Origin of the sequence: Amycolatopsis sp. WAC 04197, from assembly GCF_003947475.1 — a bacterium.
Taxonomy (GTDB): Bacteria; Actinomycetota; Actinomycetes; order Mycobacteriales; family Pseudonocardiaceae; genus Amycolatopsis; species Amycolatopsis japonica.
Genome location: NZ_QHJK01000003.1, coordinates 57,005 through 518,377 on the forward strand (window position 1 = coordinate 57,005; position 461,373 = coordinate 518,377).

Sequence of the window (461,373 nt, forward strand, 5' to 3'; positions counted from 1 at the left end):
AGGAAGACGAAGCCGAACAGCGGGACGACGGGGTCCGCTCCTGGGAAGTCGAAGACGTGGTTGAACACCAGCGCCGAGACTCCCATCGTCGCGGCGAACGACAGCACTACCGTGCCGATCAGCAGCAGCGGTGCCAGCAGTGACCGCAGCAGCAGCGCGAGCACGAGGAAGATCACGGCCAGGACGATCGGGATGATCACCGTCCGGTCGTGCTCGGAGGTCTCCCGCGTGTCGAGCAGGGTGGCCGTGGGGCCGCCGACCTTGGTGCCGTCGACGGTGTGCACGGCGTCGCGGATCCGTTGCACCGTCGCGACGGCCGCGTCGGAGTCCGGGGGATCGGCGAGAACGGCGTCGATCTTCGCGAGGCCGCCCGCTTCGGTGCTTTGGCGGACGTCCGAGACGCCGGGTACACGCGCCAGCGCGGTGACGGCCTGAGCCTGGCCGGCGGGAGTGATGATCACCGTCGGCGAGCCGGAGCCGCCGGGGAAGTAGCGCGAGAGGACTTCCTGTCCCGCGACGGAATCGACCGGCGTGAGGAAGACGTCGGACTGCGCGGTGCCGGAAGCCTTGAGCTGGGGGAGGAACGCGCCGCCCGCGAGCAGGACGACGGTCGTGACGATCCAGATCGTCCGCGGTGCGCGGGAGACCAGGCCGGAGACGCGTGCCCAAAGCCCGCCGGTCTCGTCGCGCGGCGGGACCACCGCCGGGCGGAAGGGCCAGAAGGCGTTGCGCCCGCACAAGGCCAGGACGGCGGGCAGGAACGTGATGGTCGTGAGGAAGGCGGCGCCGATGCCGATGGCGGCGACCGGGCCGAGTCCCTTGTTGGAGTTCAGATCGCTGAACAGCAGGCACAGCACGCCGAGGATCACGGTCCCGGCGGAGGCCGCGATCGGCTCGATGGTCGAGCGCCAGGCCGTGCGGAGCGCGGTGCGGGCGTCGTCGGTCGTCCGGAGTTCTTCGCGGTAGCGCGAGATCATCAGGAGCGCGTAGTCGGTGGCGGCGCCGAAGACGAGGATGAAGAGGATCCCCTGGCTCTGCCCGTTCAGCGCCAGCACGTCGTGCTCCGCGAGCAGGTACACCGCGAGACTCGCCGTGCCCAGCGCGAACACCGCCGACAGCAGTACGAGCAGGGGGAGGAGCGGGCTCCGGTAGACGATGATCAGGATGAGCGCGACCACCGCGCCCGCGACCAGGAGCAGCAGCCCGTCGATCCCGCCGAACGCCTCTTTGAGGTCGGCGACCTGTGCGGCGGGGCCGGTCACGAGCACTTTCAACCCGTCCGGGGTGTCACGGGCGAGAGACTCCCGCAATGCCTCGACGCCGTCACCGGGGTCGGTCGTGGCGTCCAGGAGCACGACCACCTGCGCGCCCGCGTTGCTCTGCGGAGCCGGGACGAGCCGTCCGTTCGACGTCCGGTCGGCGAGGAACCGCGCGTCGTCCTCGGTCAGGCCCGACGGCCGCTCGGCGACGACGATCGCCGGGATGACGGCGGCGCTGGAGAACTGCTTCTGGAGCTCGCCCACTTCGGTCGCTTCGGCCGACGCCGGCAGGAAACTGCTGCTGTCGTTCTCCGTGACCTGGCTGAGCTTGCCCGCGTACGGGCCGCTGAAGCCGCCGAAGATCAGCCAGGCGACCGCCACCAGGGCCGGCAGCAGCCACCGCAGACGTGACCGGGTGCGGGCGGGACGTTCGACTTCCGAGATCATGAGCGGATGGCTCCAGTGCTACTTCGACGAGTGAATAGTTCGACCATCGAAATAGTAGAGTGGTCATCCGGACGGGGCAACGTGAGGGGAGCTACCCGACATGGCTGAGGACGCCGAACAGGTCACGGACGACCTGCTCGTACTCCTGCTGCGGCAGCTGACCGTCGAATCGGACCGGTTCGCGGAACTGTTCGGAGAGAAGCACGGCCTGCACCGGACCGACCTCAACGCGCTCGCGGTGATCATGGACGCCGCCAGGATGGGGGCGCCGATGAGTCCGAGCACGCTCGCGAGCGCGTTGCACCTGAGCGCGTCGGCGACCACGGCGGTGCTGGACCGGCTGGAGCGGGCCGGGCACCTGCATCGCGACCGGAGCGCGACCGACCGGCGCAAGGTCGAGTTGCGGATGCACGAGAAGGCGCGCGAGATCGGCGCCGAGTTCTTCCTGCCCCTCGGACGGCGCTACGCCGAAGCCTGGCGGGAGATGGGGGAGGACGAGCGGCGGACGGTCGCCAGGTTCCTCCGGAGCAGTATCGCCGCGACCGTCGAAGTGCGGGGCCGGCTCGCACCGTGAACACTCGGGAGCATGCGATGTGTGGTGCTCGGGGCGACGGGATATGTCGGTGGACGGCTGGTGCCGCAACTGCTCGAAGCGGGTCACGAGGTCCGCGTGGTGGCCCGGTCGCCGGAGAAGGTCACCGAGGAGCCGTGGCGTGACCGGGTCGAAGTCGAACGCGGCGACGTCACGGATCCGTCCTCGATCGAGACGGCGCTGACCGGCTGCGAGGTCGTCTACTACCTCGTGCATTCGTTGGCGCGCAAGGACTTCGTCGACATCGACCGCGAGGGGGCCAAGACGGTCGCCGAGGCCGCGAAGACGGCGGGCGCGCGGCGGCTGGTGTACCTGGGCGGCATCGTGCCGGACGACGAGGAGTTGTCACCGCATCTCGCGTCGCGCGCCGAAGTGGGCCGGGTCCTGCTGGACTCCGGGGTGCCCGCGATCGTCCTGCAGGCCGCGGTGATCATCGGCTCCGGCTCGGCGAGTTTCGAAATGCTGCGTTACCTGACGGAGCGGCTCCCGGCGATGGTCACGCCGCGCTGGGTGCGCAACCGCATCCAGCCGATCGCGATCAGGGACGTGCTGCACTACCTCGTGCACGCGGCCGAACTGCCGTCCGAAGTGAACGGTGCCTTCGACATCGGCGGGCCCGACGTGCTGACCTATTTGGACATGATGCGCCGCTACGCCGTCGTGGCGGGCTTGCCGCGACGTGCCGTCGTCCCCGTGCCGGTGCTGACCCCGTGGCTGTCCGCGCAATGGGTCAACCTGGTCACGCCCGTGCCGAAGGCGATCGCGGTGCCGTTGATCGAGTCGCTGGTGCACGAGGTCGTCTGTCACGACCACGCGATCGCCGAGCACATCCCCGATCCGGAGGCGGGGCTGACCCACTACGAGCGCGCCGTCGAACTGGCGCTGTCCCGGATCCGCAACGCCGACGTGCCGACCCGCTGGTCGGACGCATCAGGCGAGGCGGCGCCCTCGGATCCGCTGCCGAGTGATCCGGACTGGGCGGGCGGGACCGTGTACGAGGACAAGCGTGAGCAGCGGACGGACGCCTCGCCGGAGGCGCTGTGGGACGTCATCGAGTCCATCGGCGGGGAACACGGGTGGTACTCGTTCCCGCTGGCCTGGTCGGTGCGCGGCTGGGCGGACCGGCTCGTCGGCGGTGTCGGGTTGCGGCGCGGCAGGCGGGATCCGCGACGGCTGCATCTCGGTGAGGCGCTGGATTGGTGGCGCGTCGAGTACCTCGACCGGCCGCGGCTGCTGCGGTTGCGGGCGGAGATGAAGCTACCGGGCCGCGCCTGGCTCGAACTCGGCGTCGAGTCCGATGAGGACGGTCGGACGATCTACCGGCAACGCGCGGTGTTCGAGCCGCACGGGCTGGCCGGGCACGCGTACTGGAAGGGGATCGCGCCGTTCCACGGCGTCGTCTTCGGTGGCATGGTCCGCAACATCACCGGTGCGGCGCAGAAAGCGAGACATACGGGCTGAAGGGAGCCTTCACCCCGATAGCGGGCCGTATGGGATCGTGAGCGGATGAGGATCTTGCTCGTGGAGGACGAGCGACGCCTGGCCGAGTCGCTCCGGGCGGGATTGAGCGCCGAGGGTTACGCCGTGGACGTCGCGCACAACGGCCGCGACGCGCTCTGGTACGCCGCCGAACATCCGTACGCCGCGATGATCCTCGACATCATGCTGCCGGGGCTGAACGGGTACCGCGTGTGCCGGCGGTTGCGCGAACGGGGCGACACCACCCCGATCCTCATGCTGACCGCGAAGGACGGCGAGGACGACGAGATCGAGGCGCTCGACACCGGCGCCGACGACTTCCTCCCGAAGCCGTTCTCCTACGGCGTCCTGCTCTCCCGGCTGCGTGCGCTGATCCGGCGCGGGGGAGCGATCCGGCCGGGCACGCTGCGGCTCGGCGACCTCGAACTGGACCAGGCGAGCCACACCTGCCGTCGCGGCGGCGCCGAGATCCCGTTGACCACCAAGGAATTCGCCCTGCTGGCGTATCTGATGAAACGGCAGGGCGAGGTGGTCACCAAGGCGGAACTGCTGGAGAACCTCTGGGATTTCGCGGCGTCGGCGACCGCGAACCTGGTGGAGGTCCACGTGAGCGCGTTGCGGCGGAAGATCGACGTGCCGTTCGGTGCGGAGACCATCCGGACGGTACGCGGCGCCGGCTACCACGTGGTGGGCTCCGGTGCCTAAGGCGTGGCGGTCGACCCGCTTCCGGGTCGCGCTGACCGCTTTCCTGGCGTCGATCATCGCTCTGTCGGTCGTTTCGGCGTGGCTGGTGCTCGATGCCCAGAACCGGCTGGGCAGCGGCGCCGCGCAGGTGGCGAGGGAGCGCGCGGCCGCGGTCGTCCAGGTACTCAACACCGGCGCTGCCCCGGCCGACCTGCGGCTCCTCGTGCGGGCTTCGATCTACGAGGTGACCACCCAGACCGGTGAGCGGGTCGCGACCTGCCCCGGCCTGCGGTTCGGGACGATCGTCCCGGACGGCGGCTTCGAGTACGGCGACAGTGTCCAGAACCTCAAGCCCGGCGCCGTCGACCTCGCCAGCCGGGAATCAATCGGCTGCGCGCGTGAGCTCGGGGAAGATCCGGAGAGGAACGGGATCCGGCTGCACGTGGCGGCCACCGTGAGTGGCGACAGCAAGTACCGGATCTACGGCGCCGCCATCGTCGACGAGTCCGGACAGGCGGCGCTCGATTCGGTGCGGGTGACGCTGCTGGTGGGTGTCCCGGTGATCGCCCTGCTGATCGGGGCGATCGCGTGGTTCGCGGTCCGCCGGTCACTGCGCCCGGTCGAGGCGATCCGTTCCGAGGTGGCGGAGATCGGCGCGCACGACCTCTCCCGCCGGGTCCCGGCGCCGGACAGCGCCGACGAGATCGCGAAGCTCGCCGAAACGATGAACACGATGCTCGCGCGCCTGGACACCGCGGTCACCCGGCAGAGCCGGTTCACCTCGGACGCGTCGCACGAACTGCGTACTCCGCTGGCGTCCCTGCGGACTCAGCTGGAGGTGTTGCTCGCGCATCCGGACCGGCTGGACTGGCGCGACGCCTGCCGCAACGCGCTCCTCGACATCACGCGGCTGCAGGATCTCGTCGGAGACCTCGTCCTGCTCGGCAAGCTGGACAACGCCGAGCCGGACCGGACCGCCCCGGTGCGACTGTCCGAAGTGGTCGAATCCTGTCTGTCCGGGCGGCAGGGTGTCCGCGCCGAGATCAGGGACGATCCGATGGTCTTCGGCGACCGCGGCAGGCTGGAGCGGCTACTGCGGAATCTGGTGGACAACGCGCAACGCCATGCCAGGACCGGGGTCGAGGTACGAACGTCCATTGTGGACGAATTCGCCGTGGTGACGGTGACCGACGACGGACCCGGCATTCCCGCAGCGGACCGCGAGCGGGTGTTCGACCGCTTCGTGCGACTGGACGACGGACGTGCGCGTGACGAAGGCGGCGCGGGCCTCGGGCTGGCGATCGTGGCCGAGATCGCCCACGCGCACGGCGGCACCGTCGAGGTCGCCGACTACGGCGGCGGCGCCCGTCTCGTCGTCCGCCTGCCGTTGGCGGAAGTGCGAAGCTGAAGACGTCTTCAGCTTCCTTAAGCTTCGGTTCAGCGTCCGGGCCCGAATCTTCGGGCCATGTTCGCTCCTTCGCTCCGTTCGTGGTGGCGGCCCCTCGGCCACGCCGACTACCTGGCCTCGTCGTGGTTCCCCGGCCTCACCGGTGTGCGCGCGCTCGCCGCCGTGGCCGTCGTGTTCTTCCACTACGGAGGTCCCGTCGTGGACCGCCTCCAAGGCTGGATCGCCGTGCAGCTGTTCTTCGTCCTGTCCGGTTTCCTCATCACGACACTGGCCCTGCGCGAGGAAGACCGTGAGGGCCGGATCTCGCTGCGCGGGTTCTACCTGCGCCGGATCTTCCGGATCATGCCGGTGTACTTCCTGCTCCTGGCGCTGACCACGGTCGCGGTGACGATCGACGGGACGTATCAGAGCAGCAGGCTCGCCGACGCCATGCCGTACTACCTCGTCTTCGGCAACGAACTCGTCGACTTCAACACGCCGTATCCGACCTCGTGGTCACTGGGGGTGGAGGAGAAGTTCTACCTGGTGTGGCCGGCGCTGCTGGTGCTGACGTCGTTCGCGAGAAGCGGGAGGACCGCGTTGCGCGTGCTGCTGGGCGCATCGGCCGTTCTCGGGGTGGTGCTGTTCGCGGTGCCGCTGGCACCGTCACACACCTGGGCGAGCCTTTCGGTGCACTACTGCTCGCTGGTCGTCGGCTGTCTCTTGGCGATGACGCTCCACCATCCGCGCGGGTTCGCCCTGGTCCGGCCCTTGACCAGCCCGGCCGTCGCCACGGTGATCGGCTGCGGGTTCGTCGTGCTCCAGTTCTCCGTCGGTCCGCTGGCGAAGGCGCTCGGCGGGCATTGGCAGTTCGTCGTCCCGGTCTACGCGGCGGGCTCGGCGCTGTTGCTCGTCGCCGTCGTCTCGCCGGGGCCGGTGCGGGCCCTGCTCGCAAGCAGGCCGCTGACGTTCGTCGGAGATCGTTCGTACGCGCTCTATCTCGCCCAGACCGGCGCCGCCGGGGTCACCGGCTGGTTGCTGCCCAGCGGACTCGCCAAGGCCGCCGCGACCACCGGTGTCGCGTTGGTGTTCGCCTGCGCGCTGCGCCGCTGGGTCGAACAGCCCGCCATCGCGTACGGCCGGAAGGTGCTCGAACGACGCGCGCCCGCCGAGCCTCCGGTGGAGGCCACGGCGGGCGCGCGGTGAAGCGGTGGATCAGTGGTGAGCGGCGGCCGGGTTGCCGCCGGCGCTCTTCTTGACGAACAGCGAACCGACGAACGCGGCCAGCCCGACGCAACCGGCGACCATGAACGTGGTGCGGATACCCGCCGAGTCGGGGCTGGCCGCCCCGGCCGTGGTCGTGCTCGCCGTGGCCACCGCGATGAACACGGCGGTGCCGAGCGCGCCGGCGAGCTGCTGCAGGGTCGCGAGGATCGCGCTGCCGTGTGAATAGAGGTGCTCGGGCAGCGACCCGAGCGACTCGGTCATCAGCGGGGTCATCATCAGGCCGAGCCCGCCCATGAGGAGGACGTGGATGGCGATGGCCGCGATGAGCGGTGATTCCGGGCCGAGCAGCGCGAACAGCCACAGCGAGACCGCCATCGCGGCCGCGCCGGGGATGACCAGGGGCCGGGGGCCGAAGCGGTCGTACAACGCGCCGACCGGGCGGCCGAGCAACCCGAGGACCAGACCGCCGGGGAGTACCGCGAGCCCGCTGACGAACGTGCTGGTGCGCAGGACGGTCTGCAGGTACAGCGGAAGCAGGATCGCCGCGGCGCCGAGCAGGCACATGAACAGCAGCGCCGTCAGCACCAGCGAGACGACGAAACTGCGGTGGGTGAACGGGCGCAGGTCCAGCAGCGCGCGATCTTCCTTCTGCAGGCGCAACTGGCGCCAGGTGAACACCGCGAGCGCCGCGGCCCCGACGACGATCGGCACCCACGGCGGCACCGGCTGGTGTCCACCCGCGGACTCGCCGGACACGGACAGGCCGTACAGCACGCCACCGAAACCGACGGCGGACAGGATCACCGACAGCACGTCCAGCGGAACCTTGCGGGTATCGCTCTCCAGTCGCAGCTGAAGCAGGCCGACCACCAGGGCGGCGAGCGCGAGCGGCAGCACGATCCAGAACATCCAGCGCCAGCCGAGCGAGGAGAGCACGGCCCCGCCGATGGTCGGGCCGATCGCCGGGGCGACCGCGATGACGATGGTGATCGTGCCCATCGTGGCGCCGCGTTTCTCGACCGGGACCAGGCGCATCACCGTGGTCATCAGCAGCGGCAGCATCACCGCGGTACCGCAGGCCTGGATGACCCGGCCGGTCAGCAGGAGCGCGAAGCCCGGGGCCAGCGCGCTGACCAGGGTGCCAGTGCTGAACAGGGTCAGCGAGGCGAGGAAGACCTGGCGCGGGGTGAACCGTTCGAGCAGGAACCCGGTGGTCGGGATGACGACCGCCATGGTCAGCAGGAAGCCGCTGGTCAGCCACTGGACGGTGGTGGTCGGGACCTTCAGGTCGACGGTCAGGTCACGCAGCGCGACGCTCAGGATGGTCTCGTTGAGGATCATCACGAACGCGGACAGGACCAGGACCCCGATCAGGAGCCCGGCTTTCGCCGGTGCCCGTTCCTGGTCTTGGGTGGTTTCGGGCAGGGTCTCGGTCATCAGTGAAGGGCTCCTGGAAGGGCGCGGGTCCGCGTGGGCCGCCTTCGACGACGGCAACGGTGACAGCGAAGGCGAGGGTGAATTCGTCCTTCAGTCTGCCTGTGCCGGTCCTTGCCTGTCACGTGAATTTCCGTAGTGAGTACGGTCACTGCCCTTTCGGGCGGCCTCGGACAGCACGTCGGCGGAACGGATTTTCGGTGGTGGCACGATAAAATCGGCCCGTGACCAGAGCGATCACGGCGGAACGATGGCATTCGGTGCGGCGAGCCTATCGGGTGACGGGCGCGCGATTCGCGGAAATGGTGGGCCGCGTCCGGGATCCGGCGGCGATGGTCACCGCGGAGTGGACGGTGGCCGAAACGGTCGCCCACGTCGCGATGATCGCGAAGATGTACACGGCGCTGGTCCGCCCGGACAGCGCCCCGGTACTGGACGCGCGCGGCCGGAGCCAGGTCGAAAAGACCACTGTGGACACGGTTTCCGTATTGAACGGCTTGGTGCTTCGGGACTTTCCCGAACGCGACCTCGGTGTGCTGGTGACCGGATTGCTGGCGGACATCGAAGAAGTACTGCGCGTGACCGAGGACGCCGACCCGGCGACGTTGCTGGACTGGCTCGGGGATTCGAAGGTGCCGCTGGCCGGTGTGCTCGCCCACCTGGTCAACGAACTGCAGATCCACGGCTGGGACATCGCCAGGGCGCTGAGGCTGCCGTGGACGATTTCGCCTGCCGACGCGGCTTTGTTCTTCGATCTCTTCCTGGTCGGTGTGCTGAGTCACGACATCGGGCATCTCCTCGACACCGACGAGCCGCCGCGAGAACGACGGATCGCCGTGGCGTTCCGGTCGGCCTACACGTCGCCGGTCGTGCTGGTGCTGCATCGGGGACGGGTGACGGTCGAGGAGCCCGGAGGCCCGGTCGACGCGCGGATCTCGTTCGATCCGCCGTCGCTGAACCTGATGCTGTTCCACCGGGTCGGCAAGGTGCGTTCCGCGCTGACGGGCAAGATCGTCATCGGCGGTCCGCGACCGTGGCTGCTCCCCGCTTTCCTGCGTGTCGTGCGTCTGCCCTGAGCGCACGGCTAGGCTTTCGCGGTGCCGAAGGATTCCATCGACCGCATGGTCGACGAGTGGGCCGCCAGCGACGGTGCGCTCGACGTCAGCGCCCTGCAGGTGGTCGGCCGGTTGTTCCGCACCGCCGGGCACGGCCAGGCTGCCGTCGTCGAGGCACTTCGGCCGTTCGGCCTGAGCTATGCCGACTTCGACGTCCTGAACACGCTCCGGCGGCGCGACGATCCCGGCGGGACGCATCCGCGGGATCTGGCGGAGACCGCGCTGATCACCTCCGGCGCGATGACCGCGCGGCTCGACCGGCTGGAGCGGAGTGGCCTGGTGAAACGCCACTCCGATCCCGAGGATCGCCGCGCGGTCCGGATCCGGCTCACCAAGGCCGGGACCGACCTCGCGGCGAAGGCACTGGACGCCGTCCTCGTCGCCGACGAAGACATCCTCTCGCCGCTCAGTCCCGCGCAACGGCGGACGCTGGCCGCGCTGCTGAAGAAGCTCCTCCTGCACGCCGAAACGGGCTAAGCGTTCTCCGTCTCGAACTCCGCCTTGTACGCGGCCGCGCGCTCGATCGAGTCGACCGGCCAGGCGACGAGGCTCACCGGCACCCGGTCGCCGACGGCCGCCGCGACGTCACGGGCGATGGTCAGTGAGGTGCCGCCGCAGATCTCGATCGCCTCGGTCCCGGCGTCGGCCAGTTCGCGGGCGATCCGGACCGCGGTGGGGGAGTCCGGCACTGAGACCACCGTCGTCCTGCCGCCGTTCGCGTGCTCGCGGACCAGGCGGTGCTTCGCCGGATCGGCGCTCGGATGCCCGACGAAGACGGTGGCGGAATCGCGGATCGGCCGCGGCGCCGGTGCCCCGTACCCCGCGACACCGACCGCGGCCCGGCCGTCGACGGCCTCGATGACCTGAGCGGCCGAGGCGAGGTCGAAACCGCGGTACAGCTCCATGAGCCGGGCGCCGTCGGCCACCGCCTCGGCCGCGACCTTCGCGGCGGCGGCGCCGTCCGGAACCCAGACGAGCAGGGCCTCCGCGTCGCCGAGGTCCTGCACCACCCGGTTGGTCCCGGGGTCGGAACCCGGTTCGAGAAAGAGGAACAGATCGATGTTCTCGCTCATCGTACCCATCCAGTTAGCTTGGCATTGAACTACTTGATACCAAGGTTAACCGGCCGGGCTCGCCACGTATTCCGGAAAGCTCAGGCGGGAGCGTCGAACCGGCGCCGCGAGTCCTCGATGTGGCCGAGGAACCGGTGGGTCCAGTCGCACATCCCGTCGACCGTCGCGCGCAGGCCGTGGCCCGCCTCGGTGAGGGTGTAGTCGACGCGCGGCGGCACCGTCGGATGCACGGTTCGCTCGAGCAGGCCGTTGCGCTCCAGCATGCGGAGGTTCTGGGTGAGCATCTTGTGGCTGATGCCCTCGATGTCGTCGCGCAACTCGGTGAACCGCCGCGTGCGGTCGCCGATCGTTTCGATGATCAGGAGCGCCCACTTGTTGGCGACGTCGGAGAAGATCTCGCGCGCCAATGAGTCCGCCCGCAGGAGATCGGCGTCGTCCGAACCGTCGAGCTGCTTGGTCACCATCAGGTTCCCCAGTCACGAAAAAGTGCGTTCTTCCAGGTCGTCGCACACTCTCCTACAGTTCCTGGGTAACCACAAGTGACCAATGAGGAGTACGGATGAGCATCACCCTGGTGAATCCCGCGGGGCTGCCGGAGATCCCCGCCTACCGGCAGGTGTCGATCGCGACCGGGTCGAAGCTGGTCTTCATCGCGGGGCAGGTCTCCTGGGACGCGGACGGGGCCCTTGTCGGCGAAGGCGACCTCGCCGCCCAGGTCGAGCAGTGCTACCTGAACATCGGTACCGCGCTCGCCGGGGCCGGCGCCACCTTCGACGACGTCGCGAAGGTGACCGTCTACGTCGTCGACTGGACGCCGGACAAACTCACACTGTTCCTCGAAGGCGTGGACCGGGCCTCCGCGAAACTGGGCGGTACCCCGGTCCCGCCGGGAACGCTGATCGGTGTCGCGGCACTCGACGTGCCCGAGCACCTCGTCGAGGTCGAGGCGACCGCGGTCATCGACTGACGCTCACTGACCGCGTGCGGCACGCCAGATGGGGCTGTCGACGTAATGGTTGTCGTACTGCTTCGAAGACGCGGCGATCTCCGAGGGGTCCGCTTCGCCGCGCGCGACCCGGTCGAGGAGGCGGTAGTAGTCGAAGCGGGCCATGCCCGGTGTGAAGGTGACCAGGACGTCCGCGTCCGATCCGGCGGCGGGCCCGAACGCGTGCGGCACCTGGGGCGGCACGGCCAGGAAGTCGCCCTTTTCAAGGGTGTGCAGGGTTTCCTCGACGAGGACCTGGAGTTTCCCTTCGAGCACGAAGAAGAACTCGGTCGCGCGGGTGTGGAAGTGGGCCGGAGTGCCGAAGACGCCGTCCTTCAGGGTCGCGCGGTTCGCGGTGAAGCCCCCGTCGGTGGTGTCCGAGTCGGCCAGCAGCGTGATCTCGCTGCCCGGCGCGTCGCTGACGATCTCGGCGTCGGTGGCCCGGAGGAGAATGGGGTCGAACATGGTGGCGGCTCCTTGGTTCTGCGTGTTCAGCAGGCTCGCTGACAGGACCAAGCCTCCCCCGGGGGCGGAAGGTGATCAACGCGGAAAGCCGCACTGATCGATAATGCGGAGGTTATCGGTGTGGTTGGCTGTCCGTGAAGGCCTCCTTGAGGGACTCTGGGTCCCTCAAGGAGGCCTTCACGGACTTGCGCCCCCTCGATCAGGCGGCGAAGACCTGCGAGTCGTCGGCGAAAGCCTTGAACTCCAGCGCGTTGCCCGCCGGGTCCAGCAGGAACATCGTCCACTGCTCACCGGTCTGGCCCTCGAAGCGGACGTAGGGCTCGATGACGAACGAAGTGTTAGCGGCGCGCAGCCGGTCCGCGAGCTTCTGGAACTCCGGAACCGTCAAGATCAGCCCGAAGTGGGGGACGGGCACGTCGTGGCCGTCGACCGGGTTGTGGATCCGCTGCGGCCGTTCCGGGGCGAGGTGCGTGACGAACTGGTGGCCGTGGAGGTTCCAGTCGATCCAGGTGTCGGAGCTGCGGCCCTGTTCGAGGCCGAGGACTTCGCCGTAGAAGGTGCGCGCGGCGGCCAGATCGTCGACGGGCATGGCGAGGTGGAAGCGCGGGATGGGGGAGTCGAGGACGGTCATTCCGGGGGATCCTTTCCGGCGGGGCGAGCACTTGTCGCAATGTTAACATTAGGACAAAGTGCGGGGTCGCTACGATCGGGCGGTTCCGGCGGAAGGATGAGGATGAGCGAACCCGGCAGGGTGGTGCCGGCGCGTCGTCGCGGGCTGGCGGACGAGGTGGCCGACAGGGTCAGGGACGCCATCTTCGGCGGCGCCTATCCGCCCGGCGCGCAGCTGCGCGAGGTCGAGCTTTCGGAAGCGCTGGGTGTCAGCCGTGGTCCCGTGCGGGAGGCGCTGCTGAAACTGGAGCGCGAGGGCTTGGTCCGCAGTGAATGGCATCGCGGCGCGATCGTCACGACGCTGTCCGATGTGGACGTCGCGGAGCTCGACAGCCTGCGCTCGGCCCTGGAACAGCTCGCCGTCCGGCTGGTGGTCGCGAACGCGCCCGAGGCGGACCTGGCCGCGATCGACGAGGTCGTCGACCGGATGGACCGGGCGCGCGACGAGCACGAGATGGTCCGCTGCGACATCGACTTCCACGACGCGGTCTACGCCGCGTCCGGCCATCGGCGGCTCGTCGAGGCGTGGCAGGCGATCCGCTCCCAGGTGTACCTGTTCCTGCTGACGCGGATCGGAGTGAGCTCCGACGGCTACCTCGCGAGCATCCCGGCCGAGCATCGACGGCTGGCGTCCGCGCTTCGTGCCCGCGATGGCGAGAAGGCGCTCGAACTCTTCGCTGTCCACCGCGGCGAGGCCTTTGCTGTGTTGACCGGTAAGTGACCGTGCTCAATATCCGGTTCAACGACTTGGCCGCCGCCGCACTCGACCAGACGGATGCGATACCGCCTGACCGGCTGGCGCCGGGGCTGCGGGAGATGATCGCCGACGGGGTCGTTCTGACCGGCGAAGTGCTCACTCTCGGCGGGATTCCCGGCTGGGCCGGACGGCCGCCGGGAAGGCAGGCCGATCTGACCGGCTGGGAGTGCTTCGTCAGCAGCTTCCATCTCGAAGACCATCTGCCGATCGACGTGGGAAGCCTGCCCGAAGGCGAACCGGTGATCTCCGAAGCGGATCAGGCCCTGATGCTGCGTCACGGCCTCGGGTTCGCGCTCGAGATCGCCAAGGCGGCGCCGGTCGGGGGAGTCCTGGCTTGACAGCGACCTGGACGCCTATCGTGCGGAGAAGGTGATCACCGTCGATCGCGGTCCCGCGACCCTGGGCGGAACCCCCTGGTGACCGATACGGTGCCGAGGCGGACGAAAAGGCACCTTGGGTCTTGACGGCAAGGTGGGCCACGGCTTAACTCAAGCCCTGAAATAAGGCGTGTCCCGGGTCACAGGCCCGGACGCGGCTTGGCCACTCACCCCGAGGACCATCGATGCGAATCGGAAAGATCGCTCCCGCGCTCGTCCTGGCGCTGGCGGCCGCCGCCACGACGGCGTGCGGCGGCGGCGACACGTCGTCCAGTGCTCCCAAGGAGCTCGTGTACTGGGCGTCCAACCAGGGCACCAGTCTCGACAACGACAAGGCCGTCCTGCAGCCCGAACTCGACAAGTTCGAGAAGGCCTCCGGGATCAAGGTCAAGCTCGAGGTCGTCCCGTGGACGGATCTGCTCAACCGGATCCTCGCGGCCACCACGTCCGGCAAGGGGCCGGACGTGCTCAACATCGGCAACACCTGGTCGGCCTCGTTGCAGGCGACCGGGGCGTTCCTGCCGTTCGACGACGCCGCGCTGGAGAAGGTCGGCGGGAAGTCGCGGTTCCTCGGCCCCTCGCTGGCGGCCACCGGGGCGAGCGGACAGCCGCCGGTCGGCGTACCGCTCTACGGCCAGGCATACGGCCTGTACTACAACAAGAAACTCTTCGCCGAGGCCGGCATCACCAAGCCGCCGGCCACCTGGGAAGAGCTCGTCGAGGACGGCAAGAAGCTCACCAAACCCGACAAGGGTCAGTGGGGGCTGTCGCTGCAAGCCGGTCAGGTCACGGAGAACAGCCACCACGCCGCCATCCTCGGCGCTCAGCAGGGCGCACAGTTCTTCACCGCCGAGGGCAAACCGCAGCTCGCGTCGGATCCCTCTGTCGCGGCCGTGCGGCAGTTCGTCGACCTGATGCAGAAGGACAAGATCGTCAACCCGGCCAACGCCGAGTACGCCGACACCGCCAAATCCCTCAAGGACCTGTCCGACGGCAAGGCCGCGATGTTCATGAACCAGGCTTCCGCGGGGTCGTTCAAGAACATCGGGATGGACATGGCGAACCTCGGTGTCGCACCGATCCCGTTGCCCGCCACCGCGCCGCCGAACGGGCGGAAGGTGACCAGTTTCGTCGCGGGCATCAACATGTCGGTCTTCAAGAACACCAAGAACCCCGACGCCGCCCTGGATTTCGTCAAGTTCATGGTTTCCGCGCCGGAGCAGGCGCTGCTCAACAAGACCTACGGTTCGCTGCCGACCGTCCAGGACGCGTACAGCGACGCGGCGTTCCAGACCGAAGACGTCAAGGTGTTCCAGAACGTGCTCGCGAATTCGGCCGAGCCGATGCCGCAGGTTCCGCAGGAATCGCAGTTCGAGACCCTGATCGGCACCGCGATGAAGGGGATGTTCGCCGACGTCGCGGCGGGCAAGCCGGTCGACGAGGCCAAGATCCGCGACCAGCTGAACCAGGCGGACCAGCAGATCGCGGCCGGTGGTTGATGCCGACCGCGCTCGACGACGCCCCGGCCGTGAAGGCGGCCGGGGCGCCCGGACCCCAGGGTGTCCGGCGTAAGCGGCGCCGGGTCGCGCTGCCGTATCTGCTCCTGCTTCCGGCGATCCTGCTCGAACTGCTCGTCCACCTGATCCCCATGGTCGCCGGGCTCGTGATGAGCTTCTTCAAGCTCACGCAGTTCTCCATCCGGGACTTCTCGTCGGCCCCGGCGGCGGGGCTGGACAACTACAAGTTCGTCCTGGACTTCAACGCGGCGGCGGGGAAGTCGCTGCTCGGCTCGTTCTGGATCAGCATCCTCTACACCGTCCTTTCGGTCGGGTTCTGCTGGCTCTTCGGGACGTCGGCGGCCGTGCTGATGCAGAAGAACTTCCGCGGGCGCGGCCTGCTGCGGACGCTGTTCCTGGTGCCGTACGCGCTGCCGATGTACGCCGCGGTGATCACCTGGTCGTTCATGTTCCAGAAGGACACCGGCCTGGTGAACGACCTGCTGGGCACCGATTCCTTCTGGCTCATCGGGGACAACAGCTTCTGGTCGCTGGTGGTCGTCTCGGTGTGGCGCAACTGGCCGTTCGCGTTCCTGATCGTGATGGCCGGGCTCCAGAACATCCCCGGAGAACTGTACGAGGCGGCCGCCATCGACGGCGCGAGCTGGTGGCGCCAATTCCGGTCGATCACCCAGCCGATGCTGCGCCCGGTCAACCAGGTCCTGCTGCTGGTGCTGTTCCTGTGGACGTTCAACGATTTCAACACGCCGTATGTCCTTTTCGGAGCTTCCGCGCCGAAGGAGGCGTCGCTGATCTCGATCCACATCTACCAGAGCTCGTTCGTGACCTGGAACTTCGGCCTCGGCTCGGCGATGTCGGTGCTTCTGCTGCTGTTCCTGCTGATCGTCAGCACCGTCTACTTGGGACTGACCGCGCGCAGGAGGAACGCCGTTGTCTGAGCCTCGCTGGGTCTCGTGGGCCCGCCGATTCGTCCTTGGTTTCCTCGCCCTGTTCACCCTGATTCCGCTGTACGCGATGGTCTCGTCGTCACTGAAGCCGCTCGGGGACGTGCAGGGCACCTGGGAATGGATCCCGACGACGCTGACCATCCAGCCGTTCATTGACATCTGGGAGACCATCCCACTCGCCGACTACTTCGTGAACAGCCTGGTGATCTCCGGTTCGGCGGCGATCCTCTCGGTGGTGATCGCGATCTTCGCGGCGTACGCGCTGAGCAGGTTCCGCTTCCGTGGCAAGAACTTCTTCAAGATGACCGTGCTGTCCACGCAGATGTTCCCCGGGATCCTGTTCCTGCTGCCGCTGTTCCTGATCTTCGTCAACATCGGCAACACCACCGGTATCGTCCTGTACGGCTCCCGGCTCGGGCTGATCATCACGTATCTGACCTTCTCGCTGCCGTTCGCCATCTGGATGCTCGCCGGCTACATCGACTCGATCCCCAAGGAACTCGACGAGGCCGCGATGGTCGACGGCACCGGGCCGTTCGGCGCGCTGATCCGCGTGGTGGTCCCGGCGGCCATGCCGGGCATCGTCGCGGTGGGGATCTACTCGTTCATGACGGCCTGGGGCGAGGTCCTGTTCGCGTCGGTGATGACCGACTCGGGCACGCGGACCCTCGCCGTCGGTCTCCAGGAGTACTCCACCCAGGTCCAGGTGTACTGGAACCAGGTCATGGCCGCGTCTCTGATCGTCTCCGTCCCGGTCGTCGCCGGATTCCTTCTGCTCCAGCGTTATCTCGTCGCCGGGCTCACCGCCGGTGCCGTGAAATGACCCGCCCGTCGTTCCGTACAGAGAGGTCCGCCTTGAATCTGCACCTGCCCGCCGATTTCCTGTGGGGTGCGGCCACCGCCGCGTACCAGGTGGAAGGCGCCGTCGACGCCGACGGCCGCCTCCCGTCCATCTGGGACGACTTCGTCCGGGTCCCCGGTGCCGTCCTGAACGGCGACACCGCCGAGGTCGCGTGCGACCACTACCGGCGCTGGCCGGAGGATCTCGCCATCATGAAGCAGTTGGGCCTTGACGCCTACCGCTTCTCCGTCGCTTGGCCGCGGGTGATCCCGACCGGTCGCGGCACGGTCAACGCTGCGGGCCTCGACTTCTACGACCGGCTGGTCGACGCGTTGCTCGAAGCCGGGATCCGGCCGTTCGCCACGTTGTTCCACTGGGACCTGCCCTCGGCGCTGAAGGGCGGCTGGCCGGAGCGCGACACGGCCTACGCGTACGCCGATTACGCCGCCGTCGTCGCGGCTCGGCTGGGAGACCGGGTCGCGGACTGGAACACCGTGAACGAGCCGCTGTGCTCAGCCTGGCTCGGCTACCTCGAAGGCCGATTCGCCCCTGGCGTCAAAGATCTCAAGCAGGCCATCGACGCGTCGCATCATCTCCTGCTCGCGCACGGCCTCGGCGTACAGGCGATCACCGCCAATGCCGCGAAGCCCGCCAACATCGGCCTGGTGGTCAACCTCAGCGGGATCGAACCCGCGTCGGACTCCACCGCGGACGTCGAGGCGGCGAAGCGGATGGACGGGCACGTCAACCGCTGGTGGCTCGACCCGTCGAACGGCCGCGGCTACCCGGCGGACATGATCGAGGTCTACGGCGTCGAACCGCCCGTGGTCGGCAATGACCTCGAAGTGATCTCGACGCCGGTCGGCTTCCACGGGCTGAACTACTACTTCCGGCAGATCGTCGAGGACGACCCGGACGGTCCCGCACCTCGTGCCCGGCAGGTGCCGGTCGAGGGCGCGGCGACCACGGCGATGGGCTGGGAGATCCACGGACAGGGGCTCGCGGACCTGATCCACCGGCTCGCCAACGAGTACGGCGCCCGCGCCATCTACGTCACCGAGAGCGGAGCGGCCTTCGACGACAAGGTCGCCGAGGACGGTTCGATCCACGACGCCGACCGCATCGCCTACCTGGAAGAACATCTGGGCGCGGTGGCCGGGGCCGCCGAAGCGGGGGCGCCGGTGAAGGGTTACTTCGCCTGGTCGCTGCTCGACAACTTCGAATGGGACAGCGGGCTGAGCAAACGGTTCGGGCTCGTGCGGGTCGATTACGACACGCAGGTCCGCACGGTCAAGGCGAGCGGGCACCGGTACGCGGAGATCATCGCGGAACACCGTCGCCGCTGAGGGGTCCCGGTATGTCATGAAAGGGCCGTTCAGGACATGTTTCGTCCTGAACGGCCCTTTCATGACACCCGACCCGGCCGGGTTCGCGGCATGGCCACCGTCGGGACTGAGCCGGCAAGCGGTTCGTGCGGGCGGATGGACCGAGGGGGCCGGATTCGTCGCGCGGTACGAACGGACGTCCGCCGAAACCTCCTAGGGTCGCCATGAACGAGGCGATCCTAGGAGGCGAAGTATGCGGACACTCTTGCGTGGCGGTCGTGTCGTCGATCCCGCGACGGGCTTCGACGGTACGGCCGACGTGCTGGTATCCGACGGGGTGGTCACCGCCGTCGGGGAGGGTTTGACCGCGGAGCAGGGCGACGTGGAGATCGACGTCCGCGGGCTCGTCGTCGGACCGGGTTTCATCGACCTGCACAGCCACGTGCACACCATCGCGGGCCAGCGGCTGCAGGCGATGGACGGGGTGACGACCGCACTCGACCTCGAAGCCGGGCTGATGCCGATCGAGCGAGCGTATGCCGAGGCGGCCGCGGCGGGACGGCCACTGCACTACGGGTTCTCCGCCTCCTGGGGAGCCGCGCGAGCGCAGGTGCTCGCCGGGATCGAGCCGGACGCGAATATCGACAGCGGTTTGGCGGTCCTCGGAAACCCTGTCTGGCAAAGGACGTCGTCGCCCAAGGAACTCGCCGCGTGGCTGTCCCTTGTGGACGGTGAGCTGGCCGCGGGCGCGCTCGGCGTCGGCGTGCTCCTCGGCTACGCTCCCGACACCGACCCCGGCGAGTTCCTCGCGTTGGCCCGGCTGGCCAAGGAGGCCGGGGCGCCGACCTACACCCACGTCCGTGAACTGGTCGAGGTGAATCCGGAGACGCCCATCGACGGCTCGGCGGAGATCGCGATCGTCGCGGCCGAGACCGGCGCGGCGATGCACCACTGCCACGTGAACAGCACCTCCGGTCACCAGATCGAGCGAGTGCTCGCGGCGCTCGAAGCCGGGCGCGCGGCCGGGTCGCGGGTGACCGTCGAGGCTTATCCGTACGGGGCGGGCAGCACGGGGATCGGCGCGGCGTTCCTCTCACCCGAACGCCTGAAGATGAAGGGCCTGTCCCCGTCCAGTGTGATCATGCTGGAGTCGGGGGAGCGGATCGCCGACGAAGGCCGCCTGCTCCAGGTGCGTGCCGAGGATCCCGGCGCGCCGTGCATCCTGGAATTCCTCGACGAGAGCAGCCCGCACGATCTCGGGCTGCTGCACCAGGCGCTCGCGTTCCCGGACGCCATCGTCGCCAGTGACGCGCTGCCCGTGTACTGGAAGAACGGCACGAGCGAGAGCACCGAATGGCCGCTGCCGCCCGGCGGTGCGACGCATCCGCGCACGGCGGGGACCTACGCCAAGACGTTGCGGCTCATGGTGCGGGAGAGCAAGGCCTGGACGTGGCTGGAGGCGTTCCGGCGCTGCTCCTACCTGCCGGCGCGCGTACTCGACGAGGTCGCTCCCGGCGCGCTGGCGAAGGGACGGCTGAACGTCGGGGCCGACGCCGACATCGTCGTCCTCGACCCGGAAACCATCACCGACGCGGCGACCTACTTCGACTCGACCAGGCCGTCGGTCGGCGTCCGGCACCTGTTCGTCTCGGGGGTCCCGGTCGTCACCGACGGGAATCTGCGCACGGACGCGTTCCCCGGGAAGCCGTTGCGGGGTGAGCCTCGATGAGCGACCTGCTGGCCGACATCGAGACGCTCGTGCGCTGCGAGTCGCCGTCGTCGGATCACGAGGCGGTGGCCCGCAGCGCCGAGGTGGTGGCCGAGGTCGGACTGAGGCTGCTCGGCGCCGAACCCGAGCGGATCGTCGTGGACGGGGTCACCCATCTCCGCTGGCGATTCGGCGACGGCCCGCCCCGGGTGCTGCTGCTCGGTCACCACGACACGGTGTGGCCCCACGGTTCGCTGGAGACGCATCCGTTCTCGGTGCGGGACGGGGTGTTACGCGGCCCCGGTTGCTTCGACATGAAGGCGGGCGTCGTGATGGCGCTGCACGCCGCGGCGACCGTCCCCGACCGCGACGGATTGTCCATTTTGGTCACCGGTGACGAGGAGATCGGTTCGCCATCATCCCGTGCGCTGATCGAGGAGACCGCGGCGGGCTGTGACGCGGCGTTCGTGCTGGAGGCTTCGGCCGACGGCGGTGCGCTGAAATGCCGCCGCAAAGGCGTTTCCCACTACCGGGTCGAGGTCGTCGGCCGTGCCGCGCACGCCGGGCTCGAACCGGAGAAGGGCGTCAACGCGGGAATCGAGATCTCCCACCAGATCCTCGCGGTGGCCGCGCTCGCCGATCCCGTGGCCGGGACGAGCGTGACACCCACCGTCGTCTCGGCGGGAACGACCGTCAACACCGTGCCCGCCGCCGCGAGTGTGGCCGTCGACGTCCGCGTATGGGACGAGGCCGAGCAACTCCGCGTCGACCGGGCCATGCGGGCACTCCCTCCGGTGCTGGAAGGAGCCGAGGTCCGGGTGACCGGCGGGATCAACCGGCCGCCGCTCGAAGCGGGCTCGTCGGCCGGATTGTTCGCGCTGGCCCAGGACCTGGCGGGCGAACTCGGCCTCGGAGAACTGACCTCGGCGTCGGTCGGTGGCGCCTCGGACGGCAATTACACCGCGGGTATCGGGATTCCCACGCTGGACGGTCTGGGTGCCGTCGGGGGCGGCGCGCACGCGGATCACGAACACGTCGTCGTCGCGGAACTGCCGCGCCGCACCGCTTTGCTGGCCGCGCTCGTGGAGAACGTGCTCGCGAAACGGGATCCGTCCGGTGCGACGAATCGCGCGGGCGAATCTGGTACGGCACGACGGTGACTCGGCCGTCGTGCGGGGAAAGGATTGTCCCGTGACGAATCTTGCGACGAACGCGGAAAGCCTCGCGTCGGCGGAGGTGCGCGACGAAGCCGTCGCCGCCGCGCGGGCCGCGGCCGCGGCTTCGGGCGTCGAAATCCGCGAACTCACCGAAATCACCGAGCTTGCCGCGGTGGTCGGCCTGTTCGAGTCCATCTGGCGATCGGCACCCGGCGCGCGGCCGGTGAGCACGGAACTGCTCCGCGCGATGTCCAGCGCGGGGAACTACGTCGCGGGCGCCTTCGAGAACGGTGAACTGCTGGGGGCCTGTTTCGGATTCTTCGGGAGTCCCGGAAAGGCGAGCCTGCACAGCCACATCGCCGGTGTCGCCAAGGCGGGGGCAGGCCGTGGGATCGGGCACGCGCTCAAACTGCACCAGCGCGGGTGGGCGCTGCTCCAGGACGTCTCGGTGATCACCTGGACCTTCGACCCGCTGGTGCGCCGCAACGCCTATTTCAACCTGGGGAAACTCGGCGCGCGTCCGATCGGCTACCTGCCCGATTTCTACGGTCCGATGGAGGACAGCATCAACGGCTCGGGCGACACCGACCGGCTGATGGTCGGGTGGGATCTCAAAAGCCCGGAGGTCCGTGCCGCCGCCTTCGGAGAACCCGTCCTCATCGACGCGGAGGCGCTGGGTGCGGTGAAGGCACTCACGGTCGATTCCGACAGCGGTCCGAGCATCGGCTCGGCCGACGCGCCGACCGTGCTGGTCGCCGTCCCGCCCGACATCGAGCGGTTGCGCCGCACCGACCCCGGTCGCGGCACCGCGTGGCGCGCCGCCCTGCGTGAAGTCCTCGGTGGACTGATGGCGGACAACGCCCAGGTCACCGGTTTCGATCGTGCCGGCTGGTACGTGATCTCGAAGGAGCAGTCGTGAAACTCAGCGGTGTGGAACTGCGCCGGATCCGGATGCCGCTCGTGGCCCCGTTCCGGACGTCGTTCGGAACGCAGTCCGAACGGGAACTGCTGCTCGTCCGCGCGGTGACCCCGGCGGGTGAGGGCTGGGGTGAATGCGTCGCGATGGATGCGCCGCTCTACTCGTCGGAGTACAACGACGCCGCCGAGCATGTGCTGCGCACCCATCTGATCCCCGCCCTGCTGGCCGCGGAGGACGTGACCGCGTACAAGGTGACGCCGTTGCTGGCGAAGTTCAAAGGGCACCGGATGGCGAAGGGGGCGCTGGAGATGGCGGTCCTCGACGCCGAACTCCGCGCTCACGAACGGTCCTTCGCGGCCGAGCTCGGGTCCACACGCGACTCCGTGGCCTGCGGGGTCTCGGTCGGGATCATGGACTCGATCCCGCAGTTGCTGGACGTCGTCGGCGGTTACCTCGACGAGGGCTATGTCCGGATCAAACTGAAGATCGAGCCGGGCTGGGACATCGAGCCGGTCCGTCAGGTACGTGAGCGCTTCGGTGACGACGTGCTGCTCCAGGTCGACGCGAACACCGCGTACACCCTGGGCGACGCGCCCCTGCTGTCGCGGCTCGACCCGTTCGGGCTGCTGCTGATCGAGCAGCCGCTCGAAGAGGAGGACGTGCTCGGCCACGCCGAACTGGCCAAGCGGATCCGGACGCCGATCTGCCTCGACGAGTCGATCGTCTCGGCCAAGGCCGCCGCGGACGCGATCAAGCTGGGCGCGTGCCAGATCGTCAACATCAAACCGGGCCGCGTCGGCGGCTACCTCGAAGCACGTCGGGTGCACGACGTCTGCGCGGCGCACGGCGTGGCGGTGTGGTGCGGCGGGATGATCGAGACCGGACTCGGCCGCGCGGCCAACGTCGCGCTGGCCTCGCTGCCAGGTTTCACGCTGCCGGGTGACACCTCGGCCTCTGGCCGGTTCTACCGCACCGACATCACCGAGCCGTTCGTGCTGGACGCCGGGCAGTTGCCGGTGCCGACGGGGCCGGGGCTCGGCGTGACTCCGATTCCCGCCATCCTGGACGAGGTCACCACGGAGAAAACGTGGATCGGTTCGTAGCGCGCCACGAAATCCGGGGTTAGATTTGGTCGGATCGGACCAGTCGGTTCGGTGAGACCGGGTTTAACTTCGGGGGGTGCTGACACCGGTGCCCAGCAAGCCGCATACGAGCTTGGGACGCGTCCTCGAAGACCTCGGGGACGTGCTCCTGGAGCCGGTCGCGGTCGGCCGGACCACCCGCAAACAGCTCGGCGGGGTGGTCATCCACGATCCGCACGACGAATCCGAAATCCCTGGCGGGGCCGTCGTGCTCGGCGTCGGGGTGCGGGATCAGGACGAGGTCGTCCGCCTCTTGCACGACGTGGGTGCGCGAGGCGCGGCGGCGCTCGTCGTCCGGTCTCCCGTCACCCCGGCGCCGGAACTCCGCCGTGCCGCGGACTCGTCCGGGGTCGCTCTGCTCGGCCTCGCGCGCGGCGCGTCCTGGACGCAGCTCGCCGCCATGCTCCGGACCTTGCTGGCCGAAGAGGACGTCGGCGAGGTCTCGCCCCAGACGCTCGGCGGAATGCCGTCGGGTGATCTCTTCGCGCTGGCCAACGCGATCGCCGCGCTCATCGACGCGCCGGTGACCATCGAGGACCGCAGCAACCGGATCCTCGCGTTCTCCGGGCGCCAGGACGAAGCGGACCCATCCCGGGTCGAGACCATCCTCGGCCGTCAGGTGCCGGAGCGGTTCGCCCGCGGCCTGGAACGGGACGGCGTCTTCGAGCGGCTGTACCGCGACCACGCGCCCGTGTATGTCGATCCGCAGCGGTACGACGACAACGAGATCGCGATCCCGCGCGTGGCGTTCGCCGTCCGCGCCGGCGACGAGGTGCTCGGGTCGATCTGGGCCGCGGTGCGGGAACCGCTCAGCGAAGAGCGGACGCAGGCGCTGATCGACGCCGCCAAACTCGTCGCGCTGCACCTGCTCCGGCTGCGCGCGGGCGCCGACGTCGAACGACGGCTGCGCGCGGATCTGGTGAGCACGGCGCTCGAAGGCGGGGCCGGCGCCCCGGAGGCGATCGCCCGGCTCGGGCTGCTCGGCCAGCCGTCGATCGTGCTCGCCATGGGCCTGCTCGGCGCGCCCGATCCCGAGGACGATCTGAGGCTGGTCGCGGACCGTCAGCGGGTCGCCGACGCGCTGGCCATGCACCTGAGCGCCGTCCAGCCCCGGTCGGCCGTCGCGCTGGTCGGCGACGTCGCCTACGGCATCCTCCCGATGCCCGGCGGGCACGCCGACTGCCAGGAGCGTTCGGTGCGGGTCGCGTCGACCTTCCTGGAGCGCACGGGACGCCGGGCGGCGGCCGCGATCGGCATCGGACCGCTCGCGCTCGACGCCTCCGGCCTGCACGCCTCCCGCGACGGCGCGGACCGGGCGTTGCGCGTGCTGCTCACCAACGGCGGCGCCAAACGCGTCGCGACCGCGGACGACGTCCACGTCGACGCGCTCATGCTCGATCTGGCCGACCTCGCCGCGGCCAGGGGAGACGTCGCGACAGGACCTGTCGCGCGGTTGCTCGCCTACGACGCGCAGCACCAGTCACAACTGGTGCACACCCTTCGATGCTGGCTCGACGCCTTCGGTGACATCGGAGCCGCGTCCGCGTCGGCCTACGTCCATCCGAACACCTTCCGCTACCGGCTGCGGCGTCTCGCCGAGGTCGGCGAGATCGACCTCGACGACGCGGGGGAGCGGTTCGCGGCGATGCTGCAGTTGCGGCTGCTGCCCCGTGACGCGCGGACCGGACCGCCGGGCGCCGAAGACTGACGTTGGTCTTCCGGACCGAAACGACGGCCGATGTTCGTGTGATCGCACGAACTCCGCTCGACGGCCGCGTTTCAGAATGAGTGATCGGCGCCACGCTCGCGTCGTTCTCCTTCTCTCCCCAAGTTTCCGCGGAGGCGCCATGACGGCAGTGGTCAACGAGGACACCTGGACAGCACGGCGGATCAACCGGACGGCGCTCATCACGATGGTGGTGATGGTGTTCGCCTGGGCGGTGGACTACATCGACCGGTTCTCGATCGGGATGGCGCTGCCGATGATCGGCGCCGAGTTCGAGCTCAGCAAGACCCAGCAGGGCTGGCTCGTCACCGTGTTCGCGCTGGTGTACATGGTCTGCCAGATCCCGGCGGGTTTCCTCGCCGACCGGTACGGCTCGCGGGGGCCGATGCTGGCCACGCTGCTGCTCTGGTCGGCGTTCACCGCGATGACCGGGATGGCGGGCACGTTCGGCATGCTGCTCGTCGTCCGCGGCCTTTTCGGTGTGTGCCAAGGACTTTTCCCGGCCGCGTCGTTCAAGGCGATCGCCGAACGGACCACCCCCGGGAATCGCGCGACAGTGACCGGCGTGATGCTGTCCGCCGGTGGCATCGGTGCCGGCCTGGCGCCGTTGATCGTCGGGCCACTGCTGATGGCGGTCGGCTGGCGGCACACGTTCTTCTGGATGGCTGGTGTCGGCGCGATCATCGGCGTGGTCGTCTGGACGCTGCTGCCCAAGGCGCTGCCCGAAAGGCTGAGCAGCCTCCCGCGCGACGAGGCGAAGACCCCGGAGGTCTCCCGCAAACAGGTGTTGAAGTCCTTTGTGGTCTGGAAGTTCACGCTGTTGTTCTGTGCCACCAACATGCTGAACTACGGCCTGATCACCTGGGTGCCCAGCTACCTGCTCGAGGCGCGGGGCCTGACGCTGAACCAGACCGGTGTGCTCGCGGCGATCCCGATGCTGGTCAGCATCGGCACCACCATCCTCGGTGGCTGGCTGTTCGACCGCTACTTCCACGACCACGGCCGGTGGTACCTCAGCTCCATCGCGCTGGTGACCGTAGTGCTGCTGATCCTGATGGTGTCCGCGGAGACCACGGCGGAGTTCACCCTCTACGAGACACTCGCGCTCGCGGTGTTCGGCATGGCGACGATGGCCGTCTTCGGTCTGCCGCTGCGCGTGCTGCCCACTGCGGTCACCGGGATCGGTATGGGAGTGATGAACTTCGGTGGCCAGGTGGCGGGCGCGGTCGCGCCGGTGGCCATGGGCTGGCTCGCCGACGCCTTCTCCTACACCGCGGCGTTCGGTTTCCTCATCGGCACGACGTTCCTCACCGCCGTGATGGCGTTCTGGGTACCGCAGAACCCGGCGCAGTTCACGTTCTCCCCGGCCGGTCCCAGCTCGGCGTCGTGAGTGCGCCGGATCGCTGATCGCAGCATGTCGCGAAAGCCACTTTCGGGACATCGGATTCGATAGGGGTCGTGAGTGGTAAGTAGCGTTCTAACGCTACTTACCACTCACGACCCCAGCGTGAAACACCCGAATCGGGCGCGATCGCTCTGGATGCGTCCTTTGTGGACAGTTTCGCAACACCCTCCCGGCCCCCAGCGCCACTCACGACCCCAACGCAGACAAGGAGTTCCATGCCCACCGCGGCCGAAGTCACCGAAAAGATCACCGAGCGCGCGAAGGAGGTCGGAGTCCGGGTCCGGCTGCACGCGGCCGAAATCGACGGCACGCGGCAAATCGGCGTCGACGAACACGCCCCGGTCGTCACGGCCTCGGTCTTCAAGGTCCCGATCGCGCTGGAACTGGCGAAGCAGGGAGCCGAGGGCGCGCTCGACCTCGGCGAGCGGATCACCGTCCCGCCGGGGCATCCCACGCCCAGCCCGGACGGTCTGGCCACCTTCCGGCACGAGATCACGATGTCCTGGTACGACCTCGCGATCCTGATGATCGGGATCAGCGACAACGTCGCCACCGACCTGATCCTCGAGCGCGTCGGCAAGGAAGCGACGGAGAAGACGTTGCGCGACCTCGGTTTCGAGCACACCACCGTTTCGCAGGACTGCGGTGAGGTGCTCGGCGGTATCGGCGAAGACCTCGGGATCTCCTACGAGGACGACGAAAGACTGCTGACCGAGCTCCCGATCGAGCGGATCAAGGCGTTGCGCGCTCTGCAACCGGAGCACAGTTGCGCCACGACCGCGGAGGAGATCACCCGGCTGCTCGGGCTCATCTGGCGCGACGAAGCGGCGGCTCCGGCGGCGTGCGCGGACGTCCGGCGCTGGATGGACCTTCAGGTGTGGCCGCACCGGCTGCGGTCCGGGTTCCCGGACGACGGGATCCGCGTCAGCGGCAAGACCGGGACCCTGCCGTCGGTGCGCAACGAGGTCGGCGTGGTCGAGTACCCGGATGGCGGCCGTTACGCGGTAGGGATTTTCACCGACGCGGTCGACGGGCGGTCGCGGGTGCCGGAGCGGGACGCGTTCATCGGTTTCGCCGCGGCACAGGCCGTCGAATGGCTCAGGCTTCCCGAGGCGGACCGCGAATGATTCGTCCGCCCGGATGAATTTTCCCGCCGCTCTCGTCGTTCCGCACGAACCGGTGACGCCCGTCACCGGCCTAGCATTCCGGGAACCGCCGGACCACCCTTTCCACGGACAAGAGGTGCGCATGTCGAAACTTTCCGAGATCGATACCTGGCTCGCGGAGAACTTTTCCGCCCTTCTGGAGAAGCATCAGGTGCCCGGCGCCGCCATCGCGGTCTTCGCGAACGGCGAGGTGATCGACCACGCGGCCGGAATCCTGAACAAGAACACCGGTGTCGAGTCCACAGTGGACTCCGTATTCCAGATCGGGTCGATCACCAAGGTGTGGACCACCACCCTGGCGATGCAGCTCGTCGACGAAGGCAGGCTCGACCTCGACAAGCCGGTCCGCGACTACCTTCCCGAGTTCACCCTCGCGGACGACGACGCGGCGTCGCGGATCACGGTGCGGCAGCTGACCTGTCACACCTCCGGATTCGAGGGCGACATCTTCACCGACACCGGGCAGGGCGACGACTGCGTCGCGAAGCTCGTGGCGACGCTTTCCGACGTGCCGCAGCTCTTCCAGCCGGGGGAGATGTTCTCCTACAACAACGCCGGGTACTGCGTGCTCGGCAGGATCGTCGAAGTCCTGCGTGGCAAGTCCTACGACGACTGCCTGCGCGACCATCTCTTCACGCCGCTCGGTCTGACCCACGCCGCGGCCGGGCCCTACGACGCGATCCGGTATCGCGCGGCGATCGGGCACCTCCAGCCGAAGCCGGACGACGAGCCGGTGGCCGCGCCCGCCTGGGCGTTGACGCGGTCCAACGTGCCGGCGGGTTCGCATCTGGCGATGCGCCCGCGTGACCTGCTGACCTTCGTGCGCATGCACCTCAACGAAGGCCGCGCGGACGACGGCACCCAGGTCCTGAAGCCCGAAACCGCCCGCGCCATGTGGGAACGCCAGGTCGAACTGCCCTACCTCGGCTTGATGGGCGGGGCGTGGGGCCTCGGCTGGATGATCTTCGACTGGGACGGCGGCCCGGTGATCGGCCACGACGGCGGCACCATCGGCCAGTCCGCGTTCCTGCGCGTGGTGCCGGGCAGCAACGTCGCGGTGGCCCTGCTGACCAATGGCGGCAAACCGTTGCACCTGTACCTGGACGTCTTCCGGAAGGTGCTGGGCGACCTCGCCGGTGTCGAGGTCCCGCCGCTGCCGGAGCCGAACGCCGCGGAAGCGCCGGCGGACCCGTCGCGCTATGTGGGCGAGTACTCGTCGCAGGTGGCGGACATCGTCGTCACGCAGGACGAAGAGGGCGGCCTGTGGCTGGAACGCACGATGAAGGGCATGTTCGCCGACCTCGGTTCGGCGCCGGAGAAGACCAGGCTGCTGGGCTACAAGGGCGACACCCTGGTCGCCGAGCACGACGGCCTCGGCTTGCACATGCCGCACGCTTTCGTCGGTGACGACGGCACCGGCCGCGCGCTGTTCGTCCACACGGGACGGGCTGACCGCCGGGTGGCCCGGTGACGGCGATCGCCGACGAGATCGAGGCCGTCTTCGCCGAGGCGGGGACGCGCGGCTTCGTGCACGCGCGCGAGATCGGCGTCCCCGACGGCCCCGAAGTCGGTGTCGGCGCGGACGATCCGGTCGTGCTGGCGTCCGTGTTCAAGATCCCGGTGGCGGTCGCCTTCGCCCGTGAGGTGGCCGCCGGGCGGATCGACGAGACCGAGCGGACCCGCGTCACCGCGCGGTACCGGATCGGCGGGATCGGGACCGCCGGCTGCGCGGACGACGTCGAGATGAGCTGGCGCGACCTGGCGCATTTCATGCTGACGATGAGCGACAACGCCGCGACCGACGTCGTCTACCACCGGGTCGGGCAGGAGGCCGTCGACCGGGTGCTCACGGACCTCGGCCTCGCCCGGACGCGGCTGGTCGGCTGCTGCGAAGACCTGTTCGCCTCGGTGATCGCCGATCTCGGCGCGAAACCGGACGACGACCTGGAAGCCGTCTTCGCCGCGGCGACCGAAGAACAGATGTGGAAGCTCTCGGTGCTCGACCCGGAACGCACGACGTCGTCGACGCCGAGGGAGATCACCGCGTTGCTCGACGCGATCTGGACCGACCGCGCGGGCGACCCGGCCGCCTGCGAACGCGTGCGGACGATCATGGCGCAGCAGATCTGGCCGCACCGGATCTCGTCCGGTTTCCCCTCGGGGGTCGCGATCGCGGCCAAGACCGGGACGCTTCCCGCCGTCCGCAACGAAGCGGGGGTGGTGACCCATGTGGACGGTCGCCGCTACGCCGTCGCGGTGTTCACCCGCGCCGAATCCCTCGCCGACCGCCAGCCCGCGGTCGACTCCGCCCTCGGTGAGGCCGCCCGCCTCGCCGTCGATCACCTCCGTGCGCAGACCGTGACCCAGTAGGAGAAACCGCATGAAGAAAGCCCGGCTCACCGCCGCGATCACGAGCGTGGTGGCCTTGACCGTGAGCGCGTGCGGGGGGACGTCGCAATCCGGGCAGGACCGGACCGCGAACCAGAAATTGACCGAGGGCAAGACCTTCACGATGGCGATCGGCACCGATCCGGGAGCACTGGACCCGGCGATGACCGTGCTCTCGGTCGCGCTCGACATCGGGCGCTACCTCTACGACAGCCTGATCAACCTCGACGAGGCGGGCAAGCCGATCGCCGGCCTCGCCGAGAAGTGGGAGGCCACCACGACCACGGCCTCCTTCACCCTGCGGAACGGGATCACCTGCGACGACGGCACGCCGCTGACCGCGAGCGACGTCGCCGCGAACGTCAACTTCGTCGGCGATCCCGCCAACAAGTCGCCGATGTCCGGGCTCACCGTCGCGCCGGGGACCAAGGCGACCGCCGACGACGCGGCACGGAAGATCACGCTCACCAGCGGTGCGCCGGACGCGTTCCTGCTGCGCAACGTCGGCGGCCTGCCGATCGTGTGCGGCAAGGGCGTGACCGACCGGCAGGCGCTCGCCAAGGGCAAGTACGGCACCGGCATGTTCACCATGACCGAGATCGTGCCGAACGATCATTACACCCTCACCCGGCGCAAGGATTACGCGTGGGGGCCGGGGGATTGGCAGCGCGAGCAGCCCGGACTGCCGGAGAAGGTGACCTTCCGGGTCATCCAGAACATGACGACCGCCGCGAACCTGCTGCTGTCCGGTGAGCTCAACGGCGCCCGGATCACCGGCCAGGACCAGCAGCGGCTGCGTGCCCAGAAGCTGTTCAACGGCGAGCAGGTCGTGCCGATGGGTGAGATGTTCTTCAACCAGGCGCCCGGCCGGGCGGGCGGCGACCTGGCCGTGCGTCGCGGACTGGTGCAGGCACTCGACCTCGCCCAGATCGGCAAGGTGCTCACCAGCGGCTCCGGGGCGCCGAGCCAGGGAATGGTCACCACCGAACCCAAGGCGTGCGCCGGGGACGCGGTGGCGGGCAAGCTCCCCGCGTTCGACGTCGCCGCCGCGAAGTCGGCACTCGACGCGGCCGGCTGGAAGCCGGGAGCGGACGGGGTGCGGGTCAAGGACGGCAAACGGCTCGCGCTGACCGCCATCTACGGCACACAACTCGGGCCGACGATGGCGCCCGCCGCGGAACTGATGCAGCAGTCGTGGAAGGCCGTCGGCGCCGATGTGGCGCTCAAGGGCCTCGACAGCCCGGGGACCAGCCAGGTGCTCTTCAACACCGGCGAGTGGGACATCTCGCTGGCACCGGTGACCTTGCTGCTGCCGAGCCAGGTCGGCCCGTTCGTCTCGGGACCGAAACCGCCGGCGGGCACGAACTTCGCCCATATTGAGAACGAGAAGTACACGTCGCAGGCCGCGCAGGCGGCGCAGTTGTCCGGTGAGTCGGGCTGCGCGACCTGGCTCGCGGCGGAACAGGCGCTCATCGAGCGGCTGGACGTCGTGCCCTACGTCAACTCGGTCATCCCGACCTTCGGCAGCAACGCGCGGTTCAAGGTCATCTTCGGTTCGGTGGAGCCCTCGTCGATCCGGATGTACAGCTGATGGCCGTCTCGGTCGCCCCGGCCGGATTGCGCGGCAGCCCGTGGCTGTCGTTCGCCGTGCGCCGCCTCGGCCGGTTCGCGATCTCGTTGTGGGTCCTGATCACCACGGCGTTCCTGATGATCCAGCTGATCCCCGGCGATCCGGTCCGCGCCGCGCTCGGGCTGACCGCGCCGGTCGAGCTGGTGAACGCTCGGCGGGCGGCGCTCGGCCTCGACGATCCGCTGTGGCTGCAGTACGTCCACTACCTCGGCGGGCTGGTCACCGGTGACTTCGGGACGTCGATGACGAGCGGGCAGCCGGTCTCCGAGGTGATCGGCGACCGGCTGCCCGCCACCCTCGAACTGGCGTTGCCCGCCTTCGCGGTGGTCATCGCGGTCGCGATCCCGCTGGGCCTGCTGTTCGCCGTGCTGACCCGCGGCGGACGACGGCGGGGCGGCGAGCTGGCGTTCACCTCGACGACCGTGCTGCTCGCGGCCATCCCGGAGTTCCTGCTCGCGGTGGCGCTGGTCGCGTTCTTCTCCGTCCAGCTGGGCTGGTTCCCGGTCGCTGGGAACGCGGACGCGAGCTCGTTCGTGCTCCCGGTGATCGCGCTGGCGCTCGGTCCGGCGTCGGTACTCGCGCGTATCGTCCGAGTGGAGACGCTTTCCGTGCTGGGCAACGACTTCATCCGCACAGCGCGGGCGAAGCGGCTGCCCGCGAGGCTGGTCTACCTGCGGCACGCCCTGCCGAACGCGTTGACCGCGACGCTCACCATGGGCGGGCTGATGCTGACCGGCATGGTCGCCGGGACGGTGCTGGTGGAGAACGTCTTCGCCTGGCCGGGCCTCGGTTCGACCATCGCCCAGTCGATCCTGCAGAAGGACTATCCGCTGGTGCAGGGGATCGTGCTCGTCTACGGCATCGGGGTCCTGCTGGTGAATCTGACGGTGGACGTGCTGCTGGCCGTCCTCGATCCGCGTTCGACGATCCGGGAGAACTGAGATGGCGAAATGGTTCGCGGCCCTGCGCACCCCGGTCGGCGCGTTCGCGGCGGCCCTGCTGACGCTGGTGCTCGCGCTCGCGGTGTTCGCGCCGATCCTGTGGCACGACAACGCTTTCGCGATCGACACGAACGCCATCGGGCAGGGACCGTCGGCGGCGCATTGGCTGGGCACCGACGACCTCGGCCGCGACATCCTCTTCCGCGTCCTGGTCGCGACCCGGCTTTCGGTTCTGCTCGCGGTGCTCGCGACGGTGATCGGAGTGGTCAGCGGGCTTGTGCTCGGCACGTTGCCCTCATTGCTGCCACGCCCTGCCGCACGGCTGGTGACGTCCGCGGTGAACATCGCGGTCGCGTTTCCGGGGCTGTTGCTGGTGTTGTTCTTCTCGGTCATCTTCGGGGTCGGGACGCACGGTGCGGTGTTCGCGGTCGGTTTCGCGCTGGCACCGGCGTTCGCACGGCTCGCGCAGACACTGTCCGCCTCCGTCGCGGGGCAGGACTTCGTGTCCGCCGCGCGGATCTCCGGGGTCGGCCGGATACGGTTGCTGCTCCGGCACATCCTCCCCAACATCGGCGAACCGCTGGTGGTGAACGCGACCATCGGCGCGGGTGCCTCCCTGCTGGCCTTCTCCGGACTGTCGTTCCTCGGCATCGGTGTGCAGGCGCCGGATTACGACTGGGGGCGGCTGCTCGGCGAAGGGCTCAACGGGATCTACGTCAACCCGGCGGCCGCGCTCGCGCCGGGCGTGGCCGTGGTGCTGGCGGGGCTCGCGTTCAACCTGGTCGGTGAGACCGTCGCCGGGGTGATCGGCGTCCGCACCGGGCTGCGCAAGCTCGCGCCGCGGCCGGTCACGCCCGCCAGGGAGGCCGCCGCCGACGACCGCGACGACGCGGTGCTGGTGGTGGAGAACCTCCAGGTGGCGTTCCCGCGTCCGGCGGGCTGGACCGTTCCGGTACGCGGGGTGAGCTTCACCGTCCGCGCGGGCGAGGCGATCGGGGTCGTCGGCGAGTCGGGCTCGGGGAAGAGCCTGACCGGATTGGCGGTGTCACGGCTGGTGGAAGCGCCGGCCGTGGTCACCGCGGACAAGCTCGAATTCGCCGGGAAAGCGGTGCTGACGACGCCGGAACGGGAGCTACGCGGGTTGCTCGGCACGTCGCTGGCGATGGTGTTCCAGGATCCGATGACGTCGTTCAACCCGACCAGGCGGATCGGCCGTCAACTGGCCGAAGTCGCCGAGCAGCACCAGGGACTTCCGCGTGCCAAGGCCTTCGAACGGGCCGTGGACCGGTTGCGCGCGGTGCGGATCCCCGCCGCCGAACGTCGCGCGCGGCAGTATCCGCACGAGTTCTCCGGCGGGATGCGGCAGCGCGCGATGATCGGCATGGGCCTGATGGGCGACCCGAAGCTCATCATCGCCGACGAGCCGACCACCGCGCTGGACGTCACCGTGCAGCGGCAGTTGCTGCGCCTGCTGGCGCGGACCAGGGCCGAGCGGGATACGGCGATCATCCTGATCAGCCACGACATCGCGGTCGTTTCGCAGACGTGCGAACGGATGCTGGTCATGTACGCGGGCCGGGTGGTGGAAGATCTGCCGTCCGCCGCGACGCCCCGGCACCCCTACACGCGGGCCTTGATGGCCGCGACGCTCGACCTCGAGACCGATCGTGAGGCTTCGCTGGCGGTGATCCCGGGCCGTCCGCCGGAGCCGGATCGCGTGCCCAACGGCTGCGCTTTCGCCGACCGATGCCCGTCGGCGACCGACCGGTGCCGTCTCGAAGACCCGGCGTTGGAGCGCGTCGGCGCCGAGCATCGCGTCGCGTGCTGGTATCCCGCGCCGCTTTCCCAACCCGCCAAGGAAACCGTGACCGCCGGAGGTGCGGAGTGAGCGATCTCGTGTTCGACGCGGTGAGCGTGCGGTACGGCGGCAGGCGCGGGCTCACCGCCGTCGACCGGGTCGGCCTGACCGTCCCTTCCGGACAGGTCGTCGGGCTCGTCGGCGAATCGGGCTCCGGGAAATCGACGCTGGCCCGTGCCGCAGTCGGGCTCTCGCCGATCAGTGCCGGACGGGTCCTACTCGGTGGCGTGGACGTGCGGAAACTGCCCCGCCGTCCGCCTTTGCAGATGGTGTTCCAGGATCCGTATTCCTCTTTGGACCCCCGGATGAGCATCGGGGAGTCGATCACCGAGGCGATCCCGCGCGGGGTCCTTCCCGGCCGCGCCGCGCGCCGGGACGAGGTCGCCCGGCTGCTGGAACTGGTCAATCTCGATCCCGAGCGGGCGGCCCACCTGCCGGGGCAGCTTTCCGGCGGCCAGCGGCAACGGGTGGCGCTCGCCCGCGCGCTGGCCGGACGGCCGGAGGTGCTGATCGCGGACGAGATCACCTCCGCGCTCGACGTTTCGGTGCAGGGAGCGGTGCTGAACCTCGTCCGGTCGGTGCAACGGCGGCTGGACCTGTCGATGCTGTTCATCTCGCACAACCTCGCGGTGATCCGCTATCTCAGCGACATCGTCGCCGTGATGTACCTCGGCCGGATCGTGGAGGTCGGCCCAGCCGAACAGGTGCTCACCGATCCGCAGCACCCGTACACCCGGGATCTGCTCGCCGCGGCGCCGTCGGCGACCGGTTCGCTGCTCGACGTCGGTGACGCGAGCGAGACCGCCGACGCCGAACCCGCCGACCCGCACCATCCGCCGTCCGGATGCCGCTACCACACCCGCTGTCCCGTCGGCCCGCTCGTGCGGACCGGCCGCGAACTCTGCCTCGAGGCGGACCCCTCGAAAGACTCGGCACACCGACGTCATTCGGCGGCCTGCCACTTCAGCGAAAACGAGAGCCACCAGCTCACGATCTCCAGAGGAGCAAGCGCATCATGACCCGACGTCTCGGTCTCGACGACCTGTACGACATCGCCGTCCCCAGCCAGCCTTCGCTTTCCCCGGACGGCGACCGGATCGTCTACGTCCTGCGCACGGCCGACCGCGACGAGGATCGGAACGTCCACACGCTCTGGGAGGTCGGCGCGACCGGCGGCGAAGCGCGACAGCTCACGCGCGGAACCGCCGACATGGCACCGAAATGGGCGCCGGACGGCACGCGGATCGCGTTCCTCCGTGCCCAGGACGGACCGCCGCAGGTGTGGTTCCTGCCGTCGTCGGGCGGGGAGGCCGAACAGATCACCGAACTCCCGCTGGGGGCGGGTGCCCCGGTCTGGAGCCCGGACGGCGGCAAGATCGCGTTCTCGGCCGCGGTCGACCTGGCGGGCGGGGAACTCGCCCCGAACGCCCCCGTGGTGGCCGACCGGCTCGACTTCAAGGCCGACGGCGCGGGGCTGATCAAGACCATCCGCAAACATCTGCACGTCCTCGACGTCGCCACCCGGGAAGTCCGGCAGGTGACCTTCGGCGATTGGCACGCCGGCGAACCGGCCTGGTCGCCCGACGGAACACGGCTGGCCTTCTCCGCCGGGCGGGACGGTGACGCGGATCTGACCTTCCGCTCCGGTGCCTACGTGCTCGACGTGACCACGAAGACCTCCGAGCCACGGCTGATCGGCTCCGGCGAAGGGATGGCGGGCACGGTCGGCTGGACCGCCGACGGCGCCGCGCTGCTGGTGGTCGGCAGGCCCGACACCGAGGTCGGGCACCTGGGGTTGTGGCGGGTGCCGCTGAACGGCGGCGATCCGGTCGACCTGGCCGCCGCGCTGGACCGGAACGTGATGTCCGGCGGCCCCGGCTATCCGGGAGCCCTGCCGCAGGTGACCGAGGACGGAGCCGTGCTGTTCGGCGTCCGCGACCGTGGCTGCACCCATCTGTACGAAGTGGACACCGAAGGCGGGACGCCGCGCGCGGTGCTGGCGGGCGCGGACCGCGTCGTGTCCGGAATGGACATCGCGGGCGGGCGGGTCGTGGTCGTCCTGGCCACGGGCACGTCGTTCGGTGAGGTCACCCTCGTCGACCCGGCCACCGGCGCGGTCGACGTGCGGACGAAGCACGGCGAGTCCGACATCGAGCTTTTCCGCCACGAGGAACGGGAATTCACCATCGGCGACGGCACCGTCGTCCACGGCTGGCTCCTGCGGGATCCGTCACGAACCGGTGCGGCGCCACTGCTGCTCGACATCCACGGCGGACCGCACAACGCCTGGAACGGCGCGGCCGACGCGATCCACCTCTATCACCAGGAACTCGTGGCACGAGGCTGGGCGGTGCTGCTGCTCAACCCGCGCGGCAGCGACGGCTACGGCGAGGCCTTCTACACCGGCGCCGTGGGCGCGTGGGGGGCCGCCGACGCGGCCGACTTCCTCGAACCCCTCGACCACCTGGTCGCGGAAGGGATCGCCGACGCGGACCGGCTCGCCGTGGCGGGCTACAGCTACGGCGGGTTCATGACCTGCTACCTGACCAGCCGCGACGACCGCTTCGCCGCCGCTGTCGCCGGCGGTGTGGTCAGCGACCTCACCAGCATGGAAGGCACGTCCGACGCCGGGCACTACCTGGCCGTCGGCGAGCTCGGCGGTTCGGCTTGGGACAAGGAGAACGAGCGGTTCTCGCCGTTCGCCCGCGTCGCCGACGTGCGGACGCCGACGCTCGTCGTCCAAGGCGCGAACGACGACCGGTGCCCGGTCGGCCAGGCCGAGCAGTGGTTCGGCGCCCTGCGTGCGCGCGGTGTCCCGTCGCGGCTGGTGCTGTACCCGGACGCCTCGCACCTGTTCATCCTCGACGGGCCGCCCTCGCAGCGTGTCGACTTCAACCGGCGCGTTCTCGAGTGGGTCGAGCAGTACGCCGCGCCCGCGGACGGGGTGTCGCGAGTGCCGATCGAAGCGGCGCACTGGCGTCGCCGCCTGGCGGAACTCGCGCGCAAGCACCGCGTCCCCGGAGCCGCGCTGGGCATCACGCGCGTCGGCGATGACGCGGAGGTCTTGGCCTCCTACGGCGTGCTGAACACGAAGACCGGCGTCGAGGTCACCGAGGATTCGGTGTTCCAGATCGGTTCGATCTCCAAGGTGTGGACCGCGACCGTGGTCATGCAGCTGGTCGACGAAGGTCTTCTCGACCTCGACGCCCCGATCGCCGACGTCGTCCCCGAGCTGCGGCTCGCCGATCCGGACGTCGCCAAGCAGGTGACCATGCGGCATCTGCTGACGCACACCAGCGGGATCGACGGGGACGTCTTCACCGACACCGGCCGAGGCGACGACTGTCTCGAACGCTATGTCGAAATCCTCGATCAGGCCGCGCAGAACCACCCGCTCGGCGAGACGTTCTCCTACTGCAACTCGGGTTTCGTGCTCATGGGACGGGTGATCGAGAAGCTCACCGGGCAGACCTGGGACGCCGCGATGCGGGAGAAGCTGTTCGCGCCGCTCGGTCTCACCCACACCGTGACGCTGCCCGAGGAAGCGCTGCTGCTCCGTGCCGCCGTCGGGCACGTCGGTGGCGCGGACGAAGACCCGAAACCCGCGCCGGTCTGGGGATTGCCGCGGAACATGGGCCCGGCGGGCCTGATCACCGCCACCGCCAAGGACGTGCTCGGCTTCGCGCGGCTCCACCTGGCCGGCGGTCTCACCCCGTCCGGTGAACGGATCCTGACCACGGCGTCCGCCACCGCGATGGCCGAGAAGCACGCCGACCTCCCCGACAAGCACTCGCTCGGTGACTCCTGGGGCCTCGGCTGGATCCGCGACGACTGGAGCGGACGGCGGGTCATCGGCCACGACGGCAACACGATCGGGCAGTCGGCGTTCCTGCGGCTGCTGCCCGATCAGGGGCTCGCCGTCACGTTGCTCACCAATGGTGGCAACACCCGTGACCTGTTCGAGGAGCTGTACCGGGAGATCTTCGCGGAACTGGCGGATGTGGCGATGCCGCGGCCGTTGACGCCGCCCTCGTCTCCGGTCACCGTCGACGGTTCGAGGCACGTCGGCGTCTACGAGCGGGCCGGGGTGCTGATGGAGGTACTGTCCGAAAAGGACGGACTGCGGCTGCGGCAGACCGCAACGGGCCCGCTGGCCGAGCTGATGCCGGAGAAGACGATGGAATTCGACCTGGTCGCGGTGACCGATTCGCTCTACGTCTGCCGGGAGCCGGGCGCGCAGACTTGGATGCCGGTCACGTTCTACACGTTGCCGACAGGGGAGCCGTACATGCACCACGGTGTACGCGCGACGCCGAAGGTGTCCTAAAAGCACTCGGCCCGCCCGGACTTCCGGGCGGGCCGAGGCGTTCAGGCCCTGCGCCGGGCGATGTAACGGACGATCAGCAGCACGATGCACACGACCGAGACGGCGCCCGCGATCATGCGGAACGTCCAGTCCAGCCCCGCGAACTGACCGATCGAGTTGGTGGCCGCGCTGACGAGGAGGACCAGCCAGAGGGAGGCGGTGACAAGCGCGCCGCCGGCGTTTTTGGTGTCGTTCATGGGAAAGACGCTATGGTCCGGCGGATCGGGGAACCAGGGGAGTGACCCCCGTCGTGGGGTGGTGCCAGCGCTACCGCGCCTGCCGGGTCGAGGCGCTGACGTTGCGAAAGCCACTTTCGCAACCTTCAACGTTGCGAAAGTGGCTTTCGCAACCCTCCGTTTAGGACCTCACGATGGTGTCAACCACGACGTCGCCATGCTGCGGATCCGGGCGGATCGAGCTGGCGAAATTCCATCGGCCGAAGGCCATAGTGCCTGAGCCTGCCCGCCCTCCGGCGAACACGCTGGGCATCCGGCGCGTCATGTTCGCGGTCGACGACACCGACGTTGTCGCCCGCCTGCGCTCGCATGGCGCCGAACGTCCGCGGTCCTGAGGGATCGCCGTGGGGCTCGCGGAAGAAACTCGGGTCCTTCATGTACTTGCCGCCAGGACCGCGGGTGTCAGCCTTTACCGCCCAAGTAGGCCAGCACCGCCAAGACCCGCCGATGCCCGCTGTCCTCCGGCAACCCGAGCTTCGCGAAGATGTTCCGGATGTGCTTGTGCACCGCGCCGTCGCTCACCACCAGCAGTTCGGCGATGGTGGTGTTGTTGTAGCCCTCCGCCATCAGCCCGAGCACCTCGCGTTCGCGCGCGGTCAGCCCTTCGAGCGGATCGGTCGCCCGGCGGTGCGCCATCAGCTGGGTGATCACCTCGGGGTCCATCGCCGTCCCGCCCTTGACGACCCGGTCCAGCGCGTCGAGGAACTTCTCGACCTTCCCCACCCGCTCCTTGAGCAGATACCCGACGGCACCCTTGCCGTCGGCCAGGAGTTCCGCCGCGTAGCCGGTTTCGACATGCGCGGACAGCACGAGCACGGGCAGCCCGGGGTGCATCTTCCGCGCCTTGACGGCCGCGCGGAGGCCCTCGTCGGTGTGGGTCGGCGGCAGCCGGACGTCGGTGATCACCGCGTCGGGCCGGTCCTTGGCGACGAGTTCGAGGAACTCCTCCACGTCGTCCACCGCGGCGACGACATCGATGCCCGAGGTGTTCAGCAGCATCACCAGGCCTTCGCGCAGCAGCGCGTCGTCCTCGACGATCACGACCCGCATGGCAACTCCACTTTCAGTACGGTCGGCCCACCGGCGGGGCTCGACAGTTTCAAGGTCCCGTCGAAGGCTTCGGCCCGTTTGCGGATCCCGGACAGACCGCTGCCCGCGGCTTCGTCGGCGCCGCCGTGGCCGTCGTCGCGGATTTCGATGAGCAGGGTGTCGGCGGTGCCGTCGAGGGTGATCCAAGCGTGTTCGGCGCCGGAATGCTTGGTGATGTTGGCCAGCATCTCGGCGACGACGAAGTAGGCGGCCGCTTCGACGGCGGCGGGACGGCGGCTGCGGCTGCGGACGTCCACAGTGCACGGAACCGGGCAGCGGTCGGCCAGCGCGGTGACGGCGCCGTCGAGGCCGCGGTCGGTCAGCAATGGCGGATGGATGCTGCGCACGACGGTCCGGAGTTCGGCGAGCGCGCCGGTCGCGGTGTCCTGCGCCTTGCCGAGCAGCTCCCGCGCCCGTTGCGGATCTTTGTCGAAGAGCGAATCGGCGATCCCCAGCTGCAGGACCACCGCGGCGATCCTCGCCTGGGTCCCGTCGTGCAGGTCGCGTTCGAGGCGACGGAGTTCGGCGCCGTGGGCCTCCAGCGCGGCGGCGCGCGACGCGGCCAGTTCGACGACGCGGTCGGTCAGCACCACCCTGGGCGCCGGCCCGAGCAGCCTGCGCGCGATGGAAGCCTGCCAGCGGGCCAGACGGGGATACAGGAACAGGAGCGCGATCATGCCGGCGCCGGTGACCGCGCTGAGCGCCGCGAGCGGCCACGACGTGACCATGAACCCGAGCGAGCTTTCCACTCCGCCGGGCACCATGGGCCAGATGAACGCCGTGAGGATCTGGCGGACCCCGCCGAGCGGAAAGGCGATGGCGAAGATGCCGATGAGGAAACCGGTGGCGGCGTGGAAGGCGAGCCAGGCCAGATCCCGTCGCGAGGCAGGATCGGTCACCGGGTTCCCGGATCGGTACGGCTCGGGGATGGGCTCGTCCAGCAGGCGGGCCGATCGCCGTCGTTCGAAGTTGACCGGATACCTGATCAGCCTGAGCGCGTGCGGCACCGCCGGGATCCCGACACCGAACGGGCACATCATCAGCACGAACAGCATGCCGACGAGGACGAACCAGGAGACGATGGACGAGGCCGCGCCGACCGCCAGGTACCGGATCGCGGACCAACAGGACCGGAGCCGGGTGATCACCCCGTCAGTCTTTCATCCGGCCGCCGGCGGCCTCGGAGCGGAGCGCGTGAAGGCCCGCTTTGCGATACTCGGACCATGATCCTGATCGTTCTCAAAGCACAGATCCGCCCCGAGAAGCGCACCGAATGGCTCGCGGGTATCGAGCGCTACACGCAGCAGGTGCGTAGCGAACCGGGCAACATTTCGTTCGACTACTACCAGAACGCCGGCGACGAGAACGAATTCGTCCTCGTCGAGGTCTTCGCCGACAGCGCCGCCGGTGACGCGCACGTCGCCACGCAGCACGCGCAGGAGTTCTTCCCGTTCATGGCGACCGTCGTCGCCGAGAAGCCCCGGATCAACTACCAGAACCTCGACGGCGACGCGTGGTCGGAGATGGCCGAGGTCACACCGGTCGACTAGCGGCCTCCGTGGCGGTGCGGTCAATGATGGCGGCGAGCGTCGTGGCCGCTTCTTCGGGCACCCAGTGGCTGACGCCGGTCAGGATTTCGAGCCGGTAGGCGGCGTCGACGTACTGGCCGGCGAGTTCGGCGCTGCGCCGGGACAGGGCGGTGTCGCCGTCGCTCCAGACGTGGGTGGTCGGCACGGTGACCCGGGCGCGGAGGGCGGCCGGGTGGTTGAAGACCATCGCGCGGTACCAGTTCAGTCCGCCGGTGAGGGCTCCGCCGCGGACGATGTCCTGGCGGACCTGGTCGATCTGGGCGGGTGTCATCCCGGTGCCGGCCAGCGTGCGTTCCAGTACGCGTGGCCGGCTCCGGATGGCGAGTTCGGGCAGCCAGGGGAGCTGGAAGAGGAACATGTAGTACGACCGGATCAGCTGGTCGCTGCCGAGCATCGCGCGGAGGAACGCCCCGGGATGGGGGACCGACACGGTGGTCAGGGAGGTGACCAGGTCGGGTCGGCGGGCCGCGGTCGACCAGGCGGCGACGGCACCCCAGTCGTGTCCGACGAGGTGGACCGGCCCGGTGCCGAGGGTGTCGATGAGGGCGACGGTGTCAGCCACCAGACGGCTGGATCGGTAGGCGAAGCGGCCCCGCGGGCGTGCGCGGGGTGAGTAGCCGCGCTGGTCGGGCACGATCGTGCGGTATCCGCGCTGGTGGAGCAGGGCGGCGGTGTCGGCCCAGGAGGCGCCGGTCTGCGGGAAGCCGTGCAGCAGGACGACGATGTCGCCGTCGAGCGGGCCGGTGTCCCGGACGTCGAAGACGAGTCCGTCGTGGTCGAAGGTGGCGATGCGGCGGGGCGCGGTCATGGGCGGATTTCCCCTTCTTTCGTGGACTGCTCGTATATGTTACCTTGAGTAACAGTGAATCGCGGTAACAGGTAGCCGCGCACTCTGTCGACGTCGTCAGGGAGGTCCGTATGACCAGCACCGATGTGCCACGAACGGCCGGGGCAGGCCGCCACGAGACCGCGCAGCGGCTCCTCGATTCGTCCGCGATGCTGTCCTACGACCCGGCCACCGAGGTGGACTGGGAGACGCCGCTGGACAAGGACTTCCACGGTGCCAGCCCGGAGTGGAGCACGCTCTACGGCACGAGCTACTGGGCCGAGATGAGCCCGGAGCAGCAGAAAGAGCTCACGCGCCAGGAAGCCGCTTCCGTGGCGAGCACCGGGATCTGGTTCGAGATGATCCTGCAGCAGATGGTCCTGCGCGACTTCTACGCCAAGGACCCGACCGATCCGGCGTTCCAGTGGGCGCTGACCGAGATCGCGGACGAATGCCGTCACTCGATCATGTTCGCCCGCGGCGCGGCGAAGCTCGGCGCGCCGCCGTACCGCCCGCGCAAACTCGCCGTCGAACTCGGCCGGATCTTCAAGGCGACGGCCAGCGGCGAAGCGGCGTATGCGGCGATCCTCGTCGCCGAGGAAGTCCTCGACGTCATGCAGCGCGACTGGATGCGGGACGAGCGCGTGGTCCCGTTCGTGCGCACCATCAACAACATCCACGTGGTCGAAGAGTCCCGGCACATGAAGTTCGCCAGGGAAGAGACGCGTGAGCAGCTGGAGGGCGCGGGTTTCCTGCGCCGCCGGATCAACGCGCTGGTCATCGCGATCGCTTCGTACTTCATCGTCAGCAGCATGATCAACCGCGACGTGTACAAGCACGCGGGACTCGACACCAAGCGCGCGTTGCGCGAGGCGAAGGCCAACGAGCACCACAAGTCGATGATGCGGTCGAGCTGTGCCGGGCTGATGGAGTTCCTCGGCTCGTGCGGCCTGCTCACCCGCCCCGCGCTGGTGTTCTACAAGCGGGCGAACCTGATCTGACATGGCCTTCGCGATCACCCAGACCTGCTGCAACGACGCCACCTGCGTGTCGGTCTGCCCGGTCAACTGCATCCACCCGACGCCGGACGAGCCCGATTTCGGCACCACCGAGATGCTCTACGTCGATCCGGACACGTGCATCGACTGCGGGGCCTGCGCGGACGCCTGTCCGGTGGACGCCATCTTCCCGGCGGACCTGCTGACCGGACCGCTCCAGGTCTACGCGGGAATCAACGCGGCCTTCTACGCCGACCGCGAGCCCGTCGCCTCGGTGGATCCGGCGCCGAACTTCCACCGGTGGAGTCCGCCGACGTTCGACCGAGCCATCCCGAGCGACTTCGCGCCGCCGGACATCGCCGTCGTCGGCACCGGCCCCGCCGGTATGTACGCGGTGGAGGACCTGCTTCTCCACACGAACGCGCGGGTCACGCTGATCGACCGGCTGCCGGTCGCCGGCGGGCTCGTCCGCTATGGCGTCGCCCCTGACCACCCCGCCACGAAGCGGATCGGCGAGACCTTCTCGCGTCTTCACGAGCATCCGCGGCTGAAGATGCGCCTGGGCACCGAGATCGGGCGCGACGTGTCGGTGGACGAGCTGGCCGAGCGGCACGACGCCGTCGTCTACGCGGTCGGTGCCTCGTCCGCGCGCCGGCTCGGCCTGGACGGCGAGGATCTGCCCGGCAGTATCGCCGCGACCACCGTCGTCGCCTGGTACAACGGCCATCCGGACGTGCCCGCGAACGCGGTCGACCTGTCCGCGGAACGTGTCGTCCTGGTCGGCACCGGGAACGTCGCGCTGGACGTGGCCCGGATCCTCACCGCCGACCCCGACGACCTCGCCGGGACGACGATCGCCACGCACGCCCTGGAACGCCTGCGCACCAGCAAGATCCGGGAGGTCGTACTGCTCGCCCGGCGCGGACCGGAGGACGCGGCCTACACGTCGCCGGAGCTGCTCGCGCTCGCGGGACGCGCCGGTGTGCCGCTCGTCGTCGACGACGCCGACCCGCGCACCACGGCAGCGATCGAGGCGGGCACCGGCAAGGCGGCGCTGCTGCGCGACCTCGGCCGGGAGACCGTCGACTGGACCGTTCCGCCGGGTTCGGACGCTCGCCGGATCGTCCTGCGGTTCCACTCCGCGCCCACCGAGATCGTGGGCGACACCCAGGTGCGCGGCGTGCGCGTCACGGGGCAGGAGGGGCCGGTGGAGATCGCCGCCGGTCAGGTCGTCCGCGCTGTCGGCTATCGCGGAGTCCCGGTGCCGGGGCTTCCGTTCGACGACGACCGCGGCACGATCCCGAACACGGCCGGTCGCGTCGACGGGCGCAGCGGCGCCTACGTGGTCGGCTGGATCAAACGCGGTCCCTCGGGCGGGATCGGCGCGAACCGAACTTGTGCGCGGGAGACCGTGGCGACCTTGCTGGAGGACATCACTTCCGGCGCGCTTCCGGTGCGGGCGCGGCGATCGCCGGTGGCCGCGCTGGCCGCACGGTTCCGCGGTCGGTGACGCGACGGTTGCCCGGACTCGCGTGATCAGACGCGTGACTCGCGTGATCAGAGACGTAACTCGTGTGATTGGACGCCGCACTCGGTGTTCCGCCTCTGATCACGCGAGTTCCGGCTTCGATCACGCGTGTGCGGCTTTCGCGACGCCGACCTGACCGGGTCCGACAAGACTCGCTCGACATCTGGCGGAATCGGCCACATCATGGGCGGATGGATCCACTCGATCTCCGCATCATCGGGGCCCTGCAGGTGGACGGCCGGGCGTCGTGGCGGCGTATCGCCGAAGCGCTCGGCGCCCCCGAGCGCACCGTGGCCCGGCGCGGGGTTCGGCTGCTGGAAACCGGGATCGTCACGGTGACGGCGGTGACGCCCTACGGCGTGCCGATGCTGGTGCGCGCCAAATGCACCGCCGGGCTCGCCAGGACGGCCGCGACCGCGCTGGCCCGCCGCGCCGAGGCGAGCTTCTGCTACCTGCTCACCGGGCAGGCCGAGGTCGCCGCCGAGGTGTGCTGCTCGCGCGAGCGGCTCTCGGCCTACCTGTCGGAGGACATCGCCACGACCCCCGGACTGCACGAGATCACCGCGGATCCCATCACGAAGTACTACCGGACCGTGCACGAATGGCAGCCGGGGATCCTGACCGCGGCGGAAGTGGCCGAACTCAGCGAACTTCCCCAGCTGACGCCGCAACCCCGGCATCCGGACGGTGACGTCTTCACCCCGGACAAGCGCGCGCTCGTCCGGGCGTTGCGCGAGGACGGCAGGCGGACGCACGAGGAACTCGCCCGGCTGGTCGGGGTGTCGGAGTCGACGGTGCGCCGCCGGGTGGAGTCGCTGCGCCGGAGCGGGGAGATGTTCATCCGCGCCGTCGTCGAACCGGCGGTGCTCGGCCTGCCGATCGAAGCCTTGCTGTGGATCCGCAGCCGTCCGTCCGATGTGGACGGACTCGGCCGGGAGCTGCTCGCCTCGCCGTACGTCCGGTACGCCGCGGCGACCATGGGGGAGCACCAGCTGATGGCCGACGTGACACTGCCCGATTTCGAGACCCTGCACCGGTTCGTCGCCGAATCGGACTGGGCGCGGCTCGCGGTTTCCGTGCACACCGGGCTGGTGACGAAGGGACTGAAGCGGAGCAGCGTGCTGACACCCGAGCTACGAGGCTGAAGCCGGGTTCTTGAGCCGGACCGGTAGCGATCGATGGCCGTTGGAGATGAACGAGTCGAGATGCCGTAGGGCGTCCGGCGGCGTCGCGAGAGTCATGTCCGGGAAACGCTCGAACAGGGCCGGAAGGGCGATCGCCGCCTCCAGCCGGGCCAGCGGCGCGCCGATGCAGAAATGCGCGCCGTACCCGAACGCGATATGCGCTTTGTCCTTCCGCGTCACGTCGAACGCGTCGGCGTCGTGCCCGTGCAGCGCCGGGTCACGGCCGGCGGCGGCGTAGCCCGCCAGAATCGCGTCGCCCTGCCGGATCACCACACCGGCGACGGCGATGTCCTCGACGGCGTAGCGCAACGGCAGGTTCGCCACGGGAGCCTGCCACCGCAAGGTTTCCTCGATCGCGTCGGTCCAGGGGACCTGCCCCGCGCGCAGCAGTGCGAGCTGATCGGGATGGGTCAACAGCGCGGTGATGGCCTGGTCGAGAAGATTCACGGTGGTTTCGTGACCGGCCGAGATGAACAGGATCAGGGTGTCGATCAGTTCGGTTTCGTCCAGCCGGGCGCCGTCGTCCTGCGCGGCGATGAGCGCGGTGGTGAGATCCTCGCCGGGGTTCTCCCGCTTGGCGGCGACGAGCTCGGTGAAGATCGAATGGATGTCCTGGTACGCGGCCAGCATCGCCTCCTGGCTCGCCGAAGTCCGGAAGAAGACGTCAACCGAGTGCCGCAGTCTGCCGCGGGCCGAGTCCGGTACGCCGAACAGGTGGCAGATCACTTCGATGGGCACCGGATAGGCGAAGTTCTCCCGCAGGTCCACGGGTTCGTCGGTGGGCAGGGCCGCGAGCCCGTCCAGCAGATCGGTGACGATCCGGGTGATCCAGGGCTCCAGCGTGGCGATCCTGCGCGCTGTGAAGGCCTGCGTCACGAGCGAGCGGAGCCGCCTGTGGTCGGCGCCGTAAGCGGTGAACATGTTCCGCACGTTGACCCACACCAGCAACGGCCAGTCCGCGCTGACCTCGGCCAGCGCCGGCCAGTGCTGCCGGGCGTCCTTGGACACCCGCGGGTCGCTGAGCAGGTCACGCAGGAGTTCGTAGCCGGTCACCGACCAGGCCACGACACCGCCAGGCAACTCGACCCGGGTGATCGGACCTTGCTCGCGAAGTCGTTCGTTCTCGGCGTGGATGTCTTGGCCGTTCGGGTCCAGAACCAGGGGACGCGTCACCGGGGATCACCCTTTCTCGGCGGAGCGGACCGGGTCCAGCGTGCCAGCGGCGGCCGTCGCCCGGCTATTCGCCAAACGGTGGTCGCCCAAACGGTGGTCGCTCAGTACAACTCGATGACGAGCCGGTCGGTGAGCGCGCGCGAAACGCAGAGTGCCATTTGACCCTCGCGGTCGGCGGCGGTCAGGCAGTTGTCCCGATGATCCGGGGTGCCTTCGAGCACCCCGGACACGCACGAGCCGCAAATCCCTTCCTCGCAGGACTTGAAGACCTCGATGCCGTTGTCCTCGAGCACCGCCAGGATCGATTTCCCGGCCGGTACCTCGAATTCCTCGCCGGTGTCGAGTTCGACGGTGAGGGGACGGTCGCCGGAGGTGTCCACCTCGGCGGCTTCGAAATGTTCGACGTGCACGTGGTCCGCGCCGACGACCGGGCCGAGCACGTCGCCGACCTGTCGCATGAAACCGTCGGGTCCACAGGTGTAGACGTGGGCCGACGGGGTGAGGCCTTCGGCGATCGTCCGGAGTACGGCGGGATGTCCGGCGCGGGGGACGCCGAAATGAAGCCGGACGCGGTCGGCGAACTCGACCCGTTCTTCGAGCAGTTCCACGAACGCCGCGGTTTCCCGCGAGCGCGCGAAGTAGTGCAGCTCGAATTCGCTGCCCCAGGTGTAGAGCTCGTAGGCCATCGAAAGCAGCGGCGTGATGCCGATACCGCCGGCGACGAGGACGTGCCGGTCCGCGTCTTCGGCGACGGTCAGCAGATTGCGCGGCTCGCTGATCTTGAGGTGGTCGCCGACCGAGACCTGGTGCATCGCCACGGATCCACCGCGCGAGGCCGGTTCCCGTTTGACCGCGATCAGGATCGAACGCGGGTCGTCGGGGGCGCCGCACAGCGAATACTGCCGCAGCACCCCCGTCGGGCCGACCACGTCGACGTGCGCCCCGGCCCGGTAACGGACGCGCAGCGGCTCGTCGTCCTGCCGGACCAGCCGCAGGGTACGGATTTCCGGTGTCTCCTCGGTGATTTCGACGACGCGGAAGAGGACGTTCGTCATCTGGATGCCTCCTGGTCAGCGCATGAACAGGCCGCCGTTCGCGTCCCAGCAGGCGCCGGTGACGGAGGCGGCTTCGGGGGAGGCGAGCAGCGCCACCATCTCGGCGATGAACGTCATGCTGCCCAGCCGTCCGACCGGGATGCCCGCCGTCAGCTTCGCGAGGTTCTTCTCACCGACGATCCGGTGGACCATGGGGCTGTCCTGCGGTCCGGGGGAGACCGCGTTCACGGTGACTCCCCGTGCGGCGAGCTCGCGGGCGAACACCTTGGTCGCGGTCAGGATCGCGCCCTTGGAGGACGCGTAGTGCCCGCCGGTCGACGTGCCGCCGTTCTGCCCGGCCAGCGAGGCCAGGTTGACGATCCGGCCGTATCCGGCTTCGGCCATGTGCGCGCCGAACAGCTGACAGGCGTGGAAGGTGCCGTTGAAGTTCACCGCCATCACCTCGTCGAGCTCCTGCGGCGTGATCTCCAGCAACGGTCGTGCCTGGGTGCGGGCGGCGTTGTTGACCAGCACCTGCACCCCGCCGAAATCGCCGAGCACCGACGCGAGCAACTGGTCGATGTCCTGGCGGCTGGCGACGTCGACGCGGTAGCTCTGAGCGTGGGCCCCGGTCCGGTCCAATTCGGTCGCGAGCCGTTTCGCGGCCGCCTCGTCGAGGTCGGCGATCGCCACCCGGTGACCACCGCTGTGCAAACGCCGCGCGATCTGCTCGCCGAGCCCGGTCGCCCCGCCGGTGACCACGGCGACCGGCGCGTTGCCGCTCACAGCAGGAATCCCGCGGCGGGAACGGCTTCGTCGGCGTTGACCAGCCGGACGACTTTGCGGGCGAAGCGGTCTTCGTCGGCACTGGCGCCGAGGCGGACGACGTAGTCGACGTCCGCGGCCCAGAGGTCGTGACGGCCGCGTTTGTACGCCACGATGATCTGGGCGGCCTTGAGCGTGACCGACCGGTCGTCGACGTCCGTGGGGATGAAGCGCGAGACGGTCCGCACGGTGATCGCCGAGTCCACCGCGGCGATCGCGTAGCCCTCGGTCATCCGCCGTACGCGCAACCCGCGCATCCGGGCGTCGTCGTTGACCATGTTGAGGACGTCGTCGAAATCCTCGGCGTCGCGTTCGATCGGGATGACGTACATCGCGTCTTCGGCGTAAAGCCCTTGCCAGGTCTCGTAGTCCTTGCCGTCCAACAGCGCGGCTTCGCGCCAGGCCAGCTCGATCGCACGGACCACCCGCGGATCGGTGAGGGTCTCAGTCATCGCTCATCATCCGCTTCCATTGGGCGTACGCCGCCCGCATCCCGGTCTCGTCGGTGACATGGCTGGTCGGCCAGCCTTCGGCGGAGGGCTTCTCGCGCCCCAGACCGCGGTTGACCATGATCGGCAGCTCGGGCGCGCCCTGGGCGCCGCGCTGCACCCGGTCCCAGCCCTCGGAGTCGTCCGGGGTGCCGAATCCGAAGGGACCCTGGAAGTGTTCGTGGGCGCGCAGCCGTTCGCGGTTGACCGGCCCGACGATCTCGGCCGGTCCGTCACTACCGAGGGCGACGTGCTCGATGACGGTCTCGTCGACGCTGATCGGGCGCAGCACCCGGAAGAACGAGATCGACATCGACACGTTCGGGAACAGGTTGAGGTTGAACCCCGTGCCGTGCACGGCACGGACGAGCCTGCGGATCTCGGCTTCGTCCGCCCCGGCCTCTTCGAGACGGGCGACCAGCCCGTCGAACCGCGGCTGGAGCGGTTCGCTGCCGTCGTCCGCGTCCAGGTCGGAGTGTTCGGGGACCATCTGCATCACCGAGTGGCCGTTCCCCAGATCGTGGGTGACCGCCGTCGGATCGGTCATGAACGACATCATCTCGGCGGTTTCGGCGTCGACCGAGGCCATCCAGGAGCGGTGCACGATGGGGAAGTGGTACCCATCAGTGGTGTTCTCCAGCTGGATCTTCCAGTTGCCCCGATAGGTGAACCGGTGGGTGCCGAGCACCTTCACCGGATAACCGCCGCCCTGCGCCATGAAGCGATCGATCCACAGCTTGACGTCGCCGAGGAAGTCGGCCAGCGGCTCGGCGTCGGCGTTCAGGGTCGCGAAGATCATCCCGCCGTAGGACTCGGTGCACAGGGTCTTCAGCCCGAGATCCGCCTTGTCCATCACGCCCTCGTACCCGTCGGGGTACGGGATGCCGCGCAGTTTGCCGTCCAGCCCGTAGGACCAGGCGTGATAGGGACAGGTGAATCCGTTGGCGTGGCCGGTCTTCTTCTCGCAGAGCGACGCGCCCCGGTGGCGGCAGCGGTTCACCAGCGTGCGGATCTCGCCCTTGCGGTCCTTGGTGACGATGACCGGATGCCGTCCGACATGGGTCGACTTGAAGCTGCCCGCCTTGGGCAGTTCCGATTCGTGGGCGACCCAGATCCAGGATCGCTCGAAGATCTTCGTCATCTCCTGGTCGAAGATCGCGGGGTCGGTGTACATCCGGCCGGCGACCCGGTCGCCGAGGACGAGGTCCGCGGGCGGCAGGTCGTACACGGTGGCGGCGGTGAAGTCGGTCATCGCGATCAGCCCCGATATTCGCGCGGTGTGAGGGCGCGGCCGATGCGCGCTTCGATCTTGGCGTACTTCCACAGCTTCCACGGGCTGTCGCCGACGGGTGTGGTGCGCAGGAAGTCGCACGCTTTCTTGACGGTCTCCTGCGTGTCGACGTCGCAGAGCAGGTAACAGGTCCACGGCCAGCCGTCGGACGGGCCGACCATATGCGAGTCGTCGTCGATGTCGCCGATGAAGTCCACACCGGGCAGGCCCTTGATGCCGTCCATCAGCGCGACGAAGGCGGTCCAGACGTCGCCGGCGGCGACGCCGCCTTCGGGCAGGTCGAAGAAGTTCTGGTTGATACCGATGCAGAACAGCACGCGCAACGGGGTATCGCTCATGGTGGTGGTCCAACTCCTCGTCAGCGGTCGGTGGTGGGTCACTGGAAGCCGGGAACGGTGGGCGGATGGCCCATCAGCACGGCACCCGCGGCGTCGTACATGGCCGGACCCAGGAAGGCGTGCTGCTGCGGGACGAGGGCGTCGCCGAGCAGCCATTGCAGCGGGTGGTCGTTGGCGATGGCCCCCGTCCCGGACAGGCCGATGACCCGGTTGACGGTGTCGGCGGCCGTCTTCGCGAGATGGGTCGAGGCCAGCCGGAGATGGGCGTTCTGATGCGGCACCACGGGATCGCCGCTCAGCACGGTCTGCCACGCCTCGTCGGTGACCTCGTAGAAGTACGCCCGTGCCGAACGCATCGTCGCCTCGGCTTCGGCCAGTCCCGTCCGGTAGTAGGCGCGGTCGGCGAGTTTCGGCGCACCCGTGACGCCCGAACGGCCACTGCCGACTTCGGTCGCGAAGTCGAGCGCCGCGCGGGCGACACCAGCACCGACGACCGCCAGCACCTGTGAGGCGTACGCGAGCGTGGGATAGCGGTACAACGGCTCGTCGATGGTGGGTTCACCGCCGCGGATGAACGTCCATTCGCGTGGCACCTCGACCTTGTCGACGACCAGGTCGAAGGAACCGGTGCCCTTCATCCCGACGACGTCCCACTCCTGGACGATCTCGACCTGCTCGGGCCGTAGCAGGGCGGTGCGCGGCTTTCCGGCCGTCGTGTCGTCGCCGGGGATCCCGACGCCGAGGACGTCCGCACCCATGCAGCCGCTCGCGAACTTCCAGCGCCCGTCGACCAGGAAGCCGGAGGCGGTCGGCTCGGCTCGTTGCACGGGGAAGAGGCCACCGGCGAAACACACGTCCGGACCGTGGGCGTACAGCTCGGCCTGCGTCTCGACTGGCAGCGCCGCGAGGTACACCAGCGCGGAGCCGAAGCTGGCCACCCATCCGGTGGATCCGTCGACGACGGAGATCCGCTCCACCATCCGCAGGAATTCCGCCGGGGGCAGGGGCCTGCCGCCGAACCGTCCGGGCGTCGCGGAACGGTAAACGCCTATCGCCTTGAGCCGATCGACGAAGTCGCGGGAGACGTACCTCTGGTCCCGGAACTCCTGACGGCGCTCGAGGAGTTCGGCCAGGACATCGTCGAGTGTCACGGCCGGGCTCTCCTGGATCTGGGCCATCGAGCGCTCCTCGCGTCGTAGGGAAGATGTCTCCGACGCTAGGGATCATCGCCGCGTGTGGCCATTGGTCATTGCCTGCCGGTGGCCGGGGATTCCCACGCAGAGGGGTAGGGGAAATCCTTACCGGAGGGCCCGGCGGCGAACTCCTATGCTGAGGCCGTGGAGGTCGACCCGATCGCGCCCGAGCTGGCCACCGGCGACTTCGTGGCGATGATGAACGCCTCGAAGGTGTGCGTGCTGGTCCACGACGCGGCGACCAAGAACATCCTGTGGGCCAATCCCGCCGCGTGCGAGATGCTCGAATTCAGTCTTTCCGAGCTGCGCCCGCTCAAGGCCAACCACATGAGCAGCTCCGCCCAGCAGTACGACCGGGTGATCGGGCGGGCGTGGCTCCAGGCGGCGGTGGAACACGGTTCGAGCCGGATCGTGTGGCACTACCGGAGCAAATCCGGCCGGGTCATCCCCACCGACGCGGTCGCCATCCGGGTCGAACTGGAGCGCGGGCCCGCGGTGATGGTCCAGTTCCGCGACATCCAGCGCGCGGAGGAGATCGAACGAGAGCTGAAGCTGACGACGTCGTACGTCGACGCGCTGGCACGGCACACCTCGACCGTGGCGTTCATGCTCGACGCCGCCGGCGCGGTGCGGTTCGCGACGGACAGCGCGCTGACGTTCCTCGGCCTGACCGGCGACGACGATCGGCTCGCGGGGGAGCCGCTGACCGCGTACGCACGGCTGTACCTGGGCGGCAGGCCGGTGCGCTGGGCCGAGGTGGTCGCCGGCGCCGATCCGGTCGGGCCGGTGCAGCTGGAGCTGCCGGGGGAGAGCTCGACCTGGCTGGAAGGGAGCCTGGAGCGGCTTTCCGAGTCCGAGGTCGACGCGTATCTGATGATCCTGCACGACGTGTCCGAGCGTGTCCGCGGCGAAGCACGGCGAGAGCTGGAACTGCGGCACGAGAACTACTTGGCGCGCTACAACGCCATGGGAGACATGGCGATGGCGATCGCCCACGAGCTCGGGCAGCCGCTGGCCGCCGCCGCGAACTTCATCGCGGGGATCCGCGCGCGGGCCGCCACGATGGCGGACGGCGGTGACGTCCGCGAGCAGATGGGCTACGGCCTGGACAGCGTCGCCCGCCAGATCGACCGGGCCAAGGACATCGTCGGTTCGCTGCGGTCCTTCGTCGGACATCTGGAACAGGTCGAGCAGGTGGTCGACCTGAACGAGATCGTCCGGGAGTGCCTGTACTTCATCGAGCTGAGCGCCGCGCCGAACTCCGTCGCCGTCGAGGTCCGGCTCGACCCGGCGCCGGTGCTGGTGCGGTGTGAACGCGTCCTCACCGGGCAGGTGGTGATGAACCTCTGCCTCAACGCGATCGACGAGACCACCGAATGCGAACCCGTGCAGCGGCGGATCACAGTGGGCACCGAGGCCAAGGAAGGGGTCGGCGTCCTCACCGTCGACGATCACGGCCGTGGTGTCGCCAGGGATCCGTTCGCCGAGTCCTTCACCAGCAAACCCGGTGGCAGCGGGATCGGGCTGGCGCTGAGCCACCGCATCATCACCCGGCAGCACGGGAGCATCTGGGCCGAGCGGCGGGACGGCGGGGGCTCGCGGTTCGGATTCGCGCTGCCGCTGGACACGTAAGGGAAATCCTCAGGCGGCGCGGTGGAAGTCGGGATATCGCCGGTTTCGGCCCCGGCTCTAGCGTCGAGGTATGCCCGATGAGCTGACCACCACCCAGCGACGGTTTCGCGCGGCGATGGCGAACCTTTCGACGGCTGTCAACATCGTCACCACCGACGGCGTCAGCGGCCGCGCCGGCATCACGGTGAGCGCGGTCTGCTCGGTCACCGACTCGCCGCCGACGCTGCTGGTCTGCGTCAACCAGTCGAGCTACACGCACGACATCTTCCGGACCAACGGCAGGATGGCCATCAACGTCCTGGCCCCCCAGCACGAGGATCTCGCCCTGCAGTTCGCCGGGGCGACGGACGTGCCGATGCTCGACCGGTTCCGGTTCGAGGTCTGGGATCACGACAGGTTCCGCATCCCCGTCGTCCGCGACGCGGCCGCCGTCCTCATCGGAGGAGTCGGTGCCGAGTTCACGCAGGGCACGCACACGGTGCTTTTCGTCGAGGTCGAGGACGTCTTCGTCGACGAGGACGCCGGGGGCCTCGCCTACTTCCGCCGCGAGTTCCACCGGATCGCGCCATGAGCGAGCGCACGACGTTGATGTGTTACAACGACAACCACGGCTACGGCTGGCGCCATGTGGATCTGTTCGTGCACGACGCCGAGGGCCGTGAGCTGAACTGGGTCCACTGGCAGGCCCCGGCCGACGGTCCCGACGCCGCCGACGAGGTGACGGCGCGGGTCGAACCGAGGCTGAAGCGGACGTCCGAGTGGCGGCACGCGGTCAGCGCCGGCGGCGTCGACTACTGGGAAGCGGACGCCGCTTGGGAGGACGAGTGAACCTCAGGCGCCCGTGGTCGCTGCGGGAACTCGTCCAGGACCTGCGGCAGGGGCGCACCACTCCGGAAGCGGCCGCGAAACGCGCGCTCGCCCGGATCGCCGAAACGGACGCGGAGCTGCGCGCCTGGGTCGACCGGACGGACTTCCTGCCGGGCGCGGGTGTGCCACTCGGGGTCAAGGACATCATCGATCTGGCGGGTGTGCCCACCCGTTGCGGTTCGACACTGCGCGCGGAAGCCGTTCCGGCGACGGCGGACGCGGCGATCGTGACCGCGTGGCGCGCGGCCGGGATGGCTCCGCTCGGAAAGACGGTCACCACCGAGTTCGCGTTCTTCGCGCCCGGTCCGACCCGGAATCCAGCGGCTCTCGGCCATACCCCGGGCGGCTCGTCGAGCGGGTCGGCGGCCGCGGTCGCGTCCGGGCAGGTGCCGTTGGCGCTCGGTTCGCAGACCGCCGGGTCGGTCACCAGGCCGGCGTCGTACTGCGGGGTCGCGTCGCTGGTGATGAGCCACGGCCGGTACCCGGTCACCGGGGTGACGGGATTGAGCCCCAGCCTGGACAGCCACGGCGTCTTCGCGGCCACGGCCGCCGACCTCGCGCTCGCGTGGTCCGCGCTGACCGGCGATCCCGCACGGGAATCGCGTCCGCCGCGGATCCTGGTGTGGTCCGCCGACGCGCTCGACGTCGTCGAAGCACCGATGCGGCATGCGCTGACCCAAGCGGCGAAGCGTCTGCAGGACGCCGGGGCGACCGTCGAGCCGTTCCGCGACGAACAGCTGATGGTCGAGCTGACGGCCGCGCATCCCGTCGTGATGGCGTACGAAGCCGCGCGGGAAAGGGCCACGGAACTCGCGGTGGCCGAGCGCTTGAGCGCTCCCTTGGCGCAGTTGCTCCAGACCGGTGCCGCGACCTCGGCCGACGAGTACGAAACCGCCCGCGCCACCATCGCCGACGGCGCCGTCCGTCTGGCCGACGCTTTCGACGTCGTACTCGGCCCGGCTGCACCCGGCGCGGCGCCACACGGACTGGACGCGACCGGGAACCCGGTGCTGAGCCGAGGCTGGCAGGCGCTCGGCCTGCCCGTGGTCACCATTCCCGGATTCACCGACCCGGCGGGTCTGCCGCTCGGTCTGCAACTCGTCGGCCGTCACGGCGGGGACGACGAACTGCTCGGGCACGCGTGCTGGGCGGAGCGGGTGCTCGCCGGGGATTCATGGTAAGGAGCTCTCCATGGTCACCACCGATTCCGCGTCCGGCGGCGAGACGTCGCCGGTGGTCTACATCGTCGACGACGACGAGGCCATCCGCCAATCCCTGGTGTTCCTGCTGGAGAGCGTCGGGATCCAGGCGCTCGTCTACCCGGACGGGCCGACCTTCCTGGAGGAGTTCGACCCCGACGAACCGAGCGTGCTGATCATCGACGTCCGGATGCCGGGGCTCAGCGGCCTGCAACTGCAGGAGAAGCTGGTCGCCCGTGATTTCCCGGCCCCGGTGATCTTCTGTTCCGCGCATGGCGACATCCCGATGTCGGTGCGGGCGCTGCGCCTTGGTGCCGTCGACTTCCTCGAGAAACCGTACGAGCCGCAGCGGATGCTGGAGGTCGTCCAGGCGCAGCTGGTGGTCGCGGCGGAACGGTTCGCGGAGGCCGCTTGCCGCAAAGCCGTCGCCGAGCGGATCGCGACGCTGACCCCGCGCGAACGGGAGGTGCTCCGGCTGGTGATCGACGGTCTGCCCAGCCAGCTGATCGCGCGGCGGCTGGGCACGAGCGTGAAGACCGTCGACGTGCACCGGGCCCGGATCAAGGCCAAGACCGAGTCGGACAGCCTCGGCACTCTGGTGCGTGATGTCCTTCAGCACCAGGTCACCGTGTAGGTGCGGTGGGAACTCCGGCGCAAGTCCGTGAAGGCCTCCTTGAGGGACTCTGGGTCCCTCAAGGAGGCCTTCACGGACTGGGCACCCAGGGCGGGCGTGAGCGGAGGCGTGACTCGCGTGATCAGGGACGTGACTCGCGTGATTGGAGGCCGCACTCGGGGTGTTTCGCCTCTGATCACGCGAGTTCCGGCTTCGATCACGTGAGTGCGGCCGATCGGTCCAGCGGTTGCGGCTGATCCAACCTGCACGGGTAGGCACTAGCGGAGTGGTGTGGGCTGAAGGCTCCCTTCACCGAGTCTGATGCGGCGAAAGGAGCCTTCGCCCCCCCGGTCGGCTACAGAAGCCGATCGGTCCAGGTGGTCGTGAGTGGTGATTCGGGGTTAGAACACGAATCGCCACTCACGACACGTGGTCAAGCCATCAGCACCGAAGTCGCCGGGAAGTCCGAAGCGAACCCCGCGGGCAGCGGCGCGATGAAGACGTTCTCGGTGCGCGTGCGGGTGATCAGCCAACGTCCGCCCTCACGCCGGAACGCGTTGTTGAGCCTGCTCGACCGCAGCAACCCGGTCCCGTCGGCGTACAGCCACGGCTGGACGTGGATCCATTGCCCGTCGGCCCGGTCGCCGTCGACGTGGATCTGTTCCGAGGTCAGGTAATGAGCGTTGAGGACCAGCGCCGGGTCCCGCTTCTCGCCCCAGAATCGCCGGAAATGCGCCCGGATCGCGTCCTTGCCCACCGCGCGGCCGAACTGCCCGTCGTAGTGCTCGCCGACGCCTTCCCAGACGGCGTCTTCGGCGTAGAGCTCGAGGATCAGGTCGATGCGCCGGTCGTCGTCGGTGACGCCGTATTCCGGGCAGGGCGTGTCGCAGAGGAACATGTAGCGGGCCTGGACGCGGCGGATCTCGGCCTCGGCCTCCAGCACCTCGACGCGGCGCCGGAGTCCGGTGAGTTCGTCGTTCATCGGTGGGTCCTCACGGGTGCGGTTTCGGGAAGGGCCAGCAGGCAGACGACGGTCAACGCCATCCCGCCCGCCAGGTAGTAGCCGACCGACGTCGACGTGCCCGTCCATTCGATGAGCCGGTTCGCCATCGACGGCGCGAGACCGCCGCCGAGTACCGCACCGATCTGGTACGCCAGCCCGGCACCGGACTGCCGTTGTTCGGGCGTGAACAGTTCCGTCAGGTAGGTGATCAGCGGGCCGAACAGGAACCCGGTGAGCGCGAAACCGCCGGCGATGGCGAGCGCCCAGGCGGTCAGCGTGCCGACCCGCGCGATCGGGAAGAGCGCGAACATGTACGCCAGCACCGCGACGGACGCCGCGAGCATCACGGGTTTGCGGCCCAGCCGGTCGGAGAGCCGGGCACCGAGCACGACCGTCACCGCGTGGATCGCGAGGCCGGGCAACGTGCACCACAGCACGTCCTGGATGTCCAGGCCGAGGCCCTTCGGCGCGGGCCCGGCGGCGTAGGAGAGCATGAATCCGGCCAGGACGAACATGACGCCGTTGAGCCCGGTGTTCGCGCCGGCGGCGAGCAGCAGCCTGCCCCAGTTGTCCCGGATGACGTTCCAGATCGGGATCTTGACGATCTTCTCGTCCAGTTTGCTGGCCGCGAGCTCGTGGAACACGGGCGATTCCTCGAGCGCGCGCCGCGCCCAGACACCGATGGCGAGGACGACCGCGCCCGCGATGAACGGGATCCGCCAGCCCCAGCTGGTGATGACCCCTTGCGGCAAGTAGAAGATCAGCACGAAGGCGAGGTTCGCCAGCAGCGCGCCGAGCGGCGAGCCCAAGGCGACGAAGGCGCCGAACGCCGCTCGTCGTGACGGCGGCGCGTGCTCGACGGCGAGCACCGACGCCCCGCCCAGCTCACCACCCCGGGAGAAACCGTGCACCAGGCGCAACAGGACGAGCAGGAACGGCGCCGCGACCCCGATGGTGGCGTAGCCGGGCAACAGTCCCATCAGGACGGTGGCCGCGCCCATGAGGTAGAAGGTGATGAGCATGGCGCGACGGCGGCCGTAGCGGTCGCCCACCCAGCCCATCACGATCGCGCCGAGCGGCGCGACGACGTAGCCGATCGTGTAGGTCGCCAGACTCATGAACGAGGCGAACCAGGGATCGGTGTCGCCGGAGAAGAACACCTTCGGGAAGACCAGCGCGGAGGCGACCGTGTAGATGGAGAAGTCGAAGAACTCCAGCGAGGTCCCGGCACCCGCGCCGATCGCGAGCCGGCGGGTCTGGGTCGAAGTGGTCCTGGATGGAGCGGTGGATGCTGTCATGCGCGCTCTTCCTTGAACGGTGACGGGCGGTCGACGTTGCGCCCCTCCCCGGCAACGTTCGTCCCAAGGTAGGAAGGCCGGGGTGCCGCGCCTATTGGAGGAAACTGTTGGCGGGCTGAAGGATTTCCCTACCGTGGCCCATCTGGAGCCAGAATCGGCCACGGATGTGGCGATAACGAGCAGTTCGCCACCGTTTCTTGTCCGAAAGGGCCATCGGGTGCGATGGTGTGCGTCGTGAGCGCGATCAACGATCTGCCCGCCACCGTTCAGGCCGGACTGCTGGCCTCCGGAGAGTTGTCGGCGAGGGAACTGCTCGCCGCCACCCTCGATCGCGTGGCGGCGGTGAACCCGGTGCTGAACGCCGTCGTCAGTATCGACGAGGAGCGGGCGTGGGCCGCCGCGGTGGCGGCGGACGAGGCACGGGCCGCCGGTCGGTCGCACGGGCCGCTGCACGGGCTTCCGCTCGCGGTCAAGGACCTCCACGCGACGGCGGGGATGCGCACCACCCTCGGCTCGCCCGCGTTCGCGGACAACGTTCCCGACGCCGACGAACTCGTCGTCGCCCGGATGCGCGCGGCGGGGGCGATCGTCTTCGGCAAGACGAACGTTCCCGAGTTCGGCGCTGGTTCGCACACCTTCAACCCGGTGTTCGGCCTGACCCGCAACCCCTACGCGCCGGACCGTTCGGCGGGCGGTTCGAGCGGAGGCGCAGCCACGGCGCTCGCGGCCGGGATGACGTCGCTGGCCGACGGCAGCGACATGGGCGGCTCGCTGCGGAATCCCGCCTCCTTCTGCAATGTGGTCGGCCACCGGCCGAGTCCGGGGCGAGTTCCGACCTGGCCCGCCAGGGACGCCTGGTTCACCCTCGGCGTGCAAGGCCCGATGGGACGCACGGTCGCCGACACGGCGCTGCTGCTGTCCGTCCAGGCGGGCCCCGACGATCGCGCCCCGCTGTCGCTGGCCGAACCCGGCAGCGTGTTCACCGCCGGATTGCCGACCCGGTTGGACGGCTTGCGGATCGCGGTTTCGCCCGACCTGGGCGGCCTTGTGCCCGTGGACGCCGACATCGCGACGGTCGTGGAAGGGCAGGTGGACGTGCTGCGCCGGCTCGGCGCCGAGGTCGTCTCCGGCTGCCCGGATCTGACCGGGGCGGAGGAGGTGTTCCAGACCTTCCGCGCGCTGAACTACGCGCAGTCCGTCGGCGACCTCGTCGACAGCGAGCCGGACAAGGTCAAGGAGACCGTCCGCTGGAACGTCGCGAAAGGACGCGCGCTCACCGGAGCGGACGTCGCGACCGCCAACCGGCTGCGCACCGAACTGTTCCACCGCGTACGCGCCTACTTCGCCGATGTGGACGCCGTCGTTCTTCCCGCCAGCCAGGCACTTCCGTTCGACGCGGAGCTGGAGTACCCGAAGACCGTCGGCGGGACCGAGGTCGAGAACTATCTGCACTGGATGCGCGCGGCCTACCTGATCACGGCCACGGAATGCCCGGCCACGGCCCTCCCGGCGGGGTTCACCGCCGACGGGCTGCCGATCGGGGTCCAGGTGGTCACCCCGCATCATGCGGATTTGCGCGCGCTGGGGATCGCGCACGCGCTGGAGCAGGCGACCGGTCACACCGCTCGCAGGCCCGCCTGACCGCCTCGGGGTAGTGCCAGCGCTACCACGAATCCTCCCTCACGCGGGATCGATCACCGCCCTCGTCGCCCGTAGGTTTTGGCGAGAGAGATCACCACCGCTAAGGGGAGACGATGAATTCAGGGGGCGCGTGCGCCTTGACGCTGGAATCCGTGAGCAAGGTCTACGGATCCGGTGATGGCGCGGTCACGGCTTTGAACGGGGTGACCGTCGATGTGCGCCGGGGCACGTTCACCGCGGTGATGGGACCGTCGGGCTCGGGCAAGAGCACCTTCCTGCACTGCGCGGCCGGGCTGGACAAGCCCAGCTCGGGCCGGGTGCTGCTGGGGGACACGGAATTGAGCAGGATGCGGGAGAAGGCGCTCACCGAGCTGCGGAGGACCCGCATCGGGTTCATCTTCCAGGCCTACAACCTGCTGCCGTCGCTGAACGTGCTGCAGAACATCACGCTGCCGCTGCGGCTGGCCGGGAAGAAGCCGGACCCGCAGTGGCTGCGCGAGATCGTCGAAGGCGTGGGGATCGCGAAGCGGCTCGAACACCGTCCGTCCGAACTGTCCGGTGGCCAGCAGCAGCGGGTCGCGATCGCCCGCGCGCTGGTCACCCGGCCGGAGGTCGTCCTCGCCGACGAGCCGACCGGGGCGCTGGACACCCGCACCGCGAAACAGGTCCTCGACCTTCTTCGCTCCATTGTGGACGGCATGGGGCAGACCGTGCTGATGGTCACCCACGACCCGGTCGCGGCGTCGGCCGCGCACAGTGTGCTGTTCCTCGCCGACGGCAGGCTGGCGGGTCACCTCCCGGCGCCGACGCCGGAGCGGGTCGCCGAGCGTATGACCCACCTCGGGGAGTGGTGACGTCATGTGGGATTTGGCCTGGCAGACGACGAAGACCCGCTTGAGCGGTTTCGTCGGCGCGTTCGTCGCGATCCTGTGCGGGACGGCGCTGGTCGCCGGCTGCGGCGTCCTGATGGAATCCGGACTGCGCGCCGGTGTCCCCACCCAGCGGTACGCCGACGCGGCGGTCGTCGTGGGTGGCGGGCAGACGGTCGCACCGCCCGGTACCGGCGCGCTCGACGGCCAGCAGGTCGCCGAGCAGGCGACGGTGCCGGTGACGCTCACCGGGGCGATCACCGCGGTGCCCGGCGTGCGTGGTGTGGTGGCGGAGCAGAGCTTCCCGGCCACCGTGGTGACCGCCGACGGCCGGCCGGTGAACGGGCCGGAAGGCGGCCAGTCGCTCGGTCACAACTGGGACGCCGCCGTGCTGGCGCCGTTCTCCTTGCGCGACGGCCGGGCGCCCGCCGGTGCCGATGAGGTGGTCCTGGACGCGGACCTCGCGTCACGGAGCGGCGTGACCGTGGGGCAGCGGGTGAAGATCGCCGTCCGTTCGGCGCCGGTCGAGTTCCGGGTCTCCGGGATCGCCGCCCCGAAGACGGGTGACGGTCTCACCCGGCAGTCCGCGCTGTTCTTCTCACCGGAGAAGGCCACCGAACTCGCCGGGATCCCCGGACAGGCGCACGCGATCGGCGTACTGGCGGAGCCGGGTGTCACGCCGGGCGACCTCGCCGAAAAGATCAGCGCCGCGGTCGGCGACAAGGTGACGGTGACGACCGGGGTCGAGCGCAGCACGGTCGAGTTCCTCGACGTCAGCCAGACCCGGATGCTGCTGATGGCGCTCGCGGGCTCGTTCGGCGGATTCGCGCTCCTCATCGCGGTGTTCGTCGTGGCCAGCACCCTGGCGCTCGTCATCAACCAGCGCCGCCGGGAGTTCGCCCTGCTGCGGGCGATCGCGGCGACACCGCAGCAGATCCGCAAGCTCATCGGCGCCGAGACGATGATCGTCGCCTCGGTCGCGGGGGTCCTGGGCAGTGGTCTCGGGGTCGCGGTGGGCTTCGGCCTGCGGAACGCCTTCGGCGCCATCGGGGTGATCCCGTCCGACTTCGAACTGGCGATCAGCCCGATCCCGCTCGTCGCCGCACTGGTGCTGGGCCTGGGCACGGCGCGGCTGGCCGCCTGGTCGGCTTCGCGGCGTCCGTCGTCGATCCGGCCGGTGGAGGCACTCGGCGAGGCCGCGGTGGAGCGGCGCGAACTCGGCCGGGTACGCCTGATCGTCGGCTGCGCGCTGATGGCGATCGGTCTCGCCGGGGCGATGGTCCCCATCTTCGTGCGTGGTGAGGCGGGATTGGCGGCGTCGGGCAGTTCGGCGCTGGTGATCGTGATCGGGCTGGGCGTGCTCGGCCCGAAGGTGGTCGCCCTCATGACGCGGCTGATCGCCCCGGTGCTGAACCGGACTTCGCGGATCAGCGGCTACCTGGCCGCCGCGAACAGCCAGGCCAACGCGCGGCGGCTGGCGGCCGCGGTGACACCGGTGATGCTGGCGGTCTCGTTCGCGCTGACGATGTTCTACAGCCAGACCTCGGCGGCCGCGGCACGCCAGGAGGAGACCGTCGAGGCGACGACGGCGGACTACGTGCTCGCCAGTGGCACCGGCGGGTTGTCCCCGGAGGTCGCCGAGGCGGCACGGCGTGTCCCCGGTGTCTCCGCCGCGACGCCGGTCGTGCGCACCGAGGTGCTGAACACGGTGCAGGAGCAGGACAGGCTGCGCGTCGAGCGGTACTCGGCGCAGGGACTGGACGGCGCGCAGGTCCGCGGGAACGTCGATCCGGGTGTCGTGTCGGGCAAGATCACCGACCTGACCGGGAACACCGTGGCGATGAGCGAATCGGAAGCCGACTGGTACGAGAAGAAGATCGGCGACGAGGTCGAGTTCTTCTTCGGTGACGGCGCTCCGGCGAAGCTGCGGCTGGTCGCCACGTACACCCGTGAGCAGGCTTTCGGCCGGTACGTGCTGCCCGCCGAGCTCGCGAGGGCGCACACCGGCGACCGGATGGACGACTCGGTGCTGGTGCGGCAGCAACCCGACGCGGATTCCGCCGCCGTGACCGCCGCGCTGAACGAGCTCGCGGTCCGCTATCCGGGGCTGGCCGTGACACCGGCATCGGCGGTGGCCGCACCCGCGAACGGGCAGCAGGACGCCCAGTTCTACGTGAACCTGGTCGCCGTCGGGGTCATCCTCGGCTACGTCGTGATCTCGGTGGCGAACACGCTGGTGATGAGCACGGCGCAGCGCTCGCGGGAGTTCGCACTGCTGCGCCTGATCGGCACGACGAAACGCCAGGTGGTGCGGATGATGCGCTTCGAAGCACTGGCGACGGTCGGGGTCGCGGCCCTGCTGGGCACCGTGGTGGCGGGGATCCCCCTGATGCTGCTGAACCTCGGCCTGCGCGGGACACCGCTGCCGTCGGGCACGGTCACCGTCTTCGGCGGGGTCATCGCCGGGGCGATCCTGCTCGGGCTGGTCTCGCTCGGCCTCGCCACCCGCGTGGCGCTGCGGTCGAAGCCGATCGAGGCGATCGGTCTCCGCGAATAACGCGTTCCCGTCGTCCGGTCAGCCCTCTGCGGCGGGCCGGACGGCGGGGATCTTCCCGCCGCGGAAGGCGTCCACGAACAACCGGTGGTCGTCCCGCGACTGCTCGGCGTAGGCCATCCCGAACTCGGTCAGCGTGCGGACGAACTCGTCCTCGCGATCGCCGATGACCGCGGCGATGGCCTCTTCGCTCTGGAAATCGACGAGCGTCTGCTCGGAGTCCGAATCGGACACACAGTGCATCTTCGCGGTGGCGCGGCCGAGATAGTCGAGGACCGGCCCCATCTCCGACGGCTCGGTCAGCTCGGACCAGTCCAAGTCGTCGACGTAGGGCGACAGCTCCGAGACGACGAACCCGGTCCCGTCGATCTCCGTGTACCCGAGCCACGGGTCCGCGTGCGCCTGCAACGCGCGCTGGGAGACGGCGGTGCGATGCCCCTCGTTGATGAAGTAGCCGCGGATGCGCTCCTCGGCGACGATGCGGCTCGGCGCCGCGACGTTCCCCTGTTTCATCGACAGGACGACGTCGTTCTCGAGCGCCTGGGTCCGTCCTTCGACGAGGATGTTGTACGCGGGCAGCCCGGCGGAGCCGATCCCGAATCCGGTCCGGCCGACGATGTCCTTGACCCGGTAGGTGATGCTGCCGAACCGCTTGTTCTCCGGGATGGTGTCCAAATAGGACTCGAAGGCCTGGATCGCGATTTCGCGTTCGGCCTCGTCGAGGACGCGGACGCCCGGACCGTGCCGGAACCTGCGGTCGTAGTCCTCCACGGTGGTCAGCTCGTCGAGCAGGTCGATCCGGGTTTTGAGCCGGGCCCTGAGCAGGACGTTGTGCAGGACACCCTCGGTGCTGTCCAGCTGGAGCCGGACGAGTTCGTCGCCGGGCCGCTCGGCGTACTCGCGCACCTGTTTGACGTAGGCGCGCAGATAGGTGCCGATCAGCGCTTCGATGTCGTCGTCGGAGATCGCCTTGCTCCACGCCAGCAGCGCGACACTGGCGGCCAGCCGTTTGAGGTCCCAGGTGAAGCAGCCGAGGTAGGCCTCGTCGAAGTCGTTGACGTCGAACACCAGCGTCCCGGACGAATCCATGTAGCTGCCGAAGTTCTCGGCGTGCAGATCGCCCTGGATCCACACGCGGCCGGTCTCGGCGTTCGACCACGGATCGTCCTCGTCCGCCATGTCCGCGTAGAACAGGCACGCCGAGCCACGGTAGAAGGCGAACGGCGCGGCGGCCATCTTGCGGAACTTGCGGCGGAACGCGTCGGCGTCCGCGCGCATGAGGTCCTCGAAGGCCTCCACCAGCACCTCGACGATCCGCGCCTGACGAGCGTCCTCGCCCTGCTCGCGGATCGACTCGACCACACCTGCCATCACGACCTCCCGACGTCGTTCACCGTGCCACAGGTCGCTTCGCCGGGCAGATCAGATCTTGCGGAAACGCGCGTCCAGGAGCGCGAAGGCGCCGAACGCGGCGATGCCGGCCGCGAGTGCGAGGAGCATCGGGCCGCCGTACGGCTGAGCGGAGAGTGTCTTCAACGCGGCGTCGAGGCCGCTCGCCTTGGCCGGGTCGAAGGTGACCGCGGCGACGACCGTCAGCACGCCGATGGTGCCGTACGCGGCGGAGAGCGCGATCCAGCCGATCTGCCCGAGCCGGATCGTCACGGTCCTGGCCGTCCCGGTGGCACCGCCGAAGTCGAGTTCCCGCACGAAGGTCTTCCGGAAGCCGCGCTGGGCGAGGAACACCGCCACCGCCACGACGGCGACTCCGGCGAGGGTGACCAGGACAGGCCCGTAGGACTCCGCGAGGATCCCGGCCACGAGGGAACCTTGGCCGTCGTCGGCGCCCGCGAGGGCGATCTTCACCGCGCTGTAGGAGACGAGGCCGTACAGCACGACCTCGATCCCGCTGACGATCCTGCGTACGGTCCGCCGCCGCGTCTTCACGTGCCGGTGCCCGGTGATCGCCTCGCCGAGCTGCCACATCGCCAGCACGGCGAGACCGGCCGCGATCAGCCACAGCAGCCACGCGCCCCCTTCGGCGACGACCATCTGCAGGGCGCCCGCCTTGTCCGCCTTCGCGTGGTCACCGAGCGCGACTTGCGCCGCGAGCCAGGCCACGAGCAGGTGCACGACCGCGTAGCAGACCAGCCCGCCCCGGGCGATGAGGCCGAACGTCTTGCTGTCGCGCATCGGGCGATCCTCGCCGAGCCGACGTCCGCCCGCCAGGCCCGGCCGGAGCAATGTGCCCGAAATGTCGGGCAGGTCACTCTTGATCTCCACCGAGGTCGAGGGTGAAGGCTGGGTTCATCACCGGCTTTCGAGGAGTGAACATGAGTGAGGACAAGGGTTTCTACTCGATCATCGAGTACGCGGTCGACGGACCGGAGACCCAGGCGGCGTTGGTGGAGGCCTTCGCCGAGATCCAGGACCGCTGGGTGCGGTTCTACCCGGGCTACGTGTCGGCCCGGTTCCACGCGAGTGTGGACGGGACGCGGGTCGTCAACCTGGTCAGCTGGGCGAGTGAGGCGGACTACCGGCATTTCGAGGAGACCTCCGACACCGCGGGCCGGCTCGCGGCCATCCACGCGGCGCTCGACGGGCTGCCCGGCGAGGTCGAGTCGCGGGTGAGCGCGAACCCCCGTTACCGCGTCGTCCGGGAGACCGGCCCCGGCCCGCGGGTGGGTGACTGAGGGCCGAAGGTCCCGATCCGGAAAGGACCACGGCCACTTACGGTCCCGGCGCCCGCGCGAAAGGCTGAGGTGACCTCCACGGGCTAGGGAGCCGCGATGATCCTCACCGAAGCACCGGTCGTCACCGCCGCGCTGGAGGCCGCCGTCCGGGCACCGTCACCGCACAACACCCAGCCGTGGCTCTTCGAGGTCGGACCGGACGTCATCGGCGTCGTCCTCGACGAGGATCGCGTGCTCGAGGTCTGCGACCCGGATCGCCGTGAGGCGCGGTTGTCCTGCGGCGCGGCGTTGCTGAACCTCGAACTCGCGATCGCCGTCGCGGGACGGTCCTGCGAGGTGGAGCTCCTGCCGGAGAGGGACCGGCCGGAACTGCTGGCCAGGGTGGGGATCGGGCCCCGGCACCGGGCGAGCGCGGCGGAGCAGCGGCTGGCGGCGTCGATCCGCGTGCGGTACAGCAACCGTCGGCCGTTCGCCTCGACCCCGGTGCCCGCCGGAGCCCGGCACGCGGTGCGGCGGGCCGCCGGGGAAGAGGGCGCGAAACTGGTCCTGCTCGACGAAGTGGGTCTGCTGGAGGCCGTCGCGGGACTCATCCGGCGGGCGGATCACCTGCAGACCCTCGACGACCGCTTCCAGGCGGAACTCCGGGCGTGGACCAGGGAAAGCGGGGGCAACGACGGCGTCCCGGCCTATGCGGGCGGACCGCGTCCCTCGGGCGGCTTGCTGCCCGTCCGGCATCACGGGGAGAGCGAGCAGTCCCGGGAGTTCGAACGCGATCCGGTCGTCGCGGTGCTGACGACACCGACCGACGGGCCGCTCGCCCAGATCCGGGCCGGGCGGGCGATGCAGCGGGCGTTGCTGACGGCGACTTCGCTCGGCCTCAGCGCGTCGTTCTACTCGCAGCCGATGGAGATCCCGTCCGCACGCGCCGTCCTCCGGTCGCTGCTGGGCGAAAACGCGCATCCGCAGGCCGTTTTCCGTCTGGGCTACGGCTTCCCGGGGTCCACCACACCTCGCCGCCCGGTCGGCGACGTCCTCCGGATCATGCGGTAGAGCGCTCGGATCCCGAGGGCCGCGAGCAGCCCGAGGACGGCCAGCCCGAACGGGCGCAGCGTGATCGTCCAAGGCCACGCTTCGCCGTCCAGCGCGAGATGATCCGTCTCGTACTCCAAGGTCCTGGCCGTCCACCGCGTGGTCGCGGTGTCGGTGGTACGCACCAGGTCTTCGAGTACGGCGTCGAACGGGAACCCGGGCCCGGCGTGCAGGTACACCGGTGAGAGCGCGGAGTACAGATCGGCGGCGTGACTCGCGGCGGCTTCCGCGCCGGGCACGACGAGCCGGTCTTCAGCCGTCGGCGTGCCGCGTGGGACGAAGGTCAGTCCGTGCCGGGACCGGATCGGCGTGCCGTCGAGACCGACGGCCGTGGTCTCGACCGCCAGCGACTGGCCGTAGGTGTCGAACGCCGCGGCGAGTTCGAGTTCCCGGACCCCGGGAGTCAGCAGGACCCCCAGCATCGGCTTGTCCCAGCGGAACGCGGTGTTGAACCCGACGACGGTGTCCGCCGCTTCGAAGCTGTTCTGCGTCATCGGCGCGCTCGAACCGGGGGAGTAGTGGGTCCAGCCGACGGCTTCGGCCGCCTTCCGCGCGACTTCGGTGCCGGCGAACCGCTCGGTGACGTGGAGCGCCCCATCGATCCCGGAAAGGATGCCGGCCGTGGTCACGATGTTCCCGTCGTCGACGTAGCGCGTGCCGCGGATCCAGTCCACGGCGGGGAATTCGTCGTCGAACCCGCCGATGCGGATCCAGTGCGCGGTGGCCTTCCGCCCGTCGAGGAGCCCGGCCGAGGCGAGGACGCCCGAACCGTTGCAGACGCTCATGAGCAGCGAGCCCCGCGACGACTGCCGCTTCAGCCACTCGGTCACCGGCCGCGTGGTCGGCTCGCCGAGATCCGGCAACGCGGGGATCACCACGACGTCCGGGGCTTTCGACGAAAGCAACCGATCGAGATCGGCGAAACCCAGGTCCGGGCTCAGATCGAGACCGCCGGTCAAGGTGACCGGCCGGGCCTGCGGCGCGACGGTGTAGACGTTGAACGCGCCGGACGCCGCCAGGACTTCGTACGGTGCGAGCGCGTCGGAGACGACGGCGCCTTCGTTCCCGACGACGACCACCGCGGTCGGCTTGGCGGGATCGTGCGCCTTGGGTGTCGGTGGCGGCGCGACCCCGTCGGTTCTCTGTGTGTAGCGGTTCTCGAAGCTGGCGTTGAGCGTGACGGCGCCGAGTGTGACCGGGAGGGCCAGCGCGGCGGCGGTGAACGCCAGCACGGTCAGCGTGACACGGACGAAGGAGCGCATGGTCAGGCTCCGTACTCGGCGCGGCGGCGGAACATGGCGGCGAGCATCGCGGGCACCATCACCACGTGCCCGGCCGTCATCAGGGTCGATCCCGAGATCAGGCCGGTCCAGAAGAACGGCAGGAACAGCAGGTAGGGGACGTACATCGCGGCCGACATCTCCGCGATGGACGCCCAGCCGTGGCGCCGGATCCGCATCCACAGCGCCATCCCGAGCGACATGTTCGTCGCCATCACCAGCGCGTTCGCGGTCACGTTCCCGGCGAGGCCCGGCCACAGGAACGACCAGACCGGTTCGAGGACGATCATCCCGGCCACCATCGAGATCAGCATCTCCACGGCGTGGCGGGTGAAGTGCAGGACGGCCTGCTTGCGGGTCTTCTGTTCGGTCGTGTGGTTCATTTCCGGCTCCCTCGGTCGTTGCGACGGGAGCAATGTTCGGCCGCGGCGGGGCACGAGGGCAGGTGCCGGAAGTCATGCGCTCGGTCATGTGACCGGTGTTCAGACACCCGAGTCACGCCTTTACTCACGTTGGGCCCAGTGTGCCCAGTCCGTGAAGGCCTCCTTGAGGGACCCAGGGTCCCTCAAGGAGGCCTTCACGGACTTCCGACCACAGTAGGTACCCAACGCTCAGAACAGGCCGAGCTCCTTCGCGCGCAGGGCGGCCTGGGTGCGATCCCGCACTTGGAGTTTGGACAGGACACTCGTCACCAGGTTCTTCACCGTGCCCTCGGCGAGGAACAGCGACTTGGCGATCTCGCGGTTGCTCCGGCCGTCCGCGAGGAGCCGGACGACCTCCAGTTCCCGTTCCGAAAGGGGCGTCGCCGACGGTCGGGGTGTTTCGGCGGGGAGCCGGGCCACCCGCGCGACGAGTTTCGCCGCGACGGAAGGCTGCAGCACCGATTCGCCCCGTTCGGCCGCCACCAGCGCCTCGACCAGCCGCGTCGACGAGACGTCCTTCAACAGATAGCCGACGGCGCCCGCGCGCAACGCGGCGAACACGTCTTCGTCGTCGTCGAACGTCGTCAGCGCCAGGACGCGCACGCCGGGCTGCTCGGCGCGAAGCCGCGCGGTGGCCGCGATTCCGTCCAGCACGGGCATCCGCAGATCCATCAGCGCGACATCGGGGCGGAGTTCGGCGCAGAGCCGCACGGCCTCCTCGCCGTTCGCCGCCTCACCGACGACGTCGATCTCGGGCTGGACTTCCAGCAGGGTCGCCAAGGCCTCGCGGAACAACGCCTGATCGTCGACGATCAGCACGCGGACGGTCATCCCGGCACCTCCACGGTGAGTGTCAGGCCCTGGCCTTCGGTGGAGTCGACCGAGACCCGGCCGCCCAGGCCGGCGACCCGCTCGCGGAGCCCGACGAGGCCGAAACCGTTGTCCGATGGGGAAGCCGCGGCGATCCCGACACCGTCGTCGCGGACTTCGAGGCGAACGAGATCGGCGACGGCGTAGTCGAGCACCACGGTCGCGGCCTTGGCCCGCGCGTGCTTGCGCACGTTGGTCAGTCCCTCCTGTGCCGCCCGGAACAGCGACTCCTCGACGTCGGGGCGGGTGTCCCGTGCGGTGCCTTTGACCTCGAACCCGGTCGGCACGCCCGCCTCGGAAGCCTCGTCGGCCAGCGTCCGCAACGCGTCCGTGAGCGGCTCGGAGCGCGGCTCACGCAACGCCGACACCGAGCGCCGGACCTCCGCCAGCGCCTCGCGCGATTGATCCTGTGCCTTGGCGAGCATCCCGTCGGCCCGTTCCGTGTCGCCGGTGCCGATCACCGCACGGGCGGCCTGCAACATCATCTGGACGACCGTGAGGTGGTGTCCGAGCCCGTCGTGGATGTCGCGCGCGAGCCGGTTGCGTTCCTGGATCGTCGCGAGCTGCTCGGCCTGGGCGGCGTGATCGCGAAGACGTTCGTGTGCCTCGGCGAGCTCCTCCCGCGCCCGCTTCTCGCGGACGACCAGTTCGGTCACCACGGCGGCGAAAACCATGACCGCCAGCGTCCCGAGCCCCTCGCGGAGTCCGTCCATCGGCGCCATCGGCAGGTGGATGAGCGGGATCACGACCGCGACCCCGAACGCCACCGGCAAGGGCAGCAGCAACACGGTGTGGCAGACGAGGACCACGAGAAGCAGGACCGCCCCGACGGCGGCGCCCGAAAGCGAGAACAGGGTGAAACCGAGCGGTAACTGAACGCAGACGTACGCGATCGCCCACGCGCGTCCGTGTTTCTGCACCCAGGGGAAGCCCACGATCGCGATCGCCGCGTAGACGAGCCCGGCGAGGAGCGTCGGCAGCACGAGCGTCTCGTACTTGGCCGAGCCGAGCGGCAACGTCACGTATGCGACGAGGGTCAGCACCGCCAGGGCCCGGTTCACGGACACACCATGCCACGCCTCCCGCGTTTCGTCCTCTGAATGCGGTCCTTGCACACGCAACTACCGCATTCAGAGGACGAAACGCGGGGGTCAGGCGATGGTGCTGTTCCGGATTTCGAGCGAGAAGGGGGTCTGGACGTCTTCCGGTTCGAGGTCGCTCCCGCCCGCGATACGACGGCGCAGGAGGTCGACGGCGGCCCGCGCGATCGCCGCCTTGTCCGGCGCGATCGTCGTCAGCGAAGGCAGGCTGTACGCGCTCTCCTCGTTGTTGTCGAAACCGACGATCGCCATGTCCGACGGCACCTGGACGCCGCGTTCGGCCGCGGCGCGAAGGGCGCCGATGGCAAGGAGGTCGTTGAAGCAGAAGACCGCGTCGGGCGGTTCCGGCAGCGCGAGGAGATGTGCCATCGCTTCGGCGCCGTTGGCGCGGTGATACCGCAGCGCGGGCAGGACCAGTTCCGGGATGGGCGCGAGCCCCGCCTCGGCGAGCGCGGAGTGGTAACCCTCCAAACGCTGAGCGGCGGTATGGCGCTGCGGATGCGCCCCGATCGCGGCGATCCGGCGGCGGCCGAGCGAGATCAGATGCCGCACCGCGATCCGGGCGGCCTGGACGTTGTCGATGCCGACGTGGTCGATCGGGACGTCGACGACGTGCTCGCCGAGCATCACCAGCGGGACACCGGGTGCGAGATCCTCGAAGTCGTTGGTGTGCAACGCCTCCGGGCTGATGATCGCGCCGTCGATCAGATGCGGGCCCAGCGCGGACAGCGCGTTGCGCTCACGTTCCCTGGTGCCGAGGGTCTGCTCGATGAGGACGTTCCACTCGTGCTCCTGCGCCGCCTGCAGCACCAGGCCGGCCAGCTCGCCGAAGTACGGGATGCTCAACTCGGGCAGCATCAGCCCGAGGAACCCGGTACGCCCGCGACGGAGGTTGCGGGCACCGAGATTGGGCCGGTACCCGGTCGACGCCAGTGCCTCCTCGACGCGTTTGCGGTTCTCCGGCTTGACGAAGTCGTAGCCGTTGACCACGTTCGACACGGTCTTGACCGAGACGCCCGCAAGCTTGGCGACGTCCTTGAGCGTGGCCACCCTCGCTCCCCTCCGCAGTGCTCCGGTACAGATCCGGCACAGCCTAGCCGCGCGAACGGCGGATTTACAACGTTGTACCAACGATGTAAATCTGGCATCGTCCCTATGAGTGACATGGGTCACCGCAGATCCGTGTGCTCGACTTCCCCGAGGAGCGATCGATGTCCCTGCCCATCCGCCGCACCCTGCTCCTGGCGACCGGCCTCGCGCTCGCGCTGACGGCCTGCACCAGCCGTGAGACCCAGCAGTCCGCCCCGTCGGGGGCGGGGCCCGCCGCTTCGGCGGCGCCGAACCAGGCCGCGGGGCCGGGCTGCGCCCGCGAGAAGACCGGCTACCCGCAGGTGGACGTGAAGAACGCGGTCATCGGCTTCTCCCAGTCGGAGAAGGAGGCGAACCCGTTCCGGATCGCCGAGACACAGTCCATCAAGGACGAAGCGAAGAAACTCGGTGTCCCAGACGACAAACTCCTGGTCACCAACGCGCAGAGCGATCTCAACAAACAGGTCAGCGACATCAAGTCGTTGCTGGACAGGGGTGCGCAGCTGCTCATCGTGGCCCCGCTGAACTCGGACGGCCTCCAGCCCGCCCTCGACGCGGCGAAGGCCAAGAAGGTCCCGGTCATCACGATCGACCGCAAGGTGACCTCGCAGCCGTGCACCGACTACCTGACCTTCATCGGCTCGAACTTCGTCGAGCAGGGCAAACGCGCGGCGCAGGAGATGGTGAAGGCGACCGGCGGCACCGGCAAGGTCGCGATCCTGCTCGGCGCGTCCGGCAACAACGTGACCACCGACCGCACCAAGGGTTTCAAGGACGAGATCGCCGCGACCACGGGCATCCAGGTCGTCGCCGAGCAGACCGGCGAGTTCGACCGCTCCAAGGGACAGGCGGTCATGGAGCAGCTCATCCAGAGCAACCCCGAGATCACCGCGGTCTACGCCGAGAACGACGAGATGGGCATCGGCGCGGTCACCGCGCTCAAGGCCGCGGGCAAGACGCCGGGCAAGGACGTCAAGATCGTCTCGATCGACGGCACCCGCAACGCCGTCCAGCTCATCGCCGACGGCAGCTACAACGCGGTGATCGAGTCCAACCCGCGTTTCGGTCCGCTCGCCTTCTCGACGCTGCAGGACTTCGCCGCGGGCAAGGAGATCCCGCCGACCGTCGTGATCTCCGACGACCAGTACGACTCGGCGAACGCCGCGCAGAAGCTCGGAAACGCGTACTGACGATGGAACCGGTTCTCGAGGTCGAAGGCGTGACGAAGACGTTCGCCGGGGTGCGCGCGCTCGACGACGTGTCGTTCGCGCTGCGGCCGGGCGAGGTGCACGCGCTGGTGGGCGAGAACGGCGCCGGCAAGTCGACGCTGATCAAGGTGCTCACCGGCGTGCACAAACCGGACTCGGGCACGATTCATGCGCGGGGTGCGATCTCCACGATCTACCAGGAGGTCAACCTCATCCCGCTGATGAGCGTGGCGAGCAACGTGTACCTCGGCCGGGAGCCGAGGAAGCGGTTCGGGCTGGTCGACTGGGCGCGGATGAACTCCGACGCGGCGGCGCTGCTGGCGGATTACGGCATCGACGCCGACGTCCGCCGTCCACTCGGGACACTCGGCGTCGGCGCGCAGCAGATGGTGGCGCTGGCCCGGGCGGTGTCGGTCGACGCCGACGTCGTGATCATGGACGAGCCGACGTCCTCGTTGGAACCGCGCGAGGTCGAGACGCTGTTCGAGGTCATCGGCAGGCTGCGCGAACGCGGGATCGCGATCGTGTACGTCAGCCACCGCATGGACGAGCTGTACCGGATCTGCGAACGCGTCACGGTGCTGCGGGACGGCAGGCGGGTCCACACCGGACCGCTCGCCGACCTGCCGCGGCTGGAACTGGTGTCGATGATGCTCGGCCGCAGCGTCGGCGACATCCGCTCGCACGGCGCGACGGCCTTCGAGGGCGACCATGAGGCGGGCCGGGAACCGGTGCTGCGCGCGGAGAACCTCACCAGCGGCAACCGGCTGGGCGGTGTCTCGGTGGAGATCAAACCCGGCGAGATCGTCGGCCTCGCGGGGCTGCTCGGCTCCGGCCGCACGGAGACCGCGCGGGCGATCGTCGGCGACCTGCCGCTGTCGGGTGGCACGGTGCTCGTCGGCGGAAAGCGAGTCCCGCAAGGGAATGTGGCGGCCGCGATGCGCGCGGGCGTGAGCATGCTCGCCGAGGACCGCAAGATCGAAGGGATCATTCCCCATCTTTCGGTGCGGGAGAACATCGTGCTCGCCGCGTTGCCGAAGCTGTCCCGCTTCGGCCTCGTCAGCCGGGCCCGGCAGGACAGGATCGTCGACACGTTCGTGAAACGCCTGCGGATCAAGGTGTCGAGCCCGGACCAGAAGGTCGCCGAGCTTTCCGGCGGCAACCAGCAGAAGGTGCTGCTGGCCCGCTGGCTCTGCACCGAGCCGAAGGTGCTGCTGCTCGACGAGCCGACCCGGGGTATCGACGTCGGCGCGAAGGCAGAGGTGCAGGCGCTCATCGACGAGCTCGCCAAAGAAGGGCTCGCCGTCCTGCTGATCTCGTCGGAGATGGAAGAGCTTCTCGACGGAGCGGACCGGCTGGTCGTGCTCAAGGACGGCGCGGTGGTCGGGGAACTCGCCGGGGAGCAGCTGACGCAGGACCACGTGCTGGCCGCGATCGCTTCGGGTGGCGCGGATGACTAGCACTCAGCGGAGAACGGAGGAACCGGTACCCACCATGACGGACACGGCGAAAACGGTGGACCGGACCCGGGTGGCGCGGTGGCTGCAGGAGTACGGCGTGTACGTCGCCGTCGTCGCGCTCGTGCTGTTCAACATCGCGTTCACGGCGAACTTCCTGACCATCGGCAACTTCCGCACCCAGCTCATCCAGGCCGCGCCGGTACTGGTGGTCGCGCTCGGGATGGCGCTGGTGATCGGAACCGAAGGCGTCGACCTGTCGGTGGGCGCGGTGATGGCGCTCTCGGCCGCGCTCGTCCCGCTGTACCTGGGCGCGGGGACCCTGCCGGCGGTGGCGGTCGCGCTCGCGGCGGGCCTGGCCGCGGGGACGCTGAACGGGGTCCTCGTCGCCAAAGTCGGGATCCAGCCGATCGTGGCGACACTCGCCCTGCTCGTCGGCGGTCGCGGGCTCGCGCTCGTCCTCGCCGACGGCCAGCTGATCCAGTTGCACGATCCGGATTTCCTCGCGCTCGGCAACGGCGAGGCGCTCGGGATCCCGGTGAGCGTGCTCATCGCGGCCGTACTGGCCGTGCTGGTGGCGGCGCTGGTCGGGAAGACCGCGTTCGGCAGGCGGCTGGTCGCGATCGGCGGCAACCGGCGGGCCAGCGTGCTCGCCGGGCTGCCGGTCAACCGCGTCCTCATCGGCGTCTACGCCATCTGCGGTCTGCTCGCGGCGCTCGCCGGGGTGCTGTCCACCGCCAGGCTCGGCGCCGGTGACCCCGCGGACGCCGGATTGCTGATGGAACTGTCCGCGATCACCGCGGTCGTGGTCGGCGGCACCCCGCTGACCGGCGGCCGTGTCCGCATCCTCGGCACGGTGATGGGTGTCCTGCTCATGCAGCTCGTCCGCGCCACGCTCATCAAGCACAACCTGCCGGATTCGACCGCGCAGATGATCCAGGCCGCGATCATCGTCGGCGCGGTGTACGTCGCACGGGAACGGAGCAGCCGATGACCGCGGCGCCCACGATGGCCGCCCAGGACTCCACCCGGCGCGAGCTCATGACCGGGGTCCTGCAGAAACAGGGCGCGGCGATCGCGCTGGTGCTCATGGTCGCCGTCGCGTGGCTGCTGTTCCCGCGGTTCGGCAGCCTGGACAACCTGCGCGACATCGCGTTGCAGAGCTCGTTCCTCGCGATCATCGCGCTCGGGATGACGTTCGTGATCATCACCGGCGGGATCGACCTCTCCGTGGGTTCGGTCTACGCGCTCGGCGGGGTCCTCGCGGCTTACGGGTCGCAGTGGGGTTTCCTTGTCGCGCTCCTGCTGCCGTTGGCCGTATGCGGGCTGATCGGCCTGATCAACGGGTTGCTCGTTGCCAAGACCGGGATGGCACCGTTCATCGTCACGCTGGCGTCGCTGCTGTTCGCCCGCGGGTTGCTGCTCGCGATCACCACCGAGGGCGCGACGACGTACAAGATCCCCGAGGGCGAGGCGTTCGTCGAACTCGGGCGCGGCACGCTGTTCGGGTTCGGCTATCCGGTGTTCATCGCGGCGGCGCTGTGCCTGATCGGCGGGCTCCTGCTGCGGCGGACCCGGTTCGGGCAAGCGGTGTTCGCGACCGGCGGCTCGGAGCAGTCCGCGAAGCTGATGGGCCTCCCTGTGGCACGCACGAAGGTCACCGTCTACGTGATGAGCGGGGTGCTTTCCGGGCTCGCGGGCGCGCTGACCGCGGCCTACCTGCAGTCCGGTGTCACGGTGATCGGGGTCGGCCTCGAACTGGACGCCATCTCCGTCGTCGTCATCGGCGGCACCCTGCTGACCGGCGGGATGGGCACGATTCTCGGAACGGTCATCGGCGTGGGCATCCGAACGGTCATCCAGAACGTCATCAACCAGATAGGAACTCTCGACAGCAACTACCAGTCGGTGGTCAGCGGTGCGTTCCTGCTGGTGGTCGTTGTGCTGCAGCGGTCGCTGGCGCGCACGACCGCCAGGAGATAGGGGAGATCGCATGCTCCGAAGAACCGCGCGCGCCCTGAGCGTCGTGGCCGGTCTGCTGGCCGCCGCGACGACACTCGTTCCCGTCGCCCAAGCCGCTCCCGTACCGCTACCGACCCCGTGGACGGACCAGGTCTCGCCGTCGAACGCGCTGCCCGAGTATCCACGCCCGCAGCTGGTGCGCTCGGAATGGCTCAACCTCAACGGAACCTGGGGTTTCACCGGGGCGCCGAACCTGAATTCGCCGCCGATCGGCAGGCCGTTGAGCGAAAACGTACTCGTGCCTTACCCGATCGAATCGATGCTTTCGGGGATCAAACGGCATGAGGACAACATGTTCTACCGGCGGACGTTCACCGTTCCGTCCACTTGGGACGGCCGCCGGGTGAAGCTCAACTTCGGTGCCGTCACCTGGGAGACCAAGGTCTGGGTCAACGGCACGTCGATCGGGAGCCACACCGGTGGTTTCGACGCCTTCTCCTTCGACATCACCCCGGCACTGAAGGCGGGGGAGAACGAGATCGTCGTCGGCGTCGCGTCGCCGGTCGACGGCAGCCGGTACCCGGTGGGGAAGCAGCGCAAGAGCCCAGACGGCATCTTCTACACGGCGGCGTCGGGGATCTGGCAGACCGTCTGGCTGGAACCGGTTCGGGCGGAGCACATCACGCGGCTCGACACCACCCCCGACGTCCCCGGCGGCGCGCTCGACCTCGTCGTCCAGGGCACTCCCGGGCAGCAAGCGACCGCCGAAGTGCTTTCCGGCGGCCAAGTGGTCGGCACCGCCACCGGTGCCGTCGGGTCCCATCTGCGGGTCCCAGTGCCGAACGCGCGGCTGTGGTCGCCCGACGACCCGTTCCTCTACGACCTGCGCGTGCGGCTGCCGGGCGGCGACGTCGTCACCGGGTACTTCGGTATGCGTTCGCTGGGCAAGGCAATGGTCGGCGGTGTGATGCGGCCGCTGCTCAACGGTAAGTTCGTCTTCCAGCTGGGCACGCTCGACCAGGGCTACTGGCCCGACGGCATCTACACCGCGCCGACCGACGAGGCACTGCGATTCGACCTCGAACGCCAGAAGGCCCTGGGCTTCAACATGGTCCGCAAGCACATCAAGGTCGAGCCGGCGCGGTGGTTCTACCACGCCGACAAACTGGGGCTGATGGTCTGGCAGGACATGCCGTCGCTCGACTCGATCGACGAAGTCCCGAACGGGCACGCGAACTACGAATCCGAACTGCGGCGGATGATCGAGCAGCACAAGGGCATCACCTCGATCGTGCAGTGGGTGCCGTTCAACGAAGGCTGGGGCGAGTACGAAGCCGGCCGCATCGTGGATCTGGTCCGCTCGATCGACGACACCCGGCTGATCAACCACAACTCCGGGTCGAACTGCTGCGTGTCCGATCCGGATCCGGGCAACGGCGACGTGATCGACGACCACGCGTACCAGGTCTCCACCGGCACGAGGCAACCCGACGCGCGAAGGATCGCGGTGCTGGGGGAGTACGGCGGCCTCGGGCGGCGCGTCACCGGGCACGAATGGGAGCCGGGCAAGGGTTTCGCGTACGGCGCGCTGTATCCGGACGAGACGTCGCTGACGAACCGGTACGTCGAGATCACCAAACAGGTCGGGCGGTTCGTGCACAGCCGGGGGCTTTCCGCGTCGGTCTACACCGAGCCGTACGACGTCGAGAACGAGGTCAACGGCTTCTACACCTACGACCGCCGCGTGCTGAAGATGACCGAAGCGCGGGTTCGCGAGATCAACCAGAAGGTGCTAGCCATCGCCAAGGGCACCGAGGTCGGCCGAGGCGAGCTCGTGTCGCTTCGGGTCACGACGGCCGGGTACACGGATCGCTATTTGCGGCATCAGGACGATTTCGTCCGCACGGACGTCCTCGGTGAAGGCAGCGCGGACCTCGGGAAGAAGGACGCGACGTTCTGGGCCCGGCAGGGACTGGCCGACGCGTCGTGCCTGTCGTTCGAGTCGCGGAACTACCCCGGGCACTTCCTGCGCCACGCGTCGTCGCGGATCCGGAAGGACCCGAACGACGGTTCGGCGTCCTTCGCGGGCGATGCGACGTTCTGCGCGCGGGAAGGCGCAGGGGGAACGGCACTGGAGTCGTTCAATCAGCCCGGTGCCTTCATCCGCCACTACGCCGCGACCGTCTATCTCGCGCGCAGCGGCGGGCCGAACCCGTGGGACACGCCGTCGAGCTTCGCGGCGGACACGACGTGGGCGGCGTCGGTGCCGCTCTGGCGCAGCGGCGCGGATCTGCCGCTGGACCAGGCGCGGTCGTTCAAGGTGACCACGCCCGGTTTCACGGATCGCTTCCTGCGGCATCGTGACGGCCTCGCGCGGACGGACGTGGTGAACGCGGGGAGCGCGGCGTTGCTGAAGGCGGACGCGACGTTCGTCGTGCGGCGCGGTCTCGCGGATCCGTCGTGCTACTCGCTGGAGGCGCGGAACTATCCGGGCAATTTCCTGCGGCACGCGGACTTCCGGGTGCGGCTGAGCGGGAACGACAACACCGACCTGTTCCGGAAGGACGCGACGTTCTGCGCCCAGCCCGGGGCCGGGGGCGTGCGGCTGGCGTCGGTGAACGAACTGGGGACGAACATGCGGCACTACGCCGAAGAGGTCTACGTCGCCACCAGCGGCGGCGGCCACCCGTTCGACAACCCGGTCTCGTACGACCAGGACGTCACGTGGGCGGTCTCCGCGCCCTGGGCTCCGTAGTGGGTCTCGTGAGTGGCACGGACGGTTAGAACCATCCGCGTCCTCTGTAGCTACTGGGACCACAGGGCGCGGCGTGAGCGGAGGCGTGACTCGCGTGATCAGGGACGTGACTCGCGTGATTGGAGGCCGCACTCGGGTGTTCCGCCTTTGATCACGGGAGTTTCGGCTTCGATCACGTGAGTGCGGTGCCGCGTCTCTGTTCCTGCTGGTCGGAAGTCCGTGAAGGCCTCCTTGCCTACCCTGAAGGTAGTGAAGGAGGCCTTCACTACCTTCCCAAGTACATGAAGGCCCCCTTCCTTGCGTCTAGCGCAAGGAAGGGGGCCTTCATGTACTTCAGGTGCCCAACCCGGTGGTCACGAGGGCGGTGACCACTCCCGGTAACCTTGCCCCATGACCGGCCCGGACACCCCCGCCTCCTTCAAGCTCGCGTACGTCCCCGGCGTCACGCCCTCGAAGTGGGTCCGGATCTGGGACGAGCGGTCGCCCGACGTCCCGCTCGAGCTCGTCCAGACGACGGCCGCCGATGCGGTCGGGCTGGTCCGGGAGCGTGAGGTGGACGCCGTCCTGCTGCGGCTCCCGATCGACCGCGAGGGCCTGCACGCGATCCCGCTCTACACCGAGACGACGGTCGTGGTGGTCCCGAAAGACCACCTGGTCGCCGCCGCGGACGAGGTCTCCGTCGACGACATCGCCGACGAGATCGTGCTGCACCCGCTCGACGACACGCTGGACTGGGACACGCCACCGGGGAAGCCCGCGCTGGAGCGGCCCGCCACCACCGCGGACGCCATCGAGCTGGTCGCCGCCGGGGTCGGGCTCTTGATCGTCCCGCAGTCGCTCGCGCGGCTGCACCATCGGCGTGACCTGACCTATCGCCCGATCTCCGGCACTCCGGAGTCCGGGGTCGCGCTGTCCTGGCCGGACGACGAGACCACCGACCTGATGGAGCAGTTCATCGGGATCGTCCGCGGCCGGACGGTCAACAGCACGCGCGGTCGGCAGCAGGCCCAGGAAAAGCAGGCCAAGGAGAAGCAAGCGCCGGCGAAGAAGGCGCCGGTCAAGGGCAACCGTCCCCAGGCCGGCGGCCGGAAGCCGCAGTCGGGGAATCGCCGCGCTCCCCAGGGCGGGAAACGCGGCAAGCCCCGTCGTCGTGGCTAGCTTTCGCTGCGGGCGGCCTTGAGCCGCGCCTCCTCCTTGCGGACCTCGGCCTGGGTCTCGCGCTCCCGCTGCAGCCAGTCGGGGTTCTCGGACTTGATCGCGTCGATCTCTTCGGTGGTGAGGGCGCCGGTGATCCCGCCGCGCGCCAGACCGCTGATCGACACGCCCAGCTTCGACGCGATGACCGGACGCGGATGCGGCCCGTTGCGGCGCAGGTCCCGCAGCCACTCGGGCGGCTCGGTCTGCAGCGCGTTCAGCTCGTCGCGGGAGACGACACCCTCCTGGAACTCCGCCGGGGTCGCCTCCAGGTACACGCCCAGCTTCTTCGCCGCTGTCGCGGGCTTCATCGTTTGAGGGGTTTTCTGCGACGTCATTGCCTCAGGGTAACGCCCTGTGATCAGGTGCCTTTCTCGGGCAATGTCACGACGCCGAATCCGGTGAGCACCGCGGCCACGGCGACCGCGCCGAGGACGACCCAGGCGATCGGATGCCCGAGGTTGAGCGTCCAGTAGGTCCCGACCCGCCGGTGCACCAGCAGCGCCGGATCGTTCCGGTTCAGGTAGACCATCCCGGCCGCGTACCAGTGGCGGTCGTCGTCGCGCTGTTCGTAGCGGGTCTCCGGCTCGTCGCCGGCGCGCGGCAACCGGTGCCCGGCGTCGCCCGCCCGGACGGTGAAACCGATCCACGCGATGAACGCGGCGGCGAGCGGAAGGTACGCCACGATCGTCACCGGCACCGTCGTGTCGACGACAGCCCACAGCTGGAGCGAGACGACGAGCAGGGTCGCGTTGACGCAGCCCGCCGAGATCAGCAGCAGTGCGAGCACGCCGTGCAGATACTCCCGGTACCGCGAGGCCGACGCCGACGGCTGCGCGGCGTCGATCTCCGGCCTGGCCCGTGAGATCGCGACGGCCATGAGCGAGGTCAGCACGATGACCAGGATCTGCGCGAAGACCGTCGAGAAGCCCGTCGCGCCGGTGAACCATCCGCCGGCCGCCGTGGCGAACGCGAGCACGACGGCAGGCGCCAGAAGAATCCACTGTGGACGGACTGGATCCGAGCGCAGCGACGTGTCGGTGCTGACTGCCTGCCGCGTGCCGGAGTACCAGCCTTCCTCGCGTTTGGCGGCGGCGATCGAGCGGTGAGCCAGGCAGCCGAGCAGGGAATACGCGGTGGCGAGAACGAGCAGGACGACCTCGGGCGCGAGCCAATCGAAGAGAAGCGCGATGCAGGCCGCGATCGCCCCCGCGCCGATGCCCCGGTTGTAGCGCCGCCGGGCCAGCAGGACGACGGCCTCGCCGGAACGCCGGGCCGGGATCCGGACGCCGAAGGGGAGTGTCGGCCGGGCGAGCGCGGGTGCGGAGCCGAAGGCCGCCGCGGTGAACGCGATCAAGGCCAGGTGCAGCCCGATCATCGCCGCGCGCTCACCGCGAAGGAATCCAGCACCGTTTCGCAGCGGCTCGTCACTTCGCGCGGGCCCACGCCGAGAGCGACGGCCTCGGCGAGCAGGGTGCGCAGGCGCTCCTGCCACTCGTCCGCGTAACCGTCCTCCGCCGGACCGGAGGTCGCGTCCCGCCGGACGACCGCGCCGGTCTTGCGGTTGATCCGGATGAATCCCTGCGTCCGCAGCAGGTCGTAGGCCTTGTTGACGGTGTGGAAGTTGATCGCCAGGTCGGCGCCGAGCTGGCGGGTGGAGGGCAGGGCGCTGCCCTCGGCGAGCGTGCCGTCGGCGACGGCTTCGACGATCCGATCGCGGATCTGCTGGTAGATCGGAACCTCGCTGTCGAGGTCGAGAGTCAGCAACACCCGGTCAGGATATCTGCTATACAGTTGCTATAACAACTACATCAGCTGGCTATGCAGGGGAAGGTGGTCATGATGGCGACGATCGACATCGCCGATGGCGGAGTGCGCGTGAGGTTCTCGTCCTGGGAGCGGCTGGCCGTATGGCGTGACGAAGTGATCGTGCCGTCATCGGCGATCAAGGCAGTCGAGTTCGTCGAAGAGCCCGTGCGACGGACACGCGGGGGACGGGCCGGGGTGCTGATCAGCGGAGTGCTGAAGGTGGGTTACTGGGGGCTGGGGACGAGGACGCGTCAGCTGGTGTCGGCTCGCCGGGGTGTGCCAGGGCTGCGGGTCGAGATCGATCGCGCGGTCGCCGGGCTCCCCTTCGACGAGGTGCTCGTCAGCGCGCCGAACGCGGCGGATCTCGTCGGCGTGCTCGTCTAGAGGTAGTCGAAGAACCGGTCCCACCAGGAAGGTGGCCGATCCGGCGGATACAGCGCGTCGAATCCGCTGATCCCGGTGTACTTGGTCCACAGCGGGTGCTCGGAGACGGGCAGGTAGCCGAGCGCCTCCAGCTCGTCTTCGACCTGTCTTCGCACCTGCGCCGGGAAGAACTCGCGTTCCTCGTCTTCGTCGTAGCTGCCCGGATTTCCCAGTGTCACCGCGACGAGACCGCCGAAGTTGCTGACCGTCACGGTGACCTGGTCCAGTGCGGCGGTCGCGTCCGCCGGGATCACGATCCGGCCGAGGTGGCTGGCGTCCTGGACATGGCGGTCGACTTCGCAGGAACAGTCGAACAGTCGCTCCAACCGTTCGGCCAGTCGCTCGAATCGAGCTCGTGCGGCCGGTCCGTCGAAGTCGTGCGGCACCTCCCAGTGGCCGGGTTCGTCCAGCTCTCGCAGCAGTGCCCAGGTCTGCTGTTCGTCGAGGGGCATCGTCGCCTCCCGGCCTCGGGTGGTCTAGTCCACTTACCGGAATGACCTTAGCCAGCCACGTCCCGCGCGGACAATGGTGGGACGAATTCTGGTCGAAAATTTTCGTGGGGTAGCGCCAGCACCACCCCGGATCCGGGAGCCTGCACTGCTGATCTTCGCGCCGGCCTCGGCCAAGGTTGTCACTGTCGATCTCGTCGGAGAAGGAGTGCGAATGACGGTACGCAAAGGTGTGGTTGTCCTGACGGTGGCGGGGCTGATGGGCGCGGCGTGGACGACGGCGGCGGACGCGGCGCCTGCCAACGGGGCGGAGCTGCGGAAAAGCCTCGACTCGTTGGTGCGTCAGGAGAAATTCCCCGCCGCGCTGGTCGCCGTGTCCGACGGCAGGCGGACGACGTCGCTGGTCGCGGGCTCGTCGCGGATCGACCGCCAGGTCCCGGTCCCGCGTGACGGCAGGGTGCGCGCGGGCAGCAACACCAAGACGTTCACGGCGGTCGCGGTCCTGCAACTGGTGGCCGAGGGCAAGGTCGAACTGGACGCGCCGATCGAGAAGTACCTGCCCGGGATCGTGCGCGGAGAGGGCATCGACGCCACCAAGATCACCATCCGGCACCTCCTGCAGCACACCAGCGGGCTGCCGAACTACACCGAGTACCTGGGGCTTCAGGATTTCGAACAGGTGCAGCATCGGTATTTCCCCACGCACGAGCTGCTCGCCGCCGCGCTGAGTCACCCGGCGAAGTTCGCGCCCGGCACCAAGTGGGAGTACAGCAACACCGGGTACCTGCTGGCGGGCATGGTGATCGAGAAGGTCACCGGACGCCCGCTCCAGGAGCAGATCACCGAACGTGTGATCAAGAAGGCGGGTTTGAAGAACACCTACTGGCCCCAGGTCGGTGACCAGACCATCCAGGGACGGCACCCGCAGGGCTACGCCATCGGCAACTCCGCCACCGGCACGGTGATCGACGCGACCGAACTGGATCCGTCCTGGGGCGGTGCCGCCGGTCAGCTGATCTCGACGCCCAGTGACCTCGGCGAATTCTTCCGCGTGCTGCTCGAAGGCAGGCTGCTGCCCGCCGCGCAGCTGGCCGAAATGCGGAAGACGGTCGACGCGCCCCTGTTCCCTGGGACGAAGTACGGGCTCGGCCTGATGAGCAACCCGCTCAGCTGCGGCGGCGTGTACTGGGGCCACGGCGGCGACATCCACGGGTTCGAAACCCGCGGTGGCGCCACGGAAGACGGCCGCACCGTCGGGCTCGCGGTGACCGCGATGCCGGGGACCTTCGGCGACGGTGAGAAGGGCTCGAACGCCGTCATGGCCACTGTGGACACCGCGTTCTGCAAATGACGACGCGAAGGCCACTTTCGCAACGCTGTGAAAGTGGCCTCCGCAATGCCTCACCCCTCTAGATTCCCGATCGCGGCGCGGAATCCCTCCAGTGCCGCGCGATAGAAGCGCGGGCCGTACGACACCCGCGCCACACCGAGTTCGCGGAGCGCGGCGAGGTCCAGTTCCTCGCCGACGTTCCCGTTCACCGGGCACGCGAGTTCGGTGACCAGCGCGGCGAGATCGTCCCGGCGCCGGACCCCGATCGGATACACGCAGTCGGCACCGGCATCGCGGTAGAGCCTGCCGCGCCGGACGGCCTCGGCGAGTCTGTCGGGCTCCTGGATCCCGCGGTCGCCCAGGAACGTGTCGACCCGCGCGTTGACGACGATCGGTACCCCGGCGCCGGTCGCGGCCGAACGGATCTCCGCGATCCGCTCGGCGTGCTCGTCCGCGTCGGCCAGTCCGCCCGACCGGTGATCGGTGTCCTCCAGATTGCAGCCGACGGCTCCCGTTTCCAGCAGCCGCTCCACGAACTCCCGCGGCGCCAGGCCGTAGCCTGCCTCCGCGTCCACGGTGACCGGTACGGAGACCACGCGGGCGATCCGCGCCGCCGCGGCGAACATCTCCTGCCACGGCGCGCCTTCGCCGTCGGGGTACCCGAGCATCGCCGAGACGGCGGCGCTCGCCGTGGCGACCGCGGGGAAACCCGCCTCCACCACGACTTCGGCGCTCGCCGCGTCCCAGACGTTCGGCAGCACGAGCATTTCCCCGCTGTGCAGGCCGCGAAGTGTTTCGGCCAGCGTCTTCGGATCGGTCATCGGTCTCCTCCTCGATCGGCAGTGGACAGGGCGGCCGGCATGCGTAGCGCGACGAGCATGCCGACGAAGGCGAACGCGACGACAGCGGCCATCGCCGCCGTGAAGCCGCTGCCGAACTCCTCGGGGGACAGATGGCTTCCGGCACCGGCGAAGACGGCGACCACCACCGCCACCCCGAAGACCCCGCCGAAGATCCGCAGCGTCATGAACGCGCCGGACGCTTGGCCGATCTCGGCGGGCCGCACCGCTCCGACGGCCGAGCGCTGTGCGGCGGGCATGGCCGACGTGATCCCGGCGCCGCTGACGATCAGCCCCGGCAGCAGGACGGCGTAGCCCGCGCCGGGTTCGGCGACCAGCACGATCCAGCTCATGCCGATCGTCTGGAGCAGCAATCCGACGGCGACGAACATCCGCGCGCTGTACCTGTCCGCCAGCTTTCCGGCGAGCGGCGCGCAGATCATCAGGGTCGCGGTCCACGGCATCATCCGCAGTCCCGCCTCGAACGGACCGAGACCTTGCGCGGTCTGGAAATACTGGGGCAGGAAGAACAACGTGCCGTACAGCGAGGCGAAGACGCAGAAGTTCGCCGCGTTGGCCGTGGAAAAGGCTCGCAGCCTGAAGAACCGCATCGGCAGCATCGGCGCCTCGCTGCGTCGCTCCCACCACACGAAGGCGATCACCAGCGCGACGCCGAGGGCCAGCGAGCCCAGGACCTCGGCGCTGTCCCAGCCCGCGAGGTTTCCGCGGACGAGGCCCCACACGATGCCCAGCGATCCCAGTGACACCAGGACGACGCCGCCGTGGTCGAGCCGGTGGCCAGGGCCGGTGCTCTCGTCGACACGCCGGAGCGTCAGCAGGACCGCCACCACGCCGACCGGCAGATTGAGCCAGAAGATCCACTGCCAAGCCAGCCCTTCGGCGATGACGCCGCCGACGAACGGGCCGCTGAACGTCGCCAGCCCGGTGAGCCCCAGGTAGAGCCCCATCGCCTTGCCCCGCCGCTCGGGCGGGAAGATCGCGCTGATCAGGGTGAGCGACAGCGGCAGCACCATCGCGGCACCGGCGCCCTGCACCGCCCGCGCGACGATCAGCGTGCCGATGTCCCCGGCCACCGCGCAGCCCACCGAAGCGAGGGTGAAGACCGTGAGACCGGTGACGAACATCCGGCGGCGGCCGAACCGGTCACCGAGCGCCGCTCCGGTGAGCAGCAGGACGGCGAAGCTGAGGTTGTAGGCGTTGACGATCCATTCGAGTTGCTCGATCGACGCGGACATGTCCTCGCGGACCGTGCTCAGCGCCGTCGTCACGACCTGGCTGTCCAGCGCCATCATGAAGGACGCCACTGAGGCGAGCGCCAGGACCCACGCCTGTTTCGGGGTCAAGATTTCTCCTTGGTGGAAGGGTTTCCGGGCATGACGAGGCACACGCCCGACGGGGCGTGGCCAGGAAAATGCGGGCGTCAGCCGCGCAGGGAGCGGGGCAGCCCGAAGGCCGCCAGTAGTGAGTTGTCGAGGAACCGGGTCACCGCGGTGACCCGATCGCCCGCGAGTTCCAGCACGAGCACGCCGTGCGCGTGGCCGATGGGCGTCCTCGGGTCGCGGAGGTAGCAGCCGAAGGCGGGCTGGCCGTTGGCGCGGGTCGGGATCAGCGAGTACCGGCGGCCATCGCAGAGCGCCACGGTCGCCAGGAAGTGCCCGACGGCCTCCGGGCCTTGGTATTCCAGAGGAAGCGGAGGCATGGTCAGCCAGGCGTCGTCGGTCAGAAGCGCCACGATGGCCTCGACGTCGCCGTTCTCGAAGGCACGGGTGAACTCGTCGACGATCCGGCGTTCCCGCGGCGAATCGGGCAGGGGAGCGGACTCCCGTTCACCCGGCGGCATCTCCCCGGCCAGCGCCGAACGTGCCCGGTTGAGCGCGCTGGTCACGGCGTTCTCGGTGGTGTCGAGGATCCCGGCCACTTCGGCCGCGCGGAACCCGAGGACGTCGCGCAGGACCAGCACGGCCCGCTGCCGGGGAGGAAGCCGCTGGAGCGCCGCCAGAAACGCGAGCGAGATCGACTCCCTGGCCTCGTAGCGCGCCTCCGGGCCGGGCACCCGGTCGGCGATCTCGGCGAGCAGCAGATCCGGGTACGGCTCCAGCCAGCTGGGTTCGGCGCGGCGGCGGGTCGGCTCGGGCAAGGGGACCTCCGGTCGGTAGGCCGCGTGGTCGTGCGGGCGGCGGGCGCCCGCCCGCATCGCGTTGAGACAGCGGTTGGTCGCGATCCGGTACAGCCAGGTCCGGATGGACGCGCGTTCCTCGTACGCGTCGATCCCGCGCCACGCGGCCAGCAGCGTCTCCTGCAGCAGATCCTCGGCGTCCTGCACCGAGCCCAGGATGCGGTAGCAGTGCACCTGCAGTTCACGGCGGTACGGCGCCACGAGATCACGGAACGCCTCGCCGTCACCGGTTTTCGCCAGGGCCAGCAGCTCGTCCACCCGCATACCGGGTTCCCTCCTCTTGTGGTGTCTCTCGAAGGGATGGACACCGCCGTCGCCGGAAACTTGTCGGTCGCCGACCAGTTTCCCCCGAATTCGCGGAAAACCGGTTCGCGGTCCACAGCGGAGTGGCTACACTCGCCACGAAATCACCCCGGCGAGGAAGGACAGGACCGTGCGTCATCACCACGCCGTCGTCGTCCCCTCGGCTCGCTACGAGGTGATCCTGGTGTCTCCGCGCACCCGGTGCCTGCCGCGCGGCTAGCACCGGCCCGTCTCACGAACGCCTGACCTCTTCCCGTTGCCGCGCAACGGTGGTTGATGCCTGTCCGCGTTCGCCGAATCGCGCCGTCGGAGTTCCGCCAGTTCAGCCCGAAAGGCCCGCGCCATGCGCACCGTCCCGCTGTCCGCCGTCCGCAACCTGGGCATCCTCGCCCATGTCGACGCCGGCAAGACCACCCTCACCGAACGGATCCTGTACGTCACCGGCACCACCTACAAACGAGGTGAGGTCCACGACGGCACGACCGTCACCGACTTCGATTCCCAGGAGCGAGACCGTGGCATCACCATCTTCGCCGCCGCCGTCAGCTGTTCGTGGGACGGCCATCGCGTCAACCTGATCGACACCCCCGGCCACGTCGATTTCTCCGACGAGGTCGAGCGGTCGCTGCGGGTCCTCGACGGCGCGATCGCCGTGTTCGACGGCGTCGCCGGGGTCGAGCCGCAGAGTGAATCGGTGTGGCGACAGGCCGATCGGCACGGCGTGCCGCGGATCGCGTTCGTCAACAAACTCGACCGCGCGGGTGCCGACCTCGACGCGGCCGTGGCGTCCATCCGGGAGCGGCTGCATCCTCGTCCGCTGGTGGTCCAGCTGCCGATCGGGGCGGAAGACGGGTTCGTGGGCGTCGTCGACCTGCTGCGGATGCGGGCACTCGTCTGGGCCGATGGCGCCGAGACGGCCGAGGAAGGACCGATTCCGGAGTCCCTTGTGGACGAAGCGAACCGGCGACGACGCCTGCTCGATGAGGCCGTCGCGGAAGCCCATCCTGGGGCGCTGGAGGAGTTCTGCGCGTCGTCGGCGGTGTCGACGGACACGCTGGTCTCGGCGCTGCGTGAGCTCACCCGGACCGGTGACGGCGTCGTGGTCCTCTGCGGCTCGGCCTACCGCAACCGCGGAGTGGAGCCGTTGCTGGAAGCCGTGGTGGCGTACTTGCCCGCGCCGTCGGATGTTCAGCCGGTCCGAGGTGAGTACGAAGGCGCGGCCCGGGAACGTCCCGCCGATCCGTCGGCGCCGTTCGCGGCACTGGCGTTCAAGGTGACCTCGACCGCCACCGGGCGGTTGACGTTCCTGCGGGTGTATTCGGGCACGATCCGGACTTCGGAGGCGGTGATGGACGTGGGCAGCGGCCGTATCGAGCGCGTGGGCCGCATCCTGCGGGTCCAGGCGGACCGGCACACCAGGGTGGACAGCGCCGTCGCGGGCGACATCGTCGCGGTGGTCGGGCTCAAGACGGTCCGTCCCGGCGCGACGCTGTGCACGCCGTCGGAGCCGATCCTGCTCGAGCCGCCCGTCGCGGCCGACCCGGTCGTCTCGGTCGCTGTCGAACCGCGGAAGGGCACCGACACGGAGCGCTTGATGTCGGCGCTGGCACGGCTGGTCGAGGAGGATCCGTCGCTGGTCGTCCGGACCGATCGTGAGACCGGTCAGACCCTGCTGTCGGGGATGGGCGAACTGCATCTGGAGGTGGCGGTGGAGAAGATCCGGCGCGACCACGGGCTGGACGCCGGCGTCGGACGGCCTCGGGTCGCCTACCGCGAGACGGTCGCCCGCGGCGTGTCCGGTTTCGTCCACCGGCATGTCAAACAGGACGGCGGCGCCGGGCAGTTCGCCCACGTCGTCATCGACACGGAACCATTGGAGGAAGGGGAGTTCGCGTTCGAGTCCACTGTGGTCGGTGGCCGGGTGCCGCGGGAATACGTCCGTGCCGTCGAAGCGGGTTGCCGTGACGCGCTGGCGGAAGGCCCGCTCGGTGGGCATCCGGTGACCGGTGTCCGGGTCACGCTGACGGATGGGGCGACCCACCCGAAGGACTCTTCGGAGCTGGCGTTCCGGGCTGCCGGACGGTTCGCGCTCCGGGGCGCGTTGGCCGCCGGTGCGATGACGCTGCTGGAGCCGATCGCCGAAGTGACCGTCACGGTGCCCGAAAACGCCGTCGGCGTGGTGCTCGGCGACCTCGCCGCCCGGCGCGGCCGGGTGCTGGGGTCGGTGGTGCGCGCCGGAACGACCGTGGTCACCGCGACCGTGCCGCTGGCCGAACTGTTCGGCTACGCGACGCGGCTGCGGAGCCGGACCCAGGGCCGGGGCACGTTCACCGCCCGGCCGGTCGGCCACGCTCCGGCACCGGAGGGCCTGTCGGTCCGGTAGTTCGCGCCGGTCCGAAGTCCGACGTTGGCCCGCCCACGACACTGTGGGCGGGCCATCGCCCGAATCGCTGTCACCCGGCTATCGGGCGCCGGGCGGCAGCCGTCTTCAGCCGGTCACACCGAAGGCCACGGAGGACGGCAGTTCTGCCGCGGCAGCGCGTGCGATCCGTTGGTGAACACGCCGTCCGCGATCGTGTCCTCCATGATCGAACGGTGATCGGTGGGACGGGCCCACTGGTAGCAGAGGTGCTGGGCGAAATAGCCGCCAGGCGCCTCGATGGTGTCGAAGTGGCAGACACCGTCGGTTTCGATGCAGTAGCGGATGAACGGGATGCCGCCGAAATCGGTGCGGCCGGGCCCGAACGACACGTAGCCGCCGAACGGCGACGGTGCCCCGGTCCCCGCCGGGAGCACCGCGCTGATCCCGCGTCCCGGAGGACCGACGGGCTGCATCGGGTCGGCGAAGATCTTCGCCCGGAACCGCGACTTGTCCACGGCCAGTTTCCCGTCGGCGATGTCGTTCAGCACCAGGTTCGCGACCAGGGCGCCCTGCGAGTAGCCGACGACGGTGAATTCCGCACCGGGGTTCTCGTCGAAGGAGCTCTGGACGACACGGCGGGCCTCTTCGTGTCCGCGGGCGACGCTCTGGTCCATGGGCGTCTGGTCGCAGTTGGGTGCACCGGCGGCCCCTGCCGGGTAGTGGACCACCTTCTTGATCCCGCCCCGCAACCAGGCGTCGTTGTACACGGTCGCGGCCCCGTCACAAGTGCCGCCGACGAGGATGTAGTAGCGCGCCTGGTCGGCCTGGGCCGTCGGCGCCATGACACTGATCAAGCCGGTGGCCAGTGCGGCCGCCGCCAGGACCCCCCTGAGTTTCTTCACATTCATCGTCCTTTCGTTCGACTACGGTGCGTGGTCGAACGCTAGGGACGAGTCATGAAATTTCGATGAAACCCCCTTCGGACGTCAGCGGTGGGACAGGACGTTGACCACGTGCCCGCTCGGATCCCGGACGAAGAACCGCCGGACACCCCACGGCTCGTCGGTCAGTTCGTGCACGATCTCGGCACCGGATGCCTTGGCGGCCGCGTACCTCGCGTCGACGTCGTCGACCTCGATCGAAGCGATCGGCACGACGGGCGCCGTCTCGTCATGGGTCATGAGGCTCAGCTGGACCTCCGGCCGCTCCGGATCGGCCAGGGTCACGATCCAGCCGTGATCCATCACCACCTCGAAGCCGAGAACCTGTACGTAGAAGGCCTTCGCTTCCGGCAGCGTCTTGGTCTCGAGGTCGGTGACCACTCTCTTGATCGACATGCCTGGATACTGGCACAGGGGTCCGACGGTTTCGGGGGAGCAGGAGCGGTGTCGCCAGCATGAGCGCCCCGGCGATGCCGACCGCGGCGCGCGGGCCGGTGAACACGGCGAGCAGGCCCCACAGCGCGGTCAGGCCGGCGGTGGTGAGCTTCCCGGCGATCGACCAGGCCGACAGCGTGCGGGCCGCGCGGTCGAGGGGCACCTGTTCGAGCCTGCTGGTGGCGAGCACCGGGTTGAACACACCGATACAGGTGATCAGGCAGAGTTCGACGACGATGACCAGGATCAGGCCGGGAACACCGGGCTGGACGAAGACCAGCCAAACAGGCCAGCAGACCCGCAGCCACCCGAAGACGAAGAGGACCTTGTCCCGGCCGTACCGGGCGACCAACGGCCGGGAGAGCCACGCCCCGATCAACCCGCCGAGACAGGGCACCGCGAAGGCGACCGCGTACTCCCAAGGCGCGAAGCCGAGTTGCCCGAGCATCAGCACGGCGAACAGCGGCGCGGTCGCCATGATCAGTCCGTTGACCACGATCGTGTTGACGAACAGGGGCCGCAACAACGGATGGGCGAGGATGAATCGCCAGCCTTCCCGCAGGTCGCGGCCGGTCAACCGGGCGCCGTCCGGCTTCGCGGGCGGCGGCTCCGAACCACCGGCGGCACGGATCCCGAGCGCCGAAAGCAGATAGCTGACCGCGTCGGCGGCGATCGTGACCACCGGCCCGAACAGACCGACGGCGAAACCGCCGAGCGGCGGCCCGAGCACGGTGGCCGTCCAGGTGGTCGACTCGAACCGGGCGTTCGCGACCAGCAGGTCTTCGCGGGGCAGCAGGGTTTTGAGGAAAGCCCCACTGGCGGCCAGGAACGTGATGTCGGCCGCCGCGACGACGACGGACACCGCGAGAAGCTGGCCGAAGCCGAGCAGTCCGAACGAGTACGCCACCGGGACGGTCAGCAGCGCCCCGCACCGGACGAGGTCCATCGCGATCATCACCGGCCGTTTGCGGCGGAACTCGACCCAAGGGCCGAGCGGCAGCGCGACCACCGCGCCCACGACGAGACCGGCGGCCGCGAGCAACGAGACCTCGGCGGTGCCCGCGCCGAGTACGACGATGGCGATCAGGCTGAACGCGTCGAACGCGAACCTCGTCCCGAACGCGCTCGCCGCGTATGCCGCCCACAGCCAGCCGAACCGTCGCCCCAGCGATCTCCCACCCACGCGCGAGATCAAAGCAAGCCGGAACCCCGAAGTCGAACAACGGGTCGTTGGCGGATCACAACCGTCGGTTGTGCGACCCGCTCAGAGGTCCCCGAGCGCGGTGATCGGCGACTCGACACAGTCCGCGACGAACCGAAGGAACCCGCCCGCGGTCCCGCCGTCGCACACCCGATGGTCGAACGCCAGTGTCAGCTCGCAGATCTTCCTCGCGACCAGCTCGCCGTCGACCACCCAAGCTCGGTCGATGATCCGGCCGATGCCGAGGATCGCCGCCTCCGGGTGATTGATGATCGCGGCGGAGCCGTCCACCCCGAACACCCCGTAGTTGTTGACCGTGAAGGTTCCGCCGGTGAGGCCTGCCGGGCCGAGCTTCCCTTCCCTGGCTTGCGTCGTCCGGTCGCCGATCGCCGCCGAAAGCTCCCTTGTGGACAGTGAGCCCGCGTCGCGGACCACCGGCACGACGAGACCTCGGTCGGTCTGCGCGGCGAAACCGAGGTTGATGTCGCGAAGCTGGACGATCTCGTCGCCTTCCACCCGAGAGTTCAGCTCGGGGAACTTCCGCAGCCCCGCGACGGCGAACCGCGCGACGAGGCCGAGGAGACTGACCGGGCGATCCGGCGCCGAGGCGTTGAGCGACTTCCGCGCGGCGACGAGTCCGGTCGCGTCGACGTCGACCCAGACCGTCGCCTCGGGGATCTGACGCCGCGAGGTCGTCAGCTTGTCCGCGACCGCCTTGCGGACGCCGGTCAGCGGGATGCGTGTCTCGCCGTCTCGCTGCTCCGGGACGGCGAGGGCCGCTTCGACGTCGGCGCGCCGGATGATGCCGCCCGGACCGCTGCCGGTCAGCTTCGTCAGGTCGATCTTGTTGTCCACGGCCATTTTGCGGACGAACGGCGAGATCACGCCCGGCGCTTTCGACGGTTTCTCCGGGGTCGCGACGACGGTGCGCGTCCGGCGGCGCCTGGTCGTGGTGGTCGTGCCGTAGCCGATGAGGACGTTGCCGCTGCCCTCACTCGCGGTCGTCACGCCGGGTTCGGTGAACCCGGGTCCGATGGTGAGCAGGGGAGCGCCGACGGGCAGCGACTGGCCGGGTTCACCGTGGAGGCGGGTGACGACGCCGGCGAACGGCACCGGCACCTCGACGGCGGCCTTCGCGGTCTCGACCTCGACGACGGGCTGGTCGACGCCGACGGTGTCGCCCTCCGCGACGAGCCAGGTGACGATGGTGCCCTCGGTCAGTCCCTCACCGAGGTCGGGGAGCAGGAAATCAGGCACCGGCCACCACCGGTTCGTCGTTCCACTGCAGCCGGGCGACGGTGTCCAGGATCCGGTCGACGTCCGGAAGCTGATGGCGCTCCAGTTTCGGCGGCGGGTAAGGGATGTCGAGCCCGGTCACGCGCAGGACGGGCGCGTGCAGCTGATGGAAGCACTGCTCGGTGATCCGGGCGACCACCTCGGCGCCGTAGCCGCCGAACCCGGCCGCTTCGTGGACGACGACCGCGCGGCCGGTGCGGCGCACCGAGGCGGCGACGGTCTCGTCGTCGAACGGGCTCAGCGACCGGAGATCGACCACCTCGACGTCCCAGCCTTCGGCGGTCGCGGCCTCTGCGGTCTCCAACGCGGTGGCGACCATCGGGCCGTACGCGATGAGCGTGACGTCCTTGCCCTCGCGGCGCACGACCGCGCGGTCCATGGCCGCGCCTTCCCGGGTGAAGGACACGGGTTCCTTCGACCAGTAGCGGCATTTCGGCTCGAGGAAGATCACCGGATCCGGCGAGTCGATCGCGTCGCGCAGGAGGTCGTAGGCGTCCTGGGGAGTGCCGGGTGTGACGACGCGCAGGCCGGGCGTGTGGGTGTAGTAGGCCTCGCTCGAATCGCAGTGGTGCTCGACGCCGCCGATGCCGCCCGCGTAGGGGATCCGGATGACCATCGGCAGCGACAAGGCGCCGCGGGTGCGGTTCCGCAGCTTCGCGACGTGCGAGGTGATCTGCTCGAACGCGGGGTAGGCGAAAGCGTCGAACTGCATTTCGACCACCGGACGGAACCCTCCCATCGCCATCCCGACCGCGAAACCGACGATGCCGGACTCCGCCAAGGGCGTGTCGAAACAGCGTTCCTCGCCGAAATCGGCGGTGATGCCGTCGGTCACCCGGAACACGCCGCCGAGCGGGCCGACGTCCTCGCCGAAGATCAGCACACGGTCGTCGTCCTTGACCGCGTCACGCAGGGCGGCGTTGAGCGCTTGTGCCATCGAGAGCTCGGACATCAGGCCTCCAGTTCGGCCGCGACCAGCGCCCGCTGGGCGGCCAGCTGACGGGTCGGGACGGCGTACACGTGCTCGAACAGCGACATCGGATCCGGCTCCACGTCGGCGTTGAGGGTGTCGCGCACTCCGGCGGCGAACGTCTCGGCCTCGGCTTGGAATCGCTCGATGTCGTTCTCGGACAACAGGTTCTCGGTGGTCAGATAGGTCTGAAGACGGCGAACCGGGTCGGCAGCGCGCCACTTCTCGACCTCGGCCTGATCGCGGTAACGGGTGGCGTCGTCGGCGTTGGTGTGCGCGTCGATCCGGTAGGTGTGCGCCTCCACCAGTACCGGCCCGCGACCGGAACGCGCGTGCGCGACGGCGTCGTCCAGCACGGAAAGGACGGCGAGGGCGTCGTTGCCGTCGACCTGCTCGGAGCGGACGCCGTAGCCGACACCCTTGTACGCCAGCGCGGGTGCGGCGCTCTGCTTCTCGAACGGTACGGAGATCGCGAACCCGTTGTTCTGCACGAAGAACACCACCGGCGCCTTGAACACGGCGGCGAAGTTGAGCGCCTCGTGGAAGTCGCCCTCACTGGTGGCGCCGTCGCCGATGAGCGCGAACGCGACGGCGTCCTCGCCGCGGCGTTGCATCGCGTGGGCGAGCCCGGCGGCGTGGAGGGTCTGCGTCGCCAGCGGCGTGCACTGGGGAGCGACCCGGGTCTTGGCGGGGTCGTAACCGCAGTGCGCGTCGCCGCGGAGCAGTGTCAGGATCTCGCCCGGTTCGAGGCCGCGAGCGACCAGCGCGACCGAATCGCGATAGGTGGGGAAGAGCCAGTCGGCGTCGGTGAGGGCGAGCGCGCTCGCGACCTGGCAGGCCTCCTGACCGGCGCTGGACGGGTACACGGCGAGGCGGCCCTGCTTGGTGAGCGCGGTCGCCTGCGCGTCGAACCGGCGGCCGAGCACCATCAGCCGGTAGGCCTCGACGAGCCGTTCGGCCGGCGGCACGGTGTAGTCACCGTGCTTGTCGACGCGCGTGCCGTCCTCGGCGAGGAACCGCACCGGGATCCCGGACGGCAGCAACGCGGCGGCAGGGGTCTCCCGCGACATGGCGCAGCACCACCTTTCACAGACATATGATGCTGAGATCGTGGTTTCCGGAGTCCCAGTGTTCAAGAGGTGCGCGAAATGAGCGACAAACTGTCGGCAGAATCGGTTCAGCCGGGCCGACCGTCCGGTAGTGGCGTGGCTCACGGGCCGGATCCGGGACGAACGGTCCTTGCCCTCGACGACATCGATCGCGCCATCCTCGCCGAGCTGACCGCGGACGGCAGGCTCGCCGTCCGGGCACTCGCGGAGCGGCTGCACATCTCGCGCACCAACGCCTACGCGAGGCTGGACAGGCTGATGTCCGAAGGCGTCATCACCGGCTTCGGCGCCCGGATCGACCCTCGGCGGGCCGGGCTCGGAACGAGCGCGTACATCCTGATCACCGTCGAGCAGACGTCGTGGCGCACGATGTCCGCCGAGCTGCGGCAAATCCCGTTCGTCGAGCATGTGTCGCTCGTCGGTGGCGACTTCGACATCCTGCTGCTGGTGCGGACACCGGACAACGCTTCGCTGCGGGACGTCGTGCTGGAACGCCTGCAGGCGCTGGACGGCGTGCGCTCGACGCGGACCTGGCTGATCTTCGAGGAGCAGCCGGGCGTCGCCCCTCGTGAGTGGTGAGGACGTGGCACCGCACTCACGTGATCGAAGGCGTAACTCGCGTGATCAGGGGCGGAACACCCGAGTGCGGCCTCCAGTCACGCGAGTCACGTCTCTGATCACGCGAGTCACGCCTCCGCTCACTTCGCGTCTGGGTGCCCAAGTCCGTGAAGGCCTCCTTGAGGGACTTGTCTTGCTTACCCAGTGGTGTGGGTCGAGCCTGAGGGGTTCGGGGCGTGGAACGTCCTGGCTCCTCTACATGGATTCGTTGATGAAGGATTTGGGACGGTGAACGTCCCAAATCCTTCATGGACAACGCTCGACCCTGTCTGGAACGGAGCGAATCCCGCCTACGCACAGGTCAGACGTAGATCAACGAATACCGGTCCGTGAAGGCCTCCTTGAGGGACCCAGAGTCCCTCAAGGAGGCCTTCACGGACTTCGGACTGGTTGGTCACAGGGGACGGTTCGCCCCGCCACTCACGAGGCGGTGGTGGGCAGTGGCCGGTCGTTGACCACCTGCTTCATCACGAGCGTCGAGTTCAGCCGCTGCACCCCGGGCAACGCGGACAGCACGTCGTCCTCTAGCCGCTGATACGCGGCGAGGTCGGCGGTGACGATGCGCAGCAGGTAGTCGGGGTCGCCGAAAAGCCGCTGCGCGAGCAGGACGTTCGGGATCCGCGTGACGGCGTCTTCGAAGCTCAGCAACGTCTCGCGGTCCTCTTGCCGCATGGTGACGAACACGAGCGCCTCGAAGTTCAGCCCCAGCGCGGCGGGATCGACCACCGCCCGGTACGCGCTGATCGTGCCGTCCCGTTCGAGCGCGCGCAGCCGGCGGTGGCACGGCGACGCGCTCAACTGGACCCGCTCGGCCAGTTCGGTGAGCGTCAGACGCCCCTCCTCCTGGAGGATGGCAAGAATCTTCCGGTCGACAGCGTCCATGGGGAAGATTCTTCCACGCGTGTCGCCCGATAGGGTAAAAGTTGGAAGCACCTTCGGCCGGATCGCGAATAGCTTTTCGAACATGCCTCTCGGATCCGTTCTCGCCTTCTGGGGCGTCGCGGCATTGCTCATCGCGGTGCCCGGCGCCGACTGGGCCTTCGCGATCAGTGCCGGACTTCGTCGCCAGGTCCTGCCGGCCGCCGGCGGCATCGTTCTCGGCTACTTGGCCATGACGCTGGTGGTCGCCGCGGGCCTGGGTGTCCTCGTCGCGTCGACGCCGATCGCCTTGCTCGCGCTCACCGTCGCCGGTGGGCTCTACCTGATCTGGCTCGGCTTCAAGACCGTGCGCCATCCGTCGACGCCGGGTAGCGCTCCAGGGGAAGTCGGGAGCCGGGGTGGCACGCTGCTGGAAGGGATGGCGGTCAGCGGACTGAACCCCAAGGGACTGCTGGTCTTCGTCGCGATGCTGCCGCAGTTCACCGACCCGGCCGCGCGCTGGCCGATCCCGGTCCAGCTGGCCGTGCTCGGGCTGACCTTCGTCGGTACTTGTGCGATGGTCTACCCCTGCGTCGGCGTGGGAGCACAAGCCCTGCTGCGCGCCCGCCCCGCCGTTTCCCGTGTCGTTTCCCGGATTTCCGGTGCCTCGATGATGCTGGTGGGAGCACTCCTGGTCGTCGAACGACTGGTGGCGTGAGCCGAATGGTCCATTCCACCGGACAGGTCGCCGAACAAACCTGGCCGCACCGTTGGAAAATCTCATACCCTCCGAAGCAGGCCGAAGGGAGCTGACCTGATGCGGTGGACCTGGGTGCGTACCGCGGTGGCCTTGGTGGTCGCCGCGTCGATCGTCCAAACGAGTCAACCGGATACGGCCGAGGCGCAGGAGAGCCCCGCCGCGGCCGGCCGGTCCGCGATCTACGGCGGGGGACCGTTCTATCAGGACGGTCAGGGTGTCATGGACGTCCTGCGGTCGTCGGGTTTCACCACGGTCATCCTGTGGAGCATCCATGTCCATGACAACGGCGATCTGTACTACAACGACCACCTCGTGGTGAAAGACGGCCAGTACGTCGGCGACGCGGGATGGCCGGCCCGGCTGCGGACCCTGAAGCAGGCGCCGACCTCGGTCGATCGCATCGAGATCTCCGTCGGTGCTTGGGGCACACCGGACTGGGAAGCCATCGACAATCTGATCACGCGCGACGGCACCGGCAGCGGCACCGTGCTGTACCGCAACTTCCTGGCGCTGAAGAACGCCACCGGCGCGGACGCGATCAACAACGACGACGAAGCGCATTACGACGTCGACTCCACCGTCACCTTCGCGCGAATGGCGAACGCGATGGGCTACCGGAACTTCACGCTCGCGCCGTACACCGCGGTGTCGTACTGGCAAGGCGTGAAGAACGGGCTCGGTGGTCTGGTCGATCGCGTGTACCTGCAGGCATACGCGGGCGGCAGCGGCAACGACCCGGCGACCTGGACGCGGTCACTCGGCATGCCGGTGGATCCGGGACTCTGGAGCAAGAACGGCTCCGGCTGCACTGCGGGGGATTCGCCCGCTCAGGTGGAGAGCAAGATGCGGGCCTGGAAGTCGTCCGCGGGGATTCCGGGTGGGTTCATGTGGCTGTACGACGACATCAAGAAGTGTTCGGCGCAGGGCACGGCCGCCGACTACGCGCGGGCGATCAACACCGCCACCACGAGCTGACGCTGTAACGCTCTCCGCGCTTACGCCGAATACAGGCGGGTTCGATGGCGGAGGCGGAGGAATCGTGGCGCGTGTGCTGATCCTGTTCGCGGTCGCCGTGACTGCGATCGGGACGGCCGTGGGGGATGAGGATCGGCTGCAGGACAGGCGGCCCCGGTGACCGGCATGCCCCGCCGACCGCGCCATTCGGGTGATAACGGTTCGGCATTCGATGTATCTGCCGTGCACCCCATTGACACCTTCCTGCGATCACGGCGACTGGGTGGAGGAATGCGGTGACGGTGGAGGACGCGGGTCAGGACTACCTGACGCGGCAGATCGGGGCGCTGCTCGAAGCGATTCGCGAGGAGGGGCCGGTCGGCGAGGGCAGACGCAGTTTCCGGATCGCCGGGCATCTCGCCGCGGAGGGCGGGTTCCACCTCGGCGACATCCTCGCCGCGACCGCGCAACTGCTGGCGGTCCACGCTTGGAACAACGGCTACCTCGCCGCGGCGGAACTGCTGACCCGCCGCATGCGGGAGTTCGGCGCCGAGTCGGCGGAGCTGGTGCGCTACCTCGTGCGGCTTGAGACCGGCTGCGAGCAGGGCTGGCTCCCGCACGCGGATCGCGACGAACTCATCGCCTACGCGCGGCGTGTCCAGCGCGCGGACATCGAGGAGCGCGCGCAGGCCATCGAAGCGTCGTTGCCGGGGGTCACCGATCCCGAGCGTCCTGATCGGATGGCGAGTGAGTCGTGAGATGGTGCTCGGGGTCCGCGAGGATGCCGCGGATCACCGAGCCGGCGGCGCCGCGGACGGCGGCGCCCGTGCCCAGCGCCGAGCGGACGACGCGCACCGGCGACCACGCCGTGCTGGGCACGCGGCGGTCCAGTTCGGCGAGGAGTGGCTCACGCAGCCACGGCTCCAGCCGCGCGTAGGTTCCGCCTAGCACCACCGCCGGAACGTCCATCAGGTTGACCACAGTGGACAGTCCGACGCCGAGATGTCCTGCGGCGGTGGTCACCGCGGAGAGCGCGGCGGCGTCGCCGGATTCCAGCGAGGTAACCAGCTCGTCCACCGTTTCCGCGTCCGCGAGCCGCAGGATCTCTTCCTGACCGGCCATCCGTTCCAGACAGCCGTTCGCGCCGCAGGAACACGGCGGGCCGTCGGGCGCCACGGGCAGGTGGCCGATCTCGCCGCCCGCGCCGCGGACGCCTTCGAACAGGGCGCGATCCAGCACGATGCCCGCACCGATCCCGATCTCGCCCGACACGTGGACGAAATCCGGCAACGCCGAGCCGTGCCAGAGTTCGGCGAGCGCCGCGAAGTTCGCTTCGTTGGCGACGGTGAACCTCCCGCCGAGCCGGTCGGCGAGGTCGACGTCGCGCCAGCCCAGGTTGGGGGCGAGCCGCACGAGGCCGGATTCGACCAGGCCCGGCACCGCGATCCCGACGCCGCCGACCGGGACGCCCAGTGCGTCCGCCTGCTTCCGGGCTTTACGCAGGAACGCCGACACGCGCTGGAAAACCCGCGGGGTCCGGTTGTCCGCGTATCGGACCTCCTGCGCCCGGACGGCGCCGGTCAGATCGACGAGACAGGACGCCAGGTAGTCGACGCCGATTTCGATGCCGAGTCCGTGCGGGCCGGTGGGGGAGAGCGAAACGACGGTGCCGCGCCGCCCGGGGCCGACGCGTTGCTCCGGTTCGCCTTCGGCCACGAGATCCGCCGCGATCAACCGGTCGACCACGCTCGACACGGTCGCCTTCGTGAGTCCGGTGGTGGCGGCCAGACCCGCCCGGGACGTGCCGGGACCGTCCGCGATCGCCCCGAGGACGAGCGCGGCGTTGTGCTGCCGCACGGTGTGCTGTCCCGCCGGGCGCGTGCCGATCATCGCGCGATTGTATTCGTTCGATGCCTGAACGAAAGCCTTGACCCGCCGGGTCGCGCGTCGATAAGTTCAGGCATCAAACTAATGGGAGGCGAGATGGCTCAGGCACCGACGCGTGAGGACAAGTTCAGCTTCGGGCTGTGGACCGTGGGCTGGCAGGCGAACGACATGTTCGGCCCGGCGAGCCGTCCGCCGCTCGACCCGGTAGAAGCCGTGCACCGCCTCTCGGACCTCGGTGCCTGGGGGATCACCTTCCACGACGACGACCTCGTTCCGTTCGGTTCGGCCGACGACGACCGCGCGCGGCAGCTGAAACGCTTCCAGGGCGCGCTCGCCGAGACCGGTCTCGTGGTCCCGATGGTGACCACGAACCTGTTCAGCCACCCCGTCTTCAAGGACGGCGGCCTGACCAGCAACGATCGTGACGTCCGCCGCTACGCGCTGCGGAAGGTGCTGCGGAACCTCGACCTCGCCGCCGAACTCGGCGCGTCGACGTTCGTGCTGTGGGGCGGCCGCGAAGGCAGCGAGACGGACGCCGCGAAGGACGTCCGCGCGGCGATGGACCGCTACCGCGAAGGCATCGACTTCCTCGCCCAGTACGTCCTCGACCAGGGTTACGGCCTCCGGCTCGCGCTCGAACCGAAGCCGAACGAACCTCGCGGCGACATCCTCTTGCCGACCATCGGCCACGCGCTCGCGTTCATCTCCACCCTCGACAACCACGAGATCGTCGGCGTGAACCCCGAGGTCGGGCACGAGCAGATGGCGGGGCTCAACATCGTCCACGGCATCGGGCAGGCGCTGTGGCAGGGCAAGCTGTTCCACATCGACCTCAACGGCCAGCGCGGCCCGCGGTTCGACCAGGACCTCGTGTTCGGCCACGGCGATGTGCTGTCGTCGTTCTTCCTGGTCGACCTGCTGGAGCACGGCGGCTACGACGGGCCGCGTCACTTCGACTACAAGCCGCTGCGCACGGAGAACATGGACGGCGTGTGGGCCAGTGCCGAGGCCAACATGGCCAGCTATCTGCTGTTCGCCGAGCGTTCCCGCGCGTTCCGGGCCGATCCCGAGGTGCGGGCCGCGCTGGAAGCCGCCCTCGTTCCCGAGCTGGCGACGCCGACGCTGAACGAGGGTGAGACGGCGGCGGATCTGCTGGCGGACCGGTCGGCGTTCGAGGACTTCGACCCGGACAAGGCTGCGGAACGCGGTTACGGTTTCATCCGCCTGTCCCAGCTGGCCCTCGAACATCTCACCGGGGCCCGCTAGAACCGGTCGACGTCGATGACGGCCTTGGCGAACTCCTCCGGTGCCTCCTGCGGCACGTTGTGGCCGATGCCGTTGAGGACGCGGTGCTCGTACTTGCCGGAGAACTTCGACCGGTACGCCTTGCCGTCGGTGTTCGGGCCGTCGAAGTCGCTGCCGATCGTGATGGTGGGCACCGAAACCGCCGGTCCCTGCGCGAGCTTCTGTTCGAGGGCGTCGAGTTTCGGGTCGCCCTCGGCGAGGCTCAGCCGCCACCGGTAGTTGTGGATCACGATGGCCACGTGGTCCGGGTTGTCGAAGCAGGCGGCCGAACGGTCGTAGGTCGCGTCGTCGAAGGTCCACTTCGGCGACGCGATCTTCCAGATCAGCTTGTTGAAGTCGTGCCGGTTCTTCGTGTAGCCGAGGATCCCGCGCTCGGTGGCGAAGTAGTACTGATACCACCAGCCGAGCTCGGCGGTGGGTGAGAGCGGCTGCTTGTTCGTCTCCCGGTTGGTCACCAGGTAGCCGCTCACCGACACGAGCGCCTTGCATCGCTCCGGCCACAGCGCGGCGATGATCACGGCCGTGCGGGCGCCCCAGTCGAAGCCGCCGAAGACGGCCTTCTCGATCTTGAGCGCGTCCAGCAGCGCGACGATGTCGGCGGCGATCGCGGACTGCTGGCCGTTGCGGAACGTGTCCTTCGACAGGAACCGCGTCGGCCCGTAGCCGCGCAGGAACGGCACGATCACCCGGTACCCGGCCGCGACCAGGCGCGGAGTGACGTCGACGTAGCTGTGGATGTCGTAGGGCCAGCCGTGCAGGAGGACCACCACCGGGCCGTCGGCGGGGCCGGCTTCGGCATAACCGATGCTCAGCTCCCCGGCGTCGATCTGCTTGAGCGGGCCGAACGAGGTGTTCCCGCCGGTCGTGGCGGGCGCCGCCACCGGTGCCGCCGCGGGCTGGGCCGAGCAGCCCGCCACGGTGGCACCCGCTGTCGCGGCGATGACGGCCTGCGCGAACCTTCTCCTGCTGAGCATCCTGATTCCTCCCGCGAAACGCCTGGTACGGGACGAAATTAAGGGGACGGCTCCGGCCGCGGCGACCGTCGGACGACGTCACCGGTGTAAGTCGCCCTAGGCCACCTCGGGGTGGGCGGCCACGAAGGCCTCTTCCAGCCGGTGGATCCGCGACCAGAACTCTGCTTCCCGGCCGGATTCGAGAACGCCCAGGTAGCCGCCGGGGACGACGCGGCCCACGAACGGGCCGGACGTCCACACCCGCCAGCCGCCCGTGGCGTCGTCGCCCGAAGCGGACGCGGGATCGTCGGTGCCGCGGATCGCCGCGATCGGGCACGAGAGCTGGGTCCTGGCGGGCCCGCGGTAGGCGTTCAGCAGCTGGAGATCGCCGAGCAGCAGGTCCAGGGCGTACTCCCAGCTTTCGGGCGAATCGCGGTAGCCCGCGACGGGGGTGAGCCCGGTGCGGCCGAACACCCGTCCCATCGCCGAGGCGCCTGCCTTGGCGTTCTTGTCCGGTGAACGCCGTTGCGGGGCGCACGCGTCCACGACGATCAGCGCGCGAGGCGACACACTCAGCCGTTGAGCCGTTTCGAACGCGACGAAGGCGCCCATGCCGAATCCGATCGTCACGGAACGGCTGAACCAGGCCGCCGAGATCGCGGCGGCCGACTGCGCGGCGAGTTCTTCGACAGTGGAAGCCGGTGGATCCGCGAGCCTTTCCCCGTGTCCGGGGTATTCGACGCCTCGAACGTCCGCATCGGCCGCGCCGGCGAGCGGGCCGAACGCGCGCAGCGTGCCACCGGCGGGCGGAAACACCAGGTAGCCGCGGCCACGACTGTCTGATGTGGACAGTGAAACGAGTGCGGCCGTCATGATCCGAAAGATACGCGCCATTAACCCGAATGGGGTAACGGTTCGGATTCGACCAAGATCAATTCACCCACGAGGGGGAGCTCTTTGGGAAAAGATGCCCGGCCGTGTCGTATCTGGCACTCCCTGTTCGACGTCTTGATAAGAGCCGGAAGGAGAAAGCGATGAACACCACGACACTGGCCTCGACCACGCGGCTGAACCCGGTGAGCCGCACCCTGCCGGTTCTGCTGGCGATGGAGGACGACGCGGAAGACGTCGGCCGCCTGTCCCCGGACGACCGGCTGACCTGCCACGTGCACGGCCGCTGGATCCACCAATGCGTGGCTTCGCCGCTGCACGTCAACCCGATCACACGGCACCGCTGGTGTCGTTCGTGCGCGACCGCGCTCACCGTTTCCATCGACGAACTGTCCGGTGACGTCACGATGTTCTGCCCGCGGTGTGGCCACGGCGAAAGCGCCGCCTCCGCCCGGCTGATCGCCGCGTGCCGGGCCAGCCTGGCCGCCGCGCGCCGCCGTTTCGGTGCGCGTGCCGCTTAACCGGCCCGGCCGAGGACGCGCTCGATGATCCGGTCGCGATCCGGCGGACGGAGATAGAGATAGTGACCGGCGTCCGGCAGGATCTCGACGTCGGCATGGGGGATGAGGCTTTCGAGTCGTGTGGCGGCGATGACCGGATCGTGCACGACGCTGCGTCCGCCGAACAGGGCGAACGTGGGCACTTCGATGGACCGCAGCGCGGCTTCGCTGGGGCGAACCTGAAACGGCACCCGGGCGCGATAGCACCGGATCCCGGCGAGGATCAGCCGGGCGGCGGGCTGGTCGAGGACGTCCTCCCCGGCGGTCCACGCCACGAACCGCCGCCACAGGCGATCGTTGTCGAGGACGGCCACGGGCAAGCCGTACCAGGACACGCGCCGGGAGAACGGCGCCGAAACGGTGGTGGCGTCCAGCAATCCGATGGACGCGAGTCTTCCTGGCGCGTGGATCGCCTGGTTGACCGCGTGCCAGCCGCCGGTCGAACCGCCCACGAGATGCACGTCGGTCAGTCCCAGGTTCTCGAAGACGTGGTCGAGAGCGCTCGCCCGGTCACGGATGTCTTCGAACGGGACCTTGTGCACGCTTCGGCCCGCTTCGCCGAGGGTGTCGATCGCATAGACCGGGTGCCGCTCAGCCAAAGCGGGGATCAGGGTCGCGAAACACGCGGAAGTGGCCATGAGTCCCGGCAGGAGGGCGATCGGGCTGCCGCCGTCGCCGTAGCGGTAGACCCGCGTGGTGCCATGGTGCGTTCCGACGTCGAAGACCGCGTCCGGGTCCGGACACTCGGCGATGGCGCGGTCATAGGCGGCGAAGTAGTGCTTCTCGGCCGCCGGACTTTTGAAACTCCCGATTCTCCGCATGAGCGGAACGCTAGGCAAAGCCACGTTTCCGGTCTTGAACGAAAGTAAGGTGCAGGCATGGGCGGGTGGGGTCTCGTGGTGCCGCGGCGGGATATCGCCCGCGCACCCGGCGAGCGGATTCTCCGGTGGCCCCATCCCGCGCTGGCCGCCCACGTGGCGAGCTACGTCGCGCACGATCTTCCCGACGCGGGCGCGAACTCCTGGCAGATCACCCCGTTGTCCGTGCTCACCTGGGTGATCGACCTCGACGCCCCGGCCCGCGATGCCGGGGTCCCCTCTTCGCCGGTGCTGGGGCTGCGGGACCGGCCGTTGCGTGTCGAACAGAGCGGGGCTTCGCGCGGGATCGTGGTCACCCTGACCCCGCTTGGCGCGTACGCGTTGTTCGGGATTCCGTTGCGGGAACTGACGAATTCAGTGGTCGCGGCGTCCGAGACGCTGCCGGCCGGGTCGTTGACCGAACGGCTGGCCGAGGCGACGGACTGGGCGGAGAGGTTCCGGCTGCTCGACGAATATCTCGCGGCGAAGGTGACTCGCGGCCCCGCGCTGGCCGCCCCGGTCCGGTACGCGTGGGACCGGCTTTCCGCGGGCCCGGTCCGCGTCGACGCTCTCGCGGACGAGATCGGCTGGAGCAGGCAGCATCTCAACGCCCGGTTTCGCGAACAGATCGGGCTGAACCCCCGCACGGCCGGGCGGATCGCCCGGCTCAATCGGGTGCTGGCGTTGATGAGCCGGGTGTCGTCACTTCCGTGGGCCGAGGTCGCGCACCTGGGCGGCTACAGCGATCAGGCGCATCTCGTCCGGGAGTTCCGGGCGTTGACCGGATGCAGCCCGACCGAGGCAGGGAAACCGGCCGGGCTATTTGTTCCGCCACGTGACGGCGCGTGAATCGGCGCTTTCGTAAGGCTGCGAGGTGTACGACAGCGAGGTGATCGGATCGGACGCGACCCCGAAGTGCAGACGGCAGGACTCGAACACCGCGCCCTTGGTCGAGAAGTCCTTCGGTGCGAAATTCTGGTCCTCGCACCCGGTGACGTCGGCATCGCCCATGCCCAGAAGCGAACCCGGCCAGCCGCCGCTCTTGGTCTTCGCGCTGAGGATCGGGGTGTACACCTCGGCCATGTTGGAGCCGTCGACGTTGGTGAGCTTTTCGCGGACGAAGAAGAAGTTCTTGCCCCGCAGCTTCGCCTTGTCCTCGTCCTTGAGCGGCAGGCCGTCGATGTCGGCGTCGGGCGCTTTGACCGATTCCACGGTGACCGTCAGCCCGATGACGCCCTTCGCGTAGTGGCTGTAGAACGGGATGATCGCCTGCTCGCCGAATTTGAGCTTCGTACCCGGTTTGACCGCCTCGCCGGTGACCTCCAGGGTCGGCGTGGTGGTGAGATACGGCTTCGGCGTCGTCGTCGGTTCACTGGCCGACGTCTGTCCGGAAGTGGTGGTGGCACCGGCGCTCCGGGCCTGACCGACGTTCTGCGGTGCTGTGCAGCCGACCAGCGCGGCGCCGAGCATCGCGGTGACGACGGCATGACGAACTCTCGGACGTGTGGGCACGACCGATCTCCCCTCGGAAAAGTGAAAACACTTGGATTTCCCCCGAAGTGCACTTTAGCCAACGAGCGTTCACCCGATCGGTGGAGGTAGGTTGCGGACATGACCCAGGTTTCGCCGCCTGCCGAGGCCGCCACGAGGATCACCGGACGCGCTGTCTCCGAGCAGAGAAGCCTCTCGGGCGGGGTGACCGAAGTGGTGCTGGACAGCGGCGACACCGTGGTCGTCAAACGGGGCCATGCCCGGAACGCGATACCCGCGGAGGCAGCGGGCCTGCGATGGCTGGGGGAGCCCGGTGCCGTGCGGGTACCCGAGGTGCGCGGCTACGACGACGAGTGGCTGGTTACGGATCTGGTCGGCGGAGGGAGGCCGACGCATCACGCCGCGGAGCGGCTGGGACGGGGGCTCGCGGCACTGCACGCGGCGGGCGCGCCCGCGTTCGGCGCGGCGCCGCCGGACGGCCCCGCCGACGCGTGGATCGGCCTGGCTCCGATGAAGAACACCCCAGGGGAGGACTGGTCGCGGTGGTACGCCGAGTATCGAGTCCTGCCCTATGTCCGTCGTGCGGTGGACGAGGGCACTCTGAACGCTGACGAGGCCGCAGTCATCGAGCGAGCCTGCGCGCGGCTCCCGGAAGTGTCCGAACCTCCGGCGCGTCTGCACGGTGACCTATGGAACGGCAATGTGCTGTGGGGGCCTGTCGAAGCCTCGCTCATCGATCCGGCGGCGCACGGCGGCCACCGCGAAACCGATCTCGCCATGCTGCAGTTGTTCGGCTGCCCGTTGCTCGACCGGGTGCTCGCCGCCTATCAGGAGGTCGCCCCGCTCGCCGACGGCTGGACCGACCGGATCGGTGCGCACCAGCTGTTCCCGCTCCTGGTGCACACCGTCCTTTTCGGACGGTCGTACGCCGGTCAGGCGGTCGCGGCGGCGAAGGCCGTCGGCCGGTAGATCACCGGGCGAGGCGGTCGAGCCATTCAGCGAGCATCGCGTGCTCGGCCGGGGTCAGCGCGTCCCCGGGTTCCTTCTCCAGCGCGGCTTTGAGTGCGATCGCACGGCTCGGGATGTCCGACACCTCCTCCGCGCTGTCGGTGGTGATGGCCGCGATGACATGTTCGCGCGCGGCGACGATCAGGTCCGGGTCGCGTTGTTCGGGAGGGCTGGCGAGGAACGAGAGGATCACGCCCATCCCGGTCGCGTGCACCAGCTGCGCGGCCTGTTCGACCGGGACGCGCAGCCTGCCGGCCTCGGCGATGCGGCCGACGATCCGGCGGAGGATCGCGTCCGCCTCGCGGCGGGCTTCGCGGACGCGCGGCTCGCCGTACATGAGCATGTAGAAGGCGGGCTGCTGCAGGCCGAACTCGACGTGCAGGTCCCAGCCCCGCCGCAGATCGCCCACCGGGTCGTCGGTCTCGCCGAGGGCGTGCTTCCCCTCCAGGTAGCTCTTGAAGCCATACGTGGCGACTGCGTCGAGGAGCCCGTCCTTGTCGCCGAAGGTCCGGTAGAGCGTGGGCGCCTGCACTCCGGCGGCGGCGCTGACCGCACGCGTCGACAACGCCTCGCGCCCGCCCTCCCGCAGAAGCTCCGCGGCCGCGCGGACCAACCGGTCTTTCGTCGTCAACGTCATGTATCGACGATAACACTCGGCCGGTAGCAGTGGTTCGATATCAGTGATACCGTGAGGCCGTTACCAATGGAAACGCCTGATGGGAGCAAGTCATGGCACGCGTAGCGATCGTCACCGGCGGGTCGCGGGGCATCGGCAGGGAATCCGCGGAGCGGCTCGCGTCGGACGGGTTCGCGGTCGTCGTCGTGTACGGCGGCAACAAGGACGAGGCGCAGGCCGCGGTCGACGCGATCACCGGCAGGGGAGGCCAGGCGATCGCGGCCCAGGCCGACGTCGCCGACGAGCAAGCCGTCGCGGCCGTGTTCGACACCGCGGAAAAGACCTTCGGCGGTGTCGACGTCGTGGTCCACGCGGCGGGCATCATGTACCTCGCGCCGGTGGCCGAACTGGATCTCGACCGGCTGGACCGATTGCACCGCACCAACATCCGCGGCACCTTCGTGGTCGACCAGCAGGCCGCCCGCCGGGTGCGCGACGGCGGCGCGATCATCAACTTCTCCACGTCGGTGCTCGGCCTCGCCCTGCCGGGATACGCCGCCTATGCCGCTACGAAGGGCGCCGTCGAAGCCGTCACCCTGGTCCTCGCCCGTGAACTGCGCGGCCGCGACATCACCGTGAACGCGGTCGCCCCAGGCCCGACCGCCACGGCGCTGTTCCTCGACGGCAAGGACGAGGCGACGATCGCGAGCATGGCGGCGCAGCCCCCGCTCGAACGCCTCGGCACCCCGTCCGACATCGCCGAGGTCGTCTCGTTCCTCGCCGGTCCGGCGCGGTGGGTCAACGGGCAGGTCCTTCGCGCCAACGGCGGCATCGTCTGACGCCCTCGTGAGTGGTGAAGACGGTTCTAACCGTCCTTACCACTCACGAGGTTCGGTGTCGTCCACGCCGATCCCGCGAAGGTCGGCCGAGGTGAACACAGCGTCCGCCCGCTCGCCGAGCAGGATGCCGAGCACCAGTTCCATGGTGTCGACGTAGGACTCCCACAGCCTGTCTCGCAGTTCGTTGCTCCGGCTCATCGACGCGAGCACGGGCCCGTCCTGCCCGGTCCGTTCCAGCACCTTGACGAGCAGTCCGCCTTCGAGGAAGCCCGATGCCTTGACCCCCAGATGGTTTCGGGCGGCGCTGCTGAACAGCATGAACAGGACCGAGCCGTCGGCCCGGTCGGAGACGCCGTCCCAGGTCAGTTCGAGACCGAAGAGTGATTCCAGTCCTTTGAGCAGCCGTTCCCGATAAGCCTTGAGGGCGTCGTTGAACTCGCCCACGTCGTCGCTGAACCCGTGCGAGTACTCGGGCTGGGCCGCGAGATACGCGAGGACGAACGCCCGACGGTCATAACGCTTGATCACAGGCGAACGGTAGCGAAGACAAGGGCGGGCCCGCCAACGAATACGGACCCGCCCTGTCCTTTGTGGACAGAAAGATCAGACGACGGTGCCCTCGGCGTCGTCGTCCGAGTCGGTCTCCTCGATCTTCCACTTCAGCTGGAACTCGACCTCTTCCTCGCCGTCACCGCGCTCGTGCTCGATCGAGAACTGCGCACGCGCGGGGACGCGGAACCGTTCCCCGGCGATCTGGATGCGGAACGAGGTCTCGGACTCGAGCGCGTCGGCGAGCCTGCGCAGTTTCGCGACGACGTCGGCGGTGGAGTAGACGCGTTCGACGTCTCGGGGAGCGGTTCCGGTCACGGTTTCCTCCAGAGGTCCGACACCCTGGCCGGGTGTCCTGGCGCCATTCAATCGGGTGATCGACACCTGCGAGAGGCCGGGGTCACAGTGACCGGGCGAGGCGGAAGCCCACGTCGTCGACGCGGAACGTGGGATGGCTGCGACGTCGCACCGAGGCCCGGCAGCTCCACTGCTCGTCGAACCAGCCACCGCCCTTCAGCACCCGGTACTCGCCGTACACCTCGGCGTCGTAGACGTCCCAGCACCACTCCCAGACATTGCCGAGCATGTCGTGCAGGCCCCACGCGTTGGGCGCCTTCCCGCCGACCTCGTGCACGGATTCCGCCGAGTTCTCCCGGTACCAGGCGATCTCGTCGAGCGGTCCGTAACGGGGGCCGGTCGTGCCGGCGCGGCAGGCGTGTTCCCATTCCGCTTCGGTGGGCAGGCGGTAGCCGTTCGCGGACCGGTCCCAGGTCGGCGAATCCAGCTCATAGACGGGAGTCAGCCCCTCGCGTTCGGACAGGGTGTTACAGAACAGGAGTGCGTCCTGCCAGGAGACGTCGACGAGGGGCAGCCGTCCGGTCTCCTGGGTGACCGGAACGGGGGCGAGCAGGAACGACGCGACATCGACGGTCCAGCTCCGCTGCGTCCGCCGGTCCGCCAGCGTCGCCCGGCCTGCCGGGACGGTGATCATTTCCATGGTCGGGCCGATGTTACCCAGCCCGCCTTCCGCAGAACGAACGGAAGCGGGACAAGCGCGATCGCCGCACTGATCCAGATGGCGTAGCGGTAGTCGGCCGTCGACTCCGTGACGAAACCGGCGAGCACCGGCCCGAGGAACGCGCCGACGTTGAGCGCGACCGTCGCGAACGAACCCCCGAGCGTCGGAGCTCCGGGGGTCACGTGCATGACCCGGGCCACCAGCGCGGAACCGCAGCCGAACGACAGTCCACCTTGGACGGTCGCCAGGACGAACAACGCGATCGGTTGCGCGCCGGTGGTCGCGAGTGCGGCCCAGCCCACCGGCAAGGCGCACAACGCGAGCACCAGACCGCGCCGGAGTTCGCCGTCTCCCGTCCGGCCCGCCACCGTGACACCGAGGAAAGCACCGACGCCGAACGCCGCCAGGAGGCCGGAAACCGCTCCGCCGGGAAGGCGAGCGACGTCCGTCGCGATGACCGCGAGGAAGGCGAACGTCGCGAAGGTCGCACCGTTGACCAACGCGGCCAAGAGCATCGCCTGACGGACGGGACGCGCTTTCAGTTCGCTTGCTTCACGCCTGATCGAGACTTCGGGCGGGTTCGCCGCGCCGGTGGGTGCCGAACGGAACACCAGCACCAGTGCGGGAAGGCACAACGCGGCCACCGCCCAGAACGCGGAGCGCCAGCCGGCGAGATCGCCGAGCACGGCGCCCGCGGGTACTCCGGCCACGCACGACAACGTGATGCCCGCCAACAGGATCGCGGTCGCCCGCGCCTGTTTCCCTTGCGGCGCCAGAGCGACCGCGACCGGCATCGCCACGGCGAGGAATCCGGCGTTGACCACTGCCGCGACCACCCGGGTGCCGAACAGCAGCGGGAAGCTCGTCGTGACGGCGCCGATGACGTGCACGACGACGAAAGCGGCCAGGAACCCGGCCAACGCCCGGCGCCGAGGCCAGCGTGCGCTGAGCACGGCCATCGCGGGAGCGCCGACGATCATTCCGACGGCGTACGCCGAGGTCAGCGCGGCGGCCGCGCTCACTGGCACGGACAGCTCACCGGCGATCCCCGGCACGAGACCGGAGGCCATGAATTCTGAGGTGCCTTGCGCGAAAACGGCAAGGCCGAGGACATAGACGAACAGGGGCAACGGACGACTCCCATGGGAAAAGTGAGCAGGAGGAGCCGTGCGCTGGACAGGGTGGAACCCGGCCGGACGCACGGAACAGCGCTCCGGTCACCGGGAGGCGAGAGGACCTAACGGCAGGACACGACGACTCGCCGCCGGATGACCGGCGGCGGGGTTCTGTCCGACTCGGGGCTCGTCACGAGAGCGCACATTACACAGACGTCGCGCGACCGGTCCAACGGGTATTGCCGGACGCGGGGAAAACGACGCTCGTTCCGCGTACCGGAACGGTTTCGTTGCCCGCTCGAATGAACCCGAGTAATGCGCTTTGACCTGCGGTTTTCGTGATTGTTTCGGTACTGGGAACCGCACTTGGATTCGGTTAACCTCGACTTCATGATTCCCACGGTTGTCTGGGGTACGGGCAACATCGGCCGTGCCTCCATCCGGGCCGTCGACGCGCATCCGGCGCTGGAACTCACCGGAGTGCTCGTGCACGATCCCGCGAAGGTCGGCCGTGACGCGGCCGCGCTCGCGGGGATCGACGGCGAACTGGGTGTGGCGGCGACCGATGACGTCGAAGCCGTCATGGCGGCGGGTCCACGGGCGGTGGTGTACGCGGCGTCCGGTGACATCCGGCCGGCCGAAGCGCTGGCCGACATCGTCCGCGCGGTCCGGGCCGGTGCGGTGGTGGTGACGCCCGCGCTCTACGCGCTGTACGACCAGCGCAACGCGCCGGACGAGCTGCGTGAGCCGGTGCTCGCGGCGATCGCCGAGGGCGGCGGTTCGCTGTTCGTCTCCGGGGTGGATCCCGGCTGGGGCAACGACATCCTGCCGTTGCTGATCAGCGGGCTCGGCACCACCGTGGACGCGGTCCGCTGCCAGGAGATCTTCGACTACTCCACCTACGACCAGCCGGATTCGGTCCGCTATCTGGTCGGGATGGGGCAGCCGATGGACTATCAGCCGCCGATGCTGGCCCCGTCGGTGCCCACGATGGTGTGGGGCGGGCAGGTGCGGCTCATCGCCCGCGGTCTGGGGGTCGAACTGGACGAGATCCGCGAGACGCTCGAGCGCCGCCCGCTCGAGGAAACCGTGACCACGCGGGCGATGGGCGAGTTCGAGGCGGGTACGCAGGGCGCAGTCCGGTTCGAAGTGCAGGGGATCGTGGACGGCGAACCCCGCATCGTCGTCGAGCACGTCACCCGGATCCACGCCTCGTGCGCGCCGGACTGGCCGATGCCGCCCAGCGGCGACGGCGCGCACAAGGTGATCATCGAAGGCCGTCCCAGGATCGAGGTCTCGGTCGAGGCCACCGACGAGGGCGAGAACCGGTCCGCCGGCGGCAACGCGACCGCGGTCGGCAGGCTGGTCGGCGCCATCGACTGGCTAGTGGACGCGAAACCGGGCCTTTACGACGCACTCGACGTCCCCTTGCGTCCGGCCACCGGCAAGCTCGGAAGGAGCGCGCGATGAACATCGACATTCCCGAGGGCAAGGACCCGATCGGTTACGTGTGGGGCGAAATGGTGCCCGGGATCGGCGTCGCGGCGTCGAATCTCTCGCTCGCGGTGTACTCGCACACCACACTGGGGTTGCGCGAGTTCGAGGCGGCCCGGCTACGGATCGCGCAGATCAACGGCTGCGTGTTCTGCCTGGACTGGCGGACCGAACGCGACGGGGTGAAGGTCGAGGAGGAGTTCGCCGACGCGGTCACCGAGTGGCGCACCACCGACGCGTTCGACGAGCGGACCCGGCTGGCCGCCGAGTACGCCGAACGCTACGCGCTCGACCACCACGGCATCGACGACGAATTCTGGAAGCGGATGGCCGAGCATTACAGCCAGAAGGAGATCGTCGAACTGAGCATGAGCATCGGTTCTTGGCTCGCCTTCGGACGGCTGAACCACGTTCTGGGCATCGACACCGTCTGCGTTCTTCCGAAGATATGAGAATAGGCCGGGGTGGCGGCCCCGGCCTATTGTGGATCGTCGTCACAGATCGGTGGCGACGATCTTTTCGATGTTCCTTTCCGCCAATGCGGTAATGGTGACGAACGGGTTCACCGACGTATTGCCCGGAATCAACGCGCCGTCGATCACGTAAAGGCCCGGATAGCCGTGGAGCCTGCCGTAATTGTCGGTCGCCTTGCCGAGCACCGCGCCGCCGAGCGGGTGGTAGGTGAGGTGGTCGCCCCAGATCTTGTACGTGCCGAAGAGGTCGGTCCGGTAGATCGTGCCTTCCTTCGCGTTGATCTTGTCGAAGATCGTCTTCGCCATCTCGATCGAGGGCTGTTTCCAGGCGGTCTGCCAGTTCAGGTCGACCTTGTTCGCGCTCGGGTTCCAGGAGAAAGTCGCGCGGTTGAGGTTCTTGGTGATCGAGAGGTAGAACGAGGCGTAGGTCTCGATACCGGTCGGCAGCGGCGCGACCTCGGCGAACGCCCCGCCCGCCGCCCAGTTGTCGATCCCCGCGGTGGGGATGGACGACTGCAGGGCCCCGGTGGCGTCCCACATGTGGTTCGCCCGGCCGCACATGACGTTTCCGTTGTCGCCCCAGCCTTTTCCGACCTCGTTGTTGAGGTTGGGCAGGGCGCCGGTCGCCTTCAGCTTGACCAGGAGCTTGCTCGTGCCGACGCTGCCTGCCGCGAAGAAGACCTTGTCCGCGGTGACCGACTTCGTCGCCGTCACCGTGCCTCCGGTGTCGAGTTGTTCCATCGCCACGGTGTATCCGCCGCCGGACGCGGGCGTGACCGACGTGACGCGGTGCAGCGCCGAGATCGTCACCCGCCCGGTCGCCTTGATCCGCGGGAGATAGGTCTGCTGCAACGACTTCTTGCCCGCGTTGTTGCCGTAGAGGATCTCCCCGGCCAGCGCGGACCTCGGGACCGTGCCCGCCTGTTCCTTCTTCATGTAGTCCCAGTCGTACACGTCCGGGACGAACAGGAACGGGAAACCCGACCGCTGCGCGTGTTTCCGGCCGACTCGCGCGTACTGGTAGCACTCGGCGGTTTCGAACCAGTCCGGGTCGATGGTGGCCACGCCGAGACCCGCGTTGGCGCGCGGGTAGTAGACGCCGTACATCTCGTCCGCATTGACCGTCGGCAGAACCGACCCGAAGTTCTCGCGCTTCGGCGTGACGGCCATCCCGCCGTTGACCAGTGAGCCGCCGCCGACGCCGCGGCCCTGGTACACGGTGATGCCACTGAACTCTTCGGCGTCGAGGATCCCGGTGTGGCGCGGGACGTCCTTGTCGAGCGGGAAGCCGAGGAAGTTGCTCAACGGCTGCTTGGTCCTCGTCCGCAGCCAGAAGGAGCGATAGTCGGGCTTGGTGGTGTTGGCGAAGATCTTGCCGTCCGTGCCCGGGGTGTCCCAGGCCATGCCGAGTTCGACGAGGTGGACGTCGACGCCGGCTTCGGCGAGCCGGAGCGCGGCGACACAGCCGCCGTATCCGGAGCCGATGACGAGCGCCGGGATTCGGGCGGCGTCGGCGATCGAACTTTTCGCGGAAGCCGTCCCACCGAGGGCGGCGGCCCCCAAGATAGAACCAGTTCCAGCAATAAAGAGGCGACGCGATAACTGTCCGGAAGCGCTTCTCCACATGGTTTCGTCGCTCACGTGATCTTCCTCACCGTTGAGGGATTTAGAACAAGTTATACCTGCGTCTATACCGAGTGGCAATAAAGTCGGCCGATAGGCCACTATGTACTGCTGTGGAGTCCACTCGAGTTGATCGTTGGCTGTGGGCCGTCCGGCTGACCAAGACGCGTCCGGACGCCGCAGCGGCCTGCCGTGGCGGCCATGTCCGCGTGAACGGCAAACCGGCCAAACCCGCGACCACCGTCGTGGCGGGCGACGAGGTCCGTGCGCGGGTTCACGACACGACGCGGATCTTGGAAGTCACGCGGGTGATCCAGAAGCGGGTGGGTGCCGCCGACGCGGCGACCTGTTTCATCGACCGGACGCCGGCGCCGCCGCCCGAGGCCGCCGTGCCGGTCGCGCGGCGGGAGCGTGGCGCGGGGCGTCCGACCAAACGGGAACGTCGCGTGCTCGATCGCTTCCGCTCGGGAGAGCGCTGACCGTTCACATACGTGGACGTTATTCACATCCGTTGACGGACGCCAGGGACGTGAACTATAAAGACGGGGTCCGGGTGTACACGCCGCAACACCTTCCGTCAGTCCGTCACGGAGGTTTCGGGTGTCCCGAAAAAGTCCTCTTCGTCGTGCCGTCCTACCGGCGGTCGCCGCCGTGGTCGCCACCGTCGCGCTCCTGCAGGTACCGCCCCCGGCGGCGGACGCGGCGCCGGGACCAGGTGCGCTGACCGGCCTCGACCTCGGTGCGGCCAATCGCCGCGCGCCGGTCGCCGGCCTCTACGACTGGTCCAAAGCCGGATATCGCGGTGGCGCCGCGCTCCCCGGCGCCGGTGAAGTGAATCCGAACGCCGCCTGCCAGGTCACCGCGGCCGAACTGGCGAGCCAATACAACGTCAAACCGGACGACGGCGCCGACGACACGAACGGGATCCAGGCGGCGATCGACGGGATCAAGAGCGCGTGCTCGCCGTCCGGGAGCTACACGAAGCTGAGCACGATCACCTTCCCGGCAGGCCGGTTCGACGTCACGCACGAGATCCACGTCGACGCCGACTACCTGATCCTGCGCGGCGCGGGCAAGGACGCCACGAAGTTCGTCTACAAGCCGGACGCGAACACCCTGTACGACGCCCTCACCCCGGACGGTTCCGACTGGGACGAGGACGGGATGACCTCGGGCGCGGGCAAGGGTGGCTGGCTGTGGCCCGGCCGCGGGCTGTTCCGCGTCCAGTCCAGGGGAGTGCACACGTCCTACGCGAGCGATTACGCCGCCGCGCCCGCGAACCGCAAGGACATCTTCGAGGGCACGATCAACGTCCACTGGAAGGCCGGGGTGAAGCTGCGGGGCAAGCCGGGTGACACCGCGTTCGCCGCGCGGACGGGAGACAAGGTCGTCCACCTGGCGAGCAGCGGCGCCCTGACCTCGCTCGCCGCCGGCAACCTGGTCAACATCCGGGCGGCCAACTCGCAGAAGTTCTACGAGCAACAACAGGCGACGCCGACCACGTTCCCCTTGCTGAACATGCACATGCGCCAGCAGATCTTCACGATCGCCGCGCTCGACACCACGGCACGCACCATCACCCTCGACAAACCGCTCGAGTACGACGTCCCGGTGAACTCCACTTCGGACGGTTCGGCCCCGATCGACGGCGCCACCTACGACTCGAAGGCGGCACCGCTGGTCGACCCGGTGCTCGGCGTGGGGTTCGAGGACCTCGGGTTCACCCAGGACATGCCGGGCCTGAACCCCGCGGACGCGAACAACAACTACGGCAACATGGCGCCCGCCGCGGAGATGCACGGGATCGTGTTCAAGTGGGCGGCGAACTCCTGGGTCCGCGGTATCCGCGCGGACATGACCGGTTCGCACCCGATCGTCACCGAGGAGGCGAAAAACCTCCAGATCGTCGACAACGAGCTCAACGGATCGTGGAACAAGGGCAAGGGCGGCAACGGCTACTTCCGCGGCTCCCGCGTCTGGGATTCGCTCTACGCGGGCAACACCTCGACCCTGCTGCGGCATTTCACCTTCCAGTGGTCCGCGGCGGGCAACGTGGTGATCGGCAACTCGTTCGACTCCGACCTGAACCTCCACGGCGGCTGGGAACGCAACAACCTCTTCGAGCTCAACACGGTCAAGGTCCCGTACGCGCACCGGTCCGGGAACTGCCGTGCCAACTGCGGAGAGGAGGGCGGTGGCGGTCCCGACGACTCGAACTGGTTCCCGATCTGGTGGGGCGCGGGCAAGAAGGCCGTCAAGTGGTCGGGCGGCTCCGGCTACCGCAACGTGTTCTTCAACAACGCCATGACCAAACAGCTCGCGGACAACGGCCCGTATAACGACTTCTACGCCGACCGCCACCGCGTCTACTCCTTCGGGTGGGACGGCACGGCCTACAAGCACCTCGATGTCGGCGGGACCCCGATCGCCGACTGGGCGAAGAACGAGCAGCGGGACTACACCGGCGGACACGGGGTGGACGCGTCCAAGACCGATGCCGCGTCGTCGCTGTTCCTGAAGTCCGTCGACGGGACGCCGCCGTCTTCCCCGACCAGCCAGAGCCCGACCACGACGACCACGTCCGCCACGACGACGACACAGAATCCCACTGCCTGCCTGAACGCGACCTTCACCCGTAAATCGGTGTGGGACAGCGGCTACGGCGCCGGCTTCACGATCAGCAACACGTGCTCGGCCTCCGTGGGTTCGTGGACGGTCGAGTTCGACCTGCCCGCCGGGACGACGATCACGAGTTCCTGGAGTTCGGTGCTGACCAAGAGCGGGCAGCACTACCGATTCGGGAACGCCACGTACAACGGGAGCGTCCAACCCGGCGGCACGGCGACATTCGGCTTCAACACCGCCGGTCAGGGGCTGCCACTCGCCTGCTCGATCGCCGGAACCAAATGCGGAGGCACGGAATGACGAGGAAACGACTGCTCGCCGCGATCGCGGCCACGGCGTCGGCGGCGGGACTGTTCGGCGCCGTCGTCACGGCCGAAGCCGCCGCCCCGAGCCTGACCGCGACTTTCGCCCAAAGCTCGGCCTGGGACAGCGGATACGGCGGAAAGTACACACTGACCAACGCCGGGGACGCGAACAGTACACAGTGGACGATCGAGTTCGATCTGCCGGAAGGTACCGCGATCACCACGTCGTGGAGTTCGGTGCTCACCAGGAACGGGCAGCACTACAAGGTCACCAACGCCGCCTTCAACGGCACGATCAAACCTGGCGCCACGGCGTCCTTCGGGTTCAACGCCACGGGCCTGGGCCTGCCGACCGGATGCACGGTCAACGGCAGCCCGTGCGGGGGAGGAGTTCCGACCACGACCACCGCTCCGCCGTCGCCGACCAGCACAAGCACTTCGCCGACGACCACCACGACCAGCGTGCCGTCCGGGGACGTCGTCGACGTCGGCACCGCCGCGGAACTGCAAGCCGCGCTGGCCGCGGCGATCCCGGGCCGGACCATCCGGCTGGCCCCGGGAACGTATCGGGGTTCGTTCGTCGCGACGAAACCCGGCACGGCGGACGCGCAGATCACGGTGACCGGACCGTCGACGGCGGTCCTGATCAACGACGGCCCGTCCGGTGAGGCACCGTCCTGCCCGGCCCCGACGGCGGGCTGGGATTCCGGGTACGGGTTCTGGCTGTACGGCGCGCCGTATTGGCATCTCCAGGGCTTCACCGTGCAGGAGGCCAAGAAGGGGATCGTCGCCGACAACTCGCACCACACGGTGATCGAAGGGGTGCGGGTGCACCGGATCGACGAGGAGGCCGTGCACTTCCGCCGTTCCTCGGCCGACAGCGTCATCCGTGACTCGACGATCAGCCACACCGGACTCGTGCAGGCCGGGTACGGCGAGGGCGTCTACCTCGGCTCGGCGAACTCGAACTGGGCCTGCCACGGGAACTCCGGCGGGGTCGACCGGAGCGACCGGATCCAGGTGCTCAACAACCACATCGGACCGTACGTGGCCGCGGAGGGCATCGACGTCAAGGAGGGCACCGAAGGCGGCGTGATCCGCGGCAACACCTTCGACGGTCAAGGGATTTCCGGGCAGAACTCGGCCGATTCCTGGATCGACGTCAAGGGATTCGGATACGTCATCGAGGGCAACACCGGCACCTTCGCCTCGCCGGGAACCTTCGCGAACGGCTACGAGACGCACAATCCCGCCACCACCCCGTCGTTCCCGAACGGCTGCGGGAACGTCTGGCGGGACAACAAGTCCGATCTCGGCGGTGTCGGCCAGTACGCCATCAAGATCACGTCGACGTCGAAGTGCTCGGAACGGCCGAACGTCGTCTACGCGTCCAACACCGTGTCCAGGGCGGTGAACGGGCTGACCAACGTCCCCGTCACGCCTTGACGGACGCCGGTGACGGGAGCGGCGCGGCTCCCGTCACCGGCGGGTCAGTCCCGGACCGCGGTGATCGCGACGGTGGCGTAGCGCACGGTGAACCGGCCGCCCATCCTGTCGACCGCCGCCCCGACTTCAGCGAGGATCTCTTGTCGCACTGTGGATTCGACCCAGGTCAGCGAGCCGAACGTCGGCAGCTGGTCCAGCCATTCGTCACGGGTGTAGACCCGGTCCCAGTCGTAGCGGCTTCGTTCCGGCTCGCCGAACCCGCCCGCTTCGCGCAGACCGTCGGCGACCTTCACGATGAGTGGCCCGTACGGGTCAGAGGGCTGTTTCGGCACGCTCTTGAGATCGATCGGGGCGTCCGGCACGAGCCGCCGGTAAGCGTCCGCCAAGGCGTCCGCGACCTCTTCCGGCGGTTCGGGTACGTGCCAGAACGCGGCGAAGAGTCCGCCGGGCCGTAGGACTTCGGCGGCCTTGGCGGCGCCTGCCACGGGGTCGACCCAATGCCAGGCATGTCCGGAGACGAGCAGATCGAACCGGCGTCCGGCGGGCTCCCAATCCTCGAACTTCGCGACTTCGACGTCGATTCCGCTCTGCCGGGCGAACTCGGCCATTCGCGCGTCCGGCTCGACGCCCAGCACGTGACAGCCCGCCGCGTGGAACTGGCGCGCTTCGATGCCGGTGCCGACACCGACATCGAGGGTCTCGCGGCCAGGCGCGGCGGCGATGAGGTGTTCGACGAGTTCCGGGGGATAGGCGGGGCGGGTCCGGTCGTAGCGTTCGACGTCCACGCCGAAGGATTCCGCGGCCTGTCGATGACGATGAGGCTCTTGCCCCGAAGGTAGAGTGGGCATGCGCCCACCTTAAGTGGGCACTTGCCCACTCGTCAACGCAAGGGAGCCGAATGCCGACAGGAGTGGCTTTGCGCGCCGTCCGCGCGCAGTTGTTCGACGCCGCCGAACGTGTCCTGCTGCGGGACGGGCCGAGCGGGCTCACCAGCCGTGCGGTGACCACGGAGGCGGACTGCGCGAAAGGCGTGCTGCACCGGCATTTCGACGATTTCGACGGTTTTCTCGCCGAGTTCGTGCTGGACCGGATCGAGAAGCTCGACGAGAAGGGCCTGCGGGAGGCAGTCGGCACCGGGACGGTCGTGGACAACCTCACCGCGGCGCTCACGGCGGTGTTCGAGTCGGTCGCGGTCGCGATCGTCCCGCTCGTGATCTTCCGTGACGAGCTTCGTGCCCGGTTACGCCGAGAATGGCCCGCCGGGGTTCCGGTGCTGACCCAGGCCGCCGTCATGATCGGCGGCTACCTCAAGGCGGAGCGGGATTTGGGCCGGGTCGCCGAGGACGCCGACGTCGAGACTTTGGCCGCCACGCTCATCGGTGCCACGCATCTGCTGTACGCGGACCGCACCGCGCCCGCGCCGGAGATCGCGCAGGTGCGGAAGGTGGTGGAGACGGTGATCGGGACGTGAAAAAGGCGGCGAGTCCTCAGTGGACTCGCCGCCTCCCTCGGTGGATCAGGACTGCGCGGCGGTGACGGTGTGCCGCAGCAGCAGCGACGTCGTGACGGGGCCGACGCCACCGGGGACCGGCGTGATCGAACCCGCGATCTCCTCGACCGCGGCCTGGTCGACGTCGCCGACGAGCCCGCCTTCGGGAGTCGGGTTCGTGCCGACGTCGATCACCACGGCACCGGGTTTGACGTGGTCCGCGCCGATGAAATGCGCGCGTCCGACGGCCACGACCAGGACGTCCGCGGCCTTGGTGACCGCCGCGAGGTCCTTGGTGCGCGAGTGGCAGACGGTCACCGTCGCGTGCTCGCCGAGCAGCAGCAGCGCGGCGGGCTTGCCGACGATGGTCGAACGGCCCACGACGGCGACCTGGGCGCCGGACAGGGCGACCTGTTCGCGCTTCAGGATCTCCAGCACCGCGGCGGCGGTGGCGGGAGCGTAGGTCGGGAGGCCGGCGGTGAGGCGGCCGAGGCTGACCGGGTTGGCGCCGTCGACGTCCTTGCGCGGGTCGATGTGCGCGCCGACGTCGTCGAGCGTCACGCCTTCGGGCAGCGGGGTCTGGCAGATGATGCCGTGGACCGACGGGTCCGCGGACAGTTCGTCGAGCTCGCGGGTGACGTCCGCGCCGGTCGGCTTCTCGAGCTGGACCACGCGGCAGTCGACGCCGACCTTCTTCGCGGCACGCTCGATCGAGCGCACGTACCAGGCGGTCGCGTCGTCGTCGGTCGGCACGAGCACGGCCAGCGTCGGGGCGGTGCCCGATTCCCGGAGCTTGGCGGCGGTCTCGGTGACCTCGGCGGTGATGGCGGCGGCGATCGCGCGCCCGTCGATCAGGGTCATCGGGCGAGCCTTTCGCGAACCTGGGCGATCAGGGCGTCGGCGCGCCCGGCCGCGGGGATGTACTCGGTGAGGCGGGCCTCGGTCTCCTTGCGGAGCTGCTCGTCCGCCATGGACGCGAGGTTGACCTCGACGTTGACCACGCCCGACTCGAGCGCGGACTTCGCGGACGAGGCCGCGACCGCGATGTCGGAGATGACGTTGGTGTTGGCGCCTTCGAGGATCGAGGCGGCGACGTCGATGACCTCGGCGGCGAGGGCGGCCGTGCGCAGCGGCACCTCGGCGGCGCCGACCAGCGCGGCCTGGATCGCGGCCGTGCGGGCCTGCTTCTCCTCGTCGGTGGCCTTGGGGAGCTTGTACGCGGCGACCACGGCGTCGAACGCGGCGGCATCGTCGGCGGCGAGGCCGAGAGCGCGCGCACGGAGGTCTTCGGCTTTGGCGAGCGCCTCGGTCATGGTGGCCTCGTGCTCGGCGTACTTCGGCTTGCCGATGGTCAGGTTGCACACCATGGAGACCAGGGCGGCACCGACCGCGGCGTTCATCGCGGCACCCGCGCCACCACCGGGCGTCGAGGCCTTCGATGCCAGCTCGTCGAGCCACTGACCGACCGGTTGAGCCTCCACGCGATGTTCCCTTCCCACTGGTTTTGCCGTCGCGCCGAAGCCTACCCGTGCGTTCCCGGACAGCCCGAAGGCCACCTTCGCGACGATCAATGTCGGCGAAGGTGGCCTTCGGTGAAGGTGTTCAGGAACGCAGGTACTCCTCCCACGTGAGCTTCGGCGACACGGCGGGGCCGTCGTCGGCACCGCGACCGGCGAGGCCGTTGTAGCCGAGGTAGTAGTCGCCCGCCTGGTGCTGCGCGCCGGACGACAGGTCCGGATCGGACAGCGCGATGGCGTGGATGTGGTAGGCGAAGCCCTGGTCCGGGGTCCGGACCCAAGCCGCGAAGCCGACCTGGCGCAGCTTCCGCGCGACGTCGGTCCGGGTGGTCGAGGACATGCCCTCGACACCGATGTCGAGCGCGCCGCCACCGTCGTGCGTCCCGGCCGAAGCGCCGACGCCGCCGGGGTTGTACGAGCCCTGCGTGATGGTGAGCTGCCTGCCGAGAAGACCCTCGGCCTTCACCAGCATCGCCTTGGTCCGGGTGTTCATCGTCTTGCCGTGGTAGGTCAGGCGGCTACCCGCCGAGACCACCGCGGTGACGGTGTAACGGTTCTCGCCCAGCCTCTCGAGCGACGTCTTTCCCGGCAGGCCGGAGGCGTCGATCCCGGTGTAGCCCAGCGACTTCTGGTAGCTGGAGTACGCCGTGATCGTCGACGTGCCGAAATGGCCGTCGACGTATTGCTGGTCGAGCAGCCCCTTGGCGGCCAGTGCCTGCTCCACCAGCAGCACACTGTCCTTGGCGCCGGGGGTCAGCGCGCTGTCCGCCCGGCGCGGGTCGATCTGCGCGGCCTTGAGCACCGCTTCCATGCTGGCCGTCGGCAACGCGGTCACTTCGGCGCCGGCCGGTGCGGCCACGCCGAAGGAGAGCGCGGTCGCTGTCGCGAGCACGGCTACCTTGGTCAACAATTCCTGCCTCCTGAACGGATCCGGTTGGTCCGGGCAGCATGGGCAGCGGGAATACAAGGGCCGTACAAACGAACCTTTCTCAGGTCTTTGTCGCCCGGTCGGGTGTCACTCCGGCGAAATCGGGAGTGAGCTGATAAGACTTCCGGTGGACGCCGAAAGGTCGAGACCCACATGGTGCTACGTACTCCGCCACCCTCAAGGGCTCATCTCAGACTGCTCGCGGCGGTGGACAAGGCCCCGCCTGCCCGGCGCCGGGACCGGTACGGCGAGATCGCCGACCGGCGGCTGGCCGCGATCCTCGCCGCGGAGGACGTGGCGGAGGAACACGGGCTGAGCGCACACGTCCGGACGACCTGTTACGTCCACCGCCGCTGGGTGCATCAATGCATCTCGGATCCGATGCATGTCCTGATCGTCACCGGGCATCGGTGGTGCCGCCGCTGCGATCGCACGGTAGAAGTCCGGGTCGACGAGACCTTCCCGGGTTCGATCGAGCTCTTCTGTGACGGCTGTGGGGTACCGCCGGACACGGTCGCGAACCGCGAGGTCCTCCGCGCCTGCCGGACCAGCCTGAGCGCGATGCACGGTGGGGGAGTGTCGACTCTCTACGTCGTCCCAGACCGCTGACCGGCACCCGAACGGACCGCTTGGCGACGCCGAACGCCCCCGTCGGCATGGGCCGTCCGGGGTAGTTGGTGGTTTGGACCACCAGTGTTACCGAAGCGTGATCTGGACATATCGCACGGACGGCTACTTTGTTGTGGCGCGCAACGAATTGCTTCGCCCGTGGATTTCCAACGCCGGAGGTGTCACGACGTGAACCGGATCTTTGTGCAGCCCGAACGGCGGAAAGGGGTCCGGGGCGCGCTCGCCCTCGGCCTTTCCGCACTCCTCATCGCGGCGGGAATCGGTGGTGCCACCGCCGCGGCCGCCGACTACAGCCAGAGCGCCGCGTCGTTGAACGCGACCCAGGCGCAGTTCTCCTTCACGCCGGCGAGCCCCGCGCGCTACGTCGACATTCACTACACCGGCGTTCCGGGAGTGGGGCAGCAGAACGTCCGCATGACCGACAACGGGGGCACGTGGCGGCACACCGTCGGCTCGCTGTCGGCCGGCACGGTGCTCGACTACTGGTTCACCTACGAGAAGAACGGGCCGCAGTACGACACCCCGCACTTCACCTACACCCACGGCGGCAGCGGCACGACGGTCGCGTCACCGACCTTCGATCCGCCGGGTGGCAGTTACCCGAGCGCCCGTTCGGTGACGCTGTCGAGCGCGACCTCCGGCGCGACGATCAGGTACACAGTGGACGGTTCCACGCCGACGGCGTCGTCCACTGTGTACACCGGGCCTATCACGGTCTCCGCGTCCTCGACGATCTCCGCGATCGCGCTCAAATCCGGTTCGGCGAACTCCCCGGTGGCGTCGGCGAGCTACACGATCGGATCGACACAGGCGACCTGCCCGGCTCAGGCCGAGGTGCCGGACTTCGGCCCGAACGTGCGGATCTTCGACCCGGGGATGTCCGCGGCGTCGATCCAATCCCGGCTCGACGCGGACTTCAACGCGCAGAAGGACACCCTGACCGCGCAGTTCACCGAGCGCCGGTACGCGCACCTGTTCAAGCCCGGTGTGTACAACGGCATCCACGACAACGTCGGCTACTACACCTCGGTCGCGGGCCTCGGGCAGAACCCGGGCGACGTGGTGATCAACGGCGACGTGACGGTCGACGCGTTCAACGAGTCGGACAAGGGCGTGGCGCTGCAGAACTTCTGGCGCTCGGCGGAGAACCTCGCCGTCGTCCCGAGCAGCGGCTCGACCCGCTGGGCCGTCGCGCAGGCCGCGCCGTTCCGCCGGATGGACATCCGAGGCGGACTCCAGCTCTACCCGGCCAGCTACGGGTTCGCGAGCGGCGGCTACACCGCCGACACCAAGGTCTCGGGACAGGCCGCTTCGATCTCCCAGCAGCAGTGGTACACCCGGGACAGCAGCTACGGCAGCTGGGACGGCGGCGTCTGGAACATGGTCTTCTCCGGGACGAGCGGCGCTCCCGCGAACACCTTCCCGAACCCGCCGGAGACGACGCTCGGCACCACGCCGGTGTCCCGCGACGTCCCGTACCTCTACCTCGACGGCTCCGGCAAGTACCGCGTGTTCCTGCCCTCCTTGCGCACCAACGCTTCTGGGCCCAGCTGGGCCAACGGCAGCACCCAGGGCTCTTCGCTGCCGATGAGCCAGTTCTACGTCGTGAAGGCGGGGGACACGGCGTCGTCGATCAACACCGCGCTTTCCCAGGGCTGCAACCTGTTCTTCACGCCGGGCGTCTATCACCTGAACCAGACGCTGAACGTGACCAAGGCGAACACCGTCGTCCTCGGTGTCGGCTACCCGACGCTGGTGCCGGACAACGGCGTCGACGCCATGAAGGTCGCCGACGTGGACGGCGTCCGGCTCAAGGGGCTGCTGTTCGACGCCGGAACGACCAACTCGCAGTCGCTGCTCACGGTCGGACAGGCGGGCTCGACCGCGAACCACGCGGCGAACCCGACGACCTTGCAGGACGTGTTCTTCCGGATCGGCGGTCAGATCGCGGGGAAAGCGACGAACAGCCTGATCGTCAACAGCCGTGACACGATCATCGACCACATCTGGGCCTGGCGGGCCGACCACGGCAACGCGGGCACCTACGGCTGGACGATCAACACCGGCGACACCGGCGTTGTCGTCAACGGCGACAACGTGCTGGCGACCGGCCTGTTCGTCGAGCATTACCAGAAGTACCAGGTGATCTGGAACGGGCAGAACGGCAGGACGATCTTCTTCCAGAACGAGATCCCCTACGACGTCCCGGACCAGGCGGGCTGGAAGAGTCCCAACGGGCTCAACGGGTACGCCGCCTACAAGGTGGGGGACAACGTGACCACGCACGAGGCGTGGGGGCTGGGCAGCTACTGCTTCTTCAACGACAACCCTTCGGTGAATCTGTATCACGCGTTCGAGGTGCCGAACCGCTCCGGCGTCCGGTTCCACAATCTGGTGACGGTCTCGTTGAACTACAAGGGGACCATCACCCACGTGATCAACGACGCCGGGGCGGTGACGCCGCCGGACACGCGGCCGAGCAACCTGGTGAGCTATCCGTAACTGCCGGGCGCGGCACCGCACTCACGTGATCAGCGGCGGTACACCCCGAGTGCGGCCTCCAATCACGCGAGTTACGTCCCTGATCACGTGAGTCACGCCTTCGCGCACGCCGCGCCTGTGTCCAGTCCGTGAAGGCCTCCTTCACTACCTTCAGGGTAGGCAAGGAGGCCTTCACGGACTTTCGGCCAGCAGGAACAGAGACGCGGCACCGCACTCACGTGATCGAAGACGGAACTCGCGTGATCAAAGGCGGAACACCCCGAGTGCGGCCTCCAATCACGCGAGTCACGTCCCTGATCACGCGAGTCACGCCTGCAGCTTCTTGTATAACGCCCTATACCGCCCAGCGCTGGGCATCCGTCAGCATCCATGGTTAGGCTCAAAGCCATGACCAGCAGCGATGCCTCCGCCGTCGTCGAAGAACTGCGCACCCTCTTCCGTTCCGGTGTCACGAAACCGGTGGAGTGGCGGCGAACGCAGCTCACGGGCTTGCGGAAGCTCCTGTCCGAGCAGGCCGACGTCTTCCTCAAGGCGCTCTACGCCGACCTGCGCAAGAACGCCGCCGAGGCGAAGCGCGCGGAGATCGCGCTCGTGCGGAACGAAATCGATCACACGCTGGAGAATCTCGACTCCTGGCTGAGCCCGGAGCCCGCCGGCCTGCCGTATCCGTTGCGACCGGCCGACGGCCGCGTCGTTCGCGAGCCGCTCGGGGTGGCGCTGATCATCGGGCCGTGGAACTACCCGCTGCAACTGGTGCTCGCGCCGCTGGTCGGCGCGCTGGCGGCGGGCAACTGCGCGGTCGTCAAGCCGAGTGAGCTGTCGCCGAACACCTCGGCCGCGATCGCGGAGCATCTGCCGAACTACGTCGAGGGCGTCCGTGTCGTCGAAGGCGCGATCCCCGAGACGACGGCGTTGCTGGAGCAGAAGTTCGACACCATCTTCTACACCGGCAACGGAACGGTCGGGCGGATCGTGATGGCCGCGGCGGCGAAGCATCTCACGCCGGTCACGCTGGAGCTGGGCGGGAAGAGCCCGGCGATCGTCGAGCCGGGGGCGGACCTCGCGGTGACCGCCCAGCGGCTGGCCTACGGCAAGTTCGCCAACGCGGGCCAGACCTGCGTCGCGCCCGACTACGTCCTCGCGATCGGCGACACCGGCCCGAAGCTGGCGGAACACCTGGCCGAGACCGTCCGAGCGATGTTCGGCGACGACCCGGCCACCAGCGAAGCCTACGGCCGGATCATCTCGACCCGGCACCACGACCGGCTCGCCGCCCTGCTGGAAAACGGAACCGTGGTCGTCGGCGGTCAGGCCGACCGCGACGAGAAGTACATCGCGCCGACCGTGCTCACCGATGTCCCACCGGACGCCCCGGTGATGCGGGACGAGATCTTCGGTCCGATCCTGCCGATCATCGATGTACCCGACGTCGACGCCGCGCTGGCGTTCGTCAACGAACGCGACAAGCCGCTGGCGCTGTACGCCTTCACCGAATCGGAGGAAACCAAGCGCAGGATCGAGACGGAGACCTCGTCGGGCGGACTGGTGTTCGGCGCGGCGATCATCCATCTCGCGGCGCCGGAACTGCCGTTCGGCGGGGTGGGGGAGAGCGGGATGGGTCGCTATCACGGCCGCTATTCGATCGAGAACTTCAGCCACGTGAAGGCGGTGCTGGACAAGCCGCTCGCGGGATGATCAGCGTCCTTCGCGGCTGCCCTCGTAGGCGCGCTCGCGCAACCCGGTGAGCCAGCGGGGCCGCAGCTCCCAGCCGGGGGGAGCGTTCAGCATCGGATCGAAGGCGGGGCGCGAAGCGTCTTCGTCCACTTCATGGAGGGTGAGCGTCGCGCAGGGCTTCCGATGCCCGTTCGCGCGGACGGTCTCGACGAGGTAGGTCACCGGTCCTTCCTTCACCAGTCGGCTCAAGGCGTCGAGTGATGCCTCGGCACGCCGCGGCGTTTCCGCGCGGGCCGATAGCCAGACCAGTTCGCGGTTCACTCGATAGGGCAGCAACGAACTGAAGCGGCCGGTGGTCCAGGATCGCGCCGGCCTCGGCACCACCCGGACAGCGGAAGTGGTCAAAGTGAGGTCCCACGGATCGCCGTCGGCGGCGGGAACGCGGACCGCAAGCCCCAGCGCGTCGGGTACACGACCCGGGAGACCGGCCCCTTTGGACATCCGCACGGTGACGGTCACCGGTTCCGGCGGCAGCGGGATGTCGTCGCGGCTCAAAGCGTGAAGCTCGCCTTTGAGCAGTAGGCCGTTCGGGTGGAACGCTCGCGCTCCGCGCAGTGCGGAGAGGGCGTGGAAGCCGGCCCGGAAAAGCCTGCCGACCGGCCCTGCCTGCGGTGCGTCGTGCTCGGCCACGATTTTCGTCCTCCTTGCCGGATGAGTACCTGGCGGTGGCTACCCCGGCGGCCTCGGATTACACGGTAATTCCCACGAATTCGAAAACACAGATTCCCCGGTGTGACCGGCTCCGCCACGGGTACTCGACGTTCCAGAAGCTCATTCCACCTGGATCGGAGGAAAGCATGACTGCATCGCCGGCCACCGTTCGGCGGGCTCCGCGCCAGCTCATCGCCCTCGGCGTGGGCGCGGTCTTCCTGCTCGTCGGCATTCTCGGCTTCATTCCCGGCATCACGACGAACTACGAGCAGCTGAGCGGGGCCGGACACGAGTCCGGCGCCTTGCTGCTGGGCGTGTTCCAGGTTTCGATCCTGCACAACATCGTCCATCTGGCGTTCGGCGTCGCGGGCATTCTGCTGGCCCGGACGGCGAGCGGCGCGAAGGCGTTCCTCGTCGGCGGCGGGGTGATCTACCTCGTGCTGTGGCTGTACGGCCTGTTGATCGACCACGGGTCGGCGGCGAATTTCGTGCCGGTCAACAGCGCCGACAACTGGCTGCACCTCGGGCTGGCCGTCGGGATGATCGCGCTCGGGCTCATTCCGCTTTCCGGTTCGAAGGCGCCGATCGCCGACTCCCGCTGACCCGTTCTTCTCAAATATTCGGAGGTAATCAGTGTTCCGTCACACCAAATCGCTCCAGTTCGAGGCCAAGCCGGAAAAGCCGGACGCCTTGTACGCCCGAAAGCTGCAGGAACTCATCGGCGGCGCCTACGGCGAAATGACCGTGACCATGCAGTACCTCTTCCAAGGCTGGAATTGCCGGATCGAGGGCAAGTACAAGGATTTGATCATGGATACGGCGACCGAGGAGATCGGGCACGTCGAGATGCTCGCGACGATGGTCGCCCGGCTGCTGGAAGGGGCACCCGCCACCACGGTGGCCGAGGCGGCGAAGGATCCGGCCACCGCGGCGATCCTGGGCGGGATGGATCCCCAGCAGGCGATCATCTCCGGTGGCGGGGCCACCCCGAGCGACAGCCAGGGCTACCCCTGGAACGGCCGCTACGTCGTCGCGTCGGGCAACCTGCTCGCCGACTTCCGGGCGAACGTCGCGGCCGAGGCGCAGGGCCGGTTGCAGACGGCCCGGCTGTACAACATGACCGACGACCCGGGCGTGAAGGCCATGCTGCAGTTCAACCTCGCCCGCGACACGGTGCACCAGAAGCAGTGGCTCGCCGCGATCGAGGAGCTCAAGGCCGACGGCCTGGAAAGCGACATCGCGCCGACGGCGTTGTTCGACGAAGAGAACCAGGACCACAACAACACCGTGTGGCATCTGTCCGACGGGCCGGACGGCGCGAAGGGCGGCTGGAGCTTCGGCGAGGACGGGATCGAGTACCTGATGGATCCGGAGCCGCTCGGCGGTCCGGGCACCGCTCCGAAGCCCGATCCCGCGCTGTTCGGCACCTATGCGCCGCTGCAGGACGCCGTCGGGACGGTCAAGGGCAAGGCCAAGGACGCGAAGAAGAAGGCCACGAAGTCACGGAAGAGCTAATCCCGTTCGCGATGGGGCTCACGGTCCGTGGAGTGCTGGAGATGTCGCGAAAGCCACTTTCGCAACCCCCGCGGCGACGGCCGAGGCCGAGTCCTATTGAGTGTCGTCCGTCCAGACACGAATGGCGTCCCACCGGTCACGCGAAACCGCTCGACCGTAGGCACCTAAGACCCCCACTCACGAGGCGTGCCCCCTGCAGTACGTGAAGGCCTCCTTGCCTACCTTCAGGGTAGGGAAGGAGGCCTTCACGGACCTGCGGCCAACGGCCACCCGATTCAGTAGGTACCTAAGGCAGCCTTGGGTTCCAACCGTCCTTACCCCTCACGAGGCATGCGTGGAACCGGAGGCGGCGGCACCGTCTTCGCCAGGACGATGTCCGCCAGCCGGATCGTCGCGAGTCCGCGTTTGGTCTCCACCGTGCATTCCGTGTCGTCACGGGAGCGCAGGTAGCCGAGGGCGTCGGTGAATCCGCCTTCGATCCGGTACCGCACGACGACCCTCGTGCCGACCGGGACGTCCGGGAGGGTCACCGGTTCAGGTGCGCGGTGAGCTCGTCGTCGCTCGGCTCGACCAGGTGGGTGCCGTCCGGCCAGACGATGGTCGGGATCCGCCGCTCACCGTTCTGCAGCGCGCGCACCGTCTCCTCCGCGCCGGAGTCCGCTTCGACGTCGATGTAGTCGTACTCGACGCCCTTCGAGTCCAGCAGGGCCCGGCTGCGTTTGACGTCGGGGCACCAGCCGGCGCCGTACACGATGAGGTCGCTCATGGCTCACAGCATGCCAGGTCGCGGTCCGGCGGCGTGTTCGGCGAGGGCCGCACGGTCGGCGAGCCCGGTCTTGGCCAGCAGGCTCGCGACATGCTTCTCGACCGTCCGGGGCGAGATGTGCAGGCGGGCGCCGATGTCCTTGTTCCCCATCCGCTCGGCGAGCAGCACGAGCACCTCGTATTCACGCACGGTGACTCCGGCCGCGCGCAGGTCGCCGGGTACGCGGTCGACCCCGGAGCGCCGCTGCCGGACGGGCGCGCCGAGCTTGCGGAGCAGGGTCCGGCAGGCGGCCGCCACCGCTTGGATGTCCCTGCCGTGGAAATACTCTTCGGCCTCCTTGAGCCACCCTGCCGGATCGCCCCAGCCGTCGGCGGCGGCCGGCTCGGCGATGAGCCGGAGCCCGAGATGGCGGGCCAGGGGATAGGGCGCCGACGTCTCCAGCGCGGAGGCCACCGCTCGTTCGGCTTCGGCCGCGTCACCGCGCCTGCCGTGCTCGACGGCGCGCGCGAATTCGACGAACTGCCGGTTCCATCGCATCCCGCTCACCGCGGAGCCGTCCTCCGGGCAGGGCGCGCCGCCGAGGGTGTCGACGAGCGTCCTGAGCCCGTGCTGGCCGGCGAGGTGGAACCGGCTCGGCCGCCGGTCCTCCAGCTCGACGACCTGGCCGAGTTCGCGGCGGGCCCGGTCGAAGTCCTCTTCGAGCAGCGAACAGAAGACCCGCGCCAGCCCGATGCTGAGCACCATCTCCTGCGCGTTCTCGCCGCCGCTCTCGCGGAAGTCGTCGAGTGCCTGCTCCATCGCGGGACGGTCCGCCCGGTGCCCGGCCGACATCGCCCTGGTCATATGCGCGTACTGCAGTAACGCGGTCAGCCGGAGCCTGCCCAGCACGGCGAGGTTCTCCGCGAGCAGCGAGTGCGCGGTGCCGAAATCGCAGCGCAGGATCGCGTGCATGGTGCGCACGGAATCGACCGCGCAGTGCAGCGTGATCGACCCGGTCCGCTGGGCGTCGGCGCGGGCGAGCAGCAGGGTCTGCTCGTCGCCGTTCATCAGTACGCGATGTCCGCCGAGCCGGACCAGCGCCTGGGTCCGCAGATGGTGCAGATGGTTGTCCTCGGCGGTCCGCCGCGCGAGTTGCATGTAGTGCTCGGATTCGCTGAGGTCCCGTGACAGCGCGAGCATGCCGAGCACCTGCAACGCCTGGCAGACGACGAACGGCTGGTCAGTCGCCTCGGCGACCTTCCACGCCTGACGCGCGAGCCGCTCGGCCGTGCCGGTCTTGCCGGGGACGTCGAGCCAGAGGTTCGCTTCGACGGCGTCGAGTGCCGCCTGCTGAGCGGGGGTGATCGCCGAGCCGAGCGGAGCGCGGGCGCGTTCGATCTGGCCGAGGCATTCGTCGTGCCGTCCCGCGATGTAGGCGGCCCAGGCCAGCTGGGTGCGCAGTTTCGCGGCCCGTTCGAGCGTGCCGATCTCGCCGAACGCCGCGGAAAGCTCGACGGCCCGGTCGAACTGACCGGTCTGCCCGAGCGCGTGCACCAGCGTCTCCAACACCTCGGCCCGATCACCCGCGTCGGCCCCGGCGAGCAGATCGAGGGCCTTGGTGAGCATCGTGACCGCGGAGTCCGCGGCACCCGCGTCGAGAGCGCGACGGCCGGTCTCCGCGAACAGCCGGCCCGCGGCCCGCTCGTCCAGGGCGGTCAGCCGGAGCGACGCGACGAGCGCGCACAGGTCGCCCGGCAGTCCCGGGTACAGCTCCTCGACGGCGTCGGCGGTCTGCCGCGCGAGTTCCGCCTTCCGCGCCGGTGACTGGCGCGCCAGCAACGCTTCCGCGGTCAGCGGATGACGGAAGGCGTACCAGCCGGGCGTCATCTCGTCGGTGGTCACCAGGTTCGCGGAGACCGCGGCGCCCAGGTGGTTGTGCAGTGTCCGGTCGTTGGTCCCGGTGACCTTCTGCACCACCGTCAGCGGGAAGCGGCGGCCGATGATCGCCGCGACCGAAAGCAGTTCGCCCGCCTGCTCGCCGAGTTGCTCCATCCGGGCGCCGATACTGGTGACCAGCGCGGCGGGAACGCGGGCGCGGAGCTCGCCGATGACGCGCCAGCCGTCACGGCCTTCGACCAGCAGACCGTCGTTCACCATGCCGTGGAGCAGTTCCTCGACGATGAACGGAAGGCCTGCGCTGTTGCGCCACAACAGTTCCGTTGCGGTCGGTGGCAGCAGCCCAGGATCGGTCTCGAGACAGGCGGCGGCGAGCGCGTGCGTGTCGGCGAGGCCGAGCCTGCCGAGTTCGACGACGGCGCAGCTCATCCGCTGCGCTCCGGAAATCGCCAGGCGCAGCGCGTCGGAGGGCTCGTTGCGGAGCGTGCCGACGAACAGGGTCTGCGCCGCGGGCAGGTTGTCGACGAGGTATTCGAGGATGAACAGCGTCTCGGCGTCGGCGTCCTGGAGATCGTCGAGGACCAGGAGCGCACCGCGGTCGCGGCTGGTGACGGCCAGCAGCCGGAACACCGCTTCGGCGAGCACCATCAGGGAGCCCGACTCCCGGGGCCGGTCTCCTCGGCTCCAATCCGGGATGAGCTGGGCGAGCACGGGGATGAACGGGTCGAGTTCAGTCACCTCCGGCGGGCCCCCGCCGCGGAAATGCGAAAGCAATGCCTGGGTGAGCGGACGGAACGGGACGAGCGGGCCGATCGAACTGGCCCTGCCCTGCAGCACCGGGATGTCGGCGGCGACCGCCCGCGAGGCGGCTTCGACGGCGAGCCGGGATTTGCCGATGCCGCCTTCGCCCACGAGGAAGATCGCGCCGCCGCGACCCGCGATGGCGCGATCGAGAGCCCCGGAGAGCTCGGCCAGTTCGGCGTCGCGGCCGATCACCCGCGACGAACGGATACCCACCGCCGTGACTATAGCGAGCGGATTCCGCTGTCACGGCCAAAAGTTGATCACGAAGGCGGGCGGCGCGAGCCCGCCTCCGTGAGCCTGTCTTAAATCCAGCCGCCGGTGAAGACGCTGACGACGGACGGCGAACCGGTGTCCGTGGACAGGGTGGCGAGCGGGTTGGCGCTCAGCCGCGGCTTGCTGCCCGCCAGCGCGTGGTTGCGCGAGCCGACCTCGAGGGCGCGCGGCAGGTTCACGGCGCCGAGGACGTCTTCGGTGGCGGGCAGATCTCTTTCGTACATGTGGTTCTTCTCCTCATACTCGGTTTACCGGCGGAAAAACGGTGGCCGCGGGATGCGGCCGGTCGGGGCGGAGCAGGAGCGCGGAAGGGACCCGGTCGCCGAATCCCAGCCGCAGCAGGCCGTAGCCGATCCCCGCCAGGCCACTCAGCAGCCCTGGCGAGGGGACCGCGCCGGGTGTCCCGCAGCGGGCACCGCGCTGGTCGATGGCGGCGAGCAGATGACCGGTCCGGCGGCGTACCGCGGCCGCGGCGCCAGTGTGCCCGTTCTCCGCCAGCACGCACAACACGTCCAGCACTCCGGACTCGCCGTGGCACAGGCTGAGATCCTTGAGCGGTGCCCCGTCGGTCAGCCGTCTGATCGTCCGGTCCAGGTCCCTGGCGTGGTCGGGATCGGGCAGGTGCGCGGCGATTCCGAGGGCGTCGCCCGCGAGTCCGTCGCACCAGCCGCCGGTGCTTTCCGCCCGATCGTCCGCCTTTCGGGGTGGTTCTTCGCCGGGACGGTCGTGTGCCCGCAGGACCCAGTCGATCCCGGCCGAACCGCGGGCGAAAGCCCTCTCCGATGGACGTTCGCGTTCGAGCAGTTGTGCGGCATAGCGGTCGGCTCGCGCCAGCGCCGTCTCCAGTCCTGTTTGGACATACACCGAACGCATCGAGGCGACACCGCCGGCGAGTCCGGTCGTGAACCCGGAGGGCGTTTCGGAGGTGGCCTCGGGCATCAGCTCGACGGCCTGCTCGATGAGGTCACTCGCGGGAAGCCCGACCAAAGTGCTGAGCCGGGCGATCGTGTACGCGACACCGCCGAGCCCGAGAAGCCCACCGCAGCCGGCGGTGGCGGCAAGCTCGCGATCGGCGCGGAGCGTGGCGAAGAGGCCGGGAAGCGGGCTGATCGCGTACGCGGCCAGATCGCGGTACCGCGCGATCCCGGTCAGCTCGGCGAGCTGGGCGAGGAACAACGCCACACCGCAGTAGCCCTCGCCGAGGCCCGCGCCCATCGGGAGAACGGTCCAGTAACGGTCGTCGACGAGCTCGATGCCGAGCCAGTTGGAGCGATGCTCGTCGGAGAAGGCGTTGGCGACGATCTGGTCGGCGATCCCGCACGCGGTGACCAGCAGCCGTTCCGCGTCCGGCGCCTGATTCGGCACCGCCGTTTCCGCGGTCTCGCCGCCACCGTGGTGGCCGTCGGCCGCCGTGCTGATGGCGAGGGTGGCCGAGATCAGCCATTCCTGGTCCCGCTGGTCGAGCGGATCCATGTCGGCGACCTTCGCCAGCACGGTGTCGAGCGACGGCTGTTCGACGACCCCTTCGACGCTTTCGCCACGTGAATCCAGCAGCGACGTCGAACCGGGGTTCGAGGTGAACATCGGCACGTCGCCCGCCCACAGATCGTCCCGCTCGTGCGGCACCAGCCGGAGCAGCTTCTCCTCCCGCACCGAGTCCTCTTCGAGCAGGTCGAACGCGTGGTCGCGGTCGGCGGCGTCGCGCAGCAGGTCGGGATGGGTGGTCTCGTCCAGCAGGCGGGAGTAGAAGTTCGTCGGCCGGATGAGCACCCGGATGGGGTCCTCGGCGCAGCGCCGGAGAAGCTCGGCGAGTTCGTCCCGTCCGGTGGAGATCGCGTCGTAGCCGAGCCGGAATCCTGCCAGCAACGCCGCGCTGTGTTCGGCGGGGGCGACGTCGCGACCGTCGAGGCGGGGCAGGTTGTTGCTTCCGGCGAGTTCGCCGGGCACCCGGACCAGCCGCATCCGGTCGGTCCCCGCGTCGGCCCAATCGACCCGGTCGGTGGGCAGTTTTCCACCGCGGCCGGCGAGTCCGGAGATGTCGACGGCACCGTGCTCGCCGGCGAAGAGCTGCGGGAGCAGCAACGTGCGCTGCACCGACCGCGCCAGCATCGCCGCCGCGGGATCGCCCTCCGGCGGGACGGGCGGGGACGGCTGGAACAGGGTCTCGATGTCGATCAGCACCGGCTGGTCGCCGCAGGCGATGATGTTCTCGTAGTGGACGTCGGTGGCGTCCAGCGCGTGCAGGAGCGCCAGCAGGATGCCCTGCCTGCGGTAGAAGCGGTCGACGTCGCCGAGATCGGCGCACGGCCGATGTTCGACGAACCGGAGCCAGCCGTATCCGTCACGCGTCAGTGCGTCGGCGGTGCGCAGTTCGAGCCCGGGCAGTCGTTTGTTGAGCTGTTCGACGACGTCGGTGAAGCGCTCGTGCAGGATCAGCGAGCGCGGTTTGTAGATCACCTTGGCGCCGCTGGAGAAGCGGAGCAGCTTGACCGAACGTCCGCGGGCGTGCGAGTCACCGAACCCGCCCGCGACCTCGACGAGCGTGCCGAGTTCGCCGTCGATGACCGAGCAGGGCAGCAAAGCCGCGTCGGCCGAGAACCGGGCGAGCGTTTCGGCGTGGGCCTCGGCGGCGTACAGGCAGGCCTGGGCCAGGAGCCGGGCCAGCACCGGGTACTCGCCGAACAGCTGGACCAGCCCGGCCGGAGTGGATTGCCGGCGCACGAAATCCGAGAAGCGCTCTTCGGGCGTCTCGCCCTGGAGGGCACCGGCCTTGCGGGCGCGATGGAGTTCGAGGACCAGTGTGCGGACCGAGAGGTTGAGCAGGTGCTGGTCGAGTTGCGTGGCGAAACCCTGGCGAAGCGCATCGACGTCGGCGCCGGGGAGATCGTCCGGGACCGCGTCACGCGAGGCGGCGTCGACGAGAGACCTGAAGACCCCGGCGAACTGCACACGCCAGTCACCGACTGGGGGGCGCTCCGGCAGAAGCGTGGTGACAGCGTGTTCGGCGAAGTCGGCCCAGAGGGGCTTGTCCGCTGTCCGTTCGCGCGGGGTCCGGCCGTGGTCCCACCACCTCGGCGGCAGGGACGTCGCCGATGGTGGGGGCGTCACGGCGGTAATGCTTTCAGCCCGGCGCGGTACGCACATGGGGGCGGCACCCCCACATTCAGCGCACACACGAAGATGTCCGGAGAGTGACCGCCGGGCACGGACGGTGGCCGTTCGACGCCGCACCGGAATATGGGGTCCCGGCACCCATGCGCGGGCACCGGTCCCGGTCGCACCATGGTCGGGCGGGGCCGGACGCGGGCCGGTTTCTGGGGGTCCGGCCCGCGCCGGCGAGGGGCTTCTCGGGCATGATCGGCTCATGCGCGTCTTGTCGGAGAGCCAGCTCGGTTCCGTTCTCGCGGGCGTGCCCGCTTCGCGGCCGCGAGTGGTGGTGAGCGGGAACTTCGCCACGCCGATGCGGGCGCTGAAGGTGCTCGACGCGGCACTGGCGGAGTACCGCTTGTTCGCGTTGAACGCGCAGGCCGGCATGCCGGACCGTGAGGGTGTCCTGCTGGAGACGCCGTTCGTGGGCGCGGGTATGCGCGGCCGTCCCGGGCTGCGGTACTTCCCGTCGCGGCTGTCGCTGGTGCCGCAGCTGCTCAAGCACTCGCTGCCGCCGGACGTCGTCCTGCTGCACACCTCGGCCCCGCTGGACGGCGTGGTGTCGCTGGGAACGGAGGTGAACATCCTTCCGGCCGCCATCGAGGCGGTGCGGGCCCGTGGCGGCCTGGTCGTCGCGCAGCTCAACCCCGAGATGCCGTTCACCTACGGCGACGGTGTCGTGCCGGTCGACGAGATCGACTACGGCATCGAGGTGGTGGAGCCGCTGCTCTCGCCGGTCCCGCGGCCGGTGGGGGACACGGCGCGGACCATCGGTGAGCGGGTGGCCGGGCTGGTCGAGGACGGCGCGACCCTGCAACTGGGCATCGGCGGGATCCCCGACGCGACCCTGGCGGCGGTGACCGGACGGCGCGGGCTCGCGATCTGGTCGGAGATGTTCAGCGACGGCGTCCTCGCGCTCGACCGAGCGGGGGCTCTCGATCCGGCGGAACCGGTGACGGCGTCGTTCGTGTTCGGCAGTGCGGACCTGTACCGCTGGCTCGACCGCAATCCGCGGATCCGCCTGCTGCGTACGGAAAAGACGAACGATCCCGCCGTGATCGCCCGCCAGCGCGGTCTGGTCTCGGTGAACAGCGCCCTCGAAGTCGACCTGTACGCCCAGGCCAACGCGAGCCGGGTGCGAGGGGCGATCTACTCGGGGTTCGGCGGGCAGACCGACTTCGTGGTCGGAGCGCTGCATTCGCCCGGTGGCCGGGCGATCATCGCGCTGCCGTCGTGGCATCCGAAGGCCGACGTCTCGACGGTCGTGCCCCGGCTGACCGGTCCGGTGACGTCGTTCCAGCACAGTTTCGTGGTCAGTGAGAACGGTGTCGCGACCATCTGGGGCAACGACGCGAGCGAGCAGGCGCGGCAGATCGTCGACCAGGTCGCGCATCCTTCGGCGCGGGAAGAACTCGTGGCGCGGGGCAGGGAACTGGGCTTCGCGCTTTAGCCGTATTTCTTTCCGGCCGGAAAACCGGAACCCGGTAAAGGGACACGAACGTGCCCCTTTACCGGGTCGCAAACACGAGGGGCCGACCCGCGCCAACAGATTGGCCCCCGTCAATCCCTGTGCTTAGAGCGTCAGACCAGCCATCCGAGCACGTGGGCCAGGTGCGCGAGCAGACCCGAAATGAGGTCGTGACCGTGGTGCACGTGCTGGGTGAACATCTGCATTGAGGGGCTCCTTGTTCGGATTTCGTGTTCGGTTGTGCTCTCGCGAGGAGCGATCGAAGATTTTCACCACGTTGGCGACCTGTCAAAAAACGATTTCCCGGGCGTTCGGCGGGTCGTGAATCTTCCTACGATAAACACGTAAGTCTTTCGTGTTTTGCGCCAGGGGTGGGTTGCGGGAGCGGTGACACCGTGCGTAGCGGGGCTGCGGTGAGCTGATGTGGACGGTGAGCCTCCGCTACGGCAAGTGGGCGGCGGCGTGACACGAACCGGTGATCCACATGCCACGAATGGTGAGTCGGCGAGAATCACCGATACGGGTGACGGCCCCAGGGGGAATCTGGGCGGGCTGGCCGATCTCGCGTGATTGAAGGCGTAACTCGCGTGATTTGAGGCGTAGCTCGTCACGGATGGATGGGCGCGCCCCAGTCGTAGAGCTCCAAGGGAATGGCTTTGACCGCTCGGGCCTTGGAATCGAGGTAGCGGCACGAGATGCCGGGCACGTAGATCCACTCGCCGACGACTGACGACCCGGACGGCCGTCGCCGGGTGGAGTCGAATCCGAAGCGCACGTGCTCGGGCATGTCACAGGCCGTGTACTCGGTGCTGTTCTGGTAGCGCAGCACCGCCTCGACCTGGTCGCGGATGATCGGCCCGGCGGTGATGTCCGCCTTGTAGGAGACGGTCCCTTGTTCGGTGCGGCCGTTGGTCAGTCCGGTGCCCTGGAACTTGATGTCGCGCAGGACGTAGTCGTAACCCTCGCCGAGATAGGTGACCGTGCAGGTCACCGTGGTGGTGCGGCCCGGGTCGAACGCGGGACACGACGAGCGCGCCGCGGGGTCGAGGCGATGCGCGAATCTGGTCACTTTTTGCAGTGCTTCCCAGGCGATCCGTTCCCGCAGCGGCGCGGAATCCGCGGGCTTGGGCGGCAACTTGCTCATATCCGGCTCGGGGTACTTCGCCGGGACCGCGCCTTGACGCAGCGACGAAAGATCGACCGACGGCGTCGTGCTCGTGGGTGCGGTGGTCGCCGGAGACGAAGGTTGCGTGCTGGGCGGGGGAGCCGTCGGAGAACTGCATGCTGCCGCGAACAGGAGCAGTGCCGCCCCCGTCGAGCGTCCGAGGACGGTGCCTTTCACGCCGGTCATCTCCGATCTCGCTGATTCGATGACCAGTTCCCCCGGTCCCTCCGGGAAGAAAACTAGCGGGAAAGCAGCTGCGGAATGAGCGTAAAAATGCCGTTCCCGGTGAATTCGTTCAGCGTCGTCGGTGATCGCGCCAGAGTGCCCCGATTCTGCTGGGTCGTTCGGCCCACGGCCTTCACCGGCGTCGCGGTGACGTACTGAGTCCGTACTCGAAAGCCGCCGTCCGGAGCCGGCGGCAGGGTGATGGGGATGTCGGCATCGGATCCGCAGTCCCGTGGTGCCGGGGATGGGGAAGGCTCCGGCAATGTGCAGGGGACTTCGCGGTCCCCGGGGGAGAAAATGTTGTCCTCGAAGAAAATCGTGCTCGTGGACCGGCGGAGCATCAGCAGAAGACCTCGGTGAGCAACTTGACGAACGCCGGGTTCGGATCACCTCCGGCCGGCGCGCTCGTGGCCGAAAGCTCCAGCCGCTTATGGGTGTCCGGCGTGGTCAGCAGCTGCGAGGAATAGCCGGGGATACCGCCGCCGTGGCCCCACACCCGGGTGCCGCACGTCAGGGTCCGCACCTGCAGGCCGAGGCCGTACTCGGGGCTGACCGCGGTGGTCTTCGAGATCTCCTTCTGCTGCGCGGGTTTGAGCAGCCTGCCGTCGGCCAGCGCCACGCCGAACGTGTCCAGGTCGCGGGTCGTCGAGATGATCTCGCCCGCAGCCCACGCGACCGACGGGTTGAGACGGGTGATGTCGTTCGGCTTGCCCGCCACGGACACGTAGCCGTGGGCGTGCGGGCCGCTGATGTCGACGTCGTCGCCGGGAACCTCGGTGTCGTGCAGGCGCAACGGCTTCAGGATTCGCTGCTCGACCGCCTTTTCGTACGGCCTGCCGGTCAATCGTTCCACCAGCAGACCCGCGATCACGTAGTTGGTGTTGGAGTAACTCCACCGGGTTCCGGGCTCGAAGTCGAGCGGCTTGCCGGTCGAGATCTTGAGCAGTTCCTGCGGTGTCCAGTGCTTGTAGCGGATCTTCTCGAACTCGGCCGGGTCGAGCGGCAACGCGTCGGTGTAGTTGTAGAGGCCGCTGGTGTGCTGCAGAACCTGGCGCACGGTGATGCGGCCGTCGATCGAGCCGGGCAGGTAGCGGACGACCGGCGCGTCCAGGTCGAGCTTTCCCTCGCCGGAGAGTTGCAGCAGCACAGTCGATACGAACGTCTTGGTGATGCTGCCGACGCGGAACCGGCCGTTCTCCGGGACCGGGCGGTTCAAATCCAGCTCCGCCTTGCCGGAGCGTGCGGTGAAACGCTGGTGGCCATCGGTCACCCTGGCTTGCGCGCCGAGCGCTCCTCCGGTCGTGGTGAGCTGGTCCAGTGCCTCCTGCACGACCTTGCGGTCGGCGCCGGCATCGGCCAGCGCGGTGCCCGTGGTGGCGATCAGGCCGGCTGTGGTGAGCGCGGCGACAAGCCGGATCCTCAGCGAAGGACGCGAGAGTTTTCCGTGCATGATGCGAAAATCCCCCTTAGAAGCCCGAAGGCCTTTCCCCGGACGACGGTGAGCCGACGCTAGCGCCCGACGTTCACCACCCGCAGTACCCGAAAATCACAACCACCCGAACAGAGCAGATCACGCGGGAGCGGCTGATCCGTTCGCCCCACGTTTCCCCACATCGAAAACCGTGGAACACCCCTTGTCGCTGCTGGTTTGCTCGACGCGACCCGCGAACCAGGGGAGGTTTCATGAAGCGATCATTGGCCACGTCACTGGCGGTCACGGGGGTCTTGGTGACATCACTGATCCCGGTGACCGCGTCCGATGCCGCGCTGCTGGCGAGACCGGACTATCCCGCCGCACGGTGGGTAGCCGCCGATCCAAGCAACTGGGGTAGCCGAGACGGCGAGACCATCACCGATATCGCCTTGCACACCTTCGATCCCGTACCACCCGCGGTACCGGACTACGACGGCACGATCCGGTTCTTCGCCAATCCGAACGACGCTCAGACGAGCGCGCACTACGTGATCCGCTCCAGAGACGGGGAAATCACGCAGATGGTGCAGAATCAGGATCGGGCCAATCATGTGCGCGGTCACAACGGCAACACGATCGGCATCGAGCACGAGGCGACCAGCCGCGAAGAGAAGTGGTACACCGACATCATGATGCGTTCGTCGGCCGCTTTGGTCCGCGATCTTTGTGAACGTTATCTGATTCCGCGGACGGGCAGTTCCGACCCGGACGAGCAGAGCGGTGGCATCAGAGGGCACAACCAGTTCTCCGGTCACGAGGGCAACTCCGATCCCGGCAGGTACTGGTACGAACGGCACGATGCCTATCTGCAGAAGGTCCGTGGTGGCAAGCGCGACGCGGCCGTGCCGTTCGGCGGGCAGTACCAGATCTTCCAGCGTCAGCGGGACCACAGCGTCCACCAACGGGTATGGGACGGTTCGGCGTGGCGTGGCTGGGCCGACCTCGGTGGATCGTTCTCGGGCGAGCCGGCCGCCGTCGCGTTCGGGCGGCAGATGCACCTGTTCGGGATCGACAGGGCGACCCGTCAGCTGCGCACCCGATACTGGGATCCGTCCGGCGGTTGGTCGAACTGGGCGGAACCCGGCGGGACACCGGTCCGGCTGCGGGGCAATCCGTCCGCGGTCGTGATCGGCCAGAGCCTCCACGTCTTCGCCCGCGGCGAGAACAACCATGTCTACGAGGCACGCTGGTCCGATGGCGCGTGGCGGTGGACGAACCTCGGCGGCACGGTCGTCGGCGATCCGGCCGCACTCGATTTCGGCGGGCAGGCCCAGGTGTACGCGCTCGGCTCCGACCAGCGGCTGTACAGCAACGTACTCGGTGGCTCGGGATGGGGCGGTTGGGCGAAGAGCGGCGAGCCCGGCGCGAGGTTGACCGGCACGCCTTCGGTGATCCGTTTCGGCGGTCAGGCACAGGCGTTCGTGCAAGGGCTCAACGGCAACGTGTATCACGCCGTTTGGAACCGGGAAGGTGGATGGATGTGGCACAACCTGGGCGGTGCGATCTTCGGTGACCCGTCCGCCACGGTCGTCGGATCCACGGTCCGGGTGGCGGCCCTGGGCACCGACAGTCAGCTCTGGACCGACTCCTGGTCGGCGAACGGCTGGACCGGCTGGCAAAAGGCGGCGGGCGGGCTGGCCGGCGGCCTCACCGGGACGCCGACGGCGATGGCCTTCGGGAACCAGCTCCAGGTCACCGTGCAGGGGTTGAACGGGCGTGCCCGCCAAGCCGCCTGGCAGCCCGGCAGCAACTGGTGGTGGGCCGACCTGGGCGGCACGGCGGCGAACTAGCGGCGACGGCGCGTACGCCGTGGCCGGCGACCCGACCGCGTCCGCCGGCCACGGCGTCCCTGTGCCCACGAGACGGTTTCGGCCAAGCGGGCGAAGCACACCGGCCCGCTTGATCCGATCGGCGGGTGTTCCGTCCCGCATATCGGCAACATCATGGAAATAGTGCGACAGAGCGCTGCGGGCAAGCAACCTCGGGGGGAGCCAGGGTGCTGCGAATTCACTTCACCGACGCGGATGTTTCGCGGGTCACTATCGCGGAGGACGTCGATGCCTCTTGGGAGACGCTGTTCAGTCTCCACCTTCTACAAGAACCCGACGAAATCCTTTCTTTCGATCATTGGCGGCGTCGGATAAGAGCGGAAATTCCCGCTTGGATTCCGCTTCTTCTGGAGTTGGCGCCGCCTCGCGGCTATTCCGCGGACTTTCTCACTCCGGGACGTGGAGACGCCGACTCGGATACTGTGATCGATCGGATCATGTCCACTCCACGCCGTCGGTTGCGGGACGACGTGGCCTGTCTCGCGGATCGGCGGCCACCGACGCCGTGGACGCGCAAGCTGGCGGACGGCGATGTCACCGCCCTGCGGCAACTCGGTACCGCTCTGGACCGGTATTACCGGCGGGCGGTCGCCCCGTATCGGGGGCGGCTGCGCGCGCACGTCGAGGCGGACCGATCGCGGCGCGGCAAGGCCCTGCTGACCGGTGGGGTCGACCGGCTGCTCGCCACCCTTCATCCGCGGGTCGAGTGGCGTCCACCGGTGCTGCGGGTGCTCGACTACGTCGACCAGGACCTCCATCTGGACGGGAGAGGTCTGGTGCTGCTTCCGTCGCACTTCTGCCGCCACCATCCGGTCACCCTGAAAGACGCCGACCTGCCCCCGGTGCTCGCCTATCCGGTGAACTCCGGTTTCGCCTGGCTCACGCCGGACAGGCCGGCCATGCAGGATCCGGTCACCAGCCTGCTGGGTCGCACCCGGGCCGCCACCCTCCGCGCCAGCACCACCGCGGTCACCACGACGGATCTGGCGCGCCGGATCGGGCTGTCCCCGCCCAGCGCGAGCAAGCACGCCAGGGTGCTCCGGGAGGCCGGTCTGATCACCACCCGGCGCGATGGCGGCGCCGTCGTCCATCAAGTGTCCGGCCTTGGCGTGGCGGTTCTCAACGGTGAGTTGCCCGCCTGAATCCTCACCCACCGTCCACGACATGGTGGCAACGGGTCGGCGGGCTCCGCCAATGGTAGGAATGCCTGGTGACCGAACCGAATTTGATCGAAGCAGCAGCCGAAGAGGCAGTCACCCTCACCAGTGAACTGATCCGCATCGACACCACCAACACCGGTGACCCCGACACGCTGGTCGGTGAACGCGCCGCGGCCGAGTACGTCGCCGAGAAGCTCACCGACGCGGGCTACGAGATCACCTACGTCGAGTCCGGCGGCAAGGACCGCCACAACGTGATCGTCCGGCTGCCGGGCGCCGACCCCTCGCGCGGCGCGCTCCTGATCCACGGTCACCTCGACGCCGTCCCCGCCGACGCCTCGGAGTGGTCGGTGCACCCGTTCTCCGGCGCGATCCAGGACGACTACGTCTGGGGCCGCGGCGCGGTCGACATGAAGGACATGTGCGGGATGGCGCTCGCGCTGGCCCGTCACTACAAGATCAACGGCATCGTCCCGCCGCGTGACCTCGTCTTCGCGTTCCTGGCCGACGAAGAGGCGGGCGGCAAGTACGGCGCCCAGTGGCTGGTCGAGAACCGGCCGGAGCTGTTCGAGGGCGTCACCGAGGCGATCAGCGAGGTCGGCGGCTTCTCGATCACGCTGAAGGACAACGTCCGCGCGTACCTCATCGAGACGGCCGAGAAGGGCATCCGCTGGATGAAGCTGCGCGTGCGCGGCACCGCCGGCCACGGCTCGATGATCCACCGCGACAACGCCGTCACCAAGCTGTCCGAAGCCGTCGCCAGGCTCGGCAACCACCGTTTCCCCCTGGTCATGACCGACTCCGTCCGCGAGTTCCTGGACGGCGTCACCGAGATCACCGGCTGGGACTTCCCCGAGGACGACATCGAGGGTTCCGTCGCCAAACTCGGCAACATCTCCCGGATGATCGGCGCGACCCTGCGCGACACGGCGAACCCGACGATGCTCACCGCGGGCTACAAGTCGAACGTCATCCCCTCGGTCGCGGAGGCTTCGGTCGACTGCCGGATCCTTCCCGGGCGTCTCGAGGCGTTCAACGCCGAGCTCGAGGAGATCCTCGGCCCGGACATCGAGAAGGAGTGGATGGAGCTGCCGCCGGTCGAGACGACCTTCGACGGTGCCCTGGTCGACGCCATGACCAACGCGGTCCTCGCCGAGGACCCTGGCGCCCGCACGCTCCCGTACATGCTCTCCGGCGGCACCGACGCGAAGTCCTTCCAATCGCTCGGGATCCGCAACTTCGGGTTCGCCCCGCTGCAGCTGCCCGCGGACCTCGATTTCTCGGCGCTGTTCCACGGAGTCGACGAGCGCGTCCCGGTCGACGCGCTGAAGTTCGGCGTGCGCGTGCTCGACCGCTTCCTCCGTTCGGCCTGATGCCCGGTCTGCTGGCCGCCGACGGGACACCCCTGCATTTCGAACGCTGGGGTGATCCGTCGGCGCCGGTGACCGTCGTCCTCCTCCACGGGTACGCCCTCGACAGGCGAAGCTGGCGCGCCATCGCGCCGGTGCTGGCGGAAGCCGGGGAGAAGCCGGTCGCGGTGCTCGCCTACGACCAGCGCGGGCACGGCGAATCGGGCGAGGTCCGGGCCGCGTCGGCGACCATGGGGCACCTCGCCGACGATCTGGCCGAGGTGCTGGAGAAGGTGATCCCCGACGGCAAGGTCGTCCTGGTCGGCCACGACATGGGCGGCCTCGCGATCCTGTCGCTCGCCCAGCGCCACCCGGACGTCTTCGCGGCGAGGGTGGCGGGAATCGGATTGCTCGCGATGTCGGCGGGCGGTGTCACCCCGGACGCGATCTGGCCGAACGCGCTCGGCAAACTCGGCCGCGACCTGGAGATGGTCTTCGGGACCAAACTCATCGGCCTGGTGCGTGAGCACACGAGCAAGGCGGTGACCGCCGGGCTGCGGTGGTGGCTTTTCGGGGACGACCCGGTACCCGCCGACGTCGAACTGACGGTGCGGATGATCCGCGGCAACTGGCCGCAGACGGTGTCCGCGTTCCGACCGGCGCTGGACGCCTACACGCGGGAATCCGCGTTGTCGCAGGTCGGCGCGGTACCGGTGATCGCGATCGTGGGGGAGCGCGACAAGCTCGTGCCCACGGCGGACGTCGAGGAGCTGGCCGGCGCGGTGCAGAACGGGACGGCCGTGGTGCTGCCCGGGGTCGGGCACGTCGTCCCGCTGGAGGCGGCCCCGCAGGTGGTGCCTCGCTTGCTGGCCTTGGCGAACCGGGCGCACCGACAAGACCGACTTCCTTGACAAAAACTCTTTTCGGTGACACCTTCTTGGCATGTTCTCCGTTGCGGTGATCGAGGACGCGGAAGCGGCCGAAGTGTCGCTGGATCCGGTCCGGGCCAGGCTGCTCGCCGAACTCGCCGAGCCGGCGTCGGCCACGATGCTGGCCGCGCGGGTGGACCTGCCGAGACAGAAGGTGAACTACCACCTTCGCGCGCTGGAGAAGCACGGGCTGGTCGAGCTCGTCGAGGAGCGGCGGAAGGGCAACGTCACCGAGCGCATGATGCGCGCGACGGCGTCCTCGTACGTCATCTCGCCGACGGCGCTCTCGGCCGTGCAGCCCGATCCGGCGCAGTCACCGGACCGGCTGTCCGCACGCTGGCTGCTCGCGGTGGCAGGCAGGCTGGTCCGCGACGTCGGCCTGCTGATCACGGGTGCGACCAAGGCGCGCAAGCGGGTCGCGACCTTCGCGATCGACGGCGAGGTGCGGTTCTCCTCCGCCGCGGACCGGGCCGCGTTCGCCGAAGAGCTCACCGTCGCGATCACGAATCTGGTGAGCAAATACCACGACGAGGGCGCCGAACAGGGCCGCGACCACCGGATCGTCGTCGCCGTCCACCCGAGCGTCAAAACCGAGGAGCGCTGAGTGGGTCACGAATTCGAGATCACCGACCGCCTCGAGGTCGACGCGACGCCCGAACAGGTCCGGGACGCCATCGCGACCGGACCGGGGATCACGTCGTGGTTCATGGGCCGCAACGAGGTCGACGGCGGCGTCGGCGGAACCGTGAAGACCGCGTTCGGCGGCTACGAACCCACGTCGGCGATCACGTCCTGGGACCCGCTGGAGCGGCTCGTCTACGGCACGGAACCCGCGCCGGACGGACGGTTCGTCGCGTACGAGTTCCTCATCGAAGGCCGCTCCGGCGGCAGCACCGTACTGCGGACCGTGACGAGCGGCTTCCTGCCCGGCGACGACTGGGAAGACGAGTTCGAGGCGATGACCGCGGGTGGTGAGCTGTTCCTCCGCACCCTCGTCGAGTACCTCAACCGGTTCGCCGGCCGGAAGGGCGTGCCGGTGACGGTGTTCGGGCCGATGATCGGGGACTGGGACAGCGCGTGGCTGAAGCTGGGCCGGGAGCTCGGCCTCGCGGGGCGGCCGGGAACGGGGGACCGGGTCCGGCTTTCGACCGACTCGGTGTCCACTGTGGAGGGCGAGGTCTATCTCGCGAACTCGCAGACGGTCGGCATCCGGACCGCGGACGCTTTCCTGCGCTTCGTGCGCGGGTTCGCCGGGCCGATGGTCGCGATGCATCACCTGTTCGGCGATGTCGACGCCGCGGAACAGGACGGGATCTGGGGCGACTGGCTGGGCCGGGTCTTCAAGAGCTGAAGGGGCCTTTCGCCGCATCTCATGCGGTGAAGGACGCTTTCCTCGCGCGTGCCAAGTACGTGAAGGCCCCCTTCACTGCGCTAGACGCAATGAAGGGGGCCTTCACGTACTACAGGCGACCACCCGACGGCACGGAGCCGTTCGGGAGGGCCCACAGCATCCGCCGGCTCTCAGGTGATGAGGCCGGGCAGCGGCGTAGCGGTGCGCTTCCGGCGCAACCACACCCTCCGGGTCCCGTCCGAGTAGAGCCGGACGGTCGAAAGCTCCCAGCCGGCGAACTCGGCGTGGATCGACAGCTGCGTCGCCGCCGCCCGCCGCGAAACACCAGGAGGCAGCTGCAGCCGCCGGTACTCCCAATCCCCTTCGACCACCGCCTCGTCCACCACTGTCATGGCGTGATCACCTGGATCCCTTCTCCGATGGCCGAGCCGACGACCACGCGGCCGCCCTGCTCGTCGACGGTGACCGAATCTGGCTGCCGCACGGTGGGGAACCGGTGCTTCTCGATCGGCTCTCCACCGCGGACGTCGAAACCGACGACCTCGTTGCGTTCGGTGAGCGTGACCCAGGCGAGGCCGCGCGTGCGGTCGTAGGCGATGCCGTACGCCCCGCCGGGAACGGGATAGCGCTGGCGCAACAGCAGCGGCGTCGTGGAGAACGCCAGCAGGGCGCCCGCCCGCGCGTCGGTGACGAAGACGCGGCCGAGATCGTCGGTGACGGCATTGGCCGCGCCGTCACCGGCTCGCAGGCCTTCGCCGATCTTGCCCTCGGCGAGGTCGACAGCGAAGAGGGCAGTGCGGAGCTTGTCGAGCACGACCACACCGTCACCGGTGTTCAGCACGTCGTCGGCGCTGTAGATCTGCCCGGTGATGGTCCTCGGTCCCGCGTTCTTGGACAGCACCTCGACGGCCTTGCGGTCCCGGACTGACACCAGCGTCGCGTCGCCGTCGGCGAGGCCGGCCGACGGCTGCCCCGCGACCGGGACCGTCTCCAGCGCGCCACCGGGCAGGGAGACCTTCGCCAGGAGACTCTTGTCCGGGACGCTGGCGAGTACCTGGGAGCCCGAGACCGTCAGGCGCTCGGCAGGAGCGGGCAAAGCCACCGTCGTCTTCGGGGCGTCCAAGGCGGCGAGATCGTAGATACGCAGCGACGGCGGCTCCGAGACGGCGACGACCAGCGACTTGCTCGCCTCGTCGGTCGCCAGGGCCCGCACCCCCGGCGCCGCGAACACCGAACCGGCGGGTTTGACGGTCACGGCGGGGGAGACCGCCGCGGTCGCCGCGACGGGGTTCTGCACGATCTGCAAGGAGTCGTTCGGCGTGTCGTCCGTACCGCAGGACGAAAGCACCAGGACACCGGCGAGCGGGATCGCGATCCGGGAAACGGCGGACAGCCGACCCACCTTGGTGCCTCCACCTGCTATTCGTCGAACGGACCTGTCCAGCATCCTCCTGGAACTCCACCACGTCACGTCAGCGTCACCCAACAGTCACCTAATCCAGTATTCGAGACGGCTCAGAGGCCGCGTTCCGGGTACCCGACCTCGATCGCGCTGACGTCGTCGAGCGCCGAGCGGATGGCGGGCGGGAGCGTGATGTCCTCGGCGGTGAGCGAACCGGTCAGCTGGCCGGTGTCACGGGCTCCGACCACGGGTGCGACCACTCCGGGCCGGTCGCGGACCCAGGCCAGCGCGACCGCCAGCGGCGAGGTGCCGAGGCCGTCCGCGGCGGTCGCGACCGCCTGCACGATCCGGGCCGCGCGATCGGTCCGGTGATGTTCGACATAGCCCGCGAAAACGCTCGAAGCGCCGCGCGAATCGGCGGGCGTCCCGCTGCGGTACTTGCCGGTGAGCACGCCCCGGCCGAGCGGCGCCCACGGCAGGAGCCCGATGCCGTGGTGTTCAGCCGCAGGAACGACCTCACGATCGACGCCGCGCTCCAGCAGCGAGTACTCGACCTGCGTCGAGACCAGCGGGGCGACGGCGGCACTGCGGGCCGCGGCGGTCGCCAGCTGCCAGCCCGAATAGTTGGAGACGCCGACGTAGCGGACCTTTCCGCTGGTCACGGCGTATTCGAGGGCGGCGAGCGTCTCGTCGACCGGCACGGTGGTGTCCCAGGCGTGCAGCTGCCAGAGATCGATGTGGTCGGTGCCGAGCCGTCGCAGCGAGCCTTCGAGCGCGCTCAGCAGGGCACCGCGCGAGGCTCCGCCGCCGAACGGGCCGTCGGTCCGGCGGGCGACGGCCTTGGTGGCGAGCACGATGTCGTCGCGGGGGACCAGGTCGCCGAGCAGCGCGCCCAGGACGCGTTCGCTCTCGCCCTCGCCGTAGATGTCGGCGGTGTCGACCAGGGTGCCCCCGGCGTCGACGAACGCGACCAGCTGGCTGGCCGCCTCCTCCGAGTCGGTGTCGCCACCCCACGTCATGGTCCCGAGGGCCATCCGCGAGACCCGAAGTCCCGACCGGCCGAGCTGTCGCTTTTCCACGACGGGCGAGCCTAGCCGGAAGGCAAGTGCGGGTCGCGGAGCAGGTGAGCGTGTCGTGATCGAGTACCACCGTGCGGGTCATCGGCTGTCAACACCCTGAACGGAGGAGTGACACTCCGATGGATACATTCACGCCGTGCGACTCGGACTGAACTTGGGCTATTGGGGCGCGGGGAACGACGCGGCCAACCTGGCATTGGCGAAGAAGGCGGACGAACTGGACTACGCGGTCGTCTGGGCCGCGGAGGCCTACGGTTCGGACGCGCCGACGGTGCTCTCATGGGTGGCGGCGCAGACCTCACGGATCGACGTGGGCAGCGCGGTGTTGCAGATCCCCGCGCGGACACCGGCGATGACCGCGATGACCGCCGCGACCCTGGACACGCTTTCCGGCGGCCGGTTCCGCCTCGGCCTCGGTGTTTCCGGCCCGCAGGTCTCCGAGGGCTGGCACGGCGTGAAGTTCGCGTCGCCGCTCGGCCGCACGCGCGAATACGTCGAGATCGTCCGCAAGGCGCTGAGCCGCGACCGCGTCCGATACGACGGCGACCACTTCCAGCTGCCGCTGCCCGGCGGGCCCGGCAAGGCGCTGACCCTGACCGTGCACCCCGTGCGCGAAGAGATCCCCGTGTACCTGGCCGCCATCGGCCCGAAGAACCTCGAACTGACCGGCGAGATCGCGAACGGCTGGCTGCCGGTCTTCTATTCGCCCGAGCACGCCGGTGAGCAGCTGAAGCTGATCCAGTCCGGGGCGGACAAGGCCGGGCGCTCCCTCGACGGCTTCGACGTCGTCCCCACCGTCCCGCTCGTGGTCGGTGACGACTGGAAGGTCTGCGCCGACGCGGTCCGCGGGTACGCGGCGCTGTACATCGGCGGGATGGGCAGCCGCGAGAAGAACTTCTACAACCAGCTCGCCTGCCGGATGGGTTTCGAGCGCGAAGCGGCCGATGTGCAGCAGAAGTACCTGGGCAAGGACTACGAAGGCGCCATGGCGGCCGTTCCGCTGGAGTTCATCGACGCGACGTCGCTGCTGGGGCCCAAGGAGCGCATCGCCGAGCGGATGCAGGCCTTCGCGGAGTCCGGCGTCACGACGCTGACCGTCGCGCCCGCCATGCCGGATCCCGAGGGCTCCGCACACGCCCTCGAGGTCGCAGCCGAAGCCGTCGAATCGGCCGGTGTCGCCTGATGGGATGGTTCGAAGCACTGGTCCTCGGGCTCGTCCAGGGCCTCACGGAGTTCCTGCCGATCTCGTCCAGCGCGCATCTGCGGATCACCGCGGCGCTCGCCGGCTGGGACGACCCGGGCGCCGCGTTCACCGCGGTGACCCAGATCGGCACCGAACTCGCGGTCATCCTGTACTTCTCGTCGAAGATCGGGAAGATCCTCCGCGCCTGGTTCTTCTCGATCTACAAGAAGGACTGGCGGCAAGACCCCGACGCCCGGCTGGGCTGGCTGATCATCGTCGGCTCGCTGCCGATCGTGGTGCTGGGCCTGCTGCTGCAGGACGCCATCGACGAAACCTTCCGTGACCTGCGGATCACCGCGACCACGCTGATCGTGTTCGGCCTGATCCTCCTGGTGGCCGACCGCATCGGGAAGCAGGAGCGCACCCTCGACCACCTGACCGTGCCGCACGGTCTCGGCTTCGGGTTCGCGCAGGCGCTGGCGCTGATCCCGGGTGTCTCGCGTTCCGGTGGCACCACCAGCGCCGGGCTGCTGCTCGGCTACACCCGCGCGGAAGCGGCGGAATACTCCTTCCTGCTGGCGCTGCCGGCGGTGTTCGGCTCGGGCCTGTACAAGCTGACCGACATCGGCAAGGACGGCGCCCCGGCGCAGTGGGGGCCGACGATCCTGGCGACGTTGGTCGCGTTCGGCGTCGGGTACGCGGTCATCGCGTGGCTGATGTCGTACATCAAGACCAAGAGCTTCGTGCCGTTCGTGATCTACCGGCTCGTGCTCGGCGCGCTGCTGTTCGTTCTGATCTTCACCGGTGTCCTGGACCCCCAGGAGGGCCCGCACCTGTAACCCTCCCGCATTTAGTCCTCTGGATGCGGTCCTTGCACGCGCAAGTACCGCATCCAGAGGACGAAACGCGGGGAGGGGGCAAAGCACGACACGTAGGGTGGGCCACGTGAGTACTGTGATCCTTCTGCGCCACGGCAAGTCCACGGCGAACGGTTCGGGTGTCCTGGCCGGGCGCACGCCCAAGGTCGGACTGGACGACACCGGCCGGGCGCAGGCGGCCGCGCTCGTCGAGCGTCTGGCGCCGGTCCCGCTCGCCGAGCTGGTGGTCTCGCCGATGCTCCGCTGCCGCCAGACGGTCGCGAAGCTGGCCGAGGCACGCGGTCTGGACAAGGTCAAAGAGCCCGGTTTGTCCGAAGTGGACTACGGCGAATGGACCGGGCGCGCACTCAAGGATCTGGTCAAGGAACCACTCTGGCGGGTCGTGCAGGCGCATCCGTCGGCCGCGGTCTTCCCCGGCGGCGAAGGGCTCGCCGAGATGCAGGCGCGGTCGGTCGCGGCCGTTCGCGCGCATGACGCCCGGATCACCGAAAAGTACGGCGAGAACGCGGTGTGGCTCTTATGCAGCCATGGCGATGTGATCAAGGCGATCCTCGCCGACGCGCTCGGCCAGCATCTCGATTCCTTCCAGCGGATCGTGGTCGACCCGGCGTCGGTTTCGGTCGTCCGGTACACCGAGACTCGTCCGTTCGTGTTGCGCGTCAACGACAACGGCGGCGACCTCGCCGGTATCGCCCCACCGCCGCCCAAGGCGAAAACCAAGCGTGGCAAGGGAAAACAGAGCTCCGACGCGGTGGTGGGCGGTACCACCGGAGCGTGACCACTCCCGTCCGCGGTGTCACGCCACGGACGGCATCCACCGGCCCCTCACTGCCCGTAAGGTGGCCAGAACAGCAGATTCGACGACCCGGGAGCAACACCGATGATTTCGCAGGACAACCCGTTCGCCGCGCCGAGTGAGCTGCCCTACGCCCTTCCGCCGTTCGACCGGATCGCCGACGAGCACTTCCTTCCCGCCTTCGAAGCGGGCCTTGCCGAGCACGCCGCGGAAATCGAAGAGATCGCCAACTCCGCGGAGCCGCCGACCTTCGAGAACACGATCGTCGCGCTCGAGAAGTCCGGCAGGCTGCTGTCCCGCGTGTCCAGCGTGTTCTTCAACCTCGCCGGATCGAACGCGAACGACGAGATCCAGCGCGTGCAGGCCGAAATGGCGCCGCGACTGGCCGCGCACGCCGACGCCATCAACCTGAACCCGGCGTTGTTCGCCAGGATCAACTCCTTGTTCGAGCGCAAGGACGAACTCGGCCTCGACACCGAGTCGCTCCGCCTCCTGGAGCGGCACCACACCGACGTGCGCCGTGCCGGCGCCGGGCTGCCCGAGGCCGACCAGAAGCGGCTGCGCGAGCTGAACGAGCAGCTTTCGACGCTGTCGACCCGCTTCCAGCAGAATCTGCTCAAGGACACCAACGAACTCGCCGTGGTCGTCGACGACGTCGCGGAGCTCGCGGGACTGGGCGAGGACGAGATCGCCACCGCCGCCGAAACCGCCGGTGAGGAAGGCAAGTACGTCCTCAAGCTGACCTTGCCGACGGCGCAGGCCGCGTTGGCCTCGCTGGAGGATCGCGCGCTGCGCGAGCGGATCTTCACCGCGTCGGTCTCGCGCGGCAACCGGGGCAACGAGTCCGACAACAACGAGGTCGTGGCCGAACTGGTCCGCCTGCGCGCCGAGCGGGCCGCCGTACTCGGCTTCCCCGACCACGCGTCGTACGTCATCGAGGACGAGACCGCGAAGACCGCTCAGGCCGCTGTCGGGCTCCTGGAACGTCTCGCGCCGGTCGCGGTCGCCAACGCCAAGGCGGAGGCCGAAGAACTGCAGCGCTACCTCGAAGCCGACATCCCCGGTGCGATCCTGCGCCCGTGGGACTGGGCGTTCTACGCCGAACGCGTGCGCAAGGACCGCTTCGAGGTCGACACCGCGGCGCTGCGCCCGTACTTCGAGCTGAACCGCGTGCTGACCGACGGCGTGTTCTTCGCCGCGTCGAAGCTGTACGGCCTGAGCTTCACCGAGCGGGAGGACCTGCCGAAGTATCACCCCGAGGTCCGCATCTTCGAGGTCTTCGACGCCGACGGCTCGGAACTCGGCCTGTTCCTGCTCGACTACTACGCCCGCGACTCCAAACGCGGCGGCGCCTGGATGAACAACTTCGTCGACCAGACGAAGCTCCTGGGCACGAAGACGGTCGTGGTGAACGTGCTCAACGTCGCCAAGCCGCCGGCGGGCGAGCCGACCCTGCTGACCTTCGACGAGGTCGTCACCGCGTTCCACGAGTTCGGGCACGCGCTGCACTCGCTGCTTTCCGACGTCGTGTACCCGATGTTCTCCGGTACCAACGTCCCGCGTGACTTCGTCGAGTACCCCTCGCAGGTCAACGAGATGTGGATGCTGTGGCCGGAGGTGCTGGCCAACTACGCCAAGCACCACGTGACCGGCGAGCCGCTGCCGCAGGAGCAGATCGACAAGCTCCTGGCCTCCCAGCAGTACGGCGAGGGCTTTTCGACCACCGAGTACCTCGCGGCGTCGCTCCTCGACCAGGCGTGGCACGCCCTGGGCACCGAGGACAACGTCGACGACGTCCAGCGGTTCGAGGCCGAGGCGCTGACCAAGGCCGGGGTCGCGCTGGAAGCGGTGCCGCCGCGCTACCGCACCACCTACTTCGCGCATATCTTCAGCGGCGGCTACAGCGCCGGGTACTACTCCTACATCTGGAGCGAGGTCCTCGACGCCGATACCGTCCAGTGGTTCCGCGAAAACGGCGGGCTCTCCAGGGAGAACGGCGACCACTTCCGCCGCGAACTGCTCGGGCGGGGCGGCAGCGTCGACCCGATGGCCGCCTTCCGCGCGTTCCGCGGCCGTGACCCGGAGATTGAGCCGCTGCTGAAGCGCCGCGGCCTCGCCGGGGCCTGACCCTCCTGACGGTCTCCCCGCCCGGACACCCCCAGTGCCCAGGCGGGGAGACCGCGTTCAGGCGGCGAGTTCGGTGACGGCCGCGACGACGTCGTCCACTTCCCGCTCGGTGTTGTAGTAGTGCGGGCTCAGCCGCAGGCACCAGTCGACGTCCTTGTCCCCGAAGTCGAACTGCGCGAACTCCCGGTAGCTGAGCGCCGAGTTGATCCGCCTGCCGTCCATCGCCGCCTTGAAGGGCACGGCTTCCCAGCCCTTGATGGAGAACGTCACCAAGGCACCCAGTTCCGGCCCCCGGTCGAGCACTTCGACGCCCGCGATCGCGCGGAGACCGTCCCGCAGCCTGGCCGCGAGCGCGGGGGTGCGTCGTGAGATCGCCTCCAGGCCGACCTCACGGGCATACCGCGCCGCCGTCGCGCAGCCGAGCACGGTGGCGTAAGGGAACTCCCATTCTTCGAACCGGGAAGCCGACTTCGCGGGTTCGTACACGCCGGGCGCGGTCCATCGGGCGCCGTGCATGTCGATGAACAGCGGCTCGTGCCCGGCTTCGAGGAACCGGTCGGAGACGAATAGGAACCCAGAACCGCGCGGACCACGCAGGAATTTGCGGCACGTCGAGGTGAGCAGGTCGGCGCCGATCTCTTCGACGTCGATGGGGTACTGGCCGATCGACTGGCAGGCGTCGACCAGGTACAGCAGGCCGAGCTCCCGGCAGTGCCGCCCGATCTCGGCGACCGGCTGGACGAGCCCCGAGTTGGTCGGGATGTGCGTGGCGGCGACCAGTTTCGGTTTCCTCGTGCGCATCAGGGCCGCCATGGCCTCGACGTCGACCCCGCCTTCCCGCGTGTCCGGCGCGTGCACGATCTCGACGCCGAACCGCTTCCGCAGCGACAGGAAGGCGATCTGGTTGGAGATGAAGTCGTTGCGGGTGGTGAGCACGACGTCGCCGGGTTCGAACCGGATCGACGAAAGCGCGGTGGAGTAGGCGTGGGTGGCGCTCGCCGCGAAGGCGATGTTGCGCGGCCGCGCGTTGATCAACGCGGCGATCTCGCGGTAGAAGCCCGCGACCTGATCCGACCGTGCCGCTGCGGCCTCGTAGCCGCCGAACTCGGCTTCGAGATTCAGATGATCGAGCATGGCGGCCAGTACCGGCTTCGCCAGGAGTCCGCAGCCCGCGTTGTTGAAGTGGACGACCTTCTCGCTACCCGGGGTATCGGCCCGCAGCGCTGGAACGTCCAGTAGTGATTCCGTGCGATTTTCAGTAGCACTATCATGGTCTTTCATGTCGGATAGTAGCACTTCCGCCCTCGTTCTCCAGCTGCGTTCCCTGATCCGCACGGCGGCCGCGGGGGACCGGTTGCCCAGCAGCCGGGAGCTGATCGAGCGTTACCGAGTCGGCCCGGTGACCGTCTCGCGCGCGATCGCTCTGCTGGCGGCCGAGGGCGCTGTCGTGACCCGACCCGGAAGCGGGACGTATGTGGCTGCCAGGCCGTCGACGGCGGACGGGCCACTCGACACGGCATGGCAGACCGTCGCGCTGACCGATCGCAGCGTCGACACCACCTCGCTCACCGGCGTCCTCGGCCCGCCGCCGGAGGGCGCGATCCTCCTCGACGGCGGATATCCACACCGATCACTGCAGGCGACCCGTTTCCTGAGCGCTGCGCTCGCACGGGCGGGGCGCCGTCCGGATTCCTGGGATCGGGCCCCCGCTTCCGGGCTGGCCGCGTTGAGGTCGGTGTTCGCGGGGCCCGCCGGTGCGTCACCGGACGACGTCCTGATCACCGCCGGCGGTCAGAGCGGGCTCTCCATGGCGTTCCGGGCGATCGCGGCGCCCGGCAGCCCGGTCCTCGTCGAATCGCCGACCTATCCGGGAGCGCTCGCCGCCGCGCGGGCGGCGGGGCTCCGCCCGGTGCCGGTTCCCCTCGACGACGACGGGGTCCGGCCGGATCTGCTGGCGGAGGCGTTCGCGATGACCGGCGCCCGGCTCTTCTACTGCCAGCCCACGTTCCACAACCCGACCGGGACCGTGCTCACGGCGGAACGCCGCACTCAGGTGCTCGAGGTGGCGCGGGCGGCGGGCGCTTTCGTGCTGGAGGACGACTTCGCGCGGCACCTCGCCTACGGAGTCACGGCACCGCGTCCGCTGATTACCGACGATCGCGACGGTACGGTCGTCCACCTGACGTCGGTGACCAAAGCCGCCGCACCGAGCCTCCGGATCGGAGCGCTGATCGCGCGTGGACCCGTTCTCGACCGGATGAAGGCGATCCGGCGGGTCGACGACTTCTTCGTCTCCCGTCCGCTGCAGGAAGCGGCTCTCGAACTGCTCAGCGCGCCGTCCTGGGAACGTCACCTGCGGAAGCTGGGCTCGGAACTGCGGCAGCGATGCGGAAAGGCGGTCGCGGCGCTGGCGGGGGAGTGTCCTGAGTGGACTGTGGCGCGGTTGCCCGAGGGTGGGTTGCATCTGTGGGTGCGGCTGCCGGCGGGGAGTGACGCGAACGCGGTCGCCCGCGCGGCGAGGGAGCGGGGAGTCGTGGTGGGGGCGGGGGACCGGTTCTTCGCCGCCGAACCGGCCGGACCGTTCCTCCGGCTCGGCTTCGCCGCCGCGGCCGACGGCGCCGAGCTCGTCGAAGGCGTCAAGCGGCTCCGTTAAGTGTATAACGACCTATACGGTGGGGCTCAGGCCAAAATTGCGTCAAGCAACAGATAAACACCACCGCCGAGGACGACACCGGCGGCCATCCCGGCTGTGACCTCGGCTTTGGTGTGGTCCCCGAGTTCGACGCGGGACCAGCAGACCCAGCCGACGCCGAGGAAGACCAACGCGAGCCAGGGGCCGTAGACACGGATCAGCATCACGGCCGCGCCCGCCGCCACCATCGCGTGCATCGAGATCTTGAACTCGAGCCCGAAGGTGATCGCGAGCGCGGCCACCAGGCAGACGAGTTCGGCGGCCGCGAGCGCGATCATCTCGTGCGGGGCGCCGCCGGCGATCAGGACGACGAAGCCTGCGGTCAGCGAGCCGATGCAGACCGCGAACGGGATGAGCCGCCCGGCGCGATCGGTGACGTGGTGGCTGTCCCACTTGCCCTTCCTGGCGCCGCGCACGATCACGGCCATCGGGATCAGCGAGCCGGTGACGCCGACGACGAGACCCCAGAGCACCGTCTCGCCGACGTGGTATCCGGTGACCTTCCAGGCGACGATCAGCGGGAGACCGAGCACCCAGACCCAGGGAGCGAGCACCTCGGTCGCGATCCGCGCGAGCCGTCGGCGGGTCCCGGGGGCTTCCGTGGTCTGGGTCGGCATCGCGTGTGGTCTCCTCGGGAATCGTGGCCGGAGCGGCTCCTGCCGGACTCGCGCCCGGCAGGAGCGGTGATCATCGTTCCAGACCCCGGCGGCCCGCCCGCGCGAGGATGTCCGCGCCCGCCGGGTCCGCCCGGACAGCCTCGTCGAAATTCTCCTTGGGCAGCACAGTGTTCCTCGCCACGGTCACCGTCTCGGGTGGGGTGTCGTAGCCGTCGGGCAGGACGTCCCAGAAGTTGCCGATGAAGGCGACGTTCTCCATCGGCGGGCCCACCTGGAGCACGATCGGGGTGTCGGCCCGGTGGACGATGTTGCCGAGGACGGTGACCCATGCCGCGCCGTAGTCGGTGTAGAGGCCGAAGTTGTACGAGGTGAGGACGTCGCGGACGACGTTGCCGCGGACCAGCGCCCCGCCGGCGAACGACGAGCCCTGCGGGGCCGACAGGTAGATCCCGCCGCCGTCCATGAGCTTGCCCATGCTGCGCTCGACGAGATTCGAGATCACCTGCGTGCCCTTGGCGCGCTCGCCGCCGGTGATCACGATGCCGTTGTGCGGGACGTCGTGGATCTCGTTGTGTGCCAAGGACGTCTCCGCGGACTCGACGACGAGGACGGCGGGCGAACCGCGGTACTCGGTGCCGATGTGATGGACGAGGTTGTCTTCGACCGCGATCCGGGTGCTCGTGTGGACGGCGATCCCGCTGCCCGAGATCTCGTCGAAGACGTTCGCCAGGATCCCCACGTCGGTGGCGTCCTCGATCAGCAGGCCTCCCGCGCCGAGCCGGGTGAAGTGGTTGCCTTCCAAGGAGACCCGGCTGACCGACGTGAGGCTGACGTTGGCGGGCAACTGGACCGGCTCGGCGGGCACGTGGACGTAGCCCACGTCCGCACCGAGGTCGATTTTCTGGAAGTCGCCCCGTTCGTAGCGTGCGTTGCCGTGGTAGTGCAGGTAGCCGCCGGTGCGAGTGGGGCCGGACCAGGTCGCGTCGGCGAAGGTGAAGCCGCGCAGCACGAGGTCGTGGACGCCTTGTCCGCTGATGAGCGTTTCGAGCACCGGAGCGACGACGTTGGTCGCGTTGAGCTTCTCGCCTGGGCGCGGGCGGTAGTGCAGGACGTGATCGCCTGTGTCGGTGCGGCGGACGGCGAAGGTTCCCGGTTCGGTCAGGAAGGCCACGTTGTTCTCGAGCGTGGACGGTGCGGCCAGGCCGTCCCAAGCGCCGTCGCCACCGGCGCCGTACCACTTGGCGTCGTAGAGGGATTTGGCGTTGTCGAAGGCGGGCTGAGCCATCGTGATCGTGGTCGAGGAGGCGTCACCGGAGATCGACGCGACCGCGATCCGGGCTTCGGACCACGGGTAGACGCCCGGGTACACGAACTCCAGCCCGGAGGGGGCCGGCCACGACTGAGGAACCACGCTGTCCGTGACGTAACCGGCGTGTGTTTTCGTCACGTTTCCCGGGAGTCCGTCCGTGCGGGCTGCTCGGGTCGCGGGCTTGCCGTCGACGGTGAGCCGCCGCGGTGCCAGGTCGCCGATCGGTGCGGTCCAGACGCCGTCGTCGCCTGTCGACCAGCCGGTGATCTCGCGGCCGCCGGTCAGTTCCACCTTTGCCTGGTCGGCTGTTCCGTAGCCGTGGGCCTGGTAGATCACGCGGAAGCCGTTCGAGCCGGAATCGCCCTGTGTGTCAGTGAAAGAAAGGGGCTCGTCCAGTCGGTAAACGCCCGTCGCGAAGGAAACGACGACGTCGCCGGTCATGGTGGCCGTCGCGGCGCGGACCGCCTTCTGAGCGGCTTTCGGTGTGGCGAACGGCTGGTCGGCGGTCCCGGGCCAGTCGTCGCTGCCGTCCGGGGATACGAAGAACCTGATTTCGGGCATGCTGAAGCGCTCCTGCGAGAGGTATATGGGATATACTGAGGTTTATCAGCTAAACACGAACGAGCGAAGAGCGTCAAGGAGCAGCGGGTGGCGGAAGACGACGCGCAGCCGGATCCGGAGCGTGCGATCGAACTGCTGTGGGGGACGTCCGAGCCGGAGCGGCCCGGATTGAGTCTCGGCCGGATCGTCGCGGCGGCTGTCGAGGTCGCGGACGCCGAAGGGCTCGCCTCACTGTCGATGCGCAAGGTCGCGGAACGGTTCGGCACCACCACCATGTCGCTCTACCGGTACGTCCCCGGCAAGGCGGAACTGGTGGAACTCATGCGTGACGCGGTGTACGGCGAGTTCCCGATGGAGTCTTCGGACGGGCTCGGCTGGCGGGCAGGCCTCGAACGGTGGGCGCGGCGGGCCCGGGAGATGTACGACCGGCATCCGTGGCTGGTCCACAGCGCCGGGTCCCGCCGCCTGCCGGGGCCGAACATCATGGCCGGCTACGACCACGCGCTGGACGTGGCCTCGCGTAGCGGTCTGGCGCCGGCGCAGGTGATCGCGGTGGTGAACCTGGTGGGCGGATTCGTCGAGTCGGCCGCGCGTCAGGCGGGGGAGGCCGCGGAACTCCAGCGGCGCACGGGGGTGACCCATGAGCGTTGGTGGAGCGAGCGCGAGTCGCTCTTCGAGCGTCTGGACCGCTATCCGGCGCTGGAGCGGCTGTGGAAGGCCGGGGGAATGGATGCTCCGCTGGACGCCTTCGAGTTCGGGCTGCGCCGGACCCTCGACGGTATCGAGGCGCTCATCCAAAGCCAGGGGAGTGAGGTAATCAGTGACGAAAACGGGGGAGGGGAGTGCGTCGTCTGCGGTAAGCCTTTGGACGGGGGAGGGCGAGGCCGACCTCGGGACTACTGCTCGCGGGCGTGCCAGCAACGCGCCTACCGGCGTCGTCAGTCTCAAAGTGTATAACGACCTATTCAGCCGAGCTTGGAACAAGATCAACTTCAGGCTCGGGGTAAAACCCGCAAAGACTGTCGGGGGCTCTGGCTAGGGTTGTCCGGTGATCACCGAAGTCTTGCTGGAGCAGCTGGAAGAGGACGCCTCGTCGTCTGTGCTCTTCCAGGGTTTTCTGGAGCCCGGAGCACAGGCGGCCCAGGCGCTGCTCGTGCTGGGGAAGGTCGCCCGCACCCGGTTCTGGATGCCTCCGTCCATGGTGAACCGGCTGATCGCCGAGTCCGATCCGGTGTTCACCGCGGATCGGACGACGCTGCGCGCGGAGGCCTTTTCGCCGTGCTGTGGCTTGTACGCCAGGCTGGATCTTCTGGAAGCGGGTGACCTCGGCGAGGGGTGCACCAATGTGGACCTGTCCGAGGCGACGCGAACCGTTCTGGCCGGGGTCGTCGCCCAGGATCCATTGCATCTGACCGTTCGTGGCGAGGGAATCCGGCTCCGCACGCTCGACGGGCAGAACGACGAGTCCGTGGTGCCGTTGCCGGATCGCTGGGTGTCCGGTTTCGCCGAGGTCGCCGCCGTCACGGCGGGAGCGGTCGAGAAGGCGGAGCTGGACAAGGCGGAGGCGCGGAACTTCTTGCGGAGGCTGCCCACCTCGGTCGGCAAGTCTTGGGCGGTGGCGTCGGGTCGTGGGCTGCGGCTGACGTCACGGCCGGGACGCGATTCGATCCCGGCGACCGGGCTCCATCGGTTGCGGGTCGTCGAGCCGCTCGTCCGGTTCGCTCAGGGGCTGACCGTCTACACGCGACCGGACAGCGAGGTCGCGACCTGGGTGCTCCGGTTGGAGCGAGCGCGGCTCGTCGTCACGTTGTCCCCGGAGCCGTCCCGGGGTTTCTCGGGTGAAGGCGGTTGGCTGAACGCGCTGGCGGCGGGTCTCGATGCGCCGGAACTCGTCGCGGGCCGCGCCGGGCACGACGTCGTCGACGGCACGTGGTTCCCGCGCGAGCTGCCGAGCGGGGCGGCTCCGGCGAACGGCCGGCTGGCGAAAGCCCGTGAGCTGCTCGCCGCCGGAGCCGTCCAGAGGTTGCCGGACGGTGGCTACGAGATCACCCGTGCCGGCTCGGTGCAGCGCGTCCGGCTTTCGCCCGCCGGCTGCACGTGTGCGTGGTGGGCCAAGCATCAGGAGAACCGGGGGCCTTGTTCGCATGTGCTGGCGGCCCGGATGTCAGCCGCTGAGTCGTGATGCCGCCTTCGCCGCTTTCGAACTGCCCTTGAAACCGGTGAGCCACTCCTTCGTTTCGGCGCTGATCGTGCCCGCGCCGCGGTCCACGAGGTCCGCGGCGAGTTCCAGCAACGCGAAGATGCCGCGGTGTGAGGGCGCCAGCTTCGGCAGCAATGTGTCCAGTGTGGACAGTACGGCGATCGGATGTTCGTTCGCGATGACCGAGAGCCGGGGTGCCAGTCGCGTGATGATGAGCTGCGGCCCGAGTACGCCCAACGCCTCGCCGAGTGCGCGAGGGCCGAGCATCCGACGGTCCAGCAGGGTCAGCACGGCGTCCGTGCCGAGTTGGACGGCGGCGGGGCGTTTCAGCGCGAGGGTGGTGGCGAGGAGCATCGTGCCGGGGATGCCCGGGACCGAGGGGCTGTCGAGGAACGGAGGCAGCGCGGCCTTCTCCACGGGATAGCCGACTTCGATGTCGTTGAAGTACAGGTTTCCGGCGACGGTGGCTTCGAGGTGGTCGCGGTCGTAGGGCGAGGAGACCGCTTCGTGGCATTCGGTGAAGCCGAGCCACTCGGGGGCCCGGTTCTCGAAGAGCACGCCCAGCCAGGGAACTTCCGGCACGGCGGGTTCCGGGGTTCGTTCGATGTCCAGTGTGTTCGAGCCGTAGTCGGTAAGGCCGGCTTTCAGTGTCCAGGTGATCGGCGGTCCGGGTTCGCCGCGGAGTGCGGCGGCGGGGTCGGCGGATTCGGGGTGCCGGGCGCGGGCTGCGGCGAGGGCGGTCCAGCCGGTGTCGTCGATGGCCGGTCCGCCGAGGGCGTAGCGGATGGTGTCGGCGTGCGGTCCGGTGAGTTCCGCGGCGAGCGCGAGGGCCGCGGGTCGCGTGTCGGGGGCGAGGCGGAGCAGTGCGTCGGCCACGTCGTCTTCGGTCGCGTCGGGATGTTCGAGCATGCGGGCGACGAAGACGACGGGGTCGAGCCAGCCGCCTTGATGAGTGGCGGCGGAGACGGGGACGGCGGTGCCTTCGAGCAGGGCGGTGATCCGGTGGTGGAGGGGGCGGCGCCAGCCGTCGACCTGAGGTAGAGGGGCGACGTCACGGCCGGCGAGGCCGAGGACGAGCGTGGCGATCATCTTCGGTACCGCCGCGCTGTACTGCTGGGCGGCGATTCGCGCGGCGCGTTTCACCAGCGGTTTGAGGGCGTCCTGGAGTTCGGCGGCGACACGGTGGGCCCCGTCGAGGGCGGCCAGGAGGAGGTCGGCCTGGTCGGGGTCGGCGAGCAGGGAGGAGAGGGCTTCGGCGACCGCGGCCGGGGTGTCGGGGACTTCGAGCGGGATGGTGAGTGTTGTGCGCTCGTCCCACGGTGTCCGGGTGGGTTCCGGGTACTCGGTGGTCTCGATGACGGGCGGCGCCTCAGGGGTGACACCGAGCCGGGCGGTGGCGATGGCGCGGACGTCGGAGGCGTCGTGGGTGATCGCCGCTTCGAAGACTACGTTGGCGAGGTCGGTGAGCTCGGGTCGCCGGTCGGCGATACGGCCTGCGAGTTTGAGTGCGAGTTTGGCGGTGGCGGCGCCGCGTCCGGCCGCTGCGGCGGGAAGATGCTGGAGCGCGACTTCGTCGTCGAGCGTGCCCTGTTTGTCCACAAGGGACAGTGCTTTGACGGCGAAGGAGACGGTGCGGGGGAGGCTGCTTCCGCACAGGCGGGCGTAGCGGTGCTGCGCCGCGGTGCGTTCGTCCGGGGTGGGGGCGAGCGCTTCGTGGAGTGCGGCGTACCACTGGGCGCGGAAGGCGGCGAAGTCGCGGGCGAGGACGTCGAGGGTGAGGTCGAGGAGCCGGGTGCGGTCGAGTTCGCCGGTTCCGGTGAGTTCGATCAGTGCGGTGGACCATTTGTCCTCGTCGCGGACGTACTTGTCGAAGGCGGCGAAGCTCCCGTCGCCGTTGCCTTCGATCGTGAGCAGTTCCCAGATCTCGGTGAGGGCGTCGCGTTCGGTCCGGAGCCGTTCGGCGAGTGGTTTCCCGCCGAAGCGTCCGGCCCAGCGGAACCAGCCGGCGTGGTATTCCGGTGTCCGGATGGGTTCGAGGTCGCCGTCGAGGACCATGCGGCGGATGGCTTCCCAGGCGGTGTGGTGGCCGATCATGCGTAACGCGATCGTCTTGCGTTCGGTGAGCGAGCGGTCCTGCAGGACGCGTTCGAGGATCGTGGGCGAGGCGATCCAGAGTTTGCGCAGCAGGGGGTCGCTCGCGGGGAGTGCGGTCCAGAGGGCGGTCGCGGCTTGCTGGGCCCTGAGCGGGTTGCGGGCGCCGTAGGTGTCGGGCTTGATCTCGACGAACTCGCGGCTGTCCTTGAAGGCGACCAGAAGCTCGGGGACGAGGGCTTTCCGCTCGGCTTGGGAAAGCTCAAGGGCCCTGGTGAGGACTTCCGAGGGCTGGCCGGTGAGGAGCTCGTCGAGGTGCACGGGTCCATTGTGTCGTGTGTGGTGAGGCCGGTTCGCCCTGGCTCTCACTGAAGTGCGGCGAGCCTGCCGAATCCGTCTTCCCCGTGTCCGGCGTCGATGGCTCGCCGGACTTCGGCGCGGGCGGCGGACAGGACGCCGTTGTCGAGGTCTTGCGCGCGGATCGCGTCGAGGATGTGGTCCATCGTCGCGGCTGTGGAGTGGAGGGTGCCCGCGTCGCCGGAGTAGTTTCCGGTGGCGACCTGTTCGGCGAGCAGGTCGATCATGGCGGGGAAGAAGCCGAGGAGTGCCTTGGCGTGTTCGGCGATGTCGGCGGCCGCGATGCCTTCCGCCTTGGCGAGCGCGAACATGTGGATCACGCCGCTCATCGACGTCCAGAGCATGTCCTGCAACGACGCGTCGAACGCGGCGGCCCGGCCGGGGGAGTCGCCGACGTACAGCGCGTTCTCGCCGAGCGCGGCCAGTGTGGGCCGGTGTGTTTCGTAGACGTCGGCGGGGCCGCTGAAGAACAGGGCGGCGTCCGGGCCGCCGATGGCGTCGGTGGTCGCCATGATGACGCCGTCGAGGTAGTCGATGCCGTGTCCGGCGGCCCATTCCGCCATCGCGCGGGCCTGTTCCGGTGAGCCGCCGCTGAGGTTCACCAGGGTGCGGCCTTTGAGTGCGTCGGTGTCGAGGATCGATCGTGCGACGGCGTAGTCGCGCACGCAGACGATCACGAGCGGTCCGGCCGTGATCGCTTCGGCGGCGGTCGCGGCGACGGCGGCGTCGAGGCCTTTTTCCTTGCCAGGACTGCGATTCCAGACGGTGGTGGGGTGGTCGGCGGCGATGAACGCGGCGGCGAGGGCGTACCCCATGGGGCCGAGTCCGAGGACGGTCACGGTGGTCATGGCGGCTAAGCTAAACCTTGACATTGACGTAAGAGTCAAGTCCGGGGAGTGCGGATGCGGATCGGGGAACTCGCGCGGCGGACCGGCGTCAGCGAGCGCGCGTTGCGGTACTACGAGGAGCAGGGTCTGCTCACCCCGGAGCGGCGTCCGAGTGGTTATCGCGTCTACGGGGACGCCGACGTGGCGGCGGTGCGGCGGATCAGGATCCTGCTCGGGGCCGGGCTGAACACGGCGCAGATCCTGGAGATCCTGCCCTGCATCGTCGATGAAGACGGCTGGTTGACCCCCGATTGCCCGGAGCTGGTCGAAGCCCTGCGGGAGCAGCGTGCCCGGATCGACAGCGCGATCGACGAGCTGGAGAGCACCCGAGCGAACCTCGACACGATCATCGGCCGCGAAAAGGCGGCCGTGTCCCGGGGGACACGGCCGCCTTCGTGAGGTGGTTCAGGCTCAGATGAGGCCGAGCTTCTTCACCGCGTCGCGCTCTTCGGCCAGCTCGTTGACCGAAGCGTCGATGCGGGCACGGGAGAAGTCGTCGATCTCCAGGCCCTGGACGATCTTGTACTCGCCGTTCGCGGCGGTGACCGGGAACGAGGAGATCAGGCCCTCCGGGACACCGTAGGAGCCGTCGGACACGACCGCCGCCGAGGTCCAGTCACCCTCGGGGGTGCCGTTGACCCAGGTGTACACGTGGTCGATCGCCGCGGAGGCGGCCGACGCCGCGGAGGACAGGCCGCGAGCCTCGATGATCGCCGCGCCGCGCTTGGCGACGGTCGGGATGAAGTCGTCGGTGAGCCAGGCCTGGTCGGTGATGACCTCGGTCGCGGCCTTGCCGGACACCTCGGCGTGCGCGATCGACGGGTACTGGGTCGCGGAGTGGTTGCCCCAGATCGCGACCTTCTTCAGCTCGGTCACCGGTACGCCCAGCTTCTTGGACAGCTGCGCGAGGGCGCGGTTGTGGTCGAGGCGGGTCATCGCGGTGAAGCGGTCGGCCGGGACGTCGGGCGCGTGCGCCTGGGCGATGAGGGCGTTGGTGTTGGCCGGGTTGCCGACGACGAGGACCTTGATGTCGCTCGCCGCGCCGGCGTTGATGGCCTCACCCTGCGGCTTGAAGATGCCACCGTTGGCCTCGAGCAGGTCGCCGCGCTCCATGCCCTTCGCGCGGGGACGGGCGCCGACGAGCAGGGCGACGTTCGCGCCCTCGAAGGCCTGCTTCGGGTCGTCGAAGATGTCGATGCCCGACAGCAGCGGGAACGCGCCGTCTTCGAGTTCCATCGCGGTGCCCTCAGCCGCCTTGACCGCCTGCGGGATCTCCAGGAGCCGCAGCTTCACCGGGGTGTCCGGGCCGAGCAGCTGACCGGACGCGATGCGGAAGAGCAGCGCGTAGCCGATCTGGCCGGCCGCACCGGTGACGGTGACGTTGACAGGGGCTTGGGTCATTGCGGTTCTCCAGCTTGAGGCGACATCGACTTGTACCGCGATGCTAGTCCTGTCCCGAGTCGCCGTTCGGGTGCGTCCAGTCACTGTTTTCTTGATCGATGCCGTCGGCGGCCACGTTCGCGGCGAGTCGCGAGAGCAGCCCGGCCAGCGTGGTGATCTCTTCGTCGCTGAACCCGGCCCGGATCCGTTTGTCGTGCGCGATCGCCGCCTTCGCCAGCCGGTGGAAGACCGTTTCACCCTCGTCGGTGAGTTCGACGACATGCACCCGCCGGTTGTCGGGGTCGCGCCGCCGGGTGATCAAGCCCGCACTCTCCATGGCGTTCAGGTGATGGGTGAGCGTGGCGCCCTGGATGCCGACCGCGGCCGCGAGCTCTCGCTGGTTGGCCACGCGCCGGGTCTTGAGCGTGATCAGGATCTGCCAGACGGGCTGTGAGCCGCCGTCGGCGGCCAGTGCCTGGTCGAAGGCGCGCCCGACGGTCTTGGCGGTTTTGGCGAGGACGACGCCGATGGGTGCCGCGGTGGGTTTCTGCACGTCGCAAAGCATAGCGCATCAGTCTAAGGGTTTGACATCGAATCATTAGATATCTAACGTTGACGAGGTCGAACGAAACGGAGGAAACGCCATGCGCAGTACGGAGAGCGAGATCCGCGACCTCGGGGCCCGCTGGGCCGACGCCGAGGTCCGCGGCGACACGGAAGCACTCGACGCGATGACCACCGCCGACTTCACCCTGGTCGGGCCACTGGGGTTCGTGCTCGGGAAACCGCAATGGCTGCAGCGCTACCGCGGCGGCGACCTGGTCACCGAGAAACTCGACTGGACCGAGGTCGACGTCCGCGAGCACGGCACGGCCGCCGTGTCCGTCGGCGTGCACGCCCAGGAGGGCACGCATCAGGGGAACCGCGTCGACGGCCGGTTCCGCGTCACCCACGTGTTCGTCCGCGACGACGACCGCTGGCTCATCGCCGGCATCCACCTGAGCCCGATCGGCGGGCCGCCGCCCTTCGCACGTCCCGAAGCGCCCGGAAGATGAGGAAGATCATGCGAATCAGCGTCAGCGTCACCGATTTCTCCTGGCCCGGCGGTCTGGTCGACAACCTTCTCGAAGTCGCCCGGACGGCCGACGCGACCGGCCTCGACACCCTGTGGGTCGCGGACCACCTCCTGCAGACCGCGCCGGGCAGCACGCCGGACTCGGAGATGCTGGACGCGTACACGACTCTGGGCTTCCTCGCCTCGGCGACGTCCCGGATCCGGCTCGGCACCATGGTCAGCGCCGCCACCTTCCGGGCTCCCGCCCTGCTGGTGAAGGCGGTCACGACCCTCGACGTCCTTTCGCGGGGCCGCGCCTGGCTCGGGATCGGCGCCGGTTACCAGGAGGACGAGGCCCGCGCGATGGGACTGTCGCTCCCGCCGGTCCCCGAACGGTTCGAACGGCTGGAGGAGACCCTCCGCATCGCCGGCCGGATGTGGGACGGCGACACCTCGGAGTTCGCCGGCAGGCACTACCGGCTGGAGCGGCCGGTGAACAACCCCTTGCCGGTGCGGCGGCCGAAGGTGCTCATCGGCGGCACCGGGCCGAAACGGACCCTGCGGCTGGTCGCCGAGTATGCCGACGCCTGCAACCTCTTCGACATCCCCGACGGAGGCAAGACCGTCCGCGCGCAGCTGGACGTCCTCGCCCGGCACTGCGCAGACGTCGGACGGCCCGTCGAAGAGATCGAGAAGACCATCGCGACCCGGCTCGCGCCGGGAGAGTCCTCAAAGGACTTCGCCCGCCGGTGCGGCGAGTTCGCGTCCTGGGGGCTCGACCACGTCGTGGTGATCACCGCCGGCGCGTGGGATCCCAGCGCGGTGGCCGTGCTCGGCGAAGCCGCTGGCCTGGTCGCCGCCTGAACCGGCCTGTCTCCGCGAAATCGTCAACGGCGAAGCCGCGAAAGCTTTTTCCATATCGTGCGAATCGAATGGTGTTTTCCGGGGCCGACGGTGTTCCCATTGGCCCCGGAAAACGGTTACAGTCCATAATATCTTTTCATGAACCGATCGCCGAGACGGTTTCGTCCGATCGGCGGGCGGCATCGTGATGATCGACTCGCTAGCATGAGTCCGCCCAGTTCCCCGCCCCCCGTGTGGAAGTTTTGGGAAGGACCCCATGCTCAATGCAGTGGTTGCCGCCGTATCTCTTTTCTCGTCGATAATAACGCCGAACAGCATGTCCCCGCCGCCCGGACCGCCGCCCGACCGGGTCGTCATCGACGTCGTCACCGTCAACGGTTCCGGTTGCCCGCCGGGTTCGTCCGCCGTCGCCGTGGCCAGGGACAACAGTTCTTTCACGGTCACCTACAGCGAATACACCGCGCAGGTCGGCGTCGGCTCGAAGCCCACCGATTTCCGGAAGAACTGCCAGCTGAACCTCAACATCCACGTGCCGCAGGGATTCACCTACGGTATCGCCAGCGCCGATTACCGCGGTTTCGCATCGCTCGAATCCGGTGCCAAGGCATTGCAGCGGGCGAATTACTACTTCCAAGGGAATTCGCCGACCGCGCAGGTGAGCCATCCCGTCAACGGGCCGCTGTCGGACAACTGGCAATTCCGTGACGAAGCCGAAGGTGGCGTCATCATCTACAAGCCGTGCGGCGAGGACCGGAATCTCAACGTGAACACGGAACTGAGGGTCGGCGCGGGTTCGTCGGATCCGAAGAAGACCACCAGTTTCATCACGATGGATTCCACCGACGGCGCGTTCAAGACCACCTACCACTTCTCGTGGAAGACCTGCCCGGCCTCCTGACCTTTCCTCCAGGGTGACGGCCTGCTTCCCGGTCCGGAAGAAGGCCGTCCCACCCATGCCCGGTCAGGGCCTTGGCCGCTCTGAACGAGGACTTCACCGCTCGTCGCCGCCCTGTCCGGCGGCGACGAGTCTTCTCGACGACCCCATTTCCGGCGGGCGGCAGGGAGAAATCGTCTCGCTGAATCCGCCGCTCCCGCCGTGTCGAAGCTTTGGGAAGGATCCCATGCTCAACGTGCTGGTCGCTGCCGTGACGCTGTTCTCCTCGGTCGTCACCCCGAACGCGTGGGTGCCACCCCCGTTGCCGTCCGACAAGATAGTCATCGACGTCGTGACGGTCAACGGAACCGGATGCAAACCCGGTACGGCGGCCGTTTCCGTCTCACCGGACAACACCGCGTTCACCGTCACCTACAGCGAATACACCGCCCAGGTCGGCGTCGGCGCGAAACCGACCGATCTGCGCAAGAACTGCCAGCTCAACCTCTACGTCCACGTGCCGCAGGGATTCACCTACGGCATCGCGGGCACCGACTACCGCGGCTTCGCCTCCTTGGCCGCGGGAGCCACCGGACTGGAACGCGCCAACTACTACTTCCAGGGCAATTCGCCGACGTCGTACGTGAACCACAACCTCAAAGGCCCGTTCGAGGACAACTGGCAGTTCACCGACGACATCGAGGTCGGTGCCATCGTCTACAAACCCTGTGGTGAGGACCGGAACTTCAACATCAACACGGAACTGCGGGCCGCGGTCGGCACTTCCGATCCGAAGAAGACCACCAGCTTCGTCACCATGGACTCGACCGACGGTTCCATCAAGACCACGTACCACTTCTCGTGGAAGAACTGCCCCAAACCGAAGAACTGACCCACGAGACGCGCCTCACCACACGAACCGCCGTTGAAGTACGTGAAGGCCCCCTTCACTGCGCTAGACGCAGTGAAGGGGGCCTTCACGGACCGAGCCGGGGACGTCACGGCTTCCCGGACGGCTCCGGATCGGTGGCCTCCACCCCGAACACCCGCCCCAGCGCGATCACCGTCTCGTCCAAGTGCCCGAGGCTCGTCAGCACCGAACGCGCCCGCGGATCGTCGATCCGGTCCGCCACCGGCGTCCCGTCGTCCCGGACCAGCGTCCCGTGTCCCGAACCGCCGGGATCACCGATCGCCTCCCGCAGTACGGCGGTGTTCGCCCGGATCCGCCCGGTGTACAGCAGCAGCCGGTCCGCCTCGTTGAGCAGCAGCCCCGCCTGCGCCCGCGCCGCGACGTGCCGGGCGCGGAAGGCGATCGTCTCCACCGTCGTGAGCACGTGCCAGCCGTAGTCCCGGCGGCTGCTGAGGTTCACCGGATGCGTCAGCGGCTCGATCGTCGTGCGGACCTTGTCCACCGCCCGGTCCAGGTCACGCGACTTCTCGATGACGCTCACGTTCTCCGCACCGGACAACAGGCCCGCGGTCTTCTCGACGAACTCGTCCAGTTCCTCCAGCAACGCCGAGACGTCGTCGAGCATCACCGCGCGCGTGCGCACCGGCACGATCACCACCGCCGCCAGCACCCCGGCCGCCGCGCCGACCGCGGTCTCCGCGACCCGGATCCACAGCACCTCGAGGCTGAACGTCCCCAGCAGGCTGTACAGCAGCCCGAGCATGCTGGTGATGAAGAACGCCATGATCACCTGCGACACCCGCGCCATGTAGACCATGCCGAACACGCACACCAGGATCAGCGCCAGCGTCGCCGGCACACTGCCCGACACGAGCAGCGTCAGCACCAGCCCGCCCACGATCCCGATCAGCGTGCCGCCGATCCGCCGGACCCCCTTGACGAACGTCGCCCCCGCGGTCGACGAGCCGATGAACACCACGAACACCGTCAGCACCGCCCAGTACCACCGCTGGCTCGACACCAGCTCCCCGCCGAGCACGGCGAGCCCGCCGCCCACGACGGCCTGGATGGCACTGCGCGTCTGGTTGTCGTAGGCGAACGCCGACGACTTCTCCTCGTCGGGATCCTCGGGGTCGTCGACGGCATCGGAGACGTCGTGTTCGGCGACCCGCTGCGCGCGGACGTCGGCCAGCGCGAGTTCGGCGAGCGCGCGCCGGACGCCGTCACCGGGCGCGGCGTGCTCGTCGATCCGGCTGCCTTCCACCAGCATCTTGCTGAACTCTTCGGTCTCGCTGATCAGCGGCAGCTCCCGCGGGTCGCGCTCGATCAGCGACCGGAACCGCCGCATCCGCGCGATCAGATCGTCGCGGACGTCGTCGTCGAGATCCTCGGCGCAGGTGCGCTGCACCGTGATCGTCAGCCACTGCACCGCCAGCTCGACCTCGATCGCCCGGCGGCGCAGCCGGTTCACCGAATCCGCGCCGGTCACCTCCGGGGCCGTGTCCTCGATGAGCAGCACGGACTCGTGCATCCGGGCGTTCGTCGTGCGGAGCCGCTTGCGGGTGCGCTCGCTACCGCCGACCGCGAGGTGGTCCTCCGCCGCGCGCACCACCGCGGCGAGCCGGGCCCGGAACGCCCGCCGGATCCGCAGGAACTCCGCGTCGGTATGCCGGCGCAACAGGACGAACCGGACCACCGCGTTGGCCGCGATCCCGATCGTCAGCGCCAGCAGCAGTACCGGGACCTGCTTCAAATGGGTCTGCAGGAACATCGCGAAGAAGAACAGGAAGAACGACAGCGAACCCAGCGCGATCCCGCGCGCACCGAATCGCTGCGCGTAGACCGCGACGAAGATCAGCAACACGAACACGATGCTGTCCAGCGGCGGCACCGCCGAGCCCACACTCGCCGCGGTGAGCGACGCCGCACCGAGCACCAGCCCGAGTATCAGCGTCACCGCCTGCTGCCCAGGGGTCTCGTCGTTGACGGTGAAGGCGGACGTCATCGCGGCGATCGCGGCGACGAGGATGACCGTGAGCGGCTGGTGGAACGGCAGGATGGCCAGCACCGCGACCACGATGCTGAGCACGGCCGAGAAACCGAGCCGGAGCCGGACCAGGCCGGGATCGGAGGCGACCAGACGGTCGGTCGTGGCCTGGGTGATGCGGGAGATCATCGGGCGAGCAGCTCTCCTTGGGCGAGGGTGACCCGCCGGGCGGTGGACGAGGTGACGCGAAGACGGTATCGGGCGTGCCTCACCGGCCCGGCGAGGGCGAACGGCCGCGTCTGACGCCGCCAGCGGAACCGCTCACCTTCCCGCTGGTCCAGCAACGTCCAGTGCTCGCCGTCGTCGGAGCCCTCCAGCACCCACGAACGCGGATCACCCCGCCGGCTCCCCGAGGTCAGCGTGTACATCACGACCTCACGCGAGGCGTCCTCGACCGGGAACTCGATGACGGGTTCGCGTCCGGGGAAGGTGACCTCGGTCTTGGTGGTGTCGTCGAACAGGGGGCCGTCGGCCACCGTGATGTCCGTGAGCGGGCCCGGGGCGGCGGGCTCGGCGGGGGAGCGGCCCCATTCCGACGGCTGCCCGCCCATCGCGAACTTCAGCACCGCGCCCTCGGCCAGCACGGAATGCGACAGCGCGCTGCTGTCGTGCGGTCGCCCGTCGATCGTCAGCCCCTGGACGTACACGGTGTCCTCCGTGTTGCCGGGCGCCTCGATGACCAGGTCCTTCCCGTTCTCCAGATGGACGGTCGCCTTCGTGAACAGCGGCGAGCCGATCACGTACTCGGGACTGCCCATCGCCAGCGGGTAGAACCCGAGCGCGGCGAAGACGTACCAGGCGGACATCTCGCCGTTGTCCTCGTCGCCCGGATAACCCTGGCCGAGGTCGCTCCCGACGTAGAGCCGCCGCAGGACCTCCCGCACGATCCGCTGCGTCTTCGACGGCGCACCCGCGTGGTGATAGATCCAGGGAATGTGGTGCGACGGCTGGTTGGAATGCCCGTACTGTCCCATCCGGACGTCGCGAGCCTCCGTCATCTCGTGGATCAGCCCACCGTAGGAACCCGGTTTGCGGCCGGTCTCCGGGGTCGCGAAGAAGGTGTCCAGTTTGGACTCCAGCGCTTCGGTGCCGCCGTGCAGCGCGGCGAGCCCGGCGCCGTCGTGGGGGACGGAGAACGCGGTGTTCCAGGAATTCGTCTCGGTGAAGTCGCCGCCCCACGCCTCGGGGTCGTAACCCGCGGCGCCGAAATGTCGGCTCCCGTCACGGTTGCGGCCCTGGAAGAACCCGATCAGGTGGTCGAAGTGGTTCGCGTACTGCTGCGAGCGCTGCCGGAAGTACGCGGCGTCGTCGCTCCGCCCGAGCGCCTCGGCGAAATTGGCGAGGCCGAAGTCGTTGACGCAGCCCTCCAGCGCCCACGACAGGCCTTCGTGGACCGACGTCGGCGTGAACCCGAGGAAGATCGACTCGTGCAGCCCCTTCCGGCCGACGCTCTGGCCGCTCGGTGTCACGGTCGCGTTCTTCAGCGCCGCTTCGTAGGCGGCCTCGACGTCGAAGCCGCGCACGCCCTTGAGATACGCGTCGGCGAACGCCACGTCGGAACTGGTGCCGGTCATGAGGTTGGCGTAGCCGGGGGAGGACCAGCGCGAGATCCAGCCGCCCTCGCGGTACTGCTGGACGAACCCGTCGATCATCCGTCCGCACCGGCCCGGGGTGAGCAGGGCGTACGCGGGCCAGGTGGTGCGGTAGGTGTCCCAGAAGCCGTTGTTGACGTACATCTCGCCGTCCACGACCTTCGCGCCGGTCCTGGTGCGTGTGCTCGGCCACCACCGCCGGATCACCGGACTCGCGTGACGGACGCCCTTCGGCGTGTCCTCGTGCGCGGAGTTCGGATACAGGAAGAGCCGGTAGAGGTTGGAGTAGAAAGTGGTGCGCTGATCCTCAGTGGCGCCTTCGATCTCGATCCGGTCCAGCACCTCGGACCACCGGGCGCGGGCCTGGTCACGGACCTGCTCGAAGCTCGTGCCAGCGGGGATCTCCTGGTCGAGGTTCCGCTTCGCCTGCGCGAGGCTGATCAGCGACGTCGCGATCCGCATCGTCACCTCACCCGCGGCGAACTCCAGGAACCCGGTCACCGTGCGCCACACCGGACGCCGGATCCTCCCGCCGCGTTCGGCCGGGACGTCGAACTCGGCGTACACGAACATCCGCCGCGCCCCGGCCGACAACCGGCTGCGGACCCAGGTGTGCCCGGTGACCACGCCGTTCGCCGCGTCGAGGCGTACACCGCCCCGGTTGCGGGCGTTGTCGAACAGCAGCCAGCCGCGATCACCCGGGAAGGTGAAGCGGAACAGTGCCGCGTGATCGGCCGGGGCGATGTCGGTGGTGACGCCGTTGGCGAACCGGACACCGTAGTGATGCGGCCGGTCGATCTCGTCGTCGTGGGAGAACGCGAGCGCGCGGCGGGACCGGTCGGCCTCCACCTCTCCGATGCCCGGCATCACCTGGAAGGTGTGCCGGTCGCCCATCCACGGGCTCGGCTGATGCGACAGTGCGAACGCCTGCAGCGCCGGACGGTTCTCGGCGTCGTTGTGCCGGTGGTAGCCGTAGATCCAGTTGGTGGCGCTCGCGTCGGTGACCGGGGTCCAGAAGTTGAAGCCGTGCGGGATCGCCGTCGCGGGGAAGTTGTTGCCCCGCGAGAACTTGTCGCTGGAATGCGTGCCGCGGGTCGTGCGGACGTGATCGACCGGCTCACGGATCTCGATCACGCGCTCGGCGAGCCGGACGTCGTCCACCCAGCCCGCGCTCCCGCCGTCCGGAGGTTCGCTGACCAGGACGATCCTGGTGATCCGCCGTCCGGCGAACGTACCCAGCCGTCGGCGCACGAGATTCCACTGGTCCACGTACAGCGTCTTGCCCAGGCCCTGCTCCGTGGCGCTGAACCCCGCCGACGTCCCGTCGTCGAACTCGACGTCCAGCGCCACGAAGGTGCCGCGATAGCCGGGCACGTCGGATTCGGCCTCGGGGAAGACCACATAGGACAGTTCGGTGTGGCCGGTGACCTCGACGTCCACTTCGAACAGCGTCGCGCGCAGCGTGTTCTCGTAGCGGAGCGCGTGCGCGCCGGTGAACCCGACGCCGGGCTTCGCCGTCGGCGACGAACGCGGTCCGGTGCCGACACGCAAGGCCGGATCCACCGGCTGCGGATCACCCGTTTCGAAGGAGGAGAAGAACCCGGTGATCGTCACCAGGCCACCGTAACTCCCGCGCGTGAGCCCGGCTCGGTGTGCCGCATCGAGAGGACTAAACGCGGGAGGAGAGGAACTCCTCGAAGGTGCCCACACCGGTCGCGTTCTCCGGGGTCAGGTTGCCGCCCGCCCGGAACGCCTTGGCCGCCTTGCCCGGCAGCCACAGCGACACGATCGGCTTCCGGCGCCCGACCGAGCGCTGATACGCCTCCGCGAGGTCACGCGCGCTCCGCACCTCCGGGCCGCCCATGTCCGCCACCCGCCCCGACGGCTCACCGGATGCCAGCGCGACCAGCCGGTCCGCGACATCGCCGGTGCTGACCGGCTGGAACCGGAACCCCGACGGCATGATCGTCACCGGCAGCCGCCGCTGCGCCGACGACGCGCGCGCGACGAGCTCGTGGAACTGCGTCGCGCGCAGCACCGTCCACGGCAGACCGGACTCCTCGATCACCTTCTCCGAGGCCAGCTTCTCGTTGTAGTAGAAGAACCGGATCACGTCGATGCCGACGATCGAGATGTACACCACGTGCGGATCGCCCGCCCGCTTCGCCGCCTCGACCAGGTTCCGCGTCACCTGCTCGTCGCCGCGGCCCAGCGTCGACGCGCAATGGATGATCGCCGACACACCGTCGACCGCCTCGGCGAGACCGTCACCGGTCTTCAGATCGCACCGCGCCCACTCGTGCCGCACGTCCGCGGGCCGCGGCCGCCTGCTCATGATGCGGACCCGCCGATCTTCGGCGGCCAGCCGCCGCACCACCTCACGGCCGAGGTCGCCGGTACCGCCGGTCACCAGAATCGGGTTCGCCACCTTGGTCCTCCTTCTCGAAAGCTTTCACCCTCAAGAACCAGCGGGCCACCCGGAACGTGACAGCTGCCCCGACAGGAAGGCGAGCTTGTCCGGATTGCCGACCGCGCGCAGCCCGCGGATCCGGCCGTCCACCACCTCGAACCCGAGGACGCCGAACAGGGCGCCACCGGCCGTCGCGACCACCGCCGGGCCGCCGTTGACCTCCAGGATCTCGATCGACACCTGGCCGGCACCGGCGAACATCCCGGCGTACAGCCGCGCGACCTTGGCCGCGCCGTGCACCGGACGCCGCGCCGCGGTGACCTTGCCGCCACCGTCCGACCACGCCGTCACGTCGGCGGCGAGCAGACTCTCCAAAGCGGGCAAGTCGCCCTCCCGCGCCGCGGACAGGAAGCTCTCGACCAGTTTCTCGTGATGCCGCGGGTTCGAAACCCGTCGCTCATCCGAGCGGTCCAACGCCTTTCGCGCACGGCTGTGCAACTGACGCGAATTGACCTCGGAGATGTCGAGGATCCCGGCGATCTCCCGATGGCTGTAGGCGAAGGCCTCCTTCAGCACGAAAACCGCGCGCTCCACCGGGCTGAGCTGCTCCAGCAGCACCAGCATCGCCAGCGACACCGAATCCCGCTGCTCCGCCGTCTCCAGCGGACCGAGCACGTCGGTCGAGGTCAGAACCGGCTCGGGCAACCACGGCCCGACGTACCGCTCGCGCTGCACCCTGGCGGAGGTCAGCCGGTTCAGGCACAGATTGGTGACCACCTTCGCCAGCCACGCCCGCGGCGAGCCGATCGACTCGCGCTCGGCGCCCGCCCATTTCGGATACGCGTCCTGAACGGCGTCCTCCGCCTCGGCGGCCGAACCGAGCAGGCGATACGCGAGCCCGAACATGGCGGGCCTCAGCCGCTCGAATTCCGTCGCGCTGTCCATCGTCCCCTACGAATCCCTCTTGAATCCACTGTGGACACCATCCTGCCAGGGGTACCGCTCACCGGGATTGCCGTACCTGATCGGCGCTGACGTCCACTGTGACTGTATCGGTACGAATGGAACGTCTGCGTCACCACCGAGAGAGGGGTCTGGAGTGACGTCACGTTCGTCGCGTTCGCGTGCCTCGCTGTGCGCCGCGACCGCCATCACCGTATTAGCGCTGGTCACGGCGCCCCAAGCCGGTGCGGCACCGGCACCTGGCGCCGTGCACACCACACCGGACAGATCCGGGAAGGACGTCGATGTCCGTGACACGGCGAGAACCAGTCCGCGCGTCCTGGCCGCGCGGGACCGGCTCGCGGCGTCGCGGGCGAACTCCGTCGCGGCCGCGCGGGCGGAACTGGGCAACCAGGCCCTGCTCGACTTCGACGAGCTGACCGGCACGCCCCGAGTCCTGGCCCGCACCGACGGTTTCCTCACCGGACCGAGCGGCCGGTCACCCCGCGACATCGTGCTGAACTATCTGCGGGACAAAGAAGGCCTCGTCGGCCTCAGCGCCGCCGACACCGCGAAACTGAACCTGCGCAAGGACTACGTCGACGTCGAAGGCACGCACCACCTGTCCTTCACCCAGTCCGTCGGCGCGGTTCCGGTGTTCGGCAACGGGCTGAAGGCACACGTCGCCAAAGACGGCAGGCTGATCCAGCTGGACGGCGCGCCCGTGCGCGACCTTCCCGCGTCGCTCGGCGCGGCGACGCTGGCCGCGCCCGGCCCCGACTCGAAACAGGTCGCGTTCCTGACCGGCGACGGCATCCGTCCCGCCTGGTACACGCTGACAAAACCGGCTGTGGACCAGATGTTCCAGGAAGTGACCGACGCCGGCACCGGGAAACTGCTCTACCGCAAGAACCTGGTCAACCACGCCAACGACGCCGACGGAGCCAAGGGCCTCGCTTGGGAGGCTCAGCCCGGCCCGCAGAAGCAGGTCGACCTGAGCCAGAAGGGCTGGCTGCCCGCCGACGCCAAGACACTGGACGGCAACGTCGCGCACGTCGCCGCCGACGTCAACGGCGACCTGAAGTTCCAGCCGCAGGAAGAAGTCGGCCGGAACACCGACGGCACCTTCCGCTACAAGTTCAGCGACTTCAACGCCGCCGTCGGCCCGCCGTGCTCGGCGGCGAGACCCTGCTCCTGGGACCCGAAGACGCCCGGCTCATGGGCGAAGAACCGCGAGCAGAACGCTGTGCAGGCGCTGGCCTACGTCGGGAGCTTCCACGACCACCTGGCCTCGTTCCCGATCGGCTTCACCCGCGAGGCGGGCAACTTCGAGAAGGTCGACGGTGACGCCGTCCAGGTCCACACGCTGCTCGGCGCGCAGACTCCGGGCTACTACGACAACGCGTTCATGGGCACCCCGCCGGACGGCCAGCCGCCGACGATGGGGATGTTCCTGTTCCACGACCCCCGGGATCCGAGCGACCCGTTCCTCGCGGCGAACTCGGCGGACGACGCCACGATCATCCATCACGAGTACACGCACGGCCTGTCCAACCGGCTCGTCGTCGACGCGCAGGGCAACTCCACCTTGAGCTCGCTGCAGTCCGGTTCCATGGGCGAGGCGTGGAGCGACTGGTACGCCTTCGACTACCTCGTCGGGCGCAACGCGATCAAGGACACTTCGGCACCCGGTGAACTCCTCGGCGGCGACTACGTCAGCAACGGCGTCCCGCTCGCCCGCACCCAGCCGCTGGACTGCCCGGTCGGCGCCGGCGCGCCGCAGTGCCCCGGCACGCCCGGAGCCGGTCCCGGCGGTTACACCTACGGCGACCTCGGCCGGATCATCGGTTTCCCGGAGGTCCACGCCGATGGTGAGATCTGGGCGAGCACGCTGTGGGACGTCCGCTCGGCACTCGGGGTACAGCTGACGCGGGCGCTGGTCACCCGCGCGATGGAGCTTTCGCCCGCGGCGCCGTCGTTCCTGGACATGCGGAACGCGATCCTGCAGGCCGACACGGTGATCAACGGCGGCCGCGCGCACGCCAAACTGTGGAAGACGTTCGCCGCCCGCGGCATGGGCTACTTCGCCGCGTCGATCACCGGCGCCGACACCGCGCCCGCCGAGGACTTCTCCACCCCGCCGCCGGCAGGCACCCCGACCGGGACCGTGACCGGCAGGGTCACCAACCGCGACAGCGGCACCCCGATCGCGGGCGTCGCGATCCGGTTCAGCGGGCACGACTCCGGTTTCGCCGGTTCGCTGGCCGCCGTCACCGACGCGGCGGGCGGCTACACCATCCCCGGCGTGCTCCCCGGCACCTATCCGAAGGTCTACGCCTCCGGAGGCGGCGCGGACAGCGAGACCCGCGCGGTCTCGGTGCGGTCGGGAACCACGAAGGTCGACTGGGCGCTGCGGTTCAACTGGGCGTCCGGCGACGCGGGCGCCGGTGTCACCGCCTTCAACGGTGAGGACTTCACCCCGTACGGCTGCGGTCCCGGCGATCTCGTGACCTCGTCGGCGCTCGGCGGTGGCGGCTGGTCGACCGACAAGGTCGTCGGTCCCGACGGCAAGATCGAGACGCGGTTCGTCACGATCAAGCTGGGCAAACCCGTCAACGTGAGCGCCATCGAGATCGATCCGACCAATGTCTGCGGCGACGACCCGCCCGCCGCGGCCAAGGACGTCACGGTCGAGACCTCGGTGGACGGCACGACGTGGGTGAAGGCGGGCACCGGCGACTTCAAACCCGCCGACCTGAACAAGCTCACCGCGCTCCAGCTCGCTCCGGGCAGCGCGACCGGGGTGCGGTTCGTGCGGCTGACCGTCTCGTCCAACCAGCTGTCGTTCTATCCGGACAGGCCCTGCTCGCCGCAGCCGACGACGGCCGGGTGCCTGTACATGGACGTGCAGAAACTGGCGGTGCGGGGCGCCGCCGCCTGACCCGTCCACCGCACTCGCGTGATCGAAGGCGGAACTCGCGTGATCAGCGGCGGAACACCGAGTTCGGCCTCCGATCACGCGAGTCACGTCCCTGATCACGTGAGTCACGCCTTTGTTCACGCCGCGCCTGTCCGTGAAGGCCTCCTTGCCTACCCTGAAGGTAGGGAAGGAGGCCTTCACGGAATTTTGACCAGACGTGCGTTGGCCGTAACCGTCTGTACCACTCACGAGTGCAGTAGGCTGGAGGCATCGGGGTAGAAACGTGCTCACCTCGCCGAGCACGCGCATACGCGGTATCGAACGAACCGTCACTCCTTCTTTCCGAAGGAGTAGACCCTTTGCGTACCCCCGCTCTCGCCGAGAAATGGCCCGCGCTGGCCGGGCTCTCGGCCGTGTTCCTGTTCGAGATGCTCGACAACTCGATCCTCAACGTCGCGCTGCCGACCATCGGCCGCGAACTCGCCGCCTCGACGACGACACTGCAATGGATCACCGGCGCGTATTCCGTCGTGTTCGGTGGCCTCATGCTCGCGTTCGGCGCGCTGGCCGACCGCGTCGGCAGGCGCAAGATCATGCTCACCGGTCTCGTCCTGCTCGGCGTGGCGAGCCTGGCCACGATGGTCGTCACCGCCGCGTGGCAACTGATCGCCGTCCGCGCGCTCATGGGTGTCGCGGCCGCGATGACGACGCCGGGTTCGCTCGCCCTCGCGTTCCGGCTGTTCGACGAAGACGTCCTGCGCGTCCGCGCGACCACGCTGATCTCGACGGTGGGCCTGATCGGTCTCGCCGTCGGCCCCACCGCCGGCGGGCTGGCGCTCACCGTCGCGCCATGGCAGGCGCTGCTGCTGGTGAACGTGCCCGTCGCCGCGCTCGCGTTCCTCGGCATCCGCACCGGTATCCCCGCCGACGATCCCGCCGACCTGCACCACGAACCGATCGACGTCCCGGGCGCCGTCCTGGGAACCGCGACGATCGTCCTCGCTCTGCTCGCTCCCACGTTCTTCGTCGAAGCCGGAACCTCCTCGGCTCTGCCGTGGGGCGCGGCCGCCCTCGTCGCCGGAGCCTGCTTCGTCGTCCGTGAGAAGACCGCCCGGCATCCACTGCTCGACCTGGCACTCGTCGCCAGGCCACTCGTATCCAGCGGCCTGGCGCTGAAGGCCGCAGCAGGGTTGGCGACCGCCGGACTGAGCTACCTCGTGACGCTGCATCTCCAGTTCGGTCTCGGCTGGGCGCCGGCCGAAGCGGCGCTGGGGATGCTGCCCCAGGTCGTCGTCCTCATCGCCGGTGGCGCCGTCATCACCCCGCTGATCACCCGCGTCGGGCTCACCAAAGCCGCCTGGCTCAGTGCCGCCGCCGTCGTGTGCGGACTCGCGGTCTATACCGTGTTCGGCGGGCTCGGCTACACCTGGATCGCCGTCGCGCTCGCCCTGGTCGCGGTCGGGATGCGAGTGGTCGGTGTCGTCGCGGGCACGAACGTCATGCGGGGCCTGCCCTCGAACCGGACCACCATTGGAGCCGCGCTCGTCGACACCGCCAGCGAGGTCACGACCGGGATCGGCATCGCGTCGAGCGGCACCATCCTGGCGCTGGCCTTCCCCGGTGCGCTGACCGCGGCCCTGCACTCGGCCGACTTCCTGACGGCGACCACCTACGCGGGTCTCGCGCTCACAGTGCTGTCCGCGACCCTGGTCGGTTTCGGCATCCTGCGCTCCTGAAACGCGTGAAGGCCTCCTTCCCTCGGCTCAGCCGAGGGAAGGAGGCCTTCACGCGCATACCGGAGGACTACAGCTTCGCGCACTGCCCGGCGGCCGGGCCGCGGACGGTGTTCTGCAGGTCGTAGTCCATCGGAGCGGGGGAGTTGGCCGCGCACGCCAGGGGGCCGCCGATCGTGCTGGAAGTCAGCACCGGCCCTTTGTTGCCCGTCAACGCCACCGGCCCGCCGATCTCGGTCAGCTCGATCGAGACCGTCCCGGTCGTCCCGGTGATCGCCACCGGGCCGCCCACCTTCGTCCGGTCCAGCACGACCTGCGCCGCGCCGTTCGCGGTCACCGGACCGGAGATCGAGCCGCCGCGGACGATCAGGCTCGCACCCGCCGCGACCGACACCGGACCGGACACCGTCGCACCGTCCACACAGGTCACCCCGCTCCGCACGGTCAACGGACCCTTGCGCTCACCCGTGATCGTCTGGGTGCACGCCGCGTCGGGCTTGCCCAGCACCTCGAACTCCGACAGCGACGCCTCGCCGCCCGTGGTCGCGGTGACCTCGAGCCGGTAGTAGGCGTAATGCGCCGGATTCGCGATCTTGAACGCCCTGGTCTGCTGACGCCACTGGAACGTCTGGTCGGTCCGCTGATCCGCGACCGCCCAGGTCTTCCCGTCGTAGGAACCCTTCAGCACCCAGCTCTTCGCGTCGCCCGCGCCCTTGCCCGAAGTCAGCGTGTAGAACGAACCCGCCTCGTTCGTCGAGGGCACCTGGTACTGGATCGGCGCCTTGACCTTCGCCTCGGTCCGCGAGGTGTTGTCGAAGAACGCCGCGTCCCCGCCGGAGACCGGCTTGGTCAGGTCGTGCACCGGCGTCGGCACCGCGTCGCCCTTGGTGATCGACTTCGGCGCGTCGTCCGGGCCGGTACCCCAGGACGACGGGTTCGGACCCATGTCGAAGTCGAGCGTCCCGCCGTTCGCGATCGCCGAATGTGCCAGCGACGTCGACGTCTGCGCCTTGCCGTTCACCTTCAGGCCCTGCACGTAGACGTTCTTCGCGCTGTTCTTCGGCGCGTTGACCACGATCTTCTTGCCGCCGGGCAGGTTCACGGTCGCCTTGGTGAACAACGGCGAGCCGATCGCGTAGTCGGAGCTGCCGACCTGAAGCGGGTAGAAGCCCAGCATGCCGAACAGCCACCAGGCCGACTGCTCGCCGTTGTCCTCGTCACCGCCGTAGCCCTGGCCGAGTTCGCTGCCGACGTACAACCTGGCCAGCGCCTCGCGGACCTTCGCCTGCGTCTTCGACGGCTGGCCCGCGTAGTCGTACATGTAGAGCGTGTGGTGCGCGGCCTGGTTCGAATGCGCGTACATGCCCATCCGCACGTCCCGGGCCTCGGTCATCTCGTGGATGACCCCGGGGTAGGTGCCGAATTTGAGCCCCTGCTCGGGTTTGGCGAAGAATTCGTCCAATTTGGACGCCAGCCCCGCCTTGCCGCCGAAGAGGTTCGCCAGACCCTGTCCGTCCTGGGGGACCGAGAACCGCATGCCGTACGCGTTGGTCTCGGTGTAGTCGATACCCCAGACCTCCGGGTCGAACTGCTCCTTGCTTCGGGTGAACTTGCCCGCCGCGTCACGGCCCTGGAAGAAGCCGACACTCGGGTCGAACACGTTCACGTACTGCGTGGCCCGCTCGGTGAAGTACCCGTAGTTGTCCAGGTACTCCTGCTTGCGCGGGTCGTTCGCCGGGGCCTCGTCGTAGAGCTTCTTCGACATGTTCGCGATGGCGTTGTCGTTGACGTAGCCCTCGATCGCCCAGGAGAACCCGTGGTCCGCGGTGTTCGGCGCGTATCCGAGGAAGGTGCCCTCGTCGATGCCCTTGCGCCCGACCGCGCCGTTCGGCGGGGTCACGGTGGCGTTCTTGATCGCCGAGTCGTAGGCCGACTGGACGTCGAATCCCTTGACTCCCTTGAGATAGGCGTCCGCGAACGCGGCGTCCGAACTGGTCCCGGTCATCAGATCCGCGTAGCCGGGGGAGGACCAGCGCGAGATCCAGCCGCCATCGCGGTACTGCTGCACGAAACCGTCGACGAGCTTGCCGGTGGTTTCCGGGCTGAGCAGCGAATACGCCGACCACACCGTGCGGTAGGTGTCCCAGAACCCGTTGTTGACGTAGAACTCGCCGTCGACCAGTTTCGCCCCGGTCTGGGTCGGGGTGTCCTGACCGGCCTTGGGCGACACCGGGCTCGCGTACTTCTTCACCGGCTTCTCGACCGTGCCGACGTTCTCGAAGCCCGAGTTCGGGTACAGGAACAGGCGGTAGAGGTTGGAGTACAGCGTGATCAGCTGGTCCTTCGAGGCCCCTTCGACCTCGACGACCTTGAGCTTCTGATCCCACGCGTTCTGCGCGGCGTCGGCGACGGATTCGAGAGTCGCGTTCGGCGCGAGCTCCTGCTCCATGTTCTTCTTCGCCTGGTCCACACTGATCAGCGAGGTCGCGATCCGCATGTTCACCGTTTTGTCGGCGCCCGCGTCGAACTTGAGGTAGCCGAGGACGTTGTCCCGCTTCTGGTCACCCGAACCGGTGGACAGCTTCGAACCGGCGGTCACCGGCTTGTCGAACGTGGCGTAGACGAACATCCGGGTCGCACCGGCCGACAGCCCGCTCTTCACGTCGCTGTACCCGGTGATGGACCGGCCTGCCGGGTCGAGGGTGAGCCCGCCGTTGTTGTTGACGTTGTCGAAGATCAGGTTCGAGTCCGCGCCGGGGAACTTGAACCGGTACAGCGCGGCGTGATCGGTCGGCGCGACCTCGGTCTTGATCCCGTTCTCGAAGTCGACGCCGTAGTAGTGCGCCCGCGCCGTCTCGTTGGAGTGCTTGAACGGCAGCTTCCGCGCCTCACGATCGGGATTCGGCACACCGCTCGCGGTCGAGGGCAGGAACTGGAACGTCTGCCGGTCGGCCATCCACGGGCTCGGCGCGTGGCTCGCGGAGAACGCCTGCAGCGCCGGGAGGTTCTGCTCGTTGTTGCGCGAGTGGTAGGAGTACATCCAGCTCAACGTGCCCGCGTCGGTCGTCGGGATCCAGAAGTTGAACCCGTGCGGGACCGCGGTCGCGGGCATGTTGTTGCCGCGGGAGAACGACCCGTTGGACAGCGAACCGCGCGTGGTCAGCACGTTGTCGGACGGGCGCAGGCTCGCCGGCGGTGTCGGCGTCGCCGAGACCTTGATGTCGTCCAGCCAGCCCTGCAGCGAACCCGGTCCGTCGGCGTTGTCGTAGCCGACCAGGATCCGGTCGATCGTCTTGCCCTTCGCGACCACGCCGATCTGCGAGCGCACCAGGTTCCACTGGTTGGTGTAGAGCACCTTGCTCGCGCCCTGGCCCTGCGGGGAAAGGCCGAAACCGTACTGGTCGACCGCGCCGAGCTGGCTCAGGTAGGTGCCGTCGGTGAACGCCAGGTCCACGGCGACGTTCGTGCTCAGGTACTTCAGGTCGCCGCGGATGAACTCGGGCTGCACCTTGTACGACAACTCCGAGGTCGCCGCCACCGGGATGTCGACGTCGAAGATCTTGTTGTACGACCAGCCGTGCCCCTGCGCCTTGTGGCTGCCGGAGTAGCGGAACGCGCGCAGGCCGGTGAAGCCGACCCGGTTCTTGCTGGTGTAGCCGCTGCCCGGACCGCTGTCGGTGAAGCTGCGCATGTTCGGCAGCGCCGGCGGGGCCGGGTCCTCGTTCGCCAGCAGCAGCTCCGAGAGCTGCATGATCGGGCCGCCGTTGTTCTTGGTCACGTCGAGCCGGAAGAACTTGTACGCGGCACTCGCGGCGGCGAGGCGGTACTCCTTCGTCTGGAACGGCTCGCTGAACTTCTGCCCGGTCTGCTTGTCCAGATCGGTCCAGGACTTGCCGTCGGCGGAGCCCTGAAGCGTCCAGTCCTGCGGATTGCGGTTGTCGAAGTCGTTCGCCGAGGACAGCGCGTACCGGGTGATCGACGTCGGCTCGGACAGCGTGACCTGCGCCCAGCCGGTCGGGGTCCAGGCCAGCCATTTGGTATCGGTCGAACCGTCGACCAGGTTCGCCACACCCTCGTTCGGGGTGTTCTCGCTGTTGGCGGTGACCTCGGTGACCTTGCCGCGGATGTCACCGGGGATGGTGGTGGCGTTCGCGCCGTCGACACCGAACGCCTTGGGCTTGCCGGACGGGTCGACGTCGACGGTGTCGCTCCACGTCGGCTCCGGTTCGCCTTGTTCGAACGACGAGTAGAAATCCGGTGGGAGCTCTTCGGCCGAGGCGGTGGCGGGGAGGGCCACCAGCCCGGACGCCACCACCGTGGCACTCAGGAGGCCGCAGACCCAAGGTCTGACGCTTCGGGGCATCGTTGCACCAATGCTTTCTCGCGGGGGCATGCTGGGCGCCGACCAGGCAGGGGGACCGGTGGCGCCCAGAGAGAAAAGCCCGGCTGTGACATCGATGTCAAGACACTCGGACAAACCTGGCCCGAACTGGACAACCCGGCTGTCCCGAAACCCGGTGGACAACGGACAGAGCCGGGGCCAGGGTGAAGTGACGGCTGAAGTCGATCCGGGAAACTGGGGTGGGGACATGCGGCGGTTGTCCATGCTCGGCGTGGCGGCGCTCATCACGGCAGGCTCGATACTCACGGCTCCGGCGGCCACCGCCGGCGGAACGACGGTCCGCCCCGTGCGCACCTGCGCCGATTTGGTGCGGACCTACGACGTTCCCGGCGCGACCACACACGTCGAGAGCGCGACCGTCGTACCGGCGACGGCGACCGAACCGGAGAACTGCGACGTCCGCGGCTACGTGGAGCCGGCGGTGCGGTTCCAGCTGCGGCTGCCGACCAAGACCTACGCCGGCCGGTACCTGCAGTTCGGCTGCGGCGGCTTCTGCGGCGTGGTCACCACGCCGCCGTTCGCCGATTGCGGTCTCCCGCACGGCGGCGACGTCGCCGTGGCGGCCACCGACGACGGGCACGTCGGCAAGACCCCCTCCGTCGTCGATGACGGCAAGTGGGCCGAAAACGACCAGGCCGCCCGTGACGACTTCGCGTTCCGTGCCCCGCACGTGGTCTCGAAGGCGTCCAAACGGCTGATCACGGCGTTCTACGGCGCTCCGCCGAGGAAGTCGTATTTCAGCGGCTGCTCCGACGGCGGCCGCGAGGCGCTCCTGCTCGCACAGCGCTATCCGCACGACTTCGACGGCATCGTCGCGGGCGCACCGGCCGGATACTGGGGCCCGCTGCTCGGCGTGTATCAGACCTGGCTCGCGAAGGCGAACACCGGCGCCGACGGCAAACCGATCCTGACCGCCGAGAAACTCCCGGCATTGCACGCCGCCGCACTGTCCTCTTGCGACAAGTCCGACGGACTCGGCGACGGCGCCATCGACGACCCGCGCACCTGCCACTTCGACCCGGCCACGATCGCCTGCCCGCCGGGCATCGACAACGCGGGCTGCCTCACGCCGGCGCAGGTGGCCGCCACGAAGAAGATCTACGCGCCGCCGACCGACGAACGCGGCCGCAAGCTGTACCCGGGCGGGCAGACCGTCGGTTCCGAACTCTCGTGGTACGGCTGGATCATCCCGTCGCCGGAAACCGGCGGCATCGCCTTCGCGGAGGCACTCGCCGACAACTACCTGAAGTACATGGCCTACCCGATCGGCACACCGCATTCGTCGGTCGAGAAATTCGCCTTCACCTCCCGTGAATTCGACCGGCTGACCCCGGAAGGCATCCGCTCCAACGCGATGTCGACGGATCTGCGCGAATTCCGTCGTGCGGGTGGGAAACTCGTGATCTGGCACGGCTGGGCGGACCAGGCGATCCCCGCCGCGGGCAGTATCGACTACTACGAGCGGCTCACCCGCGCCAACGGCGGCCCCGCCGCGACGCGGGACTGGGCCCGGCTGTTCATGGTTCCCGCGCTGTACCACTGCGCGACCGGCGACAAGCTGACCGAGTACGACCCGCTGAAGGAATTGGTCTCCTGGGTCGAGCGCGGCACCGCACCGGACCGGACGATCGCCACCGGCCGCGACGCCGACGGCAAGGTCTTCCGCACGCGACCGGTGTTCCCGTATCCGCTGCAGGCCAAGTACGACGGCACGGGAAGCGTCGACGACGCCGCGAACTTCGTGCCCGCTCCGCCTTCGCGGCCTTCGCACGATCTCGTGAACTGGGCGGGGAACGGGCTGTACAACAAGCCGGGGCCGGTCGCTCCGTAGCCGCGCCAAATGTCATGAAAGGGTCGTTCAGGACGAAAAACGTCCTGAACGACCCTTTCATGACATCCGGAAGCTAGGAAAGGACGCCGTCCAGAAGCCGGACCCTCCGGTCCGCGATCCGGTGCACCTCGTCGTCGTGCGTCGCCACGATGACCGCGGCACCCTCTTCGGCGCAGCGCCGCAACAGCCGCAGCACCCGCGGCGTGCTCCCCGCGTCCAGATGCGCCGTCGGCTCGTCGGTGAGCAGGACCCGGGGCCGCCCGCTGACCGCCCTGGCGAGCGCGACGCGCTGCTGCTGCCCGAAGGAGACTTCCAGCGGGTAGCGGTCGCCGAGGTCGCCGATCCCGAGTTCCTCCAGCAGTTCCGAAACCCGCGTGTGGATGTCCTTCGCGCTGGGCTTGGGGATGTCGGACCGGAGCCGCAGCGGCAACGCCACGTTCTCCGCGATCGTCAGCTCGTTCGCCAGGCCGAGCGCCTGCGGCAGGACGGCGCAGGTGTGCCATGGCGGCGCGCCCGCTATCGGGACGCCGTCCAGCAGGACACTGCCGGAATCGGGCGAGTCGAAGCCGCACAGCAGGGCCAGCAACGCGCTCTTGCCGGAGCCGGAACGGCCGGACACGGTGACCAGCTCACCCGCGGCCACCCGCAGTTCGAGCCCGCGCAGGACTTCGACGTCCCCGCTGGGATGGGGGAACCGGCGGCGCAACCCGACGGCCTCGAGGGCGGGTTCCGCCATCACGGCACGACCTCCCGTTCTTCGACCTTTTCCAGTCTGCCCTTGTGCATCCGCGCCACCCGGCTGCCGAGTTCGATGAGCCGGTCGTCGTGCGAGGCGACGATGACGGCGAAATCCTGACCCGCCAGGTACTTCAGGGTGTCGAGCACGCGGTCGGCCGAGGCTTCGTCCAATTGGGACGTCGGCTCGTCGGCGAGTACGACGGTCGAGCGGCGAGCGAGCGTGCAGCCGAAGGCGAGACGCTGCTGCTGCCCGCCCGACAGCGCGGAGATCCGCCAGCTGCCGGTCCCGCCGAGCCCCAGCTGATCGAGGATGTCGTCGGGCAGGCATTCGGTTCCGGCCGATTCCGCCGCCGCGCGGAGATTGTCGGCGACGCTCAGATATCCGAGCAGGTTGTCGGTCGGGTTCTGGAACACCAGGCCGAGGTGGTGCCGCCGCAGCGCCCTCCGGTCGCGATGCCGGAGCTTTCCGGTTTCGGTGCCCTGGAAAGAGATCGTGCCCCGCACGGGCTGCTCGAACAGGCCGAGCGTCCGCAGCAGGGTCGACTTCCCGGAGCCGGACGGCCCCGCCAGCACGGTGATGCCGCGCGCCGGGATGTCGATGGTGACGTCGTCGACGCCGGTCACGGTGCCCGCCGGCGTCTGGTAGTCGACGCCGATGCCGCGGAGCCGGAAGATCGGTTTCTCAGGCACGGATCAACTCCGCGGTCCGGGCGGTGCGCACCGAGCGCATCGCGATCCAGCCCGCCAGCGCCACGACGAGCACACCGACGGCGAGCACTGTCAGGGCGAGCGGGGTCGGGTCGGGCAGCGCCGATTGCGGCGGCAGGAACGTCGCCGGGTCGAAGCGCGGCACCGAAAGTCCCGCGACCGACACACCGCAGACGACGCCGATCACCACGGCGAGCCCGCTGAGCGCGCCCAGCTCCATCAGATGACTCGCCAGCAGTGCGCGAGGCCGCATCCCCATCCGCAGCACCAAGGCCCCGGCCAGCGCGTTCTGGCGACGGCGGACTTCGACCGCCACCAGGAGCGACAGCACCGCCACCACACCGAGCACGGCACCCAGCAGGGCCATGAACGAGAACGTCCACGACACCACGTAGAACGGGAGCGCGTCGAGCGCGGACTCGCGGGTGACCCGGTTGACCGCGGTCATCACCCCCACGGAGGCCAGCGCCTCGGTCACCTGCGTCATCGACGAGCTGGACAGCAGGCTCCACTTGGGCACGGAGCGCAGCTGCGCCTCGCTGAGCGAATCCCGGGAGACCACGTACCCGGCCTTGGTGCCGATGATCGGGAACATCGGCAGTTCGCCGACCGCTCTGGCTTCTCCGAGACCGGCAGGCAGTGTGGCCTTCTGGGCGGGGTCGTTCCCGATCCGGATCGCGGGGACACCGGCGCCCGGGCTCGACAGGCCGCCCAGCAGCCGGTCGACCTCCGCTCCGTCGAGCGGGCCGAACGTGGCTGCCTGCCGGAACGTCCGCGGATCCACGACCAGCACGACGTTGCCCGCACCGGTCAGTTCGCCGACGATCGCGGTGCTGCCGGTGATCGAGCCGGGCAGCGCGACCTTGCCGGTGCCGACGACGCTTTCGGTGTCGACCCTGGTCTCGGCCCCGACGAAGATGGCGGACTTCGTCTGCAGCGCCTCCTCCTGGCCTCGGGCGATGCCGATCCCCGTGGCCAGCGTCCCGATGGCCAGCGTGCCGATCACGAGCACGCCGGTGACCGGGGCACGGGCGCTGGCGAGCCGCCGGATGGCCAGTTGCAGCGCGGGCCGGGACCACAGATGCGCGCGATGCGACGCGTGCAGGGCGAGCCAGGCCAGCCGCGCGGCGACGATCCCGACGGTGAGCACGACGAACACCGGATAGGTGAGCGCGAGCGGGTCGACCTGGGGGAGCGGGTTGCCGATCCGCGATCCCTTGCTGTAGTCGACGAGCCGGTTCCAGCCGAGCAGGGCGATAGCGGCGGTGAGCAGCTCCCACGGGAAGAAGGCCAGGAGCTTCACCTTCTTGCGCCGCCCGGAGCGGACCCGGCCGAGTTCGAATTCCCGATGGGTGCGGACGGAGATCACGCCGGCGAGCAGCGTGAGCGAAACGAGCAGGATCGCGGCCGCGACGAGCGACCCCCACAGTGTCGCCCCGTCGTTCAGCTCACCCGGTGGTCCGTACACGCCGAGCAACAGCCGGGCCAGGACCGCGCCCGCCGCGCCGCCCGCCACGATCGGGAGCCCGAGCTCGGCCACCGCGAGCAGTCCGAGCGCTCCCGGGCCGCTGCCGCGGGCCGACAGCAACCTCAGCTGCGGATGCCGCCGCTGGTACCACTGCAGGGCGACCGTGCCGATCCCGGCGCAGCCGACCAGGATGCTGATGGCCGCGAGCGGCAGGATCGAGATCAGGACGTTCGATTCCGCCTGGTTGCTGATCTCCACGGAGCGCTCGAACGGCAGCGACCCGGTGATCGCGTCACCGAGGCCGCGCGAACCCAGATCCGCCTTGACCGCGGCGATGAGCGCTTTCCCACGTTCCTGGAGATCCTCGGCCTCACCCACGGTCTTGGGCGGGGCGTCGTAGAACGACATGTGGAGCGTCTTGATCGTCGGGATGCCCAGCGCGCGGACCGTGTCGTCGAAGGTCTTGCCGTCGTTGGCGAACATGACCGAGTCGAGCGGGTCGTTGGCGAGCCTGCTGACGACGGCGTTCCGCTGTTGCGAGCACCACCAGCGCGGCGCGGGATCGGGAAGGTCGCGGTACAGCCCCGTCACCGGCGGTATCGGGGTGCCCTTGATGCTCGGGGTGGCGCCGGGCTTGATGTTCTCCGCCCCGGCCACGACGGTGCCGAGCAGGAATCCAGCGCCCGTCGATCGGCCCGCCACATCGAGATGGCCTTGAAGCGCCTGATCCCGATGAGCGAGGACGACCTTGTAGTTGGGGTCGCCGTTGAATTCGGTGCCGAAGAGGTACGGCGTGTAGCGGGAGGTGACCGGCGCGGGGAAACCGTGCGCCGGCGCGTTCCGGCGGACCGAATCGATCACCTGCGGAGCGACCGCGGCGGGGACGTTGTCCTTGCTGAACACGGGCCCGTAGTAGTCCGGGCACACGATGTCGGACTGATACGTGACCGCCGCGCCGCCCGCGGCCGAGGCCTGCAGGACCGCTGCCGTGCCGAGGAAACAGGCCAGCAACGCGGTCACCGCGGCGATGATCAAAGTCAGGGGACTGGTCAGTGCCGCCCTCGGAGCCGCTCGCCACGGCATTGTCACCCTGGGCCCGCCGGGAGCCCCCCACCTCACCCGCATGGATACGCACGCTACCGGTCGAGGCGCCCGGGCGACAGAAAGAAATCACCGTTTGTTGCTGACGTGAAGTAAGGGATGGTCCATTGTGGTGATACGGGTGCATGCCTACTGACTGTCCGTCACCAGCTGATCGATCGGTGTGGCCTCACCCGCCTCGCACTCCGCCGAGAATGCGGTTTCTCCGAGCGCCGCGACGACGACGCCGGTGATCCGGTCGACGTCACCGCGTTCGGCCTTCGGCAGGGGAGCGCCCACCGAACGCCGGGAAGCCGCCGCCGCACCCAACAGCCGCGCGGCCAGGCGATACGCGCCGGCCGCCGCTTCCGCGCCGGCGAGACCTTCGAGGCCGAGCGCGATCGCACGGGGATCTTCACTGTGGCGCGCGATCGCGAGGCCATCGAGCTGGAGCCGTTTCGCCGTCACCGCGTCTCCGCGCTGTTCGGCGATGAACCCGAGCTCGGCGAGGACGAGGGTGCTGCCCGCTTCCGACTCCACGCGGCGATGCCAGTCCAGTATGGACAGCAGACGCTGCTCGGCCTCGTCGAACAGTCCCTGGCGTCGCGCGCCGAGCGCGAGCCCGGTTTCGGCGTAGACCTCAGCGGGTTTGAAGCCGTGTTCGACGGCCAGCGTCCTTGCCCGCTCATGGAACTCCCTCCCCTCGTCGAAGTCGCCCATGAGCAGCGCCGTCCGGCCCAGCCACGACAGTTTGTAGGCGACTTCCGGCCACAGCTCGAGTTCCTCCGCGCGGCGGAGGCTTTCCTGGTGGACGCGAAGGGCGTGCTCGTAATCCCCGGCGATCGAGGCCAGCATGCCGAGGACGAACGACGCCTGCAGCCAACCCCAGCGTTCGCCGAGTCCGTCGAAGATCGCGGCGCTCTGCGCGGCGACCCGGCCTCCTCCGGTGAGGTCGCCGCCGGAGATCAGATGGGACGCCCGGTCGCTCAGCGCCGCCGCGGCACTCCAGTCGTCGCCGATGTCGCGGGCGGTTTCCAACGCGTCGAGAGTGAGCTTCTCCGCCCGGCACAGGTCGCCGACCGTCGACCACGCGTAGCCGAGGAACCACGACATCCGCGCCCGGACACCGGGATCGGCGATGCCCCGCACGGTCTCGTCCACGGCGGCGTCCGTGCCGGTGCCGTCGAGCACGGCGATCCCGGTGCGCCAGCCGAGAGCCTGGGCGTACTCGTCCCCGGCGTCGATCTCCATACCGAGCACGAGGTCCAGCGATCGCCGGGCCTCGGTGAGCCGGCCGCGCAGGAACCAGAACCAGGTCGTCGCGTTGACCAGCCGCGCCGCCAGCCGTTGTTCTCCTTGCCTCGACAACGTTTCCAGTGCTCGCCGGGTGTTGGCACCCTCGGCGTCCAGCCTGTCGAGCCACCGGCGCTGCTCCCGGCCGCGCAACCCGACGTCACCACGTTCGGCCAGCTCGATGTGGAAACGGGCGTGCCGCAAGTACAGATCGTCGAGTTCGCCCGCTCGCTCGGCATGCTCCAGGGCGTACGCCGAAACGGACTCCAAGAGCCGGAACCGCGGCTCCCCGGACCTGCCCGGCCTGCTGACCACCAACGACCTGTCGACGAGACGGGACAGCAGATCCAGGACGTCCCCGGCGGCGATCTCACCGCCCGCACAGACCGACTCGGCCGCGTCGAGCCCGCACCCCTCGGCGTGGACGGCGAGCCTGCGCAGCACGATCTGCTCGGGCTCGCTCAGGAGGCTCCAGCTCCAGTCGATCATCGCGCGAAGGGTCTGCTGACGGCGCGGCCCGCCTCGTCTGCCCGAGGACAGCAGGCCGAACCGGTCGTCCAGGCGGGCGAGGAGCTCGTGCACGCCGAGCGTCCGGACGCGGGTGGCGGCGAGTTCGAGGGCCAGCGGGATTCCGTCGAGGGTGCGGCAGATCCGGGCGACCACCGCCGCGTTCTCCGCGTCCAGCGCGAATCCCGGCGCCGCCGCCTCGGCGCGGGCCGCGAACAGCCGGACCGCGCTCGATTCCCGCACGGCGGCGAAATCCGGGTGCTCGGGCAGTTCGAGTGGCGGCACCGCCCAGACGTTCTCCCCGGGCAGCCCGAGCGGTTCCTGGCTGGTGGCGAGCACCCGCAGCCGAGGCACCGCCGCGAGCAACCGCTCCACCATTGCCGCGACCGGCTCGACGACCTGCTCGCAGTTGTCCAGGACGAGCAGGATCTCCTTGTCCCGTAAGGCGGCGGCCATCGACTGGGTCAGCGTTCCGGTGGACGTCGCCTCCTCACGAAGGTCCAGCACTGCCGCGACGACCACGGCGACGAGATCCTCCGGCGGGCACGTCGGGCACTCGACGACGTCCAAGCCCGCCAGCTCGACGAGCCAGGTGCCGTCGGCCATCGTGAGCCGCGACGCGGCCTCGATGGCGAGCCTGGTCTTGCCCACACCGCCAGGGCCGGTGAGGGTGACCAGCCGCGCGTCGGTGACGAGCGCCCCGACCTCCTTGACCGCGGTCGTGCGGCCGATCAGCTCGGTCAGCGCCTCCGGGAGGTTTCCGCGCACCGGCTCGGCGGCGCGAGCGGTCTCGAGCTCCGGGCTGCGGGTGAGGATCGCCTGGTGCAGCGCCGCGAGGTCCGGGCCCGGTTCGAGGCCGGACTCGTCACGCAGGCGGGCCCGCAGCTCGGCATACGTTTCGAGCGCCTCGCTGTGCCGCCCGGCCGCGTACAACGCGCGCATCAGCAGACCGCGCATCCGCTCTCGCAGCGGATTCCGCGAGACCAGACCGGCCAGTTCCCCGGTGAGGACGCCGTGTTCGCCGAGCGCCAGCCGGGCTTCGGCACGGTCTTCCTCGGCGAGCAGCCTTTCCTCTTCCAACCGCTGAGCGGCGGCGACGGCGAAGGGCTCGTCCTCGAAGCCTGCATAGGCGGGCCCTCGCCACAGCGCGAGCGCGTCGGCCAGCAGGGCCGCACGAGCGCGCGGGTCGACCGCCTCGCGGGCGCGGGCGGTGAGCGCGCGGAACCGATGGACGTCCAGCTCGCCGGACTCGACGGCGAGAACGTAGCCGGCCGGTTGGTGCGTCACGAGCTTCCTGGCGCCCGGCTCGGCCCGGTCCAAGGCGCGACGCAACTGGGAGACCTTGGTCTGCAGGGTGTTGCCAGGATTGCCCGGCGGGTGCTCGCCCCAGAGATCGTCGGTCAACGACGACACCGACGCCGCCCTGCCCTCGCGCGACAGCAGCGCGGCGAGCAGGAGGCGGACCTTCGCCTCGGGCACGACGACGGGCTCGCCCGCGGTCGTCCACGCGGCGAGCGGCCCCAGCACTCCGAATCGCACGAAACCGACGTTAGCGCGGACCACCGACAAGACCGTGCGTGAACCCGCAGCGATCCGTGCGCGGGCCGCGTCACGGTGGTCCCATGAGCGAACACGGAAAGACCCCGGTGACCGTGCTGGGGCTGGGCGCGATGGGAACCGCGCTCGTAGAAGCACTACTGGCGGCAGGCCATCCGGTCACCGCCTGGAACCGGACCGCGAGCCGGGCCGAGGCGGTGGCGGCGAAGGGAGCTTCGGTCGCTTCGACCATCTCGGAGGCTCTCGCGGCGAACACGATCGTGATCGCCTGCCTGCTCGACTACGACTCGGTGCACGAGGTCCTGGACCCGGTGGCGGCGGAGCTCGAGGGACGGCAGCTGATCAACCTGACCAACGGCACCCCCGGCCAGGCCCGCGAAATGAGCGCTTGGGCGGAGGGACTGGGCGCGGCCTACCTGGACGGCGGGATCATGGCCGTCCCGCCGATGATCGGCACGCCGGCGGCGTTCGTCTTCTACAGCGGATCGGGCACCGTCTTCGGCCACGCCCGCACCGCGCTCGACACCTTCGGCGGCGTCAACTACCTCGGCGCCGATCCCGGACTGGCGCCGCTGCACGACATCGCGCTGCTCAGCGGGATGTACGGGTACTTCATCGGCGTCATCCAGGCGTACGCGCTGGTCGGCTCGGCCGGAGTCAAGGCGCGGGAATTCGCGCCGCTGCTGCGCGGCTGGCTGGACGCGATGGGCGGCTTCCTGGAGCGCTCGGCCGAACAGATCGACGACGGCGACTACGTGACCGACGTCGTGTCGAACATCGGGATGCAGGCAGCCGCCTACCCGAACCTCGCGCAGGCGGCGAAAGACCAGGGCATCAGCGCCGAGTTGCTCACGCCGCTCCAGTCGCTGATGGACGAGCGGGTCGCCGGCGGACACGGCGCCGAAGACCTGATCGGCGTCATCGAACTCCTCAAGAAGTAAGGGAAGAACAATGATCACACTGATCGGGCTCGGCCCGATGGGACAGGCCATGGTCCGGGTGCTCCTGGAGAACGGCCACGGAGTGACCGTCTGGAACCGCACCGCCGCCCGCGCGGACGGCGTCGTCGCCGCCGGTGCCGTGCGTGCCGAGACTCCGGCGGACGCGGTGTCGGCGTCGGAGCTGGTGCTGTTGAGCCTCACCGACTACGCCGCGATGTACGACATCCTCGGGAAGGCCGAGGAGGCGTTGGCGGGCAAGGTGATCGTCAACCTCAGCTCGGACACCCCGGAGAAGACCCGCCAAGCCGCCGAATGGGTCGAGGCCCGCGGGGCACGGTTCGTCGCAGGCGGAGTGATGGTGCCCGCCGAACTGGTGGGCAAGGACGAGGCGTATGTCTTCTACAGCGGCCCCACCGACGCGTTCGAGAAGCACCGCGACACCCTGGCGCTGATCGGGCGGCCGGATTACCTCGGCGAGGACGTGCGGCTGGCACAGCTGTTCTACCAGGCGCAGCTGGACGTCTTCCTGACCTCGCTTTCGGTGTTCATGCACGCGAGCGCGCTGGTGCGCTCGGCCGGGGTGCCGGTGGAGAAGTTCGTCCCGTACGCCAAGGACAACTTCAGGACGATGGATTTCTACCTGGACGCCGCGGCCGAGCAGATCGAGAAGGGCGAGCACCCCGGCGACGAAGCCAACGTCACGATGATGGGCGCGACGGCCGACCACATCGTCGAGGCGAGCCGGGACGCGGGGATCGACCTGGTCCTGCCGGAGGCGATCAAGTCGCACTACGACCGGGCGATCGCCGCGGGTCACGGACGTAGCTCGTGGACCAGCCTGTTCGAGATCATCAAGGCGGACGTCAAGTAGGCGCTGTCTTGGGTACCTGCTGCTTGTGGGCCGTTGGCCGCAGGTCCGTGAAGGCCTCCTTCCCTACCTTCAGGGTAGGCAAGGAGGCCTTCACGAACTTCAAGCGAGCAAGGGCGGCGGTGACGTGGTGGGGCGCGTCTCGTGACGATTCTATTGAGGAGTAAGCGGGTGGCACACGCCTGGGTTGTGCCTTTAAGTCCGATTTCATGGCGAGTCGTGAGTGGTAAAGAGGGTTAGAACGACAATTGCCACTCACGACCCCTGGGCAGCACTGTGCGAAGTGTGTCCTTTTCGGACAGTCCCCTCAAGAATCGTCCTTACCACTCACCACGCCCAGCACCTCCAGAAAGGCCTTCGCCGCCGGAGTGACGGTGAAGCGGTTCCAGACCAGGTGCTCGATCCGCGCGGGCGCGTCCCGCACCGGCACGGTGACGACGTCGGTCAGGTTCGGCACGTACTTCGACGGCAGCAGCGCCACCCCCAGTCCTTGATGGATGAGCCGCGCCATGAAGTCGGCTGCGGTCACCTCGAACGCCACCTCCCGCGTCACCCCGGCCGCGGCGAACGCCTGATCCGTCTGTGCCCGCCCCGCCGATCCCGACGGGAAGTCCACGAACACTTCGGACGAAAGCCGCTTCAAGTCCACTTCGGACTCCGCGGCGAGCGGATGTCCTGGAGCCACCACGGCGATCAGGTCGTCGCGCCCCAGTTCGCAGGTGGCCACGCCGTCCGGCCGATCGGTCACCGGGAGGCCGAGGAACGCCACTTCGATCGCGCCGTCCTTGATCTGCTCGACCAGTTGCCCGCTCGCCCCGACCCGCAGCCCGATCCGGACATGCGGGTACCGGCTGCGGAAGGTCTGCAGGGCGGCCGGGACGTCGACCGCCGCGACGGTCGGGATCACCCCGACGGTGAGCCGTCCGCGGATCTCGCCGACGGCCGCCGCGACCTCCGAACCGGCCCGTTCGGCGGCTTCGAGGCATTGCCGGGCGGCGGGCAGGAACGCCTCGCCCGCGGCGGTGAGTCGCACTCGGCGGCTCGTGCGTTCGAACAGCTTCGCGCCGAGTTCGCGTTCCAGCCGGGCGATCTGGTGACTCAGCGCCGACTGCACGACGAGACACCGTTGCGCGGCCCGAGTGAAGCTGTTCGTCTCCGCCACGGCCACGACGTACCGCATCTGCTGAAGCTCCATGGACCCATCTTGAATCACGATGGATCAAGTGACAAACATGTGTTGGACTCATTGATCCGCAAGGCCGAAGCTGAGAAGCGTGAAAACGCTGACGACCACACCGCTCGCCGCCGGTCTCGCCGGTACCGCGCTGACCGCCTTCGCCCCCATGGTCTGGGGGACGACCTATGTGGTCACCACCGAACTCCTCCCGCCGGGGCACCCGCTGTTCGCCGGGCTCATGCGCGCCCTGCCCGCCGGACTCATCGCACTCGCCATCACCCGCACCCTCCCGCGCGGCACCTGGTGGTTGAAGGCCGCCGCGCTCGGTGTCCTCAACATCGGGATGTTCTTCCCCCTGCTGTTCGTCGCCGCCGAGCGGCTGCCCGGCGGAGTCGCCGCCACACTCGGCGCCGCCCAGCCGCTGCTCGTCGCGATCCTCGCCGTGGCCGTACTTCAGCAGAGCCCGTCCGCGTGGCGGTTCGCCTGGGGGATCGTCGGGATCGTGGGTGTCGGGCTGGTGGTTCTCGTGCCGGCCGCGGGCTTCGACGTCCTCGGCGTGATCGCCGGCCTCGGCGGCGCCGCGACGATGGCACTCGGCGTCACGCTCACCAAACGCTGGGGACGCCCCGCGGACGTCGGGCCGACCGCCTTCGCCTCGTGGCAGCTCACCGCGGGCGGATTGTTCCTGGTGCCGGTGACCTTCCTGTTCGAAGGAGCCCCGCCCGCCATCGACCTGAACGCGGCTCTCGGCTACCTCTGGCTCGGCCTGATCGGCGGCTTGCTCGCCTACGTCCTGTGGTTCCGCGGTATCACGTCGCTGCCGGTCACCTCGGTCGCCGTTCTCGGCCTGCTCTCGCCGATGGTCGCCGCGCTGCTCGGCGCCGCGCTCCTCGGTCAGTCGCTCGGCCCGGTCCAGCTCGCCGGGTTCGCGCTCGCCCTGGCCTCGATCGTCGCGGGCCAGATCACTCCGAAGGGTGCCGTCCGATGAAGATCGCCGTCGTCGGAGCCTCGGGGATGGCGGGTTCCCGCGTCGTCGCCGAAGCCGCTTCCCGTGGACACCACGTCACCGCCGTTTTCCGCAGTACCCCGCCGAAATCACCGCATCCGGGCGTCGAGGTCGTGCGCGGTGACGCCACCGACGTCGATCGGATGAGCGCCGTCTTCGCGGGAGTCGACGCCGTCGTGGGCGCGACGAGACCTCAGCCTGGCGCGGAAGACACCGTCGCCGCCACGGTCACGGCCCTGCTCGACGCGGCGGCCGGCACCCGTGTCCTGGTCGTCGGCGGCGCGGGGCCGCTGCGTTCGCCTTCGGGCGGGTTGGTGATCGACGATCCGGCGTTCGTCCCTGCGGCGTGGCGGACCATCGCCTCGGCCAGCACGACGCAGCTCCAAGCCTGCGAAGCGCACACAGGCGACTGGGTCTATCTCAGTCCGCCCGCGCTCCTTGAGCCCGGCGTCCGGACCGGGACCTACCGCCGAGGGACGACGACCATCCTCGCCGCGCCGGACGGATCGTCCCGGATCTCGGCGGAGGATCTCGCCGTCGCCATCGTCGACGAACTCGAGAATCCGGCGCGGGACCGGCATTTCACCGTCGGCTACTGAAGTCGGGCGGATCGCCGGGGGAGGGCGTTTCCGGACTCCGCTCGGCCTCGATCTGGATCTCGATGTTCGTCTTGTGCGCGATCGGATCCCAGATCTCCTCGATCGGCGCGAGCAAGGACTGGCTGACACCGCAACGCCGGGCACGCACGGCGTACCACGCGAATCCGGCCAGGAAGAGGGGAAGGCTCAGAAACGCCGCCACCGGTGCCAGGAAGTCCATGCGGACGACGGTACAGTAACGTCGCGTTTCCAGAAACACTCCGTTACTGAATGCGAGACGATGACCAGGCTGACGCGAGCCGAGCAGCAGCGCCGCACCCACGAACACCTGCTGGCAGCCGGACGCCAGGTCTTCCTGCGGCGCGGCTTCCTCGCGGCCACGGTCGAGGAGATCGCGGCCGACGCCGGGTACACGCGCGGCGCCGTCTACAAGCACTTCGGCGGCAAGGAAGGGCTGTGGCTGGCGATCATCGAAGCCGACGCGGACGGCCATCTGCGGGGACTGCGCGAAGCGCTGGCTCAGGCCACTTCGCGCGACGAGGTGATCGCGGCGCTGAACCCCGTCGACGTCGCGGACAAGGACGCGGCGAAGTGGAGCGCGGCGGCCGCGGAGGTGCTCGCGGCGACGGCGCAGCAACCGGAAACCGCCGCACTGGTCGCGGCGATCCAGCGACGGCACGACGACGAAGTGGTCGCCCTGCTCGCCGAGCACACCCGTCGCCTGCGTCTCGAACCTGCCCTGCCGCTGGATCAGGCCGTCGTCATGCTCGGTGCCCTGGGCATCGGCCTCGCGCTGCGTCAGACGGTCGCGCCCGCCGCGGATCCCGCCGCCATCCTCACCCACGCGCTGGACACGCTTTTCCCGCCCTACACTCGGGAACCGTGATCGATTCCTTCACCACCGCCGACCTCGTCGACGAACACGGCGACCGGCTGCGCGTCTGCGACACCCAGTTCCGGCAGTTCGGCGGGCACCGGGCCTTCTCCGGCCCGATCCGCACCGTCTCCTGCCACGAGGACAACGGCCTGGTCAAGAAACTCCTGGCCACCCCGGGTGACGGCGCCGTCCTGGTGGTCGACGGCGGCGGTTCCCTGCACAGCGCGCTCACCGGCGACATGATCGCGAAGTCCGCCGTCGACAACGGCTGGGCCGGCATCGTCGTCAACGGCGCGGTACGCGACAGCGCCGAGCTCGCCGGGCTCCCGCTCGGGGTGAAGGCGCTCGGCACCAACCCGCGCAAGAGCTCCAAGGCGGGCGTCGGCGCTGTCGACGTCCCGGTCGGCTTCGGGGGAGTGACCTTCACTCCCGGCGACACGCTCTACTCCGACGACGACGGCGTCGTGATCCTTCCCGCCGCCTGACCCCGCTCAGACGACGATGACCCGGCGGCCGCGGGTGTGCCCGGCGTGGCTGTCGGCATGTGCCGCCGCGGCATCGGCGAGCGAATAGGACTTCTCGACCGGGATGTGCAGCTTCCCCCGCGAGATGAGGTCGACGGCCTCGGCCAGCGCGTCCGGCACGCTCCCGGCCACACCGGAGAAGCGGACGCCGAATTCGGGCGCGCCGAGATCGGCGATCGAGAGGACCCTGCCCGGATCCCCGGCCAGCTCGACCAGCTCCGCGAGCACGCCTGACCCGGCCAGATCGAGGGCGGCGTCGACCCGGCCCAGCCGCCGCACCCGGTCCACCCAACCTTCGCCATAGGTCGTGGCGAGCGCGCCCAGATCCCGTAGATAGTCCTGGTTCCCGGCGCCCGCCGTGCCGATCACGGTGATGCCGCGTTCACGCGCGATCTGCAGTACCGCCGAGCCGACTCCGCCGGACGCGCCGCTGACCAGCAGTGTCTCGCCGGCTCGCACATCGGCTTCGCGGATGAGCCGTAGCGCGGTCTCGACGACGGACGGATATCCGGCCGCCTCCTCGAAGGTGAGCCCGTCGGGCATTACCGCCCAGGCCGACAGGACGGCGAACTCGGCATAGGTGCTCGAACCCTCGCCGAACACGGAGTCGCCGACCGCGACCCCGTCGACGCCTTCGCCCACCTCGTCCACCACGCCGGCGGCGTCGAGGCCCACGCCGGACGGCAGCACGGTCGGGTGTGCGCCGAGGACCTGCCCTTCGCGGATTCTCCAGTCGACGGGGTTCACTCCGGCCGCTCGTACGGCGATGCGCACCTGGCCGGGGCCTGCGTGCGGTTCTTCGGCGTCGACGAGCTGCAGGACTTCAGGTCCACCGAACTCGGTGAAGATCACTTGCTTCATGCGACCGACCGTAGCACTAACGGTTAGTGTTTTGGAACGGTTGTTGTTTTGTATCTGGTAGCTTCACCGCATGACAGCGCCGACCGGACGTCGCGAGCGGAAGAAGGCCGCGACCCGTCAGAAGATCGCCGAGACCGCCTTGCGGCTTTTCCTGGAGCGCGGATACGACGCGGTCGGCATCCGCGAGGTGGCCGCGGAGGCCGACGTCGCCGTCACGACCCTCTTCTCCCATTTCGCCTCGAAAGAGGCTTTGGTGTTCGAGCAGGACGCGAACTTCGAGCAAGGCCTCACGCGGGCGGTCACCGAACGGCAGGCTGGAGAGCCGCTCATCCCCGCACTGTGCCGTGAGGTTCACGCGATGGTGCGGCATTGCACCGCGGAGGGCGCCGCCCCGATCTGGCGGATGATCGACGGATCGCCCGCGCTGCGGGAGTACGAGGACGCGATGAGGCTGCGCCACGCGGAGTCGCTGGCGGCGGCCATCGCGGCCGATTCGGAGTCGGCGCGGTCCGCGACCGCCTGCCGGACCATCGCGAGGTTCGTGCTCGACGCCTACTCGATCGGCAGGGAAGCGGCCGATCCGGAGGCCGCGGTGGACGAGATCTTCCGGATGATCGAAGCGGCCTGGGAGGTCACCGGAGCATGCTGACCCAGGTCGCGAACGGTGTGCTGGTCCACCAGAGTGCGCTGCTCCGCAACAACACGATCGTCGTCGACGGCGAGGAAGGCGTGCTGCTCGTCGATCCCGGGATCACCGAAGACGAGATGGCCTGCCTCGCGAACGACCTGGCCCGGTCCGGACGGAGCGTGGTGGCGGGTTTCGCGACCCACCCCGATTGGGATCACGCGCTCTGGCACGCCGCGTTCGGCGACGCGCCCCGCTACGGAACGGACCGCTGCGCCGCCTATCTGCGCGATCTTCGGTCGAAAGAGGATTGGAAGGCCGACTTCGCCGAAGGGCTGCCACCGGAGATCGCCGGTGAGGTGCCGTTCGAGCTGTTCGGCCTCGTCATCGCTCTGCCCGTCGGAAGCACGCGGATTCCCTGGAACGGCCCGGAACTGCGGATCGTCGAGCATCCGGCCCACGCTCCCGGCCATGCCGCGCTGGTGGTCGAGGAGCACGGGGTTCTCGTCGCCGGCGACATGCTCTCCGACGTCCTGGTGCCGATGTTCGACGACACCGCCGATCCGCTCGGGGACTACCTGGCCGGGCTCCGGCTGCTCGAAGAGGTGGCCGACGACGTCGAGGCCGTCGTGCCCGGCCACGGGGCCGTCGGCGGTCCCGGCCAGACGCGCGCACGGATCGACCTGGACCGGGCGTATGTCCACGCCGTGCGCGACGGCCGTACTCCCGACGACCCGCGGATCGGCTCGTCGGCCGAACCGGGATGGGAGTGGGTGAGCGATCTGCACGCCGGGCAGGTACAGCGTCTCACTCAGTCTTTCGGCATGAGACAGAGTTCGCGTGACTGCCCCGAAGTGAAGTCGTAGACGACGGGGTTGCCGTACTCGTAGCCGGGCACGGCGTTGCAATCCGAGCCGGACCCGCTCGAAAGCTGTGCGATCACCGTGTAGTTGGCCGAATCGTCCGAACAGTGCACCCGCACGGCGCTGGAGCTGAACGCGCCGTTGGAGCCGGCGTCTTCGTCGGCCGACAGGCAGTCCCCGGCCTGTGCGGAAAACGGGTCGGGGTCGACCTCGGGGGCGCTGCCGCCGGTGACGAGCGCGACGGTCACGGCGATCGCTCCGCCGGTGACGACGAGCGCCGCGGCGGCGATCCCGGCGATCAGCCCGGTGTTCGGCGTCTTCTTCGGCGGTGCGACGGGGTACTGCTGCCAGATTGGCGACTGCTGCTGAGGGTAGGTCACGTCCTCAGGATCGTCCGCGTCGATGAAATTCCGATGACACGGCTCATTTGCGGGCGACGAGCCGTTCCACCAGGCCGAGTTTGAACCGCTCCCGCTGTTCGACGGCCAGGCCGAGATCGCCGATCTTGTCGAACGGCCGCCGGAGGAAGTGCTCGCCGGCCATCGGCACGGTGATCTTCTCGGCGATCCATCGCAGACCGCGGACCGCGCGGGACGAACTCACGATGTGGTCGAGCAGGATGAGCCTGCCACCGGGCCGGAGCACCCGGGCCATCTCCCGCAACGCCCTGCCGTCGTCGGGGATGGCGCAGAGCCCGAGCGTGCAGACCACGGTGTCGAACGAATCGGCTTCGAAAGGCAGGTCGTGCGCGTCGGCGCGCCGTAGCGTCACCGGATGGCCGAGGCGTTCGGCGCGGCCGCGGGCGATGGCGAGCATCCCGTCGCTGAGATCGATGCCGGTGAGCGTGACCCCGTCGGGATAGAGCGGCAGGTTCAGGCCGGTCCCGACGGCGACCTCGAGGACGTCGCCGGTGGCCTGTCCGCAGGCCCACGCCCGCGAATCACCGAAGAGCTTCCGGTCCATGAACTGCATTTCCCGGTCGTAGTTGCGGGATTTGCCGTCCCAGTACCGGTTCCACCGTGCGGGCGGGGTCATGGCGCTCCTTTCACTCCATCGAGGAGGGAGACCAGGGTTCGGCGCCGATTCGGGTCGGCACGCGCGGGACAGTACAGCCATCGCTGATACGTCAGCAACGGCTGAACCATGACCCGACGGAGTGTCCGGACGCCACCCTCTGTTTCGTCGCTGTCTGTCAAGCCAGTGGCGAACGAGGACGCGGAGGCGACCCGAAAGAGTCCGGTGTGGCCACTCCAACGGCCGTGTCGCGGGCACGGCGGGGAGTTTCGGCGCGGCCCCGCGTGACACCTCAGCACAATTACTGGCCCGATTGCGTGGCGGACATAAAGCGCCGAGTGACGTGAAAAAAAGATTTCCTGCGCAATGGGAAAATCGGCATTCGGGTGGCCTTGTCGTATTACCTGAAAGTGCGCTTGTGTGGGAAAAACCCCTTGCTATGTTGATCCTGCGGCTCCGCACTTCGGGGCATGACCGGCACGCCGCGATTTGTGGATCTTGTTTGTTCACACGACTATCGAAGGGTGGACCTTGCTGTGACCGTGACCGAATCGGGCACTTCCGCCGAAGGTGTCCAGGGGTCGGAAAACCCGCAGCTGAGTTTGGGTCGCGCCGCCGCGCGCAACCTGGCGACGACGACCAAATCCGTTCCGCAGATGCAGGGAATTTCGTCCCGGTGGCTGCTGAAGTCCCTCGAATGGGTTCAGGTGAACGGCGGTGCCTACCGGGTCAACCGGCGGCTGAATTACGCGGTCGGCGACGGGCGGGTGACCTTCTCGAAGGCGGGCACCGAGGTCAGCGTGATCCCGGCGGAACTCGGTGAACTGAAACCGCTCAAGGGATATGACGACGAAGAGGTCCTCGCCGAACTCGCACGCCGCTTCGAACAGCAGGAAGTGGCGGCCGGCGACGTACTCGTCGAATTCGGGCACCGCGCCGATCGGGTCTTCCTCATCGCGCACGGCAAGATCAGCAAAACCGGTCCCGGTCACTACGGTGACGAGACCGCGCTCGGCGTCGTCAAGGACGGCGACTACTTCGGCGCGCAGGCCCTCGTGGACGACGACGGCATCTGGGAGTTCACCGCGAAGGCGTCCACCGCCTGCACCGTGCTCACCCTGACCCGTCAGGACTTCGAGCGCGTCCTCGAACAGTCCGAATCGCTGCAGGCGCAGATCGAGCAGGCCTCGCAGGACTCCGGACGCTCCAACGACTTCGGCGAGGCCGAGATCGACATCTCGTCCGGACACGACGGTGAGCCGCTGCTGCCGGGCACGTTCGTCGACTACGAGACCTCACCGCGCGAATACGAACTGAGCGTCGCCCAGACCGTGCTCCGGGTCCACAGCCGGGTGTCCGATCTCTACAACCAGCCGATGGACCAGACCGAACAGCAGTTGCGCCTGACCATCGAAGCGCTGCGTGAGCGGCAAGAGCACGAAATGATCAACAACACCGACTTCGGCCTGCTCCACAACGCCGACTTCACCCAGCGGATCGCGACGCGCACCGGACCGCCGACGCCGGACGACTTCGACGACCTGCTCGCCCTGGTGTGGAAGGACCCCGGCTTCTTCCTCGCGCATCCGCGCACGATCGCCGCGTTCAGCCGTGAGTGCAGCAAACGCGGCATCTACCCGACCGGCACCGACCTCGGCGGGCACAAGGTGCCGTCGTGGCGCGGCGTCCCGCTCCTGCCGTGCAACAAGATCCCGGTGAGCCAGACCAGCACCAGTTCCGTGCTGCTGATCCGCACCGGGGAGAAGAACCAGGGCGTCGTCGGCCTGCGTCAGATCGGCCTGCCGGACGAATACGAGCCCGGACTGAACGTCCGGTTCATGGGCATCTCGGAGCAGGCGATCATCTCCTACCTGGTCAGCACCTACTACTCCGCCGCCGTGCTCGTACCGGACGCGCTGGCCGTCCTCGAAGCCGCCGAACTCGGCCGCGAAGGATGACCGCCGCGACGCCGGAGGCCGACCGGCGGCTCAGTCTCGGCCCAGCCGCCGCGCGGAACCTGGCGACGACCACCAAGACGCGGCCGCAGATGCAGAGCATCACGCCGCGCTGGCTGCTGAAGATGCTGCCCTGGGTCGAGGCGACCGGTGGCACCTTCCGGGTCAACCGGCGGCTGACCTACGCGATCGGCGACGGACGGGTGAGCTTCACCAACGTCGGCACGGAGGTCCGGGTCGTCCCGCAGGAACTCGCGGAATTGGCCCTGCTGAGGGGTTTCGACGACGAGGACACGCTCACCGCGCTCGCCGACCGGTTCGTGCAGCACGAGTACCAACCCGGCGAGACGATCGTCAGCCACGGCGCTCCGCTCGACGAGGTCGTGCTGGTCGCGCACGGCAAGATCGCCAAGGTGGTGCCGGGTGAGTACGGTGCCGATGCCTCCGTCGGCAGCATGGCCGACGGCGACCATTTCGGCGACGAGATGCTCGCCGGTATCGACCGGAACTGGCCCTTCACCGCCAAGGCCGTCACCCCGGTGATCGTGCTGACCCTGCGTGCCGAAGACTTCGCCGACCTCAACGGCCGGTCGGAGGCGATGCGCCGTCATGTGCAGGACATGCTGTCGCACAAGGGAAAACCGCAGAACGCCAAGGGCGAGGCCGAGATCGGGATGTCGTCCGGACACGACGGTGAACCGCTGCTGCCGGGTACGTTCGTCGACTACGAGATCTCGCCACGCGAGTACGACCTGGCCGTCGCGCAGACGGCGCTCCGGGTGCACACACGGGTGACCGATCTCTACAACGGGCCGATGGACCAGTTCGAAGAGCAGCTCCGGCTGACCATCTCGGCGCTGCGTGAGCGGCAGGAGCACGACCTGATCAACAACCGCGAGTTCGGGTTGCTGCACAACGCCGATCTCAAGTCGCGTTTCCAGACCCGGTCCGGCCCGCCGACACCCGACGACATGGACGAACTCGTCAGCCGCCGCCGCAAGACGAAGTTCTTCCTCGCCCATCCCCGCGCGATCGCCGCGTTCGGCAGGGAATGCACGCGTCGCAGCCTGTATCCGGAGGGCACCACCGTCGACGGCAAGGTGGTCGCCGCGTGGCGCGGGGTGCCGCTCCTGCCCTGCGACAAGATCCCGATCACCGAGAACGGCACGTCCTCGATCCTCGCCATGCGGACCGGCGTGGAGGACAACGGCGTGATCGGGCTGCACCAGACCGGCCTGCCCGACGAGTACGAGCCCGGACTGAACGTGCGCTTCGACGGCATCTCCGATCAGGCGGTCGCCAGCTACCTGGTCAGCACCTACTACTCCGCCGCCGTGCTCGTGCCCGACGCGCTCGGTGTGCTGGAGAACGTCGAGGTCGCGCGGTGACCCCTCGCCCCGCGACGACAACGAACAACAACGCTCCAGAAAGGACCACGCACGTGACCATCGCCCGTACTCCCGCTCCCGCCAAGGTTCTGCGCACCGAGTATCAGAAGTCGGTGGCGTCGTACTGGAACAAGGAGAAGGACCCGGTCAACCTGCGTCTGGGCGATGTGGACGGGCTCTATCACCACCACTACGGCGTCGGCGAGGTCGACTGGTCGGTGCTGGAAGGCCCCGAAGAGACCCGCGACGAGCGGATCATCGCCGAAATGCACCGCCTGGAGACGGCGCAGGCCGACGTCCTGCTCGATCACCTCGGCGACGTCAAACCGGACGACCACCTCCTCGACGCCGGCTGCGGGCGCGGCGGGACCAGCATCATGGCCAACGCGAGGTTCGGCTGCCACGTCGACGGGATCTCGATCTCGGAGAAGCAGGTCGAGTTCGCCAATCACCAGGCGGATATCCGCGGCGTCGCCGACCGGGTGCGCTACCACTTCCGCAACATGCTCGACACCGGCTTCGAAAGCGGCTCGCGCAAGGCCATCTGGAACAACGAAAGCACGATGTACGTGGACCTCCACGAGCTGTTCGCCGAGCACGCGCGACAGCTGGAGTTCGGCGGCCGCTACGTCACCATCACCGGGTGCTACAACGACGTGACGGGCGGCCGGTCGAAGGCCGTCGCGCAGATCGACCAGCACTACACGTGCAACATCCATCCGCGCAGCGAGTACTTCAAGGCCATGACGGCCAACGACCTGGTGCCGATCTCGGTGGTGGATCTGACGCCGGACACGATCCCGTACTGGGAGCTGCGCGCGAAGTCTTCGGTGGCGACAGGGATCGAAGGACCGTTCCTGGACGCCTACCGCGAGGGCAGCTTCCACTATCTGCTCATCGCCGCGGACCGCGTCTGAACCTGGAGAGCGAAGCGATGACCGAACAGGGTGCGCTCGCCACACTGCTGGCCGGTCCGAGCGGGCTGGGTACGTCCGCCGCCCGGCTGGCGGCCCGGCTGACCGCGGTTCCTCAGGAGGCTCCGGTACCTGAGGAACCCGGTCTCGACCCGGCTTACGCGTACCGGCCGTGGGGTGACGGGTCGGCGCCGCCGCTGTACTGCCCCGTCACCGAACGGATCAACGACCCGCTCGCCGTGGAGGTCGACCGGCGGCTGGTGCTGTGGGCGGGGGAGTGCGGATTCTCCGATGAGGAGTGCGAGCAGATCGGGAAGGCGGGCTTCGGCAGGCTCGTCATGCTCGCCCATCCGGACTGCGAGGATCCCGAGCGGCTGTTGATCTCGGCGAAGCTCAACGCCGCCTGGTGGGCGGCCGACGACCTCTACGCCGACGACACGTCGCTCGGCGCGGTGCCGGCCGAGCTGCCGCCGAAGCTCGCGCTGGCGATGGCCGCGATGGATCCGGTGCCGTCGCTGGGCGAATTCAGCCGAGACCTCGACGAAACGCTGCGAAACGACCGGGTCCTGGTGGCGCTGGGCTCGGCGACGGATTTCCTGCGGCGATCCGGGACGGCCGCGCAGGTCCAGCGTGTCTGCTATTCGACCTTCGCGATGTTCGTGAGCTGGACGGCCTACGCGGCGTGGCGTCACAGCGGGAAATACCCGCCCGCGTGGGAGTATCTCGCCGCTCGGCAGCACGACAGCTTCTACACCTCGATGACGTTGATCGACGTTCTCGGCGGATACGAACTGACGTCGAACCTCTACTACGACCCTCGGGTCCGCGAGGCGGCGATCCAAGCGGGCACGGCGGCGGTGCTCGTCAACGACGTCCACTCCGTCACCAAGGATCTGGAGGACGAATCGCCGCCCTGCAACGCGGTCCTGCTGATCGCCGACGACCGGAAATGCACGATCGAAGAGGCCACGGCGATCACCGTCGAGCTGCACAACGACGTCGTGCGTGACTTTCAGGCCGCCCACGAGCAGCTGAGCGCGGTTCCTTCCGTTGAGCTGCAACGGTTCCTGCGCGGGTTGCGGGGCTGGATGGGCGGCGGTTTCGAATGGCACTCGACGAGCCCGCGCTACCGGACGAAGCCCAGCGTTTAGTCCTCTGGATGCGGTAGTTCGCGGTACGAACTTCCGCATTCAGAGGACTAAACGCGGATTGACCGCTCACGGCTGGGCCGGGATCGCGAACGCGTCTTTGGGCTGGAGATCAGGATGGAGGTCGCTTCCGTAGGCCAGCTTCCTGCCGACGCGCATCGCGAGAAACGACGGCGGATCCGCCGAACGATTGACCTCCTCCTGTCGCCGGGTCAGTTCTTCGAGGGTGCGCCGTGCGTCGGAATAGTCCATCGTCTCCAGATCGATCCGGGCGAGCCGTCTCGCCGCGTTGCGGACTTCCAGATAGGAATTCCCGCAGCGCTCGGCGTTCGACTGGCGCCGTTGCGCGCCGAGCACGGTTTGGAACGATCCCAGTGTCGCGGAGACCAGGGCGAGCACACCGACCAGACCGGCGCGGCTCGCGCCCGACAGCGCGAGCCCGCCGGCCGCGGCGGCCACGCCGGCGGCGGGCAGGCCGACGAGCAGATTGATGGTCCACCAGATCCGCGACTGCACGAACTGGGTCCTGGCTATCTGGTGGGTCTGCTGTTGGATCAAGACGAGCTCGCGAACAAGCGGTTCGTAGCGCTCGTCTGTGATCCCGGTGCCTTGTCCCTGATCGCCCAATGTCCGTCTCCTCTCCCGTGCGGCCGATGCTCCCAGTGATATCGCGGACGGAACAGTGGGTCTTACAACCGAAACCGCGTTAACGGGCATGGACGTGCCCACGACTAGCAGTCATGAACTGGCTTCTGGTGGTGGGGACCTTGCTGGGAACAGCGATCGGCGCCGCGGGCACGATCGTGAGCCAGCACGTGGCGGGGCGGTCCGCCGAACGCAGGGAACGCCTGGTGCGCGCGGCGGACCGCCGAACGGAATTGCGTCTCGCAGTGGAGGGATACCTCGAGGTCTACCAGGAGATGGAGCGCGCGACCGCGGACGGGGCCGAGCGGTCGACAGAGCTTTCGCATCGCATGTGGTTCCTGCACAACCGGCTGGCGTTGATCGCGCCGACCGGTCTCGCCGGTCCGCTCGGTGAACTGGCCGACCAGCTCAACCGAGCCTATTGGGACGGGACACCCGATGGTCAGCTCGTCTGGGACTACCTGCACGAGCACTGGGCTCGGTTTCGTGAAGCCGCGCACTCCGAGCTTCAGGCATTGGACCCGCCCGTCGGCTAGACGACGCCGGCCTCGATCAGCTGGCCCCAGATCACGCCCTGGTCCACGACCTCGACTTCGAGCTTTTCGGCCTTGGTGAGCTTGCTCGCGCCGACATCGGCTCCGGTGATGAGCAGGTCCGTGTTCGCCGACACCGACGACGCGATGGTCGCGCCCGCCTTTTCGCACAGCCGCTGGAAGGTCGGGCGCGGCACCTTCTCACCGGAGCGCGGGTCGCTGATCGATCCGGTGACCACGACCGTCTTGCCTTCCAGCGGAGCGCCGGCCGCGACGACCGGCGGGAGGTCTTCTTCCCGTACGTCCAGCGAGACACCGGCCTCGCGCAGCCGCTCGAGCTCGGGACGGAGGCGGGTGAGGTGCTCGATGAGGGACGCCGCAACCTTCGGACCGATGTCCTCGACAGCGACCAGACCTTCTTCGCCCGCGTCCACGACGGCTTCCAGCGAACCGAACCCGGCCCGGCACAGCCGCGCGGCGGTGCCTTCGGAAGCCATCGGGATCGCGAGACCGATCAGCGCGCGGCGCAGGCCGACGGCCCGGCTCGCGTCGATCGACTCGATCATGCGGGTGGCGGAGATGTCGCCGATGCGGTCGAACTCCAGCAGCTTTTCCTTGGTGAGCCGGTAGAAGTCCGACGGGTGTTCGAGAATCCCGGCTTCGGCGAGCCGCTCGATCCAGACGCCGCCGATCGCGTCGATGTCCGCGGCCGCGCGCGACGCCCAGTGGATCAGCCGCCGGACGGTCTGGGCGGGGCAGGCGACGTTGGTGCAGAACAGTTCCCGGCTGTTGCCCTGTTCGGTCAGCGGCTCTTCGCACGACGGGCACACCGACGGCGGCACGATCTCCCGCTCCTCGCCGGTGCGCTTGGCGGCGTCGAGGACACCGGCCACGAACGGGATCACGTCGCCGGCGCGCCGCACGAGCACGGTGTCGCCGATCTTGATCCCGCGGGCCTTGATGACCTCCTGGTTGGCCAACGTCGCCCGCGTGACGGTGGTCCCGCCGACGAACACCGGCTCCAGCCACGCGACGGGCGCGATCTTGCCGGTCTTGCCGACGTCCCAGACGACGTCGGCGAGCACGGTGGTCTTCTCCTCGGCGGCGAACTTGAAGGCCAGCGCCCCGCGCGGTGAGCTGGACCGCGTTCCGGCGGCGGCGTACGCGTCGCGATCCGCCAGGCGCAGCACCGCGCCGTCGAGGTCGTAGTCGAGATCGTTGCGCTGCTGCTCGATGGTCGTGATGACGGCCTGCGCCGACTCGGCGTCTTCGCAGTGCCGCATGTCGGCGGCGGCGAATCCGAGTGTCCGCAGCGCACCGTCGAGATCGGTTTCCGCGCTGTCGGGTTCCGTGGAGAGGTCGAACGCGAAGAACTGCAGACGCCGCTCGGCGACCGTGGCCGGATCCTTCGCGCGCAGGGTGCCGGCGGCGGCGTTGCGCGGATTGATCAGCGGCTTGTCCGGGTGGACCTTGTTGTAGGCGGCGAAAGTGGAACGCAACATGACGGCCTCGCCACGGACCTCGACCCGGCCGGGCGCGTCGACCTTGTCCGGGACGCCGTCGGTCAGCGCCCGGACCAGCATCGTCACGTCGTCGCCTGTGGTCCCGTCGCCGCGGGTGACCGCCCTGGCGAGCCGGCCGTTCTCGTAGACGAGGGCGAGCGACAGGCCGTCGAGCTTCGGCATGACGACCACCGGCTGCCCGGGGAACCGGGCGAAGAACGCCTCGACCTGCTCGGGTTTGGTCGCCTTCTCCAGCGACAACATCGGCCGCGAGTGCCGGATGGGCGCGTGCAGGACCGCGGGCGCGCCGACCTGGTCGAGCGGGTTCGGCTCCGGGGCGAGCTCGGGATTCGCCTCGATGAGCCCGCGCAATTCGTCTTCGATCGCGTCGTAGTCGGCGTCGGCCACCTTCGGCGAGCCTCGGTAGTAGGCGTCGCGAAGGACGACGATCTGATCGGCGAGTTCTTGGATGCGGTCCCGAGCGTTCACGGGGCTGAGATTACCCGGGACCTCCGACAGAACCCGGTCCGAAGAGGACTCGTGTCACGGGTTGATGGCGAGCACCAGGAACGAGGCCAGCAGGACCAGGTGCACCCCGCCCTGCAGCCGGGTCGCGCGGCCGGGGACGACGGTGAGCACGCTGACCGCGATCGTCAGCGCCAGCAGCACGATATGGGTCGCGCCGAGGCCCAGCAGCAGGGGCCCGTCCAGCCAGATCGACGCCAGCGCGATGGTCGGGATGGTGAGCCCGATGCTCGCGATCGCCGAACCGTAGGCGAGGTTGATGCTGGTCTGCATCCGGTCGCGCCGCGCGGCCCTGGTCGCGGCCAGCGTTTCCGGCAGCAGCACCAGCATGGCGATCACGACGCCGACGAACGACTGCGGGAAGCCCGCCGCGCTGACCCCCGCTTCGATGGCGGGGGATTCGACCTTCGCCAGGCCGACCACGGCGACCAGCGCCACGAGCAGCAACCCGAGGCTGGTGAGCGCGGCCTTGTTTGTCGGCGGCTCGGCGTGTTCCTCTTCCTTGACCGAGCCCTCGCTGTCGACGGGCAGGAAGAAGTCGCGGTGACGCACGGTCTGAGTGAGCACGAAGAGGCCGTAGAGCAGCAGAGAGGCGACGGCGGCGAAGGTGAGCTGCGTGCCGTTGAAGGCCGGCCCCGGGGTGCTGGTGGTGAAAGTCGGCAGCACGAGACTGACGGTCGCCAGCGTCGCCACCGTGGCGAGCGCGCCGCCGCTGCCTTCGGGGTTGAAGTGCGTCTCGCCGTACCGACGGGCGCCGACCATGAGCGAAATACCGGCGATGCCGTTCATGGTGATCATCACCGCGGCGAACACCGTGTCGCGGGCCAGCGTCCCGGCCTCAGGGCCGCCGGAGGACATCATCGTCACGATCAACGCGACCTCGATGACCGTGACCGCGATCGCCAGCACCAGCGAGCCGAAAGGCTCCCCGACGCGATGCGCCACCACTTCGGCGTGGTGCACCGCGGCCAGCACCGTCCCGCCGAGCGCGAGCGCGACGATGATCACCGGCACCGCGCCCAGGTCGCGGCCCCAGCTCAGCGCCAGCACGACGATGGCGACGACCGGCATGACGGTGGTCCAGGACAGGGGGAATCGCCTGTGGGAAGCGGCCATGCCGCCACCTTCGCACACTCTGCGTGACGTCGCCGCTCCATGGGGGTCGCGGGGTGACGAAGTTCTTAGCGAGCGCCGACCCCGTTCAGGAAGGTCTCGACGAGCAGATCGGCGGCGCGCGGGGCGTCCATGTCCTCCCGCGAAGCGAGATGGAGGAGCTGGATCAGCAGCCTGCCCGCCCAGCCGTCCGGGACGTCCGCGCGGAGAAATCCCTCGTCGGTGGCCCGCTGCAGGAACGTCTCCACCTCGGCGGAGAGCCGGTTCCGGCGGTCCTGGATGGCGGGTTCGGCGCGCATTCGGGTCAGTTCGACCGGCCAGGCGCGGTTGACCTCGATGATGCCCTCGATGTAGCGGTGCAAGGCCACAGGAACAGCCGTCTCGGTGAGCCGGGCGGCTTGAACGACCTGCTCGACCGCGGTCAGCCGTGAGTCGTAGATGGCGGCCAGGAGCTCCTCGCGGGAGGCGAAGCGCCGATAGACGGTGCGCCTGTCGACACCGGCTTCGGCGGCGATCGCGTTGATGCTGGCCGAGGGGTCGTGAGCGAGCATGCGCGCGCCGGTGGTCAGGACGGCTTCGAGATTGCGCGTCGCGTCGGCTCTCATGTCGGGAATGTATCACGCAGCTGTGTCGTTAACTGTCATAAGTGCTACTCAGTTGTGACAGTTAGCGAGGTAGAACGATGATCACGAACCACAGGCTCTTCATCGGAGGCGAGTGGGCGGCACCGAGCGATCCCGCGCGGCTGGACATCGTGTCCCCGCATGACCAGTCGGTTCTCGGACGCGTCGTCCAAGCTCTTCCGGCCGACGTCGACCGTGCCGTCGCCGCGGCCCGGCTCGCCTTCGACGAAGGCCCGTGGCCACGGACTCCGCCGGAGGAGCGGATCGCGGTGCTCCGACGGCTGAACGCGCTGAGAGAGGCCCGCGCGGACGAGATCGCCGAACTCATCTCGGCCGAGAACGGCTCCGCGCTCTGGTTCACCAAGGCCGGACAGCCCGGAGTGGGACGGCTCGCCGTCTCGTATCTGAAGGCGGCGGAGGAATTCGGGTGGGAGGAGACGCTCACGCCCTCGGACCCGTCCGCGCCGTTCCGTTCGATCGTGCGGCGGGAGCCGATCGGAGTGGTCGCCGCGATCATCCCGTGGAACTCGCCGTTTTCGGCGTCGATGGCCAAGATCGTCCCGGCGCTGCTCGCGGGGAACACCGTCGTCCTCAAGGTCTCGCCGGAGAATTCGCTCAGCATGAGCCTGCTCGCGGACCTGCTCGAGGAGGCCGGGCTGCCGTCCGGAGTGATCAGCGTGCTGCCCGCGGACCGCGAGACCAGCGAATACCTGGTGAAGCACCCTGGTGTCGACAAGATCGCGTTCACCGGTTCGACCGCCGCCGGCCGCCGGATCGCGTCACTGGCGGGGGAGCGGCTGAAACGGGTCAGCCTGGAGCTGGGCGGGAAGTCCGCGGCGGTGATCCTGCCCGACGCCGTCCTCGAGGACGTGATCGCCGGGCTGAAGTTCGGATCGCTGCTCAACAACGGCGAAGCCTGCATCGCACAGACACGGATCCTCGCGCCGCGCGACCGGTACGACGAGGTCGTCGCCGGGCTCAAGGAGATGATGGAATCGCTCGTGGTCGGCGACCCGGCCGACGAGAAGACCTTCATCGGCCCGATGGTGCGGCCGGACCAGCAACAGCGGGTGCGCGACTACATCGAGATCGGAATCGCCGAGGGCGCGCGCCTGGTCACCGGAGGCTCGGGAATCCCGGCAGGCCTGGACAAGGGCAACTACGTCACGCCGACGTTGTTCGCCGACGTCGACAGCACGATGCGCATCGCCCAGGAGGAGATCTTCGGGCCCGTGCTCGTCGTCATCCCCTATACGGACGAGGACGACGCGGTCCGCATCGCCAACGACTCCGAGTACGGGCTCTCCGGCGGCGTCTGGTCGGCCGACGAGGACCGCGCGCTCGCCGTCGCACGGCGGATGCGCACCGGAACGGTCACCGTCAACGGGGCGCCAATCGGCTTCGACGGTCCCTTCGGCGGCTACAAGGCCAGTGGCATCGGCCGTGAATACGGCGCGGCCGGCCTCGCGCAGTACGTCGAGCTCAAGACCGTCACGAAAGGCGAGCGTCCGGGATCTTGACCGTGATCCGCTCGTCCGCGGCCAGGATCCGCTGCAGGCGGAACCGGCAGAGCGTATGGAACATTTCGCCCAGCTCTTCGGGGTCGATGCGGCCTTCGAGGTCGCGCTTGCTCGCGTTGAGCACCCGGCTGATCACGTTCGCGGGCAACCGGCCGCCGAACTCGCCCATCAGCCAGACACCGATTTCGCCGATCTCGTCCGTGATCGTGCGCTGCGCGGTCATCAGCCGTACCCCTCTGCTTCGGAGTGTCGCCGGTTTGCCCCGGCGACACTCCGACGGGCGACCGGATCACCCATGACGGGGATACCGCGAGATTGCTCTGCTCGGCCTAATCACCGACGCCGGTTGCACCGAACCGTGCAGTGGGCGGGGCGATCTCCGGGGAAACCCCGATGTGATCGACATCCGGGTGTGCCAGCCTCGATGGTGACCATTGTGGACAGTCGGAGAGGAGGGCACACACGTAGTGGCCCCGGCAAGTGATGAACAAACCACGCGGTGGATCGCGGAACTGACGGCCCTGACGGAGCTTTACCGGTCCTCGGGATCGGCGGGCCAGGTGTCATACGAGGGGTGGCACACCGGAGCCCGGATCGGGACCAGCACCGGGGACGGGCGGATGCTGGCCTACCAGGATTCGGGGGTCGAGGCGGAATGCGTCTTCCGGGCGGGAGAAAGCACGCTGTTCAACATCATGAGCACCGGATACGGGAGTGACACCACGGAGCGCGGGTTCGCGGTGTGGAGCGCGCGGCCGGGCGCGCTGGGAGCGATCGATCCCGGGGTGACCCGGCTGGACGTAACCGACGCGGACGGCGTCGTCGTCCAGGCCGAGATCGTGGCCCACACTTTCGCCGTGGACGTGGACCTGGGGCCGGCGCCCCGGACGATCGAAGAGGTGTTCGCGCCCTGGGAGCCGCCGGAGCTGACGGTCCGGGTGTACGGCGAGGATGACGCGTTGCGCTACGAAGGTCCCTTGCTGACCAGGTGACGCGAAGGCCCCCTTCACCGCGTCCGCGACGAAGGGGGCCTCCAGTTACTGGCGAGATCAGCCGTTCGGAGTCGTGATCACCGCGAAGGTGGATCCCTGACTGGCGATCCGCTCGCTGAGATCGGTCGTGATCGTCTCGATCGGCGCGTAGTTGTTCAGCTCACCGGCCTGGCAGGGGCCCGAGCGGGACTGCTGGTTGCCGACCAGGATGCCCAACGCCGCGTGGTCGGCCTGGCTGAACAGCGGTCCGCCGCTGTCGCCCGGACGAGCACACAGGTCGGTGTTGATGCCGACATCGGTGGACAGGACCCGGCCGCAGCGGGTCCCGACGAGGTAGCCGGCGCCCGCTCCGCTGTCGACGGAATCGGGGTAGTTCACCTTGCTCGACGCCGTGCCGGAAGCACAGACGACATATCCGGCCTTGATCTCGGCGAGCTTGCGCGCGCCGGTGATGTACTCGTCCACCGAGGTGGCCTGCGCACCGCACGGGGTGTCGCCGTTGCTGTCCATGCCTCCGTTGCGGCAGTACTTCAGCACCCGGTTGCGGCCGGTCTGGCCTTCGAGCCACTTCGTCGATGCCGCGTCGTTGACGTAAGGGAGGGCCGCGTAGTCGTACGGATACGAGCTCTTCTCGATGCCGTGCTGCTGCAGGACGTCATTGCCGTTGTGCTGGGTCGGCGTGTTGTTGGTCTTCGTCCGCATGCAGTGCCCGGCGGTGAGCACCCAGCCCTTGCCGGGGAAACCGCCACCGGTGGAGCGCAGGTTGAACCCGCTGGTGCAGCCGCCCCAGGTGCCGTCGTCCCGCTTCATGTCCAGCCGGAGGCCGCCCCGCATCGGACCGTAGTTCGTGCAGTAGAGCGGATGACAGAAACCGAGATCCACGTTCGGCGTGGCCAGCGCGTTCGGATTCTTCAGCACCCGGGAGACGACCATGCCGGATTCCTCCGCCGTGGCCCGTTGCGCGGTGCTCGTCTCGGTGGCCACGGCCGCCTTCGCCCGCGCTACCCAGTCGCGTTCCCAAAGCACGACACGGTTTTCCGACTCGCTCACCGACGGGAGGTAGACCGCGTCCGGTCCCGCGCCGACCTTGGCCGCGACGCGTTCCTTCGCCGCTGTGAGCTGCTGCAACGAGTGCTGGACCTGTTGCGTGCGAACTGCGGAACGCCTTGGCATCGCCCTCAGATACGGCTCGGCCGCCGCAGGCTTGGTCATCGCGACGACCAGCTGCCCCCGGTCCTGGTCGAGCCACATGCCGCCGTACTCGGCGCCGCGGTCGCGTCGCAGCAGTTCGTCCAGCTTGCCGCCGTCGGTCTGCAATTCCAGGCGGCGCAACGCCTCCTGTTCGCTCACTCGGTAGTTCTCGACGAGATAGCGCACCGACTCCCGCACCGAAGCGGGGTCGAGCGAGGTGTGGAACGACTGCACGGTTTCGGCCGACGCCGAGCCGCCCAGTGCCGTGGCCGCCGCCAGCACCGAAACGACCAGGGCCCCCAGTCTTCTAGCTCTCCGCACGAGATCTCCTCACATGTCGGGACTTCGCGATCATTTAACCGGAGGGCACCGAACGGGCGTGGAGATTTTCCGACATTGCCGCGCCCCGTGCCCGCGACGAGGCGGGCACGGGGCGGAACTCGTTTACAGACTCGGCTCTCGCCGCGGTTTACCTTGTCGGGACTTGACAATCCAGGCGCCGAAAAGAGTCAGGAGACCGATGCTGGTCCCCGCCGACACCCCGACTTTCGGAGTGCTGATCTCGACGACGCCGACGACGATGGCGCCGCCGACCGTCAGCAGCAGGCACATCCGCAACGTCGGAGCCCAGCCGGCGAGGACCGCCATCGCCAGGCAGAGCCAGCTGTCGCGGCTCTGCACTTTGCGATGGCGTCCCGGCGTCCTCAGCAGCGGCCGCGCCGCGCGGATCATCTCCGCGGACGTCGCGACTCGCCGAGCCGGCTTTTCGACGTGTTCGATGACGACCTTGACCCGTTGGGGCGGTCCGTTGTCTGGTGTCTTCGCGTTATCAGGCTGTATGGTCACGACCGTCCTGTCCTTGTTCTAGCGAGCTTGCGAATGGACATCCGCGTGGCCTCCTGTGACAGCAGGGGGCCACGCGTGCGTTACCGGTTCTTGACCGGTGCGGCTGAGGACATCTTGGCGAAAGCGGACTGTGACCGTTCAGTAGTACAGCGTGTGTCGCGCTGAACGGTATGCACGCGTCGCTCAACGGTCTGGGTGACCCGGAAAACTACTAAAAGTAGCGGGTGGGGCCGAATGGACCAGCGCCGCCGACAGCTCGGCAACTTGCCTTCCCCGGCGCCGACGTGAAAGTGCAGCTGCGGTTCTCTTCGCAGGTGGCGACCAAGATCTTCCCCTGTGCACTTGCCACTTTCGCACGATGCGAAATGCTGATCGCAACTGCCGAGTACGGTCGAACTTCGGTCAAGCTCACCGAGATTCGAGCAGTCGTGCTCACGTTGGGTTCACTCGTTCAGGCGCTTGGTCGCCCGTAGCCGACCCGCTCGGCTTACCAACAGCGAGTGACTGGTCTGAACGGGTGGACACTCAGCCGAGCAGTAGGAGTGCGTAGTAGGCGAGGAAGTGTTCGACCATGTAGGCGCCGCCGGTCGCCTGTGCGAATGAGGCTTGGGTGTGAGCGCGCGTGGTTTCGAGTAAGGCGGGGATTCGCTCGTCGTCGCCGGGAAGGGTGCGCGCGAGCCGGTGCCAGCACCAGGCTCGGTGCAGGTTGAGGCCGTGCAGGTGGGCGAGCAGCCCGTCGGAGGTGTCGGTCGCGGTCACCGGCGTGAAGAGCGTCGCGGGTTTCCGTTCCGCGACGCCGGGCAGGAAGCCGTCCAGCCAGCCTGCGAACTCGGCTGTGGGGAGCAGGCGGGACATGAGTTCGGCTTCGGCGAGAGCGGGGGACGGGAAGTCGGCCCCGGAAGGTTCCCAGGAGCCGGGGTAGTCACGGTCGGAACCGAACCAGCGCCAGGCGGTCTCGGTGAGGACCTGGAGCAGCCGCGGGTCGCCGTGGTCGGCGAGATGGCGTGCGTACGGCAGGGCGCGGGACAATCCGAACGCGCCGTTGTCATGCACCCCGTATCGGATCGGGTAAGTGGCCTTGGGCAGCCAGCCGAGGTAGCGGGTCACGAAGATCGCACTCAACTCTCGCAGCCCCGTCGACCAACGCGCGGCGTCCGGGTCGTCCCAGGTAGCGGTTTCGAAGGTGAGCTCCAGCAACGCCGACCAGCCGTAGGGGCGCTGAGTGGTGCGGTGTTCCTCTGGGGTGAAGAAAGCGACCTCGCCCGCGAGCGCGTCTGCGGTCAGGTGTTCGTCGAGGGTGTCGCGGATCTCGTCGGCGGGCACGAGTTCCCCGTGATGGCGAAGCAGGCGTACGAGCACCCAGAACATCTCGACGCACGAATGCCAATCGAAACTGCCGTAGAAGCACGGGTGCGCCAGCCGCGGGGAGAGGATGGGTACGCCTTCGAGGTGCCAGTGACTTTCGTGGTGCGGATACTCGCGCGCGACGTTCGTCAACGCCGTCCTGGCCAAGGACTCCGCATTCGCCTCAAGCAGCTCGTTTCGTTCGGAATCCCAATCGGTCATGACGGTGCCCCCAGAACCTCGTGAGTGGTAAGGACGGTTCTAACCGTCCTTACCACTCACGAGGTCATCTACGATGCGGAAGTGGACGAACGACCGATCACCACGGCGCAGCGCAACTTCCGTCGGGTCGCCGGCGAGCTGGAAAGCATGGGGACCCAGGATCGTTTCACCTACATCTTCCGCTCCCGGTTGTGGAGTTCCTCGTCGGCCTCCGGGCCCGGCTCCGAGGCCGTCCAGACGCGGGAGCTGAGCGATCAGTTGCCGCTGCTCCTCGATCGCTTCGGGGTTCGGACGCTGCTCGATCTCCCCTGTGGCGACTACGGCTGGCTCAGCGAGGTGGATCTCGATCTCGACCGTTACATCGGTGCGGACATCGTTCCCGATCTCATCGAGCTGAACACGGAGCGGTTCCGGGACGATCCGGTCCACGAGTTCCAGGTGCTCGATCTGACCGCCGACCCGCTGCCGACGGCCGATCTTGTGCTCTGTCGGGATTGCTTGGTGCATCTCAGTTTCGCCGACATCGAGCGGGCGTTGCGCAATCTTCGGCGGAGCGGTTCCCGGTACCTGCTGACGACGACCTTCACTGAACTCGGCACCAACAACGACATCGTGACCGGCGACTGGCGGCCGCTGAACCTGTGCCGCGAACCGTTCGAGTTTCCCGAACCGCTGGCCGTACTGGTCGAAGGGTGCACCGAGGAGGGCGGCGCCTACGCCGACAAATCCTTGGGGCTGTGGGAGATCTCGGCGATCGTGGACTAGCGGAGCGGGAACTCGTCGCCGTGTTCCTCCTGGGGACGCGGGCCGAAGATGCGTCGCTCGGCCTCGGGGATGGCGACGTCGTTGATGCTCGCCTCGCGACGGCTCATGAGGCCGTGCTCGTCGAACTCCCAGAGCTCGTTGCCGTAGCTGCGCCACCACTGTCCGGCCCGGTCGTGCCATTCGTACTGGAACCGGACGGCGATCCGGTTCTCGGTGAACGTCCAGAGATTCTTGCGCAGCGCGTAGTCCAGCTCTCGCTCCCACTTCGCCGTCAGGAACGCGGCGATCTCCTCCCGGCCCTGGACGAAGATGTCGCGGTTCCGCCAAACGGAGTCCGGCGTGTACGCCGACGCCACCTTCCGGGGATCGCGCGTGTTCCACGCGTCCTCCGCCGCCTGGACTTTCCGCAGCGCCGTCTCCCGGGTGAACGGCGGGTAGGGCGGGCGATCTTCCGTCATGGTCGAACCTCCTCATGTGGAGAACGTGCGTTCTCTACGCTTGGCGCCTACGATAGGGAACGACCGTTCTCGACGTCAAGGGAGTACCGATGCCTGCCGCCGTCACCGACGAGCAGAACCGCGTGGACCGCGAAGCCCTGCTCGATGCCGCCGAGAAACTCTTCTACGAGAACGGCATCCAGGCGGTCGGCATGGATCAGGTCCGCGCGGCGTCCGGCCTCTCGCTCAAGCGGATCTACCGCTTCTTCGAAGCCAAGGAAGACCTCGTGGTGGCGATGCTCAAACGCCGTGATCAGCGCTGGCGGGGCAGCCTGGCCGCTCGAGTGGAGCAGGTCCACGATCCCCGGGCGCGCGTGCTCGCGGTCTTCGACTGGCTTGCCGACTGGTTCGCCGAACCCGGCTTCCGCGGCTGCGCCTGGATCAACGCCCACGGCGAGTTCGGTCCGTCGTCCGCGGCCGTACTGGCCGAGGTGCGGGCCCACAAACAGGCGTTCCACGAGCAGATCGAGACCTGGGTGCGGGCCACCGGACGGCCGGTCACGGAACCGGTGTACCTGCTCGCCGAAGGAGCGATCGTGACGGCGGGGATCAGCGGCGACCCGGCGCCGGCCCGTCAGGCGCGCGAGGCCGTCAAGGCGCTGCTCGGGCTGTGATCACCAGCTGAGCGCGCTGATCATTCCTCGTTCCAGCACGGGGGACAGGGTGGTCATGAAGCTGGCGGTGACGTGGTTGTCGTCCATGTACACCAGCACGTTCCCCACGACCGGGCGGCAGAGTCCCCGTCCGCAGAAGTAGTCGCTGAAGTCGAGGAAGGAGACGTTCTCGGGGACGTCCTTCAGTTTCGCGTACGGCGGCTCGGCGAGCAGCTTGTTCCGTGGCACGGTGCATTCGGGTGCTTTGATTCCGTGAGCGTCGATGCAGGCGGGCGGGGAGAAACCGGGGCGGGGACTGTCCCGGATCGCCACCACCGGGATTCCCGCGCGGTCGAGGACCTTCCACTGGTCGACGAACCCCTGCGGCGTCTTCTCCGTGGGGCCGACCCGGACGTCCCGCGTGGACAGTGCCACGACGGCGTCCGGCCGCATCGCCAGGATTTCCTTCTGTGCCGCCGAATTCCATGCGAGACAGCCCGGGTCGCCCGGCATCACGTCCGACGTCGTGGAGAACGGGCACGCTCCCTTGAGCATGAACGTGACCTGGTAGCCGTTCTTCTCCGCCATCGGTTTGATCGCCGCCAGGTATTGCTGCATATGCGAGTCACCGACGGCGACGATCGTCTTCGTCGGGGGACCTTCCGGCCGGGACGTGCAGACTTCGAGGATCTGATCGAACCGGGACGGTGTGCACTGCGCGTCGGGGATACCGCCCCAGTCGTTCGGGACGGCGATCAGCGGCGGTAGCGCTTCCTTGCCGGGGACGGTCTTCTTCGGCGCCTCCGGGTCGCGCGCCATCGCGCCGGGATGGTTTTCGTCGTCGAGCGCGATCGTGAAGTCGGCCTTCTTGGTACTCACCACCTGCCAGGTTCCGGCGACCAGGAGCACCGGGAGCAGCGCGAGCACGGCGAATCGGTACGCGCCCCAGGGCGTCCGCTCGCCGATCGAGGACTTCCGCACCGGTTCTTCGACGAACCGGTAGGTGACGGCCGCCAAGACCAGGGACACGCCGATCACCACCGCCCCGCCGAGTGGTCCGACGGCTTCGCGATGCCGCGCGACCAGGTAGAACAGCAACACCGGCCAGTGCCACAGGTACAGCGCGTAGCTGAGGTTGCCCAGGTAAACCAGCGGCCGGGACGACAGGAACCGATCCGCGCCCGCGCGGCTGCCGGTCGCACCGGCGACGATCACGAGCGCGGCGGACACGGTCGGCCACAAGGCCGCCCAGCCGGGGAAGACCTCGCCGACGTCCAGGACCATCCCGCAGGTCACCAGCGCGGCCACGCCGATCCAGCCCAGCATGATCCGGGCGAGCCGTGGCAGGACGAAGCGGTCGATGGCCAGTGCGAGCAGCCCCCCGAGGGCGAACTCCCAGACCCGGGTGAGGGAGTGGAAGTAGGCCAGCGGCTGGTTCGTCGCGGTGAGCCGGATGGAGAACGCCAGTGACACGGCGAACAGCACACCGAGGGTGATCGCGACCGAGCCGGTCAGGGAACGGCGCAACCGGGTGGCGGCGAAGGCCACGAGCCCGATCAGCAGGGGCCACACGAGATAGAACTGCCCCTGAATGGACAGTGACCAGTAGTGCTGGACGACACTCGCCGTGTTGTGCTGGGCGAAGTAATCGACCGAGTCCGCCGCCAGCCGCCAGTTTTCGACGTAGAGCGCGGCGGCGAAGACCTCCTTGATGGTCTGGAACCAGCGATCCTGCGGCAGCAGCCACATCCCCAGGAAGAGCACCGCGAGCAGAACGGTCAGCGCGGCGGGGAACAACCGCTTGATCATCCGGCCCCACAGCGGCCGGAACGCGATCCGTCCACGGCCGGCGGCCCGCACCAGCTGGCCGGTGATCAGGAACCCGGAGATCAGGAAGAAGACGTCGACGCCGCCGGAGATCCGGCCCAGCCACACGTGGTAGACCACGACCAGTAACGCCGCGAGGGCACGCAGTCCCTGCAACTCTGGCCGATAGCGGCGGCGCGTTTCCGCTGCTTCGGCGGCTGGCATACGCGATTCCTCACTGACGGTCGGACGTCCTGGCAGCCTAGGTGGTGACCCAGGGTGATTTCGTTCCCGCCCTGCCGGACGGAAGACCCCAGGCTTCCGCCACCCGCTCCGGGGTCAGCACCGAAGCGGGCGCGCCTTCGCCGACGAGGCGGCCGTCCTGCAACAGCAGGCAGTGATCGGCCCGGCCCGCCACTTCGAGATCGTGCGTGACCCGTACGACCGTCGTGCCCTCGGCGAGTGCGGCGTGCAAGGCTTCGTCGATCAAACCGCGGGCGTGCAGGTCGAGACCGGCCGAGGGCTCGTCGAGCAGCAGCAACCCGGATCGCTGGGCGAGTCCCTGCGCCACCAGCGCGCGCTGCCGCTGCCCGCCGGACAGCATGCCGATCGGCCGGTCCGCGATCGACGTGATCTCCAGTAGTTCCAGGCAGTCCCCGACGATCTTCCGGTCCACCTTGGACAGTCGTCGCCAATGGCCCCGGTGCGCCCAGCGGCCCATCGTGACGGTCGCGCGCACGGTGATCGGCAGCGATCGCGACACCTCGCTCTGCTGGGTCACGTAGGCGACTCGGCTCGGATCCCGGCGGGTCACCGAACCGGTGGTCGGCGGGAGTACGCCCGCGACGAGGTTGAGCAGCGACGACTTGCCCGCGCCGTTCGCGCCGGCGACCGCGGTGAGCCGCGCCGACGGGATCTGGGCGGTGATCCCGCGCAGCACCTCGCGGGAGCCGTAATGGGCGTGCGCACGGTCGATCGTGAGCGCCGTTGTGTCCTGGGTCATCCCACCTCTTTCAGATAATGACAATCATTACCACTATAGTGTGACGCGTGGAATGGTTGCTGATCCCCTTCGAGGTGTCGTTCGTGCAGCGTGCGCTGGTGGCCGGAGTGCTGGTTTCGGCGGTGTGCGCGGTCGTGGGCACCTGGGTGGTGTTGCGCGGTATGGCGTTCATCGGCGACGCGATGTCGCACGGCATGTTGCCCGGCGTGGCGATCGCCTCGCTGACCGGCGTGAACCTGCTGATCGGTGCGGCGATCAGCGCCGGCGTGATGGCACTCGGGGTGACGGCGCTCGGGCGTTCGCGGCGGCTTTCCGAGGACACCACGATCGGGCTGTTGTTCGTCGGCATGCTCGCGAGCGGCGTGATCATCGTGTCGCATTCGCGGTCGTTCGCCGTCGATCTCACCGGATTCCTGTTCGGTGACGTGCTCGCCGTCGGATCGGGCGACCTGGTGGGCCTCGCGATCACCCTGCTCGTCGTGGGGGTGGTGGCACTGGCGGGACACCGCTCGTTCACCGCACTCACCTTCGACGTCCGCAAAGCACACACCCTGGGGCTGCGGCCACGGCTCGCGAACGCGGTGCTGCTCGGGCTGGTCACGCTCACGATCGTCGCGTCGTTCCGTGTCGTGGGGACACTGCTGGTGTTCGGCCTGCTCATCGCCCCCGCCGCGGCGGCGCTCTTCTGGTCGCGGCGGATCACCACGATCATGCTCGTCGCGGCGCTGCTCGGCATCGCCGCCACGGTCGGCGGTCTGCTCGTGTCCTGGCATTGGGGCACCGCGGCCGGCGCGACCATCGCCGCCGCAGCGGTCCTCCTGTTCTTCCTTTCCGCGTTCCTTTCCTTCGTACGACAGCGATTCCGTTCCCTGACACCGGAGATCGAGTGCTCACGATGAAACTGAAAGCAGTGGCGGCGGTCGTCACGGCGCTGACCCTGGCGGCGTGCGGCGGCGAGCAGCCGAAGGAGGTGACCGCGGAAGTCCCGCACGGCTATGTCGAAGGCGCCGAGGAAGCGGCCGAGGCGCAGTCACGGCTGATCGTCGCCGATTCGGACACGGGCGCGGTGCGGGTCGTGGACCTCATCACCGAGGAGGTGCACGAAGTCGGGCGCGTCGACGGCGTGCAAGCCGTGACCGGCGACGGCCGCTTCGGCTACCTGACCGCCGGTGACGGCACGATCCGGGTGATCGACAGCGGATCCTGGATGGTCGACCACGGTGACCATGTCCACTACTACCGGGCGAAGGTCCGTGATGTCGGGCTGGCGCCGGGAAAGCAGCTCTTGGCGGCCTACAGCGATCCCGCCGTCTCCGCACTGTCCTATTCGGACGGAACGGCGATCCTGCTCGACCGTGCCGCGCTGGACAAGGGGACGGTCACCGAACTGGGGAAGATCCCGCGCGAGCCGCATGCCGGCGTCGCGATCCCGTACGGCGAGCACATCATCGCCACGGTGGCGGACACCGGTAAGCCGTTCGCCCGCGGAGTGCGTGTTCACGACCGCCAGGGCAAGGCCGTGGCCGAGATCGACCAGCCGTGTCCGGAACTGCGGGGCCAAGCGGTGACCCGGCGTGGTGTCGTCTTCGGATGCGCGGACGGCGCTCTGCTGGTGACCGAAAAGGACGGTGCGTTCGCCGGGTCGAAGATCCCGTATCCGCGCAGCGTCACCGCTCAGGAACGCGCCACCGCCTTCTTCCATCGGCCGGGTGGTGCCACGCTGGCCGCCCGGGCGGGCGAGTCGGCCGTGTGGTCGCTGGACGTCGGACGCCGCAGCTGGCAGTACGTCGAGACCGGACCGGTCGCCGCGGTGAACGCCGTCGCTGAGGGCGGCCCGCTGCTGGTCCTCAGCCGAGACGGGAAGTTGCGCTCCTTCGACGGCACCGGCAAGGAACAGACGGCGATCCCGCTCCTGGCTCCGGAAGCGACAGCCGCCGCCTCGATCCAGGTCGATCTGACGCGCGCCTACGTCAACAACCCGCTGTCCGCTGAGGTGTACGAGATCGACTACAACGACAACCTCCGGCGTGCCAGGACCCTGAAGGTCGGCGGCAAGGCGGGTCACATCGTGGAGACCGGCCGATGAGGCGCCGGGCGCTCGCCCTGGTCGCGGTGGTGCTGCTGGCGGCGGCGGGGTGCTCCGGAAGTGGCGGGGGCGGCAAGTCGGTCGTCGTCACGACGAACATCCTCGGCGACATCACCCGCGCCGTCGTCGGCGATCAGGCCGACGTGACCGTGTTGATGAAGCCGAATGCCGATCCGCACTCGTTCGGCATCTCCGCACAGCAGGCCGCCCAGGTCGAGCGGGCGGGCCTGATCGTCTACAACGGACTCGGGCTCGAAGAGGGCATGCTGCGCACCGTCCGCACCGCCGAGGAAAACGGCGTACCGGCGCTGCCCGCCGGGGAACGGGTGAATCCAATCAGTTACGCCGACAACAAGCCGGACCCGCATTTCTGGACCGATCCGGCACGGGTGCGCGACGCGGTGAAGACGATCGCGGACGAGGTCGTCGCCCATGTCGGCGGCGTCGACGAAGCGGTCATCCGCGCGAACGCCGACCGCTATCGCGGGGAGATCGAAGCGCTCGACCGCATGATGACCGAGAAGTTCGGCGGGATTCCCCGTGAACGCCGGAAGCTGGTGACGAACCATCACGTGTTCGGCTACCTGGCCCAGCGGTTCGGATTCGAGGTCGTCGGCGCGGTGATCCCCGGCGGGACGACGCTCGCATCACCCAGTTCGTCGGATCTGAAATCTCTCGCCGACACCGTTCGCGCGGCGGGCGTGCCGGTGATCTTCGCGGATTCCTCCCAACCGGACCGGCTCGCGCGGGTACTGGCGGAGCAGGCCGGACTGCACGTCCAGGTGGCCCCGCTGTTCTCCGAGTCGCTCAGCGAACCAGGCCAGGGCGCGGCCACCTATCTGGAAATGATGCGCGCCAACACCGAATCGATCACCACCGGTTTGACCCGTTCCTGATCGGAACAGACGAAAGGCACAGTGAAATGGCACGGAAGACCCGATATCTCGCGCTGATGGCGACGACGGCGAGCACCCTCGCACTCGCCGCCTGCGCGACCGAACAGCCGGCGGCGGAACCCGGAAAGGACGCGGCTCCGGCTCCTGTCGTCGCGAATCCGGTGGCCGTCACCTACGACGGCGGAATCGTCCTGCTCGACGGGAAGTCCTTGCAGGTCGCGAAGAACCTTCCGCTGGAAGGCTTCAACCGGCTCAACCCGGCCGGAAACGACCGGCACCTCATGGTCTCGACCTCCACCGGGTTCCGGGTCCTCGACGCCGTCGGCGCCGTGCTGACGGACAACGAGGTGAAGGCGGCCAAGCCGGGCCACGTCGTCCGTCACGCCGGCAAGACGGTGCTGTTCGCCGACGGGACCGGTGAAGTGACCGTCTTCGACCCGAAGACGATCGGTACCGCTGCCTTCCCCGCGCCGAAGCACAAGACGCCGGAAGCGCATCACGGCGTGGCCGTCGAACTCGAGAACGGCGAACTGGTGACCACGGTCGGGAACAAGGACAAGCGCTCCGGGATCGTGGTGCTGGACAAGGACAAGAAGGAGATCGCGCGCAACGAGCAGTGCCCCGGTGTGCACGGTGAAGCCGCCGCGCGCGGGGAAGCGATCGTGGTCGGCTGCCAGACCGGGGCGCTGATCTACCGGAACGGGGTGATCACCAAGGTGACCAGCCCGGATGCCTACGGGCGCATCGGCAACCAGGCGGGTTCGGACGTCTCGCCGATCACCTTGGGCGACTACAAGGTCGACGAAGCGGCCGAACTCGAGCGCCCGACCCGGATTTCCCTGATCGACACCGAGAAGGCCACGCTCAAGCACGTCGACATCGGCACCAGCTACACCTTCCGCTCGCTGGCCCGCGGTCCTCAGGGCGAGGCGCTGGTGCTGGGCACCGACGGTCAGATCCACGTGATCGACCCGGTGAGCGGTGCGGTGACGAAGAAGATCGCCGTCATCGGCACTTGGCAGGAGCCGATCGAGTGGCAGCAGCCGCGCCCCGCGATCTTCGTCCGCGGCGGGACCGCGTACGTGACCGATCCCGGGAAGAAGGAGATCCACTCGGTCGACCTCGCGTCCGGCGCGAAGACCGCGACCGGCACGATCCCGGGAACGCCGAACGAGGTCAGCGGCGTGCTCGGAGGCTGATCAACGCGTCCGTGAAGGCCTCCTTGAGGGACCCAGAGTCCCTCAAGGAGGCCTTCACGGACGGAGCCGGAACCTGCGGCGGCAGGCGGTCAGCGGCGGATGAGGCCCAGGTCGGTCGCGGTGGCGACGGCGGCCGTGCGCGAGTCGACGCCGAGTTTGGTGTAGCTGCGGGCGAGGTGGGATTTCACGGTGCCTTCGGTCAGGTGGAGCCGTTCCGCGATGGCCCGGTTGGACAGACCGTCGGCGACCAGGACCAGGACTTCGATCTCGCGCAATGTCAGCGCGGCGGTGGGCATCCGCATGCGGTTCATCAACCGGTCGGCGACGGTCGGAGCGAGGGTGGTGCGTCCGGCGGCGGCAGTACGCACGGCGGCCACCAGATCCTCGGGTGGGGCGTCCTTGAGGAGATAGCCGGTGGCGCCCGCTTCGATGGCGGGCAGCGTGTCGGCGTCGGTGTCGTAGGTGGTGACGATCAGCACGCGCGGAGCGCCCGGCCGCGCCGTGATCACCGCGGTGGCTTCGGCGCCGGTCATGCCGGGGCCGAAGCGCAGATCCATCAGCACGACGTCGATGTCGCCTTCCGCGGCGCGGGCCACGGCTTCCTCCGCGGTCGCGGCTTCGGCGGAGACGACGAGGCCGGGTTCGGTTTCCAGCAAGGCGCGGAGACCCGCCCGGACGATCGGATGATCGTCGGCCAGCAGGAGCCGGATCGGGGGTTCGGTCACGGACGTTCCTTGGTTTCGACGGGCAGCCGCACGGACAACTCGGTGCCGTGACCGGGGGAGGACTCGACGGTGAAGGTTCCGTCCAACGCCTCGGCTCGGGTCCGCATCGCGGTCAGACCGAAGCCGCTGTGTTCCGGATGGAAGCCCACACCGTTGTCGACGATGTCGAGGGTGACGTGCTCGTCGAGGTAGCACAGGGTGACTTCGGCGGTTGACGCGTCGGCGTGACGGACGGTGTTCGCGAGGGCAGCCTGGCCGATGCGCAGCAGGGCGACCTCGTATGCGGTCGGCAGGGGCGTGGGTGTACCGGTGAACCGGAACCGCGCGGCGATCCGGTGCCGGGCGCTGGTGGTGGCACACAACCGTTCCAACGCGTCGGCGAGCGTGGTGTCGTCGAGCGCCGGCGGGGACAGCGCGTCGACGAAGCGGCGGGCTTCGGCCAGGTTGTCGGCGGCCGCCTGCCGGGCCTGCTCGACGTAGCGGGCGGCGTTGCCGGCGGTGTCGGGAAGGGTTCGTTCCGCGGCACGCAACAGGAGTTGAATGCTCGACAGTCCTTGGGCGAGGGTGTCGTGGATCTCGTGGGCCAGCCGTTCCCGCTCGGCGAGCACTCCCGCCGCGTGCTGGGCTTCGGCGAGATCGGCGCGGGTGGCGGTCAGTTCCTCGATCAGGTTCCGGCGTCGTTCGCTTTCGCGGTACAGCGCCTGGTATCCCCAGACGACCGCGACCGCCACGGCGGCTCCCAGCGCCGGGCCGATCGCCGCCGCCGGGACGAAGGAACCTTGGTGGGCGGCGAACGCGGTGATCGCCGCCAGCGCGGTCGCGATCACCGCGACCAGGCCCTGGCGGCGCGGCAGCAGATGCAACTGCAGGAAGTAGAGCGGGAAGGCGACCCAGACGCCGTCGGCGGTCAGCACCAGCAGGACCAGCCACACGACGCCCACCGCGATCAGCCACCACTGGGCGGCCTGCCGGGACGTCCTGACACGCGGCAGGAGCGGCCCTGCCGCGTACACGACAGCGCACGCCAACGCCGTCGCGACGACCGCTCCCGCGTCGGACGAACCGTCCGCCACCGCACGGACGGCCGCGAGTGCGAGCAGGGCGATGAGCAGCAGGTGCAGACACCAGGTCAGCAGCCGGCTGGTCGGGGTCAACGGGAATGTGGTGGTCACAGTGCTTTCAGATTACGGAGCGCGACCGGCGGCCGCCTCTATCCAAAGGTAGAACCGGCGTGCCGTCTTCTGGCCGGCGAAGTGCCATCTCCGGCCAGATGTCGTCGCGGTCCTCGGCGGCGATCGTGGAGAGGTAACCAGCCCACCCCGCCGGAGAGGACAGACCGGAACCGTGTTCGTCGCCTGGAGAGATCTGAGATTCGCCAAAGGGCGGTTCGCCCTGATGGGAGCCGTGGTCGTGCTGATCACCCTGTTGGTCGGCCTGTTGTCCGGGCTCACCGCCGGGCTGGGTGAGCAGAACATTTCCGCGATCACCGGCCTGCCCGCCGACAAGATCGTCTTCGCCGCTCCTGGTGACGGGCAGAGCCTGTCCTACGCCAACTCCGTGATCACCGAGACACAGCGGCGGCAGTGGGCCGAAACCCCGGGTGTCACCGGTGCCGAGCCGTTGGGCATCTCCACCACCAAGGCCACCGCGGGAAACCGCAGTGCCGGGATCTCCGTCTTCGGAGTCCGGCCCGGTTCGGCGCTCGCCCCGGAGACCGGGAACATCACCAGTGGCTCGGTGGTGCTGTCGACGTCCGCCGCCGACGACTTGGGCGTCCGGAACGGGGACACCATCGCCGTGGCCGGACGCCGGCTGACGGTCTCCGCCGTGGCGGGGGACGCCTGGTTCAGCCACACCCCGGTGGTGTGGGCCGGGCTCGACGTCTGGGCGAAGACGGTGCCGCCCACCGGCGGTGAGCCGAGCGCGACGGTGCTCGCGCTGACCACCACTGCCGGCGCCGATCTCGCGGCCACCGATCTCGCCGCCGGCACGAAGACGGTCTCGAAGAGCGACTCGTTGTCCGCGATCGGCTCCTACACCTCGGAAAACGGCTCGCTGCAACTGATGCGAGGCTTCCTCTTCGCCATCTCCGCGCTCGTGATCGGCGCCTTCTTCACCGTCTGGACGATCCAGCGCAGCGGGGACATCGCCGTCCTCAAGGCGCTGGGGGCGAGTACGGCCTTCCTGCTGAAGGACGCGCTCGGCCAGGCTGTCGTCCTTCTCGTCGGTGGTACCGCCGTCGGCACCGCACTGGCCGTCGGCCTCGGCGCGGTCGTCGCCGGATCCGCCGTGCCGTTCCTCCTGACGCCGGCCACCCTACTGGTCCCGGCCGCCGTGATGATCCTGCTCGGCGCTCTCGGGGCCGCGCTTTCCGTCCGCCGCATCACCTCCGTCGACCCGCTGACCGCATTGGGGAGTGCCCGATGAGCCTGAACCTGACCGATGTCACCCTCACCTATCCCGACGGCGATTCCCGCCTCACCGCCCTCGACGGCGTCACCCTGGACGTCCCGCCGGGCACGATCACCGCCGTCGCCGGGCCTTCCGGCTCGGGCAAGTCCAGCCTGCTCGCCGTCGCCGCCACCCTCATCACCCCGGACCACGGGACCGTCACCATCGACGGCACCGAGACCACCGGGCTGAGCCGTGGTGAACTCACCGAGCTACGCCGCCGCAAGATCGGGATCGTCTTCCAGCAACCGAATCTGCTGCCCGCCCTCACCGCCGCCGAACAACTCCAGGTCATGGCCCGGATCGACGGCCGCTCCCCGTCCGCGGCACGCGGCGTGGCCCTGGATCTGCTCGACGCCGTCGGCCTCGGGTCGCAGGCCGGACGTCGCCCGCACCAGCTCTCCGGCGGCCAACGGCAGCGGGTGAACATCGCCCGTGCGCTGATGAACGAGCCCACCGTGCTGCTGATCGACGAACCGACGAGCGCCCTCGACCACGACCGCGGTGCCGCGGTCATCGACCTGATCACGCGCCTGACCCATCAGCGGGCCACCGCCACCGTCCTGGTCACGCACGACCGGGCCCATCTCGCCGCGGTCGATCGGATCGTCGAAGTCCATGATGGACGGTTGGGCAGCCCCACGCCGGTCGGCTGATCCGCCTAACGGTCATAGGGACTTTCGCCCCTTCCTCGTGGGCCGGTCGGCGACGCGACCGGGACCCGGGAGCAGGTGCCGGGGGACTTCGTCCTCTGCGATCGGGAGGCGCCGCCATTCGAGACTGGGACCGGCCCACGACAGCGGGTCCGACCTCGAAAGGAGCCGGGGATGCCGATCGCCATGGAAGGTTCGATCGTCGCCGGGATCGACGGATCGCGCTCGGCGAGGACGGCGGCCCTTTGGGCGGCGGCCGCCGCTTCGCGAAGGGGTGTGCCGCTCCGGCTCGTCCATGTCTACGCCGTGCCGCTCGCGAAGGTACCGAGTGTCCTTCCGCCGGCGGAGACGATCCGAGCGGGGTTCGCCGGTCTGGGGGAAGAGTGGGTGTCCCAGGTGCGGGAGGCGGTGCTGGCCCGCTTTCCGGGCGTGGTCGTCGAGACCGCGGTCCGGGAGTGGAGCGCGGTGCCCGCGCTGGTCCAGGAGTCCACCAGGGCGACGATGCTGGTGCTGGGATCACGGGGGCTGGGCGGGTTCACCGGACCGTTGATCGGTTCCACCGCGGTCGCGCTCGCCAAATACGGTCACTGCCCGATCGTGGTGGTCCGCGGCGCGTGGCGCGACGAGGACCGGATCGTGGTCGGCACGGATGGTTCTCCGGCGAGCGAGGGCGCCCTCGGGTTCGGCTTCGACGAAGCGAGTTCGCGGAACACCGGGCTGACCGTCGTCCGGACCTGGTCCGACCTGTCGGATCGGGTCGAGGACGACGAGCGGAAGTCGATCGAAGAGCAAGTGGCTCCGTGGCGGGACAAGTACCCGGAGGTGCCGGTCGAGTTCGTCCTGCGGCAGGGGCGTCCCGTCCGTGCCCTGCTCGAACTCGGCAAGCGGGCGGGCCTGCTCGTCGTCGGCTGCCGTGGCCGCGGCGGATTCGAAGGGATGCTTCTGGGCTCGACGAGCCAAGCGCTGATCGCCCATGCGGAGTGCCCTGTCGCCGTCATCCGGCCCGCTGTACCGAGCGACGACGCCGACCTGTGAGACGGGGAACGACATGCGGGCAAGGGATCTGATGACGAGGCCGGTCGTGACCGTCACCGCGGGGACGACCGCCAAACACGCCGCCGAACTGCTGACCGAGCACGGCTTCACCGCTCTGCCGGTGGTGGACGAAGACGACCGCTTGATCGGCATGGTGACCGAGGCGGACCTGATCCGGGATCGATTCCCCGAAGACGTCCGGTTCGTCCGGCGTCCCGCCGGGCATGGGACACCGGGTGCCACCGTGGCGGAGGTGATGACGACACCCGCCACCGCGATGAGCGCCGGGGCGGACCTCGCGGAGGTCGGCAAGGCGTTGCTCGACGGGAAGATCCGCGCGATGCCCATTGTGGACGGTGCGGCGGTGGTGGGCATCGTCACCAGGGCCGATTTCGTCCGCGCCTTCGCCAGGTCCGACGGCGCGATCGCCGCCGACGTCCGGCACCACCTCGCGATCTACGGCGGTCCCGGCCGCTGGACGGTCGACGTCGAAGACGGCCTTGTCCGGATCGGGGACCGATACGGGAACGACACCGACCACCACGTCGCGAAGGTCATCGCGGAGGGGATCCCCGGTGTCGTCCAAGCGAAAGTGACCTACCAGGAAGGTGAGAGATGAACCGGATCGTCGTCGGGGTGGACGGAGCGGAACCGGGCCGGGCGGCCGTGCGATGGGCGGCCGCCGTCGCGGCCGAACGAAAGTTGGGGCTGCTGATCGTGCATGCCCTGCACGTGGAGCAGTGGGCCTACGGTGGCGGGCTGGCCGGTCCGGTGCCGTGGTTCGACGTGCTCGCGGGCGAGGGGCGGCGCGTCCTCGAGGAGGCCGTGGCGGATGCCGGATCGACCGCGCCCGGTGTCCCGGTCGACACCCTCATGCCCGCGGATTCGCCGGTCCCGACGCTGGTCGACGCGTCGAAGTCGGCCACGATGGTCGTGGTCGGCGGGACGGGCAAAGGTTTCTTCGGGCAGATGACCTTGGGATCGACGGCGTCCGCGCTGATCGCGCACGCGCACTGTCCCGTGGTCGTGCTCCGTGGCAGGAAGGGCACGGCGAACCAACCCGACACGGGGCCGGTGGTGGTCGGGATCGACGGGAGCCCGACGAGCGAGCGGGCCTTGGAGGCCGCTTTCGACGAAGCCTCGCGCCGGTCCGCGACGCTGGTCGCCGTGCACGCGTGGTCGGACGTCACCTATGACGACGTCTACGGGATGGCGCGGCTGATGAGCCAGTGGGAGTCCATTGAGGACGATGAGCGCAGGCTGCTCGCGCAACGTCTCGCGGGCTGGCAGGAGAAGTATCCCGACGTCACGGTGGAACGCTCGCTCGTTCGTGACCGGCCGCGGCAGGCTCTGCTGGAGTGGAGCGCCAAGGCGAGGCTCGTGGTCGTGGGCAGCCGCGGTCGCGGCGGGTTCACGGGACTTCTGCTCGGCTCGACCAGCCAGGCGTTGGCCCAGCACGCCGAATGCCCTGTGATGGTGGTCCGCCGAGTGGAACGCTGAAGCCGGTACGGACGATGAACGAGTCGTCACCCGATCCGGAAGGAGGTGGCGATGGCGTCCGAGCCATCACCGGCGGGCGGGCATCCGCCGCCCAGCGCGGCGGTGCTGACCGGGCTCCGGCTGGACGAGTTGCTGCACGAGGTCCAGGAGCGGCTTTCGGAGATCGTGAAGACCCGTGACCGGCTGCAAGGGTTGCTCGACGCGGTTCTCGCGGTAGGGACCGGTCTCGAACTCGATTCGACCCTGCAGCGCATCGTCCAGGCCGCGGTCGAGCTGGTCGACGCCCAATACGGGGCGTTGGGCGTCCTCGGCGACGAGGACGGCCTCTCCCAGTTCGTGTACGTCGGCATCGACCAGGACGTACGCGAGACGATGGGCCACCTGCCCGAGGGCAGGGGCCTGCTCGGCCTGCTCATCGAGGATCCGCAGCCGGTGCGGGTCCCGGACCTTTCGGCGCATCCCGCCTCGGTCGGCTTCCCGGCCAACCATCCGCCCATGCACAGCTTCGTCGGTGTGCCGGTCCGGGTACGGGACGAGGTGTTCGGGAATCTGTACCTGACCGAGAAACGCGGAGCCGCCGAGTTCACCGCGGACGACGAGGTCGTCCTGCAGGCACTCGCGGCGGCCGCGGGCGTGGCCATCGACAACGCCCGTCTGTTCGAGCGCTCCCGGACCCGGGAGCGATGGCTCGAGGCGGTGGCGAAGGTCAACGGCGAGCTGCTCGGTGGCGCGTCGGTCGTGGACACGCTGGCGCTGATCGTCGGAAGCGTCCGCGAGCTGGCCGGGGCCGACGAGGTGATGATCCTTCTCGCCGAAGACGGCGAGAAGGGGACGCGGTCGTTGACGGTCACCGCGGTGAGCAGCGGACGGCACGGTCCGCTGCGAGGGAAGCAGGTCTCCGGTGAGCATCCCCTGCTCGACGAGATCTTCGCCGGCGGGCAGACCTGTCTCGTCGCCGACCTCGGCACCGTGTTCGGTTCGGCGGACACGGCACTTTCCGGTCCCGGGGCGCTGGCGCCGTTGACCAGCGCGACGGGTGTCGGCGGCGTGCTGGTCGCCAGCCGGGAAAAGGGCACGCAGCAGTTCAAGGCCGACCAGATCCCGATGTTGTCGTCGTTCGGCGACCAGGCCGCCGTGGCGCTCGAGTTCGCCGAAAAGCAGCGCAACCAGCGCCTGCTGGACGTGCTCGCCGACCGGGACCGGATCGCGCAGGATCTCCACGATCACGTCATCCAGCGACTTTTCGCCACCGGCATGAGCCTCCAGAGCATCCTGCCGAGAGTGCCGGACGACTTCGCCCGCAACCGGGTCACGCAGGCCGTCGAGCAACTCGACCGGACCGTTCGCGAGATCAGGACCTCGATCTTCGACCTGCACACCGCGGGAGCGGGGGAGTCGGCCGGTCTTCGCCGGCGGCTGCTCGACATCGTCACGGAACTGACCCCGGCTTCGGCCGTGACACCGTCGGTCCGGATCGCGGGCGCGGTGGACACCCTCGTGCCGGTCGAGGTGTACGAGCACGCCGAGGCCGTCGTCCGTGAGGCGCTGAGCAACGCCATCCGGCACTCGGGCGCGAAAGAGATCTCCGTGACCGTCGAGGCCGGCACCGAACTCGCCATCGAGGTGAGCGACGACGGTGTGGGACTGCCGTCGTCCGGCCGGCGCAGCGGGCTCGACAACCTTTCGCAACGCGCCGACCGGTGCGGCGGATACGCCGAGTTCACCGGCAGGGAGGGCGGCGGGACCCGGATCTCGTGGCGTGTCCCGCTGTCGCACGAAGGCGCCTAGCGGTCGCCGAACAGGCGGATCCGGTCTTCCTTCTTGAGCTCGTTCGCGAGCACGGCGGCCTGGGTCCGGCGCTGGATACCGAGTTTGCCGAGGATGCGGGAAACGTAGTTCTTGATCGTCTTCTCCGCCAGGAAGAGCCGTTCGCCGATCTCCCGGTTGGTGAGCCCTTCCCCGATGAGCTCGAAGACGGCACGCTCCTGCTCGGACAACCCGGCGATCGGATCGTCACGGTCGTGCTCCCGGCGGATGCGGTTCATCAGGGCGGCGGTGGTGCGGCTGTCGAGCAGTGAGCCGCCTTCGGCGATGGTCCTGATCGCCGAGACGAGGTCGTTGCCGAGCACCTGTTTCAGGACGAAGCCGGAGGCACCCGCCATGATCGCGGTGAGCAGGGCCTCGTCGTCGGCGTAGGACGTGAGCATCAGGCAACGCAGGTCGGGCCGGGTCGAGAGCAACTCGCGGCACAGCTCGATACCGGTGCCGTCCGGGAGGCGGACGTCCAGCACCGCGATATCGGTTTCGGTCGCGGGAATCCGGGTGAGCGCTTCGGAGACCGACGCGGCCTCGCCGGAGATCTCGATGTCCGGCTCGCTGCCGAGCAGATCGGACAGCCCCCGCCGGACGATCTCGTGATCGTCGACCAGGAACACCTTGGTCGCCATGGCTCGTCCTCCCGCCGCAGGGTCCTGGCCGTGCTGCCGAACCTACTCCGGCACGCGGGACGGCACAGCGGTCTGGACGTCCCGGCGTCGTAGGGCTTTGGTCCCGGAGATCGGAGCCGTCCGCACCTGCGCACCTCTCCCGTAGTGGCGCACGGTGGATTCGAGCACGGCGCCACCGCGGAGGGCAGGGAGCATGGAGCGACGAGAGAACTGGTCGGCGGGGGAGACGGAGGTCCTCGCCCGGACCTTGCTGCGGGCGCCCTCGGTGCACAACACCCAGCCGTGGATCCTGGAGTTCGACGGCGGAAGGCTGCTGCTGATCGAGCGCCGTGACCTGAACCTCCCGGAACACGATCCGCTGGGCCGCGACCGGGTGATCTCCTGCGGCGCCGCCCTCACGAACCTGGAGCTCGCCGTCCGCGTGCTCGGCTACGCACCGCGCACGGAGACGTTCCCCGAACCGGGCCGCCCGGAAGTGGTCGCGTCGGTCACGCCAGGCGAGCGTGCGCTGCCGTCCGCGGACGACCTGCACCGCTACTCGGCCATCGAACGACGGCGCAGCCACCGGCGGCGGTTCGCCGGACGGCCCGTCTCGCGTCAGCGGATCGGCGAGCTGGTGGACACCGCCGCCTCGGCCGGCGTCGAAGCCAGGCCGATCCGTGACGAGCTGGAACTCGGTCGCGTCGCCGAACTGCTCGAATTCGCGGCGGAGGCCCACCAGCACGATCACGGATACCAGCGCGAGCTCGCCCTGTGGACGATCCGGGACGAGGTGTCGCATCGCCACGGTGTGGGGCTCGCCGCGACGGCGCTTCCCCCGGGCTCGCTGCCCTGGGCGGGCTTGGTCCGGCCGTCGACGGCATTGCCGGACAGCGTGGTCCTGACCCATCGGCTGACGGAAGAGACGTTGCTCGCCTTCTTGACCCTCGACGACACCCGGCACGACCACTTGGCCGTGGGGCAAGCGGTGCAGCGCACCTGGCTCGACGCGGTCGACGGAGGTCTCGTCGGCTCGGTGCTGACCCAGCCGCTGCACCTGCCCGAAGTGCGTTCCGCGCTGTGCGACGATCTCGAACTCGCCGGTTTCCCGCAGCTGCTCATGCGGCTCGGCTATCCCGCCGGCGCGGTGCCGTCCAGCCCGCGTCGCGCGATCGACGAAATACTCGGCCGCGGTTTCTGAAGCCGGGACTCCACAAAGGACATACGACAGCTCGGTCCACGATATGGGACCGCGCGTCGTCATGTCCTCTTTCCGAACAGTGGGAAAAATGCTGGGTTTCGGCCGCTGCGCGCGCCATGGTCATTTTGACGGGTTCCCACTCGGCTTCGGGCACGTAAAAGGATCTCGTAACTTCCGGCGAACGGGGAAATTCGTTCCGTTTTGTCACGCGGTCGTTCTCCCGAATTTCGAAGTGACTGCGAATACGTCATTCTTCTGCCCTAATTCCATCGAACTCGGCTGTTTGCCGTCATAACCTCGCGCGCTGTCGTCGGGTTATGGCCTGGGAGAAACGGACGACCGATCTTTCGTACTTACGGAGGTACCCGTGGAAAGTGTCGCGCACTACTTTCCAACCCTGTCACCTCCGCCAGGACATCTTGTCCGGCAGGTACTCCCGAACTCCGCCTTATACCCCACCGCGAATGCGGCCACTGTGGCTACCTATTAAGGAAAATGGTGAATTCTTCCCCGAAACTCGATGTCAGCCCGAACCCGCCCCTGCCGAAGACGCGAAACGAAGGACTGGTCATACGAAAATACGGTGGCTCGTCGCTGGCCACACCTGAAATGGTGCACAACGTCGCCGCCGAGGTGGCTGCGATCGCCGAGGCGGGACATCGGGTGGTCCTGGTCGTGTCGGCGATGGGGGACAGCACCGACCGGTTGATCGCGCTGGCGGGCGAGTTCGCCGAACCGCCCGTTCCCCGGGAGCTCGACCAGTTGATGGCGACCGGTGAACAGGTCTCCGCGTCGGTGCTCGCGATGGCGTTGGCCGAGCGCGGGATCGAGGCCGTCTCGTTGTCCGGTGACCAGGCCGGGATCGAGGTCGCGGGTGAACCCGGCGCGGGGACCATCGTGCGGGTCGATCCCGGCAAGATCGTCGAACGGCTGCGTGACGCGCGGGTCGTGGTCGTCGCCGGATTTCAGGGCCGGAACGCCGACGGCGAACTGCTGACCTTGGGCCGAGGTGGTTCCGACACCACCGCCGTGGCGCTCGCGGCCGCGCTCGGCGGTTCCGAATGCGAGATCCGGACCGACGTGCACGGCGTTCGCACGGCCGATCCCCGGATCGTGCGGGACACCCGGGCGGTCCGGACGATCTCGTACGACGCCATGGTGGAGCTCGCCGGACTCGGCGCCCGCGTGCTGCATCCCAGATCCGTCGAACTCGCGCGCCGTCACGGAGTGGCGGTGCGGGTGACGCACGCGTCGGATCCCGGCCCGTCGACCGTCGTGACGGCGGAAGAACCGTCGCTGGAAGGCACTCCTCGCGTCATCGGCATCGCCCACGAGCGCGACGTGCGGCTCGTCCGTGTCGAGGTTTCGGCTTCCGGCCCGGACCACTACGCGCGCGTTCTCACGACGCTGGCGAACTGCGGAGTGCGACCGGACAACCTGAGCTGGCCCGATCCCGGCGAACTGCGGTTCACCGTCCGGGGGACCGAGCCGCTCGGACTGCCGATCACCCGGCTCGCGATGGACCTGGACGCCCGCTCCACGGTCTTCGAGGAACTCGGCTCGGTTTCCGTGGTCGGCACCGCGCTGCTCGATCCGCCCGGTTTCCTGCCCGAGTTGCTGCGGGTCCTCGCCGACCACCGGGTCACGGTGCCCGCGATGACGACCTCGCAGTCGCGCCTCACCGCCGTGATCCCCGCCGACGCCGTCGACACGACCGTCCGCGCCCTGCACGACTCCTTCGGCTTGTCGGCGGACAGGACATGAGCCCCTACGGACTGCCGTCGGGCCAGTTCACCACCGATGGCCTGGTCCTGACCTGCGACGGCCACGACCAGCGGATTCGATGGCGGGTCGGCGATCGGCTGGAAGAGTTGTACGAGCGGCTCTGCGACCGGCTGCGAGCCGACGGCCTCGGCGACCGTCTCGCGGTCGACGCCGAGGGCGAGAAGCTCACGTTCGACGGTTTGGACGAGCGGGCGAACCGGCTCGCCCGCCATCTGCGAGCCCACGGGGTGCGGCCCGGCGACCGGATCGGGTTGTTGTTCGGCGAACCGGTTCACCCCTACGTCGCGATGCTCGCCGTGCTCAAGGTGAACGCGGCGTATGTGCCGCTGGACGCGGGGTTTCCGGACGACCGCTTGGCCTACATCGTCCAGGACGCCGGCGTCCGGCTCGTGGTGTCGACCACCGCCCTGCGGGATCGGTTCGAACCGGGCAGCGTCGAGGTGGTCTGTGTCGACGAGGACTCGGATCGCATCGCCGGGTTGTCGGGCGAGCGGCTCACCGCGGTCGAGAGGGGCACTCCGGCCGGCGAACTCTGCTACGTCGTCTACACGTCCGGCTCGACCGGGCGGCCGAAGGGCGTGACGATCGATCACGCGTCGATCTGCAATTTCGTCCAGGTCGCCGCCGAGGTCTACGGCATCCAGGGCACCGACCGGGTCTACCAGGGCATGACGATCGCGTTCGACTTCTCGGTCGAGGAGATCTGGGTGCCGTTGCTGAGCGGCGCGACACTCGTGCCGAAACCCGGCGGCGCCGCGCTCGTCGGTCACGACCTCCTCGAATTCCTGCGGGAGAACGAGGTCACCGCGCTGTGCTGCGTCCCGACCCTGCTGGCCAGCCTCGACGAGGACCTGCCGCTGCTGAGATTCCTCCTGGTGTCCGGTGAAGCGTGCCCCGAAGACCTCGTACGCCGCTGGTATCGCCCGGACAGACGGTTCCTCAACGTCTACGGCCCGACGGAGGCCACTGTCACCGCGACGTGGTCGGTGCTGCGGCCGGATCGGCCGGTGACCATCGGCGTGCCCTTGCCGACCTATTCCGTCGTCATCCTCGACCCGGACGAGCCGAGGGCGCTGGCCGCGGGCGAACTCGGCGAGATCGGCATCGCGGGGATCGGGCTCGCCGGCGGCTACCTCAACCGGGCCGATCTGACCGAGCGCGCGTTCATCCCGGATTTCCTCGGCATCGGGCACAATCCGTCCCAGCGCATCTACCGCACCGGTGATCTGGGCCGGATCACCCCGGACGGCGAGATCGAGTACCACGGCCGCGCCGACACCCAGGTGAAGATCCGTGGCTACCGGGTCGAGCTCACCGAGATCGAGTCGGTCCTCCTGCAGATTCCCGGAATCGCCCAGGCGGTGGTCGAAACCCACCATCCGGAACCCGGCACCGTCGAACTGGTCGCCTACTACAGCCTGCGCCGCGACCAGGCGGACGTCGATCCCGGTGAACTCCGCGGGCGCCTGGCGGAACTGCTGCCGGGCTACATGGTGCCCGCGTATCTCGAAAAGCTCGACCACATCCCGCTGACTCCGGCGGGCAAGGCCGACCGCAAGCATCTCCCGGCGCCCAGCGGTCCGCGAAGAGCGGGAAACGACATCGGTTACGTGGCCCCGGCCACCGAGACCGAACTCCGCTTGGCGGAGGCGTTGGGCGGTGTCCTCGGGATCGAGCGGATCTCGGCGACGGGGCACTTCTTCGACGACTACGGGGCCGACTCCCTGCTGCTGGCCAAGTTCTGCGCGGTGATCCGGGAACGCGGCGACCTCGCGCCGTTGTCGGCCAGGGACGTGTACCTGAACCCCACTGTTCGTGGTCTCGCCGAGTCGACCGCCGCCGCGTCGCAGGTGACGGTCGCTCGCGCCGAGGAGCCGCGCGGCGCGTCGACCGTGGCGTATGTCCTTTGTGGAGTGTTCCAGCTCTTGGCGTTTCTGGCCTACGCCGCCGGTTCGGGCTGGATCCTGGACACGGGATTCGCCTGGATCTCCGCCGCGACGGGGTTCGTCGAGAGCTACGCGCGCGCCGTCGGACTCGGGCTCGTCGTCTTCGTCATCATGTCCGTGGTGCCGATCGCGGCGAAATGGACGATCGTCGGCCGGTGGAAACCGGGGGAGATCCCATTGTGGAGCGTGGGCTATCTGCGCTTCTGGACGGTCAAGACCTTGGTCAGGTTCAGCCCGCTGATGCTGTTCATCGGCACGCCCCTGTACTCGTGGTACCTGCAGGCGCTCGGTGCGGACATCGGCAGAGGCGCCGTGATCCTGTCTCGGAACCCGCCGGTGTGCACCGATCTGTTCAGCATCGGTGCTGGGGCGGTCATCCGGAAGGACGCGTACTTCTCCTGCTACCGCGCCAGGGCGGGGTGGATCCAGACCGGGCGGGTCACGCTCGGCGAGAACGCCTTCGTCGGTGAGATGACCGTGCTCGACATCGGCACGGCACTCGGCCACGACTCGCAGCTCGGCCACTCGTCGTCGCTGAACTCCGGGCAATCGGTCCCCGATGGCGAAAGCTGGCACGGGTCGCCCGCCCGCCTCTCCACAGTGGACTACCGGGCGCTGGGAACGGTCCCGCGCGGCAGGCTCAGGCCGACCGTCTTCTGCGCCTCCAGCCTGCTGCTCCTGCTCTCGGTGACACTTCCCGTGACGCTGGGCGGGGCGGACGTGTTCGCCGACCGCTGGCTCACCACGACGGCGGACTTCACGAGCTGGGCCTTCTACCGCGGCCGGATCCTCGACTCCGCGCTGCTGTACTTCGGGGCGTTGCTCGCCGGACTCGCGGTCGTCCTCGTGATCCCGCGCCTGCTCGGCCTCTTCCTCCGGCCGGACCGCGTCTATCCGCTCTACGGCAGGCATTTCGCCATCCAGCGGTTGATCGCGCGGCTGACCAACATGCGCGCGTACACGTATCTGTTCGGCGACAGCAGCTACATCGTGTACTACTTGCGCGCACTGGGATACGACCTGTCGAAGATCCAGCAGACCGGCTCCAACTTCGGGGTCGAGGTCAAGCACGAGACGCCGTTCCTCAGCACGGTCGGCACCGGCACGATGGTCTCGGACGGTCTTTCTCTGCTCAACGCCGACTTTTCGTCCTCGTCGTTCCGTCTGCGCAGGACGTCCGTCGCGCCGGAGGCGTTCCTGGGCAACGAGATCGCCTTCCCACCCGGTGCGCGGATCGGCCGGAACTGCCTGCTGGCCACCAAGGTCCTGGTTCCGCTGGACGGGCCGGTCCGGGAGAACGTCGGCTTGCTGGGGTCGCCCGCGTTCGAAATCCCCAGGACCGTCCGCCGCGACACCGGATTCGAGCATCTCGGCAGCGGGGACGCGCTGCACCGGGGCCTGCGGGCGAAGAACCGCCACAACACCGTCACCATCGCCATCTACCTGCTCGTGCATTGGCTGCACCTGCTCGGAATCCTGTTGATCGGTACGGCGGCCGGCGCCCTGCACGAGCGGATCGGCTCGCTCGCGGTCGGTGTCGGCATCGTGGCGACCCTGGTGTTCTCGGTCGCGTTCCTCATGGTGGCGGAACTCGCCGTGCAGGGCTTCCAGGCGCTGCGGCCGAGGTTCTGCTCGATCTACGATCCGGTGTTCTGGCGGCACGAGCGGTTCTGGAAGCTCAGCCCGGCCCGCTATCTCGCGCTGTTCAACGGGACGGCGTTCAAACCGTTCCTGCTGCGTCGCCTCGGTGTCCGGATCGGCCGTCGGGTCTTCGACGACGGGTGCGGGATCCCGGAGCGGTCGCTGGTGAGCATCGGCGACGACTGCGTGCTCAACCTGCACACCGTCGTGCAAGGACATTCGCTCGAGGACGGCACGTTCAAATCCGACTACATCGACATCGGTGCGGGGTGCACCCTCGGCACCGGCGCCTTCGTCCACTATGGAGTGACGATGGCGGACGGGGCGATCGCCGAAGCGGACGCGTTCCTGATGAAGGGCACCACGGCCCCGGCACGGACCCGCTGGTACGCCAATCCGGCGGTCGAACTCGACACGGCGGAAGAGATCACCGCGGCAAGGAGGCTGCCATGACCCGCACTCCCACGGCGAGACCGGCTCTCGCCCCCCGTGTCGAGGGCGCCCTGCCCGGTCCTCGTTCGGCCGAGTTCCTCGAACACCAGCGACAATGGGAATCCAGCGCGCGGGCGTATCCACGCCATCTGCCGATCGCCATCGCGGGCGCGGAGGGCAGCTACCTGTGGGACATGGACGGGAACGTCTTCCTCGACTTCCTGGCGGGTGCGGGCGTGCTCTCCCTCGGCCACAACCATCCCGAACTGGTGCACGCGGCCACTGAGCAGATGCACGTACTCACCCACGGCCTGGATTTCCCGACGGCGGCGAAGCGCGAGTTCGTCGACGCCCAGCTGTCCATGCTGCCGCCGAGCCTGAGCTCGCGGATGCGGATGCACTTCTGCGGCCCCGGCGGCGCCAACGCCGTGGACGCCGCGATCAAACTGTGCAAGACCGCGACCGGACGCGGTGACCTGGTGTCCTTCCAGGGCGGGTTCCACGGCTCGAGCCACGCCGCGATGGCGTTGACCGGCCTCGTCGCCCAGAAACGGCCGATCGCCAACGGGGTACCCGGCGTGCACTTCTTCCCGTACTCCTACTGCGCCCGGTGCCCGGTGGGGCTTTCGCCGGACACCTGCGCGACCAACTGCGTCGGCCTGCTGGAACGGTCGCTGCGGGATCCCAACGGCGGCATCCCCCTTCCCGCCGCGGTGATCCTGGAAATGGTGCAGGGCGAAGGCGGAATCATCCCGGCGGACCGCGACTTCGTGCGCCGGGTCCGCGCGCTGACCACGGAACTGGACATCCCGCTCGTCGTCGACGAGGTGCAGACCGGTTGCGGTCGCACCGGGACCTGGTTCGCGTTCGAGCACTACGACATCGAGCCCGACGTGATCATCGCCTCGAAGGCGTTGAGCGGGATGGGACTCCCGGTGGCGGTGATCTTCTACGACCGGCGACTGGACGGCTGGGCACCCGGTGCGCACACCGGGACGTTCCGCGGCAACCAGGCCGCGTTCGCCGCCGGCGCGGCGGCGGTCCGCATCGTCCGGCGTGACGACGTGCTCGGCAATGTCCGGCAGCGCGGACGAGAACTCGCGCAACGGCTCGGCGTCCTGCACGGCGACGTCTGGGTCCGTGAGGTGCGCGGTCTTGGCCTGATGTGGGGGATCGAGCTGGCCGATCCGCGCGACGGCCGTCCGGCCGGCGCATACGCCCGGGCCGTGCAGGCGTATGCGTTGCAGCACGGGCTGATCGTCGAACTCGGCGGCCGCGACGACAGCGTGATCCGCCTGATGCCGCCGCTCACCGTGACCGCCGAGGAGATCGACCTCGCCTGCGCGATCCTGCTGGACGCGATCGAGCGCTGCGGTCCGCCGCAGTAGGGAAGCCGCAGGTCCCGCCTCGTGAGTGGTGCGGACGGTTCTAACCGTCCGCATCACTCACGAGGCCGTTGCCTCTTCGGACAGCGTCGGTGTGCGCAACAGGCAGCATCGCAGGCTTTTCGTTCTTCGCCGCTCTTGCGTGGATAGGCTCGCTCACGCCCGGTCGGGCAGCTATCCGTTGCGAGGAAAGGAATCCAGCCCCATGCGGAAGAGTGCCAAGAGGCTTTCGGTAGTCGGTGCGGCCGCGCTCGGCCTGCTCGTCGCGGTTCCGGCGAGCCCAGCCTTCGCCATCGACCAGGTCGCCTGCGGCAACAGGGACGACTTCGTGAAGCTGGACATCTCGTTCGGCAACGGGATGGGCACCAACCGATGCTTCGCGAACGGCGGCGTCACCGGCACGGACATCGGCGGGGTCTACAACATCACCTCGGGCAACAACAAGGTGACGGTCAACTACGAGCGCAACGGCCGGTACGAATCGTCGACCCTCGGGTACTGGCAGGGGGTCGGTTTCGCCGGGACCGTCCGGGTGTACGAGGTGCGCATCTGGTGATGATCGCCTCAGGGGGAGCGACCAAAACTCCGGATACGGCCCGTGATCGATACCCGGCCGTTAGAGTGAACAGTCGCTGTAGCCGTCACCCTTGAGGAGTAGCAGTTCATGATCGCCGAGAGCGCGAACCAGCAGAGCGTGACCTTCCCGCAGGAAGCTACGCCGATCTTCGATCTGGTCGCGAAGATGGTGTCGCGGACGCAGACCGAGGACGAGCACGACTTCGAGCGCGAAGCCGGTCTCGCGACGTCGGTGTAGCTTCCTGCCGCGGCAGGTCAGTCAGACGATGTGCCGGCGTGGCCGCGGAGTTCCGCGGCCGTGCGGCGGGCGTGGGCCAGGCCGTCGAGTATCCATTGCGGGGGCTGCCGGTCGTTGGTCGCGATCCGCTCGTAGGCGGCGACGAGCCGTTCCGCGATCTTCAGCCGGGCTTCCACGGCAGGCGGCTCGGGGTCGCTCTGCTCGGACGGGATCGTGACCAGGGCCAAGTGTCCGGCTGGCGCACGAGTCGCGGGTTCGGCGGGTGTGTCGGCTCGCTGTTCCGTGGTGGACAGGCGTCGAAGACGGAGGGTCGTCTGCTCGGTGTTTCCCGGCACACCCTCGCGACGGGAGCCCTGCGAGGGGAAGGGATCCGCCCGGAACCGCGCGACCGAGGGCCAGTACCGGCTTCGTGCCGACTTCGGTGTCTCCCCGTCGAGACCGCCCGCGATCTCCTGCCAGGTCTTTCCGTCGAGTCGCGCCGCGACCACCGCCGCTTCGACGATCTGCTGCGCCATCCCGATCATGCCGGAGTGGTCGGGCGGGGAGGACGCGTCCACCCTGGCGGCGTTCGCCGCGAGATCGGCCAGTTCCGCCGCGTGCGCGGCGAGGACCAGATGGGCCCGGGTGGCCGCGGCGGGGATGGTGTGGCGTGTGGTCACCGTCCGCTCCTCGTGGCAGGCCGGAGGCTCGACAAGAGGCTCGCGGAATCCCGCATGCCGTGACTCACAGGTGTTCTCACCTTCTCTGATATGCAAACTTGCATAAATATGCAATTAACGGATGTGCGGCGCTGCGCAAGAACCGCGAGATTGTGCCCTGATCGGGTGTGGTCGCGCCCGTTCCGTGTGAGGTGACGTTCGGCCGCCCTCGATGTCGGGCACGATCAGGGAGGTGCGGACGGCTCTGCGGGGAAGGGATGCCGATGAACAGCCCCCTGTATCAGGCGACGGCGGAGTTCTTCAAAACGCTGGGGCATCCCGTCCGGATCCGCGTGCTCGAACTGCTCAGCGAGCGGGACCACCACGTCTCGGAGCTGTTGGCCGACCTCGGTATCGAGCCCGCCAACCTGTCGCAGCAGCTCGCCGTCCTGCGCCGGGCCAACCTGGTGGTGCCGCACAAGGACGGCACGACCGTCTCCTACTCCCTGACCAGTCCGTCGGTCGCCGAACTGCTCGTCGTCGCGCGCGGGATTCTGACCGGGGTGATAACCGGTCAGCTGGGACTGCTCGACGATCTGCAGAGTTCCACCGGTTCGGTTTCGCCTGAATCAGGATGAAAAGCAATTTCGATCATTCACGGCCACGCTGCGACCGTCATTTGTTTTCGTTGTCGGAATCGGCGTGCTGTCCATTCGATTCGGAATGGTCCTCGCCGTCCCGGGTCCGCCGTGTCTCCTCGACCAAAGAGTCGAAGATGGGGGTTCCGCACAGCTCCACATGGTCCTCCGTCGCGCCGGTCCTGGTGCCCGATCATCTTGCCCCGGAACGGCTTCTTCGATCCAGTTCCGCCGGGCAATGCACTCGATTGAGCTCACCCTCGGGGGTGAGCTATTCATCGATGTGAAAAGCGAAGTGTAGGACATGACCCTTTCGTCGGTGTCGCCGGGTTTTGCGGAAATAATGATTCCGCTTTCCCGGCGTGCGTGAGAAAAGGATTGCTCACTCGTCTCGTGGCTGGTCAGCGAGGGGCGGAGAACTCGACCCGGTAGCGGGTCGGTGTCGTGCCCAGCGCGGTGGCGAAGTGCTCGCGAAGCCGGGCGGACGTGCCGAAGCCGGACTGTGCGGCCACGGCGTCGACGCCGAGCGAGGTCGTCTCGAGCAGGTGCCGCGCCCGCGCGAGACGTTGCGCGACAAGCCAGTTGTGGACGGTGGTCCCGGTGCGGGCGCGAAACGAGCGGGTGAACGTACTGCGGCTCATATGCGCCCGGGCGGCGAGGCCGTCGATGCTGTGCTGCGTGCCCAGATGGGCTCGCGCCCAACTCATCACCTCGGCGAGCGGATCCTCGTCCGCGGCGGGTACGGGAAGCTCGATGAACTGGGCCTGGCCGCCGGGACGGTGCGGCGCCGCGACGATCCGCCGGGCGACGCGGTTGGCGACGACCTGTCCCGCCGTGCGGGCGAGCAGGTGAAGGCAGGTGTCGATCCCGGCGGTCGCACCGGCGCCGGTCACGACGTCGCCCTCGTCGACATACAACTCCTCGGGGCGCAGCTCGACCGATGGGAAACGACGGCGGAACGTCTCGATCCATTTCCAGTGGGTCGTCGCGGCGCGACCGTCGAGGATGCCGGCGTCCGCGAGAGCGAAGACCCCGAGGCAGAGTCCGACGACGAGGGCTCCGCGTTCGTGCGCGGCCCGCAGCGCGACGGACACGGGCGCGGGCGTCGCGGTTTCCGGGGCGGACCACCACGGCACGACGACGATGTCGGCGTCCGCGAGGGCATCGAGCCCAGCGGAGACGTCGATCGTGTATCCGGCGCTCGTGGTGAGTCTGCCCGGTTCGGCGGCGACGACCGTGAGCGGCCACGGTTCCATGTCGCCCGCCGGGGATTCCGGGCCCCACACCAGCGACGGGACGGCGAGGTGGAACGGGCTGATCCCCTCGAACGCCAGGACGGCCACCCTCGGAGCACTCATCGATCCCTCTTCCCGCGGATGTCGGCCGATCTCGACCATGGCTGACCCGATTCCGTATCTCGATGTCGAATCGGGTCAGCCAAGATGGTAGCCGTACCGACGGAAAGCAAAGGAAACACGATGACCAGCACCACGCTCCGCGAAATCAGCACCCTGCCGACGACCCCCGCCGCACTCTCCGACGCGACGGTGATTCTCGTCGACTACCAGAACACCTACACGCGCGGCGTGATGGAGCTCGACGGCTGGGAAGCGGCGCTCGACGAGGCGGCCACGTTGCTGGCGCGCGCCCGATCCGCGGGCGCGACGGTCATTCACGTCATGCACGACGGTGGCGAGGGCAGCCCGTACGACCTCCAGCAGGACATCGGCCGGATCCACGAGCGGGTCGCCCCCGCCCCGGGCGAGGAGGTCGTGGTGAAGACCGCGCCGAACTCGTTCGTCGGAACCCGGCTGGGGGAACTGGTCGACGCCGCCGGACACCAGGACGTCGTCGTGGCCGGGTTCATGACGCATATGTGCGTCACGTTCACCGCGGAAGGCGCGTTCCTGCGCGGGAACAGCCCGACCGTGGTGGCCGCCGCCTGTGCCACGCGCCCGCTCCCGTCCGTCGCCGGTCCGGTGACCGCCGCCGAACAGCACCGCGCGGCACTCGCCACGATCGGTGATCTCTACGCGGTCGTGGTCGGCACGACGGCTGAGCTCGGCTAGGCCGTGTCCTGTGAGTCTGTTCGATGGTCTTCGTGATCCAGGTGGCGCCTGGCGGTGCGGGCGGATCGGCCTCGTACCGGGTTGTACTCGGCCGCATCCGCCCGTGCCGTCAGGGGTCGCCTGGGCGCGGAGACCGCGAACAAGACTTGCAGGACACGGCCTAGACCTGCGAGTACGCGCTCGCGCGTGGATCATGAAGGTGTTCCCGCCGCCGAAGTATCGAAGGGGTCCTGATGGCCAAGCCCAACGTCGCCGAGCAGTTCGTCCAAGTCCTGGTCCAGGCCGGGGTGGAGCGGATCTACGGCGTGGTCGGAGACAGCCTCAACCCCATCGTCGACGCCATCCGCCGGACACCGGGTATCGAATGGGTGCACGTGCGCAACGAGGAGGCGGGCGCGTTCGCGGCGGCGGCCGAGGCCCAGCTGACCGGACGGCTCGCGGTGTGCGCCGGCAGCTGCGGTCCCGGCAACACCCATCTGGTGCAAGGACTTTACGACGCGCACCGCACGGGAGCCCCGGTTCTCGCGCTGGCCTCGCATATCCCGTCCGGTCAGATCGGGACCGGGTTCTTCCAGGAGACCCATCCCGAACGGCTGTTCGTGGACTGCAGTGGCTATTGCGAGCAGATCAGCAGGCCCGCCCAGATGCCGAGGGTGCTGCGGATCGCCATGCAGCACGCGTTGTCCCGCGGCGAGGTGTCGGTGCTGGTATTGCCTGGGGACGTCGCGCATCTCGACGCCGTCGCGCCCACCGGGAACGGGGTGCCGGTCACCGAGCACGGGACGGTCGTGCCGCCCGAGTCGCAGGTGGCCCGGCTCGCCGAGTTGATCAACGACGCCGAGACCGTCACCTTGTTCGCCGGTGCCGGGGTGCGTGGCGCGCACGCGGAGGTGATGGAACTGGCCGAGACCGTGCAGGCGCCGGTCGGCCACAGCCTGCGCGGCAAGGAGTGGATCCAGTACGACAATCCGTTCGACGTCGGGATGAGCGGTCTGCTCGGCTACGGCGCCTGCTACCGGGCCATGAACGACGCGGATCTACTCGTGCTGCTCGGCACCGATTTCCCTTACGACTCCTTCCTTCCCCAGGCACGGACCGTGCAGGTCGACCACGACGCGACCCGCCTCGGCCGTCGCACTCCGCTCGAGCTGGCGGTGCACGGCGACGTGCGGGAGACCCTGCGGGCCGTGCTGCCGCTCCTGCGGCGCAAGTCCGACCGCACGTTCCTGGACCGGATGCTGCGTGACCACTGCAAAACGCTGGAACAGGTCGTCGACGCCTACACCCGCAACGTCGAACGGCACGTGCCCATCCATCCGGAGTTCGCCGCGGACCTCCTCGACGAACTCGCCGCGGACGACGCGATCTTCACCGTCGACACCGGTATGTGCAACGTGTGGGCGGCCCGGTATCTCACGCCCAACGGGCGCCGCCGGGTCATCGGGTCGTTCCTGCACGGCACCATGGCCAACGCCCTGCCGCACGCCATCGGCGCGCAGTTCGCCTACCCGGGGCGCCAGGTCGTGTCGATGTCCGGCGACGGGGGACTGGGCATGCTGCTCGGCGAACTGCTCACCGTGGCCCTGCACGACCTGCCGATCAAGATCGTGACGTTCAACAACTCCTCGCTCGGCATGGTGAAGCTGGAGATGCTGGTGGACGGCCTTCCCGACTACCAGACCGATCACCGCCCGGTGGACTTCGCCGCGATCGCCAGTGGCGCCGGACTGCGGGCCGAGCGGGTGACCGACCCGACCCGGCTGCGCGCGGCGCTCAAGGAAGCCTTGAGCCACGACGGCCCCGCGCTGGTGGATGTGGTGACGGACGCGAACGCGCTGTCCGTCCCGCCGCACATCACCGCCGGTCAGCTCGGCGGATTCGCCTTGGCCGCGAGCAAGGTCGTGCTCGAAGGCGGGGTCGGCCGGATGATCGATCTCGCCCGGGCCAACCTCCGCAACATCCCGCGGCCGTAGACCGCTGCGCCGACTTTGCGCGTGAAGGCCTCCTTCCCTCGGCTCAGCCGAGGGAAGGAGGCCTTCACGGACAGGGTCGGTCGGTTCCCATTCCGCGCCAGAGCAGGTCGAGCAGGCTCGCGACGTCGCTCCGCCATTCGCCCTTCGGGTCGAGGTAGAGCAGGCCGCCAAGGCCGCGCAGGATGGTCTCGGGCTTCAGATCCGCGCGGACGGTGCCCGCCTCGACATTGGCCTGCAGCAAGGTGGAGACCGCCCGGACCATGTCCTGATAGGCGCCCGCCGGCAGCTCTCCGCGTGAGGCTCCCGCAGCGCGCAAGGCGTCGGCCAGGCCGCGTTTGGTCATCATGTAGTGCGCCAGGTGATCGGTCGTCCAGACTCGGAAAGCCTGTTCCGGCGAGTACTTCTCGAGCAGGCTGGGCACGATCTCGACCAGCTGACGTACCTCGCGCCGGTACACCGCGAGGATGAGGGCTTCCGGAGTGGGGAAGTGCCGGTACACCGTGCCGACGCCGACCTCGGCCTGCTTCGCGATGGCATTGAACGAGACCTCGCCGGAGCAGGCGAGCGACTTCGCGGCGGTGGCGAGGATGCGCTCGTGGTTGCGCCGGGTGTCCGCACGCCGGGGATTGACCGCGCCCGTCGTCATCTGCCCTCCTGTCCACCGATCCCGTTCTCCGTGAATGTAGCCGAGAGAACCGGGAAACCTGGAGCGACTCCAGGAGTGGACATCGACCTTGCCGGGTGGATCGCGATCCGCTAACTTGAAATCGAAGCGGATGAATATCCGTTTCGATTCACGAACGGACTCCCACCACCTCAACCTACGCCGTCCTGGCCGCGGCCAGGACGATCTGCGGAAAGAGTTTCAGTGGACATCTCACTCGAAGTCAATGGCAGGACGGAACACCTGAGTGTCGATCCCGGGGTGACCCTGCTGGACACGCTGCGAGAGCGGCTCGCCGTCACCGGGCCGAAGAAGGGTTGCGACCGGGGGCAGTGCGGCGCCTGCACGGTGCATGTCGGCGGGCGGCCGGTGCTGTCCTGTCTCACCTTGGCCGCCACCGTGAAACAGCCGGTGACCACGGTCGAAGCATTGTCCACTGAGGACGGTCTGCATCCGGTCCAGCAGGCGTTCGTCGACCAGGACGCCCTGCAGTGCGGCTTCTGCACGTCCGGGCAGATCATGTCGGCGGTCGCCGCCGTCGAACAGGACGTCCAGGACGTCCGCGAGTTCATGTCCGGCAACCTCTGCCGGTGCGCGGCGTACCCGAACATCATCGCGGCGGTCGAGCAGGCGAGGAGGGCCGATGCGTCCCTTTGAGCTGCTCGCACCCGAGACCGTCGAAGACGCGGTCGCTTCGCCCGGCACCTTCCTCGCGGGCGGCACCACCCTCGTCGACCTGATGAAGCTGAACGTCCTGACACCGCGACAGGTCCTGGACATCAACGCGGTACCGCTGCGTGGCATCGACACCACCGACGGGCTGCGCTTCGGCGCGCTGGAGCGGATGAGCGACATCGCCGGCCACGCCGGGGTGTACCCGGTGATCTCCCGGGCGCTGCTGCTCAGCGCGTCCCAGCAGATCCGGAACATGGCCAGCATCGGCGGAAACCTCATGCAGCGCACCCGCTGCTCGTACTTCCGTGACGTCGCCATGCCGTGCAACCGGCGGGTGCCGGGCAGCGGTTGCCCGGCCATCTCGGGCGCCAACCGGATGCACGCCGTGCTGGGCACGAGTGATGCGTGCGTGGCGACCCATGCCAGCGACGTCGCCGTCGCCCTGGTCGCGCTCGACGCGCGGCTACGACTGGTCAGCGAGACCGGCACCCGCACCGTCGACCTGGCCTCGTTCTATCGGCAGCCCGGTGAGACCCCCGAGGTCGAGACCGATCTGCGTCCCGGCGAGCTGATCGCCGAGGTGGTGGTCCCTCGGCTGGACTGGGCGTCGAACTCCACCTACGTCAAGGTGCGTGACAGGCAGTCCTACGAGTTCGCGCTGTGTTCCGCGGCGGTCGCGCTGCGGGTCGAGGACTCGCGCATCGTCGACGCCCGGGTCGCGGCGGGCGGTGTGGCGACCGTGCCGTGGCGGCTTCCCGCCGTCGAGGAGGCCCTGCGGGGTGCGCCCGCGACCGTCGCCGCCTTCGAAGAGGCCGCATCGGTGGCCGCCGACGGCGCCCGCCCGTTGGCCGCGAACGCGTTCAAGCCGTCGTTGCTGCGGCGGACCATCGTCCGCGCGCTGCTCGAACTGACCGAAGGGAACCGCTCATGACCAGCAGGGTGGACGGGCCGCTCAAGGTCACCGGCCGGGCCGAATACGGGGCGGACCACACCTTTCCCGGGCTGGTCCACGGCTACGTCGTACTGAGCACGATCGCCCACGGCGAGATCGACACGATGGACGTCACGGCGGCGAAGGGCGCTCCGGGGGTGGTCGGTGTGTACACGCCGTTCGATCCGCTGCAGTTGCAGACGCCCGCGACGCCGGTCATGGGTGAGACGTGGGTTCCCTTGCAGGACAAGGAAGTCACCTACTACGGCCAGCCGATCGGCTTCGTGGTCGCCGAGACGTACGAGCAGGCACGCGACGCGGCGATGCTGGTTGAGGTCACTTATCAGACCCGGCCCGCCCTGACTTCGTTGCAGGACGGCCTCGCCTCGGCCGAAGACGCGCCGGACGGGAGGGGCGGCCCCTCGTCGCTCGCGATCCTGGCCGAGGGAGTCGAGTCGATCGAGGACGCGCTCGCGGAGAGCCCGGTGGTCGTCGAGGCCACGTACACCACCGCGACGCAGAACCATGCCGCGATGGAACCGCATTCCGCGGTCGCGGTCTGGGGTGCCGACGGACTCACGATCCACAGCGGCAACCAGGCCTCCGATCTGCAGGCGGCGGAGCTGGCGATGGCGCTCGGCGTGGAACCGTCCGAGGTGCACGCGGTGAACCCGTTCGTGGGCGGTGCGTTCGGCGGCAAGGGGCACACTTCGACCCCGGCGTTCCTGGCCGCGGCCGCGGCGAGGGCGTTGGGCAAGCCGGTGAAGGCCGTTCTCAGCCGGGAACAGGTCTTCACCGCGACCGCGGGCCGTGCCGCGACGGTGCAGAAGATCTCCCTCGGCGCGGAACACGACGGCACGCTCAACGCGCTCCGGCACGACTCGTGGTGCACCACGCCCATGGACCGGTCGTTCGTCGAGCCGACTTCGCACGGCACTTCGCGCGAGTGGTACGCCACCCGCAACCTGGCCATCAGCCAGAAGATGGTGCCGCTCAACATCCCGCCGACCACCTTCATGCGGGCGCCGGGGGAAGCACCCGGTTCTTTCGCGCTGGAAAGCGCGATCGACGAACTCGCGGTCGCGCTGCGCATGGACCCGATCGAACTGCGGCAGCGGAACAACTCGACCGCTCCGCCCGGCAAGGACCTGCAGTGGTCGAGCAAGCATCTCGACGAGTGCTTCCGGGTCGGCGCGGAGCGGTTCGGCTGGGCCGACCGCGCACCCGGAGGGCGGACCGACGGCGACTGGCTCGTGGGCATGGGCACGGCCACCGCCATGTTCCCCGCGCTGCGGTTCCCCGCCACGGTCGAGCTCACTCTCCTGCCCGACGACACGGCCGCCGTGGCGACCAGCGGGGCCGATCCGGGCACGGGCCTGCTGACCGTGCTCTCCCTGGTCGGCGGGGAGTCGCTCGATATCTCGCCGGATCGGGTCAAGGCGCGGCTCGGTGACTCGCGCCTGCCGTCCGGGGGTATGTCCGGCGGTTCGACGGCGACCGCGAGTGCCGGGACGGCCATCATGGTCGCCGCCGCCCAGGCGATCGACGAACTGCTGGCTCTGGCGTCGGCCCCGGGTGCGCCGTTCGAAGGCATGGAGGTCGCCTACGCGGACGGTCGCGTGCAGGCCGGGGAGCGGATGATGACCTTCGGCGAGCTGTTGCGGGCTCTGGACCGGCCGGCGCTGTCCGTGACCGGTTCCTCGGCGCCCGGAGAGGAACTGACGAAGCATTCGTTCAGCTCGTTCGGCGCGCAGTTCTGCGAAGTCCGCGTGCACAAGTGGACGCGCGAGATCAGGGTGTCGCGCATGCTCGGGGTGTTCGACGCCGGCCGGATCATCAACCCGAAGGCGGCGCGGAGCCAGATCATGGGCGGCATGATCTGGGGCGTCTCGGCCGCTCTGCACGAGGGGCTGGAGATCGAGGAGAACGGGCGCTTCGCCAACGGGGATTTCGCGAGCTACCTGATCCCGGTGAACGCGGACATCCCCGAGGTCGACGTCCACTTCGTCGAGTACCCGGACACGTTGCACAACTCGGTCGGCGCGAAGGGGCTCGGCGAGATCGGCACCGTCGGGATGGCGGCGGCGGTCGCGAACGCCGTCCACAACGCCACCGGCATCCGGGTGCGGCACATCCCCATCCTGATCGAGGATCTCCTCGACGAGTCGTAGAAGGGTGGGGAGGATTTGGGACGTTGAACGTCCGAAGTCCTCCCCACCATCTCTCGGCGAAAGACCATTTCCTCCCTCGATTTGACAATTCCGGCGCGACCGAACGGTGGTTGCGCCGGTCTTGGGCATGGCCAGACTGGAAAGATCGGGACACGGGCATTGTCGCCGTCGTGCCCGCGCCGGTAGGCCGTTTCGTTCGGTCTGTGGATGTCCACTCGTTGAATCGCGAATCTCTCGTTCGTCCCCTCGTGCCGGGCGGGAGTGAAGGAGGACGGATGAGACTCGACAGAAAGGTGGCCGCCGTCGTGGCGGCCGTCGTGCTGATGACGCCGTTGGCAGGCTCGGCGTCCATGGCCGGTGATCTGCGCGAAGCGGAGCAACCCGCCCCGGCCTGTTCGCCGGGTACCACGGTGACGACCGATGACGGCCCGGTGTGCGGTGTCGCCGGCACCGCGGTCACGTCGTGGCAGGGGATCCGTTACGCCGCACCGCCGACCGGCGAACTGCGGTGGAAGCCACCACGACGGCCCACCCCGTGGACCGAGCCGTTCGTCGCGACCACCGAGGGAAACCAGTGCGCACAACCGGCAGGCGCGGGGCCGGGCTCGGACGACGAGGACTGCCTCAACCTGACGGTCCGGGTGCCCGCCAAACGTGGCCCCGGTCCGCTCGCGGTGATGGTGCAACTCCATGGAGGCGGGTTCCTGCTGTGGAAACCGCAGGACGCGAGCCGCCTGGTGACCGCGGGCAACGTCATCAGCGTGGAGGTCAACTATCGGCTGGGGATCTTCGGATTCCTCGCCCATGAGGCGTTCGGCGCGCAGGCCGGGAACTGCGGACTGCAGGATCAGCAGGCCGCGTTGCGCTGGGTGCAGCGCAACATCTCACGGTTCGGCGGAGACCCGCGCAACGTGACGATCTACGGTGCTTCCGCCGGCGGATCGAGTGTCTGCGCCCACACGATCTCGCCCGCCTCGGCGGGGTTGTTCCAGCGCGGTATCAGCGAAAGCGGCGAGTACAACTCGCTGCTCGGCGTCGACACCATATGGCAGGCGCAGGACTGCAAAGCGAAGCTGCCCACCGAAGCACAGGCTCAGCGCACCGGGGCACGATTCGCCGCCGCCGTCGGTTGCGGCGACGTCGCCGAAGCGGCCGCGTGCCTGCGTAAGACGCCTGCCGCGGTGTTGCTCAAGCAGGCGGATCACGGGAGGAACCCCGACAACGGGACGGTCGCGCCGATCGTCGACGGGAAGACCTTGCCGATGTCACCGGGGGAGGCCTTCGCCACCGGCCGCGTCAACGACGTCGCCCTGATGCACGGCGTCGCCCGAGACGAGACCCAGTTGCCGTCCGCCTCGACTCCGGCCGACTACGAGAACCTGGTGCGCCAGCAGTACGGCGAGCACGCTGCCGCGGTCCAGCGCATTTATCCGCTGACCCGGTTCCCCACGCCCGCGCCGTTCCTCGCCTTCCGGACGATCGTCGCCGACTCCAACTCGGTCTGCCCTTCGATCCTCAACAACGAACGGCTGGCCCGGCACCTCCCGGTCTTCGCCTACCAGATGGACGATACGGACGTCCCGCCCCAGTTCTTCCTCGATCCCACCAAACCGAACGGCGCCTACCACATCGCCGAATGGCTCCTGCTGTTCCCGGACGGTGTCGAACTCGCGCCGAATCAGCGGGTCCTGTCCGACCAGCTCGTCGCGCAATGGACCGGGTTCGCCCGCACCGGTGATCCGACCGTGGACGGCACACCGCGCTGGGATCGCTACACCGCCGGGAATCCCGTCGTCATGTCGCTCAACGCCGCGGGGGACAGCAGGCTCACGACCGACATCCCGCGTCAGCATCATTGCGGATTCTGGAAGAAGCTGACCCCGTTCGCCGAAGGACGCTGACCGGAAACGATAATCCGGGGAAGTCCACGGGGAGGATCATGTCCACCAGGCACGACGGAGACAGCTGGGATCTGGCTTCCAGCGTCGGCACGACCGCGACCTTGGCCGCGACGGCGCGGGCGATGGCCACGCGCGCGGATCGGTCGCTCATCGACGATCCGTTCGCCGAACCCCTCGTCCGGGCGGTGGGCGTCGACTCCCTCACCCGGCTCGTGTCGGGTGAAACCGCCCCCGGCGAACTCGTCGAGCAGGTGTGGATCGACGTCGCCAAGGTCCGCACCAAGTTCTACGACGAGTTTTTCCTCGACGCCACCGAAGCAGGGATCGCGCAGGTCGTGATCCTGGCTTCGGGGCTGGATTCGCGGGCGTACCGGTTGCCCTGGCCTGCCGGGACCGTGGTGTACGAACTCGACCAGCCACAGGTCATCGAGTTCAAGACACGCACGCTGGCCGAACTGGGTGCGGAGCCCACCGCCGACCGGAGGGCGGTCGCGGCCGACCTCCGCGCCGACTGGCCCGCTGCCTTGAGCGCCGTCGGTTTCGATCCTGCTCTGCCAACGGCGTGGAGTGCCGAGGGCCTGCTGGGTTACCTGCCGCCCGAGGCGCAGGACGACCTGCTGGACCGCATCACCGAGCTCAGCGCACCGGGAAGCCGCGTGGCCACCGAAAGCAGGCCCAACCCCCGGCCGGGCGAGGAAGAGGAGACGAAGGAACGCCTGAACCGCATGTCCGAACGCTGGCGTGAGCAGAGCGTCGACACCGACATGGCGAGGCTGCGTTATTTCGGCGAGCGCAACGAGGCCGGTCCGTACCTGGCCGATCGCGGCTGGACGCTGACCGGCATCAGTATCCGTGAGCTGTTCGCCGTCAACGGCCTGCCCGCGTTGACCGACGACGGCATGCGGATGGGGGACATGCTCTACGTCAGCGGGATCCGCTGACTTGCCCGCCTGTCAGCGAGAAGACGCGCGATCGCCCAGTCCTGCATGGCCACGCCGACGGACTTGAAGACCGTGCGGCCTCCGGATTTCACGACTCCGTCGGTCAGCGCGGTACCCAGTTCGATGAGGTCGTCCTCGGTGATGGCCCCCGCCGCGAGAGCGTGGATGATCTCGCCGGACTCCTCGAGAGTCGCGTCTCGTTCGTCGATGACGACGGTCGCGTCGGCGAGCAGTTCGTCGGGCAGTTCTCGCATGGTGGGGCGGTACGCGCCGATGGCGTTGACGTGGGCGTGTTCGGCCAGTGATTCGAGGGAGAACAGGGGTGTGGTGGACGTCGTCGCGCAGCAGACGATGTCCACGTCCCGAACGGCCTCGTCGGCGTCGGTGAGGGCGACGGCGTTGATGTCCAGCTCCGCACCGAGTGCCTTGCCGAGCGCTTCGGCGCGTTCGAGTCCGCGGCTGACGATCCTGAGCTCGGTCAGCGGCCGGACGGCGTGCACGGCGCGGACCTGGTCGGCCGCCTGCCCGCCCGCGCCGATGAGGGTGCACGTCCTCGCTTCCGGCGGGGCCAGCAGATCGGTCGCGACGCCGGTGATGGCGCCGGTGCGGATGCGGGTCACCTCGATGGCGTCGGCGACGAGCTGACCGCTGTGGCCGAATTCGCTCCAGACGACGGTGCCGGCGATGGCCGGGTCGCGGTCGAAGTCGAGACTCAAGGTTTTGATCATCGCCGACGCGGTCGGGCGGTGGTGCGCCGACATCACGAGGAATCCGCCGTCGCGCAACACGGTTCGCGTCGGCATTTCGAATTCGCCGCGGCGCAGGGCGAGAAACCCGTTCCGGACCGCGTCGATCGCGGCGGGCATGGACACGGCGGACCGGATCTCGTCCGGGCCGAAGGTCACGACGTCCACGAATCCTCCTTGTCAGCGCAGTACGAAGCCCGGGACCAGGTCGTCGTCGGGGTCCACGACGAACCGGTGATGACCGGTGCGGAACGCGCGGCCGGTCACCACGGGCAGCACCGCGTTCCGGCCGGCGACCACGGTCGTGTCCGCGATCCGGGCGGACCACGTCGAACCGACGATCGACGAGTGGACGAGGGTGCCGTCCGTCGCCAGCCGTCCGGACGAGTGCAGTGCCGCGACGCGGGAGGCGGTCCCCGAACCGCAGGGCGACCTGTCCACCTGCCCGTCGGCGAACACGGTCACATTGCGCTGGCGGACGTCTCCGTCCTCGCCGCCGAGTTCGTCGAAGAAGATCACGCCGTAGACGCCGCTGAGACGCGGATCGAGCGGGTGCTCGGCGTACGCGGTCGCGTTGATCTCGTTCTTGATCTCCCGCCCCAGCGCGATCAATTCGGGTAGCGACGCCTTGTCGACGGAGAGGCCGAAGGTCGCCGCCGGCACGTGGGCGTAGATCGCGCCGCCGAACGCGATCGTGCAAGTGGCGGCGCCGCGTGAGGTTTCCACGACGACCTCGTCATGGAGCAGGTAGCCGGCGACGCTGACGAAGTCGACCGCGGTGACCTTCGTTCCGGCCGTCGAGACCCGTGCGGTCACCCGTCCGGACGGAACGTCGATCACGACGTCGGTGACACCGCTGGGATCGACGGGCACCAGCCCGGTCTGGACCGCCCAGGTGCCAAGGCACATCGTGCCGTGGCCGCAGGCGGTGGAGAAGCCGTCCTTGTGCCAGAAGAGAACGCCGAAATGGGCGCCCGGATCGTCCGGCGCGACGATGAAACCGCCGTACATGTCGGCGTGCCCGCGAGGCTCGGAGCAGAGCAGCTGCCGCAATCCGTCGACCTCGGGATCGACGGCGGCCGCGACCCGCTTTTCCGCGACCGTCGCTCCGGCCGGTCCCGCCGTCGTGGTGACGATCCTGAACGGTTCGCCACCGCAGTGGTAATCGACCGCCTCGATCCCGTCGTCCGTCATGGTGAACGAACGTAACATGTGACATTGTACTGAGCCAACGCCTGGTGGAGGGATCGATGATGGGTGCGGTCGAAGGACTGTCGTCGATCGGTGGTCGTCGCAACCTGCGCGACGAGGTCATCGAGAACCTTCGCGGTGCGGTGATCTCCGGCGAGATGCGCCCCGGTGTCGTCTACTCCGCGCCCACGCTGGCCGCACAATTCGGTGTGTCCGCGACCCCGGTGCGGGAGGCGATGCTCGACCTCGTCAAGGAAGGGCTCATGGAAACCGTGCGCAACAAGGGTTTCCGGGTCACCGAGCCATCCGAACGCGAACTCGACGACTTCACCGAGCTGCGTGCCCTGATCGAGGTGCCCACCGTACGCCGCATCGCCGAGACGGGCGCCGACGCCGGTGCGCTGAAGCGGCTCCGCGAGCTCGCGGCCGGGATCGAGCGCGCTTCCGTCGACCAGGACCTGATCGGGCACGTCAGATTCGACATGGAGTTCCATCTCGCGCTGCTGGGACTGGCCGGCAACGAACACCTCGTCGAAATCGTCCGGTCGTTACGAGCACGATCGCGGATCTACGGCCTCAAGGTCCTGGCCGAACGTGGACAGCTCGTCGCTTCAGCGCGCGAGCATTCCGAACTCGTCGACCTCGTCGAGGCTCGCGACGCCGACGGTGCGGAGGCGCTGATGCGTCGTCACATCGGGCATGTCCGCGGTATCTGGGCGGCCGAGCCGTAGCCGTCCGGACAGGACACCTCCACCGGAATCGGCGGCCGCGGGTCGAACGTCCGGATCCAGACCGAGTCGAGCCACTCGACGACCGTGTCCACGATGAGGTCCGCCGAAAGACCTCGTGGGAGCGGCGGTACGTCGGGTTCCCAGCCCGTCTCGTGGTGGACGACGCCGAACAGGTGGCGGTGCTCGTCGATCGGTTTGTTGAGGACGTAGGAGTCCGGGCCCTCGAACCGGGCCCATACATCGAAGGTGCCCTCGCCGTCCTGGTCGGGGAACACCTCGATCCGCACGCTCTCGACGCTGTCGCCGATCGCTCCGACGATCATCCTCAGCCGCGCGGCGACGTCGTCGGAACGCGCGTCGAGGACGCGGCGAAGTCGGCGGCGGTACTCGTCTTTGTCCACACAGGACAATTTAGCGTGGGCTCGGTGTCGTGACGCGGGCGTCGTCGAGGATGAGCGGTCGCCACTCGTCGGCACCAGTGCGGCCGTGCCCCGGATCGATACCGGTGAACACCCGCCCTCCGACCCGTACGCGAACGTGGCGGGCCCGCCAGTCGACCGTCGTACGGTGCCGGATCCGGCCCGCGCATCGCCAGGTCCGCTCGGCGAACCGCACGACCGTGGAGTGCCCGTGGACCTGGCCGAACGGTACGACTCCGAAGTAGCCCATCCACGGTTCGTGCAATGCCGCTCCCGATTCGGCCCACAAGGGCCCTGCGTCCTCGTCGCGGCCGTGTTCACCTCTTTCCCAGATCAAGTCCGGGCGCTCGTTGAGGATCGCCGCGGCTTCCGTCGCCGACGTCGGTCCTCCCAGACGCTGCCAGCAGGCGAGCGTCAGACCCGCGTGCGTGACCAGAAGTTCTTCGCCGTCGGCGGTCCGTACCGCCTCGGCCACCCGCAACCGGCCGTCGGCCCACCACTCCCGCAATCTGGTGACGTCGTCTTCCGGTAGGGGCTCGCGCCAGAAGATGTCCCCACCGGGCAGGTATTGCGTCTCGTGGTTCCCGGCGAGCTGGATCCATTGCCGGTCTTCCAGCAGCTTTCCCGCGATGTCGAGCACCCCCGCGCTGTCGGGGCCGCGATCGACGAGATCGCCGACCTGGATCACGGTGAGCTCGGGTGGGAGTCGTTCCGAGGTCACGCCGAGCCAGGCCAGGGCCTGGCGCAGCTGATCCGGATGCCCGCCGACATCGCTGATGAGGGCGACTCTCCCCATACGCACCCCCCAGACCGGTCGTCAGGCCCAGGTTACGGAATCTCGCGCCGGCGCGCTCCGGGCTCAGTGAGCGGCCTCCCGATGCCGCCCGTAAGGCTTGGCGTCCAGCAACGTGACATGGACGGCCCCGCCGCTCGGCACGAGATATTCCCGCCGGTCACCCGGTTTCGCGCCGTGCAGCGCGCGCCCGAGCGGCGAATCGGGGGAGTAGACCTCCAGATCGCCGTGTCCCGCCTCGTCGCGCGTGCCGAGCAGGAAGGTCTCGGTGTCACCGTCGTCGTACCGGACGGTGAGCACCATGCCGGGCTCGGCGATCCCGTCGTCGGGCGGATCCTGCCCGACGACGGCGCCGCGCAGCATGTCCTCGATCTGCCGGATCCGTGCCTGCCGGTGGGCGTTGTGCGTGATTTCGTCGTCGCCGTACCGGTCGTCGGTGCCGGGGCGCCGCAACGTCGCGAGCTCCCGCACCAGCCGAGCGTGCGCTTCCTTGGTCAGCCAAGGGCCTGACGAGACGGTGGACATGGTGGTGATCGCCTTTCGGTGGATACGTCTGTGAGGGCCGGGCGCGGAAAGGACCCGGCCCCCACAGACCTTCGGTGAGTCCCGCTTCGGTCAGCGGGTCTCTGGTTCACGGGACCGCCGCTGGAAGGCGCCCGCGTCGGTGGCGAACCCGATCGCGGCCTTCAGCAGAAGGTCCTTCTCGGTGCGCAGCAGGGCGTTCTCGGCGCGGAGCCGGTCCACTTCGGACTGTTCGCCTGGTGGGGTTTCGTTCTCTGGGAGCATTTCCGTCCGAATCAGCGAAGGGGGTCGAAGGGCCGCAGCGCCTCCGGTTGTTTGCCGGTGGTGATGTGCTCGGCCAGGAGGCGTCCGGTGATCGGGCCGTGGGTCAGTCCCCACATCCCGTGCCCGCCCGCGACGTAGAGCCCGGGTGTGCTCGTCGCGCCGATCACGTGCCGCCCGTCGGTGGTGACGGGGCGGGAGCCGACCCATTCGTCGGTGCGCCGCTCCCAGTCCAGGCCGGTGAGGTACGGCCGCGCCGAGGCGATGATCGCGGCGATCCTCGCCGGATCCAGCCGAGCGTCCGGTTTCCGGAACTCCATCGTCCCGGCCACGCGCAGCCCTTCGCGGTACGGCGTGCACGCCACGCGGATGTCGGGCAGGTAGAGCGGGCCGGGCACCGGTTCGTCGGTCGGCACGGTGAAGGAGTAGCCGCGTCCGGCCCGCACGGGGACCTTGACTCCCCACTTGCGGCCCAGGTCTCCGAGCCAGGCCCCCGTCGCCAGCACGACCGCGTTGGCGTTCACCGTCTGGCCCGTCTTCGAGCGCACGCTCAACGCGTGACGGTACGCGCGCAGGGAAGCGACCTCGAACTTGTGGCGGATCGTGCCGCCGCGGCTCACCACCGACCGTGCCAGCGACTCGACGAACCGGCCAGGGTCCACGTAGCGCTGCCCGTCGATCCGGACACCGGCGCCGAGCCTGGCCGTGGCCTGCGGGAACCGCTCGGCGAGGTCGGCCGCGGTGAGGCGGGTGTAGGAGATGCCCTGTCCCACTTCCTCGATCCGCCGCAGTTCGCCGATCAGCCCGGCGGCGTGGTCGGCGGTCTCGAACGCCGCCGTGATCGGCGCTTCGATGGTCGGCGCGTCCACGCCGTTCGTGGTGAGGACGTCGAAGGCTTCCAGGCATTCGTCGTTCAGCGGTGCGTTCGCCTCGACCGCGCGGGTCCACGACCGGCCGGTGCAGTTCGCGGCGAACCGCGCGAGGAACGACCACAGGCGTGGGTCGGGCGACGGCGGAACGTGCAGCGGGGCTTGCCGGTCCAGCAGCGTCCGCAGCCCGTAGCGCAGTACGCCGGGTTCGTTGAGCGGGATCGAGAGGCCGGGGGAGAGCCAGCCGGCGTTGCCCCACGACGCGCCCGCCGCGATACCCGCGCGGTCGACCACCGTGACACTGACGCCGCGTTCCTGCAGGAACCACGCGGTCGACAGGCCGACCACGCCGGCTCCGATCACGATCGCCGAACGCGGGCCGCCGTCGATCCGGTCGAGATCGCCCATGAGTTCCTCCGCAACGAGTGGTGCTGTCGCGGTCAGGATGGCTCGGATTCAGGCGGTGCCGATTGTCCGGAATCGACAACCTGGTCGGATCGTTTTGGCCGGAACGGTCAAGGTGCCGGGTCGGACACGGCCAGTTCGATGATCATCGCCAGTCGTTTTGCGGGCTGGTCGAGGCGTAGTTCGGTCACTTCGGCCATCTTCCGGAGCCGGTAGCGGATCGTGTTGGGATGCACCTCCAGCCGCTCGGCGGCCTCCGCGAGATCCCCTTGCGCCTCGAGCCAGGCGCGCAGCGTCGCGACGTAGCTGGTGGCGTTCGCGCTGTCGTGCCGCCGGAGTTCGGTGATCGGGCCGCGGGCGGGTGCCCGGCCGGACGCGGCGGCGGCCCGCAGCCGTTGCACCAGGATGTCGTCCCAGGCTTCGTCGTAGGCGATCGCGGATTTCGTGCCCGGACGCACGCCGTGCAGCGCGAGACATTCGTCGGCCTCGAGCCTGCTGGCGGGCAACTCCGCCGACGTCGCACCCGCCCCGATGCCGGCCAGCATCGTCACCTGCCGGGGCAGCGCCTCGCGGATCGAACCGACCCACGCCCTGGCGGCCTCGACGTCGTCCCCAGGCAGGACGGTGTAGACGGTGTTGCTGAACAGCGTGCTGCGACCAGCGCGTGACCAGCCGAAACCGGTGGTCGCCCGCTCGAACGCGAGCAGCAGCGCGGCATGGCGCTCGTCGCCGATATGGGCCTGCAGCGCGATCACCCGGAACCGACCGGGCGGGAGGCCCAGCCTGCTGAGCACGGCCGCCGCGTCCGGTGTGCCCTCCACCAGCCGGATCACCAGATCGGATTCGACCTGCCGCTCCAAGTCCGCGCTCGCACGTGAGCGCAGCAGATGGAGGCCGACCGTGCGCGAGCTGTCCCGCAGGACCGCGCGCCGGGCGTCGGAGAGCGGGCGGTCGCATTCCACCCAGATCGAACCCAGCAGCTCCCGGCCCGCGCGGACCGCGACGACCATGCGTCCGGTCAGCCCGTGTTCCGGATCGGCCTCGACGAACAGCGGCTCGTCGGATTCGGCGAGGTGCCTGAACACACCCCGCCGTTCGAACAGCTCGCGGACCGGCTCCGGGACGAGCCTGCCCAGGATCGTCTCCAGCCGCGCCCGGTCGGCCAGGTGCTGGCGGCTGGAGTAGGCGAGGACGCGGGACAGCCGGTCTTCGATGGTCACCGCGCTGCCGAGCGCGTCCGCCAGGCTGTCGGCGAGCGCGAACAGGTCGGTCGGCCCGCGGCCCGACTCGGTCTCGCGGCCCTCCAGCACGAGGCCGTAGACCACGCCGGCGAGCTGTCCCCAGGACACGTCCGGGTCCACCAGCAGCACCGCGACGCCGCCGCGCTCCGCCCGTTCGGCCGCCTCCGGATCCGGCGACGAGCCGCGGACCAGGACGACCGAGGCCTGCGCCGCCGCGGCCAGCTCGACGGCGGCCGCGACCGACTCCGCGCCGACGGCGAGGTACACGTCCCCGCGCAGGTCGCGGGGGTCGGCGGGGTCGTGCATGACCACGTCGCGCAAGGCCGCCTCGCGCGACACCGGGCAGCACCACAACCGCGCCCCGTATCCACCGAGGACGTTCACGAGCCGATCCAGCGTCACCATGGCCGCGACCCTGCCATCAAATGGTGCCGGGCACCGCGCGATCACCCGTTGACTGTGAGTTTAAGAACCTTTTACACTGCGATCGTTAGGAAACTTACTTAACTAAGCGACTCCGGCTGACAAGTCGCCGCCCACCGCCGGTACTCGCCGACTCCGCAACGTCGAGGAGTTCGCATGAAACGGAGAACACCCCTGGCCGGTGTCGCGGTGGCGACCCTGGCCTTGCTGGGGCAGACCTTGATCTCGTCGGGTACCACCGCGCAAGCGGAATCCCTGCTGTCGGCGGGCAAGCCGACCACCACGTCGTCGGTCGAGGCCGCCGAATTCGGCGGTGGCAACGCGGTCGACGGCAGCACCACGACCAGATGGGCCAGCGAGGAAGGCGTCGATCCGCAATGGATCGCCGTCGACCTCGGCGGCACCTCGACCGTCACCAAGGTCAAACTGAACTGGGAAGCCGCCTACGCCAAGACCTACAAGATCCAGGGCTCGGCCGACGGCCGGACGTGGACCGACATCAAGTCGATCGTCGGCGGAGACGGCGGCATCGACGAGCACCTCGGACTGAACGCCTCCGCCCGGCACATCCGTATCCACGGCACGGCCCGCGGCACGACCTACGGCTATTCGCTGTGGGAACTGGAGGTCTACGGCGACCGCGTCGGCGGCGGCGACACCCAGGCGCCGACGGTGCCCACCGGTCTCACCGCGACGGCCACCACCGTGGACAGCGTGACCCTCGGTTGGACGGCCTCCACCGACAATGTCGGGGTCACCGAGTACGAGGTGCTCCGTGACGGGAACGTCGTCGGCACCACCGCGACGACCACCTACACCGACAGCGGGCTGGCGTCCGGAGCGGAGTTCGGCTACTCCGTGCGGGCAAGGGACGCGGCGGGCAACGTCTCTGCGGCGAGTCCGGTCGTCAAGGCCGCGACCAAGCCCGGCGGCAGCGGCCCGGTCACCCTCGCGCTCGCGGGCGACATCGCCAACCCGGAGCTCTTCTCCACGCACCAGGGGACGGCGAACCAGGTCGCCAAGATCAACCCGCAGTACGTGCTGACCGTGGGCGACAACCAGTACCACAAGGGCACGATCTCCGAGTACCGCGCGCACTACGACAAGACGTGGGGCAAGTTCAAGAGCATCACCAAACCCACGACGGGCAACCACGAATGGGACGACCAGCTCCGGGGGTACAAGGAGTACTTCGGTGCGATCGCGTACCCGCAGGGCCTGCCGTACTACAGCTACGACATCGGCGACTTCCATTTCGTCGCCATGGACTCGAACCCGATCTACACCGGTGGCGGTTCCGAGCAGGTGACCTGGCTGCGCAACGACCTCGCGAAGAACACGAAGTCCTGTGTCATCGGGTACTGGCACCACCCCCGGTTCAACTCGGGGAACTCCGGTGACAAGAAGCAGATCGCCCCGCTGTGGAACGAGCTGGCCAAGGTGAAGGCCGACATGGTGATCGCCGGGCACGATCACCATTACGAGCGGACGAAGCCGCTGGACGTCAACGGGCACGTCGACGAGGCCAACGGCGTGCGTTCGGTCATCGCCGGCATCGGTGGCGACTACCTCTACACGGACTACAAGGCCCGCGAAGGGGTGGAGAAGATCCTTGCCAAGCACGGCGTCATGAAGCTGATGCTGAACGGGAAGTCCTACTCCTGGGAGATCCACGACACCAACGGGAACGTGCTCGACAAGGCGGGCCCGTACACCTGCCGCTGACGGACGGGGTCCGGTGCCGTACTCGGCACCGGACCCGATCCGTGTTCCATGACGACGTAGGCCCAACCAGGAGTACAGGTGAATCGAATGGTGAAGCCGGGCACCGCCGCGATCGCGGCGATCGTCCTGCTCGCTCAGCCCGTGATCGCTTCCAGCGCCGCGGCCGGACCGGTGGAATCCCTGCTGTCGGTCAACAAACGGACCACGACGTCCACCGTCGAGAACGAGAGCTTCAGCGGTGCTCTCGCCGTCGACGGCGATTCGACGACCCGCTGGGCGAGCCTGGAGGGCGATCCACAGTGGATCGCGGTCGACCTCGGCGGCCCGGCGGACATCAGCCGGATCAAGGTCTTCTGGGAATCGGCCCACGCGAAGGACTACCAGCTCCAGGCGTCCGACGACGGCCAGAACTGGCGCGACGTGAAGACCGTGGTGGGGAGCGACGGCGGACTCGACGAGTTCACCGGCCTCAACACCTCCGCACGGCACGTCCGGATCTTCGGCACGGCACGGGCGACCGTTTACGGGTACTCGCTGTGGGAACTGGAGGTCTACGGCGTCCGGACCGGCGACGGCGACATCCAGCCGCCGTCGGTGCCGTCGGGGCTCCGGCAGGCGTCGTCCACCACCGAGAGCATCACGCTCGGCTGGAACCCGGCGAGTGACAACGTCGGGGTCGTCGAGTACGAGATCCTGCGCAACGGCAACGTGATCGGCAGGTCCGCGACGACGTCCTACACCGACACGTCGCTGGCTTCGGGCTTCGACTTCCAGTACGCGGTGCGGGCGCGGGACGCGGCCGGAAACCTGTCCGGGTCGACCGCGCCGGTGAAGGCGTCCACCCGGCCGACCCCGTCCGACGGCATCGTCATCGCGCTCGCCGGCGACATCGCCAAACCGGAGCTGCCTTCCGAACACCAGCAGACCGCGGAGCTCGTCGCCAAGATCAAGCCACGCTACGTGCTGACGGTCGGAGACAACCAATACGTCGACGGCACCATCGAAGAATTCCGGTCCTACTACGACAAGACGTGGGGCAGGTTCAAGAAGATCACCAAACCCACGCCGGGCAACCACGAGTGGAACAACGAGCTGGCGGGGTACAAACAGTACTTCGGCAAGATCGCGACGCCGAAGGGCAAGCCGTACTACAGCTTCGACGTCGGAGCCTTCCATTTCGTCGCGCTCGATTCGGACCCGGTGTACAACGGCGGCGGCGCCGAACAGGTCGCCTGGCTGCGCAAGGACCTCGCGAAGACGAAGAAATCCTGTATCGCCGGCTACTGGCACCACCCGCGCTTCAACTCCGGGAATTCCGGTGACGCGAAGAGCGTGGCGCCGTTGTGGAACGAGCTGGCCAGGGCGAAGGCGGACGTCGTGTTCGCCGGACACGATCACCATTACGAGCGGACGAAGCCGCTGGACGTCAACGGGCACGTCGACGAGGCCAACGGCGTGCGTTCGGTCATCGCCGGTATCGGCGGCGACAGCCTGTACCTCGATTACAAGGCCCGCGAAGGCGTCGAGAAGATCCTGGGCAAGCACGGGGTGATGAAGCTGGTCCTCAAGGGAAAGACCTACTCCTGGGAAATCATCGGCACCAACGGCGAACTGCTCGACAAAGCAGGCCCGTACCGCTGCCGGTGACGGGGAAGGAGACGGGATGAAGCTTCCGATGAAGTTCGTCGTGGCGCTGGCGGGTGTCGCCGCCCTCGCCGCCGCCTCGGTGGTGTACGTGGTGCAGGCCAAGGCGAAAAGCCCCGAGCGACAGGCGGCGGACGCGACGGTCGCGGTGGATTCCTCGGGGCAGGTCGGGCTGGGGGAGCAGGGCAGACTGCTGTTCCGCAACGGCGCTTCGGGGCCGGGGTACGGCAACGTCGCCTCGGTCTCCGTCTCCGATCCCGGAGGGCCGCGACGCATCAGCTCGCTCACGTGTGAACGGTTCTACACCGTGGCGAACGGCGGCCTGTGCCTGGCGAAGGACTCCACGCCGATGGCGGGTGCGGTCGCCCGGTTCGTCGATGCCGCGCTCGGCGAGGTGAAACGAGTCGACGTCCCCGGAATCCCCAACCGCGCGAAGCTCTCACCCGGTGGCCGGATGGGCAGCTGGACCACCTTCGTCACCGGTGACTCCTACTCGACACCCGGCACCTTCTCGACGCGCACGGCCATCATGGATCGCGAGCTGAACGAGCTGTCGAGCAATATCGAGGGCATCCCGCTGCGGATCGGGGACGTGCCCCATCGTGGCGAGGACGTCAACTACTGGGGCGTCACGTTCGCCGCGGACGAGCGCACTTTCTACGCCACGGTCGCCACCGGCGGGCGGACTTATCTGGTGCAGGGCGACAACACGGCGTGGAACGCCCGCACCCTGCGCGAGAACGCGGAATGCCCTTCGCTGTCGCCGGATGGGAAGAAACTCGCGTTCAAGAAGCGGGTGGCGGAGGGCGACGTCAACCCGTGGCGGGAACACGTGCTGGATCTCGCCACGATGCGTGAGACCCCGCTGGCGGAGACACGCAGTGTGGACGACCAGGTGGTGTGGCTCGACAACGACACGATCGGGTACAGCCTGCCGCGCGGGAACGGGAAGGAAAGCGACATCTGGGCCGTGCCCGCGGACGGCAGTGGCGCGGCGCGGCTGCTGGTTCCGCTCGCGTCGTCGCCGTCGGTCACGGGTGGTCTCGGCAAGCCCTCGGCGTGACTTAGGTTGGGTTGGTGGAAAACGACTACGACACCTTCGCCGAGGCGTACGCGGCCGAGAACGAAACCAGCCTGATCAACGCGTACTACACGCGGCCAGCCATCCTCGATCTGGCCGGCGACGTGACCGGCAGGCGGATCCTCGACGCGGGGTGCGGGGCGGGTCCCCTTTTCGAGGCACTGCGTGATCGGGGTGCCAACGTGGCCGGGTTCGACTCCAGCGCCAAAATGCTGGAGCTGGCCCGGAAACGCCTCGGCGACGACGCGGCATTGCGGGTCGCCGACATCGGTGAGCAGCTGCCCTATCCCGACGGTGCCTTCGACGACGTCATCGCCGCCCTCGTTTTGCACTACCTCGAAGACTGGACGGCGCCGCTGGCCGAGATCCGGCGTGTGCTGAAACCCGGCGGCAGGCTGATCATGGCCGTCAACCACCCGATCATCTTCAAGCTGGTCCATCCCGAAGGCGACTACTTCAAGACCGTCAAGTGGTCGGACGAGTACACCTTCAGTGGCCAGAAAGCCGTTCTGACGTACTGGCATCGGCCCCTGCACGCGATGACCGACGCCTTCACCGCGGCGGGTTTCCGGACGTCCGTCGTCAGCGAGCCCCACCCGGCGCCGGGCGCGCGAGAGCGTTTCCCGGAGGAGCTCGCGGGCAAGACCGCCTTCTTGAGTTTCCTGTTCTTCGTGCTCGAGGCGGATCAGGAGGTGGGGTGCCAGGCGTCGGCGACCAGGTCGACCGCACTGCGGGCCGGGTCGCGGGCCGCGTGGTCGTAGACCGCGCTGGTGGTGTCGATGCTGGCGTGCCCGACGTCGGCCTGGACATGTTCCAGGGACGCACCCGCCTCCACCGCCGCGGTCACGTAGAAATGCCGCAGTGCGTGGGGGTGCATCACTTCGGCGACACCGGCCAGCTCCGGGCCCGCGGCTGCGGCGACCCGGCGCAGCAGCTGCCAGATCGCCTGCCGGGCGAAACGACGTCCGCCGCGGGTCACCAGCAGCGGCCGGTCGCCACCACGACCGGCCCGGCCGACCCCCGCCACGATCGCGGTTCCCGCGCCGTCGCCACGCAGATTCGCGTACTCCAGCACCGCGTTCTCGGCGGGGACGCTCAGATAGACGACTCGGACCTTGCCGCCCTTGCCTCGCACCCGTAGCGCCCGCCGCCCTCGCGTGACATGCAGATCCGCCTCGTCGAGCCCGCACAGCTCGCTCACCCGCAACCCCAAGGTGAAGAGGGAGACGATCGCGACCGCGCGGGCGACATCGCACGGGCCGGCACCACGCCGTGGCGTACCCGCCGCCCGGTGCAGCGCCGCGACCTGCCGGGAGGTCAACGTGATCGTCGCCGATGTGCTCGCGGCGGCCGCTGTCAGCCCGAGCCGACGGCGGTCCAGCGCCGCGGGGTTCGCCGCCACGAGTCCGGCGTCGGCCAGGAACGCGTACAGCGTCTTCACCGTGGCGAGCATCCGGTCCCGCGTCGACGGCGCGGCGCCCGCCTCGTCCAGTTCTGCCAGCCAGGCCTTCACGTGCGCCGACGTCGCCGCCGTCGGGTCGACACCGCGCGCGGCGCACCATCGCAGCCAATGCCAGGACCGCAATCTGCCGCGACCCGCCGGCGGAGGCCCCGCCCGCCTGGACGCCGGCGCGGTGACCACGGCGTCGGCGTAGGCCGCCACCGCGGCGCTCCAACGAGCGTCGCTCGGAGTGCCGGTCGGCGTCCAAGCCGCGGCGATATCGGCCGCGCTGACCGGCAGCCCGAGCCCTTCGGCGTAGGTGCGGCGAGTCTGACGGTTGCCGTATCCGGTGAGCCAGTCGGTGATCCCCGACAGCAGACCCGCCGGATCCGCCAGTCCCGGCCAAACCTCGTCGGTGAGTACGCCCGCGGGGGATAGCCCGGTCCTGGCGACGCTGTCGTCCTGCGCCACACCAGTCACGATCATCCGCACACCGTATCGGCGTTGATCGCCTGCCCAGTTTTCGGCAGCCCCTCAGACGCCCCTATTCGTCGCCTTCGGACCGCTTACGTCTCCAGATCGACCTCCGCGAACCACTTAGCTACAAAATGTATCTTCTGTAGCTAAGTTAGGTTTGGGATAATGTTACTGATACCTCTGTTAGAGGTTATGTAACTCTCAAGGTAGGCTCTGGATATGGTCGAGAAAGCGAGCGCGGTAGCCGAGGAAAGTGCGCCGGAGCAGGCACGATGCGGGTTTCGCAAGTGCCGGGAGCCGCTGCCGCCGCCCGGACCGCGGGGAGGCAGGCCCTACGAGTTCTGCCCTGACCGGACATGGCCCGGGGGAAAGAGCTGCAAGCAACTGGCCGCGGCCGAACAGGCGCTACGGGAGGCTCTGGGCGACGAGGGCGTGCCGTCGGCGGCGCTGGCGGACGCCGGGCAGGCCTTCGACCAGGCCGCCGCCGCGCTGACCGACCCTCTCCGTACGTTGAGCAACGCGCTCGACGCGGTCACCGCCCATCTGCGCGACGAGATCGCGGCCGCCGTCGGTCAAGCCGACGCCGCCCAGGAAGCCGCCGCGGAAGCCGACCGGCAACGGGACGCCGCACTGGCACGAGCAGCCGAGGCCGAAGCCGCCGCCGAGGAAGCGAAGGAAGCCGCCCGGACCGCTCAGCAGGCCGAGCTTCTGGCCAAGGCGACCACGGACGAGGCGATCGAGGCCCGGGCGGCGGCCCAGCTGGCTCAGGCGAAAGCGGAGACGGCCACCGCGGTGATCACCGAGCACGCACAGGAAGCAGCCGAGGAAGCGGCGACGCAGCGAAACCGCGCCGATCAGCTGGCAGCCACGCTTTCAAACCTCAACGAGCAACTGGCCACACGGACCGCGGAGCGGGACGCCGCACGTGACGCCCTCAGCGCATCCGATGAGCAACGCAAGACCTGGGAACGGCTCGTGGACACGCAGAAGGCCGAACTCACCGCGGAGCTGGACGCCGCGAGGGTGCAGCTGCGAGCTCTCGATGCCCGCCATCAGGAAGCCATCGCCGAGCGGACCGCCCTCGAAACCGCATCTCGAGCACGAGTCGCTGACGTTCAGGCAGAACTGACCGCCGTGCGGGGGCAACTCACCGCGGCCCAGGAACAGGTCGCCCGAACCCAGGAATCGAGCGAACAGGCCGCGGGGACACTGGCCCTCATCCGTCAGCGTGCTCTCGCCGCGACAGAGGAACCTTCGACGCCGCTCCGACACGATCTGCTGGAGATTCTGCTCGGCGACGGCGTCGCGGCACCGAAGAAACCCGAGTGATCGCGAGCTACCTGAACAACCCGCCGAGCTTGTCCAGTCCTTCCTTGACCCCGTCCTCGACGCGCCGGTACGTGTCCGCCCCGGTGACCAGGCTGTCCGCGATGCCGCCGACCGTTTCCACTCCCGCCGTCAGCCGGTCGCCGGCCGCCGTGACGTGCTTGGTCAGCGCGTCGCTGAAGGTGGTCGCCGCGGGCACGTCGCCGAGCAGATGCGGTACGAGCTGCAGCCGTGACATCGCGCCGGCCGCGGTGCTCAACGTCGACGTCGCCCCGTCCAGGACGCCCGCGGCACCGACCAGCGAGTCCGGATCGGTCTCGTATCCGGCGTCGCCGGGGGAGAGCGCGCCGTCGGGGTCGAGGCCGAGTTCGTCCAGGGAGATCCTGGTCAGCTCCGGTTCGTCCCACTTCGAGCCTGGGTTCTTCTGGTAGCCGTAGGCGCCGGATTCGTGCGCCAGCACGATTTCCCCGTCGATCTCGACGGCCTCCTCGACGCCGTGGGAGTCGTAGCCGTCTTCGTTGCCCGGCTCGCCGCCCTTCAGTTCGATCTCTTCGCGATCGTTGAAGTCGTACCACTCCGGCGTCCGGTCCTGCCGGTAGAACTTGCCGCTGTGCCCGTCGGAGGACGAGAAGATGAACTCGTCGTCGCGCACCACGACACCCTGGACGTTGTTCGGCGTCTCGATCGGATCCCCGGCTTCGTCCGGCCGGGGTGAGCCGTCCGGACCGACCGGGACTTCGTAGAGCCGGTTGTTGGTGTAGTCGCCCACGAAGAGTTTGCCTTGCGCGTAGGTGACGTAGCTGTGGGCGGGTGTGTCGACCACGTCCACGGCGTTGACCGGTTTGCCGCTGTCCTGCGCGGCGTCGAGTTCGGCCTTGTCGTAGACGTACACGTATCCGTTGGACGACACCCAGACGTGCTCGCCATCCGTCGCGACACCGCCGGTGTGCGTGGGCGCGCCGACCTCGCCGTTGCCGTTGAGGTAGACGTTCCCCGTTTCCACGCCGGTCTCGTAGTCGACGTAGGTCAGCCTGCTCGGGGTCAGTCCGGGTCCGACGGGGCTGTCGCCGGAGCCGTCCCCATCACCGTCGTGGTACGAGCCCACCAGCAGGTTCTTGCCGTCGTAGGCCAAGCCCTGGGAGGTCCACGGCTCGCCTGGGTTGACGCCGCTGATGTCGGCGTTGCCGTCGCTGTCCCAGCCTTCGCTTCCGCCTCCGTCGGTCGTTGCCGCCAGCGCGGTGAGCCGGCTTTCGTAGGTCTGCTGCGCGACGGTCAGGGCCCGGATGGTCTTCATCGCGATCTCCGGCGCTTCGAGGAGGTCGGTCAGGCCGAGCTTGCGCCAGGGGCCGATGGCGGTGTCGGCCGAGGTCCGCAGCGCGGAGTACGCCTTCGCGGCGCCCTTGACCGCGGCCTCGGCGGTGTTGAGCTGGGCATACACCTCGGCGACGGTGCGCGAGGACTGTTTCGCCTTGCCGACGAACTCCGCCGCCGCTTTCCCGTGCCAGGACCGGGCCGCTCGCAGGGCGCCGTCGGAGATCCCGTCCGCCACGGTCTGCAACGACGTCTTGGCGTCCGCGATGGTGGCGCCGACCTCGGCGATACCCGCCGCGTCCCCCGACGTGAGCTTGGCGTAGAGCGGTTCGGGATCCAGGAACGGCATCGGCTTCTCCTCGGGCAAACCCCTGGTCAGGGTGGGTCGTGCGCGTTCAGACGCCGGAGGGCCGACGCCGGTTCCCCCGCATCACCCACCCCTTCCCCGAGGTCAGGCCAGCATGCCGCCGTCCACCCGCAGGACCGTCCCGGTCACGTAGGAGGCGCGATCGCTCAGCAGCCACGCCGCGGCCTGCGCGATCTCCTCGGGCTCGGCCACGCGCCCCAGCGGGGTCTGGGCGTTGAGCCGCTGCAGGATGTCCGGCGAGCTCTCGACCCACTCGGAGAACATCTCGGTCAGGGTCGTGCCGGGTGCGACGGCGTTGATCCGGATCCCTTCCGGGCCGTAGGTGGTGGCGGCCGACGCGGTGAGGCTGTTGACACCGCGTTTCATGGCGCCGTACGCGGGGAGTTCCGGGTTGGCCATCAGACTGCCGACGCTGGTGTTGTTGACGATGGCCCCGGTCTTCGCGGTGGCCCGGATGGCCTCGATCTCGGCGATCATCGCCAGCCACGGACCCTTCAGGTTCACCGCGTAGATACGGTCGAAATCGGCCTCGGTCACCTGGTCCATCGGGCCGGGCGGCACGTTGGTCGCGCCGTTGTTGAACGCGACGTCGAGCCTGCCGTGCAGGTCCACGGCGCGGTCGACGGCCGCGCGGATGCTCGACGCGTCGCCGAGGTCGCAGACGACGTGGTCCGCGATGCCGCCCTCCGCGCGGATCTCCTCGGCCACGGTCTTCAGCTGGGACTCGGTGCGGGCGGCGAGCACGACGCGGGCGCCTTCCCTGGCGAACAGCCGCGCCGCGGCGGCGCCGATACCTCGGCCGGCGCCGGTGACGAAGGCGACCTTGCCGTCGAGCAGGCCGGAAACAGTCGTTGTGGTGGTCATGGCACCGAGGGTTCTCCCGCCTTCGGCGCCTATCCAGGTATCGGCGGTACCTGGCTGGCGGGCCGCCATCGTCCACACTGGAGTGGTGGACAGACGACAACTGGCGGACTTCCTGCGCAGCAGGCGCGAGCGGATCACCCCCGCCGACGTCGGCCTTCCCGCCGGGCCCCGCCGCCGCACTCCCGGCCTGCGTCGCGAGGAGGTGGCACAGCTGGCGTACATCTCGACCGAGTACTACACGAGGCTGGAGCAGGCTCGCGGGCCGCGGCCTTCGCGTGAGGTACTGGGCGGGCTGACCAGGGCACTCCGGCTGTCGGATGTGGAACGGGACCACCTGCACCATCTCGCCGGCGCGCCGCCGGGACCACCGCCCGGACCGTCGCGTGAGGTGCGGCCGAGCATTCTCGCGCTGCTGCACCGTCTTCCGCAGGCGGCGGCGATCGTGCTCTCGGCGACTTACGAGGTGCTCGCCTGGAACGACCTCGCCGCGGCGTTGATGGAGGACTTCTCCGCGCTGCCCCGGCGGGACCGCAATCTCGTGCGCCGCGCCTTCCTCGGGCCGCGGCCGGAGGGGAGACGGCTGTACGGGGTGTCCGATGTGGACGAGTTCGCGGCGAGCGCGGTCCGGAATCTGCGGGTCACCGCCGGTCGCTATCCCGACGACCCCGAAGTCTCCGGGCTGATCCGCGAACTCCTCGACGGCAGTGAGGAATTCGCCCGGCTGTGGGCCGCGCACGACGTCTGCGCCGCGCCCACGCTGTGCAAGACGTTCCAGCACCCGGTGGTCGGCCCGGTCAGCGTGAACTGCGACGTCCTCGACATCAGCGACCGGGACCAGCAGGTCGTGATCTACACCGCCGATCCCGGTACTCCGTCGGAGAACGCGTTGCGGCTGCTATCCGTCGTCGGGACGCAGCGGATGGACGCTCCGCTCTGATGGTTTTGTAGGTTCCCTCGATACCAGCGGGTCGATCCTGAGCGCGATCGCGAGTGCGAAGCGGCCTGCCGGGTCGTCGATCGTGCCGCCGAACAGCGTCCGCAGCTGCCGGATCCGGTACCGGACGGTCTGGACGTGGACATGCAGTTCGACGCCGATCGCCTGCGGCTGGTCAGGCCGGGCGAGCCAGGCGGCGAGGGTCGTGGTGAGCCGTTGCCTCGCCGGTTCCGGGAGACCGGCCAACGGCGCGAGGACGTCTTCGGAGAACTCGGCGGCGAGTTCGGGATCGGCGGTCAGCAGCAGATCGATGCGGTGATCGGTGGTGTGGACGAGCGGGCTGTCGCCGAGCGCGCCGGTGCGGGTCAGCCGCCAGAGCGCGCTCGCCCGGCGGGCACCGAGCGCGGCCGAGCGGAGCGGCACGACCGGGCCCACACCTGCCTGGTCGTCGCCGAGCAGGTCCCGCAACCGGCCGAGGTACCACTCCAGGCGGTCGGCGGGCATGACCACCGCGGTCAGGTCGTGGTGACGGCCGACCAGCACCCGCCCCGGCATCCGGTCCAGCAGTTGTGGTGCGACATCGGCGCTGGTGACCGCGACGACGAGCCTGCCGGGCAGGACCCACATGGCTTGGCTCGCGGCGTCTTCGAGCAGGTCTCGGGTGACGGCTGGTTCGGCGAGCAGGAGACCCAGGAGCCGGTCCCTTCGCGCTTGCCCGGCCCGCGCGGCCTGTGAGCGCGCTTCGGCGTATCCGTCGGCGGCCGCGGCCGAGAGTTCCGCGATGAAGGCGAAAAGCGCCTCACCGAGTTCGACGATCGCCTGGGTCGGCAGATCCACCGCCGGTGCCGCCGAGGTCAGCTGCCGCCACACGCCGAGCGCCGCGGATTGGTAGAAGCCGAGCATCTCCTCGAGGCTGCGGCCGGCGGTGTGCTGGGCCCGGCCCTGCGCGCGGTAGACCTCGCGGTCGGTGGTGATGTCGGGATGGCCGATCTCGCTGAAGAAGGCGTGCAACGCGACGTCGAGGGTCACTTGGAGGTTCGCCGCCGTCCGGTCGTCCAGCGGGGACCGCAGCCCGGCACGGACCTGGTCCATCGCGGCGGACGCGATCGCGGCGGTGTCGGGTTCCAGGCGGGTCAGCACCGAGGCGTCGAGCCTGCGCCATGGCTGTGCCGACGCCTTCGTCATAGAGGGAACCTACAAAACTCCGATCAAGAACGCGCGCCTCCGTTCTAGTGGTTCTCCCCGCTCCGGCGGACGCTGACCGCAGCATTCGACGACGCATGCAGGAGGCGGCAGTGACACGCTGGGGAAGAATCGCCCGGATCGCCGCGGTGGCGGGCACCGCACTGACCCTCGTCGGAATCGGGACACCGGCCCTCGCCTCGGCGGAGCGGCAGGTGTACGTCGCGATGGGTGACTCGTTCTCGGCGGGCTCGGTGGTGCTGCCGCAGTCCGATCTGTTCACCTGCGCCCGGTCGGCGATCAACTACGCCGGGCTGCTGGCGAAGCAGATCGAGGTCGACGAACTGCGCGACGTCACCTGTGGCGGCGCGACCACGTCCCACTTCACCAATCCGCAGAAGGGCATCGTCTCCGGCACGAACCCGCCGCAGTACGACGCGCTCTCGGCCGACACGACACTGGTGACCGTCGGCATCGGCGGCAACGACATCGGTTTGGTCGGGCTCGCGACGTCGTGCGTGAACCTGCTGCCGGTGGGTGCTTCGTGCAAGGCGGCCAACACCACGGGCGGGGTGGACAAGTACGCCACCAAGATCGACGCCTTCGCCGCGACCTACGGCACGGTGATCGAGACGATCCGCCAGCGCGCGCCGAAGGCCGAGATCGTCATGGTGGGCTATCCGACCGGGATCAAATCCGGCGGCTGCTGGCCGCTCGTCCCGGTCCTGCCGCAGGACGCCGACTACATCCAGGCCAACATCGACCGGCTCAACGCGCGGATGGCCGAACAGTCCGCCGCGCACGGCGCGAAGTACGTCGACATCCGGACGCCGAGCATCGGGCACGACGCCTGCCAGCCGATCGGCGTCAAATGGATCGAAGGGCTGATCCCTTCGGTGGTGAACAACAGCTTCGCCCCACTGCACCCGAACGCCGCGGGGCTCGCGGCCGTGGTGCCGAGTATCCGGAAGGTGCTGTAGCGCCGTCGCTGGGGCACGTCTCGTGAGTGGTGGCTCGACACCGAGGCCTTAACGCCCCTCGGACTGTCCAAAAAGGTCACTTTCGAGATCCAAGCGCCCCAGTTGGGCACTTTGTGCAGTTATTGCCCGGGGGTCGTGAGTGGCAATGGTCGTTCTAACCCTCTTTGCCACTCACGACCCCACGCGAAACTGGATATATAGGCCCCTCGTGAGTGGTAAGGACGGTTAGAACCGTCCTTACCACTCACGAGACGTCAGGTCACGCGGTCGGCGACCAGTACAGGAGCCGGTTCGGGGAACCGGAGCCCGGGTTGGTCACCTTGCCCGTGGTGGCCGCGTTGATCAGCGCGGTGGCCACCTGCGCGGGCGTGGCGCTCTTGTTGTTCTGCAGGTAGCGGGCCGCGACGCCGACCACGTGCGGGGTCGCCATCGAGGTGCCGCTGATGGTGTTCGTCGCGGTGTCGCTGGTGTTCCACGACGAGGTGATGTTCGTGCCCGGCGCGAAGATGTCCACGACGCTGCCGTAGTTGGAGAAGCTGGAGCGCGCGTCGGTGTTGGTGGACGAGCCGACGGTGATCGCCTGGGTCACGCGGGCGGGGGAGAAGCCCGACGCGTTCGAGTTGGAATTCCCGGCGGCCACGCCGTAGGTGACGCCCGCGGCGATGGACCGGCGGACGGCGTCGTCGAGCGTGCTGGAGGCACCGCCGCCGAGGCTCATGTTGGCCGCGGCCGGTTTGACGTGGTTCTTGGTGACCCAGTCGATACCCGCGATGACCCCGGCGGTGGTGCCGCTGCCGGAGTTGTTGAGCACGCGGACGCCGTAGACGGTGGCGCCCTTGGCGATGCCGTACTGCGAACCGGCGATGGTGCCGGCGACGTGGGTGCCGTGGCCGTTGCCGTCCTGCGCGACGGCGTCGTTGTCGACGAAGTCGTAGCCGTTGCGGGCGCGGCCGCCGAAGGTCTGGTGGCTGATCCGCACACCGGTGTCGATGACGTAGACGTTCACGCCCGCGCCGGTGCTGGTGTAGCTGTACTTGTTGTCGAGCGGCAGGTTGCGCTGGTCGACGCGGTCAAGGCCCCAGGACGGCGGGTTGGTCTGGGTCGCGTCCGCGTGGACGACCTGGTTCTGCTCGACCGAGGCCACCGACGGGTCGGCGGCGAGCCGCTTGGCCTGCCGTTCCGACAGTGTCGCGGAGAAACCCTTGAGCGAGCTGCTGTAGACCTGCTCCACCTTCGCGCCGAAGCGGTTCGCCAGCGCGCCCACGACGCCGGTGTCCTTCAGCGTGACGATGTAGCTGTTCGGGATCGCTTCGGCGGATCCCGCGGCGAGGATCTGTCCTTCGGCGGCTTGGGCCGGAGCGGCGGTCACGCTGATCGCCACCGCGACCGCGCTCGCCATTCCGGCACGTGACAGCCAACGCGCTTGTCTCGTCTCTCGCATGTGTTCGTCCTGTCGTTCGCAGGGGGACCGGCCGGTCAAGACCACAGCGGCAGAAAGGCGGTCCAGCTCGACCGCATGGGACGGCACCTGCCGATTCCCACGGGGATCGAGGTTATTGAGCGCATGACATGTCCGAATCGACTGAATGGGGCAGGACCCGACCTTCGTCTGGCGGCCATTGGCGGCGGGTGCCCTGCACGGAAAGTGTGCTCCGTACCCTGTGGCTGGAACATCTCGCCGAGCTTCTGGAGTCCGAACCACCGTGCCAGCCCTTTCCGGCCTGCGAGCCGACTGCGAGAACTGCTTCGGCCTGTGCTGTGTCGTCCCGGCCTTCGCGGCGTCGGCCGATTTCGCGATCACCAAACCGGCGGGCCAGGCGTGCCCGAACCTGCGCGAGGACTCCCGGTGCGGCATCCACGACAAGCTCCGCAAGAAGGGCTTCACCGGCTGCACGGTCTACGACTGCTTCGGCGCGGGCCAGAAGGTCTCCCAGGTCACCTTCGACGGCGAGGACTGGCGCAAGTCGCCGAAGACGGCCAGGACGATGTTCGCGGTCTTCCCGGTCATGCGGGATCTGCAGGAACTGCTCTACTACCTCACCGAGGCGGCCTCGCTGCCGACGTCCGCGCCCATCCGTGACGACCTGGCCGAGATGATCGACCGGACCGAGCGGATGACCCTGGACACGCCCGGCGTGCTGCGGAAACTGGACGTCCACTCGCATCGGGGCGCGGTGAACGGGCTGCTGCTGCGCGCGAGCGAGCTCGCCCGTGCCACCGCGCCGGGCAAGAAGAAGGACCGGCGCGGCGCCGACCTCATCGGCGCGAAGCTCAAGGGATCGAACCTGCGCGGAGCGCTGCTGCGAGGGGCGTACCTGATCGGCGCGGATCTGCGGGGAGCCGATCTCCGGCAGGCCGACGTCACCGGGGCGGACCTGCGTGACGCCGACATCCGCGGCGCGGACTTCCGTGACACGCTCTTCCTCCTCCAGTCGCAACTGGACGCGGCGAAGGGCGACGCGACGACGAAACTGCCGGACTCGCTTTCCCATCCGGCGCACTGGTAGGTCTGCTACGCCGTATGGACGATCTCCTGCTCCCAGTCTTCTCGCGGCTGGGTGTGCAGCCGCCAGTAGTGCTCGGCGATGTCGTCGGGGTCGAACGGAGTTCCTTTCGCGACGGGTCCGGCGACGGTCACCGTGGCGACGTGCACTCCTGAGGGGCCGAACTCCTTGTCCAGCAGGGAAACCAGCGCCCGCACACCGGCTTTCCCGAGCGAGAGGCTCGTGTAGGCGGGTACGGCTTCGGGCATTCCGCCGGTCACAATGATCGTGCCCGATCCGCGTTTCGCCATCCCGGGCGCGACGTGCGCCGCGGTGGTGATCGCGCCGACGACGTTGACCGACCACGCCGCGAGATGCCGTTCGACGGACAGCTCGCCGGGGGTGTCGGCCTGGATGATCGCCGCGTTGTAGACCACGACGTCGGGCTCGCCGTGTTCCCGCACGGCGGTGTCGAGAGCGGCTTTGAGGGAAGCCTCGTCGGTGACGTCGGCGGTGAGCGCCAGCGCGGTCCCGAGTTCGGCGGCCAGCGGCTCCAGGGTCGCCGAACGGCGGGCCAGCAAGGTGATCGGCAGCCCTTCCTTGGCGAAGCGGTGCGCGACCGAGCGGCCGATACCCGGTCCCGCGCCGATGATCACTGCGCCTGCCATGTGCTTCTCCTTCTGAGTGGGGTGCGCCGACCGTAGGGCCTGACATCGATGTGAAGGTCAAGTCCGCGCCGCAAAGTGTTCACCGGATGAGCGGTTTGCCTGCGAGACTGGGCGCCATGCGTGCCGATCGCCTGGTGGCCACCCTCCTGCTGATGCAGGCGCGTGGCCGTGTCACGGCTTCCGAACTGGCGGACGAACTGGAGATCTCGGTCGCCACCGCGCGGCGTGACCTCGAGGCGTTGTCGTCGGCGGGTGTCCCGGTGTACCCGCAGCCCGGCCGAGGTGGTGGCTGGTCGCTCGTCGGCGGCGCGCGGACCGACCTCAGTGGACTGTCCGCGTCGGAGGCCCAGGCGCTGTTCCTGCTCGCCGGTCCGGCCGCATCGCTCTCGCCCGAGGTGAAATCCGCGCTGCGGAAGCTGGTCCGGGCCCTGCCGGACACGTTCCGCGCCGACGCGCAGGCCGCCGCGGACGCGGTCGTCATCGATCCGTCGCGGTGGGGCGAGCGGGAAAAGGAACGGCCCGAGTTGCTCACCGTGCTGCAGGCCGGGATCGTGCGCCGCCGCAAGGTCCGGTTCGGCTACGCGAAGAAAGGCGCGGAGCCGGTCGAGCGGGTCGTGGATCCGTGGGGGCTCGTGGACAAGGACGACATCTGGTACCTCATCGCGGGTACTGAGAACGGCCAGCGCACTTTCCGCGTCGATCGCATGTCCGACGCCGAGGTCAGCGACCTGCCCGCGGCGCGGCCGGACGACTTCGAACTGTCGCGGGCGTGGGAGCAGGTGGTCGACCGGGTCGAGCAACGGCGTTCGGGGCTGGACGCGACCGTGCTCATCGCGGAGCGGCATCTGCCGATCCTCCAGGACCACTTCGGGCGGCAGGCACGTGTCGAGGAGACGCTCGAAGACGGGCGTGTGCGGGTGACGGTGTCGGCGCCGGTGGCGTGGATGATCGCGCAGCAGCTCGCGGGCTGGGGTTCGATGATCGAGGTGCTGGGCCCGGAGTCGGTCCAGGAGGAACTCGCGCGGATCGGCGCGGAACTGGTCGAGCGTTACGCGACGCCGGCGCGGTAGCCCTGCGGGCTGACACCGTGTTCGCGTTTGAACGCGGTGCTGAGCGCGAACGAACTGCCGTAGCCGACCTGCCGGGCGACCGCGCCGATGGTGACGTCGGGGTGCTGGCGCAGGAGATCGGCGGCGAGCGCGATCCGCCAGCTCGCGAGGTAGGCCATCGGCGGTTCGCCGACGGCGGCGGTGAACCGGCGGGCGAACGCGGCCCGGGACACGCCGGTGGCGGCCGCGAGGCTGGCCACGGTCCACGGTTCGGAAGGCTTGTGCTGCAACAGTTTCAGTGCGCGTCCGACGACCGGATCGCTGTGCGCGCGATACCAGGCGGGTGCCGCGGCGTCCGGTCGGTCGAACCAGGTCCGCAGCGCGGCGACCAGAAGCAGGTCGAGCACGCGGTCCAGGACGGCTTCCTGGCCGGGCGTGTCCTTGACGATCTCGCCGGCGAGCAGTGTCACCAGCGGGTTGTCCCATTCGTCGTCCCGGACGACCAGCAGCGACGGCAGCGCGTTGAGGAGCCGTTTGCTGATCTCACCTTCGAGTGGATAGGTGCCGGTGAGCAGGACTACTGGGCCGTCCGGATCGTCACCCCAGGTCCGGACGCCGAGATCCGACAGCTCGGTGAGGTGTTTCCCGTCCGGCGTCAGGCATTCCTGTCCCGGCAGGATCATCGCCTGCGGTGGGGTGGCCGGGTCGTCCGCGACGAGATACGGGTCCGGACCGCGGGCGATGGCGATGTCGCCGGTGCCGAGGCGGACCGCGTCCCCGCGGTCGGGCACCACCCACGACTCGCCCCGGACCTGTGCCATCACCGTCAGCGGAGCCTCGTCCTCGATCCGTAGCGACCACGGCGGGGTCATAACCGACTTCAGCAGGAACGCGCCGCGGGCGCGGGGTCCGTCGAGCAGACCGGCGAGGGGATCCATAGCGCAAGCGTAGACGATGAAACATGGAACAGAGCCTTTGAACTATGTTCCGTCTCATTCGCAGGCGCTTGACTGGTGCCATGACAAACGCGAAGAACAACGAGACGGTCCTGGTCCTCGGCGCGACGGGCAAGACCGGGAGCCGGGTCGCGCAGCGGCTGACCGCCCTCGGGATCGACGTCCGGAAGGCCTCGCGGCCGGTGTTCGACTGGAACGACCGTTCGACCTGGACGGCCGCGGTCACCGGGATCGGCGCCGCCTACCTGACCTACTACCCCGACCTCGCCTTCCCCGGCGCCGCCGAAGCGATCCGCGACTTCTCCAAGCTGGCCGTGGAACACGGGGTGCGGCGGCTGGTCCTGCTGTCCGGCCGCGGTGAAGAGGAAGCCGTGGTCAGCGAACAGGGTGTCCGGGACTCCGGTGCCGAGTGGACGGTCGTGCGGGCCAGCTGGTTCGCGCAGAACTTCAGCGAGCACTTCCTGCTGGAACCGGTGCTCGCCGGGGAGATCGTGCTGCCCGCCGGGTCGGTGACCGAGCCGTTCATCGACGTCGAAGACATCGTCGACGTGGCCGTGACGGCGCTGACCACCGACGGGCACGACGGCGAGGTCTACGAGCTGACCGGCCCCCGGTTGCTGGATTTCGCGGACGCGGCGGCGGAAATCGGCAAAGCTTCCGGGCGGGATGTCCGGTACGTTCCGGTCTCCGCCGCGGAATTCGCCGCGGGAGCGGCCGAACAGGGCGTGCCGGAGGAGGAGATCGAGGGCCTGACCGACCTGTTCACGCGCATCCTCGACGGCCGGAACTCCTCGCTCACCGGTGACGTCGAGCGGGTGCTGGGCAGGCCCGCGAGGGACTTCTCCGAATACGCCGCGAAAGCGGCGGCCACTGGGGTCTGGAATCGATGAAACGAGCTGGAATCGGAAGGGAGGCGACAGGAATGGCCACGTTGAGCCAGATCGTCCTGATCGCGGCCGTCATCACGGCGGGGTTGATCGCCGGCTTGTTCTACGCCTACACGTGCTCGGTGATGCCAGGGCTGGGGCGCGCGGACGCCCGGACCTACGTGACGGGGATGCGGGAGATCAACATCGCGATCCTCAACGGCTGGTTCGCGCTGAGCTTCGGCGGCGCGCCGTTGCTCGCGGCGGCCGCGGCGGCACTGCATTTCCGGGCGGAACTGCGGCCCGCGCTGCCGTGGCTCATCGCGGGGTTCGCCCTGCTGCTGGTGATGCTGATCGTGACGATGGCGATCAACGTCCCGCTGAACAACGCGCTCGAAGCGGGCTTCGACGGCGACGGCACCGACTTCGAGGCGCTGCGGGCGAAGTTCGAGGGCGTCTGGGAACGGTGGAACCTGGTCCGGACCTTGGCCGCGATCGGCGGTTTCGGGGCTCTGGTGGGCGGGCTGATCGCGCACGTCCGCGCCTGACGTGTGTCAGGAAAGGGTCGTTCAGGACGAAAAACGTCTTGAACGACCCTTTCCTGACATCAGGCGTCGAGAAGCGCCAGGAGCTGCGGCGCGAACGTGACGGCCTCGGCCGCGAAACCACCGTGGTCACCGGGGAAGTAGACCGGCTCCACACCGAGCCGGGCGGCCGCGAGCACCGCCGCCTCGTGCGCGGGCTGCCCGGCCGAGTCCTTCCCGACGCCGACGACGATCCGGGTCTCCGACGCCTTCAGCGCTTCGTAGTCCGGAGTGAAGTCCCCGATCATCTTCATCAGGTGCACGACGAAGAACTCCATGTTCGTCCGTATCTCCGGTGGGAGCGCGCTCCAGTCCATCTCGAAACCGGCGTCGGCCATGAACTTGGCCATCGCCGCCTCGATGCCCTGTTCGCGGTGGAGGCGCTGCAGTTCGTCCGGGTCACCGTCGGGTTGGCCGGGCAGCAGGCTCGTCAGCGGGGGTTCGTGCGCCAGGAGCGTCTTGACCCGCCCGGGATGACGGGTGACGAGGTCGAAGGCCTGCATGCAGCCGCCGCTGGACGCGAAGATCATCGCGGGTTCCGTGCTCGCGCTGTCGAGCAGGCGTAGCGCGTCGTCGGTGTGGGCCTCGATCCGTTGCTTCCCGTCCGGATCGTCGAGCGGGCTGCGGGAGATCCCGCGCGGGTCGTAGGTGATCACCGTGTAGTGCTCCGCGAGCAGGGCCGCGATCGGCGTGAACATCGCGGAATCGGCCGCGCCACCGGGAACGCACAGCAGAACCGGGCCGCTGCCGGTGACGGTGTGGTGCAGCCGGGCGCCGGGGACGTCGAGAACGGCCATCGGATGACCCCTTCCTCTTTTCGGACTTGTCGCCCACCGACGAACGGTGACGCCGTGGACAGACAGCCGGGAGTCAGGAGATTTCGGCGATTTTTTCCGACAGGTAGGCGCGCTCGGCGTCGGTGCCGGCGAGCGCGAGTGCCTCGCGGTACGCGTCGGCGGCCTCGTCGAGCCGGTCGAGCCGCCGGAGCAGGTCCGCGCGGGTCGCGGGAAGCAGGTGGTAGCCGGGGAGACCGCCGTCCGCGGTGAGCTTGTCGACCAGTTCGAGCCCGGCCTCGGGACCTTCGGCCATGGCGACGGCGACCGCGCGGTTCAGTTCGACGACGGGCGACGGCACGAATCGCAGCAGTTCCCCGTAGAGCGCGGCGATCTGCGCCCAGTCGGTGTCGGAGGCGTGGGCGGCCGTCGCGTGACAGGCGGCGATGGCGGCCTGGATCTGGTACTGCCCGGCGACACCGAGCCGGAGCGCGGTCTCCAGCAACTCCGTGCCCTCGGCGATCTCGGCGGTGTTCCAGCCGCCGCGGTCCTGGTCTTCGAGCGAGACGAGGGTGCCCTGAGCATCGACGCGGGTGGCCCGGCGGGCGTCGTGCAGGAGCAGCAGGGCCAGCAGCCCGAGGACCTCCGGCTCGTCCGGCATCAGGCTGGCGAGGATCCGCGCGAGCCTGATGGCCTCCGCGGACAAGTCGGGCCGGAGCAGATCCGTACCGGCACTGGCCGAGTAGCCCTCGTTGAACAGCAGGTACAGCATTCCCAGTACCGCGGCCGTGCGTTCGGGCAGCAGATCCGCGGGCGGGACCCGGTACGGGATGCCCGCCGTGCGGATCTTCCGTTTCACCCGGACCAGGCGCTGCGACATCGTCGCCTCGGAGACGAGGAAGGCGCGGGCGATCTCGGCGGTGGTGAGCCCGGCCAGAGTCCGCAACGCGAGCGCGACCTGCCCTTCGAGCGGCAGCGCGGGGTGGCAGCAGGTGAAGATCAGCCGGAGCCGGTCGTCGTGGACGCCGCTCTCGTCCCGGTCCGGCTCGGCGGGGACGTTCAGTTCGGCGGCTTCGCGCAGTTTCGCCGCGCCGACGGCCTCGCGTCGGATCCGGTCGGTGGCGCGGTTGCGTGCCGCCGTCGTCAGCCAGGCGCCGGGTTTCGCCGGGACGCCGTCGCGGGGCCAGGTGCGCAACGCGAGCGCGAACGCCTCTTGGAGACATTCCTCGGCGAGGTCCCAGTCGCCGGTGACACGGATCAGGGTGGCGATCACCTGCCCCGACTCCTCGCGGAACGCCTGTGTGATCGCGGTGTCGAGTTCGGTGGTCACCTGAGCAGTCCTTCCAGCAGCGGCACGATCTCCTCCGGCGCCGGGTACGCGGTGATCTCGTCCCGCAGCCGCCCGGCCGCCTCCCGGTAGGACGGTTCCCTCAGCACCGTGGACACGGCGTCGCGGATGTCCCGCGGTGTCGCGTCGATGACGTCGAGGACGGTGCCGAGCCCGAGTTCGGTGACCCGATCGCCGTTGTGGGGCTGGTCGGCGCCCATCGGGAGCAGCACCATCGGCAGCCCGTGGGCGAGCGCGCCGAGCAGGCTGCCCGAACCGCCGTGGCTGAGCACCAAGTCGCAGTACGGGAGGACGTCGTCCTGCGGCAGGTACCGCGTGAGGTGGATGTGCTCGGGCTGCGGGCCGAACTCGGCGGGATCGACGAGGTTCCCGACGGTCACCACGCAGGTCGCGTCGATCTCCCGCAGGCCGGTCAGTGCCCGGGCGAACAGGTCGCCGGATTCGGTGTTGAAGATCGTGCCGAGGGTGAAGTAGACGGTGGGACGGCCTTCGACGTGCCACTCCGGCACCGGTCCGCGACCGGGAAGGGGGCTGCGGAACGGCCGCGCGGTCGGTGGCAGCGGGAACCGGGGGTCGCGGAAGCTCGCGGGGAACGGGGAAAGCACGAGGTGCCGGTACGCCATCTCCAGGTTTCGTTGCGGCGGGAGACCGTGGACGGCGCGGACCTCGTTGAGCGCGTCGTCGATCAGTTCGGCGCGGATGAGCACGCCCGCCGCGATCACCAGGACGGTGGCGTGCGGGAGGCCGAGGCGTTCGGCGGCGATCATCGCGCCGTGATCGGCTTCGTCGCACACGAGCAGATCCGGTTCCCAGTCCTCGCAGAGTGCCATGACGTCCTTGGCCCGCTGGGGCGCGGTGCGACGAACGAAACCGTCACGGAGATCGCTGTCCTCGCGGTCCCTGTCGACGGGAAGCAACGGGCGAAGTCCGCCGCCGTCGCTGCCGAGGTTCGGGCCCGACGGGAACGCGGTGAACCCCGTCGCCTCGACGACCGGGACCATCAACGGCTCACCGGTGAACGCGATCGCGTGCCCCGCCTCGGCGACCGCGTGGGCGAGGGGGAGCAGCGGCCGGAAGTGGCCGTTGCCACCGGCGAAGGTGAACAGGACACGCATGTCAGCGACCCTATCGGCGGCACGACGGCGCTACCCTGCTGCGGTGATCGATACGGACGCCGACGAGGTCCGCCTGTGCGCGCTGGAAGGCTGCGAGAATCCTTTGCCCCCGCCCGCGGTGGACGCCGACGGCAAACGTAAGGGTGGCCGTCCCTCGGCCTATTGCGGCAAGGCCCACGCCGACGCCGCCTCGCGTGCCCGGCGGGCGGCCGCGGTGGCGAGCGTGGCCGATCCGCTGCTGGAGGTCCGCCGGATCGCCGACGAGTTCACGCCGGCGGCGGCGTCGCTCGTGGAACTGCTGGACGCGATGCGTGCGCGGTTCGACGACGCCGGAAAGGCGGCCCTGGGCCGGGTGACCGAAGCGGAGACCGACGCGGCGACGGCCCGGCGCGAGGCCGAGGACGCACAGCAGGCGGCGGCGAAGGCCGACACGGCGCGCGCGACCGCGGTGGCCGCGTCCCGCGACGACAAGGCGGCGAAGGTCAAGGCGGAACGTGCCGCCGAACAGGCCTTGAAGGACGCGGAGGAGACCCGGCAGCGTTCGTGGGCCGAGGTCGCCGCCCACGAACGAGCCCGCGGTGCCGCGGAGGCCGCGACCGTCGCGGCGGAACGTGCCCGTGACGAGCTGGTCGCGGAGCTCCGGACGCTGCGTGAGGAGAAGACCCGGCTGACCACGGAGCTGGCCGAGCGCGACACGGCATTGGCCAGGGCGGCCGCGGAACGCGTGGCGCTGCAGGAGCGGCTCGACGAGGCCAAGACGCGCGCGGCGGTGTCCGAAAAGGACTCGGCAGGGCTTCGGGCGTCGCTCGCGGAAGAACACACGGCCAGGAGCCTCGCCGAAGCCCGGGCGACGGCTCTCGCCGAGGAGCTGGAGCGGGCACACGCCCGCGCGGCCGCCGATCAGGCGCGGTACGACGACGTCGTCCGGCGGCTTGCCACCCCTTCGCGCGAATCGGCTGTGGAGCGTTCCGAGCTGACGTAAGGTCCCGCTGTGAGCGGATACGAGGTCGAGATCGGTCAGCTGCGGGCCGCGGCCAAGGCGGCGGGTTCCGCGGCTGACCAGGCCAGAGCCGTGGAACCGGGCACCGGCTTGGGTGCGATCGCGACGGCGTTGCCGGGCGGGGAGGCCGCGAAGAGCGCGCCCACGCTGGCGTCGACGTGCACCGAGCGCGCGAAAGGGTGGGCCGGCGAGATCGACCGCTGGAGCGAGTCGATCACCAAGGCCGCCAAGGCGTACTCCGAAAACGAGAACTCCGCGGAGGAGGCGTTCGGACGATGACGGTCGGCTACGGCGACGTCCGCGAATGGGACGCCGAGGCACTCCACACGGCGGCCACCAACCTGGGTGGCCGCCGGGACAAACTCATCGGGCTGCAGGACGAACTCGACGACGCCAGGAAACTGCCCGACTGGCGTGGCCCGGCGGGCGAGCGCGCCCGCGATTCGCTGGGCGACACCCGGAACAAGGCCGAGATCCTGATCGCGGAACTGTCCGCCGTCGAACGTGCCCTGCAGAACGCGTCGGACGACGTGTCCGCGCTGAAGACCAGGGTCGCCAACAACGATTCCCTCGCCGGCACCTACCAGTTCAGCGTCACCGCCGACGGCACGATCGTGGACGGCAAACCCGCCGACCCGCCGCCGAAGTCACGCTTCGAAGCCGAGGAGCGCGCCGAGTCCCAGCGGCACCGCGAGACCATCCGGAAGCAGCTGGAGCAGGAATCCAAGGCGATCCTCACGACGGCGAACAGCATCGACGCCGCCCTCGCCCGGGTGATGCGGCTCGTGCAGGACGGCCAGATCAGCGACCACGAGGCGACCGACCTGGCGGGCGCCAAGAAAGCCGGGCAGATCGACGCCGGTGTGGTCGAGATGGAGCAGGCGCTGCGCGACGCCGGGCTGCTGAGCGGGCCACCCGCGTCCGGCCATTACCGGCAGTGGCTCGAGAACGCCGTCCGACGGGGCGTATCGATCGACACCATCATGAAGATCGCCGACGACCACGACATCACGCCGGAGGACTTCAAGGTCCTCGACGGGATGGAGGAGATCCGCGAGGACGAGGACGGCGACGGGACCTACAAGTCGTACTTCCTGATGCCGACCGACGTCAGCGGGGACGACGCCGCCAAGGCGGTGCGGATGACCTACATTCTCAACGCGGGTACCGACTACGGCGCCGGAGGCGAGAAGACCGACTTCGCGCCGACGCCGTACGGATCCGAGGAGCTGCGGCGGATCACCGACCGGCAGCGGGAGAACTCCTGGAGCTACGACGACGACGTGGGTTTCGTGCACGGCAACGGCGGTCGGCTGGTGACCACCCCGAACGGCATGATGATGGGTCTGGGCGGGAACTTCATCCAGGACCAGTTCAGCCAGCAGGGCGGGACCGCCTGGGGCGACACGTTCATGCTGAACATCGACGACGCGAAGGATCCGGCGCAGCAGCTGCGGGAGGTGGTGAAGTCGGGGCACGCCTGGTACGAGGACGACAACGGCGCGTCCCAGGGCTCGCTCGACCTGGATCGGTTGCTGCACCACGAGGAGCGCCATTCCCAGCAATGGGCTCGCGAAGGCTATGCCGGCTTCCTCGCCTCCTACGCGTGGGAGAAGGTCACCGGAGGCAACGAAACCGAGGAAGACGCGGGACTCACCGATGGCGGATATCACTAGACGGGTCTGCGCCGCCTTGCTCGTGGTGGCGGTGACCGCGGCGTGCGACACCAAGGCGCAGTTCGCGCCGTCGCTGCCGCCGGAGGCCGGGTTCCGCGTCGACGGCGGCGTCTTGAAACTGTGGACGGGTACCCCGTGCGAGGGCGTCACCGGTCTGCGGCTGACGTTCGACTCCGGTACGCGGAACAGCACGGAGCAGCTGTGGGCCGCGCCGCGGCCGGGTGTGCGGGTCGAGCGGCTGGACCTGCTGGGTGGTTCCTCTTCGGACGCCGGTGGTCTCCAGGTCAGGACACCGTTGCCGTCGGCGTACGACTGGACGAAGGCGGGCTCGGTCAACATCGCCGTCGACGGCCCGAAAGCGTTCGGCGCCAAGGCCGACCTCGCCCAGGTGCTGCGCGAGTCGGCCGGGCACCCGGCCGGGAGCTACCTGTTCGGCCGGAGCGGCTGGATGGACGCGGCGGCGGTGCAGCGCGAGAACCGGAAGTCGTTCCTGACCCTCTGCACTCCCGATCCGGCATGACGGGCTCGCGGACGGTGGTGCGGCGCGTCGTGCTCGGCGCGTTCGTCGTTGTCGTGGCGGTGATCGTGCTGCTCGTCGGCAGCGCGGTGCTCAGCGCGACCGGACTGTCGTCGGATCCGCATGGGTACGGGATGTTCGCGGGAATCCTGTTCGGCGCGGTCCTGACGCCGGTCGCGCTGGCGCTGTGGCTGCTCTACCGCTGGATGCTCAGGAGGGAAGTTCGGTCCCCGACGTACCGGAACCACCGGTGACCAGCTGCTCGACCCCGTCCAGGATCCGCGCCAGCCCGAACCGGAAGGTGTGCAGCGGCGCGCTCGCCGCACCGTGAGTTTCCCCGGCGGCCTGCCCGATGCGCGCCGCCAGCGGGAAGAGGCCGGCATCGGCTTCGGGGATCTCCGCGAGGACGGGCGCGCTGGCCGTCCACCACTCCATGTCCGTCAGGCCGGAGCGCCGCACGAGACTCGCCGATTCCACCGAACCGCGTGCGATGCCCTGGACGAAGCCGTTGACCATCGCCACGACGGCGTCCATCTCCAGGTCGGTGAGCCCGATCGCGTCGACGGCCTTCAGTTCGCGTTCGTGCTTCGCGAAGGTGTGCGGGCCGAGCGGGAGACGGCCGGTGGTGAGCTGGAGCATCCAGGGATGCCGGTGGTACATCTCCCAGGCGTCCTCGGCGAGGATCGTCATCGTGACCCGCCAGTCGTGACTGGCCGGGGGATCGGTCAGTTCACCGTGGACCCGGTCCATCATCAGGTCGAGCAGCTCGGCGCGGCTGTGGATGTAGGTGTAGATCGTCATAGGGGAGACACCAAGCTTTTCCGCGCCCCGGCGCACCGACAGCGAGGTGATGCCCTCGGTGTCGGCGATCTCGATCGCGGCGGTGACGATCTCGTCGACGGTGAGCTTCGGTTTGGGGCCGCGGCGGGGTTTCTCGCGCACGCCCCAGAGCAGTTCGATGGTCCGCCGTGGGTCGCCCGCCCCGGTGTGGTCCGCGTCCGTCATCACGTTCTCTCTACGGTGTACAGAGTTGTGTTATCCTGAACTGTACACCGTACAGAGATTGGGGTTGAGTGGCGTCTCACGACGGCTTCGGCAGTGTCGCTTTCGAACCGAAAAATCCCCCTCGGACCAGCGGATTCGTCTTCTGGAACGCCGAGGGGAACACGCCGGGGACCGGGGAGGTGACGGTCGCTCTCCCCGAGATCACCACGGTGCCGTGCGTCCGGCTGCCGATGGCCGAGGCGCTTCCGGTGCTGCTGCGTCTGAATGAGAGCGACGACGACTCCGCGCGTTTCTGGAGCACGGCCGCCACGGCGGCGTTGAAACTCGCCGAGGCGGGCAGGCTGCTTCCCGGGCTCACGGAGTCCGATGTGGACGCCTGGCGCGCTGGCCCGCTGGAACCGGCCGACGCCGCTTGGCTGCGCGAGCTGTCTGAAGCGATGCCTGCGCGAGCGCGGGCGATCCCGGGCGAGGGAAACCTTCTGCCGGCGCGGTATCCGTTGCTGCGCGCGTTCCTCGACGCCGTTGCCGACACCCTTCCGCGCACGCCCGCCGCCGCGCAGGCTGCAGGGGTGAAGGCGTTCGCCGCCGCGCCCTCGCATCGTGTTCCGCAGTTGCGGGACTGGGCGGCCGAGGTCGCGGCCGGGCTGGATTCCGGCGTCCGGGTCTCGATACGGATCGAAGCGCCGGGAGACGACTTCACGATCGGCCGGTTCAGCGGGGTCGTCCAGGTGCACAGCCTGGCCGACCCCGGTGTCCTGGCCGACGCCGCCGCGCTCTGGGCGGGTGACGACCGGTTCGGTCCGAGGGCGCGGATCGACGTGATGCTGGCGCTGCGCCGGGCCGCGCAGGTGTGGCCGCCGCTGGAACCCCTGCTCGGCGCGGCGGTCCCCGACGAGGTCGGGCTCGGCGACTCCGACATCACCGAACTGCTCACCACCGCGGCGCCGCTGCTGGCCACGGCGGGTATCGACGTGCACTGGCCCGCCGATCTCGCCCGCGACCTGAGCGCGAAGGCCGTCGTCGGCGGCGGTGACGCGCCGCCCGCCGATCTTCCGTCGTTCTTCGCCGGCGGCACGCTGCTGCAGTTCGACTGGCAGCTGGCCCTCGGCGGTGCACCGCTGACCGCGGCCGAGATGGACGCGCTGGCCGAGGCACACCGTCCGGTCGTGCGCCTGCGCGATCAGTGGGTGCTCGTCGACCCGGCTCTCGCGGCGAAGGCGCGGGATCGCGCGCTGAAGCCGCTCACGCCGATCGACGCGCTCGGTGCCGCCTTGAGCGGGACCACCGAGATCGACGGTGAACGCGTCGACGTCCTCACCGACGGCTGGCTCGCCGCGTTACGGGAGCGGCTGCTCGCTCCGCCGGAACCGCAGGCGCCGCCGCGAGGCCTGGCCGCGACCTTGCGCGACTACCAGATGCGCGGCCTGCAGTGGCTGACCGCCATGACCTCGATCGGGCTCGGCGGCTGTCTCGCCGACGACATGGGTCTCGGCAAGACGATCACGCTGATCTCGCTGCATCTGCATCGCGCGGACGGTCCGACGCTGGTCGTCTGCCCGGCCTCGCTGCTGGGGAACTGGGAACGCGAGATCACCAAGTTCGCTCCCGGCGTCCCGGTGCGACGGTTCCACGGCACCGAACGCTCACTCGACGACCTCGGCGACGGCTTCGTGCTCACGACGTACGGCACGTTGCGGGTGGATCCGGAGCCGCTGGGGTCCGTCCACTGGGGACTGCTGGTCGCCGACGAGGCCCAGCACGTCAAGAACCACCGCTCCGGCACGGCGAAGGCGTTGCGGACGCTGACGTCGTCGGCGCGGGTGGCGCTCACGGGCACCCCGGTGGAGAACAACCTCGCCGAGCTGTGGGCGATCCTCGACTGGACGACACCGGGCCTACTCGGCTCCATGGCCGATTTCCGGCGGGTATGGGCGAAACCGGTCGAGTCCGGCAAGGACCCGGAAGCGGCGGAGCGCCTGTCGCGGCTCGTCCGCCCCTTCCTGCTGCGCCGACGCAAATCCGATCCGGGGATCGCGCCGGAGCTGCCCGCGAAGACCGAGACCGACCGGCCGGTGACGCTCACGGCCGAGCAGGCGGCGTTGTACGAGGCGACGGTGCGCGAGCTGATGGCCGAGATCGCCGGGAGCGAGGGCATCGCGCGCCGCGGCCGGATCGTCAAGCTCCTCACCGGGCTCAAGCAGATCTGCAACCATCCCGCGCAGTACCTCAAGGAGCCGTCGGACGCGGTGCTGGACGGCCGGTCGGGCAAGCTCGAGCTGCTCGACGAACTGCTGGGCACGATCCTCGCCGAGGACGGCGCGGTGCTGGTGTTCACGCAGTACGTCGCCATGGCACGGCTGCTGGAACGTCATCTCGCGCAGCGCGGGATCGGCACGCAACTGCTGCACGGTGGCACCCCGGTGCCCAAACGCGAGGATCTCGTGCGCCGGTTCCAGGCCGGTGAGGTGCCGGTGTTCCTGTTGTCGCTCAAGGCGGCGGGGACCGGGCTCAACCTGACGCGCGCCGATCACGTCGTGCATTACGACCGCTGGTGGAACCCCGCGGTGGAGGACCAGGCGACCGACCGCGCGTACCGGATCGGGCAGACCAGGCCGGTGCAGGTGCACCGGCTCATCGCCGAGGGCACCGTCGAGGACCGGATCGCGGCGATGCTGCGGGAGAAGCGCGCGCTCGCCGACGCCGTGCTCGCCGGCGGCGAGGCCGCCCTGACCGAACTGACCGACGAGGAGCTGGCCGATCTGGTCGAGTTGAGGAGCCGCCGATGAGCACGCCTGAAGATCGCGTCCGCGGTTTCCCCGCTTTCGGCGCCCAGGGTGGACGCGGCCAGTTCGCCCGCTCGTGGTGGGGTCGTGCGTGGATCAGCGCGATGGAGGACACCGCGCTGGATCTGCGGCAGCTCAAACAGGGCCGCAAGTACGCCGCGGCGGGCCGGGTCGGTCCGATCACGGTCAGCCCGGGGCGGATCGCCGCGGTGGTCGACGATCAGGAGGGTCAGCACCGCACCGAGGTCCGGCTCGCGGAGCTGACCGGCGACGAGTGGGACCGCTTCCTCGACCGGGTCGCCTCGCGTGCCGGGCATCTCGCCGCGTTGCTGGACCGGGACATGCCGCACGACCTCGTCGAGGCCGCCGACGACGCCGGGGTGCATCTGCTGCCCGGGATCGGTGACCTCGATCCGGATTGCGACTGCCCCGGCTGGGAGCTGCCGTGCCGCCATGCCGCGGCCTTGTCGTTCCAGGCGTCGTGGCTGCTCGACGCCGACCCGTTCGTGTTGTTGCTGATGCGTGGCAAGGGGGAGCGGGAGCTGCTCGACGAGCTGCAGCGGCGCAACGCGCCCCGGTTCGTGCGCACCGGTGACGACGGCATCGACGCCGAGCGGGCGTATGCCGACGAGCCCGGCCCGTTGCCGGATCTCGCCGCGTTCGCGCCCACCGGAGGCCCGACCGTGCCCGGGGCGCCCGAGATCCCGGCCGAGGCCTTCGCCCTGCTGGTCGACAACGCGGGACAGATGGCCGGTGCGCTGCTGGCGTCTCAGCCGAAGCTCACTCGCAAGCAGGACGCCGTCCGCCTCGCCGCCACTCACCCGGAGACCGTGGACAGGCTGCGCCCGGCCGAGCACGGTGAGGACTTCGACCGCGCGGTGCTCGCGTGGCGGCACGGCGGCCGCGCCGGTCTCGACGTCCTGGAGACCGTGTGGACGCCGCCGTCGCAGGCGATGGGCCGGGCGCGGGCCGCCTTCGCCGAGGTCGTGGACGATCCCGGCGAAGGCCTGGATGTCGAACGCAACCACTGCACCGTTCACGGGACAGGGGTGCAGGTGCGGCTGGGCAAGGACGGGCTCTGGTACCCGTACCGGGATCAGTGGCCCGCCGGTCCGCCCGAAGCCGATCCCGGCGCGTTGTTCGCCGCGTTGCTCGGCTGATCCCACTGCCGTCCTCGCCGCAGCTCATCCAGGTGCGGCGAGGACAGGTGGAGGATCTGGTACCGGACCTCGTCCGATTCCGGTGCCTCGTCCGCCCACAGGCTGTAGCGGACGACCTGCCAGGTTCGCGGGTCGACGGCCAGCGCGCCCGAATGCGCGCCGTCCTGGCGCAGGTGCTCGCGGAGCCCGTCGAGTGCTTCGCCGAGGAAGGCCACCGGGTCGGTCTCGTCGGGGATCCGCACGACGTGCTTTCCCGCCGCGACCGGGGATGAGCCGAACGCGGGCCCTTCTTCGAAGCCGAGCACGGTCCAGTGCTGCACGGCGGGACGTCCGAAGGATTCGACGATGCCGCTGAACGGTCCGCCGAACAGGAAGGCGTTCATCCCGGCTTCGTCGTGCCACAGGTAGAACGGCGAGTACTGGTTCAGCGTCGAGCCGTCGACGCCGCGCTCACGGATTCCGTAGACCTTCAGCCCCAGGCCGCCGAAGTCGTCGAGCAGATGCCCGCGGGTGGCGACGCGGTCGCGGATGATGCCCATGTCGTAGTCGGCGGGGAGGGTGATCTCGTACTGCATCGCATGCATGCCGTACATACTAGTAGGTACAGAGATCGTCTTCGCCTCAAACCGTGGTGCTGCCGAAACTTGAAGCATGACAACAGGAAACGAGCACAGACCCGTCCTGATCGTCGGAGCGGGCGCGGCCGGACTCGCGCTCGGCAACTTCCTCCTGCGCGAGAGGATCCCTTGTGTCGTCTTCGAACGGCGCGGCCGCGAGTACGTCGAGCGACGGCAGCGCGCCGGGGTCATCGACACCCGTGCCACGCGCGTATTCCGAAAACGAGGCATCGAAGACCGCGTGGTCGGCGGGATTCCCATCAAGCCGACCCTCGGCTTCCGCGTCGACGGACAGCCGAGGCCTTTGACGCTGTCCGTCGAAGAACACGGGGAAGGCCGGCTCTGCCCTCAACAGGTCCTCGTCCGGAACCTCATCACCGCATTCGAGGAAGACGGTGGCGACCTGCGGTTCGACACCGAGGTTTCCGTGGAGGACATCGGCGAATGTCCACGCGTCCGGCTCGGCGACGGGTCGATCGTCGAGGGGGACTTCATCGCCGGATGCGACGGCAACCACGGCGCGTCGCGGGCCGCCATCCCCGAAGACAGGATCACCCGCCACACCCACGAATACGGCTACGCGTGGCTGGTTGTCCTCGCCGACGTACCCGCCACCCACCAGACCGTGATGGCGATCCACCGGCGCGGATTCGCGGCCCAGTTCGCCCGGGGACCGCGGGCGAGCCGGTTCTACCTCCAATGCCCGCTCGAGGACACCACCGAAGACTGGCCGGACGAACGGATCTGGAGCGAACTCGAAACGCGCTTCGGTGAACCGCTCGCCACTAGGGGCCCGATCGTGGAGAAACAATTACTGCCGTTGCGTGGCGAAGTGCTCAGCCCGATGAGCCACGGCAGGCTCCACCTGCTCGGCGACGCCGCGCACATCGTCCCGCCGATGAGCGCCAAGGGAATGAACCTCGCGCTGTACGACGCCGACGCCTTCGCCGACGCGCTGATCCGCTACTACAAAGAGGGCGACACAGGTCCGCTCGATGCGTACTCCGACGACCGTCTGCGTGAAGTGTGGAACTACCAGGCCTTCGCGACCTGGTTCACCGACACCGTCCACGACGCCGGCGATCCGTCCCACCGAGGGGAGTTCCGGCATCGGGTGGCGCGCGCCGACTTCGACCGCCTGTACCACTCCGCCACGGCGAACCGGCTGCTGAGCGAATTCGTCGCCGGCTTGACCTGAGCGGCTATTTCCGGCTGAGCCGGACGATCCCTTCGTCGCCTTGAACCGCGACGACGACGATCACCTGCCGGTTGATCTGATGGGCCATCCCCGGCGGACCGGACACCGCGGCGCCCATCCCGCCCGAGGCCGGGGCGAGCCCCACCTTCCCGGCCTGGACCGCGACCGAGAGCGGTCCGGCGCCGCCGTCGTTGGGGATCTGGTCCCCGGTCCGGACGAGCACCTCGCACTCACCGTCGGCGCAGGACCTCAGGTCCCGTCCGTCCGCCGCCACGAACGGCGCACCGGACGGGGCCGCGGCCCCCAGCATCGGCGCGCTCTCCGCGGAAGGCGTCGAACTCGCCGCCGCGAAGATCGGCGTCGGCGCGGCCGTCGCACAACCGGCGGCGAACAGCGCCACGGGAACCAGGACCAGGCATCTTCGGCGATCGACCATGACCGAGGAACGTAGCCGACCCGAGAGCCCTTGCATGCACCCGAATTCCGCAATCCTGCGGCTGTTCGCAGTGCTCGGCGGCGGTCCGGCCGGGTGAATCGACCGGACCGCCGCAGCACGTGGTCATACGGGCACCGAGAGTCCCGACCGTGTTCGCCGCCTGATCACGCGAGATCCGTCTCCAATCACGCGAGTGCGCCGTTCAATCACGCGTGATCGCCGATCGCGCACGACGCCTCCGCTCAGACCTCCGCGCGGGAGACGATCGCCCGCGTGTCCACTCCGGACGGAAGCGTCCCGAACGCGACACCCCAGTCGCCGCCCAGCCGCGACGCGCAGAACGCGTCGGCCACCGCCGGCGTCCCGTGCCGCACCAGCAGCGAACCCTGCAGCACCAGCGCCATCGACTCGACCAGCCGCCGCGCCCGGTACTCGATGTCCGACAGATCGGACAGTTCCTTGCGCAGCCTGCCCACCGCGTCGTCCAGCCGGGCGTCGGCACCGGACGCCTGCTCGACCTCGGTGAAATACGCCGCCACCGACTCGGGTTGCTTCGCCATCGCCCGCAGCGCGTCCAGCGCCGCGACGTTGCCCGAACCCTCCCAGATCGACATCAGCGGAGCCTCGCGGTAGAGCCGCGGCATCCCCGATTCCTCGACGTACCCGTTCCCGCCCAGGCATTCCAGCGCCTCGACCGCGTGCGACGGACCACGCTTGCACACCCAGTACTTCGTCACCGCCAGCCCCAGCCGCCGGAACGCCTGCTCCTGCTCGTCCTCCGGCCGGTCGGTGGCCGACGCCAGCCGCATCCCGACCGTCGTCGCCGCCTCGGACTCCACGACGAGATCCGCCAGCACGTTGCCCATCAGCGGCTGATCCACCAGGTTCGCCCCGAACGCGCGACGATGCCGCGCGTGGTGGATCGCTCGCACCGCGCCGTACCGCATCCCCGCGGCACTCCCGACCGCGCAGTCCAGCCGGGTGTTGTTCACCATCTCGATGATGGTGCGCACCCCGCGGCCCTCCTCGCCGATCAGCCAGCCGATCGCGTCGTCGTACTCGATCTCCGACGACGCGTTGGACCGGTTGCCCAGCTTGTCCTTCAGTCGCTGCAACCGGATCCCGTTGCGCGAGCCGTCCGGCAGGACACGGGGGAGCAGGAAACACGACAGCCCGCCCGGCGCCTGGGCCAGCGTCAGGAACATGTCCGACATCGGCGCCGAGGTGAACCACTTGTGCCCGACGATCACATAGCTGCCGTCACCCAGCGGACGCGCCGTGGTCGTGTTCGCCCGGACGTCGGAACCGCCCTGCTTCTCCGTCATCGACATCCCGGCGATGAGGCCGCGCTTCGAACTCGGCTCACGCAACCCGAAGTCGTACTCCGTCGCCGCCAGCAACGGCTCGTACCGCGCGGACAGCTCGGGATTGAACCGCAGCGCCGGCACCGCCGCGTACGTCATCGAAATCGGGCACGTGTGCCCCGCGTCGACCTGCCCCCACACGTACATCTTCGCCGCCCGCGCCGCGTGCGCGCCCGGACGGGGATCCCGCCACGGTGCCGCGTGCAGCCCGTAGGACACCGCGACGTCCATCAGCTCGTGCCAGTACGGGTGGAACTCGACCTCGTCGATCCGGTTCCCGACCCGGTCGTGCGTCCGCAGCACCGGCTCGTTCTCGTTGACCAGCCTGCCCCACTCCTGCGCCTGCTCACTCCCGGCGAGCCTGCCGAGAGCGTGCACCTCGGCCACCGCCCAGCCCGCGCCCGCCCGCTCCAGCCCTTCCAGCAGGGCCGGATCGGCGGCGACGTCGTACTCCGCCAGCGGCGGGACCTGATTGGTGACCTCATGAGTGACCGGCATCGGAACCTCCCAAGGAACGCAGGACGAAAGTGCGCAGCCCGGACACCTCGTCCGCACTGCCGGTGGTCAACGGGCCGATCAGCACCTCGGCGGCCGCGCCGACGAGCGCCGCCGCGGTGACGTCCGCGTCCTGGGCGGGCAGGGCCCCGGACCGGACACCGTCGGCCACGTGCTGGGCCACGACGTCACGGAACGCGCGCCGGAACACCAGCCGCTCGGCCTCGATCGGCGCGTCGACAGGCTCGGCCAGCAGCGCGTACGCCATCCGCGGCGTCTTCAACGCCCGGCTCGCGAAGGTGTCGAAGACCGCCACGACCCGCTCCGCGGGCGTACCGGGCCGCTCCGACACCTCGCGCACGGCCTCGACCTCACGCGTGACGACCTTGCGGAACAGCTCCACGACCAGTGCGGCTTTGGTGGGGTAGTGGCGGTACACGCTGCCGACCGCCACTCCCGCCCGTTCCGCGACCGCCGACACCGAGCACCCCGCATACCCGCGCTCGGCCAACTGCTCCATGGCGGCGGCGAGGACGGCGTCGCGCTGAGCGTCCAGACGCTCCTGGACCTTCGGTGTACGTCGATACGGCACCCAAGAAGTGAAGCACCGATTCACACCTTCAGTCAACGCACCTTGGCGAGCCCTTCAACGGCCTTGGCGATGCCCTTCTTGTCATAAGCACTGGTCGGCATGGTCGCCGCATGCGCGTGACGGACCACCCCGTCCCGGTCGAACAGCACACTGCCCGACTGCTGCAGCAGCTTCTTCCCCAGCCCGAAGGCCTCGTGCGGCGTCCCGCCCCGACCGGTCACCACCCGGAACGGCACCCCGCGCTTCGCCCGCCACGCCTTGGCCTCCGCCCGCTCCTCGGGGACGGCGACCAGCACCCGCACATCGGCGGCGGCCAGCTCCTCCGCGCGCCCCACGAGATCCTTCACATGGCCGTTGCACACCGGGCACGAGGTCGACCGCATGAAATAGATCAGCACGTTCCCCGTGCCACGGAACTCCGAAAGCCGCACGACCTGCCCGGACGTGTCCTCCAGAACGACCTCAGGGACCGTGGAACCGATTTCCAGCATTGAAGAACTCCTCAACAGAAGATCAGGAAGCAGGGTTGTCGAGAGAGGCACGGACCGCCGCCCGCGCGCGATGCAGCCGGGACTTCATCGCCGCCGGGCTCAGCCCGAGCGCGTCGGCCACCACGCGGCCCGGATGACCCTGGATGTCACGCATGATCAAGACGCGACGCTGATCGGACGGCAACCCGGCGACCGCCTCGGCCACCCGCTGCGCCTCCAGCCGATCCAAGGCGTCCTCTTCGGCCGACACCATCACCACGGAATCCGCCAGATCGTCACCACGCCACGCCCGGCGCGCCCGCCGGAGACATTCGTTGCGCACGATCCGGAACATCCACGACGCCAGCGCACCGGTGGCCCGCAGCGAGCCGATCTTCCGGTACAGGATGATCAGCGCCTCCTGCGCCGAATCCTCCGCGTCCTCCGGCGAAGCGCACAGCGACCGCGCGAACCGCTGCACATGCGGATGAGAACCCGAGACCAGGGCGGCGATGGCGGACGCGTCCCCGCCCTGCGCCGCCACGATCAGCGAATCCCGCGGCCAATCGGCCTCCACGACGAACCTCCTCCCGCGCCGGGCTTGTCCCGGCCCTTACAAGAGCCGCGAACCCCACGAAAGGATTCAGCCCCGCTCACGTGACCCCGCTCACCCCAGCCGGTGCACCACGAATCCCACGTCACCCGATGGCATGATCGCCGCTATGACATGGACCGCCCCCGAGGTCACCCGCCCGTCCGGCGACACCGCCGCCGACGAGCGGATCCTCCTGCCCTCCCTGCTGACCTGGCACCGCAGCACCTTCCTCCACAAACTCGCCGGCCTCACCGGGGAACAGCTCGCCACGGCATCGGTCCCGCCCTCCAACCTCACCCTCCTCGGCCTCGTCCGGCACCTCGCCAAGGTCGAACGCTTCTGGTTCCGCCTGCGCTACGCCGCACAGGACATCGAACCCCTCTACGACCCCGCCCTCGGCAAGGACCACGACTTCGAAGTCCTCGACGCGACCAAAGCCGAAGAGGCCTACGACATCCTCCTCGAAGAGATCCGGCTCGCCGACGAGGCGGCCGCCGGAGGATCGCTCGACGACACCTTCGACCTCGGCGGGAACCCGTTCTCACTCCGCATGCTCTACGTCCACATGATCGGCGAATACGCCCGCCACAACGGCCACGCCGACCTCATCCGCGAACGCGTCGACGGCCACACGGGAGCCTGACCATGGACTACGGATTCATCGGCGCGGGGGAGATCACCGCCGCCATTGTCGAAGGCCTCAGCAAGGACGTCACCGACCCGCCCCGAGTCTTCCTCTCACCTCGCAGCCGCAGCGTCGGGCAAGAACTCTCCGCCCGCTTCGCCAACGTCGAAGTCCGCGACAGCAACCAAGCCGTCGTCGACAGCGCCACAACGATCATCCTCGCCGTCCGCCCGCCCATCGCCGAAGAGGTCCTCCGCGACCTCACCTTCCGCCCCGAGCACGTCCTCATCAGCGCCCTCGCCGGCGTCCCCCTCGACCGGCTGCGCGACTGGGCCGCCCCCGCCCGCGAAGTCGTCCGGAGCATCCCGCTGCCACCCGCCGCACGCCGCCAGAGCCTCACCGCGATGTACCCCGACAACCCCGAAGCCCGAGCCCTCTTCGACAGCATCGGCGGCAGCGTCGTCCCCGCCGCCGAGAAGGACCTCGACATCTTCAGCGGCGCCACCGCCACCTTCGCCGCCCACCTCGACTACCTCGGCACCATCGCCGCCTGGATGACCGACCAGGGCATCGACGACACCACGGCGACCGCCTTCACCAGCCACATCTTCGGCCAGCTCGGCCAGTCCCTCGCCGAACAGAACGGCTCCCTCGAGACCCTCACCGGCAAACACATGACCCCCGGCGGGCTCAACGAACAGTTCCTCACCGACCTGCGCACCAATGGCGTCCCCGACACCGTCCGCGAGGCCCTCGACGCAATCCTCACCAGACTGCGGGACAAGTGACCATCATCGACAGGCTGCGGGCGGCCGGGTGCGTCTTCGCCGAAGACGAAGCCCGGCTCCTCACCGCCGAAGCCCGCACCCCGGCCGAACTCGACACCATGGTCCAACGCCGCGTCGACGGCGAACCACTCGAAGTCATCCTCGGCTGGGCCGAATTCCACGGACTCCGCATCGCCGTCGAACCCGGCGTCTTCGTGCCGCGGCAACGCTCCGAACTCCTCGTCCGCCACGCCGTCACCCTCGCCAGACCAGGAGCGGTGGTACTCGACCTCTGCTGCGGAACCGGCGCGCTCGGTGCCGCCATCGCCGCCGAACTCGGCGACGTCCGGCTCTACGCGGCGGACATCGAACCCGCCGCCGTCCGCTGCGCCCGCGAGAACGTCGCCCAAGCCGGGGGAGAGGTCTTCGAAGGCGACCTGTACGCGCCACTTCCCACGTCGCTACGAGGCCGCGTCGACATCCTGGTCGTCAACGCCCCGTACGTCCCCACCGACGCCATCGCGATGATGCCGCCTGAGGCACGAGACCACGAACCCCGCGTCGCGCTCGACGGCGGGCACGACGGCGTCGACGTCCACCGCCGCGTCGCCGCCGAAGCCCTCCACTGGCTCGCACCAAGCGGGCACCTGCTCATCGAAACCGGCGAAAGCCAAGCCGCGAGCACCGCGGAAGCCATGGCGCACAACGGTTTGACCCCCGAAGTGATCACCGACGAAGACCTGTACGCGACGATTGTTGTCGGTGCCCGGGGCTAGGGTCGCCGCCGTGACCGACTACCTCCAAACCACCCGCACCGCCTACGACACGGTCGCGGCCGACTACGCCGAACTCCTCCGCGACCACCTCGCCGGATCCACCTGGGACCGCGCCGTCCTCGGCGCGTACACCGAGCTCGTCCAGGCCGCCGGCGGCGGCCGCGTCGCCGAAATCGGCTGCGGAACCGGCCGCATCACCGAGTACCTCCACCAACTCGGACTCGACATCCACGGCATCGACCTCTCGCCGGGAATGCTCGCCGTCGCCCGGAAGTGGTACCCACATCTGGACTTCCAGCTCGGCGAGATGCCCGGACTGTCCCTTGAGGACGGTTCACTCGCCGGCGCCGTCGCCTGGTACTCCATCATCCACACACCGCGGGAGCGGCTGCCGGAGATCTTCGCCGACTTCCACCGGATCCTCGCCCCAGGCGGCCACCTGCTGCTCGCCTTCCAGGTCGGCGACGAAGTACGCCACATCGAGCACGCGTACGGCCACGACATCTCCTGCGACGCGTACCGGCTGGTGCCCGAGAAGATCGCCGCACAGCTGGGGGAGGCCGGTTTCAGCCTGCTCTCCACCCTCGTGCGTGAGCCGTCCGAGGAATTCGAGAGCACCCCACAGGCCTACCTGATCGCCCGCAAGCAGTAGCTCAAGGACGCCGCGCCTCGACGAGCCAGGCCGCCGAACCGTAGAAAACGCCCCGGTCGGCCTGGTGCTCGGCGAGATCCGCACGCAAGGCCTGGATGGCACCCTCCCGCGCGGTGTCATCCAGGTCGCTCAACCGCCCACCATGCTGCTCGACGATGAACTCCGCCGCGTCGTCGACGTCCTCACCGAAGTACATCGGCTTGTTCACCGCGGTGCACTCGACGTCGACGTACCCGGCGGAGGTCAGCAAGTCCTCGATCTCTCCCGGATCGCTGAGCGCCAGATCCCCGGACGGCACCTCACGCCCTGCCGCGAAGATCGTCCGGAAAGTGGTGATCCATTCGTTGAGCCGCAACGGCTGCCACGTCAGCAGGACCAGACGACCACCCGGCCGGGTCGCCCTGGCCAGATTGGCGAACGCGGCCAGGGGAGTACCGAAGAACATCGAGCCGTGCCTGCTGATCACCACGTCGAACCGCGCCTCGGCGAACGGATGGACCTGCGCGTCCGCCTGCTCGAACGAGACGTTGAGGACACGCTCCTCCTCGGCCAGCCGACGAGCGACGCCGAGCATCTCACTCGAGAGATCGACACCCAGCGCCGAACCCTCGGCAGCCAGCCGGGCCGCGTCCCGCGTCGTCTGCCCGGCACCACAGCCGACATCGAGGACCCGGTCCGTCACCTGGACATCAGCCGCGGCGAAGAAGAGATCCCGGTACGCGGCGACACCGTCGTTGAACCGCTGCGCACGCTTCGCCCAGAACGACCCGTCGTCACCATCCCACGCCTTCAGCATCCGTTCGTTGGACGGATCGACACGCACAGCGGTGCTCTCGGACATTTCGGCAACCCCCAGATTCGGTATCCGGAGACGACCCTAGCGCGACCCGTCAGCGGAACGCCGCCACATTCCTGGCAGCCCACTCGGCGCCCGACCGAGTGATGTTGAACATCCAGGAAATCCCGAACTGGTCCACCAGCGCGCCGGCTTCGTCGCCCCACAACTGTTTCTCCAGGGGCATCGTCACGGTGCCGCCGACGGACAGCTTCTCGAAGTATTCGCGAAGTTCGCCGTCGCCGCCGAGGTAGACCGCGACGTTGTTGCCAGGGGAGTGGGGCACGTCCTTCGCGGTGTCGAACTGAGCGTGCATGACCTTGTCAGCGGTGGGAGAGTCGGGCGCACCGAAATCCGCGAGTCGAGATTCCATGCCAGGACCATTCCACCCAATACGCGACACCTTGTGTCGTATATCAGCCGACGCCCCAGTAGGCCAGCCAGGCATCCAGCGCCGGCCCAGGCGGGTTGAGCCGACGAGCCCGGGCGACGTTGTCCTCGTCTTCAGGGACGACCTCGGCCAGAATAAGGACTTCCGTGCGAGCTTCGCCGGCACCGAAGAGTCCTTCATCGGACAGCCTCCGCAGTGCCGTCTCCATCGCACGCAGCCGAAGGTCGAACTCGGCGTCGGACGCTTCGTCGTCGAGGTCGAAGACCGCCGGCCGGGCAGCGAACAGATCGCGGACCGGCTTCAGGTGTTCCTCACCCAAGATCGAAAACGGCGAATCGGCATAGGAGTAGCGGACAACGTCGGCGTCGGACCGCTGAGCCAGCGCCTCGTGCGACCACGCGGACAGCGCCGGACTGAACGCTTCGCCAGGCGTCGTCAGCGTGACGTAGTAGAAGGTGTGGCCGGGGTTGTCGCGGAACAGGTCAGTGACGGCCGCACGGGTGGCCGCGGTCAAGGCGTCAGCGAGGTCGGCTTCGGTCGGAGTCATCGGGGCATCGAACCACATGCCACTTACTTGACATAATGTACATTATCGGCACTTTGGCCGACCTGGATAACGGCGGTCGAGAGGAGCCCTGACGTGGGCTGGAAGCGTCCTTCACCGCATGTCACGCAGCGAAAGCGCCCTTCGCTGCACTCGGCGCCGACGTCCCTCCCTGCACCTCTCCGTGCGGTGCCGGTGTCCCGAGACCCCGGGACGCCTCAGGACACCCCCAGAGGACGAGGAACCGATGTCCAATCACCCGGCCTCAATACGTCACTGTGACGAATTGATCCGGACGTCTCGGCCGATGATGATCAATGGAGGCGCTCAGTAGCAGGCAGACCTCACCGAGCCGATCTAGCCAGCGACACCTGCAAGCCCCAGAGCGCCCCGGTGGCCCGATGTGTCATGAAAGGGTCGTTCAGGACGAAAAACGTCAGGAACGACCCTTTCATGACACATCGGAGAGCGACAGAAGGGCCGAGATCCCCCGCGAGGGATTTCCGGACCCATCACTCCGTTTCATGCATAATCACTATTATGCATGAAACGGAATATAACCCAGTGTAAGACTGTCGGTGCCATGCGGTACAAGATGTTCATGAGGGTTTCCGAGGCACAGCAAGCCTTTTTCGCCGCACGTCGTCCCCGTAAGGATTCTCCTCACACCACCGACGCCTACCGCCGCGACCTCGCCGGTATCACCGCTCTTCTGCTCCGCGAGCTGGACCGCTCCCCTGACGACCTCATGGTCGAGATGCTCACCGCCCAGGCGCTCCGCAACGCCTTCGGTGCCTTCGCGGACACGCACGCGAAGAGCTCGGTGCTGCGTGCGTGGTCGACCTGGAACCAGTTCCTCACCTTCTGTGTGTCCGACGGCCTGCTCGCGGGCAATCCGATGGGCGCCGTCGCCCGGCCGAAAGCGCCTCCGTTGACGCCGAAACCCTTGCGGGGTGAGGAAACCCCGGAGCAGTTGCTCGCGGCCGCCGTCGACGGCGCGCGCCGGGCCCGGGATCCGTGGCCGGAGCGGGACGTCCTGGTGATCGCGCTCGGGCTGGTCGCCGGGCTGCGTGCCGCGGAGATGCGGGCGCTGACGGCGCGGTCGCTGGTCGGCCGTCAGGGCGAGACGCGGTTGCACGTCCATGGCAAGGGAAGCCGGGACCGGTCGATCCCGGTGCAGCCGATCATGGAGAAGATCATCGAGGAGTACCTCGCCTCCTGCCGCCGACGGTTCCCGCAGCAGCGGTTCGGGCCCTCCACTCCCCTCCTCCGGGATCGGGCCGGTGAGCCGATCGGCCGCGGGGCGCTGGAGTACCTGGTCAAATCCTGCTACCGGTGGGCGGGCCTGCACGACCGGGTGCCGGTCGGGGCGAATCTCCACGCGTTGCGGCACACCTTCGCGACCCGGCTGGCGGAAGACGGCGCGACGGCGTCGGAGATCATGGCGCTGCTGGGGCACGCGAGCCTGGCGACCAGCCAGAACTACATCGAGGCGACCGGTCGTGAGCAGCGGGCTGCGGCGGCGAGCAACCGGACGTACCGGGCTCTGGACGGGATCGTGTAGGTCAGCGGAGTTGTTCGAGGTCCTTGGCTGCCTGGGCGATTTCGCCCGCCAGGTTCCGGAGTTCGGTGACGGAGGCGCCGTCGTCGGCCGCGGTGACGACGTCTTCCGCGGCGCATCGGAGCTGGAAGAGCCGGTCTTGGAGGGTGGCGATCTCGGTGTCGGAGAGGACGACGGCGTCTTCGGGGAGGCCGCTGCGCTGGAGGGCGGTCCGGCGTTCGTAAGCCCGCTGGCGGCACGATTGCCCGCAGTAACGGCGGCGCCTGCCGACGTTGCCGCCCTGTTCGAGGCGCCGTCCGCACCATCCGCAGTGCTTGGGTGCCCCTGCGCGGCGTAGCTCGGACACCTCTTCGGCGGACGTCTTCGGGTGTTCGGCCACTTCCCTCACGGTTCAGACCCTAGCTGGCCACCCGACGATCATGCCGGGGCCACGACCGAAGTGCACACTAGTGGGGTGCCGACACTGTTTCCGTACCTCGCAGATCCGCTTCCGCGTGCCTTCGCCCATCGGGGCTGGCACCTCGGTGACCTGGAAGGACTGGAGAACTCGTTGCCGGCCTTCCAGCAGGCGGTGACGGAGGGTTATCGCTATCTCGAGACGGATGTGCACGCGACGTCGGATGGCGTGGTGGTCGTGCATCACGACGCGTCGTTGGATCGGACGACCGATGGCGCGGGGTTGATCTCGCGGCAGACCTGGGCGCAGCTGCGGACGGTCAAGATCGGGGGCCGTGTGCCCCTTTCGCGGCTGGAGGACGTGCTCGAGGAGTTGCCGGAGGCGCGGTTCAACATCGACGTGAAGTCGAACGAGGCGGTGGAGCCGTTCGTCCGGGCGATAGAGCGGACCGGTGCGCATGACCGGGTCGCGGCGGCGTCGTTCTCCGACGCGCGGCTGGCCCGGATCCGGAAGTTGGCGGGGCCGAAGCTGGTGACGGCGATGGGTCCGCGTTCGGTGGCGGTGATGTGGGCGAACGGGTTCTTGCCGCTGTTTTCGTTGCGGGCGTTGTCGCGGGGTGCGATGGCGCAGGTGCCGGTGCGGCAGGGGCGGTTGAAGGTGGTGGACCGGGCGTTCCTGCGGCAGGCGACGCGTGGGGGTTTCGAGGTGCACACGTGGACGGTGGACGATCCGGCGGAGATGCGGTTGCTGCTGGATCTGGGGGTGCACGGGATCGTGACGGATCGGCCGGATCTGCTGCGTGAGGTGCTTCGGGAGCGGGGTTCCTGGCCTTCCTGATCCCGCGTTTAGTCCTCTGAATGCGCTCACACGCATTTAGAGGACTAAACGCGAGGGGGTCAGCGGGGTGGTTTGCCGTTCCAGGCGGCGTCCCAGGTCTTGGGGCCGAGCCGTCCTGAGTCGTTGATGCCGTTGGCGCGCTGGAGGGCGAGGACGGCTTCGCGGGTTTTGTCGTAGTAGCAGCCGGTTCCGGTGAAGCCGTAGCCGAAGGCGTTCATCCGCAGCTGGAACTGCTTGAGTGCGACGGCGCAGTCGCCGTAGGCGTAGACGACGCCGGGCCAGGCGGGTTTGGGGCCGCCGGGCGGTGCGGGCGGGGTGGGCTTCGGTTTGGGTGCGGGCGGCGGGGCGGGCTGTCCTCCCCCGCCGATGTAGGCCGATTCGGCGTAGGACGGGACGCGTTTGCTGCGGCCGTCGCTGTCGTTGCGGAAGCCGAGTTTGCCGGCGCATTCCCACGGTTGCCAGCCGCGCATGCGGTACAGGTAGAGGGCCCGGTAGTCCTGTTCGCGAGGGGTGGCCTGGTCGGGTCGTCCTTGGCCGCCGACGCTGCGCCAGGTGGGCAGGTCGAACTGGTAGGCGCCGTAGTAGCCGTTGCCGGTGTTGATGTTGTAGCGCCCGCTCGATTCACACATGCGGAGCTTGGACCAGTAGGTGCCGTGGGGATCCGCGGCGGCGGATCCGGTGGTGGCGATCTGCAGGCCCGTGACGGCGAGGGCGAGCAGGAGCGTTCTCGCCACTACGCGGTGTGCTGTGCGAAGGCGATGGGTCCTCATGAGCGGAACAGTAAATACCGGACACTTGCTTCACAAGAGTCACAGCTCGCTCACCAGCCTCACACGAAACACACGGGGATCGTGGCAGCGACACGCCGACGATGGCCGGGAAGGTGTCCGGCGAGGGTTCGTCTCGCGTCGAAACGAACACGGTCCGGACTCGTGCCGGACAGGTGGGTGTGATCACCAGTAGTCTCCCGCTGACCTCGACGTTCTCGACTTCAGGAGCTGTGCATGACGGTGGCCGTGACCCGTGAACGCAAGCGGGTGTGGCGGGCTTGGTACCTCTACGACTGGGCCAATTCGCCGTTCTATTCGTCGGTGATCACCGTCTTCGGAGCGCTCTATTTGAGCGAGATCGCGTCCGCGGACGCGAAGGCGAATTTCACCCTTAACGGGGACAGGGCGTGCACCGATTCGAGTGGAGCTTCGAGCACCCTGCAGAACTGCGACGTCTCGTTGTTCGGACTGGAGTTCCCGGCGGGTTCGCTGTGGGGATATCTGCTGTCGATCGCGACGGTGACCCAGGTGCTGGTGCTGCCGATCGCCGGGGCGATCGCGGACCGCAGCAGGCACAAGCGGCGGATCCTCGGCGGGTTCGCGTTCCTGGGCGCGGCGGCCTCGGCGCTGATGTTCTTCATCGCGGGGACGAACTGGGAGGTCGGGGTCTGGACGTTCATCCTGGCGAACATCGGTTACGGCGGTGCGCTGGTCGTCTACTACTCGTTCCTGGTGGACATCGCGGAGCCGGACGAGCGGGACGCGGTGTCGTCGAAGGGTTGGGCGTTCGGCTATCTCGGCGGTGGCCTGGCGCTGGCGTTGCAGCTCGGGTTCTTCATGGGGCACGAGTTCTTCGGGGTGAGTGAAGGGCTGGCGATCCAGATCTGCTTCCTGACGTCGGGGATCTGGTGGGCGGTGTTCACGATCCCGGCGGTGCGGGCGCTCCCCCAGACTCATGTGCCGAAGTCGGGCGACCGGGGTCTGTCGGTGCTGACGGCCGGGTTCAAGGAGCTGGGGCGGACGATCAAGGACGCGAAGGCGTATCCCCTGACGCTGGCGTTCCTCGGCAGCTACCTGGTCTTCACCGACGGGATCACGACGGTGGTGGCGGTGTCGGCGCAGTACGGGAAGGACGAGCTGAAGTACAGCACCCAGGTGCTGATCGTCACGATCCTGGTGATCCAGTTCCTGGCCTACGCCGGCGCGATGATCCATGGCGCGATCGCGGCCCGGATCGGGGCGAAGAAGACGATCTTGGGCAGTCTGGTGGCCTGGGTGGTCGTGCTGTGCTTCGCGTTCTTCATCGAGGCCGGTCAGCCGTTGCAGTTCTACGCGGTGGCGGTCGGGATCGGGTTGGTGCTGGGTGGGACGAACGCGTTGTCGCGGTCGTTGTTCGGGCAGATGATCCCGGAGGGCAAGGACGCGCAGTACTTCTCGCTGTACGTGGTCGGTGAGCGGGGGACGTCGTGGCTCGGTCCCCTGTTGTTCGCCGCGGTCGGGCAGATCACCGGTTCGTTCCGGTACGCGATCATCGCGCTGGTGATCTTCTTCGTGCTCGGTTTCGTGTTCGTGTGGCTGGTCCCGGTGCGCCGGGCGATCGAGGCGGCGGGTAACCGACCACCGGCGGTGCTGTGACGGCGGAGCGTGCCGATAGGGTCGAGCGTCGTGACCGTACTGAAGGAGAGTGGCCCGGATCCCACGGACGCGTTGTCGTCGGTGCCGGTGGCGGGTTCACGGCGGGGTGTGCCGGTCGTCGGGAAGTTGAAGTTCTGCTACGGGCCGATGGACTGCGGGAAGTCGACGCTGGCGTTGCAGATCGACCACAACCATGCGCGGCAGGGTCGTCGCGGGATGGTGCTGGTGCGGCATGACCGGTCCGGGGAGCCGCAGATCACCAGCCGGATCGGGTTGACGCGCAAGGCGATCGAGGTGGGGAACGAGACCGACCTGCGGTTGCTGGTGCGTGAGCAGTGGGCGGCCGGGCGGCATGTGGACTACCTGATCGTCGACGAGGCGCAGTTCTTGTCGCCTGATCAGGTGGATCAGCTGGCTGAACTGGCCGATGACGTCCAGATCGACGTGTACTGCTTCGGGATCGCGACGGATTTCCGGAGCATGTTGTTCCCGGGTGCCGCGCGGTTGTTCGAGCTGGCGGACGAGTTGCAGCCGGTCCAGGTCGAGGTGTTGTGCTGGTGCGGGCAGACGGGGCGGTTCAACGCGCGGGTTTCCGATGGTGAGGTGCTGCGGGCCGGGGACACCGTGGTGGTCGCGGATACCGAGCAGGCGCTAGTTGAAAGTTCATCGGCATCACGTTCCGAGGGCGAACCGAACACGGTCCGTTATCAGGTATTGTGCCGTCGGCACTTTCGACTGGGCGACCTGGGGCCGACCTCGGCCCAACACGGTCAGTTACGGTTGACGTGACAGGCGTACTACTAGCCCATCTGGGGGATATCCGCACCAAGATGGCCGTATTGACGTCACGCCAGAGCGCGAAACCACTCCTACTAGGAGAAGCTGTTGCCACCGGGTGACACAGCTCATCGTGAGCAAGGACATGCTGCTCAGGGAATCTCCTGGGCCTCATCGTCGTTGCATAGGGTGAGCATCACCCTGGCTCCACCCGGAGCTGACTGAAAGGACCCCCATCATGGCCGACCGTGTTCTCCGTGGAAGCCGGCTGGGAGCGGTCAGCTACGAGACCGACCGCAACCACGACCTCGCGCCTCGGCGCACCGTGCGCTACGCCTGCCCCAAGAACCACGAGTTCGAGGTGCCCTTCTCCGACGACGCCGAGATCCCCTCGGTGTGGGAGTGCAGGCTGCACGGCAGCGAGTCCGAGATCGTGGACGGCGGGCAGCCGGAGCAGAAGAAGGTCAAGCCCCCGAGGACGCACTGGGACATGCTCCTGGAGCGCCGTTCGATCCCGGAGCTCGAAGATCTGCTCAACGAACGTCTCGCCGAGCTGAAGGGACGCAGGACCACCCGGTCCGCCTGACGCACGGCACAAGTAGCTAGCCCCACCACGAACCGGCGAAGCCCCCGCGACCTCCCTCCGCGGGGGCTTCGCCGTGTCTCGGGGATGTCAGGAAAGGGCCGTTCAGGACAAGAAACGTCAGGAACGACCCTTTCCTGACATCCTGCGACCGATCAGGCGGGGAGCAACCCGGCGCCGAGTGACGTCAACGCGTCGCGAAGGCGCCGTAGGTGCTCCGGCGGCGATTCCAGCAGCGGGAGCCGGACCGTCGCGTGCGGGATGACGCCGAGTTCGGCCAGCGCCGCCTTCGCCATGATCGCTCCCTGAGAGGTGCGCATGACGGCCTCCGCCAGGGGAAGCAACCCGGCGTTGAGCGAGCGCGCGGTGTCGAGGTCTCCCCCGCGTACGGCTCGGATGAGCTCGGCGTTGCGGTCGGCGAAGGCGTTGCCCACGACGCTGACCAGGCCGGTGGCGCCGGCGGCGAGGTAGGGCAGGTTGAGCTCGTCGATGCCGCAGTAATAGGCCAGCGACGTGTGCGCCATGACGGTCATCGCTTCGAACAGGTCGCCCTTGGCGTCCTTCACGGCCCGGATCCTGGGGTGGTGCGCGAGTTCGATCAGAGTGGCCACTTCGAGGGCCGTGCCGGTGCGGGCCGGGACGTCGTAGAGCATGACGGGCAGGTCGGTGGCGTCGGCGACCGCTTGGCAGTGGACGACGATCCCGGCCTGGGTCGGCTTGGAGTAGTAGGGGCAGACGAGCAGGAGCGCGTCGGCGCCGGCCGCCTCGGCTTCCTTCGCGCGCCGGATGCAGGCGGTGGTGTCGTAGGTGCCGACTCCGGCGATCACGCGGGCCCGGTTCCCGGCGCGGCTCGCCACGGTGTGGACGAGCCGCGCTGCTTCGGCGTCGGTCAGGGTGGGTGACTCCCCGGTGGTTCCGCCGACGACGATGCCGTCGCAGTCGGTGGCGAGCAGATGGTCCACCAGGCCGGTGAGGCCGGGTTCGCTGAGCGCACCGCCGGGTTCCATCGGGGTGACCATGGCGACGAGGTTGGTGCCGAAGACTGTTCCGGTCATGCGGTCGATCCTGTCGGCGTCGATACCTGCGGTCCAGCGATGGTTTTTGGACGGTATTGCGTAGCCTGGCTTCATGATCGAGGTCGGGGCTCTGCGAGCGTTGCGGTCGGTGGCCGCGTTGGGGACGTTGGCGCGGGCGGCGGACGAGCTGGGCTTCACGGCGTCCGCGGTGTCGCAGCAGATCAAGCGGCTGGAGCGCCAGATCGGGATGCCGGTGCTCGCCCCGGCCGGCCGCGGTGTCGTGCTGACTCCGGCAGGTCAGGCCGTCGTCGACTCCTCGCTGGAGGTGTTCCAGGCACTCGAACGGTGCGCCGAGGCCGCTCAGTCGGTCGCGGAGGGCGCGCCGCGCGGGGTCCTGCGGGTGGCCGCGTTCTCGACCGGTATCCGCGGCCTGCTCGCCCCCGTCCATCCGCGGCTCCTGACGCGCTATCCCGACCTGCGCTTGCACATCACCGAGCAGGACCCCGACCAGGCGCTGCATTCGGTCGAGGCCGGGACGGCCGACCTCGCGCTCCTGCATGACGCCGACGGTCTACCGGTCCCACTCTCCCCCGCGTTGTCGCGGCGTCTGGTGCACACCGACCTCGGTGATGTCGTCATGGCCGAGACCCATTCCCTGGCGCGGTCCGAGCCGCCGTTGGACGGCGCGGATCTGGCCGGGCACGCGTGGGTGACCAGTCCGCCCGGCACGGTCTGCCACGAGTGGTTCCGGCGCGTGTTCGCCGGCCTTCCGGAGGAACCCGATGTGCGGCATCTGGTGGACGATTTCTCCACGCAGCTGTCGCTGGTCGCCTCGGGCGAGGTCGTCGCGTTGATCCCGCGGCTGGCGCGCCCGCCCTTGGCCGAAGGGCTCGTCGCCCGGCCGTTGCGGCGCCCGCCGACGCGCGAGGTGCACGCCGCGTGGCGCCGCAGTGCCGAGTCGAGTCCCGCGATCCGGGCGGTGCTGACGGAGCTCGGGGCGGCTCGGTCAGCTGGGGTACATGCTGGTCACGTTGACGAACGTGCCGGTGATCCCCATGGCGTCGTCGGAGGCGAGGAACGCCAGGGTGGAGGCGATTTCGGCGAGGCGCGGTGAGCGTTTGGTCAGCCGGGCCTCGGCGAGGCCGCCGAGGACGTTCCGCACCATTTCGGGGGTCGCCGGCAGCTGGTTGTTCACCGCGGCGAGCTTCTCGGGCGTGAGGGTCTCCGGGATGCCCGCGACCCAGATGCCGAGCGCGCGGACGCCGTGCGGTCCGATCTCGACGGCGAGATTGCGGATGAAGGTGTCCAGCGCGGCGTCGATCGAACCGGTGGCGCCCATCATCGGGCTGCCGTGGGCGGATCCACTGTCGAGGGCGAGGATGACGCCGGAGCCCTGGGCGACCATGTGCCGGGCGGCGGCCCGCGCGGTGATGAAGTTCGTCGTGATGCCGTCGGTGATCGGACGGACGTAGTCCTCGACCGACATCTCCACGAGCGGGATGCCTTGGATGTCGCCACGCGGGACGAGGTTGAGCGAGACGTCGAGGCTGCCGGCCTCGGCCACGACGGAAGCCGCGTGCGCGTCGACCGCGGTTTCGTCGAGGCCGTCGACGACGGCGACTTCGGCCCGTCCCCCGGTCTCCTTGATCTCGTCGGCGAGCTTCGTCAGTGCCGGTTCGTGGCGGCCGGTGAGGAAGACGCGGGCCCCGCGCGCGGCGAACTCCTTGGCGACGCCGTTGCCGATCGCCCCGCCGGCGCCGTAGATGATCGCGTTCTTGTTCTGCAGGCTCATGGGTCTTCCTTCCACGTTTGTCGGGTACGACGGTTGAGACGTGGAAGGCGCGGAGATCTCATCGGTGCTCAGGTCAGCGTCAACGGCAGCCCGAACGCGGGGAACAGGTGCGGCTCGAAGGCGGTGATCTCGGCGACCTTCCCGTCTTCGATACGCAGCACGTCGAGCACCTGTGCCCGGTAGATCCGGGTGCCGGGCCGCCGGACGTAGCCCGCTGCGGCGGGAAGCCCGTTGGCGACGGTCGGAAGGTGTTTCCACTCCCCGAAGTACGTTGGCGAAGCCGGATCGAGGGACTTGGCGACGAACCCGAGGAAGACGTCGCGGCCGGAGAACCACAGCGGGTTCGGCGGCATCGTGACCAGCACGTCCTCCCTGAGCAGCTCGGCCATGACCCGGCTGTCGCCGTCGGCGGTGGCGGCGGCCATGTAGCGCCGCAGGATCGCCTGCTCCTCTTCGGTCGGCCGCACGGTCCGGGCCCAGTCGGTGCGACGTTCCGGCAGGCGTTCGCGCAGCGTGGGGCGTGCGCGCTGAAGGGCGCTGGTGACCGAAGCGACGCTGGTTTCCAGCAGGTCCGCGGTTTCGGCGGCCTTCCAGCCGAGGACGTCGTTGAGGATCACCACGGCCCGCTGTTTCGGCGGGAGGTGCTGGATCGCGGCCAGGAAGACGAGCTCCATCGTTTCCCTGGTCTCGGCGAACTCCGCGGAGTCGTCCGGGAACGGCTGCAACCAGGGCAGGAACTGCGGAGGTTCGCCCTGTTCGACGTCGGGCAACGGGTCGTAGGGACGAGGGACCCGTTTGTTGCGCCGCAGGAAGTCGAGGCAGGTGTTGGTGGCGATGCGGTAGAGCCAGGCGCGGAAGCTCGACCGGCCTTCGAACCCTTCACGGCCGCGCCACGCTCGCAGGAATGTCTCCTGGACCAGGTCTTCCGCGTCGTCGTAGGACCCGACCATGCGGTAGCAGTGCACGCGCAACTCTCGCTGGTGCTCCTCGATCCTCGCGGCGAAGGCGACTTCGTCGACGGTTTCCGTCACGGGCGCCGCTGTGACGTTTTCGTCCTTGGTCCGCAGCGCCAGCTGGGCGATGCGCCGCAGCCTGCCGACATCGGAGGTGAGGGAGGTGAGATCGGTGAGGAACTCCTCCGGCGGCTGAGGCGCGAGCCGGTTCGCGACCCGGCCGACCTCGGCGATCAGGGCCTGCACGTCGGGGGCGGGGTCGCGCCGTGACCGGTAGGCCCGCTGGCGGCACGCGGCCGAACAGTAGACGGCCGCACGCCCGCGCGAATCCGCCTTCGACGGCAGCGGACCTCCGCACATCCCGCAGACCTTCCCGGTCACGGCTCACCTTCCCCCGAAAACGTCACCTTCGATCGAGTGACGCATTATGCGGCTTGATACCCCGGGATGTCCTCGACTCGGTGGTAGACGTCGAGCCCGCGGGACAGGGCGATGGCGACGTCCTGGTCCGCGCCGGTGGATTCGCCCGGCAGCCGCAGGACGGCGTCACAGTGGTGCAGCAGCCGGTCGGCCGTCGGGTACATGACCTCCTTGGCGACCGGATCGGCGACGGTCTTCCCGCCCGCTCCGCGCAGCACCGGCAGCGCGACCCATTCGCCGATCATTGGCACGTGCCCGCTGCGGAAGATCGGCCAGGCGGCCTCTTCGAGCCGGGCGAGGTTGCGGGCGAGCAGTTCGGGGTCGTCGCCGGTGCCGGAACGGAACGGTCCGGCGATGAGGATCATCAAAGGTTTGCTCATGCGACGGAGCATAATGTGCAACAATCGGCAGGAACAAGGAGGAACGTGCACATGTTGGCTGCGCAGCGCCGAGACCTGCTGATGGAACGACTCAAAACCGAAGGCCGGATCGTGGCCAAGGACCTCGCCGCCGAACTCGGCGTGTCGGAGGACAGTATTCGCCGTGACCTGCGAGAACTCGCCGACGCCGGGCTCTGTCAACGCGTCTACGGCGGAGCCTTACCGGTTTCCCCCGCCACCGCGGACTACGCGACGCGTATGGCGGTCAGCGTCGCGGGCAAGGAACGGATCGCGAAACGTGCAGCAGCGTTGATCCGGCTCGGCTCGACGGTCATCCTCGACGGCGGGACGACCGCGCTCGCGCTGGCGAAGGCGCTCCCGGTCGATCTCGAAGCGAAGATCGTCACGCACAGTCCCACGGTCGCGGCCGCGCTCGTCACGCATCCGAAGGTCGAGGTGTTCCTCATCGGCGGCCGGCTCTTCAAACACTCCGCCGTCACCTGCGGGGCGGCCGCGGCCGAGGCCGCGATGGGGATCAACGCCGATCTGTTCTTCCTCGGCGTCACCGGTGTGCACCCCGAAACCGGGCTCACCACCGGCGACTCCGACGAGGCCGCGATGAAACGCACGCTCGCCAAACGGGCGGCCGACACCTACGTGCTGGCCAGCTCCGAGAAGATCGGCGCGGCCTCGCCGTTCACCGTGCTCCCCCTGTCCGACGTCGCGGGCGTGATCACCGACGCGGCGCCGGACGAGCCGACCGTGAAGGAACTGGGGAAACTCGGAGTGAGCGTGCTGGGCGTCAGCCCTTCTTGGCCAGCCCGCGAAGCTGCTGCCAGCGACGCTTGAGCCCCCACAGCCCGACGAGGACGATCGCCTCGCGCACGACCGAGCCGCTCATCTTCGACTGACCGACCTCGCGTTCGGTGAAGGTGATCGGCACCTCGACGACCTCGAACCCGGCGAGCGCCGTGCGGAACGCCAGATCGATCTGGAAGCAGTAACCGCGCGAGGCGATCTCGTCGAGCGGAAGCTTCTCCAGCACCGTGCGGCGATACGCGCGGAAACCGGCGGTGATGTCCTTGATCTTCGTACCGAGCGCGACCCGCGCGTAGAAGTTCGCCATCCACGACAGCGCCTTGCGCTGGAACGGCCAGTTCACCGTGCTGCCGCCGGGCACGTAGCGGGAACCGATGGACAGATCCGCGTCCTCCAGGGCGGCCAGCACCCGGGGCAGATCCTCCGGCGCGTGCGAGCCGTCGGCGTCCATCTCGACGATGGTGGCGTAGTCGCGGGAGAGCCCCCAGCGGAATCCCGCGACGTACGCGGCACCGAGGCCGGCCTTCTCGGTCCGGTGCATGACGTGGATCCGCTCGTCGGCCTTCGCGAGTTCGTCGGCGACGTCACCGGTGCCGTCCGGGCTGCCGTCGTCGACGACGAGGGCGTGCACGTCCGGGAGTGCTTTGAGCAGACGTTCCAGGATCGGGCCGATGTTGTCCCGTTCGTTGTACGTCGGGACCACCACCAGCACCGGGTCGATTCCCTGGGCCCCCCGCGGCGCCTGCGCCATCCGCTTTTCCTCCGTGTTCCGGCGGGTCAGCCCGCCGCTTCCCTCGTTGCCTTGGCGGCGCTCGCGCGCCGGGTGCGGAAACGGAGTACGTACCCGCCGGTAACCCCGGCGATCGCCAGGGCCAGCAGCCCGTACTCCGTCGTCACACCGAGTAGATCCGACAGCGTAGTCTGCTGCCTCAGCGGTACGCGCCCCACCAGGGAGTCTGCGGTGAACAGGCTGGTGGAGGCCTTGATCGAACCATCGGGCGCGACGATCGCGCTGACCCCGCTGGTGGCCGAAACGATCACCGCGCGCCCGTGCTCGACCGCCCGCAGCCGCGACATCGCCAGCTGCTGGTAGCTCATCTCCCCCGGCCCGTACCAGGCGTTGTTGGTCGGCACGACGAGCAGTTCGGCGCCGTCGGCGACCGATTCGCGGGCCGGGTAGTCGAACGCGGTCTCGTAGCAGATGAAGACGCCGACCTTGGTGCCCGCGACCGACAGCGCGGCGTTGGCGCCGTCACCCGGTGTCATGTTCGCCACGCTGTCGACGAACGGCGTCACCAGCTTCGCGACCTCGCGGGCCGGGACGTATTCGCCGAACGGCACCAGCTGCTGCTTGGCGTAGCGCTGACCGGGGCCGCTCGCCGGATCCCAGACCAGCGCGGAGTTCTGGGCAGTGCCGTCGGGCAGCCGCACCAGCGCGCCGATGATCGCCTGCGTGCCGTAGTCGCGGACCATCCGGTCGACGCCGGCGTCACCGGTGCGCATGGCCATCGCGGTCTCGGGCCACACCAGCAGATCGACCTTGGTGTTGCTCGCCTTCAGCTTTTCCAGCAGGCGGGCGCTCTCGGCGAGGTGGTTGCTCCGCAGTTCGTCGCGGCGGCCTTCCAGCGCCAGGCCGATGTCCGGCGCGTTGCCCTGCACCGTGGCGACGGTGAGTTCGCCGTCCTGGGCTTCGGTGCCGATCGTCGGCCACACCGCGAGACCCGCCACCACCGGCACCAGCGTCACCGCTGCAGCGGCCACGAGGGAACGGCGCGGATCGGCGCCCCTCAGCCGCAGGCACAGCGCCGCGAGCCCGAAACCGGTCGCCACGACGGCGAGACCGACCAGCGGTGCGCCGCCGATCGAGGCGAGTGACACGAAGGCGCCCTCGGGCTGACTGAACGCCACCCGTCCCCACGGGAAACCGCCGAAGGGGAACCAAGCCCGCGGCGTCTCCAGCGCGATGATCACCAACGCGGCCCACAGCGGTCCGAGCGGAAGCCGCCACACCACCGTGGCGAACGCCCCGCCGAAACCGAGGTACACCGACAGCGCCATCGACAGCGCGATCCATGGCCACGGCCCGAAATCCGGGCCGAGGAAGTCCAGCAGCCACGTCAGCAGCGGCAGGAAGAACCCCATCCCGAACACGAACGCGTATCCGAACGCGCCCCGGAACCTGCGTCCGTGCACCACGAGCGCGAAGCCGGTGAACGCCAGCGGCGCGAGCCACCACAGCGGACGCGGCGCGAAACTGAGGTACAGCGTGAAACCCGACGCCGCGGCGACGAGGAAACGCAGGAGCCAGGCGCGGGAGAACCGTTTCCGGGGCGCCGCTTGGGGGTCCGGATCGGTCACGGTCGAGGACACCCCTGAACCCTAGGCCGTGCGGGTGAACACATCGTGGATGACCTCTCCGCCGCGGACCGTGCGCAGGCACCGGGGCAGCGTCGCCCCTTCGGCCAGGTTCGGCAGCGGAGGCACCCCCGCGCGCGGGTCGGTCGACCAGCGCTGCACCCGCGAGTCCGGCGTCGCGACGACGAGATCCTCGGCGTCCCAGATCGCGTAGTGCGCGGGAGCGCCCGGGACGAGGCTGCCGGTGACGCCGTCGTTCACTCCGGCGGCGCGATGTCCCGCGCGGGTGTGAGCGGTGAAGGACGCGCGAGCGGACAGCCCCGAGCCCGGCGTGCGGTGATAGGTCCCGGCGCGGACGGTGGCCCACGGGTCGACAGGCGTGACGGGAGCGTCGGAGCCGAAGGCGAGCAGGAGCCCCTCGGCGGCCATGGCGGCGAAGGGGTTGAGCTTCGGAGCCCGTTCTCCGCCGAGACGGTCGACGTACATGCCGTGCTCGCCGCCCCATTCCGCGTCGAACTGCGGCTGGACCGACGCGACCACGCCCCAACCGGCGAGTTCCTTCGCCTGGCCGGCGTCGATCATCTCGACGTGCTCGAGCCGGTGGTGGCGGGCCGCCAGTGCTCGACGGCCAACGGCCTTCTCCGCGCGCCGGAATCCCTCGACGACCTCGGCCACGGCGGCGTCGCCGATGACGTGGAAACCGGCCTGTAGTTCGGCCTCGGTGCAGGCTGCGACGTGCTCGGCGATGGCGGCGGCGTCGAGATAGAGCGTTCCGGTGGTCCCGTGGGCATCGGCGTACGGCTCGTGCAGCGCGGCCGTGCGGGAGCCGAGCGCACCATCGACGAACAGATCGCCCGCGACTCCCCTGGCGCCGAGCGCGCGGGCGGTATCGACTCCGCCGCGCTCGCCCCAGTAGCCGACGACCTCCGGTAGGCCCGGCTCGGACGCGAGCGCGAGCAGGTCGGTGAGGTCTTCCGCGCCGGAGATGTCCGGGCCCGCGCATTCGTGGACGCTCACGACACCGCGCGCGGCGGCTTCGGCGAGGAACGCGCGCTGGGCCTCGCGGCGCTGCCGCGGGGTGATGGCGTCGCGCATCGCGGCCCGCACCAGGTGGTGGGCGTCGCTGGTCAGCGGTCCGTCGGCCGACCAGCCCGGCGCCTCGTGGACACCGGTGGCCAATGCGACGAGGGCGCTGGAGACGAGCGCCGAATGGACGTCGACCCGGCTCAAGTACACCGGCGCGCCGTTCGCGGCCTCGTCGATCTCCGCGCGGCTGGGCAGCCTGCCGTCGCTCCAGCGGGATTCGTCCCAGCCGTGCGCGACCAGCACCTGGCCGGGCCGGACGGCGTCGCGGACCGCGGCCAGCAGTTCGCCCGCGCCGCGGACGTTCGCGAGGTTCAGCCCGGTGAGGTGCAGTCCGGTCGCGGTGGCGTGGACGTGCGCGTCGACGAAGGCCGGCGCGACGAAGGCACCGTCGAGGTCGACCGGTTCGGCGTCGGGATGCAGTGCTTTGGCCGGGCCGTCCTGTCCCACCCAGACCACGATGCCGTCGGTGATCGCCATGGCGGTGGCGTCGGGAGCCGAGGGGCTGTAGATGCGCCCGCCGAGCAGGAGCGTCGTTCGCGCGTTCGTCACCCTCCTGAGTTTGCAGCGTGCGGAAGCCCACGTGACCGGCGGGTCGGCAAGATTTCGACACACCACGCAGGACAGGAATATTTACGTCTTCCGAACGATGTGACAGGATATTTTCACGCGTTTCCGACGACGAGGAGTACAAGTGACTGCGATCCAGGAACCGACCTCGCCGGTGGCCGCCTACGATCAGCCCTACGACTACACCCGGGTCGAGCTGATCGAACCCGACTGGCGCCGCTTCCCCGGCTGGCACGACGTGACCGAGGCAGAGTGGCGCGACGCGCAGTGGCAGCGAGTGCACTGCATCCGTAACGCCAAGCAGCTGCGCGCCCTGATGGGCGATCAGCTCGAGGAGCGCTTCTACGAGGACATGCTCGCCGACCAGCGCGAGATGGCCACGATGTCGATGCTCCTGCCGCCGCAGATGATCAACACGATGGCGCCCAACGCGGGCACCGACCCGGCGAAGGTGACCGAGGCCTGGTACGCCGACCCGATCCGCCGCTACATGCTCCCGGTGCGCAGCGACCGCGACACCGAGTGGCCGAGCCATCCGCACTCCGAGCGGGACTCGCTGCACGAGGCGGAGATGTGGGTCGTGGAGGGCCTGACCCACCGCTACCCCACCAAGGTCCTCGCCGAGATGATCTCCACCTGCCCCCAGTACTGCGGGCACTGCACCCGGATGGACCTGGTCGGCAACTCCACCGAACAGGTCGAGAAGCACAAGCTCTCGCTCAAACCGGTCGACCGCCAGGACGCGATGATCGAGTACCTGAAGAAGACCCCCGGCGTCCGTGACGTCGTGGTCTCCGGCGGAGACGTCGCGAACGTGCCGTGGCCGCAGCTGGAATCGTTCCTGATGCGGCTGATGGACATCGACACCGTCCGCGACATCCGGCTCGCCACCAAGGCGCTCGCCGCCCTGCCTCAGCACTGGATCCAGCCGAAGGTCGTCGAAGGCCTCGAACGCGTCGCCGGCACCGCGCAGCGCCGCGGCGTCAACCTCGCGATCCACACCCACGTCAACCACGCCCAGTCGGTGACCCCGCTGGTCGCGGAAGCCGCCAGGACCGCGCTCGACGTCGGCGTCCGCGACGTGCGCAACCAAGGCGTGCTGATGAAGGGCGTGAACGCGACCCCGGCCGACCTGCTGGACCTGTGCTTCGCGCTGCAGGGCGAGGCGAACATCCTGCCGTACTACTTCTACATGTGCGACAGCATTCCCAATGCTGAGCACTGGCGCGTGGCTGTCTGGGAGGCCCAAGAATTGCAGCACGCGATCATGGGATATCTGCCCGGCTACGCTACTCCGCGGATCGTCTGCGATGTCCCGTACGTCGGCAAGCGGTGGGTTCACCAGCTCGCCGAATATGACCGCGAGCTGGGCATTTCCTACTGGACCAAGAACTACCGGACCGGGATCGAGCACGAGGACCCCGAAGCTTTGCAGCGTCGCTACCCCTACTACGACCCGATCTCCACACTGCCCGAAGCCGGCCAGAAATGGTGGGCCAGCCAGCACGGCTGACTTTTACATGTACCTAGATGAAACCGGGGGTCCCGAACGTCGTTCGGGACCCCCGGGAACGCCTAGTTGCAGACGAATCGGATAGTGCCTCACACGGTGAAACACCGACCGGCTTCCAACCGGAGACGCCCGGCCTGCAGGTTGGCTTAGCACAACTTGAGACGCATCTCCTCTTGGACCAAGAACCACCTGACCAGCGCAGGCGTCGCCAGCATGGGTCGATATTGACCTCCAACCTGCCCCAGAGATCCTGCCTGGCCATGCGCCGGTAGTGCCACCGAGAGACAACGGGCACCTGCGCCCAACTCAGAGCATCCAGCGGGTCGGATCTTCAGTGTTGGCCACCCGGGGGCGGACAGGGGCAAATGCTACCGATCGTGAAGCGGCCCAGGAACGAACGAGAAGATCCAGAGTGGACACTCCAAGCCGAACGACGGAAAATTGGGTCGCAGCGCGAATAAACACTCTGAAAGACGTCCAACATTCGCGGTGTTCCATCGCATTAACGACATCCTAAACAAAGTCGTGCACGCAGAAGTATTCAGCCCTTGTGGATCTTTTCCGAGTCACTTCATGCTTCGCTTACTTCGTACTTCACAAGGAGGCAGTACCTGCTTCTGATGACTGAGAGCAGTTGCTGATAAGTGAGACTCTGCTCGGCCACGCTGCGTCCTCACGTCGCCGCTGCGCGCGAGCACTACTGCAACGGTTCGTCCGCTTGATTATCAGTGCGGTCGCCTGGCTGGCCTCGAGCCTGACGCCGCTCCACTACTGGGAACACGCTGTATGTGCCTGTCAGCACTAGGAGATCCGCACGGCCCACCCTTCCTCAGCAAGCAAACCCAGACTGGCTTACCCGCCCAATTCGGACCCCTCGTCGTCGGCGGTCTCCCCGCACGAGCAGGTTCGTCATTGTCTTTTTCGAGCTCATCGAACCGGCAGCGTGGGTTCGTACCCCCGACGAGGTACGAGCAGCAACCACGCGCCCTCGCAGCGCTCTGAGCTGCGGCTTTCCGCCACACTGAGGATCAACCGTCTCCGCCGGGGAGCTACGTCATGAACAGCTTCCGGCGAGACCTTGCTCTCTGGATTCAATGCGGCTGCACCGCCCTGGTTGCCCTCGGCGCCGCCTACGCGTCCTACGTTCACGGCCGCCAGCTCGCCTCCGCTTCGGCGCCGACACGATGACAGCCTCGATCTGGCCGCTCACCGTCGACGGCCTCCTGACCACCGCGACCGTCGAACTTTGGAAACCCAGCCGTGACGGCTCGAGCCGGTGGCCGACCTGGGCCGCGTTCATGTTCGGCATCTCACTGTCCCTCTGCGCGAACATCGCCTCGGCTCCGGTGACGAGTGCCTTCGGGGTCGCCGTCGCCGCTTGCCCTACTACTGGCCGCCGAGCTTCTCAACCGCGCTCTCAAGCGCCACCGCACCGAGCCCGCCACTTCGGAGCCGGCACCCGCTGAGCGACCTCCCACCGAACCCGAGACGACCGCTCTCATGACACCGCCCTCGACCGTTCCTCTTCCGACGACCGCATCAGAACAGGAAAATCACTTACCGAAGCCGACCGCCGAACAGTTGATGTGGACCCACTACCAACACGAAAACGCCCAAGGCCGAACACCCACCGGCGCCGAACTGGACCGCGTCGCCGGAACCCACAACTACGGCCGCCGCATCCTCCGAAAGTGGCGTCGCGCAGGCACACTCCCACGCACAACCACCGCCGAGCCCGAAGCACCCCGCTTCGGCAAGACACAGCCCGAATTCCAAACGACGACACCGAACCCCCTCCCCCACGCCAACGCCCTTGAACGACAACTCACCGAGTCGGCGCCCTGAGGCTCGCTCCAGATCCTTCTGACCGACAACGGGCCAGGATGTCAATTTCATGGTCAATCGGCCGGTTGCACCGTCGGATCACCGTGCGATGCCGGTGACAGGACCGTCCGCGGCTCGGCGCCGTTGTGTCATCGGGCGAAGAACTCCGTCAGGACAGCCGCGCACGTCGACGGGATCGACGACGTGCGACTGCCCCTCGATGATGCGACGCTCCCGGTCGCTACCAGGTGGGCTGCATGTCACGGGAAAGCCGGGGGACCACCGGCGGGAGCCTGTCGCCGAGGCAAGCCGCGTCGTACGCCAGAGTGGGGGTCCTCCGCCAGGGCGACCGTCAAGTCATCGACACGTCGCTCATGTAGGGCACCTCGTACACCGCGATCCTGTCGATCGCGAGGCCGGCGGTAGCGGCTTCCAGCGCCAGCGCGCGCCAGCGGCAGGCCGTCGACTACTACGACAGGTCACTTGCCTCGTTTCGTGCCGCCCTCGGAAACCATGATCAGGCGCGAGCGGTTTGGCTGGAATCGTTGGGGATTCCAGGGCCAAGGGCGCAAAGCCGATGCCGTCCGCGTGCGGCAGCAACTCGACACCCTCGTCCGAGCCTGAAAGACCTTTCAGGAGGCGAATGGCGCGAGCTGCCTCACGTACTCCTGATCCGCTTCAGCCGAATCCGTCACAACTGTTCCCATGTAGTCGCGGAACGGCTTTCCCGCTCCTCGAAAGGACAACCAGGGAAAATCGGATACGGCCCAGACTCCGTCGTAGATCAGAGTGTTCGAATCCACCTCTTCAGGCCGGTGTACGCGGAGCCATTTCCGGTAGCGACCGACCAGCCGGTCCAGTTCCGCATCGATTTCCTTGCCACTTGCCGCGAGGATCAAGTCGACGCGCACCCTTGCTCTCAGCCGCTGCTCCAGCCTTGCGAAGAATTCCGAATCCACCACCGACGGGACGGCGAGATCGGCCGAGATGAGGAGCCTTTCTCTGGCCTTTTCCAGAGCGGTCATCAACACGACCTGATGATCGAAAAGCTGGATCTCTCGTACGCCGGGAGTGCCGATATCCAGAGGAGAGCCCAGGACACGGGGCATCCTCTCGCCTTCGAGGTGCGGCGGGAGCGCGGCGGCCGGGGCCGACGGTTCGATACGGAAATCCAAGCTCGCCGCGCCGCCGAGCTTGGCCAGCGCGACGTCATGGTCTTCACTGGGGTCGCCATCGACGATGACCGCCGTCTCGACGTCACCTCGATTCGGATCGCCGTAGATCAGGACGTCGACGGGCATGTACCGGTGCGTCGAAGGAGCGACGTCGATGACGTCCAGGACGTCGATCGACACTTGGCGGCCGGACGGCCTCAAGATGGAGTTGACCGCCGCGGACGTGATGTCAGCCGTTTTGATCCGCGTGGTGCGCTGCGCCGGCAGGAGCAGGCACCCCTCGGCCAGAGCGGAACGTTTGTTGAGCAGATCACGGCCGTCGTAGTCGGCCACTGACCAGGTGAGCCGGTCGAAAGCCACTTTGAAACTCCGCTGGATCGGCCTGATTGACTCGAGTTCGTCGGCCAGCCGTCGACCTCGGCCGGTCAGCGCCAGCCTGCCCGGCCCTGGTCCGAAACTCAGCACGCTTTCCCGATAGTGATCGGCAACGGCCGCATCGACGAGTCTCTGATCCAGGCCGAGGAAGGCCGCGATCTCGCTCGCCCCACCGACCTCGGCTTTGACCAGCCGCAGCACGAACTCGTCGAGCAGCGGTAGCGGTTTGACCTCCTGCGCGAGGACGTCGGCGGTGACTACGGTGACGGGGACGGCGGCCTTCTCGATCCCGAGCAGGTCCAAACCGGGGCGAACGCCACCGAACCGCTTGGCGATGAGCAGGTTCAGGCTAGTCATTGTCGGCCCCCTGGATCGCGCAGTCGTCGGGATGATCCGCGATGTATCGGACGATTTGCTGCAGAGCCCCGGTGGCCGTCCGGCAGAACTCCGCGTCACCCACGATCGTCAGGCCGAACCGAGCGCGGGAGACCGCGACGTTGATGCGCCGCCAGTGTGCCGCTCCGAGAAAGCCCAAGTTCATCTTCGGGTTGCTCCGGGTCACTGAGAACATCGCCACGTCGCACTGCCTGCCCTGCACGGCGTCGACCGAGAGCACGTCGACCTTCAACCTGCTGAAGGGGACGGTGGGTAGCCTGCGCTTCAGTTCCGCCACTTGAAGGCGATAGGGAGCGATGAGGAGAACTTCGAGTTTGCCGTCCTCGCTCGGAGCGTCGATCACGCCTCGTTCGATGGCCTTGTTCAGCGTCGTGAGCCGGTTGAAGATGAGCCGGGCCTCGGCCCGGTTGGCGTAGCTGATGCCACCCGGCCCCCGGTCTTCCCTTCGCTCGTCACCGAGCGGGGAGGTGTCCAGCCAGAGAACGGGTTTACCCAGCATCTCGTATCCCGCGAGCCCCTCGCTCCTCGGGGAGTTGAGCTCACCGTCGTAGAAGCAGGTCGACACCATGTCGCCGATCGGCCGAACCATCCGGTACTGATCGCGGAGACGGAACTTCGAGTGCGACGGCAGCCGGTCGGCGAACCACTTGAACAGTGTCTCGTGGACCAGTTCCTTGTCGATGCCGTGCTCCGTGAGGATCTCGGTCGATCTGAGCAGTTCCTCCTCCTGCGGCGGGAGCTGGTTGGTGTCCCCGACCAGGATCGCCCGGCGCGAGCGGGAGAGCGGCACCAGCGCCTCGGTCGCGGTGGCCTTGGACGCCTCGTCGAGGATGCAGAGGTCGATCTCGAGGTCACGGACCGCGGCCTGGCCGACGAAACCGACACAGGTACCGGCGATCACCTGAGCCGTTCCGAGAAACGCCTCGGCGAGACGATGATCGGTACTCGTCCGTTGAAGCCACTCCGCCTGCAACCCGACCAGGTCCAACAGCCTCTTCGACGAAGACGAGGTCCCCAGCAGCGCGTCCGCCGCGGCCAGTGCTTCGTCGGCCGCCAGGCGCGGCCCGAGGGTGAGATCTCCCGCGAGGAACGTGGCCGCTTCGCGATAGAGCTGGTCGTACCGGGTCCCGAGGTCGTCCATCCGTTCTTGCAGACCGCTGTCGTCCTCGACGGCACCCAGCGACGTCGCCAGCATGGAGGTCACCCCGTTGTCGCGGGCCCGGCGGTCGATCTCCTTCTCCACCGAGTCTTGGTCGGTGACCACCTTCGCCAGCTCTTTCAACGCCAGGGCGGCACGGAGGTGGCGCACGTCGATACCGTGCCTGCCCGCCACCCTCTCGAGGTGGCGCTGGGCGTTGCGCCGGATCCCCTCGGCCCACTTCGCCATCTTCTGATTGAGCAGCATATGGTGCACGGATTTGTCCACCCGCGGATCATCCGGATGCCCCAGCCGGACGATCCGCGAGATCCCGGCACGTTCCAACCGGGTCAGGGCGTTGTCCACTGCGACATGCGTCTGGCTGACGATGAGGATCCGCGCGTTCGGCCGTTCCTTCAGGGATTGCACGACGATCTCCGCGATCAGATCAGTCTTCCCCGTACCGGGCGGCCCTTCAACCAGGAGGATGTCCGACAGCCCGAGCGCGGACTCGACCGCGGCCTTCTTCCCGTCGTCGAGGTTGCCGGTCCATTCGTCGATCTTGCGGGGAACCGGCATCTCGACCTTCGCCGGGTCTTCGATCTTGACCCGCAGGTCCGGTTGCGCCGCCGTGCCGTCCTGAAAGGCCTTGACGGCGTCGCGCTGACGTTGCAGTGCCTTCTTGCTTGGCCCGAGGAACGGCCGGATGCTGCCGCTGCGCTCCAGGCCGGGCACCTTGGCCTTGCTCCGCAAGGTGATGGTGTCGCCCTCCTGGCCGATGATCTCACCGTACGCCAGCACCCGGCGCGCGTCCTTGGCCACGATCTCCCAGTCGGTGCCGATGAGGTCTTCCTCGACCGAATCCCGGAGATCCAGCTCGACCTCGCGGCCGCGAATGACCCGGTTCGTGTAGTGGATGGCCCGGTGGGAGCCTCGCGCCAGGTCCTCACGGGCCTGCAGGACCTTGTTCCACTCGAACAGGATGTCCAGCCCGTCGTAGCCGGTGACGAGGTCTCCGCTGCGCTGAAGATCCTTTTCCTCGTCGAAATCGTCCAGCGTGCGCAGCAGATCGTGCCGTCCGTCTTCCGCTTGGACACGATTGCGCGGCTCCGAGCAGATCCAGGTCGCGAAGGTGGCGACATTGGTCGCGTCCTTGCGAAAGCGTTCCAGTTCCTCGTAGTCCGGCAACCTCGCGTTGACCATTACCAGCGCCGGAGGGGAGTCCAACTTGAGCGTGAACTTCCACCGGTTTCCCGCGACGTAGACCGTCGAGCGGTCACTGATGCGCTTTCCGCGGTCGTACCGGTAGGCGACGTACACGTCGTCGTTGAGATCGTCCAGGACCTCGGCCTCCGCAGTCGCCTCCGTGTCGCGGGCGTGCTCCTTGAGGGACTTCCGGGCCGCGTTGGTGAGACTGAGCCACAGGGTGCTCCGTTGGGAGGCGGGAACCACGGCGCGACCACGCAACACGTTCTTCAGTTCGTCCGCCAGCACCGCTCCGTTGGCGGGACGCTGGGTGTGATCGGGCTGCACGCACCGTTCGAGCAGCTTCCGGACGTCGGGCGGAACGTTGATCGACTGCAACGCGGGGTCGATGTCCGCGAAGTTCAGCAACGTGTCCTTGTGCAGGGCCTGGATGAGGAGAACCCCCATGGAGTACACGTCGCGCACGTTCTTGACATCCCCGTCCTCCTCGGGAGGGGTGTACGGCCCGGAACGGAACCCGATGACCGTGTGCTCGCTCGGGGCCGCCTGCTTGACCTTCGCGAGCCCGAAGTCCGCCAGCAAGGGCACACCGGCGTCGGTCATGAGCACGTTGCTGGGCTTGATGTCGCGGTGCTCGACTCCCTTGAGGTGCGCATAGGACAGTGCCTCGACGAGCGGTCGGGCGACTTGTTCGGCAAGATCTTCCCAGCTGTACGGGCCCTGCGCCTTCAGCACTTCCTTGAGCGAAGCCTCGATCCAGTCGAGAACGAGGTAGTGCGCGTCGCGGTCTTCGTCGAGCCCGGCGTCTCGCAACCTGATGATGTTCGCATGGGTGAGGGTGCGCAGGCTTTCCAGCTCGCGATCGACCGCGAGCTCACGATAGGGATCGTCGGCACGACCGACCAGCTTCACCGCGACCATCTTCTGCGCGGTGAGGTCGAACGCTTTGTGGACGCTGGCGAATCCACCGGTCCTGGGCGGTTGGTTGACCAGCGCATATCTCCCCGCGATGGCGTCCACTTCGCTCACACTCCCCTCAGAAGCTCGCGGAACTCGTCGGTGTTCCGCGGTCGCGAGGCGGGATCCTTCCCTGTCGCCGCGGCGACGACCGATCGCCAAGGTTCGTCCTTGGGCAGAAGCGGAATGCCGTTTCTCGGCTCCGCCCCTGTCCTGGCCCAGCCGATGATCTGACCCAGACTGTAGAAATCCGCGCTTTCAGTGACCTCGTGCGCGTTGATCGCCTGCTCCGGAGCCGCGAACCCTTCGGTGCCGTAGAACTCGCCGGCGGTGGTCCGCCCAGAGAACGTGGTGTCGCCACGCGGACGCCTGCCAAGTCCCCAATCGGCCACCAGCCATCGCCCGTCAAGGCGAAGGAGGTTGGCCGGCTTCAGATCTCGGTGCAGCCAACCCACCGAATGTGCTGCCTCCAGCGCCCGGCACACGGCGAGCACGAGCTTCTTGAGTGCCTCGTCGTCGCTCAGGGACCGGAGGGCTTCCTCGGCGTTGACCTCGGCCAAGGGCATCACGAACCAATCGTGCCCGAGGCCGTGGTCAAGCACCGGCATGATGTGGTCGTTCTCCGGGAGGAGCCTGCCGAACTCGATCTCCCGCTGCATCCTGGCCACGGCTTCGACCCCCCACGAGCGTCTCCGTTTGAAGGCGACTTTCGCACCGGTCACCCGGTGCACGGCGGGAAGCACCTCGGCTTGCGCTCCCCTGCCCAAGTGCCGAGGCCCCAGGCGATAGGCCTTCGGGTCGTGCAGCGCGTCCCCCACCAAGTCACTCAAGCTCACGTCGCCCTCCCTGCGGTCCATCGAGCCCGAGCGGAAGACCTTACCCAGCGCTGCCGAACTCATGGCAAGCGCCAGGACGCCTTGGGGGTGCAGGGACGTGGACCCACCGGTACCGAACGGTCTTCTCAGTAACGAACCGATCGGAACCGGCACGAATCACGGGGCTCGTCGGGAGCGGCACAAGGAAGCGACTGGGTGCCGCTCAGCAGTCGTCTCGCGACGGACGTCAAGAGGAGCCATTTCCTTGGTGTGCGCACCGATCACAACCATGGGTAAGCGGTGCCTCGCCGACCTTCACGACCTGGGATCGACGCTGCTACTTGGGGCGCATCACCCACGTGCTCGTCGAGCACGGCGTCGTAACGCTCACAACGAGGCGGCACCGGGGCCACTTCTAACAGAAGCACCCCCGTGTTTGCGGCTGCGAAGTCGCCACCGGGCATTTACCCGACCCGGCCAGGCCGAATACCCACTTCTGAGCAATTCACCCGAAAGAGTGGTCTCGAATATTTGCCAATTGTCCCCGAAATTTGGTGAATACCCTGGGACGGCCGCGCGTTAGCCGCCCGTGTCAGAATTGCTTCGGCGCATCGAGTCCACCCCGAATATTCGCCATTTCAGTCGCCGCGCTAAACAGCGCGTCCACAGGAAGGACATCATGAGTCCCCAGCTGTACCCGATAGTGTCTCGAGCAGTCCTGCTCTGACGGCCATGGCCTGCCGACCCGGCGGGCGAGGGAGCCTGCGGGAATATTTCGATCGAATATTTAGCCTGGCTCTACAATATCGCTAATATTCGATTTCGAGAACAGACTCGTCCCCGGACGGGCCGCCCGTCGAGTACATTCGTCGCAGGAACACGCCAATTCACCGCATCGACGCCGAAGGGAGGTATCCGACGGCCCTCCGCCGCACCATGCCGTCGGTCGCTACGACGCCGGTTACGCGCGAATCTCCGGCCGCCTGGGCCCCGATGACCTGTGAACGGCGGGTAACCTGGCGATCCCTGTAATCGAGGCGAGGCGAGGTCCGGCAGAAGGAACAGTCGGAGAGCCGGATCGAGTGGCGTGCACGCTTCCCACTGGCCGTCGACCTCTACTGGCCGAGTGACGAGGAGAAACGGCTCGCCGGGCTGGGATATTCGAGGTTCTCGCGAAGTCCGAGCTCGCCGAGCTGACAAAGACACGCGCAGAGCCCGAGTGGAATAAACCACCAGCAGATCACCAAGGAACCACGGATGAACGATGCCGACAGACACCCACAGACTTCCGCCGTCCTCCCGGCGTCCCCCACGCTTCGTTCGCTGACCTCGGACTACGTCGCCGACCAGCACGAGACCTACCTTCGGCATCTACACGAGGCCGTACGCGAGGACAGGAACCGCAATATCGCCCTCACCGGGCCGTACGGGTCCGGGAAATCGAGTGTGCTGGACCAGTTCGCGGGCGAGCGCGAGGAAAAGCACCCCAAGACCACGCTGCGGATCGCGATCTCCACCCTCGGGCCCGATCCCGAGGGCGTGGACCGGATGCTGACGAATCGGATCCAGAAGGAACTGGTCAAACAACTCCTGTACCGGGCATCCCCGCGCGAGATGTCCTTCTCACGCTTCAAGCGCATCGTCCCCCTCTCCAAGACACGCGCCGCGCTGGAAGCTTCCCTCATCGTCGCCGTCGTCGGCGGTTTTCTCTTCCTGCTCGGCTGGCTGCCGCAGCTCAAGGGCGCCGGCGCGGGCAACTCCGGGTGGATCGTCACCCTGTCCTGGCTCGGTTTCGCCGCGCTGGCGGTCGCGGCCCTCGCAATTCTGCGGAAGGTCATCCACGGTTCCGCCATCTCCGACGTCTCCGCTGCCGGCGCGACGGTGAAGCTGACACAGCAAACCTCGACGTACTTCGACGAGTACTTGGACGAGATCGTCTATTTCTTCGACACGAAGCTACCCGAGCTGGTGATCTTCGAAGACCTGGACCGATTCGACGACCCGCACATCTTCGAGGCCCTTCGCGAGCTGAACACCCTGCTGAACCACACGGCGAAACGCAGGACTCGGAACAAACCGCTGCGGTTCGTGTATGCGATCAAGGACAGCCTGTTCGAGACCCTGGGATCCGAGCCCGGACTCGCGCCACAAGACAAGGCCGACGCCGAGACCGTCCGTGCCAACCGCACGAAGTTCTTCGACATCGTCATCCCGATGGTTCCCTTCATCTCCCATCGGAACGCGCGCGAACTGCTGTCCGGGCTGCTCGACTCTGGAAAGATCAACCGCATTGATCGCCCGCTCATCGCCCTCGTGGCGGAGCACACCACGGACATGCGGCTCCTCAAGAACATCTGCAACGAGTACACGGTGTTCGCCGAGCGGCTCCTGCTCAGTGACAAGAAGGCACCTGGCCTGACAGCGAGCAACCTCTTCGCGTTGATCGCCTACAAGAACCTCCATCTCAAGGATTTCGAGCTCATCTCCCGTCGCGAGAGCGACCTGGACCTGCTGTACGAGCGCCGTCGCGACCTGGTCCGTACGGCGATCGACGATCGCGAGCGACGTAAACGTGAACTGCTCAAGGAACCGGGCAGGATCGAGGCCAGGGCACCGCTCGCGAAGGACATGGGCGATCGACTCGTCGCGATCGGGCATGCCTTCAAGGACAACAACAGCACCACCGGTGGCTGGCGAGATGTGCACTTCCAGTCTGCGGGCGACACCTGGTACACCGAGGACGAAGTACACACCTGTGACTTCTGGCGGACGGTGGCGGAGTCGGGCGAGGTGTCCATCAAGGCTTCAACGGGTCAATTCGGGCAGGAGCGCGCAATCGGCAAGCTGGGCAGCGGCCGCATCCAAGCACTCTTCCCTGAGTCGCTGGAGGTCGCCAAGTGGGATGAACTCGACAAGCGCGCCCACAGGGCGGCGATCGGCGAACTCGACAAGGAGATCGCGTACCTCCGGGCGGCGGACTTCAAGCACCTCGTCGCCGAGGGCAAGTACACCCTACGGACCGAGCAAGGCGACAAGAACTTTGCCGAAATTGTCAGCAGGACAGTCACATCGAAACTGGCACGCAAGCTCGTGAGCGAGGGATACCTGGACCGTAACTTCGCGCTGTACGCCTCACAGTTCTACGGCGACTTCACGGGTGTCGACGTTGCGAGGTTCATCGTGCACAGCGTGCAGCCCAACAAAATGGACGTCCAGCACGCGTTCAGTGGCCCGGACGCCATCGCCGATCTTCTCAACGAAGCTCCCCAAGATTTCCCGCGGACGGTCAGCGCCTACAACATCCAGGTCGTCGATCATCTGCTCGAGCGGAAAGACGCACGTGCCTCCGAGATCGCGGCCACCGTCGTGGCGGACTTCGGCAAGGACGCGCGCGAGTTCCTCAAGGCGTACCTGAACGGCGGATCCCGGCGCGAAGAGTTCGTGGCGCTGCTGAGCGGGTTTCCTTGGCCCGCCGTGATCACCTACCTGGTGCAAGAGGAAGGCGTCCCCGACGACGTCCGCCCTGCTCTGGTCAACGCCGCGTTGAGCGGTTCCTTGCCCGCCGTCACCTATGACCCGAACCCCGAGGTCGCCGACTTCATCGCGGCCCGCTACGCGGAGATGAGCGTCTTCACAAGCCCCCAACCGGATGCCATCGTCACCAAGGTCGCCGGCTTCCTCAAAGAAGCCGCGATCGTCCTACCCGACCTTTCCGTCCTGACCGAGGCCATCCGGGAACATGTCGTCCGCGAACGGCTCTACCTCATCACCGCGGGCAATCTTCGGCAGGTGGTCGGCGACGGCGACATCAGCCTCGACAGGGTGCGCCAGAACGCGCACGTGTGGTTCCACTGCGTGCAGAATCCCAGCCGATACCTGACAGCAGTGGAGAACGACAGCGCCACCCGCTACGCGATCCGATCCGCCGAATCCCTCACCGACGTGCTGAACGGTATGGACAGTGCCTCGGACGACGCGCATCTGGACCGGCTTTTCACGCTGACCGCACCCGACAGCGCCGTGGAACGCCTGGACTCGGTGCCCGCACGATACTGGCGCCGTCTCGCCGCACACCGCCTCTTCCACGCGAACCTCGAAAACGTCGTCGCCTACCGCGAAAAGATCGGGTCGATCGATCAAGGCCTGGCCGATCTGATCGTCCAGGCCGGCTCGATCAGCACCGTGGCCGACACTGACCACGACAAACGACTGAGCATCGCCGTCGACATCCTGAACGCGTCAGACACCATCCCCGATCCCCGCATGAGAGTCCATCTGGCCGTGCGCCTGAAGGTCACCGGATTCCTCCCCGTGACGCAGATCGTCACGGACGGCGGAGAGTTCTTGGCACTCCTCCTCGAGGAGGAACTGATCGAGGACTCCGCGGAAGCCTTCGCGCACTTCAGGGACGAGGGCTGGGACGCGATCGGGCCCGCGATCGCGAAGTCGTCGAGGTTCACCGAGTTCATGACGCCCGAACTCGTCCGAGGTTTCGTCCTGAAGATGTTCCGCGACCCTGATGTGCCCCCGGAAGCCCTCGACAAAGTCGTCGGCAACCTCGCGCAGTACGTCCCCGGCGACGACGCGACGGTCCTGTCGGCCGCGGGGAACCACGCCTGGGACCGGGAGATCGAACTCCCTTGGGATCAGCTTCGCCGGATCGCCTCGGCCACCCTCGACGCGAACCTGACCATCCGGCTCCTCGACGCGGTCCAGTACCGGCCGTCCGCGGCGGACGTCGTCGACGTGCTCGGCACCCTGGGAGAGCCCTACAGCTATCTGAGCAACCACGCCAAGACCAAGTTCGAGGTGCCCAATGACATCGCGCACCAGCGCGTCTTCGACTACTTGAAGCGGGAAGGCGCCATCGCAGAGGTCACCAAAGCGCCGCGAAGGGACAGCCGGATCGTCAAGCTCTGACAGCGCCTTGACCGAGTTCACCGGCACCGAGCCCCTCCGGTGACGTGAGGTCGGCGAGCAACGTGTCCACGAGCGCTTCCTCGTGCACGGCGACCTGGTGTTTCTCCATGGCTGCCGCAAGGCCCGGACTCCAGGGGGTTTCCGGCACCACCCCGGTCAGAGGGAGCCTGGCACCGGAAACCGCCGCCAAGTAGTCCTCGGCGCCGAATCGCCAAGGCCGGGCGCCCCGGTCGAAAAGGCGGGCGGCGATCCGTAGCCCCGCGGGATCGAAGTCGCCGTGGTAGCGCACAACGGCTCCTTCCGCAATGAGCCGGTCCACCACCCGCAGCGCCACGGTCGCCGGATTTCCGGAGGTGCACAGCAGTGGACGTCCCGTGCCGGCACGAGCAGCGGCCTGCAGGATCTGGGGGTTCTCGCAGACGAACACCTCATCACGCGGATCCGCCCAGAGCTGGTCCGCCGCGGCATGCCATTCCTGAAGCGTCACGTGGGTGACCAGGCCTAAATCAGAGCGAGCGCGCATCATGGCGGCCCACGGATGCCCGCCTGGTGGGCGTACCGACCACGCCAGCACCGTTCCGGACACCGTGTCCGGGGCGACCCCGGCCAGCGCCCAAAGCTCCCGCCTGGCTGCGGGAGTACGGGGGACCGCTTCGCCGCTTGCCGCCGCGATGGCCCGGAGGACCAGCGCCGCCGCCAGCTGTCCGTCGTCGAGTGCGTGCGCGTCCGAGCAGGCCCGGCTCGCCAGTTCCGCGAGTTCGAACGACGGTGGTGCGGGAAGAGCCACAGCCATCATCTCGGTGTCTCGGTCGGCCAAGGGGAGGTTCGTCGCCAGGACGCGTAAGACAGCGACGGTCCGGTCGATCACAGCACCGGCGTCGTCCCCTGCCCGGCTGAGCAATCCCGCACGCCGGACCCCGTCCTGCCACTGCGCCACCCAGGGCGCGGCGGCGAGGCCGGATTCCCCCAGCGCCGCCTCCCATGCCGCCCAGACGTCGAGTTTCCGGTCGCGTTCGGCTCGGCTCGCGGCTCGCCGGTCCACCAGGGGGCCGCCGGTCATTTCGGCGACTACGGTGACCAGCCCCTGCGCCACCACCGACGACCGCAGTGCCGCGTCGAGTTCGGGCAGCGCCACCCTCGCCCGGCCTTCGCCGATCACCCGGCCGAGTAACCCGGACAGGTCCTCGGCGCCTTGGTAGCCCAGGTCGATGGTCACCGAGCCACGCACCGCGAGCTCGGTGTTCTCCAAGCGTTTCCGCAACGCCTTCCACAGTTCCCCGAAGCCAGGCCGAGCCAGATAGGCGTGCGCGGTCGCGGGGATCATTCGTGCCCCGCCGAACGAAGGTAGTGACGCGCGTGGCCGTCCCAGTGCACGTGGGTGGCGACGGCAGCCGTCCCTTCGGCGCGCCGGATTTCGTAAACGTCCACGCTGGGAACCTGCGGATACGCACCCCAGAGCGCGTGCCCGGTCATGCAGAAGTCGACGTCCATCCGGACCAGCAACCCCATCAGCTCACCGATCGTCCGGTCGTCGACCTTGGCGAACGCGTCGTCCAGCAGGATGAGCCGCAATGCCCGGTCCGTGTCGGGCAGACCGGACAGATAGGCGTCGGCCGCCGCGAACAACGCGAGATAGGAGACGAAGCGTGTCTCGCCTTGGGAAAGCTTCGCCCGTCGGCTGATCTTGCGGACCTGCCCTTCCTCGGGGCCGAGGATCGACACCTCCACCCGATGCCACTGCCGGTAGTCCAGTGCGGTGCGGAGATGCTCGCTGTACCCGACGGCTTCATCTTCCTTGAACCGCTCATCGACCCGGTCCTTGAGCAGCCGGATGAGTTCTGCCGTGTGGCCCTCCGGCCGCACGGCGCTGCTTTCGGTGACCAGTTCCCGGATCCGGCCGATCGGACTGTCCTGCGGTTCCACCAGTTCCCAGCGAAGTCTGACGCCGATGCCGTGACTGGTCCGGATGTCCCGCAGGCTCGTGTCCATCGCTCTGACCAGCCCGTCGGCCTGCCCCAGCCGTCGACGTAGTTCCTCACCGACACCTCCGATGACGAAATCGGTGAAGACCCGGTGTTCCCGTCCGGTCAGCGCTTCAGCGGCACGGTCGGATTGCTCACGCAGCCGGACCGCCGCCACCGCGACCGGCTGGCGGCCCGTGGCGTCGGTGAGGTCGATCAGCCAGAGCCCGCCCTGATTGTCCGTGGTGAGATCGAACAGAGTGGTCACGTCACCCGTGATGGTCTGCACCGCCCGCATCAACGCGGACTCGCCGACCGGCTGTCCCCGGGAGTCGACGAGGTGGTGCACCGCCCCCGCCGCTCGCGCGATTTGCGTCGTGGTCGCGGCCGGAGAGCCGCACAGTCGCACCAAGTCCTGCCGGTTGCCGGACGCCGCCGCCTCCGCCACCCCCGGCAGCGACACCCGGCGGCACAGCAGGTCCCAAGCCCTGGTCATCCCGTCGTGCGAGGTCTGGGTTTTCCGTCGTGCTTCGTCGACTTTGGCTTCCGCGACGCCGATCCCCTTGCTCAGCTCCCGCTCGCGCTCATCGAGCCGGTTACCCACGGACTGAACCTCGGAATACTCCTCTTCTGCGAGCCGGAGACGTTCACGAACCTCGTCGGCCTCCGCTCCGAGGGCTTCGGTCAGGGTGTCGAACCTCGCGCTCTCATCGGACCAGTCCCGCCAGGAATCCGCTGCGGCCGACTCCGCCTTCCGGCGCTCGTCGACCGCGGTCGCGAGCCGGGTGATCTCGTCGTCGTGGTTCTGGCGGCCGCTGTGCATCGACGCCAGGAGCCGGGCCAGCTGTACGCATTCACGTCCGGCGTCGCTCGCGGCCGTCATGACCTCGCTCAGCGCGATCGTCCCCGTGGGGAGACCGAGCCGTCCGCACAATTCCCCGTGGGCCCGCCGCTCGGCGATCAGTTCCGCACGTTGCCGTAGCGCTTTCTCCGACGCCTTGGACGCGTCTCCCGCGGACCTGGCCGCCACCTTCGCCGCGGAGATCTCCGCCGCGTGTGCTTTCCGGAGAGCGTCCGTGGTCGGTGCGGAGCGCACGTGCTGGTTCAGGTCTTGTTCGGCGGCGTCGATCCGCTCGCGTTCGAGGACTCGGGCACCGGCCCGCTCATCGAGTTCCTCCAGTTCCCGCTCGATGGCCTTTAGCCGCTCCTCACGTGCTGCCGCGCGAGCCGCCGCACCGATGAAGCGAGCCTTGTCGGCATGGTGCTTGCCGCGCAGTGGCCCGTTTCCCCAACGCCCGTCCGTCCCGACCCACGTGCCGTGACCAGGACCGAAACCGATCCGGGCGAGCACTGCCTCGAGGATGGTTTCGGGGAGTCCTCCGTCCGGATCCCAGCGCAGGACCTCTGTCAGCGGCCGTGGCGCGGCGGGAGCATCGGTGGTCAGCAGGATCTGACCGTCCTCCGCCCGCAGAGAACCGTCCTCGACCACCCTGGCCGACAACAACCCGGCGGCCAGCAGTGCCGCCTCGAGACCGGCTCTCTCGGTCGCCCCCAGGCTCTCGACGTACTCCACCGAACGCCACAAAGGCCGGGAACCGGTCGGCCCGGCCTGGGCCCAGGGGACGATCGGCGGCTCGGGATCGTGCTGAGCGCGAAGGTCCTTCTGCTCGGAGAGCAGCCGCTTGCGTTCTTCGTCATCCGCGCGCTGTGCCTGCCGCACATCCGCGCGTCGCTCGGCGATGGCCACATGAGCGGCCCCCGCGGCCTCGGAGGCGACGCGGTCCAGCCCGTTGATGTCGGCTTCGGCATCGACCAGAGCGTCGGCATCCAGCAACAGTCCCGCGATGGGCGTCCGTGCCCAGTCCACGTCTCCCAGCACCGCGTGGGTGCGTTCGTCCGATGTCCAGTGGCGCCACTTCACGGCCAGATCCCGGGCCTCGTCTTCGCGGTCGGCCGCGGCCTCCTCGGCGCGTTCGGCGTCCTGCTCGGCACGCACGCCGAGTTCCTCCGCGTGTTCCTCGGTGCGCCGGAGTTCCTTTGCCGCCTGTTCGATGGCCTCGGCCTGTTCCCGACGGTTGGCGGCTTCCCCTGCCCGCCTTCCGGCGGTCTGCCCGACGTCGCGCACCGTAGCAGCCGCCTCATCAAGCGCTGCCGGGGTGACCGCGATCGAGCGAGCGCTGGGCCTCAGCACCGGCTGCACGTCTTCTCTCAGCGTGAGCCGGACGTGCTCGCGGATCTCGTCGCGCTCGCCAGGCTCCGCGCCGATTCGCGCCGGCAAGGAGGCAGACGACACACCCGCCTCGGTGAGGTGATCGCGAACCGTCCGAAGCACGGTGTCCGCCTGCGTCCCGGCGGCGTGGATCTCATCGGCGATCCGGTCCGCCCGCTCGACGGCACGGGTTTCCTCGGCCCGTTTTCCGCCGGCGGCTTCGAGATAGCTGGTGGCGGCGGAGCCCAGCGCCTCGACCCGTTTCGCGACGTTCTCGATGTCCAGCCCTGCTTGATACGCGGGCAACTGCTTGATGCCTTCGATGGTCGAAGACAGCCGGCCCTGGCGCTCTTTCGCCGCCTCCAGTTCCTGGCTGATCCGCTCGTGTTCGCCGCTCAGGTCGTTGTATTTCGTCCTGGCTCGGTCCTCCTCGGAAGCAAGCTTCGCCGCTTCCGAGGCAGCGGCTTTGACACCGTCCGCCGACTCGATCAGCACCCGGGCGACATAACGCCGATACACGTCCAGAAACGAGTCAAGATGCTCGACGGCCTTGGCCAGCCTCTGCTGCTCGTCGCGCGCGTCGGAAAGCGAATCGAGGCGCTCACCCGCCTCCCGTAGCGTCGCCTCGGACAACGGAGGCAAGGCGTCGGAGAGGATCTTCGGCAGATTCCCTTCATCGATCCGGTTCCCGACGTCCGGAGCGCGAAGAGTGTGCAGCAACTGGAGAAGCCCGGCGTAACGCTCCTTGCCGCTGGCGCCGGTGAGATCGAAGACCTGTGCGGCGACCGTCTCCCGGTGGGTTTCCGGCCGGTCGGTGATGCGTTCGACGCCGATCAGCTGGGCTAGTTGCTCCCGCGGCAACGGCCGCCGGTGGTCGTCCATCAGCCGGAGGTCGACGCCGACGCGCAGCGGAGTGGTGAAGTACCAGGGCTTTGCTTCACCGGTACTGGCCGAGTAACGGACCATTGCCCCGATCGTGAGGTACTCGTCACCTTCACGGCCGAGTTCCAGCCACAGATAGCCCAACCTGTTCAGCTGGCCCTGGGCGCCATGCCGCATCAGGTCTTCGAGGCGGACTTTCCCGGATCCGGTGGCGTCCATCTTGCGGCGGTCCGCGTCCAGCAGGAACGGCAGCAACATCTCGAGCGCGCGGCTCTTTCCGGACCCGTTGGTCCCGCGCAGGATCATCCGGCCGCCGGAGAACCGGAAGAGCGTGTCGTAGTAGTTCCAGACGTTGACGATGCCCGCCCTCGTCAGGCCCCACCGGCCGGGATGATGCTTCGGCGGTGCCGGCTCCAGCGTCTCAGTTACCACACTCGTCATGACTTCTCTTCCTGTCCGGTGGTGTCGCCGTCATCGAGCCTGCGCATCGCCCGGGTGCGCGCCGGTGCGCGGTGCGGTTCCGGCCGATAGCGAGCCGACGCGGGATGCAAGACGAGCCCTTCTTCGGTGATAACCACCAGGCTCAGGGATTCGAGCAGCAGCGCCACTTCTCGCCTGAGCATCGCGGGATCCTGTGTGTAGGCCTTACCGAAGGCCTTCCCGTACTGCTCGATGAGCAGATCGATGTTCGAGTCGACCACCGCCCATGGCACGAAGACGCCCGGCACGATCCGGCCTTGGAGAAGTACCGTGTCGGCCGCCTTCGCCTCGAGGTCATCGGCCAGGGCATTGACCAGCAACAGACCGACGTGGGCGACCGTGCCGGTGCCGGGGAACACGACGTCGCTGAGTTTCTCTTCGACGTCATAAGCGAGCACGCCTTCAGCGCGTGCCTCGACGGTGAGCCCGAAAGATTCTTCGAGCATCCGGGTCAATTCCCTGCGCTCGCGGGAAAGCGCGTCCCGCTCCCCTTCTGTGAGTTCTTCCCTGCGTACCAAGGGGTTCTCGACCAGTTTTCGCCGGAGACCACGCCGGGGCTGCTCCAGCTCGACAGCTCCGCCGATATCCGTCATCGAACGAGACAGCAGATGTGGCAGAAGCGGCCGATGAACGTCGAGCAAGGCCTCCTCTTGCCGGGTCTCCCAGCCCGCCACCGAACCGTCGGTTTCGGTGAGCACTCCCCAGTCGACGAGCAGATAGATCGCCGAGACGAACTCGCGGCTCTCCGTGGTGGAATCGCCGACCGTGACTCCCGCGGTCACCGCGTCCGCGCGGACCTGCTCCGCCAGCGCGCTCATCAGGAGCTGATCCGCCGTGGTCGAGGCGAGCAGACTGGCGCAGACCAGCGCCAGATACCGGTAGGCCCGCGGCGTGAACGGCCTGTCGGTGCGGGTGCGCGCCGGCCGCACGGGCGCGTCGACGGTCAGAGGCGCCTTGAGCAGCCGGGCGAACGTCGGCTCGACGACGAGCTGATAGCCGAGCGTGGCGGCGAACATCCGCTTCAGCTGCGGGGCGTGTTTCCGGACCTGTATCAACAGATCCGGATGCCGCGCGGCGGTCAGGACAGGATGCATCAACAGCTCCCTGGCCGCGGTCCGTCGATCGTCTGCCTCATGCTCCCGCGAACCTCGGCTCACGCCGTCCTCCCCGCATCGCTGGAAGACGCACGTCTCACGCGTCCCGCGTGGAGGCTCAGATCATGCACCGTCACCGTGCCGTCCCTCGCCGAGATCTCGGTGGCACCACCGGGGACCGTTCTCGCGGTGATCTCCAGATCGAGGTCCGTGTTCGTCTCGGTCACCACCCCATCCAGTTCCTGATTCTTCGCCAGCAGGGACCCGAGCATCCCCAGCAGCAGATCTCGCGCCGCCGGACTGACCCGCGCCCCGTCCAAAGCGCCGGCGGCCACGAGTTCGTCGGCGGCCAGGCGTCGCGCGCGTGCCTCGTCCTCTGCCTGCCGAAGCAGTAACTCTTCGTCCAAGCCCGGGTCCGGCACCGCAGCACTCCGCCCGCGCGTCTGCCGCTCGCCGCGATCACGGAGGCTCATCGGCACATCGATCGGGGTCGCGTCCCACCAGGACGTGTTGACCCCGTCGCGAGGGTCGGGTTCCTCCGGCCCGCCGAGCAGGTGCCGGGCAGGGAAGACACCGAAGGTCATCGCGAAGAGCCGGTGCGCCTCCTCGGGTTCGCACTGGTCGAACCGGGCGGCCAGGCCGAGCAGGTCCGCGCGTCTGCTGATCCCGGTGCCTGCGGCCGCCAGCATGCGCTTGGCGTTGGTGAGCAGCTGACGTAGGGCCTGATCGGCCGCCGTCCGCAGGGTTTCCGGTCCGGACCGCCCGTCTCCCCCGCTGTACCAGGCGTGGAACTGGTCCCAATCAGCCCGGGACCGCCCGGGCATCCGATCTGCGGGTGTCCCGTCCGGCATGATCAACGTCGGCAGCTTGTCGAGGATCGCCAGGATGCGGTCGAGGAGAGGCAGGATCCGGTCGCAGCGCCCGACGATGGCCGGGGCATGCCGCGACACGTCCGCGGTGATGAGGTCGATGTACTCCAACAGCAGTTCCTTGAACTGCCGGTACTCGTCGCCCGCCAAGTCGTACCTGGACAGCACCGCGTTCAAGTAGGCGTAGAAGTCGCGGACGCTCTCGTTGAACAGGCGCTGGTTGTTGAACACGGTGGTGACGTCGCCCGCCAGCGCTTCCGGATCCGGGTCGGGTTCTCGCAGACGCTCGATGATCCGGCTCAGCACCCTGGCTGTGGCGCCGAGCAACTCGCGCGCCACCTCCTGCGCCCCCTCACCGGCGGCTAGCACCGCCTCCGCGTCCCGATGCACCCTGCCGCCCAGTTTCGATGCCTGATAGCGGCTCCGGGAACGCAGGAAATCCCGGACGGTGGGCACCCTGGCGTCCCGGACGCCGCGCACCAGATTCCCCCAGCCCTGCAAGCTCTCGCAGCGAGCGGTGACTTCGTCGGTCGACAGGCGCAGCCCCCGTTCAGCCAGCTGCTGTGCCACCTCCGCGGCGGAAAGATCCGCCAGCAGCGGCCCGGTGAACAGGTCCATGATGGCCCGGTATTCGACGGACGAACTCGCCGTCAGGTAGGCGAACAGGCTAGTTCGCCCGACCGGCTCCGCGCTCTCTTCCTCACCGTTCGGCACGATCCCTCCCGGGGAGGGATCGCTCTGGGCTTCGCCCATGCAACAGTGCGACGCGATCTTTCGGGCGGTTCACCGAATCGGGGGAACCTTCGGGAGCCAGCGCGCGCACCGGTGAGCCGGGCCTTGCCGAGATTGGGACGACCGGTGACTGGCCACCCACAGCACGATCACAGCGCCCGCGGTCAAGACGGCGACCACGGCTACGACGTTCCACGTCATGGCGCGGGTCAGCCCCGGCGAGCCAGGAGAGCCTGCTAGACCCGGTCTTGGCCTGACAACGCCGACCGTCAGGCCAACGGCCAGCTGTGGTCGCCATCGGGATCGTCGAGCCAGATGAACTGTTTGCCGGGGACGTTCAGCGCGGTGACACCGAACCGGATGGCGTCCGGTTTGTCGAGGGCGCCGAACATGGCGACGGCGTGCTCCATGGTGTCCCACAGCCGGTAGGGCCCGGACTGCCGGACCGCCCACGTGCCTTCAGCCAGGGGCGCCAGGTCGGCTTCGGCGCGGGCGGGACCGCGCTCGGCGACGACGACGCCGTGTTCGACGCTGCCGCCGAGCCGAAGGCCAGGGGCGTGCAGCCAGAGGAACAACGCCAGATCGGGCGATTCCAGGAGCACAGCGGGGTCCACAGCGGTGGTGCCGTAGTGCGGCATCCCGGCCGCAGCCGTCGACGGGCTCTGGCCGGGGGCGAACGGGCTGGTGACGTCGGTACGCATCGGCATGAACAGCACAGGAAACGGGTCGATGCGGCCACTGACTTCGTCGTTAGCGGTCTTGTCGAGCACGAGCAGCGGCCCAGCGGCACCAGCGTCGAGGGGGGCGATGATCCGGCCGCCGTCGGCAAGCTGGTTGATCCAGGCTGGCGGGATCGCGGTGACCGCGCAGGTCGCGATGATCCGGTCGAACGTCATCTCGCCCGGCCAGCCCGCGAACCCGTCGCTGGCGGCCAGATGCGGCTGGTAGCCGACTGCAGTGAGGTGTTCTTGGGCGGTGTCGACCAGCTTGGGGTCGAGGTCGAGGGAGAAGACGTTGTCCGCGCCGAGGCGATGCGACAACAGGGCGGCGTTGTAGCCGGTGCCAGTGCCGATCTCCAGCACCTGGTGTCCAGGTTCGGCGGCGAGCCGCTCCAGCATCACCGCCATGACCGCCGGCTTGCTCGAGGACGAGCTGGCGATCTCCCGCCCGGTCGTGTCGTTACTGGCAGGTCGTGTCTGGGTAGCCAGGGATTCGTTGGCGTAAACCGCGTCCAGCCAGCCTGGATCACCAGTGCTCAGCGAGGCGGGACCGTTAAGGATGTGCGGGACGAACAGGTGCCGGGGCGTCGCGGCGAACGCGTCGCGCCACGCCGGGTCGGCCAGGACACCGTCGGCAGTCAGCTCGGCGGCGAGGGCGGCCGCCCGGGTTTCCCAGGTGGCGGTGTCCAGGGCGTCCACGGTCTACTCCTCGATCAAGGCGTCGGCGATCGACGCGGCGATCGGCAAGTCGCATTCTTCGGCCAACCAGCCCCAGGCAGCGACCGCGTTCGCTTCGAGACAGGTCCACGTCCTGTCAGGCCCGACGACGAAGTCGAACGCGCTGAACGCCAGCCCCGCCGCGTCCAGGTACCGGACGATCCCCGCCCGGACGTGGTCAGGGACGTCGATCACCTCGTACGTCAAGGCGTCGTAGTCCGAGCGCCAATCTACCAGCGCCTTCTCGCTGCCGGCGTGGATCGCCACCGGGAAGAGCCGGTCACCGACCGCGGTCACGCGGGCCTCGAACCACTTCGGCTGCCACTGCTGAACGAGGTGCGCCGTCACCTCGATGCCGTCTAGTGAGCCGAGTTCGTCGCGGCCAAGACGGCGGGTGTAGACCAGGGCTTCGCCGCCGGACTCGTAGACCACCGGCTCGGCCAGCGGCTTGACTATCAGCTCCCCGAACCTCTCCGCGAACTCGCGGACGGCGTCAGCGTCGTTGGTGATCAGCGTCGGCGGCACGGTCAGGCCGGCCTGAGCCAGCGTGGCCAGCTGCCGCGGCTTGTACGCGGCGTCGGCCAGCGCCGAAGGGTGCGAGACCCAGCGCACTGGCAGGCTCGCCAGCACGCCACCGAGCCCGACCCGAGCCTGCGCTCGGGAGAACCGCAGCTCGGGACCGGACATCCCGGCCGGCATCACCGGTTCGGTCGGCTTGCCGTAGTAGACCGCAGTGACCTCGTGCAGCGGGACGTCATGCTCGGCAGTGAGCAGGGAGCCGCGCCAGCCATCGGCGTCCGGGGTCAACTCGGCGCCGAGGGAGAGGCTGAGCGGGAAGTCGCCGACGTTGACCACGTGGCGGCGAACGCCGCGGGTGCCGAGTTCCCGGCCGACCGCAGCGGCCGCCCAGTCCTCACGGATACCGACGACCAGGACCAGCGGATCGCGATGCTCAGTCATCCGGGGTGGTGTAGGAGTCGTCGATCATCTTGCCGTCCTCATTGCACTGGCGGGGATGCAGCGTGTCGTGAGCTGTAGTGCGATGCTTGGCCTCCGGCCGCACCGTGATCCGGCGTGCACGCACACCTCGCAGAATGAACGGCCGGACGGTGCTGGGATTTTCATCGCTGAGCGGCCGGGCGCCCGCGTTGACCGGGAACCGCTGGACCGTCGGCATCAGCGGATCACCGGCGCCTACGGATGCGGTGTCGAACTGCGACATGCTGATATCGACCTCCCGACTCGGGGTGTGCGGTGGCATTAGTCGTTGTCAACCCTGCTCAGGCCCAGGCATCTGGGCAAGATCCGTCCGAGCGAACGTCCTGGTCACGTCGGCGCGGCCGCAGCCACGACCCGCTCTCCGCAGCGCCGAAATCGGCAGGATGCCAAGCGCAGCGGTAATTCGTTGTCCGCCGAGATTTCGCGCGCGTTCCGCCGCAGCAGGCTAAGCAGGCGCCGGTCGGAAATCAACCCGCTTCAGGTCGGGGATAGTCTCGGCCAGCACCAGATCGCACGTGACATCGTCTGGATCCACCAACACCGCGCGGCCGTGCACATCGTAGAACAGCACCGGCCGCTCGCGCCCATCATCGAACACCGCCACCAAACCCGCCGGCGCTGGTGTGAACGGCCCCGCCATCGGCGGGCCGAACTGCACATCAATTCCGGCGTAGGGCAGCTTGACCCCTGCCATCTCCGGCCTCACCAGACATGTGCCGCCCGGGCCGAGCACCAGCGGATGCCCCTCATTGCTGAAGGCATAGATCGGGGTCGTCACACCTGGCTTGTGGGGGTCGTCCTCGAACCTGGCCCGCAGGCCCGGCGGCGCAGCCACTGCAGGCCACTCACCGCGCGCCCTCTCCCCGTTGTCGTCGCTCATCACGCAAGCCTTCCACGATGCGCCGTCGCTCGATTGCGGGCGCGGGCTGCTCATCATGCCGGGCCAGCGCGACGATGTGACCTACTGCCATGTCAGCCGATGTTCCGCCACCGCTCGATACGGATCACCTTCGTGCAGGCACGAGCCGAGGTCGCTTAGCCGGAGCGCGCTGAATACAACCCACACGTGTGAAACCATCCGCCATATCGAGCGAATATGGATGCGAACAGTTCGATCTACGCTAGGTAGCGCACAAGAGAATTTCTCTGCCTGGCTCACACTCCGTCGCCTGCAAAACAACGAGAGAAGGCGATCGCCGTGGCATACATACAGGATCGTTGGTGGAAGGATAAACGGAGTCCTTCGACCGGCGAACGCATTCGAGACGGCGCCGGAGTTCCAGCGCGCACGAAAACACCCCGCTTCGGCACCGGCCTGCGCTACCGCGTGCGCTTCACCGATCCCGACGGCGACGAGCGTTCAAAATCGTTCCCCGATGGGCAACTTGCTCTGGCTCGCAAGTTCAAGACGAAGATGGAGAACGACCTCTACGCCGGAATCTACATCAGCCCCAGGGCGGGCGACGTCAGCTTCGCGGACTTGTCAGTCATCTACCGGCAGGGCAGGTCGCAGGACGAGTCCAGCAAGGCCTCCCTCACCAATATCTTCGATAATCAAATACTGCCGTTCCTGGGCGGGAAGAGGATCAGGAACATCGACGTAGCGGTGGTGCGGCAGTGGAAGCTCTGGCTGGCCGAGCACTCCGACATCTCCGTCAACTACCAGGCCGATGCCTGGATGACCGCCTCCGCGACACTCGACGTGGCAGTCGAAGCGAGGCTGCTCGGAACTAACCCCTTCCGAAGCCGCCTTCTCTGCCCGCCACGACGTGTCTTTCATCGAGTGACACCGTGGCCGGCGGCCAAACTGCGCGCGATCAAGCAGGCGCTTCCCGATCGGTACAAGATAGCCGTCGCGCTCGGCGCAGGCCTCGGTCTCCGCCCAGGTGAAGTGTTCGCCTTCTCTCCCGAGAGCATCGACCGCGCGAAACTCACCTACAACTGCGATCGTCAAATCGTGTACCGCAACGGAATCCTGGCCTTCAAACTGCCAAAAGGACATAAATCCAGAACGATCCCTATGACCAGAGCCATCATCCGGATGATAGACGACTACACGGCGGCCTTCCCGCCCTGTGCCGTCACGCTTCCCTGGGCCGAGCAGGACAGGATCCTCACCCAGACTGTCAACCTGCTCATCACCGATACAAAAGACCGGCCGTGGCGCGGATCCACCTGGGGACAACGCGTATGGAAGCCCGCCTTCGACCAGGCCGGGCTCTCCTACCAGCGACAGCAGGACGGCATGCAGGCTCTGCGCCACTTCTACGCCTCACACCTGCTCGCCCAGGGCGTCACGATCAAGGAAATAGCCGCCTACCTCGGCCATTCCTCCGAAGCCTTCACGCTCAAGATCTACGTGCACCTGACCCTGACCAGCTACGACCGGGCACGGATCGCGATCGACACCATGTTCCCGCCCACACCGACCAGACGCAGGATGGCAGGGAACCACAGCCGCCGCATCAAGACGGCAGGACCGAGCCGCCAACGATGACATCCCGCTGGCCGCGTGCTCGACCAAAGCAGGCGCTGACTACGGCTGAGTTCCGCTCTAGCAAGGAAGGAGTACGGGCAATCTCTACGTGCGCTAGCAGGCTTTGATTTGTCCTAGCGCGGCTGTGGCCACGCCTTAGCTGTGTCTTCGCGAACTCGGTCGTTCTACCGAGCCGGTTCGCGACGCCGGCCTTACCTTCGGCAAGCCGCAACGTCAGAGCCAACGCATCGCGGTTCTTCACCCACTCGGTGTCCTCGAGCTTGGCGGCTTGCCACTGATCGCGTCGAATTCGGCACCCGCGGCAGCAGATCCAGCACCCCGCCTAGGCGAGTTCAGGCATTACAGCGGCAGGCACGCGTAGCTGTAACACATTCGCGAGGGCAGCAGACTAGTGATGCAGCGCCGAACGTCGAGCGGCCACTCGTCAACACTTCAGGAGTTTCTGCACGTGCCGATTACCCAGCATCAGCGCCGTCAATCAGAATACGCTTCGCGCGGTCGGCCCAGGCGCGTCTCTCCTGCCGGCCACGAAAATGGGATTTTCAAGATTTTGAACTAGGCTTCGCTGGAACAATTCTTCTGATCGTGTGCGGCAGCAACATGTCACGAAGTTGCATCGGCCGGGATCGGCCAGTCATGGTGATACCACCACTCACGACCCCGGCCTGCAGGTAAAACAGTCGCACTGTCAGATGTCGTCTTCTGATCAATTGCCGTCGTCGCCGTTTCCGCCACCACTTCGCATAGCCGATCACCTCCACTTGGAGATGGACGGTCCGGACGAGGTGGTCGCGGCCCGCGACCGTCGGCCAATGCACAGGGCACTCCCGTCAAGAGAGGGAAAGCAAGTGGTCTCAGCTGGGAAAACCGAGCGCGCTGAGCCGTGCGCGCAAGTCCGCGGCCGCGGACTGGTAGCCGAAGGGGCCGACGGAACCGTCCGACGTCTCTTTCAGCCACCGTTCGAGCAGACGTACCAGCTCATTCGCCAGGCCGATGTCCGCTTCGGGGTTCGCCGCGATCCCGTATTCGACCGCCTGCAGCAGGACCGGAGCGGCGCGAAGTGCGAACAGGCTGTCTTCCAGCGCCGGCAAGAGACGATGTGGCTGGTAAGGCGGTTCAGCCATGACCTGGTGCACCCAGGTGTGCGCTTGACGCACCCACTGCTCCGCCTCCGAATGTTCGCCCCGGTCCGTCAACAGGGAGGCGAGGCCGGAGGCGGCATCCGCGGCGAGATAGCGACTGCGGGCCAGCGGCCGAATGTCGCGGTCCCGGTTGTACAACCGGGACCGGCCGGGAATCACCGACGTGGTGAACAGGTGGACAGCGGCGCGCAGGTCCTCGATGTCGTCCTTGCCCGCCCCCAGGAAGGCCGCGTAATTGTGCAACTGGAAGCTGAGGCCGCTGTGATCGGCCTCTGGAGCGAACAGGTCCACCTCAACGGCGTCCGCGAAGGTGCCCCAATACCGGCGCAGCGCCCCGCCGATGTCCATTCCCCGCAAGCCGGTCGACCGCAGCGCGTTGAGCTCTATGCATGCAACCACAAGCAGATCGGCCAGCAATCCGGGATCGATCCGGTTCGCCTCCGCGGCGTCCAGGCAGGCATCGGCGGCGGCCATCACCGCCACGGCGGACTCGGGCCTGACGTGCCCGGTGTGCCGCTCGACACTGGCCTGCTGCACCGCCAGTCGCAGCCTGCTGTCCACCACGACCGGATCGTCGGGATCGAAGACCTCATCGAGCAGTTCGGACAGACCGCGGACCAGGTCGGCGAACTCCGGCCCGGCCAGCCAGGCCGATGGTGCGAGCAAGCCCATTTGCCGGATGATGCCCATCGTCGCCAGCGCGAACGCCCGCCGCGTGAACAGCGGCATGCCGACCAGTTCGCTTGGCCGGGGCAGCCGGAAAGGTACCGCCATCGCTTCGGCCAGCGCGTTTCCGGTCTCGTCCCGGCCGGGCAGTGGCCCTCGCCCGTACGCCCAGGTCTCGACCAGCTCTCGAACCAGCCCGGACGAGGGGACCATGGCGTGAACCTGCTCCTGGCCCGGGACTCGCTCGGTCACCCAGATATGCGCGACCCCGTCCGGGGCCCCCATCTCCACCAGCAACCCGATCAGTTGGTCGACCACCCGGTCGCCGACACCGCCGCGGAGGCCGGTCGGTTCTTCGTCGCCGACTCCAGGCAGGGTCCCGGTGGCGTTGAGCCGGGCAGCCGCGATCCCGTCGAGGAAATCCAAGTCCCTGGGGCGCATGACGGGATCCGGAGAACGCTCGGCCGCGACGGCGCCGATCTCGCACCTGGCCCTTGCTTGCTCGGCGAGCCGCGGCGCCAACGGAAATTGCGGCGCCGCGAGCGACGCGCGCTGAATCACCCGCGCGGTGAGTGCCGCGGACACCAGCGCGGGCTGCGACCGGTACACCTCGATTGCGGCGGCGGACCACGCGGCGATCCACTGCATGGGCGGGAGCTCGCCGCCGTCGGCCGTGCGCAGCATCCCCAACGCGGTCCTGATCGCCTCGGCGACGGGGCCGAGCAGCACATTCGTCGCGGTGAGCACGACCGCCGCCTTGGTGTCCGGGCCGAACCGGTTGACCGTCGCCGCGACGATCTCGTTGGGCAGCGTCCCGCCGTCGCCGGGCAGGACCGCCCGGTCGTGGACGAACCACTCGCCCTCGCGCTTTTGGCCCCGCAGCCGAGCTGCGGCGGCTCTCGTCGGCAGAGGGGCGCCGCGAGCGATCTCCGAGACGGTGATCGCGCTGAAGTCGCAGACCCAGGTCAACGGCTGGAACGGGTTGTGCTCGGAGGGGACGCCGAACAGCGGCGCGACCTTGCGGGCCAACCGGGCGGGTACCAGTTCCGAGCGTTTCTCGACCAACTGGGGCACTACCGCGGGCAGCAACACCATCCTGCATTCCACCTCTCCGCTAGGCCAATGGTGTCACACCGGGCGAAGGCATGATCGCCCCTGCCCACGCCGTGACCTGGTCCATCACAGTTCAATCACTTGCTCGCATAAAAACTTATGTAAGTGTAGAAAGTTCGCCATGCCTTCCATTCTATCCCCCGTTCGGTCCCCCAGACCCGTGTCCGAACTGTCCACCGAGGTCGTCCGCGCGGCCTTCGACGAACTTCGTGAAGTCCGTGAGCAGCTGCACATCAGCCACCAGATCTCCCGCTGCGACCTCCGCCTGATCCTGCGTGAGCTGCGCTACGGCCAGGCACCGCCCGAAGAGGTGGAGTCGCACACTCGGCTCGTCCTCTCCGGCGACTGCGTGTGCCGGGACCTGATGGCCGACGTGCTGCATGTCGTCACGACCTTCTTGACGGAGCGCGGCGCCACGATCACCAATCCTCCTGGCGCGGTGCGCATCCACGTGCGCAAACGCGTACACGACGTACTGAGGTCCTACCGATGTGCTCGCGGTGCCCAAGCCAAGCCCAAGCAGGCACGCGGTAATCGGTACGGGCGGGCACTTCCCGACGAGGAACACCGCGCGCTGTTCGGGCACCTGGTCGACGAGGCCGGCTACTCCGCGCCGCTGCCGGGAAACGGCTACCTGATGCGCAGGCTGGCGGAGCGGTGCGCGTCAGAGTTCGACAAGCCGGTGCCGTACTACCTCGAACGGGTTCCCGCGATGATGAGCACGATCCGGCGCGTATGCAGCACCGGCGCGCGGGTCAACGTCGGCACCAGCGCCTCCCCGGAGTACGTGACCTGGTACGACGCTTACATCGACCGTCCGCTCGGGCGCAGGCCGGACACGACGGTCACCTCGCTGTCCGAGGACGGCGCCTCGCCATGGGGCTGCGATCACGTCGCCGATCCGAGCGCCCAGTCCGCGTTCGCCGCCGTGGAGCTCCGGGACGCCGATCCCGATCCCGACTCGGTGGTGATCGACACCGTCGTGACCCGGCTCTCCGAGGTGTCGCCGGACGAACGGGAAGCGGACCTGCGGTCGGTGCTGCTCAGCTTGGCAGACGGCGGCTTCCTGCCCCGGCGGCGAGCGGAGTCCCTGCTGTCCGACCCGGACGGGATGGGCGACGTGATGTCTCGGGTCCAAGCGGTCATCGAGGCGCGAGGCGGAAGAGTGAACCGTGGCTGACACACCGACCGCGCACCAGGACGCACTCCGGCTGGCCGCGCAAATCCGGGAGCGCCCTGACCTGATCGACCCGGCGACGGCTGCCGAAGCGGGGGTCGACCTCCTTCACTCGCTCGAGCCCGACGCCCGCACCGAGGACCTGCGCCTCGTGACCGGCTTGGTCGGATTCGCCGTCCGCACCGCGCCCGACCACCCGTCGGTCTCGCGGTGGTGGGCCGAGCTCGGATTCGCACACGGTCGGGTCGCCGAGAAGATCGACTCCGCGGCGGAATACGGCACGGCGATAGCCTGCTCGCTCACCGCGGTGTCCGCCCCACAGGCTCCGCCGGTGGTGGCCGAGCGGGCCGCTGTGGACGCGGCGAACCTGACCGGTTCCCTGCTGCGCTCGGGCGCGGTCACCGCCGAGCGGGCACGGCAGCTGATCAAGACACTCGACGAGCTCTCACTGTCCTGGACCGAGGCCCTGAACGCCGTGCACTTCGAGTTCGCGCGGGCGTGGGCGCTGCGGTGGTCCTACCCGCTGACCTCGGACGTCGCCGAACTCGTGCGCGCCGCCGACATTCTGCGCCGGACGCTGACCGCACCGGTGCTGACGGAAGCGGCGGAGGACAGCGTCGAGGGTTGGGATCTCCTCGCCACCGTTCTCGAACAGCTCTACGTCGCCAAGCCTGACCTGACGCTGCTGGAAGAGGCGCTCGGCGCCGCGGTGAAGGTGCGCGACCTGCTGCCCGAAGACCACGAGTGGCTCCCGGAAGCCCACGGCGTCGTGGCCGCCATGGCCGAAGAGATCTTCTGGAACAGCGATGGCGAGGCAAGCGCGTTCCTGGAAACAGCGGTCACGTCCTTCGCCGCCAAACGCGCCGCGATCGGCTTGGATGACGACGAGACCGTCTCCTACGCACTACTGCTTCAGGCCCGCGGGTGCACCGAGGAGGACGTCTCGGCCCTGTCCGACGCTGTCGAGATTCTCCAGACACCTGAGCGAGCGCCGGGGGCGGAGGCGGTGCTCGCAGGCCTGCACGAACTGCTGATCCGCTTCAAGGGCCCACAGCACGCCTGGCAGACCATCGACTGGACAACCCGCGCGCTGGCCCGGACAGACCTCGGCCCTGAGGTCGTCACACCGTTGCACGGCAGCAGGATCATCGGACTCACAGTCGCGCTGGAGGCGTTCGGCGGCGGCGAAGTCGCGAGCCGGTACGACGTCGACGCCATCCTGGCCGCCGCCCGGAACGAAGCGATGGCGAGCGAAGACGCCGCTCATGCCGAGCTGGGGTTTCAAACCACCCAGCTGCGCGGCCAGTGGGAAGCCGACCGGTTCCCGCTGGACACCGATCGGGCGCAGGCCACCTCTGTGGAGATGGCCGACGCACTGCGCCGAATGCGGGCGTACGCCGACGAAGACCACCAGCCCAAGCTGGCCGCTGTCGCCACCCTCATCGAGGACATGGTCCCGGCTGTCATGGGCGACCGGGACCCGGGCCCGGTCCGCGCCGCGTTGCAGGACGCGAGCCTCTAGGGTTCGGCCGAGGCGGACGATCTGCTGAAGGGGATGGACCAGTGGACCGCGTTGAAGGCGATGGTGGACAGTGGGCAACCGGTGGAGCCACAGCGCCTCCAGGAAGTAGCAGCGAGCATCGGAGCACTGGTACCGGACTCGGAGCGGGACACCGGGCCGGGCACCACTGCTCACCTCATGAGAGCGTTCGCCGAGGCGGCCGCCGTGACGGTGGACGGCGACACCGCCACGCGGTCGGCCGCCTATCTGAAGGTCATCCGGCTGTGCGACGAACTGCCGGAGAACATGATTTCGAACCCTCTCGTCCGGACTGTCCGCGGTTTCCTCGCCGCCCGGCTGGCCGTAAGCGGGCACGACAGCGATCAAGTCGACTCCGTCATCGAGGATCTGGAGCGGGTGCTGGAGAACCGAGCGGGCCGGCGGGCGGAGGCCGATCTCGAGGTCACCGAATCTCTCGGGCAGCTTCTCCGCCGGCGCCGCGGACCCGGCGACGCCGCGCGCAGCAGGCATCTGGGTCTGTGTGCGCTGGTCCGGCAAACCTGGCGTGTGCTGACCCATCCGATCCGGGACGAGAGCGCCTTGATCCCCAGGTTCGCTCACCTGGTAAGCGATTGGTGCCGGGAAGACGGCGCGAATGACGATCTCGTCCTGGCCGTCGAGGCTGAGAGAGGTGTGGCGCTGGCACGTGGCGCCGGAGATGAGTTGCTCCGCCGTCACCTCGCCGATTCCGGTCGCGTGGACCTCGCCGAAGAGTGGATCGCCGCATACGAAGCCGATGACCCCTGGGCGGCCCGGCACCTGGATCTGGCCTCCCGTCTGTCCGAAGAGGACGAGCAGGCGCTGGCCGAGCCACTGGGACCGGAGGAGATTCGTCCGTTGTTGCGGGGTCTGGGGTTGGACGCTCTCGTGTACCTCGTGCCCCGTAAGGCGTCAGCCGGTGGGCTGATGGTGGTCGTCCCGGCCGAGGGCGCGGTGACCAGTGCCCGATTGCCGCTGCTGACCGGGGAGTGGTTCACCAAGAACACTTCCGCCGAGCCTGCCGCGCTGAGCGGCTGGGCATGGCTCGCCGGCGGCGCGGCTTTGCTGGCCGCCGCCGAGGCTGTGGCCCCGGGCAGAATCCCGCGTGTCGCGGTGGCCTCGGCCGGCGCGCTGGGCTCGGTGCCTTGGGCGGCAGCTTGGCGCGAGACAGGCTCCGGGCGCAGACATCTGGTCGAGGACGTCCAAATCACCGTCGTCCCGTCGGCGCGCCTACTCGCCCGTTCATCTCCCGCGGGCGGGAAAACTGTTGTCCGGCAAGGAGACTCGGTCCGCTTGTCCGGGCCGGATCACGACGAAGTGAGCAGGCTGCTTGTCAAGGGCACGCGCTCGGTGGTGCGTGGGATCTGGCCGGTCACGGACGACTCGGCGCTGATCTCGCTCTTCTGGCATTACGTCGGCGAAATGCCGACGAATCCGGCGGCCGCACTCCGTGAAGCACAGCTGCGGATGCTGGAGAACCCCACCGACATCGTGAACTGGGGCGGATTCACGCATTTCGGGGGATGACGGCGCGGCCGTCCGTCAAACGGGACTGTGGGACTGAACACCGAGGAGCTCAAGTGGATCGCGATGGCGACCGCGGTGGCCGCGGTGCTGCTCGTGGGCGGGGCCAGGTTCGCCGCCGCGATCAGGCTCCGACGGCACCGGGATCTGATCGGCGACGCGCTGGAGCGCATGTGCGCGCTGCTGTCGGAGCCGGCCACCCGGCCACGGCTGCAGGGTCTGGCCCACGACGTGGTCGAGGTGCTGGCGCGACAGGACACCGCCGCATCGGCCTTGCGCGCCAAGGACTCCCCCGCTGCGGAGAGCAGGGAGGGGCTGGCACTGCTGGTCGCGGCGGATGCGCTGACGACGACGATCGAACCGATCCACGCGGGCCGGCCGGACGACAGTGTTTGGGAGGAGGCGGCCGTGGCACCGAGCGTGGGGGAACATCCTCAACTCAAGGAAATCATCGAGCAGATGGGGCGCAGCAGCACCCGTCAGGTCGCGATAGGCCGGATGGTCCTCAGCGAAGGCGACCGGTTCGGTCTCCCCGAAGCGGGAGCCAAGGAGCTTCTGGCGGCGGCGTTCGATCGAGCACGGCTCGCCGTACGCGACGCCGAGCGGCTGGCCGAAGACAAGGGGCCGCTGGTCGCGCTCGCCGCGTTGACCGCCATCACCATCCCCGTGCCGGAATCGGGGTTCCCCGGCCAAGCGGTGGCGGACGAGCTGCGCACTCAGGTCAACACCTTGGCCCGGCTGGGGATCCGGCACCACACCGCCTTGTCGCAGTACCGAGCGGCCGAGAGCCGAAAGGAGCGGCGATGACCAGCCCCACCCCCGAGGGAACCTACGGCAAGCGCGACCGGCGGATCGACCGGCGGCGCGGCCGGCGCGACGGCAAGCGCCGCACCCCCGCCTACAACGACGTGCTGGCCATGATCTCCCAGGAAGGCGCGATCACCGCGCCCTATCCCAAGTACCTCCAATGCATCGCGCTCGACGAGATGGCCGAGCAGCTGGCCGACTTCGTGAAGCAGAGCAAGCCGCGGCTGGAGGCGCTCGAGGTCCTCCGACGGCAGTACGCGAACACCAAAACGGAGCTCGACCGCGCCACCGACGGTGTCATCGCGGCGGAGACTCCGCTCACGGAAGCGGAGCTGCTACCGCGCAGCCGGGCCGAAACCCGGCCTGACCAGGCGGTCGTGCTCCACAGCAGGCGCGAAGCGGCCAGAGCGAGGCGGATCGTGACAGCGCACGACGGCGAGGCCTCGCTGCACCACGAGCTGGGCGAGCTGGCCAGCCGGATCGCCGCCGCCGAACAGGTGATCCGCTCCGACTTCACGCTCGCGCAGACCCGGGCCAAGCAGCTCAGCGCCCGCAGCGCGATGCGGGTCAGCGCCTACTGGGAGCACTTGGTCCTCGCACACGCGGAAGGCATCCACCTGGCCCCGGCGATCAGGTACACGAGCCAGGTCCTGCCCTCATGGGTGTACGAATCCGTGACCGGGGAGCCGGAAACCCTCGGACAGGGGCACTACGAGCTGCTGCACGTCATCGAGCACGTCCGTCCGGCGACGCCGGAATCCGAAACCGAGCCGGCATCGAGCCGGAGGAGCACGAGCGATCCGCATGAAGATCAGGAAATCCCGGGTTGAACGGCTCCCGCGTTCGATCGAGAAGAGGCTGCGCTACCTGCGGAAGCGGGAAGCACCGGAGATCGTGACGGCGCAGCTGGCCGAGGACATCGACCGCAAGGTCGCGGCAGTCGGCGAGGGCGCCGACCCCACGACGAGCATCGAGAACTACGTCATGGCGCACAAGGCCCAGTGGGCGCTGAAGATCAAGGACGAGCATAACCGGCTGCTGACCGAGATCGGTGGCCTGGCCGCCGAAGCCGACGCCCTCGTCGAGTACCGCCGGATTCTCTGTGAGGACCAGCGCGACGTCCTGGACGACCTGGATGCCGCGGTCGCGCATGCCCTGGAACGGGTGACCGACCCGGATGCCCCCTACCACGAGCCGATCCGCAGAAGCGAACGCAGAGGCGGGAAGAAATGACCGAACCAACGCGACCGCTGACGGTCCTGTCCCAACGCAGGCGCGTGATCCGCGGTGATGCATCACTCATCGTCGGTCTGCCGTGGACCACCGGATTCCAGTACCTCGTGCTGCTGGCCGCGGCCGCGGTGGACATCGTCGCCTTCAACCAGATCCTCACGCAGGCGATCGACGAGTACGAGGAGGTGCTCTGGGGGTTCGTCGGCGGATTCACCGTCGTCTGCCTCGCGCTCTCGCACACCGCGGGCAAGCAGTGGAAGGAGTCGTCGTTCCACCGCCACGTACCCAACGCGCGCTCCATCGCCATTGGATGCGGCGGGGTCTGGCTGGCGCTGGGACTGATGGCCTTCGTGTTCCGCTGGTTCTACGTCACACCGGCTTCCGGCGGCACCACCGTCGAGAACGAGGGCCAGGCGCCGTCGGAGGTGGCCGACAACGCCACGCAGGGCAACTACTTGTCCGCGCTTTTGTTCCTCATGCTCTATCTGGGTACTGGCGTCCTGTCCGGCGCCATGGCCTACAAGCTGCACAATCCGGCCGCTCAGCAGTGGGTGCGAGCGGTAGCCAAACGGGCAAAGGCGGCGACCCGGCTGGCCGAGCTCGAGGCAGGGCTGGTGAGGGCGGAAGAGCTCACCAAAGAGGTCGGGGAAATACGGCAGCGAGCAGACCAGGACATGGTGCTGTTCCTCGCGCTGCCGGACAGCCTGACGGCCAAGGTCCTCGCCGACGCGGAACTGAAGCTGCTCGGTCGCGGGTTGGCCGTTGGCGAGCACCGACGACAGATCACCGGTGAAGACAACCAGAACGGGAAGGACCGACGATGACCTCTCTCCGGTCCCGCGGAGACGGCGCACGCCTGCTTCGCGGCGTGGTCGCGGGAGCCGCCGTCGCGGCCCTGCTGACAGCATGCGAGCGAGAGCCCGCCGTCTCTCAGGGAGACAGCCCCGGTCGCCAGCCGGGTGAGTGCGTGGCCGCCACGGACAAGCCGGTCAGCCTGGTGGTCGGTGCGCGGATGGGCAGTCAGCGGCCGAACATCACCACCGAGGTGAAGGACCTGTTGTCCGGCGCGGTGGCGAGGCAACAGGGTGTCCAGGTGTTCCGGGTCGACGGCGAGCCATCGCGCGTGGTGAAGGTCTCTCCCGTGATCGACGGCAAGAGCGAGCCGCAGCGCAAGCAGCAGGTCGCGACCGCCGTCCAGCAGATCACCACCGCCGTCACCGACCTCGGCGCGAAAAAGCCGGAGGCGGACGGACTTTCCGCGCTGTCACAGGCGGGAAAGCTCACGGACGACGGCGGCACGGTCGTCTTCATGGACTCCGGACTCTCCACCGCCGGCGCAGTGTCGTTCCTCAACGGTGGCATGTTCGACGCTGACCCCGTCGAAGTGGCGAACTTCCTCGCCGCCAAGCAGCTTCTGCCTGCCATGCAGAACAAAACCGTGCTCCTCGTCGGGGTCGGCCTCACCGCCGAGCCCCAGCCCGCACTGGACGACAACCTGCAAAAGCGGGTCACCGCACTGTGGGAGGCCATCCTGGCGAGGGCGGGCGCCAAATGCTCGGCCGTGGTGCAGGTGCCCAGCAGGCGGGAGGCCGCCAAGGCCGACCAGCCGGTTTCGAAGGTCGCGCTGCCCGCGCCGGTGGTGTTCCGGTCGTGCGGTACGACGGTGTTACAGGACAGTGGAGCGGTCGGCTTCCGTCCGAACAAAGCGGAGTTGCGGGATGAGACGGCCGCGCAGAACACCTTGCAGGCGCTCGTCTCCCAGTTGACCGGCGGTTCGCAGAGGGTGACCCTGGTCGGCAACACCGCCACCCACGGCCCTCCTCAGGACAGCGTGACACTTTCCAAGCAGCGAGCCGAGACCGTGAAAGCACTGCTGGTCAAGGCGGGCATCGCCGCGGACCGCGTCGGCACCGTCGGTGACGGGCAGACCGGCAAGTACCACAAACCCGACCTCGGCCCGGACGGGACGCTCGACCCGGTTGTGGCCGCACAGAACCGGTCCGTGGTGGTCGAGCTGTCATGCGCCGGATGAGGCGGTGACCACACCGGACGGTGCCCCGCGCACGGTGTTCGACCCGGGGCGGGGACCGGCCGCGCAGGACGGGCCACCGACGGAGATCGATCCGGGAAGAAGCCCTCTCGACGGCGGCGCCCAGACCGAGGTCGAACCCGGTCGCACCCGGCCCGCCGGTGCGCGACCGGACCTTCCGGCTCGGCTCGCCGAGCGGTTCCGGGTCGAGCTCGACATCACCGGTTCGGGCAACCAGGGCGACGTCTACCACGTGGTCCGGCGGGCGGATGACGCTCAGCGGGTCCTCAAGGTCCACCGGCCCGGCTGGCGCCCGGACGACCAGGTCGTCGAGTTCCTCCGGCAGGAGTGCCCCGAGCACGTCGTCGGTTATGACGAAACCGGGGTGGAAGACGATCGGTTCTACGCGGTCATGCCGCATCTGACCGGCGGGAACCTGCTGGACATGCGCAACCGGGCACCCTCCGGGCTCGCCCCGGACGTCCTTGCCGAGGTGGTTCGCCAGCTCGCGTCCGGGCTCGCCGGAATCCACGCGGCAGGCATCGTGCATCGTGACCTCAAACCCGCCAATCTCCTGGTCGCCGCCCGGGAACCGCTCACGATCGCGATCGCCGACTTCGGTATCTCCATCCCTGTGCCCGCGGGCGAGACCTACACCGAAGACTCACGGGCAGGCACCCTCCCCTACACCCCGCCGGAGTTCGCCGTCGGCCAGGTGCGCCCGGCCTTCGACTGGTGGTCCTTGGGCGTCTGCGTACTGGAACTCGCCACTGGGCAAGCCCTCTTCCCCGGTATCGACGAAGCGCACATCATCCGTTCCCGGATCATCTCGCGCCCCCTCGACACCGCCGCCGTCCCGGACGACGGCATCCGGCTGCTCTGCGACGGCCTGCTGACCATCGATGTGGACGAACGCTGGGGTGCCGAGAAGGTCGCCGCCTGGCTGCGCGGCGAACGTCCCGAAGTCAGCGCCTCCGCGCGCCCGTCCACGCGGGATCCTTCCGCGACGCGGCCCTATGTCTTCATCGGACGTGAGTACTGGGACAGACAGGAGCTCGCGGCCGACCTGATCAAGGACTGGGGACTGTCGCTCGCGGTGCTGTGCGGGGACGACAGCGAACCGCGGAACAGCTTGCTCGCGTGGCTGAAGTCCTTCCCTGACAACGGTGTCCGCATCCCAGCGCCGCCGCGCCGAGCTCCCGCGGACGTGCGGCTGCTGCATCTCATCCGCGCGGTGGACCCGACCTATCCGCCCTGGTACCGCAGGTGGAACATCACGCCCGGCGGCCTCGCGCCGCTCGCTCAGGAGGGCTACGAGGGCACCATTCCGAGCACCGATGTCGTCACCGAACTTTGGGACCACAAGCTGTTCCGCCTGCTCAGCACCGGCGGCTCGACCCAGACCTTGTCGAGCGGCCTTGGGCTCGTCGAGACCGGCAACCGATGGCAGAACGAGCAGGAGCGGCTGGCCGCGCACGCGGCCGGCGTGCGGGACGCCGGCGCTCGGCGGGCCGCCGAGCGCTTCCTGCGCGAGGAGCGAGGGCGGGCCCTGTCACTTGCCCTGCTCGCCGCCACGGCCAACACGGAGAACAGGCGGGAAATCCAGCGAGGGCTCGACGAACAGGCGCGTACCTTCCGCCTGAGCTGGTTCTCCGAGCTCGTCGCCGCTCCCGACTACCACTGGGTGGCGATGGCACTCACGCCGCACGCGGAAGCGGAGTCGGCGCGGCTCGCCGACGAGGAGCGTGCCCGAAGAGCACATGAGGATTGGTTACGCCGTACCGAAGGCCTGCGCGACTGGTCGCGCAGGCAGAACCGTCCGCAGGCGCTCAGCCACGCCGCCGCCGGGGTCGCCGCGATCGCCGCGTTCCTGTTCGCGCTCGTAGCGCTCGGCGATGTGGCCGACGTCGCTTCCGAAGCCCAAGTCGTCAACTCCTGGGTAGGTGCGGCGGCGGCACTGGTGCTTGGCCTCGTGTCGGAAAGTGTGCTGGCCTGGGACAGCGGCGGCCGGTTCCACCCAGCCTATTCGCTGCTCGGCGCGGGCCGGGTGGCGCTGGGCAGGCTTGCCAGGAGCATCGTCGCCCGCCGGATCGCCGGCCCGGCCTCGCTGGCGGCGGCGGGAACACTGGTCGTTCTCACCATCTTCGCGCCCGCTGTCCTGCCCTTCCTGGTCGCGTTCCTCCTGCCCCCGTGGGCGTTCCGGCGGTACCTCGACTGGCGAGCCCAGGACCGCCGCGAGCGCGCGATCTTGGCGCGCCCCCGTGAAGACCGTCCGTCATCTACTCGATGAGGAGGTAGCCATGAGTTCTGGAACGATGGCCGTCGCACCTGCCGGTCTTCCCATCGTCGCGGCAGGAGCCCTGGTCGCGGGGGCGCTCGCGGTGACGGCCGGCGCGGTACTGGTCGCCAGGGCGGCCAACGCCGCCGCCGAAAGCGCGGTCAGGGCGATCGGCGAGGCGGGTGCACAACTGGAGGCCGACATCGCCGCCATCGAGGCGACGGAGGAGGCCGGGCAGTGGCGCAGGCGCGCGGTGGCCGATGTCGTGGCGTTCAACGCCCGGCTGTGCCTGGTCCGCGAACGTGCCAAGGCGGCCGGGGTCGCCCTGCCCATTCCGCGTCCTCTCGCGCTCTCCGCCGAGCTCAGCGCCGAGGGCGCGAGGCAGTGGGTGTCCGAAATGGATCGTGAGATCGCTCGGCTGAACAAGCAGCTGGACGCGGCCGCTCCCCCGCTGCGGGTCACGATCACCGCGAAGATCAGCCTGGCGGCAGCCGACCTCTCCGCCGAACTGGACCGCCACCGTCACGCCGCCGCGGATCGGCACGTCAAACGGCCGGCGGTCGTCACCTCCTCGTCGATCACCGACGTGATCAGCCTGCTCGATCCGGACGCCACCGCACGGGAACGCGACATGGTGCTGGCCGATGCCGCCGCCATCCCGGGCCGCGCCGAACAGTCCTTGTATCTCAGCAGCCTGCGGTCCAAGATCGTGACCAAGCTCAACCCCGGCATCGAGCGGCGCAGACTGGCCGCCACCTGGCTGTCGAGCCTGGAGGACGGCCCGCTCGCCGAGGTCGTAGCCGACGCCGATCCGCCCACTCCGTTGCGTGGCACGGCGGCCGCCCTGCGAGAGGTCGTCGCGGGCAACCGTGACCTGAGCACGGAACTGCGCGCCGAGGGTGCCTGCCTCATGACGTGGGCCGAGGATGTGGCCGGACGTGCGTTCCTGCGCGATCTGGTCCTCAAATGCCTGACCGAGGACGGCCACGAAGTTCTGGAGACGTTCGAAGGCAAGGAATTCACGGGACTCCGTCTCGCCCGGCCCGAATGGGGGGATCAGCACGCCACCGTGGTCCGGGTGCGTGACGGCAACATCATCGAGCACCATCTCGAAGCCACCCGCACCCCCAAAAGCGACAACGACAAGGTGATCAACGAGGAGCGGTGCGCGATCACGAACGCGGGTATCGAATCCGTCGCGACCGCCGCGGCCGCGGCCGGAGTGCGGATCCGGCTGGAGGAAACCGCGCCGCAGGTTTCCGGGCAGACGCCCGTCGACATCACCGTACAGGCTCCGAAGTACCACTACCGCAAGGACGTCCGATGACCACCGACATCGACGGACAGCGGATCCCCGCGTTCGCGGGCGAAATCGCGGGCACACTGGCCGTACACTCGCAGTACGTGCTGCACGGCAACATCCGGGATTCCTTCCTCGTCAGTGACGGCGGCGCACCGCAGGTCATGCCGATGCTTCCGCTGCTGTGGCATGTGCTGCGCCCCGCCGGGTTCGCCGCACTCGTCACCTACGACGCGGTGACGGGCATCGGCGTCCATCCGGCGACGAACGAGGCATACCGTGCCGTGGACGAGGTGCTCGGCAACAACGTCCGTGGCAGGCGCCCGTCGCTGGAACGGCTGCGCACACATCTGACCAAGGTGGTGGGGACGGCCGAGCAGGCCCCGCTGGAGACCAACAACGCCCGGCCCGCGGCTGGCGGGCAGGCAGGCAAAGCGGGGCGGCCCGCCGCACGGCTCGCCTTCGTCGTCGACCACGCCTCCCGGCTGATCCGTTCGCCCGCTCAGCTCGACGAGGGCGAGCGCGACCAGTTTCTGTTCTTCCAGAAGCTCGCGCTCACCGCGTCCCGGTACGAGTACCCGGAGTGGCCGCGCGCCCTGTACAACCCGATCATCTGGCTGGTAGAGGGTGAGCGAGATCTGCCGATCTGGTTCACCGCCGGGATCGAGTCCATCCGCACAGTGGCCGCCCCGATGCCCACCCTCGACGAACGCCAGGACATGGCCCGGCTGGTGCTTCCGATGCTTCCCAAGGCGGCGGTGGAGCCGGAGCCGGGCCGAGTCACACCCGAGGAAGAGATCGCCGGACTCACCGAGGGCATGACTCTCGAATCCCTGCTCAAGATCGCCACCCTGGCGATCGACCGCGAGTTGGGCGTGGACCGCATCGCCGACGCCATCCGGATCTTCAAACTCGGCATCGACGACAACCTGTGGCGGCGCACCAGCGTCCGGACGCAGATCACCGAGGGCCAGAAGGTCATCGCCGAAGACGTTCTCGGCCAGGAACGGGCGGTGAGCAAGACGCTGGACATCCTCAAACGCGCCGCGCTGGGACTTTCCGGTGCCCAGGCCGCCAATCCGGGCCACCGGCCGCGTGGTGTGCTGTTCTTCGCGGGTCCCACGGGAGTGGGCAAGACCGAGCTGGCCAAGCGGGTCGCCAACCTGCTCTTCGGCGACCCACATGCCTACCTGCGGTTCGACATGAGCGAGTTCGCCGCCGAGCAGGCCGCGGACCGGCTCATCGGCGCACCTCCCGGCTATGTCGGCTTCGAGGCGGGTGGTGAGCTGACCGGGGCGGTGCGGCGCAGGCCGTTCCAGGTGGTGCTGTTCGACGAGATCGAGAAGGCGCACCCGCTGGTATTGGACAAGTTCCTGCAGATCCTCGAGGACGGCAGGCTCACCGACGGCCAGGGCATGACCACCTATTTCTCCGAGTGCGTACTGGTGTTCACCTCCAACCTCGGCATCATGAAGACCGACCCGAAGACCGGCACCACCTATCGGCTCATCGAGCCGGGTACTCCCTACCAGCAGCTGGAACACAGCGTCCGCACCGAGATCCGCGACCACTTCACCACCGAGCTCAAACGGCCCGAACTGCTCAACCGGTTCGGTGACAACATCGTCATCTTCGACTACATCGACCCGGCGGTGGCCGTGCGGATCTTCGAACTACAGCTGCGCAACGTGGTCACCAAGGTGCGTGCCGAGCTGGGCGTACGGCTGACGCTGTCAGCCGCCCCGCACGCGCAGCTCGCGCGGCTGTGCACGTCGGACCTCGAGAACGGTGGCCGCGGCATCGGCAACCTGCTGGAGAGCAACCTGGTGAACCCGTTGGCCAGGGAGCTGTTCGACAAGAACGCCGGGCAGGGCGATCTGGTCGAGGTCCTCGAGGTGCATCCCGGCGACAGGGATCAGGGCCCCACGCTGACCGCACGGATCACACCGGGCGGCGCTTGATGAGCCGAGTGTGCGCGCAGGACAGCTCGGAGATCTTCGACGACGAGAAGTCCCTGTGCCCGAAACACCTGTGCCACCTGCTGGCAGTCGGCGACGAGGTGCCGATCCAAGAGTTGTCGATCCGACAGATATCCGACCGCGTCGGCGGGCCCGGCTCGGACTCCGAGCAGCGGACGCCGTGGAGCCACGACCGCTGCTGGCACTGCGGGAAGGAAGCCGCGGCGGGCAACACCCGGTGCACGCAGATGACCTGCGGTCGTTCTCTGACCCCGCCGCACCTCCACATCAAGTTCGCGGGCGGGGAAGTCGAGCTCTCCGCGGGCGTCCGCGCCGAACTGGGCAGACTCGGCGAACACCAGCGCCTGTTCGCGAGCTACCCGAACGTGTCCCGCGCCCACGCGGTGGTGTGGGTCGACGCCGAGGGGACAGCCTGGATCGACCCCCTCCCCACCCCGAACGGGACCTTCCTGAACGGCGTCGAGATCCAGCCAACGCTGAGCCGCCGGTTGGCGTCCGGCGACCGGATCCGGTTCGCCCGCGACGCCGAGGGCTCGATCACCCTCTATGAACGCTAGCCAGGAGAACTCGCCGTGACTCATCCCCCGCAGAACTCGTTCGCAACGCGGGCCGAGCCGCGGCTGCCCGTCGCCACCGAAGAGCCGCGCACTCCCGCCGCGGTGCTCATCGCCGAGGCGAGCGCGCGCGGAGCGGCCGACGCCCGCAACCACGTCCGCGACGGCTGGTCGTTCACCGATCCCTTCCTTCCCGCTCAGGAGGCCGAAGCGGCGAAGGAGGACTACGTGAATGTTCTGCGTCAACGATGCCTGGCCGCGGTCGCGTCGGCACGGGACCGCCACCTCTCGGTGCTGAACCAGACCGCGCCGCTGCGGGCGCGGCGAGACGAGGCACGGCAACGCATGGTGGGCGCGCAGCTGAGCATGAGCCGCCTGGCGGGACAGGAAGCATGGCTACGGGAGCCCGATCTGGACCGGCCGCCCGCCGCCGAGGGCGACCCTGCCGCGGAGCCGGTGCCCGTGGACGACCCGGTGTGGGAAGGAGAGACCACCGCACTCGGAATCCGGTGGCGAGTGCTCATCCTCACCGGTCTCGTCGCCGCGCTCAGCCCGTTGCACTTCATGGTCTATCAGCATTTCCTGAAGAGCGCGCAGCCCGGCGCGGCCTGGGCTCTCGGGATCTCGTCCGCGGTGCTGATGGTGCTGGGACCACACGTCACCGCGCTCATGGTGCGCTCTGGCCGGGCCACCGGCAGCGACGGTGCCCTCACCCCGGCGGCGGTGGTACTGGCGGTCGCCTGGGCGACGATGGCGATCTTCCTCGGTATGGTCGCGGCGGCCGTCGTCGGCGTCGATCAAGTTCGTCTGGCTTCTCTCGATATCACCGGCACGACGCTGGTGGTGACGTTGACCGCCGGCTTACTCGTCGGCGGCTCCGTCTCGTTCATGATCGGCCTCGCCCGCAGGCACCCGTTCCAAGAAGCCTATGCGGAGAACCGGCGCCGCTTCGAGGAGTTGGACGCGGAGCTGCAGCAGGCGGTTCTGCAACTCGATCCGGGCTTCGCGGACTTCGGTGCGGTCGTTCCGGAAAGCGACGACCGCCAGCCGGAGACCCTGATCGAGGCCATTCAAGCCGCCTACCGGGCGGCGGAGTACGCCTACTTCGACGCTCTGTCGGCCACCATGGGCGACGCGTCTTTCACCGAGGCCGTCGAGCACCGGCTGAGCGTCCTGCGCCAGGAGGACGCTCAATGAGCGCTCGGTTGCGCATCAGTCGGACCCACTACCCCGTCCACGCACTGGGCCCTGGGAACCGGCTGACCGTATGGGTGCAGGGTTGCACGTTGTCCTGCAAGGGATGCATGTCGCTGGACACCTGGCCCGCCGACGGTGGCGTGGAGGCATCGGTCACGGAACTGGCCGCGCTGTGGCGGTCCGCGGTCGAACAAGGTGCCGACGGTTTGACGGTGAGCGGCGGAGAACCGCTACAGCAAGCGGACGACCTCGCCACCTTCCTCACCGCCGCGGACGAGGTCCGGCGGGAGGTGGCCCGGGAGCTCGATTTCCTGGTGTACACCGGCTATGACGAGGACGAGCTGGACGAAACGCGGCTGGCCGTGCTCGCCCTCGCCGATGTCGTGGTCTTCGGCCGGTTCGAGGTCGCCAAGCCGACCAAGCTGGTGTGGCGGGGATCGGCGAACCAGCGGATGGTCCCCCGGACCGAGCTGGGCCGGCGCCGTTATTCCGGCTTCATCGACCATGCGCCGGAGAAGGGACCGCTCCAGATCGAGGTCCGCGGCAATGATCCCTGGATCATCGGCACGCCCCGCAAAGGGACGCTGCGCAACCTCGACCGGTCCTTGAAGAGCGTCGGGCTCCGAGTCACCGACACCACCTGGCGACCCTGAGGCGTGTTCGCTCTCCAAGTACGATCAGGACGGCCGAGCAGCCCGACACGGCGAGAAACGGTCTAGTCCGGCGTTCGAGGTGATCGTCCACCTGACCCGGGATAGGCACTTGTCATCAATTCCCGTCCGGTCCATCGAATCCGCGGAAAACGGCTCCTAGCTTCGGTTTTACCGAAGCAATCATGAATCCCAGGAGCCTTCCGATGGCCGAGAATGACTTCTTCCGCACCGTTCCCGACGAGGTCCGGCAGCTGGCGAGCCGGGGAGAGCTGGCCGTCCGCGCGGCTCTCGCCCGCGGCGATGCCCGCAGATGCCTGCGGGCATCCGTCTTCGAGATCGCCCAGCCGGTCGTATTCCGGAATCTCACCAGGAGGCTGGAACTCAAACGCGGCCACGACCGCTGTGCCGTAGCGGTCCGCCACCTCGACGACAGGTGCCTGGACCGGTTCCACGACGACATGGAAGCCGTTGTCGACGACGTGTTCCGCAACGCGCGCATCCCCATCATCTCTTTGGAGGGCTGGATCCACAGCCGTCTCTCCCATTCGACCGTCGACGGCTACCGTCGCCGACGCAGCGAGCGCGGCGCATTGCAGCGCCCCAGGGTTCCCCGCTGGCTGGCAGCCGAGCTTGACGAGGACCCCACACTGATCGCGCAGGCCGTCGACATCTTGGAGTTCGCCGGCTCGGACATCGCCATGGGTCCCGGTATCTGGCCGACCGAGCAGTGGGCCGAGTACCGCGTGGCTCGCGGCAGCGATCCCGCAACCGCCCAGCAGCTGGTCGAAGACGCGACCGAAGTGGTGCTGACGGCCATGCGCGTCCGACCGAAGTGGTATGTGGACTACGTGGAAAGGCCTCTGGGGCACAAGCGATTGCTGTCGGTCCCGCTGCCGCGTTTCTCGTCGGAGTACGGCGCCGACTCGGCTTTCCGCCTGGAAGAAGCAGATCCGCTCGAAGAGCGGGCGGCCGTCGCGATGGCGGCGATCGACCGCAGGATCGCCGACGGCGAGGCACCCGAAGCCGTTGTGGTGGAGGTGGTGTCGTCGGTATTCCACGACGAGCCGTGGGCCGACGGTCCCGCGGCGGTGGGCCGCGTGCTCGCCGCCGCGGCCGCCCGGTGATGAAACGTCCGTCCGTCAAAGAAGAGAAGACGCGATCGAGGAGGCTGCGTGGAGAACGGACCGGATGCTCCCTCTGACGCGGCGGTCGTCGCCCGCTGCCGGGCCACCGTGGACGCCATGGCCGCCGGCGCCGTCGAGTCGAACGACGTGTCCTCCTTCGTGGCCGAGCTGAACACGTTGTCCGCGGGGCATCCCCAGCGCGGCGAACTCGCGGCAACGATGGTCACTCTGCTGACCGAGGGGGGCGGCGCACCGCCTTTGAAGACCATGAGCGATCTCGGTGCGCTGCTGAGCATGGTAGACACCGCGCCGCCGCATTTACTCGCCTGGCCGCAGGCGCGGGATTCGGGCCGCGCTTGCCAGCTGGCGCACGAGGCGCAGCACCGGAAGATCGACGGCACTGCCGCCATCGCCGAGCTGGACGAGCTCGCGGGCAGGCACGCGGACTTCCCGCCGACTCTGAACGCGATCGAGAGCGCCCGCAAAGCAGTACAGCTCAATACCGCCTTCCACCGAGGTGACGAGAGCAGCGTGTCCGGTGCGGCGGAAGCTATGGGGCAGATGATCGACCGCATCGGCGACGTACCGCAGTCCGCGCCTCTCCGGGAAATGCAAGCCACGATGCAGGAACTTCTTCGGTCGATGCGTACCGGGGACTGGGAAGAAGTGCGGGCCCTTCTCGACCGTCTACGCGGCAGCGCGGCCACCCTCGGCTTGGACCCGGCCGACTTCGCGGTACCGGGAGGGAGCGAAGCGATACTAAGCCTGATAAACGATCCCGAACCTGACTTCAGCGACCTGACCGCCGAGGAAATCATCCGGAAGTACACCGGCGACAGTGCGAACCCCGCGGGCAAACTCGTCGCGAACTACGCCCTGCTACGCGGGGGCCAGGAGACCGACCTCGACCGGATCGATCGCGCCGTCGAACTGATGAGGGAGGCGGCGGATGAGCCCGGTCCCATGCAGGACGCCGCCCGGAACGGGCTCGCCATCACTCTGTGGCGGCGGGCGGAAGTCCTCGGCACCATCGAAGGCCTCGATGAGGCCCAGCAGGTACTCGAGGACCTCATCGACGATCTGCGTGGCCGCGGTGGTTCGGCGAACCGGCCGTGGACCGACGTCCAGAATCTGCTCGCGCAGATCAAGCGACGGGTGGGCAACCGCCGTGGGTCCGACGTGGCGGGCCTGGAAGCCATGTACCGGTTCGCCCACCAGGCCCTGGTGGAATCGGACCCGGCAACCGCAAGGACCGGCCTGCGGGAGGCCGCCACCTATGGCATGGACTTCGCCCGGCAGTGCTTGGTGACCGGGGATTACGCGGGTGCGATGCACGCGTTGGACGCCGGCCGCGGCCTGATGCTGTTCGCCGAGGTCGAAGTACTCGACCTCGTACCGAGGCTGCGGGCGGCGGGTCGCGATGACCTGGCCCGCCGCTGGGAGGTCGAAGGGCCGACGGCCTGGGGCCTGCGCGCCGAGGCCGTCGAGGTGCTGGTGGCCGCCGCGGGCGGGATCGACAAGCTGCTCAAACTGCCGACGCCGTCGGATGTCCGAGCCGCGCTGCGGTCCGTGGACGCGGACGCCCTCGTCTACCTCCTCCCCGCCGAGGGGTATCAGCCGGGGATGGCACTGGTGGTGCCGCGCGAAGGACCGATGGCCTACTTACCGCTGACCTACCTCAGCGTACGGAAAGAGGCTGAAGTCGAGGGGTATCTGGCCGCGTTGTCGGCTCTGTCCCGCGAGTTGAGCCCGGCCGCTCAAGCTCCCTTCACCAACCGCCTGGACGAGCTGTGCGAGTGGGCATGGCGAGCGGCCATCGGCCCGCTCCTGGATCGCTACTTCGCCCGCGACGTGGAAAAACGCGACCGGACGCCGCGGATCGTGCTCATCCCGATGGCGGAGCTGGCGGCCATCCCCTGGAAAGCCGCGCGCAACGCGGAGGGCACCTACGCAGTGGAGCTGGCCGCCTTCTCCCAGGCGGTGTCGGCACGAGAGTTCTGCGCCAACGCCGCACGCCCACCGGTGCGGCTGACCTCGACCGGCCTCGTCGTCGGTGACCCGCGAACGGATGGTCTCCCACGGGATCTGCCCGCCGCCCGGCTCGAGGCCTTCGAGGTGCACCAGGCCTTCCTGCGCGCGGCGAAGTACGTAGGGCGCCGCCCGAACGGCTCGGTGAGCCCGTCTGGGCCCGGCACCGCCGACCAGGTGCGCGCCTGGCTGGCCACCGACAAACCGCAGGCGGGGGCGGTGCTCCATCTAGCCTGCCACGGCCAGTTCGCCTCCGACGAGCAGACGGCGAAGGCGAGCTTGCTGCTGGCGTCCGATCCCGCCGGCGGCCATGGCGAGCTGGGCGCGGACGAGATCGTGCGGCTGCTCAACAGCAACCCGAACCGGCAGATCGGTCTCGTGGTGATGGCCGCGTGCCACACGGGCCGATCCATCCACGGCTACGACGAGGCATACAGCCTCGGCACGGCGTTCCTGGCGGGCGGTGTCCGCACGGTCCTCTCCACGCAGTGGGCGGTGCCGGACGAGGCGACCTCGATGCTGATGTACCTGTTCCACCACTACTTGAGGACGGAGCGGCTGCCACCGTGGCAGGCGCTGCGCGCGGCTCAGCTCTGCATGCTCCGCCCGGACACGCCCATGCCCGACACCATGCCCGCTCACCTGCGCGAGCTTGTCGGCGGCCGCGAGCACGCCGGGGTCGTTGGATGGGCGGGGTTCGTCCACGGCGGCCACTGACCAGCCCCGACCAGAGGAGACCGGATGCCCCAGACCACCGAGACCATCGACGAGCTGCGCGCCCGGCTCGCGGGACTCACCGGCCCTGCCAGGACGGAGCCACTGGGAAACCTGGCGCAGAAGCTGTACCAGCGCATGATGACCGTGCCGGTCGAGTCCCCCTCGGCGCGGGCGGACCTGGACGAGGCGATCCGCTGTGCCGACGAGGTTTATGGCTACCACCGCGAAGACGACCCGCAGCGCCCGCAGGTCGCGGGATTCTTGGGATTCCTGCTCGCCTTCCGTGACTCGCAGGTCCGGAGCGGGGGCGAACGGTCGCGAGCCATCACGCTGATCGAGGAGGCCATCACACGAGGAACGTTCGCGGTCAACTATTCCGCGATATTGCGAGTGCTGCTGGGGATGTTGCTGATCACCAACTCCGAGCATCGGCTGACGGCGATGCTGTCGCAGTCGCCGATCGACATGCTGACCGGACGGCGCTCCCCCGCGGCCAACCCGGACCTCGACCGCGCGGAACAACTGCTGCTGAATGTGCGCGAGACGGCGGGCGTTACGGCTGACATCTTGGACATGGCCGAGCTGCTGCTTCAGATGTGCGAACTGATGAAGACCTTGCTCGGGATCGGGACCAACCCCTTCGACCTGACGGCGATGCAAGGCTTCTTCGGGCGGTTCGCCGAACTGAAGAGGCGATTCGACACCGGTGGTACGGGTGTCTTCGGGTTGATGCGCACGGCGCTGGAGCCGGGGGCGGGGATCCTCGATATGCCACGCGAGGAAGTACCCGTGATCATCATGGAGGACGACGGCGAAGAAAGCGCGAACACGCCACTCGAGCAGACCCCGGCTGCCACCCCGCCGCTGCCCGCTCGACATGACCTGATGCGTTCCCTCGTCCAATCGCTGTCCCTGGACCAGAACGGCGAGGACACCTGGCACAACACGGCCCGGTTCCTACTGCCCGGCTCGACCGCGCCCGGTGTCGAAATCGTCGACGACACCGTCGCCTTGGCCAGTGAGGTCATGGAGAGCGACGATGTCGATCTGTCCGAAGAGGACACTGCGCTGGCTCACTTCGTCTACGCCACGTTCCTGTGCTTGCGGCAACGCGCGGACCCCGACGGCGACGGCACCGACTACGAACTCGGCACAGAGGCCTTGCTGACCGCCGTGCGCGCGCTCCCGGCCGATCATTCGGCAGTGCCGGTGATGCTGCGCTCGTTGGGCGCGTTCCTCTCCCCCAAGCGACCGCTGGCCGGGTTGGAGCCTGTCGCGGCCGGATTCACCGGGCGCCTCGACGCCGCGTTGGCCGCCGGAGACCTGGCCGCGGACCGCGCGGCGGAGCTGCACGCCTTGCGCTGCGTTTGCCGGGCGGCGTTCGCCGCGGCCGAGCTGCGCAAGGCGATCGAGGGCCTGCCCGCTGACTATCCCTGGCCCGTGTCGCTGACGGCCGCGGCCCGACCGCTCGGCTGACGCACAGAGTGAAAGGGACAGCGGTGACAAACCGGTTCTTCGGGCGGGTTGACGAACTCCGCCTGCTCTCGGAACTGCTGGCTACCGCGGCCGAAGGGCGGCCCACGGCCATGGTGCTCGACGGTGAGGCCGGCACCGGAAAGACCCGGCTGCTGCAGGAGTTCGCGCGCACCGCACGAGAGGCAGGCGCGTTCGTACTGGCGGGCGGCTGCCTGGAACTGGCGGGCGACGGCATTCCGTACGGACCGCTGACCGAAGCGCTGCGTGGCCTGGTCCGTGCCGAAGGCGAGCGGCGGGCCAGGGAACTGGCCGGACCGGCTTGGTCGGAGCTGGCGGACCTGATCTCCGACTTCACCACCGGCCCCGGACCCGCCCCGGGATACGGCGCGCAGGCCAGGGTGTTCGGCGCGGTCTCCCGGTTGCTCGACCACCTCGGCGGCCAGAAACCTTTGCTGCTGGTGTTCGAGGACGTCCAGTGGGCCGACACCGCCACCCTGGACCTCATCGCCTTCCTGGTGCTCACCAATTCCGACGAGCGGCTGATGCTGGTGTGCAGCTACCGGTCCGGGCTCCGCACCGGGCACCCGCTGCGGGTCCGGTTGACCGAGCCGGAGTTCGTCCGCCGCACCCGCAGGATGACGCTGCCGCCGTTCAGCCGCAAGGAGCTGCGGTCTTTCGTCGCCATACTGACCGGGGAGGACGTCAGCCCCGAGCGGGCCGACGAGTACTTCACCCTTTCCGAGGGCAACCCGTACTTCACCGAACAGCTGGTCGCCGAGTCCGGATCGGGCGTCACCCGCATCCCGCCGTCACTGCACGACCTCATGCGTGAGCGCCTCGCCCGGCTCGGGCAGAACGCGGGCGAGCTCACCAAGGTCGCGGCAGTGGCGGGCCGCCGGGTCGGGGACGCCCTGCTGGCCCGGATCTCCGGTCTCGACGACCAGGCGCTCGATGCCGCCCTCACCGAATGCCTCGAACGGCAAGTACTGGTTGAGGACGGAAACAACGCGTCGTACCGGTTCCAGCACGCACTGCTCCGCGAAGCCGCGTACGGGATGGTGCTCACCCGGGAACGCAAGCGCCTGCACGCCCAGTTCGCCGAGGCGCTGGCCAAGGAGATGCCGTCGAACCCACACCTGCTGCCTGAGCTCGCCTACCACTGGTTCGCCGCGGACGACGCGCACCGGGCACTACACGCCTCGGTCGGCGCAGGGGACCTCGCCATGCGCCTACGGGCGTTCACCGAAGCGGAAACCCAGTACGCCCGTGCGCTGGATCTGTGGCCGCGGTTGGCCGAACCGGAGCAGGTCGCGGGCACCACGCTGACGCAGGTGCTGGAGGTGGCCGCGAACGCCGCCCGCTGGGCCGGGCACCTTCGTCAATGCGTGACTTGGGCTCGCCGGGCGGTGGAGGCCGCGAGTGGGGCGGATCTCGTGCTGCGCGGTGGCCTGCACGAGCGGCTGAGCAGCTATTTGTGGGAGGCGGGCGACGACGAGGAGTCGCTGGCCGAACTGCGTTCCGCGGACCACTTGCTGACCGAGGTACGGCCGAGCGCGGCGGGCTCCCGTGTTCGTTCCGCCCTCGCCACCGCGGCGGTGAAGTCCGGGCAGTGCACGGAAGCACTCGAACTCGCTCTGCAGGCCGAAGCGGAAGCCGAGACGGCGTCCGCAGGTCCGGAAGTCGGGCGCGCGCGGATCAGCCAGGGGCTGGCGCTGTCCGGCCTCGGCAGACACGACGAGGCGATCGCGGCCGTGGAAAGCGCACTGGGCATCGCCGAAGCGGAAGATCAGCTGGAAGACCAGTTACGAGCCCGTGGCAACCTCGGCGTCTGCTTCGAGCGTGCGGGCCGGATAGCCGAGGCCGCGGAACAGTTCCAGCTCGGCCTGGCGACAACAAGGGAGTTCGGCCTGCTCGACTCCCGGCAGTCGGCGCTGCTGGCGAACAACGCTTGCGCCACCTTGTTCCAGATCGGCGAGTGGGACAAGGCTGCGGTCCTCGTCGAGGAGGTGCTGCGCTACCACCCGGCGCGAGAAACCACGTTCCAGCGGCTGACCAAGGCGGAGGTCGACCTGGCGACCGGCCGGTTCAACGATGCCGAACGGATGTTGGAAGGTGTGCGGAACCTGCCCAGCACGCAGCCGCGGTTCCTGAGCCCCCTCTACCGTTGCCTCGCCGAACTGGCCGCCGCTCGCGGCGACCTGGAGGGCGCCCTGAGGACCGTGCGGCACGGGATCGAAGCGGTCGCCGCAAGCGAAGACGCGCTGCTGGTGTTGCAGCTCTGCGCCTATGGGCTGCGGCTCGCCGCTGACTGGCCAGGTCCCTGTCCGCCGCCGGAACTCCAGGTCTTCACCGACGAAGCCGCCTCACGGGCGACCGATGGCAGTGATCCCGAAACCCAGGTACTCGCCGCGCTCTGTGCGGCTGAGCAAGCCAGGGCGGCAGGCGTGGACGACCCGGCGACGTGGAACGGCCTCGCGGATTCGTGGTCCGGTTTGGAACGACCGTATTCCGAGGCGTATGCGCTGGCCCGCTCCGCGGAAGCCGCCGCCCGGGCTCACGACAGACCGGCCGCGGTCGAGGCGGCCGAGGAAGCCGCGAGGATCGCGAACCGGCTCGGAGCGGAACCATTGGCCGCGCTGATCCAGCGGATCAGCCGGGCGTACAAGCTGTCGAGCAGGGTCCCGGCCCGGCCGAAGAGACCGTTCGGGATCGCCGACCGCGAGCTCGAAATCCTGGGCCTCGTCTCCCAAGGGTTGACCAACCGCCAGATCGCCGGCCGGCTGCAGGTGGCTACGTCCACCGTGGCCAACCAGCGTGCGTCGGCGATGCGCAAGCTCGACGCCAAGAACGCCCCCGACGCCGTGCGGATCGCCCGCGAGAACGGGCTGCTGGGGAACTGATGGACCGCGAGAACAGGCCAAGGCACGGCCAGGTCTGGTTTCGCGTACCTGGAACCTGGAGGGAAACATGACACGCAGGGCACTGTTGATCGGCTCGAATGCCGGGGGGCTGTCCGGCACCGGCAACGACACCGCCGCGATGGCTGCCTCGTTGGCACGCTGGGGTTTCACGCCGGTGGTGTGCGACGGAGAGAACGCCAGCCGGGCGGGAATTCTCGATGCGTACGAACGGTTGATCAGCCAGTCCGGCCAGGGCGATGCCGCCGTCGTCTACTACAGCGGTCACGGCGCCTACGCCAAGGATCCCTCCCTCGCCGACGGCATGCCAGGGCCGGGGGTGGTGCAGTACATCGTGCCGACCGACTTCGAAGAGTCCACGGAGGACGATTTCCGCGGCATTGCCAACGTGGAGCTTTCCCTGCTGCTCGACAGGCTCACCGCGCGCACCCGCAATGCAGCGGTGATCCTCGACTGTTGCCACTCCAGCGCGCTCTCTCGCGATCTGGAATTCGGCGGCGTGACGAAGGCATGGCCCCGTGCCGTACCGCCGTACGTGGCCCGCGCGCATTTGGACTCGCTTCACCGCAACGGCTCCGACCTGTCGAGGTTGAATCCCCGTGGCAATCCGGACGCGGTGAGGATCGTGGCCTGCGCGACGAACCAGCGTGCCTACGAGGCGCTCAACGACGATGACGTGCCCATGGGCTACTTCACCGACGCACTCACCCGTACGCTCGACTCGCTCGACCCGCGGGCCGGGCGGTTGTCCTGGGCGACCGTTGCCGACCGTGTCCGGCAGCTCGTCCTGGAGCGGTGCGGGGTACAGCGTCCGGAGGTCGAGGGACCTGGTGAGCGGGAGCTGTTCGGGATCGAATCGGTGGATCAGGTCGCGTCCCTGCCCGCCTTCCGGCAGCGTCAGTGGATTCGCATCGCGGGTGCCCGGCTGCTTGGCTACAAGAAAGGCGACGAGTTCGCCATCTACCACGAAGACGACCTGCTCGGCGCGGTCGTGATCGAGTGGACGGACGGCCACGCGGCCTTCGGCAGGTTGCAGGGCCCCTCGCCCGATCTGGAACTTCCCGTGGGCGCGTATGCCCAGTTGGTCGCCACAGCCGTGCCGTCGCTCCCGGTTTCTCTCGACGCCGGGTTGGTTTCGCTGGTGAACCAGGTGCGAGCCGAGCCGACGCTGCGCGTGGCCTCGCCGGATGAGACCGGGGTGGTGCGCGTGGTGGCCGGCTCCGAGGGCGTTGCGTTGCACGACGGCGCCGGTCCGCTGAACCAGCCGAAAACCGACGGTGATCAGCTGCTGGGGGACCTCAAGCGGATAGCACGAGCGCGAGCGTTGCTGCGCTTTTGCGAAGATCCGGGGATGGCGTTGCCCGCGCCGGTTCGCGTCGAGCTGGCGCGGGTCGTCGACGGTGTCGCGCACCCGCTGCCCGCTGGAGGTGCCGTACTCCACCCTGGGCAGGCGGTCTGCGTGGTGGTGCACAACGAGAGTGACCAGTATCTGTATGTGTCGCTGCTGGATATCGGAGTGTCGTCACAGGTCACTTTGCTGAACCCAGCGCATCCGAGCGGCGTGCCCATCGCACCGCACCAGCGATATGTCTTCGGCGGGGACGACGTCACGGGTGCGCTACCCGGCTTCGAACTGAGCTGGCCGTCGTCGGTGCCGCCGGTGAGGCCACGCCGGGAAACGATCATGGTCCTGCTCGGCGAGGAGCGCACCGATGCGATCGTCCTGCAGCAGGGTGGCGTGCGCACGGGTCGGCCACTGAACCGGTTGGAACAGCAGCTCCGGCGATTGGGTGCCCAGGACAGCAGAGAACTCATCACACCGATGCTGACGCGCCCGGTGCGCTTCGCGGTGCGGACCCTCGACTTCGATGTCGTGGCGACGCCCGCACCGCGTGCGGAGAGGGCGGTATTCGAGGTCGACGACCGCCCGGACCCTGTTGCCTCGAGCGAAATCGGGCCGCCTGCCAGGGTCGTCATCCGGCTGCCCGCGTTGGTCGTGCACCACAATCGCTCGTTCCGCAGCCAAGACTTCCGGCTCGACTTGCTGGTCACGACCACCGGCGCCGACGGGAGGGTCCGCCATCACACCCACACCGCACGGTTCAGCGGGGCGGTAGACGGCACCCGGCTCGGCGTCGCGGACAGGTCGGTGTTCGCGGGAGAGGTGCGCGAACGACTGGACATCGCCGTATGGGTATCACCGGACGCCGGGAACGAAGTGGACTTCTCGGTATTGGCGGGGGATTCGGCCGCCGAGATCATCGACTCCGCCCAAGCCTTGCTCGCGGCGTCGTCGGACCGGGTCATCGGCCTGTACCGGGCAGGTTTCCGAGCCGATGAACGATTCGGGGCAGTCCGGCTGAAAACGGAGAACACGGTCCGCACGGCGGACTTCACCTTCGATCTCACCATCGACGAATCGCTCGTCGGCGGTCCGTCAGTTCTTCAGTAGCAGCCAATCCCCCAGACGAAAGGAAACGGCAATGGAGACCAAGCGAGTCAAACTCGGCGACCAGATGTGGAAGGTGAACGCGGCCGAGGCGGCCTCGGTGGCGGCCACCATCGAAGCCTCCATGTCCGAGGCGAAGGTCGTCAAACTCGCCCTCCTCGCAGGCGATGACACCCCGGCCACGGTCATCTTCAACGGCAGGGTGGCCTTGCTAGCCGTCATCGACGATGGCGCAGTCCCTCGGCCGACCGAGATTTCCGGTTCCAGGACTTGAGTCGCTCGGCCCGCGCAGTCCTGCTCGTCGCAGCGGCTACCCCGAACGTTCTGCCTGATACGACTCGGATCAGCCGTTTCGAGGACACGACTCAATGCCGCTATATGAGGAGCAACATCTGAGATATTTCTCGGGCGACAACGTCATCAGTTCGTCACCATCGATCCGTCGTCCGGCAGGGAAACGAGCACTCAGGCCGTCACAAACGAGTCGACCTGGGTCACGGCAGAGGCGATTGCGCGGGCAGGCGACCCTGACCCGGCTCGACGTTTCGTTCGATCCGTCCGAGGTTGGCCCAGGCACTAGACCGCCATAGCGGTCGCGGCCGGTGACCACGATGGCGCCGAGCCGCGCGCCCGCTCGATCGACGATCCGGGCGACAGGATTGCGGCGCTGTTGGTGGTGGCAAAGGCGGTCCCTGAGTCAGGAAAGCGCAACAGGGGCCGGCCACCTGCTCGCCGACGGCGAACAGAACGCACACCGGCTTGGTGGCTCCGCAAGGTCCTCCCGGATGCTGCGTGAGATCGTGGCGACGACCGCAGCGACGCCGAACGGATCGCCCGTTCGATCACCGATCCAAGAAGAACAGTTCGAGCACTGGCCTCCGTCGCCAAGGCGACCGCACGAACAGGCGCCGAAGAGACTGCCGGACAGCTGATACGAGATACGAACTACCCTCGGCAGCAGGCCCAGGCCCTCGGCGCGATCATCGGGCACGTCGCGTCCGAGCGACGACCTCGCCAACATGAAACTCAAGCTCGTCCGTTGTACGAGGCAGCACCGGAACTACTTCAGTGGCCGCCGACTCAACCCGACCGCACTGGTGTTGGACCTCCACACAGATGACGACGAACACTCCTTCCCGCACTTCCCGCGCAACGGACAGCGCGCCTACCAACTGCTCGCCGCGACCCAAGCTGCCCCACATACTCCAGACTCGGCCACCTCGCTTGCGGTGACGACCCTTCATGGACCTTGTCGCCCCCTGCGATGCCTGGACAGGGCGACACATACGTCGTGACTGGGTGTCACACTCTGCAGGTCCATCACTCCCCCAATCTGGTTTTAGACAGCATGATGAGCGCTACACAAAGGGCGAAGGGGCTACGGCATACGAGCTTCGAAACGCACCAAACCGCGCCAGACCACCAACAACCTCGGACCTCTCGCCCAGCATCGCTTACTCAATCAAGCGATAGCGCACCCCAGCGACGGGTGTCACGATGAATGGGCTCCGCGACTTTTCGCTCGCTGGCAGCCGATCACGAGCGGGTCAAAAGTTACTGTCCTGTGACTTTTTCTGGCGGCCCAGAAACGGCCCAGAGATCCATTGTGGACGTTCGCGACAGCGAACACGGCAGGTGAAGGGTGCATCCAGGCGACGCCCTACGCCAAACTCCGCTTAGTGTGACATGATCCCGAACGACGAGCACTGGCGGGTTTCCGTGCACGAGGCACAGGAACTGCAGCACGCGATCATGGGCTACCTGCCCGGCTACGCCACCCCGCGGATCGTCTGCGACGTGCCCTACGTCGGGAAGCGCTGGGTCCACCAGCTAGCCGAATACGACCGCGAACTCGGGATCTCGTACTGGACCAAGAACTACCGCACCGGGATCGAGCACGAGGACCCGGAAGCCTTGCAGCGGCGGTACCCGTACTACGACCCGATCTCGACGCTGCCCGAAGCCGGCCAGCGCTGGTGGCGCGAGCAGCCTCCGATGGCTTGACCGGCCAGTTTATCGGGTAAGTCCCGGAGGGGCGTTCAGGCTCATACGAGCTTGAACGCCCCTTTGCTTCGCTGAACGTCGATCGGTTCACGCGAACGAGTGAAAGCTCCTCGGGCTCTGTGCGGCTGCGAGGACTATGGGCGGCATCTTTGGCCGAGTGACGTGATCTGCGGAGGTTTCGTGTCGCCCGATGCACTGCATCGCACGGTTCTGGTCGTGGACGTGGAGCGGTTCAGCGGCAGGAAGAACCCGGAACAGAGGAACGTGCGCAGCGCCCTCTATGCGGCCTTGGCTCATGCGCTCGGCTCGCACTGGAACACCTGCCATCGTGAAGACCGGGGCGACGGTGTGCTTCTCCTGGCGCCGGCGGAGGTTCCGAAGCGGCTGTTCGTCGAGCAGGTGCCCGGTCGTCTGGTGAAGGCGTTGAACAGGCACAACCGAGCGCACGGGACCGGCGAGCAGATCCGGCTGAGGATGGCGGTGCACGCCGGGGAGGTTCTGCTCGACGCCCACGGCGCGACCGGCGTCGCGATCAACCACACGTTCCGGTTGCTCGACGCGTCGCCGTTGAAGGACGCCCTCGCCGGGTCGGCCGGCGTGCTCGCGGTGATCACCTCCGACTGGCTGTTCCGTGAAGTGGTCTGGCACAGCGCCGCCGACGAGACCCGCTATCGGCCCAAGCGCATCCGGGTCAAGGAAACGGAGGCGCTTGGGTGGATCTGCCTGCCGGACGACCCGTACCCGCCCGACGTCAGCCAGGCGGAGTGGCCGGAGGACGTCTGCCCCTATCCGGGTCTGCGTGCGTTCCAGCCTGACCAAGCGCGATGGTTCTTCGGCCGCGAGGCGACCTTGTCCGCGTTGATGGACAAGATCGATCACCGCGGCGGGCCGGTCTTCGTCGTCGCACCGTCCGGCGCCGGCAAGTCATCGCTGCTTCGAGCGGGCGTGACGACCGCCGTGGCCGACAGTGGACGCCCGTGGCTGTTGCTCACCCCGGCGAAGAAGCCCTGCGAAACACTGGCACAGCAGGTCGCGCGGCTCATCGACGACAGCGTGGACACCGCGCTCTCGGCGGTCGGATCCGATCCCGCCCTGTTGGCGAGCATGCTGCCTGACGGGACCGTCGTCGTGGTGGACCAGTTCGAAGAGGTGTTCACCCTGTGCGCCGGCGAGACCGAGCGGCGGTGTTTCATCGCCGCGCTGATCGCGATGCGTGCCGTTCTCGGGGTGCGGGGCGACTTCTACGACCACTGCCTCGCCGACGATCAGCTCGCGAAGTTCCTGCCGGCAAGCCAGTTCAACCTCCAGGCGATGACTCCGGCCGGGTTGCGAGCGGCCATCGAGCGGCCGGCCCGGCAGATCGGCGTCGACGTGGAGCCGAGTCTTGTCGAGGTCCTCCTGCACGAGGCCGGGACGGATGCGGGCGGGCTCCCCCTGCTGGCCCACGCGTTGGCCGTCACCTGGCAACGGCGCACGGGCGACAAGCTGACCTTGGCGGACTACGACCGGACCGGGCGGATCCAAGGCGCGATCGCGGCTACCGCGGACGAGGCCTACGCGCGGTGCTCCACGGCCGAGCAGCGCATGATCTTCCAGCACATCCTCATGCACTTGGTCGTGGTCAGGCACGACGCGCCGCCTGCCAGACGGCGCGCGGATCCGGCCGACCTCGTCAAGGGTTTCGACGCACCGCGGACCGCCGAGACGGTTCTCGGCTGGCTGATCGAGAAACGTCTGGTCACGCTGGACGACAACACCGTCGAGCTTTCCCACGAAGTGTTGCTGCGGGCGTGGCCGCGGCTCGGCACCTGGATCGAGACGGGCCGCAACGATCAGGTCATCCGGCAGCAGTTGATCGAGGCCGCCGAACAATGGGAACGGGAAGGGAAACCGGTCGGATCGCTGTATCGCGGCGATCGGCTGGCCGTCGCGAGAGGGTGGCAGTCCAGAAGTGAGCACCGCGCCGCCCTCACGCCGCTCGGTGCGGCCTTCCTTGACGCCTCGACCCGGCACGAGAGCCGACGGACAAGAGTCCGTCGAACCGCGGTCGCCATGCTGGCCGTTCTCGGCCTCGTCGCGTCCGCTGCCGCCGTCTACGCCTTCCGGCAACGCGACATCGCCCACGAACAACGTGACGCCGCGATCTTCAACAAGGTCACCGCCGAGGCGAACCGGATACGGGCCATCGACGTGTCTCTCGCGGCCCAGCTCGATCTCGTCGCCCACCGGATGCGTCCGGCCGATCCGGACACGGGCACCCACTTGATCGTCGATGCGAACGCGCCGTTGTCCGCCATGGTGCCATCGGGCAGCAAGGGCGCCGGGGTGGTGGCGTACAGCCCCGACAAGCGAACGCTGGCCACCGGCAGCGGCAGCGGTGACAGACTTGTGCGCCTGTGGAACGTCGCTGATCCGGCCCGCCCGGTGCTGCTGAACGAAACCATCAGTCACGGCGAAGCGACCCGCGCGCTCGCGTTCAGCCCGGACGGACGCACTCTGGGCACCGGCGGCGCCGACAACACGGTGCGGCTGTGGGACGTCACCGACCCAGCCCGCCCTGCGGCGCTCGGCCCGCCGATCACGGGGCACACCAAGACGATCCGGTCGCTGGCGTTCAGTCCTGACGGGCGGACGCTGGCCAGCGCGGGCGACGATCGGACCGTCCGGCTGTGGAACGTCACCGACCCCGCTCGGCACACGGGGCTCGGCCCGCCGATGGCCGGGCACACCGACACCGTCTACTCCGTGGCGTTCAGTCCTGATGGCCGGACGCTGGCCACCGGCAGCGACGACCGGACCGTGCGGCTGTGGGACATCGCCGCGCCGGACCGGGCCGAACCCTTCGGGCCACCGTTGACCGGACACACCGGGGCCATTCATTCGGTGGCGTTCGGTCCCGATGGACGGACGCTGGCGAGTGCGAGCAACGATCGGACGGTGCGGCTGTGGAACGTCGCCGATCCGGCTCGTCCGGTGGTACTGGGCCGGCCGATCACGGGGCATGCCGGCGCGATCTGGTCGGCGGCGTTCAGTCCTGATGGCCGGACGCTGGCCACCGGCGGCGACGACTACACCGTGCGGCTGTGGGACATCGCCGATCCCGGCCACCCCACGCCCATCGGCGCGCCGATCACCGGGCATGCTGACGGCGTCCGATCGATGGCGTTCAGCCCGGACGGACGCGCGCTGGCCAGCGCCAGTGGCGACCGGGCGGTAAGGCTGTGGAACATTCCCGACACCGTCCTGACCGGACATACGAGCGAAGTCAAAGCGTTGGCGTTCAGCCCGGACGGGCACGTCCTCGCTACCGGCGGCGGCGACCGGACCGTCCGGTTGTGGACGACGGCCGATCGGCGGCAACTGGGCGGACCGCTCACCGGCCACCAGGGCGACATCAACGCCTTGGCGTTCAGTCCGGACGGCCGCGTCCTGGCCACGGGCGGCGGCGACCGGACCGTGCGACTGTGGAACGTCGCCGATCCCGGCCACCCCACGCCCATCGGCGCACCGATCACCGGGCACGCCGACGGCGTCCGATCGGTGGCGTTCAGCCCGGACGGCCGCATTTTGGCCACCGGCGGCGATGTGAAGGACGAGAACGCCGCGCGGTTGTGGGACGTCGCCGACCCGGCCAAACCCGTGCCGCTGGCCAGAATCGTGATCGGGCCGGACGCCAACGCCTTGGCGGTGGCGATCAGCCCGGACGGAAGAACCCTGGCGACGGGCACCGAATACAGCGACGTCGCGGTGTGGTTGTGGAACATTTCCGATCCGGCCAGGCCCACGTTGCTGACCGGACCCCTCAAAGGGCACAAGGACGACATCCGCCGGGTCGCGTTCAGCCCGGATGGGCGGACCTTGGCCAGCGGCAGCGACGACGAGCAGGTGCGGCTGTGGGACGTCACCGATCCCGCGCACGCCACACCGCTCGGCGAACCCCTTGCCGGCCACACCAATCCCGTATCGGGGTTGGCGTTCAGCCCGGATGGACAGACGCTGGCCAGCAGCAGCAGCGACAACACCGTGCGGCTCTGGCGGACAACCGACCGGACGCAGGCGGGTCAGCCGCTCACCGGGCACCAGGCCGACGTCGACACGGTGGCGTTCAGCCCCGATGGCGCCACCCTCGCCACCGGCGGCCGTGACCACACCGTGCGGCTGTGGGACATGACCGTGCCCCGGGCCATCCACAGCATCTGCGCCATCACGGGGAACACCCTCACTCGCGAGATGTGGGACGAGTTCGTGTCGGCTGAGCTGCCGTACAGCCCGCCGTGTTCCTGAGCAGGTGTCGGCCTGTTCGGCTCCCGCGTGCTCAGCGCGCCGGACGACGGCTCGCGGCGACGGTCAGCTGCAGGGTCACCTTCGAGCCGACCATGAGCCGGGTGGCGAGGTTCTCGTTCACACCCCAGTGGAGGCGGTTGAGCGAAACGGCGCCCGTGAAGCCGGCACGGACACCGTCCGGGCCCGGCCTGGCGTCGACCAGTTCGACGGCGATGCGGACCGATTTCGTGACGCCTCGGATGGTCAGGTCGCCGATGACCTCGAACCCGCTGCCGCCGACGTGCCGGACGGCGGTCGAGACGAAGGTGATGACCGGATGTCCTGCCACGTCGAAGAAAGCGGTGCGCAGATGGTCGTCGCGCTTCTCGTTGCCGGTGTCGATGCTCGCGGCCTTGATGGTGAGCCGGACGCTGGACCTGGCCGGATCGTCGCCGTCGAAGTGGGCGTTGCCCTCGAATTCGTCGAAATGGCCCGGCACCCGGCTTCCCATGGTGTGCCGGGCGATGAAGGCGAGCGTCGTACCGGCGGCGTCGAGCGAGTAGTCGCCGGTCAGTTCGCTGAGCGGTGTCATGGTCGTCATGCTGGGCTCCTGGCGGATGAGGGAAGCGTTCTCGGCATTACGACGAAACCGCCCCGCCGGATGTGAGCCGCGTCCAACGATGCATGCTATTGATAACCGCTGTTTATCAATAGACCGCAATAAAGTCTTTGTCTTCGATGATTTTGCTTCCTACCGTGAACGAATCGGCGACAGAGGCAGGGAGGAGACGTCTCATGGAGCTTCGGCACCTGCGTTACTTCGTCACCGTCGCCGAGACATGTCACTTCGGCCGGGCGGCCGAGCAGTTGCACGTCGCGCAGCCCGCGCTCTCGCACACCATCCGGCAATTAGAGGACGAACTGGGTGTCGTCCTGCTGGCCCGGACCACCCGGCAGGTCCGGGTGACGCCGGCGGGTGAGTTCTTCCTGGCCGAAGCGCGGCGCGTGCTCGCGGGGCTGGACGTGGGTGTCCGCGGGGTCCGGCGCATCGGCGAAGGCAAGCTGGGCCTGCTCCGGGTCGGGTTCACCGGCACGGCGGCGTTCTCCCATCTGCCGCATCTGGCCAGGGCGCTCGCGCGGCGGGTGCCGCAGGTGGAGCTGGAGATCCGCGCCGATCTGCTGACCGCCGAGCAGTGCGAACGCCTGCGCACGGGCGCGCTGGGGATCGGGGTGCTCCGTCCGCCGGTCACCGGGGACGACATCGACTTCCGGGTGATCGAGAGCGAACCGCTGATCCTCGCCGTCCCGGCCGACCACCGGCTGGCCGTCGAGCCCGTGGTCGTGATGGCGGATCTGCGGACCGAACCGCTCGTGACCTACGACCGGCGCAACTCGGTCGTGTACGAAGCCGTCGCGCGCAGCTGCCGCGAGGCCGGGATCACGCCCCATCAGCTGCACGAAGCCTCCGGAACCGCGGTCCTGCTGGCACTGGTCGCCGGCGGGCTGGGCGTCGGCGTGGTCCCCGCCTCGGCCCGCGCCCTCCCCCTGGCCGGTGTCGTGTTCCGCGATCTCGTCGGAGCGGCGACCGTGGAGCTGGCGCTGGCCTGGCACCGCGAGACCCCGTCCCCGCTCGTCACGACCGTCCTCGACGCGCTCGAGGACGTCTTTCCTTCCGTCGCACCGTCCACAGGGGGCACCTGATGAAGATCACCCGAGTCGAGGCGATCCCGTTCGCCATCCCGTACCGAAAACCGCTGAAGTTCGCTTCGGGAGAAGTGCACGTCGCCGAGCACGTCCTCGTGCGGGTGCACGCCGACAACGGCATCGTCGGCGTGGCCGAGGCACCCCCGCGGCCGTTCACCTACGGCGAGACCCAGGCGGGCATCGTCGCGGTGATCGACTCCCTGTTCGCCCCGCAGATCGTCGGCCTCAGCCTGCTCGACCGCGAAACGGTGCACACCCGGCTCGCCCGCACGGTCGGCAACCCGACCGCGAAATCCGCCATCGACATGGCCATCTGGGACGCGCTCGGCCGCAGCCTCGACGTGTCGGTGACCGAACTGCTCGGCGGCTACACCGATCGCATGCGCGTGTCCCACATGCTCGGCTTCGACGAGCCGTCCGCGATGGTCGCCGAAGCCGAGAAGATGCGTGACACCCACGGCATCAGCACCTTCAAGGTCAAGGTCGGCCGCCGTCCCGTGTCGCTCGACACCGCCGTCGTGCGCGCGCTGCGGGAGCATTTCGGCGACGGCGTCGACCTCTACATCGACGGCAACCGCGGCTGGACCGCCGCCGAATCCGCTCGTGCGATGCGGGAGATGGCCGACCTCGACCTGCTCTTCGCCGAGGAACTGTGCCCGGCCGACGACGTTCTCGGCAGGCGCTGGCTCGTGGGGCAGATCGGCGTTCCGTTCATCGCCGACGAATCCGCGGTGACGCCGGCCGACGTCACCCGTGAGGTGCTCGGCGGTTCCGCCACCGCGATCAGCATCAAGACCGCCCGCACCGGCTTCACCCGTTCGCAGCGCACGCATCATCTCGCCGAGGGACTCGGCCTGGAGGTCGTGATGGGCAACCAGATCGACGGCCAGCTCGGCTCGCTGTGCACGGTCGCGTTCGGTTCGGCCTACGAGCTGACGTCCCGTCGTCCCGGCGAGCTGTCGAACTTCCTCGACATGAGCGACGACCTGCTCACCGAGCCGCTGCGCATCACCGACGGCGAACTCACCGTCCGCCCCGGCGCCGGCCTCGGTGCCGAGATCGATCCCGAAAAGCTCCGGCGCTACCGCCAGGACCACTGACGCCCACCACGAATCAAGGAGGATTCATGACCGCCATCCACGAGACGGCCACCGCAGCCGCGTCCGGCGCCAACGCGACCGAACGGTTCAAGAGCGACAAGTTCGCCGGGGTCGCCGGCACACCCAAGGAACGGGTCAGCCTGCTGGCTCGCGAGGTGCTGGAGGCCGTGCACGGCACGATCCGGAAGCACAAGGTCACCTACGACGAGTACAACGCGCTCAAAGCGTGGCTGATCAGCGTGGGCGAGGACGGCGAGTGGCCGCTGTTCCTCGACGTGTGGGTGGAGCACGTCGTCGAAGAGGTCGCGACCGAGCACCGTGAGGGAAACAAGGGCACCATCGAAGGTCCGTACTACGTGCCCGGCGCGCCCGAGCAGGGCGCCCGCGGTTCGGTCCCGATGCGCGAGGACGAGTCCGGTACGCCGGTCGTCTGGACCGGCCGGGTCACCTCGACCGACGGATCCGCGCTCGCGGGCGCGAAGGTCGAGCTGTGGCACGCCGACGCCGACGGCTTCTACTCCCAGTTCGCGCCGAACATCCCGGAGTGGAACCTGCGCGCGAGCTTCACCGCCGATGACGACGGCCGGTTCGAGATCCACACCGTGCGCCCCGCCCCGTACCAGATCCCGACCGACGGCGCGTGCGGCAAGCTCATCGCCGCGGCGGGCTGGCACGCGTGGCGTCCGGCGCATCTGCACGTCAAGGTTTCCGCGCCCGGCCACGAACTGCTCACCGCGCAGCTGTACTTCCCCGGCGACGAGCACAACGACGACGACATCGCTTCGGCGGTCAAACCGGAACTGGTGCTGGATCCGCGTCCGTCGGACGACGGCGAGGCCATCGAGTACGGCTTCGTCCTCGACCCCGAACGTTCCTGACCCGAATGTCCTTTTTGGAGTGATCGATGCTTTACCACGTTCGCATGGACGTTCGCCTGCCGCCGGACCTCGATCCGGCGGAACGGACCGACATCATCGCGCGGGAAAAGGCGTACAGCCAACGGCTGCAACGCGAGGGGAAGTGGCCGCAGATCTGGCGGATCGCGGGCGAATACGCGAACTTCTCGATCCTCGACGTCGCGGATCACGACGAGCTGCATACACTTTTGTCCGGTTTGCCGTTGTTTCCCTATATGGATATCGAAGTCACACCCTTGGCGACACATCCGTCGAAAGTCACGGGCTGACGGTGCCGGACCGGCTGCGGACGGTCACGCGGCGGCTGGATCGGCCCGTTTTCCCCTGTCTCGCAGCGAAAGCGGACTAGCCTGCCGCAGTGGACGGTCAGCCTGGGACGAACCTGCTCGGAGAACTGCGGCGTGTGGCCGGACTGACGCAGGAGGAGCTGGCGGAACGCACCGGGCTGACGGTGCGCGGGATCAGCAACATCGAACGCAACCGTGTCGCCCGGCCGCGGCGGCGGTCACTGGAGGCCCTGGCTCGCGGGCTGGGGCTGAGGAATGACCAGATCGCCGGATTCGTGCGGCACTATCTGCCGGACGCCGACCCCGCTCCGCGGCCGGCCAGTGCGCCTCCTTCGGCTTCCGTGCCCGCCCAATTGCCGTCCGGAAGCACGTCGTTCACCGGACGGCGTGACGAGCTCGCGACACTCGACGACCTGGCCGCCCGCCGTGACCGGGCCGTGGTCGTCGCCGTCCTCGAAGGTATGGGCGGGGTGGGCAAGACGTCGCTGGCCGTGCACTGGGCGCAGTCAGTCCGCGCGGAGTTCCCGGACGGTCAGCTGTTCGCGAACCTGCGCGGCTACGGCCCGGGCGCGCCTGCCGACCCGGCCGAGGTGCTGCATTCGTTCCTGCGCGCGTTCGGCGTGCCTGGCGCGGAGGTGCCGGCGGACCTCGACGGCCGTTCGGCATTGCTGCGCAGCGTGCTGGCAACACGTTCGGTGCTGGTGGTCCTCGACAACGCGCGGTCCGCGGACCAGGTCCGGCCGCTGCTGCCCGGGCACGCCGGCTGCGTCGTGGTCGTGACCACCCGCTCGACGTTGCAGGGGCTGGCGGTCAGCGACGACGCGCACCGGGTCACCGTGCCGCCGCTCGACGAACACGAGTCGGTCGCGCTGCTCGGCCGGTTCACCGGCAGGGCCCGGCTCGGCGCCGACGAGACCGCGCTCGCCGAGGTCGTGTCCGGCTGCAGCGGGCTGCCGCTCGCGCTGCGCATCGTCGGCGAACGGCTGGCGCACGACCGCGGCCTGGCGGAGGTGGCCGCGGCGATGCGGTCGACGAACGACCGGCTCGACGCGTTCACCACCGAGGAGGCGAGGACGTCGCTGCCGGCGGTGCTGTCGTGGTCGTACGAAGCATTGCCCGGCGACGTCGCGAGCGCGTTGCGGCTGCTGGGTCTGCACCCCGGGCAGCACTGGGACGCGACCGCGGCGGAGGTGTTGCTGGACGCCGACGCGGCCGAGACGCGGCGGTTGCTGCGAGCGCTGGTGGCAGGGCATCTCCTGGAGCACCGCGTGGACGGCCGTCACGAGTTCCACGACCTGGTCCGCGACTACGCGCGCAGCCTCGCCGACCGTCGGCGGCCGGCCGCGATGCGCCGTCTCGCCGGGCACTATCTGTCCGGCGCGGCCGCCGCCGCGGACGCGATCGCGGCGAGGGATCCGAACCGGCGGCCGCTCCTGACCCCGGAGGTCGGCGGCCGGACGTTCGAGGGTTCCGAGGAAGCGGCTTCCTGGCTGGCCACCGAACTGCCCACGCTGCTCGCGATCGCCGAAGAGTCGGCGGGTGCGGGCGGCACCGCATACGCCCGCGACCTGTCCACCGTGCTGTGGCAGGCACTGCGTCTCCACGGCCACTACGACGCCTTGCACACGCTGCACGGCTTCGCGCTCGCCGAGGCACGGCGGGCCGGGGACCCGTTCGGCGAACAGCAGGCGCTGACCGACGTGGCCGCCATCTGCGCCCGCGTCGGCCGGTACGACGAAGCCGTCGAGAGGCTCACCGCCTGCCTCGAAGTACCGGGCAGCCGGACCGCGACCGCCCGCGCGCTCACCACGTTGGGCACGGTGTACGCCCAACTGGGCCGGTACCCGGAAGCGGCCCAGCACCTCCGGGAGGCCGTCGAACTGGCCCGCGAGGTCGGCGACACGCTCAACGAAGGCCGGGCGTACGGCAATCTCGGGTTCGTCCACGAACATCTGGGCGAGCTGGACGCCGCCTTGGGGAGTTATCAGCGGGGACTGGACATCGCGGAACGGATCGGCGACAACGCGGCCGTCGCGATCTCCCTGCACAACCTCGGCGACGTCTACCGTGCGCTCGGCCGCTATGAGGAAGCTCGCGAGCATCTCGACCGGTCGCTGATCGTGAGCCGGGCGGCGGGCCACCGCGAGGCCGAGGGTTATGCGCTGGTGTATCTCGGGCTGGTGCACCTGCACCTCGGCGACCCGGTGACCGGGCGCGAGTACGAGGAGCAGGCTCTCGAAATCGCCGCCGCGACCGGTATCCGTCCGCTGGAAACGCTGGCGCACAACGGCTTGGGCGACAACGCCCGGGCAGGCGGCGACCGTGCGGCCGCGCTGGCGCACTACCTGCGGGCCCGCGACGTCGCTCAGCTGACCAGCGAGCAGCACGAGGAAGCGCGGGCGCTGGACGGCATCGCGGCGACCTACGAGGACGCCGGCGAGACCGAAAAGGCCCGTCCGTACCGCCATCGCGCACGGGCCCTGTACGACGCCATGGGCATCTCCGGCTGAGCAACAAGCGATCACGCGTGATCAGAAAGCGCACACGCGTGATTGGAAGCGGAACTCGCGTGATTAGACGGCGAACACGATGATCGCCGCCCAATCACGCATGATCGCCGTCTGATCACGCATGATCGTCGTTCAATCACGCGAGTCACGTCTTCGATCGCGGTCCGTGTGCCTGTGGTTCCGGTTGGTGAGCGCGGTTCACCGACCGGAACTTCCGGCGTCGAAGTTCCGGTCGGTTGTTCATGGACCGTGCCGGTCCGGCCCCAGTTGAATCGGCCGAGGTCCACTTCGGACCGACTGGGGCGTAAAGGAGTTCGGCGGAGTTGCGGGCAGAACTGGGCAGGGCCGGCCGGGTACACGAGGCGTTCGAGGACCAGGCGGGCCGGACCCCGCACCGCGTGGCGGTCGTCGCCGGAGACCGGCGGACGACCTACCGGGAACTGGACGGGGCCGCGAACGCCGTGGCGCATGCCCTGCTGGAACGCGGGGTGTCGCACGGCGCCCTGATCGGGGTGCGCCTGCGTCGCGGACCGTGGCTGGTGCCAGTGCTGCTCGGCGTGCTGAAGGCGGGTTGCGCGTACGTGCCGCTCGACCCGGCCGCCCCGCGTGCGGCGGTCGCCGACATCGTCGAGGACTCCGGGCTGCGGCTGGTCGTGGTGGACGAACCCGGCGCGAACGAACCGGCTCCGGTCCTCGCCGTCGCGGACATCGACGTCACGCGCACCACCTCCCCCGGCGTCACCGGCGCGGGTTCGGACCTCGCCTACGTGATCTACACGTCCGGCTCGACCGGACGTCCCAAGGGTGTCGAAGTCGAACACCGCAACGTGCTCGCGTTGCTGCGCTGGGCGGCCGCCACCTACTCCGACGACGAACTGCGGGGCGTGCTTGGTGCCGCATCGGTGTGTTTCGACGCGTCGGTCGCGGAGCTGTTCCCGCCGTTGGTCACCGGCGGGAGCCTCGTCCTCGCCGAGAATCTGCTGGCGCTGCCTGGTCTTCGCGACGAAGTCACGTTCGTGCAAGGCGTCCCGTCCGTGCTCGCCGTCCTGGCCCGCACACCGCTGCCGCCTTCCGTGCGGACCGTCGCCATCGCCGGCGAACCGCTGAGCCGCGCGCTCGTCGACCGGATCCATCGCAATGACGGTGTCCGGCGGATCGTCAACTGCTACGGCCCGACCGAGGCCACCGTCAACTGTTCGTCGTACGAGGTCGGCCGCGGCGAACGGACCGACCCGCCGATCGGGACGCCGTTGCCCGGCGCGGAATTCTCCGTACGCGACCGGGACGGCCGTCCACTCGGTGACGGCGAAACCGGGGAGCTGTGGGTCAGCGGCGCGCTCGTGACCCGGGGTTACCTCGGACGGCCCGAGCTCACCGCGAGCAAGTACGTGACCGAAAACGGCATCCGGCACTACCGCACCGGCGACCTCGTCCGGCGGCAAGACGACGTCTACCACTTCGCGGGCCGTGTCGACGATCAGGTGAAGGTCCGCGGGTTCCGGGTCGAACCCGGCCAGGTTCAGGCCGTGCTGCTGACCCATCCGGCGGTCGGCAACGCGGTCGTGCTCGCGCCGGCCGACGAATCCGGGGAACGACGGCTGATCGGGTTCGCCGAACCGGACGGCGATCGGCCGACCGAAGCGGAATTGCTCGCCTGGTTGCGCGCACGACTGCCCGGACACCTCGTCCCTTCCCGGATCGCCGTACTCGACGCGATCCCGCTCGGCACCACCGGAAAGGCCGACCGGGCGGCACTGGCGGCCTGGGTGTTCGATCGCGACGCCTCGGCCGAGTTCGTCGCTCCGAGCACCGACACCGAACGGCTGGTCGCCGATGCCGTCACGGCGGCCTTCGGGCTGGCGGACATCGGCGTGCACGACCGGTTCACCGATTCCGGCGGTCACTCGCTCGCCGCGGCGAGAGCGGTGGCACGGCTGCGCGAAACCACCCACCGGGTGATCAGCCTGGAGAACTTCCTCACCGACGGCACGGTGGCCGCCGTCGCGCGGCGGCTCGACGAAGCCCCGGTCGTCGAGCCGGCGGCGGACCCGGTCAGCGACCCGCGTCGCGAGGTCTTCCCGCTCACCCACACGCAACGCGACCTGTGGACCCTCGCCCAGCTCAGTCCGACGGGCACCGCCACGACGGCCGCCTGGCGCCTGCGTCACCAGGGGCCGTTCTCACGCGAGGCGATCCAGAGCGCGGCGGACGCGCTGGTGGCCCGGCATCACGCGCTGCGCGGCACGGTCCAGGATCACGACGGCGAGCCGCAGTTCGTCATCGGCCCCCCAGCCCCGGTTCCTCTCGAGGTCCTCCAGGCAGGTGAGGAATCGGCCGCGGCGCGGCACGCGTTCGACCTGCGCACCGAATCCCCGTTGCTGCGGATCACGGCGCTCCGGGTCGCCGACGAAGTCACCGAACTGATCGTCGTTTCCGACCACATCGCCACCGACGGCGTCTCGATCGGCGAGCTCATGACCGGTCTGGCGGGGGCGAACGCGCCGGAGCCGGAGGCGCAGATCGGCGACGTCGCCCTCCGCGAGCAGGCACTCGAGCGGGACGACCGGCTGACGCGGTACTGGTCGGCCGAACTGGCCGGAGCGGTCCCGCCCGACGCGCTCTTCGACCGGCCCGCCCCCGGAACACAGCGGTTCCTCGGCGAGCGGGTGACCGTCCCCTTGCCCGAAACCCTGCGCACGGCGGTGGACCGGCTCGCCTCGACCTCGGGGGTCACGCCTTTCGCGGTCTATCTGTCCGCGCTGGGCGTGCTGACCGGTTCGCTGGTGAACGGCTCGGACGTCCTTCTCGGGACGGCCGCGGCGCGCCGGGATTCCGCCGATCTCACCCATACGGTCGGCCCGCTGGTGGAGGTGCTCCCCGTCCGGCTGCGCCCGGATCCGGCCGGTTCGTTCCGCGACCTGCTGCGCACCGCCATGACGACCACCGTGCGGGCCATCGACCACCGCGGCCTGTCATCGGGCGAGCTAACCGAACTCTGGGGCGGCGACCGTCCGGCGGGGATGCCGCTCACCCCGGTGTCGCTTTCCGTGCAGCCCGCCGGGCTGCCAGTGTCGGTGCACGGGCCGGGCACCCGGCTCGACCTGCTCGGCGAACTGCCCACCGGCGGCAGCCACGCCCCGCTGACCGTGTTCGTCAACGAGCACGTCGACGGCGGTGAGCTGATCCTCGAACACGATCCGGCGTTGCTCTCCCCCGCTCGCGCGCAGTGGTTCACCCGCTCCCTGTTGCACATCCTGCGGTCCGCACTGTCCACTCCGGACGCTAAATTGTCCACTTTGGACCTGATCGGCGACGAAGAACGCGCGGAGCTCACGGAATGGGGCACCGGCGCCCCGCTGTTGCCGTCCGAGGCGGTCAGCGTTCCGGACGCGGTCCTGCGCCACGCCGAACGCGCACCGGACGCACTCGCGGTGTCCACACTGACCTATCGAGAACTGGTCTCCCGTGCCGACCGGGTCGCCCGCGCCCTGGTCGCGGCGGGCGTCCGGCGAGGAGACGCGGTCGGGGTGTGCCTGCCCCGCGACGAACTGCTCCCCGCGATGCTGCTGGCCGTGTGGCGGGCGGGTGCCGGGTATCTGCCGCTGGACCCCGACCTGCCGCCCGCACGGCTCGCCCAGCTCGTCACCGAGGCGGGTGTGGAGGTCGTCCTCACGCGCGGAAGCACTCGCGACGTCGCTTTGCCGGGCACGGTGCTCGACGCCGATTCGGTCCCCGACGCCGAGGCGGAGCTGGTCGTGCCGAGCGGTGACTCGCTGGCCTACGTGCTCTACACGTCCGGCTCGACCGGGCGGCCGAAGGGCGTCGAGGTGACGCATGCGAACCTGCACGCCTTCGTCCGATCGCGCCAGCTGTCCCACGGCATCGCGCCGGGCGACACCATGGCGGCGATCGCGCCCTTGGCTTTCGACGTCTCCGTGGAAGAACTGTGGTGGCCACTCGCCTCGGGCGCACGGTGCGTGATCGCCGACCGCGACCAGGCCGTCGACGGCCATCAGCTCGCCCGGTGGATCACCGAAAACGGTGTCACCGTCGCCGATCTGACGCCGACGAGCCTGCGGATGCTGCTCGCGGCGGACTGGCCGGGCGACCCGTCCTTGCGGCTGCTGCTCGGCGGTGAGGCGCTCGACACCGACCTCGCCGCTCGAGTGTTGCCGCTGGTGGGCGAGTTGTGGAACGGGTACGGCCCGACCGAGGCGACGGTCGCGGCGACCGCGCACCGCGTCACGCCCGGCGACACCTGGGTGCCGATCGGCGGACCGACGCCCGGCGCCCGCCTGTCCGTACGCGATACCGGTGGCAGACCCGTTCCGGCGGGCGCGATCGGTGAGCTGTGGATCGGTGGGAGCGGCGTCGCACGCGGCTACCGGGGGCACCCGGAGCCGGCCGCGTTCGTCAACGAGGAGGACGGCCGCTGGTACCGGACGGGCGACCTCATCCGGTGGCGGCCGGAGGGCACGTTGGAGTTCCTCGGTCGCGCCGACGACCAGGTGAAGGTGCGGGGCAACCGCTTCGAGCTCGGCGAGATCGAGGCCACCCTGCGGTCACTGTCCGATGTGGACGACGCGGCGGTCGCGGTGATCGCGGACGGCGTCGACGCCCACCTGGCCGGGTACCTCACGCCGGCGTCGGCCGACCCGTCGGCCGCCCAGCGACACGTCGGGCGGCTGCTGCCGGGATACATGGTGCCGAGCCGGTGGCTGACGCTCGACACGCTTCCGTTGCTGCCCAACGGAAAGCTCGACCGGCGCGGGTTGCCTCCGCTGCCGTCCGCCACGGCCGCCGCGGCGGCCCCGCTCTCGGCGGACGAGGAAGTGGTCGCCGAGGTCTGGCGATTCTGCCTGGACGTCGGCGAGATCGGCCCGGACAGCGATTTCTTCGCCCTCGGCGGCCGGTCCCTGGCGGCGACGCGGGTGGTGGGGACGCTGCGTGACCGGGCGGTCCACCGGATCACCGTGCGGACGCTGTTCGACCATCCGGTGCTGTCGGACTTCACCGCCCAGCTGGGCGGTCTGCGCGCGGAACCGGCGGGGCCGGTCGAAGAACTGGTGGCGGTCGTCTGGGCCCAGACGCTGGGCCACGACCGGGTCGGCGCACTGGACGACTTCCCGTCACTCGGCGGCGATCCGGCGAAGGCCGCCCAGGTGGCGGACCGCCTGTCGGCGGCGCTCGGTTTCCCGATCCCGGCGGGGAGCGTGCTGGAGCACCCGGTCTTGCGCGAGTTCGCCAAGGCCCTGAACGCCATGGCCATGACGGCCCTCGAATCCGTGCCCACGGGCGGCACGGCATGACCATCGACCAAAAAAGGCACCACATGACCGCGGCACCGCACCTCCCCAGCCTCCTCGCGCAACGCGCCGCAGCCGCCTTGCGCGGCGACACCACGGAGCGCCCCACGCCGCTCTCCCCCGCGCAAGCCCGGCTGTGGTTCCTCGCCCGCTTCGAACCCGACGGGCACGCCTACAACATCCCCGTCACCCTCGAACTCACCGGGCCCGTCGACACCACCGCGCTCCTCGCCGCCGTCCGCGACGTCGCGCGGCGACACGTCGTCCTCCGCAGCGTCCATCGGGAGATCGACGGCGAACCCCGCGCCGTTCCCCGGTCCGCCGATGACGTCCCAGTGTCTACTGTGGACGTCCTCGGTACGGAAGCCGACCGGCCGTTCGCACTCGCCGACGAGCCGCCCATGCGGGCCACGCTCTTCCAGGCCGCGGAAGACCGTCACCTGCTGGAACTGACGTTCCACCACATCGCCATGGACGCCGCCTCGCTCGACGTCGTACTCGATGACCTCGCCGCCTGCTATGCCGCCCGACTCGGCCTCCGTCCCGCGCCCGAGCAGCCGGACCGCCAGTACGCGGACTTCACGCCCTCCCAGCCGCATGAGGACGATCTCGCCTGGTGGTGCCGGCAGCTCGCCGGGACCGGGGTGCTGGAACTGCCCGTCGACCGGCCGCGTCCCGTGGTCGCCTCCGGCGAAGGTGCCGAGGTGCCCGTCGAGATCCCGCCGGCGCTCACCGACCGGATCCAGGACGTCGCCAGGGAGACCGGCTGCACGCCCTTCGCCGTCCTGCTCGCCTGCTGGCAGGCACTGCTCGGACGTCTCGCGGGCACAGACGACGTCGCGGTCGGCGTCCCGGAATCGGGACGGCGGCAGCCCGGGTCGGAACGGGTCGTCGGCTGTTTCGTCGACACCCTCGTGCTGCGCACCGATCTCTCCGGCGTCACCACCGGCCGCAGCCTGCTCTCCGCCGTCCGCGACACCGTGCTCGACGCCTTCTCGCACCCGGACGTGCCCTTCGAGCGCATCGTCGAACGGCTCGCGCCCAAGCGGAGCCTCGACGCCTCGCCGATCTTCCAGGTCATGCTCAACGTCCTCGACGACCCGCCGGGCACGCCCGAGTGGCCAGGGCTCGACGCGCGGGTGCTCCCGGCGCCGGTGCGCGGCGTCAAATTCGATCTGAATCTCGCACTGTCCCGAGTGGACGGTGCCTACCGCGGTGGGCTGTCCTTCCGCACGGACCTGTTCGACACCGGCACGGCCGAACGGATCGCCCGGTGGTTCGTCGCGCTCCTCGACGGCGTCACGGCCGACCTCGACCGGCCGGTCGCCGGCGTCCCCTTCGAAACGGTGACCGGTCCCGTGCTCGCCGGGCCCGCACCGGAGACCAGCGAGTACCCGCCGGTGCACGTGCTCATCGAGCGGACCGCCGACCGCGTCCCGGACGCCGTCGCGGTGGTCGGCGCGACCGGTTCGCTCACCTACCGGCAGCTCGACGAGCGGGCCAACCGGCTCGCGCACCGGCTCCGCGAACTGGGCGTGACCGCCGACGAACCGGTCGGGATGTTGCTGGAGCAGGGCACCGACGTCGCGGTCGCGGTGCTCGGCATCATGAAGGCGGGCGGGGCGTACCTGCCGATGGACACCACCTACCCGCCGTCGCGCGTGGCCGCCATCCTCGGCACCGCGAAGGCCCGGATCCTGCTCGTCCAGCCAGGTCTGAACGTCACCATTCCCGATGCCACCGCCCTGACAGTGGACGAGGCCGTCGCGGGGCAGCCCGCCACGCGGCCGGACGTCGCGGTGGCCGGCCACGACCTGATCCACGTGATCTTCACGTCCGGTTCGACCGGCGCGCCGAAAGGGGTCGCGGTCGAGCATCGCAACGTCGCGCACTACCTGTCGGGGATGCTGCCCCGGCTCGGCGACGTGGAGGGCGCGTCGTTCGCAGTGGTCTCCACGCCTGCGGCCGACTTCGGCCTGACCTGCGTGTACGGCGCGCTGACCACCGGCGGCACCGTCCATCTGGTCGAGCGAGACACCGCGATGGATCCGGAATCCTTTGCCCGCTACCTGGCGGAGCATCCGGTCGACGTGCTCAAGTGCGTGCCCAGTCACCTGGAACTCCTGGCGCGTCACGGAGATCTGGCTTCGGTGCTGCCGCGCGCGTTGCTCATCCTGGCGGGCGAGGCCTGCCCGTGGTCACTGGTCGAACGTGCCGAAGCGGCCAGGCCCGGGCTGCGCGTGCAGAGCCACTACGGGCACACCGAAAGCACGATGATCTCGATGACCTGCGACGTGGCCGCCATCCCCGGCCACGAGCGCCACGGCTACGTACCGCTCGGCACCCCGTTGCCCGGCGTGGTCGGCTACCTCGTCGACCGCACCGGTGCGGTGGTGCCTCCCGGGATGACCGGCGAGCTGGTGATCGGCGGTCCGCAGATCACGCGTGGCTATCTCGGTGACGACACCCAGACCGCCGACCGGTTCCGGCCGGACCCGCTCGGCGCGGGGGTCCGGTGCTTCCGCAGCGGGGATCTGCTGCGTGTGCGCGCCGATGGCACCGTGCAGTTCCGCGGCCGGGCCGACGACCAGGTGAAGGTCCGCGGCAACCGGGTCGAGCTCGGCGAGGTCACCGCGGCACTACGGGACGTCGACGGCGTCGCCGAGGCCGTGGTGCTGCCGGTCGGTGACGGCCTCGACCGGCGTCTGGCCGCTTGGCTCGTCGGGCCGGGGCTCGACGTGGCGACCGTGCGCCGGACACTGCGGGAACGGCTGCCGGACTACATGGTTCCCGCGTCCCTGACCGTTCTGGATCGCTTGCCGCTCAACGCGAACGGCAAGATCGACCGCGCCGCGCTCCCTCAGGCCTCCGCACCGGCCCCGGCCGTGCGCCGCCCGGTCGCCACCCCGGCGGAACGGCTGGTCGCCCGAGTCTGGACGGAGGTCCTCGACCGATCCGACGTCGGCGCGGACGACGACTTCTTCGCCGTGGGCGGCCATTCGTTCGCCGCGGTCCGGGTCGCCGGACGGCTCGGTGAGGCGCTGCACCGGGAGGTGTCGGTACGGACGCTGTTCGAGTACCCGGTGCTCGCGGACCTTGCCGTGGTACTGGAGGCCGACACCGGCGGAGTGTCCGGCGGCGCGCCGATCCCCGTGCGCCCCGATCCCGAGGCCCCGGCGCCGCTGTCCTCCGCGCAGGCCCGGCTGTGGTTCCTCGATCTGCTGGAACCCGGATCCGCCTACAACAGGGACATCGTGCTGCGCCTGCGCGGCGAACTGGACACCGACGCCCTGGCCCGCGCGGTGCGTGAGGTCGCGGCCAGGCACGTGGTGCTGCGCAGCGTGATCGAAGACCGCGACGGCACCCCGATGGCGGTCCCGCTGCCGTCAGACGCGATCGAACTGTCCATTGTGGATACAGATGACGTCGTCGCCGCGTATCGGGCCGAGGTGGAACGACCCTTCGCGCTCGACCGTGAGCCACCATGGCGGGCGAAGCTCTTCCGCGTCGCCGACGACGACCACGTCCTGGCGATCACGATCCACCACATCGCCACCGACAACTGGTCGCGGGGCATCATCGGCACCGACCTCGCGGACGCCTACAGCGGCCGGGCGCAGAAGCCGGTTCCCGTGCAGTACGCGGATTACGCGGCCTGGCAGGCCACGCGGCAACGTCCGGAAGACCTCGACTGGTGGTGCGAACGTCTCGCCGGGCTTCCACCCCTGCTCACGCTGCCCACCGACCGGCCGCGGCCGCCGGTGGCCGCCTGGTCCGGCGGGCACGTCCGCTACACGCTCCCCGCCGGTCTCACCGCGACGCTCCGCCGTCTCGCCGGCGAGACGGGCACGACCCCGTTCATGGTGCTGCTCGCCGGCTGGCAGGTCCTGCTCGGCAGGCTCGCGGGCGCAGACGACGTCGCCATCGGTGTGCCGGAGGCCGGACGCCATCACTCGGGCGTCGAAGCCACGGTCGGCTGCTTCGTCAACACGCTCGTGCTGCGTACCGATCTGGGTGGCGACCCGACCGTGCGCGAACTCCTCGGCCGGGTCCGGGAGACCGTGCTCGGCGCGTTCGCGCACGCGGAAACGCCGCTGGAAGCGATCATCGAGCGGCTCAGACCGGATCGCACGATGTCCGCGACGCCGCTGTTCCAGGTGCTGCTCAACGTCCTCGACCAGCCCGCGCCGGAACCGGTCATCCCCGGTCTCGACGTCACGCCGCTGCCCTCGGCCACCGAACGCGTGAAATTCGACCTCAGCATGGCGCTGGTCAACGACGGTGACACCTACTCGGGTGAACTCGCCTACCGGACCGATCTGTTCGACGCCTCGACCGCCGAACGGATCGTCGCGGACTTCCGGGACCTGCTCGAAGTCCTTCTGTCCGATGTGGACGCCACGGTCGGCGTCACGGTCGTCCCCGGCGAAACGGTCGTCCCCGCCGCGGCGAAGCGAGGAGGCGGCGTCCCGGCGACACCGTCCGAACAGCGGGTCGCCCAGGTGTGGGCGCAGGTGCTCGACGTGCCCGAGGTCGGCGTCGACGACGACTTCTTCGCGCTCGGCGGGCATTCGTTCACCGCGGTACGCGCGGTGCGGTTGCTCGACGAGCGGTTGCGCGTCATCGACCTGTTCCTGCGCCCGACCGTCCGCGAACTGGCCGCCTACCTCGACGCGGGCGAGGAGACCGGCGGCATGCTCCACCGTCTTTCCCCGGCGCGGGCGGGCGCGGCGGCGGTGACGTTGATCTGCGTGCCGTACGGCGGCGCCTCGGCCGCGGTCTTCCAGCCCCTGGCCAACGAACTGGACGGCGTCGACGTCCGTGCGGTCGAACTGCCCGGCCACGACGTCGCCCGCCCAGACGAGGAGTTCGGCACGATCGACGAGATCGTGGCCGCCCTCGCGGACGAGATCGGCCGGACGGTCACCGGGCCCGTCGCGGTGTACGGGCACTGCGTCGGCTCGGCGGTCGCCACGGCGCTGGCCGCTCGGCTGGAGGCCGACGGCCGGACCGTCCTGGGCGTGGTCGTCGCGGGCAGCTTCCCGGCCGCCTGCCTGCCGGGCCGTCTCTCCGCCTGGCTGCAGCGGAAGTTCCCGCGCGAGCGGTGGGTGTCCGACCGGCTCTACCGCGACACGCTCCGCGCGGGCGGCGGCCTTCTCGACGACATGGACGAGAAGGCGAGCACCGCGATGCTGCGGGGCCTGCGGCACGACGCCGCGCAGGCGCAGGCCTGGTTCGGCCGCGAACTCGGCACCGAAACCAGGCTGTCCGCGCCGATCCTGTGCGTGGTCGGGGCGAGCGACCCGGCGACCGAGCTGTACCGGGAACGGCACCGGGAATGGGGAGCCTTCGCCGACCGCGTCGATCTCGCCGTCCTCCCGAAGGCGGGCCACTACTTCCTTCGCCACCAGGCCGCGGAGGTCGCCGACGTCCTGCGGACGCGGCTCACCCAGTGGGCCGCCGGGGAACTGCCGCCGCGGGTGGACGACGTCCCGGTGGCCGCCGGCCGCCGCGGGTTGCGGGCGTTCTACACCGTCGCCGGTGGCCAGGCGATGTCGATGATCGGCAACGAACTCAGCTCGTTCGCACTCGGTGTCTGGGCCTACCAACGCAGCGGGCGGGTGTTCGACCTCGCGCTCGTGGTGCTCCTGGCCCGGCTGCCGAGCATGCTGCTGACCCCGGTCGGCGGCGCGCTGGCCGACCGGTTCGACCGCCGCCGGATCATGCTGGCCTGTGATCTGGTGAGTGGTGCGGCGATGGTCGCGCTCGCCGTCCTCGTCGCGCTCGGGCGGCTGGACCTGCCGACGGTCTGCGTGATCGTCGGGGTGACGTCGCTGGCGTCGGCGTTCCACCGGCCCGCGTACCTCGCCGCGATCGCCCAGCTGGTGCCGAAGCCGTACCTGCCGCAGGCGAACGCGCTGGCCGACATCGGGATCGGGCTCGGCACCGTGCTCGGCCCGATCCTCGGCGGTGTCCTCATGGGACTGTCCGGCCTGACGTCGGTCGTCGTGGTCGACGCCGCGACCTTCGCCGTCGGCGTGGTGACGCTCCTGGCCGTGCGCTTCCCCGACCGGCTCTTCTTCACCCGCCAGGAACCGTTCCGCAAGGCGCTCACCGGCGGTTTCCTGTTCGTGCTGCGCCGCAAACCCCTGCTGGCGATGGTCGGCTATTTCGCCGTGGTCAACTACTTCACCGCGCTGATGTGGGTGGTCATCACGCCGCTGGTGCTGTCGATCGGGACACCCGGCGAGCTCGGGTTCGTCAGTGCCGCCGGTGGTGTCGGTGCCGCGGTGGGAGCCGTGGTGGTGATCTGGTGGGGCGGAACGAAACGCCGGGCCACCGGGATGATCGGGTTCGTCATCGGCTCGGGTCTCGGGGTGCTGCTGATGGGGGTCTGGCCCTCGGCGCTGGTCATCGCGGCGGGCCTGTTCGTCCGGCTGGCCTGTATGAGCATCGGCAACGCGCACTGGCTGTCGATCATCCAGACGAAGGTCGGCCAGCATCTGCAGGGCCGGGTGCTCGCGATCAACGTCATGCTGGCCACGGCCATGTCGCCGCTCGGGTTCCTCACCGCCGGCGCGCTGTCCGACTGGTTCGGCCCGCTCGCCCGCGGGTTCGGCGCGCTGGATCCGGTCACGGCCAACGATGCCCACGCCGGGGTCGCCGCGCTGATGGTGTTCTCCGGGATCGTCCTGGTCGTCTGGGGTGTGCTCGGGCTGCGGTACCGGCGGCTGCGGGACATCGAGGATCTCCTGCCGGACGCCGCCCCGCCCACCGAGGTCGACGCCGACCTCGACCGTGTCCAGGCGCTGGCCGACCGGGCGGTGGCCCGATGACGCGCCTGGTGACCGGGGACGACGTCGCGCGGGCGGCCGAACGGATCCGGTACTCCGTGCGCCGCACCCCCGTACTCGGGCCGGTCGACGGGCTGTGGATCAAACCGGAGAACCGGCAGCGGACCGGTTCGTTCAAGGTCCGCGGGGCGCTCAACGCGGTCGCCGGGCTGACCGGCCACGTCCTGGCCCAGTCGTCCGGCAACCACGGCCGCGCGGTCGCTTACGCCGCGGCACGCCAAGGAGTGAAGGCCACGGTGGTGCTGCCCGAAACGGCGCCCGCGTTGAAGGTCGACGCGGTCCGCGCGCTCGGCGCCGAGGTGGTCGTCGTGCCACCGGGCGAACGGGAATCCGCGACGGCCGAACTGCTGGCCCGCACCGGCGCCACCCTGATCACGTCGGCCGATTTCGCGGTGATCGCCGGCCACGGCACGGTCGGCGCGGAGATCGTCACGGATCTGCCGAACGCGGGCACGGTCCTGGTCCCGGTCTGCAACGGTGGCCTGCTCGCGGGCGTCGCCGTCGCGGTCAAGGCGTACTCGCCGGGCACGCGGGTCGTCGGCGTGGAGCCCGAACTCGCCGCCGACGCCGCCGACTCGTTCCGCACCGGCCGCCTGACGCGCTGGCCGGTCTCGCGGACCTACCGGACGATCGCCGACGGCTTGCGTGCCCCGGTGCTCGGCGAGCTGGCGTGGGAGCACGTCAAGACGCTCGTGGACGACGTCGTCACGGTCGACGAGGAAAGCATCGTCGCCGCGCAGGCGTTCTTGTTCGACCGGTTCGGCGTGGTCGCCGAGCCGAGCGGTGCGGTGGCGACCGCCGCCCATCTGACCGGGCGCGCCGGGCCGCAGGGAAGGGCGACGGTCGCCGTCGTCTCCGGCGGGAACGTCGCCGCGCCACCACTGGGGGCAAGGAGAGAGCAGGTGTCCGTTGAGCACGGCTGAAATCGGCGGTGTGCTCGCCACGATCGGGAACACTCCCTTGGTCGCCCTGGACCGGGTCGTCCCACTGGCGGGTTCCCGGGTGTTCGCGAAACTGGAGAAGTTCAACCCGGGCGGCAGCGTGAAGGACCGGACCGCGCTGAACATGCTGCGCGGCGAGATCGGCTCCGGCAGGCTCGTGCCGGGGAGATCGGTGGTCGTCGAGTCCACATCGGGCAACCTCGGTGTCGGCCTCGCCCAGATGTGCGCGTACTTCGGGCTCGACCTGGTGTGCGTGGTCGACACCCGTACGACCGCGCAGACCCTCGCGCTGCTGCGGGCCTACGGTGCCACGGTCGAGGTCGTCACCGCCCCGCTGGACGGCGACCTGCTCGGCGCCCGGATCGCCCGGGTGCGGGAGCTCCTCGCGCTGCTGCCGGACGCGTTCTGGCCCGATCAGTACGCGAATCCGCTCAACCCGGCCGCGCACGAGCACACGATGCGCGAGATCGCGGACGCGCTCGACGGCCGCGTCGACTATCTGTTCTGCGCGGTCAGCACCGGCGGCACGATGCGCGGCTGCGCCGACCACATCCGGCGGGAAGGGCTGAGCACGAAGCTGATCGCGGTCGACGCCGCGGGCAGCGCGATCTTCCACGTGCCGACCGAGGAACGCCGGATCCCCGGCCACGGCGCCGGACGGCGGCCGCCGCTGGTCGACACGTCCGCGGTGGCCGAGGTCGTGCACGTGACCGATCTCGAATGCGTGCGGGCCTGCCGGACGCTCGTCGCGCGCGAAGCCATCCTCGCGGGCGGTTCCTCCGGCGCGACCGTGGCCGCGCTCGCGAAGCTGCGCGACCGCATCCCGCCCGGCTCCCGCTGCGTGCTCGTCTTCCCCGACGACGGCAACCGCTATCTCGACACCATCTACTCCGACGCGTGGGTCCGCGGTCACTTCGGCGAAGTACCCGACGTGACCGCCCGCGCCCTGGCCACCATCTCCTGAGGAGCCTTCTCTTGCGTCACCTCATCTCACTCGACGACCTGACCGACGACGATCTCCGCGCCATCGTCCGCCGGGCGGTCGAGCTGGCGGAACGACCGCGCGCGACTTATTCCACTTTGGACGGTGCGGTCGTCGGCATCCACTTCCGCAAGACCTCCACCCGCACGCGTACCGCGTTCTCCGCGGGCGCGCTGCGGCTGGGCGCCCGGATCATCGCGTACGGTCCGAACGATCTGCAGACCAACACCGGGGAGTCGATCGAGGACACCGGACGGGTGCTGTCGTCGATGCTGGACTTCCTGGTGGCGCGCACCGCGGCCGATCCGGCGGAGCTGCGGGCCATCGCGGCGCAGGACCGGATGGCGGTCGTCAACGCGATGAGCGCCGACGAGCATCCGACCCAGGCGCTGGCGGATCTGACGACGATCGTCCAGCGTTTCGGCCGCGTCGATGGCATCCGCATGCTGTACGTCGGCGAGGGCAACAACACCGCGGCGGCTTTGGCGCTGGCGCTCAGCCGGTTCCCCGGGACCGAACTGCACCTTCGCACCCCGCCGGGCTACGGCGTCGACCCGGACGTCCTCGAGCGCGCGGGCAAGCACGCCGCCCGGCATGGTTCGTCCCTTGTGGAGCGACACGACGTCCACGATCTGCCCGGCGGCGTCGACATCGTCTACACCACCCGTTGGCAGACCACGGGAACCGCCAAACCGGACCCTGATTGGCGCACGGTGTTCGCGCCGTTCCAGGTGACCGCGGATCTGTGGCGGACCAGCCCGGACGCGGTGTTCCTGCACGACCTGCCCGCGCACCGGGGCGAGGAGGTCACGGCCGACGTGCTCGACGGGCCGCGGTCCATCGCCTTCGCCCAGGCGGAGAACAAGCTGTACAGCGCGATGGCCGCGCTCGAGTGGTGTGGCGGGGAGGACCTGGCATGAGCTGGTTCGACGTGGCCGACAGCGGCCTGTCCGGTGCGGGCGAGGTGACGATGCTGTCCCGCGAAGAGGTCCGCAAGTGCCTGACGAACCTCGACCCGGTCGACGTCGTCCGTGAAACACTGGCCGACCACGACCGCGGCGTCGGTCTCCTGCCTGCCGAGGCGTACTTGCGCTGGGAGAACTCTCAAGGCGCCTACACCCGGTCGATCGGGATGCCGGGCGCGGTGCGGTCGTCGTACGGCATGAAGATCATCAATGCCAGCGTGTCGAACCCTGCCAGCGGGCTGGAACGCGCGGGCGGGATCGGCCTGTGCTTCGACGCGGAGACCGCCCGTATCACCACGATCATGGAGGCCGGTCTGCTGAGCGCGGTCCGGACGGCGGCCGTGAGCGCGGTAGGGGTGGACGCGCTGGGCTACGGCGGCGCGGTTTCGCTGGCCGTCGTCGGCTGCGGCGCGCAGGGCCGGATGCACGCGGCGCTGCTCGCCGAACGGCTGCCGTCACTGCGGAAGGTCACGCTGTACGACCGGTCCCCGGAGGCCGCGCGGGCCTTGGCCGCCATCCTGCCGGGGATCTCGGTGCAGGTCTGCCCGACCGCACGGGAAGCGGTGTCCGCGGCCGAGATCGCCGTGTTCACGACCACGATGGACGTGGGTTACGTCGAGCCGGACTGGGCGTCGCCGAGCGCGTTGCTGATCAACGTCTCCCTCGGCGACCTGACGGACGCGGCGTTCCGCGACGCGGCTGCGGTGTACGTCGACGACGTGGACCTGGTCGCCGACAACCCGCGCCGGCCGCTGGGCCGTCTGATGGCGGAAGGCATGTTCGGGCGCCCGGGTTCCGCCGGGTCCGCACGCCCTCTCGACGGCACGCTGGGCGGAATCCTCACGGGACGGCACAGTGCGGACGGGGTCGCGTCGCCGTATGTGGTGCTGAACCCGTTCGGCATGGGAGTCCTCGACGTCGCGCTGTACGCGGCGGTCTCCGCGCAGGCCCGGGCGGAAGGGCTCGGTACCGTTGTCCACCTCGGCTGAGGACACGGGGGAAGCCATGAGTGAGCGGCTGTCCGAACCACTCCACGGTGTGCGCGGTGCCGCGCTGCTCGTACGGTTCCTCCTCGAACTCGCCCTGCTGACCGGTGCGGCGGCCGTCGCCTGGCGGCTGGGGCCGGACGGATGGCGGTGGGTGGCCATGGTCCTCGCACCGCTCGCCGTCGCGGTGTTCTGGGGCCTGTTCCTGGCCGAGAAGGCACGCGTCGTGCTGGCTGAGCCGATCCGGTTCGTCCTGGAAACGGCGCTGTTTCTCGGAGTCGGAGCCGGGTTGATCGCCGTCGGGCTGACCTGGCCCGCCGTCGTCGGCGTCGCGTTGTGGGCCGCCGACCGGATTATCCTCGCCGTCACCAAGAACGGGTGAACAGGAGCGGGTATGACCGACGATGTGGCCGGCCGGGTGATCAAGGCCGAGCAGGACCGGATCCGATGTCTCCTCGACGTGGATCGCGACACCTACGACCGCTTGCACGCCGAGGAGTACCGGTTGTGCAACCCCACCGGCACCGTGTGGACGAAGGCCGAGTACCTGGATCTGCTCACCACCGGGCGGGTCGTCTACCGGGAACTGAGGCTGGTCGGTGACGTGGACGCCATCGTCGGCACCGACGTCGTCGTCCTCCGCTACCGGTGCGTCATCGAACTCACCGTCGATGGCGCGGACATCCCGCCGCACGAGGCCTGGCACAGCGACGTGTACACCGATGCCGGTGGCACGTGGCGTTGTGTCTGGTCGCAGGCCACCGGCATCATGGATCTCCCTTGAGACCCGAAGAACTCAGGCCTTGAAGGTGCTTTCAAGGAGTGCGAGCAGCCGCTCCCAATGGCGCCGCGATCCGGCGGCGTCGAAGGCATCGGTGTCGGACATGGTGTAGCCGTGGACGGTGCCGGGGTAGATCTCGCAGCTGTAGTCGACTCCGGCGGCGTCGAACGCGTGGCTGATCTCGGTGATCGCCTCGGGTGTCATGTCGCCCTCGGCGAGGCCGAGGTGGACTTTCGCGGCGAGGCCAGGGATCTGTCGATGGGGACTGTCGGGTTGGTCGGTGACGAGGGCGCCGGGGTGGAATCCGGCGACGGCGGCGACTCGGTCGGGGTGGGCCGTCGCGGTGCGCATCGCGAGAACCGCGCCCATGCAGTAACCGATCGCGGCGACGGGTCCGGCGCCGACCTCGGGCCGAGCGGTGAGGAAGTCGAGGTAGGCGCCGGCGTCGCTGAGGGCGCGTTCGGTGGTGTGCGCCTCGATGAGCGGCATGATCTGGCCGAACAGCGCGGGTCGGTGCTCGGCGGTGATGTGGTCGGGAAGGTCGAACACCGGCGCCGGGCGGTGCCGGTAAAAGACATTGGGAACCAGGACGTAGTAGCCGTGGTCGGCCAGTTCGCGGGCCATGTCCCACAGGACGGGGCGTGGCCCGAACGCGTCCGGGTACAGGAGGACACCCGGATGCGTTCCGCCTGCCTCGGGGTAGGCGGCGAAGGCGTCGGACCGGCCGTCGGGCGTGGGGATGTTCAGCGTGGTGGCGGGAATGGCGGTGCTCGCTTTCTCGTCGGCGTACCCCGAACGTAGACGATCAAGCCCGGCTCAGGCGCAGCCGATCGGCCAGCCCGGCGGAGGTGAACGCGGCCACCAGCTCGTCGCGGCCTTCGGTGAAATGGTTCCAGCTGTCGATGTGCACGGGGACGACCGTGCGGGCGCCGAGGATGCGCGTCGCCTCGGCGGCGAGCTCGCTGTCGAGGACGAGCAGGGCGCCGTCGAAGACCGGCTTCAGACGCGGGGCCCCAGCGAAGAGCACGGCGGTGTCGACCGGCCCGAATCGTTCCGCGACCTGCCGGACGACGTCGAGTGAGGCGTTGTCGCCGCTGACGTAGACCGTCGGCAGGCCATCGCCGGTGAGCACGAAGCCGACGACGTCACCGCTGACCTTGTCCGCCGAAGGTCCGTGGACCGCGGGTGCGGCGGTCACGGTCACGACTCCCCCACCCGGCCGGTCCAGTTCGACGGTCTCCCAGTTCTCCAGCCCTTTCGCGGTGCCGCCCAGCCTTCCCGCCCCGCTGGCCGTGGTGAGCGTCAGCGGTACGTCGGCGAGCAGTTTCCGGCCGGAGTGGTCGAGGTTGTCCGGGTGCTCGTCGTGGGAGAGCAGGACGGCGTCGAGGTGGCCGAGGTCCGCGGGGTTCGCCGCCGACGGCGCCGTCTTGGTGAGGCCGGGTCTGCCGTTGGGCCTCGGGTAGTAGCCGGGCTCGTCGAAGGTCGGGTCGGTCAGGAACCGCAGACCGCCGTACTCGATCAGGGCGGTCGGCCCGCCGAAGACCTGGACGGAGAGCTGGTCGCTGATCTGGTTCATCATCCACCTCACGGATAGGTACTGTTCTTTCCGTGAGTGACCCTATCCAGTTGTCACGGAATACCGCAACTATTTCCGTGAGAGTTTCTCATGGATGAAGTCAGCGCCTACCATGAGAACGTGGACGACACCGCTGCCCTTCCTCCTGCCCCGGGCGCCGAGCAGTACGTCGCGCTGGCGCTCGCCAACACCACGATCGCCCTGCCCGGCGGCCAGTTCACCGATTTGCTCGGCACTCCGGCCGCCGCGACGGACTGGCTCGCCGAACGGGGCCTCGCCCCGGTCGACGCCGGTCTTCAAGAGCTGTGCGCCGGCCTGCTCCGCTCGTTGCGTGAACAGGTGCGGATCCTGCTCGCGTCGCGCGCCTGTTCGGATCCGGCTCCGCAGAGCGCCCTCAACGCCGTCAACGAGGCGCTGAGCAAGGCGCCCACCGCTGAACTCCTGCGCTGGGACCCGGCACGGGGGCTGTACCGCACCGCGTCGCATCCGATCACCCAGATCGTCGAGCACGCGTTGGCGACCCTCGCCGCCAACGCCGCGGATCTGCTGACCGGGCCGGACGCGGAGCGGATCGCGGCCTGCGGTTCCCCGCCGTGCACGCGGTTCTTCCTGCGCAACGGACGACGCCAGTGGTGTTCCGTGCGCTGCGGCGACCGGGCCCGCGCCGCCCGCGCGTACGCCAGGCGCTCGCAACCGGCGGCGTCGGCTCAGCGGTAGGACGCGAAGCGCTCCAGCAACGGCTTCGGGGAGTCTTCGGCGAAGCACAGGACGAGGCTTTCGGCAGACTCCGCCGCCGACGCCTCACTACGCGGGAACAGTTCCGTCTCGTAGGCCTTCAGTGCGGCTTCGACGTCGCCGGGATGCGCGACGAGAGCGAGGCCGAGTTCGGCGCCGTCGAGCATCGCGAGGTTGGCGCCTTCGCCGGCGAACGGCGACATCAGGTGGGCGGCGTCCCCGATGAGGGTGACGCCGGGTACCCGATCCCAGCGGTGACCGATGGGCAGCGCGTGGATCAGCCGAGGGACCAGTTCGCCGTCGGCGTCGGTGATCAGCGCGCGCAGAGCGGGGTCCCAGCCGTCGAAGTGGTCCAGCACGGCGGCCTTCGCGGCAACGGTGTCGCTGAAATCGATGGTGGAGATCCAGTCCTCGGCGATCTTGAGCGCGATGTACACGTGGAGGCTGCCGGTGCTGTCGTGATGACCCAGAAGTCCTTTGCCCGCACCGAGTGCGAAGAACATGCCGTCGCCGGCGAGCGCGGCGCTCGCGGGGTGACGTTCCTTGGCGTCGTGGAGGTGGATGTCGACGAAGGAGATGCCTTCGTAGGCCGGTTCGGCGTCGGAGAGCAGGCGGCGGACCTTGGACCACGCGCCGTCGGCACCGATCAGCAGGTCCGTGGTGAACGATGTGCCGTCGGCCAGGGTCACCTCGTGCCTGCCGTCGCCGAGTGGCCGTGCGCCGGTGCTTTTGGCTCCCCAGCGCACCGTGTCCTCGGGCAGGGAGCCGAGCAGCAGGTCGCGGAGGTCGCCTCGGGCGACTTCGGGGCGGCCGCCGTCTCCGTCGTCGGTCTCGTCGAGGCGCACGACCGCGTGCCGGTCGAGGATGCGCATGGCCTCGCCGCCGGTGTGCACCAGCGTGCGGAACTCGTCGTGGAGACCGGCGGCGCGCAACGCGGCCTGTCCGGAATCCTCGTGGATGTCGAGCATGCCGCCCTGTGTGCGGGCGGACGGTGACGCGTCGAGGTCGAAGACCGCGGCCTCGATGCCGTTGACGTGCAGGACGCGGGCCAGGGTGAGTCCGCCGAGGCCGGCGCCGATGATCGCGATGGGGTGGTGTGTGGTCATGTCGGGTTCCTTTCCGGCGGCAGGCCGGTGTGCGTGATTCCGGTGATCAGCACCCGCAGTCCCCACGACATCCGCTGCTCGGGCCGTCCGGTGAGCAGGTCGGCCGCGTGGGCGGCGATCTGGGGGTGGGTCGTCTCGTCGGCGTCCCGCACGGCGCGGGCCAGTGCGTCCCAGTCGTCCGGCGAGTCCTGCTCGGCGTGCTCGGCCGCGGTCGATGTCGCGTACTGCAGGAGGATGTCGATCCCCCAGGCGCGCCGCTCGGCGGGCACGTCGCCCTCGGCGAGCAGGGCGAGCAGGTTCTCGACCAGGCCGAGGTAGTTCTCGCCGCTCGGGCGGGCCACCAGTGCGGACAGGGCGAGACCGGGATATTCCAGCAGCGTCGTGGTGTAGGCCGTGAGCAGCCGTTCGAGCCGGTCACGCCAGGAGCCTTCGGCCGACGGTGGGGTGATGGTGCCGAGGAGTTCGTCCAGGATCGCCGCGTGCAGTTCCGCGGTGTTGCGGACGTAGACGTAGAGCGAGGCCGCGCCGGTGTCCAGTTCCTGCGCCAGGCGGCGCATCGTGACCTTGCGCAGGCCTTCCTCGCGCAGGATCGCCACCGCGGCGGCGACGATGCCGTCGCGGGTCAGCGCGGGTTTGGCCGGTCGTTCCCGGCGGCTCTTCGCAGGTGCCATGTCTCCATGCTAACGAACATGTTCGTCACGAACAAGTTCGTCGCTGGTCACAGCGGTGTACTGCTGCCTCTAACGGGGGTTTGTCCGTCCACCGCGGACTGAAAACGACAACGGCAGAGAGATCGACTCTCCCTGCCACTTCTAACGTATAACGCACCTGGGGGCTTGCGGCAAGACCCCGGTCATGCCGCAGAATCCCCCGCCGGACAACACGAGCTCGACAATCGGGGGAACTCTTGATCGACGTGATCATCGCCGGCGGCGGACCGACCGGCATGATGCTGGGCGCCGAACTGCGGCTGCACGGCGTGCGGGTCGTCGTCCTGGAAAAGGATCTGGAACAGTCCAAGGTCGTCCGTTCGATGGGCCTGCATGCGCGCAGTATCGAGGTGATGGATCAGCGCGGCCTGCTGGAGCGCTTCCTCGAACACGGCAAGAAGTATCCGGTCGGCGGCTCCTTCGCGGGCATCATCAAGCCGGCGCCGGTGCTGGACAGCGCGCACGCCTACATCCTCGGCATTCCCCAGACCGTCACCGACCGCCTGCTCATCGAGCACGCCGCCGAGGTCGGCGTCGACATCCGGCGCGGCTGCGAAGTGATCGGCTTGACACAGGACGAGGACGGCGTGGACGTCGAACTGGCCGACGGGACGAGGCTGCGGTCGCGCTACCTCGTCGGCTGCGACGGCGGCCGCAGCACGGTGCGCAAGCTCCTCGGGATCGACTTCCCCGGCGAGCCCGCCACCGCGGAGACACTGCTCGGCGAGATGGAACTGACCGAGGACTGGGAAACGGTGCTCGCCGTGATGACCGAGGTCCGCAAGACCCAGCTGCGGTTCGGTCTCTCCCCCATCGGCGACGGGGTGTACCGGGTCGGCGTGCCCGCCGAAGGCCTCGCCGAGGACCCGCGGATCCCGCCGACCTTCGACGAGATCAAACGACAGCTCAAAGCGGTGGCCGGAAGCGACTTCGGCGTGCACTCGCCGCGCTGGCTCTCCCGCTTCGGCGACGCGACGCGGCTGGCCGAGCGCTACCGGGTGGGACGCGCGTTCCTGGCGGGCGACGCGGCGCACATCCACCCGCCGGTCGGCGGGCAGGGGCTGAACCTCGGCGTGCAGGACGCGTTCAACCTCGGCTGGAAACTCGCGGGCGCGGTCAACGGCTGGGCGCCGGACGACCTGCTGGACACCTACCACACCGAACGTCATCCCGTTGCCGCCGCGGTCTTGGACAACACCCGCGCGCAGATGCAGCTGATGTCGCTTGATCCAGGTTCGCAGGCGGTCCGGCGGCTGCTGGCGGAACTGATGGACTTCGAGGACGTCAGCCGGTATCTGACCGAGAAGATCACCGCGACCGCGATCCGCTACGACTTCGGCGAGGGACACGAACTGCTCGGCCGTCGCATGCGCGATCTGGAGCTCAAACAGGGCCATCTCTACGGCCTGACCCGCGGCGGCCGCGGCCTGCTGCTCGACCAGACCGGCTCGCTCTCGGTGCGGGGCTGGGCGGATCGGGTCGACCACGTCGTCGACACCAGCGAGGAACTCGAGGTACCGGCGGCACTGCTGCGCCCGGACGGACACGTGGCCTGGGTGGGCGAAGACCAGGACGAGCTGGCCGGGGCGTTGCGCCGGTGGTTCGGAGAGGGCGAAGTCCTCTAGCGCGCCCCGTCCGGCGGTTATTGGCTGGTGGCGTTCCGAATCCGACGCCACGACAGGAGTTGATGACCATGGCCGGACGGGTCGTGCATTTCGAGATTCCGTTCGAGGACGGCGAACGCGCACGCGGCTTCTACCGGGAGGTCTTCGGCTGGAAGGCCGACACGATGCCCGGGATGGACTACACGATGGTCGCTTCGGGGCCGACCGCCGAGACCGGGATGCCCTCGGAGCCGGGCTACATCAACGGCGGCATGCTGGCGAAGGAGTTCAGCCCCGCGTCGGGCCCGGTGATCGTGCTCGACGTCGACAGCGTCGACGACACGCTCGCGATCATCGAGAAGCAGGGCGGCTCCACGCTCGTCGGCCGGACCGCGGTCGGCGACATGGGTTTCTCCGCGTACTTCAAGGACACGGAAGGCAACGTCATGGGGCTCTGGGAGACCGCGTGAGCCCGGGGGCCCGTGGCCGATACGGTCACGGGCCCTGCGGCCCGCGATAGGGCAATGTCTGGTTGTAGACGATGTTGGTGTTCGTGCTCCCGAACAGCGCGAGCTCGTTGACGATCTCCTCCAGCCGCCCCATCGACGGGGCCGCGATCTTCAACGAATAGCAGTCGTCACCGGTCGTGCGGAGGCATTCGAGGATTTCGGTCCGCTCGGCCAGGAGCTTGTGCAACGGCGCGTGCTTGCTGCCCGGATACTTCAACCGCACCACCGCCAGCACCACGTACCCGGCCTTTTCCAGGTCGACCTCGGCGCGATAACCGGTGATCACCCCGGCCGACTCCAGCCGCTTGACCCGTTCCGTCGTCGCCGACGCGCTCAAGCTGACCCGCTTCCCCAGTTCGGTGAGCGGAAGGCGTCCGTCCTTCTGGAGCTCCACCAGGATCGCCCAGTCCGTCGCGTCGAGAGTCTCGGCCATCCAGCGAGAATACCGGCAGATCCACGGCGGAGGCCGCGATACACCGGGAAAGATCCCTTCCCGGGTTTCCGCCTCGTCGATAGCCTTGACCTGTGCGAATAGGTGTCAACGTCCCGAACTTCGGCCCGGGGACCGACCCCGGGATCCTCCGCGGCTGGGCCACCACGGTCGAAGGCCTCGGCTACGACCTGCTCATGGTGTCCGACCACGTCGCCATCACCCCCGACGTCGCCGAGCAGTACCCGGCGCCGTTCTACGAACCGTTCACGACGCTGTCGTGGCTCGCCGGCGTGACGACCCGGATCCGGCTGGGCACCACCGTGCTCATCGTCCCGTACCGGCATCCGCTGCTGATCGCCCGCATGGCCGCGAATCTGAACCAGCTCAGCGGCGGACGGCTCGTGCTCGGCGTCGCGTCCGGCTGGGCACGTCAGGAGTTCGAGGCACTCGACGTCCCGTTCGAGAAACGGGGACGGCTGACCGACGATCATCTCGACGCCGTGCGGAAAGCCTGGGCCGACGACGCCGACTACCGCGCCGGCGACATCCCGATCTGGGTCGGCGGCAACAGTGACGCCGGCATCCGCCGCGCCGTCCGGATCGGGGACGCCTGGCATCCGCTGCGGGCCACCCTCCCCTGGCTCACCGAAGCGCTCACCCGGGTCAAGGCCATCGCAGACGCGCACGACCGGCCGGTCCCCGCGTTCACGCCGCGGATCCTGCTGAACGTCACCGAACACCCGGTCACCACACCCGATCGCGCGGCCGGGGAAGGCACGATCGAGCAGATCGTCGACGACCTCGACCGGCTTCGCCACCTCGGCGCCGAGACGGTCGTACTCGACCCGTTCTCCGGTGACCCCGACGAGACCCTCCGCCCGGAAGCCGCCTGGCAGGCGCTGGCGACCGTGGCCGCACACTGGGAACTGGGCCGCTACCGAACCGAACAGGACCGACCATGACCGACGAAGACGAGAAGTTCCTCCGCCGCGCCATCGAGCTCGCCGCGAAGTCCCGCGCCGACGGCGATCCGCCCTTCGGCTCGCTGCTCGTCGGCCCCGACGGGACGGTGCTGGCCGAGGACCACAACACCACGGTGTCGCAATCGGACATCAGCCTGCACCCGGAGCTGAAACTCGCCGTGTGGGCCGCGCGCGAACTCGAACCCGCCGTCGCCGCGGCGACCACGATGTACACCAGCTGCCAGCCGTGCGGGATGTGCCAGGGCGCCATCGAACGCTCCGGCCTGGGTCGCGTCGTGTTCGCCCTTTCCGGCGAACAGGTCACCGCACTCAAACCGCCGGCCACGGCGCCGCCGGTTCGGCTGGAGGGTCCGGCGTTGTACGACGAGGCCCGCGTCCCGGTCGAGGGCTACTACACCTAAAGCCGGGCGGTTAGGGCCAAGGCTGTCTTAGGTACCCACTGAATGTGGGTGGCCGTTGGCCGCAGGTCCGTGAAGGCCTCCTTGCCTACCCTGAAGGTAGGCAAGGATGCCTTCACGGACTACACGATCGCCACCGCAGCCACAGTGGCACCACCAGCCCCAGTCACAGCAGCGGCGCGCGAAGGCGACGCACCTCGTGAGTGTTTTGGGTCGTTAGAACGACCCAAAACACTCACGACCCCATCGCCCGCCATTGGCGTGACCGTCAAAGCCGAGCCGAACCCAGCTGCGACCTCGTCGCCCCGATCACCACACCGTCCACCCGCGCGAGCCAGCTCCCGCACAGACACCGGACGTACTCCAGCCTCCCCTGGGAGACCCGCTGGGACGTCGTCGCGCTTCCAGGCAGTTCAGCCAGCGGCCAGCCGCACCGCGGGCACTTGTTCGCTTCCATACCCCGATCGTGCTGTAATGAGTCAATGCACTTCAACCCTTACGGCGGGGCGGCCGCGCAGATCGCCGCCGAGCTGGTCAACCTGGGCGACGCCGCCGACCTGGCCACGCTCACCGCGATCTTCAAGGACCGCATGACCGTCTCCGCCGTAAAGGACCACGAAGCGACCGAAATCGTCGCCTGGACCAGGCGACTCCGACGAGTCTTCGAAGCCGATCCCGACACCCGCGTCGACCTGGTCAACGCCCTGCTCCACGACTCCGCGTCCAAGCCCTACATCTCCACCCACGACGGCAAAGCACCCCACCTGCACTACGTCGACGCACAGGCCGGCACCGCACCCCGGGTCCGGGCCTACACCGCCGGCGGACTCGCACACCTCGTCTGCGACGCCCCGGACCGCTTCGGCGTCTGCTCACGCGAAGGCTGCGACACCGTCTACGTCGACGTCTCCCGCAACGGCCGCCGCCGGTTCTGCTCGACCCGCTGCGCCACCAGGGTCCACGTCGCCGACCACCGCACGCGGCAGGCAAGCTAGATCGCGTACCGCCACGCCGTCAGCGCGTGCGCCGAGAACCACGCCCCCAGCACCACCCACGCCACCGCGGCCGCCACCGCCGTCACCGTCCGCCGCTTCGACAACCCGATCGCGATCGGCACCAGCACCGGGAAAGCGGGCAGGATGAACCGGATCTTCGCGTCCGGCAGCCCCCGCGTGCCGATCGCCAGCAACAGCACCCCGGCCCCGTAGAGCGTCAACGGCCACGGCACCCGGATGAACGCCGCCACCAGCACCAACGCCACCGCTCCCAACAGCAGCAACACCGTCAGCGTGCTGAACACCGACTCGTCACCGGTCAACCGCGCCAGCACCGAATCCGCGGTCTCCGCACCGAAGTCGAACTCGGTGTTCCATCCCCGCAACTCGATGTCCTGCCAACCGGTCCAACTCCCCGTCCGGTACGCGACGAACCCCAGATACCCCGCCACCCCGATCGGAGCGATCACCGCACCCGCGAGCGCCCACCAGCGCTTCTCGCCACGCCGGAAGACCTCGATCAACGCCGCCACGACCACCACCGCGACCAGCACCACCGCCGTCGACCGCGACAACCCGGCCCCGAAAGCGCACAAGCCGGCCAGCAACCAACGCCGTTCCAGCACACCCACCAGCGCCCATACGGCGAGCGCGCAGAACACGGCCTCCGTGTAAGCCATCGAGAACACGATCGCCATCGGCGCACCGGCCCACAACGCCACCAGCAGCAACCCGGTCCGGTCACCCCGATCCGGCGACACCGACCGCCCGATCCGGATCAACCCGCACGCCAGCACCAACCCGGCCAGCACCGACACCGTCAGCGCCGCCGTCACGACATCGGGCCCGAGCCACATCACCGCACCGACGAGCTTTGGATACAACGGGAAGAACGCCATCGGCGCGTCCGGATACGGCTGCCGCGCCGCGTCCAGCGTCCCCGGCAGATCCGCGTACCCGTGCACGGCCAGCCGGAGATACCACTGCCCGTCCCACGCCGTCAGCCGATCGGTCAACGTCGCACCGCGCCGGGCGGCCAGCAGATCGAGCAACCGGACACTCGCCGTGCGGATCACGAGATACAGCAGGATCGCCCTCGGATAAGGCGACCGCGCCAGTCTGTCGAGGACTCTCTCGAACACACGCGCCGGACGTCCCTGCCGGGACGCCTCCTCGGGGGCAGCGGGCTGATCAAGGTCGTCGACTTCTCGGAGCACGATCAGAGTGTCCACAATGTGAAGTCAGCTCGCCGTTCGATCACGAAGATTCCCGGCTCCACGCAGGTGGGAAAGCCCACAAACCACGCTTGTGACCCCACCTCGATCTTGTGTTTCCCAGCCCCCGCCCCCGGCTCCTACGTTCGAAGTCATGAGCGAACAGAACCTGAACGGAACAGTGGCGATCATCGCCGGCGGCGCGAAGAACCTCGGCGGACTCCTGTCCACCACCCTCGGCGAAGCCGGCGCCAAGGTCGTCGTCCACTACCACGGCGACGCCTCCGCGGCCGACGCCGACAAGACCGTCGAGGCCGTCCGCGGTTCCGGCTCCGAAGCCGTCGCCGTCCAAGGCGACCTCACCAAGGTCGCCGACGTCCGCCGCCTCTTCGACACCGCCGTCGACACCTTCGGCGGCGCCGACGTCGCGGTCAACACCACCGGCATGGTCCTGCGCAAGCCGATCCTCGAAACCACCGAAGAGGACTACGACCGCATGTTCGCGGTCAACGCGAAAGCCGCCTACTTCTTCATCCAGGAAGCCGGACGGCGCCTCGCCGACAACGGCAAGATCATCAGCCTCGGCACCTCACTGCTCGCGGCCTTCACCGACGGCTACTCCACCTACGCCGGCGGCAAAGCCCCGCTGGAACACTTCACCAGGGCCGCCGCCAAGGAGTTCGCCGACCGCGGCATCTCAGTCAACGTCGTCGCCCCCGGCCCGATGGACACCCCGTTCTTCTACCCGCAGGAAACCCCCGAGCGGGTCGAATTCCACAAGTCCCAGGCCAAGGGCGGACGACTGACCAAGATCGAGGACATCGTGCCGATCATCCGCTTCCTCGCCACCGACGGCGGCTGGTTCACCGGCCAGACGATGTTCCCGAACGGCGGCTACACCACGCGCTGACCCTTACCCTGACCAAGACGCCGTGAACCGGAAACGAAGGGGAACACCGGGGTGGGCCTGGACCTGTACAAGCTGAACCACCTCATCGCCGTCGCGGAAGAAGGCAGCTTCACCCGCGCGGCGACCCGGCTGCACCTGAGCCAGCAGGCGCTGTCGACCTCGGTGCGCACGCTCGAGCGGGAAGTCGGCGTCCCCCTGCTCGAGCGAAGCGCCACCGGGGTCACCGTTCTCCCCGCCGGCCAGGCATTGATCGCCGACGCCCACCTGCTGCACGGCATCGCCGACTCCGCCGTCCAGCGCGCCCGCCGCATCGGCCGGAGCGAACCGGAACGACTCCGCGTCGGCCACACCCCCGCCGTCACCGGCGACGAGGTCACCGCCCTGCTGCGCAAACACCAGCCCGACCCCGACCTCGTCATCGACGTCAACCAGCGCTATCCCGACGAACTCGTCGCGCAGCTGCTCGGCGGACAACTGGACCTCGGCCTCGGCCGCGCGCTGCCCCTCGCGCACGGCCTGGTCGGGACCACGCTGATCCGGCAGCGGCTCAACGTCGCCGTCGCCGCCGGTCACCGCCTCGCCGACCGCGAGAATCTCGGGCTGAGCGACCTCGACGGCGAAGAGATCACCGTCTGGGGCCATCCCGGCCGATCCGGCTACACCGATCTGCTCGTCAACCTCTGCCGCGACGCGGGGTTCGAACCACGCGTCCGCCGCAACCCCATCCAGGGGACGCCACCGGTCACCGCCGTCCTCGACAGCGACGCGGTCGCCTTCGTGACCGCGCCACCAGGCCCGGCGGCGGGCGGCGCGGTCCTCGTCCGGGAGTTGCTTCCGGCCGTCCACGTACCGCTACAGGCCCTTTGGCCCCAGCACAGCACTTCCGACGCACGTCAGGCTTTTTTGGCTTCCGCTCAGGGGTTCTAGCCGGCCTCACCGCTTCGCCGGTCGTGGTGATCCAGCAGCTTCGACAGCAGCTCGGTGAACCGCTTCCGCTCGTCGGACGAAAGCGGTGCCAGCAGTTCTTCCTGGCGTTCGGCCAGCTGTTTCTCCAGCCGTCGCAGCTGCCGCTTGCCCGCCGTGGTCAGCGAGACGACGTTGCGCCGCCGATCAGCCGGATCCGGGGCACGCTCGACCAGTTCGCGCTCGGCCAGCTCGTTGATCGTCGCGACCATCTCGCTCACGTGGATGCCGCTCCGCCTGCCCAGCGTCGCCTGGCTGGCAGGCCCGAACTCGTCCAGCGTCGCCAGCACTCGGTAGTGGTAGCCGCGGGCGTCGGCCGCGGAGAACCCGTCGGTCACCAGGCGATGCGCATGGTTCGCGGTCTGGGTGAGCAGCCAGCTGGGCAGCTTTCGCCAGCCGCCACGCGGTTCCGAGGGGTCGTCCATGTGACGAGTCTAACGAATCGTTGGGTTCCCGAACGATTGCGGTATCGTTGGGTCACCAAACGTTTAGCGACCCAACGAACCGAGGAGATCCGCCGTGATCCAGCCCTTCCGCATCGACATCCCCCAGGCCGACCTCGACGACCTGGCCGACCGGCTCGCCCGCACCCGCTGGCCCAACGAGGTCGCCGACGCGGGCTCGGACTACGGATTCCCGCTCGCCCGGCTCAGAGAACTCGCCGAATACTGGCGAACCGGCTACGACTGGCGCGCCCACGAAGCCGAACTCAACAAGCTGCCGCACTTCACCACCGAGATCGAAGGCCAGAACATCCACTTCGTACACGTCCGATCGGAGAACCCGGACGCCCTCGCACTGGTCCTCACCCACGGATGGCCCGGATCGTTCCTCGAGTTCCTGGGCATGATCGAGCCGCTGGCGCGCGATTTCCACCTGGTGATCCCCTCGATTCCGGGTTACGGCTTCTCGGGGCCGACCCGGGAACGCGGCTGGAGCGTCGAGCGCATCGCCCAGGCCTGGGCCGAGTTGATGCGCCGCCTCGGCTACGAGCGCTACGGCGCCCAAGGCGGCGACTTCGGCTCAGGTATCTCGACAGCGCTCGGCGCGGTGGCACCGGAGCACGTCGTCGGCGTGCACGTGAACTACCTGCCGACCCGGCCGGATCCCGAAGCCGGCATCGAACTGTCCGAAGAGGACGAAGCACGCCTCGACAAGGTCAAGCAGCTCATGGCGAATCGGCCGCCGTATCAGGCCCTGCAGGTCGCCACCCCGCAGACCATCGGCTACGCGTTGACCGACTCGCCGGTCGGCCAGCTGGCTTGGATCGCCGAGCGTTTCGCGCAATGGACGGACCCGCGCACGCCGGTCGACGACGACCGCATGCTCACCGACATCTCGCTGTACTGGCTGACCGCCACCGCGGCTTCGTCCGCACGCCTGCACCACGACGCGGGAAAGGTGGCTCTCCCCTGCCGCGTGCCGCTCGGCGTCGCCGTGCTCCCGTATGACATCACGCGCTCGGTTCGTCCACTCGCCGAGCGGTTGTTCGACATCAGGCACTGGTCGGAATTCGACCGCGGCGGCCACTTCGCGGCCATGGAGGTTCCGGATCTGCTGGCCGCCGACATCAAAGATTTTTTCTTCGGCTTTGCCGAGTAGCTGGTGTTTTCAATGCCGCCCGACCGTATAGGTCGTTATACATTTAGAGGAAACCTTCAGCCACACCTCTATCGATGGCACTGAGTGCCAGACAGGACCTACGACTCGTTCAGGGCGGCGTTGACCTTCGCGATGACGGCGTGTAGCGGCGTCGCCGTGGTCATCACCGCCACCACCGTCGTTTCGGTCGCGGGCTCCTCTCCCCTGAACGCGTCGATCACCAGCGCGAAGGCCTCCGCCGCGCTGGCGGTGATGTCGTCCTGCCCGCCACTGCGCAGCCAACGCCGCAGCACATGGTTGTTGGCCGCCGCGATCGCCGCGGCGGCCACCGCCGCCCTCAGGCTCGCCGTCTCGTCACCCTGCTCGGTGAACCGCGCCCGCAGGTAGCGGGCGAGCACGCGCTGATAGCGGTCGACGGTCGCGACCTCCTTGTCCCGCAGGGACGGAACCGTCCGGGTCAGGGTGAACCGCTTGAGCGACACGTCGAGTTCGGCGGCATAGGAGTCGAGGACCAGACCGACGGCCTCGCAGGCCACCTCCACCGGATCACGATCCGGGTCCGCGGCGGCGAACGTCTCCTCCATCTCGGCCACGATCTCGTCGTGGTTGGCGAAGAGCACGTCGTCCTTCGCGTCGAAGTACCGGAAGAACGTCCGGCGGCCCACTCCCGCGGCGGCCGCGATCTCGTCCACCGTGGTGGCCTCGTAACCCTTGGCCGCGAACAGGTCCACGGCCGCCGCGGCGAGCGCACGACGCAGTTTGCGCCTCCCCGCGGGGGTGGCGCCGGCTCGGGTCACCGGCGCTCGGCGCGGCGAATCGGTCATAGCGGGACGGTAGCAGCCACTTGCTAGTGGCACTGAGTGCCGTTAGGCTGTGCCGAGACCCCACTCCCCCGCTCGGAAGGCGCCGATGATGTCGCTGGACCACCAAGTGCTTCCGGTCGAGTCACGCTCGATCCGCCCCCGCGGCGACGCCTTCTACGGCCGTCTCTTCGGCTGGTCGCTGAAATGGCGGGGCCCGCAGCCGTTCCTGGTGCTGGAAGGCGGGATCTGCGCGGTCACGCTGCCCAAGATCAACGGCGCCCAGGTCCTCTCCCGGCTCGCCGACACCGGCTGCGGAGGTCCCGCCTTGGCGGTGCTGACCCAGCAAGGCCCGCGCGTGGCCATCCTCGCGGAGACCGACGGCCTGATTCCCCCGCGGATCTCCCTTCCGCAGCACGTCGAAGTACTCGCCTGGGGCACGCTGCTCCCCTTGCCCGCCGACTCCGGGCGCGCCGAAGCCCACGCCGAATGGCTTTCGGCGCCGGACCCTCGGCAGCGCTGGCTTCCCAGCCTGGACGCGGTCCTCGCCGCCGTCCGGCCGCGGTAACGCCCGCTGTTCACGCCGCCACCGACGCCTGCGCGGAAACGAGAAGTGCTCCACCGTCCGATTCGGACAGGGTGATCTCGAGGGTCGCGCCTTCGGCCAGCGGCGGCAGGTCGCTCAAGGTCACGCGGCCGATCAGCCGCTGGCCGCGGCGCGCGTGCGCCACACCGGAACGCCGGACCTCGATCCCCGACCGATGCCATACGCGGACGTTGCCCGCCGTCGCCGTGCGGCCACGCCACCGGCTCGCACACCAGGCCGCGAACGCGGCACCCGCCGTGTTGCACAGGACGTCGTCCAGCGAGCCCACGCGGCCGGCGTCCTGCCAGACCTGAAGACATTCGATCGACACGGACACCAGGAAAGCCGACAGAACGATCCGTGACACGGGCTTCGCCCAGCCGAAGCGCACCGGCAACAGGATCGCGAGCGGCATGAGCAGGAAGACGTTGCCCGCCAACTGGAACAAGGCGAGTTGCGGACGATCGCTGAAGACGGGCAGGACGTCCGCCAGCAGGTGAAGACTCACCGACGAACCACGCGCCGCCGTCGGTGCCGGCACGAAGACGATCAGAAGTACCACCGAAAGCGCTGCCAGCAAAGCGAAATCCAGTGCGACCACGAACGGACCGCGCCGTTTTCCGCTCAGGCGTGCGACGAATTCGGCGACACCCGCACCGGCCGCGGCGACGAGCAGCGACCACGGTGCGGCGGCCGAGAATGCCTGCCACCACCATCCCATGCACTCCCCTTTCGCCGATGATCGTCTTCGGCGAGGGTGGCAGCATCGTGAAGGCCAGACAAGAACCCCGGCTATTGTCGGTGAATAACTACCATCCGCGTTGATAGTTCACGGACTTCGATTGTCACGGCCGTGCGGTCAGCGCGGGGCCGATCCAGCGGCGGACCATGGCGCGCAACCGCTCGTCGGTGTGCGCCGGCGTCGACGGGAACTGCAGGAACGACAGGAACAGCCGCATCAGCATTTCGGCGAGCCCCTCGAAGTCGTCGTCGGTCGTGACGCCCACCGCCGCCCAGTCGACCGGCACGTTCCGGAGGATCCGCGCGCCGAGCGCGAACGACTGCGCCGAAGTGACCGCGACGGTGAAGACGTCGGCTTCCCCCGCTTTCAGCAGCAGCCCCAGATACGGCTCGTCGGGGACCGCTCGGACGCCGAACACCACCGATTCGACGGCGACCTCGGCGGGGTCGGCGAACGTGGCCAGATGCCGTTCCATCCGCCCGGCGAACTCCTCGACCCGGTCCAGCGCGACCGCGCTGAGGATGTCCGCGAGGCTCGGGAAGTAGCGATAGACGGTCTGCCGGGTCACGCCCGCTTCCGCGGCGACGTCCGAGAGGCTGGTCTTGGCGAGACCGACCCGGTCGATGCACGCCGTCGCCGCGTCGACGATCCGGCGGCGCGCCTCGCGCTCGGTTCCGGGCGGGTTCCCCCGCCATCCGTGGTGCCCCATGCGGCTCATCTTCCCCGAACGGGGAATCTCAGACGGTGGCAGGTGCCGCACGGCGCACGCGGTACAACGCGGTCAGCATCAGTCCGGCTGCCACGAAGCAGGCCAGCGCGTACAAGCCACTCCCGATCGAGGTGCCGTTTTCGACGACGCCGCCTATCCAGAACACGGCCATCCCGCCCAAATAGAGGGCGGGATACAACCGGGCGAAGGGCGCCAAAGGCCCTTCGGGACGGCTGTACCGGACGAAGATCCAGATACCGGCCAGCCACAGCAGGGCCAGCTCGACGGCGAGAACCCAAGCCTGCGCGGTCACGTTCCCGTCGAGGAGGCTCGACGGGAGCCCGGCGATCGCCATGCTCGGCGGGGTGAGGACCCCGGCAAGCCCGATGCGGGCCGCCAGTGACCACCCTCGCCGCGCTCCGCCCGCCAACCGCACCACCAGATAGGTCATGGCCCCCATCGATACGGACGCGAAGAGCAGCATGCTGGTCATGGGAACCGAATCCAGCGCCGGATGGTTGACGATCCGGTTGTTGTCGTTCCAGGCCCACCATTCCAGTCGCGGGCCGAGTTGGTCGAAGACCTCGTAGAAGACCTGGCAGGCGAAGGCCACGGCCACCGACCCGATCAAGGCTCCGCGGGCGCGGAAAATCCCGAGCGACCGGACGAGTTCGTAGGCGAGCTGACTGATCATCGGGTAGAACGCCACGATGTAGAGCGGCAGCCGATCCCACATGAACTGCACGGTGAACCGGTTGTGGGCGAAGATGAACCCGTACTGGCGCTCCAAGCCGAACCACTCCGGGAAGTACAGCGGCGGTTCGATGACGAAGAGGTAGACCAGCGAAGCGCACCAGAGCGCCAGGTTCGTCGAGTCGCCCTGGCGGTGCCGTCGGACGGCGTGCACCAGCGCGAACACGGCTCCGCCGACGACGAGCAGTTCCAGCAGCGGCATCGTCCAGTGAGCCTCCGTCCACGGTGCGCGGACCGAGAGCCACGGGGAGACGTCATGGCAGTCGAAGCCGAGTCCGCGGGTGACGGCTTCCGCGTCGGACCCGCATACGGCGCTCACCGGGAGACCGCTGCTTCGGCGGCGCAGCCTTTCGGCGAGTAGTCCGTGACCGGCGGTTCGGCCCGGGCGTCGAAGTCGAACGGGACCCGGTGCCGTCCCAGCGCGGCCCGGATCCGGTAGCGCAGGAGTCCCGCGATCACCCGCGGGTTCGTCATCATGTCGCGCAGCGATTCGTCGAGGTTGAACACCTTCGCGAAATGCTCGTCGACGACGTCGTCTTCGCGGGCGGCACCGACGATGAGCCTGAACGCCGGGCCGGACACGGCTTCGAGCAGCCGTCGCCTCCACTCCGGCGCCTTTTCGGTGCCCACCGCGCAGGCGTAGCCCTGGTCCCGAGCCATCGCCAGGCTCCACGGCACGTTGAGCAGCTTTCGTTGTGCCGCCAGGAACCGTGCGGAGAACTCGGGCCCCAGCCGCTCGGCGCGGGAGAGATGCTCGCGCAACAGCAGCGCCGAACCCGCGGCGGAGCTGATGCCCTGCGCGTAGAACGGATTGAAGGCGCAGATCGAGTCGCCGACGAACGCCAGGCGCTGGGGCGGAGTGCGGAGCCGGTCGTAGCGGCGCCATTTGTTCCCGGTCGATCGGGTCAGATGCACCTCGGAGGTCGGGGTGGACCGCTCCATCGCGGCCGCGAACAACGGCGCCCGCACGCGGCGGGCCGATTCGACGAACGCCTGGGTGGTGCGCGGCATTTCGAGTCCCCACGAGCCCATGCACGCGATGACCCGGTTGTCCTCGATCGGGAAGAAGTTCACCAGGAACTCGTGCTCGTCCGGGTGGGCGCCCTTGTCGGGGGTCGGCATGATCACCAGATGCCGCCACCACCAGGACGGCGGCCGTTCCTCGGGAGACGGCAGGTCGTACCAGCGCGAGGTGTAGGTGACTTTGGCGTCGAGGGTCCGGACTTCCGGTTCCGGCCAGCCGGCCGCCACCAGCCAGGCGGAGACGGACGAACCGCGGCCCATCGCGTCGACCACGAAGTCGGCGTCGATGCGCTCGTCGCGCTTGGAGAGGGTCACCCCGGTGACTTCGCCGTCCCGGGTGGTCAAGCCGCTCACCGCGACACCGTCGCGAATCAGGACGTTGGGCAGCTCCCGGACCTTGTCGCGCAGCACGCGTTCGATGAGGATCCGGGAGCCGTAGATCATCGTCATCGCGCTGCGTTTCCGCGCCGACCAGCCCTTTCCGTCGAGATACGCCGCGTCCATGGACGGCATCAGATGCAGTCCGCCTGCCGCGATGAGGTCGCCCTCGAAGCCGGGGAACAGCGCACCGATCGCGCGGCGGCCCGAGTTCAGCAGGAAATGCGGATGCTTGCTCTGCGGCACCCCGCGCCGATGTTCGGCCTCGGCGGGCAGTTCGTCGCGTTCGAGCACCACCACCTGGTCGAAGTACGGGGCGAGCGCTCCCGCGGTGCAGAGACCGGCGGCGCTGCCACCGAGGACGACGGCGGTCTTGCCGAGTCGCATGCGGACCAACTCCCGGCGTCATTCATACAGATTGACATTGGCTGTATGAATGTATGAACGACGCCGGGAACTGTCAAGAAGTGGTCGCGTCGATCAGGTCCCGGATCGCGGCGATACCCCGCGCCACCCGGTAGGGCGACTCCGTGCCCACGGAGACGCGGATGTGCCGGTCGCACGAATCGCCGTACGCGATGCCCGCCACCACGCTGACGGAGCTTTCCCGCAGCAGGCGGGTGGCGAACTCCATGGAGTCCAAAGTGGACCGGCCGAGCGAGGCGAACAGGTAGAACGTCGCCGAGCCCGGCAAGGTCTCGATGCCGATGTCGGCGAGCTGCCCGGCGACCTCGCGGCGCAGCTCCACGACCCGGCGGATCTGTGGCCGGGTGACGGCCAGGATGTCGTCGAAGTGTTCGGCGAGATACCACGACAGGATGGTCGGCGCGCAGGTGATCAGGTGCTGGTTGATCTTCAGCACCTGATCGACCAGCGTGCGGTGTGCGATGAGATAGCCGATCCGCCAGCCGGAAACGCCGTAGTTCTTGGACATCGAATTGATCGTGACGGTGTGCCGCAGTTCCGGATCGAACGAACCGCAGGCCCGGAACGGGGTCTCCGGCGGCACGAACTCGTGGTAGGCCTCGTCGGCGATCACCACCAGGCCCCGCGCGTCCGCCAGATCGTGCACGAACTCCAGCTCGGCGTCGGTGTGCACCCGGCCGGACGGGTTGTTCGGGTTGTTGATCACGATGGCCCTGGTCCGCGGCGTGACGTAACGAGCGAGGTCGAACACGCTCACGTCGTGCGGCACCATCACCGGAACGCCACGGCAGAGCCGCACCTGTTCGGGGTAGCTCAGCCAGAACGGCTCCGGCACGATCACCTCGTCCCCCGGTTCCAGCAGCGCGAGCAGCACCATGTAGATCGCCACCTTGGAACCGGCGGTGACGACGATCTCCGTGTCCGGGTCGACCGGGACGTCGAAATCGGCCCAGTACCCGGCGAGTCGCTGCCTCAGCTCCGGCAGGCCCCGCGAATGCGAGTAGTGATGCAGGCCGTGCGCGGCCAGATCGTCGAAGCGGGGCAGCGGCAGGCCGAAGAACGCCTCGCCGAGCGAGAGCGTGATGATGTCCCGTCCGGCCGCGCTCAGCTCGTAGACCAGGTTGTTGTACTTGATGGACAGCGCCTGCGCCGTACTGTCCACAAGGGACGACGGGCGGATCGGCGACTCGGTTCGGACACTGGACAATGGACTCGCTCCCCTACACGACCCGCGTCTGCCCGGTACCCCAGACGACGTTCTTCACGGTGGTCAGCGCGGTCAGCCCGATCGGACCGCGGACATGCAGTTTCTGGGTGGACACGCCGATCTCGACGCCGTAGCCGAACTCGCCGCCGTCGGAGTAGCGGGTCGAGGTGTTGACGAACACGCTGCCGGAATCCACTTCACGGGCGAACCGGCGCGCCACGTCGATGTCCCGCGCGACTATCGCCTCGGCGTTGGACGTGCCCCATCGGTCGATATGCGCGATCGCCGCGCCCACGTCCGGCACCACCCGGACGGCCAGCACCAGGTCGAGGTATTCGGTTCCCCAGTCCTCTTCGCTCGCGGCCACCGCCTTGGGCCAGACCTCGCGGACGGTCGCGTCACCGCGGATCTCCACGCCGGCGGCGGCCAGCTCGTCGAGTACGCCGGGCAGCCAGTCCTGGGCGAGTTCTTCGTGGACCAGCAGGGTTTCCATGGCGTTGCACACGCTGGGCCGGGAGGTCTTGGCGTTGATCGCGACCGCGGTGGCCATCGTCGGGTCTGCCGAACGATCGATGTAGACGTGGCAGTTGCCCGCACCGTCGATCACCGTGGGCACCGTGGCGTGACGTTCGACCGACGCGATCAGCTCCGGGCCGCCGCGCGGCACGAGCAGATCGACGAACTCCTTGGCGCGCATCAGTTCCTGGGCGGCGTCGCGGGACGGATCGGTGACCAGCTGGACAGCGGCCGCGGGCACTGCGTCGTGCCGGGCGATCGCGCTGTCCAGCGCGGCCATGACCGCCGTGTTCGTCGCCATGGCCATCGAGGAACCGCGCAGGACAGCGCAGTTGCCCGACTTCACGCAGAGTGCGGCGACCTCGGCGGTGACGTTCGGACGCGCCTCGTAGATCACCGCGACCACGCCGATCGGCTCGCGGACGCGCTCGATGAGCAGGCCGTTGGGCCTGGTCCAGCCGTCGACCACCTGGCCGACCGGATCGGGCAGATCCGCGATGGTCCGGATGGCCGAGACCAGGCCGGCCATCCGCCGGTCGGTCAAGGTCAGCCTGTCGACCAGCGTCGCCGAGACGCCGTTCTCACGGGCCGCGGCGACGTCCGCCTCGTTCGCCGCGATGATCCGGTCGCGGTGCTCCTCGATCGCGCCTGCCATGTCCAGCAGCAGCGCGTTCTTCCGTTCGGTCGTCAGCCCTTTGAGCTCGGTCCACGCCTCGGCCGCGGCGCGGCAGACGTCGGTCACTGACATGGCAGATCCTCCATGATCTGTACGTAGTCGCCGCCTTCGACGACGGGCGCGGCCGGTGAGCCGCCGGGCTCGACCGCGCGGCTCAGCGGGCCGCGGGCGAGCGGGAGCCCTTGCCGGTCACAGATGTCGACCACGTCGCCCGTCGCGGCGGCCCCGTGTACCGCCGCGACGTGGTGCTGGCATACGGGCTCCCCGTGGAGGACGGCCTCCCGGCCGGCCGGGGTGCAGTGAAGCGCCCCGGACGGCGGGTTCCGGAACGCGCGCCAGAGCGTTCCGATGCCGGGAGTCGCGCCGGTGACCGCACGCGGACGGAACACCGTGCCGGTGGGACGGCCACCATGCGCGGCGATCAGCACGTCGGGGTCCGCGCTCTCCGCGATGACCGTGCGGACCCCGCTGAACGTAGCGATCCAGCAGGCGCCGAGTTTCGTCAGCATGCCGCCGGTGCCGCCGTCGCCGATCGCGCCGCCCGCCTGCCGCTCGGTCGCGGCCGTGAGCACGGGTACTTCCTGGATGTGCCGGGCGCCCGGGGCCAGTTTCGGGTTGCTGTCGTAGAGCCCGGGCACGTTGGTCAGCAGAAGCAGCAGTTCGGCCTGGAGACAACCGCCGAGCAGCGCGGCGAGCACGTCGTTGTTGCGCACGCCGAGCGCGTCGTTCTCGTTGACCACCGGCACCATGCCCAGCGCCAGCATCGTGTGCAGGGTGTGCCGGACACCGCCGCCCCGGTCGTCGTCGACGAGGTCGGGCGGCGTGAGCAGGAGCTGGCCGGTCTGCACGCCGCGTTCGGCGAACGCGGCGTGGATGGCCGAATAGAGCTGTGACTGGCCCAGCGCGGCGGAAACCTGGAGTGCCACCGGATCGTCCACGGCCAGCGCGGGGTGCAGGTGACGGCCGATCGCGATCGCCCCGGAAGCGAGCAGCACCGGGCGCAGGCCCGCGAGGATTCCTCTGTGGACGGTCTCGCACAGCCTGTCGAGCTTGACCGGGTCCAGTCCGCCGTCGGTGATCAGCGAGGACGTGCCTATTTTGAGCACCACCCGGCCCTCCTGCGGCACCAGGTCTTCTGCAGGTGTCGCGGTGACGGGCAAGCTGTTGGTCGACATGGGGAAGATGCTCACCGCCGCCGATGTAGTACCGATGTGTTCGCGATACGCCGCCGGTGTACCGCCCCGTGGCGTGTCGCGGCACAGCACGGCTGCATCCCCGGAACATCGCCGGTACATCGGATCCGGCGACTCTCTCGGCATGACAGCAGAACTCCAGCTGGCCGACACGGCGACCCTGCCGCTCACCGAGTCCCAGAAGGGACTGCTGGTGGTGGACAGCTTGGTGCCGACGAAGCAGATCTACAACCAGGTCATCCAATTCGATCTCGATCCGGCCAAATGCGTCGCCCCTCTTGCCGAGACGGTGACCCGGGCGCTGGTCGCCCTGGTCACCGTCCAACCGGCGTTGCGCCAGGTCTTCCGGCTGCATCCGGAGATGCACGCCGTGCTGCGTCCCCCGCCCACCGCCGACGAGCTGCCCCTGGAGTCGGTCTCCGTGCCGCCCGCCGAGTACGCCGCGACCCTCGCCGCGCTCGGCCGCGACATCGGCCGGGCGCCGTTCGATCTGGAGACCGGGCCGGTGCACCGGTTCGGCTTCGTGCGCGCGGACGACGACAGCGCCGCGGCGATCCTGATCTGCGGGCACCATCTCGTCGGCGACGGGGTGTCCATGGGCCCGATCGTGCGCGACCTCGACCGCGCCCTCGCCGGCCCGATCGACGTCGCCACGTTGCGGGTGAGCCGGGAAGCCGCGCTGGGCAAGGAACTCAAGGCCCAGAACCGGGCGGCGGGCTCGACACGCACGGCCGACCAGGTCACCGCGTGGGCGGAAAGCCTGCGTGAAGTCCCGCCCCTCGTGCTGTACCCGCGCCCCGACCGTCCGCATCAGACCGAATTCGCCGGGCAGCGGATCTCCTGGACGCTCGGCGCGGCGGAATCCGAGCGGTTCCAGGCCACTTGCAAACGTCTCGGGGTCAGCCCGTTCGTGCTGCTTTCCGCGGTGTACGGCACGGTGCTGGCGCGGCACGGCGGGGTACCGCAGGTGCTGATCGGCAGCCCGTTCACCGCGCGCCGGACGATCGGGTCGTACGACCTGTGCGGTTTCTTCGTCAACACGTTGCCGGTCACCATCGACGTGGACTGGACCCGCACCGTCGACGAGCATCTCGACAAGACCGTCCGCGCGGCGGTGGACCACTGCCGCGCCGCGGTCGACGTTCCGTTCAACCAGCTGGTGGCGCAGGTGCAACCGGACCGGCCGAGTGACCGCAACCCCCTGTTCTCCTGCATGCTCGCCATGCAGGACACGTTCGATCCGGCGACCGGGACCGGCGCGGTGGTCGGCGCGTACGAACCGGGCAACGGCACGGCCAAGTTCGACCTCTGGCTGGGTGCCACCCTGGTCGACGGCCGATGGCTGCTCGAACTCGAGTACGACAGCGCGTTGATCCCGCCCGCGGTGGCCGATGGACTGCTGAAATCGCTGCGCACGGCCCTGTCCCGCGCGGTCACCGACGGCTCCGTGACCCTCGCCGAACTCTTCGACGACGCCTCGGCCGTGCCGAGCAGACGTCACGACGGGTATCCGGCGCACGTACCGGCCCCGACGCTGTACGAATGGTTCACCAAGACCGCGCGCCGGACCCCGGAAGCGGTCGCGGTCACCGAACCCGGCCGCACGCTCACCTATGCCGAACTTTCCCTGACCGCCGAGCGCATCGCCTCGGGGCTGGCGAGCCGGGGAGTCGGCCCGGGGGACGTCGTCGGGCTGCGGCTGGACTCGCTCACCGAGACCGTCACGTCGATCCTGGCGATTCTGCGGCGTGGCGCCACTTACCTGCCGCTCGAACCGAGTCTGCCCGCCGACCGGATGTCGTACATGGTGCGGCAGTCCCGCTGCCGGGTCGTGATCGGCTCCGGCGTCACGTTGCACGGGGTCGAGGTCGCACCGGCCGCCGACTTCGAGTCCGATGTGGACACCGAACTCGCCGCGACGGCCGACGCCCCCGTGTACGTCATGTTCACTTCCGGCTCGACCGGCCTGCCCAAGGGCGTGCTCATGGGCCATCGGCCGCTGCTGAACCTCGCCGCCTGGCAGATCTCCGCGCTGGACATGACCGCGGACAGCCGGTTCCTGCAGTACGCGCCCGCTGGTTTCGACGTGTCGTTCCAGGAGATCCTGCCGACGCTGCTGGCGGGCGGGACCGTGGTGTCCAGGGAACCCGCCGACCGGCGTGACTTCCCCGAACTGGTGCGCCGGGTCGCCGACACCGAGGTGACCCACCTCTATCTCCCCGTCGCGGCGCTGCGTCCGTTCGTGTTGTCCGTGCGCGCCAGGAGGGAACATCTCCCGGCGTTGCGGTTCCTGTGCGTGTCCGGCGAGCAGTTGCTGGCGGACGACGAGATCCGCGCGTTCGTCGACGACCATCCACAGTGCACCCTGGTCAACCACTACGGTCCGACCGAGACCAACGCCGCGACCACCTGGCGGCTGACCGCGGCCGACCCGCCGTGGGCACGCCATGTGCCGATCGGCCTCCCGTTGCCGAACGTGACGGCGTACGTCGTCGACGGCACCGGCCATCTCGCGCCGGCGGGCGTGCCGGGTGAGCTGCTGCTCGGCGGCCACGCACCCGCGGCGGGCTACGTCAACGACCCGGATCGCACCGCCGAACGGTTCCAGCCCGGCACGTTCTCGCCGGGCGAGACTGTCTATCGCACCGGCGATCACGTGGTACGGGACGAACACGGCGCCCTGATCTTCCTCGGCCGGAACGACACGCAGGTGAAGATCCGCGGCTACCGGGTCGAACTCGGTGAACTGGAGGCCGTGGCGGCCGGCCTGCCGGACGTCCGGCAGGCGGTGGCCGCGGTGCGCGGCGACGGGATCGACCGGCGGCCGCTGCTGTTCCTCCTGCCCGAACCGGGCGTGACACCGGACCACGAGCGGGTGCGGACCGTGCTCGCCGAACGGCTGCCGTCGTACATGGCGCCCGCGGACATCGTCGACATCGAATCGGTGCCGACCTCCCGCAGCGGCAAGACCGACCGGGCGGCGCTGGTGGCGCTGGCCGAGCAGGTGAGCGCGCGGCGCGCGGAGTCGCCCGCTCCCGCCGCGGAGTACGCCGACGACCTGGAGCGGGAGCTGGCCGCGATCTGGGCCGAGGTGCTCGGCGTGCCCCAAGTCGAGCGGGACCGCCCCGTACTGGAGTACGGCGCGCACTCGCTGAACATCTTCACCGTCGTGGGTCAGGTGCAGGAGCGGTACGGAGTGGCCGTGCAGTTGGTCGAGTTCTTCCGCTCGCCGACCGTCGCGACCCTGGCGACGCTGGTGCGGCAATGAGTGCGCCGGTACGCGAACGGCTGGTCACCCTGGTGCGGCGCAAGGACCGGCCGGTGTGCGTGATGCTGCCCGGAGCGGGCGGTGGCCTGAACCCGTATCTGCGGCTGGCTTCCCACCTGGGCAAGCATTACAGCGTCTACGCCGTGCGGGCGGCCGGGCTGGTACCCGGGGACACGCCGGAGGACAGCGTCGCGGAGATGGCCGACTCCGCGTTGGCGGCGCTCGACGGCCGCTCCCCCGCGCTCGTCTTCGGCTGGTCGCTGGGCGGCACCGTGGGCTGGGAGCTGTGCGTGCGCCTGGCCGACCGGGGGCAGCGGCCCGATCTGGTGATCGTGGACAGTTCGCCGCTGCCCCGGCACGCCTCGTCCGACGAGGACGAACGGATCAGGAAGCTCATCCTGGCGGGTCTCGGGCCCCGGCCGGACGAACAGACCGTCGCCAGGGTGGAGCGCGCGTTCCGGGCGCAGGTGCGCGCGCTCGCCGAGTACGCCACCGAACGCGAATACCCGGGCCGGGCGCTGCTGCTGATGTGCGCGGACGCCGACGATGGCATCTCGGGCCGGGCCGCCGCCCTGCGGCGGTGGGAGGAACTCGCGCCGGACCTGCGGACGGCGGAATTGGAGGCCGGGCACTACGAGGTGTTCGAGCCGCGGCACCTGGACCGGCTCACCAACGAGATCGACGTGTTCCTCGGCAGGGAATCGTGACCGCCGTGGCCGAGACGTACGACCGGGTCTGGTCGCCGTTGCTGGAGACCGTCCGCGCGGACGCGCTGGACTGCGTGCAAGCCAACCTCGCCGTGCTGGCCGACCGGCACGGCGGGGAGGGCACGCATCTGGCCCTCGGCGCCCCGCTGCGCTTCGACGTCGAAGCGGGACCGCGGGTGGCCGCGTCGGTCTCCTATCGGCTGGCCGCCGCGCAGGAGCAACTGGGCCTGCGGGTCGCGGGCCGATGGGAGGGCGTCGACGGCGCCCGGTTGCGTGAGCTCGCCGACAGGGCCGATCCGCTGTACGTGATCGCCGACGCCTATGACCTGGCATGGACGCCGTACGCCGGCCGCCGTCACACCGAGCACACGTTTCTTCTGTCCACATCGGACACCGTCGTCGACGCCTACCACGACGAGACCCCGTGGGGTCCGTGCCGTCCCGGCGTATGGCGGCTCTCCCCCGCCGAACTGGACGCCCTGCCGGCCTCGGCCACCGCGCTGCGATTCACCACCGAGCCGGTCGCTGAACCGCCGGACGTGCTCACCGCCAACGCGCGGGCGATGGCCGAGGCCGTCCCGGCGATCGACGCCTACCTTTCGGCAGACCACGGCGAAGATCTGGTGCTCGACATCTGGTTGCTCGGCCGGTCGCGGCTGCTGCACGCCGCCTGGCTCGCCCGGCACGACCGGCCGAGCCCCGAGGTCGACGCGCACGTCCAAGCCTGGCTCACGCTGGCCTCGAAAAGCTTCGTGGCCGCCCGTCGGTCCCCTGACGGCGCACCGACCGCGGCCGTGCTGGCGGACCTCGGCCGCCTGCTCCACGAGGACGTCGCCCTCGCCGCCCGGCTCGCCGCACGGGCGGCGGTCCTCGCCGCGATCCAGGAGGTGCTGCGGATCGACGACGCCACCGTCCGCGGCGCCATCGGCCTGCGTGAGCTGCCGAACTACAACTCCTTCGGGCTGGTCGAGATCATCGAGCGGGCCGAGACGCGGCTGGGGGTGGTGCTCGGCGATGAGGATCTGACTGCGGAAGCGCTGCGGGACGTCGACTCGCTGTGTGCGACCTTCGCCCGGCGATTGGCTGGTTGAGGGTGCTCGTGAGTGGCTAGGACGGTTATTGATGAGCAAGGCGAACCTGGTGTGCTCGTTGGCTGGATTGAAGGCTCCCTTCACCGCATTAGATGTCGTGATGGGAGCCTTCGGCGCTCCTGGTCGGCACCGTCCACATGAGCTTCTCTCGTTGGCCTCGGAGTCCTAGTGAGACTGGCCCGCAGGGGCTATTTGCAACATTCCGCTGTCCACAAAGGACACACAGGGCGCCCTGCGCGCCCGATATGGGAGCTTTGTTCGGTGGTCGTGAGTGATTTTGGTGGTTCTAACCCTCATTATCACTCACGACCCCCAAACAGAACGGATATATCGGCATCAATCGGGCATCTGATCGACGCGAAGTGTCTCTTGTGGACACTCAGGATCGGCGCGCCCACCTGCGGAGCGCGTGAAGGGCCCTTTCCCTCGGCTGAGCCGAGGGAAAGGGCCCTTCACGCGCGATCTGCGACCGCAGCGCTCCCCGTCACCGACCGGCCTCCCCCGCCTCGGCGGCCAACCGCCGCCGGTCGATCTTCCCACTCGCGTTGACGGGAAAAGTGTCCACGTGCTGCACGAACGCCGGAACCATGTACTCGGGAAGGCGCCGGGCGACGGCAGCGATCAACTCATCGGCATCGACCGGCTCACCGGTGTGCAAGGCGTGCAGCACGGTCACCCCACCCCGCGACGGCACGGCGAGCACCACCGCGTCGCGCACGCCCGGATGTGTCCGCAGCACGGCCTCGATCTCGCCGAGTTCGATGCGGTAGCCGCGGATCTTGACCTGATCGTCCAACCGTCCGATGTGGACGAGTTCGCCGTGTTCCCGCCGGACCCGGTCGCCGGTGCGGTACCAGTCACCCGCCCGCGGCGCGCCGTCGGCCACGGCGAACGACGTTTCGCCGCGGAAGAACCGGCCTTGGTCGTCCGCCGGGTCGAGGTAGCCGTCGAAACGCTGGCCGCCGCGGACGCACAGCTCGCCGTCTTCGCCCGCGCGCCCGTCTTCCGTGACCAGCACCGCGTCGAGCGCGTCGTGCACCTGGCCGATCGGCACGGTGCCGTTGGACGTCTCGGGCCACGACGCGGGATCGGCGGGCAGCCGGTACGCGGTGACCGTGACGGTGAGTTCGGTGGGACCGTACGCGTTCTCCACCACGCTGTTCGGCGCGGCCGCGGCCCAGGCCCTGGCTTGATCCATCGTCAGCTGCTCGCCGGCGAAGACGCTCCAGCGCAGATCGGGCATCGCCCCGGGACGCAGCCCGCGTAGCCGCCCGGCGAGCGACACCACGGACGGAACCGAGTACCAGTGGGTGATCCGCTTGCCGGTGACGAACCGGGCCGGGGTGAGCACTTCCGCTTCGGAGGGCACCACGAGGGTCGCGCCGGTACTCCACGAGACGAACAGGTCGAACACCGACGGATCGAAGGTCAGGTCGAACGTCTGGGACAGCCGGCAGCCGGGCTCGACCGCGTACCGCTCGACGCAGTGCGCCAGATAGCCTGCCACGTTCCGGTGCCGGATCGGCACGCCCTTGGGTGTCCCGGTCGACCCGGAGGTGAACAGCAAATACGCCACCGCGTCGGGATCGCCCTCGTAGGGCACGCTCCACGGTTCGGGCAGCTGGTCGGGCCAGTCGCCGAGCAGAGGCAGCGCGACGGCACCGGTGCCGTCCGCCACTTCCGCCGCGCCGACGTCATCGGCCACCACGACGTCGACCCCGGCCGCCACGCACATGGCCCGGTTGCGCTCAGGCGGGAACTTCGGGTTGAGCGGGACGACGATCGAGCCGAGCCGCAGCGCGGCGAGGTAACCGGCGTACGTGGCCAGGCCGCGCGTGGCGGGCAGGCCGACCGCGTGCGGACGCCCGCCCAGCGCCCGCACCAGCCCGGCCGCCAGTCTTTCGGCGAGCAGCCGGAGTTCGCGGTAGCTCAGGGCGTGCTCCTGGACTTCGATCGCCGGCGCGTCGGGGAATCTCCGCACGGTGTCGAGGAACCAGCCGTACATCGTCCCTTGTGGATCGATCACTTCCCGCTGCCTTCCGCGGCGGGGGCGTCGGCCTCGGCGACCGCGTCCGCGGTGATCACCCGCAGGAACGGGTAGACCATCAGCAGGCAGACCACCGCGAAGACGCCGAACGCGATCTGGAAGCCGAACAGTTCGGCCAGACCGCCCGCCACGGCCGCGGACACCGGGAGCATTCCCCAGGAGAGCAGTCTGCTCGCGGCGCCGAACCGGCCCAGCAGTTCGTTGGGTACCAGCGATTGGCTGATCACCCGCGAGTTCACCGTCCACATCGTCCCGCCGACGCCGGCGAGGAACGCGGCGACCCCGACCGGCCAGACAGCGGCCGGACCGGCGGGGATCACCGCGGGAACCCCGACCATCAGCACCGTGCCGACGATGTCGACGAACATCGCCCAGCGCCTGCCGATCAGCCGGTTGACCGGGCCGACCAGCACCGTGCCGAGCACACCGCCGGCGCCGAGGCTGGTGAGCAGGAACCCGTACTGCGCCGGGGTGAGACCAAGCGGACCGCCGACCGCGTACGCCGGGATCAGCGCATACCAGGCTGCCCAGCAGCCGGCCATACCCGTGATCAGCGCCGCCATCGTCCGCAGCAACCGGTGCCGCCACAGGAAGACCAGGCCCTCGCGGATCTCCGCCCTGGCCGGACGGCGCTCCTTCGGCTGCTTCACCGCGAAGTCGCCGACCAGCAGCGTCAGCAGCAACGCGCCGAACAGGTACACCGCGCCGCTCGTCCCCAGCGCGACGGCGAACCCGGCGGCCACCAGGAATCCGCCGATCGGCGCGCCCAGGAAGCTGAACGTGACGTACTCGGTCGCGGTGAGCCGCGCGTTCAGCGCCTGCCATCGGTTCTTCGGGGTCACCGAGGGGATGATCGACATCGCGGACAGCTGCGCGACCACCTCGGCGACCCCCAGCACCAGTGCCACGGCGAGGATCAGCGGCAGGTTCACGACGTCCACCGCGACCGCGGCCAGCATCACCGCCATCGCGGCCATCCTGGCGAATTCGGCGCCCACCATCAGCGACCGCCGGTTCTTGCGGTCCACCAGCACGCCGATGTGCAGCGCGGTGACCAGCCACGGCAGGGTCAGCATCATCGCCACGGCGGCGATCGACGCCGGTGAGTCGGTCACCGTGGTGGCCAGCAACGGAAGCGCCACCCGCATCACCGCGTCGGCGGTGTTGGTCGTGCCGGTGAACGAGATCAGCAGCCACTCGTTGCGCCGCGGCGACGGCCCGGTCCCGGTCGCGGGGGCGGGCACGGTCGAGGGTCGCTCGGACACAGCTCCTCCAAGATCACGCTGACGGTGTGGTGGTGGTCCGGAGCCCCACGATCGCGCGGGCGATCTCCGCGATCGCCGGGGCTCGGAGCATCCCGTAGTGGTCGGCCTCGACCTGGATCAGTCGTGGTGGCGCGGAGAACCGACCAGTCCACTGATCCACCTGGTGGTCGGCCAGCTCCGCCCGGACGAGCAGCGCGGGCGCTTCGAGCGGGCGTTCGCTGACGTACGAACCGACCGCGTCGGTGTGCCGGTTGAACGTCGTCCAGCGCTCGAGGAGCATCGCCACCGAAACCGGCTGGCCGCTCGCCGTGGCCAGCCGGGCGGCCAGTACCCGCATCGCCAGTTCGGGATCGCCCGGCGTGGTCTTGGCGGGCGTGCCGTCGAGGGTCGCGCCGAAGGTCGCGGCCATGTTCTCGCTGAAGACCTCGTACACCACCGCGTCCCGCACTTCGCGAGGAATGTCGTGCCGGACCGGCGGTGTCGAGTCAAGCAGCACGACCGGTGGCGGGGTCCCGTGGCCGGTGGCCGCCATCTCGAACGCGATCTGCCCGCCCATCGACCAGCCGCCGAGCAGATCGGGGCGCAGGTCCTCGGCGTCGAGATCGGCGCGGAATCTCGCGGCCATGGCCGGGATCGAGTCCAGCGGAGCGCGTTCCTGCGACGCCGTGACCCGCCAGTCCGACGGCAGTTCGGCCACCAGCTCGCGGTAGTCCCGCACGGTGCCGCCCGCGCCGGGCAGCAGATGCAGATGCGGGCCTTCACCGTCCTGGAGGACGACCAGCGTGCTCCCGTCGTCGACGCCGGCGCCGCCGTCGAGCTGCTCGGCCGCCTTGCGCGGGGTCGGCTCGGTGAGCCATCCGGTGATGTCCAGCGTCACTCCGCTTTCGGATTCGAGGGCCGACGCGAACTGGACGACCTTCAGCGACCGGCCGCCGGTGGCGAAGAAGTCCTCGTCGGCTCCGGTCGGCGCAGTGCCGAGCACTTCGGTCCAAACGTGGCGAACCTGGTCGAGCGACGCGGATTCCGGCATCTCCGTGGTGTCCAGATCCGCCGTCGTGATGGTGTGCTCCAGATAGGCGGGCGCCGTCCTGGACCCGACCTCGATGGTGCCCACCGGCAGCTCCGGGTCCAGGCCGCCCTCGGCGAGGACCCGGTCGATGTCCTGGAACAGCCGCCGCGCGGTCGAATGGTCGAACCGGCCGACGTTGTACTCCGACTCGACGATGTATTCGCCGTCGAAGTCGAACACCCCGAACCCGAGATCGGTGCGGGCGGCCCGGTTCGGCGCGCGCTGCAGCGTCAGTTCGACGTCGCCGAGCCGCAGCCCGACCCCGATCGACCCGTACCAGGTGACCAGGATCGGGATCGCGTCCCGCAGCCGCGCCTGCGCCGATTCGGTGAGCGCGCCGTACACCAACGAAAACGGCACCGTCTGGTGCGCGAGGCTGTCCCACATACCGTCGCGGACCCGCTCGACCACCGTGCCGAACGAATCGCCGTCCTCGACGACGGTCCTGGTGACCAGGACGTTGGCCAGATACCCGACCAGCGCCTGGTCCTGGGGTGTCATCCGGTTGGCGCTGACCAGGCCCGTGCAGACCTCCGGGCCGGCGCCGCCCCGCGCGAGCACCGTCTGCAGCGCGGCGAACAGCACGCTGAACGGCGTGGTGAAGTACCGCTTCGCCAAGGTTCCGATGCCGTCGACGGCCTCCTTGCTGAAGACGAACCGCACCATCCCGCCCTTGTTGCCGGTGCCGGTGTAGGTGTGCCGGTCCGCGACCAGGGTCGTGGTCACCGCGCCGTCGAGCTTCTCGCGCCAGTACTTCAGGCTCGCGTCCCAGCGACCGTCGGTGCGGGCGGCGTTCGAGGCCAGGATGTGTTCGCGGAAGGACACCTGAGGCTCGCCGCCGAATTCCGGCTCCTCGCCCGCCACCGCGGCCGCGTAGGCCTTGGCGAAGTCGTCCATCAGCAACTGCATCCCCCAGCCGTCGACGAGGGCGTGGTGGACGGTGACCAGCAGCTCGTGCTGGTCGCCGACGGTCACCGCCACCAGCCGTGCCGCCGGGGCCACGTCCAGCGCGAGCGGACGCTCCTGGATCTCCCCCGCGATCGACCGGAGCAGGGGCTCCACCGGCACGGAACCGGGGTCTTCGATCTCGATCCGCTGCGGCTCGACCTCGACATGGTCCACAATGGACACCATGATCGCGCCGTCACGGTGGTGCAGGCTCGCGCGCATCGCCTCGTAGCGGTCCACCACGGCCTGCCAGGCGACCCGCAAGGCGTCGAAGTCCAGCGGCCGGTCGGCCTTCAGCGGCCAGGTCTGGTTGTAGACGGACTTGTTCTTGGCCCTCTGGTGGATCCACCAGAGCATCTCCATGAGGGCACTGGCCGGGAACATGCCGGTGTCCGTCGCGACGGGAGCGTTCAACGGAATTCCTTTCCGGTTATCGGCGGACGATCGGCAGGATCTCTTCGGTCAGGCCCTTGCGGTCGACCTTTCCGTTGGCGGCCAACGGAATGCTGTCGCGCTGGTGGTAGCCCCTCGGGCGCATGTAGACCGGGAGCTCGTCGAGCAGCCGGACGAACTCGCTCTCGTCCACGGGGTCACCCGCGTAGACCGCGTGCAGGTCCACCTCGCCGTCGGCCGCGGTGAGCGCCACCACGACCACTTCGGCGATCGACGGATGCCGCCGCAGCGCCGATTCGATCTCGCCCAGTTCGACCCGGTTGCCCCGCACCTTGATCTGGTCGTCGACGCGGCCGAGGTGGACCAGCTCGCCGCTTTCCCGGCGCACCCGGTCTCCGGTGCGGTACCAGTGCGCCGGGGTCAGCGGTTCGGTGCCGTCGTAGACCGCGCCCCGCTCGCCGTCGAAGGACAGGAATCGCCCGGCGTTGTCGCCGGAGTCCAGGTAGCCGGGGAAACGCTGTGGGCCGCGCACGCACAGCTCACCGTCCGAGCATTCCCGCAAGTCTTCGTCGAGCAGGACGTAGTCCAGATGCGGGAAGATCTCGCCGATCGGCATGGACCGGTTCGAGGTGACCGGCCAGTCCGCGCGCTCGGCGGGCACTTCGTAGCCGGTGCAGATGACCGTCAGTTCCGTCGGCCCGTAACAGTTGTGGATCTTCGCGTTGGGGGCGGCCGCGCGCCACACCTCGACCTGTTCGAGGTTCAGCGGCTCGCCGCCGAACATGCCGCGGCGGAGATTCGGCATGCTGCCCGGGGCGAGTGCGCGCAGCCTGCGGGCGAAGGAGATGATCGACGGCACCGAAAGCCAGTGCGTGAGCCGTTTCTCGTTCACGAAACGCACCGGCGTGAACACCTCGCTGTGCTGCGGAACGCACAGGGTCGCCCCGGTCCCCCAGGTGGCGAAGAGCTCGACGATCGAACCGTCGAAGAAGAGCTCGAAGGTCTGCGAAACCCGGCAGTCGTCGGCGAAACCGAACCGCTGGATGTTGTCTTCCAGCAACGAGGAGACGCATTCATGCGTGACCGGCACGCCCTTGGGGCTCCCCGTCGAGCCGGAGGTGTAGATGATGTACGCGACGTCGCCGTCGCCGGAACCGATCTCGGGCAGCGGCTCGCCACCGTCCAGCAGGGCACGCCACCGGTCACCGGTCAGGTCGACGATCGGGATCCCCGACTGCCGCGGGTACTCCGGCAACTGCTTGGCCGAGGTGTCGTCGACGATCGTCACGTCCAGTCCGGCGTCCTTGGTGATGACCAGGTTCCTGGCGACCGGTGCGCCCTGGTTGAGCGGCACCACGGCCGCGCCGAGCCGCTGGATCGCCAGGTAACCCACGTAACTCGCGAGGCTGCGTGACGTCAGCAGGCCGACGCGGTCCGGCCGCCTGCCCGCCGCCGAAACCAGGCGTACCGCCATCCGCTCGACGGCGGCCCGCAATTCGTCATAGGTCAAGGTGAGCCCGGCGACTTCGATCGCCGTCGAGGAACCGGAACCCGCCACCGTGTCGCCGAACCAGTCGAAGAGCCTGCGTGTCGTCATCGCGCACCCCCGTCCTGGCCGGCGGTGGCCAGATCGGCCAGCCAGCGTTTCAAGTCGGCGACCGTGTGCAGATCGACCAGCCGGGTGGCGTCGATCTCGGCGTCGTCGTCGCCCGCCACGTCGACCGCGAGACGCAGCAACGCCAGTGATTCCAGCCCCGCGTCGAGCAAGGGCGTCGAGTCGTCGAAGGTGAAGGTCGCGTACCGCGTGATGATCGCGTCGAAATCGACAATCGTGTCACTCATGGGCATTTTCTCCATGGGGCCGGGGCTTCGTCACCGAGACCATCGCCGTCGCGGCTGTTCTCTCGATGTACTCGGGTTCTAAAGCCGTTGTTGTTGCCCGGATTCGCCGCCTTTCACCTGGCGGCCGGCTTTCCAGACGTCGGTCACGTGCGCCGGATCGGCGAGGACACCGATGTCCAGTACCGGATCCGCGTCCAGCAGGAGCACGTCGGCGTCGTAGCCGGCCAGCAGCTGCCCCGAGCGCGGCGCCTGCGGGCCGAGCGTGTCGGGCGCGACGGCCGTGGCCATCTCGATCGCCTCCAGCGGGGTGGCACCGCCCTTGACCATCAAAGACAACTCGATGCCGCCCTTCCCCCACTGCGTCGGCCGGTCGGGGCCAGTCATCGCGAGGTCGGTGCCCAGCGCGATGGTGACGCCCGCCTCTCGGGCGAGCGCGATCGCGTCGAGATGCCGCCCGGCCACCTCCTCCAGCTTTCGCTTGGCATACGGCGGAACCAGGTCGCTGGTGAGCAGCAGGTGCATGATCGCGCGCGTCGGCACCAGGATCGCGCCGGTCTCGCGCATCGCCGCGGCGGCCTCCTCGTCCAGGTAGGTGCCGTGCTCGATGGTGCGCACCCCCGCCTTCAACGCGGCCATGATGCCCGGCTTGCCGTGGCAGTGCGCCGCGACCACCCGCTCGGCCTGGCCTGCCACCTCGACGATCGCCGCCAGTTCGGCGTCGGTGAACTGCTGGTGATGCGGATGGTCCACTTCGGACAGAACGCCGCCGGAGGCGAAGACCTTGATGAGCCTGGCGTTGTTGCGCAACTGCTCGCGAGCGGCCCGCGCGCATTCGGCCGGGCCGTCGGCGAGCCGCAGTTCGCCGCCGAGATGCCCGAAGTCGTTGATCCACGGGACGGGGAAACCGTGCACGTCGCCGTGCCCGCCGGTGGTCGACAACGCCGTGCCCGCGCTGTAGATCGTCGGTCCTTCGATGGTGCCCTCGGCGACCGCGCGGGCCAGATGGATGCCGAGACCGCCGACCTCGCGAATGGAGGTGAAGCCCGAGTCGAGGCAGGCCAGCAGGTCCGACACGCACCGCGCCGACCGCAACGCGATCGGCTCGTGCATCAGATCGTGCAGGTCCGCGCTGCGCAGGCCCATGAAATGCCCGTGACAGTCCCACATTCCGGGCATCACGGTATGCCCGCGGGTGACGTCGGCGCCGGGAGTGGACGGCGCCTCGTCACGCGGACCGGCGTAGCGGATCCTGTCGCCCTCGACGATCACGACACCGTCGACGATCGGTGCGCCGCGTCCGGGAATCAGTTGAGAGGCTTCGATGCGTTGCTGCATGCGGGCCAGAGAAGCAGACCGCGACCGCTCCGGTCACGCGGCGACGATTGCACACCGCGAATCGCCGCTCACGGAAATATGATCGTCAGGCCCGCCGGAAATCCATGATCCAGTTGAGCTCCCACGTCTCGCCGTCGTCGACCGAGAAGGCCTGTTCCCAGCGGGCCGAATCCTCGGTGATGTCCGACCAGACGAACCGGACCCGCACGGGGGTGCCGCCCTCGTTGTCGTCGCCGTGGAAGACCCCGCGGCCGTCGCTGAAACTGCCGACGACAGGCGGGAAGAGCCTCCCGGTGTCGCTGCTCGACCAGTTCAGCGACCACTTCTCGGTCGCGGGGTCGAACAGGCGCAGGGTCAGGCCCCGCACGCCGTCCGGGAAAACGATCTCGTCGACATTCGCCTTTCCTTCGAAAAGGCTCCAACACTTCGCGGGTGCGGTGAATTCGACCCAGTCGTCGCTGCCTGCCAATCGCTTGGCGAGGCGGCGGTTGTGGACATTCCACGAGCCTACGAGGAAATCGAAATCGCCCATGCGGAAACGGTAGCACGCCCCGCGGCGAAGGCCTTGGGCTTTCGCGGCGGGGCGTGTGGACGCGGTCTAGCCGTGGAGGGACACCGGTAGCGAGACGAGGCCGTGCATGATGGTGCTGGTCTTCCAGCGGAGCCGTTCCGGTTCCACGGCCAGCGCCAGGTCCGGAAACCGTTCCAGGAGCCTGCCGATGCCGATCTCCACCTGCAATCGGCCCAGCGGCGCGCCGGCGCAATAGTGGATGCCGTGCCCGAAGGCGAGATGGCTGCCGAGCCCGCGGGTGATGTCCAGGCTGTCGGCGTTCGCGAACTTCTCCGTATCCCGGTTCGCCGACCCCAGCGCCACCACGACGATCTCGCCGGCGGGAATGGTCACGCCGTCCAGGGCGATGTCGTCGGTGGTGAAGCGGAACGTCGCCAGGCTGACCGAACCCTCGTAGCGCAGCAGTTCCTCGACCGCGGCGGGCAGCAACGACGGATCCGCCCGCAACCGGGCGAGCTGGTCCGGATGGCGGAGCAGGGCGTACACCCCGTTGCCGACCATGCTCAACGTGGTGTCGTGCCCGGCCACCACGAGCAGGAACACCATCGCCACCAGTTCGTCTTTGCTGAGCCTGTCCCCTTCTTCGGTCGCCTGGACCAGCGCGCTGAACATGTCCTCGCCCGGGTCGGCGAGCTTCGCGTCGATCAGGTCTTCGGTGAACTTGGCGACCGCGGCCGAAGCCGTGGCCACTTCCTCCGGCGTGTGGTTGGCGCCGACGAGCGTGTTCGTCCAAGTACGGAACACTTTCCGGTTCTCGGGTGGAACGCCGAGCAGTTCGGCGAGCACGGTGATGGTCAGCGGGGCGGCGAGATCCTCGATCAGTTCCGCTTCCCGCGATCCGGCCATCTTGTCGAGCAGTTCCCCGGTGATCTCCTCGATCCGCGGCCGGAGGAGCTTCACCCGGCGTTCGGTGAAGGCCTTGCCGACCAGTCTCCGCAATCTGACGTGATTCGGCGGATCGCTGTTGAGCATATGCGCGGCGAGTTCGTCGTCGACCGACGCGGGCGCCTTGTCAGGCGACTCGGCGTGCCGGGCGAACAACTCGTTGACCCGCCGCCCGTCCTTGCTGATCCGCGGGTCCGCCAGCAAGGCGCGGGCGTCGTGGTAGCGGGTCACCATCCACACCTTGATGCCGTGCGGCATCATCACTTGCCGGGGCGGGCCCGCTTCCCGCAACCGCGCGTACAACGTGTAGGAATCCTGGACGAAGTCGGCCGAGAGCCTTTCGACGTTCGTCGTTCGACGGCTTTGCATCAACGTCCTCCACGCGTCCGGCGGGCCGGACACGGTGTCTTGTTCGAGGCAGGGTCATTCGAGGGGCGCCAGCACCTCGCCGGTCGCCACGTCCACGACGCGGATCGCCTCCCGTGGGCAGGAATCGGCCGCGGCGAGCACTTCCTCGTCGGCACCGATCTCGGCGTCGACCGGCTGCGAGCGATCGCCGACGATCCGGAACCGATGCGGAAGATCTCCCACGCACACCCCGGAACCCATGCACGAGTCCTGGTCCACGACGATCCGCCAGCGGCGACCGCTCTCGGTCATGTCAGTCTCCTTGGATTCGACCGTTCAACTGCCGCTCCGGGTCCAGTTGAACGAAGGAGCCCGATGGTTCACGGGAACGGCTTGTGGCGCAAGGTGTTCTCTCCCTTGAACGCTGCCGATCGACGGTTGGCCGGGTTGGTCGTGAGTGGCGATTCGGGTTAGAACACGACTCGCCACTCACGACCGACCCGGCCGAATCGAGACCGGAACCTCCAGAGGTGATTTTCCTTGCTACGAAGACTTTATGCCGGCCTGTGCGCCGTCGTCCTCGTCTCCGGCTTGACAGCCGGCATTCCGGCCGCGACCGCGGCACCCGCGGTCCCGGTGACCGCCGAACCGCGCGGCGGGGACGACCTGCCCGGCCCCGGCGACGTCCAGCGCCGGAAACTGCGGCAGCAGGCCCTCGCGGAGGTGTTGAAGGGCAAGGAAGTCGCCGAACGACGCGGCGCGAGCACTGTGACGAAGACGCGCCGCGGCGGTGTCGACGAGTATGTCGAGCTGGCGCGGGAATCGACCGACCGGATCTTCGTGGTGCTCGCCGAGTTCGGCGACCGGCGGCATCCGTCCTACCCCGACGTCGACACGAACCCGGCCATTCCCGGCCCGGTACGCTTCGACGGCCCGCGTCGCGACCAGATCCCCGAGCCCGACCGGCGCGTCGACAACACCACCATCTGGCAACCGGACTACGACCGCCGCCATTACCAGGACCTGTACTTCTCCACCGCTCCCGGCGCCGACTCGGTCGCCAACTACTACCGGAAGCAGTCTTCCGGTCGTTTTTCGGTCGAGGGCATGGTCACCGACTGGACCACGGTGCCCTACAACGAAGCCCGGTACGGACGGTCGAACGGTTTCCCGTGCGCGGGCGTCGTCTGCGCCAACGCGTTCGACCTGGTGACCGACGCCGCCAACGCCTGGTACGAGGGGCAACGCGCGGCCGGCCGGACACCGGAACAGATCCGGGCCCAACTCGCCACCTTCGACGTCTGGGACCGCGACGACTTCGACCGGGACGGCGACTTCAACGAACCGGACGGCTACCTCGATCACTTCCAGATCGTGCACGCCGGGGCCGATCAGGCAGACGGGGACCGGGTCCACGGCGAGGACGCCATCTACAGCCACAGCGCCTACGCGTTCGCCAACACCACCACCGGCCCGCGGGGCAACCGTCGGGGCGGAACCCAGATCGGTGACAGCGGAATCTGGGTCGGCAACTACACCATCCAGCCGGAAAACGGCGGTATCAGCGTGTTCTGCCGCGAATTCGCGCACGACCTCGGGCTGCCCGACCTGTACGACACCAACGGCGGCGCCAACAACGTCAGCTGGTGGTCCCCGATGGCGCAGCAACGCGTCTCCGGACCCGGCGAGGTCATCGGCACGCGCATCAACGATCTGGACGCGTGGTCGAAACTCCAGCTCGGCTGGCTCGACTACGAGGTCGTGGTGGCGGGCCGGACCCGCACCCTCGAACTCGGCCCGCACGAATACAACTCGGCCAAGGCCCAAGGGGTCGTGGTCGTGCTGCCCGACAAGCAGAAGAAGTTCCACTATGGACAGCCGCTCGCCGGGCTGAACCAGTGGTGGAGCACCAAGGGCAACAATCTGTCCACCACCATGACCCGGCCGATCGACCTGACGGGCAAGACGACGGCGTCGCTGACCCTGAAGGCCCGTTTCGACATCCAGCCGGATTTCGACTTCCTCTACACGCAGGTGTCGACGGACGGCGGCGTCACGTGGACCTCATTGGACGGAATCGCCGGTGGCGCGCCGTTCCAGCGGGACTTCGGTGGCCAGCCGGGGTTGTCCAGCAGCTCGGGTGGGAACTGGGTGGACATGACCGTTCCGCTCGATGCCGTGGCGGGCAAGAAGGCCCTCGTCCGCTTCCAATACCGAACCGACGGCGCTTTGGCGCGTAACGGGTTCTTCGCCGACGAGATCTCGATCGTCGGGGACGGCGCGCCGCTGCTGACCGACGGAGCGGAGAACGGCGCGAACGGCTGGCAGCTCGACGGCTTCCGGACCGCGGGTGGCACCGAGACCCGCTCGTTCGACAACTTCTACCTCGCGTCGAACCGTACCTACGAGTCTTATGGGCAGTATCTGCGCACGGGTCCCTACAACTTCGGGTTCCCCGACCGGCCCGCGTTCGTCGAGCATTTCCCGTACCAGACCGGGCTCGTGGTGTCCTATTGGGACACGTCCGAAATGGACAACAACACCAGTGAGCATCTCGGCTCCGGGCTGATCCTCCCGATCGACGCGCATCCAGCGCCGATCTACAACATCGAGGGGGTGCCGTGGCGATCCCGGATCGCCGGCTACGACATGCCGTTCTCGCTGCGCAAGGCCGACTCGTTCACACTTCACGTCAACGGAAAGCCCAGCTACATCCGGGGGCAGAACGCCGTGCCGCTGTTCGACGACACCGGGACGTTCCTGTTCCCCGAGCAGCCGAACGCCGGTGTGCTCCTGCCGGCCACCGGGACCACGATCCGGGTGCTTTCGCAGCACGGTACTTCGATGCGGATACGGGTGGACCTCAAGTAGTGGGCGTCTCCTGGGGCTGGTCCGTGAAGGCCTCCTTGAGGGACTCTGGGTCCCTCAAGGAGGCCTTCACGGAATGGATGATCGCCACGTGTGTCCCATGTGCACCAGCAGTCACAGCGGTCGCGCGTGAAGGGCCAGGACCAGAGCGCGCCGGGTCGTGAGTGTTTTTGGTCGTTCTAACCGCCTTTGCCACTCACGAGGCGCGCCCCATGCAGTCCGTGAAGGCCTCCTTGCCTACCTTCAGGGTAGGCAAGGATGCCTTCACGGACCTGCGGCCGACGGAGACCAACATTCAGAACGACCCAAAACACTCACGAGGCCTGCGTGCAGGAAGCGTGCGCGTTGACCACTCGCCGCTCCGACGGCGGGTGACGTTCGAGCAGAGCGGCCGGCCGCACGGGACGCCGTACGAGTTCGCCGCCGCAATTGGGGCAGACGCCACCGAAGCGGTCTTCCGCGCAGCCAGGGCAAAAGGTGCACTCGAACGTGCAGATCCGCGCGTCCACCGAGGGCGGCAGATCCCGATCGCAGCACTCGCAGTTCGGCCTGATCTCGAGCATGCCGCGGACTCTACCCGAGGCGCCTGTTCACCTGAGCGATATCGGATCGGGAGGCGATCCACGAGACTCCATCCCCTGACCGCCGAGCAGGTTCTGGAGGGTTCAGTGAGCAGTGACGACTCGAACGAGGGCGGAATCTCCCGCCGCGGCTTCCTCGCGCGGACCGCGACGGCGTCCGCGGCACTGGCCGTCGCCGGACCGGACGCGGCGGGCGCGGAGCCGGACGGCCGGGGAGACGGTCTCGTCGACGTGGAGTTGCGGGTCAACGAGCGCGTGGAGCGGCTTCGGCTCGATCCGCGCGTGACATTGCTCGACACGGTACGCGACAGGCTCGGGTTGACCGGGACGAAGAAGGGCTGCGACCGCGGTCAGTGCGGGGCGTGCACGGTGCACGTCGACGGACGGCGGGTGCTGTCCTGCCTGACGCTGGCGGGCTCCGTCACCGGCAGACGGGTCACCACCATCGAGGGGCTGGCGCGCGGCTCAGCGTTGCATCCGGTGCAGCAGGCTTTCCTCGACCACGACGGTTTCCAGTGCGGCTTCTGCACTTCCGGGCAGATCATGTCGGCGGTCGCCGTCCTCCGGGAAGGGCAGGCACGTTCGCCGGAGCAGATCCGGGAGCACATGTCCGGCAACCTCTGCCGTTGCGGCGCGTACGGCTCCATCGCCGACGCGATCCGGGCCGTGGGAGCGGCGGACTGATGCGGCCCTACGACTTCACGGTCACGCGCGGCGTGGCCGAAGCGCTCGACCGCGGCGGCGCGCCGGGCGCGGCCTATCTCGCGGGCGGCACGACGCTGGTGGACCTCATGAAGCTCGAAGTGCTGACACCGAGCCGGGTGGTCGACATCAACCGCCTGCCGCTGACCGGGGTGTGGACGGACCGGCACGGGCTGCACATCGCCGCGCTCGAGCGGATGAGCGACGTGGCCGCGCATCCGCTGGTGGGTGCGCGGTATCCCGTGCTCGCCGAGGCGCTGCTGGCCAGTGCCTCGCCTCAGCTGCGCAACATGGCCAGCATCGGCGGCAACCTGTTGCAGCGCAGCAGATGCGGCTACTTCCGGGACACCGCCACGCCGTGCAACAAACGAACCCCCGGCTCCGGCTGCCCGGCGATCACGGGCGCCAACCGCTCGCACGCCATCCTGGGCACCAGTGACGCCTGTGTGTCCACGCATCCGAGTGACCTCGCGGTGGCCCTCGTGGCGCTGGACGCCTCGGTGCGGCTGACCGGCCGGGGAGGAACGCGCGACGTCCGGCTCGACGGGTTCTACCGGCTGCCCGGCACCACGCCGCATCTCGAGAATGACCTCCGGCCGGGCGAGCTGGTGACCGAGGTGACCGTGCCCCGGCTCGCCTGGGCCGATCGGTCGGCCTACGTGAAGGTGCGGGACAGGGCCTCCTACGAGTTCGCGCTCGTGTCGGTCGCCGCCGCGGTGCTGGTCCGCGACGGCGTCGTGCGGGACGTGCGGCTCGCGGCGGGCGGGGTCGGCACCCGGCCGTGGCGGTTGACCGCGGTCGAGGACGCACTGCGCGGCAAGCCGTTACGGCTCGAAGTCGTCGAAAAGGCCGCCGCGGCCACCGAGGGAGCCCGTCCGTTGGCCCACAACGGTTTCAAGGTGCCTCTGCTGAAACGCACGATCACCCGTGCCCTGATGAAGCTGGCGGACCGGCCATGACCTCGATTTCCCGCGTCGAAGGACGGCTCAAGGTCACCGGGGCCGCCCGCTACTCCGCCGACTACCCGGTCGACGGTCTCACCAACGGCTACCTGGTGCTGAGCACCATCGGACGCGGCACCATCCGCGGCATCGACACGACCGCCGCGCGCCGCTCCCCCGGCGTCCTCGCCGTGTACACCCACGCCGACCCGCTGCCCCTGTTCGGCGGGGCCGAATCCGGCATCGGCCACAACTGGCTTCCCCTGCGGGACGACCAGGTTCGCTACCACGGGCAGATCATCGGCCTGGTGGTCGCCGAAACCTTCGAACAGGCCCGCGACGCCGCCGCGCTGGTCCGGGTGGACTACGCGAGTGTCCGGCCGCGGACGTCGCTGCGTGACGGCATGCCCGGCGCCACCCTGCCGGAGGACGTCAACGGCGAGCCGCCGCTGCTCGATCTCCTCGCCGACGGGGTCGGGTCCATCGACCAGGCCCTCGGCGCGAGCGAAGTGGTCGTCACCGCCACCTACACCCAGCCGATCGAGTACCACAGCGCGATGGAACCCCACGCCGCCATCGCGGTCTGGCGCGACGGCTACCTCACTCTCTACTCCGGGGCACAGGCCCCGCAGCTCGCCGCCGGGACGATCGCGGCGACGGTCGGCGTCGACCCTTCTCGTGTGCACCTGCTCAGCCCGCACGTCGGCGGCGGGTTCGGCAACAAGATCCTCACCTGGGGGCATCCCGTCCTCGCCGCCGCGGCGGCCAAGGCGCTCGGCCGTCCGGTCCGGATCGTGCTCACCAGGGAGCAGACCTTCGGCGTCACCGGCCACCGCTCGGCGATGTCGCAGACGGTCTCCCTCGGCTCCGACCGCGGCGGGCGTCTCGTCGCCGTCAAGCACGACGCCTACGCCGGCCTTTCGAGTGGCGGCGACGGGTACCTCTACGAAGCCGCGCCGCACACCACCTCGCGTTACTTCTACTCCTCCCCCAACATCCATGTCGGGCAACGGCTGGTGACGCTGGACGTCCCGCCCCAGACACCGATGCGGGCGCCCGGTCCGGAGGCGGGTTCGTTCGCGCTGGAAACCGCGATGGACGAACTGGCGGTCCGGCTCGGCGTGGACCCGGTCGAGTTACGCCTGCGCAACTACGCCACCACGTACCCGGGACGCGGCGTGCCGTGGTCCGGCAAACATCTCGACGAGTGCTACCGCGTCGGCGCGGAGGCGTTCGGCTGGTCCCGGCGGGCCCCGGTCCCGAGGGCGGTCGTCGACGGCGAATGGCTGATCGGCACCGGAATGGCGACCGCCGCCTACCCGGCCGCGCGCTACCGCACCACGGGGAAGGTCCGGCTGCAGGCCGACGGCACGGCGGTGGTGTCGACCGCGACCTCGGATCTGGGCACCGGGATGTGGACGGTGCTGGCGATGATCGGCGCCGACGCGCTCGGCATCCCGGTGAGCCGCGTCCGCTCCGCGCTCGGCGACTCCGCGCTGGCCGACAACCCCGGCGCGTTCGCCTCGGCGGGGACGGCGAGCTCGGGCCCGGCCGTCC

At 68.9% G+C, this 461,373-nt stretch carries 399 protein-coding genes and 2 pseudogenes (2 of these 401 only partly in view); 221 read left to right on the forward strand and 180 right to left on the reverse strand.

Annotated elements, in window-relative coordinates:
* On the reverse strand, nt 1-1,706 hold the 5' portion of the coding sequence (locus DMC64_RS13340; protein ID WP_125733752.1) for an efflux RND transporter permease subunit. It extends 325 nt beyond the left edge of the window; 1,706 of the gene's 2,031 nt are visible here — the first part of the coding sequence; the start codon lies at nt 1,704-1,706; its stop codon lies off the left edge, out of view.
* 100 nt (nt 1,707-1,806) lie between these two features.
* Here DMC64_RS13340 and DMC64_RS13345 point away from each other — a divergent pair, with 100 nt between their 5' ends.
* From DMC64_RS13345 to DMC64_RS13365, 5 genes are read left to right on the forward strand one after another with little or no spacing between them, the layout of a single operon-like run.
* Nucleotides 1,807-2,280: a MarR family winged helix-turn-helix transcriptional regulator gene (locus DMC64_RS13345; RefSeq protein ID WP_038512902.1), complete on the forward strand. Its 474-nt coding sequence runs from the start codon at nt 1,807-1,809 to the stop codon at nt 2,278-2,280.
* A 12-nt stretch (nt 2,281-2,292) separates the two neighbouring features.
* A complete protein-coding gene (locus DMC64_RS13350; RefSeq protein ID WP_125733753.1) occupies nt 2,293-3,759 on the forward strand; it encodes an SDR family oxidoreductase in 1,467 nt (488 codons plus the stop codon).
* Between the two features lie 45 nt (nt 3,760-3,804).
* Nucleotides 3,805-4,482 (forward strand): response regulator transcription factor, encoded by a 678-nt coding sequence (locus tag DMC64_RS13355; RefSeq protein WP_125733754.1) that lies wholly within the window; start codon nt 3,805-3,807, stop codon nt 4,480-4,482.
* A complete protein-coding gene (locus DMC64_RS13360) occupies nt 4,475-5,869 on the forward strand; it encodes an ATP-binding protein (RefSeq protein ID WP_125733755.1) in 1,395 nt (464 codons plus the stop codon). The genes DMC64_RS13355 and DMC64_RS13360 overlap by 8 nt, the downstream gene beginning before the upstream one ends.
* A 57-nt stretch (nt 5,870-5,926) precedes the next feature.
* A complete protein-coding gene (locus DMC64_RS13365) occupies nt 5,927-7,054 on the forward strand; it encodes an acyltransferase (protein WP_125733756.1) in 1,128 nt (375 codons plus the stop codon).
* Nucleotides 7,055-7,063: 9 nt separating this feature from the next.
* On the opposite strand, the gene DMC64_RS13370 is transcribed toward DMC64_RS13365, so the two are convergent.
* Nucleotides 7,064-8,512, reverse strand: coding sequence for a DHA2 family efflux MFS transporter permease subunit (locus DMC64_RS13370; protein ID WP_125733757.1), 1,449 nt, complete (start codon nt 8,510-8,512; stop codon nt 7,064-7,066).
* 299 nt (nt 8,513-8,811) lie between these two features.
* Between DMC64_RS13370 and DMC64_RS13375 the strand changes: the two genes are divergently transcribed.
* Nucleotides 8,812-9,585, forward strand: coding sequence for a maleylpyruvate isomerase N-terminal domain-containing protein (locus DMC64_RS13375; protein WP_125734259.1), 774 nt, complete (start codon nt 8,812-8,814; stop codon nt 9,583-9,585).
* A 21-nt stretch (nt 9,586-9,606) separates the two neighbouring features.
* A complete protein-coding gene (locus DMC64_RS13380) occupies nt 9,607-10,101 on the forward strand; it encodes a MarR family winged helix-turn-helix transcriptional regulator (RefSeq protein WP_125733758.1) in 495 nt (164 codons plus the stop codon).
* Here the strand turns inward: DMC64_RS13380 and DMC64_RS13385 are convergent.
* The gene (locus DMC64_RS13385; protein WP_125733759.1) at nt 10,098-10,697 is read right to left on the reverse strand and encodes a DUF6506 family protein; all 600 of its coding nucleotides are present in this window, start codon (nt 10,695-10,697) and stop codon (nt 10,098-10,100) included. The genes DMC64_RS13380 and DMC64_RS13385 overlap by 4 nt on opposite strands.
* An 80-nt stretch (nt 10,698-10,777) precedes the next feature.
* The gene (locus DMC64_RS13390; RefSeq protein WP_037338572.1) at nt 10,778-11,161 is read right to left on the reverse strand and encodes a helix-turn-helix domain-containing protein; all 384 of its coding nucleotides are present in this window, start codon (nt 11,159-11,161) and stop codon (nt 10,778-10,780) included.
* A 95-nt stretch (nt 11,162-11,256) separates the two neighbouring features.
* Here DMC64_RS13390 and DMC64_RS13395 point away from each other — a divergent pair, with 95 nt between their 5' ends.
* Nucleotides 11,257-11,664 (forward strand): RidA family protein, encoded by a 408-nt coding sequence (locus DMC64_RS13395; RefSeq protein ID WP_125733760.1) that lies wholly within the window; start codon nt 11,257-11,259, stop codon nt 11,662-11,664.
* A gap of 3 nt (nt 11,665-11,667) precedes the next feature.
* Here DMC64_RS13395 and DMC64_RS13400 read toward each other — a convergent pair whose 3' ends face one another.
* Both DMC64_RS13400 and DMC64_RS13405 read right to left on the reverse strand, forming a co-directional pair.
* Complete coding sequence (locus DMC64_RS13400; RefSeq protein WP_125733761.1) at nt 11,668-12,147, reverse strand: cupin domain-containing protein; 480 nt, start codon at nt 12,145-12,147, stop codon at nt 11,668-11,670.
* 199 nt (nt 12,148-12,346) lie between these two features.
* Nucleotides 12,347-12,778 (reverse strand): VOC family protein, encoded by a 432-nt coding sequence (locus tag DMC64_RS13405; RefSeq protein WP_125733762.1) that lies wholly within the window; start codon nt 12,776-12,778, stop codon nt 12,347-12,349.
* A gap of 102 nt (nt 12,779-12,880) precedes the next feature.
* On the opposite strand from DMC64_RS13405, the gene DMC64_RS13410 reads away from it, so the two are divergent.
* The 20 genes from DMC64_RS13410 to DMC64_RS13505 all read left to right on the forward strand — a co-directional run bounded on the left by DMC64_RS13410 (nt 12,881) and on the right by DMC64_RS13505 (nt 38,947).
* Nucleotides 12,881-13,537: a GntR family transcriptional regulator gene (locus DMC64_RS13410; protein ID WP_037338566.1), complete on the forward strand. Its 657-nt coding sequence runs from the start codon at nt 12,881-12,883 to the stop codon at nt 13,535-13,537.
* On the forward strand, nt 13,534-13,911 hold the full coding sequence (locus DMC64_RS13415) for a hypothetical protein (RefSeq protein ID WP_233629645.1): 378 nt from the start codon (nt 13,534-13,536) through the stop codon (nt 13,909-13,911). The genes DMC64_RS13410 and DMC64_RS13415 overlap by 4 nt, the downstream gene beginning before the upstream one ends.
* Nucleotides 13,912-14,135: 224 nt before the next feature.
* Nucleotides 14,136-15,449 (forward strand): sugar ABC transporter substrate-binding protein, encoded by a 1,314-nt coding sequence (locus DMC64_RS13420; protein ID WP_125733763.1) that lies wholly within the window; start codon nt 14,136-14,138, stop codon nt 15,447-15,449.
* Nucleotides 15,449-16,405 (forward strand): carbohydrate ABC transporter permease, encoded by a 957-nt coding sequence (locus DMC64_RS13425; RefSeq protein WP_125733764.1) that lies wholly within the window; start codon nt 15,449-15,451, stop codon nt 16,403-16,405. Before DMC64_RS13420 ends, DMC64_RS13425 begins: the two co-directional genes overlap by 1 nt.
* The gene (locus DMC64_RS13430; protein WP_125733765.1) at nt 16,398-17,237 is read left to right on the forward strand and encodes a carbohydrate ABC transporter permease; all 840 of its coding nucleotides are present in this window, start codon (nt 16,398-16,400) and stop codon (nt 17,235-17,237) included. Before DMC64_RS13425 ends, DMC64_RS13430 begins: the two co-directional genes overlap by 8 nt.
* A gap of 32 nt (nt 17,238-17,269) precedes the next feature.
* The gene (locus DMC64_RS13435) at nt 17,270-18,601 is read left to right on the forward strand and encodes a GH1 family beta-glucosidase (protein WP_125733766.1); all 1,332 of its coding nucleotides are present in this window, start codon (nt 17,270-17,272) and stop codon (nt 18,599-18,601) included.
* A 232-nt stretch (nt 18,602-18,833) separates the two neighbouring features.
* Nucleotides 18,834-20,309, forward strand: a complete 1,476-nt coding sequence (locus tag DMC64_RS13440; RefSeq protein WP_125733767.1) for an amidohydrolase family protein — start codon at nt 18,834-18,836, stop codon at nt 20,307-20,309.
* A complete protein-coding gene (locus tag DMC64_RS13445; protein WP_199754972.1) occupies nt 20,306-21,448 on the forward strand; it encodes a M20 family metallopeptidase in 1,143 nt (380 codons plus the stop codon). Before DMC64_RS13440 ends, DMC64_RS13445 begins: the two co-directional genes overlap by 4 nt.
* Before the next feature lie 31 nt (nt 21,449-21,479).
* Nucleotides 21,480-22,364 (forward strand): GNAT family N-acetyltransferase, encoded by an 885-nt coding sequence (locus DMC64_RS13450; protein ID WP_125733768.1) that lies wholly within the window; start codon nt 21,480-21,482, stop codon nt 22,362-22,364.
* A complete protein-coding gene (gene menC / locus DMC64_RS13455; RefSeq protein ID WP_125733769.1) occupies nt 22,361-23,467 on the forward strand; it encodes an o-succinylbenzoate synthase in 1,107 nt (368 codons plus the stop codon). The genes DMC64_RS13450 and menC overlap by 4 nt, the downstream gene beginning before the upstream one ends.
* A gap of 76 nt (nt 23,468-23,543) precedes the next feature.
* The gene (locus tag DMC64_RS13460) at nt 23,544-25,214 is read left to right on the forward strand and encodes a CdaR family transcriptional regulator (protein WP_038512966.1); all 1,671 of its coding nucleotides are present in this window, start codon (nt 23,544-23,546) and stop codon (nt 25,212-25,214) included.
* A 139-nt stretch (nt 25,215-25,353) separates the two neighbouring features.
* The gene (locus DMC64_RS13465) at nt 25,354-26,622 is read left to right on the forward strand and encodes an MFS transporter (RefSeq protein WP_125733770.1); all 1,269 of its coding nucleotides are present in this window, start codon (nt 25,354-25,356) and stop codon (nt 26,620-26,622) included.
* A gap of 230 nt (nt 26,623-26,852) precedes the next feature.
* Entirely contained in the window at nt 26,853-27,764 is a 912-nt protein-coding gene (locus DMC64_RS13470; RefSeq protein WP_125733771.1) for a serine hydrolase, read from the forward strand.
* Nucleotides 27,765-27,885: 121 nt separating this feature from the next.
* Nucleotides 27,886-29,274, forward strand: coding sequence for a serine hydrolase (locus tag DMC64_RS13475; RefSeq protein ID WP_125733772.1), 1,389 nt, complete (start codon nt 27,886-27,888; stop codon nt 29,272-29,274).
* The gene (locus DMC64_RS13480) at nt 29,271-30,173 is read left to right on the forward strand and encodes a serine hydrolase (RefSeq protein ID WP_125733773.1); all 903 of its coding nucleotides are present in this window, start codon (nt 29,271-29,273) and stop codon (nt 30,171-30,173) included. The genes DMC64_RS13475 and DMC64_RS13480 overlap by 4 nt, the downstream gene beginning before the upstream one ends.
* A gap of 10 nt (nt 30,174-30,183) precedes the next feature.
* Nucleotides 30,184-31,782, forward strand: a complete 1,599-nt coding sequence (locus DMC64_RS13485) for an ABC transporter substrate-binding protein (RefSeq protein ID WP_125733774.1) — start codon at nt 30,184-30,186, stop codon at nt 31,780-31,782.
* Nucleotides 31,782-32,762 carry an ABC transporter permease gene (locus DMC64_RS13490; protein WP_125733775.1) on the forward strand — a complete coding sequence of 327 codons (981 nt, stop codon included), beginning with the start codon at nt 31,782-31,784 and terminating at the stop codon, nt 32,760-32,762. The genes DMC64_RS13485 and DMC64_RS13490 overlap by 1 nt, the downstream gene beginning before the upstream one ends.
* Nucleotide 32,763: 1 nt before the next feature.
* Nucleotides 32,764-34,650 carry a dipeptide/oligopeptide/nickel ABC transporter permease/ATP-binding protein gene (locus DMC64_RS13495; protein ID WP_125733776.1) on the forward strand — a complete coding sequence of 629 codons (1,887 nt, stop codon included), beginning with the start codon at nt 32,764-32,766 and terminating at the stop codon, nt 34,648-34,650.
* A complete protein-coding gene (locus DMC64_RS13500) occupies nt 34,647-35,639 on the forward strand; it encodes an ABC transporter ATP-binding protein (RefSeq protein ID WP_125733777.1) in 993 nt (330 codons plus the stop codon). Before DMC64_RS13495 ends, DMC64_RS13500 begins: the two co-directional genes overlap by 4 nt.
* Nucleotides 35,636-38,947, forward strand: coding sequence for a serine hydrolase (locus DMC64_RS13505; protein WP_125733778.1), 3,312 nt, complete (start codon nt 35,636-35,638; stop codon nt 38,945-38,947). Before DMC64_RS13500 ends, DMC64_RS13505 begins: the two co-directional genes overlap by 4 nt.
* Before the next feature lie 41 nt (nt 38,948-38,988).
* On the opposite strand, the gene DMC64_RS13510 is transcribed toward DMC64_RS13505, so the two are convergent.
* Nucleotides 38,989-39,183: a hypothetical protein gene (locus DMC64_RS13510; RefSeq protein ID WP_125733779.1), complete on the reverse strand. Its 195-nt coding sequence runs from the start codon at nt 39,181-39,183 to the stop codon at nt 38,989-38,991.
* 173 nt (nt 39,184-39,356) lie between these two features.
* Between DMC64_RS13510 and DMC64_RS13515 the strand changes: the two genes are divergently transcribed.
* Nucleotides 39,357-39,557, forward strand: a complete 201-nt coding sequence (locus DMC64_RS13515; RefSeq protein ID WP_199754973.1) for a hypothetical protein — start codon at nt 39,357-39,359, stop codon at nt 39,555-39,557.
* 67 nt (nt 39,558-39,624) lie between these two features.
* On the opposite strand, the gene DMC64_RS13520 is transcribed toward DMC64_RS13515, so the two are convergent.
* The gene (locus DMC64_RS13520; RefSeq protein WP_125733780.1) at nt 39,625-40,272 is read right to left on the reverse strand and encodes a response regulator transcription factor; all 648 of its coding nucleotides are present in this window, start codon (nt 40,270-40,272) and stop codon (nt 39,625-39,627) included.
* On the reverse strand, nt 40,260-41,459 hold the full coding sequence (locus DMC64_RS13525) for a sensor domain-containing protein (protein WP_125733781.1): 1,200 nt from the start codon (nt 41,457-41,459) through the stop codon (nt 40,260-40,262). Before DMC64_RS13525 ends, DMC64_RS13520 begins: the two co-directional genes overlap by 13 nt.
* A 75-nt stretch (nt 41,460-41,534) precedes the next feature.
* Here DMC64_RS13525 and DMC64_RS13530 point away from each other — a divergent pair, with 75 nt between their 5' ends.
* Nucleotides 41,535-41,861 (forward strand): putative quinol monooxygenase, encoded by a 327-nt coding sequence (locus DMC64_RS13530; protein ID WP_037338511.1) that lies wholly within the window; start codon nt 41,535-41,537, stop codon nt 41,859-41,861.
* On the opposite strand, the gene DMC64_RS13535 is transcribed toward DMC64_RS13530, so the two are convergent.
* Nucleotides 41,845-42,708: an alpha/beta fold hydrolase gene (locus DMC64_RS13535; protein WP_125733782.1), complete on the reverse strand. Its 864-nt coding sequence runs from the start codon at nt 42,706-42,708 to the stop codon at nt 41,845-41,847. The two genes, DMC64_RS13530 and DMC64_RS13535, sit on opposite strands and share 17 nt — an antisense overlap.
* Nucleotides 42,709-42,818: 110 nt before the next feature.
* Here DMC64_RS13535 and DMC64_RS13540 point away from each other — a divergent pair, with 110 nt between their 5' ends.
* The 3 genes from DMC64_RS13540 (at nt 42,819) to DMC64_RS13550 (ending at nt 46,397) form a co-directional block, all read left to right on the forward strand.
* A complete protein-coding gene (locus DMC64_RS13540; protein WP_016334557.1) occupies nt 42,819-43,727 on the forward strand; it encodes a diiron oxygenase in 909 nt (302 codons plus the stop codon).
* A gap of 1 nt (nt 43,728) precedes the next feature.
* Nucleotides 43,729-45,234, forward strand: a complete 1,506-nt coding sequence (locus DMC64_RS13545; protein ID WP_125733783.1) for an FAD-dependent oxidoreductase — start codon at nt 43,729-43,731, stop codon at nt 45,232-45,234.
* A 209-nt stretch (nt 45,235-45,443) separates the two neighbouring features.
* On the forward strand, nt 45,444-46,397 hold the full coding sequence (locus DMC64_RS13550) for an Lrp/AsnC family transcriptional regulator (RefSeq protein ID WP_125733784.1): 954 nt from the start codon (nt 45,444-45,446) through the stop codon (nt 46,395-46,397).
* Here DMC64_RS13550 and DMC64_RS13555 read toward each other — a convergent pair.
* From DMC64_RS13555 to DMC64_RS13585, 7 genes are all read right to left on the reverse strand, one after another.
* On the reverse strand, nt 46,386-47,609 hold the full coding sequence (locus tag DMC64_RS13555) for a cytochrome P450 (protein ID WP_125733785.1): 1,224 nt from the start codon (nt 47,607-47,609) through the stop codon (nt 46,386-46,388). The two genes, DMC64_RS13550 and DMC64_RS13555, sit on opposite strands and share 12 nt — an antisense overlap.
* A gap of 101 nt (nt 47,610-47,710) precedes the next feature.
* Nucleotides 47,711-48,664: a PDR/VanB family oxidoreductase gene (locus tag DMC64_RS13560; RefSeq protein ID WP_125733786.1), complete on the reverse strand. Its 954-nt coding sequence runs from the start codon at nt 48,662-48,664 to the stop codon at nt 47,711-47,713.
* A 15-nt stretch (nt 48,665-48,679) separates the two neighbouring features.
* Nucleotides 48,680-49,429 carry an SDR family NAD(P)-dependent oxidoreductase gene (locus tag DMC64_RS13565; RefSeq protein ID WP_125733787.1) on the reverse strand — a complete coding sequence of 250 codons (750 nt, stop codon included), beginning with the start codon at nt 49,427-49,429 and terminating at the stop codon, nt 48,680-48,682.
* Entirely contained in the window at nt 49,426-49,920 is a 495-nt protein-coding gene (locus DMC64_RS13570; protein WP_125733788.1) for an aromatic-ring-hydroxylating dioxygenase subunit beta, read from the reverse strand. The genes DMC64_RS13565 and DMC64_RS13570 overlap by 4 nt, the downstream gene beginning before the upstream one ends.
* On the reverse strand, nt 49,913-51,208 hold the full coding sequence (locus tag DMC64_RS13575; protein WP_125733789.1) for a Rieske 2Fe-2S domain-containing protein: 1,296 nt from the start codon (nt 51,206-51,208) through the stop codon (nt 49,913-49,915). Before DMC64_RS13575 ends, DMC64_RS13570 begins: the two co-directional genes overlap by 8 nt.
* Before the next feature lie 5 nt (nt 51,209-51,213).
* A complete protein-coding gene (locus tag DMC64_RS13580) occupies nt 51,214-51,585 on the reverse strand; it encodes a hypothetical protein (RefSeq protein ID WP_016334550.1) in 372 nt (123 codons plus the stop codon).
* Nucleotides 51,586-51,623: 38 nt separating this feature from the next.
* The gene (locus DMC64_RS13585) at nt 51,624-52,763 is read right to left on the reverse strand and encodes an acyl-CoA dehydrogenase family protein (protein ID WP_125733790.1); all 1,140 of its coding nucleotides are present in this window, start codon (nt 52,761-52,763) and stop codon (nt 51,624-51,626) included.
* A 159-nt stretch (nt 52,764-52,922) separates the two neighbouring features.
* Here DMC64_RS13585 and DMC64_RS13590 point away from each other — a divergent pair, with 159 nt between their 5' ends.
* The 5 genes from DMC64_RS13590 (at nt 52,923) to DMC64_RS13610 (ending at nt 57,110) form a co-directional block, all read left to right on the forward strand.
* Nucleotides 52,923-54,410 carry a PAS domain-containing sensor histidine kinase gene (locus tag DMC64_RS13590; RefSeq protein WP_125733791.1) on the forward strand — a complete coding sequence of 496 codons (1,488 nt, stop codon included), beginning with the start codon at nt 52,923-52,925 and terminating at the stop codon, nt 54,408-54,410.
* Between the two features lie 70 nt (nt 54,411-54,480).
* Nucleotides 54,481-54,981, forward strand: a complete 501-nt coding sequence (locus DMC64_RS13595; protein ID WP_037338480.1) for a flavin reductase — start codon at nt 54,481-54,483, stop codon at nt 54,979-54,981.
* Complete coding sequence (locus DMC64_RS13600) at nt 54,978-55,238, forward strand: hypothetical protein (protein ID WP_037338477.1); 261 nt, start codon at nt 54,978-54,980, stop codon at nt 55,236-55,238. Before DMC64_RS13595 ends, DMC64_RS13600 begins: the two co-directional genes overlap by 4 nt.
* Nucleotides 55,235-56,458 (forward strand): amidase, encoded by a 1,224-nt coding sequence (locus tag DMC64_RS13605; RefSeq protein ID WP_125733792.1) that lies wholly within the window; start codon nt 55,235-55,237, stop codon nt 56,456-56,458. Before DMC64_RS13600 ends, DMC64_RS13605 begins: the two co-directional genes overlap by 4 nt.
* Before the next feature lie 10 nt (nt 56,459-56,468).
* Nucleotides 56,469-57,110 carry a response regulator transcription factor gene (locus DMC64_RS13610; protein WP_125733793.1) on the forward strand — a complete coding sequence of 214 codons (642 nt, stop codon included), beginning with the start codon at nt 56,469-56,471 and terminating at the stop codon, nt 57,108-57,110.
* Between the two features lie 412 nt (nt 57,111-57,522).
* Here the strand turns inward: DMC64_RS13610 and DMC64_RS13615 are convergent, their stop codons facing one another.
* Together DMC64_RS13615 and DMC64_RS13620 are read right to left on the reverse strand one after the other, a co-directional pair.
* Entirely contained in the window at nt 57,523-58,071 is a 549-nt protein-coding gene (locus DMC64_RS13615) for a nuclear transport factor 2 family protein (protein ID WP_125733794.1), read from the reverse strand.
* Nucleotides 58,068-59,390, reverse strand: coding sequence for an MFS transporter (locus DMC64_RS13620; RefSeq protein ID WP_125733795.1), 1,323 nt, complete (start codon nt 59,388-59,390; stop codon nt 58,068-58,070). The genes DMC64_RS13615 and DMC64_RS13620 overlap by 4 nt, the downstream gene beginning before the upstream one ends.
* 234 nt (nt 59,391-59,624) lie before the next feature.
* On the opposite strand from DMC64_RS13620, the gene DMC64_RS13625 reads away from it, so the two are divergent.
* The 3 genes from DMC64_RS13625 to DMC64_RS13635 all read left to right on the forward strand — a co-directional run bounded on the left by DMC64_RS13625 (nt 59,625) and on the right by DMC64_RS13635 (nt 64,457).
* Nucleotides 59,625-61,031: an amidase gene (locus tag DMC64_RS13625; RefSeq protein WP_233629646.1), complete on the forward strand. Its 1,407-nt coding sequence runs from the start codon at nt 59,625-59,627 to the stop codon at nt 61,029-61,031.
* 113 nt (nt 61,032-61,144) lie between these two features.
* Nucleotides 61,145-61,885 (forward strand): ABC transporter ATP-binding protein, encoded by a 741-nt coding sequence (locus tag DMC64_RS13630; protein WP_037338465.1) that lies wholly within the window; start codon nt 61,145-61,147, stop codon nt 61,883-61,885.
* Between the two features lie 4 nt (nt 61,886-61,889).
* Nucleotides 61,890-64,457: an FtsX-like permease family protein gene (locus DMC64_RS13635; protein ID WP_125733797.1), complete on the forward strand. Its 2,568-nt coding sequence runs from the start codon at nt 61,890-61,892 to the stop codon at nt 64,455-64,457.
* An 18-nt stretch (nt 64,458-64,475) separates the two neighbouring features.
* On the opposite strand, the gene DMC64_RS13640 is transcribed toward DMC64_RS13635, so the two are convergent.
* Complete coding sequence (locus tag DMC64_RS13640; RefSeq protein ID WP_125733798.1) at nt 64,476-65,825, reverse strand: DUF2252 domain-containing protein; 1,350 nt, start codon at nt 65,823-65,825, stop codon at nt 64,476-64,478.
* Nucleotides 65,826-65,876: 51 nt separating this feature from the next.
* Entirely contained in the window at nt 65,877-66,734 is an 858-nt protein-coding gene (locus tag DMC64_RS13645) for a DUF1206 domain-containing protein (protein ID WP_125733799.1), read from the reverse strand.
* 50 nt (nt 66,735-66,784) lie between these two features.
* Here DMC64_RS13645 and DMC64_RS13650 point away from each other — a divergent pair, with 50 nt between their 5' ends.
* Together DMC64_RS13650 and DMC64_RS13655 are read left to right on the forward strand one after the other, a co-directional pair.
* Nucleotides 66,785-67,144, forward strand: coding sequence for an antibiotic biosynthesis monooxygenase (locus DMC64_RS13650; RefSeq protein WP_125733800.1), 360 nt, complete (start codon nt 66,785-66,787; stop codon nt 67,142-67,144).
* Between the two features lie 96 nt (nt 67,145-67,240).
* Nucleotides 67,241-68,194 (forward strand): nitroreductase family protein, encoded by a 954-nt coding sequence (locus tag DMC64_RS13655; RefSeq protein WP_125733801.1) that lies wholly within the window; start codon nt 67,241-67,243, stop codon nt 68,192-68,194.
* On the opposite strand, the gene DMC64_RS13660 is transcribed toward DMC64_RS13655, so the two are convergent.
* From DMC64_RS13660 to DMC64_RS13680, 5 genes are all read right to left on the reverse strand, one after another.
* A complete protein-coding gene (locus DMC64_RS13660) occupies nt 68,128-69,495 on the reverse strand; it encodes a GlxA family transcriptional regulator (RefSeq protein ID WP_125733802.1) in 1,368 nt (455 codons plus the stop codon). The two genes, DMC64_RS13655 and DMC64_RS13660, sit on opposite strands and share 67 nt — an antisense overlap.
* A 2-nt stretch (nt 69,496-69,497) precedes the next feature.
* Nucleotides 69,498-69,896 carry a hypothetical protein gene (locus tag DMC64_RS13665; RefSeq protein ID WP_125733803.1) on the reverse strand — a complete coding sequence of 133 codons (399 nt, stop codon included), beginning with the start codon at nt 69,894-69,896 and terminating at the stop codon, nt 69,498-69,500.
* Between the two features lie 228 nt (nt 69,897-70,124).
* Nucleotides 70,125-70,766, reverse strand: a complete 642-nt coding sequence (locus tag DMC64_RS13670) for a response regulator transcription factor (protein WP_125733804.1) — start codon at nt 70,764-70,766, stop codon at nt 70,125-70,127.
* Complete coding sequence (locus tag DMC64_RS13675) at nt 70,763-71,866, reverse strand: sensor histidine kinase (RefSeq protein ID WP_233629647.1); 1,104 nt, start codon at nt 71,864-71,866, stop codon at nt 70,763-70,765. Before DMC64_RS13675 ends, DMC64_RS13670 begins: the two co-directional genes overlap by 4 nt.
* 90 nt (nt 71,867-71,956) lie before the next feature.
* Nucleotides 71,957-72,955, reverse strand: a complete 999-nt coding sequence (locus DMC64_RS13680; RefSeq protein WP_072027016.1) for a LacI family DNA-binding transcriptional regulator — start codon at nt 72,953-72,955, stop codon at nt 71,957-71,959.
* Between the two features lie 161 nt (nt 72,956-73,116).
* Between DMC64_RS13680 and DMC64_RS13685 the strand changes: the two genes are divergently transcribed.
* The 6 genes from DMC64_RS13685 to DMC64_RS13710 all read left to right on the forward strand — a co-directional run bounded on the left by DMC64_RS13685 (nt 73,117) and on the right by DMC64_RS13710 (nt 81,534).
* Entirely contained in the window at nt 73,117-74,184 is a 1,068-nt protein-coding gene (locus DMC64_RS13685) for an ABC transporter substrate-binding protein (protein ID WP_125733806.1), read from the forward strand.
* A gap of 2 nt (nt 74,185-74,186) precedes the next feature.
* Nucleotides 74,187-75,662: a sugar ABC transporter ATP-binding protein gene (locus DMC64_RS13690; RefSeq protein ID WP_125733807.1), complete on the forward strand. Its 1,476-nt coding sequence runs from the start codon at nt 74,187-74,189 to the stop codon at nt 75,660-75,662.
* Nucleotides 75,663-75,696: 34 nt separating this feature from the next.
* Nucleotides 75,697-76,653 (forward strand): ABC transporter permease, encoded by a 957-nt coding sequence (locus DMC64_RS13695; RefSeq protein WP_125733808.1) that lies wholly within the window; start codon nt 75,697-75,699, stop codon nt 76,651-76,653.
* Nucleotides 76,650-77,642 carry an ABC transporter permease gene (locus tag DMC64_RS13700; RefSeq protein WP_038513096.1) on the forward strand — a complete coding sequence of 331 codons (993 nt, stop codon included), beginning with the start codon at nt 76,650-76,652 and terminating at the stop codon, nt 77,640-77,642. Before DMC64_RS13695 ends, DMC64_RS13700 begins: the two co-directional genes overlap by 4 nt.
* A 10-nt stretch (nt 77,643-77,652) precedes the next feature.
* A complete protein-coding gene (locus DMC64_RS13705) occupies nt 77,653-80,376 on the forward strand; it encodes an AbfB domain-containing protein (protein WP_125733809.1) in 2,724 nt (907 codons plus the stop codon).
* Between the two features lie 390 nt (nt 80,377-80,766).
* Nucleotides 80,767-81,534, forward strand: coding sequence for a LysR family substrate-binding domain-containing protein (locus DMC64_RS13710; RefSeq protein ID WP_125733810.1), 768 nt, complete (start codon nt 80,767-80,769; stop codon nt 81,532-81,534).
* Here DMC64_RS13710 and DMC64_RS13715 read toward each other — a convergent pair.
* Genes DMC64_RS13715 through DMC64_RS13725 form a run of 3 tightly spaced genes read right to left on the reverse strand, consistent with a single transcriptional unit; the run spans nt 81,531 to nt 83,340 of the window.
* Nucleotides 81,531-81,908, reverse strand: coding sequence for a DUF5997 family protein (locus tag DMC64_RS13715; RefSeq protein WP_199754974.1), 378 nt, complete (start codon nt 81,906-81,908; stop codon nt 81,531-81,533). The genes DMC64_RS13710 and DMC64_RS13715 overlap by 4 nt on opposite strands.
* A gap of 23 nt (nt 81,909-81,931) precedes the next feature.
* Nucleotides 81,932-82,948, reverse strand: a complete 1,017-nt coding sequence (locus tag DMC64_RS13720) for a DUF1648 domain-containing protein (RefSeq protein ID WP_125733811.1) — start codon at nt 82,946-82,948, stop codon at nt 81,932-81,934.
* Nucleotides 82,945-83,340, reverse strand: coding sequence for a GntR family transcriptional regulator (locus tag DMC64_RS13725; protein ID WP_037338426.1), 396 nt, complete (start codon nt 83,338-83,340; stop codon nt 82,945-82,947). The genes DMC64_RS13720 and DMC64_RS13725 overlap by 4 nt, the downstream gene beginning before the upstream one ends.
* Nucleotides 83,341-83,412: 72 nt before the next feature.
* Between DMC64_RS13725 and DMC64_RS13730 the strand changes: the two genes are divergently transcribed.
* Nucleotides 83,413-83,763, forward strand: coding sequence for a hypothetical protein (locus DMC64_RS13730; RefSeq protein WP_233629648.1), 351 nt, complete (start codon nt 83,413-83,415; stop codon nt 83,761-83,763).
* Here the strand turns inward: DMC64_RS13730 and DMC64_RS13735 are convergent.
* A complete protein-coding gene (locus DMC64_RS13735) occupies nt 83,760-84,254 on the reverse strand; it encodes a hypothetical protein (protein ID WP_125733813.1) in 495 nt (164 codons plus the stop codon). The genes DMC64_RS13730 and DMC64_RS13735 overlap by 4 nt on opposite strands.
* Before the next feature lie 211 nt (nt 84,255-84,465).
* Here DMC64_RS13735 and DMC64_RS13740 point away from each other — a divergent pair, with 211 nt between their 5' ends.
* A complete protein-coding gene (locus DMC64_RS13740) occupies nt 84,466-85,602 on the forward strand; it encodes a serine hydrolase (protein WP_125733814.1) in 1,137 nt (378 codons plus the stop codon).
* 50 nt (nt 85,603-85,652) lie between these two features.
* Here the strand turns inward: DMC64_RS13740 and DMC64_RS13745 are convergent, their stop codons facing one another.
* The 3 genes from DMC64_RS13745 to DMC64_RS13755 all read right to left on the reverse strand — a co-directional run bounded on the left by DMC64_RS13745 (nt 85,653) and on the right by DMC64_RS13755 (nt 88,881).
* Nucleotides 85,653-86,402, reverse strand: a complete 750-nt coding sequence (locus DMC64_RS13745; protein ID WP_125733815.1) for an isocitrate lyase/phosphoenolpyruvate mutase family protein — start codon at nt 86,400-86,402, stop codon at nt 85,653-85,655.
* The gene (locus DMC64_RS13750; protein ID WP_125733816.1) at nt 86,399-87,784 is read right to left on the reverse strand and encodes a DHA2 family efflux MFS transporter permease subunit; all 1,386 of its coding nucleotides are present in this window, start codon (nt 87,782-87,784) and stop codon (nt 86,399-86,401) included. Before DMC64_RS13750 ends, DMC64_RS13745 begins: the two co-directional genes overlap by 4 nt.
* 77 nt (nt 87,785-87,861) lie before the next feature.
* The gene (locus DMC64_RS13755) at nt 87,862-88,881 is read right to left on the reverse strand and encodes a sigma-70 family RNA polymerase sigma factor (protein ID WP_125733817.1); all 1,020 of its coding nucleotides are present in this window, start codon (nt 88,879-88,881) and stop codon (nt 87,862-87,864) included.
* Nucleotides 88,882-89,263: 382 nt separating this feature from the next.
* Between DMC64_RS13755 and fusA the strand changes: the two genes are divergently transcribed.
* Nucleotides 89,264-91,303: an elongation factor G gene (gene fusA, locus DMC64_RS13760; protein ID WP_125733818.1), complete on the forward strand. Its 2,040-nt coding sequence runs from the start codon at nt 89,264-89,266 to the stop codon at nt 91,301-91,303.
* A gap of 113 nt (nt 91,304-91,416) precedes the next feature.
* On the opposite strand, the gene DMC64_RS13765 is transcribed toward fusA, so the two are convergent.
* The 6 genes and pseudogenes from DMC64_RS13765 to pdhA all read right to left on the reverse strand — a co-directional run bounded on the left by DMC64_RS13765 (nt 91,417) and on the right by pdhA (nt 97,195).
* Complete coding sequence (locus tag DMC64_RS13765; RefSeq protein ID WP_125733819.1) at nt 91,417-92,190, reverse strand: PE-PPE domain-containing protein; 774 nt, start codon at nt 92,188-92,190, stop codon at nt 91,417-91,419.
* 78 nt (nt 92,191-92,268) lie between these two features.
* Nucleotides 92,269-92,544: pseudogene (locus DMC64_RS13770) on the reverse strand (VOC family protein); the annotation flags it as partial.
* A complete protein-coding gene (locus tag DMC64_RS13775; protein ID WP_125733820.1) occupies nt 92,453-93,841 on the reverse strand; it encodes an MFS transporter in 1,389 nt (462 codons plus the stop codon). The gene DMC64_RS13775 and the pseudogene DMC64_RS13770, both read right to left, overlap by 92 nt.
* An 81-nt stretch (nt 93,842-93,922) precedes the next feature.
* On the reverse strand, nt 93,923-95,116 hold the full coding sequence (locus DMC64_RS13780) for a dihydrolipoamide acetyltransferase family protein (RefSeq protein WP_125733821.1): 1,194 nt from the start codon (nt 95,114-95,116) through the stop codon (nt 93,923-93,925).
* Nucleotides 95,109-96,107: an alpha-ketoacid dehydrogenase subunit beta gene (locus tag DMC64_RS13785; protein ID WP_063272533.1), complete on the reverse strand. Its 999-nt coding sequence runs from the start codon at nt 96,105-96,107 to the stop codon at nt 95,109-95,111. Before DMC64_RS13785 ends, DMC64_RS13780 begins: the two co-directional genes overlap by 8 nt.
* Nucleotides 96,107-97,195: a pyruvate dehydrogenase (acetyl-transferring) E1 component subunit alpha gene (gene pdhA, locus DMC64_RS13790; RefSeq protein WP_125733822.1), complete on the reverse strand. Its 1,089-nt coding sequence runs from the start codon at nt 97,193-97,195 to the stop codon at nt 96,107-96,109. The genes DMC64_RS13785 and pdhA overlap by 1 nt, the downstream gene beginning before the upstream one ends.
* A 78-nt stretch (nt 97,196-97,273) precedes the next feature.
* Here pdhA and DMC64_RS13795 point away from each other — a divergent pair, with 78 nt between their 5' ends.
* Nucleotides 97,274-97,813, forward strand: coding sequence for an Lrp/AsnC family transcriptional regulator (locus DMC64_RS13795; protein ID WP_233629649.1), 540 nt, complete (start codon nt 97,274-97,276; stop codon nt 97,811-97,813).
* Between the two features lie 459 nt (nt 97,814-98,272).
* Here the strand turns inward: DMC64_RS13795 and DMC64_RS13800 are convergent, their stop codons facing one another.
* The gene (locus tag DMC64_RS13800; RefSeq protein WP_038513131.1) at nt 98,273-98,734 is read right to left on the reverse strand and encodes an Lrp/AsnC family transcriptional regulator; all 462 of its coding nucleotides are present in this window, start codon (nt 98,732-98,734) and stop codon (nt 98,273-98,275) included.
* A gap of 82 nt (nt 98,735-98,816) precedes the next feature.
* On the opposite strand from DMC64_RS13800, the gene DMC64_RS13805 reads away from it, so the two are divergent.
* The 3 genes from DMC64_RS13805 (at nt 98,817) to DMC64_RS13815 (ending at nt 101,182) form a co-directional block, all read left to right on the forward strand.
* The gene (locus DMC64_RS13805; protein ID WP_125733823.1) at nt 98,817-99,428 is read left to right on the forward strand and encodes a LysE family translocator; all 612 of its coding nucleotides are present in this window, start codon (nt 98,817-98,819) and stop codon (nt 99,426-99,428) included.
* 99 nt (nt 99,429-99,527) lie between these two features.
* Nucleotides 99,528-100,445, forward strand: coding sequence for a lysyl endopeptidase (locus DMC64_RS13810; RefSeq protein ID WP_125733824.1), 918 nt, complete (start codon nt 99,528-99,530; stop codon nt 100,443-100,445).
* Nucleotides 100,446-100,720: 275 nt separating this feature from the next.
* Nucleotides 100,721-101,182, forward strand: a complete 462-nt coding sequence (locus DMC64_RS13815) for a hypothetical protein (RefSeq protein WP_037338385.1) — start codon at nt 100,721-100,723, stop codon at nt 101,180-101,182.
* Here DMC64_RS13815 and DMC64_RS13820 read toward each other — a convergent pair.
* A complete protein-coding gene (locus DMC64_RS13820; RefSeq protein ID WP_125733825.1) occupies nt 101,139-102,314 on the reverse strand; it encodes an ROK family transcriptional regulator in 1,176 nt (391 codons plus the stop codon). The two genes, DMC64_RS13815 and DMC64_RS13820, sit on opposite strands and share 44 nt — an antisense overlap.
* A gap of 93 nt (nt 102,315-102,407) precedes the next feature.
* Here DMC64_RS13820 and xylA point away from each other — a divergent pair, with 93 nt between their 5' ends.
* Nucleotides 102,408-103,577, forward strand: coding sequence for a xylose isomerase (gene xylA, locus DMC64_RS13825; RefSeq protein WP_125733826.1), 1,170 nt, complete (start codon nt 102,408-102,410; stop codon nt 103,575-103,577).
* Here xylA and DMC64_RS13830 read toward each other — a convergent pair.
* Together DMC64_RS13830 and DMC64_RS13835 are read right to left on the reverse strand one after the other, a co-directional pair.
* Nucleotides 103,574-104,590, reverse strand: a complete 1,017-nt coding sequence (locus DMC64_RS13830) for an alpha/beta fold hydrolase (protein ID WP_125733827.1) — start codon at nt 104,588-104,590, stop codon at nt 103,574-103,576. The two genes, xylA and DMC64_RS13830, sit on opposite strands and share 4 nt — an antisense overlap.
* A gap of 96 nt (nt 104,591-104,686) precedes the next feature.
* Nucleotides 104,687-105,442: a thioesterase II family protein gene (locus DMC64_RS13835; protein WP_125733828.1), complete on the reverse strand. Its 756-nt coding sequence runs from the start codon at nt 105,440-105,442 to the stop codon at nt 104,687-104,689.
* 161 nt (nt 105,443-105,603) lie between these two features.
* On the opposite strand from DMC64_RS13835, the gene DMC64_RS13840 reads away from it, so the two are divergent.
* Entirely contained in the window at nt 105,604-105,981 is a 378-nt protein-coding gene (locus DMC64_RS13840) for a hypothetical protein (protein WP_125733829.1), read from the forward strand.
* Here the strand turns inward: DMC64_RS13840 and DMC64_RS13845 are convergent.
* Nucleotides 105,978-106,841, reverse strand: a complete 864-nt coding sequence (locus DMC64_RS13845) for an alpha/beta fold hydrolase (RefSeq protein WP_125733830.1) — start codon at nt 106,839-106,841, stop codon at nt 105,978-105,980. The two genes, DMC64_RS13840 and DMC64_RS13845, sit on opposite strands and share 4 nt — an antisense overlap.
* 57 nt (nt 106,842-106,898) lie before the next feature.
* Here DMC64_RS13845 and DMC64_RS13850 point away from each other — a divergent pair, with 57 nt between their 5' ends.
* Nucleotides 106,899-107,726: a helix-turn-helix domain-containing protein gene (locus DMC64_RS13850; protein ID WP_125733831.1), complete on the forward strand. Its 828-nt coding sequence runs from the start codon at nt 106,899-106,901 to the stop codon at nt 107,724-107,726.
* On the opposite strand, the gene DMC64_RS13855 is transcribed toward DMC64_RS13850, so the two are convergent.
* Nucleotides 107,697-108,389 (reverse strand): hypothetical protein, encoded by a 693-nt coding sequence (locus DMC64_RS13855; RefSeq protein WP_037338369.1) that lies wholly within the window; start codon nt 108,387-108,389, stop codon nt 107,697-107,699. The genes DMC64_RS13850 and DMC64_RS13855 overlap by 30 nt on opposite strands.
* Before the next feature lie 99 nt (nt 108,390-108,488).
* Between DMC64_RS13855 and DMC64_RS13860 the strand changes: the two genes are divergently transcribed.
* On the forward strand, nt 108,489-109,337 hold the full coding sequence (locus DMC64_RS13860) for a fructosamine kinase family protein (protein WP_125733832.1): 849 nt from the start codon (nt 108,489-108,491) through the stop codon (nt 109,335-109,337).
* A gap of 1 nt (nt 109,338) precedes the next feature.
* On the opposite strand, the gene DMC64_RS13865 is transcribed toward DMC64_RS13860, so the two are convergent.
* Nucleotides 109,339-110,013 (reverse strand): TetR/AcrR family transcriptional regulator, encoded by a 675-nt coding sequence (locus DMC64_RS13865; RefSeq protein ID WP_125733833.1) that lies wholly within the window; start codon nt 110,011-110,013, stop codon nt 109,339-109,341.
* Between the two features lie 92 nt (nt 110,014-110,105).
* On the opposite strand from DMC64_RS13865, the gene DMC64_RS13870 reads away from it, so the two are divergent.
* Nucleotides 110,106-110,831, forward strand: coding sequence for an SDR family oxidoreductase (locus tag DMC64_RS13870; protein WP_037338364.1), 726 nt, complete (start codon nt 110,106-110,108; stop codon nt 110,829-110,831).
* Nucleotides 110,832-110,867: 36 nt separating this feature from the next.
* Here DMC64_RS13870 and DMC64_RS13875 read toward each other — a convergent pair whose 3' ends face one another.
* The 4 genes from DMC64_RS13875 to DMC64_RS13890 form a co-directional block, all read right to left on the reverse strand.
* Nucleotides 110,868-111,359 carry a hypothetical protein gene (locus DMC64_RS13875; RefSeq protein WP_125733834.1) on the reverse strand — a complete coding sequence of 164 codons (492 nt, stop codon included), beginning with the start codon at nt 111,357-111,359 and terminating at the stop codon, nt 110,868-110,870.
* 75 nt (nt 111,360-111,434) lie between these two features.
* Nucleotides 111,435-111,698: an amphi-Trp domain-containing protein gene (locus tag DMC64_RS13880; RefSeq protein WP_016334492.1), complete on the reverse strand. Its 264-nt coding sequence runs from the start codon at nt 111,696-111,698 to the stop codon at nt 111,435-111,437.
* An 82-nt stretch (nt 111,699-111,780) separates the two neighbouring features.
* Entirely contained in the window at nt 111,781-112,377 is a 597-nt protein-coding gene (locus DMC64_RS13885) for an SUMF1/EgtB/PvdO family nonheme iron enzyme (RefSeq protein ID WP_125733835.1), read from the reverse strand.
* Nucleotides 112,368-113,528: a Cmx/CmrA family chloramphenicol efflux MFS transporter gene (locus tag DMC64_RS13890; protein ID WP_125733836.1), complete on the reverse strand. Its 1,161-nt coding sequence runs from the start codon at nt 113,526-113,528 to the stop codon at nt 112,368-112,370. Before DMC64_RS13890 ends, DMC64_RS13885 begins: the two co-directional genes overlap by 10 nt.
* A gap of 375 nt (nt 113,529-113,903) precedes the next feature.
* Between DMC64_RS13890 and DMC64_RS13895 the strand changes: the two genes are divergently transcribed.
* Nucleotides 113,904-114,983 (forward strand): dihydrodipicolinate reductase, encoded by a 1,080-nt coding sequence (locus DMC64_RS13895; protein ID WP_073843360.1) that lies wholly within the window; start codon nt 113,904-113,906, stop codon nt 114,981-114,983.
* Entirely contained in the window at nt 114,980-115,459 is a 480-nt protein-coding gene (locus tag DMC64_RS13900) for a carboxymuconolactone decarboxylase family protein (protein ID WP_125733837.1), read from the forward strand. The genes DMC64_RS13895 and DMC64_RS13900 overlap by 4 nt, the downstream gene beginning before the upstream one ends.
* Before the next feature lie 42 nt (nt 115,460-115,501).
* Here the strand turns inward: DMC64_RS13900 and DMC64_RS13905 are convergent, their stop codons facing one another.
* A complete protein-coding gene (locus DMC64_RS13905) occupies nt 115,502-117,043 on the reverse strand; it encodes a GMC oxidoreductase (RefSeq protein WP_125733838.1) in 1,542 nt (513 codons plus the stop codon).
* 173 nt (nt 117,044-117,216) lie between these two features.
* On the opposite strand from DMC64_RS13905, the gene DMC64_RS13910 reads away from it, so the two are divergent.
* From DMC64_RS13910 to DMC64_RS13920, 3 genes are all read left to right on the forward strand, one after another.
* Nucleotides 117,217-117,582, forward strand: coding sequence for an RNA-binding S4 domain-containing protein (locus DMC64_RS13910; protein WP_007029562.1), 366 nt, complete (start codon nt 117,217-117,219; stop codon nt 117,580-117,582).
* Nucleotides 117,583-117,703: 121 nt separating this feature from the next.
* Nucleotides 117,704-120,028, forward strand: coding sequence for a cellulose binding domain-containing protein (locus DMC64_RS13915; protein ID WP_233629650.1), 2,325 nt, complete (start codon nt 117,704-117,706; stop codon nt 120,026-120,028).
* Entirely contained in the window at nt 120,025-121,479 is a 1,455-nt protein-coding gene (locus tag DMC64_RS13920) for a cellulose binding domain-containing protein (protein WP_125733839.1), read from the forward strand. The genes DMC64_RS13915 and DMC64_RS13920 overlap by 4 nt, the downstream gene beginning before the upstream one ends.
* A 44-nt stretch (nt 121,480-121,523) precedes the next feature.
* Here the strand turns inward: DMC64_RS13920 and DMC64_RS13925 are convergent, their stop codons facing one another.
* Nucleotides 121,524-122,264, reverse strand: coding sequence for a class I SAM-dependent methyltransferase (locus tag DMC64_RS13925; RefSeq protein WP_125734264.1), 741 nt, complete (start codon nt 122,262-122,264; stop codon nt 121,524-121,526).
* 113 nt (nt 122,265-122,377) lie between these two features.
* Here DMC64_RS13925 and DMC64_RS13930 point away from each other — a divergent pair, with 113 nt between their 5' ends.
* Nucleotides 122,378-122,950 (forward strand): TetR/AcrR family transcriptional regulator, encoded by a 573-nt coding sequence (locus tag DMC64_RS13930; protein ID WP_125733840.1) that lies wholly within the window; start codon nt 122,378-122,380, stop codon nt 122,948-122,950.
* Nucleotides 122,951-122,995: 45 nt separating this feature from the next.
* On the opposite strand, the gene DMC64_RS13935 is transcribed toward DMC64_RS13930, so the two are convergent.
* The 3 genes from DMC64_RS13935 to DMC64_RS13945 form a co-directional block, all read right to left on the reverse strand.
* On the reverse strand, nt 122,996-123,829 hold the full coding sequence (locus tag DMC64_RS13935; RefSeq protein ID WP_037338334.1) for a bifunctional 5,10-methylenetetrahydrofolate dehydrogenase/5,10-methenyltetrahydrofolate cyclohydrolase: 834 nt from the start codon (nt 123,827-123,829) through the stop codon (nt 122,996-122,998).
* Entirely contained in the window at nt 123,826-124,449 is a 624-nt protein-coding gene (locus DMC64_RS13940) for a cyclodeaminase/cyclohydrolase family protein (protein ID WP_125733841.1), read from the reverse strand. The genes DMC64_RS13935 and DMC64_RS13940 overlap by 4 nt, the downstream gene beginning before the upstream one ends.
* 121 nt (nt 124,450-124,570) lie before the next feature.
* Entirely contained in the window at nt 124,571-125,395 is an 825-nt protein-coding gene (locus tag DMC64_RS13945) for a peptidoglycan-binding protein (protein WP_125733842.1), read from the reverse strand.
* 171 nt (nt 125,396-125,566) lie between these two features.
* On the opposite strand from DMC64_RS13945, the gene DMC64_RS13950 reads away from it, so the two are divergent.
* From DMC64_RS13950 to DMC64_RS13960, 3 genes are all read left to right on the forward strand, one after another.
* Nucleotides 125,567-126,022, forward strand: coding sequence for a hypothetical protein (locus DMC64_RS13950; protein WP_125733843.1), 456 nt, complete (start codon nt 125,567-125,569; stop codon nt 126,020-126,022).
* A 189-nt stretch (nt 126,023-126,211) separates the two neighbouring features.
* Nucleotides 126,212-128,545 carry a chitobiase/beta-hexosaminidase C-terminal domain-containing protein gene (locus tag DMC64_RS13955; RefSeq protein WP_125733844.1) on the forward strand — a complete coding sequence of 778 codons (2,334 nt, stop codon included), beginning with the start codon at nt 126,212-126,214 and terminating at the stop codon, nt 128,543-128,545.
* 369 nt (nt 128,546-128,914) lie between these two features.
* The gene (locus tag DMC64_RS13960) at nt 128,915-130,240 is read left to right on the forward strand and encodes an aldehyde dehydrogenase family protein (RefSeq protein ID WP_125733845.1); all 1,326 of its coding nucleotides are present in this window, start codon (nt 128,915-128,917) and stop codon (nt 130,238-130,240) included.
* Here DMC64_RS13960 and DMC64_RS13965 read toward each other — a convergent pair whose 3' ends face one another.
* On the reverse strand, nt 130,241-130,909 hold the full coding sequence (locus DMC64_RS13965; protein WP_125733846.1) for a hypothetical protein: 669 nt from the start codon (nt 130,907-130,909) through the stop codon (nt 130,241-130,243).
* A gap of 167 nt (nt 130,910-131,076) precedes the next feature.
* Here DMC64_RS13965 and DMC64_RS13970 point away from each other — a divergent pair, with 167 nt between their 5' ends.
* Both DMC64_RS13970 and DMC64_RS13975 read left to right on the forward strand, forming a co-directional pair.
* Nucleotides 131,077-131,532: a DUF4383 domain-containing protein gene (locus DMC64_RS13970; protein WP_037338321.1), complete on the forward strand. Its 456-nt coding sequence runs from the start codon at nt 131,077-131,079 to the stop codon at nt 131,530-131,532.
* Nucleotides 131,533-131,563: 31 nt separating this feature from the next.
* Nucleotides 131,564-132,445: a manganese catalase family protein gene (locus DMC64_RS13975; RefSeq protein WP_037338319.1), complete on the forward strand. Its 882-nt coding sequence runs from the start codon at nt 131,564-131,566 to the stop codon at nt 132,443-132,445.
* 314 nt (nt 132,446-132,759) lie between these two features.
* On the opposite strand, the gene DMC64_RS13980 is transcribed toward DMC64_RS13975, so the two are convergent.
* From DMC64_RS13980 to DMC64_RS14000, 5 genes are all read right to left on the reverse strand, one after another.
* Nucleotides 132,760-132,975, reverse strand: a complete 216-nt coding sequence (locus tag DMC64_RS13980) for a ferrous iron transport protein A (protein WP_125733847.1) — start codon at nt 132,973-132,975, stop codon at nt 132,760-132,762.
* Nucleotides 132,972-133,211, reverse strand: coding sequence for a glutaredoxin domain-containing protein (locus tag DMC64_RS13985; RefSeq protein ID WP_037338316.1), 240 nt, complete (start codon nt 133,209-133,211; stop codon nt 132,972-132,974). Before DMC64_RS13985 ends, DMC64_RS13980 begins: the two co-directional genes overlap by 4 nt.
* Before the next feature lie 3 nt (nt 133,212-133,214).
* Nucleotides 133,215-136,103, reverse strand: coding sequence for a LuxR family transcriptional regulator (locus DMC64_RS13990; protein ID WP_125733848.1), 2,889 nt, complete (start codon nt 136,101-136,103; stop codon nt 133,215-133,217).
* Nucleotides 136,104-136,192: 89 nt separating this feature from the next.
* The gene (locus tag DMC64_RS13995) at nt 136,193-136,387 is read right to left on the reverse strand and encodes a hypothetical protein (RefSeq protein WP_016334466.1); all 195 of its coding nucleotides are present in this window, start codon (nt 136,385-136,387) and stop codon (nt 136,193-136,195) included.
* 13 nt (nt 136,388-136,400) lie between these two features.
* Nucleotides 136,401-139,271, reverse strand: coding sequence for a type 2 lanthipeptide synthetase LanM family protein (locus tag DMC64_RS14000; RefSeq protein WP_125733849.1), 2,871 nt, complete (start codon nt 139,269-139,271; stop codon nt 136,401-136,403).
* A 256-nt stretch (nt 139,272-139,527) separates the two neighbouring features.
* On the opposite strand from DMC64_RS14000, the gene DMC64_RS14005 reads away from it, so the two are divergent.
* Complete coding sequence (locus DMC64_RS14005; RefSeq protein ID WP_125733850.1) at nt 139,528-140,760, forward strand: acetyl-CoA hydrolase/transferase family protein; 1,233 nt, start codon at nt 139,528-139,530, stop codon at nt 140,758-140,760.
* Between the two features lie 625 nt (nt 140,761-141,385).
* On the opposite strand, the gene DMC64_RS14010 is transcribed toward DMC64_RS14005, so the two are convergent.
* Entirely contained in the window at nt 141,386-142,129 is a 744-nt protein-coding gene (locus DMC64_RS14010; RefSeq protein ID WP_233629653.1) for a hypothetical protein, read from the reverse strand.
* A gap of 379 nt (nt 142,130-142,508) precedes the next feature.
* The gene (locus DMC64_RS14015; RefSeq protein WP_125733851.1) at nt 142,509-143,618 is read right to left on the reverse strand and encodes a serine hydrolase; all 1,110 of its coding nucleotides are present in this window, start codon (nt 143,616-143,618) and stop codon (nt 142,509-142,511) included.
* 233 nt (nt 143,619-143,851) lie between these two features.
* Between DMC64_RS14015 and DMC64_RS14020 the strand changes: the two genes are divergently transcribed.
* The 6 genes from DMC64_RS14020 to DMC64_RS14045 all read left to right on the forward strand — a co-directional run bounded on the left by DMC64_RS14020 (nt 143,852) and on the right by DMC64_RS14045 (nt 150,260).
* Nucleotides 143,852-145,432, forward strand: a complete 1,581-nt coding sequence (locus DMC64_RS14020; protein WP_125733852.1) for an N-acetylmuramoyl-L-alanine amidase — start codon at nt 143,852-143,854, stop codon at nt 145,430-145,432.
* Nucleotides 145,433-145,908: 476 nt separating this feature from the next.
* Nucleotides 145,909-146,613, forward strand: a complete 705-nt coding sequence (locus tag DMC64_RS14025; protein WP_199754975.1) for a helix-turn-helix transcriptional regulator — start codon at nt 145,909-145,911, stop codon at nt 146,611-146,613.
* 68 nt (nt 146,614-146,681) lie between these two features.
* Entirely contained in the window at nt 146,682-148,004 is a 1,323-nt protein-coding gene (locus tag DMC64_RS14030) for a M20/M25/M40 family metallo-hydrolase (protein WP_037338283.1), read from the forward strand.
* A complete protein-coding gene (locus DMC64_RS14035; RefSeq protein WP_125733854.1) occupies nt 148,004-148,891 on the forward strand; it encodes an alpha/beta fold hydrolase in 888 nt (295 codons plus the stop codon). Before DMC64_RS14030 ends, DMC64_RS14035 begins: the two co-directional genes overlap by 1 nt.
* 31 nt (nt 148,892-148,922) lie before the next feature.
* On the forward strand, nt 148,923-149,513 hold the full coding sequence (locus tag DMC64_RS14040; protein ID WP_125695063.1) for a helix-turn-helix domain-containing protein: 591 nt from the start codon (nt 148,923-148,925) through the stop codon (nt 149,511-149,513).
* Nucleotides 149,514-150,260, forward strand: a complete 747-nt coding sequence (locus DMC64_RS14045) for an SRPBCC domain-containing protein (RefSeq protein ID WP_125733855.1) — start codon at nt 149,514-149,516, stop codon at nt 150,258-150,260. It abuts the gene before it with no gap.
* Between the two features lie 170 nt (nt 150,261-150,430).
* Here the strand turns inward: DMC64_RS14045 and DMC64_RS14050 are convergent, their stop codons facing one another.
* From DMC64_RS14050 to DMC64_RS14060, 3 genes are all read right to left on the reverse strand, one after another.
* On the reverse strand, nt 150,431-150,652 hold the full coding sequence (locus tag DMC64_RS14050) for a DUF5703 family protein (RefSeq protein WP_016334446.1): 222 nt from the start codon (nt 150,650-150,652) through the stop codon (nt 150,431-150,433).
* The gene (locus DMC64_RS14055) at nt 150,649-151,662 is read right to left on the reverse strand and encodes a YncE family protein (protein WP_125733856.1); all 1,014 of its coding nucleotides are present in this window, start codon (nt 151,660-151,662) and stop codon (nt 150,649-150,651) included. The genes DMC64_RS14050 and DMC64_RS14055 overlap by 4 nt, the downstream gene beginning before the upstream one ends.
* 113 nt (nt 151,663-151,775) lie before the next feature.
* A complete protein-coding gene (locus DMC64_RS14060) occupies nt 151,776-152,741 on the reverse strand; it encodes an aldo/keto reductase (RefSeq protein WP_037338267.1) in 966 nt (321 codons plus the stop codon).
* Between the two features lie 136 nt (nt 152,742-152,877).
* Between DMC64_RS14060 and DMC64_RS14065 the strand changes: the two genes are divergently transcribed.
* From DMC64_RS14065 to DMC64_RS14080, 4 genes are all read left to right on the forward strand, one after another.
* A complete protein-coding gene (locus DMC64_RS14065; protein ID WP_125733857.1) occupies nt 152,878-153,924 on the forward strand; it encodes an LLM class F420-dependent oxidoreductase in 1,047 nt (348 codons plus the stop codon).
* Nucleotides 153,924-154,763, forward strand: coding sequence for an undecaprenyl-diphosphate phosphatase (locus tag DMC64_RS14070; RefSeq protein ID WP_037311927.1), 840 nt, complete (start codon nt 153,924-153,926; stop codon nt 154,761-154,763). Before DMC64_RS14065 ends, DMC64_RS14070 begins: the two co-directional genes overlap by 1 nt.
* A 106-nt stretch (nt 154,764-154,869) precedes the next feature.
* Nucleotides 154,870-155,580 carry a histidine phosphatase family protein gene (locus DMC64_RS14075; RefSeq protein WP_038523332.1) on the forward strand — a complete coding sequence of 237 codons (711 nt, stop codon included), beginning with the start codon at nt 154,870-154,872 and terminating at the stop codon, nt 155,578-155,580.
* 102 nt (nt 155,581-155,682) lie between these two features.
* Nucleotides 155,683-157,725, forward strand: coding sequence for a M3 family metallopeptidase (locus tag DMC64_RS14080; RefSeq protein WP_037338260.1), 2,043 nt, complete (start codon nt 155,683-155,685; stop codon nt 157,723-157,725).
* A gap of 57 nt (nt 157,726-157,782) precedes the next feature.
* Here DMC64_RS14080 and DMC64_RS14085 read toward each other — a convergent pair whose 3' ends face one another.
* A complete protein-coding gene (locus DMC64_RS14085) occupies nt 157,783-159,006 on the reverse strand; it encodes an aminotransferase class V-fold PLP-dependent enzyme (RefSeq protein ID WP_125733858.1) in 1,224 nt (407 codons plus the stop codon).
* Here DMC64_RS14085 and DMC64_RS14090 point away from each other — a divergent pair.
* Nucleotides 159,005-160,378 (forward strand): PLP-dependent aminotransferase family protein, encoded by a 1,374-nt coding sequence (locus DMC64_RS14090; protein WP_125733859.1) that lies wholly within the window; start codon nt 159,005-159,007, stop codon nt 160,376-160,378. The genes DMC64_RS14085 and DMC64_RS14090 overlap by 2 nt on opposite strands.
* A 26-nt stretch (nt 160,379-160,404) precedes the next feature.
* Here DMC64_RS14090 and DMC64_RS14095 read toward each other — a convergent pair whose 3' ends face one another.
* Nucleotides 160,405-161,034: a hypothetical protein gene (locus DMC64_RS14095; RefSeq protein WP_125733860.1), complete on the reverse strand. Its 630-nt coding sequence runs from the start codon at nt 161,032-161,034 to the stop codon at nt 160,405-160,407.
* 70 nt (nt 161,035-161,104) lie between these two features.
* A complete protein-coding gene (locus tag DMC64_RS14100; protein ID WP_125733861.1) occupies nt 161,105-162,904 on the reverse strand; it encodes a right-handed parallel beta-helix repeat-containing protein in 1,800 nt (599 codons plus the stop codon).
* Between the two features lie 87 nt (nt 162,905-162,991).
* Between DMC64_RS14100 and DMC64_RS14105 the strand changes: the two genes are divergently transcribed.
* Together DMC64_RS14105 and DMC64_RS14110 are read left to right on the forward strand one after the other, a co-directional pair.
* On the forward strand, nt 162,992-163,861 hold the full coding sequence (locus tag DMC64_RS14105) for a TetR/AcrR family transcriptional regulator C-terminal domain-containing protein (RefSeq protein WP_125733862.1): 870 nt from the start codon (nt 162,992-162,994) through the stop codon (nt 163,859-163,861).
* Nucleotides 163,862-163,952: 91 nt separating this feature from the next.
* Nucleotides 163,953-165,086, forward strand: a complete 1,134-nt coding sequence (locus tag DMC64_RS14110; RefSeq protein ID WP_125733863.1) for an SWIM zinc finger family protein — start codon at nt 163,953-163,955, stop codon at nt 165,084-165,086.
* Here the strand turns inward: DMC64_RS14110 and DMC64_RS14115 are convergent.
* Both DMC64_RS14115 and DMC64_RS14120 read right to left on the reverse strand, forming a co-directional pair.
* Nucleotides 165,069-167,516, reverse strand: coding sequence for a DUF6493 family protein (locus DMC64_RS14115; protein ID WP_125733864.1), 2,448 nt, complete (start codon nt 167,514-167,516; stop codon nt 165,069-165,071). The two genes, DMC64_RS14110 and DMC64_RS14115, sit on opposite strands and share 18 nt — an antisense overlap.
* Before the next feature lie 44 nt (nt 167,517-167,560).
* Nucleotides 167,561-168,400 carry an NAD(P)-dependent oxidoreductase gene (locus tag DMC64_RS14120; RefSeq protein WP_125733865.1) on the reverse strand — a complete coding sequence of 280 codons (840 nt, stop codon included), beginning with the start codon at nt 168,398-168,400 and terminating at the stop codon, nt 167,561-167,563.
* A 54-nt stretch (nt 168,401-168,454) separates the two neighbouring features.
* On the opposite strand from DMC64_RS14120, the gene DMC64_RS14125 reads away from it, so the two are divergent.
* Nucleotides 168,455-168,838, forward strand: a complete 384-nt coding sequence (locus tag DMC64_RS14125; protein ID WP_125733866.1) for a MerR family transcriptional regulator — start codon at nt 168,455-168,457, stop codon at nt 168,836-168,838.
* Nucleotides 168,839-168,850: 12 nt separating this feature from the next.
* Here DMC64_RS14125 and DMC64_RS14130 read toward each other — a convergent pair whose 3' ends face one another.
* Nucleotides 168,851-169,840 (reverse strand): malate dehydrogenase, encoded by a 990-nt coding sequence (locus DMC64_RS14130; RefSeq protein WP_037338241.1) that lies wholly within the window; start codon nt 169,838-169,840, stop codon nt 168,851-168,853.
* A 43-nt stretch (nt 169,841-169,883) separates the two neighbouring features.
* On the reverse strand, nt 169,884-170,372 hold the full coding sequence (locus tag DMC64_RS14135) for a MarR family winged helix-turn-helix transcriptional regulator (RefSeq protein ID WP_125733867.1): 489 nt from the start codon (nt 170,370-170,372) through the stop codon (nt 169,884-169,886).
* A 91-nt stretch (nt 170,373-170,463) separates the two neighbouring features.
* On the opposite strand from DMC64_RS14135, the gene DMC64_RS14140 reads away from it, so the two are divergent.
* The 4 genes from DMC64_RS14140 (at nt 170,464) to DMC64_RS14155 (ending at nt 173,503) form a co-directional block, all read left to right on the forward strand.
* On the forward strand, nt 170,464-170,874 hold the full coding sequence (locus DMC64_RS14140; RefSeq protein ID WP_037338239.1) for a nuclear transport factor 2 family protein: 411 nt from the start codon (nt 170,464-170,466) through the stop codon (nt 170,872-170,874).
* A gap of 8 nt (nt 170,875-170,882) precedes the next feature.
* Entirely contained in the window at nt 170,883-171,737 is an 855-nt protein-coding gene (locus DMC64_RS14145; RefSeq protein WP_125733868.1) for an LLM class F420-dependent oxidoreductase, read from the forward strand.
* 256 nt (nt 171,738-171,993) lie between these two features.
* A complete protein-coding gene (locus tag DMC64_RS14150; RefSeq protein WP_199754976.1) occupies nt 171,994-172,635 on the forward strand; it encodes a DUF4360 domain-containing protein in 642 nt (213 codons plus the stop codon).
* Nucleotides 172,636-172,858: 223 nt separating this feature from the next.
* A complete protein-coding gene (locus DMC64_RS14155; RefSeq protein WP_125733869.1) occupies nt 172,859-173,503 on the forward strand; it encodes a DUF4360 domain-containing protein in 645 nt (214 codons plus the stop codon).
* A gap of 106 nt (nt 173,504-173,609) precedes the next feature.
* On the opposite strand, the gene DMC64_RS14160 is transcribed toward DMC64_RS14155, so the two are convergent.
* From DMC64_RS14160 to DMC64_RS14175, 4 genes are read right to left on the reverse strand one after another with little or no spacing between them, the layout of a single operon-like run.
* A complete protein-coding gene (locus tag DMC64_RS14160; RefSeq protein WP_125733870.1) occupies nt 173,610-175,697 on the reverse strand; it encodes an FUSC family protein in 2,088 nt (695 codons plus the stop codon).
* Nucleotides 175,694-178,774 carry a GH92 family glycosyl hydrolase gene (locus tag DMC64_RS14165; protein WP_125733871.1) on the reverse strand — a complete coding sequence of 1,027 codons (3,081 nt, stop codon included), beginning with the start codon at nt 178,772-178,774 and terminating at the stop codon, nt 175,694-175,696. Before DMC64_RS14165 ends, DMC64_RS14160 begins: the two co-directional genes overlap by 4 nt.
* Before the next feature lie 55 nt (nt 178,775-178,829).
* The gene (locus DMC64_RS14170) at nt 178,830-179,588 is read right to left on the reverse strand and encodes an SDR family oxidoreductase (protein ID WP_125733872.1); all 759 of its coding nucleotides are present in this window, start codon (nt 179,586-179,588) and stop codon (nt 178,830-178,832) included.
* A 30-nt stretch (nt 179,589-179,618) separates the two neighbouring features.
* On the reverse strand, nt 179,619-180,515 hold the full coding sequence (locus DMC64_RS14175; RefSeq protein ID WP_125733873.1) for an RNA polymerase sigma-70 factor: 897 nt from the start codon (nt 180,513-180,515) through the stop codon (nt 179,619-179,621).
* 154 nt (nt 180,516-180,669) lie between these two features.
* Here DMC64_RS14175 and DMC64_RS14180 point away from each other — a divergent pair, with 154 nt between their 5' ends.
* Nucleotides 180,670-183,453 (forward strand): M36 family metallopeptidase, encoded by a 2,784-nt coding sequence (locus DMC64_RS14180; protein WP_125733874.1) that lies wholly within the window; start codon nt 180,670-180,672, stop codon nt 183,451-183,453.
* Nucleotides 183,454-183,791: 338 nt separating this feature from the next.
* Nucleotides 183,792-185,168 carry an MFS transporter gene (locus DMC64_RS14185; RefSeq protein ID WP_125733875.1) on the forward strand — a complete coding sequence of 459 codons (1,377 nt, stop codon included), beginning with the start codon at nt 183,792-183,794 and terminating at the stop codon, nt 185,166-185,168.
* 67 nt (nt 185,169-185,235) lie between these two features.
* Here DMC64_RS14185 and DMC64_RS14190 read toward each other — a convergent pair whose 3' ends face one another.
* Nucleotides 185,236-189,528: a GH92 family glycosyl hydrolase gene (locus DMC64_RS14190; protein WP_125733876.1), complete on the reverse strand. Its 4,293-nt coding sequence runs from the start codon at nt 189,526-189,528 to the stop codon at nt 185,236-185,238.
* Between the two features lie 241 nt (nt 189,529-189,769).
* Here DMC64_RS14190 and DMC64_RS14195 point away from each other — a divergent pair, with 241 nt between their 5' ends.
* Nucleotides 189,770-191,398 (forward strand): tannase/feruloyl esterase family alpha/beta hydrolase, encoded by a 1,629-nt coding sequence (locus tag DMC64_RS14195; RefSeq protein WP_125734267.1) that lies wholly within the window; start codon nt 189,770-189,772, stop codon nt 191,396-191,398.
* 73 nt (nt 191,399-191,471) lie between these two features.
* Here DMC64_RS14195 and DMC64_RS14200 read toward each other — a convergent pair whose 3' ends face one another.
* The 4 genes from DMC64_RS14200 to DMC64_RS14215 form a co-directional block, all read right to left on the reverse strand.
* Nucleotides 191,472-192,134: an ABC transporter ATP-binding protein gene (locus DMC64_RS14200; protein WP_037338216.1), complete on the reverse strand. Its 663-nt coding sequence runs from the start codon at nt 192,132-192,134 to the stop codon at nt 191,472-191,474.
* A complete protein-coding gene (locus tag DMC64_RS14205; RefSeq protein WP_037338214.1) occupies nt 192,134-192,826 on the reverse strand; it encodes an ABC transporter ATP-binding protein in 693 nt (230 codons plus the stop codon). The genes DMC64_RS14200 and DMC64_RS14205 overlap by 1 nt, the downstream gene beginning before the upstream one ends.
* Nucleotides 192,819-195,395 carry an FtsX-like permease family protein gene (locus DMC64_RS14210; protein ID WP_125733877.1) on the reverse strand — a complete coding sequence of 859 codons (2,577 nt, stop codon included), beginning with the start codon at nt 195,393-195,395 and terminating at the stop codon, nt 192,819-192,821. Before DMC64_RS14210 ends, DMC64_RS14205 begins: the two co-directional genes overlap by 8 nt.
* Before the next feature lie 147 nt (nt 195,396-195,542).
* A complete protein-coding gene (locus DMC64_RS14215; RefSeq protein WP_125733878.1) occupies nt 195,543-198,731 on the reverse strand; it encodes a BTAD domain-containing putative transcriptional regulator in 3,189 nt (1,062 codons plus the stop codon).
* 83 nt (nt 198,732-198,814) lie between these two features.
* Between DMC64_RS14215 and DMC64_RS14220 the strand changes: the two genes are divergently transcribed.
* Together DMC64_RS14220 and DMC64_RS14225 are read left to right on the forward strand one after the other, a co-directional pair.
* Nucleotides 198,815-199,690 (forward strand): NAD(P)-dependent oxidoreductase, encoded by an 876-nt coding sequence (locus DMC64_RS14220; RefSeq protein ID WP_037338208.1) that lies wholly within the window; start codon nt 198,815-198,817, stop codon nt 199,688-199,690.
* A gap of 10 nt (nt 199,691-199,700) precedes the next feature.
* Complete coding sequence (locus tag DMC64_RS14225; RefSeq protein ID WP_125733879.1) at nt 199,701-200,561, forward strand: NAD(P)-dependent oxidoreductase; 861 nt, start codon at nt 199,701-199,703, stop codon at nt 200,559-200,561.
* Nucleotides 200,562-200,865: 304 nt separating this feature from the next.
* On the opposite strand, the gene DMC64_RS14230 is transcribed toward DMC64_RS14225, so the two are convergent.
* Nucleotides 200,866-201,753: a LysR family transcriptional regulator gene (locus DMC64_RS14230; protein WP_073843278.1), complete on the reverse strand. Its 888-nt coding sequence runs from the start codon at nt 201,751-201,753 to the stop codon at nt 200,866-200,868.
* 79 nt (nt 201,754-201,832) lie between these two features.
* Here DMC64_RS14230 and DMC64_RS14235 point away from each other — a divergent pair, with 79 nt between their 5' ends.
* Nucleotides 201,833-202,723, forward strand: a complete 891-nt coding sequence (locus tag DMC64_RS14235; protein ID WP_125733880.1) for an EamA family transporter — start codon at nt 201,833-201,835, stop codon at nt 202,721-202,723.
* Nucleotides 202,720-203,340: an NAD(P)-dependent oxidoreductase gene (locus DMC64_RS14240; protein WP_125733881.1), complete on the forward strand. Its 621-nt coding sequence runs from the start codon at nt 202,720-202,722 to the stop codon at nt 203,338-203,340. Before DMC64_RS14235 ends, DMC64_RS14240 begins: the two co-directional genes overlap by 4 nt.
* On the opposite strand, the gene DMC64_RS14245 is transcribed toward DMC64_RS14240, so the two are convergent.
* The gene (locus tag DMC64_RS14245) at nt 203,324-203,560 is read right to left on the reverse strand and encodes a hypothetical protein (RefSeq protein WP_037338197.1); all 237 of its coding nucleotides are present in this window, start codon (nt 203,558-203,560) and stop codon (nt 203,324-203,326) included. The two genes, DMC64_RS14240 and DMC64_RS14245, sit on opposite strands and share 17 nt — an antisense overlap.
* 60 nt (nt 203,561-203,620) lie before the next feature.
* Here DMC64_RS14245 and DMC64_RS14250 point away from each other — a divergent pair, with 60 nt between their 5' ends.
* Nucleotides 203,621-204,226 (forward strand): TetR/AcrR family transcriptional regulator, encoded by a 606-nt coding sequence (locus tag DMC64_RS14250; RefSeq protein ID WP_125733882.1) that lies wholly within the window; start codon nt 203,621-203,623, stop codon nt 204,224-204,226.
* Nucleotides 204,223-204,702, forward strand: a complete 480-nt coding sequence (rraA, locus tag DMC64_RS14255; protein ID WP_125733883.1) for a ribonuclease E activity regulator RraA — start codon at nt 204,223-204,225, stop codon at nt 204,700-204,702. Before DMC64_RS14250 ends, rraA begins: the two co-directional genes overlap by 4 nt.
* Before the next feature lie 6 nt (nt 204,703-204,708).
* Here rraA and DMC64_RS14260 read toward each other — a convergent pair whose 3' ends face one another.
* Nucleotides 204,709-205,602 (reverse strand): NADP-dependent oxidoreductase, encoded by an 894-nt coding sequence (locus DMC64_RS14260; protein WP_125733884.1) that lies wholly within the window; start codon nt 205,600-205,602, stop codon nt 204,709-204,711.
* A 70-nt stretch (nt 205,603-205,672) separates the two neighbouring features.
* On the opposite strand from DMC64_RS14260, the gene DMC64_RS14265 reads away from it, so the two are divergent.
* Both DMC64_RS14265 and DMC64_RS14270 read left to right on the forward strand, forming a co-directional pair.
* Complete coding sequence (locus tag DMC64_RS14265; RefSeq protein ID WP_125733885.1) at nt 205,673-206,251, forward strand: TetR/AcrR family transcriptional regulator; 579 nt, start codon at nt 205,673-205,675, stop codon at nt 206,249-206,251.
* The gene (locus DMC64_RS14270; protein ID WP_125733886.1) at nt 206,245-207,093 is read left to right on the forward strand and encodes an MBL fold metallo-hydrolase; all 849 of its coding nucleotides are present in this window, start codon (nt 206,245-206,247) and stop codon (nt 207,091-207,093) included. Before DMC64_RS14265 ends, DMC64_RS14270 begins: the two co-directional genes overlap by 7 nt.
* Here DMC64_RS14270 and DMC64_RS14275 read toward each other — a convergent pair.
* Both DMC64_RS14275 and DMC64_RS14280 read right to left on the reverse strand, forming a co-directional pair.
* Nucleotides 207,039-207,470: a hypothetical protein gene (locus DMC64_RS14275; protein WP_125733887.1), complete on the reverse strand. Its 432-nt coding sequence runs from the start codon at nt 207,468-207,470 to the stop codon at nt 207,039-207,041. The two genes, DMC64_RS14270 and DMC64_RS14275, sit on opposite strands and share 55 nt — an antisense overlap.
* 43 nt (nt 207,471-207,513) lie before the next feature.
* The gene (locus tag DMC64_RS14280) at nt 207,514-208,125 is read right to left on the reverse strand and encodes a class I SAM-dependent methyltransferase (protein WP_125733888.1); all 612 of its coding nucleotides are present in this window, start codon (nt 208,123-208,125) and stop codon (nt 207,514-207,516) included.
* A gap of 515 nt (nt 208,126-208,640) precedes the next feature.
* Between DMC64_RS14280 and DMC64_RS14285 the strand changes: the two genes are divergently transcribed.
* Genes DMC64_RS14285 through DMC64_RS14300 form a run of 4 tightly spaced genes read left to right on the forward strand, consistent with a single transcriptional unit; the run spans nt 208,641 to nt 213,512 of the window.
* Nucleotides 208,641-210,062 (forward strand): family 2B encapsulin nanocompartment shell protein, encoded by a 1,422-nt coding sequence (locus DMC64_RS14285; RefSeq protein WP_125733889.1) that lies wholly within the window; start codon nt 208,641-208,643, stop codon nt 210,060-210,062.
* Complete coding sequence (locus DMC64_RS14290; protein ID WP_037338180.1) at nt 210,059-211,447, forward strand: family 2B encapsulin nanocompartment shell protein; 1,389 nt, start codon at nt 210,059-210,061, stop codon at nt 211,445-211,447. The genes DMC64_RS14285 and DMC64_RS14290 overlap by 4 nt, the downstream gene beginning before the upstream one ends.
* A gap of 53 nt (nt 211,448-211,500) precedes the next feature.
* On the forward strand, nt 211,501-212,364 hold the full coding sequence (locus DMC64_RS14295) for a geranyl diphosphate 2-C-methyltransferase (RefSeq protein ID WP_037338179.1): 864 nt from the start codon (nt 211,501-211,503) through the stop codon (nt 212,362-212,364).
* A 17-nt stretch (nt 212,365-212,381) separates the two neighbouring features.
* A complete protein-coding gene (locus DMC64_RS14300; protein WP_125733890.1) occupies nt 212,382-213,512 on the forward strand; it encodes a family 2 encapsulin nanocompartment cargo protein terpene cyclase in 1,131 nt (376 codons plus the stop codon).
* Nucleotides 213,513-213,578: 66 nt separating this feature from the next.
* On the opposite strand, the gene DMC64_RS14305 is transcribed toward DMC64_RS14300, so the two are convergent.
* Entirely contained in the window at nt 213,579-214,136 is a 558-nt protein-coding gene (locus tag DMC64_RS14305; protein WP_158634215.1) for an SLATT domain-containing protein, read from the reverse strand.
* A gap of 113 nt (nt 214,137-214,249) precedes the next feature.
* Between DMC64_RS14305 and DMC64_RS14310 the strand changes: the two genes are divergently transcribed.
* A complete protein-coding gene (locus DMC64_RS14310; RefSeq protein ID WP_125733892.1) occupies nt 214,250-214,690 on the forward strand; it encodes a hypothetical protein in 441 nt (146 codons plus the stop codon).
* Here the strand turns inward: DMC64_RS14310 and ligA are convergent.
* From ligA to DMC64_RS14325, 3 genes are all read right to left on the reverse strand, one after another.
* Nucleotides 214,687-216,678, reverse strand: a complete 1,992-nt coding sequence (gene ligA, locus DMC64_RS14315; RefSeq protein ID WP_125733893.1) for an NAD-dependent DNA ligase LigA — start codon at nt 216,676-216,678, stop codon at nt 214,687-214,689. The two genes, DMC64_RS14310 and ligA, sit on opposite strands and share 4 nt — an antisense overlap.
* A gap of 54 nt (nt 216,679-216,732) precedes the next feature.
* The gene (locus DMC64_RS14320) at nt 216,733-217,830 is read right to left on the reverse strand and encodes a calcium:proton antiporter (protein WP_037338171.1); all 1,098 of its coding nucleotides are present in this window, start codon (nt 217,828-217,830) and stop codon (nt 216,733-216,735) included.
* A 65-nt stretch (nt 217,831-217,895) separates the two neighbouring features.
* Nucleotides 217,896-218,432 carry a TetR/AcrR family transcriptional regulator gene (locus DMC64_RS14325; RefSeq protein WP_125733894.1) on the reverse strand — a complete coding sequence of 179 codons (537 nt, stop codon included), beginning with the start codon at nt 218,430-218,432 and terminating at the stop codon, nt 217,896-217,898.
* 77 nt (nt 218,433-218,509) lie between these two features.
* Between DMC64_RS14325 and DMC64_RS14330 the strand changes: the two genes are divergently transcribed.
* Nucleotides 218,510-219,970: an aldehyde dehydrogenase gene (locus tag DMC64_RS14330; RefSeq protein WP_125733895.1), complete on the forward strand. Its 1,461-nt coding sequence runs from the start codon at nt 218,510-218,512 to the stop codon at nt 219,968-219,970.
* Here DMC64_RS14330 and DMC64_RS14335 read toward each other — a convergent pair.
* A complete protein-coding gene (locus tag DMC64_RS14335; RefSeq protein ID WP_038513300.1) occupies nt 219,942-220,193 on the reverse strand; it encodes a hypothetical protein in 252 nt (83 codons plus the stop codon). The genes DMC64_RS14330 and DMC64_RS14335 overlap by 29 nt on opposite strands.
* Before the next feature lie 337 nt (nt 220,194-220,530).
* On the opposite strand from DMC64_RS14335, the gene DMC64_RS14340 reads away from it, so the two are divergent.
* Nucleotides 220,531-220,962, forward strand: coding sequence for a hypothetical protein (locus tag DMC64_RS14340; RefSeq protein WP_233629655.1), 432 nt, complete (start codon nt 220,531-220,533; stop codon nt 220,960-220,962).
* A 57-nt stretch (nt 220,963-221,019) separates the two neighbouring features.
* Here DMC64_RS14340 and DMC64_RS14345 read toward each other — a convergent pair whose 3' ends face one another.
* The 3 genes from DMC64_RS14345 to DMC64_RS14355 all read right to left on the reverse strand — a co-directional run bounded on the left by DMC64_RS14345 (nt 221,020) and on the right by DMC64_RS14355 (nt 224,565).
* Nucleotides 221,020-222,474, reverse strand: a complete 1,455-nt coding sequence (locus DMC64_RS14345; RefSeq protein WP_233629656.1) for a trypsin-like serine protease — start codon at nt 222,472-222,474, stop codon at nt 221,020-221,022.
* A gap of 123 nt (nt 222,475-222,597) precedes the next feature.
* On the reverse strand, nt 222,598-222,999 hold the full coding sequence (locus tag DMC64_RS14350; RefSeq protein WP_233629657.1) for a hypothetical protein: 402 nt from the start codon (nt 222,997-222,999) through the stop codon (nt 222,598-222,600).
* A 525-nt stretch (nt 223,000-223,524) separates the two neighbouring features.
* A complete protein-coding gene (locus DMC64_RS14355; RefSeq protein ID WP_125733897.1) occupies nt 223,525-224,565 on the reverse strand; it encodes a DUF2891 domain-containing protein in 1,041 nt (346 codons plus the stop codon).
* 81 nt (nt 224,566-224,646) lie between these two features.
* On the opposite strand from DMC64_RS14355, the gene DMC64_RS14360 reads away from it, so the two are divergent.
* The gene (locus DMC64_RS14360; protein ID WP_125733898.1) at nt 224,647-225,330 is read left to right on the forward strand and encodes a class I SAM-dependent methyltransferase; all 684 of its coding nucleotides are present in this window, start codon (nt 224,647-224,649) and stop codon (nt 225,328-225,330) included.
* Here the strand turns inward: DMC64_RS14360 and DMC64_RS14365 are convergent.
* The gene (locus DMC64_RS14365) at nt 225,327-225,788 is read right to left on the reverse strand and encodes a nuclear transport factor 2 family protein (protein WP_125733899.1); all 462 of its coding nucleotides are present in this window, start codon (nt 225,786-225,788) and stop codon (nt 225,327-225,329) included. The two genes, DMC64_RS14360 and DMC64_RS14365, sit on opposite strands and share 4 nt — an antisense overlap.
* Nucleotides 225,789-225,877: 89 nt before the next feature.
* Between DMC64_RS14365 and DMC64_RS14370 the strand changes: the two genes are divergently transcribed.
* Nucleotides 225,878-226,441 carry a TetR/AcrR family transcriptional regulator gene (locus DMC64_RS14370; protein WP_125733900.1) on the forward strand — a complete coding sequence of 188 codons (564 nt, stop codon included), beginning with the start codon at nt 225,878-225,880 and terminating at the stop codon, nt 226,439-226,441.
* Here the strand turns inward: DMC64_RS14370 and DMC64_RS14375 are convergent, their stop codons facing one another.
* Nucleotides 226,442-228,451 carry an acyltransferase family protein gene (locus tag DMC64_RS14375; protein ID WP_125733901.1) on the reverse strand — a complete coding sequence of 670 codons (2,010 nt, stop codon included), beginning with the start codon at nt 228,449-228,451 and terminating at the stop codon, nt 226,442-226,444. It lies immediately after the preceding gene.
* A 37-nt stretch (nt 228,452-228,488) separates the two neighbouring features.
* Nucleotides 228,489-229,229: a zinc ABC transporter ATP-binding protein AztA gene (gene aztA, locus DMC64_RS14380; protein WP_125733902.1), complete on the reverse strand. Its 741-nt coding sequence runs from the start codon at nt 229,227-229,229 to the stop codon at nt 228,489-228,491.
* Between the two features lie 47 nt (nt 229,230-229,276).
* On the opposite strand from aztA, the gene aztB reads away from it, so the two are divergent.
* From aztB to aztD, 4 genes are read left to right on the forward strand one after another with little or no spacing between them, the layout of a single operon-like run.
* Complete coding sequence (aztB, locus tag DMC64_RS14385; RefSeq protein WP_037338133.1) at nt 229,277-230,128, forward strand: zinc ABC transporter permease AztB; 852 nt, start codon at nt 229,277-229,279, stop codon at nt 230,126-230,128.
* On the forward strand, nt 230,125-231,315 hold the full coding sequence (locus tag DMC64_RS14390; protein ID WP_125733903.1) for a hypothetical protein: 1,191 nt from the start codon (nt 230,125-230,127) through the stop codon (nt 231,313-231,315). The genes aztB and DMC64_RS14390 overlap by 4 nt, the downstream gene beginning before the upstream one ends.
* A complete protein-coding gene (aztC, locus tag DMC64_RS14395) occupies nt 231,312-232,211 on the forward strand; it encodes a zinc ABC transporter substrate-binding protein AztC (RefSeq protein ID WP_125733904.1) in 900 nt (299 codons plus the stop codon). The genes DMC64_RS14390 and aztC overlap by 4 nt, the downstream gene beginning before the upstream one ends.
* 26 nt (nt 232,212-232,237) lie before the next feature.
* A complete protein-coding gene (gene aztD / locus DMC64_RS14400) occupies nt 232,238-233,410 on the forward strand; it encodes a zinc metallochaperone AztD (RefSeq protein WP_125733905.1) in 1,173 nt (390 codons plus the stop codon).
* An 89-nt stretch (nt 233,411-233,499) separates the two neighbouring features.
* Here aztD and DMC64_RS14405 read toward each other — a convergent pair whose 3' ends face one another.
* Both DMC64_RS14405 and DMC64_RS14410 read right to left on the reverse strand, forming a co-directional pair.
* Nucleotides 233,500-234,135 (reverse strand): response regulator transcription factor, encoded by a 636-nt coding sequence (locus DMC64_RS14405; protein ID WP_125733906.1) that lies wholly within the window; start codon nt 234,133-234,135, stop codon nt 233,500-233,502.
* Nucleotides 234,132-235,307, reverse strand: coding sequence for a sensor histidine kinase (locus DMC64_RS14410; protein WP_125733907.1), 1,176 nt, complete (start codon nt 235,305-235,307; stop codon nt 234,132-234,134). The genes DMC64_RS14405 and DMC64_RS14410 overlap by 4 nt, the downstream gene beginning before the upstream one ends.
* 172 nt (nt 235,308-235,479) lie before the next feature.
* Here DMC64_RS14410 and DMC64_RS14415 point away from each other — a divergent pair, with 172 nt between their 5' ends.
* From DMC64_RS14415 to DMC64_RS14440, 6 genes are all read left to right on the forward strand, one after another.
* Nucleotides 235,480-236,562: an ABC transporter permease gene (locus DMC64_RS14415; protein WP_125733908.1), complete on the forward strand. Its 1,083-nt coding sequence runs from the start codon at nt 235,480-235,482 to the stop codon at nt 236,560-236,562.
* On the forward strand, nt 236,559-237,242 hold the full coding sequence (locus DMC64_RS14420) for an ABC transporter ATP-binding protein (protein ID WP_125733909.1): 684 nt from the start codon (nt 236,559-236,561) through the stop codon (nt 237,240-237,242). Before DMC64_RS14415 ends, DMC64_RS14420 begins: the two co-directional genes overlap by 4 nt.
* 171 nt (nt 237,243-237,413) lie before the next feature.
* Nucleotides 237,414-238,274 carry a universal stress protein gene (locus tag DMC64_RS14425; protein ID WP_125733910.1) on the forward strand — a complete coding sequence of 287 codons (861 nt, stop codon included), beginning with the start codon at nt 237,414-237,416 and terminating at the stop codon, nt 238,272-238,274.
* 13 nt (nt 238,275-238,287) lie between these two features.
* Nucleotides 238,288-238,893, forward strand: coding sequence for an HPP family protein (locus DMC64_RS14430; protein ID WP_125733911.1), 606 nt, complete (start codon nt 238,288-238,290; stop codon nt 238,891-238,893).
* Complete coding sequence (locus DMC64_RS14435; protein ID WP_125733912.1) at nt 238,890-239,774, forward strand: universal stress protein; 885 nt, start codon at nt 238,890-238,892, stop codon at nt 239,772-239,774. Before DMC64_RS14430 ends, DMC64_RS14435 begins: the two co-directional genes overlap by 4 nt.
* Before the next feature lie 51 nt (nt 239,775-239,825).
* A complete protein-coding gene (locus DMC64_RS14440) occupies nt 239,826-241,562 on the forward strand; it encodes a GAF domain-containing protein (RefSeq protein WP_125733913.1) in 1,737 nt (578 codons plus the stop codon).
* On the opposite strand, the gene DMC64_RS14445 is transcribed toward DMC64_RS14440, so the two are convergent.
* Nucleotides 241,559-242,221, reverse strand: coding sequence for a response regulator transcription factor (locus DMC64_RS14445; protein WP_037338101.1), 663 nt, complete (start codon nt 242,219-242,221; stop codon nt 241,559-241,561). The two genes, DMC64_RS14440 and DMC64_RS14445, sit on opposite strands and share 4 nt — an antisense overlap.
* Before the next feature lie 193 nt (nt 242,222-242,414).
* Between DMC64_RS14445 and DMC64_RS14450 the strand changes: the two genes are divergently transcribed.
* The 6 genes from DMC64_RS14450 to DMC64_RS42960 all read left to right on the forward strand — a co-directional run bounded on the left by DMC64_RS14450 (nt 242,415) and on the right by DMC64_RS42960 (nt 251,404).
* Nucleotides 242,415-243,401, forward strand: coding sequence for a nitroreductase (locus DMC64_RS14450; protein WP_125733914.1), 987 nt, complete (start codon nt 242,415-242,417; stop codon nt 243,399-243,401).
* 495 nt (nt 243,402-243,896) lie between these two features.
* Nucleotides 243,897-245,165 (forward strand): aspartate kinase, encoded by a 1,269-nt coding sequence (locus DMC64_RS14455; protein WP_125733915.1) that lies wholly within the window; start codon nt 243,897-243,899, stop codon nt 245,163-245,165.
* Nucleotides 245,162-249,226: a Pls/PosA family non-ribosomal peptide synthetase gene (locus DMC64_RS14460; RefSeq protein WP_125733916.1), complete on the forward strand. Its 4,065-nt coding sequence runs from the start codon at nt 245,162-245,164 to the stop codon at nt 249,224-249,226. The genes DMC64_RS14455 and DMC64_RS14460 overlap by 4 nt, the downstream gene beginning before the upstream one ends.
* Nucleotides 249,223-250,593 carry an aspartate aminotransferase family protein gene (locus DMC64_RS14465; RefSeq protein WP_125733917.1) on the forward strand — a complete coding sequence of 457 codons (1,371 nt, stop codon included), beginning with the start codon at nt 249,223-249,225 and terminating at the stop codon, nt 250,591-250,593. Before DMC64_RS14460 ends, DMC64_RS14465 begins: the two co-directional genes overlap by 4 nt.
* 202 nt (nt 250,594-250,795) lie before the next feature.
* A complete protein-coding gene (locus tag DMC64_RS14470) occupies nt 250,796-251,146 on the forward strand; it encodes a beta/gamma crystallin domain-containing protein (RefSeq protein WP_125733918.1) in 351 nt (116 codons plus the stop codon).
* A gap of 108 nt (nt 251,147-251,254) precedes the next feature.
* Nucleotides 251,255-251,404: a hypothetical protein gene (locus DMC64_RS42960; RefSeq protein ID WP_162836891.1), complete on the forward strand. Its 150-nt coding sequence runs from the start codon at nt 251,255-251,257 to the stop codon at nt 251,402-251,404.
* 17 nt (nt 251,405-251,421) lie between these two features.
* On the opposite strand, the gene DMC64_RS14475 is transcribed toward DMC64_RS42960, so the two are convergent.
* Nucleotides 251,422-252,063 carry a hypothetical protein gene (locus DMC64_RS14475; RefSeq protein ID WP_125733919.1) on the reverse strand — a complete coding sequence of 214 codons (642 nt, stop codon included), beginning with the start codon at nt 252,061-252,063 and terminating at the stop codon, nt 251,422-251,424.
* A gap of 263 nt (nt 252,064-252,326) precedes the next feature.
* Here DMC64_RS14475 and DMC64_RS14480 point away from each other — a divergent pair, with 263 nt between their 5' ends.
* Entirely contained in the window at nt 252,327-252,680 is a 354-nt protein-coding gene (locus tag DMC64_RS14480) for a helix-turn-helix transcriptional regulator (protein ID WP_125733920.1), read from the forward strand.
* A gap of 401 nt (nt 252,681-253,081) precedes the next feature.
* Here the strand turns inward: DMC64_RS14480 and DMC64_RS14485 are convergent, their stop codons facing one another.
* Nucleotides 253,082-254,038, reverse strand: a complete 957-nt coding sequence (locus DMC64_RS14485) for a helix-turn-helix domain-containing protein (RefSeq protein ID WP_233629658.1) — start codon at nt 254,036-254,038, stop codon at nt 253,082-253,084.
* Between the two features lie 120 nt (nt 254,039-254,158).
* Here DMC64_RS14485 and DMC64_RS14490 point away from each other — a divergent pair, with 120 nt between their 5' ends.
* Nucleotides 254,159-254,749, forward strand: coding sequence for a cysteine hydrolase family protein (locus DMC64_RS14490; RefSeq protein WP_125733922.1), 591 nt, complete (start codon nt 254,159-254,161; stop codon nt 254,747-254,749).
* Nucleotides 254,750-254,982: 233 nt separating this feature from the next.
* Nucleotides 254,983-256,722: a pyruvate dehydrogenase gene (locus tag DMC64_RS14495; protein ID WP_125733923.1), complete on the forward strand. Its 1,740-nt coding sequence runs from the start codon at nt 254,983-254,985 to the stop codon at nt 256,720-256,722.
* Between the two features lie 64 nt (nt 256,723-256,786).
* On the opposite strand, the gene DMC64_RS14500 is transcribed toward DMC64_RS14495, so the two are convergent.
* A complete protein-coding gene (locus DMC64_RS14500; protein ID WP_125733924.1) occupies nt 256,787-257,368 on the reverse strand; it encodes a TetR/AcrR family transcriptional regulator in 582 nt (193 codons plus the stop codon).
* Between the two features lie 222 nt (nt 257,369-257,590).
* On the opposite strand from DMC64_RS14500, the gene DMC64_RS14505 reads away from it, so the two are divergent.
* The 5 genes from DMC64_RS14505 (at nt 257,591) to DMC64_RS14525 (ending at nt 264,005) form a co-directional block, all read left to right on the forward strand.
* Nucleotides 257,591-258,043, forward strand: a complete 453-nt coding sequence (locus tag DMC64_RS14505; RefSeq protein WP_125733925.1) for a (2Fe-2S)-binding protein — start codon at nt 257,591-257,593, stop codon at nt 258,041-258,043.
* On the forward strand, nt 258,030-258,992 hold the full coding sequence (locus DMC64_RS14510; protein ID WP_125733926.1) for a xanthine dehydrogenase family protein subunit M: 963 nt from the start codon (nt 258,030-258,032) through the stop codon (nt 258,990-258,992). The genes DMC64_RS14505 and DMC64_RS14510 overlap by 14 nt, the downstream gene beginning before the upstream one ends.
* Nucleotides 258,989-261,163: a xanthine dehydrogenase family protein molybdopterin-binding subunit gene (locus DMC64_RS14515; protein ID WP_125733927.1), complete on the forward strand. Its 2,175-nt coding sequence runs from the start codon at nt 258,989-258,991 to the stop codon at nt 261,161-261,163. The genes DMC64_RS14510 and DMC64_RS14515 overlap by 4 nt, the downstream gene beginning before the upstream one ends.
* 275 nt (nt 261,164-261,438) lie before the next feature.
* On the forward strand, nt 261,439-263,064 hold the full coding sequence (locus DMC64_RS14520) for a carboxylesterase/lipase family protein (protein WP_125733928.1): 1,626 nt from the start codon (nt 261,439-261,441) through the stop codon (nt 263,062-263,064).
* Nucleotides 263,065-263,099: 35 nt separating this feature from the next.
* Nucleotides 263,100-264,005, forward strand: coding sequence for an SAM-dependent methyltransferase (locus DMC64_RS14525; RefSeq protein ID WP_125734270.1), 906 nt, complete (start codon nt 263,100-263,102; stop codon nt 264,003-264,005).
* On the opposite strand, the gene DMC64_RS14530 is transcribed toward DMC64_RS14525, so the two are convergent.
* Entirely contained in the window at nt 263,984-264,919 is a 936-nt protein-coding gene (locus DMC64_RS14530; RefSeq protein WP_125733929.1) for an ornithine cyclodeaminase family protein, read from the reverse strand. The two genes, DMC64_RS14525 and DMC64_RS14530, sit on opposite strands and share 22 nt — an antisense overlap.
* Nucleotides 264,920-264,931: 12 nt before the next feature.
* Nucleotides 264,932-265,945, reverse strand: coding sequence for a proline racemase family protein (locus tag DMC64_RS14535; RefSeq protein WP_125733930.1), 1,014 nt, complete (start codon nt 265,943-265,945; stop codon nt 264,932-264,934).
* Nucleotides 265,946-266,004: 59 nt separating this feature from the next.
* Between DMC64_RS14535 and DMC64_RS14540 the strand changes: the two genes are divergently transcribed.
* Nucleotides 266,005-266,673: a GntR family transcriptional regulator gene (locus DMC64_RS14540; protein ID WP_125733931.1), complete on the forward strand. Its 669-nt coding sequence runs from the start codon at nt 266,005-266,007 to the stop codon at nt 266,671-266,673.
* On the opposite strand, the gene DMC64_RS14545 is transcribed toward DMC64_RS14540, so the two are convergent.
* The 6 genes from DMC64_RS14545 to DMC64_RS14565 form a co-directional block, all read right to left on the reverse strand.
* The gene (locus DMC64_RS14545) at nt 266,631-267,074 is read right to left on the reverse strand and encodes a DUF6389 family protein (protein WP_125733932.1); all 444 of its coding nucleotides are present in this window, start codon (nt 267,072-267,074) and stop codon (nt 266,631-266,633) included. The two genes, DMC64_RS14540 and DMC64_RS14545, sit on opposite strands and share 43 nt — an antisense overlap.
* Before the next feature lie 10 nt (nt 267,075-267,084).
* The gene (locus DMC64_RS14550) at nt 267,085-267,888 is read right to left on the reverse strand and encodes a metallophosphoesterase (protein WP_125733933.1); all 804 of its coding nucleotides are present in this window, start codon (nt 267,886-267,888) and stop codon (nt 267,085-267,087) included.
* Nucleotides 267,889-267,951: 63 nt separating this feature from the next.
* Nucleotides 267,952-268,410, reverse strand: coding sequence for a GreA/GreB family elongation factor (locus tag DMC64_RS14555; RefSeq protein WP_125733934.1), 459 nt, complete (start codon nt 268,408-268,410; stop codon nt 267,952-267,954).
* A 90-nt stretch (nt 268,411-268,500) separates the two neighbouring features.
* Nucleotides 268,501-268,671 (reverse strand): hypothetical protein, encoded by a 171-nt coding sequence (locus DMC64_RS42965; protein ID WP_037338058.1) that lies wholly within the window; start codon nt 268,669-268,671, stop codon nt 268,501-268,503.
* Between the two features lie 11 nt (nt 268,672-268,682).
* Nucleotides 268,683-269,945 carry an FAD-binding oxidoreductase gene (locus DMC64_RS14560; protein WP_125733935.1) on the reverse strand — a complete coding sequence of 421 codons (1,263 nt, stop codon included), beginning with the start codon at nt 269,943-269,945 and terminating at the stop codon, nt 268,683-268,685.
* Between the two features lie 107 nt (nt 269,946-270,052).
* Nucleotides 270,053-271,588, reverse strand: a complete 1,536-nt coding sequence (locus tag DMC64_RS14565) for a CdaR family transcriptional regulator (protein WP_125733936.1) — start codon at nt 271,586-271,588, stop codon at nt 270,053-270,055.
* A 174-nt stretch (nt 271,589-271,762) separates the two neighbouring features.
* On the opposite strand from DMC64_RS14565, the gene DMC64_RS14570 reads away from it, so the two are divergent.
* From DMC64_RS14570 to DMC64_RS14585, 4 genes are all read left to right on the forward strand, one after another.
* Nucleotides 271,763-273,331 (forward strand): discoidin domain-containing protein, encoded by a 1,569-nt coding sequence (locus DMC64_RS14570; RefSeq protein WP_125733937.1) that lies wholly within the window; start codon nt 271,763-271,765, stop codon nt 273,329-273,331.
* Nucleotides 273,332-273,418: 87 nt separating this feature from the next.
* Nucleotides 273,419-274,978 carry a discoidin domain-containing protein gene (locus tag DMC64_RS14575; protein ID WP_125734271.1) on the forward strand — a complete coding sequence of 520 codons (1,560 nt, stop codon included), beginning with the start codon at nt 273,419-273,421 and terminating at the stop codon, nt 274,976-274,978.
* A 16-nt stretch (nt 274,979-274,994) separates the two neighbouring features.
* Nucleotides 274,995-276,038 carry a hypothetical protein gene (locus tag DMC64_RS14580; RefSeq protein ID WP_125733938.1) on the forward strand — a complete coding sequence of 348 codons (1,044 nt, stop codon included), beginning with the start codon at nt 274,995-274,997 and terminating at the stop codon, nt 276,036-276,038.
* A gap of 11 nt (nt 276,039-276,049) precedes the next feature.
* The gene (locus tag DMC64_RS14585; RefSeq protein WP_370323974.1) at nt 276,050-276,817 is read left to right on the forward strand and encodes a class I SAM-dependent methyltransferase; all 768 of its coding nucleotides are present in this window, start codon (nt 276,050-276,052) and stop codon (nt 276,815-276,817) included.
* Here the strand turns inward: DMC64_RS14585 and DMC64_RS14590 are convergent.
* Complete coding sequence (locus DMC64_RS14590; RefSeq protein ID WP_125733939.1) at nt 276,742-277,983, reverse strand: tyrosine-type recombinase/integrase; 1,242 nt, start codon at nt 277,981-277,983, stop codon at nt 276,742-276,744. The two genes, DMC64_RS14585 and DMC64_RS14590, sit on opposite strands and share 76 nt — an antisense overlap.
* Nucleotides 277,984-278,193: 210 nt before the next feature.
* On the opposite strand from DMC64_RS14590, the gene DMC64_RS14595 reads away from it, so the two are divergent.
* Nucleotides 278,194-279,303 (forward strand): response regulator receiver protein, encoded by a 1,110-nt coding sequence (locus DMC64_RS14595; RefSeq protein ID WP_125733940.1) that lies wholly within the window; start codon nt 278,194-278,196, stop codon nt 279,301-279,303.
* A 7-nt stretch (nt 279,304-279,310) separates the two neighbouring features.
* Here DMC64_RS14595 and DMC64_RS14600 read toward each other — a convergent pair whose 3' ends face one another.
* Nucleotides 279,311-280,960, reverse strand: coding sequence for a WXG100 family type VII secretion target (locus DMC64_RS14600; RefSeq protein WP_125733941.1), 1,650 nt, complete (start codon nt 280,958-280,960; stop codon nt 279,311-279,313).
* 102 nt (nt 280,961-281,062) lie between these two features.
* Nucleotides 281,063-281,842, reverse strand: coding sequence for an SDR family NAD(P)-dependent oxidoreductase (locus tag DMC64_RS14605; protein WP_125733942.1), 780 nt, complete (start codon nt 281,840-281,842; stop codon nt 281,063-281,065).
* A gap of 85 nt (nt 281,843-281,927) precedes the next feature.
* Here DMC64_RS14605 and DMC64_RS14610 point away from each other — a divergent pair, with 85 nt between their 5' ends.
* On the forward strand, nt 281,928-282,779 hold the full coding sequence (locus tag DMC64_RS14610) for a helix-turn-helix transcriptional regulator (RefSeq protein ID WP_125733943.1): 852 nt from the start codon (nt 281,928-281,930) through the stop codon (nt 282,777-282,779).
* Here DMC64_RS14610 and DMC64_RS14615 read toward each other — a convergent pair.
* Complete coding sequence (locus DMC64_RS14615) at nt 282,738-283,961, reverse strand: CdaR family transcriptional regulator (RefSeq protein WP_125733944.1); 1,224 nt, start codon at nt 283,959-283,961, stop codon at nt 282,738-282,740. The two genes, DMC64_RS14610 and DMC64_RS14615, sit on opposite strands and share 42 nt — an antisense overlap.
* A 110-nt stretch (nt 283,962-284,071) precedes the next feature.
* Here DMC64_RS14615 and DMC64_RS14620 point away from each other — a divergent pair, with 110 nt between their 5' ends.
* Nucleotides 284,072-284,938 carry an SGNH/GDSL hydrolase family protein gene (locus tag DMC64_RS14620; RefSeq protein WP_233629661.1) on the forward strand — a complete coding sequence of 289 codons (867 nt, stop codon included), beginning with the start codon at nt 284,072-284,074 and terminating at the stop codon, nt 284,936-284,938.
* A 259-nt stretch (nt 284,939-285,197) separates the two neighbouring features.
* On the opposite strand, the gene DMC64_RS14625 is transcribed toward DMC64_RS14620, so the two are convergent.
* Nucleotides 285,198-286,379 carry a S8 family peptidase gene (locus tag DMC64_RS14625; protein WP_370323980.1) on the reverse strand — a complete coding sequence of 394 codons (1,182 nt, stop codon included), beginning with the start codon at nt 286,377-286,379 and terminating at the stop codon, nt 285,198-285,200.
* Between the two features lie 262 nt (nt 286,380-286,641).
* Here DMC64_RS14625 and DMC64_RS14630 point away from each other — a divergent pair, with 262 nt between their 5' ends.
* A complete protein-coding gene (locus DMC64_RS14630) occupies nt 286,642-287,445 on the forward strand; it encodes a pentapeptide repeat-containing protein (RefSeq protein ID WP_125733945.1) in 804 nt (267 codons plus the stop codon).
* Between the two features lie 5 nt (nt 287,446-287,450).
* Here the strand turns inward: DMC64_RS14630 and DMC64_RS14635 are convergent, their stop codons facing one another.
* A complete protein-coding gene (locus DMC64_RS14635) occupies nt 287,451-288,089 on the reverse strand; it encodes an SDR family NAD(P)-dependent oxidoreductase (RefSeq protein WP_125733946.1) in 639 nt (212 codons plus the stop codon).
* Between the two features lie 116 nt (nt 288,090-288,205).
* Here DMC64_RS14635 and DMC64_RS14640 point away from each other — a divergent pair, with 116 nt between their 5' ends.
* Entirely contained in the window at nt 288,206-289,159 is a 954-nt protein-coding gene (locus DMC64_RS14640) for a YafY family protein (RefSeq protein ID WP_125733947.1), read from the forward strand.
* Here the strand turns inward: DMC64_RS14640 and DMC64_RS14645 are convergent.
* Nucleotides 289,138-290,076, reverse strand: coding sequence for an AraC family transcriptional regulator (locus DMC64_RS14645; RefSeq protein ID WP_125733948.1), 939 nt, complete (start codon nt 290,074-290,076; stop codon nt 289,138-289,140). The genes DMC64_RS14640 and DMC64_RS14645 overlap by 22 nt on opposite strands.
* 80 nt (nt 290,077-290,156) lie before the next feature.
* Between DMC64_RS14645 and DMC64_RS14650 the strand changes: the two genes are divergently transcribed.
* Nucleotides 290,157-290,984 carry an NmrA family transcriptional regulator gene (locus DMC64_RS14650; protein ID WP_125733949.1) on the forward strand — a complete coding sequence of 276 codons (828 nt, stop codon included), beginning with the start codon at nt 290,157-290,159 and terminating at the stop codon, nt 290,982-290,984.
* Nucleotides 290,985-291,016: 32 nt separating this feature from the next.
* Nucleotides 291,017-291,508: a DUF1772 domain-containing protein gene (locus DMC64_RS14655; RefSeq protein ID WP_125733950.1), complete on the forward strand. Its 492-nt coding sequence runs from the start codon at nt 291,017-291,019 to the stop codon at nt 291,506-291,508.
* 59 nt (nt 291,509-291,567) lie between these two features.
* Here DMC64_RS14655 and DMC64_RS14660 read toward each other — a convergent pair whose 3' ends face one another.
* The 3 genes from DMC64_RS14660 to DMC64_RS14670 form a co-directional block, all read right to left on the reverse strand.
* Complete coding sequence (locus DMC64_RS14660) at nt 291,568-292,341, reverse strand: alpha/beta fold hydrolase (protein WP_125733951.1); 774 nt, start codon at nt 292,339-292,341, stop codon at nt 291,568-291,570.
* A 73-nt stretch (nt 292,342-292,414) separates the two neighbouring features.
* A complete protein-coding gene (locus tag DMC64_RS14665; protein ID WP_125733952.1) occupies nt 292,415-293,647 on the reverse strand; it encodes an RNA polymerase sigma factor in 1,233 nt (410 codons plus the stop codon).
* Nucleotides 293,644-294,780 carry a glycosyltransferase gene (locus DMC64_RS14670; RefSeq protein ID WP_125733953.1) on the reverse strand — a complete coding sequence of 379 codons (1,137 nt, stop codon included), beginning with the start codon at nt 294,778-294,780 and terminating at the stop codon, nt 293,644-293,646. Before DMC64_RS14670 ends, DMC64_RS14665 begins: the two co-directional genes overlap by 4 nt.
* A 43-nt stretch (nt 294,781-294,823) precedes the next feature.
* Here DMC64_RS14670 and DMC64_RS14675 point away from each other — a divergent pair, with 43 nt between their 5' ends.
* From DMC64_RS14675 to DMC64_RS14695, 5 genes are read left to right on the forward strand one after another with little or no spacing between them, the layout of a single operon-like run.
* Nucleotides 294,824-295,762 (forward strand): hypothetical protein, encoded by a 939-nt coding sequence (locus DMC64_RS14675; RefSeq protein ID WP_125733954.1) that lies wholly within the window; start codon nt 294,824-294,826, stop codon nt 295,760-295,762.
* Nucleotides 295,763-295,771: 9 nt separating this feature from the next.
* The gene (locus DMC64_RS14680; protein WP_125733955.1) at nt 295,772-296,059 is read left to right on the forward strand and encodes a hypothetical protein; all 288 of its coding nucleotides are present in this window, start codon (nt 295,772-295,774) and stop codon (nt 296,057-296,059) included.
* Complete coding sequence (locus DMC64_RS14685; protein WP_125733956.1) at nt 296,056-297,456, forward strand: WXG100 family type VII secretion target; 1,401 nt, start codon at nt 296,056-296,058, stop codon at nt 297,454-297,456. Before DMC64_RS14680 ends, DMC64_RS14685 begins: the two co-directional genes overlap by 4 nt.
* A complete protein-coding gene (locus DMC64_RS14690) occupies nt 297,440-297,976 on the forward strand; it encodes a hypothetical protein (protein WP_125733957.1) in 537 nt (178 codons plus the stop codon). The genes DMC64_RS14685 and DMC64_RS14690 overlap by 17 nt, the downstream gene beginning before the upstream one ends.
* Nucleotides 297,973-298,227, forward strand: coding sequence for a hypothetical protein (locus DMC64_RS14695; RefSeq protein WP_125733958.1), 255 nt, complete (start codon nt 297,973-297,975; stop codon nt 298,225-298,227). The genes DMC64_RS14690 and DMC64_RS14695 overlap by 4 nt, the downstream gene beginning before the upstream one ends.
* Here DMC64_RS14695 and DMC64_RS14700 read toward each other — a convergent pair.
* Nucleotides 298,184-298,978 carry a TetR/AcrR family transcriptional regulator C-terminal domain-containing protein gene (locus DMC64_RS14700; protein WP_073843156.1) on the reverse strand — a complete coding sequence of 265 codons (795 nt, stop codon included), beginning with the start codon at nt 298,976-298,978 and terminating at the stop codon, nt 298,184-298,186. The genes DMC64_RS14695 and DMC64_RS14700 overlap by 44 nt on opposite strands.
* A gap of 68 nt (nt 298,979-299,046) precedes the next feature.
* Between DMC64_RS14700 and DMC64_RS14705 the strand changes: the two genes are divergently transcribed.
* Complete coding sequence (locus tag DMC64_RS14705; RefSeq protein ID WP_125733959.1) at nt 299,047-301,764, forward strand: DEAD/DEAH box helicase; 2,718 nt, start codon at nt 299,047-299,049, stop codon at nt 301,762-301,764.
* A complete protein-coding gene (locus DMC64_RS14710; RefSeq protein ID WP_125733960.1) occupies nt 301,761-302,921 on the forward strand; it encodes an SWIM zinc finger family protein in 1,161 nt (386 codons plus the stop codon). Before DMC64_RS14705 ends, DMC64_RS14710 begins: the two co-directional genes overlap by 4 nt.
* On the opposite strand, the gene DMC64_RS14715 is transcribed toward DMC64_RS14710, so the two are convergent.
* Entirely contained in the window at nt 302,858-303,505 is a 648-nt protein-coding gene (locus DMC64_RS14715; protein ID WP_125733962.1) for a DUF4865 family protein, read from the reverse strand. The genes DMC64_RS14710 and DMC64_RS14715 overlap by 64 nt on opposite strands.
* Nucleotides 303,506-303,572: 67 nt before the next feature.
* On the opposite strand from DMC64_RS14715, the gene DMC64_RS14720 reads away from it, so the two are divergent.
* The gene (locus tag DMC64_RS14720) at nt 303,573-304,736 is read left to right on the forward strand and encodes a 4-hydroxybenzoate 3-monooxygenase (protein WP_125733963.1); all 1,164 of its coding nucleotides are present in this window, start codon (nt 303,573-303,575) and stop codon (nt 304,734-304,736) included.
* 4 nt (nt 304,737-304,740) lie between these two features.
* Here the strand turns inward: DMC64_RS14720 and DMC64_RS14725 are convergent, their stop codons facing one another.
* The 5 genes from DMC64_RS14725 to DMC64_RS14745 form a co-directional block, all read right to left on the reverse strand.
* On the reverse strand, nt 304,741-305,172 hold the full coding sequence (locus DMC64_RS14725; protein ID WP_125733965.1) for a hypothetical protein: 432 nt from the start codon (nt 305,170-305,172) through the stop codon (nt 304,741-304,743).
* A 242-nt stretch (nt 305,173-305,414) separates the two neighbouring features.
* On the reverse strand, nt 305,415-307,034 hold the full coding sequence (locus DMC64_RS14730; protein ID WP_073843145.1) for an acyl-CoA dehydrogenase family protein: 1,620 nt from the start codon (nt 307,032-307,034) through the stop codon (nt 305,415-305,417).
* Nucleotides 307,018-307,623: a TetR/AcrR family transcriptional regulator gene (locus tag DMC64_RS14735; protein WP_037337980.1), complete on the reverse strand. Its 606-nt coding sequence runs from the start codon at nt 307,621-307,623 to the stop codon at nt 307,018-307,020. Before DMC64_RS14735 ends, DMC64_RS14730 begins: the two co-directional genes overlap by 17 nt.
* Before the next feature lie 32 nt (nt 307,624-307,655).
* A complete protein-coding gene (locus DMC64_RS14740; protein ID WP_125733966.1) occupies nt 307,656-308,114 on the reverse strand; it encodes a peroxiredoxin in 459 nt (152 codons plus the stop codon).
* Nucleotides 308,115-308,136: 22 nt separating this feature from the next.
* The gene (locus DMC64_RS14745) at nt 308,137-308,670 is read right to left on the reverse strand and encodes an RNA polymerase sigma factor (protein WP_125733968.1); all 534 of its coding nucleotides are present in this window, start codon (nt 308,668-308,670) and stop codon (nt 308,137-308,139) included.
* Between the two features lie 145 nt (nt 308,671-308,815).
* On the opposite strand from DMC64_RS14745, the gene DMC64_RS14750 reads away from it, so the two are divergent.
* Genes DMC64_RS14750 through DMC64_RS14765 form a run of 4 tightly spaced genes read left to right on the forward strand, consistent with a single transcriptional unit; the run spans nt 308,816 to nt 311,508 of the window.
* A complete protein-coding gene (locus tag DMC64_RS14750) occupies nt 308,816-309,331 on the forward strand; it encodes a DinB family protein (protein ID WP_037337975.1) in 516 nt (171 codons plus the stop codon).
* Nucleotides 309,332-309,333: 2 nt separating this feature from the next.
* Nucleotides 309,334-310,101, forward strand: a complete 768-nt coding sequence (locus DMC64_RS14755; protein WP_125733969.1) for an NAD(P)-binding domain-containing protein — start codon at nt 309,334-309,336, stop codon at nt 310,099-310,101.
* Entirely contained in the window at nt 310,098-310,856 is a 759-nt protein-coding gene (locus tag DMC64_RS14760; RefSeq protein ID WP_125733970.1) for a putative protein N(5)-glutamine methyltransferase, read from the forward strand. The genes DMC64_RS14755 and DMC64_RS14760 overlap by 4 nt, the downstream gene beginning before the upstream one ends.
* Nucleotides 310,857-310,866: 10 nt before the next feature.
* A complete protein-coding gene (locus tag DMC64_RS14765; protein ID WP_125733971.1) occupies nt 310,867-311,508 on the forward strand; it encodes a class I SAM-dependent methyltransferase in 642 nt (213 codons plus the stop codon).
* A gap of 1 nt (nt 311,509) precedes the next feature.
* On the opposite strand, the gene DMC64_RS14770 is transcribed toward DMC64_RS14765, so the two are convergent.
* Genes DMC64_RS14770 through DMC64_RS14780 form a run of 3 tightly spaced genes read right to left on the reverse strand, consistent with a single transcriptional unit; the run spans nt 311,510 to nt 313,248 of the window.
* A complete protein-coding gene (locus DMC64_RS14770) occupies nt 311,510-312,349 on the reverse strand; it encodes a class I SAM-dependent methyltransferase (protein ID WP_125733972.1) in 840 nt (279 codons plus the stop codon).
* Nucleotides 312,350-312,398: 49 nt separating this feature from the next.
* Nucleotides 312,399-312,716, reverse strand: a complete 318-nt coding sequence (locus DMC64_RS14775; protein WP_199754978.1) for a hypothetical protein — start codon at nt 312,714-312,716, stop codon at nt 312,399-312,401.
* A gap of 43 nt (nt 312,717-312,759) precedes the next feature.
* Nucleotides 312,760-313,248: a DUF4303 domain-containing protein gene (locus DMC64_RS14780; protein ID WP_233629662.1), complete on the reverse strand. Its 489-nt coding sequence runs from the start codon at nt 313,246-313,248 to the stop codon at nt 312,760-312,762.
* A gap of 613 nt (nt 313,249-313,861) precedes the next feature.
* Here DMC64_RS14780 and DMC64_RS14785 point away from each other — a divergent pair.
* A complete protein-coding gene (locus DMC64_RS14785; protein WP_125733975.1) occupies nt 313,862-314,842 on the forward strand; it encodes a tyrosine-type recombinase/integrase in 981 nt (326 codons plus the stop codon).
* Nucleotide 314,843: 1 nt separating this feature from the next.
* Here the strand turns inward: DMC64_RS14785 and DMC64_RS14790 are convergent, their stop codons facing one another.
* The gene (locus DMC64_RS14790) at nt 314,844-315,227 is read right to left on the reverse strand and encodes a hypothetical protein (protein WP_125733976.1); all 384 of its coding nucleotides are present in this window, start codon (nt 315,225-315,227) and stop codon (nt 314,844-314,846) included.
* Between the two features lie 66 nt (nt 315,228-315,293).
* Here DMC64_RS14790 and DMC64_RS14795 point away from each other — a divergent pair, with 66 nt between their 5' ends.
* Nucleotides 315,294-316,073 carry a glycerophosphodiester phosphodiesterase gene (locus DMC64_RS14795; RefSeq protein ID WP_125733977.1) on the forward strand — a complete coding sequence of 260 codons (780 nt, stop codon included), beginning with the start codon at nt 315,294-315,296 and terminating at the stop codon, nt 316,071-316,073.
* 59 nt (nt 316,074-316,132) lie between these two features.
* Here the strand turns inward: DMC64_RS14795 and DMC64_RS14800 are convergent, their stop codons facing one another.
* Nucleotides 316,133-316,807 (reverse strand): transglycosylase family protein, encoded by a 675-nt coding sequence (locus DMC64_RS14800; RefSeq protein WP_199754979.1) that lies wholly within the window; start codon nt 316,805-316,807, stop codon nt 316,133-316,135.
* 270 nt (nt 316,808-317,077) lie between these two features.
* On the opposite strand from DMC64_RS14800, the gene DMC64_RS14805 reads away from it, so the two are divergent.
* The 3 genes from DMC64_RS14805 to DMC64_RS14815 all read left to right on the forward strand — a co-directional run bounded on the left by DMC64_RS14805 (nt 317,078) and on the right by DMC64_RS14815 (nt 319,841).
* Nucleotides 317,078-318,478 (forward strand): MFS transporter, encoded by a 1,401-nt coding sequence (locus DMC64_RS14805; RefSeq protein WP_125733979.1) that lies wholly within the window; start codon nt 317,078-317,080, stop codon nt 318,476-318,478.
* Between the two features lie 30 nt (nt 318,479-318,508).
* Entirely contained in the window at nt 318,509-319,267 is a 759-nt protein-coding gene (locus tag DMC64_RS14810) for a thymidine kinase (protein WP_037337954.1), read from the forward strand.
* 226 nt (nt 319,268-319,493) lie between these two features.
* Nucleotides 319,494-319,841, forward strand: a complete 348-nt coding sequence (locus DMC64_RS14815; protein WP_005151365.1) for an RNA polymerase-binding protein RbpA — start codon at nt 319,494-319,496, stop codon at nt 319,839-319,841.
* A gap of 152 nt (nt 319,842-319,993) precedes the next feature.
* Here the strand turns inward: DMC64_RS14815 and dapA are convergent, their stop codons facing one another.
* Entirely contained in the window at nt 319,994-320,893 is a 900-nt protein-coding gene (gene dapA, locus DMC64_RS14820; RefSeq protein WP_125733980.1) for a 4-hydroxy-tetrahydrodipicolinate synthase, read from the reverse strand.
* Between the two features lie 73 nt (nt 320,894-320,966).
* Here dapA and DMC64_RS14825 point away from each other — a divergent pair, with 73 nt between their 5' ends.
* On the forward strand, nt 320,967-321,968 hold the full coding sequence (locus tag DMC64_RS14825) for a LysR family transcriptional regulator (RefSeq protein ID WP_125733981.1): 1,002 nt from the start codon (nt 320,967-320,969) through the stop codon (nt 321,966-321,968).
* Here DMC64_RS14825 and DMC64_RS14830 read toward each other — a convergent pair.
* The 3 genes from DMC64_RS14830 to DMC64_RS14840 form a co-directional block, all read right to left on the reverse strand.
* Nucleotides 321,861-322,646: an SDR family NAD(P)-dependent oxidoreductase gene (locus tag DMC64_RS14830; protein ID WP_125733982.1), complete on the reverse strand. Its 786-nt coding sequence runs from the start codon at nt 322,644-322,646 to the stop codon at nt 321,861-321,863. The two genes, DMC64_RS14825 and DMC64_RS14830, sit on opposite strands and share 108 nt — an antisense overlap.
* 68 nt (nt 322,647-322,714) lie before the next feature.
* Nucleotides 322,715-323,980, reverse strand: coding sequence for a sigma-70 family RNA polymerase sigma factor (locus tag DMC64_RS14835; protein WP_199754980.1), 1,266 nt, complete (start codon nt 323,978-323,980; stop codon nt 322,715-322,717).
* 44 nt (nt 323,981-324,024) lie between these two features.
* Nucleotides 324,025-324,399: a DUF4406 domain-containing protein gene (locus DMC64_RS14840; protein WP_228708280.1), complete on the reverse strand. Its 375-nt coding sequence runs from the start codon at nt 324,397-324,399 to the stop codon at nt 324,025-324,027.
* Nucleotides 324,400-324,450: 51 nt separating this feature from the next.
* Between DMC64_RS14840 and DMC64_RS14845 the strand changes: the two genes are divergently transcribed.
* Nucleotides 324,451-325,248: a DeoR/GlpR family DNA-binding transcription regulator gene (locus DMC64_RS14845; protein ID WP_063275414.1), complete on the forward strand. Its 798-nt coding sequence runs from the start codon at nt 324,451-324,453 to the stop codon at nt 325,246-325,248.
* Here DMC64_RS14845 and DMC64_RS14850 read toward each other — a convergent pair.
* From DMC64_RS14850 to DMC64_RS14860, 3 genes are read right to left on the reverse strand one after another with little or no spacing between them, the layout of a single operon-like run.
* The gene (locus DMC64_RS14850; RefSeq protein ID WP_125733983.1) at nt 325,202-325,969 is read right to left on the reverse strand and encodes a polyprenol monophosphomannose synthase; all 768 of its coding nucleotides are present in this window, start codon (nt 325,967-325,969) and stop codon (nt 325,202-325,204) included. The two genes, DMC64_RS14845 and DMC64_RS14850, sit on opposite strands and share 47 nt — an antisense overlap.
* Before the next feature lie 26 nt (nt 325,970-325,995).
* A complete protein-coding gene (gene lnt / locus DMC64_RS14855; protein WP_125733984.1) occupies nt 325,996-327,588 on the reverse strand; it encodes an apolipoprotein N-acyltransferase in 1,593 nt (530 codons plus the stop codon).
* 9 nt (nt 327,589-327,597) lie between these two features.
* Nucleotides 327,598-329,208 (reverse strand): amidohydrolase, encoded by a 1,611-nt coding sequence (locus DMC64_RS14860; protein WP_125733985.1) that lies wholly within the window; start codon nt 329,206-329,208, stop codon nt 327,598-327,600.
* 142 nt (nt 329,209-329,350) lie between these two features.
* Between DMC64_RS14860 and DMC64_RS14865 the strand changes: the two genes are divergently transcribed.
* On the forward strand, nt 329,351-330,739 hold the full coding sequence (locus DMC64_RS14865) for a KamA family radical SAM protein (protein ID WP_125733986.1): 1,389 nt from the start codon (nt 329,351-329,353) through the stop codon (nt 330,737-330,739).
* Between the two features lie 2,456 nt (nt 330,740-333,195).
* Here the strand turns inward: DMC64_RS14865 and DMC64_RS14875 are convergent.
* From DMC64_RS14875 to DMC64_RS14885, 3 genes are read right to left on the reverse strand one after another with little or no spacing between them, the layout of a single operon-like run.
* Nucleotides 333,196-334,470, reverse strand: coding sequence for a hypothetical protein (locus DMC64_RS14875; RefSeq protein WP_125733987.1), 1,275 nt, complete (start codon nt 334,468-334,470; stop codon nt 333,196-333,198).
* Nucleotides 334,463-337,882, reverse strand: a complete 3,420-nt coding sequence (locus DMC64_RS14880) for a serine/threonine-protein kinase (protein ID WP_125733988.1) — start codon at nt 337,880-337,882, stop codon at nt 334,463-334,465. Before DMC64_RS14880 ends, DMC64_RS14875 begins: the two co-directional genes overlap by 8 nt.
* Nucleotides 337,879-338,799: a serine/threonine-protein kinase gene (locus tag DMC64_RS14885; RefSeq protein ID WP_125733989.1), complete on the reverse strand. Its 921-nt coding sequence runs from the start codon at nt 338,797-338,799 to the stop codon at nt 337,879-337,881. Before DMC64_RS14885 ends, DMC64_RS14880 begins: the two co-directional genes overlap by 4 nt.
* 1,083 nt (nt 338,800-339,882) lie before the next feature.
* Here DMC64_RS14885 and DMC64_RS14890 point away from each other — a divergent pair.
* On the forward strand, nt 339,883-343,545 hold the full coding sequence (locus DMC64_RS14890; RefSeq protein ID WP_125733990.1) for a TniB family NTP-binding protein: 3,663 nt from the start codon (nt 339,883-339,885) through the stop codon (nt 343,543-343,545).
* Here DMC64_RS14890 and DMC64_RS14895 read toward each other — a convergent pair.
* The 8 genes from DMC64_RS14895 to DMC64_RS14930 form a co-directional block, all read right to left on the reverse strand.
* Nucleotides 343,535-344,869 carry a TIGR02679 family protein gene (locus DMC64_RS14895; protein ID WP_125733991.1) on the reverse strand — a complete coding sequence of 445 codons (1,335 nt, stop codon included), beginning with the start codon at nt 344,867-344,869 and terminating at the stop codon, nt 343,535-343,537. The genes DMC64_RS14890 and DMC64_RS14895 overlap by 11 nt on opposite strands.
* A complete protein-coding gene (locus DMC64_RS14900) occupies nt 344,866-349,038 on the reverse strand; it encodes a TIGR02680 family protein (protein ID WP_125733992.1) in 4,173 nt (1,390 codons plus the stop codon). Before DMC64_RS14900 ends, DMC64_RS14895 begins: the two co-directional genes overlap by 4 nt.
* Complete coding sequence (locus DMC64_RS14905; RefSeq protein WP_255432593.1) at nt 349,035-350,234, reverse strand: TIGR02678 family protein; 1,200 nt, start codon at nt 350,232-350,234, stop codon at nt 349,035-349,037. The genes DMC64_RS14900 and DMC64_RS14905 overlap by 4 nt, the downstream gene beginning before the upstream one ends.
* On the reverse strand, nt 350,231-351,754 hold the full coding sequence (locus tag DMC64_RS14910; protein ID WP_158634216.1) for a TIGR02677 family protein: 1,524 nt from the start codon (nt 351,752-351,754) through the stop codon (nt 350,231-350,233). Before DMC64_RS14910 ends, DMC64_RS14905 begins: the two co-directional genes overlap by 4 nt.
* A gap of 287 nt (nt 351,755-352,041) precedes the next feature.
* A complete protein-coding gene (locus DMC64_RS14915; RefSeq protein WP_125733995.1) occupies nt 352,042-353,190 on the reverse strand; it encodes a methyltransferase domain-containing protein in 1,149 nt (382 codons plus the stop codon).
* Between the two features lie 3 nt (nt 353,191-353,193).
* Nucleotides 353,194-354,168 (reverse strand): hypothetical protein, encoded by a 975-nt coding sequence (locus DMC64_RS14920; RefSeq protein ID WP_125733996.1) that lies wholly within the window; start codon nt 354,166-354,168, stop codon nt 353,194-353,196.
* Nucleotides 354,161-354,430, reverse strand: coding sequence for a hypothetical protein (locus tag DMC64_RS14925; RefSeq protein WP_125733997.1), 270 nt, complete (start codon nt 354,428-354,430; stop codon nt 354,161-354,163). Before DMC64_RS14925 ends, DMC64_RS14920 begins: the two co-directional genes overlap by 8 nt.
* Before the next feature lie 222 nt (nt 354,431-354,652).
* Nucleotides 354,653-355,087: a hypothetical protein gene (locus tag DMC64_RS14930; RefSeq protein ID WP_125733998.1), complete on the reverse strand. Its 435-nt coding sequence runs from the start codon at nt 355,085-355,087 to the stop codon at nt 354,653-354,655.
* A 318-nt stretch (nt 355,088-355,405) separates the two neighbouring features.
* Here DMC64_RS14930 and DMC64_RS14935 point away from each other — a divergent pair, with 318 nt between their 5' ends.
* Nucleotides 355,406-356,704: a site-specific integrase gene (locus DMC64_RS14935; RefSeq protein WP_125733999.1), complete on the forward strand. Its 1,299-nt coding sequence runs from the start codon at nt 355,406-355,408 to the stop codon at nt 356,702-356,704.
* An 854-nt stretch (nt 356,705-357,558) separates the two neighbouring features.
* Here the strand turns inward: DMC64_RS14935 and DMC64_RS14940 are convergent.
* Entirely contained in the window at nt 357,559-359,607 is a 2,049-nt protein-coding gene (locus DMC64_RS14940; RefSeq protein ID WP_125734000.1) for a hypothetical protein, read from the reverse strand.
* Nucleotides 359,608-359,785: 178 nt separating this feature from the next.
* Here DMC64_RS14940 and DMC64_RS14945 point away from each other — a divergent pair, with 178 nt between their 5' ends.
* The 22 genes and pseudogenes from DMC64_RS14945 (at nt 359,786) to DMC64_RS15050 (ending at nt 392,896) form a co-directional block, all read left to right on the forward strand.
* The gene (locus DMC64_RS14945) at nt 359,786-360,805 is read left to right on the forward strand and encodes a hypothetical protein (protein WP_125734001.1); all 1,020 of its coding nucleotides are present in this window, start codon (nt 359,786-359,788) and stop codon (nt 360,803-360,805) included.
* Nucleotides 360,798-362,324 (forward strand): hypothetical protein, encoded by a 1,527-nt coding sequence (locus tag DMC64_RS14950; RefSeq protein WP_125734002.1) that lies wholly within the window; start codon nt 360,798-360,800, stop codon nt 362,322-362,324. Before DMC64_RS14945 ends, DMC64_RS14950 begins: the two co-directional genes overlap by 8 nt.
* Before the next feature lie 33 nt (nt 362,325-362,357).
* On the forward strand, nt 362,358-363,869 hold the full coding sequence (locus tag DMC64_RS14955; protein ID WP_125734003.1) for a CHAT domain-containing protein: 1,512 nt from the start codon (nt 362,358-362,360) through the stop codon (nt 363,867-363,869).
* A gap of 27 nt (nt 363,870-363,896) precedes the next feature.
* Nucleotides 363,897-364,673, forward strand: a complete 777-nt coding sequence (locus tag DMC64_RS14960) for a hypothetical protein (protein WP_125734004.1) — start codon at nt 363,897-363,899, stop codon at nt 364,671-364,673.
* Nucleotides 364,670-365,503 (forward strand): hypothetical protein, encoded by an 834-nt coding sequence (locus DMC64_RS14965; protein ID WP_125734005.1) that lies wholly within the window; start codon nt 364,670-364,672, stop codon nt 365,501-365,503. Before DMC64_RS14960 ends, DMC64_RS14965 begins: the two co-directional genes overlap by 4 nt.
* A complete protein-coding gene (locus tag DMC64_RS14970; protein ID WP_125734006.1) occupies nt 365,478-365,906 on the forward strand; it encodes a hypothetical protein in 429 nt (142 codons plus the stop codon). The genes DMC64_RS14965 and DMC64_RS14970 overlap by 26 nt, the downstream gene beginning before the upstream one ends.
* Nucleotides 365,903-366,730 carry a hypothetical protein gene (locus DMC64_RS14975; protein WP_125734007.1) on the forward strand — a complete coding sequence of 276 codons (828 nt, stop codon included), beginning with the start codon at nt 365,903-365,905 and terminating at the stop codon, nt 366,728-366,730. The genes DMC64_RS14970 and DMC64_RS14975 overlap by 4 nt, the downstream gene beginning before the upstream one ends.
* A complete protein-coding gene (locus DMC64_RS14980) occupies nt 366,727-367,938 on the forward strand; it encodes an OmpA family protein (protein ID WP_125734008.1) in 1,212 nt (403 codons plus the stop codon). Before DMC64_RS14975 ends, DMC64_RS14980 begins: the two co-directional genes overlap by 4 nt.
* A 4-nt stretch (nt 367,939-367,942) precedes the next feature.
* On the forward strand, nt 367,943-370,225 hold the full coding sequence (locus DMC64_RS14985) for a protein kinase (RefSeq protein ID WP_158634217.1): 2,283 nt from the start codon (nt 367,943-367,945) through the stop codon (nt 370,223-370,225).
* A gap of 10 nt (nt 370,226-370,235) precedes the next feature.
* Nucleotides 370,236-371,540 (forward strand): hypothetical protein, encoded by a 1,305-nt coding sequence (locus DMC64_RS14990; protein ID WP_125734010.1) that lies wholly within the window; start codon nt 370,236-370,238, stop codon nt 371,538-371,540.
* Nucleotides 371,537-373,474: an AAA family ATPase gene (locus DMC64_RS43630; protein WP_125734011.1), complete on the forward strand. Its 1,938-nt coding sequence runs from the start codon at nt 371,537-371,539 to the stop codon at nt 373,472-373,474. Before DMC64_RS14990 ends, DMC64_RS43630 begins: the two co-directional genes overlap by 4 nt.
* Entirely contained in the window at nt 373,474-374,049 is a 576-nt protein-coding gene (locus DMC64_RS15000) for an FHA domain-containing protein (protein WP_125734012.1), read from the forward strand. Before DMC64_RS43630 ends, DMC64_RS15000 begins: the two co-directional genes overlap by 1 nt.
* A gap of 15 nt (nt 374,050-374,064) precedes the next feature.
* The gene (locus DMC64_RS15005) at nt 374,065-375,243 is read left to right on the forward strand and encodes a hypothetical protein (protein ID WP_125734013.1); all 1,179 of its coding nucleotides are present in this window, start codon (nt 374,065-374,067) and stop codon (nt 375,241-375,243) included.
* Complete coding sequence (locus tag DMC64_RS15010; RefSeq protein WP_125734014.1) at nt 375,240-375,896, forward strand: 4Fe-4S single cluster domain-containing protein; 657 nt, start codon at nt 375,240-375,242, stop codon at nt 375,894-375,896. The genes DMC64_RS15005 and DMC64_RS15010 overlap by 4 nt, the downstream gene beginning before the upstream one ends.
* Before the next feature lie 203 nt (nt 375,897-376,099).
* Nucleotides 376,100-377,020 (forward strand): hypothetical protein, encoded by a 921-nt coding sequence (locus DMC64_RS15015; protein ID WP_125734015.1) that lies wholly within the window; start codon nt 376,100-376,102, stop codon nt 377,018-377,020.
* Nucleotides 377,021-377,068: 48 nt separating this feature from the next.
* Nucleotides 377,069-379,765: a CHAT domain-containing protein gene (locus DMC64_RS15020; protein ID WP_125734016.1), complete on the forward strand. Its 2,697-nt coding sequence runs from the start codon at nt 377,069-377,071 to the stop codon at nt 379,763-379,765.
* Between the two features lie 24 nt (nt 379,766-379,789).
* Nucleotides 379,790-381,241 carry a hypothetical protein gene (locus tag DMC64_RS15025; protein ID WP_125734017.1) on the forward strand — a complete coding sequence of 484 codons (1,452 nt, stop codon included), beginning with the start codon at nt 379,790-379,792 and terminating at the stop codon, nt 381,239-381,241.
* 23 nt (nt 381,242-381,264) lie between these two features.
* On the forward strand, nt 381,265-384,141 hold the full coding sequence (locus tag DMC64_RS15030) for an AAA family ATPase (protein ID WP_125734018.1): 2,877 nt from the start codon (nt 381,265-381,267) through the stop codon (nt 384,139-384,141).
* Nucleotides 384,142-384,208: 67 nt separating this feature from the next.
* The gene (locus tag DMC64_RS15035; protein WP_125734019.1) at nt 384,209-386,611 is read left to right on the forward strand and encodes a caspase family protein; all 2,403 of its coding nucleotides are present in this window, start codon (nt 384,209-384,211) and stop codon (nt 386,609-386,611) included.
* A 31-nt stretch (nt 386,612-386,642) separates the two neighbouring features.
* A complete protein-coding gene (locus tag DMC64_RS15040) occupies nt 386,643-386,882 on the forward strand; it encodes a hypothetical protein (protein WP_125734020.1) in 240 nt (79 codons plus the stop codon).
* A 1,406-nt stretch (nt 386,883-388,288) separates the two neighbouring features.
* A pseudogene (locus DMC64_RS15045) lies at nt 388,289-388,612 on the forward strand (lysine 2,3-aminomutase); the annotation flags it as partial.
* A gap of 180 nt (nt 388,613-388,792) precedes the next feature.
* Complete coding sequence (locus DMC64_RS15050; protein WP_125734022.1) at nt 388,793-392,896, forward strand: hypothetical protein; 4,104 nt, start codon at nt 388,793-388,795, stop codon at nt 392,894-392,896.
* 31 nt (nt 392,897-392,927) lie between these two features.
* Here the strand turns inward: DMC64_RS15050 and DMC64_RS15055 are convergent, their stop codons facing one another.
* Nucleotides 392,928-393,476 (reverse strand): YceI family protein, encoded by a 549-nt coding sequence (locus tag DMC64_RS15055; RefSeq protein WP_233629664.1) that lies wholly within the window; start codon nt 393,474-393,476, stop codon nt 392,928-392,930.
* A gap of 194 nt (nt 393,477-393,670) precedes the next feature.
* On the opposite strand from DMC64_RS15055, the gene DMC64_RS15060 reads away from it, so the two are divergent.
* The 13 genes from DMC64_RS15060 (at nt 393,671) to DMC64_RS15120 (ending at nt 416,211) form a co-directional block, all read left to right on the forward strand.
* On the forward strand, nt 393,671-394,576 hold the full coding sequence (locus tag DMC64_RS15060; protein ID WP_125734023.1) for a LysR substrate-binding domain-containing protein: 906 nt from the start codon (nt 393,671-393,673) through the stop codon (nt 394,574-394,576).
* Nucleotides 394,576-395,679 carry a mandelate racemase/muconate lactonizing enzyme family protein gene (locus DMC64_RS15065; protein WP_037337903.1) on the forward strand — a complete coding sequence of 368 codons (1,104 nt, stop codon included), beginning with the start codon at nt 394,576-394,578 and terminating at the stop codon, nt 395,677-395,679. Before DMC64_RS15060 ends, DMC64_RS15065 begins: the two co-directional genes overlap by 1 nt.
* Before the next feature lie 26 nt (nt 395,680-395,705).
* Nucleotides 395,706-396,557 carry a catechol 1,2-dioxygenase gene (gene catA / locus DMC64_RS15070; protein WP_125734024.1) on the forward strand — a complete coding sequence of 284 codons (852 nt, stop codon included), beginning with the start codon at nt 395,706-395,708 and terminating at the stop codon, nt 396,555-396,557.
* A gap of 26 nt (nt 396,558-396,583) precedes the next feature.
* Nucleotides 396,584-396,865: a muconolactone Delta-isomerase gene (catC, locus tag DMC64_RS15075; protein ID WP_125734025.1), complete on the forward strand. Its 282-nt coding sequence runs from the start codon at nt 396,584-396,586 to the stop codon at nt 396,863-396,865.
* An 89-nt stretch (nt 396,866-396,954) separates the two neighbouring features.
* The gene (locus DMC64_RS15080; protein WP_125734026.1) at nt 396,955-399,393 is read left to right on the forward strand and encodes a tetratricopeptide repeat protein; all 2,439 of its coding nucleotides are present in this window, start codon (nt 396,955-396,957) and stop codon (nt 399,391-399,393) included.
* 323 nt (nt 399,394-399,716) lie between these two features.
* Nucleotides 399,717-404,702, forward strand: coding sequence for a non-ribosomal peptide synthetase (locus DMC64_RS15085; protein WP_125734027.1), 4,986 nt, complete (start codon nt 399,717-399,719; stop codon nt 404,700-404,702).
* Between the two features lie 23 nt (nt 404,703-404,725).
* Complete coding sequence (locus DMC64_RS15090) at nt 404,726-411,535, forward strand: non-ribosomal peptide synthetase/MFS transporter (RefSeq protein WP_233629665.1); 6,810 nt, start codon at nt 404,726-404,728, stop codon at nt 411,533-411,535.
* Nucleotides 411,532-412,476 carry a threonine/serine dehydratase gene (locus DMC64_RS15095; protein ID WP_125734029.1) on the forward strand — a complete coding sequence of 315 codons (945 nt, stop codon included), beginning with the start codon at nt 411,532-411,534 and terminating at the stop codon, nt 412,474-412,476. The genes DMC64_RS15090 and DMC64_RS15095 overlap by 4 nt, the downstream gene beginning before the upstream one ends.
* Nucleotides 412,463-413,458 (forward strand): 2,3-diaminopropionate biosynthesis protein SbnA, encoded by a 996-nt coding sequence (gene sbnA, locus DMC64_RS15100; RefSeq protein ID WP_038513562.1) that lies wholly within the window; start codon nt 412,463-412,465, stop codon nt 413,456-413,458. The genes DMC64_RS15095 and sbnA overlap by 14 nt, the downstream gene beginning before the upstream one ends.
* An 11-nt stretch (nt 413,459-413,469) precedes the next feature.
* Nucleotides 413,470-414,396, forward strand: a complete 927-nt coding sequence (locus DMC64_RS15105; RefSeq protein ID WP_125734030.1) for an ornithine carbamoyltransferase — start codon at nt 413,470-413,472, stop codon at nt 414,394-414,396.
* Entirely contained in the window at nt 414,393-415,430 is a 1,038-nt protein-coding gene (locus DMC64_RS15110) for an ornithine cyclodeaminase family protein (protein ID WP_125734031.1), read from the forward strand. The genes DMC64_RS15105 and DMC64_RS15110 overlap by 4 nt, the downstream gene beginning before the upstream one ends.
* 16 nt (nt 415,431-415,446) lie before the next feature.
* Nucleotides 415,447-415,809: a YrdB family protein gene (locus DMC64_RS15115; RefSeq protein WP_125734032.1), complete on the forward strand. Its 363-nt coding sequence runs from the start codon at nt 415,447-415,449 to the stop codon at nt 415,807-415,809.
* A gap of 12 nt (nt 415,810-415,821) precedes the next feature.
* A complete protein-coding gene (locus DMC64_RS15120; protein ID WP_125734033.1) occupies nt 415,822-416,211 on the forward strand; it encodes a nuclear transport factor 2 family protein in 390 nt (129 codons plus the stop codon).
* A gap of 12 nt (nt 416,212-416,223) precedes the next feature.
* Here DMC64_RS15120 and DMC64_RS15125 read toward each other — a convergent pair whose 3' ends face one another.
* The gene (locus tag DMC64_RS15125; RefSeq protein ID WP_125734034.1) at nt 416,224-416,970 is read right to left on the reverse strand and encodes a dienelactone hydrolase family protein; all 747 of its coding nucleotides are present in this window, start codon (nt 416,968-416,970) and stop codon (nt 416,224-416,226) included.
* Between the two features lie 43 nt (nt 416,971-417,013).
* Nucleotides 417,014-417,784, reverse strand: a complete 771-nt coding sequence (locus tag DMC64_RS15130; protein WP_125734035.1) for an MBL fold metallo-hydrolase — start codon at nt 417,782-417,784, stop codon at nt 417,014-417,016.
* 90 nt (nt 417,785-417,874) lie between these two features.
* Between DMC64_RS15130 and DMC64_RS15135 the strand changes: the two genes are divergently transcribed.
* Entirely contained in the window at nt 417,875-418,501 is a 627-nt protein-coding gene (locus tag DMC64_RS15135; RefSeq protein WP_125734036.1) for an ABATE domain-containing protein, read from the forward strand.
* Here the strand turns inward: DMC64_RS15135 and DMC64_RS15140 are convergent.
* Nucleotides 418,492-419,625 carry an NAD(P)/FAD-dependent oxidoreductase gene (locus DMC64_RS15140; protein WP_125734037.1) on the reverse strand — a complete coding sequence of 378 codons (1,134 nt, stop codon included), beginning with the start codon at nt 419,623-419,625 and terminating at the stop codon, nt 418,492-418,494. The genes DMC64_RS15135 and DMC64_RS15140 overlap by 10 nt on opposite strands.
* Nucleotides 419,622-420,296 (reverse strand): TetR/AcrR family transcriptional regulator, encoded by a 675-nt coding sequence (locus DMC64_RS15145; RefSeq protein WP_125734038.1) that lies wholly within the window; start codon nt 420,294-420,296, stop codon nt 419,622-419,624. The genes DMC64_RS15140 and DMC64_RS15145 overlap by 4 nt, the downstream gene beginning before the upstream one ends.
* A gap of 236 nt (nt 420,297-420,532) precedes the next feature.
* Between DMC64_RS15145 and rox the strand changes: the two genes are divergently transcribed.
* Nucleotides 420,533-421,960, forward strand: a complete 1,428-nt coding sequence (gene rox / locus DMC64_RS15150) for a rifampin monooxygenase (protein ID WP_125734039.1) — start codon at nt 420,533-420,535, stop codon at nt 421,958-421,960.
* A gap of 68 nt (nt 421,961-422,028) precedes the next feature.
* Entirely contained in the window at nt 422,029-422,409 is a 381-nt protein-coding gene (locus DMC64_RS15155) for a VOC family protein (protein ID WP_125734040.1), read from the forward strand.
* A gap of 25 nt (nt 422,410-422,434) precedes the next feature.
* Here the strand turns inward: DMC64_RS15155 and DMC64_RS15160 are convergent, their stop codons facing one another.
* Nucleotides 422,435-422,881: an Lrp/AsnC family transcriptional regulator gene (locus DMC64_RS15160; protein WP_007034427.1), complete on the reverse strand. Its 447-nt coding sequence runs from the start codon at nt 422,879-422,881 to the stop codon at nt 422,435-422,437.
* Nucleotides 422,882-422,973: 92 nt separating this feature from the next.
* On the opposite strand from DMC64_RS15160, the gene DMC64_RS15165 reads away from it, so the two are divergent.
* Nucleotides 422,974-423,843 (forward strand): LLM class flavin-dependent oxidoreductase, encoded by an 870-nt coding sequence (locus DMC64_RS15165; RefSeq protein WP_125734041.1) that lies wholly within the window; start codon nt 422,974-422,976, stop codon nt 423,841-423,843.
* On the forward strand, nt 423,840-424,265 hold the full coding sequence (locus DMC64_RS15170; RefSeq protein ID WP_037337862.1) for a nucleoside deaminase: 426 nt from the start codon (nt 423,840-423,842) through the stop codon (nt 424,263-424,265). Before DMC64_RS15165 ends, DMC64_RS15170 begins: the two co-directional genes overlap by 4 nt.
* Nucleotides 424,266-424,530: 265 nt before the next feature.
* On the opposite strand, the gene DMC64_RS15175 is transcribed toward DMC64_RS15170, so the two are convergent.
* Entirely contained in the window at nt 424,531-424,719 is a 189-nt protein-coding gene (locus DMC64_RS15175; protein WP_037337860.1) for a hypothetical protein, read from the reverse strand.
* A gap of 25 nt (nt 424,720-424,744) precedes the next feature.
* Between DMC64_RS15175 and DMC64_RS15180 the strand changes: the two genes are divergently transcribed.
* The gene (locus DMC64_RS15180) at nt 424,745-425,257 is read left to right on the forward strand and encodes a CGNR zinc finger domain-containing protein (protein WP_125734042.1); all 513 of its coding nucleotides are present in this window, start codon (nt 424,745-424,747) and stop codon (nt 425,255-425,257) included.
* Here the strand turns inward: DMC64_RS15180 and DMC64_RS15185 are convergent.
* Nucleotides 425,254-426,474: a hypothetical protein gene (locus DMC64_RS15185; protein ID WP_233629666.1), complete on the reverse strand. Its 1,221-nt coding sequence runs from the start codon at nt 426,472-426,474 to the stop codon at nt 425,254-425,256. The genes DMC64_RS15180 and DMC64_RS15185 overlap by 4 nt on opposite strands.
* Nucleotides 426,475-426,625: 151 nt before the next feature.
* Between DMC64_RS15185 and DMC64_RS15190 the strand changes: the two genes are divergently transcribed.
* Nucleotides 426,626-427,381 carry an SDR family oxidoreductase gene (locus tag DMC64_RS15190; RefSeq protein ID WP_125734044.1) on the forward strand — a complete coding sequence of 252 codons (756 nt, stop codon included), beginning with the start codon at nt 426,626-426,628 and terminating at the stop codon, nt 427,379-427,381.
* A 51-nt stretch (nt 427,382-427,432) separates the two neighbouring features.
* Nucleotides 427,433-428,308, forward strand: coding sequence for a LysR substrate-binding domain-containing protein (locus DMC64_RS15195; RefSeq protein ID WP_125734045.1), 876 nt, complete (start codon nt 427,433-427,435; stop codon nt 428,306-428,308).
* Here DMC64_RS15195 and DMC64_RS15200 read toward each other — a convergent pair.
* The gene (locus DMC64_RS15200; protein WP_037337847.1) at nt 428,305-428,769 is read right to left on the reverse strand and encodes a MarR family winged helix-turn-helix transcriptional regulator; all 465 of its coding nucleotides are present in this window, start codon (nt 428,767-428,769) and stop codon (nt 428,305-428,307) included. The genes DMC64_RS15195 and DMC64_RS15200 overlap by 4 nt on opposite strands.
* Nucleotides 428,770-428,863: 94 nt before the next feature.
* On the opposite strand from DMC64_RS15200, the gene DMC64_RS15205 reads away from it, so the two are divergent.
* The gene (locus DMC64_RS15205) at nt 428,864-429,946 is read left to right on the forward strand and encodes an epoxide hydrolase family protein (protein WP_125734046.1); all 1,083 of its coding nucleotides are present in this window, start codon (nt 428,864-428,866) and stop codon (nt 429,944-429,946) included.
* 98 nt (nt 429,947-430,044) lie between these two features.
* Here the strand turns inward: DMC64_RS15205 and DMC64_RS15210 are convergent, their stop codons facing one another.
* Nucleotides 430,045-430,770: a TetR family transcriptional regulator gene (locus DMC64_RS15210; RefSeq protein ID WP_125734047.1), complete on the reverse strand. Its 726-nt coding sequence runs from the start codon at nt 430,768-430,770 to the stop codon at nt 430,045-430,047.
* A gap of 85 nt (nt 430,771-430,855) precedes the next feature.
* Here DMC64_RS15210 and DMC64_RS15215 point away from each other — a divergent pair, with 85 nt between their 5' ends.
* Complete coding sequence (locus DMC64_RS15215) at nt 430,856-431,314, forward strand: glycogen operon protein GlgX (RefSeq protein WP_233629667.1); 459 nt, start codon at nt 430,856-430,858, stop codon at nt 431,312-431,314.
* Nucleotides 431,315-431,324: 10 nt separating this feature from the next.
* Here DMC64_RS15215 and DMC64_RS15220 read toward each other — a convergent pair whose 3' ends face one another.
* The 7 genes from DMC64_RS15220 to proB all read right to left on the reverse strand — a co-directional run bounded on the left by DMC64_RS15220 (nt 431,325) and on the right by proB (nt 438,937).
* Nucleotides 431,325-432,053 carry a VanZ family protein gene (locus tag DMC64_RS15220; protein WP_125734049.1) on the reverse strand — a complete coding sequence of 243 codons (729 nt, stop codon included), beginning with the start codon at nt 432,051-432,053 and terminating at the stop codon, nt 431,325-431,327.
* Nucleotides 432,054-432,177: 124 nt separating this feature from the next.
* On the reverse strand, nt 432,178-432,783 hold the full coding sequence (locus tag DMC64_RS15225; RefSeq protein WP_125734050.1) for a TetR/AcrR family transcriptional regulator: 606 nt from the start codon (nt 432,781-432,783) through the stop codon (nt 432,178-432,180).
* 28 nt (nt 432,784-432,811) lie between these two features.
* A complete protein-coding gene (locus tag DMC64_RS15230; RefSeq protein ID WP_125734051.1) occupies nt 432,812-433,855 on the reverse strand; it encodes a hypothetical protein in 1,044 nt (347 codons plus the stop codon).
* A complete protein-coding gene (locus DMC64_RS15235) occupies nt 433,852-435,324 on the reverse strand; it encodes an NAD(P)/FAD-dependent oxidoreductase (RefSeq protein ID WP_125734052.1) in 1,473 nt (490 codons plus the stop codon). The genes DMC64_RS15230 and DMC64_RS15235 overlap by 4 nt, the downstream gene beginning before the upstream one ends.
* 73 nt (nt 435,325-435,397) lie before the next feature.
* On the reverse strand, nt 435,398-436,570 hold the full coding sequence (locus DMC64_RS15240) for a pyridoxal phosphate-dependent aminotransferase (protein ID WP_125734053.1): 1,173 nt from the start codon (nt 436,568-436,570) through the stop codon (nt 435,398-435,400).
* Between the two features lie 13 nt (nt 436,571-436,583).
* Complete coding sequence (locus tag DMC64_RS15245; protein ID WP_125734054.1) at nt 436,584-437,834, reverse strand: glutamate-5-semialdehyde dehydrogenase; 1,251 nt, start codon at nt 437,832-437,834, stop codon at nt 436,584-436,586.
* Nucleotides 437,825-438,937, reverse strand: a complete 1,113-nt coding sequence (proB, locus tag DMC64_RS15250) for a glutamate 5-kinase (RefSeq protein WP_158634218.1) — start codon at nt 438,935-438,937, stop codon at nt 437,825-437,827. Before proB ends, DMC64_RS15245 begins: the two co-directional genes overlap by 10 nt.
* A 142-nt stretch (nt 438,938-439,079) precedes the next feature.
* On the opposite strand from proB, the gene DMC64_RS15255 reads away from it, so the two are divergent.
* The 3 genes from DMC64_RS15255 to DMC64_RS15265 are packed head-to-tail and all read left to right on the forward strand — an operon-like array spanning nt 439,080 to nt 444,021.
* Complete coding sequence (locus tag DMC64_RS15255) at nt 439,080-442,223, forward strand: amino acid adenylation domain-containing protein (protein ID WP_125734056.1); 3,144 nt, start codon at nt 439,080-439,082, stop codon at nt 442,221-442,223.
* Entirely contained in the window at nt 442,220-442,930 is a 711-nt protein-coding gene (locus DMC64_RS15260) for a thioesterase II family protein (RefSeq protein WP_125734057.1), read from the forward strand. Before DMC64_RS15255 ends, DMC64_RS15260 begins: the two co-directional genes overlap by 4 nt.
* On the forward strand, nt 442,927-444,021 hold the full coding sequence (locus DMC64_RS15265) for a hypothetical protein (protein WP_199754982.1): 1,095 nt from the start codon (nt 442,927-442,929) through the stop codon (nt 444,019-444,021). The genes DMC64_RS15260 and DMC64_RS15265 overlap by 4 nt, the downstream gene beginning before the upstream one ends.
* Before the next feature lie 484 nt (nt 444,022-444,505).
* Here DMC64_RS15265 and DMC64_RS15270 read toward each other — a convergent pair whose 3' ends face one another.
* The 9 genes from DMC64_RS15270 to DMC64_RS15310 form a co-directional block, all read right to left on the reverse strand.
* A complete protein-coding gene (locus DMC64_RS15270; protein ID WP_370324025.1) occupies nt 444,506-446,047 on the reverse strand; it encodes an amino acid adenylation domain-containing protein in 1,542 nt (513 codons plus the stop codon).
* Nucleotides 446,044-447,333, reverse strand: coding sequence for an MFS transporter (locus DMC64_RS15275; RefSeq protein ID WP_199754983.1), 1,290 nt, complete (start codon nt 447,331-447,333; stop codon nt 446,044-446,046). The genes DMC64_RS15270 and DMC64_RS15275 overlap by 4 nt, the downstream gene beginning before the upstream one ends.
* A 13-nt stretch (nt 447,334-447,346) precedes the next feature.
* Nucleotides 447,347-449,764: a condensation domain-containing protein gene (locus DMC64_RS15280; RefSeq protein WP_125734058.1), complete on the reverse strand. Its 2,418-nt coding sequence runs from the start codon at nt 449,762-449,764 to the stop codon at nt 447,347-447,349.
* Nucleotides 449,765-449,780: 16 nt separating this feature from the next.
* A complete protein-coding gene (locus DMC64_RS15285; protein WP_037337801.1) occupies nt 449,781-451,340 on the reverse strand; it encodes an amino acid adenylation domain-containing protein in 1,560 nt (519 codons plus the stop codon).
* Nucleotides 451,337-451,585, reverse strand: coding sequence for a phosphopantetheine-binding protein (locus DMC64_RS15290; protein ID WP_037339943.1), 249 nt, complete (start codon nt 451,583-451,585; stop codon nt 451,337-451,339). Before DMC64_RS15290 ends, DMC64_RS15285 begins: the two co-directional genes overlap by 4 nt.
* Nucleotides 451,586-451,663: 78 nt before the next feature.
* Nucleotides 451,664-452,920, reverse strand: a complete 1,257-nt coding sequence (locus DMC64_RS15295) for an amidohydrolase family protein (RefSeq protein ID WP_199754984.1) — start codon at nt 452,918-452,920, stop codon at nt 451,664-451,666.
* An 85-nt stretch (nt 452,921-453,005) separates the two neighbouring features.
* Complete coding sequence (locus DMC64_RS15300; RefSeq protein WP_037337796.1) at nt 453,006-453,452, reverse strand: hypothetical protein; 447 nt, start codon at nt 453,450-453,452, stop codon at nt 453,006-453,008.
* Between the two features lie 66 nt (nt 453,453-453,518).
* Complete coding sequence (locus tag DMC64_RS15305; protein ID WP_125734059.1) at nt 453,519-454,745, reverse strand: cytochrome P450; 1,227 nt, start codon at nt 454,743-454,745, stop codon at nt 453,519-453,521.
* 54 nt (nt 454,746-454,799) lie between these two features.
* Nucleotides 454,800-455,036, reverse strand: coding sequence for a ferredoxin (locus DMC64_RS15310; RefSeq protein WP_037337791.1), 237 nt, complete (start codon nt 455,034-455,036; stop codon nt 454,800-454,802).
* A gap of 228 nt (nt 455,037-455,264) precedes the next feature.
* On the opposite strand from DMC64_RS15310, the gene DMC64_RS15315 reads away from it, so the two are divergent.
* A complete protein-coding gene (locus DMC64_RS15315; protein WP_125734060.1) occupies nt 455,265-457,595 on the forward strand; it encodes an immune inhibitor A domain-containing protein in 2,331 nt (776 codons plus the stop codon).
* A gap of 311 nt (nt 457,596-457,906) precedes the next feature.
* Here the strand turns inward: DMC64_RS15315 and DMC64_RS15320 are convergent, their stop codons facing one another.
* Nucleotides 457,907-458,155, reverse strand: a complete 249-nt coding sequence (locus tag DMC64_RS15320; RefSeq protein ID WP_125734280.1) for a DUF1272 domain-containing protein — start codon at nt 458,153-458,155, stop codon at nt 457,907-457,909.
* Between the two features lie 249 nt (nt 458,156-458,404).
* Here DMC64_RS15320 and DMC64_RS15325 point away from each other — a divergent pair, with 249 nt between their 5' ends.
* The 3 genes in view from DMC64_RS15325 to DMC64_RS15335 are tightly spaced (each overlapping or abutting the next) and all read left to right on the forward strand, a layout consistent with a single transcriptional unit that may run on beyond the window.
* Nucleotides 458,405-458,857, forward strand: coding sequence for a (2Fe-2S)-binding protein (locus tag DMC64_RS15325; RefSeq protein WP_233629681.1), 453 nt, complete (start codon nt 458,405-458,407; stop codon nt 458,855-458,857).
* Nucleotides 458,857-459,834, forward strand: a complete 978-nt coding sequence (locus DMC64_RS15330; protein WP_125734061.1) for a xanthine dehydrogenase family protein subunit M — start codon at nt 458,857-458,859, stop codon at nt 459,832-459,834. Before DMC64_RS15325 ends, DMC64_RS15330 begins: the two co-directional genes overlap by 1 nt.
* Nucleotides 459,831-461,373 carry the 5' portion of a xanthine dehydrogenase family protein molybdopterin-binding subunit gene (locus DMC64_RS15335; protein ID WP_125734062.1) on the forward strand. Its footprint extends 662 nt past the window's final position, so 1,543 of the gene's 2,205 nt are visible here — the first part of the coding sequence; its start codon is at nt 459,831-459,833; its stop codon lies off the right edge, out of view. The genes DMC64_RS15330 and DMC64_RS15335 overlap by 4 nt, the downstream gene beginning before the upstream one ends.

Excerpts from the sequence above, each read along its gene's own strand:
- DMC64_RS14930 (WP_125733998.1), bottom strand. The coding sequence starts at position 355,087 with ATGAGCGACGACAACGGGGAGAGGGCGCGCGGTGAGTGGCCTGCAGTG.
- DMC64_RS15260 (WP_125734057.1), top strand. The coding sequence starts at position 442,220 with ATGAGTGCGCCGGTACGCGAACGGCTGGTCACCCTGGTGCGGCGCAAG.
- DMC64_RS14535 (WP_125733930.1), bottom strand. The coding sequence starts at position 265,945 with ATGACGGACGACGGGATCGAGGCGGTCGATTACCACTGCGGTGGCGAA.
- DMC64_RS14975 (WP_125734007.1), top strand. The coding sequence starts at position 365,903 with ATGACCGAACCAACGCGACCGCTGACGGTCCTGTCCCAACGCAGGCGC.
- DMC64_RS14490 (WP_125733922.1), top strand. The coding sequence starts at position 254,159 with ATGACCAGCACCACGCTCCGCGAAATCAGCACCCTGCCGACGACCCCC.
- DMC64_RS13995 (WP_016334466.1), bottom strand. The coding sequence starts at position 136,387 with ATGTACGAAAGAGATCTGCCCGCCACCGAAGACGTCCTCGGCGCCGTG.
- DMC64_RS14040 (WP_125695063.1), top strand. The coding sequence starts at position 148,923 with ATGTTCTCCGTTGCGGTGATCGAGGACGCGGAAGCGGCCGAAGTGTCG.
- DMC64_RS13445 (WP_199754972.1), top strand. The coding sequence starts at position 20,306 with ATGAGCGACCTGCTGGCCGACATCGAGACGCTCGTGCGCTGCGAGTCG.
- DMC64_RS14650 (WP_125733949.1), top strand. The coding sequence starts at position 290,157 with ATGACAAACGCGAAGAACAACGAGACGGTCCTGGTCCTCGGCGCGACG.
- DMC64_RS15285 (WP_037337801.1), bottom strand. The coding sequence starts at position 451,340 with ATGACGACACGCAGGCTCTTCGACTGGTTCGGCGACACGGTGGCGGGT.
- DMC64_RS13695 (WP_125733808.1), top strand. The coding sequence starts at position 75,697 with ATGACGGACACGGCGAAAACGGTGGACCGGACCCGGGTGGCGCGGTGG.
- DMC64_RS15320 (WP_125734280.1), bottom strand. The coding sequence starts at position 458,155 with ATGCTCGAGATCAGGCCGAACTGCGAGTGCTGCGATCGGGATCTGCCG.
- DMC64_RS14155 (WP_125733869.1), top strand. The coding sequence starts at position 172,859 with ATGCTCAACGTGCTGGTCGCTGCCGTGACGCTGTTCTCCTCGGTCGTC.
- DMC64_RS13410 (WP_037338566.1), top strand. The coding sequence starts at position 12,881 with ATGAGCGAACCCGGCAGGGTGGTGCCGGCGCGTCGTCGCGGGCTGGCG.
- DMC64_RS13640 (WP_125733798.1), bottom strand. The coding sequence starts at position 65,825 with ATGGCAGGTGTGGTCGAGTCGATCCGCGAGCAGGGCGAGGACGCTCGT.
- DMC64_RS15300 (WP_037337796.1), bottom strand. The coding sequence starts at position 453,452 with ATGGGCGATTTCGATTTCCTCGTAGGCTCGTGGAATGTCCACAACCGC.
- DMC64_RS14970 (WP_125734006.1), top strand. The coding sequence starts at position 365,478 with ATGAAGATCAGGAAATCCCGGGTTGAACGGCTCCCGCGTTCGATCGAG.
- DMC64_RS15160 (WP_007034427.1), bottom strand. The coding sequence starts at position 422,881 with ATGGCCGAGACTCTCGACGCGACGGACTGGGCGATCCTGGTGGAGCTC.
- DMC64_RS14080 (WP_037338260.1), top strand. The coding sequence starts at position 155,683 with ATGATTTCGCAGGACAACCCGTTCGCCGCGCCGAGTGAGCTGCCCTAC.
- DMC64_RS13950 (WP_125733843.1), top strand. The coding sequence starts at position 125,567 with ATGGTGCTACGTACTCCGCCACCCTCAAGGGCTCATCTCAGACTGCTC.
- DMC64_RS13710 (WP_125733810.1), top strand. The coding sequence starts at position 80,767 with ATGACCGGCCCGGACACCCCCGCCTCCTTCAAGCTCGCGTACGTCCCC.
- DMC64_RS14920 (WP_125733996.1), bottom strand. The coding sequence starts at position 354,168 with ATGACTGAGCATCGCGATCCGCTGGTCCTGGTCGTCGGTATCCGTGAG.
- DMC64_RS42960 (WP_162836891.1), top strand. The coding sequence starts at position 251,255 with ATGATCGCCGAGAGCGCGAACCAGCAGAGCGTGACCTTCCCGCAGGAA.
- DMC64_RS14370 (WP_125733900.1), top strand. The coding sequence starts at position 225,878 with ATGCCTGCCGCCGTCACCGACGAGCAGAACCGCGTGGACCGCGAAGCC.
- DMC64_RS14470 (WP_125733918.1), top strand. The coding sequence starts at position 250,796 with ATGCGGAAGAGTGCCAAGAGGCTTTCGGTAGTCGGTGCGGCCGCGCTC.
- DMC64_RS14575 (WP_125734271.1), top strand. The coding sequence starts at position 273,419 with ATGGTGAAGCCGGGCACCGCCGCGATCGCGGCGATCGTCCTGCTCGCT.
- DMC64_RS15235 (WP_125734052.1), bottom strand. The coding sequence starts at position 435,324 with ATGCGACTCGGCAAGACCGCCGTCGTCCTCGGTGGCAGCGCCGCCGGT.
- DMC64_RS14785 (WP_125733975.1), top strand. The coding sequence starts at position 313,862 with ATGCGGTACAAGATGTTCATGAGGGTTTCCGAGGCACAGCAAGCCTTT.
- DMC64_RS15245 (WP_125734054.1), bottom strand. The coding sequence starts at position 437,834 with ATGTCAGTGACCGACGTCTGCCGCGCCGCGGCCGAGGCGTGGACCGAG.
- DMC64_RS15225 (WP_125734050.1), bottom strand. The coding sequence starts at position 432,783 with ATGGGGCACCACGGATGGCGGGGGAACCCGCCCGGAACCGAGCGCGAG.
- DMC64_RS13860 (WP_125733832.1), top strand. The coding sequence starts at position 108,489 with ATGACCCAGGTTTCGCCGCCTGCCGAGGCCGCCACGAGGATCACCGGA.
- DMC64_RS13390 (WP_037338572.1), bottom strand. The coding sequence starts at position 11,161 with ATGGTGACCAAGCAGCTCGACGGTTCGGACGACGCCGATCTCCTGCGG.
- DMC64_RS14590 (WP_125733939.1), bottom strand. The coding sequence starts at position 277,983 with ATGATCGTGACTGGTGTGGCGCAGGACGACAGCGTCGCCAGGACCGGG.
- DMC64_RS14125 (WP_125733866.1), top strand. The coding sequence starts at position 168,455 with ATGCGGATCGGGGAACTCGCGCGGCGGACCGGCGTCAGCGAGCGCGCG.
- DMC64_RS14580 (WP_125733938.1), top strand. The coding sequence starts at position 274,995 with ATGAAGCTTCCGATGAAGTTCGTCGTGGCGCTGGCGGGTGTCGCCGCC.
- fusA (WP_125733818.1), top strand. The coding sequence starts at position 89,264 with ATGCGCACCGTCCCGCTGTCCGCCGTCCGCAACCTGGGCATCCTCGCC.
- DMC64_RS14670 (WP_125733953.1), bottom strand. The coding sequence starts at position 294,780 with ATGCGTGTCCTGTTCACCTTCGCCGGTGGCAACGGCCACTTCCGGCCG.
- DMC64_RS13865 (WP_125733833.1), bottom strand. The coding sequence starts at position 110,013 with ATGACGTTGACGACGAAAGACCGGTTGGTCCGCGCGGCCGCGGAGCTT.
- DMC64_RS13375 (WP_125734259.1), top strand. The coding sequence starts at position 8,812 with ATGGTGGGCCGCGTCCGGGATCCGGCGGCGATGGTCACCGCGGAGTGG.
- DMC64_RS13570 (WP_125733788.1), bottom strand. The coding sequence starts at position 49,920 with ATGACTGAGACCCTCACCGATCCGCGGGTGGTCCGTGCGATCGAGCTG.
- DMC64_RS14540 (WP_125733931.1), top strand. The coding sequence starts at position 266,005 with ATGGGTGCGGTCGAAGGACTGTCGTCGATCGGTGGTCGTCGCAACCTG.
- DMC64_RS14615 (WP_125733944.1), bottom strand. The coding sequence starts at position 283,961 with ATGACGAAGGCGTCGGCACAGCCATGGCGCAGGCTCGACGCCTCGGTG.
- DMC64_RS14130 (WP_037338241.1), bottom strand. The coding sequence starts at position 169,840 with ATGACCCAAGCCCCTGTCAACGTCACCGTCACCGGTGCGGCCGGCCAG.
- DMC64_RS14025 (WP_199754975.1), top strand. The coding sequence starts at position 145,909 with ATGTCCACTCCACGCCGTCGGTTGCGGGACGACGTGGCCTGTCTCGCG.
- DMC64_RS14245 (WP_037338197.1), bottom strand. The coding sequence starts at position 203,560 with ATGGACTTCCTGGCACCGGTGGCGGCGTTTCTGAGCCTTCCCCTCTTC.
- DMC64_RS15305 (WP_125734059.1), bottom strand. The coding sequence starts at position 454,745 with ATGCAAAGCCGTCGAACGACGAACGTCGAAAGGCTCTCGGCCGACTTC.
- DMC64_RS15140 (WP_125734037.1), bottom strand. The coding sequence starts at position 419,625 with ATGACCACACACCACCCCATCGCGATCATCGGCGCCGGCCTCGGCGGA.
- DMC64_RS13810 (WP_125733824.1), top strand. The coding sequence starts at position 99,528 with ATGCGGTGGACCTGGGTGCGTACCGCGGTGGCCTTGGTGGTCGCCGCG.
- DMC64_RS13835 (WP_125733828.1), bottom strand. The coding sequence starts at position 105,442 with ATGACGGCCGCACTCGTTTCACTGTCCACATCAGACAGTCGTGGCCGC.
- DMC64_RS14980 (WP_125734008.1), top strand. The coding sequence starts at position 366,727 with ATGACCTCTCTCCGGTCCCGCGGAGACGGCGCACGCCTGCTTCGCGGC.
- DMC64_RS13440 (WP_125733767.1), top strand. The coding sequence starts at position 18,834 with ATGCGGACACTCTTGCGTGGCGGTCGTGTCGTCGATCCCGCGACGGGC.
- DMC64_RS14085 (WP_125733858.1), bottom strand. The coding sequence starts at position 159,006 with ATGAAAGACCATGATAGTGCTACTGAAAATCGCACGGAATCACTACTG.
- DMC64_RS13610 (WP_125733793.1), top strand. The coding sequence starts at position 56,469 with ATGGTCACCACCGATTCCGCGTCCGGCGGCGAGACGTCGCCGGTGGTC.
- DMC64_RS13655 (WP_125733801.1), top strand. The coding sequence starts at position 67,241 with ATGATCCTCACCGAAGCACCGGTCGTCACCGCCGCGCTGGAGGCCGCC.
- DMC64_RS13425 (WP_125733764.1), top strand. The coding sequence starts at position 15,449 with ATGCCGACCGCGCTCGACGACGCCCCGGCCGTGAAGGCGGCCGGGGCG.
- DMC64_RS15190 (WP_125734044.1), top strand. The coding sequence starts at position 426,626 with ATGAGCGAACAGAACCTGAACGGAACAGTGGCGATCATCGCCGGCGGC.
- DMC64_RS14270 (WP_125733886.1), top strand. The coding sequence starts at position 206,245 with ATGCTGACCCAGGTCGCGAACGGTGTGCTGGTCCACCAGAGTGCGCTG.
- DMC64_RS14600 (WP_125733941.1), bottom strand. The coding sequence starts at position 280,960 with ATGCCGTTCCTGGATCCCGAACCGCTCTACGCCAAGCTCACGTCGGGG.
- DMC64_RS13845 (WP_125733830.1), bottom strand. The coding sequence starts at position 106,841 with ATGCGGAGAATCGGGAGTTTCAAAAGTCCGGCGGCCGAGAAGCACTAC.
- DMC64_RS14775 (WP_199754978.1), bottom strand. The coding sequence starts at position 312,716 with ATGGAATCTCGACTCGCGGATTTCGGTGCGCCCGACTCTCCCACCGCT.
- DMC64_RS15025 (WP_125734017.1), top strand. The coding sequence starts at position 379,790 with ATGCCCCAGACCACCGAGACCATCGACGAGCTGCGCGCCCGGCTCGCG.
- DMC64_RS14290 (WP_037338180.1), top strand. The coding sequence starts at position 210,059 with ATGACCGCCGCGACGCCGGAGGCCGACCGGCGGCTCAGTCTCGGCCCA.
- DMC64_RS13385 (WP_125733759.1), bottom strand. The coding sequence starts at position 10,697 with ATGAGCGAGAACATCGATCTGTTCCTCTTTCTCGAACCGGGTTCCGAC.
- DMC64_RS15145 (WP_125734038.1), bottom strand. The coding sequence starts at position 420,296 with ATGGCACCTGCGAAGAGCCGCCGGGAACGACCGGCCAAACCCGCGCTG.
- DMC64_RS15175 (WP_037337860.1), bottom strand. The coding sequence starts at position 424,719 with ATGGAAGCGAACAAGTGCCCGCGGTGCGGCTGGCCGCTGGCTGAACTG.
- DMC64_RS13715 (WP_199754974.1), bottom strand. The coding sequence starts at position 81,908 with ATGACGTCGCAGAAAACCCCTCAAACGATGAAGCCCGCGACAGCGGCG.
- DMC64_RS14815 (WP_005151365.1), top strand. The coding sequence starts at position 319,494 with ATGGCCGACCGTGTTCTCCGTGGAAGCCGGCTGGGAGCGGTCAGCTAC.
- DMC64_RS14120 (WP_125733865.1), bottom strand. The coding sequence starts at position 168,400 with ATGACCACCGTGACCGTCCTCGGACTCGGCCCCATGGGGTACGCCCTC.
- DMC64_RS14770 (WP_125733972.1), bottom strand. The coding sequence starts at position 312,349 with ATGTCCGAGAGCACCGCTGTGCGTGTCGATCCGTCCAACGAACGGATG.
- DMC64_RS13350 (WP_125733753.1), top strand. The coding sequence starts at position 2,293 with ATGCGATGTGTGGTGCTCGGGGCGACGGGATATGTCGGTGGACGGCTG.
- DMC64_RS14190 (WP_125733876.1), bottom strand. The coding sequence starts at position 189,528 with ATGCCCCGAAGCGTCAGACCTTGGGTCTGCGGCCTCCTGAGTGCCACG.
- DMC64_RS15295 (WP_199754984.1), bottom strand. The coding sequence starts at position 452,920 with ATGCAGCAACGCATCGAAGCCTCTCAACTGATTCCCGGACGCGGCGCA.
- DMC64_RS15220 (WP_125734049.1), bottom strand. The coding sequence starts at position 432,053 with ATGGGATGGTGGTGGCAGGCATTCTCGGCCGCCGCACCGTGGTCGCTG.
- catA (WP_125734024.1), top strand. The coding sequence starts at position 395,706 with ATGACCGCCATCCACGAGACGGCCACCGCAGCCGCGTCCGGCGCCAAC.
- DMC64_RS14640 (WP_125733947.1), top strand. The coding sequence starts at position 288,206 with ATGCGTGCCGATCGCCTGGTGGCCACCCTCCTGCTGATGCAGGCGCGT.
- DMC64_RS14750 (WP_037337975.1), top strand. The coding sequence starts at position 308,816 with ATGACATGGACCGCCCCCGAGGTCACCCGCCCGTCCGGCGACACCGCC.
- DMC64_RS14660 (WP_125733951.1), bottom strand. The coding sequence starts at position 292,341 with ATGGCCGTTCTCGACGTCCCCGGCGCCCGGCTGCACCACACCGTCACC.
- DMC64_RS14005 (WP_125733850.1), top strand. The coding sequence starts at position 139,528 with ATGCGCGTCTTGTCGGAGAGCCAGCTCGGTTCCGTTCTCGCGGGCGTG.
- DMC64_RS13510 (WP_125733779.1), bottom strand. The coding sequence starts at position 39,183 with ATGAACGACACCAAAAACGCCGGCGGCGCGCTTGTCACCGCCTCCCTC.
- DMC64_RS15310 (WP_037337791.1), bottom strand. The coding sequence starts at position 455,036 with ATGACCGAGAGCGGTCGCCGCTGGCGGATCGTCGTGGACCAGGACTCG.
- DMC64_RS14555 (WP_125733934.1), bottom strand. The coding sequence starts at position 268,410 with ATGTCCACCGTCTCGTCAGGCCCTTGGCTGACCAAGGAAGCGCACGCT.
- DMC64_RS14690 (WP_125733957.1), top strand. The coding sequence starts at position 297,440 with ATGGCGGATATCACTAGACGGGTCTGCGCCGCCTTGCTCGTGGTGGCG.
- DMC64_RS15135 (WP_125734036.1), top strand. The coding sequence starts at position 417,875 with ATGGATGAAGTCAGCGCCTACCATGAGAACGTGGACGACACCGCTGCC.
- DMC64_RS13650 (WP_125733800.1), top strand. The coding sequence starts at position 66,785 with ATGAGTGAGGACAAGGGTTTCTACTCGATCATCGAGTACGCGGTCGAC.
- DMC64_RS14435 (WP_125733912.1), top strand. The coding sequence starts at position 238,890 with ATGAACCGGATCGTCGTCGGGGTGGACGGAGCGGAACCGGGCCGGGCG.
- DMC64_RS13795 (WP_233629649.1), top strand. The coding sequence starts at position 97,274 with ATGAGCGACAAACTGTCGGCAGAATCGGTTCAGCCGGGCCGACCGTCC.
- DMC64_RS43630 (WP_125734011.1), top strand. The coding sequence starts at position 371,537 with ATGACCACCGACATCGACGGACAGCGGATCCCCGCGTTCGCGGGCGAA.
- DMC64_RS15180 (WP_125734042.1), top strand. The coding sequence starts at position 424,745 with ATGCACTTCAACCCTTACGGCGGGGCGGCCGCGCAGATCGCCGCCGAG.
- DMC64_RS13550 (WP_125733784.1), top strand. The coding sequence starts at position 45,444 with ATGGATCCACTCGATCTCCGCATCATCGGGGCCCTGCAGGTGGACGGC.
- DMC64_RS14560 (WP_125733935.1), bottom strand. The coding sequence starts at position 269,945 with ATGGGCGATCTCGACCGGATCGACGGCGGCCCGCGTTCGGCGATCGTG.
- DMC64_RS13820 (WP_125733825.1), bottom strand. The coding sequence starts at position 102,314 with ATGATCGGCACGCGCCCGGCGGGACAGCACACCGTGCGGCAGCACAAC.
- DMC64_RS14695 (WP_125733958.1), top strand. The coding sequence starts at position 297,973 with ATGACGGGCTCGCGGACGGTGGTGCGGCGCGTCGTGCTCGGCGCGTTC.
- DMC64_RS14260 (WP_125733884.1), bottom strand. The coding sequence starts at position 205,602 with ATGAAGCAAGTGATCTTCACCGAGTTCGGTGGACCTGAAGTCCTGCAG.
- DMC64_RS14150 (WP_199754976.1), top strand. The coding sequence starts at position 171,994 with ATGCTCAATGCAGTGGTTGCCGCCGTATCTCTTTTCTCGTCGATAATA.
- DMC64_RS13960 (WP_125733845.1), top strand. The coding sequence starts at position 128,915 with ATGGTTAGGCTCAAAGCCATGACCAGCAGCGATGCCTCCGCCGTCGTC.
- DMC64_RS14210 (WP_125733877.1), bottom strand. The coding sequence starts at position 195,395 with ATGCCGTGGCGAGCGGCTCCGAGGGCGGCACTGACCAGTCCCCTGACT.
- DMC64_RS13935 (WP_037338334.1), bottom strand. The coding sequence starts at position 123,829 with ATGACCCTGATCGACGGGCGCGCGATCGCCGCCGCCATCACCGCCGAG.
- DMC64_RS14550 (WP_125733933.1), bottom strand. The coding sequence starts at position 267,888 with ATGGGGAGAGTCGCCCTCATCAGCGATGTCGGCGGGCATCCGGATCAG.
- DMC64_RS14140 (WP_037338239.1), top strand. The coding sequence starts at position 170,464 with ATGCGCAGTACGGAGAGCGAGATCCGCGACCTCGGGGCCCGCTGGGCC.
- DMC64_RS14500 (WP_125733924.1), bottom strand. The coding sequence starts at position 257,368 with ATGACGACGGGCGCGGTCAATCCCCGGCGTGCGGACACCCGGCGCAAC.
- DMC64_RS13630 (WP_037338465.1), top strand. The coding sequence starts at position 61,145 with ATGAATTCAGGGGGCGCGTGCGCCTTGACGCTGGAATCCGTGAGCAAG.
- DMC64_RS14090 (WP_125733859.1), top strand. The coding sequence starts at position 159,005 with ATGTCGGATAGTAGCACTTCCGCCCTCGTTCTCCAGCTGCGTTCCCTG.
- DMC64_RS14890 (WP_125733990.1), top strand. The coding sequence starts at position 339,883 with ATGAACGATGCCGACAGACACCCACAGACTTCCGCCGTCCTCCCGGCG.
- DMC64_RS13765 (WP_125733819.1), bottom strand. The coding sequence starts at position 92,190 with ATGAATGTGAAGAAACTCAGGGGGGTCCTGGCGGCGGCCGCACTGGCC.
- DMC64_RS13560 (WP_125733786.1), bottom strand. The coding sequence starts at position 48,664 with ATGACGAACGTCCTCTTCCGCGTCGTCGAAATCACCGAGGAGACACCG.
- DMC64_RS15010 (WP_125734014.1), top strand. The coding sequence starts at position 375,240 with ATGAGCGCTCGGTTGCGCATCAGTCGGACCCACTACCCCGTCCACGCA.
- catC (WP_125734025.1), top strand. The coding sequence starts at position 396,584 with ATGCTTTACCACGTTCGCATGGACGTTCGCCTGCCGCCGGACCTCGAT.
- DMC64_RS14425 (WP_125733910.1), top strand. The coding sequence starts at position 237,414 with ATGCCGATCGCCATGGAAGGTTCGATCGTCGCCGGGATCGACGGATCG.
- DMC64_RS13535 (WP_125733782.1), bottom strand. The coding sequence starts at position 42,708 with ATGACCGCGCCCCGCCGCATCGCCACCTTCGACCACGACGGACTCGTC.
- DMC64_RS13405 (WP_125733762.1), bottom strand. The coding sequence starts at position 12,778 with ATGACCGTCCTCGACTCCCCCATCCCGCGCTTCCACCTCGCCATGCCC.
- DMC64_RS14010 (WP_233629653.1), bottom strand. The coding sequence starts at position 142,129 with ATGACCGGCGTGAAAGGCACCGTCCTCGGACGCTCGACGGGGGCGGCA.
- DMC64_RS13930 (WP_125733840.1), top strand. The coding sequence starts at position 122,378 with ATGCCGACAGGAGTGGCTTTGCGCGCCGTCCGCGCGCAGTTGTTCGAC.
- DMC64_RS15170 (WP_037337862.1), top strand. The coding sequence starts at position 423,840 with ATGACCGACGAAGACGAGAAGTTCCTCCGCCGCGCCATCGAGCTCGCC.
- DMC64_RS13720 (WP_125733811.1), bottom strand. The coding sequence starts at position 82,948 with ATGATCGGGCTGCACCTGGCCTTGATCGCGTTCACCGCGGCGGCCTTC.
- DMC64_RS14740 (WP_125733966.1), bottom strand. The coding sequence starts at position 308,114 with ATGCTGGAAATCGGTTCCACGGTCCCTGAGGTCGTTCTGGAGGACACG.
- DMC64_RS13345 (WP_038512902.1), top strand. The coding sequence starts at position 1,807 with ATGGCTGAGGACGCCGAACAGGTCACGGACGACCTGCTCGTACTCCTG.
- DMC64_RS14465 (WP_125733917.1), top strand. The coding sequence starts at position 249,223 with ATGACCCGCACTCCCACGGCGAGACCGGCTCTCGCCCCCCGTGTCGAG.
- DMC64_RS13530 (WP_037338511.1), top strand. The coding sequence starts at position 41,535 with ATGATCCTGATCGTTCTCAAAGCACAGATCCGCCCCGAGAAGCGCACC.
- DMC64_RS14875 (WP_125733987.1), bottom strand. The coding sequence starts at position 334,470 with ATGACTAGCCTGAACCTGCTCATCGCCAAGCGGTTCGGTGGCGTTCGC.
- DMC64_RS14485 (WP_233629658.1), bottom strand. The coding sequence starts at position 254,038 with ATGAGTGCTCCGAGGGTGGCCGTCCTGGCGTTCGAGGGGATCAGCCCG.
- DMC64_RS13690 (WP_125733807.1), top strand. The coding sequence starts at position 74,187 with ATGGAACCGGTTCTCGAGGTCGAAGGCGTGACGAAGACGTTCGCCGGG.
- DMC64_RS14390 (WP_125733903.1), top strand. The coding sequence starts at position 230,125 with ATGAAACTGAAAGCAGTGGCGGCGGTCGTCACGGCGCTGACCCTGGCG.
- DMC64_RS13685 (WP_125733806.1), top strand. The coding sequence starts at position 73,117 with ATGTCCCTGCCCATCCGCCGCACCCTGCTCCTGGCGACCGGCCTCGCG.
- DMC64_RS15090 (WP_233629665.1), top strand. The coding sequence starts at position 404,726 with ATGACCGCGGCACCGCACCTCCCCAGCCTCCTCGCGCAACGCGCCGCA.
- DMC64_RS14100 (WP_125733861.1), bottom strand. The coding sequence starts at position 162,904 with ATGCCCGAAATCAGGTTCTTCGTATCCCCGGACGGCAGCGACGACTGG.
- DMC64_RS13895 (WP_073843360.1), top strand. The coding sequence starts at position 113,904 with ATGATTCCCACGGTTGTCTGGGGTACGGGCAACATCGGCCGTGCCTCC.
- DMC64_RS13475 (WP_125733772.1), top strand. The coding sequence starts at position 27,886 with ATGTCGAAACTTTCCGAGATCGATACCTGGCTCGCGGAGAACTTTTCC.
- DMC64_RS14300 (WP_125733890.1), top strand. The coding sequence starts at position 212,382 with ATGACCGAACAGGGTGCGCTCGCCACACTGCTGGCCGGTCCGAGCGGG.
- DMC64_RS14455 (WP_125733915.1), top strand. The coding sequence starts at position 243,897 with ATGGTGAATTCTTCCCCGAAACTCGATGTCAGCCCGAACCCGCCCCTG.
- DMC64_RS13580 (WP_016334550.1), bottom strand. The coding sequence starts at position 51,585 with ATGAGCGATACCCCGTTGCGCGTGCTGTTCTGCATCGGTATCAACCAG.
- DMC64_RS13545 (WP_125733783.1), top strand. The coding sequence starts at position 43,729 with ATGGCCTTCGCGATCACCCAGACCTGCTGCAACGACGCCACCTGCGTG.
- DMC64_RS13505 (WP_125733778.1), top strand. The coding sequence starts at position 35,636 with ATGACCCGACGTCTCGGTCTCGACGACCTGTACGACATCGCCGTCCCC.
- DMC64_RS15130 (WP_125734035.1), bottom strand. The coding sequence starts at position 417,784 with ATGAACCAGATCAGCGACCAGCTCTCCGTCCAGGTCTTCGGCGGGCCG.
- DMC64_RS14240 (WP_125733881.1), top strand. The coding sequence starts at position 202,720 with ATGAAGATCGCCGTCGTCGGAGCCTCGGGGATGGCGGGTTCCCGCGTC.
- DMC64_RS14445 (WP_037338101.1), bottom strand. The coding sequence starts at position 242,221 with ATGGCGACCAAGGTGTTCCTGGTCGACGATCACGAGATCGTCCGGCGG.
- DMC64_RS14720 (WP_125733963.1), top strand. The coding sequence starts at position 303,573 with ATGACAACAGGAAACGAGCACAGACCCGTCCTGATCGTCGGAGCGGGC.
- DMC64_RS14895 (WP_125733991.1), bottom strand. The coding sequence starts at position 344,869 with ATGATCCCCGCGACCGCGCACGCCTATCTGGCTCGGCCTGGCTTCGGG.
- DMC64_RS13985 (WP_037338316.1), bottom strand. The coding sequence starts at position 133,211 with ATGAGCGACCTCATCGTGTACGGCGCCGGCTGGTGCCCCGACGTCAAA.
- DMC64_RS42965 (WP_037338058.1), bottom strand. The coding sequence starts at position 268,671 with ATGCTCCCAGAGAACGAAACCCCACCAGGCGAACAGTCCGAAGTGGAC.
- DMC64_RS13730 (WP_233629648.1), top strand. The coding sequence starts at position 83,413 with ATGGCGACGATCGACATCGCCGATGGCGGAGTGCGCGTGAGGTTCTCG.
- DMC64_RS14175 (WP_125733873.1), bottom strand. The coding sequence starts at position 180,515 with ATGGACAGCGCGACGGAATTCGAGCGGCTGAGGCCCGCCATGTTCGGG.
- DMC64_RS13620 (WP_125733795.1), bottom strand. The coding sequence starts at position 59,390 with ATGACAGCATCCACCGCTCCATCCAGGACCACTTCGACCCAGACCCGC.
- DMC64_RS13575 (WP_125733789.1), bottom strand. The coding sequence starts at position 51,208 with ATGACCGACTTCACCGCCGCCACCGTGTACGACCTGCCGCCCGCGGAC.
- DMC64_RS14715 (WP_125733962.1), bottom strand. The coding sequence starts at position 303,505 with ATGCATGCGATGCAGTACGAGATCACCCTCCCCGCCGACTACGACATG.
- DMC64_RS14635 (WP_125733946.1), bottom strand. The coding sequence starts at position 288,089 with ATGGCAGGCGCAGTGATCATCGGCGCGGGACCGGGTATCGGCCGCTCG.
- DMC64_RS15155 (WP_125734040.1), top strand. The coding sequence starts at position 422,029 with ATGGCCGGACGGGTCGTGCATTTCGAGATTCCGTTCGAGGACGGCGAA.
- DMC64_RS14480 (WP_125733920.1), top strand. The coding sequence starts at position 252,327 with ATGAACAGCCCCCTGTATCAGGCGACGGCGGAGTTCTTCAAAACGCTG.
- DMC64_RS14225 (WP_125733879.1), top strand. The coding sequence starts at position 199,701 with ATGATCACACTGATCGGGCTCGGCCCGATGGGACAGGCCATGGTCCGG.
- DMC64_RS14845 (WP_063275414.1), top strand. The coding sequence starts at position 324,451 with ATGTTGGCTGCGCAGCGCCGAGACCTGCTGATGGAACGACTCAAAACC.
- DMC64_RS15215 (WP_233629667.1), top strand. The coding sequence starts at position 430,856 with ATGATGTCGCTGGACCACCAAGTGCTTCCGGTCGAGTCACGCTCGATC.
- DMC64_RS13490 (WP_125733775.1), top strand. The coding sequence starts at position 31,782 with ATGGCCGTCTCGGTCGCCCCGGCCGGATTGCGCGGCAGCCCGTGGCTG.
- DMC64_RS14755 (WP_125733969.1), top strand. The coding sequence starts at position 309,334 with ATGGACTACGGATTCATCGGCGCGGGGGAGATCACCGCCGCCATTGTC.
- DMC64_RS13805 (WP_125733823.1), top strand. The coding sequence starts at position 98,817 with ATGCCTCTCGGATCCGTTCTCGCCTTCTGGGGCGTCGCGGCATTGCTC.
- DMC64_RS14310 (WP_125733892.1), top strand. The coding sequence starts at position 214,250 with ATGAACTGGCTTCTGGTGGTGGGGACCTTGCTGGGAACAGCGATCGGC.
- DMC64_RS14145 (WP_125733868.1), top strand. The coding sequence starts at position 170,883 with ATGCGAATCAGCGTCAGCGTCACCGATTTCTCCTGGCCCGGCGGTCTG.
- DMC64_RS13670 (WP_125733804.1), bottom strand. The coding sequence starts at position 70,766 with ATGACCGTCCGCGTGCTGATCGTCGACGATCAGGCGTTGTTCCGCGAG.
- DMC64_RS13600 (WP_037338477.1), top strand. The coding sequence starts at position 54,978 with ATGAGCGAGCGCACGACGTTGATGTGTTACAACGACAACCACGGCTAC.
- DMC64_RS14320 (WP_037338171.1), bottom strand. The coding sequence starts at position 217,830 with ATGGCCGCTTCCCACAGGCGATTCCCCCTGTCCTGGACCACCGTCATG.
- DMC64_RS15255 (WP_125734056.1), top strand. The coding sequence starts at position 439,080 with ATGACAGCAGAACTCCAGCTGGCCGACACGGCGACCCTGCCGCTCACC.
- DMC64_RS13370 (WP_125733757.1), bottom strand. The coding sequence starts at position 8,512 with ATGACCGAGACCCTGCCCGAAACCACCCAAGACCAGGAACGGGCACCG.
- DMC64_RS13495 (WP_125733776.1), top strand. The coding sequence starts at position 32,764 with ATGGCGAAATGGTTCGCGGCCCTGCGCACCCCGGTCGGCGCGTTCGCG.
- DMC64_RS13740 (WP_125733814.1), top strand. The coding sequence starts at position 84,466 with ATGACGGTACGCAAAGGTGTGGTTGTCCTGACGGTGGCGGGGCTGATG.
- DMC64_RS14250 (WP_125733882.1), top strand. The coding sequence starts at position 203,621 with ATGACCAGGCTGACGCGAGCCGAGCAGCAGCGCCGCACCCACGAACAC.
- DMC64_RS14655 (WP_125733950.1), top strand. The coding sequence starts at position 291,017 with ATGGCCACGTTGAGCCAGATCGTCCTGATCGCGGCCGTCATCACGGCG.
- DMC64_RS15040 (WP_125734020.1), top strand. The coding sequence starts at position 386,643 with ATGGAGACCAAGCGAGTCAAACTCGGCGACCAGATGTGGAAGGTGAAC.
- DMC64_RS14645 (WP_125733948.1), bottom strand. The coding sequence starts at position 290,076 with ATGGATCCCCTCGCCGGTCTGCTCGACGGACCCCGCGCCCGCGGCGCG.
- DMC64_RS14430 (WP_125733911.1), top strand. The coding sequence starts at position 238,288 with ATGCGGGCAAGGGATCTGATGACGAGGCCGGTCGTGACCGTCACCGCG.
- DMC64_RS13420 (WP_125733763.1), top strand. The coding sequence starts at position 14,136 with ATGCGAATCGGAAAGATCGCTCCCGCGCTCGTCCTGGCGCTGGCGGCC.
- DMC64_RS14050 (WP_016334446.1), bottom strand. The coding sequence starts at position 150,652 with ATGACAGTGGTGGACGAGGCGGTGGTCGAAGGGGATTGGGAGTACCGG.
- DMC64_RS15110 (WP_125734031.1), top strand. The coding sequence starts at position 414,393 with ATGAGCTGGTTCGACGTGGCCGACAGCGGCCTGTCCGGTGCGGGCGAG.
- DMC64_RS14265 (WP_125733885.1), top strand. The coding sequence starts at position 205,673 with ATGACAGCGCCGACCGGACGTCGCGAGCGGAAGAAGGCCGCGACCCGT.
- DMC64_RS13400 (WP_125733761.1), bottom strand. The coding sequence starts at position 12,147 with ATGTTCGACCCCATTCTCCTCCGGGCCACCGACGCCGAGATCGTCAGC.
- DMC64_RS14195 (WP_125734267.1), top strand. The coding sequence starts at position 189,770 with ATGCTCGGCGTGGCGGCGCTCATCACGGCAGGCTCGATACTCACGGCT.
- DMC64_RS14420 (WP_125733909.1), top strand. The coding sequence starts at position 236,559 with ATGAGCCTGAACCTGACCGATGTCACCCTCACCTATCCCGACGGCGAT.
- DMC64_RS14730 (WP_073843145.1), bottom strand. The coding sequence starts at position 307,034 with ATGCCGGTCACTCATGAGGTCACCAATCAGGTCCCGCCGCTGGCGGAG.
- DMC64_RS15115 (WP_125734032.1), top strand. The coding sequence starts at position 415,447 with ATGAGTGAGCGGCTGTCCGAACCACTCCACGGTGTGCGCGGTGCCGCG.
- DMC64_RS14850 (WP_125733983.1), bottom strand. The coding sequence starts at position 325,969 with ATGGCGCAGGCGCCGCGGGGGGCCCAGGGAATCGACCCGGTGCTGGTG.
- DMC64_RS14685 (WP_125733956.1), top strand. The coding sequence starts at position 296,056 with ATGACGGTCGGCTACGGCGACGTCCGCGAATGGGACGCCGAGGCACTC.
- DMC64_RS14200 (WP_037338216.1), bottom strand. The coding sequence starts at position 192,134 with ATGGCGGAACCCGCCCTCGAGGCCGTCGGGTTGCGCCGCCGGTTCCCC.
- DMC64_RS14830 (WP_125733982.1), bottom strand. The coding sequence starts at position 322,646 with ATGAGCCTGCAGAACAAGAACGCGATCATCTACGGCGCCGGCGGGGCG.
- DMC64_RS14460 (WP_125733916.1), top strand. The coding sequence starts at position 245,162 with ATGAGCCCCTACGGACTGCCGTCGGGCCAGTTCACCACCGATGGCCTG.
- DMC64_RS13745 (WP_125733815.1), bottom strand. The coding sequence starts at position 86,402 with ATGACCGATCCGAAGACGCTGGCCGAAACACTTCGCGGCCTGCACAGC.
- DMC64_RS13585 (WP_125733790.1), bottom strand. The coding sequence starts at position 52,763 with ATGGCCCAGATCCAGGAGAGCCCGGCCGTGACACTCGACGATGTCCTG.
- DMC64_RS15200 (WP_037337847.1), bottom strand. The coding sequence starts at position 428,769 with ATGGACGACCCCTCGGAACCGCGTGGCGGCTGGCGAAAGCTGCCCAGC.
- DMC64_RS14925 (WP_125733997.1), bottom strand. The coding sequence starts at position 354,430 with ATGTCGCAGTTCGACACCGCATCCGTAGGCGCCGGTGATCCGCTGATG.
- DMC64_RS14280 (WP_125733888.1), bottom strand. The coding sequence starts at position 208,125 with ATGACCCCGCCCGCACGGTGGAACCGGTACTGGGACGGCAAATCCCGC.
- DMC64_RS14325 (WP_125733894.1), bottom strand. The coding sequence starts at position 218,432 with ATGAGAGCCGACGCGACGCGCAATCTCGAAGCCGTCCTGACCACCGGC.
- DMC64_RS13355 (WP_125733754.1), top strand. The coding sequence starts at position 3,805 with ATGAGGATCTTGCTCGTGGAGGACGAGCGACGCCTGGCCGAGTCGCTC.
- DMC64_RS15210 (WP_125734047.1), bottom strand. The coding sequence starts at position 430,770 with ATGACCGATTCGCCGCGCCGAGCGCCGGTGACCCGAGCCGGCGCCACC.
- DMC64_RS13595 (WP_037338480.1), top strand. The coding sequence starts at position 54,481 with ATGCCCGATGAGCTGACCACCACCCAGCGACGGTTTCGCGCGGCGATG.
- DMC64_RS14440 (WP_125733913.1), top strand. The coding sequence starts at position 239,826 with ATGGCGTCCGAGCCATCACCGGCGGGCGGGCATCCGCCGCCCAGCGCG.
- DMC64_RS14710 (WP_125733960.1), top strand. The coding sequence starts at position 301,761 with ATGAGCACGCCTGAAGATCGCGTCCGCGGTTTCCCCGCTTTCGGCGCC.
- DMC64_RS13660 (WP_125733802.1), bottom strand. The coding sequence starts at position 69,495 with ATGCGCTCCTTCGTCCGTGTCACGCTGACCGTGCTGGCGTTCACCGCC.
- DMC64_RS14515 (WP_125733927.1), top strand. The coding sequence starts at position 258,989 with ATGACCAGCAGGGTGGACGGGCCGCTCAAGGTCACCGGCCGGGCCGAA.
- DMC64_RS14095 (WP_125733860.1), bottom strand. The coding sequence starts at position 161,034 with ATGCCGACCCAGACCACGGAAGCCCCCGGGACCCGCCGACGGCTCGCG.
- DMC64_RS14570 (WP_125733937.1), top strand. The coding sequence starts at position 271,763 with ATGAAACGGAGAACACCCCTGGCCGGTGTCGCGGTGGCGACCCTGGCC.
- DMC64_RS14965 (WP_125734005.1), top strand. The coding sequence starts at position 364,670 with ATGACCAGCCCCACCCCCGAGGGAACCTACGGCAAGCGCGACCGGCGG.
- aztC (WP_125733904.1), top strand. The coding sequence starts at position 231,312 with ATGAGGCGCCGGGCGCTCGCCCTGGTCGCGGTGGTGCTGCTGGCGGCG.
- DMC64_RS14605 (WP_125733942.1), bottom strand. The coding sequence starts at position 281,842 with ATGACCACCACAACGACTGTTTCCGGCCTGCTCGACGGCAAGGTCGCC.
- DMC64_RS15095 (WP_125734029.1), top strand. The coding sequence starts at position 411,532 with ATGACGCGCCTGGTGACCGGGGACGACGTCGCGCGGGCGGCCGAACGG.
- DMC64_RS13800 (WP_038513131.1), bottom strand. The coding sequence starts at position 98,734 with ATGGACGCTGTCGACCGGAAGATTCTTGCCATCCTCCAGGAGGAGGGG.
- DMC64_RS14990 (WP_125734010.1), top strand. The coding sequence starts at position 370,236 with ATGAGTTCTGGAACGATGGCCGTCGCACCTGCCGGTCTTCCCATCGTC.
- DMC64_RS14510 (WP_125733926.1), top strand. The coding sequence starts at position 258,030 with ATGCGTCCCTTTGAGCTGCTCGCACCCGAGACCGTCGAAGACGCGGTC.
- DMC64_RS13395 (WP_125733760.1), top strand. The coding sequence starts at position 11,257 with ATGAGCATCACCCTGGTGAATCCCGCGGGGCTGCCGGAGATCCCCGCC.
- DMC64_RS14450 (WP_125733914.1), top strand. The coding sequence starts at position 242,415 with ATGGAGCGACGAGAGAACTGGTCGGCGGGGGAGACGGAGGTCCTCGCC.
- proB (WP_158634218.1), bottom strand. The coding sequence starts at position 438,937 with ATGTCGACCAACAGCTTGCCCGTCACCGCGACACCTGCAGAAGACCTG.
- DMC64_RS13540 (WP_016334557.1), top strand. The coding sequence starts at position 42,819 with ATGACCAGCACCGATGTGCCACGAACGGCCGGGGCAGGCCGCCACGAG.
- DMC64_RS14840 (WP_228708280.1), bottom strand. The coding sequence starts at position 324,399 with ATGAGCAAACCTTTGATGATCCTCATCGCCGGACCGTTCCGTTCCGGC.
- DMC64_RS13485 (WP_125733774.1), top strand. The coding sequence starts at position 30,184 with ATGAAGAAAGCCCGGCTCACCGCCGCGATCACGAGCGTGGTGGCCTTG.
- DMC64_RS15330 (WP_125734061.1), top strand. The coding sequence starts at position 458,857 with ATGCGGCCCTACGACTTCACGGTCACGCGCGGCGTGGCCGAAGCGCTC.
- DMC64_RS14700 (WP_073843156.1), bottom strand. The coding sequence starts at position 298,978 with ATGACGGACGCGGACCACACCGGGGCGGGCGACCCACGGCGGACCATC.
- DMC64_RS15035 (WP_125734019.1), top strand. The coding sequence starts at position 384,209 with ATGACACGCAGGGCACTGTTGATCGGCTCGAATGCCGGGGGGCTGTCC.
- DMC64_RS14230 (WP_073843278.1), bottom strand. The coding sequence starts at position 201,753 with ATGGAGCTTCAGCAGATGCGGTACGTCGTGGCCGTGGCGGAGACGAAC.
- DMC64_RS13785 (WP_063272533.1), bottom strand. The coding sequence starts at position 96,107 with ATGTCCGAGCTCTCGATGGCACAAGCGCTCAACGCCGCCCTGCGTGAC.
- DMC64_RS14355 (WP_125733897.1), bottom strand. The coding sequence starts at position 224,565 with ATGACCGATTGGGATTCCGAACGAAACGAGCTGCTTGAGGCGAATGCG.
- DMC64_RS13920 (WP_125733839.1), top strand. The coding sequence starts at position 120,025 with ATGACGAGGAAACGACTGCTCGCCGCGATCGCGGCCACGGCGTCGGCG.
- DMC64_RS13885 (WP_125733835.1), bottom strand. The coding sequence starts at position 112,377 with ATGGAAATGATCACCGTCCCGGCAGGCCGGGCGACGCTGGCGGACCGG.
- DMC64_RS15290 (WP_037339943.1), bottom strand. The coding sequence starts at position 451,585 with ATGAGTGACACGATTGTCGATTTCGACGCGATCATCACGCGGTACGCG.
- DMC64_RS14565 (WP_125733936.1), bottom strand. The coding sequence starts at position 271,588 with ATGGTGACGCTGGATCGGCTCGTGAACGTCCTCGGTGGATACGGGGCG.
- DMC64_RS14955 (WP_125734003.1), top strand. The coding sequence starts at position 362,358 with ATGGACCAGTGGACCGCGTTGAAGGCGATGGTGGACAGTGGGCAACCG.
- DMC64_RS13840 (WP_125733829.1), top strand. The coding sequence starts at position 105,604 with ATGAACACCACGACACTGGCCTCGACCACGCGGCTGAACCCGGTGAGC.
- aztA (WP_125733902.1), bottom strand. The coding sequence starts at position 229,229 with ATGACCCAGGACACAACGGCGCTCACGATCGACCGTGCGCACGCCCAT.
- DMC64_RS13850 (WP_125733831.1), top strand. The coding sequence starts at position 106,899 with ATGGGCGGGTGGGGTCTCGTGGTGCCGCGGCGGGATATCGCCCGCGCA.
- DMC64_RS15000 (WP_125734012.1), top strand. The coding sequence starts at position 373,474 with ATGAGCCGAGTGTGCGCGCAGGACAGCTCGGAGATCTTCGACGACGAG.
- DMC64_RS13705 (WP_125733809.1), top strand. The coding sequence starts at position 77,653 with ATGCTCCGAAGAACCGCGCGCGCCCTGAGCGTCGTGGCCGGTCTGCTG.
- DMC64_RS14495 (WP_125733923.1), top strand. The coding sequence starts at position 254,983 with ATGGCCAAGCCCAACGTCGCCGAGCAGTTCGTCCAAGTCCTGGTCCAG.
- DMC64_RS14335 (WP_038513300.1), bottom strand. The coding sequence starts at position 220,193 with ATGACCGCGCAGCGCACGATCACGGACGAGATCGGCGAAATCGGTGTC.
- DMC64_RS13700 (WP_038513096.1), top strand. The coding sequence starts at position 76,650 with ATGACCGCGGCGCCCACGATGGCCGCCCAGGACTCCACCCGGCGCGAG.
- DMC64_RS15015 (WP_125734015.1), top strand. The coding sequence starts at position 376,100 with ATGGCCGAGAATGACTTCTTCCGCACCGTTCCCGACGAGGTCCGGCAG.
- DMC64_RS15055 (WP_233629664.1), bottom strand. The coding sequence starts at position 393,476 with ATGACGACCATGACACCGCTCAGCGAACTGACCGGCGACTACTCGCTC.
- DMC64_RS13970 (WP_037338321.1), top strand. The coding sequence starts at position 131,077 with ATGACTGCATCGCCGGCCACCGTTCGGCGGGCTCCGCGCCAGCTCATC.
- DMC64_RS15060 (WP_125734023.1), top strand. The coding sequence starts at position 393,671 with ATGGAGCTTCGGCACCTGCGTTACTTCGTCACCGTCGCCGAGACATGT.
- aztD (WP_125733905.1), top strand. The coding sequence starts at position 232,238 with ATGGCACGGAAGACCCGATATCTCGCGCTGATGGCGACGACGGCGAGC.
- DMC64_RS13365 (WP_125733756.1), top strand. The coding sequence starts at position 5,927 with ATGTTCGCTCCTTCGCTCCGTTCGTGGTGGCGGCCCCTCGGCCACGCC.
- pdhA (WP_125733822.1), bottom strand. The coding sequence starts at position 97,195 with ATGTCGCGGGAGACCCCTGCCGCCGCGTTGCTGCCGTCCGGGATCCCG.
- DMC64_RS15065 (WP_037337903.1), top strand. The coding sequence starts at position 394,576 with ATGAAGATCACCCGAGTCGAGGCGATCCCGTTCGCCATCCCGTACCGA.
- DMC64_RS14070 (WP_037311927.1), top strand. The coding sequence starts at position 153,924 with ATGGGATGGTTCGAAGCACTGGTCCTCGGGCTCGTCCAGGGCCTCACG.
- DMC64_RS13665 (WP_125733803.1), bottom strand. The coding sequence starts at position 69,896 with ATGAACCACACGACCGAACAGAAGACCCGCAAGCAGGCCGTCCTGCAC.
- DMC64_RS14160 (WP_125733870.1), bottom strand. The coding sequence starts at position 175,697 with ATGATCTCCCGCATCACCCAGGCCACGACCGACCGTCTGGTCGCCTCC.
- DMC64_RS13520 (WP_125733780.1), bottom strand. The coding sequence starts at position 40,272 with ATGCGGGTCGTGATCGTCGAGGACGACGCGCTGCTGCGCGAAGGCCTG.
- DMC64_RS13635 (WP_125733797.1), top strand. The coding sequence starts at position 61,890 with ATGTGGGATTTGGCCTGGCAGACGACGAAGACCCGCTTGAGCGGTTTC.
- DMC64_RS13755 (WP_125733817.1), bottom strand. The coding sequence starts at position 88,881 with ATGCGGGTGGACGAGCTGCTGGCCCTGGCGAAAACCGGTGACGGCGAG.
- DMC64_RS13870 (WP_037338364.1), top strand. The coding sequence starts at position 110,106 with ATGGCACGCGTAGCGATCGTCACCGGCGGGTCGCGGGGCATCGGCAGG.
- DMC64_RS14805 (WP_125733979.1), top strand. The coding sequence starts at position 317,078 with ATGACGGTGGCCGTGACCCGTGAACGCAAGCGGGTGTGGCGGGCTTGG.
- DMC64_RS14375 (WP_125733901.1), bottom strand. The coding sequence starts at position 228,451 with ATGCCAGCCGCCGAAGCAGCGGAAACGCGCCGCCGCTATCGGCCAGAG.
- DMC64_RS13735 (WP_125733813.1), bottom strand. The coding sequence starts at position 84,254 with ATGCCCCTCGACGAACAGCAGACCTGGGCACTGCTGCGAGAGCTGGAC.
- DMC64_RS13470 (WP_125733771.1), top strand. The coding sequence starts at position 26,853 with ATGCCCACCGCGGCCGAAGTCACCGAAAAGATCACCGAGCGCGCGAAG.
- DMC64_RS14940 (WP_125734000.1), bottom strand. The coding sequence starts at position 359,607 with ATGGTGTTGCTGCCCGCGGTAGTGCCCCAGTTGGTCGAGAAACGCTCG.
- DMC64_RS14825 (WP_125733981.1), top strand. The coding sequence starts at position 320,967 with ATGATCGAGGTCGGGGCTCTGCGAGCGTTGCGGTCGGTGGCCGCGTTG.
- DMC64_RS13900 (WP_125733837.1), top strand. The coding sequence starts at position 114,980 with ATGAACATCGACATTCCCGAGGGCAAGGACCCGATCGGTTACGTGTGG.
- DMC64_RS14900 (WP_125733992.1), bottom strand. The coding sequence starts at position 349,038 with ATGACGAGTGTGGTAACTGAGACGCTGGAGCCGGCACCGCCGAAGCAT.
- DMC64_RS14595 (WP_125733940.1), top strand. The coding sequence starts at position 278,194 with ATGGTCGAGAAAGCGAGCGCGGTAGCCGAGGAAAGTGCGCCGGAGCAG.
- DMC64_RS15120 (WP_125734033.1), top strand. The coding sequence starts at position 415,822 with ATGACCGACGATGTGGCCGGCCGGGTGATCAAGGCCGAGCAGGACCGG.
- xylA (WP_125733826.1), top strand. The coding sequence starts at position 102,408 with ATGGCTCAGGCACCGACGCGTGAGGACAAGTTCAGCTTCGGGCTGTGG.
- DMC64_RS14365 (WP_125733899.1), bottom strand. The coding sequence starts at position 225,788 with ATGACGGAAGATCGCCCGCCCTACCCGCCGTTCACCCGGGAGACGGCG.
- DMC64_RS14625 (WP_370323980.1), bottom strand. The coding sequence starts at position 286,379 with ATGCGAGAGACGAGACAAGCGCGTTGGCTGTCACGTGCCGGAATGGCG.
- DMC64_RS13615 (WP_125733794.1), bottom strand. The coding sequence starts at position 58,071 with ATGAACGACGAACTCACCGGACTCCGGCGCCGCGTCGAGGTGCTGGAG.
- DMC64_RS14035 (WP_125733854.1), top strand. The coding sequence starts at position 148,004 with ATGCCCGGTCTGCTGGCCGCCGACGGGACACCCCTGCATTTCGAACGC.
- DMC64_RS13465 (WP_125733770.1), top strand. The coding sequence starts at position 25,354 with ATGACGGCAGTGGTCAACGAGGACACCTGGACAGCACGGCGGATCAAC.
- DMC64_RS14520 (WP_125733928.1), top strand. The coding sequence starts at position 261,439 with ATGAGACTCGACAGAAAGGTGGCCGCCGTCGTGGCGGCCGTCGTGCTG.
- DMC64_RS14330 (WP_125733895.1), top strand. The coding sequence starts at position 218,510 with ATGATCACGAACCACAGGCTCTTCATCGGAGGCGAGTGGGCGGCACCG.
- DMC64_RS14220 (WP_037338208.1), top strand. The coding sequence starts at position 198,815 with ATGAGCGAACACGGAAAGACCCCGGTGACCGTGCTGGGGCTGGGCGCG.
- DMC64_RS14020 (WP_125733852.1), top strand. The coding sequence starts at position 143,852 with ATGAAGCGATCATTGGCCACGTCACTGGCGGTCACGGGGGTCTTGGTG.
- DMC64_RS13515 (WP_199754973.1), top strand. The coding sequence starts at position 39,357 with ATGGTGTCAACCACGACGTCGCCATGCTGCGGATCCGGGCGGATCGAG.
- DMC64_RS14725 (WP_125733965.1), bottom strand. The coding sequence starts at position 305,172 with ATGGTCGATCGCCGAAGATGCCTGGTCCTGGTTCCCGTGGCGCTGTTC.
- DMC64_RS14015 (WP_125733851.1), bottom strand. The coding sequence starts at position 143,618 with ATGCACGGAAAACTCTCGCGTCCTTCGCTGAGGATCCGGCTTGTCGCC.
- dapA (WP_125733980.1), bottom strand. The coding sequence starts at position 320,893 with ATGACCGGAACAGTCTTCGGCACCAACCTCGTCGCCATGGTCACCCCG.
- DMC64_RS13830 (WP_125733827.1), bottom strand. The coding sequence starts at position 104,590 with ATGCTCAGCAGGAGAAGGTTCGCGCAGGCCGTCATCGCCGCGACAGCG.